We start from the raw sequence: 461,373 nt of genomic DNA on the forward strand, positions 1-461,373 counted from the left end.
CGAAGAAATCAAAAGCCAAACTGACCAACAATTCTCCCTCTAAATTCTACCGAATTCAAGCCGGATTAGAGTTGGCCCTTCGGCTACGCTCAGGCTTCGGCCGTGATCTCAGTTGGGTTGAGTCCGTAGCGACTGTTTACCCCACGGGAGAAACAAGCACTTTACCCCCCCATTTAAAATTAACTATTCTTACCGAAACTGGAGAGGTTTTTCGAGAAGTAATTGCCACAGGTAACGATGAATTTATTCGTTATTGATTTGATGCTGAATTGGGGGATAAATTCTTCATTGAAGTGGCTTTAAAATCGGCAAAAGTAACGGAATATTTACAAGTCTAAGCGAGGAAAAACTTAATGATTAAACTCTTGACTCTCGAACTAGATGGCACATTTGATCGGGGATTTAAAGTAAAATTAGAAATTCGTCCCGATCTTAATTCTCGTCCCCAAACTGTGATCAAAGCAAGGCTACCAGCTAATTTAGAGTTATTAACTATTTACCGTCAATGGCCACGTTACTATAGTGAATTAGAGGAATTTTTTAAAGTCTTAAAAGATAGCAATCCCCAACAAATTACCAATAGTTATCAGCAGAGTTTAGTCTTTACAAACTGCCAAGAAAAAGCCAAATTATTTGAGGACAAATTAAACAAATGGTTAAATAATAGCCCAGAATTTTAACCGATTAAAACCGCAATTCTGCTCTCTGGGAATAACTTTCGTATCTGGTTACAAACCGATAATATTTGGCTGCAAAGATTCCCCTGAGAAAAATGGAAAATTCTCAAAAATATCGGCGCAGATATAGCAATTATTGTCTCAGAATACGATACCTTAGCCAGACAATTAAAAAATCATGAAAAAATTCGGATTTTGGTCATTTTAGGCTATGCCACCGACTTAAGATTTCTCGAAGAAGATCGCAAAACTTTAGACAATATTGCGGGAAAAGCAGGAGCGGAAATTATCTGGGAAAAAGCTCCCCACCCGCAAAAATTAAATCAGTTATTGCGTCAAGAAACTTGGAATATCCTCTTTTTTAGCGGTCATAGTGCCAGTACAGAAGATGGCCAAGATTGCGAAATTCAACTAACAGAAACTCATAAATTAAAGATAGCTGATTTTAGCTTTTCCCTGGGAGAAGCCACTAAAAACGGGTTAAAGTTAGCGATATTTAACTCCTGTGATGGTATCGGTTTGGCACAACAAATATCACGGGAAAAAGGTATGGCACTTCCCCATCTAATCTTTATGCGCGAGAAATTACCCGATCCTATTTCTCCCAAATTTCTGCAATACTTTTTAACCGCTTTTACCAGTAATAAATCTCTCTATAGCGCCGTACATGAAGCCCAAAAAAATCTCCACGATGACTGGGAAAAAGACTATCCCTGTGCCAGTTGGTTGCCCGTAGTTTGCCCCAATCCCACCGAAGAACCCCCCACTTGGCATAGTTTCAGTAACTCCCCTCAAAAACAACAAAATTGGCGACGATTCGCTCTAACTTTCGGTTTAGGTTTAGCCGTAGCGATGACAGTCTTGGCAATAAGAGAAACGGGAATTTTAGAACCCTTAGAATTAAATATTTATGATCGCCTGATGCAACTAAAACCCAAAGATAAACCCGATGAAAGATTATTAATTATTACCATTGATCGCCAAGATTGGGCATATCAAGATCGCATGGGTATGAAAAGACCAACAATACCCGGAAGCGATCAAAAACGTTCCCTCGCAGGAGAAGCATTATCGAAGCTTTTAAATAAATTACTACCCTACCAACCGCAAATTATCGCCTTAGATATCCTCCGTCCCATCGCCGCCAGACAAGATTATCCACCCCTAGCCAACCAATTACAAAATACTCCTAATTTTATCTCGATTTGTAAGTTTAATAATTACCCGCAACCGGACGGATTTCCCCCACCCACGGAACTGCCAAAAAATCAGAGTGGTTTTAGTAACACAGTGCCAGACGAAACCATTGCCGGAGTTCCCCGAATTCGTCGTTTTTTATATCAGGCAAAACTCGATCGCACCTCTCCCTGTCTTCCCCCGGATTCTTTGGCCACAGTTGACTCGATGTCCTGTAATTTTAAAGATTATGCTCCTAGTTTTAGTCTCCTAATTGCCAAACGCTATCTAGAATCCCAGAATCAAGATTTTGACTGCAATAAACTGGAGCGGGGAATTCTAGAAATTAATATCGGGGATACTCATCTCGGTGACTGGCTAAAATCCAACCGCGGCCCCTATAAAACCCGTCAATCCGATACCCGATCCGGCCGTCAAGTTATGCTCGCTTACCGTCGAATCGCCGATAATGGCATCGATGCGATCATAAAAATTGCCCCGAAAAAATCCCTCCGACAGGTTTTAGATGCGAGTTTTAATCTCAAATCAGTCCGGGAAAAAATTGTTCTAATTGGAGTAACAGAACCCGGGATCGATGATTTTTTAACACCCTTTAGTCGCAACCCGTCGGAAGCAATTCCGGGGGTTTATCTGCACGCGCACGCAGTCAGTCAAATTCTCGATACAATGACGGGAAAACGAGCCTCGATCGCTTTCTGGAATCCCCTACAGGAGACTTTCTGGGTGTTGGGGTGGTCCCTAGTGGGGGGATTATTAACGTGGCGTTTTCTTCGGGTGAAAACGGTACTTTTGACAGTGGTGATCGCTGTGATTTCCCTCACTGGCATCGGTTGGCTTCTCTTTAGTTATTTCGGTCTCTGGGTTCCGATTATCCCCCCAGCGATCGCACTTCTCACCACCTCCGGTATCTTCTTTTTTCTTCGTTCTTATACTAAATCCGTTGAGTAACGCACAGAAAACGGGTTTCTCGGAGAAACCCCAGAAAACGGGTTTCTCGGAGAAACCCGTTTTCTACTATTTAAAATAGCAAGGTAACAGCCATGATCAAACCTTCGATCGCCCTCATCCTTCTTTTCTCCCTACTGCCTCAACCCGGATTAACCCTTGTCACCCCGGCTGCCGGAAATATTTCTAACGATCGCATTCTGACGGCACAGGGCGATCGGGAGCTTACCGAGGAGCAAATCCTACAACGAGTCACCGTTCGGATCACTAGCGAGATAAATCGGGGATCGGGGACGATTATCGGCAAAAAAGGCGATAATTACCTCGTCCTAACCAACACCCACGTTGCCCGCACCGCAAAAAACCTACAGGTACAAACCCACGACGGCCACAGCCGTGCGGCCCGCATTGTCCCCGGTTCCCTATCGGAGAATCAAGATCTCGCCCTGCTAGAGTTTAGCGATACCCGGAATTATGCGATCGCCACCATCGCGGAGTTTACCATCAATCAAAAAAGGATCGGTTTAGAAGTGGTGGCTGCGGGATATGTTGCCGAAACGGGACAGTATCGGACGACAAAGGGAACCCTTGAACAGGTGAGCGATCGACCCCTCCGGGAGGGCTACAGCGTCGGTTATAGTGGGGAGATCGTGCAGGGAATGAGCGGTGGCGGCATTTTTGTCGAGGGGGAGTTAATCGGCATTAACGGGCGATCGGCCTATCCGATTCTCTCTAACTACATCTACGAGGACGGTACAAAACCCACTGGAGAAGAAATTCAACAGATGAGAGCGGTTAATTGGGGCATTCCCCTTAATACCCTATTAACCTACATCCGTCCCGAAATTCTCACCGCCTACAAGCTCCCTTTACCGAAAAACGACTCCAGCATCGAAAACCCGGTTTATACTGGCTACATCGCTCAATTAGAAGCAAAAGCGAAGGGTTTCACCGTCCGGATCGATAGTACGAGCGGTGCAAACGGTAGCGGTGTCATTATCGCCCAGCAGGGAAAAACCTACACCGTCCTAACCGCCGATCACGTCCTCTGTGAGAAAGTAGCCGAGGAGAAAACCTGTGCCAATGTCACCTACACCGTCGTCACCAGGGACGGCAAAACCCGAAAAATCGAGAAAAGCACCATCATCCGGCAGGAAGGGGTAGATTTAGCAGTTTTTCAGTTTGAAAGCCAGGACAATTATCCGGTTGCGGAAATAGCGAATTATAACCCAAATACTAATGATTTTGTTTTTGCCGCAGGCTTCCCCAAAATTGGCCAAAATCCCTCGAAATGGTTGTTTAGTGGCGGTATAATTAACGATAAAGAAACGGGATTACTACAAACCCGCCAAAGTGACTTAAGCACTCAACAAAGTGGAACATTACAAAGTGTTGCTTCTTTAACCGGAGGCTATGAATTAGTTTATACCAGCATCACATTTGGGGGCATGAGTGGCGGTGCAGTCTTAGACTCCCAGGGGAGAGTAATAGGGATTCATGGACGTTCAGAAGGAGCAGGGGGAGGGAAAATTCAGTTAGGGTATAGTTTAGGGATTCCCATTAGCACTTTTATCGGATTGCAAGAAAGATTGAAGGTAAAACCGCAATTATTAACCACTACTCAACCCCAAGTTAGTCAGCAACAAAAACAAGAAATTATTTTAGCAATTACTGGTGTTATTGTTCCTAATACCAATGCGAAGGCGGATATTTGGATAGAAAGGGGAGGACAATTATGGCGGTTACGGAGGTATGAGGAAGCAATTAAAGCCTTTGATGAGGCGATTAAGCAAAATGACCCCGATAATGTCTATTTAGCCTGGTATGGGAAGGGATTAGCGTTATTTACTTTAGATAAAGATCAACCAGCCATAGAAGCTTTGCAACAAGCGATTAATACCTTACCTAAAGGGGAAGATTTAAAGGAGTTTCACAGTAGTATTTTACAACTGCAAAGTGCTGTTTATCAATATTTAGAAAATTATGAGCAAGCATTAACAGTGATTAATCAGGCGATTTTTCTGTTTCCCAATAACCCCAATCACTATAATGAAAAATGGGTAGTATTAAGTGAATTAAAACGCTATGATGAGGGATTAGCCGCAATTAATAAAGCGATTGAACTTGCGCCTCGTGCTCAAGCTTACTACAATCGGGGGAATCTTTACTTTAACCAACAAAAATACGAATTAGCTTTAGCTGACTACAACAAAGCTATTAAACTTGATTCTAATGATGCTTATGCTTACAACAATCGGGGGAATCTTTACTATGACCAACAAAAATACGATTTAGCCTTAGCTGACTTCACCAAAGCTATTGAACTTAATCGTAATTTTGCTGAGGCTTATCTCGGTCGTGGGGTTGTTTACTATCTCCAACAAAAATACGAATTAGCTTTAGCTGACTTCAACAAAGCTATTGAACTTGATTCTAAGTTAGCTATGGCTTACTACAATCGGGGGAATCTTTACTTTAACCAACAAAAATACGAATTAGCCTTAGCTGACTACAGCAAAGCTATTGAAATTAATCGTAATTATGCTAATGCTTACAACAATCGGGGGAATCTTTACCAAGACCAAAAAAAATACGAATTAGCCTTAGCTGACTACAGCAAGGCTATTGAACTTAATCCTAATGATGCTAAAGCTTACTACAATCGGGGGAATCTTTACCAAGACCAAAAAAAATACGAATTAGCCTTAGCTGACTACAGCAAGGCTATTGAAATTAATCGTAATTTTGCTGAGGCTTACAACAATCGGGGGAATCTTTACTTTGCTCAACAAAAATACAAATTAGCTTTAGCTGACTACGAGGAAGCTATTAAAATTAATTCTAATTTTGCTGAGGCTTACGCCAATCGTGGTCTTTTATATGCCGAATTAAAACAAACCGAAAAAGCAAAAATTGATCTACAACAAGCAGCTATATTATTCCGCCAACAGAATAATATGGCTGCTTATGAAAAGGTGATGCAGGTTTTACGCGAATTAGGGAGGTGACAAATGATAAAAACACCCGTTGATTTATACCGTAGAGGTAATGCTACATCTCCCAGAATGGATCATGTTCGTCCTAACAAAGATATTGCTATCTATGAAAATAATGGGCAAATATGGGTAAAAAAAACCTTGTCGATGGACAAACACCGGGGGGAATTTCGACCTTTTCCGTTCAGGGAATAGGAAACAACTGGTGGAAACTAGATCGGGGGAATTCTATTCCCAGTGAGCTAGAATTAATTAATGATCGAGGTAATCACTGGTTATGGAAACCCTTATTTCCCATGTCAATAGAAACCTATCAACAAGCCTTAAGGGTAATTGGTGAATTTTTTTATCGTGTAAGTTGAGGTAAACTATGAAAACTCTATCATTTAAAGACATCCAATTTATTATCGAAGCTCTCGAATCCCTTCTCAAAAATTATAGTGACCGTATTCAACAACTAGAAGCTCTCGAAAACTATGAAGATGAAATTTCAGACTTAAGTAATGATTCTCTATTTTTACAAGAATTAATTACTGACTTACAAAATCAACAAACACAAGAATTAGCTCTACTTGTGCCTGAATTTGATTTGAAAAAAATGTCTTTACAAACATTAATTAAACAAGGAAAAACCCTGTCAATTGAGGAAAAATTAATCTTAGTGGAATCTCTAACTTCATCAATCCGCGAAGAATATAATCTAATGCGAACCTGAAATGAGAAACATAATGATTACTTATTTAGCCACCGTTCATAAAGTCCGTAGGTTGGGTTGAGCGAATAAATAGGTTAAAGAAAACCTCTCAATTCCAAGGAAAAGCGAAACCCAACACCCAACACCTAAATCTGTCTGAATCTTTTTGTTGGGTTTCCTTGGGTGTATTGTTGGGTTTCGTGCCTCAACCCAACCTACTTTAGCTAGTAGGAGGGAATAAAACTGGCGATAAAAGATGGTATGAAAAAAACATTCCCATCGCCGAAAAAAGACTTGAAGCCTATTTAAAAACCTTAACGGAGTAAAATCTATGATTACCTTTGATGAAGAAATGGATAAACTGCCCTCTGAAAGAAGGGCAAAAATTGAAGCTAAAACCCAAGAACTTTTACAAGAAATGCAAATCATTGATGAACTTCGTCAACGACTAGGACTTTCTTCAGAAGAAATCACGGAAAGCGAAAGTGAACAGCCCTGTTTTTCAGCAAAATCGGATGATTTCAAACAACATCTTACCCTAGAAAATTTAACCCGTATGATGAGGGAATTAGGGGGAGAATGGGAACTTACCCTTAAATTTCCTGAGCAACAAGTGATTAAATTAAGTAGTGAGTGCCCGTAGTCTCTAGGTTGGGTTGAGCGAATAAACAGGTTAAAGAAAACCTCTCAATTCTCAGGGAAAGCGAAACCCAACATTTCAGTTATCAGTGATCAATGATCAGTGATCAGTTATCCTTTTTTAAGGAAATAAAAATTAAAATATTTCTGATTTCAAGCTACCAACGACCGGCCGTAGTTTGGTAACGTCAACCTAACCTACGGTAATTGCTATGATTACTAGGGTCGGTAGAGCCGATTTTTTTTAAGCATTTAACATTTAAGCACCCAATCTTCCTTCTAAAATGCCAATGATGGACAAATCCTCATCTAAGGTTTCCCAATGTAATCCCGTACCATCACAAATTAACTCAACCTCTGCTAATTGTTCAAAGGTTGCTTTTGATAAGCGTTTATTTTTATAAGCAGGAAAACGAATTTCTCTATCGTCTTCTAAACGAATACAAATCCATTTATCTTCAACCCAAACTTTTTGAGCTTTTACTGTGCTTTCATGTACCAAATACATCGTGCCATTTCCTCCGTATTATTTCTAAGTTTTCTGTAATGATAATTTCAGCCCGAACAATTTCTTTAGTTTTCAAACCTTTGGCATAATCCAATTCTAGCGGCTCTAGCCAAAATTTAGCATATCCGCCGCCGCGTCGAACGTGAACGTGGATGGGTTCATTGCCTTTATTGGCATAGAAAAAGAAAACATAACCTTCCAGTCTGAAAATTTCTGGCATGAGATTAAAGCTTATTTGGCTGGATTTGGCCAAGCATGAAATGTAACGCACCACCAATTTTACAATATTCAGCGGGTCATGCCTACAGTGCTTGTCATCTTGGTGCGATCACTGTTTTAGAGGACGAAAAGCGATCGCATCCTTTCCTAGGTTGGGTCATCGGAACGAAACCCAACACCCAAATCTGTCTGAATCTTTTTTTGGGTTTCTTTGGGTGTATTGTTGGGTTTCCTTACGTCTATCGGCTAGACAAGGAAAAAGCGATCGAGGATTTCCGACAAGCCGCCGAACTGTTCCGCCAGCAAGGGAACGCGCCAGCACGCGAAAAAGCCCTGCAATTCCTACGGCAATTAGGCGCGGTCTAGATACTCGATCGATTTTGAATCTCACCCCGAAAAAAGCGATCGATCTTACAGCAAGATTTCTAGCGCTAGGGTGAACCCCGGAACCACATCTTCCCCGCTTAAAATCGCGTTCTCGGGATAACAGGTAATCGTCCCGTCCTGACGATAGACGAAAGCCTGTTTATTGTGGCGATCGATCAACCATCCTAACTTCACCCCGTTCTCCCGATACTCCTCCATTTTCCGCTTTAACTTGGATAAACTATCGGTTTTAGAACGGATCTCGATCACGAAATCCGGCGCGAGATCGAGAAATTCATCCTCCCTTTCCTGCCAACCGGACGGTAAACGTTCTCTCGCCACGAAAGCCACATCGGGAGAGCGTACCGCGCTATTGGCCAGTTTAAAACCGCCGCTAGAACTAAATACCTCTCCTAACCCGTTCTGTTCGACCCAGTAGAGCAGGCGAGCGCCGGCTTTCAGTTCTCGATTCGCTGAAATACTTCCGATCGGGGGCATAGTGACTAACGTTCCATCTGCATTGCGTTCAAAGCCTAATTCCGGGTTCTGACAACTGAGGCGAATTAATTCCGCATCAGTAATCGTCGGGGATTTGCTTACCATATTGCATCAAAAAAAACAAGTATTTTTCACTAAATGATAACAAAGCGATGCCGATTGCCGCGCTTTTTCCTTTTGTACCCGAAAGGAAAAAAAATTGATCGCCCTATCCTGCATATTCTCAAAAAAGCAACCGATGAATTAGGTAGAAGCTCAAATCACCCTCACCGAGGAACTACCCATGAAATCCTTCGCCCTTCTCACCACCGTCAGCCTAATCGGCCTCTCCACCCTTGCAACTGTTCGCCCCGTCATCGCCCTAGAGAGCCGACAACCAGCCGAAACCCTGATCACTCAAGCGAACTACAAAGAAGCGATCGCCCACTTTAACCGGGGAGTTAACTACATCCAACAGGAAAAATATGATCTCGCCCTCGCTCAATTCACCAGAGCGATCGAACTCGATCCGGACTATACCGAAGCTTACTTCGGTCGGGGCATGATTTACACGATTCGCGAACAATGGCGACCGGCGTTTCAAGACCTGAACACCGCGATCCGACTAAACCCCCGCGCTGCCTACGCTTACCATTTACGGGGTATCGTCCATCTCGCATTTAACCAGAGACAAAATGCGATCGCCGATCTAACAACGGCCGCGGAACTATTTCGCCAGCAGGGAAACACAGAAATGTACAACAGCGCCATAGAAGCACTACGGCAATTAGGCGCGTAAGTTCAAACGGAGAGCGATCGCTCTCCCCCTTTAAACTTTTGTGAAAAAAGCAACCTGAGGACTTAAAACTCGATCGCATAATTGGGAAAAACCCAACGATAACATCCTTGCCAGCAGCCCCCGACTAAAGAGGAGTCAACCCGATGAAACCAATTACTTTCACCCTATCGGTGCTACTCGCCACCACCGCCCTAAGCTGTCAACCCGGAGGCTTCCTGATGGAAAACATTCCACCCATCCTCGCCCAGGAGCAGACCGCTTCTAGAGTCTATCAGAAAGCCAGCCCCGCCGTCGTCACCGTCAAAAATGGTTACAGTCTCGGTAGCGGCTTTCTCGTCAGTCCCGACGGTATGATCATTACCAACGCCCACGTTGTCGAGAATGGCCCCCGGGTGGTGACGGTGAAATTCTCCAACGGACAGCAGGCCTCCGCCGATGTGATCGGCTTCGCCAAAAATGGCGTGGATTTAGCCGTCCTGCGGATTTATAACCGCCCGAACCTGCCCTATCTTCCCCTAGCTGATCCCAACTCCGTCAAAGTCGGCGAAAGCGTTTTCGCCATCGGCACACCCTTAGACGAGGACTATCAAAACACCCTCACCCAAGGCATTATCAGCCGTCTCGACCCCGAAAAAGGCAGAGTACAACACAACGCTAATATCAACCCAGGCAATTCCGGCGGGCCGCTTCTCAATTCACGGGGGGAAGTGGTGGGGGTTAACGTCGCGGGCGATATCAGGAGTTACGTTTACGACGGTGCGGGAAATCCGATCGGCCGTACCCAAAGCGGGATTAATTTCGCCATTTCCCTCGATCGCCTGCAAGATTTCCTCACCGCCGTTAAAACAGGCGATATATCCTCCGTTTCCACCCTAGTAGAGGAAGATTTAGTACAGGTGATCTCGCTGCCTCTTAACGGTCAAACCGTTCAAGGAGCCTTGACGAAAGACCAAAACGAGCAATATTACGCCTTCGAGGGCCGCGCCGGACAGAAAATCGTTCTAGATATGAATAGCCAAGATATCGCTCCCTATCTTGTCCTCTATCGCGTTCTCCAATCCCCTGAAGGGACAAAATACATAGAGTTAGCCCGTAGTAACCAGCGAGCCGATCGCGCTCCCGGTGATTTTAACGCTCGACTTGTAACCGAATTACCCGCCGATGGAGTTTATATCCTAGAGGCTACCTCTCGCGAAGGGGGTGAATCGGGTCGCTACACCCTCAACGCCACCGCTAACCCTTAAATAATCCCATTTTGACCCTAATCACGATTCTAATCCCTATTTTCTGAGGAACTATCCCTATGAACCCTAGACATATTTCCCTCCGTCTCGCTTGCGTCGGCCTCCTCGCCACTGTCCTCCTCGGTGGTATCGCCCCCGGTTTCAGCCAATCGACCACCCCGAATCGCGTCACCTTCTTCTGTAAAGAGGTGTTCGATCGCGCATCGGGAAGCAAGATCCCCGCCACCCTCGCTTGGATTCCCGAAAGGAGCGGCAATGTGCGGATTATCGGCTGGAAATCGGAATATTTCTCCAAACGTTCCCCGGTTCGCTGCGAGGAAGTCACGCAAAAATTCCAGAAAGCCTATGATCAAGGGCGTTTTAACTATCTCACCACCGGCAGGGTGAAAGGATACCCGATTATCTGCGCGATTTCCCGTACCGACGACCCCTGCGACGGCAATAGCCAACTTTTTACCCTCAAACCCCACGACAATCCGGATTTAGTCTTACAACAACTCATGGACATCCTAGAGGGGAAAACCTCCGATATGCTCCTCCAGAATTCCGGAGGTAAAACCTTGGTGTCAATGAGGGAGTTTTTTGCCAAAGTACCGCTCGCCGATCGCGACGCACCCTGTGATACGAGATCTGCTGGCCCGCAAAATAATTGCGTTCCCACCCGCTAGAATTTTCGCTGTTTTATCCCGAATTTCCCCATAATAACCATGTTAAAACCCTTTCCCCTACTCCTAAGCCTCCTAATTCTGCCCGTCGTACCGGTTAAAGCGATATCCCCTTTCTCTCACCCGGCGATCGTGGCGGAAAACAGCCCAGACGCGGAGATCGAGCGATCGATCCGTCAAGTCACCGTTCGGATCACTAGCCAGACAAATCGGGGATCGGGGACGATTATCGGCAAAAAAGGGAGTAATTACCTGGTGATTACCAACGCCCACGTTATTCGCGGCGCGACCACCCTACAGATCCAAACCCACGACGGACAAACCCGCACCGCGCGCGTTGTCCCGAATTCCCTACCCGGAGATAAGGATATCGCCCTGGTAGAGTTTCGCGATACCCGGGATTATGCGATCGCGCGAATTAGTTCTATCCCCCTCGACACCGATATAGAAATCACCATGGCTGGTTATTCGGCAGAAACGGGGCAGTACACCATCAATGAGGGGAAAATTGAACAGATGAGCGATCAACCTCTCCGGGAGGGCTACAGCATCGGTTATAGTGGGGAGATCGTGCAGGGAATGAGCGGCGGTGGTATCTTTTTTGAGGATGAGTTAATCGGCATTAACGGACGTTCGGCCTATCCGATTCTCTCTAACTACATCTACGAGGACGGCAGGAAACCCACAGACGCACAAATCCAACAGATGAGAACCGTTAATTGGGGCATTCCCATCAATACCCTTTTAACCTACATCCAACCCGAAATTCTCACCGCCTACAAGCTCCCTTTACCGAAAAACGACTCCAGCATCGAAAACCCGGTTTATACTGGCTATATCGCCCAATTAGAAGGGAAAGCAAGAGCATTTACCGTCCAGATCGAGAGTAGTAGCGAGGCTAACGGTAGCGGCGTGATTATCGCCCGCGAAGGAAAAACTTACACCGTCTTAACTGCGGATCACGTCCTCTGTGAGAAAGTAGCCGAGGAGAAAACCTGTGCCGATTTCACCTATACCCTCGTCACCTCCGACGGCAAAACCCTTCCCCTCGATAAAAAAACCATTATTCGTCAGGAAGGGGTCGATCTGGCCATTTTTACCTTCGAGAGTAGTGAAAATTATTCTATAGCCGAGATCGCGAATTATAGCCCCGATCGAGAGAGTCCCGTTTTCGTGGCGGGATTCCCGAAAATCGGCGATAAACAAGCGGCATGGCTCTTTAGCGGCGGTGCGGTGAAAAGTCAGGAGGAAGGACTTCTCGCCACGCGACAGAGTGATTTTACGATTACCCAAAGTGGGGCATCGATCGGAGTTAGTTCCCTGAGCGGCGGTTACGATATGGTCTATACCAGTATTACCTTCGGCGGTATGAGCGGCGGCCCAGTCTTAAACGCGGCCGGACAGGTGATCGGTATTCACGGGCGCTCCGAGGGGGTCAAGGGTAAAATTCAGCTAGGTTTTAGCTTAGGGATTCCGATTAATAGTTTTGTCGGTTTACAGGAAAATTTTCGGTTTAAATTACCTTCTTTAGTTACCGTTCAACCCCAATTAACCGCACAACAAAAAGAAGAGATTGATCGCACCCTTGTCAGTGTAGAAGTACCAGAAACTAACGCCTCAGCAGACATCTGGATCGAGCGGGGCAATCAACTCTGGCGCTTGAAAAAAGAGGATCGGGCATTGCAAGCCTTCGATCGGGCAATACAATTAAATAATCCCGAATATACTTATTTAGCTTGGTACGGTAAGGCAAGGGTTTACGGGCGCAAATACAAAGCTCGAGAAGCGATCGAAGCCCTCGATCAAGCCCTCGCTATTCTACCCACTCGCGAGAAAGGTTCGGAATTTCACGCGGAAATTTTATATTATCAGGGTGTATTTTATGGGGGGGTGAATCAATCCGAAAAAGCGATCGATAGTTTTGAACAAGCGATCAAAATTTCTACCCGGAATCCCAACTATTACAATAGTCTATCGTCGGCACTACAAAACGTAAAACGTTACGATCGAGCTTTAGAAGCAATTAACCGAGCTATAGAAATCGCTCCCCGATCCGGTTGGTACAGCAATCGCGGGAATATATACAAGGATCAAAAAAAATGGGATCTCGCTTTAGCCGATTATAATAAAGCTCTGACGTTGAATCCGAATAACCCTAGGGCGTATATGGCTCGCGCCGATGTGTACGAGGAGCGGAAAGAATGGGATTTAGCTCTGGCTGATTATAACCGAGCCATCGAGATCGATGCTAATTTCGCGGCAGCCTATGGGAGCCGAGGAGTGTTTTATCAGACTCGAAAACAATGGGATTTAGCTCTAGCGGATTATAACAAAGCGATTACCATCGATCCTAACGATCCTAACTCTTATGGAATGAGAGGTATTTTTTATATTTTTCAAAGTGAAGAGGAGTTAGCGATCGCCGATCTCACAAAAGAGATCGAAATTAATCCCTATTCCGTTGTCGCCCATTCAATGCGAGGTGTCGCTTACGAATCCATGGAAAAACAGGACTTAGCTCTAGCGGATTTTAATAAAGCCATCGAACTCGATCCGAATTCCGGCCTGGGTTACGAGAGTCGCGGGCGATTCTATACGACGCGTCGCGAATGGGACTTAGCTCTAGCGGATTTTAATAAAGCACTCGAACTCGATCCGAATTCTGGCCTGGGTTACGAGGGGCGGGGAAATCTTTACAGTAAACAGGAAAAATGGGATATCGCTCTCGCTGATTTGAACAAGGCGAATCGAACTCGGTTCTTTTAATAGTTATGTCGCTCGAGGAGGTGTTTATTTTCAACAACAAAAGTTGGATTTAGCTCTGGCTGATTTTAACAAGGCGATCGAACTCTCGCCAAACCCCGAATTCGCTTACGGAGCTAGAGCAATTCTATACTGGGATCGAAAAGAATGGGATCTCGCCCTCACCGATTTAAGCCAAGCGATCCAGATTAATCCCTATTTCAAGTTAGCCTATCGCTATCGGGGAGATATTTATCGCAATCAAAATCAACTCGATCTCGCCCTCGCCGATTATAACAAGGCGATCGAGCTTAATGGTAACGATGCAGAACTGTATTACAACCGTGGGGAAATTTACCGACAACAGCAAAAATCGGATATCGCCTTAGCTGATTACAGTCGGGCGATCGAACTCGATCCGAAATACTGGTCGGCTTATTTACAACGTTATATTATTTATGATCAACAAAAGAAATGGGATTTAGCGATTGCAGATATCACGAAAGTTATCGAGATCAAGCAATTTCCCAGTGCCTACTTCCTACGCGGCTTAAAGTACCTAGAATGGCAAAAATGGGATTTAGCTCTAGCGGATTTTAATCAAGCGATCAAGCTTAAGCCGGACAATGCTTCATTTTACTCTACGCGAGGACTCCTTTACTATCAAACTCAAAAATGGGATTTAGCTCTAGCGGATTTCAATCAGGCGATCGCTCTCGATCCCAATCGCAAGGACTCTTATAATTTCCGGGGAGAAATTTACCAAAGACAGAAACGTTATCCTCAAGCTCTCCAAGACTATCAAAAAGTTCTCGAACTGGACGAAAAAAATCTAATTGCGATTACCAATATTGGCTTAATTCATTACGAACAAGGCGATCTAAATTTGGCCAGTAGCCAATTTCAAAAAAGTCTGGAAATTAACCCCCAATCTGCCGAAAATCAACTCGCTTTAGCCGTTACTCTCTACCGTCAAGGCAATACGGAGAAAGCGATCAAACTTGCTAAAAGTGCGCTTAAAATTGACCCTGAATTTTCTCAGGTTGAAACCCTGCAAAAAAATCTCTGGGGTGATAAAATCATCGCTGATGCTCGGAAACTACTCTCGCAACTGTAGTAGTTTCGTAGGTTGGGTTGAGCGAATAAATATGTTAAAGAAAACCTCTCAATTCTCAGGAAAAGCGAAACCCAACACCCAACACCTAAATCTGTCTGAATCTTTTTGTTGGGTTTCCTTACGTCAACCCAATCGACGATAATTGCTATGATTACTATAGTCCGTAGTCGTGGTCTTTTATATGCCAGATTAAAACAAACCGAAAAAGCAAAAATTGATCGACAACAAGCAGCTATAATATTCTACCAACCGAATAATATGGCAACTTATGAAAAGGTGATGCAGATTTTACAACAATTAGGGGGGTGAAATAGAAATCATCAATTATGGAAAGTCGAGAAATTATCAAAAAACTGAAGGATGAGGGATGGTATCAAGTAGGTACAACAGGAAGTCATCATCATTTTAAACATCCCCATAAAAAAGGGAAAGTGACTGTTCCTCACCCTAAAAAGGATATTCCCCTTAAAACCCTAATCAGTATCGAAAAACAAGCAGGTATTAAATTACGATAAAGGAGAAATCAATGATTACTTATTTGGCCACCGTTCATAAAGATAACCATAGTGATTATGGGGTACAATTTTATGACTTTCCCGGTTGTATTAGTGCAGGAGAAACCATCGAAGAAGCGAAAAAAATGGCAACTGAAGCCTTAAAAGGTCATATTTCCTTCATGTTGGCAGATGGGGACGAAATTCCCACCCCTAGCACCCTCGAAACCATTTTAACCGACGCGGATCATCAAGATGCGATCGCTTTTCTGCCCATTGAGGTATCAGAAACTATTTTAAAACCATCAGAAATTGTGTGTAAAAAACTAGGTGCAGTCCCTAGGTTGGGTTGAGCGAATAAATATGTTAAAGAAAACCTCTCAATTCTAAGGGAAAGCGAAACCCAACACCCAACACCTAAATCCGTCTGAATCTTTTTGTTGGGTTTCCTTGGGTCTATGGTTGGGTTTCCTTGGGTGTATTGTTGGGTTTCCTTGGGTGTATTGTTGGGTTTCCTTACGTCAACCCAACCTACGGTAATTGCTATGATACTATTGTTGGGTTTCCTTGGGTCAACCCAACCAACGGTAATTCTATTCCTATTAATAAAGGAGCAGAAGTCAAAATTATTCGTTATGTGGCTTAAAAATTAGCAGCCCATTTAAAAACCTTAACGGAGGAAAACTAATGATTAACTTAGAACAAATTCAACAAGATATTAACCAATTACCTGAAGAAGCACAAAACTTACTGATTGATTTTATTGAGTTATTAAAAAAACGCTATTCCTTGGCAAAAAAGCCAGAGATTGCAGCAAAAATAAACCCTGAAGATCAAAGTACCCTAGACATTTTAAAAGAATCTGGATTAATCGTTTGTATTAGTGCAGAATCCGACCTTTCTACTAATTATAAATCTGTTCTCAAAGAAGGATTAAAAGCTAAATATGATCATCGTTGATACCGGGTTCTGGGTGGCTTTATTTAACAATAAAGATCAATATCATCTAATAGCACAGCAAACCTTAGCACAGTATTCTTCTCAACCACTAATTACAACTTGGTGTGTTTTAACAGAAAGTTATCATCTTCTTTTACAACGTTCTCCAAATCTCTATACAGGAGTTGAAAAACAAATAAAATTAATGAACGTATTTGAGAGACATCCCCAAAAATTTCTATTATTTCACCTTGAAAATACTCATCTAGAAAGAATTCAAGACCTTATGAAACAATATCAAAGTCTGCCAATGGACTTAGCCGATGCCTCTCTAGTTATCTTAGCAGAAGAGTTAGGAAATGGACGTATCTTATCAATTGATAATCGAGATTTTAATACCTATCACTGGAAAAATAAAAAACCCTTTATTAATCTTTTCCCAAATTTCTAGTTAATCATTAGTCCGTAGTCCGTAGTCCGTAGGTTGGGTTGAGCGAATAAATATGTTAAGGAAAACCTCTAAATTTTAAGGAAAAGCGAAACCCAACACCCAACACCTAAATCTGTCTGAATCGGCGCTCGCTATTCCCCTCCTCTCATTGCTTTTTGTTGGGTTTCTTATATCATTTTTCTTTATTCCTGGCAGCTACTTTACTCCCCTCTCCCAGAAGGTGAGAGGGGTTGGGGGTGAGGGAAATTAACTATCTCTGCCATTACTTTTGAAAAATGGTATTAAAAAATTTTTTTCCCAGTCCTTGACATCTTATGTTAAGTTGATAGTGGCAGTTGCAAGAAATTAACCCCCAGTTCTCACCTAGGAATTGTTAAGATGAGGAATTATTTCTCGTCGGTTTTTGGTGGGAAGAATGGAGTTGAAGACTATTACCTGTCCAACTCGATCCCAGTCCCTTGGCAGAGTGACTGACTGATAAGCTCGATCTGTTTGCAGATTTGGCTAGTTTTCTCGTCCCCAGTCATTTAATGATCAATGGGGCAAGATTGAGCTTACCTAATTTTAACTATCTTCTCTCCTCCCTAATCAAACAATGCCTACCATGACCTTAGTGTTACCAATGGTGTATCTACTGGTGATCTACCTCTTACTAGTGATCGCAAAAAAAGCTAAAATCAACTCCTAATCAGTGATCACTGATCAGATTTGAGTTTTAAGTGATACTAAATCTGGTTATTAAAAACTGATTATTTATTCTCCCTTTTGCCTATTGCCTATTGCCTATTGCCTGTCCTGATATGTAGCCTATACTGCACGAATTTAGTATGAGCAGTATTACAGCGTTTCGGATATTCGTTACTCTTGTCTTGGCATCTTGTCTGTTGATTTAGCATAAAGAGTAACGAAGAGCCAAATTTTTTAGCGTGGGGGAAGTAACTAAAAACGACCCGCGCCTGGTTCCCCCTACTGGCAGCGAGATAGAACGCGAGATTTGACAACTTGCGATCAAACTAGATAAAATCCGTGAGGAGTGGGGGTCTCCGATTTTAGTTACTTCGTGGTATCGCCCGCCCGCCCTTAATCGCGCCGTCAGGGACGCGTCTAACTCTCAGCACCTTGAGGGTGGCGCAGCCGATATTCGCCCGCTGCACCCCGCGTCTTTGGCTAAGTTTCAAGCTTGGCTCGCTCTGCACTGGTTCGGGGCGCTAGGGTATGGGGCGCGCCGGGGTTTTGTTCACCTTGACACTCGGAATGGGAAGGGATGGCGAAGCGGTGGCGAAAAAGGGCCAAGATGGAATTAGGGACTTGCGTGGGAATAATATCCCAGCTTTGAAAATCGCTCTGTAGAAGAATCAGACCAGCCCTAAATGGCACATTATCAAAGCGCAAGTCCCTTACTAGAGATTTTCGGTGCCAGTTCCTTGCGCCCCTACAGTAACGGATTTTGTCCACAATGTAGGGGCGAACTGCGTTCGCCCAAAAGGTACATTATCAAAGCGCAAGTCCCTTATTAGGGTTTGGTTGTCAGTTATTAGTGGTTCAAGCGCTCGCCACAACAGCGAGCGTTTTTGTTTGGGGTATCCTCTGGGAAAACAAAATTCTCTCGCTTACGTCTAGATCGATAAAATAAATGCAAGTGCGATCTCTATAACAACGCTCCCTATTTATGAATTTATGAATCTAAAATCATCCTTAAAATTTACCCTACTGTTCTCACTTCTGGGGGGTTGTCTCCTGACTACACCTAGTCAAGCAACTCTCTTTGAACAACGAGAAGTTAATCAAGAGGATTTTATCGCTATTGCCCGACCCTACGGTAACGGTAAATACGATTTACTGATTTTGCAACAAATCCCCGGTAAACGCCAATGCTGGGCGGTAAATGGCACAGAACCGACCATTGTTCAGCCTCTCCTGCTCGATTTCGATTTTACCGGCAGTTGTGAACGGGCCACCGACAGTAACGGTTATTCCCTTCGCATTCAGGGCAAAGATTACGGTTTAGAATACCTGCTGCGTATCGTACAACGCAACGGGGAATTAGTCCTCGTGGGAACCCCCCGCAATCCCAGGCAATCGGAGGTAATTATTGGACGGACAAAAGGTTTAGGGACCGGTTTAATGCAAATTTATCTCATCGATGGCTGGCGCTTTACTAAACGCAGTCTAGCAGGTCAAAATCTCAGTCATATCTATCTAACTGCCGATAGTCCCAGTTTCAATCCTCCCCCGGAATTACTCGCAGGTAATAGTTATTCCCCCCCCAGAGAATCCGTCAAAGCAGAAACACCGGTTAATCCTTCCGCTAATCCCGAAGTGCGAGAATATACCTTTACCGCTGCGGAAACAGCAGTACAGAGCAATCCTCAGCCAGTGGTCACTAATCGAGTACCAGAGTCAAATTTAACGCCACCGTCCCCAGTTAGCCCTAATTTACCCCCCCTGACTCCTCCCAATTCCCAGAATAGTAATGCAATTGTACCACCACCGCCACCGCGTAATTTAGGCAATCAGAGAAGTTTATCAGACGTAATCACTTTTAATCGGGCTGCCCCTAATCCCAGTAGTAGTAATACTGGTAATACTGGTAATACTGGCCGCAAAGGCTTTAAAGTAGTAATTGAAGCTAAAACCGATAGCGATCGCAGCAAAGTTCGTTCTCTCTATCCCGACGCTTTCCCCACTTCCCACCAAGGTCGTCGCGTCTGGCAAATAGGCGCGTTTAGTAGTCGTGATAAGGCTGAAAACGCTTTACAAAGTCTTGCCCCCCTGCGCGGATCGATCGTACCATTTTAGTGAACGCTGGAACTGCGGAACAGAGAGTGGATAGGGGAAATGGGGAAATGGGGGAGTGGGGAAATGGGGAAATGGGGAAGTGGAGCATTTGGCTGAAATTTCCCTAAACCCCCAAACCCCCAAACCCCCAAAACCCTAAAACCCCAACTCTCAACTCTCAACTCTCAACTCCGGCCTCCTGACTCCTGACTTCTAGAGTAACTAATAACTGATAACTGAAAACATGGAAATATCGGAACTAAAAAAAGGTATCGAGATAGTAGGATCGCGCCTGGGTAAAACCCAGGACTATCTTTGACTTACCCACTTTAAGGGCCAAAATTAAAGACTTAGAACAGGTGGCGGCCGTCCCCACTTTTTGGGATAATCCCGATACTGCTCAAAAAACCCTGCAAGAACTAAATGAATGTAAATCTTCTTTAGAAACCTATCAGGGTTGGTGTGGACAATTAGAAGATACCAAGGCAATTATCGAGTTATTAGAATTAGAATCCGATCGAGCTTTACTAGAAGAAGCAACGGACAATTTAACTCATTTACAGCATGACCTCGATCGCTGGGAATTGCAACAGCTTTTAAATGGTCCCTATGACGCGAAAGGAGCGGTTTTAACGATTAATGCGGGGGCCGGGGGAACCGATGCCCAAGATTGGACAGAAATGCTCCTGAGAATGTATTCTCGCTGGGCCGAGAAACAGGGATATAAAGTCACTTTAGCGGAAATATCAGAAGGAGATGAAGCGGGAATTAAATCGGTGACAATTGAGATTGCCGGAACTTATGCTTACGGTTATCTGAAAGGAGAAAAAGGCACCCATCGGTTAGTCAGAATTTCCCCTTTTAATGCTAATGGTAAACGTCAAACCAGTTTCGCCGGGGTGGAAGTGATGCCAATTTTGGGCGATGATGCGGTGAGGGTAGAAATTCCCGATAAAGACTTAGAAATTACCACCACTAGATCGGGGGGAAAAGGTGGACAAAATGTTAATAAAGTGGAAACTGCCGTGCGTGTGGTTCATCTTCCCACAGGTATCGCTGTACGTTGTACCCAAGAGCGATCGCAATTACAAAATAAAGAAAAAGCCCTAGCTTTATTAAAAGCGAAATTGTTAATTATTGCTCGGGAACAACAGGCTCAAGCGATCGCTGAAATTCGCGGCGATATGGTGGAGGCCGCTTGGGGGAATCAAATCCGTAACTATGTTTTTCATCCCTATCAATTGGTTAAGGATCTCCGCAGTAATGTGGAAACCACCGATGTTACCGGGGTAATGAATGGGGATTTAGATAGCTTTATTGAAGCCTATTTGCATTGGGGAGGGGAAGTGTGAAGAAATGTATCACTGTTGTCGCCAACAAGTCCCACTCCTGTGTGGAAATGATGATAAAATCTCCTCTTTGAAAAATGTCGATTTGCGTTAAAACACTTTTTTGCTTGCTGCATAAGGGTTTCGCCGATTTGACATCCCTAAAATGGATTTGCGTTAAAGCACTTTTTAGCCTTTCGACTTCGCCCAGGGCTAGTCTAGGCCCAAAAGGGTAGATAACGAGCATAACGAGTTGATTTAGATTCAGATTCGTCGGATTTAATCAGTCCCGCTTCTTTAGTTGCACCGATTAGTAGAGACACAGTGGCAGCTCTTGACTCGTCTAAATGAAATCGCTCTCTTAAGCTCTGGTTAGACATCCGTTGATTATTGATATATAGGAGACAACAGTGCTGATAACAAGCGCGAATACGGTCAGATTGACTCATTTTGCCAAAATCCTGATGAGCGAATAGGATAGAAGTTGTTCGGACCTCACCTACTCTAAAATCTGGTGCAGGAAGTTGAAATTTCTCGGCAGCGGAAATAACTTTATCAATACCACTGCCCTTTTCTTCACAAATGCCAAAACGACGCATTATGTCAGCTAATTGCTCATTACGGGAGCGATATTCGTCTATAAAGCGTTCTACTTTGATAAAAGGAATACCAGGGTTAGAGATTTCTACTCGATCATCATACATTTCAATCATCACCGAAGCACCTGTAGTGAGAAAGTCCTGATGAATCAAAGCATTGGCGATGAGTTCTCGCAAAGCTTGTTTAGGAAACATTTTCACTTCTTCCCGAAGAACTTCTTCGATGATGCGATTTTGAGGGGCTAAATCGTGGACAAAATTAACTAAACCCTCAAAACCCACAGCATATCCCTTAATTCCTGTCTGTTCCAGCCGAGTTTTAATTTTACCTGTTCCCTCATAGATAATCACTCGTGCTGCTTTACGGGCTAAGGTAGGGGAAAAGCGATCAAGTTGTTTGGCCAGAAGGATGGCAGATAAATTAGGAATTGTCCAACCTTTTGATGTTTGGTCAAGGAGTTGATCGCCTTGTAACCTTTCTAGAACAGCATCACGATGGCTAGGATAAGGAAGCTTGAGCAATTTAAAGTAGGTTTGGGTGTCGAGTAGGTCAATAACCTCATCTGGACTAGCATGAAAGCAAGCGGATTGACAAAACCAATCTTGTTGATCTTCAGCAAAAATGCGCTTAAGCAGATCAGGTGTCATGGGTACTAAGTCTTCCCCTGCTCGCATTAGATAAGCGCCTTCAAAGGCGATAGGTTGTCCTGTGGGACGGGTTGGCACTTCAAAAACCAAGACACGACCATCAGGGTGGGCCAATTCGGTGATTTCCACACGCAAGCCAAGTTTTTGAACGATTAGCGATTTAATGCTGTTAATTTCTTCTGGTGTAGGAAAGGCTTGTGAACCAACAATTTTACGGGGACGTTTATCGGTAACACCTAAGATAAAATGGCCACCTCTTTCATTAGCAAGGGCGACGCAATATTTTAACAGTTTGTTTGTATCAAATTGATTTTTAGCCTCTTTAAATTCTAGTCGCTCATTTTCCACTGGAGCATTTAACCAACCTTCTAGGGTCTCTGGGTTTATCATGCAGTAGTCTCCTTATGGGTGGGAATTTACGTTTAGGGGGGAACAGTGCAGGTTATACTGATTCCTAAGATGAGAGCAGCTCTATTTTCTCGCAAATTCTGTTCTTATTGGCTTGTCAAGCTATTTGTCCTCTACTAAGAAGAAAAATCAATGGTTATTATCGAGATTACCAATGTGGAAGAAATAATAAGCGAAAAAATTGGCTCTTTCGCCGCTAAAATCGTCCATGCCCTAGCAGATGATGAGGCGAAAGTGGAAGAGGTTATCATCAAGGAATTACAGGCTAATTTTCAGGAAAAGGGCATTAAGGCCAATCTTTTTAGCGTCACTGGGTTAGATATGCTCGGCAATGGCAAGCTAGAAGTTAACGTTAATGTCCGTTCTGCTAATATGATGTCCTAAGAGAAAACTGCCAATGGTTGGGTTAAACATAGTTAAACCCAACCTTGTTTTGGAGGTTATAATAAACCAACAAAATGTAACGGTCCTTGACCAGTAATTAATTCGATAATAATTGCCAGAAAACCGATCATCGCTAATCGGCCATTCCACACCTCGGCTGCCGTGGTCATACCCCATTCCCAACGTTCCTGGGGATACATTTTCATATTCGCTTTCGGACGGGTAATTTGCTCGAAAGTGGTGGGTTTTTCCTCTAGGGATTTGACCACTAACTGGGAGAGAGATTCGATAAACATCGGGTGAGTGTTAAGAGCCGGTACTCGCTGAAAATGTTCAATTCCCGCTTCTTCCGCCACTTCTCGGTACTCTATATCGATTTCTTGCAGAGTTTCGATGTGTTCCGAGACAAAGCTAATCGGCACGACCAATAAATTCTTAATTCCCTGCTCTCCCAACCCTTTTAAAGCATCTTCAGTGTAGGGTTTTAGCCATTCCACCGGACCGACGCGACTTTGATAGGCTAAAGTGTACTGATTGGGTCGGTTGAGCGTACGCATGATCGCCCTAGTGCATTCTTCAATTTGTCTTTGATAGGGATCTCCCGCTTCCTCCACATAACTTTGGGGGACACCATGAGCGCTAAAAAAGATATGTACTTGGTCAGGATTAGCACACTGCTCTAATTCTCGCGCAATCAGATCGGCCATAGCACTCAGATAAGTGGGATGATCGTACCAAGAGGGGATGAGAGTATATTCCGTCAAACGTAGATAGGGATCCTGCTGCCACATTTCCTCTAGCACACGAAAACTGGAACCACTGGTACTGATGGAAAATTGGGGATAAAGGGGCAGAATAACTAATTTTTTGATATGATCCCGTTTAATCCGCTCGATCGCCTCTTCGGTGAAGGGATTCCAGTAACGCATCCCGATATAAACGCTCACCTCGCGGCCCATTTCCTTGAGACGTTGTTGCAGTGCCGTGGCCTGTGCTTCCGTAATCTTGAGTAAAGGGGAGCCACCACCAATCTGACGGTAATTTTCTTGGGATTTACTCGCTCTTAGCGTCGATATTAACCAAGCTAACGGTTTTTGTAATCCTTTGATCGGTAAACGGATGATTTCTGGGTCAGAAAAAAGGTTAAATAGAAAAGGACGCACATCCTCTAACCGCTCTGGCCCACCCAAATTTAATAATAAAACCCCAACGCGACCCATAGTGTTAACAGATAATTTTTAAATTTTCAGATTCTTTACCAAGTTTAACAATATATCGGTGGAACCGTTAAAACAAATTACAGACAATATAGAAATTAATCAAATTTTGGAGGTTGATCTTGGCGACAATTTTACGTCCCCTCAGTTATCAATATCAATGGCTTTACGATGGTATCTCCCGTCTGGCTGCCCTAGCGGTGGGTGGGGAGTCCCGTTTTCGGCAATTAGCTCTAGAAGGTTTAAAAATCGCTAAAAATGACCCTATCCTCGATCTCTGTTGTGGTGCGGGTCAAACCACCCGTTATTTAGTACCCCTATCCGAGCGCTGTACCGGTTTAGATGTCTCTCCTGTGGCCCTGGAGCGAGCTAGTTTAGCGGTGCCGCAAGCGCATTATGTGGAGGGATTAGCCGAAAAAATGCCCTTTAATGCCGGAGAATTCGCCCTTGTTCATACTAGCGCCGCTCTCCACGAAATGGAACCAGAGCAGTTAGAGGAAATTCTCAAAGAAGTGTATCGAGTTCTCAGACCGGGGGGAATTTTTGCCCTCGTGGATTTTCATCGACCCACTAACCCGCTTTTTTGGCCTTCTTTGGCCCTATTTTTGCAATTATTTGAAACCCAGACCGCTTGGCAGTTTATCGATACGGATCTGATCCAATCTTTACAGGCACTCGGTTTTCGTGATTGTCAACAAAAATTATACGCTGGTGGCAGTTTACAGGTGATTCAAGCTGCCAAGTGAAGGGATCGGCCAGGCAAGATTTTCAGAGACAGTCGGTCATTTATACTAAGTAGGGAAGCTGAGTTCGATCGACTCAGTGCGAGTTATTTTTGAGAAGTTAATGACTAGAGCAAAAATTCTACAACCTGATTTAATTTTAGGGGATACGATTCTCGGTCTCACTCTGGAGATTTTGAGTCAGCATCAGATTAAGGGATTGATTCTCGATGTGGACGATACCCTTGTTCCCCTCCAGGAAACGACGGTTTCTGACGATTTACAGCGTTGGGTCGATTCCTTGCGTCTTTATCTACCGATTTGGTTGGTGAGCAATAATCTTAGTGAAAATCGCATCGGTGCGATCGCTGATAATTTACAACTTCCCTACCTTCTCGGTGCGGTGAAACCCTCTCGACGCAAACTCCGGCAAGCGATGGCAGCCATGAGTCTTCCCCCCCAACAAATTGCTATGGTTGGCGATCGCTTGTTCACCGATGTTTTAGCGGGAAATCGTCTGGGAATGTTTACCATTCTGGTGAAACCAATGGTAAATCCCTTGACGGGGGGGCAAGCTTATCCAATCCACGATTTTGAGGTGTGGGTATCACAAATTCTCGGCGTTTCTCTCCATCCGCAGCATTACTTAATAAAACCTGACCAATCCTCACAGAAGTAAATATTAAAAAATAATTAAGTATAGAGGAAACGATGGAAAAGTAGGAAATACTATAGACAATTTCAAAGGAGGTCAGCCGAGATAAAGACCTTAAATATATGAAAGTCAGTAGATGGACAGTGCCAGTTTTTGCGGATATACGCCAAAGACTGGCACTAATGTTTTAACGAAAACTTCCTGCTAAGTAGGGCTGGCTGAATAAATCTAAAAACCTTGCTGGATAAGACTTTTAGACTTTTTTGAAATCCAAAAGTACCAGATATGGGAGTGATCAGGGGGAAATTCAGGTACTTTTTCCCTGAAAATTAGGTAATTGACCCCCTCAAAATCGGTAAAACCCCACACCCTACACCCTACACCCTACACCCTACACCCTGCCCCTAGGAAAAACTTTTTCAGCAGACCCTAAGTAAATGGGTGGAATTAAACATAAGATGAACGTAGGTTGGGTTGAAGCATGAAACCCAACGTCTGCATGGGTTACTACCCGTCCTACAAATAATTGTGCCTCCCTACTTATAATTTAGCCAAATTGTGAGATACTACGAAAGGATTTCTTAGTTAATTCTCCCTGGCTTCACTCTATATATGAATCGAGATTCTTCCCTGCTATCATCCTCCTCGGTTGCGGAATTCAAGCGCAATTCCTTTGATTTGGAGTCACACCTACAAAACTTTTTACAATTAGACCAAGAAATTTTACAAGCAAAATTAGCGATAGCAAAAGATTCCTTAGCGGCCTTAGCTCATCAAGACTTTTCTTGGACAAATCCAGATGATTTCTATCAGGAAAAAGTCAAAGAAAACTATTTATTTGAATTATCTGCTTGGCATTTATCCAGTCAAGAATATATCGGGGAAACCTTGAAATTAATTGATGATTACGGGAGCGGAAAAGTCTTAGATTTTGGTGGCGGAATCGGTACTCATGCCCTGGCTGCCGCAATGAATTCTGGGGTTGAACAGGTGATCTATTGCGATATTAATCCCCTACATCATCAATTTGTTCGCTTTCGTGCCAAGCAATTAAATCTCGATACTAATAAGCTCTCATTCTATACGGAAATTCCCGAACAGCTAAAATTTGACACGATTATCTGTTTGGATGTCATCGAGCATTTGCCCTCACCTACAGCCCAACTTAAAAAGTTTTATGACTGGTTAAACCCGGGAGGAAAGCTAATTATTAACTGGTATTTTTTCAAAGGATTTAATCAAGAATATCCCTTTCATATCGACGATCCCAAAATTATTGAGAGCTTTTTTCAAACCCTACAAAAAGATTTCCTAGAGATTTTTCATCCCTATCACATTACCGTACGCTCTTATCGAAAAAATCAACAATTGTCCGAAGAAGATTAAACCAGAGGATGATAGAAAAGTTAGAATTACCCTTGCAACTATGACCCTAGATATTATCCCCGAAGGGGAAGAACGCAAAGTGGAAGCTGTCAGTAGTGCCGCTATTGATGGTGCGCCGATCGCCTATATTGTCGTCTTAGCGGCCATTGTCACTACCCTTTCTTTTATTCCCTTCTCCATTGTCCTCGCTTCTGGCGGTAGTATGCCCCTCAGTCAAGCGGTTTTTCCCCTCTTGGGTTGGTTACTCGGCCCGATCGCTGGGGCGATCGCTAGTGGCATTGGGTCCTTAATTGGGGCTTTCCTTGCCCCCTACACGGCAGGAATTCCCGCTATTTCGGTCTTTGGGGCGATTTTGTCTAGTTTTGTGGCAGGAACGATGGTTTTAGGCAAAAAACGCCGTTATTGGTGGTTAGGATTAACGTTAATTTTTCTGATTCCCTTGTTTATCTACGCTAACCGGGCGATCGGACTGAACGGCATTTCGCCACGAGTCTTTATTGCCGGGGCTTTCGTCGATTGGTCGGCTTTGGTATTATTTATCCTACCAACCCGGACTCTTTTTACTCATTGGATCAAAGGTAGCAATTTTGTCCTAGTAGCGGCGGGAATTTTTGGGGGTACTTGGACTGCCAGCGGCCTCTCCCATTTAGGGGTCGTCGCCATTACCTACTCGATTTTTAACTGGCCCGAAGAAGTGTGGATCGCTTTAATTCCGATCATTCCCGTAGAAAATCTGATTCGTTCCCTCGTCGGTATGGTGATCGCTTGTGGTGTGATTGCCGGTTTACGGGCGATCGGTCTGGTCAAATCACGAGAGGCGATCTACTAGGTAGGAGCTGCTGAAAAAGTTTTTCGTGGGGACAGGGTGTGGGGTGTGGGGTGTCGGGACGGACGCAAGGGCAAGAATTGCCGCATTGCGTCCAACCCCCCACCGAAAAAAAAGAGAACTAGCGTTTTAGCCAACTCATCATTGCCCGCAGATCTTGGCCGACTTCTTCGATCGAATGTTCTGCTTCTTGACGACGCATAGCGGTGAAACCCGGTTTACCTGCTTGATTTTCGAGGACAAACTCTCGGGCAAATTGTCCCGATTGAATTTCTCCGAGGATTTTCCGCATTTCGGCCTTAGTCGCTTCCGTCACCACCCGCGGACCGCGAGTATAGTCACCGTACTCGGCTGTATTGGAAATACTATCGCGCATTTTGGCTAAACCGCCCTCGACGATCAGATCGACGATCAGTTTCACCTCGTGTAAACACTCAAAATAGGCTAATTCGGGCTGATAACCAGCTTCCACGAGAGTTTCAAAGCCAGCTTTAATTAAAGCACTTAAACCGCCGCATAATACTGCCTGTTCGCCAAAAAGGTCGGTTTCTGTCTCCTCGCGGAAAGTGGTTTCCAAAACCCCGGCCCGAGTACCACCGATACCTTTAGCGTAGGCCATTGCCCGATCGCGTGCTTGGCCAGTAGCATCTTGATAGACGGCGAATAAACAGGGTACTCCTTGACCTTGTTCGTAGGTACGACGGACGAGATGGCCCGGTCCTTTGGGGGCGACCATAACCACATCGACATTATCTGGGGGAACCACTTGACCAAAATGAATATTAAAGCCGTGGGCAAAAGATAACACCTTGCCTGAGCTTAAATTCGGGGCAATTTCGTTGAGATAAATCGTTTTCTGCACTTCATCCGGTAAGAGGATCATGATCCAGTCGGCAATTTTAGCGGCTTCGGCCACATCATACACTGGAATACCGGCTTCTTTGGCTTTGATGGCCGATTTACTGCCTGGATATAGACCAACAATCACATTAACGCCACTATCCTTGAGATTTAATGCGTGGGCATGACCCTGGGAACCATAACCAATAATAGCGATCGTTTTTCCCGCTAATAAATCTAAATTGGCATCCTCATCATAGTACATTCGTGCCATCGAACTCGCTCCTTAACTTCTTTTGTCACTGTGCAAACTCCTAATTATACGGGAAAATCACGCCCGTCAGAAGCATTTGAGCGCCTGATTCCAGGAGTCAAGAAAAAATAGTGCCTAGAAAAATTGAAATTTTCTTTAGGTATTTGGGTACTCTAACTAGGGAAAGCTGGCTTGATCTAGTTGAGCAGAAGGGGGGATAATGGCAAATTTTTAGCTTGGACTTGGTTCTTTCACCAAAATTGATTACAATATCACTATCATTAAGCACTTCCTCTCCTCCTATCCAGTTAAGATTAACCTCGCTCTGAACACAGATAATCAGGTTAATATTAGTGCAGAAATAGCTTCTCTCTCCCTCGATTTTTGCCTGTTCTGGGTAATTTACCTGGTCAGGATCGTTTATAGACTAATTTACTGCCTTGATCGACCGTAAATAAAATCGGGTCAAAAGATTATTGGCTTTGTTGATCACCAATCCCCTTAGAGCTGCCCAGGAAAATCTATGGTAAGTTTTTTTAAGAAGCTATTGACAAAAAAAAATCAAGGTGTTGGGTTAGAGATTACCCCAGAGTGCCTTAACGTCGCTCAGATCGCCAAACAGGGACAAAATTATAAATTAGTTAAATATTGTTCGTCGGCTCTCCCGGAAGGCATCTTTGAGGAGGGAAAAATCGTCGATTCCCCCGCTTTAGCGGAATTGATCCAGGAAGTCCTCAAGGAAAATAAAATTAACAGCAAACGAGTCGCTACTGGTGTCCCCATGCGCGAGTCAATTATCCGGATTATCCCCATTCCTTCGGAATTGGACGAGCAGGAATTGCGAGATCTGGTCTTAAATCATGAGGCTAGTTTATACCTTCCCTATCCTCGCGAGGAGGTGGATCTCGACTACCAAAAACTGGGCTACTTTCAGGATGAAGACGGGATTGAAAAGGTACAAGTCTTATTAGTTGCCACTCGTCGGGAGATTACCGATGCCTATAGGTCAACCCTCCAACGGGCAGGATTACAGGTGGATGTGCTGGAAATTAATAGTTTTGCCCTAATTCGGACGATTCGAGAGCAGTTGCGACAATTTAGTTCCAATGAAGCCGCCGTTATTGTTGATATAGAATTTGATAACACGGAAATTGCCATCGTGGTGGACGGCGTTCCCCAATTTTCCCGCACTGTCCCCATCGGCACCTTCCAGCTACAAAATGCCCTTTCCAGGGCGATGAATTTGCCCACCTCCCGCAGTCCTGATATTCTTTTGGGAATGACAATCCCGGTTACGGCCTTTGATAGTCTTAGCACCAATACCGGCACTTCCGGAGTCTCTACTAACCCTGGGATGACGGCACTGATGCGGGTTTTAGGGGAATTAACCGATGAATTGCGGCGATCGATTAACTTCTATCTTAACCAAAGTGATGACCTGGAAATCGTCCAGTTACTTTTAGCTGGCCCCGGGGGCGGTATAGCGCAACTAGACGAGTATTTTACTCAACGTCTCAGCCTCCCCACCATGGCAATCGATCCGATCACATCACTGAACTTAGATACAACTCAAGAGATTCCTAATACCCAAAGACCGGGTTTAGGAACAGTTCTCGGTTTAGGATTACGGGAGGTATAGACAAAAATTATGTATAGTCTTGACGTTAATTTTCTTAAGGATCGCCATCTTCAGCAAACGGCCAAAGGAACCGCCGCGGCCAAGATTTCCACCGCTATTAACCCGCGTCCACAAACACCCCTGTGGATCGGTGTGGGAGTGGGGGCCGGATTATTGGCACTGACGGGATTACTCGGTTTAATCGTCGGTGGGCAAACCAGCGAAACCCAAGTCAAAATTCAGCAACTGGATGCGGAATTAGGTCAACTGCAAGCCGAAAGTAAAAAATAGAGGATTTAAAAGCGCAATTAACGGCGGTAGAAGGAGAAAATCAGGCACTGGTGACTGTATTCAATCAGATTAGGCCTTGGTCAGCTATTCTTCAGGAAATTCGCCTGCAAACTCCCCCTAGTGTCCAGCTAACCAGTGTGCAACAGGTGGAGGTTCCCGCTGCCCCAGATCAAGGGCAACCGAATCCGGCCACTCAGTTAAAAATTAGTGGTTTTGCCAGTAGTTACGAAGCAGTAAATGATTATCTCTTAACCCTGCAAGCTTCTCCCTTTTTAGAGGGCAAGAAAACGGCGATCGAAAGTGCTGCCTTGGCCGATTTACCCGTACAGGTGGCTAATCAGTACAAGAATATTAGTGTTACTTTCCCCCAAGCGGTTCAATTTGTGATCACCACCCAATTAAGTGATACTCCCGCTACTCAACAACTGTCCAATCTTGCCCGGAATGGAGCGATCGGAGTTATCACTAGGATTAATACTCTCAAACGCCAAGGAGCCATTCAACCATGACCTTTACCGAAGAATTTGAGAACCCAGAATTAGAGGAACTTGACCAGTATCCTACCGCTTTCGGGATAACTTTTACTCCCCGCAATAGTGGGATCGCCGCCGGTGTGCTGGGTTTACTTGGCTCCTTCTATCTGCTTTTTAACTGGGTGATGCCCGCTTATAATACCTTGCAGCAACTGCAAAACGATGCGGCTGGCAAACAACAACAGATAGATCAACAAAAAAGCGGTCTCGGCCCCTCGGAATTCCCAAAAATCGAGAGTCAATTACAACAAAAAGAGGCAACTAAACAGCAAATACTCGCGCTTTTTGCTCAAGAAAAGGACTTAAGCACTATTCTCTTAGATATTAGCAATATCTTTAAGTCTCGCGATGTTAAGCTGATTAGTTTCCAACCCCAAGGACTAGAACCGGTGGTGGTCTCCGATAGTTCCCTCGGTGGCGCGGTTAATAATAAGCTCAAACGTCAAACTTTTAACGTCAAGATCGAAGGGAACTATGCTAACAGCCAAGAGGTTATTCGGGATTTAGAAAGATTACAGCCGCTCATTTTGCTGAAAAATCTGAATACCCAGCTGGAAAAGGAAGGAGCCGTGGTTAAAGTGGTTAGTATCGGCAAAAATCAAGCGACTATCGTTCCCCAATCTGATCAACCCGTTACTACCACCTTTCTTCTCGATGTGATTATTCCCCTCAATGCTGAAGAATTAGCGAAATTAGCACCGCCACCCCCCGCGGAAGGTCAACCCCCCGCCGAAGGTCAACCCCCCGCTAGTCCGCCCCAATAATAGTCTTCAATCCAGTGTCAGTATTGCGTTTTTTGTCCGTTGAATCCCGTAATTGTTGAGGAGTGAATAAAGTGAATCAGTCTCGCTATGCCCTGTTGATCCCGCAAATTGCCTCGTTTTTATTGATGGCTCCCCTGAGCGCTTTGGCCGAAACCCCCGAATCCTTCGATGGTTCAGAGTTAAAATCGACTACATCAAAAATTGAATTTTCGCAAGAGTTTAGTCAAGAAAATTTACAAAAGTCGCAAAATCAGCTTGTCCCTTCAACCGCGGCAGGACAAAAGGAAATCAGCGATCGCATTTTGGCCAGTGAAAAACTGCTCGCCCAAAGTGCGCCCCTTGTCCCCAATCCCGAAATTATCATTCAAGGCGCACCCCAAGCTCCCGGTGTTCCCACCCTACCCCGGGCTGTCGCCCCACCGGTGGGAGATATTGCCATCTCTAACATCGATGCTAGTGCCGAAAAGATCAAATTTGAGCGCAATATCACCGTACCTCGTGTTTTACTCCGGGAAGCTTCCGCTAGAGAAGTGTTAATGACCCTTGCTAACTATGCCGGTTATAACGTCGTTTTCACCAGCGCCCAGGGGGAAGCCAACGCCACTTCTCAGACAGTTTCCTTGGAATTTACTAACGAATCGGTGGAAAGCATTTTTAACGCCGTGTTGTTAATTTCTGGACTACAGGCTAACCGTCAGGGTACAACCATCTTTGTTGGGGCGCAATTACCCCAAGGCGCTCGTAATCTGATTAGCCGCACCCTGCGTCTCAATCAAGTTAAAGCCGTCGCCGCCGCCACTTTCCTCGCTACCCAAGGGGCAGAATACCAGCGTTTAGTTACCCAAACCGAGGATATCGTCGATCCCCTCACCGGAAGAGTAATCGGTCGCCGGGATATTCCTCCCACTCTAGAGGCACTAACACCCCAAAACACAGAAGGCTCAAAAGCTGCCTTACTTTTAACCGGTTTAAGAATTGCCGCCGACGAGCGCCTTAATTCTATCAATTTAATCGGCGAACCCCGACAAGTCCAAATCGCCACATCTTTATTAACCCAACTGGATGCTCGTCGCCGTCAGGTGGTGGTCAATGTCAAAGTTATTGATGTCAACCTGCTCAATACGGACGAATTTAACAGTAGTTTTTCTTTCGGGTTTAACGATGGTTTCTTCGTTCAGGATAACGGGGCGGCGGTGCTGAACTTTGGTAATATGAACCCACCCAGTAGTGGGACTGTCTCCAGACCGGGGGCTTTCGCACAGCCTGTTGTGCCGATTTTCGATATCATATCGGGTACGGGGACAGCAGAAATTCAACCTTTTCTTGACATTCAGAATGGTGCTCCCTTTGGCCGTGTTAACCAGGGACCGAATAACTTTTCCGGGCGTCTGACACCCTATGCTCGCCCTAGTTTTGGTCGCACTGTTAACCCCTTCCAACCCGGTTTGAGTGAGGTTAATATTGACCCAGAGACGGGAATAGTAGAGTATACATACGAACCTCCCACCCTATTCCAATATCCCCAAAAATTCCTGATGACCCTGCAAGCCTCAATTCAGACAGGAAATGCCAAGATTCTCACTGATCCCTCCTTGGTAGTGCAGGAAGGTCAGCAGGCAGTGGTGAAACTAACCGAGAAAGTGCTGGTCAGTGTTGAAACAACAATTGATACCAATGGCAATGGCAATGAGAGAACTACAACTCCTGTGTTTGGTGATGCTGGACTGACCTTAACCGTCGATGTGAATCAAATTGACGATAATGGTTACATCAGTTTAAATGTCGCCCCTACAATTGCCCAACCTGGGCCCCCGATTCGATTTGATAGCGGTGGGGGTACAGTCAACACATTGACCCCTTTGATTACCCGGGAATTATTGTCGGGTTTAATTCGTCTTCGGGATGGACAGAGTTTAATTCTTTCTGGCATTATCCAAGAACGCCAACAGAGTTCTGAGTCAAAAGTGCCGATTTTAGGGGATATTCCCATTTTAGGGGCTTTATTCCGCAGTCGTACCAATCGCAACGATCGCTCGGAGGTGATTATTCTCCTCACTCCCAAAATCATCGAAGATACGGCCACCTCTACCCTCGGCATCAACTATCAACCCGGCCAAGATGCGGCGGAAATGCTTCAGCGTCAAGGTTTCCCCGTACAACCGCGACAGTAATCAGTTATCAGTAATCAGTTATCAATTAGACCTCGACCTAATATTATCTCAAGACCCCGTTCCCTGTCCAGAGGTGTAGAAGTCCCTTAGGCTATTTCCCGTCGCGCCTTGATTAATCTGCCGTTGGATGGCGGCGGTGAGGATGTCAACACGATCACATTTTTCGTGTTCGTGATCGTTCCCGCTACCGATGGACGGGCAATAGACCCAACCGTCCAGATCCCAGCGATCCAGCAAAGTATCGAACAGATCGGTTGTAGAGAGCGTTTATAACTCGATTTCATGAGAAGTTAGCCAAGAAAAAATTACCTCCTCAATGCTAAAGATCGATCGTTAATGTTGTTTTATCCGACTATTAAATTCCGATTAAAATTCTGGTAATGATTCGGTAGTAGTGCCGTAGCCCTCTTGCTTACCTGGTATGAATTGTGTAAAATATTTTTTAATAAAAATAATTGGCTCAAATCAGTCTTAAAACCTCTAGCTTGCTCATGACTTTTCTGATAAATATCTTTTTCTGGCTCCTGTCTGGCTTACTCAAATATCAGTCTAGCACCGAACAAAATACCCCCCCCTAGTTCACCTCTATTCCCCTGTCAAGCGTTGTGGTTCTCACCATAGGATCAAGAATGGTTCTATTCATAATGGAAAACCCAAACGTCAATGTAAAGAATGTGGTCAATCGTTTGTGATCAATCCCACTAATAAAACCGTCTCTGACGAAACCAAACAATTAATTGATCAACTCTTGCTCGAACGAATTTCCTTGCGAGGAATTGCTAGAGTAACAGGGGTAAGTTGGTCATGGTTACAAAACTATGTCAACAATAAACTGGCGGCTGTCCCCCGTCAAATAAAGGTTTCGGATAAACCAAAAGGTAAATTGGTTAGAGAATTTGATGAGATGTGGTCTTTTGTTTTTCTAAGACGATAAAAGTTTATATTTGGCGGTTAATTGATAGAAAAACAAGGGAAATTATTGGTTGCTATGCGCGGAGATAGAAGTCGTCAATCAGCCAAAAAACTTTGGGGCCAGTTTACCAGGTGTTTACCGACAATGTGCGGTTGCTTACACAGACTTTGGGGAGTCATATAAGAACCTTATTTCTCGTAAACGTCATCGCACAGTTGCAAAGGAAACGGGTCAAACCAATCCTATTGAAAGATTAAATAGGGTCTGCTGAATAAATCTAAAAACCTTGTTGGATAGGACTTTTAGACTTTTTTACCCTCAAAAAGTGCCAGCCATTGCGGGGATCGGGGGGAAAATTCAGGGACTTTTTCTCTGAAAATTAGGTAATTGACCAGATGAAAATTGGTAAAACCCTACACCCTACACCCCACACCCCACACCCTACCCCCACGAGAAACTTTTTCAGCATACCCTAAATAATACCCTCCGGCAAAGGATAAGGATGTCTCGATTGGTCAGAAAGAGTCTCTCTTGTTCTAAAAATGTGGAGAATCACATTGGGGAGCCCTTTGGTACTTTATTCATGACTACAATGCTCAAGAAAGCAAGGGTTTGAGCTATCACCACTACAATAAAATCACTACCTTATTTTCTAGCAGTTATGATGACAGACAATCGCATTTCCTCCCCAGCAGCGCCCCTAGTGAGTGTAATTATGGGCAGTGATTCCGACTTACCCACCATGAAAGAAGCGATCGCAGTTTTAGAGGTTTTTCAGATTAGCCACGAAGTCGCCATTGTCTCGGCCCATCGTACCCCCGAAAAAATGTTTGAATACGCCAAAAACTCTCATTTAAGGGGAATAAAAGTGATTATCGCTGGAGCCGGCGGCGCTGCCCATTTACCCGGAATGGTAGCATCTTTAACCCCCTTACCCGTAATTGGAGTTCCCGTAGTCACGCGTACTTTACAAGGGTTAGACTCTCTCTATTCAATTGTACAGATGCCCGCAGGTATTCCCGTGGCCACGGTGGCGATCGGTAATGCCAAAAATGCCGGACTTTTAGCGGTTCAAATTCTCGCCACTGGTAATATTGATCTTTTAGAGCAAGTTATCGCCTATCGTCAATCCCTCACCGATTCCGTCCTCGAAAAACAAAGCAATCTTCAACGACTAGGCTATCAAGACTATCTAGAGCAGAGTTCACCTAAGTAGGGTAGATTGAGAAAAGATTAAGTAACAAATTATGAAGTAATTATGCGTTGGATCACAGCTTGTGTATTGAGTCTATTGCTCTTTTTTGCCCTACCCATAGCGGCTTATGCCGATACCCCGACTATTAGCGAAGAACAGATTAGAGAAGGGGAAGTTATCGCCGAAAAAGCCCTAGAAGCCACAGAAAAAGGGGATTACGCCCAGGCCGAAAGCTATTGGACCCAATTAGTCGCCAAATTCCCCACTAACCCCGCCGTCTGGAGTAATCGCGGCAATGCCAGAGTCAGCCTCAATAAATTAGAGGATGCGATCGCTGATTTTAACCAAGCGATCGCCATTGCCCCCGATGCTCCCGATCCCTACCTCAATCGCGGCACCGCTTTAGAGGGAGAAGGCAAATATCAAGAAGCGATCGCCGATTATAATAAAGTTTTAGAACTGGCCCCCAATGATGCCTTTGCCTATAACAATCGCGGCAACGCCGAAGGCGGTTTAGGGGACTGGGAAGCCGCCGTGAAAGACTATCGCCAAGCCACTCAACTAGCCCCGAATTTTGCTTGGGCGCAAGCTAATCTGGCTCTGGCCCTGTACGAATTGGGCAGATATCCAGAAGCAGTCCAAAAAATGCGGAATATTGCCCGCAAATACCCCATGTTTCCCGATGTCAGAGCCGCCTTAAGCGCCGTTTTATGGAGCCAAGGACAACAGGGAGAAGCGGAAAGCAATTGGGTAGCCGCCGTCGGCATGGATACCCGCTATCAAGACCTCGATTGGGTAAAAAGCGTGCGCCGTTGGCCGCCGAATATGGTTCTAGCCTTAGATAAGTTTCTTAACTTAAAGTAAAGAATGAATAAATAGTAACTTTTCTAGCAGTAGCGGGGCTGAGAGGCCAATTACCCTGAAATTAGCCATTAAGATACAATTGAGGACTGTTAGTTCCATTATCCCCGATCGAATAACCCGGCTCTGGAAAGGAAAAGAAATAGCTAGATCGGGCTGAAAACTGACGGCCGATGGCTGAATGCTATAATCGAATCACAGGGATAGATTGGACTCTATCAGTATCCGCCGCTACTGTACACCTTAAATCTTAGCCAGAATGCCAGATTTACACTTGCTTAATCTTCATCCACAAGCCCTAGAAACTGCCCTCATCCCCACTGCCGACCGGTCTTTTTCCTCCTCTCTATCCCTCGATCTCGCCACAATTAATCAACGTTTTGACTCCGCTAACGCCTCGGAAATCGTCGCTTGGGCGGAAGCCAGCTTCGGGGAAGGTTTGGTGATGAGTACCAGTTTCGGCATTCAGGCGGCGGTGATGTTGCACCTCGTCACCGCAATTATTCCCGATATTCCCGTCATTTGGATCGATACAGGCTATCTTCCCCCGGAAACCTATCAATTTGCCGAAGACTTAAGCCAACGCCTCCATTTAAACCTGAAAGTTTATCAATCTCCCCTCAGTCCCGCCCGCATGGAAGCAATCCACGGTAAATTGTGGTCAAATAACGATCTGGACTCCCTCAATCTCTACGACAAAATCCGCAAAGTGGAACCGATGCAACGGGCTCTGAAGGAATTAAAGGCCACCGCTTGGTTAGCGGGGTTGCGTCGCGACCAAACCGACCACCGCAAAACTCTGCAATGGGTCAATCAACAGGGCGAACGTTACAAAATCTTACCGATCCTTGACTGGAATGCCAAAACCATCTACGAGTATCTGACCAAATACGATCTTCCCTACCATCCCTATTTTGATCTGGGTTATGTCTCCGTCGGCGATTGGCACTCCAGTCGGCCTTTAACCGCCGATGATAGCAACGAACGAGACACCCGTTTCAAGGGTTTAAAACAAGAATGCGGTCTTCATTTGCCCTTAACCCCCGGAGAGGCACAAAGTCTCGACGCCAGTTCCCTATAACTGCTAGGGTGGGAAAATTGCCAGTGCGATTGGTATTGGGAAAGAGGATTTCAGCCACAGCTTGCAGGTTTTGGTTGAGTTCTTCGATTTCAGGAGGAGTCATATTATTTAGGGTTTGCGGCAAAAAGTTTTTCGTCGGGGTGGGGTGCAGGGTTTAGGGTGTAGGGTTTTACCGATTTTCAGGGGGTCAATTACCTAATTTTCAGGGAAAAAGTCCCTGAATTTTCCCCCTGATCACTCCCACGTCTGGCACTTTTGGATTTCAAAAAAGTCTAAAAGTCTTATCCAACAAGGTTTTTAGATTTATTCAGCCAGCCCTATTTACCTATAATGAGAATGTTTCTATTATGCACTCTGGCTTCTCCTAATTTCTTGAGTATTTATGCTTATGGCAAAAGCGGGATGCTGCCGTTTTAGAATCCTAACAAAAGTGGCATAAATCAGAAATCGTCGTATACCATTGATTTAATAAATACGTCAATTTAATCGTGGGGAGACGAGTGATATGGTAGCCCTATCCGAGAAAACCGAACAACAGCGTGTCGATATGGAAATCCCAATTTTGTTAGATCCTAGTGTCTTACGGGCAGCCAGACGCATTTATCGCATCTACTGTACCCTCAATAGCAGAGTTAGTAAACGTCCTTTCGGTGTCGCTATTAACCGCGACAATCATCGGGGCCAATTGATTTTTAACAATAAACCGATTCTTCTCCCCGGAGAGTGTTTCGTCCCGATTAAGCAAATCGAATCGGAAGCCTATTAATTTTTGTGAAGATTTGCCCTAAATATCTTGCCAAACGTCAGCTAATACCCACTGGCGTAATTTTTTTGTTTACTAACGCGATGTGCAACTAAGGAGGGACAAGAAGCTCAAAGCGTAATATATTAACTTTAGTAATTACAAAAAGAAGTAGTTCTATGAGTGACATCAAGCCAATCCAAAATGAATTTGTAACTGTCAAAGGCCCTTATGGCGTTATTAATCACGGTGACGGCTACGCCATTGTGATTGTACAAACAGGAGAATGTATTGCACGCAATATTTCCTCTTTTCTTGATTGTGTCAAAACCATTGATCACCTATTGGGGACAATGCCACCGCCACCACCGCCACCAAACGACGACAAAGAGCTAGATCGTGTTCTTCAAGATTATAAGCCTGATATTCAGCGACTAATCAGAAAATATGCTCCAGAGACGAGAAGGGTTAAAAAAAATAGTAATTTTCTTGGTTATACATGGTATAAATGCTATGACGACTCAGGAAAGGTATTAGGGCGGGTCAGAGGAAGTAGTGATGATCGCTATTGGCAGTATGGCGGTCTAGATAGTCAAAAACATTATTAAATTTACACGATGTGCAGCTAACAATGACAGAATCAGGGTTCCAGAGGATACTTTATCTCTGCTGATTTCTGAAAGCCTTGTAAATCAAGACTAAAAATATAGTCGTACACCGGGTTACTATAAAAAGATGTTCGGGAATAATCTTAACTCTACCCTAATCCAAGACCTCGATCGCCTAGAAAATCGTCTTCAGGAAATTCCCCTCGAACCGGGAGTGTACTTCCTGCGCGACCAAAATGGCGAAATTCTCTACATCGGTAAATCCAAAAAACTCCGGTCTAGAGTCCGTTCCTATTTTCGTCCCAGTCAACCCCTCAGTCCCCGCATTGCTTTAATGGTGCGACAGGTGACGGAAATTGAATTTATCGTCACCGACACGGAAGCAGAATCTTTGGCCCTGGAAGCTAATCTAATTAAACAACATCAGCCCCATTTTAATACTCTCCTCAAGGACGATAAAAAATATCCATACATTTGTATTACTTGGTCGGAAACCTACCCGCGCATTTTTATTACCCGCAAACGTAGCATAAATAACCAAAAAGACCGTTATTATGGTCCCTACGTCGATACCAGGCTGCTGCGCTACACTTTACACCTAATTAAACGCACTTTTCCCCTGCGTCAACGTCCCCAACCTCTTTTCAAAGACCGTCCCTGTTTAAATTATGATATCGGTCGTTGTCCGGGGGTGTGTCAAAAATTAATTAGTCCCCAAGATTATCGAGAAACCTTGCAGAAAGTGGCGATGATTTTTCAGGGAAGGACGGGAGAATTATTAGAGAAATTAGCGGCAAAGATGCTCGCAGCGTCGGAAAACCTAGATTTTGAACAAGCGGCCACGATTAGGGATCAAATTCGCGGATTACAGGCCCTTAATACCGATCAAAAAGTCTCTTTACCCGATGATACCGTATCCCGGGACGCGATCGCTTTAGCTAAGGACGAGCAGCATTGTTGCATACAATTATTTCAAGTGCGTTCTGGTCGTTTGGTGGGACGTTTGGGATTTTTTGCCGATAGTCAGTCAGCAAACGAAGGAGAAATCCTGCAAAAAGTCCTGGAAGAACATTATTTATCGGTGGAAGGGGTGGAAATTCCCAGCGAAATCCTGTTACCCTGCGAATTACCAGAAGCTGAGGTGTTAGCGGGGTGGTTAAGGGAAAAAAAAGGTCGCAAAGTCGAGTTAACTGTCCCCCAACGGCAAACTAAGGCTGATTTATTAGCTATGGTCGAGAAAAACGCTCTTTATGAGTTAGAAAAGACGAAAAGAAGCGCTGACCGCGATTTACAGTCTTTGCAGGATTTAGCGGTAATTCTCGATTTACCGGCACTGCCGCACCGCATCGAGGGTTATGATATTTCTCATATTCAGGGTTCCCATGCAGTGGCGTCGTCAGTGGCGTTTATCGATGGGGTGGCTGCTAATCAACATTATCGTCACTATAAAATCAAAAATCCCGAGGTTAAAAGCGGCCATTCCGATGATTTTGCCAGTTTAGCAGAAGTAATTGCCCGGCGTTTCCGTCGTTATGCTGAAAATCCCGATAAGATTGCCGAAAGTGATGATTTTCCCGATTTGGTCATGATTGATGGGGGAAAAGGACAATTATCGGCCGTGGTGACAGTTTTAGGGGAGATGAATTTATTAGAACAGGTAAAAGTTGTTAGTTTAGCTAAACAGAGAGAGGAGATTTTTTTACCGGGGGAATCCTCTCCTTTAGAGACAGATAAGGAACAACCAGGAGTGCAATTATTACGTCGAGTCAGGGATGAAGCGCACCGCTTTGCTGTTAGCTTTCACCGACAACAAAGGATGCAAAAAAGTCGCCGTTCCCGTTTGGATGATATACCGGGGTTAGGTTTTAAGCGACAAAAAGAGTTATTAGCTCATTTTCATTCTCTGGATTATATTCGCGAAGCTTCCCTAGAACAATTGCAACAGGTGACAGGAATTGGGGAACAATTAGCTAAGGAAATTTATAATTATTTTCACCCTAGGTAGGGTTTGCGGCAAAAAGTTTGTTGGTGGGGTTAGGAGGCTGAAAAAGTCAATTGGCTGGGGATGGGGTGATGGGGTGAGCCTCGTAGCGACTGTCTTGATTGTCAAGGGGGATTATACTGAGGGATTGGCGAGAATGAACACAACTCTTGCTCGAACGAATTTCCTGAAGAGCAATTGCTAGAGTAACAGGGGTAAGTTGGTCATGGTTGCAAAATTATGTCAACAATAATACAGGGCTACGCACCCGATTAGGTCAAAAAAATCCTGATAGTCAAGTTTCGGACGCTAATAGGGCAAAAAACTCTTAAATCATCACTATTTCTCCTTGGTAATGTTCGACGAAATACTGCACACGATGACGATATTCTTTAATTGTCCGATCGACCCATTCCCGCTGCTCACTGTTAGCATAGATATGCAATAAAGGCTCTCCAGCATCGGGTAAAATCAATACCCAGTCATCATTAAGGGGATTAATCACCTTCACCCCATCGATCAACTCTAGATTATCGGTAGCGTGAGTTTCCACCAGATAGCGCATCAGAGAACCCTTTACTTTCCAAGGACAGCGCACCGCCGTACTCTTATTATAAATGCGCGGTAACTCGGCCCGCACCTGAGCTAGAGAACGTTCCTGAATAGTTAACATCTCCAAAAGTTTCGCCACGCTGAACATGGCATCAAAACCGGGATGTAATTGCGGAAAAATAAACCCAGTTTGCCCAGACCCTCCTAAAACCACATTAGGATTAGTTTGACATCCTTCCATTAAAGCGCTAGGACTGGCTTTTGTCCGCACCACCCGGCCATCGTGACGACGAGCGATCTGTTCCACGGCACTAGAAGCATGAACCGGCACTACCACTGTACCGCGAGGATGGGCGGTCAGAATTGTATTCACCATTAAAGCAGTTAATTGTTCCCCGCGAATCGATAAACCACTCTCATCGACGAGGACTAATTGTTCCCCGTTAGCCGAAACTTGTACCCCTAAGTTCGCTTTCAGGGCCTCCACCACATGGCCCAATTGATGGATCAGTAACTCTCTTTCCTGCATGGAAAGGGCATTCTGACGTAAACTGGCATTGAGAACCACGGCATCACAGCCAAATTTGGCCAGTAATTCCGGTAAAATTGCCCCTGAGACTCCGTAGGCGTAATCAATGACGATTTTGGAGCTACTATTGCGAATAGCCTCCACATTTAGCTGAGTTTCAAAGGTTTTGCGGTAATTATCGAGAATATCAGCCGGATAGGACATACTGCCGATTTCCTGCATTCCCACCCGTCGCAGATCTTCTTTGAAATAAGCGCCTTCGATTTTCTTTTCCTTGGCTTTGGAAACATTAATCCCTTTTTCGTCTAAAAACTCGATTAAGAGAAAATCCGGGCGATCGGGATGAATACGAACGTGAATTCCACCGACTACGTTTAATTTAGCCACTAAAGTCCGGGAAATCGGTAAAGCATTCGCTTGTAGGTTTTGGATATTAACCCCCACGGACATTAAACCGGCAATCAGCGATCGACTGACCATGCGCGAGACACTACGTTGATCCCGGGAGACGATTACCGTTGACCCCGGTTTCAGGATAGAACCGTAGGATGCCCCCAGTTTAACGGCGAATTCGGGCGTGATATCGATGTTAGCCAGTCCCGATACTCCTCGTTGACCAAAGAGGTTTTTATGGGCAGTATTTCCCCAAATCAGGTTAATATTGAGGATGGCTCCCGATTCGATCTGTTTACTCGGCCAGACTCTGACCCCGGAGTTGATCTGCGCTTCTTCCCCCACGATCGATAATTGTCCGATCACCGCACCTTCCTGTACCTGGGCCCGTCGATCAATTCTGGTTCCTCTAGCGATCGTACAAGCGGCTAAATTGACCTCATCCCCGATCACCACACCATTCCAGAGGATGGGACGTTTCAGATCGGAACCAGCGCCGATGGTGACATTATCGCCGATGACCGAACCTCTCTCGATTAGAACATTTGCACCAATGCGGCAATGATTGCCGATCATGGCCGGGGCCTCAATGTGGGCGCTAGGATCGATATAGGTATTAGTGCCGACCCACACCCCGGGGGATTTTTCTCGATAGGGAAATTCTAGGTTAACTTTGCCAGATAAAGCATCGTATTGCGCTTCTCGGTAGGCCTCCAGATGACCGACATCGCACCAATAACCATCGGCCACATAACCATACATAGGTTCGCCCCTTTGCAGCAGCAGCGGAAACAAATCTTTAGAAAAGTCGGCTTCTTCTTTGTAGGGGAGATAATCGAGGACTTCTGGTTCGAGAATATAGGTTCCGGTGTTGACAGTATCGGAAAAAATCTCGCTGGTGGATGGTTTTTCGATAAAACGGCGAATTCTGCCTTCTTTGTCGGTAATCACTACCCCAAATTCGATCGGATTGGGAACCCGCGTTAGGACAAGGGTTGCTTTCGAGTTTTTGCTTTTGTGGAATGCGATCGCTTTTTGCAGGTCAAAATCGGTGATACTATCGCCACTAATCACCAGAAAGGTATCATCTAACCATTCGGCAATATTTTTCACACATCCTGCGGTGCCTAGGGGTTGATCCTCCTCCACAGCGTAGGTGATTTTTACCCCAAAGTCGCTGCCGTCTTGAAAGTAGTCGCGCATGACATCGGGGAGATAGTGCAGGGTGGTGATAATTTCGGTAATGTCATGCTTTCGTAGTAAATTGATAATATGTTCGGCGATCGGACGGTTGAGAATCGGAACCATCGGTTTGGGAAGATCACAAGTAAGCGGACGTAATCTTGTCCCCGAACCACCTGCCATTAATACCGCTCGCATAATTTCCTCCCAAGGCTATCTTTTCGCCGTTTTTAAATATTTTTTTCAAATTCTGGCTTTAGTTTTCCTATCTCGATCGAGCCAGTTCCTAACCGGCATTCTAACACCGTCTCCCGGATTCAGGACAATATTTTCTTTTCCCAAGTCGGCAAAACCCAAGCTTAAAATAGTAGATGTGAATTGTCTAAATCTAAGGATGAGATGACATGAGACTGGTTATTTTTATCTTAATAATTGTTTATGGTGTCGGTGGTTGGAAATTCTGGAATGGGTACAGAAGCACTAATTTTAGTTCCAGTTTACCCAATCGTTTAGCTCTAACACTGTTCTGGCCGCTTCTGTTAGCCGTTAATCCCGCCTATCGCAAGAATTTTCAAAAAGCCCTCAAGGGCAAATAAAATTAACATACTGCCAAGGTTGCGGCCATAAAACAAAAAGTAGGCGGGTATCGAGGTGTTTTTTAGCCGATTAGTCGAGATTACCCCCCCAAAAAAACCCCTAAATAATCCACGGCAATCAACAGTTTAGCCGTGGATGGCTTATTATGGTTAGGGAAAAAATTGGGGTCGTAGCTCAGTTGGATAGAGCGAGTGCCTCCTAAGCACTAGGCCGCCGGTTCGATCCCGGCCGATCCCGCCTTTTTCAGTGATCAGTGATCAGTAAACAGTAAACAGTGAAAAGATGGCAAGAAACTACTATTTAATACTGCACACTTAAAAACTCACATCTGATAACTGTTAACTTACCCACTGATCACTGATATTTATCTTCTCATTCTGCCCTTAACTTGATACCAAAACCTTCTTAAACGTAGATCGAGAGAAAAACCACGACGGGTGGGAATAACAATCGTGCCACCGATGCGATCGTGGAAAGCGCGGTTCAATTGCTCATCACCGATCGCCATACCACAATCGGCGAAAAGGGGCGAAGATAATAAAATCAAACTGAAAGGATTGCCAAAAAAAGTATTTAACCCCACCATCATTAAAGCTGCCCCGCCACCAGCGATCGCCTCTCGTTTGCTTAACTCCAAAATTCCTGGTAAACGCTGAAGTCGTAGATCGATGATCTTCATATCCAAGGCCCAACGTCCTAAACTCTGACCCTGATTCTGCGCTACTAATAACACCCGCAAACACCACCAAATCAGGAGAAAAAGGGAAAATTGCAGTACAGGCGCACTATTGGCAAAGGAGCTTAAAAACCAGATCGAGGCAAAGTCGATCAGGAAAGCATAGGCCCGACGATCTAAGGGAATTTTCGGAAATTTTTGCGGTAGATTATCTTCAGGCGGGATCGGGTAAACCATAAAGTAAATTCTCGGAAAAATCCTGCGGTTTATCTTCTACTTTAATCGGGAAATTGGCAATTCTAGGATAGTTGTCTCTTGTCTTTTTTCTCCCCCTGTCTCGGAGTCTTCTGTCTCGGGGTCTCCTCACCTAACCGAAGATTTTTGATTTTTGCAGGAGATATAATTTGGGTCTGCTGAATAAATCTAAAAACCTTGTTGGGTAAGACTTTTAGACTTTTTGTCAATCAAAAAGTACCGGACTGGGAGTGATCAGGGGGAAAATTCAGGTGGTAAAACCCTACACCCCAACCCCCAACCCCCAACCCCCACACCCCTAACACCCCAACCCCTAACACCCAACCCCCAACCCCCAACCCCCACACCCCACACCCCACCGAAAAACTTTTTCAGCAGACCCTAATTATTAATCGACTCGGAGATCTAAGCTACCATTGAGCAAAGGTAGCCCAGAATACAGGGATAATCATGGAACAAGATTCATTAACAACGGAGGTTATTCTGACCCATCCGCGGCAAAGTTTGGGAGAGATACAATTGGATTGGATGCCACAACCGGGGAATTATTTGGCCTTAAAAGGACAAACCTACGCAGTTTTGGAACGTCACCACCAGTATCAATACAAGATTGGTGGCTATTGTTTACGCAAAATTTCCCTTTATGTACAAACTGCTCCCACCCCTAACGAAAAAAGTTTGATTGAAGGACGTTGGGTGATGGGGGATGCCAGTTGTCGTTTTAACGCCAGATCTGAACTGTTGCGCTGTGCGATTAACCCTTCCGGTCCCTGTCAAGATTGTCGTTTTTACGAAACTATTAACCCTTAAAAGAGCCTTTTTTAGGGGTTAATCTGACTATTTTCCCCGCTATATTGACAAATTGCCCATGAATCATCCTTACTCTTGGATCGAGGATAGCTTAAAAACCCTCCATCGGGCCAATTGGTATCGAAGGGTTAAAACCATTCAAGGCCGGGGCGGAGCCGTTATAGAATTAGAGGGTCGATCGCTGCTCAATTTTGCCAGTAATGATTATCTGGGATTAGCAGCCGATGAAAGAATGATTGCGGCAGCCATAGCAGCGACACAACGCTATGGAACCGGAAGCACCGGCTCGCGTCTATTAAGTGGACACCGAGATATTCATCGAGACTTAGAATTAGCGATCGCATCTTTTAAAAATAGCGAAGACGCGATCGTTTTTAGTTCGGGATATTTAGCCAATTTGGGGACAATTACCTGTTTAGTGGCGCAGAAAGACCTGATTTTAGGCGATCAATACAACCACTCTAGCCTCAAAAATGGAGCCAAGTTAAGCGGTGCCACGGTGAAAGAATACCGGCACAATAGTCTCGAAGATTTAGAAAATCAGTTATTAGCCCACCGTCATCACTATCGTCATTGTTTACTGCTCACTGATACAGTGTTTAGTATGGATGGGGATATCTGTCCCCTGGCGGGAATTCTCACTCTAGCCGAGATTTATAATTGTATGGTTTTGGTGGATGAGGCCCACGCCACCGGGGTTATGGGGGAAAATGGCACAGGTTGCGTGGAATATTGTGGTTGTCAGGAACGGGAATTAATTCAGATGGGAACCCTGAGTAAAGCTTTAGGCAGTTTAGGGGGATATGTGACAGGAAACGCCAAAATTATCGATTTTATCCGCAATCGCGCCGCCACTTGGATTTATACTACCGGTTTATCCCCCGCCGACACCGCCGCCGCTAGAATGGCGTTAGAGATTATTCGTCTGGAACCGGAACGTCGCCAACGCCTGCACCAAAATATTAGTTTTGTCAAGAGTAACTTAAATAATTTTAATATATTGCCTTCGGAAGCGGCGATTTTATGTTTACCGGTAGCCAATCCGGGTCAAGCCCTAGAATTATCGCAAAAACTGCTAGAAAAAGGGATTTTTGCCCCCGCCATTCGTCCTCCTACCGTTCCCACCAGTCGTCTGCGATTTACTGCCATGGCCACCCATAGCCTCGCCCATCTAGAGGTTCTTGTCCAGTCTATTGGCGAATCTTTCCCCACATAGGGAAAAAGGGCGTTGCTGATTTGAGATATGAATCTTCTTTTGTGGGATTTTTAAAACCTAGACACAAACTAACTTTTGGATGGGTGCAAGGTTGTCATTCATACCTTGATTCAGCAACGCCAAACAGCTTTTAGCCAGTGCTACATTGCTACATTAGCTTGAGCTATTTTTCCAAGTACAGTGACAGTAGAGCTTAGGGACTTGCGCTTTGATAATGTACCTTTTGGGCGAACGCAGTTCGCCCCTACATTGTGGACAAAATCCGTTACTGTCGGGGCGCAAAGCTTGCGCCCTCCGCGCGGAGGGGGTTTGCTGATCACCCTAAGTAGGGTTTGCAGCAAAAAGTTTTCCCTGGGGGCAGGGTGTGGGGTGTGGGGTGTGGGGTGTAGGGTTTTACCGATTTTCAGGTGGTCAACTACCTAATTTTCAGGGACAAAGTACCTGAATTTTCCCCCCGATCACCCCTAGCTAAGGCACTTTTTGATGGGAAAAAAGTCTAAAAGTATTATCCAACAAGGTTTTTAGATTTATTCAGCAGACCCTAAGTAGGGGGAGAGCCTTCGAGAACCCCCTTCCAATAAGGGACTTGCGCTTCTACAGAGCGATTTTCAAAGCTGGGATATTATTCCCACGCAAGTCCCTTACCCCAACGTCTTCTAGATTGAGACAGGCGTTCAAATCCCAGTCAATCTCAAACCCTGTTGACTAATTTAGTCTCCGCTTCCCAGCTAAAACCACACCAAGAGACCCTAATGCCAATAAACCCCATACGGATGAGCCTTCTGGTGTTTTGGTCGGTGGAGTCGGTGGGGTTGGTGGATCGCTAGTTGCTCCCGTATCGGCAACGTCCTCGGCCATGCCGTCGATAACCTGCTGAGGAATGACATTAGTAATGGACTCGACCGTGAACGTGCCATCGGGATTAACATAGATAGTTATTGTCCCTACGGTAGGCCTCGCAATGTCAGGGTTAAGTTGTACCCCAATAGTGTGCCCGTTGATATCTGTACTGAATGTCGCCTCCTCAAGTACTGTGTTAAAAGTACCTAAAGCCATGTCCGATATACCACGATCAATGATTCGGATTCTGAAAGTCCCGTTGAAGATTGGAGTGACGGGAGTCCCGGTTAGATCGGGGTTGGGGTAAAAGAATGATTGAAACTGGCCCGTACCATCGGCAAATGTGAACACTTGGTCCCTGATAGTAGTCGAGTTAGGAGGGAAAGGCGGTACCGTTCCCCCAGTTGGAGGCCAAAAACTCAAGGCAGAAGTTGGTCCACCAAGGGCCCAAGGGACTGTTTTCGCTGGAGTATCACTGAATGTGATGAAAAATGTATCAACGTAGCCAGGTGATGTGGGACCAAAAATATAGGGGGTTTCGATCACACTACTAGCTTTGAGGAGAAAGCCACAGGCGCTGAAGGGATCCGTGCCTGCCTCTATGATGCAGGCTGCTTGAGCAGGGGCGGGCAGAAGTGCTGCCGCAGTTGACGCGATTACTGCACCAGTTGCCGTTGCCAACAACGTGGTATTGAATAGTTTCAATGACATAGATTTGTCTTTTGTTATAGACTTAGCGCGCTCATTTTAGCAGTTCAGGGGGGGGGTTGTCAAGCAGCCAGTAACATTGACTCTGTGGGATGTTGAAAAGCTTAATTAGGGTCTGCTGAATAAATCTAAAAACCTTGTTGGATAATACTTTTAGACTTTTTTCCCATCAAAAAGTGCCTTAGCTAGGGGTGATCGGGGGGAAAATTCAGGTACTTTGTCCCTGAAAATTAGGTAGTTGACCACCTGAAAATCGGTAAAACCCCACACCCCACACCCCACACCCCACACCCTGCCCCCAGGAAAAACTTTTTCAGCAGACCCTAATTAATTTTGCTTAGGTACTTATGTATAGCTTACTGTGGCGATCGCCCCTTCTCATCCCCAAAAAGCGAGATCGCCCCATTTAGGAAAATTTTGCTTTGATGGGCTTGCTAACCTAATTCCACGCGCTCTAAACTTGTGGAACCACTTACTCTTCTAAGCGGTCAATTAACTGCTCTATAGCTTGTTTTTTTGTTTCTACACTTGGTAAACAATCAAAAACCTTTACCAAAATTTCAGGACTTGCATTTTTTATCAACCAGTCTTCAGGATTCTCTGGCATCGCCAAAAAGTATTTTAAACGCTCATCAATCTCTTGCCGATCATCTTTTGTTACCTGCCCAACCCTTTCCAGCCAATTTCCATTAGAATTCTTAAAGCAATTAGCATCCACCGTAGTCAACTGATGAACTAATACATACGATTTTTCGGACAAACCATTATTCTGGTTAGGTGGTAATGGATAAGTTGTTGGCAAACCTGTATCTCTTGTTTTTGTTGTTAGAGGAAGCACTGTAAAAGTTTCAATGTAATTATACTCATCCTGAAATTGATCACTTGTCCAAATAATATGGGGATGCTCCCCCCGAAAAACGTGGCTAGAATTAAGCTTGCACCTACAGCTTGGATGCCGACAATCAACATCTCCAGGTTCAGTTAACTCATAAATATAAATATGACCCAAACTACATCTTAACGAAACTTGATAGGGATTAATGAAATAAATCCAGCCCTGCTTTGGTCTTCTTCCCGCCAAAATTACACCCCTAATTCACACAATAACTTTTCTCGTTCTTTTTTTAGATCAAGACGAACTTTTGCTTCGGGATCAGGGTTATCTTTTTTTACTTCAGTCATTGGCGCAGTGCTGTAAACATAATCTAATAGTGGTTGTATTTTCTTAGAACCAGCCCACTCTCTTTTTATGTTATTAAGTATCAAGCGCAGACCCATAGGAAAATCCAAGTCTTTACCAATTTTTTCTAAGGACAGGGGCCGAATCAAAGTCGCCTCATTCATTTGTTCTTGAAAAATATCTACTCCTTCCATCCGAGCTAAAGCCCTGTCAATTTCCTCATTCCAAGGACCGTAATGGTAGTAACACCAATCCAAATCAGTAAGCTGTTTTCCTGTCCACTTGACAGCATAAAGGTCAGCCAGGTAGATGAACTTGACCAACTGAGTCTTGGTAATATGGCCTTTCGTCTCATAGACGAAGTATTTGATCAACTGATCTACTAACATGGCGATTAACTCTGTGCGCGTCCTAGGGAAATGACAACGACATTGCTACCCCTATAATAACTTTATCAGGGATACTCCTGCTGATTCCTAAGTGAAAATTGCTACCAAAGGATAACAGAGTCAGTGTCTGATATTCGACACGTTTAGATGGTCGGGTGAAAACATCGTCCCCTCCCCGAATGAGAAAACAGCAATGAGAAAATAGCGATCGCTGGTTAGGAGCGAGGGAAATAGCGATCATTGTTGGGAGGAACAATTTTTTTGGTAATGCGATCGCTGGTTAGGATAAGGGGAAATAGCGATCGCTACAAGCCTAGAGTGTGTTTCAATGCTTGATCAATTTCTGCTGTCGGCAATGAGCCAATCACACGATGAACCGCCGATATTGCGATCATCGCTAGATGATCAGTCATTACCACTGAGTCTGTCAACAAGCCTGACTGTTGCCCCTCAAGGGAATTTAGCAGAATAGTAATACGGCTAGGATGGCCGGCCCGAAGCATTTGGCTGGTAATCATCGCAACAATAATTTGGGGCAGTCCTGTTTGTAAGTCATTTGCTTGCACGATCAATGCTGGTCGTGTCTTTGCAGAAATCAGATTGGAATTTGGAAAGAGAACCAGAGCAACATCACCTCGACTAACCGTGGGCTTTGGCTGCATCATAGTTGTCAAAAACACTCATTTCAGGGCTGTTCCAATCGTCTGAAAAGGTAGCTAGACTTGCACTTAGAGTCTTAGCCTGCTCTCTATCAATTCCTTGAGATGCCAAGTTAATATCATTCGAGCTAACAAAGGTAACAATTACACAAGCCCCTTCAGGTACGTTATTGGGACTTTCTGTGAGTTCTACACGACCATTGCGATAAACTCCTTCAACACTTACTAGCATATTTCCTCCTCAAGACTTAAGTTTAACAAGATGATAAATTTAACAAGGTCTCACTTTTGCATTCCTTGAGTAATATCGCCAACAGTTAAATCTCCATTGAATAATTGCTTCTCGGCGCAAATTAACGCTCCCCATCATCATGGCGACACACTGGGACAACGAAAGCCAAAACGATGGACAGCGCGATGCCCAATCCGAATACCAAATATTTGTGCATCGGGAAAACGTATTAACAGTTGTTTAGCAGCTGTTAGGCTGTCGTCAGCCACTTCAAAAGCCCCTGTTTCGATGTCTATTGCTACAATTCTGCTATGATTCCCTTCCTCGATTTGGGAGCGTACAATTTTAACTGAATCTAAGCAGAAAATAAATAAGCTCTCCTGATGACTGATAGGTGAAAGGTGTGTCACCGCAGTAACACACCTTAAATCAAATATTGTTGGGTTTCGTTGCCTCAACCCAACCTACCAGATCGGCGATCGCACTTGGAGATAATTCCGTCTAACGCCTCAAATCAGCGGCGGCAGACAACCTTGAACTCAACACCAACAGCTTTCAACCGTCCGCTGCATTGGAATTGTTAGACTGCGCCAAGCTAAAAGTTGTATCATGATAGTCATAAACAATCTCACTATAATCTTAAGTTAAGATGGGACTGCAAATCTCAATTTCTGACTCCATTGTGCAAGCTCTTCGCCTACCTGAACAGCGGATTGAGCAAGAATTGCGTAGGGAATTAGCCATTGCTCTTTATACACAAGAGCTCCTCTCCTTTGGTAAGGCGCGGGAACTGGTTGAGATGGATAAATACGAATTCGGGCAATTGCTTTCCCATCGTGGAGTAGTAAGGCATTACGGTTTTGCCGAATTAGATGATGATTTAAGCTATGCCCGTAGTCAGTAACACCTCACCAATTCTCAACTTGGCGATCGTGGATCAGCTTGAACTCCTACGTCGGCAATTCAGCAAAATTCTGATTCCCAATGCGGTCTTGGAGGAATTGAAAGTTAATGAAGAACGACCTGGCTCCCAAGCAATTCGCGAAGCAATCTCATCTGGCTGGATTCAAGTACAAGAGGCAAGTAACGAACCGCTTGCTCAACTTCTAAAGCAAACATTAGATCGAGGGGAGGCTGAGGCGATCTCCCTTGCCATTGAGCTTGAGGCAGATTGGACGCTTCTGGATGAGCGTGAAGGGAGGAAAGTTGCCAAATCTTTAGGATTGAACGTAACGGGGATTTTGGGAATTTTGCTTCGGGCTAAACAGCTAGGTGAAATCGAATCATTACAGCCTTTGATCGATGACTTAGTAGACAAAGCTGGATTTCGGATTGCACCAGAATTATTGGTTAAAATTCTGACGCAGTGAATTGGACGGTGCGTTATGCTGCACTAAAGGGCGCTGCTGATTTGAGATATGAATCTTCTTTTGTGGGATTTTTAAAACCTAGACCCAAACTAACTTTTGGATGGGTGCAAGGTTGTCATTCATACCTTGATTCAGCAACGCCAGGATTTTGTCCACAATGTAGGGGCGAACTGCGTTCGCCCAAAAGGTACATTATCAAAGCGCAAGTCCCTTATTTACCCATCTGATTCTTCTTCCGTTTTCGAGTCTTTTAAAGTATAGAATGGCAGCGGTAAAACTCCACTAGCTAGGATTTGCTAGCTGCGATCGCTCTCTTTTCAGTAAGGCACTAGCGAGAAAAATGCCCAGTATTGCCAATACAGCCATAGCATAAAAAGCATAAGTGTAAGTACCGAACCAATCGCGAATTCTACCGGTTACTAAAGTTCCGATTAAAGCACCGACACCGTAGGCAGTAAAAACAATACCGTAATTTTGGGCGTAGTGGTCAGGATTAAAGAAGTGGAGAGTGGTAGCGGGAGCTAGGGCTAACCATCCCCCTAAACAAAACCAAAATAGACAAAAAGCCACTAGATAGCTTGTAACCGCCCCTTTTTCGGCCTTGACCATCAACAGACAACCAATCAAAATGAGTGTATAGGCCCCGATCGCTAGATAATGGGGTTTCCAGCGATCGCTCAACCAACCGAACAAAGGACGACTAATACCATTAAACAAAGCAAATAGCGCAACACTACTAGCGGCTAACCCCGGCTCGATCTGGATAATTTCCTCAGCGACAGGACTAGAAATACCGATGGCACTCAAGCCAATTAAAGCACCAATGGCATAGCAAAGCCATAAGCCATAAAATGAGCGACTTTTCAGCATATTCACTGGATAATTGGCCTGAAAGTCGGATTTTCGATTAGCTAAATTGGCGGGAGGTTGCCAGTCTTGAGGGGGTAATTTCATGGCGAGGGCAATAATCACAATAATTATTGTAAAGATAATCCCCAAAAATCTTAAACTTGGTCTAACGCTATATTCATTGATCAATCGATTGGCTAAAGGTGCGGTAATCAGGGGAGAAAGGCCAAATCCGATAATGGTTAAACCCACCGCTAAACCTTTTTTGTCGGGAAACCAGCGCGCCACCACTGCCATGGGAACACCGTAAGCGATGCCTACTCCCGTGCCAGCAATGACTCCGTAGGTAAGAATAATCGTCTGGATCTGAGCGGCAAAACTAGCGAGAATATAGCCTAAACCGACGATAATTCCGCCCAGAGCAGTCATCCTGCGAGTGCCTACCCGGGGAATAAAAAAACCGGCGATCGGCATAGAAGCGGCATAAAATACTAGGGCCACAGTGTAGGGTAATAGGCTTTCCGTGGCGCTAAGATTTAATTCTGTTTCTAGGGGTTTTCTAAAGATACTCCAAGAGTACACCGTCCCTAAACAGAGTAAAACGCCCATTCCTAGAGGTATTAATAACCATCTACCTTTGGCTGCGGGTAATCCCAAAACTGTCAACTCGGAATCGTAATTACTGGTAGTCATAGATCGCCGTGACTCTTTCTAGACTTGCTGGCCAGTATTCTAGATGAGATCATGGCTAATGGGGCCAATTTTCCCGAAAATTTTCCGATTAAAATAAGGGGGTGAATTATTTCACCCCCTTAAAAGTCTCCTTGCATCTATAGCTGAGGGACTTCTGACCACCTTTAACTAAACTGCCGCGAAGTAAACTTTCGACTTCACAGGGTCGGGAACCATGGTAGCATCCCCTTCTTGCCAACCGGCGGGACAAACTTCATCCGGGTGGGATTGGACGTATTGAATCGCTTTCAGAGTGCGGAGGGTTTCATCGACACTGCGACCGAAGGAAAGATTATTAATAGTAGCGTGTTGGATCACACCTTCTTTATCGATGATAAAGAGACCACGCAGGGACACCCCCGCATCTGGGTCAAGAACATTGTAAGCGGTGCTGATTTCTTTTTTCAGATCCGACACCAACGGATAGGCCACATCACCGACACCACCGGATTTTCTCTCAGTTTGAATCCATGCCAGGTGAGCAAATTCGCTATCGACGGACACCCCTAAAATCTCGGTGTTGATGCTGGCAAATTCGCTAACTCGATCGCTGAAGGCAGTAATTTCCGTGGGGCAAACAAAGGTAAAATCGAGGGGATAGAAGAATAAAACGACGTATTTACCCCGATAATCCGACAATTTGATGGTTTTGAACTCTTGATCGAAAACGGCGGTGGCGCTGAAATCTGGCGCTGCTTGTCCGACTCTTAAGCAACCTTCGGCGGTCATACTCTTAATCTCCTTAATCTAGTTTCTGGGAAAATGCAACTATTTTTACATTCCTTAACAACTATATCATAGTCATAACGATTTTGAGTAGTCAGCAATCAGTGATCAGTGATCAGTGGCTAGTGGGGTGATAGGGTGATAGGGTGATAGGGTGATAGGGGTTAGGGACTTGCGCTTTGATAATGTACCTTTTGGGCGAACGCAGTTCGCCCCTACATTGTGGACAAAATCCGTTACTGTCGGGGCGCAAAGCTTGCGCCCTCCGCGCGCAGGGGGTTTGCTGATCACCCTAAGTAGGGGGAGAGCCTTCGAGAACCCCCTTCCAATAAGGGACTTGCGCTTTGATAATGTGCCATCTGGCCGGTCTGATTCTTCTACAGAGCGATTTTCAAAGCTGGGATATTATTCCCACGCAAGTCCCTTAGGTGTTAGAGAGGTTTGATCGGGCGAGAGAAAAAGAATTTAATAGACTCCGTAATGTTCACTTTTGCAGCCGAAATAATAATTTAAGGACAGCGAAAGAGATCGTCGCCCGGGGAAGTCAGCCCATTGTACAAATTAGTAAGTAGGTGGGTGGAATTAACATATAAGATGAACGTAGGTTGGGTTTCATGCTTCAACCCAACCCCCGCATGGGTTACGAAGTGCGCTAACCCATCCTACAAATAATTGTGCCTCCCTACTTACAACTTTCTTGCCTCAACGTTCCTCCATTCTGCTGTCTGCTTTTACTTATAGTTGCAAAGGCTATGTCATCAAGCACTGGTAAATATCTATCCCCATCCCAACGTCAGCAACTCCTCGAAATCTTAACAGAAGCAAATATCCCCGATATCGATCGCAAACGGATTCAAATCATTCTTTTCGCTGACGAGGGCAAATCCCAGGCCGAGATCCGTAAGCTTCTCGATTGTACTGCCGCCACCGCTAGTAAATGGATACTGATCGCCGAGAGTGGCAAGATCGATCGCTGGCAGAAATACCGCCGCGGTCGCCCGCCAAAAGTTGAGCAACCTTACCTCGATCGCCTCAAGGAACTGATTAGTAAATCCCCCCGGGATTTCGGCTATTCCTTTAAGCGATGGTCGGGAGTTTGGTTAGCGCGGCATCTAGAGAAAGAATTCGGGATCGCGCTCACCCCCACCCACATCAATCGCCTCCGCAAACAGCTACAGCCGCTCCGCATCGTCGATCTTTCCCCTTCAGCCAAAGCTTAAAACAACTATGCTCGATACTCACAGCCTCGTGAATCCGTGGCCGGAATTCCTGTCCGAAACCCAGTGGCGGAGTCTCCAGAAAACGGCGATCGCCCTCTCTCCCGAAGCGGGGACCTTGTCCCTACAGCCCGGATTATACCTAGTCGTTCGCGGCAAAGTTCGGATAGCGAACTCGCAGCAAAAAGAGATGATAGCGCTCAAAACCGAGGAATTTTTCGGAGAATTCACCCTCTTTCCCCGATCGGGTTTTCTGCCCTACTCGGTTCGAGTCTCGGCGAAGGCGGAACTACTTCTTATTCCCGAGTCCGCCCTGAGGCCGATCCTGAAAAAACACCCCGCCCTGAAAAAAACATTACTGCAACGGGCGCGGGAAATTGATCAACTTCTTGGAACGAAGACAGAAGAAACGGACAAAAAAAGCGATCGAGCCTATTTCCCCTCTCCGGCGCAGCGGTTAGGTCACTGGATCGGGCAATCCCTCCGCCGTTATCCCTTTTTCGAGCAACAGTCCGCCTCCGATTGCGGGGCGGCCAGTTTAGTCATGATCGCCCGTTATTGGGGCAAAAGAATCAGCGTCAACCGTCTCCGGGAACTGGCCAACGTCAACCGCGACGGAGCATCCCTGAAGGGACTGATCACGGCAGCGGAAAATATCGGCCTCTCCACCCGTCCAGTAAAAGCGACTCTAGAGGGATTAGTTAAACAAACCCTACCGGTGATCGCTCACTGGGAAGGTAAACACTTCGTTGTTATCTGGAAAATTACCGCCAAACAGGTGATTATTGGCGATCCGGCGATCGGGCAATTAACCCTAAGTCGTGCCGAATTCGCCAGTAAATGGACGGGATTCACCCTTCTGCTCCAACCGAACCAGAAATTCCGGGACACGAAAGAGGATAAAGCCTCACTCTGGCAGTTTTATCGCTTACTGGAACCCCATTGGTTCGTGCTGCTGGAAATTTTCGTCGCCTCGCTTTTTATCCAGATATTCGGCTTAATTACGCCGATTTTCACCCAGTTAATCCTCGATCGAGTGATCGTGCAGGGTTCGTTAACCACCCTTTGGGCGATGGGTATCGGTGCGCTAATTTTCGGGGTTTTTCGGGTGGCAATTACTGGTTTACGCGCCTATCTTCTCGATCACACCGCTAATCGCATCGATACGGCATTAATCACTGGTTTTATCCGCCATACCCTCAGCCTGCCCCTCGGTTACTTCGAGTCCCGCTATGTGGGGGATATTATCTCCCGCGTCGGGGAAAATCGCAAGATTCAGCGTTTTCTCTCTGGGGAAGCTCTCTCGATTTTACTTGACTTATTAACGGTTTTCGTGTATGTGGCCGTGATGTTCCGCTATAGCTGGCAATTAGCCCTCATCAGTTTAGCGATCGTGCCACCGTTCCTTCTGCTGGCGTTAATTTCTACCCCTTTTCTCCAGCGAATATCCCGGGATATTTTTCAGGCGATCGCTAAAGAAAGCAGTTACCTGATCGAGATTTTAACCGGTATTCGTACCGTCAAATCTACCGCGACAGAGCGATCGACCCGTTGGCACTGGGAAGACCTTTTCTCGGTGGAGGTCAAGAAAAATTTCTCCGGGCAGATTATCGGCAATAATCTCCAGATATTCAGTAATCTAATCGAATCTTTAGCGACGACAGGGTTACTCTGTTTCGGTGCCTATCTGGTAATTCAAAATCAATTATCGATCGGACAATTAATCGCCTTTAATATGCTTTTTGCCCAGATCATCGCGCCTTTTCAACGCTTAACCGTTCTCTGGACGCAATTTCAAGAAGTCAATATCGCCGTCGAGCGCATTAACGATGTACTAGACGCAAAGCCGGAGGAGAATTTAGAGGAACTTTCTCGGCAGTTTCTCCCGGAATTACAGGGACATATTCGCTTTGAAAATGTCACCTTTCGCTACCATACTGACAGCGATCGCAATATTTTAGAAAACCTCAGTTTTGAGATTTTACCCGGTCAAACCGTTGCCCTCGTCGGTCGGAGCGGTTCGGGAAAAACCACGATCTCGAAATTACTGATCGGCCTCTATCCTCCCACCGACGGTAAAGTCTCGATCGACGGTTACGATCTGAGTACAATCGCCCTCAGTTCCCTCCGGCAACAGGTGGGAGTCGTCGATCAAGATACATTTTTGTTCGGTTCCACGATTCGCGAAAATATCAGTTTAGGACATCCCGATCGCCCCCTAGAATCGGTTATCGAGGCGGCAAAATTAGCGGGAATTCATGACTTTATCCAATCGCTTCCAATGGGTTATGAAACTCAAATCGGCGAGGGTGGAGGGCTACTTTCCGGGGGACAGAGACAACGGATCGCCATCGCTCGATCGTTGATGGGAGAACCGCGGCTTTTAATCCTCGATGAAGCCACTTCCCACCTCGATACAGAATCAGAACAGATTATACAAAATAATCTCCAGAAAATCCGCCAGAATCGCACGATGGTGATTATTGCTCACCGTCTTTCTACAGTACGGAACGCAGATCTGATTCTCGTCCTTGATCGAGGGATATTAGTCGATCAAGGAACCCACAAAGAATTAATGTCCCGTCCCGGTATTTACCGTAATTTGAACTCTAATCAATTGAGTGAATAACTATGACAACCAATCTAGACAGAGAGCGCGATAACTGGTCTTTCCAGACCAAGGAATTGATCGATACTTTACCCCTACCCTGGACGCGGGGTTTACTCTATTTTCTGATTATTTTCGTCTCGATCATTCTCCCCTGGGCGATATTCTCAAAAGTCGATGAAACCGGTGTCGGCCCAGGAAAACTGGAACCCCAAGGGGAAACAGTCAAACTCGATGCAATCACCGCAGGAGAAGTGGAAAAAATCTATGTCCGTGAAGGCCAAGAGGTGAAAGCAGGACAACCGATTTTAACCCTAGATTCCTCATTAATCGGCCAAGAAATACAACAAATCGAGGAGAAAATAGAAGGACAAAAAAGCCGTCTTTCCCAACAGAAAGTGATGAAAAGTCAGTTAGAGGTTTCCCTAGCGACTCAACGCCAACAGAATCGCGCTGCAGAGGCGGAAAAAGAAGCCTCGATCGAGCAAGCAAGGGAAAATGTCAGCGCGTTAGTCCAGAAAGCCAAAATATCCCTAGAAGAACAACAGGCACGGATAAATCAAGCGAAAACCGCCCTCGATCGCAGTCAAACCGATTATCCGATTCTCAAAAGTCGTTATCAAACGGCTTTAAAAGAAGTCGATCGCTACCGAAAAGCGTGGGAGGATGGCGCGATATCGGAGGTGCAATTCATCGAGCGCGAGGACAACGCCAAAGAGCGCCAACAACTCTACGAGCGGGGAAAAGCGGAGGTAAAAGAAAATCAACATAAACTAGCGGAATTAGAAAGCACCTACCGTCAGACCAGTCAACAAACGAGCGCGGATATCGCCCAAGCGCGTCTGCAATTACAGGAGCGGCAGCGGGGTTATCAAAGTCTCCGCCATTCCAACGAGTTGGCACTCTTAAGAATACAGGAGCAGATTAAAAATCTAGAAACGGAGATCGCAACACTGGCATCGGAAATCGCCCAAAGCGAGAGCCAACGGCAAGCGCTCCAAATCCAACTAAGTCAGAGGGTTTTAAAGGCGAATACCGACGGCACGATCTTTTCATTACCGATTAAACGCGCAGGTGCGGTGGTGCAGTCAGGAACGCGGATCGCGGAGATAGCACCGAAAGGATCGCGGTTTATTCTCAAGGCAGAAATGCCCACAGATCAAAGTCAATTTCTCCGCGCCGGTATGCCGGTAAAAGTCAAGTTCGATGCCTATCCTTTTCAGGATTACGGGGTTATCGGCGGCAAGATCACCAAGAAATCACCGACGGCGATCGAAAAGGAAACGGCGACCGGAAAAATTAACGTTTTCGAGCTAGAAATTCAACTCGATCGCTCCTGTATTCAAAAGGGAAATCAATGTATTCCCCTCAATCCGGGGGATACGGCTACCGCAGAGGCGATCGTCCGTCAGCGTCGGGTGATCGATTACATCCTCGATCCCTTTAAGGATCTGCAAAAAGATGGGTTAAAACTGTAGTTTTTTTTTCAGGAGTCATTATGTCCCATAGTATCACCATCACCAATCAAGACCTTATCGAACAGCTTAAGCTATCGGGGAAAGTCCCCGAAATGGCCGAGGGAATTATCGCTCGGAAAATCATCATCGAAACCGCGACGGAAGCGGGGATTAAAAACACGACTGCCGAGTTACAACAGGCGGCCGATCAATTCCGTCTCGCCAAAGGATTACATAACGCCAAAGATACATGGAATTGGTTGCAAAAACAGGGCTTATCCCTAGATGATTTTGAGGCGATCGTTCAATTCAGTTTACTATCGGGTAAATTAGCCGAACATCTTTTCGCAGACAAAATTGAATCCTATTTTGTGGAACACCAGCTAGATTATACCGGCGCGGTGATCTACGAGGTGGTGTTAGCAGATCAGGCGATGGCGGAGGAGTTGTATGAATCGATTCAGGAGGAGGAAATCAGCTTTCAGGAAGTAGCGCATCGCTATATCGAGGATGTGGAATTACGACGCAAGGGAGGTTATCGCGGTACTGTTTACCGTAAGGATTTACGACCGAATCTTTCGGCCGCAATTTTCGCATCGGATTCTTCTCGATTGTTGAAACCGCTGCAAGGCGATCGAGGTTTTCACCTGATTTTTGTTGAGGAAATCCTTAAGCCACAATTAACCGAGGAGTTGGCTTTGCAAATCCGTGTCGATTTGTTTAACGGCTGGGTAAAGGAGAAGATTCAGGAAATAGAATACGAGTTAAGTAATTAATTGTGGACGGGGTGGGTAATACTCACCCCGCGAACATAGCAAGTGAAGATAAGAGTTATGGAATGTGTTATCTGTCAAAACGGTACGACTCGATCGAGTTTCGTAACTGTTACTTTAGAGAGGGATAATTGTATCGTGATTTTAAAACAAGTCCCCGCAGATGTCTGTCAGAATTGCGGGGATTATTATCTAAGCGAGTCGGTTACTGCGGAGGTTTTACAGAAGGCAGAGATTCCAATTAGGTTGACCTCCACTGGCGATTGTGCCAATCCCTATAGCCACTCCGAGCCAGCCGTCTTGAACATTTTCATTGACCCAATCATCGATATTTTTCAAAAACTTGGGTGTAGAGATGCCAGTTAGTTTTTTAAACCAGCCTCCTCCTACTACATTTTCTACCTCGAATTGTGTCAGATACATAAATTCAACTTCGAGCGGTTGTAAGTCATTGACTTTGATGTTAGCCATAATCGATTGATCTCATGTTTGAGGTTGACTAAACATAATCATCCACGATACACATTCAAAACGCAAATGTATTTTGAAATTTAATTAACTTATTTTTGTCTCGAATTTGATCGGCAAGAATACTGCAATCAGGCCGATCGCCGATCTGGTAGGTGGGGTTGACAACGGAAACCCAACATCATCCCCCTATTATTCTTCATGTTATGTGTTGGGTTGCACTTCGTTTAACCCAACCTACGGATTATTTTACTATAAAATTAATACAATATGGATTAATAAAATACCAATAATCCGATTATTATTGAGTGAGCTTATTCAGCATAAAAACAAACAAAGCGATTTTCAATACATACACTTTTAAAAATTACTGAATTTATTCATTAACAGAATTCCCAGTTAATTAAAAAAATAAATAGGGCTTGCTGAATAATGGTAAAACCCTTTTAAAATAAGGCTTTTGACCTGTTAAAATCTGATGTTCATGCTGCGAAAATAGGATTGTGACCTTCAAACACTTGGCATTATCCTTTTTATAGTACACAAGCTGGTACAAAAAAAGGAGGGCAACAAAGCCTGAAACGACCGACGACCGGCTACTGAATCCTGACTCCTAACCCCACCAACAAACTTTTTGCTGCAAACCCTAAATAGGGTTTGCAGCAAAAAGTACGGGCGAAGCATTCGGATAGAAAATCTACGGTTTCACCGATAGGTTACTGCCCGAATGCTTCGCCCCTACAGGACGCGGGCCGATGAAGATGCAAGGTTTTGAACCACGATTCTCTCAAAATCTTGCACCTGTTTCGCTCGTAAAGCCCCAAAACCCTTACTTTGCATACATTTCACATTTATTCAGCAAACCCTAAATAACTCAATTAAGTTAGCTTGGTTGGTTCTCTTTGCTTCCAACAAGACAGGTTCAGAGTTTTTTGTACATAAATTACTTATTTTTGTTTCTTTAAATAGCTTGGAAGCCCGTTGTTTAATCGGTTTTGATGATGTTTTCGCAAAAAACAGTCTTTCAAAAAGAACATAAATAACTCAATTATGTTTTTTTTGTTCGATTTTGATAGTTGATCTGGTGTTAAAAAATTGTTATTGTTTTCTTGAATCAGTAATTTGATTCATTCATTTAGCGAAAATTTGGAGAATACATCTCATGGCTGAAATTAAAATCAATCAACTTGAATCTGAAAAAAACTCTGACGAAATCATTGACTTAAAAGCGAAATCTGCTAAAGATTCACCAGAATTTGTAGCTTTCACAACTATACGTGGTGGATTTACAGGTATGCGAATCGCTCCTAATACCAAATCTCTAAGTCTCTAAGTACATGACAGACATCCACGCTCGAATGCTTGCCAAGCCTGCATTCGTTGTGACGCGAATAAAGAAAAATGGTATAATACCATTTTTCAAAAGTAATGGCAGAGATAGTTAATTTCCCTCACCCCCAACCCCTCTCACCTTCTGGGAGAGGGGAGTAAAGTACCTGCCAGGAATAAAGAAAAATGATATAAGGGACTTCCGCTTGGATAATGTACCTTTTGGGCGAACGCAGTTCGCCCCTACATTGTGGACAAAATCCGTTACTGTCGGGGCGCAAAGCTTGCGCCCTCCGCGCGGAGGGGGTTTGCTGATCACCCTAAGTAGGGGGAGAGCCTTCGAGAACCCCCTTCCAATAAGGGACTTGCGCTTTGATCCTGTGCCATCTGGCTGGTCTGATTCTTCTACAGAGCGATTTTCAAAGCTGGGATATTATTCCCACGCAAGTCCCTAAAGGGTCTCGTTTTTTGGCTTAAAATAAGGGCTCTTCGTTACTTGTTATGGTTTCGATAGGGGGGCATAAATCGACTAAATCCTTATCTGGCAAGAGACTTAATTGATTAGTTCGCTCTAGATAAAAAAGAATTGACAAAAATCGCTAAATGCCTTTCTATATAAGGGTTCCATCCCTTATAACCCCCGTCCATTGCATAACACAAACCGAAGAGCCGATTATATTTTTTGAACTTAAATGATTGTTTTAAGTTCAATTAGTCTTTAAAAATATATTGTTTTTTCTTGCGAGGTTCCATAGTATTAAATTCAGAGAAGTAGCTCGACAAGCCTGACAACTCTTGCCAAGACTTTTCTATTTATAGAGTCAATTACGATCGCGATCGTGTTCCCTAACCAATTCGCTCGTAATTATCCATTGAAAAAGCGGATAAAACTGATGAAATCTCTTCCGCACCAGACACCTACCCTTTGCCCTAGCGCGCGAGAAAATTCGCCGGATAGCGTAATTTTCGGGATCGCGGCGGGAACCGTCGAGGAACCCCGCGTCGCCTATCTCCCGGAAATCCAACCCGTCACCCCAGAAATTCTCGCACTCGCTCAACCCGTCACCCCCACCGAAGTCTTCCGCTTCGCCGCGTCCTGCGCGGAAAAAGAATGCGTTCATTTCGATGGGAAAGATTGTCGCCTCGCGCGCCGGGTGGCACAGGGACTCGCAGAAGTAACCGATATCCTTCCCCCCTGTCGAATCCGGCAAAACTGTCGCTGGTGGTTACAGGAAGGAAAAGCGGCTTGTCTGCGCTGTCCGCAGGTTGTCACTGACAACTATAATCCCTCCGAAATTTACGCGAAGGTTGCCGGGAGCATCTCACCTTTGTAACCCCTAAATCAGGTTTTTATGTCAAGCTATTTTGAAAGCCTTGCTAGAAACCAGTTTTAGGGATAAGTACAATTACTCACTTGCATAAATGAGATGCTCCCAGGTTGCCGAACCCGTTGTTCAGATAGCACAAAGTCAATCTACAAAAAATAGGGGTCTATCATGTCCGTTGAACAAACTAAAGCTTTTTATCAAAGAATTGCAACCGATAAAGATTTTCGTTCTCGGTTTCAAAATCTTGAAAATTGCGAAGAATTTTATAATCTGGTCAAAAAATCAGATTATGACTTTACAGAGCGGGAATTTGAAACTTACACTTGTCAACTTTTAGAAGCAGAATGCTTAAAAGATAAAGTTCAAGATTTAAACGAGCGTGAACTGGCTTCGATTCTAGGAGGGTTTTTAGCGAAAGCATCTATAAGACCCAAATATGGCTCCGTGTCTTTGTCCTGATTGATTTTTGAATTTTTCGCAAAATAGGAGTTTGGTTATGTCTTGTGAACTAGGGAAATGTGAAAGTTCTAATCTGGCCAATAATTACCAAGATTGTTCTTGGATTTTAAGGGAAATCGCCAACGATGAAGAACTAAAATCCCTGACTGAAGAGGATATTAAAGCTATCTTTGGTGGTAATCGTAGTAAGCATCAAGATAAACAACCGTACGGAAGTGTTCGTCCACTTTAGCCTAGTGCGATCGCCTATTTTGTAGGTTGGGTTGACAACGGAAACCCAACATCATCCCCCTATTGTTCTTCATGTTAAGTAGGGAGGCACAATTACTTGTAAGATGGGTTAGCGGTAGCGTAACCCATGCGGGCGTTGGGTTTCATGCTTCAAGCCCACCTACGTTCATCTTATATTTAATTCCACTCACCCACTTATGTGTTGGGTTGCACTTCGTTTAACCCAACCTACGGATTATTTTACTTATAGCGCTTTTCACGTTACTGAGGTATCGACAAGTTTTGCCAACAAAGGGTTTAAGCCCCTTGCCCATGCCTCATTCTGATGAAAACTGCTATAAATAAGTCATTTATTTTGTTTTTTGTACACAATGATATAAACTTGAATATTTTTGAACATAAATAACTTATTTATATTTAATTTGTGATAACGAAAATCAAGGCTTTTTCAGTATCGATAATTTTTTGATGCGCTAGACTAGGAGTAAAATCCTAACCAAATTAGCTTATTTATGTTCAAGTAAGGTGAATTGAGAGGTTGATTTATATTTTTTATAGGCCTAAAATGTAGATTAAATTAGTTGATTAACTAATTCTCTAGAAAGTTTATAAAATAGGAGAATAATCCCAATGACCAACATTTTAATTTTAGACGAGTCTTTAGTCGATCTGTCTGAAGATGAACAAAAAGCTGTAAGAGGTGGAGCCGCATCATGCACCTATGCGAGTAAGACCTATTCCCAAGGTTCCGCAGTCAAACAGGACGATGGTAACATTTACAGATGTCAAGCAGATGGGACTTGGGGAAGAGTAGATCCGGCCAGAGTTTAGGCACTATACTGGTTCATAGGGTTTTAGAGATTGGTTCTATTTCTCATGAAACCCTACTCTCGCCTACTTTTCAAGCTTTTTGTCCTGTACTCAGGTAAGTCATTTACGATCGCGATCGTGTTCCCTAACCAATTCGCTCGTAATTATCCATTGAAAAAGCGGATAAAACTGATGAAATCTCTTCCGCACCAGACACCTACCCTTTGCCCTAGCGCGCGAGAAAATTCGCCGGATAGCGTAATTTTCGGGATCGCCGCGGGAACCGTCGAGGAACCCCGCGTCGCCTATCTCCCAGAAATCCAACCCGTCACCCCAGAAATTCTCGCACTTGCTCAACCCGTCACCCCCACCGAAGTCTTCCGCTTCGCCGCGTCCTGCGCGGAAAAAGAATGCGTTCATTTCGATGGGCAAGATTGTCGCCTCGCGCGCCGGGTGGCACAGGGACTCGCAGAAGTAACCGATATCCTTCCCCCCTGTCGAATCCGGCAAAACTGTCGCTGGTGGTTACAGGAAGGAAAAGCCGCTTGTCTGCGCTGTCCGCAGGTTGTCACTGACAACTATAATCCTTCCGAAATTTTCGTTAAGGTTGCCGAACCCGAATCTTAACCCTATTAAATAGGAGTCTAATTACCATGGCTAAAATTCATATTTCCGATCTACAGGTGAACTCTTTTCAAGAATCTCTTGAAACTGCGATCAATCGCGCGATCGAGACTCGAAACATTCAAGGCGGTTTTGCACAAGCACTGCTAAAACCACCAACAATACTGGGAAAAATAATTTGTCCGCCCATCACTCTCGGAATTATCGCCCTACCGATCCTCCCATCACTCCCGAATATTAAGCAAGGACCCATTTTATAGCGGTTTTCAGTCTAATAAGGTATAGTAAATCCCTTGATAGATAGGCGTTTCAGCGTTTCAATCGGGAATCACTTCTGTGAAAACCGCTATAACCGCCTATCGTTAGATTAGCTGAATCTCCCCCGAGGGAGTTGGGGGGTATTGCCTCTTGCAAGAGTGCCTCATCTCCACAAGCAATTTAAATGCTGAACAGCTTAGGGACTTGCGCTTTGATAATGTACCTTTTGGGCGAACGCAGTTCGCCCCTACATTGTGGACAAAATCCGTTACTGTAGGGGCGCAATGCTTGCGCCCTCCGATCGCTCAGGTTTGCTGATCACCCTAAGTAGGGGGAGAGCCTTCGAGATGTTAGGGACTTGCGCTTTGATCATGTGCCATCTGGCTGGTCTGGTTCTTCTACAGAGCGATTTTCAAAGCTGGGATATTATTCCTACGCAAGTCCCTTATCTACCAACCGTATCCTCCCATCACTCTCAAATTCTAACAGGAGTTAACTTATGGCTCTCGAACAAGTTCACGCTTTTTATCAAAAAGTTGCTTCCGATGAATCCTTCCGTTCCCGAATCCAATCGGTGAATAGCAAAGAAGAATGCAGCGGGATCGTCAAAGCTGCGGGGTTCGATTTCACACCACAGGAATTCGAGGAATACACCGCACGACTTCTAGAGTCCGATCGCCCCGACGAAGAAATTAAAGATTTAAGCGAGGAAGATTTAGCGGCGGTCGCCGGTGGATTTATCGGCGGTATTCTAGTTCACGCGATGTACGGTCTGCCACCCAACCGTCTGCCACCCAACAGTAAATGGCCTATTCCAATCGTTCGACCGATGTACGGATTACCGGCAGATCGTTTCGTGGATTTCTAATTCCAACCGACTCATAAATTTTATCGAGTATTAAACTTCTAAGGAGCTAACTATGTCTTTCGATCGCACCCCGAATTTTACCGAAAAACTAGCAACCGATCCCGATTTTCGTTTAAAGGTTTTGGACGAAATCGCTAACGATGACGAACTCAAAGACTTAACGGAAGAAGACTTAAAAGCGATCGTCGGGGGATGGCTGAACATACACCTATACGGCTCTCCTTATCCGCGTGATTGGTTCCTAAACATAAACATAGGATAATTCCAATGACCGAATACCGTCGCATCAGCTACGCCGTCTGGGAAATCACCCTAAAATGTAACCTCGCCTGTCAGCATTGCGGTTCCCGCGCCGGCCACACCCGTAGCCACGAACTCAGCACTGAAGAAGCCCTCGATCTCGTCCGTCAACTGGCCGAAGTGGGCATCAAAGAAGTCACCCTGATCGGGGGCGAAGCCTTCCTCCGTCCCGACTGGCTCGATATCGCCCGGGCGATCACCAACGCGGGCATGATCTGCGGTGTCACTACCGGCGGCTACGGCATCACCCTCGATACAGCCCAAAAGATGAAAGACGCGGGGATCAAAGTCGTCTCCGTCTCCGTGGACGGATTAGAGGCTACCCACGATCGCCTGCGGGGGAAACCTGGTTCTTGGCAATGGGCGTTCCGCACCATGGGCCACCTAAAACAAGCCGGTATCCCCTTCGGTTGCAATACCCAGATAAATCGTCTTTCTGCCCCTGAATTTCCCCGAATCTACGAAAAAATCCGCGATGCGGGCGTATTCGCGTGGCAGATACAGTTAACCGTGCCGATGGGGAACGCGGCCGATAATTCGGAAATTCTCCTGCAACCCTACGAACTCCTAGAACTATACCCGATGCTCGCCCGTGTCACCGAGCAAGCGCGACGCGAGGGGGTAGACGTACAGCCTGGTAACAATATCGGCTATTACGGCCCCTACGAACGTTTATTGCGGGGAGGGGACGCGTGGACATTCTGGCAGGGGTGTAGTGCCGGACTGGCGGCACTGGGGATCGAGGCCGACGGAGCGATTAAAGGCTGTCCCTCGCTTCCCACCGCGGCCTATACTGGGGGCAATATCCGTGATCGCTCCCTGCGCCAGATTATTGAAGAGGCCGAAGAACTCCGCTTCAACCTCGGCGCGGGAACCCCGAAGGGAACCGATCATCTCTGGGGATTCTGTAAAACCTGCGAGTTCGCCGAACTCTGCCGCGGTGGTTGTAGTTGGACGGCTCATGTTTTCTTTGATCGCCGGGGCAATAACCCCTACTGTCACCACCGAGCGTTAAAACAAGCGGAGAAGGGAATCCGAGAGAGATTTTACCTCGATCGCCCTGCAGCAGGAATTCCCTTCGATAACGGTCAATTCGCGCTGGTAGAAGAACCCTTCCATTCTCCCCTACCCGACGATCCCCTTGCCTTCCGTGCCGATGCGATCCAATGGCCAGAACACTGGCAAGAAAAACCCCTCGTAACCACCTCGAATTGATAAGTATGAACGAGAATATTGACCGTCCCGAACCGATCCTACCCCGATCGGCGTGGGAGAGCCAGATCGCCTATCTCCGGGCTGTATTCCGGGCGAAAAAGGCACTGGATGAAATTGAACGAGTTCAGAACGAGAAGACATGAACGCTCGATCTAATCCGCATCCACTAACCCCTCATCCCTCACTGAATCGCCTGTTTTAAACTACGGCAGAATTCTTCGAGGGATTTTAAACCATCGCTGGGGGAATTATCGGCCAATCAGCACCCCAGTGCGATCGCCAATCTTGTATTGCGATCGCCATCGATTCTTAAGAACCCTTTGCAATCGCCAATGAAAGTGCAAGGGTTTTGAGTCTCTCGGATCGATTTCTCAACGTTTGTTTCTTGCACTTTTTTGGCTAAAAAAGTCCCAAAACCGTTTTCTAGTAAGGCTTCCAGTAATTTTCAGCCAGCCCTAGGGCTGGCTGAATAATGGTAAAACCCTTTTAAAATAAGGCTTTTGACCTGTTAAAGTCCGATGTTCATGCTGCGAAAATAGGATTGGGACTTTCAAAAACCTGGCATTATCCTTCTTGTAGTACATAGTTTGGTACAAAAAACTAGGGCAACAAAGCCTGAAACGACCGGCTACTGACGACTGGCTACTGACGACCGACTCCTACCCCCACCGAAAAACTTTTTCAGCAGACCCTACTTATTAGGTTGATTTTGCCAGGGCCAGCCAATGGAGGTGAAAGATTGCCCGATAGATGGGATTATGGACCTGCAGCCGGCCTTGGTCTTTGATCACTAACCCCGATAAAAGTAACTCTTTTTCTGGGGGGCTATCCTCGGCAATCACCTCTTTTTCCCTTAAAATCCGTTCATAGAGTCTCAGGAGCAACTGGGAGCGATGACTGTTGAGGAGCCGATCGCGAATAGTCCGCAGATGTTCCGGTTCATCCTGAGATTCCCAATTGTCAATGATCTTCTTCTGTACCAAGTCCTCAATCCAGGGGGCCTCACCATTGGGGGGAATCGGTGCGGCAGCGGTGCGAATTAACTGACAGAGTTTTTGGGTCAGAAAAGGTTGACCGTTTGTCCAAGCAAAGACTTCTTTTAAGACAGTTTGCGGGTTACTAACTTTCTCAGCCAATCCGCGCAGTAAAGGCTGGGCTTCGTGTTCCTTAAAACCCTCCAATTGAATCGAATGACCGATATTAAAAGGAGTGATTTGGTGGTCGGTAATTAAATCGGAGGGGGTGACAACACCGAAGAAAGCGAAGGTCAAACGCCGATAGAGCGGGTTAAAACCGCGCTGGTTATAGCAGGAACGAATCAGGGCAAAAAAGTCATTAACTGCGAAATTTAAGCCCAAAACGCTATCAATTTCATCGATAAAAATTGCGATCGGTTTCGGGGGAGAACCCTCCACGATCCCCACTTCCAGCAATAACACTTCTTCGATAAATTCGCCCAAGCGCTGCACTGCCGAGACATCTTCCCGTTCTTGCCACCAAGCTTTGAGATTGACCCTTTTGAGCAGGCCAAAACGTCGCCCTAACTCGAAGGCTATCCCCTTGTACCATTGGTCAGGAGTGACATTTTCGCTGCCGATACGGGTTAAATCAATGGGAGCGCAACAGATGCCCTCGTGTTGGAGGTGATCGATCATGCGTACCATTAAACTAGACTTACCCATTTGACGGGGATTGAGAACATAGCAAAAATCGCCGCGTTTGAGGGCTTTATAGAGATAACGGTCGGCGGCGCGGACCACGTAGGTGGGGGCATCCATGGGTAAACTGCCCCCCACTTGGTAGTCAAAGGTGCTAGATTCTTCGGTGCTTCTGAGCAGTTCGTTTTCAAACAGTAATTCTGCTTGGGTGGCCTTGAGAATTTCTAGGGTTTGGCTGAGTTCTAGGGTGCGCTCCTGCACTTTCTGTTCTAGGGTGCGGCTATACTCGGCTAATTCTTCGGTAAAGCGAATCCGTTCCGCTTCCGCCTGTTTTCGTTCGGTAATATCGGTAAAAGCGGTGATCGCATAGATAATTTCCCCTTTTTCGTCAAAAACGGGCGTGGCATACACTTCTAGGGGAATAATCTTCTCTCCTTGGTGAATTTCTAGATCGTCCATCGTGTTTTTTTCCCCCCTTAAAGCTCGGACAATCGGCTGGTATTCTGTGGGATACAATCGATCGGTTCCAGCTTGATATAACTGATAGGTTTTCCCCAACTGATTAGCCGTGGTGATATCAACTATCCCTTTTCCTAAAATCTCTTGGGCGGTTTGATTGGCATAATAGGGTTGACTGCCGGCATCGAGGATAAATACCCCCACCGGCATGGCTTCTAAAAATTGCGCTAGTTGTCTCTGTTTGGCTTTGATTTCGGCGTAGAGTTTGGCGTTATTAATTGCGATCGCCGCTTGGCTGGAGAGCAGTTGCAGCACTTCCAATCTTTCTTGGGTAAAAGCCCCGACGGTGAGATTATTTTCTAGATAGACAATTCCCCGCAGTTGTCCTTGGTCGAGAAGGGGTGTGCAGAGCAGCGATTTGGTTTGATGGGTTTTAATATAGGAATCATTGCTAAAATTGCCCTCATGGGCAGCATCGTCATTAAGAACGGTTTGACCGCTCCGGGCTACATAGTTAATAATTGAGACGGGAAGATGTTCTTCGATGGCATTAGATTTAAAGACTGTCACCCTATCTTCCTGCACTGAACCGGAGGCTTCGATCAATAGTTGTCCGCCGCTTTCTAGGATAAGATAGCCCAGCTGCGCCCCGGCATTTTCGATGAGAATTTTCATCAGGGTGGCGAGTAATTTATCTAAAACTATCTCGCTAGAAATGGCTTGGGAGGCTTTCATAATCGTGGCTAAATCTAACAGTTCTCCCGCATGACTAACTGAATTTTTTCTGGTGGTAGTTCTCCTAGTTTCGGTCGGGGAATTGGAACCATAATTATTGACCATTAACTGAGAATAGCGGCTTTCTATATCTTTTACTTTAGCTGTTGCTCCCCAAAGAGAATAGAGATAAGCAGCTTCATTGATGTAGGTTTTGGCAATTTTTACTTTACCCCAATCTAGATAGAATTTTGCCGCTAGTTCGTTAGCTAGTGCTTCTTCATTAATGTATTCATTTTCCTTGGCTTTAGCGATGGCTAGTTCGTACTTTTCTATGGCTTCTAGATAGGATTGCTGCACCCGGTCTTTTTCCGCTTGCACTAAATAAAATTTATGGAGATAGTTAGAGGGGGCTTGATTCGCCCATTCCTGTTGCTTTTTCTGATTATTCGTCACTCGTTCTAATATTTGCTGTTTTTGGTCATTATCCAGATAATTATAAATAGCTAAATGGGCGAGGGAATCATAAAAATTATGCAGAGAAATCAAGAAAGTAGCGGTAGCTCCCCCTAGATATTTTTGGGCTTGGTTAGCATTTTCAATGGCTTGTTCGTACTGCCCAAATAGATAACAAAGGGATAATTTATTAACAAATAAAGCGCAGAGACCGTAGAGATCATTAGCCTCTAGATGGTACGGTAACATAAGAGTTTCTTGATAGTATTTTCCTTCTAAACGGCTGGGATTTTCCGAGTGCCCCAGCAGATTTAAAACTGTTTGTCCGTAGATTTTTAGATAGTTGCGGGTGTTTTCTTGTTTGAGCTTAACAAAAGCCAGATCATATTTAGCTATTTCTCGGTCTAATTCTGTTAATTCCTGTCCGATAAAGGCGGAATGAAAACAGTAAAGATAGGCGCAGGTTGTTCCGTAGTATAGATCCCCCATTTCTAAACCAGTTTGATAGGAAGATTTTAACAAAGACAGGGAATTTTTAATCGGTTCTTTCCAGATACTAATAGTGGTGGAAAAGACGGCAATTATTTTCGGCATCAGGGCTTTGGCATGAAATTTATCGGCAATGTTTAAAGCCAATTTTCCAAATTGATAACCCGTTTCCCAATCTTCTAAAAGACCACAAAGAATTAAGCCATAATTAACATAAGTAAAAGCCGCTAGATAACTATTGCCGTACTGAATTGATAAGTTAACCTGTTTTGATACTAGGATGGTTAAGAGATGAGGTGCGGCAATAAAAACAGGAGAAAATATAGCAGCCGCTATCTTCATTATTGCTAATTTTTCTTCTTCATTTATCGGCGGTAAATTAATTAAATCTTCGATATTTCTACTCGCTAATTTTTGCCGAGTTTGAGTGAGTTCTTCCTGGATAGCTGATGATTGTAAGGATTGAGGAATCTCGAAATCTAAGCTTTTGAGGATAGATAAGCCAATTTGTACCGCTTTTAGTTCGTGATTTTGGGCGTGATAGGCTTCGATGATGACTTCATAAACTTTGATTTTATCTAGGGTGGTTTTTGCCTGTTTTAATACGAGATTAGCCCAGCACTGCATCTGCTCAAAATCACCACTTAAATAGGCAATTTCTGTGGCTTCAGAATAAATATTTAAAGTCAGTTGATAGTTATTTTTCCAGCTTGATTTTTTGAGAAGTTTTTGAGCAATTTTAATATATTTTAAGGCTCCAGTTTGGGCATTAGCAGCTTTTGCTTTTTGGGCTGCTAGTAAATTCAATTTGGCCACTGACTCTCGTTCTTTTTCCTCGCTAATTAGTTGATAACCAAGATTGAGATGATCAACTATTTTAAAAATCTTTTCCGATAATTCATTTACAGAAGTATGCTGCCAAAGTAGGCGACCAATTTTTAGATGAATTAAAGATTTTTGACTGTCTTCGATGAGAGCGTAAGCTCCTTGCTGAATACGATCATGAGCAAATTTATATTCTTGAATTAGTAATTGTTCATCTAATTCTGAGAGGGGAATAATTAAACCAGCCTCGCTGCTAGAAGTTAAAATTGGTAAAAGTTCTGGGGGTGATTTTTCAGAGATTACTGCTAGAATATTTAAATTAAACTCTGCCCCAAGACAGGCCGCTAAACTTAAAATTTCCTGGGTTTCGGGAGGCAATTTCTGCATTTTGCCCATCATAAATTGAATCAGATTATCGGTACTGCCAATCCTTTGAATTTGACCGAGATGCCATTGCCAATAGCCCCTATTATTATCGGTTTTAGTGGTTGTTTGCTGCCCCGGTTGGAAAAATAGCAAATTTTCCCAGTAGATAGTTTTGAGAAATTCATTGACAAAAAAAGGATTACCGTGGGTTTTTTGCCAGACTAAAGCGGACAAAGATTGCACATATTCTGGTGAATGATTTAAGGTGTCGGCAATTAACTGATTGACCTGTGCAGGACCCAGAGGTCTTAAAATAACTTGATTGATAATTATGCCCCCCTGCTCTAATTTATCGAGGGTAGCGGTTAGGGGGTGGGTGGAATTAATTTCATTACTGCGATAGGAGCCAATTAAAAATAAATAGTTCATATCGCCATCGAGCATAATTAATTCTATTAACTGGAGACTAGCCAAGTCTGCCCATTGTAAATCATCGAGAAAGATGACCAGGGGATGTTCTGGGGAACAAAAGACCCGAATAAAATTTTTAAAGACTAAATTAAAGCGATTTTGAGTAGCAATCGCTCCTAATTGTAACACCTCTGGTTGTGGACCGATAATTAATTCTAGTTGGGGAATCACATCAATAATAACCCTTGCATTCGCCCCCAAAGACTTTAAGAGTTTTTGTCGCCATAGTTGCAGTTGTGGCTGACTTTCCCCCAAAAGTTGCTTGACGAGATGAGTCAAAGCGCTAATCACGGCAGCAGATGGAATATCGCGCTGAAACTGGTCAAATTTACCGGAGATAAAAAAGCCGCGTTTTTCAGTAATTGGCTGATAAATTTCCCTAACCAAGGTGGTTTTACCCATGCCAGAATAACCCGTAACTAGCATCAGTTCCGTGTGAGGGGAGTTTTCATCCGCGGTGGCTACCCGTTGAAAAGCAGTGAGGAGAGTGGCGATTTCTGCCTCCCTACCGTAGAGTTTTTGGGGAATTTGGAACTGATTGGCTAGATCTTGCCTAGCGATGACAAAATCGTCAATTTTACCCGTTGTTTCCAGTTGTCTTAGAGATTCTTCTAAATCTGCCCGAATACCGTAGGCACTTTGGTATCGTTCCTCGGGGGTTTTAGCCATCAGTTTCCTGATGATTGCCTCCACCACTGGGGGAATTTCCTCCCTGACGAGACTATTAATCTCCAAAGGTTGTTTTGCCAGATGACAGTGAACTAATTCCAAAGCATCGTTAGCCCGAAAAGGTAATTGTCCGGTGAGCAGTTCATAGAAGCTAACACCCAAAGAATAAAAATCTGTACGGTAATCGAGACTGCGATTCATCCGTCCGGTTTGTTCGGGAGAAATATAGGCTAAAGTCCCCTCCAAGACGTTGGGATTTTTTAGCCCGGGATTTTCCCGCTGCAGAACACTGGCAATGCCAAAATCGATGATTTTAATCTGTCCGGTTTCGGGGTTAAGAACTATATTGGCAGGATTAATATCTTTGTGAATAACCTTGGCGTTGTGAATTTTCTCTAAATTAGCCACTATTCGGAGTGCAAGGCTTAAAAAGTCCCTTAAGGCTAGGGTTTTGCCCTCTAGCCATTTTTTTAAGGATACACCCCCGAAATCTTCCAAAATAATCACGGGAGTTCTGCGGTAGGTTTCTAAACCATAGGCTTTAATCGCCCCCTCGAAGTTGAGACCGCAGATGGTTTTATACTCCTGTTTGTAGTGGGTTAGTTGTTGTGCGGTGGGATATTCTTGCTTGAGGATTTTGAGGATAACCGGTTGATTATCGACGGTGCGAATGGCCCGATAGACTTCTGAGTTAACACTTTCGTAGATTTGGGCAAGAATGTCGTATCCTTTGAGAACAATCATTTTTTTGCTTGGCGATTGTAAATGGCTGCGGGTCTCCCCAAGAAAAATTCCACGGGAACCAAGACCAGACTCCGCAAGGCCGAAAGAACTCGATTTATCTGTGAGACGGAAGGACGGGGAGAAGGCAGCACTTGCTCGAAATACTCGGAATGTAAGGTAAAACCAAAGTGAACATCTTCCGGTAAGCTCAGTTTAGCAATCGGTCCGTCCTTGAGATTGTCAGGGTTAAATAACCAAGCTTCTAATACTTTGGTCGGGGTTAAAACCGTCGTCAATAGATAGGCCTGTTCTTGGGGAATAAACTGAATGCTATCTAAAATATAGCCATCAGGACAAACATAAAAATCCAGTAGTTCCCGACCCAAATGTGATACATAAGTATCACTGGCATTTTTTTCTTGGCTAATCTGTTCAGTTAACTGATTCCAATCCTTATCGAGGGGAACCTTGGCTAATACCGAGGGCAAGTCATGACTGGGAAGTTCGGCATCGCTGAGGATGCGATTACTTTGGTCGCGACAATCCATATACTGACGACGACAGATTAATTCGCGCACATAACCGAGATAAATTTGATAAACGGCACTGTATCCCTGTTCCGATTCCCGCGGGTCGGCCGTGTAGAGACTGGTACAGAACCAACCCGGATGGATGAAAGCTTGTTCGCTCATCACCCTGGCATCTTCGATAACCACTTTGCGTAGCACTCCGACATCAAAGGAAAACATCCAGGGGATGCCGTGGTATTCGGGGGGATAACTCTGACCGGTGAAATGTTGGATATCGTCTTTTTCGATCGCTTCGGTTAAACTAATAGTGGCATTTTGGATGGCCACAATCTGAATTTGACCGTTGGTACTATGGTAACTACAAAGGAAGTGATAACTGTCGCCATTGAAGGTAATTAATCGCGAGGGAACGGTGGTTTCTTCTTCCTTGAGGTCTTGACGTTTAACCAGATAAATTTGAGTTTTTGGATAGGTTTCTTCGGGCCTGATTCTGATACCTAATAGTTTGGCTACCCCCATCTGAAAGGGCATATCGGGAATCATGATATAATCTTCGGTGACGATGACCGAATGGGGGCTACCATCGAGGATAGTTCCCTGTAGTTTCCAGGGTTTAAGTTTTTTTTGTTGATCCCAAAGCACAATATATACCGATTTATCTAAATCTTTTAACATACCTCCCGATACCAGTTTTAGCTTTAATTCACAGGTGATAAATTCTTTGGTTTTTTTGTCGTAGAAGGGGTGAGCGGTATTTTCTAGGACTGGGAAAAAAGACAAAGGCACGGAAACAATATGTTGGTCAAAATAACCAATCGGGGTGATAGTATCAAGGGAAACGGGGTCAACTTCCCAGTAACGTCCAGCATCGGCAGTGAGAATTAATCTGGTTTCTTCTAGTTGTTTATCTTCGGCAACTTTTTCTAGTTTAACCATAGCGGTATTCGCTATTTCCGAAGAACCTAAAATGCTGACCACGGCGGGAAAAGTGGCTTGACTAATATTAAATATCGGCAAAACTTTTCGCCAAAAACTATCCCAAGTTTTTAGTTTTTTACTGTGAACGTTAACTTGATTATTTTTCCCTTGCAAGTCCCATTTAATAATTACACCCTCGCCAGAAAACAAATGACGGTCATTTTTTCTATGAAAAGGACAGACGATAAAAACGTATCCCGACAGATTTTCCGGCCAATGTCCCTCAGTAATTGAGGCGACTGCTTGATATAAATTGTTCTCATCTGGTTGACCGAGTTGCGAGCGACTAAAATTACTAACGTTGACAGTATTTTGGACAGTATCTTTGATTGACATATTCATAAGTAGTCGTACAAAATTGATTTACTAGGTTCAAAAGGCACTCATGCAGAAGGCAGCTTTGTTCTTACCACACCCCACACCCTCACTGATAACTGATTACTGTTTACTGATAACTGATAGAGGATTTCACCTCTAAAAAATAGCGTCGATACAATTCATAGCCTGGTACCACTTTATCTCCCGATTGTTTGAGTAGCCCCATACTGCTGAGTTTATAAGCGATAATTGGGTCTAATTGTACCGGTTCCACCGCGCTCATCACTCTATCGAGGGCTTTCGCTAGTTCAGGCTGTTGTTCTAATACCGCCCAATGGCGTCGCAGGTGATGGGCATAAATCCCCGTGACGGAGGTGGCACTGGTTAGTATTTGCGTCATGGTTATTTCCCCCCGACTGAGATAGTAGAGGGCAGTTTGTACCAAAGCTGGATGTCCTCCTACTAGCTCCATCAATTGTTTGACTTTTTCCTGATTTTCCCAGGTGAGTTGATAACGTTGGGCTAATTGCAATACCTCCTCAAGACTAAAATGACTTAGCTGTGCGGGGAATCCGACGTTAAAGGGGGATTGATTGAGTTGCAGGGGGACATAAATTTCTGTGGAATGGACGACGATAAGACGGAGTTTTTGCCAAATAGGTAGGGTTTTGGCTTCCTCGTACCAAGAACGCAGCAGCGGTAAAAAATCCTTGGCCACTTGGGGATGTTCAAACATCTGATTAAGTTCATCGAGGGCGAGGACAATGGGGGCGGTAATCGATTCCAGCAGATAGTCTTGAATGTAGACCGTACAGCTAACCTTGCTGCCTAAATCCTCATCCCAATACTCATCTAATTGCGGTTTTAACTGTAGTTGACGGGCGGCATTGGCACACAACCAGCGCAAAAATTGGTTTAAATCACTCAAAATGGCCTGGTCTACCTGTTCTAAGTTCAAACTCACCGTGCGGTAGCCTTGCTGTTTAGCAAAATCGAGCATTCTCAAAAGTAGGGATGTTTTGCCCATTTCTTTCGGGGCTTTTATCCGCACTAAAGCCCCCGGTTTCTTGATTTCCTGCCTTATCTGTTCTTCGAGGGGAAGACGTTCTAAATAAAATGGGGAACCAAGGGGAACTGCCCCATTAGGATAGGGGGGTAATGTGTCCAATTTTTCGCTCTTGGCTGCGGAATTAACCGGAATTTTGTCTTGAGGGGCTGCTGTTAGCTCAAAATTCAGGGCGGCGATTTCTTGCCAGTCGAGGCATAATCGACGACAAATTTGTTCAAAAGTGGCTTGTTCTACTGGTTTCCCCGTCAGGAAGTTGCTGACAATAGCCAGACTAAATTCAGCTTCTTTCGCTAAGGAGCGTTGACTGCTAAAGCCCTGCTTTTTCACGGCTAATTTAACTTGATTGAGGCAATGTTGTTGTACTCTTAGACGGCTCGATCGGGAATCTCTCATAAGAATTGGGGAATTATGAATTATGAATTATGAATTATGAAGTGGGGTGTGGGGAAGTGGGGAGGTGGGGAGGTGGGGGAATGGGGAAATTGAACTAAAACCCTAAAACCCCAAAACCCCAAAACCCCAACACCTAAAACCTATCTCCTATCTCCTATCTCCTATCTCCTGACTCCTGACTCCTGACTCCTATCTCCTGACTCCTGTCTCCTCACTTCTAACCCAATGGTAGATGTTGGATTTTTGCAGGAGTTCTATTTTTCGACAAACATAAGCAAAAATTATCTATAGACTCCACAAGCTTGAGAATATTTAAATTAACATTCCGCAATATTTATAAATTCTTAAGAATTAATTGAGAAAGATTTTTATTTAACAACGATGTTACAATAGTTACAGCGATTTGATAGAATTTCATAGTGGGTTATTTTGTGCTTTTTTGGGCAGCAATGGTTGAAACCCTTGCCACACCTAGAAGGTAATCCTGATTAAGACGGGTAAATTAGTCAATTTCACCCACAACGATGATCTTTTTTTTGTGTAGTTTTATTGCAAAAAAAAAGTTTTTTTGACAAAAAGCACAAAGTATGCAGGAGTAGTTATTGCAGAGAGGGAGTTGGGGAGTATTTTCAGTTATCAGTAACCAGTAACCAGTAATCAGTGAAAAGAAAACTCATGCGTCTTAGCTTACTGTTCACTGAAAACTCAACACTGATAACTGATCACTGATCACTGATTTTAACCAGATAATTTAGTCAACAATTCCAAGAGTTTTTTACTATTAGGAGTCAAGAGAGTTCGACGATAGGCATCGGCGGCCTTTTTAATTGCTTCCGCTTGGGTGGGATAGGGATGAATAACAGTAGAGAGTTTACTCAGTCCGATTTTAGCAACCATAGCGGTGGTAATTTCGGAAATCATCTCCCCGGCGTGGCTGGCGACGATAGTGGCTCCTAAAATTTGGTCGGAACCTTGTTTGTGAATAATTTTAAAAAAACCTGCTGTTTCGCCATCAGTGATAGCTCGATCGACTATACTCAAAGGAATTTTAATAGTATTAGTGGCCAATCCCCGGGTCTGTGCTTGCTTTTCATCCATACCCACACGGGCGATTTCTGGGTTGGTATAAGTGACCCAAGGCATAACTAAATTACTGAGCTTATTGCGTCCGAAACCGAAGGGAGAAAAGAGAGTATTTTTAATCACAATACGGGCGGCTGCATCGGCGGCATGGGTAAATTTCCAATCCATACAGATATCACCGGCCGCATAAATTTTCGGGTTAGTAGTTTGCAGATAATCATTAACTTTGACTCCCCGACGAGTATCGTATTCCACAGCCACCGCTTCTAAATTTAATCCTGACACATTAGGCTCCCGGCCAGCAGCGACTAAAATCTCGTCAACGGGGATAGTTGCTCCTTGACCGTTGCTAGTATATTCAATGGTTTTACCCTGCTCATTTTTTGTCACCCGTTCAATTTGGCAGGAGAGAATTAATTGCATTCCTTCCCGCAGCAAAGTATTCTCAATAATTTCGGCTGCTTCTTGGTCTTCTTTATTCAAAAGATGGGAATGATTATGAAATAAAATCACCTGCGCGCCTAACCGTTGAAAAGCTTGGGCTAATTCACAACCAAGCGGCCCGCCACCGATAACAGCTAATCGAGGAGGTAATTCTGTGAGGGAAAAAATTGTTTCATTGGTATAAAATCCCGCTTCTTTTAGTCCGGGGATATCGGGATGAAAAGCCCTAGCACCAGTGGCAATGACAGCTTTTTTATAAGCGAGAGTTTTTCCCGCCACTGCCACGGCATTTTGTCCTAAAAAACGAGCGCTACCCAAGAAGACATCGATACCTAGTTTTTGGAAACGTTGCACCGAATCATGAGGGCTAATATCGGCGCGAATTTGCCGCATTCTGGTCATGACTCCAGCAAAATCTACCCTAGTATCCCCAATATTAATTCCTAATTTTTTGGCTTTCTCAATTTCCCCGATAATTCTAGAGGAACGAATCAGACATTTAGAAGGAATACAACCGAAATTGAGGCAATCTCCCCCCATGAGATGTTTTTCCACTAAAGCCACTTTTAAACCTATATCTAAACCCGCAGCACCAGCCGCTACGACTAAACCCGCAGTACCCGCACCAATGACGACTAAATCATAACAATCTTGGGGTTGTGGATTGAGCCAATCGGCAGGATGAACATAATTAACTAATTTTTGATTATGTTCGTCCATGGGGAGAACATTAACTTCACTGGAGCTATTTTGAAACATAATAAAGTAGTTATCTTAATGGTGAGATACGAAGTTTTCGTTTTGGGGAGTCAGGAGATAGGAGTCAGGAGTCGGGAGATAGGTTTTAGGTTTTAGGTTTTGGGGTTTTGGGGTTTTGGGGTTTTAGTTCAATTTCCCCACTTCCCCACTTCCCCATTCCCCCACTTCCCCATTCCCCCACTTCCCCATTCCCCCACTTCCCCAACCTCTGACTGATAACTGATGACTATTCACTGATAACTGATGCCAGGGCCTGACGGGCAATTTTTGTGACGTAGAGGGTGACAGCAACGGTAGCGATAAAACCGATCAGGCGAATAGTCCATTGTAAAACTGGGTTAGTGGCTGGTGCCGAGGTCCCGATAGTGGCAAGATTGCCGGCTAAAGAGCCAATATAGACATACATTATTGTCCCCGGAATCATGCCTGCGGAACCTAGTAGATAATCTTTCAGGGAAACCCCGGTGACACCATAGGCATAATTGAGCAGATTAAAAGGAAATATGGGAGATAACCGGGTTAAAAGCACTATTTTTAAGCCTTCTTTCCCCACAGCTTCATCGATAGCTTGAAATTTATTATTACCTTGAATTTTTTCCGCGACCCAACCTCTAGCCAGATAACGTCCCACCAGAAAAGCGACAGTAGAGCCGATAGTTGCCCCGATAAAGACGTAAAAAGAGCCTAAAACCAGGCCAAAAACCACACCAGCCCCGAAAGTCAGGATTGAACCTGGAAAAAAGGCCACAGTAGCTAGAATATAGATAATTATAAACGCGATCGCTCCCACGCCTCCCAAACTATCCACCCAAGTTAAGGCATTGAAAAGAATAGTTTGAGGATTAAAACCGGTGGAGGCACTGGATTGGAGGGCAAAAGCGGGGGGAGTAGTCAGGAGAAAAGTACCGCTAAAGGCGATTAGCAGCGGCAAATAACGGCAAATAACCAGCTTTTTCCAGTTGCTGGACTGGGAAATAATCATCACAAGTCCCTAAAAAGAGAATAAAAGAGAGATTAAACTACAGAAGCGAATTAAATAGAACTGGGGGCTATTCTACCCTAGTTATCATTGTTTAGACCAGAAAGCCAATCCTGAAAATTCCCAGAAAATCCCAGTCTTTCTGAGAAGATAGGACGAGCAACAGCCCAGTAATTTTTGCTGTTTACTTGATATTACACCTTGCCGTCTCTGGGGAAAAAATGTCACAATTAGAAATAATTAGCATTGGATATAGCAATCAATCTATGAAAATCATCCCCAAGGTCAAAGCCCCCACCTTCCTGCAAATGGCACAATGGATCATTAATCCTGTAGCTTTTATGGAAAATGCCGCCCGCAACCATGGCGATATTTTTAGCACGAAAGTGGGTTTAACTGTAGATAATTTTATCTTTGTCAGTAGTCCTGCAGCCCTACAACAGCTTTTAACTAATGACCGTAAACAATTCTCGGCCCCGGGGGAAGCCAATCGGATTATTGCCCCGATTATTGGTGATTATTCCGTCGTCATGTTAGACGGAGACATCCACAAAAAACGCCGTCAGCTTTTATTGCCACCTTTTCACGGGGAAAGAATGCGTTTCTACGGCGATTTAATCCGCGATATTACCCTGAGAGTAATGGCAGAATTGCCCCAGAATCAACCTTTAAAAGCCCGTTCAGCAACCACAGCGATTGCTTTACAAGTAATTATGGAGGCAGTTTTTGGAATTAGTCAAGGGGAACGTTATCAAACCCTGAAAAAAATTCTGGCTGAAATGCTCGATATTTTTAACTCTCCGGTGATGGCTTCTTTGCTATTTTTCCCCATTTTGCGGGCTGATTTTGGTTCCTGGAGTCCCTGGGGAAAATACCAGCGTTCCCAAGAAAAAATTGATGATATTATCTATACAGAAATTGCCGAAAGAAAAGCTAATCCTAACACCAATCGCACCGATATTTTATCACTACTGATGTCGGCCCAAGATGAAGAAGGCAACCCGATGAGTGATAAGGAATTGCGCGATGAATTAATGACCTTATTATTCGCAGGTCATGAAACCACGGCCACTGCTATGTCTTGGGTGCTATACTGGACCCATCGCTACCCAGAAATTAAAGCAAAAATTATCCAAGAAATAGCCACTTTAGGAGATAATCCTAACCCCATTGATATAACTCGATTACCCTATCTTTCGGCGGTTTGTTCGGAAACTTTACGCATTCATCCCGTGGGAATGTTAACTTTTCCGCGAGCAGTGGAAGAACCGGTAGAACTAGATGGTTATTCTTTAGAAAAAGGGACAATTCTTATGGGTTGTATTTATCTAGCTCATCACCGCGAGCAAACTTTCCCCGATTCCCATACTTTTAAACCAGAACGCTTTTTAGAACAACAATTCACCCCCTACGAATATATACCTTTTGGTGGTGGAGCGCGTCGTTGTATCGGGGAAGTTTTAGCTATCTACGAGATGAAAATCGCTATCGCCACAATTTTGGCCAATTATCAGCTAACTCTAGTTAATAATACCCCCGAAAAACCCAGCCGCCGCGGTGTCACCCTTGCTCCCTCGCGAGGAGTTCCCATGGTCTTAAAAGGACGACGGGAACCTCTGGTGACTGCCCCGATGCTCGCCGAAATTTCTTAACAAAACTGACAAACTATTGTACAATCAGAGTTGTGGTATCCTCTATCATAACTCTGTTTTTTTGTCAATAAAATTGGGGATAATTATGGTCTTAATTCGTTTAGCTAAATCTTGGCAAATTTCCGAAAATGAAGTTACTTCTGAAAGTGTTTATTTTAACCGTCGTCGCTTTTTACAGGGGTTAATCGGAGCAGGAATTGCGGGGAGTTCACTGTTATTAACTGGTTGTGGTAAATCCTCCTCCTCGGAAGCTTTAGAAGAAAGTTTGCAATTACCTAAAATTGAAGGGTTCAGCAAAAATCCGCAGTTTTTAACGGTAAATCGCCCCATAGTTGCCGAAACTGTAGCGGGGAGATATAACAATTTTTATGAGTTCGGAGGGGGCAAAAATATCTGGTTAAAAGCGCAGAAATTACCCACGAATCCCTGGACGGTAGAAGTGGGAGGATTGGTAAAAAATCCCCAAACCTACGATATAGATACTATTAAAAAAACCTTTTCTCTCGAAGAAAGAATCTATCGTTTTCGTTGTGTGGAAGCTTGGTCAATGGTGTTACCTTGGCTGGGTTTTCCCATGAGTGCTTTAATCGCGGCAGTGGAACCAAAACCAGAAGCTAAATTCGTCCGTTTTACTTCCTTTTATGATCCCGAAATTACTAAGGGGCCAGGATTACATTTAGGAGCCTTACCCTGGCCCTATGCAGAAGGTTTAAGAATTGAAGAAATGGCCAACGAATTAGCTTTCTTTGCCGTGGGAATTTTCGGGCATGATTTACCGAAACAACAGGGCGCACCCTTGCGAATGGTTATTCCTTGGAAATACGGTTTTAAAGGAGCAAAATCGATAGTAAAAATTGAATTTACCGCCAAACAACCCGCCACCTACTGGAACACAATTGACGCTCACGAATACGATTTTGAGGCTAATGTAAACCCCAGTAAACCCCATCCCCGTTGGTCGCAAGCAACGGAGAAATTTATCGGCAGTAGCAGTGATTTATCTTGGGAAATTATCGAAACTTTGCCCTATAATGGCTACGGTGAATATGTGGCTAGTTTGTATAGTTAAGTTTTATGATTATCCCCGTTTTATTTAGTTTAAGTGAGTATTTATGGAAAATAAAACTCTGTACGAACAAGACTTTTATCTCTGGATTAGAACCACTATTAATCAACTGCAAGCGAGACAGTTTGAGCGGGTAGATTTAGAGAATTTACTGGAGGAGTTAGCAAGTATGGGAAGGAGTGAAAAGCGCAAAATCGAAAATCTTTTGATTCAATTACTGGTACATTTGCTGAAACTAACCTACTGGACAGGAGAAAAAGCTAGAAATGAGGGTCACTGGAAAGGGGAAATTAGAAACTTTCGCCGACAAATAATCAAAGAAGTTAAAGATAGCCCTAGTCTCAAACCCTATCTTTTGGAAATCTTTGAGGAATGCTATCAATTTGCTAGAAAAGATGCTAGTGATCGCTCTCAATTACCCCTCGATACTTTCCCCGCTATTCCCCTTGGTTCCCTTGAACAAATTCTCGATGAAGATTGGTTTCCCAGTAATAACCATGAGTAATATCTAGAGGTCAATTATGGACAATAAAACTCTGTACGAACAAGACTTTTATCTCTGGATTAGAACCACTATTAATCAACTGCAAGCGAGACAGTTTGAGCGGGTAGATTTAGAGAATTTACTGGAGGAGTTAGCAAGTATGGGAAGGAGTGAAAAGCGCAAAATCGAAAATCTTTTGATTCAATTACTGGTACATTTGCTGAAACTAACTTACTGGACAGGAGAAAAATCTAGAAATGAGGGTCACTGGAAAGGGGAAATTATCAACTTTCGCCGACAAATAATCGAAGAAATTAAAGATAGCCCTAGTTTAAAACCCTATATTCTGGAAATCTTTGAGGAATGCTATCAATTTGCTAGAAAAGAGGCTCAAGTTAGAACTCAATTACCTCTTGATACTTTCCCCCCTATTCCCATTGGTTCCCTTGAACAAATTCTCGATGAAGATTGGTTTCCCACTAATGACCACGAGTAATATATAGAGGTAAATTATGGATAATAAAACCATGTACGAAGAAGACTTTTATCTCTGGATTAGAACTACTATTAATCAACTGCAAGCGAGACAGTTTGAGCGGGTAGATTTAGAGAATTTACTAGAGGAATTAGCAAGTATGGGGAGAAGTGAAAAACGCACAATCAAAAGTCTGTTAACCCGATTATTAGAACATTTACTTAAACTCAAATATTGGACAGCAGAAAGAGAGAGAAACGAAGGTCACTGGAAGGGAGAGATTAGAACTTTTCGTCTCGATATATTAGATGAACTTAAAGATAGTCCTAGTCTGAAACCCTATCTTTTAGAAATTTTCGATGAATGTTATCTTTCAGCCCGAAAAAATGCCAGTGATCGCTCTCAATTACCCCTCGATACTTTCCCCGCTATTGCCATTGGTTCCCTTGAACAAATTCTCGATGAAGATTGGTTTCCTGCGGGCGATAATCTGGAAATATAGCCATCAGTTAGACTGCTCCATACTGCTGTAACAAAAAACAACTATCCCCCGATAGCGATCGCTAAAGGTCGAATAATTGTAAGTTTTTGTCAAGGGGTGCGGTCAGATATAGGAATCATCGCTAGAATGAGCCTAATTGTCAGGAATTTAGTTAAACAAGGTTTTTGGCAGCTAATCTGGCTAACACGCTTTTGGGTGTGATATAGGGAAAAGTTCTTGCAATCGCGCCTAAATAGAGTGTTATACAGAAAGTTTCCGCATAATATGTAGTTAGGCAGACGCAATCCAATGTGTATCTTTTCTCACGACGTTCAACAGGTGTCCAACACGAAGATCTACGCTCGCCTGAATGGCGACCGTCAGCACTTAGTGTATGAGATGCGCCTAACGTCGGAATCCGACGTGGCGATGATCCTCCCGTTGCCAACTCAATTGCCGAGTACGGACCAAGTAAGTTTCGTAAACCTTTCTGGTTACGACGGCTTTTTTCGCGACATGGATCGATGCTTCCCGATGCTGGAAGTGCGTAGCAAAGGCGTCGCTTTCGCGGGAGCGAGTCCTAAAAATCTCATGGTTCATCGAGTTGGCGCGTTTGACGCTTCGTTCGTACCCGCACTCGCGGATTTTCACAGACTTGATCTTCGATTTCGCCTTCCAGAGGATGTTTGGAAACAGCTGCCGCTTTACAGTGACTTTGGTTTTGCCGTCTTTCAGCTTCGATCTGGAGACATGCGGATCCATCCCATGGCATTGTCGTTTAGGACGCGGAATTCAACGGCCCTTTTCTTCCCGACTGCCCACGTCCATGATGGAAGCGTTCATCCCGTGGCGCAATTCGATCACTCCCTTTACGCACAGGCGGGAGCGTCCCAATGGCGTCGGAATCCGACGTGGCGATATCCTCCCGTTGGGGACCTGCGATCGATTTCTGAGTGGGTGCACGGGTCATTCCTGCCTTGCGACGTTATGAACTTCGGCAACTCTATCATGTCAGATAAGACCAAGGGTCTCGTTGATCCACTGACGCCTGTTGCCCGCTGCAAGTTGGCTGGCCCATTGCCAAACCGGGATACCTGGCTACCTGTGTAACCGCTGGCTAACCGATCGTTGCAGCTGCCGATGCCGCGAGCGTCACTTTGCTCCTAGACATGGCAGTGCGATGCCGAAGGCACTGCGTAGCAGTACGCAATCGCCGTAGGGTGCGTTCCCTAATGTGGCTCCTACTGCTCCAGCGATCGATTTGGCGTTGTCAGGTGTAAAGATGAATCAAGCAAAAGGGCGTTGTCAGATCAGAATATGAAGAATGAATTGCGACACAACGAGAGCCTTACTCTTAAAGCGTTTTCAAGTCTGCTCTGATGCGCCATCATCTTCAAACTTGACAACGCCGAATTGCCAGATATTGGAGTTCACTACTGGCTAGATGCAGGAACGAGGCTGAAATACATTTTGAAAGTCTGGGTTGAGGATTAAAGAGCTTGCGAATTAGTAGTCAGGGTGGGCGTTTGCTCACCTTGCTTTTTCATGCGGTAATATGGAATGAGATGGTGAAACACTGAGACTATAGCTATGACGCTCGCATCAAATAAACAAACCGCTATCATTCGTACAGAGCGAGGACTGACAATCGCAGGAACCCGCATCACCCTCTACGATGTGATGGATTATGTGACTGCTCAATATCCACCTAAGTTCATTCAGGGATTATTTGATCTGACGGAAGAGCAAATTAACACTGCCCTGGCTTATATTGAGGCTAATCGTGCGGATGTAGAGGCTGAGTACCAGCAAGTTCTCAAAGAAGCTGAAGAACTCCGACAATATTATGAAGAGCAAAATCGTGAGCGAGTGGCTCGAAGTGCTGCTAAGCCGCCAAAACCAGGCACAGAAGCCATTCGAGCCAAACTTCAAGCGGAAAAAGCCAAGTTGGCATCACGGGCATGAATTTTCTAGTTGATCATAACTTACGAGGGCATTCTGTTGTCCTCGCCGGGAGACTTGCTGCCAGTGGTTGGCTTGACTTGATCTCGATTCGTTTTATTCTGTTTGAAGAAGTTGGGTTAGCTGTCACGAGCGATGATCGCGTTGTTTGGCGGTATGCCCAAGCCAATCAGATGATCCTGATCACCGCTAACCGAAGTATGAAAGGCAAAGATTCTCTGGAGCAAGTGATGCGGGAGGAAAATACCCCCACATCATTACCTGTTGTGACAATCGCTAATATTGAGCGACTACTTGCCGAGCCAGATTATCGCGATCGTTGCGTTAATCGTTTGGTTGATATTGTAGTTGATATTGAAGATTATCAAGGCGCAAGACGCATTTTCATTCCGTGACGCGCCGAATGCTAGAGCCGTTGAAGTCTATCTGTAGGGACACGGCATAACGGGTTCGTTATAGCATGATTAACTGCCAATCCCTCTTGAAAAACCCGCTCCCTTCTCCCCACTGCTGTAACAAAAAACAACTATCTCCCGATAGCGATCGCTAAAGGTCGAATAATTGTAAATTTTTGTCAAGGGGTGCGGTGAGATCGAAGAATCATCCCTAGAATGAGCCTAAAATTGTCAGGAATTTAGTTAAACAAGGTTTTTGGCAATATGCTAATATTGTATTCATCACTATAACTATATAACCATGAAAATTGACCCTAGCACCATATTGAAAGATTTTTATAAAGTCATTGATCCGTCTTTAGATAAGGAGACTTATTTCTTGTCCCCCTGTCAGGTATGCCAGATACATAGAGTTTATTTTTGCTATAATGATCTGGCAACTCTGACAAATTAAAAGTCTAAAAAAAGATTAGGACAGTAAAAATATGAAAGACACAGATGTTCAAGAATTTGCACTAGCCTATGCTAAAGGTTTGGTTAGTGCAATTCCAGTGATAGGAGGGTTAACCGTAGAACTACTAAATTTTGCAATTCCTAATCAACGACAAGAGCGAATTGAGACTTTGCTAAATATTCTTGCCTCTAGAGTCTTTAATATATCCGAGCAAGAATTAAAACAAAAATTTCAATCAACAGACTTTATCGATATTTTTGAAGATGTATTATTGCAGTCCGTCCGAGCGACCAGTCAAGAAAGGCTTGAATATTTAGCTTCGGTTTTAGAAAAGGGATTAAAAGAGGAAGATTTTGATCGTATCCAGTCTAAAAGACTTTTAGAAATTTTAGAAAAAATTAATGATACAGAAGTTCTCCTTCTTCAATATCATGCTTTAAGTCAATATGAAGCAGAAAAACTTCGAGATTTTATGAATATACACGGACGTATTTTTGATAATGATGATTTACAAAAAAAAGCGATGTTTGACCATTATTTAGATAATCTAATTACTTTAGGACTTATTGGTCCGTGTGATTGTGAGCCAAAATTCTCAAGTAATAGGCAATATATAGCAACAGATGATCCAATTTGCGCGACTCAATTAGGTTATATGCTATTACAGTTAATAGATTTAAAATTTGATGCTGATTTTGTAGGTACACCGATTAATGCTTTAGATGTTTCTAGAGGATTGCTATCAACAACACAGCAACTCAAAAATCAAATTGAATATACTAAAAATAATACATTTCGAGAATTTGAAAAAGATATGAAACAGGGATTGAATACATTTAACAATGAACTAGAAAGAAAATTTAAACGAATATCTAGAGGACTTTCTTAAAAAAATTAGCGGCTCTTCTGGTTTCTGTGTGGAAACGAGGTCTATACTGATAGTTTCTTCCGCAAAATAGCGCTAAAAGTCTTGTCTGATAAGTATTTCACAATTCCATAAGCAAAAATTATCACACAAAGTCGAGAAGAGCCAATTAGCTTTTATGATAGCACGAACTCACGCATAGATCGCCGCCTCTGGTGTATCTTTCGCCTTCGGTGACGTATCTCCCCTAGTAATCAGTTTAAGTGTTCTAGGGTCACAACTTCCCGATATCAATACCAGTTCTACTGCTCCAGCGATCGATTTTGGGGAACGCACCATGCCCATTGATTGAAACTGTGGGTTAAAGTGCGATGCCGCTCTTGTGGGCCTAGTTGGGGAATGTTAGCGAAGATTTCCGATGTTTAGGTTAAAATAGAGGGCAAAAGTTGCCACAGGGTCAAGCCAATGACAATCCGTCAACCCCGCTATAGCAAAGAAGAATTTGCCCAACGAGGCGATCTGATTTATCAAACGCAAATACGCCCACAGGTCGAATTGGGTAATCAGGGCAAAATTGTAGCAATTGACCTTGAAACTGGCGACTTTGAAATTGATGCGCGTGAAATATCTGCTTGCAATAGACTCGAAGCTCGTCACCCAGATGCTCAAATCTGGATTGTTCGAGTCGGTTCTCGCTATGTTCGCCGATTTGGTGGACGGACAAAGAGATTAGTATGATCGCAGGAATCGTTAACGCGGATTTTGAGGCGATTATTTCACTTTCGATCTTGTGACTCTGAAGGAAATATTTACGCGCAAGATGCGATCGTTGATACAGGTTTTAATGGTTGGCTTTCATTGCCACCAGACCTAATCGATCAGCTAAACCTGAAATGGAAAAGACGAGGACGTGCTATTCTTGGTGATGGTAGCGAATGCGTTTTTAATGTCTATGAAGCTGTCGTAATTTGGGACGGAGATTATTTAACCATACCAATTGATGAAGCTGATTCGGAACCTCTAGTTGGAATGTTATTAATGGAAGGCTATCAACTCACGGTTCAAGTGTTTGAAGAAGGCAGCGTAGAAATCCGCAAAGTAACTGCCGGCTAACACTGTGTTGGAGCCGACTTCACAAAAAATACCTACAAAAATTACAGGTTATCTGCCGCCGCTCAACTTAGCCGTTATACTGAATCGGTTTTTAATAGCATGATTAACTGCGAATCCAAACTGCTGTAACAAAAAACAACTATCTCCCGATAGCGATCGCTAAAGGTCGAATAATTGTAAATTTTTGTCAAGGGGTGCGGTCAGACAGAGGAATCATCGCTAGAATGAGCCTAATTGTCAGGAATTTAGTTAAACAAGGTTTTTGGCAATATGCTAATCTGGCTAACACGCTTTTGGGCGTGATATACCGAAAGTTTCTACATATCGTTACTCTGGAGAGTGTTATACAGAAAGTTGACCTATAATATGTAGTTAGGCTGCTTCGTTTTTTGGTTGTGGCTGTCCTTGAAGGTGATTTTTAGAATCACAAAGTTTTCGTTATTGAGATTTTTTATGCAATCCGGTCTCCGCAGTGGAAAGCTTACAAAATGGAAAGATGAGCGTGGATTTGGTTTTATTCAACCCGTTGATGGGAGTCAAGAAGTTTTTTTGCATATTTCTGAAGTTAAAGATGCAACCCGTCGTCCACAAGAAAACGACACGATTTATTACCAGTGCATAGTTGACTCAGATGGCAAAGTTCGAGCTTACAACGCATTTATTCTGGGAGCAAGAAACAAGTCAGCACCTTCAAGTAGTCGAACTAAACCCTCTGATGCCATCATTTCAAGCTTTCCGATAGTTGAGGTAGTTCTGTTGTCGCTTCTGCCTTTGGTTGGAGCTATTCATTTTACATGGACGACACGCAATCCCATTCCACTGATTCTTTATCCCGTAATGAGTTTAGTGACTTACGCTCTATACGCAGATGATAAATCTCGTGCTAAACGAAAGGATTGGCGAACTTCTGAACAAACGCTACATCTGTGTGAACTTGCGGGTGGATGGTTGGGTGGGTTTATTGCCCAGCGAATATTGGGCCATAAATGTCAGAAAGAGTCTTATCAAGTCACTTTTTGGGCGATCGTGATCATTCATTCTGTTGTATGGCTGTTTTGGCTGTTTTTGGGAGGAACGCTATGAGGTATTGCGATTCTAAAAGCAGCAGCGCGATCGCCGCTCTTGTAGGGTGCGTTCCCTAATGTAAGTCCTACTGCTCCACTGATCGATTTTGGGGAACGCACCATGCCCATGGATTGAAACTGTGGGTTTAAGTGCGATGCCGCTCTTGTGGGTCTAGTTGGGGAATGTTAGCGAAGATTTCCGATGTTTAGGTTAAAATAGAGGGCAAAAGTTGCCACAGGGTCGCTTCAATGACAGTTCGACAACCCCGCTACAGCAAAGAAGAATTCGCTCGACGTGGTAATGAGATTTATGAATCTCAGGTACGTTCTCAAGTGGAGGAGGGAAATCACGGGAGAATTGTGGCGATCGACATCGAAACTGGAGCGTTTGAGCTTGCCGACGATACGATTACTGCTACCGATCATCTCTATGAGCGTGTCCCTGATGCTCAACCTTGGGTGATTCGGATTGGACATAGAGCCGTCTTCCGTTTTGGCAGTCGCAGCCAGAGAAAGCCAGTATGATGTTCGGTGTGGTCAATAATAATTGTGAAGCAATCCTCAAGGTGGCAGTCGGTCGCATTGGCTCACCGAAAATAGCACTCGATGCTATCATTGATACTGGATTCACCAGCTTTTTGTCTTTACCGCTTTCTGTCATCACAGATATAGGGCTTGCCTTGGTACTATCGAGATATTGGCACATTAGGGGACGGGAGCGAAGTCGTTTTTGAAATATACAAAGCTTCTGTGATCTGGGATGGTCAAGAGCAGATTATTGATGTGGCAGCTTCTGATGCAGAGCCGTTAGTGGGGATGGGTCTTTTCTATGGCTTTAAACTTCAGATTGAGGCAGTGGAAGGTGGGCGCGTTACAATTGAAGCGTTATGACTCAGCCAAAGTTATCGGTGAAGACGGTCTAACTTTACCGTTATACTGAATCGGTTTTTAATACCATGATTAACTGCCAATCCAACTTGAAAAACCCGCTCCCTTCTCCCCGCTCTCCTATAGCTTTTAAACAGGATTTAGTCTGACTATCTAGGGTTTGCTCAATAAGTACGGGCGAAGCATTCGGATAGAAAATCTACGTTTTCACCGATAGGTTATTGCCCGAATGCTTCGCCCCTACAGGACGCGGGCCGATGAAGACGCAAGGTTTTGAACGACGATTCTCTCAAAATCTTGCACCTGTTTCGCGAGAAAAGCCCCAAAACCCTTACTTTGCCTACATTTCAAATTTATTCAGCAAACCTTATCTAAATTACTCGTTAAGACTATGAGCAGGGAGCAGAGAGAAAAAACCTGACTACTGACTGAAAGCTGATCACCGACAAAACCTATCCCAAAACGATCGAATCGCGCAGGGATTGAATTTCCTCGGTTTGTAAACGCGCCCCAAAAGTAGAAACCACCCGGGCAGCCGCTAGAGAAGCGAGATTTCCCGCCCCTTTGTAACCCATACCGTGGGTGATACCGTAGAGAAACGCACCTGCATACATATCCCCCGCGCCGACGGTATCGATCGCCTGTACGGGATGGGGGTCAATTTCCAAGAGATTTTCGCCATCATAGATCAAAGAACCACTGGCACCCCGGGTGATAGCGAATCCTTTGGCAATGGTTTTAAAATAGGCGATCGCTGACTCGATTTCGTCGCTGCTGGAAATAGTCAAAGCTTCCGACTCATTAGCGAAAACGAAATCTAACCCCGTTCCAATCATTTCCAGTAATCCCTCCAGGAAGAAGATCGCCATATTGGGATCCGACAGGGATAAAGCGGTTTTGACTCCAGCGGCCTGAGCAATTTCTCGCCCTTTAATAGCGGCAGCTTTGGCAGTGGGAGAGGTGACGAGATAACCTTCGAGATAGAGATAATCGGCATTAGCGATCGCTGAGGGGACTAATTCTCGTTCGGAAATTTCCCCGGTGATGCCGAGAAAAGTATTCATGGTGCGATCGGCATCGGGAGTGACGAAAACTAGACATTTTCCCGTGATTCCCACCTCTTTTTCGCCACCATGTTCATTGGTATGCAAACCACAGGCCCGCAGATCTTGCAGATAAAACTTACCTAATTCGTCATTACCCACTTTACAGGAATAGAAACCTCTACCCCCCAACTGAGCGATCGCTACTAGGGTATTCGCCGCCGATCCGCCACCGCTGCGTTTACAATCAAAAGCCAATTTTTCCATCAACTGGGTTTGACGATTTTCGTCCACCAGCGTCATCACTCCTTTATCGATGCCCAATTCTTGCAGTAATTCAGGAGAGACTTGAAATTCCATATCGACGAGCGCGTTACCGATCCCATAAACGTTGTATTGTTTGCCCATAATTTAGTCGATCGCCTAAAAATACTTTGTTACTGATAGTAGGGAAAGAAGGGGCAAAAAGCTAGGGGCTTTTTTCAGCCGGAGAATACCATAAACAAAAATTATCGGTGTGCTAGTCTCACACACCGGGTAATTTTTGTTAAGTTTTGTTTAACTAAGCCACTTTAAGCCTCATCGTAGGCTTCTAGATCCAACAGATAAAGATAAGGTTCGGCTAATTCCTGCCTTTGAAAAGCGATCGCTCGCAACAGATGCCAATCCCGCAAAGCCTCGAAAGGGTTACTATACTCATCTTTTTCTAGTCGTTCGGCTAAAGAAGCAATATCAGCGGCGGTATATTTGGCAATATCTTGATCAGTGAAGCTTATAACTGTCATTTCTACACCTTCCTCGACCTTTGTTCTATTTCTAGCCTAACACATATTCTGAGTTGAAAAAATGTCTTGACCGCCAAGTTAAGAACTGTAAATGAAAGGTTCACTGTGGTACAATTCCAGAAAAAAAGCTATTTTTAGTTGATCTTCTATGAAAACAGCCCTCATTACTGGTGCTTCCACCGGTATCGGTATCGTCTTTGCTCGTCAACTTGCCCAAAGGCAAATGGAGCTAATTTTAGTCGCCAGATCTAGGGATAAACTAGAACAATTAGCAGCGGAATTGGAGAAACAATACGGGGTAAAAGTGACGGTTATCGTTCAAGATTTGACCGTTGCCGGGGCAGGAAAGCTGGTATATGATACGGTGAACCAAAAAGGAATCAACGTTGATTTACTGGTAAATAATGCCGGTTTTGGTGATTATGGTGCTTTTAGCGAGCAGGATTTAGCCCGACAGTTAGAAATGATCCAGTTAAATAATCTGGTACTGGTGGAATTAAGCCACTATTTTCTCCGTCCGATGCTTGCTGGCGCTGGGGGAGCAATTATCAATGTTGCTTCCATTGCTGGGTTTCAACCGCTGCCCTATCTTTCCGTTTATGCGGCGACAAAAGCTTTTGTCCTCAGCTTTAGCGAGTCTCTCTGGGCAGAAAATAAAGACAAAGGCGTTGAAATCCTCGCTCTTTGCCCCGGTCCGACGGAATCGAATTTTTTTGAGGTGGCCCGATTTCCCAGGGCTTTGATGGGCAAAAACGGCCGGTTAGATTCGGCGGAATTGGTGGTACAAGAGGCTTTAACTGCCTTGGCAAACAAACGCCCCAACGTGGTAGCTGGTAAATTGGCTAATAAAATTATCGTCAATCTGCCCCGTTTTTTACCCAGAAGTTGGATCGTGTCTTTGATAGAAAAGCAATTTAAGGTATAACTAGGGTTGGCTGAAAAAGTTTTTCGTGGGGGCAGGGTGTGGGGTGTAGGGTGTAGGGTGTAGGGTTTTACCCATTTTCAGATGGTCAATTACCTAATTTTCAGGGAAAAAGTGCCTGAATTTTCCCCCCGATCATTCCAATGACTGGCACTTGTTTGATTTGAAAAAAGCCTCAAGATATTACCCAACAAGGTTTTTAGATTTATTCAGCAGACCCTAACTAGAATCAAGCTAATTAGAGCAATTGCTGATAGGATTTTAAGGGAATACCTGTACGGTTTCTCACTTCGATCGCCGAACGATAGACACCGTTTTTTTCTCTTTCGGCGACAATTTTATCGGCCAGGGAAAAGTCAAGACCGAGATTGACTAATTCCGCAACGGAGTGGTAGTTTAAACAACGCCAAGAAACGTCAACTTCTTGGCGAATATCGTAGGCAAAGATAACCAAAGGTTCTAATTTTTTGAGATAATTTTCTGGTAAACCAGCCAGGAAGTGTAATTCTTCTAAATGGGTAAAAATATGTCCTTCGTTACGGACAGAAACGATATCATTGGCATAGACAATCGGCAACCCTAATTTATAAACCAGATCGTTGGTGGAACAACTGTTAATATCAATTTTTTCGAGAGGAGAGAATGACTGTCCAGAATTGGTTCTATTTCCCGAAGCTATTGGATGGGAATTAAGCTGTTGACGTATGTATAAACCCAGGCCGATTTGGGCAAACCAAATTACGATAAAAGCCTCTTGTGTAAGGAAAATAAAGGAGATAATTGTCAAGGCAATGCCGACGGATAACCAACTTTGGTTATTAGTTTTTTTGCCAGCATTAGCAATGGCAAGCCCACCGAAAACTGGGACTAAAGATAGCAATATCCACTCGGAAGATTCGGGAGGGCGAGGAGAGAGATTAGACATATTTTTTAAAGAGAATCTAAATATTTTCTGCGTTTTTCTTCGTATTCTTCAGCAGTAATAATTCCCTGATCGTAAAGTTTTTTAAGCTGCAGTAAAGTAGCGGTTTTTTGCTGGCCTGATTCTGGCAGTCTTCGCTCTGTACTGTTGGCGAGATAGTTAGGATTGTATTTAGCATCAAAAGCTTGATCTGACATGATGATTAAACCAATAAATTCAAAAAAAGCAATGATGCCGGGGATAAAAGTCCAGAAGAAAAGTAGATAGAGAACACCTGCTAAATTCTCCCCTAGATAAAATTTATGGATGCCAAGATAACCGAGAAAAAAGGCTAGTAAAGCCGCTATAGTTCTATTTCTCATAATTTTTGAGATTTCCCTAATTTAGCCAAAAGAAAGTATAAAATCACGATGCCTGCCTGTAATTCCAAGAGAGTAATATAACCCTTGACTAGATAATTTAATTCTAGGGAGGAATTAAAGGCAAAAACTAGCGCACCCAAGACTAAAAAAGGCAGTAAACGCCAGCCAGACTTGGGTATTTTTATTCCCGTACTATTAACCTGATTCATGGGCTAATTCTCTAGGTTGGTCTTTTTCGGTGATAGTCGCAAAATCGAGCTTTGTCAAGGGGGGGGTTGATTAACTTTTAGCATCTCAACCAGAATATTATGGGCATCTTTGGCTGATTCTAGGGTGCGCTCGAAAGCTATTCTAATTGTTTGACTCTCCCCTAATTTTTCCACGGCTAAATCCATGCCTTCGGGATCGATGGAAAGCATTTGAGCAGTTTCTGCATCGGTGATATTACCGTAAACTTGAGCGTAGAAAAGCACGGCATCACCGTGATCTTTGTTCATGTGTTTACAGATGCGATCGCTAATGGCGGGAGTGATAGTTTCAGACATAATATTCTCGAAAAAAATCGATAATAAGATGGGGACGGATAAAAGCCAGTTCTAAATCGAGGCCAATGGGGGGATATTAGCTAGGGTAGCGTAATTAATCGCTAATTGCCAGATAATTTGAGCTTGGGGATGGCAGGTATTAATGATAAGTTTAATATTATTTTCTTGACAGAAATCCTTAATTGTGCATTCATCTAATTGTCCTACTTAAGGTCAATCGGGGCAGAGAGTAAGAGCCGGGGCTACCTGCGCTGTTAAATTGCCTGTTGAGATGAGACAAGAGGCAACCCCCCCAGCGTCGGGGGGCAAGGGGGATGAGGTGAGATTCAGCTAATCGGATAGGCGATTAAAATGCCTCTTAGCTTCAAACCCCACACTCTGTCCCTAGGAAAAACTTTTTTCAGTACACCCTATATATTTTATCGTTCACAACCGACAACAGAAGCGGTGTAGGTATTACCGATGTGCTGAATACCATTGACAAAAAGATTGACTAGAAAAGGTTGATCATTTGCCCGTACTGTGGCAGTAATTGTTAAGGGTTTATCTGGTTCGATTCCTACTCCATTAGTATTAAAAAATTCCTCGTTAGTTTGATCGCTATACTTGAGAAACAGCCGGATATCAAAGGAGGCAGCCCGGGGAACAGAAACCGTAACGATAAACCTCTGAAAACTTCTACCCCCCGGAACTGCCCAATCGGTATTCCAATTATTACGAGTTATCGTGACACCGAAAGGACCTGGAACAGTGGGTTGTGAGACAGTTTTCGTAACTTCACTCCCTTCACCCCCTAATAGAGAAAGTGGCCGACAATTTTGCGCGGCTGCCGGTAGATGTGAGCTTAATAATACCGCCGATAGACCCAATAAGCCAGTGATAGAAGTTAATTTCATCATTGATTTTGTCTCCAATTAATAGAACCTATCCAAAAATTATAGATGATCATGACGGTAAAAAAAGGCAATTTAACTTAATTGAGGTAAATTCCTGGAAAAATGCCGATAATCAACCTGAATTTTCAAAAACGGTGTTAAAATTGATTCATAATTTCCATATAAATATGTTCTAACTGTACCGTCTGACGGGCGATAGAATCAATATTAATACCATCAAATGCCTGAATAATCTCGCTTAATTCTAGATGTTCATCTAACCAAAAAGCTAAATCTTTACCGTAAAATTTGGGAGTAAATCCTAATTGTTTACCTCGATTTATCGCCGCTTCTTGATCCTGGGTATCCATGATAATAATTTCTTTCGCAGGAATGTGCTGACGCAGCTGATTTAAATTACCTTCGGCAATAATACGACCTTGTTTTAAAATCCCGATACGTTGACAGAGACGCTGTGCTTCATCGAGGAGATGGGTAGTTAATAAAATTGTCATTCCCTGTCGCCGTAATTCTCCGATTAAATCCCAAATTTCATAACGAGATTCGATGTCTAAACCGGTGGTTGGTTCATCGAGAATTAATAATTTTGGCTGATGAACAATAGCCACGGCAATATTCATCCGGCGCTGCATTCCACCGCTTAAAGTTTCCACTGGACTACGGGCGCGATCGAGCAAATTTACTGCGGATAAACTGGTTTTAATCCGATGACGACGCTGGGGGCGATCGAGTCCATAAATCTGAGCAAAAAAGTTGAGATTTTCCTCACAAGTAAGGGATTTGTACAATAAATTTTCTTGCGGGGCAACCCCAATTAATTCTTTAGTAACTCTGGAAATTGGCAAATAATTAAAGGTAATTTCTCCCGATGAGGGTTTTAATAAATTACAAATTAAGTTAATAGTGGTGGTTTTTCCCGCACCATTGGGACCGAGTAAACCGTAAATTTCTCCCGCTTCAATATGAAAGTTTAATTCATCTAATACTAAGCGTCTTCCGTAATTTTTTTTGACATTATTAATAGTCAGCATTTTTAATAAAGTAATAAGGATAGTCAGGATTTTTAGGCCATCAGCCGTCAGCTAGGAATAGTACGAATAACAGGTAAATTGGCTAATTACACTGAAAAACTAAGAAGCTGAATAACTGATGGTGGGTTACGGCGAATAGATAAATTAATGATTAAGTCTGATAATTTGTCTCCGCCTAACCCACCCTACCTAACTTTTCTAACTGATAACTGATCACTGATAACTGATCACTGATTTACAGTCGGCGTTCAAGGTTTAACATTTGTCGATAGGTAAGCCAACCACCTGCTACCATAGCTAAAGCAAAAAGACAGAGAAAGCGAAAATGAGAGCTAATATCTTGGAGATTTTCGCCCTTTGCCCAAACAGCAATTAAAGCTTCATTCATGTGGTAGATCGGGTTATATTTAGCCAGAGATAGAATATTGTCGGGGAATAAAGCAGTCGGGAGAAAAACGCCGCCTAAAATTAATAAAGGAACCCCAAAAGTTCCCACCAAAGCATTAACATCTTCCGTTCTTTTCGCTAGTTGAGTACCGAGGATAAATCCTAAACCCACATAGGCGGTGATACTAAGAAAAATAATTAATAATTCTAGAGGAATTGAGCCTTTAAAAGTGGCTCCATACTGTTTAGCAATAGAATAAACTAAAACTGTCTGACAGGCGGCAATCACACAATGGGCGAGAAAAATGCCGATAAAATAGGAAACACCGCTTAAAGGCGATAAAAATAACCGTTTAATCGTTTGTTGTTCCCTTTCTGCTACTACCGTCGCCACAGTTCCCCCCAAACAACTAAAGAAAAGTGCCGCCCCGACGAGGGTGGGAGGAGTAGCCAGAGCCATCGCCTCGGCAAGCTCAATTTTGCCTTTTTCTGCCATAATATAGCCATTTAAGAGCAGGACAAGGATCGGGAAAATGCCCCAGAGGATTAAGCTACGCCCGCGCCGGATTAATTCCACTAAAATTCGTTGAGCGATCGCTAAAATTTCCTGCCAATATTTCATAGAATGTTAGTGTAATTGTTTCTCCCTGTAGAGAAATAAGTTTTTCTACTTTCGACTTAGGCTTATTGTAAGTGTTCCAGAGCTTGATCGGCGCGCAATCTTACCACTATTTCCGCTTCTGTCTCCCGAATCTGTCCTAAAAGTTCTCGAATCGCCCCGCGAAATGCCGCCGCCGCAGTTCCTAATCCCTGCAATCCGACGATCGCCGCATATCTAACCACCCACTCTGGATCCCCTTGCGAAAGTTTCTCCAATGCTGTAAAAACCGCATTCTGAGCCTCATAAACCCGACTTTCCTCCAAATCAGACCAAATTATATTTCCTAAGCCTCTAGCCGCCCCTCGCCGCACGCTAAAGGAAAAATCACTCACCGCCGCCTCAAGTAATAAGTCCAATCCTCGCACATCGCCAATTGCTGCTAGGGCGCGGGTTGCCCAAGCTCTCGCCCCATAATTATAACCGTCTAGGTTGGCCAGTAAATAGGGAACCGCCGCTTTGCCGATGGCGATTAAACCATCCACGGCTGCCACGGAGGCACCAGGGTTATTATATCTGAGGACATCGGTGAGGGTGGGTATTGCCGCTTCACTTTTGGCGGCGGCTAATTTTTCCACGGCGGTTAGTAACCCATTGGCTGAGTCGGCTTTTTCGACGGCAATAATTAAAGTTTCAACGGTAGGAAGCATTGGTTATTAGTAGAGGGGTTAGGGGTTAGGGGTTAGGGAGTGGGGAAGTGGGGAAGTGGGGAAGTGGGAGAATAAATAAAAATAATCTCCTGAATACTGACTCGGAGAATACTGACTCCTAACTCCTATATCCTAACCCCACCAACAAACTTTTAAAGATAATTTTATCGCCAAACTTTTTTCGGTAAAATCTGACTAATTTCTTGGGGAAAAGGACAATCATCGGGAAAGTTAAAGGATTGATAATCGGGGTTATCTCGCAAGCTTTTTAAAGCCGTGGCATAGCAATCTAAAAATACTTGCTCCCAGTAGGGTTTTAAACTAGGAGAATCGCTCAAAAGTTCTTCTAGTTCCCGTTGACTGCGCCTAATAGTTTCTTGCCAACCTCGATAATCTTGAAGCTAATCAGTATAGCAGAGTTTGAGGCAGTGTGTTGACTTCTGCCCAAACTTTCTATCGTTCCAGATCAGCAGCAGCGAGTAACCTCCCCTATTGTACCAAAGAATCCATACCGTCCGCTACACTAGGGATGTTATGCTGTTTGCTAAGGCCGTAGGGAACTTAAAATCCCATTTTGGGATTATCCTAAAATAGGTTTATCTTGGACTTGCTAACTACTGTGCTCATTAAAGCACGATGAAATCTATTTTTAGTCCAGAGTACCATGTCTTTCGTCGATGCCTGATCGCCGCCCGTAAGGATGCGAATTTAACTCAAGCAGCCCTCGCTAAAGCCATCAAAAAGCCTCAATCCTTCGTTGCCAAATACGAAAATGGTGAAAGAAGATTAGATGTCGTTGAGTTCCTTCTGGTTAGTCGTGTCATCGGTGTAGATCCTTGCGAAATTTTAAGGCAAGTTGAGCAAGCTTGTCAGTCCATATCTTGTGGGGAAGGGTTATGAATACAGAAGATGTTATTAGCCTTGCATCGCAATATCTAGATGATTTGTCTGGACATAGATTTGACCTATTAGACATTGCTAGACCAATATCGGTTGCTGCAGCAGTTAATTTAGCCAAAGTAATTTCAAAGCTATCACCACTATTGGGAAATCTGATTGAATTTAACACTGTTGAGTTTTTGAATAAGCAGGAAATATTTGCGCCGTTTGGTGAATGGAAAAGGCAAGAGCCAGGATTTCCTGATACTGTCTTCATGGGTAGCATCCAGCCTACCCCCGGATTAGAAATAAAAGCATGGTTCCCATTAGCTACGGAAATAACAGCCCGTTTCAAAGATAGTCAAAATCATTTTCAGTTTGATCAAACCTACGTTTCCCTGATAGCTTGGCTGCCTGAAACAGTAATTTATGGCAAACCCAAGATTCTAGATGTATGCGTTGTCTCTGGCTTTTCAGTGGCTAAAGCGAGAGATGATCATTATCATAATCCTCCTGATTACCTTGTTCTAGAACCTGAAGATACAACCCAAAGAACAGCAAATTTGCAGCAAACAAATACTAATGGATACAAATTTCAAGGAACGGATGAAGAACTATTTCAAGCTGAAGAAATAGTTAATTCTTGGGGAAATGATGGCAGGCTGTATAAGCGGACACAAGAGTATCAAATGCTCTTGCGGGAACTGAACACTCGCTTCAAATACAGATTAGACACTAATTTTGCCAAAATGGACAGGATTTTACATCCAGGAATTGAGGATTTTAAAAAGCGTGTTTATCGAACACAGTTCTCTGGAATGGAAGTTGGACAGTGGAACAGGCTTTTAGCTAGTCGTCGAGAGGAGTTAATTAAATCTGCTTTCAGAGAACACCTTGGCATTAAAGAAGGGAACATTGATGAACTACTTGACTAAATCTTTTGACTCCATAATAGAAATAAGTTTCGTCAATTTCACAAGCGAAAGCTTTTCGATTCAGGATATTGGCAGCTAAAGAGGCACTGAAAAGCCCCCCAAATGGTTCCCAAACCACATCCTGTTCCTCACTTGAAGCTTCAATAATTAATTTCATCAGATCCAGGGGCTTTTGATTTAAGTGAACAGCTTTACCATCCTGAGACTTAATTCGTTCATCATCGCGCAAAGCTGAACGATCCCAAACATTTGTAAAACCATGAGGGCAATTAAATTTAGAGCGCATCTTCTCCCACTCTTTACCTGTTAAAGGACGCTGGCCATTTTTAGAAAAATAGGGTTTTCCCTCTGGGTTTCCGTGTTCGTTGGCATAGAAAACTAATTTTTCAAACATTTCCGGTGGGGGAAAATACCATAAATGTCCTTGATCAAAATATTTTCTTGTTGCCGCATCTGCGACACCACAAGCTAAATTAGCTTGACGCAAAGGTAAGCTCGATCTTAACCATTCCTTTCGGAGCCATTCTTTAAGTGTTAAGTCAGCAATTTTGACTTCTCTAACGTATTGGACGCAAACCTCTGTCACCACTGGAAAACGCCTTATTTTTTCTGTGTTGACATTACCAGCAATATGACCTTTTCCTTTATTCCATATATTACAATTAACATATCGCCAACCAAATTTCTCAAGTATTGGATGTACCACAGCCCAGCCAATTTCTGAGTTCCAAAACCAAAGAGTTGTATTTGGCAAGGCTAACTTCGACCAAGCTTCCACATGAGGTTCATACCATTCAGGTAGGTCAAGATGATCTGATGTATCACCTTCAAATCCTAAAAGACCGTAGCCTCCGTCTGAGATTATTACTATAGGTTGTTCCCAAGAATCATAATGTTCAATGCTATTACCAAGACTCAGACTAACACTGCTGTTATTCCAAGCTGAAAAAGCTAGTTTCTCAGTAAGTTGGACAGTTTTGCCACGCCCAACAGTGCTTGTTGCTTTATTCTTCTTTATACTTGCCAGGCTATGGGAAGGCTCAGGTATATCCATGGATTTTTTTATCGTCTTATAAACAGGATGAATATCAATACTCTATCCTGTTTTAGGATATTTGGCTACCCCATAAACCAATGACCTAGAAACTTAGCCTAAGACTAGCAAACTTTCTATCTCCTCGATCAAGTTTTCCCAGTCAACTTTATCACAGTTTTTTTGTTTTAACAGAGTGATTGTTTCGTTCAGCCACCCAACATAATCAGTTTGAATTATCATAATATATCTGGATTTTATCCGTTTGAATTTTCCTAGAAAATAACCAATCATTGACAGCATTTCTCATAAAGATAAAGTATAACTGTATCGGACATTGTCTCAGATTTGAACGTGTTCTAAACCCACTAACAAACTTTTCAAGATAATTTTATCGCCAAAATTTTTTCTGTAAAATCTGACTAATTTCTTGAGGAAAAGGACAATCATCGGGAAAGTTAAAAGATTGATAATCGGGGTTATCTCGCAAGCTTTTTAAAGCCGTGGCATAGCAATCTAAAAATACTTGCTCCCAGTAGGGTTTTAAACTAGGAGAATCGCTCAAAAGTTCTTCTAGTTCCCGTTGACTGCGCCTAATAGTTTCTTGCCAACCTCGATAATCCTCAACGTAATCAGTATAGCAAAGTTTGAGGCAGTGTTCTAACATGGTCGTTAACCGGTTGCGGAGTTCACGTTTTTGACTTCTGCCCAAACTTTCTATCTCCTCGATCAAGTTTTCCCAGTCAACTTTATCAAATTTTTTTTCTTTTAACAGAGTGATTGTTTCGTTCAGCCAGCCGGCATAATCGGTTTGAATTAGCATAAAAAACTCTGGATTTTATCCGTTTGAATTTAGATAAAAAATAACCAATTATTGATTACAATAAACCATCCATTAAAGTGAGAATTTCGGAGATATTTTCGCCCCTAGAATTAGTTTTTAGATGGTTTTCTAAAAGTTCCTTGAGAGCAACCAGTTTCAGACTATTTTCCGCCAAAGTATTAGCGATCGCAGGAGCAGCCGGCAGATAACCCGTAGCGCCTAAATCCATTAAAGCAGAACGACGCAGCTGTAATTCTTCCCCTTGCAAGGCCTTAATCAGAATATCGCCATAGTGGGGGTTAGCCGTGAGTTGATAGAGGGCGCGGGCAGCCGCATAACGCACTTTTTCGACGAAATGCTGTAAAAACGGCTCGATCAGGGGAATCGCTGCCGTCGCTTGCAGGGTTCCCAATGCCTCGATAATCGCCTCGTAGGGTTGGACTAAATGGGGTTTTCCCGCCACTAAAACGGCCACTTCGATGCCACCCTCTAATAGTTTCTTTAAAGGTGCGATCGCTCTTCGATCCTGAAGCATTGCCAATGCTTGGGCAGCCGATTCGCGCACATAATAATCTTCACAGTCGAGACAGGCAATCAAAGCGGGAAGACAACTGAGATCATCTAATTTCCCTAAAGCGCTGGCAGCGTTGCGTCGCAGGGGATAACCGCCGTCGGGAGTGCGATCGCTTTCGTCTTCTAAAGCGGCAATTAACGCCGAAATCGCCTCCGGTTGACGCACACGAAATCTACCCAACCACCAAGCGGCATAATAACGTGCGCCTAGGTCTTCTCTTTGCTGGATATTAGCGATCGCTTGTTCAACAGTATAGGCCGGATTATCGACGGCAGCAGAGTAAGAATCGCTCATAGACAAGTGAAAATGGGTGTGGGGTGTAGGGTGTGGGGTGTGGGGTGTGGGGAAGTGGGGAAGTGGGGAAGTGGGGAGAATAAATAAAAACTGTCTCCTGTCTCCTGACTCCTGTCTCCTGACTCCTGTCTCCTGACTCCTGTCTCCTGACTCGGAGAATACTGATAACCGACTCAGTTTTTCATAGTTGCCGCACCCTTGCCAATACCAGAATAAATCAAACCCCGTTGAGCATCGAGACTAATGATCACCCCTTCGCGGATAATTTTCGTGGCATCTTTAACCCCGACAATAACAGGAATACCCAATTTTAAACCGATAGTAGCGGCGTGATTGTTCATGGCGGTATCTTCGGTGATAATGCCGCCCGCTTTCCGCATCATATCCACATATTCGGCGCTGGTGGTGGGAACGACTAAAATCTCCCCATTACTAAAACTACCCACTTCTCGGGCATTATGGGCCACTCGCGCCCGGCCACTAGCCACACCCTGGCCGATACCCGTACCTTTGCCCAAAAGGGATTTTACCACTTCCACCTTAATTAAATCCGTGGAACCGGCCACCCCTTGCAGAGTTCCCGCCGTCATCACTACTAAATCACCATCCGCTAGGAGGTTATTTTCCTGGGCAAGATTCATCGCCACTTGAAAAGTTTGGCTAGTGGAGGGTAAATCGAGCAATAACATCGGTTTTACGCCCCAAACTAGCTGTAACTGCTGTGCCACTTCGCGATGGGGAGTAACGGCTAAAATCGGGGTTTTGGGGCGAAATCTGGAGACATTACGGGCAGTAGAGCCGGTTTTTGTCAGGGTAATAATTGCCGCTGCCCCCAATTGTTCGGCAATTTGACTGACTGCCGAGGAAATAGCGTTAGGAATCGATTGTTTATTGTTAGAGCGAGCAGCACTGTTGATCTGTTCCCGTTCGATCCTTTCAGCAATGCGCGCCATTGTTGCCACCGCTTCGATGGGATAATGGCCCACAGCCGTTTCATTGGAAAGCATGACCGCATCAGTGCCATCTAAAATCGCATTAGCCACGTCAGAAACCTCGGCGCGGGTGGGACGAGGATTACTGGCCATACTGTCAAGCATTTGAGTGGCGGTGATAATCGGGATGCCTAGCTGATTAGCGGTGTTAATCAGGCGTTTTTGCAGGATTGGCACGTCTTCGGCGGGTAATTCTACTCCTAAATCTCCCCTAGCCACCATAACACCATCACAGAGGGATAAAATTTCTTCCATTTCCTCGATCGCTTCGTGTTTTTCAATTTTAGCGATTACGGGGATAGATTTACCCGCACTGGCGATTAATTCTTTAATTTCGAGGATATCTTGGGGATTACGCACAAAACTAAGGGCGATCCAATCCACATCCCACAGCAGTCCGAACATTAAATCTTTTTTGTCCTTATCGGTTAAAGCTTTTACCGACAGATAGACGTTGGGAAAATTTACCCCTTTATTGCTGGATAAGACACCCCCAACCACTACGCGACAAGACAGGTCTCCTTTCAGGCGATCCACTGATTCCACCCGCATTTCGACTTTACCATCATCGAGGAGAATTCTGGAACCTTCCGGGACTTCTTGGGCCAGAGAGGGATAGCTAATGGAACTTATTTCCTGATTACATTCCACATCCCTAGAAGTAAGGATAAAGGGTTCCCCCGGTTTTAGGGTGATCGACCCACAGGCAAATTTACCTAAACGAATTTTTGGTCCCTGTAGATCCTGAAGGATACCAATGGGTTGATTGAGTTCAAAGGCTAACTGACGGATTAAGTTAATGCTGTGACGATGGTAATCGTGATCGCCATGGGAAAAGTTTAATCTAAATGTCGTCGCCCCCGCCTTGATCATCTGACGTAATGTTTCCTTATTTTGCGAGGCTGGGCCAATCGTGGCCACAATTTTAGTGCGACGGGGGAAAGACAGAGAGTGCATAGATAAGCAACTAAATAGGCGAACTAAATATAGCAGCGTTTGGTACGCTCCGATCATCTTCTCATCGGAAATTTTGGGTCTGAAACCCCGCCGTTCTAGGTTGGCTTTACGTTAGAATTAAAAGGCCAGTCTCGAAAACCAAGTGGACGGTGCAGCACCTTGAAAACTCGGCTTAGGGGGTTCCGACCAGAAAAGCTTGGCCGGGTAAAAAGTCGCGCGCAACAAGTACAAGAAGCGTTTAGCTGGAAACGTACCGTGGGACACACGGAATCGGGCTTCTGAAATGGGGCGAAAGTCTGTGGACTCTGTGTAAGACAGTACATGGTTTTTTAACTGTGGTATGCGACGGTGGTGGAAGCAGAAACTTAAATCGTGAGGTTTAGGAATCGCCGCACTTTTAGGGCGGCGAGGATGTCAAAAATGGTTATACCCAGTGAAAAGTTAAATGTAAAAAAACGGTGAGATCTACAAATCCCACCGTTCTTATCGAGTCCGTCAACTTAGCTTAGAAACGGAAAGTTGTGCGGATGACACCGACAAAAATGGTGTCGTTATTACGGTTATTAGCATTGAAGATCGCATAAGCACCGGGGGTAATCAAGATGTTTTTGGTGACGGGGAACTTATACTGAGCTTCTACCATGTAGGAAGTGCCATCTTCCTTGTCGGAACGGGGTACTTGACCACCACCGAAAGAAAGGGCTGCACCTTCGGCAAAGAGGTCGAGGACAGAAAGATTAAGGTTCCAAGACCAGATGCTAGTGTTATCATCTCCGATCGCAGCATTAACTCCCGTGGCCGAGGCATTGGCATAACCACCCCATGCCCCTATATTTAAGACTCCTGGGATAACTTGGGCGCTACCCTGTAAACCAAAACGGTCAGCTACAGTGCCGACGTTACCGAAGGGACGCTCCGTCAGAGGGCTGCTGACGTTACCGAATAAACCAGAACTCATACTATCCGCAGTTTGATAACTGCGAACATAGACGAAGTTAATATCGGCAAATTTGATGAAGGAGAAACCAACCTGAGCACCAGCACTGTAGGAACCGTTAAATAAACCGCTACCAGGGTTAGGATTGCTGGCTCCATTAGTGCCACCACTAGCTAGGTAGGTTCCTGTGACTTGGAAAACATCCCCGATATTAAATCTGACCGCCGCACCAACACCATCGGGACCGCGGAAGACGATGTTATTGTAGCGTTGACCGCGAGATAAAGCACCTGTACCACCATCGGCGAGGAAGGGGTTAGCAGTGATGAAAACGTCATCTAGGTTTAACTCGTTAGCACCAACCCAAACGGTGATTTTACCGAAGGGAGTATCGATGGGAGCGCGGTAGAACAAGTCATCGATGGTGACATCGTTGTCCCGGCCATTATCGTATGCTAGACGGGTCATGTTGGTTCTCGTCGGACCGTTTTGGTTGAAGGTATTGTTAAAGTTACCTGCTTGTAAACGGGTTCTTAACAAATCTTTACCGGTGAAACTGGTTTCAAAGTTGAGACGAACCCGATTATTAAATACTGTTTGAGTTTCATCTTGATTGCTGCCCTCAGTCACCGTACCGTCGGTATTGGTAACGGAAGCTTGACCACCCCAGCTATCGGCGATACTGAAGATTACCTCACCTCTGAGTTTGGTGGTGGTGGAAAATTGATTGTTTTCCAAGAAAGCAACGCGCTGTTCAAGGTTGTCCACTCTAGCACCTAAAGCCGCTAGTTCGGTCTCAAATTCAGCGACAAGACGTTTTAATTTATCGATATCTTCCCTGAGTACACCGACACCATCTTGAATTAAACGTTCCATGACGTTTAAACAAGCGTTTAAACCTGCGGCAAATTCCCAACGGGTGGTAGCGCGATCACCGCGGAAGGTACGGTCGGGAAAACCAACGATACAACCGTAACGTTCCACAAGGCTTCTTAATGCCTCGTAGGCCCAAGCGGTGGGGGATACGTCCCGCAGTTGGTTAACGCTAGTCACCTGGGACATGGAACCCTGATAAACACCCGTATTAATCTGCTGACTACTTTGGGCGCGTTGAATGCGATCAAGTTGTTGTTGCGCAGCCGGATCAATTTTAAGTTGCGGTGTCCCCGGCATAGTCTGAGCCCCTGCGCTGCCAGCAGCCGCCACGGAAGCACCTAATACTAAAGGAGTTACCTTGACTAAATTCTTGAATAGTTTTGACATGGGTCAATCCTCACACCTTATTTTATGGATTGAATGGACTATTAATACAAACAGACTATATGTTTAGCCTGAATTATACTCACATTCTATGCGAATTCCCTCTTGCCTAGGTTAAGTTAATTTTATGATATGACAGAAAAATTTCTGTCTGATCTTATTAAGGTTAGGACTTACGCACTTGACAAATTAACTATGATGTGCATCAAGGAAAATCGGTCGTTTCAGACTTTTGGCGATTAACTTCCCAACGATAGCGATCGCTCAAAAATCATCAACAAATCAGGTTAAAATGCCCGAAACCCGCATATCACATTTAGTCAATCCTGTCAATAGGCAAAACCTAAAGAATTTATTAAAATCTCAGCCTTTTCAGTTATCAGTGATCAGTTATCAGTGATCAGATGTGAGTTTTCAGTTCACGAGGGACGAATCTAAGACCTAATTAGTTAAGCTAAAAGCTTTGATGTGCTTAGTTTCTAACCTTCTTTTTGGGTAGAAGAATTGTCAGATTCTGTCTTTTGCCTCTTGCCTGTGGCCTCTTGCCTTCAGTAGCTGATTACTGTTGACTGATCACTGATAAAATCTCCCCACTCCCCTAACAATAGTTGTGTGAACGAGGGTGGTTAATATATTGCTAGACTTTGGGGTTAGAATATAGCTCGATGCCTAGAGTTAAAAACAGCAAGATTGCTTGTGAAAGCTGACGGCTATAGAGAAAGACTCGATTCTTAAATTTAAGCACCGAGAAGGGAGATAAAGATGGTCAATTTTGGGCTGAATTCGGCCAGTATCTTGGGAATTTTTCTGGCAGTGGCCGGAGCCGGGTTATACTTCCTGCGCTCGGTGCGGCCGGAACTTTCTAGGGATCATGATATATTTTTTGCCGCCGTCGGGTTACTGTGCGGTTTAATTCTACTTTTTCAAGGGTGGCGACTGGATCCGATTTTGCAATTCGGACAATTTTTGCTGACTGGGGCAGCGGTGTTTTTTGCCTTCGAGACGGTAAAATTGCGGGGTTTAACCACGGAACAGGCCCGCCGCGGCACGTCTTTTGTGGATGAACGTCCTGTGAGTCGGGAATATCGGGCCGAATTAGAACCCCTCGACACCTACGAACCAGAGGAACGTTACGAAGATAATCCCCGTTTACGCGGTTACGATGATCCCCGCTCTTCCCGTACTTCTAGTTATCAGGACGAGGAACCCCGCAGCACCCGCACCCGTCGGCCGGCCGATACTAGCAGTCGCAAAACCAGTAATCGTCGTCCCCGCAATAGTTCCCCCACTAGCGATCGAGATGTTTATGATCAGCGCCGTAGCGGTGATGATTGGGAAGAAACCAGTCCCCGTCCCCGTCCTCGTCCCGCTAGTGAAGAGACGAGCAGTAAACCGCCCCGCACTAGCCAAAAACGTCGTCCTCGCCCAATAATTGCCGACGATCCGCCATTTAAAGGGGAATACGTCGATTATCAACCGATCGAGCCTAGCGATACGAGCGATCGAGAAGATTGGGAGAGACCGGATAATAGTGAACGGGAGTCGAGTAATGATCATCCGACTAGGTTTGATTATTAAGGGGTAGGTCCGATGACCAAAGCTCCCTTTTTACTGTTTTTCTGCTTGTTTTTAGGGGTTATAGGCGGTTGTAATCTCAATAACCCCGGTTTATCTACAGGAACCCTAAACAGTCGCTATAATGACGAAAAACCTGCCCTCAGTGGTGATGGTCGTTGGATTGCTTTCCTGTCTAACCGTCGCGGTAGTAATCAGATGCTGCTGTATGATTTGCAGACAAAACAATACCAGACCCTAGGGGGATTATACACGGGTCAAGAAATTACCGATAGCCCCAGTTTAAGCCAAACGGGGCGTTATCTGGCTTATGTGGTGATTATTGAAGGTCGTCCCGTCATCGCTTTATATGACCGCATTACCGATCGTTCTGAGTTATTGAGTCAAAATTATCGCGGTTGGTTGCGAAATCCCCGTCTTAGTCCCGATGGTCGTTATCTTGTCTTTGAGTCCGCTCGTCGGGGACAATGGGATGTGGAGGTTCTCGATCGCGGTCCGAATATCGAGTTAGATCTTCCCGATGGCAGTCCCGTTGAAAGTCCCAAACCGTGAAACGTTATTTTTTTATTAGTCTTGTTGCTGTAATTAGTTTGTTAACTGGATGTGCGGGTTATCCCAGTTTATTGTCTTTTACTTTCGATCGAGGGGGGAGAAGTTTAAACAGTGCTGCTAGTGAATTAACTCCCTATCTTGCCTCTCGATATATAGTTTTTGCTTCCGATCGCAATGGCTCCCAAGCTATCTATCTTTTTGATGCCATCGATCGCCGTTTATTGCCTTTACCCGGACTAAATTCTCTCGATCAGATCGCTTCTAGTCCTTCCATTAGCGAAGATGGTCGTTATATCGTTTTTACTGCTAGTCGTCAGGGAAAAACGGCTATTTATCTATACGATCGACAAACTCAACAGAGAAGGGAAATTGCTCCCGATCTCCTCGCAGAAGTACGCAATCCGATCATCAGTGCCGATGGTTCTAAAGTGGCTTTTGAAGCGGCCAAAAATGGGCAATGGGATCTTATGATTTACGATCTATCCGGACGGGTATTAGTCAATGAAAATCAGTGATTATTAGACCTCTTGTAAAAATCAAAAATTGTTGTTAGGGTTAGGAGTCCGTAGCCAGTAGTCAGTAGTCAGGAGAATTAAGAATGAATAATAATCAATTAAATGGTCTATTTAAGGATTTTATACAATTTAATCCTTATTTTTGCCGTTTTTGAAACCTCAAAAATTATCTTAAACCCATAGCTTGTAGTCGATGTTCTAGAAACTGTTTTCCCTGTTTTTCCCCGTCAGCAATCAGACGCTGGATATTGGCAGGAGAGCGATCGAGTTTACTTTCATAGTTGAGACTATTGGCTAATTCCGCCGACATTTCGATCATGGGAATATGGTAATTCTGATCGGGATCTTCCGGGAAAGATTTAGGAATTTTAAATGGTTCTTTTAATTCGATCTCGCGCAAGAATTCTTCTTTAAAGGCTCCTTTGAGAAATAATTGATTGAAAAACTCAATCTGATCGAGACCTTGAAATAGGGAAACATTGCCTTCTAATTCATTACGGCGATCAGCAATATCATCGGATTGCACGGGAATCTTATCTCTAGAGGTGGGATTAATTTTAATTACCCAAATTTCATCGGGAATATTTTCGACTCCGACAAATTCACGGCGAATTAAAGAACGGATGGGGGGATTATCAGAAAATAGTCCATCCCAGTAGGCCATAGTTTCAATAGTGACAGCAGGAAAAATGTTAGGAACACAAGCAGAAGCTAGGATATGTTCAATTTTAACTGCTTCCTGGCGCGAGTTAAATTTACTTAATTTTCCTGTCAGGACATTACAGGCCCCCATTAATAAAATTGGTGGTTCTGGTTTTGGTCCCCAAGTGGCTAATTCCGAGAAGTCAATATGCGCTCTTAGTAACTGATCAAAGTTGGTAAAGCGACTGCGTAAACCATAGGTAGCTAGGGAAAATAAGGTTTTAGTAATCGGAGAGGAAGGACTGAGATTATACTGGGGAATTAATCCTTTGCTGGCTAATTCTATGCTTTTAATAGCTGAGTCATTAAATAGTTGTTCTTGGGGAGTTTTAGCGCTATTATCTTCCCAAAAATCAATCATTCTTTTCCAAACGACGCTATCACCTTTTTCGAGAGCATACCAGATGAAAAAGGCACAGATAGCACCGCCAGAAGTACCACTGAGACTGACAATATTAAAGTAATTTTGCACTTTATTGTCAAATAATGCTTTTAATGCACCAGCAGTAAAAGCAGTTTGACTGCCACCCCCCTGACAAGCGATCGCGATTTTGGCTTTCATAAATATCCTTTGAATGGCTTCTATCTAAGTCCTAGACTTTTAATTTAAGGTTAACTGAAAACCTAGAATCGGACCCAAAAATATAGAAATTTTTCTGATTTTCACAGAGCTGCTCGGTAGATTTTGCCATCACTTCTAGAAAAGGAGCGAGTTTTCAGGGAATTTTCTAGGTAATCAGCCGGCGAATCGGGAAGTAATTAGCGGCAAGCGCAAGCCATCAGACTTGGGTGCATCTCATTGACAAGGCGGACAATAAAGCACCTGTATCATTGTCCTTGGCATATTCCTCAAAGGTAACAGTTAAAAAACTGTCAATTTCTTCTGGATGTTCGCGGTAGTATTCTTCTTCAACTTGGTCAAATGTTCTGTATTTACCCATGACTTAGATGCTCCTTCCCATAAGCTTGCGCCGCTTCAATATCCTGTGTTTGGCTGCTTTTGTCGCCGCACAACAAAAGCACAATGTTGTCACCCTCTTCCACGAAATACACACGGTAGCCTGATCCGAAGAACCTTCGTAATTCTGAAAGTTCTTATAGATAATCATAAAAAGGTGCGTTACACTTTGTTAACGCACCCTACAAGAGCTAACATTAATGTAGATGTAAACTTTGAGGAAGGCTTGAGCAAAGGGTAAAATCTTGGCTACAATAAACCTATTAAGCGTGATTCCTATTAAGTAAAAGCAATGACACAATCATCTTCTCCTAAAACGGTACGGCGAGGACGGGTTTTCCCAGAGAAACAACTTTCTCCTGAAGAGAAAGCCAGAATTAAAGCTGAAGACGCAGTGTTTTATAAGCGTTGTCGAGAAGTATTTGAGCGAGTCCAACCAGAATTGATTAAAGATCATTATGATTGGTTTATTATTATTGAGCCTGACAGTGGGGAATATTTTATCGATGAAGATAAAAAGGTAGCGATGGCAAAATCCCGTTCTCAACATCCAGGGAAAAAGTGTATTATCATGCGAATTAATGAAACAGGAACCTGTGGAACAATATGATTCAAGGGGAATTTAATAGTCGAGGAGAGTTGTTTTTTGAAGTTGGCTTGCTGTCTGCTGATGGGGAAATTATTCTCGTCATGGCACTGTTAGATACAGGGTTTACGGGATGGTTAGCGATTGATAGTCAAGATGCGGATAGTTTAGGATGGGTGTGTGATAATGAGCCACAGGATATGCAAACTGCACAGGGAGAAGCGCGATTTAATTTATATGAGGGAACAGTGGTTATTGAAGGGGAAGAGTTTACGGTTGAGGTGTTAGGAGGAAATGAATTAGTGAATGTTCTTTTAGGGGTTTTGTGGTTACGAACAAAGCGTTTGGTTGTTGATTTTCCAAGGGGAGTGTTAACTTTAGGATAAATTTTTGTGGAGAAATGATATAATAGCATTATATCCGGGAGCATCGGGAGTATTTCAGGTAAAATAAGCTAGGAAAAACTATAAATATTGACACGGAAATTTGGCAAACAATTGCGGCAATGCCAGAATCTCTCAAACAAGAACTTCTCCATTATACTAAGTATTTGATGGTCAACTACTCGCAAGATATTCCCCCAGAGCAGCCTCCTGTAGAAAAACGTCGTTCAGGCATCTTAAAAATAACATTTGTTCTACCATTGCCTGATGATTTTGAGGAGCCTTTAGAAGATTTTAAGGAATATATGTAATGAGTGATTATCGCTATTTAGGCTTCTTTTAATTGGCGAAATCTCTGGCGTGCAGGAGAAGGATTACTTTTTTGCTCTTCTCGTTGTTGACGGCAAAACTCTAGCCAGTCAGCCAAGTAAGCATTATATTGTGGTTGGCTGCTTTTGTCGCCGCACAACAAAAGCACAATGTTGAAAAGGTGCGTTACACTTTGTTAACGCACCCTATAAGATCAGGCGATCGCACTACAAGAGTTACAAATGTCGCGATTGCACTATTGCGGAGTCGGATAAGCATCGTAAAGAATCCACCGATAATTAGCTATATTCTTTAGCAAACTCAGCTTCCGCCTTGATCTGACTTTCAGCAATAGCATCGACAATCTCTTGATTCCATTTACTGTTCTGAAAGATTACGTTAGTTCCTGATGCAGTCTTATAGCTCAAATAAGCCATTACTGGTTTACCCTCATCCAATATGGAGGTTAGATGCAGATGTGGTATCTTGTTTTTTTGAGGATAGAAAAATCCTGGTGGAAACATAGGATCTTCTTCCCATTCTCTTTGGGTAAAGTCTTTAGGATTGATCTCTTTCATTTTTCCCTCTTTTTGACTGAGTATTTGAACTAATATTGGTGGTTCTGAGTTTCAATTACAAGAACAGCGATCACGCTGAATTTGTCTTGATTATCCTTTATGAGGGTAAGACAAATATAATATTCTGTTGTGTGCCACCAGACGGTCCATATCGAAGTGCGATTTTGCGTGGGACGCTGCGATCAACAAACGCCAGATTACCGGGAGGAATCGTATATGAACCAGGGATTTCAATGTCATAAATTGATAGCGGTTCCTGACTTCCTACGCCGATCTGATCAAAACGAAAGTCAAGGACTTGGGCTTCGCCTACATTCAGTGATTGGACTTTTTTCCCTTGACGAAGGAAAGTAATTCTCAAGTCTAAACAGTTGGTGGTCGGAATCTTTTGCAAATCAACAGCCATATCAAGATACTCTAATCCTTTTAATTCAGTAGGTTGGACTTTGGACATTGGACAAAATATGAATTTCTGTATTCTGTCCTTACACTCTTAAGACGATCTCACATCCCCATTTGTGAATTTTTCGAGTTAGCACCCATTTTTTTCTCCCTCGACTCACCCCATGAAACCCCCTTCAAAGCCAACAGTATGAACTTTGGCTCAATAGCTATTTCAGAGAAATAGATGGCTAGGACTGGACAAATTGTAACCTATCGTTTAAGGTATATGACCAAGATGTCATACCAGAATTAAACACAACTTGTGTTGGGCTACTTACGACACTTCCACTTTCTATTACGACATCTTCTGATATTTCTTGTACGAAAGACCGTCTATTGTCCACTGGCAACACAGATCCTATTGGATAGTCGGTAACTGTAAGATAATAAATCGTGTCTGTATTGAATTCATACATAGAATTTGGTACTCCCTGGGATGCCAATATTGGTTTTTGATCCATATACACTGCAACACTCATATTTAATGATTGTTTTACTGTAAAACTTGTGTCTGTAATTATTCGCATAACCCCGCTGCTAAGTTTAGCATTACAATATGGTGAACCGGTAGTGGCAGAAAAACTTTGACTTACATAGGTTATTGAAAGCTCATTGTGGCCATTTGCATCGTTTGGGGTGACTGATGCTTTGAAGTTATTTTGATATATCACACCTGTATTGAGAGGATATAATGTACTACCATAACCCAGTTGCCATGTTATATCCCATTGGAAGGTATAACTGCCTTCATTACTAATTGTTTGACCTAACCAAACAAGAGGAATGCCGGTGCTTGGACTATTAACTTGGAATACAGCAACATTTTGGACTGCTCCGCTTTGGTTGTTTATTGTTAATGAATATGTCACAGCACCTCCTCAGAGTAGGACTTTATTGAGAAAAGTATCTTTTTCAATTTGCACCCATTAAGCTAGCCTACCATTGAAATAGCAGACTAGCTTGACAGTATGAACTTTGGCCCAATAGCTATTTCAGAGAAACAGATGGCTAGGACGGGACAAACTCTAACTCAGCGTTTAAGGTATATGACAAAGATGTCACACCAGGATCAAACACAAATTGTGTCGGGCTACTTACGAACTCTTCCGAGATAGCCACGCTTTGCTTCGCTGAAGTCGTACAAAGCCAATACGTTGGATGAGTCTGGAACAGAAACTTTCCATTTGGTTGACCTTGAACCGCAAATGCAGGAAGAGAATTCATGTACACTGCGATACTCATCAAGCTTGCCTGCTTAACTGTAAATGTTGTATCAGTCGTGACCAACATATCACCTAATGCAACCTGGGGATTGGGATAGGCCAAAGGACTAGTTGAAAATTCGCTGCCAGTATAAGTAATCCCCATCGAGTTATTACCCCCCGTTGTAGTGGGATCCATATTTTGCAGTGGTCCCCCTGATGTCCACTGAACGTTTGGCGCGAGAGGCTGTGAAGTCGTTCCCCAGTTTAAAGCCCAATTGAATCGACCAGGTAAAAGTAGTGTCGTTACCATCAGGAACGGATTTGGTAAACCATACAAGTGGTAAACCGGTTACTAAATCAGGATATTGTTGATACACTGCTATATTTTGCTGTGCGCCACTTTTGTTGGTTACTTTGAGTGAATATGTTGACATGGCTTGTTCCTCATTTTGGATTTAAGTTAATCTGAGTCTGTGGTAAGACAATTTGAGAAGTTGATCGGCTCTCTTGATATAAGGCGAGCAAGTTACAATTTCTGCTTTTGTCTCTACACCCTTAAGACGATCCCACGCCCCCATTTGTGAATTTTTTGAGTTAGCACCGATTTTTCTCCCTCGACTCACTCTATCAAACCCACTTCAAAGCCTAAAACCCTCTTGCCATCTAACTTGTAGCCGTTTCCGCATCCCTAGCAAGACAGCGAAGCCATTAAAAAAGCGATCGCCTGCTCTTGTAGTGCGATCGCTTAGATTTGCTCTAAAATGGTTAATGGGTGACGAATGCCGCAAATAAAATTGTCTTAAGAATTTATTGAGCAAATGTAGATTGAGGTCTTCCTGGAGCAGTACATTTTAATGTTACTTTGAACGGCAGATTTTTATAAGGGGGTTGAGGATCATCATAATCTCCCGTGATCACATATTCATGATTTTGTTGCGGTATTGGCTTGATAACAGCAAAAACTCCACAAGTAATTTGGGTAATCTGACCGGTAGCATTGACAACAGCAGTACCAATTCCATGTCCATTTAGGAATGAGTCTCCATAAGGATCTAGAACGTTTACATCTTTAATCGCAGGCATAATAAATTTCTCCTGAATTGTTGACTTTCACCCTTAAGACGATCCCACACCCCCATTTGTGAATTTTTTTCTCCCTCGACTCACCCCCTCAAACCCCCTTTAAAGCCTAAAACTCTCTTGCCATCTAACTTGTAGCCGTTTCCGCATCCCTATTCAGACGCTCGTTCAAGGTAGAATCGGACAAATACCCGCTCCTGTTTTCATGTCTGACTCCATCCAACAAGAAGCTCGCCCTTCTTCTTCAGCCTGGGTATAGAATGATTTCGATGACCTTCTGTTGTCATCATCACTATTTAAAAAAGCATAATTCTCATGACACAACCAATTTATGAAGGAACTTGGGAAGAAATTGCCTCAATTGCTTCTGAATTAACAGGGCGAAGAGTAAGGCTAACTGTACTCGATCTCATCTCAGATGAACAAAAGACACCGCCTAGTGACTCCTTAGCTGAAGTCCTTAAGGGAAAAGTGGGTATCATTGAAGAGGCTTCCCCAGACCTTTCTACCCAAACAGGAGAAAAATTTGCTAAGTTAATACTGGAAAAACTGCTTTAAGGCGATCGCTCAACAGGAATATAGGTTTTGCTCATGGGGTTTGAGAGTCCTTAAGCTTCAAAAATGCCCTAGCTTTCGCCATTCTGACAATATGCTCTAAATATTGATAATGTTGCCATAGCTGTTCCTCGTCGGGAGTCAAATCCCCTGTGCGATTTTTCTCTAGGAGCATAGATAATTGAGCTTGTAAGGTTTTGGAGGGACGTAAGGCAATAATAGCTTCAGGATTGGGAAGACTTGCCAAAAATTCCAAAACTTCAGCCATTCCCGAAAAACCTTCTTGAGCAATAGCCTTAAATTCTCGCAACCCTAACCCTAGGATTTGCGGTAGCTTATCTTCAAAGGGTTGAAGCTGAGTGACAACTTCATCAGGTAGCTCGAAGGTAACTTGCATGGGCTTTCTGGCTGGTGTTATTTGGGCGTTTAATCCATTCTAGTCCTTCAATTAGAAAAAGAGGCCATCTGATCAAGCAAATATTGGCTCGTCAACTGTATAAGTACACGAGGGAAAATCAAGAACCCATTGCTTTGACAAATCATGGGGAAACGATTGGTTATTATATTCCCGCTCAATCTCAATCTCAGAAAAAAGATCTAGAGTCTTTACGCCAAGCTGTCACTAAACTCAGTAATATGCTGGCTGAAAAAGGACTTACTGAAGATGATATTGCCACGGATTTTCAGGAGTTGAGAAAACAGAGCAATTGATGATATAGCGGTTCTCGCATCTGTGCGGCACAGTTAAACCTTTGCTGATTAAACTGTTCAGGATCGGGAATGTACCTCTTGTGAATCAGAAACGCTATAAAAAAAACGAAAATCACAATGGCAATTGTGGTGCAACAACGGGGGGATTGCCCCTACTAAATGTCCACTAGAGATATTCGCCCAATTGTCGCTGTAATGCCTCTCGCGCCTGTTGGATGCGCTTGCGAACATTGCTATTAGAAATAGCCAGCTTTTCGGCAATTTCTGGATAGGACATCTCTTGATAAAAACGTAGGACAAATGGTTCTCGCAGCCTGGATGGGAGAAGCTCAATAGCTTGGCGGATCTGTTCTTCCATTTCTTCTTGAAGCATCAGAGAATCAGGAGTTTGCCAGCTTAACATTGAAGTTGAATTTTCATTTTCTGAGACAGTTTCAATATCTTCCACATTGCTGACTTGGCGCTGGCGTTCTCGATGAATATCTACACAAAGATTGTGAGTCATGCGAGTCAGCCAAGCTTTAGGATTAGTAATTTTCTCAGCATGAATTGGCATTTTTTCATAAGCTTTGATAATGGCTCGACTCAGGGCTTCTTCTCCATCTTTGCAGTTGCCTCCCATCCAAGTTATACAACGGAAATAAAGGTAGTCTTGATGTGGCAACCAAAGAGACCAAAAAGCTTTCTGTTCTCCTCGACTTAGTCTTTTTAACAAATTAGTTTCTTCTCTTACAAATTGATTATTTTTCTGATAATTTTTGTTGATTTTATTGAGAGTTGCCAGCATATTTCTATTCCCTCCAGGAAAGTGGTAATTAACTTGAGTTCGGGTTAAGCAGATTAGCGTTTTCGTTGAAGCTGTCTATCGACCGATGGCTGAAGTTCTTGGCATTCCTAACAGGTATCTATCCACGTTTCTTATCTCATTTTTCGCTCTACACCCTTAAGACAATCTCAAAAATCCATTTCTGAATTTTTCGAGTTAGCCATAATGCTATAAGCAAAACGTCTTGTCTTTGGGGTTAAAAGTGATTGCTTTCATCACCTTTGATACCAGAATAAGTTTTATTTTTTCTGATGGCAATCTCTAAAACTAATACTTTTCTAATAGGTTTTTTCGAGCAGAATATTAACTTTTATCGGAAATTATATTAGATTTATATTAACTTTCAAGCGTCACTTTATGGTATAATGCCCTAAACCTTTAAGTAGAACAAATGAATTAATCCGACAGATTTAAGAGATTAAACCCGATTTACCTTAACTAGAATGAGTAAAACTCTTTTATATGCTGATTTGTTGCGATTTCAGGGATTTATTGCTGGATTTATTCAAGGAAAGTCTAAAAAACGCCCGCTTTTCTCAGAAAATCAAGAGATGCGATCGCTTTCAAAGATGAAACCAGATGCTATTTAATCGTAATCTCCAAAAATATCTTACTCTCTCAGATGTAGCATCTTTGAAGTATTACTAAGCATGGATGTTAGATCAGTTAGGCAAAAACTCTACAGATGGTGTTACTACAAAACTTGTACCGCTACAGATAGGGTATTTTTTTGAGCGGGTCTAATTTTTCCTGTAATATTAGATTTATATTAACTTTAAAGGGTCACTTTATGGTATAATCACCTAATTTGTGAGTAGAACTAATGAATTAATCGGGCGGCTAAAATCCTCAAAACCCCTTTATCCTCTAACTTGTAGCGGTTTCAGGGGATGAAAAGAAAGCTTTAAAAAGCGATCGCACTACAAAAGCAGGCGAATCAGGTGATAATTTTGGTCCCATAGAACGAGATTGCGCTGAAGGCAGACGAGGGAGTATCCTAGTGAGCAAGAGTTTAAGAGCAGAGAAATGTTAGCCAGTTACATCGACAAAGCAATGGAATCTGCCACCTACGAAATCAATGTTACAAAAGGTTAATTTGGTAAGTATGCTTCGTAAATAATTACCAATCTAAAATCTAAAATTACATCAGGAGGTCAGAAAATGCTGACAGTCATGCGCCGTTACTTTACTTTAGAAGAATATCATCGCCTGGGGGACTTAGGATTTTTTGGAGAAGAAGAACGGGTGGAATTAATTCGAGGAGAAATTATACAAATGCCTACTAAAAAGCCACCTCACTCAGTTTGTAATACACTTTTAGTTCAGCAATTAATTTTACTATTGGGTAAACAAGCGATTGTCCGAGGACAGGAACCAATTATTTTACCTGGGGATAGTGAGCCTCAGCCTGATGTTGCTATTGTCCGCAATCAAGAGGACAATTATCTATCTTCCCATCCCCATCCTGAAGATATTTTATTGCTTATAGAAGTTGCAGATTCTACCTTGAAGTATGACCAAGAAACTAAACTCCGTTTGTATGCTGAAGCTGGTATTTTAGACTATTGGATAGTCAATCTTGTCAATAACCAGCTAGAAACTTACAACCAACCCTATCAGGAACATGACGGACAGTTTAATTATCGCCTGAAACGAATTTATTTGCCAAATGAATCTGTTAAACTTCCCGGTTTTTCTGAACTGTCACTCGCGCTGTCTTCTATCCTATAAGGGAGAAGCACGGTCTAATCTATATGAGGCAACTTTTTTCGGCAATAATATGGTCAATTTCATGGGGCGCAAAGGTAGCCACATCAGGAATCAGACAATATTCACAACACCCCTTGGCTCGTTCATAAACCTGTCTTCGTAGCTCAACAGGAATATAGGTTTTGCTCATGGGGTTTGAGAGTCCTTAAGCTTCAAAAATGCCCTAGCTTTTGCCATTCTGACAATATGCTCTAAATATTGATAGTGTTGCCATAGCTGTTCCTCGTCGGGAGTCAAATCCCCTGTAGGATTTTTCTCTAGGAGCATAGATAATTGAGCTTGTAAGGTTTTGGAGGGACGTAAGGCAATAATAGCTTCAGGATTGGGAAGACTTGCCAAAAATTCCAAAACTTCAGCCATTCCCGAAAACCCTTCTTGAGCAATAGCCTTAAATTCTCGCAACCCTAACCCTAGGATTTGCGGTAGCTTATCTTCAAAGGATTGAAGCTGGGTGACAACTTCATCAGGTAGCTCGAAGGTAACTTGCATGGGCTTTCTGGCTGGTGTTATTTGGGCGTTTAATCCATTCTAGTCCTTCAATTAGAAAAAGAGGCCATCTGATCAAGCAAATATTGGCTCGTCAACTGTATAAGTACACGAGGGAAAATCAAGAACCCATTGCTTTGACAAATCATGGGGAAACGATTGGTTATTATATTCCCGCTCAATCTCAATCTCAGAAAAAAGATTTAGAGTCCTTACGCCAAGCTGTCACTAAACTCAGTAATATGCTGGCTGAAACAGGACTTACTGAAGATGATATTGCCACGGATTTTCAGGAGTTGAGAAAACAGAGCAATTGATGATAAAAAAACGAAAATCACAATGGCAATTGTGGGGCAACCACGGGGGGATTGCCCCTACTAAATGTCCACTAGAGATATTCGCCCAATTGTCGCTGTAATGCCTCTCGCGCCTGTTGGATGCGCTTGCGAACATTGCTATTAGAAATAGCCAGCTTTTCGGCAATTTCTGGATAGGACATCTCTTGATAAAAACGTAGGACAAATGGTTCTCGCAGCCTGGATGGGAGAAGCTCAATAGCTTGGCGGATCTGTTCTTCCATTTCTTCTTGAAGCATCAGAGAATCAGGAGTTTGCCAGCTTAACATTGAAGTTGAATTTTCATTTTCTGAGACAGTTTCAATATCTTCCACATTGCTGACTTGGCGCTGGCGTTCTCGATGAATATCTACACAAAGATTGTGAGTCATGCGAGTCAGCCAAGCTTTAGGATTAGTAATTTTCTCAGCATGAATTGGCATTTTTTCATAAGCTTTGATAATGGCTCGACTCAGGGCTTCTTCTCCATCTTTGCAGTTGCCTCCCATCCAAGTTATACAACGGAAGTAGAGGTAGTCTTGATGTGGCAACCAAAGAGACCAAAAAGCTTTCTGTTCTCCTCGACTTAGTCTTTTTAACAAATTAGTTTCTTCTCTTACAAATTGATTATTTTTCTGATAATTTTTGTTGATTTTATTGAGAGTTGCCAGCATATTTCTATTCCCTCCAGGAAAGTGGCAATTAACTTGAGTTCGGGTTAAGCAGATTAGCGTTTTCGTTGAAGCTGTCTATCGACCGATGGCTGAAGTTCTTGGCATTCCTAACAGGTATCTACCCACGTTTCTTATCCCACTTTCCGCACAGGGTAAGCGCATCTTAACAATCCTTGACAAAATGAACTTTGTCTGGGTTGCCTACCCACGATTCAGACATATTTGAGGGTCGAGTTCGTAACTATTCTGATTGACTGGTATCACTGAACTTTTTTTACATTTGTACTTAAAAAACTAAAAACCTTGCTTTGCAAGGTTTTTAGGTATCAGTTTATTTGTTCTGTGTCCATGGCAGGTCTTGACTGGAGCCAGCGATCGCTGGATAATGAAAGCATAGGTGGGATTACTCAAAACACTCTCCAGTTAAGCTTCAGAGTCGATTGTAGCCAGTAATGGCTAGTCGATCAATCGCCAAGACGACCTTGGGGTAAGGTTTCATTACTTTTCTTGGGGGGAAGTCCAAGTATCACTTGAAATGCCCATGCGGATCACAAAATTGGCCCATTGTCAATAGCGTTTGAGAGGCGCTCACCCTGATTGTTGGTATTTCTGCAAATGTGAGATGCACCTATCAGTCTGGGGCTAGATCCAGGCGATAATAACTAGAAAAATGGAAAAACTGATAACTAATAACTGATAGATTAAATCACCGTCCCGTCGGGAATAGTGGCATTTTTGAAAATAACCACGATACCGCTGCGAACATAGAAACCTAAATCTTCGCGATTAGCTTCTTCCACACGATCTTTGTTAACAATTAAAACATTGGAACCAATGCGAGCATTTTTGTCCACAATTGCCCGACGAATAGTGGAACCAGGGCCGATACCCATGGGAACTTTGCCATCTCGGACGAGACTTTCCCGTTCGGGGAAAGACTCATAAAAGTCCGATCCCATCAGCATTGTATCCTCGATCGAGCAGTCTTTGCCGACTCGACTACGAATACCTAAAATCGAGTGATGAATGCGACATTCTTTGAGAATACAGCCTTCAGAAATCATCGATTCTGTCACCGTACAATTGAGCATTTTTGTTGGTGGCAGATAGCGAGAACGGGTATAGATGGGGGCTTTTTCGTCGTAGAAACTAAAGGCGGGATTTGGTTGTTGGGTCAAGGCGAGATTAGACTCATAAAAGGCTTCAATCGTGCCGATATCTTCCCAGTAACCTTTAAATAAATAAGCCTGAAGATTGTAGTCTTTAGCGGCCGAGGGAATAATTTCCTTGCCGAAATCGGTCTGTTCTTTATTGGCATCGAGCAGATCGATTAAAACATTCTTTTTAAAGACATAAATTCCCATGGAAGCGATGTAGGGACTTTGACGGGCTTGGTCAGGACTTAAGCCTAAAATCGTCGTATCTACCCGCATTCTTTCCAATTCTGCCCCTTTGGGTTTCTCATAAAAATCGACAATTCGCCCCGAATCATTAATTTTCATCACCCCAAAAGCGGAGGCGCGACGTTCATCTATGGGAACCACCGATAAAGTGATATCGGCGTTGGTTTCTCGATGGCGTTCGATGAACTTGCTGTAGTCCATGCGATAGAGATGATCTCCGGAGAGAATTAGGTATTCATCGATATCCCAATCCTTCATCGTCCAGATATATTGTCGTACTGCGTCGGCCGTGCCTTGGAACCATTGAGGATTTTCCATGGTTTGTTGAGCGGCCAAAACTTCCACGAAACCATCACTAAAACCCGTAAAATTATAGGTACGATTGAGGTGACGATTGAGGGAAGCGGAATTAAATTGCGTCAACACATAGATTTTGTCAATCTGGGAGTTAATACAATTGCTGACGGGAATATCGATTAAGCGGTATTTTCCCGCTAGGGGGACGGCAGGTTTTGCCCGCAGTTTTGTTAACGGATAAAGGCGAGTTCCGGCCCCGCCACCCAAGATAATAGCTAATACTTTTTTCACGCGCGTAACCCTCGCGATTGGCTGTTTCCTTCTCAAAGTAAGTGTAGGATGATAGCGCACCTTATTGATAGAGGGGAAACAAAAATCTAGATCTAAAAGTCATTAAGGGGGGATTGATCGGAGTCTTTGCGGATAAATTCGCTAAAATCATGAATTTCTGGGCTAAATCATTAATATTCACCTTTTTTCTCCCTTTACCGTACCTAATGCCCGCCACGGTGACTGGCGATCGCTGTTCTTGGTTAGCTCAAGGTTCCGATGTACAGACTTTCGGTAAACAGGGCCAAAGCGGAAAAGCTGGCAAGGTCGGCAGCCAAGGCAAAAATAGTGACAGTTTAACCCTTTTTCTCGATGGTTCTCCCCTAAAACTCGATATTTCAGGACAAAAAGGGGTCGATGGTGAAAATGGCAGCAACGGCAGCGATGGCAACTGTAGCGGTCAACCTAGCAATGTAACACGAAATCTCCAGGCGGCCGGTGGTGGCAACGGTGGCAATGGGGGTGATGGGGGTGATGGGGGCAATGGGGGCGCTTTAACCCTCTATGCCACTAATTTAGATTTTCTCCGACAAGTAACGGTCAATGCGGCCGGAGGCGCTGGCGGTTTTGGGGGTCAGGGAGGCCAAGGAGGTAAAGGTTGTCGCTGTTCCCAACCTTTTTGGACAATTCAAACCTGCAGCGGTAGGCCAGGTGATGCCAATTATAGCTGTACCACCAGAGAATTTAGCTGTCAGGATGGTCTCGATGGGGCGACGGGTAATAGTGGTCGTAACGGTCGCGGGGGACGTTTAGGACAGTTAACTTTAATTCAAATCGATCGCCCTTTAACTGCCGATCAACCGAGCGCAACTATTGCCCTTTCGGAGTTAAAAGAACGGGGTTATATTCTATCTAAAAATACTTGGGAAACTCGCACCGGGGCAATGTCTTTATTTTCCCCCGGTTCCCTGATCGATGATCAATATCGGATTTTAGTAGATCGATCGGAACGTTCTTTTATTTTAATTTGGAATGCGCCCCAAGAGTTTAACCGGTTTGCTAATCAGCGTTTTACTTTAACCCTTGATGATCAAAAGGAAATGAAGGTAACTGTCCCCAGTGAGCTTTGGATTGAGGGAACCACTCAAAAACGCAATAATGTTACGGAATTTGTCGTTTATAATGCTGTTTTTGAACGAGATGTCACCCAATTAGAAGCAAAAGGTATTGCAGGAAATGGTACTAATTTAAGGCTTTTTCTTGAAGATAAAGCTTCCCAATCGAATTTAATTGGCACTAAATTTAAAGTACGTTATCGGGTCACTCGTTGGCAAGCAGACGACCTACAAACCAGTCCGAGAACAGATTTTGTCACTCGCTATGAAGGAGATATGCCTGCTAATTTGGTCCGACAGGACGGCAATCAATTTATTCTAGATATCGGTCAATTACCCTTACCCGTGGAATCTTTGCGATCGGGTACGGGGATAGAAATTGAGTTACTTGCTACTCGTTCTTTTGCCGGTTATTCCAAAGAACAAAAAATCGTCATCCGCGACACGATTAAAGGAGCAAATATCCCACGGAGGTAAGTTAAAAAAGCTCCCTTCTCCTTTCTCCGGTGCAGTCTTAACGAGTAATTTAGATAGTCAACTTACCAAAAAGCTTTAAAATATCTTGAGAGGAAGACCGGTTCTTCTCTGGGGAAACCCAGAGAATGTCCCGATCAGCGATCGATGGCTACCCTCAAGGAGAAAATCAAGGGGAAGATGGGCAGTATTTTAAGTGTGGCGCCGATGATGGATTATACCGATCGCCATTTTCGCTATTTTTGGCGACAAATTAGCCGTCGTCCCCTTCTCTACACGGAAATGATCACGACGATGGCGATTCAACACGGCGATCGCTATAAGTTGCTGGGGTTCTCCCTAGCAGAAAAACCTCTAGCTTTGCAGTTAGGGGGTGATAATCCCTATCTTTTAGCAGAATGCGCTAAAATAGCCGAAGATATGGGTTATGATGAGGTAAATCTCAATGTGGGTTGTCCTAGTTCTCGGGTAAAAGAGGGCAATTTCGGCGCTTGTTTGATGGCTAACCCGGAATTAGTCGCGAGGGGTATATCGGCAATGAATCAAGCTGTATCGATTCCCGTGACTGTAAAACAGAGAATTGGCATTGATCATCAGGATAGTTACGAAAATATGGCGAATTTTGTCGGTATTGTCGCGGATGCGGGTTGTCAACGTTTTACCATCCATGCGCGCAAAGCTTGGTTACAGGGATTAAGTCCCAAGGAAAATCGCACCGTCCCCCCCCTACGTTACGATGATGTTTATCGCCTAAAAAATCAGTTTCCCCATTTGTTTATTGAAATTAATGGCGGTATCATTAATTTAGAACAGGCTAGACAACATTTACAATTCGTAGATGCAGTCATGATCGGTCGGGCAGCCTACGATAATCCCTATTTATTTGCCACAGTTGATCGAGATTTTTATGGGGAATCGGTTACTCCTCCTACCCGGGAAGAAGTAATCAAAAAAATGCTTCCCTACATCGATGAATGGGTGAGTAAAGGTTATAAATTACACCAGATCAGCAAACATCTTTTACAGCTTTTTGCCGGTCAGCCCGGAACTAAGGCATGGAAGCGTTATATTAGTGAAAATAGCCATTTTCCTGGGGCCGATTCTGGGGTAATCTGGCAAGCTTTACAGCAGGTAAATTCCCTAAATGATCTGGCTAATTCCCATTGATTTATTTTCTTTTCTATGATTACCCAATCCTCAATTACTGCCAAGGTAAAAAATTCAGCTATGGCGGATTTTGTTTATCAACCTCCCCCGGCAGCTATCACAGCTAAACGTATTTTAATTAAACCTAATTTAGGTTATCCTGTGCCACCACCAGTAACGGTTAGTCTGCCGGTATTAAGTCAAGTTTTGCGGGGATTGAGAGGGGTAAATCCAGGGGCAGAAATTATCTTGGTAGAGGGAGTTTGTTCTGCTATTTCTTTGAGAGAGATTATCGATATTTTGGGGGTAAAATCTATTCTCGATCCCGGAATAACCATTCTTGATGCTGATAGTTTACCCCAGCAAGAATATCCAAATCTTTCCCCTTTTCCTGTCCGTTTTCCCTCGATGTTTGCCCCTAAAATTATCGAAGAAGTGGATTGTCGGATCACGATTGGAACCTTAAAACGCACCCATTTAAAGGATAAACCCCTGATTTCTGCTTCTTTAAAAAATCTCTATGGACTCTTTCCCCGTAGTCATTATAAAGCCCGTAGTCCCAACTCGCGAGGGCAATTACATCGCCCCGACCTAACGCTAATTTTACAGGATGTCTATTTTTGTATCGGTCATCTTTTTGATGGGGCAGTGGTGGACGCTAATCTTAAATATTTTAGTAGTAATTGGCGACCGGATCGAGGAAAATCTATTCCCCTCGGTCAGGTGTTTTGGGGTGATGATATGATTAGCGTGGATCGCAGTGCTTGTCTGTTAGGTGATGAACCAATGCCGAGTTATTTAGAGGCGATCGATTCCCTTCGTTCTCAACTTTTAAACGGAACCAAAATAGACAAACACTTGTATTAAATAAGAGCGGGCTTATTATTTCTACTGCCTTCATTTCCATGGATTAATAAGCACCTTTGCCAAAAAGAACAATTCGCAGGGTTTCCACTAGAATATCTAGGTCTAAATTCAAAGACCAATTATCGATGTAATACAAATCCAAGCGGGCCGCATCGTTAAAATCATCGATATCCGAGCGCCCAGAAATCTGCCATAGTCCCGTAATTCCGGGTAAAACTTGATGACGGATATGATGCCATTGGGCGAATTTTTCCACATCTCGCAGGGGTAAAGGTCGCGGACCGACTAAACTCATTTGACCTAATAAAACATTAAATAATTGCGGCAATTCATCGAGGCTAGTTTTTCTGAGGAAATGACCACCTTTAATAATGCGCGGATCGTTTTTAAGTTTAAATAAAACTCCATCCTGATTTTCGTTAGCGGCTTCTAATTGCTCTTGCAGTTGATCGGCATTGACTACCATAGTGCGAAACTTCCACATAAAAAAGGGTTTTCCCTGTAAACCCACCCTCTCCTGTCGGAAAAAGACCGGTCCGGGAGAAGAAAATTTTATTAATAGAGCAATAACAATAAATAGAGGTGATAGAAGAATCACACCCAAAAAAGCCCCGATCAAATCGATCATTCTTTTGCTCCGATAATCCCATCCTAAAAGTAAAGGGGCCCGGACGCGCAAAGTCGGTAAACCGGCGACGATTTCCGGTTGACCGCGACGATAGAGAATTTCGCGACTGGAGGGGAGAAGACGCAGGGTAATCCTCGATCGCCGCAATTGCCAGTATAATTTTGACGCTAGGTCTGTATTGGGAATATCATCGGCCAATACTTCCACCGCACCGGAATCGGCGATCGCTTTTAGGGTAATGGGTGAGTTAGCGTCGTTAGCCAAGGCTGCCCCAACCACGGAGTAATGATAGCGTTTTTCTAAGAGCGAGGCTAATTTATCAATTCTAGCGGCGGGAGCAATAATAAAAACCGCTAATTTGCTATTTTTTGGCTGTATTTGTCGGACAATTAGGGTAGTGATCAGACGAAATCCGAAGACGAGAATAACACTAAAAAACCAAGCGCTGAAAAAAAGCGATCGAGGGGGATCTAATTTCGGATCGTAAAAATAACCGACAACTAGAGAAGATAGGTAAACAATGCTAATTAATTGACCGGTTTTTAGATAATCTTGGCTTTTTGGGGAAGAACTATACAAACCATTTTGGGCGAACAAAAATACGATCGCCCCAGCAAAAATCCAGAATAAACTAGGTAATCCCAACCAATTCCACCAGACTAATCCAGAAGGGATGGGGGAGAAAAATTGATTAAAATAACGAGCGCCAAACCAAGCCGCCGCTAGAGCCAAAATATCCCCCAAAATTAGCACAGATAAACCTTGCCATTGGGGACGAGTGCGACGAAACCAGTGGATTCTCTGGGGTGAGCGAATATCGGATAGCCACTGACGGGGGAGACGGTGCATGGGAGGAGCAAGCGGCGGCGATGTAGCGTTTGGCATTCTCAAAGATTAACCCATTGTCGGTTAACGCAACTACTCTTTAGGTTGCCCAAAAACCTCCCTCAGTGATCAGTTATGCGTCTATCCAGATGCTGCCGTCTTCGATGCGAAGGGGATAAACGGGTAAAGCTTGGGGTTGAGAAACTGCCGCCATCGCTTTGTTAACCACGGGGGGCCAGGTAATCCAGTCTTTGACAGCACCACTACAGAGATCAAAAGAACTACGATGCCAGGGACAAACGATCACACCATCCTCGGTAATTTGGCCCTTCGTCATCGATAATTTTAAATGAGGACAACGATTACCGACGGCGTGGAATTGACCGTTATTGTTAATCAAGAGAATGGAACTGTCCCCCACTTTTACCACTTGACGGGCGCCGGGGGCAAGGGAATCTACAGATAATACTTTTGTCCAACTCATATTTTTATTTAACCAAGGGAGAGATCGAGAATAGTTTCGGGGGAATTTTGGGCAATAATATCCTGTTTAGCCCATTGTTGGTAATCTTGCAACAATTGACTCATTAAACGCTGTTTAATCCGCAATAAAACCCCTTTTAAGAGACTATTGCCGGTGATTTCTAACAACGGACGCGGGGTTAACCATAATGGCGGTGGTAGAGCAACTTTCACCTCAAGATTAGCTTTCCCCGCTAGATAGGTTTGATTATTTTTTTCCACAGGAGCGAGTTTGCCTTTAATATCGAGGCTAAAGCGATCGTTGATATAATCAATACCTTTGATCTGACAGTCTTCTGATTGCAAAAATATTGTCCCCCCAGAAGTAGCCCAGACATTGAGGATAACCGTGGGCTGAAAATAGTACATATTCAAGAAGTTTAGGGGACGCATTTTTAGGCGAAACCGATGCTCAGACAGGTTTTCTGTTAAGCTAGTCTCAACGATAGCCTGTACTAATCTTTGCGGTTGGCGCAGATAATGCTGAATCGGGATGGTTTGTTCAGCAACAACAATTTCTAGGGATTCGGCAGCGGTAAAAGTTACTTCCATAAGTTGGCTATCTTGAATTTGTCTCCCTTCTTAATTTTACTTGACAAAACTTATACTTTTCGACAGTCCAGATGTAGAAATTTTACCGCTAAGAGGGGACACAAACCAGATTTTTGCCCAAAGTTAGGCTTTTTTCAGTGATCGGTTATCAGTTATCAACCAGATGTAATTATTTTAGATATAGGGATGCCGGTCTTAGATGGACACAGCGCCGCTATTCAACTCAAACAATTCGACCCTTATGTCCGCATTATCGCCTATAGTTCCTTGCCAAAGCTGCCAATGGAAAAAAATAATCAAAGTACAGCTTTTGACCTATAATGCTCTGAAGATATATCTTCCCAAGCTCTGATCAAAGCGATCGATGACTTGGGAAAATTAGCACAATCGGACAAACATCAATCCAGTCGAGTCGGTTAGTTAACTAAGTTTTTCTTCAGGAAAAGTTGCTTGAAACTCATCGAGTAATTCATCCAACTCCTCAAGAGCTTGATTAACATCCAATCTCAGGCCGCCAATGTCGGGTTTATCGCGCAATTGCAGTAAATAATCGCGTTTATTAGCCATTTGTTGCACTTTATCGATCAAGCTGGTTTTATCCATAATTCACCCTCTGGTACTGACTGCGATTATATCTCAGTCAGCCCCTATCAGTGGCTCTCCTGCAAAAATCAAAAATCTTCTCTTGGGTGAGGAGACAGTAAACTCCGAGACAGGAGGATAAAAAAAGACAAGAGACAGCTAACTGATAACTGAGGCTGCATCTCAATTTTGGATCAATATCTAGTTGACATTTTGGGCGCACGCAGTGCGCCCCTACCATTGGCGCAATCATATATATTATTGTAGGGGCGAATTGCCTTCGCCCTCTTTGAATGAGATGCACCTGATAACTAATCACTGATAACTGATAACTGACTTTCCTATGTCCCCTCTCAATTCCCACCGCTCAGAAATAACTACCGTTGCCGATCCTATTTATCTGGAAATCTTTAAAAATCTCTATCAATTTATTGCCGAAGAAATGGGAATTACTCTGCAAAATACGGCAGCAAGTGTCAATATTAAAGAGCGCCTAGACTTCTCCTGTGCTATCTTTGATCAGGTGGGAAATTTAATTGCTAATGCTCCTCATATTCCTGTCCATTTAGGCTCTATGTCCGATAGTGTTAAAAGTTTAATTCAGGATAAAGGTGAGACGATTCGTCCAGGGAATGTTTATCTAGCTAATAATCCTTATAATGGCGGTACTCACCTGCCAGATGTCACCGTAATTAGTCCTATTTTTGACCGCCAAAATCAGGAAATATTATTTTATCTTGCCTCCCGGGGACATCAAGCCGATATCGGTGGAATTTCTCCCGGTTCTATGCCTCCTCACTCTGTCCATATTAGCGAAGAGGGAATTTTATTCGATAATTTTTTGCTGGTAGCGGCGGGTAAATTTCGGGAACAAGAATTAATTAATCACTTAACTAATAGTCCTTTTCCAGCACGCAATATCGCCCAAAATATTGCCGATTTTCAAGCACAAATAGCCGCTAATGCCAAGGGGGAAAGAGAATTACATAATATGGTTGATCGCTACGGATTAGCTATGGTTAAAGCCTATCAACAGTTTGTTCAAGATAATGCGGAATTAGCGGTTAGAAAAGCTATATCTGTCTTAAAAGATGGTGAATTTACCTATGATCTGGATAACGGTGCTGTCATCAAGGTCAGAATTAGCATAGATACTGATAATTGTCAAGCAACCATCGATTTTACTGGCACATCTGACCAGTTAAATAATAATTTTAATGCACCCTTGGCAGTGACAAGAGCGGCGGTTTTATACGTTTTTCGCACCCTTGTGGAGGAGGCAATTCCTTTAAATGCTGGCTGTTTCAAACCCCTCCATTTAATTATCCCTTCTGGCTGTTTTCTTAATCCCGTTTATCCAGCAGCCGTAGTAGGGGGAAATGTGGAAACTTCTCAAGCAATAGTTAATGCTTTATACGGTGCTTTAGGCATTCAAGCAGCCAGTCAAGGGACGATGAATAATTTCACTTTTGGCAATCAAGAATATCAATATTATGAGACTATTTGTGGCGGTTCCGGTGCGGGGGCAAATTTTGCGGGAACTGCTGCCGTACAAACCCAGATGACTAATTCCCGTCTCACCGATCCAGAAGTATTAGAAATGCGCTATCCTGTGTTAGTAGAAAGTTTTAGCATTCGCCCCGATAGTGGCGGCAAGGGACAATATTCTGGAGGTGATGGTGTGATGAGAAGGATTAAATTTCAAGAGACCATGACTGCTAATATTTTATCGGGTAATCGCCGGATTCCCCCCTTTGGACTAGCGGGAGGAAAAGCCGGTAAAATAGGACGTAATGCCGTGGAAAGAAACGATGGAACTATCGAAGAATTGCCCGGTACTGCGACTGTAGAAATGAACCCCGGTGATATTTTTATTATTGAAACCCCCGGCGGTGGTGGCTATGGAAATTGCTGAACGATAACTTTAATTTTAATTAAGTACCTAAGCAAAATTAATTACACATATCTAACTACCTTTTGCCTTTTGCCTTTTGCCTTTTGTCTATCCTAACCAAGAAGTTAATTTTGTCCTATTACTTATTAATTCATGACAATTATCTTAGCGATCGAAACCAGTTGCGATGAAACGGCCGTGGCTATTGTTAACAATAATCTGGTGTTGAGTAGTGTGGTTTCTTCTCAAATTGATCTCCATCGTCTCTATGGCGGTGTTGTGCCAGAAATGGCCTCTCGACAACACCTAGAAACCATTAATTTTTGTCTAGAAAAAGCTTGGCAAGAAACGGGGTTAACTTGGTCGGAAATTGATGGAATAGCCGCCACAGTTGCTCCCGGTTTAGTCGGTGCTTTAATGGTGGGAATGACGGCGGCCAAAACCCTGGCTATTGTCCACGATAAACCCTTTATCGGCATTCATCATCTCGAAGGTCATATCTATGCTTCCTATCTGGCTGAATCTGATCTTAAACCCCCCTTTTTATCTCTTTTAGTCTCTGGGGGTCATACCAGTTTAATCCATGTGCAGGCCTGCGGCAAATATCAACAATTAGGAACTACTAGAGATGATGCAGCCGGAGAAGCTTTTGATAAAGTGGCACGATTATTAAACTTAAGTTATCCTGGTGGTCCGATCATCGATTCGCATGGCCAAAGATGGTAATCCCCAAGCTTTTCCCTTTCCTGAAGGTAAAATATCTTTACCAACCGGTGGTTTTCATGCCTACGATTCCAGTTTTAGCGGTTTAAAAACTGCTGTTTTGCGCTTAGTAGAGAAATTCGAGCCAGATAATTTACCTGTAGCTGATATAGCCGCTAGTTTTCAAGATACGGTAGCCAGAAGTTTAACCCGTCGGACAATCAATTGTGCCTTAGATTATGGCTTAAAAACTATTGCGATCGGGGGAGGAGTGGCGGCCAATAGTGCCTTAAGAAATCATCTAGAAACTGCCGCCAAAAATCATCATTTAACCGTCTATTTTCCGCCGCTTAAACTCTGTACCGATAACGCCGCTATGATTGCTCGCGCTGCCGTTGATCATTATGATCTTGGTCATTTTTCTGACCTTTCTATCGGTGTTCGTTCCCGTTTACCTTTAAGCGAAGTTATGCAATTATATAATACGTCAGATTCAGCCATCAGTATTCAGAATTGAGGAGATTGCTTTTATCTATTCTCCCCATCACCCCATCACCCCACCACCCCACTTCATAATTCATAATTCATAATTTATAATGTTTGGCTTTTTAAATCTCAATAAACCCCCCGATTGGACTTCTCACGATTGTGTGGCCAAAGTCCGAAAAATTCTTAAGACAAAACGAGTCGGCCATGGCGGAACTTTAGATCCTATGGCTACGGGAGTTTTACCGATCGCCGTCGGGGCTGCCACCCGATTACTGGCCTATTTACCCGAAAATAAGGCTTATCGGGCAAAAATCCAGTTAGGACTCAGCACCGATACCGATGATATTACGGGAAAAGCGATCGCCACTTGTCCCTGGCCCGATTTAACTTTAGAGGCGGTTAAGCCCCATTTAGCGGAATTTATTGGCAATATTGCCCAAATTCCGCCGATGTATAGTGCTATTCACAAGGATGGTCGCCGTCTCTACGAATTGGCTCGCAAAGGGGAAATAATCGCAGTGGAGCCTCGTCAGGTCAAAATTGACCAAATTACGGTTTTAGGCTGGTTAGAGGGCGAATTTCCGCAAATAGAGCTAGATATTCACTGTGGATCGGGGACTTATATTCGTTCCCTAGCCAGAGATTTGGGCAAGGTGTTAGCTGTGGGTGGCACTTTAGCCAGTTTAACTCGCACGGAAAGCTGTGGTTTTCAATTAGCCGATAGTATTAATCTCGAAGCTTTAATGGCTAATTCTGAGGGTTTAATTTCGCCTCGCATTGCCTTGGCACATCTAGACTGGATTTCTTTCACACCAGAGAGAGTTATCGATTGGTTTCACGGCAGAAAAATTAATCTCACCGATACAAATGTTATCATCGGTTCTCTGGTTGCCGTGGAGTCTTTAGAGGCTCAATTTCTCGGCATTGGTGAGATAGTTGTTATAGAAGATGAATACTGCCTACAGCCTAAAATAGTTATTCAGCAATAGGGTTAATAATGGGTAGATCTCAATTTTGGAGAAATATCTAATATATTACATTTTGGGCGCAGGCACTGCGCCCCTACCATTGGCGCAATAATATTATTGTAGGGACGAATTGCATTCGCCCTATTGTAGGGGCGAATTGCATTCGCCCTCCGGAAAGAGGGAACAGGAAAGGGAAAAATATGTATAATTGATTCTCTCTGGGTACTTAATAAACACTTTTTCTATATCTTAAGTATGCTTATTCGGACAAACTAAGCTTTTTTATTAACAGTATAAACCCACTGATTATGATTTTTTTTGGCCACGATTTTTTTAGAAGCGACCAAAGATTTTAGACAAAGATTGAGCATAGAAACGGGACGATTTAAGCGTTGGCTCAATTCTTGAACTGTGATTCCTTGGGGATAAACTTGCATAAGTTCAAAAATTTGTGCGCTAGTATTTAATCCTTTTGTGGGACTAATAATCTTAATAGCCAAGGCTAGTAATCGGGAGAAACAACAGGCCATTAGACCCTTGTTTGTCGCTGCTTTGTTCCGATCGATCTAGCCTTTTTTTTCAAGAAGTTATCAGGGTTTAAAGTGTTAATAAAAACTCGACGAAAATAGAGATTAATTTGTTCCCATAATCTCTTGAATAGCAGATAAAAGGCGATCAATCTCCCCATCAGTGCCGATGGAAATCCGCACATAATTCTGAATGCGAGGATGTTTAAAGTATCGCACTAATATCTGACGCTCTTTGAGTTGATTATATAATTCACTGGCGCTAATCTGGGGGGGAGAAGCGAGGATAAAATTAGCTTCCGAGTCAAAAACAATAAATCCCAACTCGCGCAAAGAAGTAATTAAACGGCTGCGGGTTTGACAGACTTTTTGCCAAACTTCCTCAAAATAATTATGGTGTTTTAAAGCTGCTGTGGCTAAAGTTTGAGCGATGCGATCTAAATTATAGGAATCACGCACCTTATCCATCTGTTCGATAATTGCCCTCGAAGCAAAACCGAAACCGACTCTTAACCCCGCTAAACTATAACTTTTCGACATGGTGCGACTAATGATGACATTATCGTAACGGGAGAGAAAATCGAGATGATTGTCATCACTAAAATCCACATAAGCTTCATCAATTAATACCAATCCCGACGCATTAGCACAGGTTGCTTCTAAATAGTCGCGCTTAAGATGTTTACCTAGGGGAGGATTAGGAGAAGCGAGAAAAATTAATTTCGCTTCCGGACAAATAATCGGCCCTGCTAATTCAAATTGATCATTAGTGGTAAATTCGATAATATTTGCCCCGTGTACCCGGGCAATTGTCTCGTAAAGGGAATAGGTTAAATCCAAAAAAGCGACGCTTTCGCCAGGGTTAACAAAAGTTCGCAGGGCGATATTAAGGATATCATCGGAGCCATTACCTGCGATTATCTGATCAGCTGTTATGCCGTATAATTCCGCCGCCGTTTGCCGTAACTCTTTTGAGATAGGATCGGGATAGAGTCGGACTTTCTCTAATTGCTCTTGCAGGTGGGCAAAAATTTCCGCCGGTGGGGGATAGGGATTCTCGTTGGTGTTAAGTTTGGTAAATCCCGCAGTTTGGGGCTGTTCTCCCGGAGTGTAGGCGGGGGTTTGACGAACACAATCGCGTGTGGGTAGCATGAACTCTCTGGGGCGGCAATTTCTAGCAAGCTTTTTATTATAGCTGATTATCAGGGGTTGAATAGATGTCAACCCCTACCGGTAAAACTAATTAAGGTTGGCTGAATAAATCTAAAAACCTTGTTGGATAATATCTTTAGGCTTTTTTGAAATCAAAAAGTGCCAGCGATTGGAGTGATTGGGGGGAAAATTCAGGGACTTTTTCCCTAAAAATTAGGTAATTGACTCCCTGAAAATGGGTAAAACCCCACACCCCACACCCCACACCCCACACCCTGCCACCAGGAAAAACTTTTCAGCAAACCCTAATTAAGGTTCTACCCAACGGCCATCGGCTTTAATTAAATTAATCAACTCGCTTACACCTTCACTTTCGGGGACGCGTTTAATTTCCTCGCGACCGCGATAAAGGGCAATATAACCGGCCTGTTTCCCTACATAACCATAGTCTGCGTCGGCCATTTCTCCCGGTCCGTTGACAATACAACCCATAACGGCGATATCGAGTCCGGTCAGGTGTTTAGTCGCCTCGCGCACTTGCTGCAGGACATCTTCTAAATTAAAAAGAGTGCGACCACAGGAAGGACAGGCAACGTATTCGACCATGGTTTTCCGCAGTCCCAGGGCCTGGAGAATACTGTAACAGACGGGAATTTCCTTTTCGGGAGCTTCCGTCAGAGAAACGCGAATCGTATCACCAATACCGTCCGCTAAGAGAGTGGCAATCCCGGCAGTGGATTTAATTCGTCCGTATTCCCCATCTCCTGCTTCAGTAACACCCAAATGCAGGGGATAATCCATACCTAACTCGTCCATGCGCTTAACCATGAGACGATAGGCGGCTACCATAACCGGCACGCGGGAAGCTTTCAGGGAAATGACCAGATTGCGAAAATCGAGGGATTCGCAGATGCGGATAAATTCTAAAGCCGACTGTACCATTCCTTCGGGGGTGTCGCCGTAGGTAAAGAGCATTCTTTCGGCCAGAGAACCGTGGTTAACGCCGATTCGCATCGCTTTATCTTGATCTCGCAGGGAAATCACTAAAGGTTTCAGTGTTTCGGCTATTTTTTCGCCAATCTCATCAAATTCTGCTTGACTATACTCGCTGCGGTCGGCTTTCGGTTTCTCGAAAACGTACAAACCGGGGTTAATCCGCACTTTATCGACGTGCTTGGCCACTTCTAGGGCGATTTTCATGCCGTTGTGATGTACATCGGCTACTAACGGCACGGGTTGATAGGTGGCGAGCAGTTTTTCCCTAATTTTAGCTAAAGCGGCAGCGTGAGCCAGACTCGGCACGGTGACGCGGACAATTTCACAGCCGATTTCATGGAGGCGACGGATACCGGCCACGGAACCATCTATATCAAGGGTATCCTCGTTAATCATCGACTGCACGACCACGGGATGACCACCACCGATGGTAACGCTACCTACCCGGACGGGACGGGTTTTGCGCCGGTGAATCGTGGTGTCGAATTCGGAGGCAGTTGCGGGGGGGTTGAGCGTCGATTCCAAGGTTTGCATAGGACTATCACCAACAATCACTCTCCCTATTCTCTCAAAGAACAGGAACGGATTCTAGCCACTCTAATAAAATTGGATTAAAACGGTCGGGACATTCATCCTGTAAACAATGACCGGCCCGTTCAAATTCTATATATTTAATCCTAGGATTAAGGGAGACAAAACCCTGGGCTAACTGGACGGGAACCATCCGATCTTGCTTGCCCCAACACAATAAAATCGGGATTTCTAAGCGTGGTAAAATTAACTTTGCTGGTGGACAATATTCGGGATGATTAACAGCTTGTGCTAGGGAAATAAAGGCCTCGGCTGCCCCCTCATCTAGGGTTGGGGCGGCGATAATTTGTACTAATTCGTCGCTGACTGCTTTCTTGTCTTCGTAGGCGATTCCTGTCCATTTTTTCAAGACTTGCGGACGACGCAGATAGTAAAAAATCGGTTTTAATAGCCAAGGAGAAGTGAAAAATTTTTCGATGGGAGTGACGATATTTAATAACCAATTGGCGATCATTTCCCGCCGACGGCTGACATCGGGTAAACTGAGCATAACTAATCCTGCTACCATTTCTGGGTATTTACCCGCTAGGGCCATACTAACTAAAGAACCGATCGAATTTCCCACTAATACCACTGGTCTATTAATAAAAGTTTGCCAGAAATCGTGTATCTGTTCCACCCAGAGATTAACGGTATAGGGAACCTGCACTTTGCGCGAACCACCGAAACCTAATAAATCTACCGCGTAAACTCGATGATTTTGGCTGAGAATAGGAATATTATGGCGCCAATGTTCGATCGCCGCTCCAAATCCATGCAGTAAAATTAAAGGGGGATTATCGGCATCTTGGGTTTTTTTTGCCGGCATAAAACTATAACGAATTTGCCAACCGCGCCACACCCAATCCCGTTGATAACCGATGCGTTCTGTCCAAGCTGGTGAAGTTGTCACTTAAGTCAAACAATTAAGAGGTTTTCAGGAAATATTACTCTAGTTTTATTATACGGGTTTCCCCGTCCCTAACCCACAACCGAATAACATTTTTGTACTACTTTTCCCAAATATATTTAGAGCTTGCTGAATAAATCTAAAAACCTTGTTGGATAAGACTTTTAGACCTTTTTGAAATCCAAAAGTGCCTCGTCTGGGAGTGTTCAGGGGGAAAATTCCGGGACTTTTTCCCTGAAAATTAGGTAATTGAGCAGATGAAAATCGGTAAAACCCTACACCCCACACCCCACACCCCACACCCTACCCCCACCGAAAAACTTTTTCAGCAGCCCCTATTTAAATCTAGGGTTGATCTAGCCTATGCTAAAAAGAGGGGGATTAAAATCGCTCCTAGACTTTAATTGCAAATTTAGGATACTGCACAGATGGGCAATCTATTTGATGATGTCAGTCGCTTTCTTGAAACCCAACTGGAAGAATTTCTCAAAAGTCATCCCCAATTAGAATTACAGGCGCTGGTGGAACAACTGCGCGAACAGGAGCGCGATACTGCTAAACTGATTAGCGCCCTAGAAAATGAGCGTCAACGTCTCGAACAGCAAATTTTGGCCACTGCCCAAGATATCCAAACTTGGCACGCTAGAATTGATAAGGCTAAGGCCGCTGGACGGCAGGACTTGGCTAAGGCTGCCAGTGAACGCGAGGCGGCCCTATTTCGTCAGGGTAATCAACTTTGGGGACGGATGGAAGGAGTGAAAAAACGTCTGAGTCAATCCCAAGAGTTACTGCAACAAGTCCAACAACGTCGTCAAGAAGTGCAAATTAAAGCCGAAAAAGCCCCTAAAAATCAGTCCCGTGACTGGGAAACCACTTTTTGGGATCAACCCCAAGAATCGGACTATCAGCGCTCGAACTACGATAATCTCGATCTAAAATTTAAAGAATGGGAAATGGAAGAAGAATTGAAAAAATTAAAGCGAGAAATGGGACGATAATTTTTCAGTGAACAGTGAACAGTAAACAGTAAACTGATAACTCACATCTGATAACTGATCACTGATAACTGATCACTGATAACTGATCACTGAAATCCCCAAAACCCAAAACCTAAAAATTCCCCAGAATTGTTCCTCTTAGAAAACGATGGCATCTCAAGCACAAAATCCTGAAAATCAACCCTCCTCTACCCTCGAAGAAATCCGGGCTGCTCGTTTAGAAAAAGTGGCAGGATTGCAAAAAGCTGGCTTAAATCCCTACGCTTACCAGTGGAAATCTACCGCTCACGCTCAAAAATTACAAGAGCAGTACGCTGACTTAGCACCCGGGGAAGAAATTAGCACCGAAGTAGCAATTGCTGGTCGGATTATTGCCCGAAGAATTATGGGTAAACTAGCCTTTTTTAACCTGCAAGATGAAACGGGAACGATTCAATTATACCTCGATAAAAAACGCATTAGTGAAACCATGGTCGCCGTGCCGAATGCCTTTAACACGGTGATTAAATTAACCGATACAGGCGATATTTTAGGGGCAAAAGGGACGATTAAACGCACAGAACGCGGCGAATTATCTATCTATGTAAACCAGTACGAAATTCTCACCAAATCCCTTTTACCTCTCCCGGATAAATGGCACGGTTTAACCGATGTAGAAAAGCGTTATCGACAAAGATATGTGGATTTAATTGTTAATCCTGAAGTGCGACAAACTTTTCGCCGTCGCGCCCAAATTACCGCCGCTATTCGCAAATATTTAGACCAAGAAGGTTTTATTGAAATTGAAACTCCCGTGCTACAAAGTGAAGCGGGAGGAGCCGATGCTAGACCGTTTATCACCTATCATAATACGCTGGAGATGGAGTTATATCTCCGCATTGCCACCGAATTACATCTAAAAAGATTGATAGTCGGTGGTTTTGAAAAAGTCTTCGAGTTAGGCAGAATTTTTCGCAATGAGGGTGTTTCTACTAAACACAACCCCGAGTTTACTTCCATCGAAATCTATCAGGCCTACGCTGATTATTATGACATGATGGAGTTAACCGAAAACATTATTGTTAATGCCGCACAAGATGTTTTAGGTACGCTAAAAATCACCTATCAAGACAGGGAAATTAACCTAACTCCCCCTTGGCGACGAGTGACTATGCACGAATTAGTCCAAGAAATAACTGGGGTTGACTTGAATAGTTTTGATGATTTCGATTCGGCTCGTATTGCCGCAGAAAATGCCGGCATTGGCGTTCCAGAGGACTGTAAAACCATCGGTAAGCTCTTAAATGAAGCTTTTGAACAAAAAGTCGAAGAAACCCTAATACAGCCCACTTTTGTGCTAGATTTCCCCGTGGAAATTTCGCCCTTAGCTAAACCCCATCGCTCAAAAACTGACCTCGTAGAAAGATTTGAATTATATGTGGTTGGACGGGAATTGGCTAATAGTTTTTCTGAGTTAACCGATCCCATCGACCAACGGCAAAGATTGGAAGCACAGGCACTCAAAAAAGCGGCTGGAGATTTGGAAGCGCAGGGAGTTGATGAGGACTTTTTAACCGCTTTAGAATACGGAATGCCCCCCACGGGAGGCTTAGGAATTGGCATCGATCGCCTGATCATGTTATTAACCGATTCTGCCAGTATTCGCGATGTGATTGCTTTCCCCTTATTAAAAAGTCAAAGTACAGCGATTAAATCTTTTGACTACGATGAGGACAAAAAAATTCTGAAAGTAGAATTTAATCACGGTGGTATCTATCTTTATCATGATCTACCTTTGGCAGTATATAAAGACTTTCAGTCTGCACCATCGAAAGGACAGTTTTTTGTTGGACAGATTCGCGATAAATACAGTTTTGATAAGGAATTGTAAAAGTTAGGGTCACTTCAGTTATCAGTTATCAGTTATCAGTTATCAGTTATCAGTTATCAGTCATAATTCATAATTCATAATTCATAATTCATAATTCATAATTCATAATTCCTTTTTACCTTTGACTTCCTGCCAAGTGTTACCGACTCCCTGTAAAACCCCGCGAATTACTAACCCAATACCGCGACCGATAACTTGGATAAGAATATAGACTACTCCCTTACCCACCACCCGAAAAAAAGCGCGTAAACGCGGAGATAAAGAGTCTCTTAATTCTAAGGCGATCGAAACTAACCAAGCTATACCTGTTAAACTATTTAATTCTTCCTGTCGGGGGGAATAAATGGCTAGAGATTTGATTTGTCCCTCGCTATAGTGAAATAATTGATATTGACTTTCAAAGATATCTTTAGGTTCTTGCCAATATTGTTGCCGTCGGTATTTCCAAGATAATTCATTGCGGATTTTAGCTAATTTTCTGGCGATGAGAAATTCTGAACGGTAAAGTTTTTGTTTAACTCTTTCGTATTCCGAGAAGTTATTGAGAATAATTACTGTCACTGCATTGGCAAGATTATGAATGATATTTTGCAGGAGAATTTCGGCTCTGGCGATGGTTTCAGGAGCATTAGCCCGGTATTCTACTCCGTCAATAGTTAAACTATTTTCGTACAATAAATAGGAAAATAAGTCAAGAGTAAAAGGAATTTTATTGAGGATTTCTGTTTGAATTGCCTCTCTTTCTTCCAAAATAATTTCGTTAAGCCTACTTTTACTAATTTCCTCATAAACCGAGGCATTAATTTCTAAAAATTTACGGGTAACTTTCTCCCAGATATCGTAAATAATCAGATTTAAGCGACTGGTTAATTCCCCGCTACTAATCTGTAAATATCTCATCTCATCGACATTTTTACGAATTTCATCGAGAACTAAATACAATAATTCCCGTTGCCGATTATCCTGTAAAACATCAATTTCAAAACTAATCTTGGTTCTATTAATTAAAGGCGATCGAATAACTGCTAAAGTCGATTCAAAAACCGCCGAAACACAGAGGGGACGCTCGCGGCTTAAAATTGGTAATTCTCGATCGATATTGTTAATTATTACCGGGGGTGTCGCTGAAGCTGAATTGTAATAGCTACCTTCGAGGGGAATTAGTTTTCTCACTAGCCATAGAGCCGCTAAAAGTTCTCGTTTTCTCCCCTGCCAGTAAAAGCGATCAAAGCCGGATAAAGACTGTTGATTGAGGTGGAGATCAATTAAATGTAATTCACTTTCGATGCGATTTAATCCCGTTTTGCCCGCAGTGATTAACCAATGACTAGGAGCTAAACTTGCACGGGTAGCAATGGTGAGAGGAGAAGGGACAACATCGTGGGATTCATCCCGGGAAATTTGCCCTAAAATAGTGATAAATTGCTCTAGGTTTGTGCCTTTGGGAATATAACCGGCGATTCCTAATTCTCTGGCGATTAGTTGCTGTCGGGAATCGAGAGGAAAGGTTAATAAAACAATTTTACTTTCGGGGTAGCGAGAGTGGAGAATTTCACAGTAAGACCAATCAAAAAGAGGATCGATAAGGATAATTTCGGGGGACGGATTAAGAGTCAAGGCGAAAATTGTTTCTAAATCCCCTTCGGTGACGATAGTAATATTTTCTATCTGCGATAAGGCCTGCACCAGACCCAAGCGAAAAATCGGGTCATTATCGATGATAATTAGGGTGAGAGGGCGATCGATCACAAGAGTTGCAGCCTGTCAACGGATACTATTCACAGGGTCAATTATACAGTGATCCGGCTCATTTGTTTTGTTTATAGCCATAGAAATCGATGCGATAATCGGTAATTTTTACCCCCGTCGATGCCTCGATCTGTTTAATTAATTCCGGGGGAAGTTGGATATGCACATCGATGATTTCTTGGCTGTCCAGACAATTGACGTGACTGTGGGAATCGCTGATGTTCCCGTAGAGTCTGCCGTCCCAGCGTTCCACAGATTCGATAATGCCTTGACCCGATAGAGCCTCTAGGTTTTGGTACACTGAGGTATGACCGATGTTTTTTCCTTGCAGATTGAGACGATCATAAATTTCTCGCGCTGATAGGTGTTCCTGCGCTTGCCACAGCAATTCTAAAATATAGCGACGCTGACGACTAACCCGCATTCCTAAAGTTTGACACCTTTCGATCGCATCTTCTAAACAGCGGATCGGTTTTTGTTTTACCTCCACATTGTCCATAGTTGTTTCCCTTGACCTCCGCCCTAATACATACTCATTACCAGTTTAGCTTAGTCTTTCGATCGATGTCCACATTGCCCCAGTTTTTAGCCAATCCTCTTGAAAAATATTTTGGTCGTCTGTAGACTTAGGGGGTACATTAATTTATTTCCAAGGCCATGGCCACCAAATCGCCAAAATTATTCGAGTCATTGCGGTCTATGACCGCAATGACTGTCACTACTGTTAGCCTCACTCTAGCCGCTGCTTCTAGTGCTAGTGCCGCAACAGTGTTCGGTTTCCAAGATGCCTACGCTCCCATTAATTGGACATTGACCAATAGTAATGCCGACGGGTTCGTCGATACCACCGGCGCTCCCGCGTCCATTAGCCTGACTGGGGGGGACAATGGTTCTGGCAGTTCTGGAACCACAGACTACACCACCACTGCGGCTGCGGCTGGGACGGTGACGTTTGATTGGGACTATTCGACTCAGGATGCTTTGGTGGATAGTTTATGTAGCAATCTTCCTAATGGTTTCTGTGACCCTTTCATTGTCCTCGTCAACGGGGTAGGGACTATCCCACTCAATCCTTCTGGAGGTAGAACTCAGAGCGGGACATCGACGTTTAACGTCCTAGCTGGCGACAGCTTCGGTTTCGTTATTGTCACTGCGGACAACAGTTCCGGACGGGGTAGTGTGACGATTTCTAACTTTTCGGCTCCCGGACCGATGGCACCGCCACCGACATCTGTTCCCGAACCGTCAACTGTGCTGAGTTTGCTGGTGCTAGGAGGCTTAGGCGCTGGACTGAAGTACCTTAAGCGGAATTGATTTGACCTAAGGGACTTGCGCTTTGATAATGTACCTTTTGGGCGAACGCAGTTCGCCCCTACATTGTGGACAAAATCTGTTACTGTCGGGGCGCAAAGCTTGCGCCCTCCGCGCGGAGGGGGTTTGCTGATCACCCTAAGTAGGGGGAGAGCCTTCGAGAACCCCTTCCAATAAGGGACTTGCGCTTTGATAATATGCCATCTGGCTGGTCTGATTCTTCTACAGAGTGATTTTCAAAGCTGGGATATTATTCCCACGCAAGTCCCTAACCCCCTAGCTCCCTTACCCAGAGGTAAGGGTTTTTTTGTCAATACTCAAGACTATTTCTCGATCCACATTACACAATTCTGGTTCTAAGTCAATAGCCTTTACAAAACTTTAAAAATTGCTACAAAAAAAAATGTTATCCTTATGGGCTTTTTTTGGGCAAGAGGATCAATGTAGTCCCCTGATTGTCTCGGTTTTCCGTTGATTTGAGACTTAACGCTTAAACTAAGCCCACAGCATACCACGATCATAACATATTAGTAAATGTAGGCAACCCCGATTTTCAGCCAAATTTTGGCAAATTCGGAAAAAACACTCTCCTTGTAACTTACTTGTTACATTTAACTAATCGCCTAAAGTATTTAAATATTTTAATTTTTTATCTTAAATTTATAATTTTTACTTATTTTTTGAGGACTGATTAACTAGGGTTGAGCAAAAAAGCTTGTAAGCTCTATTTAAAGTCAGTCGAATCGGTTAGTATCGGGAGACAGATGTGACTTGTATAGTTTCCCAGTTTTTGAGATTTGAAGACTTTTTAGAAGCATTTTGAATAGGTCTTATCTCTTTTATGTCACTCTCGGAGGCGTTTCCGGATAGCAAAGGCTGAAGTCCTTTAATGGCATCGGAAATAAGGAACGAATCCCCTTCAGGCAAAGGTCTTAGACCTTTAAAAATTAATTCTCCTCCCAGATTGACACAAGAGAGATAAAATGCGTCTTAGCTTAAAACCCCGCACCCTGCCCCCACCAACAAACTTTTTCAGGAAACTCTAGGTAAATATGGGCTTTCGGACAAATTCTCTTAGGGGAGAAAACCTGCAACCGGTTGAGGGTTTTAAAGCGTATATATCAATAAAAAATATATCAAACTATACTTTTTTCATCCCATGTCCAAGGGGCAGTTTTATTGCCCTCGCACAAGCTCCTAACGATAAGGCATTTGGCTTAAATATAGTTTTAATCTAAAGCTTAGGCCAGAAAAATCCCAAAATTGATTGTATTTTCTTGCTAAAGAGGATATGATGTTATCGTATAATCCATCTAAAACGGTATATTTGCTATGAGTATTCAGTTCTAATAAAGACTGGAAGACTTGAATTAATCCACAAGTTTTTAAAACGTTAAAATGCGAATTATTCTCATTATTAGGCATACTTTTTATGCTATCATAGAATCGGACTTGGCTTGATAAATTTACATTTTCTCCTTCAATTTTAAAACCTTGAAAATTTTCTTGTTCCCAAATTTCTTTCAATCTATATAAAGATAAGCCATTTTCAATCCTTTTTTCTTCCGTTGCTAAAATACCTTGATCCCCTACTAGAGTTATCGCACCATCTAATCGCTTATAAGGTTCTTTAACACAACCAAGTAATCCATTTTTAAACTTATAATTTATGTTTACATCTTGTTGACTTGAAGATACTATTTGAGAATAAACAATTTTTTCAAAGTTCGAGAATGAGCGAATTAAAGCCAATCCATGATATCTATATCCCGACTGCTCTAAAAAAATTTTTTGTAGTTTACCTAAAAATCCTTTTTTGACAAATTCTCGCATTAAATCAAATTGTGGAAAATTCATAAAATCTTCCGTGACAATTACTTTTTTAAATTTATTTAATACTTTAACAGCATCCAAATCATTTAAAGGCAAAACGGGAGTATCGATAATTAAAATTAAATTAGAAGAATATGGAGCTAATTTTTGTAAAACTTGTTTATTGTTTTTTAAGGTAATAGACAAGATCACTAAATCTACTTTGGAAAAATCTACTTGCTCTAATTTCTCTATACTAGGAATTCCCCACTTTTGAGCAACCGCATTTCGTTTAGCTTCTGTTCTTGAGTGAACTCCAGTAATTTCAAAATGCTCCTTAACACAGCTTAAAGCTGGTAGATAGTTAGTTTTGATCCGATTTCCCGATCCGATGATTAAAGTAGAATACATAGCTCAATTTGTTAATAGTTTTTGCTAGGTAATAATTCGGTTTCAAGAGAGTTTTTTTTCAATTTTTGCTTAAGTAGTTTCCAATTATGTTTAAGTAAATATTTTAACCCCAGATCCATAGAAGAGTTGAAAGATGGGATTATTACACTCGGATACGGTTCGCACAAGGATGGCTGACTGATTATTTCTTGTAGAGATTTAGCTGGGTGATCTGGATTAGCTAAATATTCTAAAAAAACATTCTTGGGGGCAGCAAGTTTTCGCAACTCTACAAATTCAGTTAAATTTATGCGACCATTGTTCAACCCACGAGGCTGGAAAGAAAATTTAATAACTCGTCGTCGACTAGAACTATAATTTGGACAAGCTCGATGCCAGAAAAATCGATTAAAAAAGAAAACGGCTCCAGCCTTGTCTATAACTTTCAAGGTTTTTTCTTTCGGTTTAAAATATGAGAATGGCGATGCCAATCTAATTTCAAATGGGCCATTTTCTTCATCCACATCTGTTAGATAAATAAACATGCTGATGTGGTTGGCTCCCTTAGGATTATATTCAAAAGCACATTCTTCATCTCTATGCCAACCGAGATTTTCTCCCCAATGAATATGTGATTGCGCTTGGGAGGCCTTAATCTCATAAGCATGACAATGATAAAAGATAGCATCTGGCATTAAATGACAAAGTAGAGATTGTATTTGCTCATTAAAAATTTTATCTAGAATGCCAAGCTCAAAAAGTACATTGGCTTTTACATAGGCTCTACCCTTATCCTCTTGAACAATAAAAAGAGGGCTTAGTAACATATTCCATTCTTCAATAAGTTTTGGTGAATAAGATAAGCTATTTAAGAAAAAACCTTTTTCTACTAATGCTTCAAAGGGACTCATAATTTTAACTTTTTAATTAATAACATAGTGGTTCTCGCATCCGTGCGGCACACTTAAACCTTTGCTGATTAAGCTGTTCAGGATCGGGAATGTGCCTCTTGTGAATCAGAAACGCTATAGTCATGTCTAATGTACTTTAGCACTTTAGCACAGTCTGTCAAATTTTGCAAATCAAGGTCGGATTGGCCAGCAATTCTCATTTTAAGGTTTCATGACATAAAAAGCCTTATAACAAGAGGGTTGTACAATTCTTAACAATTTTATGATCGCTGAAACGGCGCAAAATCGTTCTGAATTTATTTTTGCTGCGGATTGGCCAAAACCCTGTTGTTTGATATACTCCCACCGTCACAGCGTAGCTTGACGGTGGGAGTATGTCAATGAATTATAGTCATTTCAAATAAGTGTGAGACGAGGGAAAAATAAGGTAAAATAAAGAGAAACGAGCAACCCATATAGAAAAATGTCTTATAGCCTAGACTTGAGAAAAAAAGTAATCGATTATGTAGAGAATGGGGGAAGCATAACCAAAGCCGCCGCTCTATTTAATATAGGAAGAGCGACGATATATAGATGGCTAGGTAGGGAAAAACTGGAAGCAACAAAGGTAAAACACCGTCAGAGAAAGCTGGACTGGAAAGCACTGTCAAAAGATGTCCAAGAAAATCCCGAGGCAAGATTAAGAGACAGAGCCGAGAAGTTTGGAGTGAGACCAAGTGCCATTTGCTATGCCTTAAAAAAAATGAAAATTACCAGAAAAAAGAAGGAACTTCGTTATAGAGAAAGAAACCGAGAAGAAAGAATGAAATACTACAGAGTGCTGAGAGAATTGATTAAAACATATGGAAGTGAAAGCCTTGTATTCATTGATGAGTCAGGGTTTGAAGAATTTCAAGCCTGCCTTTATGCCTGGTCAAAAAAAGGGAAGAAAGTATTGGGAGATAGACAAGGAAAACGAGGAAAAAGAGAAAACCTTGTCGCCGGGAGAAGAAAGGGAAAAAAAGACTTTATTGCCCCGATGGTATTTACGAGAAGCCTGAATGCCGAAGGTTTTGAAGGGTGGTTATCTTTATATTTATTGCCCTCTCTAACCATAACATCAGTATTAATTATGGATAATGCACCAATTCATCGGAAGACAGTCATTAAACAACTGGTAGAAGAAGCAGGTCATCAGGTAGTGTTTTTGCCAAAATACTCTCCTGATTTAAATGATATCGAACATGATTTTAGTGCATTAAAGAGGGCAAGAATGTATGCTCCTGTGGGGACACCCCTTGATGAAATTATTCGTACTTATTGTGTCGCCTAGTGTCTCGTTCTTATTTGAAATAACTATACTTGGCAATGCGAAAATTTTCGAGAACAGAAATGAACCGCAACCAGCTAGAGAACTGGAATTTCACGAGCAAGTCACTAAGCCCCAAAAGTATTGCTCTGCAAGGATCGTAGCCGAAAAAGCAAAACTACGGGTTTTCCTGTGGATGGGGTTTAACGAGGTTCAGATTAACGGGATTCTGGCACCATGCCATCCCAGATGGAGTGGAAGGGCTTGCTTTAATGCGCTACACTGGTTGATAGGATTTTAGAATCGCCTCTATTTCTCATGAAACCCTACTTACGCTCACTTTTCAAGCTTTTGGCCCTCTACTTAGAATTTCATCGTGTCAATTCGTTACGCTCTTAGTGATAGAATAATGACCTTACTTGAGTTAGTCAGATGAAATGTATCAGCAACCAATTAATCAAACTTAACAGGAAGTACAGGAGAGCCTAGATAATTATGAGTAAAATTTCTAATTTTTTCAAAAAAGCTCTGAACAAGATATTACAGACTAAATATCCTTTTACACCTCAAAAAGTTTTAAAATTACTGCCAGCAAAAATTTTAGGGAAAATATCTGATAATTCTTTGAAAACAATACCCATTAAGGGAATAGTAGAAAATAAACTGTCCAATGGAAAATTATTGTTAATGAAAACTGAAGGAAATGATCGGATCGCTTCACTATGTTTTTTTAAAGGAATATATGGTTTCGAAACAGAAACAATTACAGTATTTGAACAATTGCTTAAGCATTGTAAAGTTTTTCTAGATATTGGAGCTAATATAGGGTTTTATTCGTTATTCGCTGCTCTTAACAATACGGATGAAACAATAAAAATTTATTCCTTTGAACCGCTACCCCTAGTTTTTTCACGACTAAAAGAGAATATTCAGCTTAATAAAACTTCAAATATATACCCTATTTGTGCAGCCATCAATAATTATGATGGCTCGGTCGAGTTACTGGTTAAAAAACATGGTTTTTCGATGCCAACCCTTTCCAGAATAAAGGTATCAAAATCCCAAGAGTCTTCAGAATTAATTAATGTTGAGTCGTTAAAAGTTGATACATTTGTAAGCAAAAATAACATTCCTCAAGTTGATTTAATAAAAATAGATATTGAGGGAGCAGAGATGAATGCGATTCAAGGAGCTAAACAAGTTATTCAAAGAGATCACCCTATTATTATTTATGAAAGTGGTGGGAGAAAACAAGCAAGAAATATCCACAACACAGTTTCAGAAACGGTCAATTATTTGTGCTTCTTAATGACCAATGAGGGATTAGTTCCTGTTGATAAAATTAGTACAGAAAACTTCGGGTATAATTATCTGCTTGTTCCTCAGGAGAAGATGTCAATAATAAACGCAATATCTAAGGTATTATGAGAGTCTAAGCTGTATGTAGCGATTCCTATAGCTGTACTCGGTGATTTTGTAGATTTGTTATACCAATTCTCCCCAAGTGTTGAATGTTAAAAAAGGTGTTGAGTTTTAGGGCAAATTCATTCTCAAAAATTGTCAAGTCTCTTTTATGGCTGAGATTTGTTTTAGATCAAAGTCTGACGAGCATGGGGGACAAATCTATACTTCATTAATCGTTTATCTGATCTTAAAATTGGGAGAAATCCCCAAGAAATTGGCAGAAAAGCCAGTTGATAAACTGCCCTATCTTCCAGCTTGTCCGTGTCAAGAAATCAGCTTTGTACACTGGATTGATAAGGTAATGAAATGTTATAGTCATTTCAGATAAATCTGATGCACTCTAGACCGATGAAACTCTTAGGAACTCTGGCATTGATATTCTCAATTTTAATTGAAATGACTATAATAAATGTCGTCGAGATCGGATATTTATATTGGCAAATATTAAGTTTTATTACAGGATTTGACATTCGCGCCTATTCCCTATTCCCTTATCATTAGGATAAGCTTTTGAGATCAGGCAACAGGCAACAGTAAAGGGATGGGCGGTTAAAATATATCTTAGCTTAAGGACTAGAGAATATTATGAGACTAGAAAGAGAAGATTTTGATTGGGCGGTACAACAAAACCTAATTACTGCCAGCCAAGCTGAAAATTTATGGACAGCTTTTTTATCCCGTTATCCCCAAGAAGATGAAGTTAATCGTCCTCGCTTTAATTTCGCTAATGTAGCCTATTATTTTGGGGCATTAATTGTTATCTCTGCTCTGGGGTGGTTTATGAACGAAGCTTGGGAGAGTTTCGGCGGTGCGGGCCTATTTTTTATCGCCCTGTTTTATGCAATTTGTTTTATTTTTACGGGAAAAAATCTCTATTTTCAGCAAAACCTCAAAATCCCCGGCGGCCTTTTATTCACTATGGCAGTGGCAATGACTCCCTTAGCAATCTACGGTTTACAACGCTGGACAGGATACTGGCAAGCTGGATATCCGGGCATCTATCGAGATTTCCATATATGGATTAAAGGTAGTTGGTTTTTAATGGAATTAGGCACGATTATCGCAGGATTAATAACTTTAAGATTTGTTAAATTTTCCTTTTTAACTGCACCGATCGCTTTTAGTCTGTGGTATATGTCAATGGACTTAACCTCTTTACTATTTGGAGAGAACGAATATACATGGAGACTGCGACTGTGGGTATCCTTTTGGTTTGGAATTGCCTGTTTAATAACGGCCTATTTAATTGATGTACGTCAGCGTCGCAGTCGGGGAGATTTTGCTTTTTGGCTATACCTATTCGGATTGATTATGTTTTGGTTTAGTCTATCTCTTCTCATCGAGGATAATGAAGCGCAACGATTTTTGTACTGTCTAACTAACTTGGGATTGATGTTATTATCAGTCCTGCTAAAAAGAAGATTATTTGTGGTTTTTGGAGGTATTGGAGTATTTGCCTATCTTTCCTATCTCTCCTATCGTCTCTTTGCCGATTCAATTTTCTTTCCCTTTGCCCTAACCGTCCTAGGACTTGCTATTATCTATATGGGAGTTTTGTATCAGCGTCATTACCCAACCCTGGCTAGATTTATCGAAAGTTATATCCCTCTCGAATGGCGCAATTTATTACCCAAAGATAGATAATTAGGAGAAATGGTTTTTCAGTGATCAGTAAACAGTAATCAGTAAACAGTGAACTGAAAACTCATATATGATCACTGATCACTGATAACTCACATCTGATAACTGATAACTGATAACTGATAATCTTCCTTCTATGCGAATACTTATCGTTGACGATGAAAAAGAATTAACCGAACCCTTAGAACAAATTCTTGCTCAAGAAGGCTATGACGTTGATATTGCCAATAATGGTCGGACGGGTTTAGAATTGGCACGAGAGAATAATTATGACCTCTTAATTCTCGATTGGATGTTACCCCAGCAATCCGGATTACAAATCTGTCAATATTTACGCAATCAAGGGGACACCACTCCCGTTTTATTTCTAACCGCTAAGGATACCATAGACGATCGAGTGGCGGGATTAGATGCCGGTGCTGATGATTATTTAGTCAAACCCTTTCAACTGCGAGAATTATTAGCGAGAGTCCGCGCTTTATTGCGTCGTTCTCCCAACTTTGAAGCTAGTAATAGCAGTAAATTAAAATGTGCTGATTTAGAACTCGATAGCGAAAATCAAGTAGCCTATCGTCACGGTCGCACGATTAGTTTATCAGCAAAAGAAGTACAATTATTGACTTTATTTATGACCCATCCGGGGCAACTTCTCACCCATGAACAAATTTATCAGCATCTCTGGTCAGAAGGAGAGCAACCTAATAGTAATGTGGTTCCTGCCCTGATGCGCTTGCTGCGTCGTAAAATCGAAGCGGCCGGGGAAACATCTCTAATTAATACTGTCTATGGGAAAGGCTACCGTTTCGGGGAAAATTAGGGAATGCTGAAAGATAATGAGAATAAGTAGCTGGTTATAATGAAATTAAAAATGGATTTTAGGTTCGATCCCCCCTGCCCCCCTTGATAAGGGGGTGTCTGATAATTTTTAACGCCTACCTACTTAGCAACTGATTACTGATTACTGATTACTGATTACTGATTACTGATTACTGATTACCGATATATGTTATCCTGCCTACAAATTGAAAATTTTACCCTCATCGATCGCTTAGAATTAACTTTCGGGAACGGATTAAATGTACTGACCGGTGAGACGGGGGCAGGAAAATCGATTATATTAGATGCGATCGATATTGTTCTCGGTGGTAAAGTCAATCATCGCGTCATCCGTCAGGGCAGCCAACAATCAACCCTAGAAGCGACTTTTTCTCTGACTCCAGAATTAATTGCTTGGCTAGAAAGTCAGGAAATTGACCTATTAGACGATAATACTCTGACAATCAGCAGGGAATTAGTGATTACTAATAATTCCTTGCGTTCTCGTTCTCGGATTAACGGAGTTATCGCTAATCGCCAACAAATGGCGCAAATAAGAGATTTTTTGGTAGAAATCACCGCTCAAGGTCAAACAGTTCAGTTAATGGACGCTAATCGACAGAGGGAATTATTAGATCTCTACGGGGGTGAATCGCTGCTGCGGCAGCGGGAAAAAGTAGCGACAGCCTACCTTAACTGGCAAGAAAGCAAGAATAGTTTAAATAATAGGTTGCAATCGGAACAAAATCGCCTACAGAGGTTAGATTTACTAGAATATCAACTAAAAGAACTAGAATCAGCTAATTTAACTGACGCTAACGAGTTGGAACAGTTGGAACAGGAAAGAAACCGACTCTCCCACGGTGTCGATTTGCAAAATTCCAGCTATCAAGTCTATCAACTCCTCTACCAAAACGATCGCGATCAACCCGCTGTCGCTGATTTGTTAGGAAAAGCTGAAAATATCTTGACAAATATGATGATTTATGATAGCAGTTTAGAGCCAATTTTAGAGATGGTGCGATCGGCATTAAATCAGGTGGTGGAAGCGGGACAGGAAATCAACGTTTATGGGGATAGTCTAGAGGCAGATCCCGAGAGATTGAACGAGATAGAAGAGAGAATTGTCCAACTTAAGCGCATTTGTCGCAAGTATGGCCCAAGTTTAGCCGAAGCGATCGATTATTATCAGAAATTACAGCAGGAATTAGCGGAGTTGACAGGAGAAGGACAATCGATTGAGGAATTAGAAAAAATTTGTCAGCAACAGGAAAAAATCTATCGAGAAACTAGCACCCAGTTGACCTTTTTGCGACAAGAAACCGCTAGTCAACTAGAAAAACAATTGGTACAGGAATTAAAACCTTTAGCCATGGAAAAGGTGATTTTTGTCTGTCGGATTGCTCCGGGTAATCCTAGCAGTCTAGGAGTCGATCAAGTGGTATTTTATTTTAGTCCCAATCCGGGGGAAAAAATCCAACCTTTATCCAGTACCGCTTCCGGAGGAGAAATGAGTCGTTTTCTCCTAGCGTTAAAGTCCTGTTTTTCCCAATCCCAATCGGCAGCGGCAACCCTAATTTTTGACGAAATCGATGCGGGAGTATCGGGAAAAGTTGCTCAAGCAATTGCCGATAAATTAGATCAATTAGGTCAACAATATCAGGTTTTATGCGTTACTCATCAACCCTTAGTGGCTGCTTTAGCTGATCACCATTTTCGCGTTTATAAACAAATGATTGCCGAAGATAATTCCACTAATCTCTCGGAAATTCGCACGGTTGTCCGGGTTACTTCTCTCGATAATCGTCAGACGAGAAGGGAAGAATTGGCACAATTAACGGGAGGAAATTCGGCAGCGGCTGCCATCGCTTTTGCCGAGTCTTTATTGGAGAAAGCGGCTGCCAAAAAACAGCAGGATTTAACCTTGAAATTGGCTGATTAACCAACGTCCCACCTGACTTTGATCCTTGGTGCGTGCCTGTTGTAAAGCTGACTCTAAAACCGCAAGTTTTAAATTAGGTAAAACCTTTGATATATCAATTCTTTTGCTACCTCGATCGATGATTTCAAAAGCGAATATTTGGGGATAATCTACCTGAACACTCCAGTATTCACTCACTCCTAATTCTTCATAGAGTAATCTTTTATTGCCTAGGTCATCATTGAGGGTAGATTTTGATATTTCAATGACTAAATCTGGTGGAGGATACTGATTTAAATCAATAATCGAAGTACCGTAGGGAATCAGATTAGCTTTGTCGGCAAAATAATAAGATATATCTGGTTGAACTTCTCGATAACCCGACTTGCGAAAACTGCAATTATCTTTGGCATTAAAGGCCAGATTTTTTAGGGTAGCATAGAGACTAACAGCGAAGATTAAAATAGCATGATCGCTGGCATGATCGTTACCAATAGGAGTCATTTCTAATCGATAATAGCCATTGTAATAATAACTTTTTCCTTGATTTTCTGGGAATTTTTTAATTGCTTCTAAGTATTCTTCCCAACTAGCTTTAATCCATAAATCTGTCGAGATAGTAGTTTTTAGCCGTTGCATAATCTTAGCCTCGATTTTATGGGGTTAACCTTGAAATTGACTGATTAACCAACGTCCCACCTGACTTTGATCTCTGGTGCGCGCCTGTTGTAAAGCTGATTCTAAAACTGCGAGTTTTAAATTAGGTAAAACCTTTGATATATCAATTCTTTTGCTACCGCGATCGATTATTTCAAAAGCAAATATTTGGGGAGCATCTACCTTAACACTCCAGTATTCACTCACTCCTAATTCTTCATAGAGTAATCTTTTATTGCCTAAGTCATCATTGAGGGTAGATTTTGAGATTTCAATGACTAAATCTGGTAGAGGATACTGATTTAAATCAATAATCGAAGTACCACTTGGTATCAGATTCGCTTTCTCTCCTAGATAGTAAGATATATCTGGCTGCACTTCTCTAATTCCTCTTTTGCGATAGGAACAAGTAGGGAGTCCTTGAAAAGGAATTTCTTTGAGGATAGAGTAGAGACTCACCCCCAAAAAGACAACGTGATGATCTCTAGCGTGTTCAAATCCAATAGGAGTCATTTCTAATCGATAATAGCCATTGTAATAATAACTTTTTCCTTGATTTTCTGGGAAGTTGTTAATTGCTGCTAGGTATTCTTCCCAACTAGCTTTAATCCATGAGTCAGTTATCCCCCTAGTTTCTAGCTGTTGCATAGTTATCCTATCCCGCTTTGAACTTTTTCTGTAATTATAGCAACTATTGCTCAAATTAGAAACTAGAGACCGAGGGGTACATCTCAATTTGGTCGAAATATCTAGATGACATTTTGGGCGCACGCAGTGCGCCCCTACCATTGGCGCAATAATATATTTATTGTAGGGGCGAATTGCCTTCGCCCTCTTTGAATAACTTCTGCTGCTCATCATAAGTGAGAGAACGTCTCAAATATGAGATGCGCTAGGACTGAGCAAGTATAATGATAGATAGGTAGGTGTTAAAAACTGTCAGACACCCCCCTTATTAAGGGTGGATTAAGGGGGTATCAAAGGCAAAATCTATCTTCAATTTAATTAGAACCACTGACTTAGAATAGATTAATTGAGTAAAAATTAGCCCAATTATGACCACAACTTATGATTATATAATTATCGGTGGTGGTATCACCGGTTCCGCCTTAAGCTATGAACTAGCTAACCTAGGCAGTCGAGTCCTCTTATTAGAAAAAGAAACCCATCCCCTCAACGCCACTTTCTACAGTTACGGGGGTTTAGCCTATTGGTCGGCCACCACAGAAATCCAGAGAAAATTATATCAAGAAGGTCGAGAAATTCAGCGCAATTTATCGCAGGAACTGGGCATAGATAACGAATACCGGGACCTAGAGCTAATTCTCACTGTCAACCCCGAAGATGATCTGGCCACTGTGGCCGAAAAATTTGCTATCTTTGCCATTACTCCCGAAATTCTCGATCCGCAAGCGGCGATCGCTTTAGAACCACTATTAAATCCCGCAGCTATCTCCGGAGTTTTACGACTACCCCACGGTCACATTAACGCCGAAAAAACTAATCTTGCCTATCAACAAGCTTTTCTGCGTCTGGGAGGCACGATTATTCGGGAAGCTGTTATCGAATTAATTGAAACTGCATCGAGAATTACCGGCGTAAAAACTCCTAAAAATAATTATTATGCCGGGGAAACTATCGTCTGTGCGGGGGGGTTAACCCGGTCTTTACTGCAAAAATCCGGTATTACTGCTTCCGTCTATTTCACCCATGCTCAAGTGATCAAAATTCCCCCCAGCGAGATCAAATTAAACACCCTAGTTATGCCCGCAATTGCTGCTAGATTGCTATTAGAGCAAAAAATTACCCAACTAGAAAAGCAGGGCATTTGGCAGAGAGAAACCCCAGAAATAATTGCCAGTGTTTTAGAAACGGGGGCGGTACAATTCCAAGACCAAAGCCTTTATCTAGGGCAAATTAGCACCATTATCACCGATCCAGGCGCGATTTTAAACCCTCTGGCGGGGGAAAAAGCAATCCGCGCCGCCGTGGGGACATTGCTGCCCTCTTTAGCCTCCCTTCCAGGAAACTGTCATCATTGCCTAGTGGCTTTTGCTCCCTCGGGACGGCCCCTAGTGGGAGCGATCGCTGATAAAGTGGGATTGCAGGTATTTTCTGGTTTTACCAGTACGCTTGTATCGGCTCCCCCCTTGGCCCGACGTTTTGCGCGTCATCTGCTGGGGGAAAATGACGAGATAATTACTAATTTACAAAAGTCAAGAGAGAAATTAACTGATGATTGCCATTAATCCTAATCGACTTTTTCCAACTGCCAAAGAATTTGGTTTCCCTCGCGTCTGACCCGGGAGATTACCCAATTTCGCCACGGCCAATGGTCGCCGCGACTGGTAACGGCGCCTGGATTAATATCCATTAAATCGGCCACTTCGGCGCTGGTAATCAAATAACCTCGATTGGCCAATTCATCGGCAATGCGTAGGGTTTCGATCAGATTTCTTAGCTGGTCAACTCTTTCTCCCCGGGGTAATTGGATTTCATCCCCAGTGCTATTAGGTGGTTCAGTCATAGTTATTGTCTGGTCAAAGTTTATTAACAATAAAAATTGTTGGTTGAGGCAAACAATCAAGCTTTCCTATAGTTATTCTATCGATTCTATCAATAATAGTTGTCATCAAAAAAAGTAAGATATTCTCGGATGTTACTGTCACATCTTTGCTAAAACCCTAAAAACCTCTTGACAAAAAACACAAAATATAGTAAGGAAATCAGGGAACGGAGAAAGTGGTTAGCGGTCACTGATAACTGATCACTAATCACTGATAACTGAAAACAACTGCTATAAAATTGGACTAGCCTTTTTCCCCAGAAAAAAATTTCCCCATCCATGACCTTAATCCTCTACAACACCCTCAGTCGTCGCGAAGAACCCTTTACCCCCCTCATCCCCGGTATTGTCTCCATGTATTGCTGCGGCATTACCGTCTATGATTATTGCCATTTGGGTCATGCGCGTACCTGTGTGGTTTGGGATGTGGTGCGGCGTTATTTGGAGTATCTCGGTTATAAAGTGCGCTATATTCAGAATTTCACCGATATTGACGATAAAATTCTCAATCGGGCTAAAAATGAACATACCACCATGGCAGCCGTGGCCGAGAGATTTATTGAGGCCTACTTTGAGGATATGGCAAAATTAGGAGTCAGACCGGCGGACGCTTATCCCCGGGCAACTCATAGCCTCGACGGCATCAAGCGCCTGGTCTACGAATTAGAACAAAAAGGCTATGCTTACCCCAGCGATGGCGATGTTTACTATTCCGTCCGTCGTTTTTCTGATTATGGCAAACTATCAGGGCGAAAACTGGATGATCTGCAAGCGGGGGCCAGCGGCCGGGTAGAAACCGACGACCCGGAAGCAATTAAGAAACAAGACCCCTTTGATTTTGCCCTCTGGAAGGGGGCAAAACCGGGGGAACCTAGTTGGGATTCTCCCTGGGGTCAAGGTCGTCCGGGGTGGCATATTGAATGTTCGGCCATGGTCAAAGAACAATTGGGAGAAACTATCGATATTCATGTGGGGGGAAGTGATCTAATTTTTCCCCACCACGAAAACGAAATCGCCCAAAGTGAAGCGGCAACTGGTAAACCTCTGGCCCACTATTGGTTACATAATGGCATGGTTAAGGTGGCAGGGGAAAAAATGTCGAAATCCCTCGGTAATTTCATCACTATTCGCGAGTTATTGGCAAAATATGACCCCTTAGCGGTGAGATTGTTAATTTTAGGAGCCCAATACCGCAAACCGATTGATTTTTCCGATGAGGGATTGCAGGCGGCCACTAATGGCTGGCATACTTTACAAGAGGGTTTATCCTTTGGTTATAAGCATCTTCCGCCAGATAATCCCGGAATTACTGACCAAGAGCTAGAAAATCGCTTTCAAGAGGCGGTAAATCACGATTTTAACTTTGCCGGTGGTTTAGCGGTGTTATTTGAAATCGCTAAGGAATTACGCAAGGAAGGTAATAATTTAACCCATGCGGGTAAGACGGACAGCAATCTGGCCGAATTAGCTGTAAAATGGCATACTTTGGTGAAATTGTCTAGGGTTTTGGGCTTAGAAATTGCCGCCGACCAGAGGGAAACCCCTGTTTCTGAGGACATTAGTGCAGCGGAGATCGAAAATCTGATCCAACAACGGACAGAGGCGAAAAAAGCGAAAAATTACGCCGAAAGCGATCGCATTCGCACACAATTAAAAGCTCAAGGGATTACTTTAATCGATCAACCCGGGGGAGTGACTAAATGGTTAAGAGATTGAGACTAGAAATTCTTTGACCACTTCCTCTACTTGGCGACCGCATCCATCCACCTGATAGTTTAATTTCTGCATAGCGGTGGAGTTGACTTCTCCGACCCGTAAACGACGGAGGATTCTAAGCGGATGCTACGCAACGGGTTAAAACCACGTTGCGTAGCGTCTTTTTAGCTGACCAGAACTTGAATTTCTGGGGACGAGTCAAAACGCCCCTAGACACTCGACTTAAATCAAAATTAATTGTTGTGCTTATCAGAAATCTTTGTTCAGTACAATTTATAGCAAATTAGATGAGTTTACCCTGCAATCTCACTGATTTACTCGCACTTCCATTTGGCAAACCTTTAGCTGAGATCGATGCCACAATCCTTGAGAGTTTTGGGGATAATTGTTACAAAATAAATGATCAGATTTATTTATTAACAATGCGTATTGACAATATTCCTGTATATAGAGGTCTTGCTTGGGTCGTTTCTGCGCGGGCAGCCGACTGGATTTTTACAGGTCGTTGGTCTGATGATGAAATCAAACTGCCGCCACCAGATATTCTTTTACCAATGTTTATTATAAAAGATTATCAAAGTGTTTGTGAATTTGGCCGGCAAGTAGACCCGAAAAACTTTGTTAATGATCTTCCAGGGCCGCGAAGAGTAAAATTTAGCAACTACACTTACTATTATCGCATGGTAGAACCCCGTCAATCGGATGATCCTATTGGTATCGAGATCGATCGCCGACCAGAACAGTATAGGCATCGGGGCAATTCTCTAGTCATTATTAATACTTGGCAAAGAACGATAACTAAAACCTTTCTTGACTTTCAACAATGTTCTCTTAATAATTTAAGAGGAGGGGGAGTCAATACTGGTAGTCATCTTATTCAGTTGAGAAGTTTTGGAAAGCCTGATAATTATCGGGAATCTATTTTATCCGTTTTTAATCCACCTACTCTATGCTATTTTGATTTAGGCTTAGAATTTGTGCCTTCTGTAGATATGCGCTTGGCCTACATCTACATCTATTTACAACCTAACTGTAGTAGTTTATTTTCCGAGGAAACCCCTTCTTCTACCTTTAGGGTTTTTTCTGGTGATCTTCTTGACGGAAATAGATTAATTAGTACCTCTGAATTAGAGGATTTTCCTAGGTTAATTAACAGTTTTCAAGATAGTAGATTTAAACGATATGACACCGATACTTATATTCAAGAAATAAATGGAATACGCACAGGAACAATTGTTTTTGCTCATGATTACATAATCTTGTATTAATAGCACGACCTTTCAGTGATTAATTAAAGTCAAGTGCGGTCAATTTCTGAACTATGGAATGATATTGATGTCTGAGATTCATATTTTCTACTTAAAAGAGAGGAAGTGAGGGATTTCCAACACCAATCCAGGGAAACCAAGAGGAGTGAGCATGGAGAGGTGAGAACTAAGAGTTTGTCTCACTTCTGACTCCTTTCCTTCACCACTAACTCTTTGATCCCGAACTGACATTAGCAATACTACCAAAAAGGTTCGGATACCTACACTATCGAGAAAGCGGGGTTATTTTGCACTATAGAGATAACAAAGGAACTGATAGGGGTGGGTATCGCCTAAAAACCGAGTACAGTTCCGATTCTAGAAGTCACTATAAGTTGTATCGGAGCAGCACAAAGATTATGGGAAAAGTAGTTGGAATTGACTTAGGGACGACTAACTCCTGCGTTGCGGTTATGGAAGGGGGTAAACCCACCGTTATCGCCAACGCCGAAGGATTTAGAACCACGCCCTCAGTCGTCGCCTACGCCAAAAATGGCGAGCGCCTAGTAGGACAAATCGCCAAACGCCAAGCGGTAATGAACCCGCAAAATACTTTTTATTCCGTCAAACGCTTCATCGGCCGGAAATTCAACGAAGTCACCAACGAAGCCACAGAAGTATCCTACAAAACTCTCCAAGACGGCAACGGCAACGTTAAATTAGACTGTCCCGCCCAGGGCAAACAATTCGCCCCTGAAGAAATTTCCGCCCAGGTACTGCGGAAACTGGTGGAAGATGCCAGTAAATACCTCGGCGAAACTGTTACCCAAGCAGTCATCACCGTACCCGCTTATTTTAACGACTCCCAACGTCAAGCCACCAAAGATGCCGGGAGAATTGCTGGGATTGAAGTTCTCCGCATTATCAACGAACCCACCGCCGCCTCTCTTGCCTACGGATTAGACAAAAAAGCTAACGAAACCATTCTCGTTTTTGACTTGGGTGGGGGAACCTTTGACGTATCGGTTCTAGAAGTGGGTGATGGTGTCTTTGAAGTTCTCGCCACCTCTGGAGATACTCATCTCGGTGGTGATGACTTCGATAAAAAAATCGTCGATTATTTAGCCGGAGAATTCAAAAAAGTTGAAGGAATAGAGCTCCGTCAAGATAAACAAGCCCTGCAACGTCTCACAGAAGCGGCAGAAAAAGCCAAAATTGAGCTTTCTAGCGTTACCCAAGCGGAAATTAACCTGCCCTTCATCACCGCTACCGCCGAAGGGCCAAAACACCTAGATACTACCCTAACCAGAGCTAAATTTGAGGAAATTTGCGCTGATTTAATTGATCGCTGTCGTATTCCCGTCGAAAATGCCATCCGTGATGCCAAAATCGATAAATCTGCCCTCGATGAAGTGGTTCTCGTCGGTGGTTCAACCCGGATTCCCGCCGTCCAGGAATTAGTTAAAAAAGTTCTGGGCAAAGATCCCAATCAAAGTGTTAACCCCGATGAAGTGGTAGCCGTAGGCGCTGCTATTCAAGGTGGTGTTCTCGCCGGTGAAGTCAAAGATATTCTTCTGCTTGATGTTTCGCCCCTGTCTTTGGGTGTGGAAACCCTCGGCGGTGTGATGACGCGGATTATTACCCGCAACACCACTATTCCCACCAAAAAATCGGAAGTTTTCTCCACAGCAGTGGATGGACAAACTAACGTGGAAATCCACGTCCTGCAAGGGGAACGGGAAATGGCCAAAGATAACAAGAGTTTGGGAACTTTCCGACTCGATGGTATCCCTCCCGCTCCTCGTGGTGTGCCTCAAATCGAAGTGGTCTTCGACATCGATGCTAACGGTATTTTAAATGTCACCGCTAAGGATAAAGGTACAGGAAAAGAACAATCGATCAGTATCACTGGCGCTTCTACCTTGCCCCAAAATGAAGTGGAACGCATGGTTAATGAGGCAGAATCGAACGCCTCGGTCGATAAGGAACGTCGCGAACGCATTGAACGCAAAAATCAAGCTGATTCCCTGGTTTATCAAGCTGAGAAGCAGTTAGCCGAGTTAGGCGATAAGGTTCCTCCATCTGAGAAAAATAAAGCCCAAGGGTTGATTAAAGACCTGAAAGAAGCGATCGCTCAAGACGATGATGGTAAGATCAAAACCATCCTACCAGAATTACAACAAGCCCTCTACGCGATCGGCAGCAGTATGTATCAGCAAGGAGCCCCTAGCAATCCCACCGGTGGCAATGATAACAATGGCCCCTCTGGTGGTGCCAGTGGTGGCGATGATGTCATCGATGCGGAATTCTCCGACGCTAAATAAAAATTAAGTTCTTAGCTTCGGGAAGGACACAAGGTAACTTGTGTCCTTTTTCAGGCTCAAAATCAGAAATTAGGCTAATCCGACTAATTTAGCACTGTATTCCCACATTTTTTCGCCTCTTTCCTCGTCGCGAGCTTGAGGAGAAACCCTTTGAACAAAGGATTTACCCTCTTTTTTCTGACGGTTGCCCCAACTCCAGTAAGCACCAGATTGACGGTATTCGGGGTCAGCAACCACCATAGCGACTCTTTCCCCGGCTAATTCTTGGGAAACATAGCCACCGGTGATATTTTTCTGGAACCAGGGGAAAAACTGCTGGAAAAAGGGGTAATGGTTGCGGAAAAGGGGTGTATCGGCCACACAACCCGGATAAAGGGAAGTAAAAGTGATTCCCGTGGATTCGTGATAGCGTTTGTGCAGTTCCCGCATAGTGAGAACATTACACACCTTACTATCTTTGTAGGCTTTGACCGATTCAAATTTTTTGCCGTCGGCCATAGTAATCGGCTCTTTGAAACCCTTGGCAAACCCGTCTAAATCGCCCAAATCGGGACGAGGAGGAATTTTACCGCCTAATTCATCGGGATTATGGGTGACAGTGCCGAGAATGACTAAACGGCGGTCGGGAGAGGGAGAATTTTTTAGATCTTCCAAGAGCAAATTCGACAACAGGAAATGACCTAAATGATTGGTGGCCATGCTCAATTCATAACCGTCGGGACTTCTTAAGGGTTCTTTGAGCAAAGGCAGATAGATAGCGGCATTGCAGACTAAAGCGGTTAGAGAGCTGCCCAAGGTCCGGAAATTTTTGACGAAGCGCCGGACGCTATCGAGGGAACCGAGGTCGATAAATTCAATACAGTAGTTATCCCGGGGAATGTTTAATTCCTTGGCCGCCTGTTCCATTTTCGGGATATCCCGACAGGCCATAACCACAAACCAACCTCTTTGAGCAAGGGATTTAGCGGCGTAGAGACCGACTCCAGAAGTTGTCCCAGTAATGATCACCGTGGGTTTTTGATCTTGTACCATTTTTTGATAATTTTCGTTAATCGCTCTGGTCTAGGGAATATCCAAAGGATTCCGATCATAAATTCTATCGGTTGTCTTACCTGACCCCAGGGTTCCCTTTACATAACTTCAAATTTTCGTGAGTGTTCACTTATCAGTTATCAGGATGATCGCCTTTTTACTTTTTACTTGCCAAAAGGGTGTGCCAGAGAAGGAGATGGCTGCGGGGACTGCTGTAGAATAATAAATCGATTAATAATTTCCAGGCTAGGGAAGTTACGCTAGAATTACTGAGATTATTTTCCGATATTTCTGGGTATTTTAAGCGAAAATTAGCGATATAATTGCCCAAAAGTGTGGTTTTAACTGGTTCTTGTCCTTGAGTCCCCACTTGTTCTAGGAGAATTACGGCGCGACGGATTAACTCTTGCTTTTTTTGGGCGAGATGGCAGAGGAGGAGAACTAGAGAACGGATGTCCGCTAGGGAAAGTTTTGACTGGGGTTGCCAGTAGTGGGCAGCTAGGCGATCGCTTGTATCCAGATTTAAGGCTAATTCCTGGGCTGCTTGGGTGATAGAATCGGAGTCTAAATTAGCTAGAGAGACTAAAGCAACCAAAATCAGGTTTAAATAGCTATTAATATTCTCTAACTGCTCGTTACTGGGTGAGATAGCTAGGGGTAAATCCTCACCCGTGGAGGACTCGGCAGACTGAGGCATAGTCAAGGACATAGATAATAAGGAATTGCCAGCAGAAAAACTTGGGTTTAGGAGAAAAAATCACTGGTTCTAAAGTTTCATCGCCAATTTTGGCTCTGAAACCTCGTTCTAAAAGGACGGCTTTACTATGAAATAGTAACGCATTTACACGATATATGCTAGAATGTGAGATATGGAGAAAGCCTATTCGTTTCGATTTTACCCCACAGCAGAACAAGAGTCGCTATTGCGGCGCACCTTGGGCTGTGTAAGATTAGTTTACAATAAAGCTCTCCATGCCAGAACACAAGCATGGTACGAAAGACAAGAAAGAGTAGGATATACTGAAACTTCTTCAATGCTAACTGATTGGAAAAAACAAGAAGAATTAGAGTTTTTAAACGAAGTTAGTTGTGTACCTTTACAACAAGGGTTAAGACATTTACAAACAGCTTTCACTAACTTCTTTGCTGGTCGTACTAAGTATCCTAACTTTAAGAAAAAACATCAAGGAGGAAGTGCCGAATTTACCAAATCTGCTTTTAAGTTCAAAGACAAACAAATCTATTTAGCTAAATGCACAGAACCTTTACCTATTCGATGGTCAAGACAAATACCAGACGGATGTGAACCAAGCACAGTAACAGTCAGATTACATCCTTCTGGACGTTGGCATATCTCAATAAGATTTGATGACCCAACAATTAAACCTTTACCAGTAACAGATAAAGCCATCGGAATTGACTTAGGAATTAGTAGCCTTGTGATTACCAGCGATGGAGACAAGGTATCTAATCCTAAGTATTTGAAAAAGCATTATCAGAGACTGCGAAAGGCACAAAAAAATCTTTCTAGAAAACAGAAAGGCTCAAAGAATCGAGAAAAGGCAAAAATCAAAGTAGCCAGAATTCACGCTCAAATCACCGATAGCAGAAAAGACCATTTACACAAGCTAACCACTCAATTAGTTCGTGAAAATCAAACGATTGTGGTTGAGAACTTAGCCGTCAAGAATCTGGTCAAAAACCCGAAATTATCTCAGGCAATATCTGATGTAAGCTGGGGAGAAATCACCCGACAATTAGCCTATAAATGCCGTTGGTACGGGAAAAATTACATCGAAATAGATAGATGGTTTCCCAGTTCTAAACGGTGCAGTAATTGTGGGTATATTGTGAAAAAGCTGCCGTTAAATGTTCGAGAGTGGGACTGTCCGAACTGTGGGACTCACCATGACCGAGATATTAACGCCAGTAAAAATATTTTGGCCGCAGGGCTTGCGGTGTCAGTCTGTGGAGCGACCATAAGACCAGAACAGAGTAAAACTGGGGCGGCAGGTGCGAAAAATCCTTCGGGAAAGAAGCAGAAACCTAAATCGTGAGGTTTGGGAATCGCCGTCCGTTTTACGGCGGCGAGGATGTCAAAATAATTGAGATTGTTCTTTTCTTGCACGTCCGCTCACCGATTGCCTCCCACCCAATGAGTTTAGAATCCGCTACCGATGAAGTCATTAAGCAAAATTTAGAACAATTTCTAATTGTTTTGTCCGTTTCCCTGAGTGTGGCCACGGTTTCGAGGATTTTTAGCTGGTTTCGGCAAATTCCTTACACCCTATTGTTAGTGATAGTCGGTTTAGGTTTAGCTTTCATCGATATCCGTCTGGTGAACCTATCCCCTGAACTGATTCTAGAAATTTTTCTGCCCCCTTTGCTATTTGAAGCCGCTTGGAATACGCGCTGGCGAGATCTGAAGGATAATTGGATTCCCGTCAGTCTTTTCGCTATTGTCGGCGTAATTATCTCGATTTTCGGGGTTGGTTTTACCCTCGATGAATTGACCAATTTGCCCCTATTTACGGCATTATTAGTGGGTGCGAGCCTTTCTTCTACGGATCCCGTCGCTGTTGTCGCTCTTTTTCGCGAATTGGGGGCAAGTAAAAACCTCACCGTGCTTTTGGAAGGGGAAAGCTTATTTAATGATGGGGTCGCTGTGGTCGCTTTCGCTCTTTTGGTGGAAATTCCCCTCGGTGCTAGTGGTCTATCCTTAGAGACAACTATTAGCCGGATTGCCGCTTTTATCGGTATCGGGGTAGGAGTGGGTTGTTTAGTGGGTTTTGGTATCTCCTATCTGACTCAACGTCTGGATTTACCCCTAGTGGAACAGTCTTTAACGCTTGTGTCCGCCTACGGTGCTTATTTATTAACCGAGGAGTTCGGTGGTTCGGGGGTAATCGGAGTGGTGACTACGGGGATTATTTTAGGTAATTTTGGCTCTAGAATTAGTATGAGTCCCCGTACCCGCCTATTAGTCACGCAATTCTGGGAGTTTCTCGCTTTTTTTGTCAATTCGATCGTTTTTCTCCTCATCGGCGATCAGATCCGTCTCTCCAGTTTAGCCGATAATCTCAATTTAATTTTTATCACGATCGCCGCCGTGGTAGCGGCCCGTTTTCTGGCTACCTTTGCTTTAGGAACTGTTAGTAATGCCTTGATGGAAACTAAAATTAATTGGCGAGAAAAAACGGTTTTATGGTGGGGAGGTTTGCGTGGTTCCGTTTCTATTGCCCTAGCTTTAAGTGTGCCGGTTATTTTTCCCAATCGTCAGGATATCATCGATATCGTCTTCGGAGTTGTTCTCTTTACCCTTTTGGTGCAGGGATTAACTATTCAAACTTTCCTATCGAGATTAGACTTGATCGGTGATCAACCAATTCGAGAAAACTATGCGGAACTTTTAGCCCGACGGGTAGCTTTAAAAAGGGTTTTAGACTATCTTTCTAAGTTAGATAAATCTCCCGATGTTGCCCCCGAATTTTTTAGTTATGAGCAGCATCTCGTCAAAGAAAAGTTGAAGACTGTAGAAGCGGAAATTCAATCTCTCAACGATAGTTATCCCCAATTACAGCTATTAACAATGGAACAACTTCGGGAAACCCTCCTAGATATCGAAGCTGATACCTACGCTGAATTTATTCGATCCGGCCGTTTAACTAGCAATTTATCCCCCGTCCTCCAAGAAATTCTCGCTGAAAGTAAAATTAGTGAACAGTAGGACTATTTTGGGGTATATACAATCAATCTCAATTCTCCTAATGATCGACGACTGGCTCCTATGACAAAAACCCCTGCAATTAATGAAGGGATGTTGTGGGGTTTTATGGGGGATTTTAGGAGACTTTTGTGGTTTCTTTTTCGGTGGATTTGGACGGCTTCAGTTTGCGTTTGAGGGTTGAAGCTGTGCCTAGAGTTCCGAGGGCTAGAAGGCTGAGGATAGAGGTGGGTTCGGGGCATGGCACAGCAGTATAGTGAGTATCTCCTGAAATTATACTAGAAAAGCTTAATTGTGTACCATTGTATGTACCTGTTAAAGAGACTTGATTGTCTTCACCGCTAAAATAATAAGTATTGTTTATCGTTTTGATTATTGGAATAGTAGCCATAAAGTTTATATATTGGTTGTCGCCATTATCATGGCCAGGTGTGCCAGGTGGAGGAGTACTGGTAACTGTAAATTTAATATGGGTAGGGGGCGGTCCACCCAATGGCTCCACCGTAAAACCCCACGGTCCATTGTGGTAAGGATAGGGAGTTGTATTATCATTGATATCAGTACCCTCATAGCCTGTAACGCATAATCGAAACGTTGCTGCTTGATCTGGCAAGCTGACAGTACTAACAATTAACGCAGAGGCAGCAATGAATTTTCCCAATACTTTTGTTGTTTTATTCATGTTATTTTTAACCCGTATTTTCACTTTTGAAATTATTAGTCGAAAGGCGATCGCCCCCCTCGCAGTCAGGTCAAACAACAGCCTAACGCAACACCAGAGGCGGATGACAAAAGAATACACATTACCCCCCCTAAACTGTATCTTAAGCTACAATTTAATGAATCTTTATATTTCCTTCTTAATCTCTATCAAGAAAACTCAGAACCAGAATAAACAACCCCCAGAAGACGAGACAGAGAAACCCGAATCGACTTCCGTAGTGCGATCTCGCGTAGCGAGCGCGTTGCGACCGCACCATCCTTAACTTGTCCCCTCACCTCTGAAAACCGATGCTATCCTTAAGGTATTCCCCCAAAATCCTCAAATCAAATCGTTATGAACAATGCTGACCTAGATACCAATTCTCCTTTGTTGCAAACCCTTCAGACATTACCTGTCCAACAACAACAAGAAATTCTCGATTTTTTGGAATCTATAGTCAATCAACACCATCAAACCCAAATAACCCAAACAGGTAGAATTGCAGGATTATATCAAGGTCAAGGCTGGATCAGCGATGACTTTAACGAACCCCTAACCGATGAACTCTTGCCGCCAACTTAACCCATGCAACTTTTATTAGATACCCATAGCTTTATTTGGTGGTCAATTAACTCAGAAAAACTATAGAACTCTTGCAAATTAATTATATGTTATAATAATGGGTTAACTAATTTTCCCCAAAAAATTAGTTAATCAGTACATTCGTCCTGAATGAAAACTTGAAGTTTAACTTTTAACTCAAAACTCTTTAGAGCTGCTTTAATTTGGTTATCAAAACCTCTTTATTTAAGCGGCACAAACTATCTCAATTATAAAAATTGAGAATAAATTATCCTTGACTTGCTTAATCTTTAGGCAACTTTTAAGAAGCTGCTATACCTATCCCTAACTCACAGTTATAAATAGCCGCCAACAAGTTAACTCTTAAACTATATCTTCGACGACGATTCCGATATTTACAGGATAAGATTTTAAAGATTTTGAGTTTCCTATTTATATGTTCAATGATAATCCTTTCTTTGGCTAAAGCCTTGTTATACTCTTTTTCTAACTCTGTTAATTTTCTATTTTTCGATTTCTTTTTCGGTGTATAACTATTACTATGGTATGCAGCTATTCCCTGATAACCACTGTCTTCTATGCTGGTAGTTAAAGGATGAAAACGAACTCGACTTTTTTTAAATAAACTAAAATCATGACCTCTACCTTTCCCACAAAAGACACAGATAATTTCCTCGGTATTTTGATCAGCTACTAATTGGGATTTTAAAGTATGATAACCTCTTTTACCCGAAAAAAAATCTTTCTGTTTCTTTTGGGGGCGTTCAATGGGAGTTTCCGTTACATCCATTACCGTTATGACCGGTATCTCTGCTTGATTGAGTAAAGCTTTTTTTCCTTTTAAACGGAAGTTTCCCGATTGTAAAAGCATTTTTTCCGTCTTATTTACAATCCGACATATAGTTGATTCTGATAGTTCCCAGCTTGTACCAATGTGAAAATATGTTCTATATTCTCGCCAATATTCTAACGTTACTAAAACTTGTTCTTCTATAGATAGTTTAGGTTTCGGTCCCCTTTTAGATGGTGAATTAGAGTCGGCTTCAACACTTTTTACTGATTCTACCATCTTTCTATATGTTTGTTTATACACACCGAAACGGCGTTTGAATTGTTCATCTGATAAGTTTTGATAATCCATAATTTTGCTAATAAACATAGCAAAATTATAGATGATTTCCTGACCTAAGATCACATTTTATTCTTTTTTCCACTTCAATCTAAGAATTGAGAAAAAAGCAAACCCTTACATTATACCATAAAAAAATTATGCAAGAGGTCTTATCAGTAACTGGGCAAGATTTGTTATTTGATCGAAATAATCGCTTGTTTTTAAGCGTTGCTAGTGTCTGGGAAATGCAAATAAAACTGCAACTGGGAAAATTACAACTTAACCCATCCTTACAGGAATTAATTAAAAATCAAATAACCATTAATAATCTAGAAATACTTTCTATTGATCTAGCTCATATCTGGACACTAGCAACCCTTACCCACTATCATAAAGACCCCTTTGATCGACTTTTAATATCCCAATCAATAACCGAAATTATGCCGATTCTGAGCATTGATGAAATATTTGACCGTTACCCCGTTCAAAGAATTTGGTAAATTTCCCAAAATGTGAGGCGATCACCGCTTTTCTAGTGCGATCGCCCCCTCGCAGCTAGGTTAAGCAACAACCCAACCCAAGACAGAAGGCGGATAGCAAAACAATACACATTACCCTCCCGCACTGTATCCTAAGCTACAATTTGATAAATCTTTACATTTCTCTCCCTAGCTTAGGGATTGACAGGGAAAGGAGTTTCAGGTATTTTCCCCTGTTTTACTGCTTCTCAGGCGACCTATCGCCTTCCGTGAGGGATTGTGGCGCGGTGTGTCGGATTCGGTAATAGGGTTCAAAATTTCGCTAACATTGTTAGGTGATTATTTACTATGAGTATGTCGAGAGAGGAACAATTAAAGATCCTTGGTCAGATGAAAGATTCTGATATCGATTATTCAGATATAGCTGCTACTGATGCCGAATTTTGGCAAGAAGCTACTGTAGAAGCTGCCCGTTGGATGCTATCGAGGGAAACGCCCATCGCCAGTAGGGGCAATTCATGAATTGCCCCTACTCCGTACCTCCCAACTGGGTTTTAAGTTTTATGATGCCTTACATCTGGCTTTTGCTGAAGCGGGGGGCGCGGATATTTTCCTGACCACCGATGACAGGCTGCTGCGAAAAGCTCAACAATATAGAGATTCAATTAAGGTAACGGTAGGGAATCCCGTGATTTGGTTGATGGCGACTTGACAGGAGGATGGCAATGAAATTAGCTAAACTGAGAAAACAAGGATATCAAGCTTTAGTCGAAGTGTCAATGGTACTGTTGGGCAAACAGAAACAGACCCAAACGCCTTGGGAGAGTTCGGCAAGAAAGATTTTCAGTGGAGACATTGAGAATCTAAGTTGTCTCGTTGAACAAGGAATTTCCGATAGTGATCTGGAAAGAATCCCCCGTCACAGCGTAGCTTGACGGTGGAAGTATGTCAATAAAGTTCTTCAGCCAAAGCTAAGACACGCTGATATAGCTGGGAACTGACACGAAAACCAGCTTGGCTGATCAAGGTATCCATAACAGGTTGAACTTGAGGGATGAGGCTTCTTTGTTTGGCAACGAGCAGAATGCCCAGAATACCAATGATAGATAGCCCTAGCCGCAGGGCTTCTTGCCGCCCCAAGCGTTCATCAATGAGCAGATCATCAGCTTGCAGCTCAAGTGCCAAGGCTATGGCATTCGCTTCTCCAGCATCTAATCCTCGTTCTTGCTGAAGCTGGTTAACGAGTTCGGAGTTGGTGAGGGGTTGGGGTTGAATCCAGCCGACTTGGAGAATGGCTGGAATGATGGGATTGCTTGCGGCTGCTAGTTCCCTAGCAACAACGTCTGGAATAATAACGGTTTGGTAAATTGACTCTAGCAGCCAGAGATGATCGATAATCGCCAGATTGCAAAGGGCAGAGGTATCGCTGACCACGATCATAGCCAGCCTCGATCGCGCAGATGCTGAACATCCTGCTCAAAGTCTTCTACATCGTAGTGAACACAAATACCGCGATCTGCCAGCAGTTTTTGAAAGTCCATGACTTCCATCCCGGCAATTTTACTGGCGCGACTGAGGGAAATCCGCTCTTGCTCAAACAGCGCAATGGCAATCTCCCGGAGCCAGTCGCCTTGGTTAAAGGTTTCGCCTTGGCTGAGGTTATCCGGTAGGTTCAGGGTAATTTGCATTGACACATCCTCACGCCTATTTTTTTCTAGCCTGCCATATCTCAGTTAAAGCTTTGGCTCTTCTGGTTTTTGTGTGGAAACGAGGTCTATACTGATAGTTTCTTCCGCGGCTCGACTGAGCATCACCGAACGTCAAAATAGTGCTGAAAGTCTTGCCCGATAAGCATTTCACGATTCCATAAGCAAAAACTATCAGACAAAATCGAGAAGAGCCATTAATTCTGTTGGGGTACTTAGAAGGGAATATCGTCTAAATTTTCCTCCACTGATGTGTCAGAAGGTTGCCAAGCGGAAGGATTAGAAAGTTCATAGGATGCGTCGTATTCAAAATCCCCGGTGGAGACAGGTGCGACGGGTTTTTCCACCTCGGTTTTATTCGATTTGTGGGTGTTGATTGGTACGACTTTTTCTGGAGTCGGGGCTGCCATTTCACCGCTACTCATGCTGCCGTCAAGATGATAAAGATGACTAATGACTAATTCGGCCCGTTTTTCCTTAAAACCTTCGGGACGATCGATCATCTGCATGGAGAGACGGCCTTCTAAAATTACCTGATCACCTTCATTATAATTCTGAGCGACTTCTGAGGCTAAATTTCCCCAAGCTACGGCCCTTAAATTAGCCGGGGTTGCCTCGGCACGATTGGGGGAAAACTCGACTAACATTTGAGCGTAGGGAGTTTGATTATCTTGGGTATAACGTAATTCGGGACGACGGACAATTTTAGCCATTAAAATGCAACTGTTCATGGTCGAAAATCAGTCTGAATTTTTCTAATAGCACCATTGTACTGAAAAAGTACAATGATCACCACTGTGGAGGTTAGGGAATTTTATGGGACTCTGGTTAAGAAAAAATCTCTTTAACACTTGGTACAACGTCATCTTAACCCTTGCGGGTCTATTTCTCAGCCTCTGGGGTGGCTTAAGTTTTCTCGATTGGGCGATAAATCAGGCAAAATGGGCTGTAGTGACGGAAAATATCGGTTTATTTCTGGTCGGTCGTTATCCAGAACAGTCAATAGGGCGAATTTGGCTGATTTTAACGATAATTACGGCTTTATCACTGTTTTCTTGGCAATTAAACCGGGGTCGCTTCCCCGATTGCCCCGCTTTTCTCCGACGCTGGTGGGGATTGGTGTGGTTATTGACTTTACCTTTAATTGCTTGGTTACTATTGGGGGGATTATTTTTAAAGGCAATTCCCCTTGATGATCTCAGTGGTTTAATCTTAACTTTATTAGTAGCGATCGCAAGTATGATTTTATCTTTCCCCTTGGGGGTATTATTGGCCCTAGGGAGACAGAGTGAATTACCGGCAATTCGTTGGCTATCTATTGGTTATATCGAATTATTGCGCGGTTTACCTTTGTTGGGAATTTTATTCATGGCTCAGGTGATGTTACCTTTAATTTTACCTGCCGGAACCAGACCGGAACGGGTGATCAGAGCGATCGCCAGATTTACCCTTTTTGCGGCAGCCTATCTGGCCGAAAATGTCCGGGGTGGTTTACAAGCGATTCCCAAAGGTCAAATTGAAGCGGCCAGAGCTTTGGGTTTAAAACCGATTTTCGTCTTACTATTGATCGTTCTACCCCAAGCTTTAAAAGCGGTCATTCCTGCTATTGTTGGTCAATTTATCAGTTTATTTAAGGATACTTCTCTACTGGCGATCGTGGGGCTGGTGGACCTCTTGGGTATGGCAGGATCGGTTTTGGCTAATCCGAAATTTATCGGCGATTATCCAGAAGTTTATCTATTTTTGGCGTTTATTTACTGGATTTTCTGTTATTCTATGTCCCTAGCCAGTCGTAGGTTAGAACAGCGTTGATTGGGGTGTGGGGTGTGGGGTGATGGGGTGTGGGGTGTGGGGTGTGGGGTGTGGGGTGTGGGGTGTGGGGTGTGGGAAGTGGGGTGATGGGGAAGTGGGGTGATGGGGAGGTGGGGTGTGGGGTGTGGGGTGATGGGGAATTATGAATTATGAATTGGGGTATGGGGAGAACAAATAAAAATAATCTCCTGACTCCTGAATACTGACTCCTGAATACTGACTCCTGAATACTGACGACCGGCTACTAACCCCACCGACCAACTTATTCAGCAAACCCTACCTAGCTTTTTGTCATAAATATTGATATTATTTAACAATCAGCAGCAATTTATGGTAAATATATTTATTTAGGAGAGCGAGAAAATGGCTGGATTCTTTGGCCTGTTTGGCAATAAGACGAAATACGTCGATGAACCGATGGATATGAGCGCACCGGAACCGAAAGAGGCTTTCTACTTGGAACCCGATGACGCTAAAACTCTCGGTAATATCGACTTTATGCGGACACCGATCACAATCCGACGTACTTTCCCGAAAACTGCCTCGAATAAAAAGGGTGGCGAATCGATTAAACAGATTTCTTCTATGGAAGTCAGCAAAGTCACCGATAACAGTATTGTGGCAAAATCGGCGACTTCCGAGGCTAATGGTAAGGCTAACGCTGCTAATGATAACGTTCGTCGCGCTAACGATGACAATATCAATCCTTTCCTGAAAATGGCCCGCGAAATCAAGAAATAGTATAGTAAGGGGAGCATTGGCTACCCTTGAGATTAAACTTTGGTGGGGAAAGCCCACCTTTTTTATGACCATTATTAACGGAAAAACCAAGTTATTAGGTGTAATCGGCGATCCCATCGGCCATACTCTTTCTCCCCTCATGCACAATGCCGCTATCGATGCCTTGGGGCTAAATTATGTCTATCTTCCCCTACCTATCGCTCCGGAAAATTTGGCAACAGCGATCGCTGGTTTCGCCGCCATCGATCTACAGGGTTTTAGCGTCACAATTCCCCATAAATTAGCCATTATTCCCTTATTATCGCAAATTACGGAGAAAGCAAGGCTAGTAGGCGCAGTTAATACCGTCTGGCGCACGGAAACCGGCTGGCAGGGAACGAATACCGATGTGGATGGCTTTCTCGCACCCTTGAAATCCCTTGACCAAGATTGGAGTCGGGTGAATCCGATTATTTTAGGCAATGGCGGCGCTGCCCGGGCGGTAGTGGTGGCTTGCGCCCAGTTGGGCTGTGGCGAAATTCATGTGGTAGGACGCAATCAAAAGAAATTAGATCCTTTTAAAGAAAGTTGGGCGAATACCAGCCTCTATGACCTCCTAGAAGTGCATGGCTGGGACGAATTAGAGGGGCTGCTATCCACCACAGAACTCCTGATTAATTCTACCCCCATCGGAATGTCTCCCCAGGGCGAACAATCCCCAGTTGAGTTAGAATTATTAGACCTTTTGCCACCATCCGCGATCGCATACGATCTGATTTATAATCCCCGTCCGACCAAATTTCTCCGGTTGGCCCAGACTAGAGGGATAAGAATTATTGATGGGTTAGAAATGTTAGTTAATCAGGGAGCGATCGCACTAGAAATCTGGTTAGGTCAACCCGTCCCCGTCTCGGTCATGCGGGAAGCTTTGTTAAAACAATTCTAAATGCTAAAATCCTATTTCTGGCTTGATTTATGACCCCTTCTAGCTCCGTTTGGAAAACTCTGAATAACTCGATTCTAGTGCGCTATCTATTATTATTTGGTTGTGGCTGGAGTCTGATTGTCTTAATTAACTATTTCTACGGGACGATCGCTATTTTTACTGGTTCAGCGATCCTGGCTGCTCTATTAAATTATCCCGTGGTTTGGTTATCCCGTTATCTACCGAGAGGACTAGCCATTGCTATTACCACCCTAGTAGCTTTTATCCTCCTATTTAGATTAGTCACAGGCATAGGATTAGAAGCGGTTAATCAGGGGAGAGGACTACTATTCAATCTTACCGATGCCCTTGGTCAAAAAGATTTTTTACCCTTTCAAGACTTTCTCGATCGATTAGATTTGAATAAAATGGTGGGAAGCTTACAAACCGGTTTAGCCACGGGTTTATCGATCGTACAAGGAGTTTTTTCCAGTGTCTTTACTGGCGTTTTCGGGGCGGTGATCAGTGTTTATATGCTCATCGACGGTGATAAACTTTGGCGGGGTTTTTTGCAACTTCTCCCCCTAGCATACCAGGAGCGTTTTGCCAAGTCTTTTCGACAAAGTTTTCTGGGATTTATTCGCGGGCAACTGTTGTTAATGCTCTTTTTATCGGTGACGAGTTTCTTAAGTTTTTCCCTATTAGGAATTAAATACGGGCTAATTTTAGCGGGTATTCTCGGTGTTATCGATGCTATCCCGGGTATCGGGGCAACCCTGGGCATTTTGTTGGTAACTATCTTGACTTTTACCTCCCAGGGACCAGCAGTTGCTGTTAAAGCTTTTATTATCTGTGTCGTCTTGGTGCAAATTCAAGATAATATTATTCGCCCTAAAGTTATGGGCAATGCCCTAGAATTAAACCCGGTAATTTTATTTTTATCCCTCTTTATCGGCGAAAGAATTGCGGGATTATTAGGGATTTTTCTCTCTATTCCTATCGCTGGGATGATTGCGATCTGGATCGGATCAAGTGAAGAAAAACCAATAACAGCTTTAGAGGAAAATCAGTTAGGAGAAAGTCAGGAGAATTAAGGGCTGATCCCCAGTCTCTACTATACAATTAGGGAAATTTGTTATCTACAAAACTCGATCGCTATCTATGGAAAACTTAGATTTAAAGAAATCCTCGCCTCTCTTACTTATCTCACCGTTTTTTCTCTGGGGAACAGCGATGGTAGCGATGAAGGGTGTTATACCTCATACCACCCCCCTATTTATGGCGGCAATTCGCCTCGTACCCGCCGGAATGTTAGTTTTAATGGTAGCTTGGTTTTTAGGTCGTCCTCAGCCCAAAACCCTACAAGCGTGGCTATGGATTGCCCTGTTTGCTCTGATGGATGGCACTCTTTTTCAAGGTTTTCTGGCATTGGGATTAAATCGCACCGGGGCGGGGTTAGGATCGGTAATTATTGACTCCCAACCCCTAGCGGTGGCTTTAATGTCCAGTTGGCTATTTAAAGAAGTTATCGGTGTCTGGGGATGGTTGGGATTGGGTTTAGGGATTGGGGGAATTAGTTTAATTGGCTTGCCCGATCAATGGTTTTATGACTTTTTTGGACAAAAAGCGGTAAATATTGACTTTAGCTGGCAAGAATTACTAAATAGTGGCGAAATGCTCATGCTTTTGGCTTCTCTATCTATGGCGGTGGGAACAGTGTTAATCCGGTTTGTCTGTCGTCATGCGGATCCCGTCAGCGCCACGGGATGGCACATGATTTTAGGAGGATTGCCGCTATTTTTAGCTTCAGGTTTCACCGAATCCCATCAATGGCAAAATATAGATTTTAATGGTTGGTTAGCTTTAAGTTATGCCACTATTTTTGGTAGTGCGATCGCCTACGGAGTATTCTTTTATTTAGCCGCTAAGGGCAATTTAACCAGTTTAAGTTCTTTAACTTTTTTAACTCCGGTTTTTGCCCTCACTTTCGGGAATTTGTTCCTTGGTGAGATGTTAAGTGTATTGCAATGGCTGGGGGTATCTTTAACCCTCGTTAGTATTTATTTAATCAATCAAAGGGAAAGAATCTCCCCACAAGTGCGGGCAATTTTTGCTAATCTTTCCTCTGCTTCCGTGAAGTAAACATGAGTGTTGGGTGTTGGGTTTTGGGGTTTTAGGGTTTTGGAGTTTTGAGGGATTAGTTAAAATTTCCCCATTTCCCCATTTCCCCATTTCCCCATTTCCCTATCCCCAATCTCTGATTTATACCCAAAAGCAACTAACTCAAATTCCGTGCGAATTACCTCGACTCTGGCAAAATTTGCCTCTTGTAATTTTTGGTTAAGATTTTGAGAGGTAAAACCGGTTTTATGAGCCATATAGGGCATCCCAGGGACTTCTGTTCCCATGCCGTAAAACATCCATAAAGCGCGCACAGCACCCCCGGGAGAAATATATAAAGGTTCATTTTCCATATCGCCTCTAGCGACAAATTCGGCGGCAGTTTGCATATCGGGAACCACAATCATCAAAAAGCCTTCGGGTTTAAGAATGCGTTTAAATTCCCCTAGAGCGATGGGAACTTCGTAATGATAAATATGTTCTAGATTATGACTAGAAAAAACTGCATCGACGGAGTTATCGGGAACGGCACTTAAATCGGTAATCGTTCCTAAAATATCGGGGTTAACAGCAGTATTAATATCGAGGCGAATTTCTTGCCAATTGCCATTGCGGAATAGTTGGGGTAAAGCTTCGGGATTATAGGGACCACAACCCACATTTAAAACCAGTTTTTTCGAGGATTTTAGCGCTGTTATCCCCGGGGGAGCATTCCAAGCTAATAAACAAATATTTTTCAAACCAAGCAAACCGTGATTAGCTACTTGATCATCTAAAATTATCTGAGCTTGGGGATGGGTTTTAATAAAATCTTTTATTGCCTGTTGGAGAGCAGGATGCTGACATTTATTGATCATAATTAAAGCGGAATCAGACCAGAAATTTTTGGCTAAAAGTAAGGAGATAAAGAGCGATCGATAGTCTTCGGCGGCATCGTAGTAATAAACTCCCAGCTTTTCTTCACTGTTTAATTCTTGGAGATCATCGAAAAAGTTTTCCGTTTCTTGATCACTTAAAAATATCTGTTCTGATAGTTGAAAATCCTCCAAATCCTCAGATAATATAGTTAGTTTTTCTCCCGATGGATCGTATTTAAAAAAAGCTTCTACGCCATAACCATAGCGATCGCTATTATCCCAGAAAGCGGCGACTAAACTACCGCGACGAAAACAACCAATTTGACAGTAAACCTCGTCCGGTTGCAGACAGGCAACGGCTAGATTGAGTAGGGGAAAGAGATTGCGATCAGGATAGGAGGCGGTTTTTTGGCTTAAAAGGGTTAATTGCTCGGAAATAGGCGACATTAAAGGCGATCCCCAATCCTGATACTGTTGGGGCAGTTTTTCTAAGAATTTTTGTAAATCCATGGCTCTTGCAAAAGTGACGAACCTCACCCCTTAATCATAGATCGTTGTGTTAAGCTGTACTGAATTTAAACTGCGTAGGGGAAATTTTAGTACAAATGCTCGAACTGCTTCTTCCTGCTCCGCAGCTCCGGCACTCCCCTGCAATCTTAACGAGTAATTTAGATAGTCAAGAGCTTAGAGATAAAGTCACCGTCTTGATTTTGGAAGAGTGCTAATCTGATCTGTTAGCCCATTAGCACAAGCAGAGGAACCTCTGATATGCCCTACAACCGCTTCCAGATCAAATTTTGGGGAGTACGGGGAAGTATTCCCTGTCCAGGTTCGGAAACCGTTCGTTATGGTGGTAATACTTCCTGTGTGGAGATGCAAGTCGCTAGAGAAAGATTAATTTTTGACGGTGGTACGGGTTTACGCATCCTAGGACAGTCCTTGATGGCAGAAAGTCCAGCGAAAGCCCATTTATTTTTCAGCCACTCCCATTGGGATCATATTCAGGGTTTTCCTTTTTTTATGCCCGCTTTTATCAGGGGCAATACTTTTAAAATCTATGGGGTTCCCTCCCCCAACGGGGCAACCATCAAGCAAAGATTACACGATCAGATGTTACATCCTAATTTTCCCGTGCCTTTGCAGATTATGCGGGCCGATTTAGAATTTTATGATCTAGAAATGGGCGAAACCCTCCACTGTGGGGATGTCACCATCGAAACCCGTCCTTTAAATCATCCAGGAGAAGCGGTGGGTTATCGGGTAAATTGGCAGGGTTTATCGGCAGCTTATATTACCGATACCGAACATTTTCCCGATCACTCTGATGATAACGTTCTGGCTTTGGCCTGGCAAGCGGATGTGATGATTATTGATGCTACCTACACCGATGAGGAATACAACGATCCTAAGTATTCTAAGGTGGGTTGGGGTCATTCCACTTGGCAGCAGGCAGTCAAAATCGCTCAAGCAGCGCAAGTTAAGCAGTTAGTTCTATTTCATCACGATCCCGTCCATAATGACGATTTTCTTGATCGCATTGGGGAACAGGTAAGAAAGATTTTCCCTGAAACTATTTTCGCCAGGGAAGGCCTCTCGATCGAACTGCGACCGGGAGATAATCAGATAGATGAAGTGTAATCTAAGTCACTGTTCCCCACTATGAAGATAAAAATGTCCAATCAATCCTCACCTAACTCTAGGGAAATACAAGCAATTTTTGATCAGATCGCTCCCGAATATGACCGACTTAATCAAGAATTAAGTTTAGGATTACACCGCATCTGGAAATTAATGACAGTCAAGTGGTGTCAACCCGAAAAAGGCGATTTTGCCCTCGATATCTGTTGTGGTAGCGGCGACCTGACTAACCTATTATCAAAACAAGTGGGTAAACCCGGCCAAGTGATCGGACTAGATTTTTCCCCACAACAATTAAAAATCGCCCGTCAACGTTTTAGCGCCACTAATATTAACTGGATGGAAGGGGATGCCCTCAATTTACCCTTTGCCGATTCTAGCTTTGATTGTGCTACTATTGGCTATGGATTACGCAATGTGGTCGATATTGCCCAATGTTTGGGGGAATTATACCGAGTCCTGAAACCGGGTGCTAAAGCGGCGATTCTGGACTTCCATCAACCCACCCAAACCATCGCCAAACTATTCCAAAACTGGTATCTCGATCATATCGTCGTTCCGGCTGCCGAGCGCTACGGTTTAACTGACCAGTACGCTTATATTAGTCCCAGTATCGATCGCTTTCCCCAAGGCCGAGAACAGGTAAAATTAGGCTATCAGTCGGGATTTTCCAGCGCTGTTCACTATCCACTCCTAGCAGGACTGATGGGAGTGTTAGTCTTAAAGAAATAACTCACTCACATTTCCGTTTATTTTTTGCTGCTAAATTGAATCTCCCTACTCTTTGGACATGGCTCTTACCGCCGATCGCGGGGGCAATTATTGGCTATTTTACGAACGATGTAGCCATAAAAATGCTATTTCGTCCCTACAAAGCGATTTATATCGGTAAGCGTCCTCTTCCCTTCACCCCGGGGCTAATTCCTCGCAATCAAGATCGATTAGCTGTCCGGGTATCGGATACGATCATGGGTTCCCTGTTAACTCCCGAGGAACTACAAAAACTGGCTAAACGACTTCTCGACACCGAAAGGGTACAGGGGGCGATACTCTGGCTATTACAATTAGCTTTAAAACAAATAAAAGGCGATCGGCAAGCAAAAACCGCCCAGATTTTGGCGGCGATTCTTCACGATTTATTCGGGGAATCTTTAGCGAGATTACTAAAAGTTTTAGCCCGACGACAGGACTTTTTAGAAAAACAGATCAATCAAATTTTTGATCGCCTAGTCTTGGAATTTTCTCTCAGTGAACAACAGGCGCGACAATTCTCCGATTGGCTATTAGAAACTGTCTTACCTGCTGATGTTATCCGTCTAGCTTTAATCGATTTTTTAACCGATCGCAATATTCAAGTTATCGATGAAGGATTTCGGGAGAAAACCAGTGGAACCTATTGGGTAGTAGCCAATTTATTTGGTTTACGCAATGCCCTCGCTCGCTTACGCACTTTTTGCCTTGATGAAAAGGATTTAGCTAATACCAGAATCAAAGAATTATTACTATCTTTAGAGATGCGTAATCGTCTGAAAAACTGGTTACAAAGTATCTCTTTGCAAAATTTACCTATCTCCACCGTCAGACAATTGCGTAAAACTACCCGGGATACGGTGCGAATTTATATTCAAGAAAGTGGCGAACAATTTCTGCAAGATTTTGGACAAACGATCGACTGGAATCAAATCGCTAATTTAATTATTAATCGTCTGCAATCTTCGGGGTCAATGACTACATCATTAGGAGTAATTAGTCAAGAGTTAGCGTTAATTTTAGAGCGTTATCTAGAGGAAGATTTAGAGAAATTAGTCGCCCAAATTATCCCGATTCTCAACATCGATCAGGTGATCCGCGATCGGGTGAATGCCACTTCCCCGGCCGATCTGGAAAATGCCATCCAAGGAATTGTTAAACAGGAATTACAGGGAATTGTTAATCTTGGTGGTATTCTCGGTCTTCTAGTTGGACTAATGCAAACAATTATTTTAATTGCACAAAATCCGGGGTAATAATTAGGTGGGTTAAACTAAGTTAACCCACCGGAATTATCCCGTTTATTGTTAAGGTAAAATCAAAAAACTTCCCTGACAGAAAAGAGTTTGATCGTCGAGAATAAAAGATTTAATCTCCACATCTTTGCCTAAATCGACGGTAAAAGGTTGCAAATCAATAGATAAATCTGGGGCTAAACCTTGCCATTGTCGGGGACTAATCCCTAAAGTGCGAGCATCTTCTAGGGTAATATCGGCAGTAAAAATTACTTCTGCACCCGTTTCTCTATGGCCCAGAAGAGAGAAATAACCCTGATTTAAGAGAACATTTTTCCAGTTAAAACGCTGTTGTGAGATAATTTGTCTGGCGTTAACAACTCCGTTATTTTCTAGGGAAAAAATTAGTAAATCGGCAAAAGCATTAACTAAAATAGTCGAGGCGATCGAATTATTTAAATCCTGCTCGTTAATTTCCACCTCACCGCTAACCCGAATAGGTTCCAAAATTTTTAGGGGTTTCCCTCGCAAAACCTGCCCGATATTAAGACGAATATTTTCCCCTCTTAATTGCGCTTTACCTAGATGTAAACCTTGATAAATCGCTTTTCCTACGGCTAAAAATACCCCAGGTATATAACCGCGCAAAATTTGCCGATCATGACCTTGCAGCTGCATTTCTAAATCTTCTATCTGTTCTACTTGCGATCGCAAGAACAGACGTACTGCTGGCGGCAAAACCTTACTAATAATCTCACTTTGAGTATTAACCCACATAAACGTTATCTCACTCACTCCACAATGTTTCTAATTGTAACAGAGCTAGATCGATCAAACCATGAGGGGCTGCCGTCAGCTATCAGTTATAGCTGAAAACCTCCCTACTTTCTTTTCACTGTTTACTGTTTACTGATTACTGATCACTGATTACTGATCACTGAAAAAGGGAGCAGGGAGCGGGAGTTTGAGCATTTGTACTAAAATATCCAATACGCAGTTTTAATCCAATAAAGCTTAGGTAAAAACTTCGCTACTTTCTTTTCACTGATTACTGATTACTGATCACTGAAAAGCCGCTAATTTTTAGGTTTTTGAGGGGTTGAGGGAATTAAAACGAGGGGAAAGATAGGCGACTAAAACTCCAAGGGCAAAACCGATTAAATTGCGGAAAAGGGGCAGTAATTCACTGGTGCGAGTAACCACCGGTCCGATGCCAAAAGCAACAAAGAGGATAAACCAGAGGGGAGAGACAATTAAAACCCATTGCCAAGCGAAAACCTGTCCTTCTTTGCGGGGAATACCGGCAAAACCGAAGACTAAACCGCCGACAATTGAGGTAATTAAAGTTAAAATCCACTGTTCCCTCGGTAAACCGGGGACCACCGCACAACCACCTTTAACTAAACAGCCTTTTACCGTGTCCAAAGATTGTACGATCGCGTTATTTTCGCCATTTTCCCGGACAAAATACATATTACCGAAACGGGCCTGTAATTCGATCCAAAAAGTGCGGGGTAAAAATTCATAGACGGCATCACCAATACTAAAAGATAGTAGATTACCGCCCCGACCATCGGCCACTAGGAGAATACTTTTATCATCTAATCCCCAGAAATTAATCACTGCCCGGCCGGGGCTGCGGTCATATTGGGTTAAAACTCGCATTTTCCAGCCGGTTTCCCCTTGAAATGTCTCGATATCTTGGATTAATGCCTCTTCCTGTTTTGCGGGTAGATAATTGGCTAAATCAACGATCGGAGTGGTTTCATTGGGCAGTAATTCGGGATTATTTACCGCTAGAGCTTGATTTGGGCAGATAATCCAACCCAGACAGCTAATGACACCAATGACAAGAGCGATCGAGATTCCTCGGCAAAAACGATTGAGCATAGCACTTCTAGACAATGAGAATTTTTTCAGCAAGGGTGTAGGCTAACTTTCAGTTTCTTTACACTTATTTACTTTATCTTAAGGGAATTCTCAACTTTAGTCACTCAGTTATCGGTCATCAGATGGGAGTTTTCAGTTCACTCTCCAGAAACTCAACTCAAGCTGATGAGGTCTCAACCAGTTGCATTAACCCGATCTTTTGCCAAAATGGAGTAAATATAGTAGCGGGGGGATGGTCAATGACAGCACAGAAAGTATTAGAGTTAATTCAACAGGCAAAGGACGAAAGAGCGGGGAAGTTGGCTCTGTCTGGCAGAAACTTAACAGAAATTCCCCCCGAAATCGCTCAACTCACCTCCCTGCAATCCCTCGGTCTCAACAATAACCAAATCAGGGAGATTCCAGAAGCGCTCGCTCAACTCACCTCCCTGCAAGTCCTCTATCTCAACAATAACCAAATCAGCGAGATTCCAGAAGCGCTCGCTCACCTAGTCAACCTGAAGCGATTATTCCTCGAAAATAACCCGATTACCAACGTTCCTCCGGAAATTAGACCTCCTGCAAAAATAGGAACTGATTATGTACAATAAAGTAAAACACTCAGAAAAACCATGACTTACGAAAAAGTAAAAAATTTGAATCCAGAAGAGTTTAAACGCTTTTGTGGAGTATATCCTGAAACATTTAAGGATATGGTGAAGGTTTTGGCTGCCGAAAAAGTTCTGCAAAAAAAATCGGGAAGACCAAGTAAATTAAGTCTAGAAGACCAAATCTTGATGACCTTAGAGTATTTACGGGAATATAGTACTTATTTCCATCTCGCAATTAATTGGGAGATTAATGAGACAACAGCCCTACGAATCACTAGAAAGGTAGAAAATATTCTGATAAAATCTGGATTGTTTAATCTGCCGGGGAAAAAGACAGTTCACCAGGTCAATAGTGACCTAGAGGTAGTGGTAGTAGATGTAGCAGAGCATGAGATAGAAAGATCTCAAAAAAAGCAGGAAGATTACTATAGCGGGAACCAAGGCTATCATACAATAAAATCGCAAGTTCTTGCGGCTCAAAAAACAGGAATGATAGTCTGTACCGCTCATGGGAAGGGAAGAATACATGACTTTAATCTTTGGAAAAATAGTCAAATTGGGATGGATAAAAATATTGAATGTTTAGCAGATAAGGGCGATCAAGGAATTCAAAAGCTGCACAAAAATAGTAGAATTCCTAACAAAAAAAAGAAAAATAAAGAATTAAGTTTAGAAGAAAAAGAATTTAATTGCCAGTTATCAAGAGAAAGAATTGTTATCGAACCTATTCACAGAAGTCTGAAGAGATTTAGAATTTTATCATCAAGATACAGGAATCGGAGACGACGTTTTGGTCTGAGATTTAATTTAATCGCTGGCATTTACAACTACGAACTTGCTTTAGGCTATAATCAAGTAGCTGAATAAGACTTTTGCAGGAGGTCTAGTTTATTACCAGCGTTTTGACAATTATTTTTATCTTTGCTCTTATTGTGATTGTGTTATTGCTCTTGACGGGTAAAATCAATGAAACGACCTTCAATCAGTTTTTAGAGGGTTTTTGGCGATCTATCCCGATTTTTAAAGGACAAGAACCAAAAACCAACAACGATGACACCTCCCAAGAAACCCCCGAATCGGAGCAGTAAAGATTTGCCTACCACAGAAAGGTAACTTAGGCGAAAAAGTTTACAAATATTTAATATTAATCTCTCTTTTTATCAAATTGGGAAAACTCTTGGCCTTTTCCCGTTCTCAACCTCTTATACTAAATCCGTTGAGGCGTTGGGTTTCATGCTTCAACCCAACCTACGTCTTTAGTTGCATCCGCTTTTTACCTGATTATTTCATAAAAACTATGGCTTACGAAACTCTGGATCTTTCCATATCGACACCAATTTTATCTTGGGCAGGGCATGAATTGGGACCCCAAGAAACCCAAATGGCCAAAAATGTCGCTTCCCTACCTTTTATTTATAAACACATTTCTTTAATGCCCGATGTTCACTTGGGTAAAGGTGCTTTAGTCGGTTCGGTGATTGCCACCAAAGACGCCGTAATTCCTGCCGCCGTCGGAGTCGATATCGGTTGCGGCATGGCTGCCCTAAAAATGCCTTTCACCGGTGAACAATTGCAGGGAAAACTCAAAAAAATTCGTCTCGATGTGGAAGCGAATATTCCCGTCGGTTTTGCTGAAAATAAAGAAGTGGATCGGGAAGTGACTAAATGGCCAAAATGGGCGGAATTTAAACAGATTCATCGAGGCGTGCAGAACCTAGAGAAAAAAGCCCTTAAACAAATGGGTTCTCTGGGGGGTGGTAATCACTTTATCGAAATTTGTTTAGATACAGACAATGAAGTTTGGTTAATGCTGCATTCCGGTTCTAGAGGTATTGGTAATCAACTGGCCCAATGTCATATTAGTACTGCTAAAGAGTTAGCCAAACTAGCAGAATGTAAATTACCTGACCTGGATCTGGCCTACTTTGTTGCTGGTACAGAAGAATTTACTGCCTACTGGCACGACCTCCAATGGGCGCAGGAATATGCCCGTTATAATCGGGAAATTATGATGGCTAGATTTAAGCGCATTGTTGAAAAACATCTAGCGGGAGGCAAACCAACTAAACCCCTCTTAGTAGTTAATTGTCATCACAATTACGCCGAAAAAGAAATTCATTTTGGCGAGGAGGTTTATGTCACCAGAAAAGGAGCCGTCCGCGCCCGAGAAACCGATTATGGTATCATCCCCGGTTCCATGGGAGCGCAATCTTATATTGTTAAAGGCAAAGGGGAACATAATAGCTTCTGTTCCTGTTCCCACGGGGCCGGGCGCTTGATGTCGAGAAATCTGGCTAAAAAAACCTTTACTCTTGATGATTTAATCGCCCAAACCGAAGGGGTTGAATGCCGCAAAGATGAGGGCGTTATTGATGAGATTCCGGGGGCTTATAAACCGATCCAACAGGTAATGAATCAACAGGCTGATCTAGTGGAAATTGTCGCCACTCTCAAGCAGGTGCTGTGTGTCAAAGGTTAACAAATCATGGCAAGAGCGCTCGATTTTTGCCGTTTTTTCTCTACCATGAAAAAGATAGGAATCGATCGAGGATTATAAGCGATGAGTCTGACTATTGCTGCCGAATTAGCGCAAATTCCCGCCCATCATCTCAATATCATGGGCTATGTGGATGAATCCGCCGTTAACGGACCCGGCTGTCGGGCGGTGGTCTGGGTACAGGGTTGTTCTCGCGAGTGTCGGGGCTGTTTTAATCAAGCTTCCTGGCCTTTCGAGATCAATCAATTAATTACTGTTGAGTCTCTAGCTGCCAAAATTTTGGCTAATCCCCGCAACAGGGGCTTAACTTTCTCCGGGGGTGAACCTTTTTGGCAAGCAAAAGCCTTGACAGAATTAGCTAAATATGTTAAAGAAAAAGGCTTAAATGTGATGTCCTTCACGGGATTTACGATCGAACAATTGCGCTCAACCAAAGCACCGCCCCACTCTCAAGAATTATTGGCCCAGTTAGATATTTTGGTGGATGGGGCCTATGTGGAATCCCTAGCTATTCATTCCCCCGATTCTCCCGTTTCTTCCAGGAATCAACGGATTCACGTCCTCAATCCCGCTTTGGAAGATCAGATTAATTGGGCATCGGATCAAGTGGAAATTCATATTCTCAAAGACGGAACCCGAATTTTTACGGGATTTTGGGGACAGATTATTTCTTGAGCGGGCTGAGAATCAGTAATCAGTGATCAGTAAACAGTAATCAGTGATCAGTAAGGGACTGGCGTGGGAATAATATCCCAGCTTTGAAAATCGCTCTGTAGAAGAATCAGACCAGCCAGATGGCATATTATCAAAGCGCAAGTCCCTTATTGGAAGGGGCTCTCAAAGGCTCTCCCCCTACTTAGGGTGATCAGCAAACCCCCTCCGCGCGGAGGGCGCAAGCTTTGCGCCCCGACAGTAACGGATTTTGTCCACAATGTAGGGGCGAACTGCGTTCGCCCAAAAGGTACATTATCAAAGCGCAAGTCCCTAAATAGTAATCAGTGATCAGCAATAAAGATTGTCCAACTACTTACTCTCACTTCATACCGCTGACTGAAAACTCAAATCTGATCAGTGATCACTGCCTAGGGATTTAGGATCACAGAGCCACTAACATCAATTCCTCGACTAAATCAAAATTAGCCGTTACCGATTGCACATCATCGAGGGATTCTAGGGTGTCGATTAACTTGAATAAAAAACGGGCCTGTTCTCGATCGCTCACTTCTAGGGTATTAGTGGGAATCCAGCGTAATTCTGCTTCTTTGACCTTAAATCCCGCTTCTTGCAGAACCTTATTCAATCTCTCCAGGTTAGACACCTCAGTAAAAACTTCTGCCCCTTGACCTTCCTCCTCACTCTCAAAAAACTCGTAGGATTGGGCCTCTCCCTCTAGGGAAGCTTCTAAAAGCTTATCCTCATCAATAGTTCCCTCAAGGTGAATTACCCCCTTATGGTCAAACATCCAGCCCACACAGCCCGTTTCACCTAAATTACCGCCATTTTTGCTAAAAGCCGCCCGCAGATCCGCAGCCGTGCGATTGCGATTATCGGTCAGTGCTTCGATCAGGATCGCCACACCCCCGGGACCATAACCCTCGTAGCGAATTTCCTCAAAAGCCGAGTCATTTTCCCAAGTTCCCGCCCCTTTAGCGATCGCTCTTTCGATATTATCATTAGGAATACCGGCCGCCTTGGCTTTTTCGATCGCCGTGCGTAGCTGAAAATTGCCCGCCGGGTCGGGAACACCGTTACGGGTAGCCACGATAATCGCCCGGGATAACTGGGTGAAAGTTTGCCCTTTTTTTGCGTCAACCCGGGCTTTTTGTCGTTTAATATTTGCCCATTTACTATGACCAGCCATATCTATCTAAGATATCCAACATCAAAAATCTAACAGATTGATCGCTCTTGGTAAATCCGGGGATAATTGTCAACGACTGCAAGGTAATGAGGCGATTCTCAGGAATATTGAGGGGGAGAACTATCATCGCAGCATAAAAAACCCATCTAGATTTTGAGAGCGGTTAAATCAAATAATTTCCCCATATTAGCCGGCTAAGATTGCTTGTTTCTGCGTTTTCAAGCGAAACTTAAACCACCCACCGCTAGAACTCCTAACGGGAGACGGTCGACAGGAGGGGTGCATCTCAATATTTGTGACTTTCTCTCACTTAACTGGTGAGCAGCAGAAGTTATTCAAAGAGGGCGAAGGCAATTCGCCCCTACAATAGACCTCGACCTAATTTTATTAAATCACAATAATAGGATATAATAAAACAAATAGTGACTCAAAAAAAGCCATGAAAAACTACACTTGGGAATCCATTCAAAAATATCCAAAACAAACTAAAAGACGATTAGGAATTGACTACCAACAACTAGAACAACTTATTGTCTGGCCAAAAGCTGAAGATATTGTTGATGTAGTTATTGGTCAACCTGGTCCGACGAGCGACATAAAAATCTGTCGGCAAACTTTAAGCAAATTCGATTCTCAACAAACTTTTATTGGGGATAAAGCTTACCTGGGAGAAAATCAAAGCAGAACTCCTGAGAAAAAAAACAAGAATGGAGAATTAACCGAGAATCAAATTAAAGAAAATAAAGTTTTATCATCTCGGCGAATTTTTGTTGAGCATTTAATTCGATTTGTCAAAGTATTTAAAGTGGTTCAAGAAAGATTTAGATTAAAGAAAAGTCGATATAAATCGGTTTTACTTACCGTTGGCGGCTGAGTAAGGTTGAGATGCGCTAATTTTAGAAGTAATAGAATGGGAGCAATCAGGGGAAGTAATTGACGTTATAATTAGCCATAGTTTTCCGTCAAAATTGGATTTTGTCTCTTTAAACCCTGATTAATCGGTTTTGAGAGCTAATTTTGACTCTTGGTCTAATCGGCTTCTCTTCCTTGCTGTGACTGACTTATAAATTTTTGGAGATGTCTAATTGCCCATTCCTAATTTCTTACTTTTCCAATTCCGACCATAGCTGAAGGATAGTTTTTCCGGTTACGGGATCTCGCCAATCGGGGGCAATTTCTACCAGGGGAAGCAGCACGAAGGTCCGTTCTCGGCAGCGGGGATGGGGTATCTGTAATTCGGGCGTTTCTAAGATCAGGTCATCATAAAATATTAAGTCTAAATCGAGGGTACGCGGTCCCCATTTTTCCCGTCGGACTCTCCCGAATAACTGCTCGATTTCTAATAATTTATGCAGTAAATCTAAGGGCGATAAATCCACTTGCACAATGGCGCAACCGTTGAGATAATCGGGCTGAGTCGGCCCGACGGCCACGGTTTGATGCCATTGGGAATGAGCTTCTAGTTTAATTCCTTTGACTCGCTCTAATTCCCCTAAAGCTTGCCCTAAAATTGTCGCTGAATCCCCTAAATTACCGCCCAAAGCGATCGCCGCCCGCTTCATCCACATCCTTCCTCAACAATAATCTCGGCTAATTCCCCTGTCGCCCCCAAAGATTTACCTAAAGATATATTGACATTTGGATGCTTTTGTGATAGTTCAAAAACTTGGGCTTCGATCGCCGCCGTAATTCCACCGGCAAAGAGGAAATAGGGCAGTATAGCGATTTTTTGGCTACCTTGAGCGATTAAACTCTCGATTTGTTGGGATAAACTCGGTTCTATCGACCAATAAGCTGTAATTGCCCCAAAAAACGCCGCTAGATTTTCCACCTCCCGATTACCCCTGGGGCGACGACTACCGTGGGCCAGTAAAATGCGGTCTTGCGGGCTTAAATCAGCAAATTGTCGGGATAACAGCGATTTTATGCCCTGATAACTGCCTAAATGGGGCTTTAACTCTAGCTCAATCGGCGATCGCACTTTGACCACGGCCGCGGGAATATCTTCTTTAACGTGAACCCCCGACAGGAGAAACAGGGGGATAATCTGCAACCGGTTACATCCTTGGCTTTGTGCTTGTTGGGCAAAAGCTTCTATTTGTTGATGGAGAGGTGTTATCGCTAATTCTAGGGCGGCAGTCCCTACTAATACCCGATTATCTGCTTCTAGAACCGCTATAGAGGGGCTAAACTCCGATTTACTCGCCAATCTTTCGGCGGGTTGACTGATTTTTTCCTGAACTAAGGCTGCCAATCGCGTCACCGCCATGGCTGGACGCGGATCGCGACTACCGTGGAAAACCAATAAGTAGGCTGAGGAGGTCTTCAAAGAAATCTTGCCAAAATAGTTTAGCTTTTAGCCTAATACATTTTGTCTACCTTTAGGCATAAATGCCCCTGATAAGTAGTCGTGCAAAATTAATTTCCTAGTCGAGACTCCGAGACTCCGAGACAGCTATCAGTTATCAGTGGGCAAGTTATCAGTTATCAGATTTGAGTTTTAAGTGTGCAGTATTAAATAGAAGTTTCCTACTGTCTTTTCACTGATTACTGATTACTGTTTACTGATCACAGCAAAAAGCTGACGGCTTAGATGTGTAATTAATTTTGCTTAGGTACTTATCACAGCCATTCTCCAAGCATGGGCATGGCGCGACCAGTGAGCGGAGACGTGGGGGTTAACACCTGCCCTTTCCGCCGCCGCCTTAATGATGCGATGTCAGGGACTTGCGCTTTGATAATGTACCATTTAGGGCTGGTCTGATCTTCTACAGAGCGATTGTCTGGCTGGGATAAGCTAAGACGCATTTAAACCGCTTATTCTTATAATTAGCCGAATCCCCCCCAATCCCTTTGCTGTTGCAAGAGTGCAAGAGTGCCTCGTCTCAACAAGCAATTTAAATACGCGGGCAGCTTATTATTCCTACGCAAGTCCCTAACCGCTCAGGGTCGCTCGATTTGCTAATCTAAAGGAAAGATAACCCATTCTTAAGACCAAATCTATGTGCATTCCCGAAATTAGCGTCCATGAACTCGCTCTCCGTTTAGCCGATCATGATCCTAATTTACAACTTATTGATGTGCGCGAACCGGAGGAAGTTGCGATCGCATCTGTAGCCAGTTTTACCATTTTACCCTTGAGTCAATACCGAGAATGGTCGCCCACTATTGCCACCCAATTCAACCCCCAAGCGGAAACCCTCGTTATCTGTCACCATGGCATGAGATCCCTGCAGATGTGCCAATGGCTACAAAGTCAGGGTTTTACTAATGTTAAAAATATTAACGGCGGCATCGATGCTTATTCCCTCCTCGTCGATCCTAATATTCCCCGTTACTAATTTTGATCGCCCCAATCGGGAAAAAAGAGGGGCAAACTATCCCCTTTCTCCCCATTGATTACTGACTACTGATAACTGATAACTGATAACTGATAACTGATTAAGCGTTATACTGTCTAAAAAATTGTTATAAATCTTTTCTTAAGATTATTCCCCTATGTCCGCTAGAACTCATCTCAGCGATCGCTATCAACAGATATTAAAGGCGACAATTCAACATTATATCGCCACGGCCGAACCGGTTGGCTCGAAAACTCTGGTGGAGGAGTATAATTTTACTGTTAGTTCCGCCACTATTCGCAATGCTCTCGGTAAACTGGAAAAAGAGGGTTTACTCTATCAACCCCACACTTCCTCCGGACGCATTCCCTCCGATTGGGGTTATCGTCTCTACGTCGATGAGTTAATGACTCCCGATGACCGTATCGGCGAAAAAATCGGCTATTATCTGCATCGAAACGCTAAATCTCCCGCTTGGAGTCTCGAAAGTCTTCTGCAACAGGCCAGCCAATTTTTAGCCGGTTTAAGCGGTTATATCGCTATCGTTACCCTCCCCCACACCCTCACCAATACCCTGCGTCATCTGCAATTAGTCCCCGTCTCAGCCCGGCAGATCATGTTAATTATTGTTACAGATAGTTTACAAACACGCTCGGTTATGATAGAGATTCCTGAGTCCATGGAAACGGACAAGGAGGATGGATTAGCAGAAGAATTACAAATCCTCTCTAATTTTCTCGGGGAAAAATTAAAAGGTTATTGCTTGGCAGATTTAATTAACCTCGATTGGCAGCAAATCGAGCGAGAATTTGCCCGTTATACCCATTTTCTCCAACAATTAAGCCAAGAAATCAGCGCTAGTCTCCAATCCACTGCCACCCCGGAGATTATCGTCCATGGTGTCGCTGAAGTCATTCGACAGCCAGAATTCGCCCAATGGCAACAAGTACAAATGTTACTGCATCTATTGGAAGCAGAACAGGATCGCCTTTTACCCCTGATTTTACAAAGACCAGAACTGGAAAAATCAGCTAAAAAAGTCAAAATAACCATTGGTTCCGAAAATCCTCTGGAATCCATGCGCCCTTGCACTCTTATCTCCGCTTTTTATAAACAAGGAGACACTCCCGTCGGTAGTGTCGGCATTATCGGACCGACGCGAATGTTATACGAAAATACTATTCCTCTGGTGGAATCCACCGCTAATTATCTCAGCGAGGCTATAAGTAAGTAGATATCGCCCGCAAAGGTTCGGGAATGGGACAATCGACAGTAAACTCTAAAATTGTCTCACCATCGCCCAAATAACCAGAATTGGCAAAACAGAGCAACATCCGCACCAGCGCCACCCACACCTCCGCATCGAACTCCCAATCCTGTCCCCGACGCGCCCCACAGGCGATCGATTTTAGCGCCCAAAAATAACTATTTCTCACCAATGAACCGCCTTTTTTATAAACCGGTACATCTTCATGGTGAATACAAAGAATATCATCTTTAGCGATCGCTCTCATCGGTGGCTGGGAAAGTTGCGGGAATTTTCAGCTGACTGTCTAGAGAATAACATCCTCTGTTCAATTTTGGGCGCATCCCCTGCACCCCTACCATTTTTAAGTAGTCGTGCAAAATTAATTTCCTAGTCGAGACTCCGAGACTCCGAGACTCCGAGACTCCGAGACTCCGATACAGCTATTAGGGATCGGATTTGAGTTTTCAGTTCACTGTTTACTGATCACAGCAGCAGTCTGACGGAGTAGTGGCTTAGATGTGTAATTAATTGTGCTTAGATACTTAATAACTTCTGTTGATCAACACAAATATCAAATGCCGCCTTTCTAGTTGAGGCACAAAAAGCTATAATTCTACCTTAAACCCTCGTTTTTTATCCCTAGAGCGCTCGAGTTTTCCTGATTATCATTTAACTATGACCACCGATACTGTCACCACTCCCTCGGCCAAAAAACTCTGGTTAGCAGCCATTAAACTACCAATGTATAGTGTGGCGATTATACCGATTATTCTGGGAACAGCGATCGCTTATCAGGAAACAGGTCGATTTTCTCCTCCGATTTTTGCCACTTTTATCCTCTCAGCTATTTTAATTCTCGCTTGGTTAAATCTCAGCAATGATGTTTTTGATGCCGATACTGGGATCGATGTCAATAAGGCCCATTCGATCGTTAATTTAACCGGCAATAAATCTTTAATTTTCTGGCTGAGTAATCTTTTTCTCTTAGTGGGTATCGCCGGTATTTTTGCCATTAGTTATTGGCGAGGCGATTGGATGATCCTAGAATTAATCGCCCTCTGCTGTTTTTTGGGCTATACCTATCAAGGGCCTCCCTTCCGTCTCGGTTATCAAGGATTAGGTGAAATTATTTGTTTCTTTACTTTTGGCCCCTTGGCGATTGCGGCTGCCTACTATTCCCAAGCCGGTACTTTTTCTGTCTCTAGTCTAGCGGCTTCAATTATTATTGGGATTACCACTTCTATCATCCTTTTTTGTTCCCATTTCCATCAAGTCGCCGATGATCTCAAAGCGGGTAAAAAATCACCCATTGCCCGTTTAGGTACTTTAAAAGGTTCTCGAGTTTTAACCGCGGTGACGGTTATCGTTTACGTTTTAACGGTAGTTTTTGTCCTGCTGCAAGTTTATCCCCCTCTCACCCTCTTAATCTTTCTTAGTCTCCCTTTCGCTTGGCAATTAGTCAACCACGTTAGCCAAAATCACGACCAACCTCAGCGAGTCAGTAACTGCAAGTTTATAGCGGTTAATCTTCACTTTTTTATTGGCATTCTCTTCGCCCTTGGCTATTGCCTTGCTTCCCGTTCATAAACCCGATTTTTTTTCTTAAACCCCTTGACAAAACCCCGCCACTTGACATATACTTATATTCACAATGGGAATCCGTGCTTGCCTGCGAACCCCTCATATTTAGGCGGGATAGACCGAAAAAAAAATTAACCGAATTCCCTGACTGCCTGAAAATTCTTGGTGAATCACTGACAGGTTAAGGCACGGATGCGAGAGAAGCAAATTCGTTCAAAGGAATCTTGTTCAGCTGGCTTTGAGGCAAAAACTGGTTCGGGAGCTTTGGGGAGAAGGGGAATAGGCAGAAGAAGTTCTCGTCCCTTATGAAAAACTCCTTGTAGGCAACGTAAGCCAATTTTGAGATAACTGATACCGCGTCGCCAGTGAGGATCAACTTGTTCTGGCAAGCCAGCAATTGAAACCGCCATGCCTTGAGTTGTACTATAAAGAAGTGCGAGAGCCTAGAATCATCTGGTAAGACATCCTCTAGGGAAATTGTCAAACAAGATGATATACTGTTAACCAAAGGATGTCAAGCTGTATCCTGAACAAGGGAACAGTCAAACTAGGAGCCATATGAGGTGAAAATCTCATGTATGGTTCTGAATGGGAGGGGAGGTCGGCAACGACCTTCTCGACCCCTAATCATTATAATTTGATCATCATGTCAGTTTTAATAGCGATCGGTGTACTTGCCCTATTAATTGTCGTTCACGAATTGGGTCATTTTGCCGCCGCCCGTTGGCAATCTATCCATGTTAATCGCTTTTCCATCGGTTTTGGTCCAGCTTTAGCTAAATATCAAGGTAAAGAAACAGAATACGCCCTCCGCGCCATTCCTTTAGGGGGTTACGTTGGTTTTCCCGATGATGATCCCGATAGTCAAATTCCCAATAACGATCCTGATTTATTACGCAATCGTCCCGTTTTCGATCGAGCTATCGTCATTAGTGCGGGAGTAATTGCTAATTTAATTTTTGCCTATTTTTTGCTTGTTACCCAAGTCGCTACGGTGGGTTTTCCCCAAATTAACTATCAAGAAGGGGTAATTATTCCAGAGGTTTTCACCTCGGAAAATTCCGTCGCTAAACAAGCGGGAATGCAAGCGGGGGATATTGTTCTCGCTATCAATGATCAGCCCCTTGGTGCTTCTCAAAATGCCATTATTGACTTCCGTGACATTATTCAATCTTCCCCCGCTCAACCCCTAAAATTAACCATCAAACGCCCGACAGAAACTCTCGATTTAATCGTTACTCCTGAATTGGGAAGTGATGGTCAGGGTAAAATTGGGGTGAGATTGGCTCCTAACGGTGAAGAAACTCGCCTAAAAGCCGATAGTTTTGGGCAAGCTTTTAGCTTGGGTGCGGGTGAATTTCAACGATTAATCCTATTAACCGTGCAAGGTTTTGGGCAGTTAGTTAGTAACTTCAAAGACAGTGTTCAACAGGTAGCAGGACCGGTTAAAATTGTCGAATACGGAGCAGCAATCGCTCGTAATGATGCGGGTAATCTTTTTCAATTTGCCGCCCTAATTAGTATTAACTTAGCGGTGATTAATATTCTGCCTTTACCTGCCCTTGATGGCGGTCAGTTGGTATTTTTATTAATCGAGGCTTTGGTAGGTAAACCTCTCCCAACTAAACTGCAAGATAACATCATGCAAACAGGTCTAGTTTTACTCTTAGGATTAGGAGTTTTCTTAATCGTGCGCGACACGGCTAACCTAGCAGTTTTTCAGGATTTATTCCAGTGATCGCCCCTCGAAAAAAAACTAAGCTTCAACTGCGCGCCCTAGAAATTTTAAGCAACCTAAAGCGATTATATCCAGAGGCAACCTGTAGTTTAAATTATCAAACTCCTGTGCAGTTATTGGTGGCAGTTATTCTCTCGGCACAATGCACTGATGAGCGGGTAAATAAGGTGACTCCTGCTTTATTCGCTCGTTTTCCCGATGCTAAATCCTTAGCTTTTGCCGAGCGAGAGGAGTTAGAAACCCTCATTCGTTCCACGGGATTCTATCGCAATAAAGCTAAAAATATTCAGGGTGCTTGTCAAAAAATTATCAAGGATTTTCAGGGGGAAGTACCCAAGACAATGGGGGAATTATTAACTTTACCCGGGGTAGCTAGAAAAACGGCTAATGTGGTACTTGCTCACGCTTACGGGATTATTGAGGGGGTGACAGTAGATACCCACGTTAAGCGCTTAAGTAATCGTTTGGGTTTAACTACTAATAACGATCCGGTGAAAATTGAACGGGATTTAATGGCTTTACTACCTCAACCGGATTGGGAAACTTTTTCTATTAGTATTATTTACCACGGCCGGGCAGTTTGTAAAGCAAGAAATCCCGCTTGTTTTTCCTGTCAATTAGCCCCTCTTTGTCCCGCAGCAAACAGTAAACAGTAAACAGTAAACTCACACCTGATAACTGGTAACTGAATCACTGATAACTGATAACTGATAACTGATGTGGGGGGCTATAATGGGAAAAAATAGCTCATCCATCAATCTTATGAGTCAAGGCTCTCGGCAAGAAATAAAAACCCAAGCAATAATCCTCGCTACTTTTGTGGCGATTTTTTGGCTGTTAGAGATTTTAGATCAATTTGTTTTTCGGGGCAGTTTAGACGATTTCGGGATTATTCCCCATCAAGTCATCGGATTGCGGGGTATTCTCTTCGCACCTTTCCTACACGGGGACTTTCCCCATCTTATTGCTAATACGGTTCCTTTCCTGATTCTCGGTTGGTTGGTGATGTTACAGGAAACCAGTGACTTTTTTATTGTGACTGGGTTAACTATGCTGGTGGGGGGGTTAGGAGTCTGGTTATTTGCTGCTCCCGGATACACCCATATCGGGGCAAGTATCTTGATTTTTGGCTATTTAGGTTTTTTATTACTGCGAGGCTATTTCCAGAGAAATATTCCTTCTATACTCTTGTCAATTCTAGTCTTTTTACTCTACGGTGGCACAATTTGGGGCGTTTTGCCTTCCCGTCCGGGGATTTCTTGGCAAGGACATTTATTTGGTTTCCTAGGCGGGGTTTTAGCCGCCAAATTAATCGCCACCGAAAAGAAACATTATCCCTAAATGGGGGAACCTTCTATCTCGCTACATACTTCATAAAAATCGGTGACAGGCGGTTTCACAAACAGAGGAGCCATGGATTTCAGCAATAATTCATGGGCTTCGCTTTTATTGGCCTCCATATCATCGATTTTATCCCAGATGATCACGGCAATTCCTTCGTCGGTTCCAGGTTTTTGCAGCAGAAAAGCCCCTTGGAATCCCGTAGAATAGGTGGAAACGGCCTTTTCGTAGAGTTTTTGGGCCTCGGAAAAACACCCCGGTTTAAATTCACCAATAGCCACATAGGCATATTTATGTTTGAGAAAATCGAGAAATTCTGGCATGGCAATGAGGGGAAATGGAATAAATCTTTCTTTCTACTCCTATTAAAACTTAGATCGATCGCTCCCCCCGCCCCATCGACATATTTTTTTAACTAAGCTTCCCCAATTGTCTCTTTTTTTTGTTAGCTTATATGTAGTCGTTATGAGTTCGTATAAATTCTATGATCAAAATCGTTGGTATTAATGGCAGTTTACGCCCCGGATCCTATAGTGCGATGGCGTTAGAAGTTGCTATCAGTCGAGTAGGGGCGTTAGGAGTAGAAACGGAGATAATTGACCTGAGAAAACTCTCTTTACCCTTCTGTAACGGGGGAGATGACTATTCTGACTATCCCGATGTGGCCAAAATGCAGCAAACGGTTAAATCGGCAGCGGGATTAATTTTGGCGACACCGGAGTATCATGGCAGTGTCAGTGGTGTGATGAAGAATGCCCTAGATTTAATGAGTTTTGAGGAGTTATCGGGAAAGGTTGCCGGATTAATCAGTGTTTTAGGCGGCCAATCCAATAGTAATGCCCTAAATGATTTAAGAATCATTCTCCGTTGGGTTCATGCTTGGGTGATTCCCGAACAAATTAGCTTAGGACAAGCGTGGAAAGTCTTCAACGAAGAAGGAAAAATCCTTGACGAGAAGCTTTCCCAACGTTTTGACGCTTTTGCTCAAAGTTTAGTCGATAATACCCGTAAACTCAACGAGATCTAGTAATATCAATGGTGATTTTACCGGTGAAATGGGGAATTGGGGCGGCGGGTTTCGATAATTGTACTCTTACCTGTCGCACTCGATCGAGTTGTAGGATATCCTCAGCGATGACTGTGGCCAATTTTTCCACTAGGGCAAATTTGCCGGTTTCAATCTGGTGTTTGACAATTTCGATCGCTTGTCGATAATCTAGAGTATCTTCAATTGCGTCACTTTTGCCAGCAATGCTGATATCAACTTCTAGGGATAAATCCACCTCAAACCATTGACCTAAAACCTGTTCTTCGGCGAGATATCCTGTGTAACCGTAGGCACGAATTCCTGTAACGTGAATAGTATCCATAGATAGTTAAGTTAAAAAACTGGCGGCTTTTCCCACAAAGATGAAGTGTAACCTAATTTGGTATGGAGAACCGGCTCCCGAAAACGAAAACTTCCTACCCGACCAGATAAGATAACTGCTATAAATTATAGTTTACACGGCTCTTACCTGTTCGGCGTAATCTTTGGGGCGTAGTTGACGGAAACCTTGAAAAGCTAATTGTCTCAAGTTCAGAGGTAAATAGGAAAGCAGTAAACCTAGTCTGGCCCGTCGGGATTTTCCTGACAATTGCGAGGCTTTTTCTATTAAAATTCGCCCAGCTTCGGTTTCTCCCTTTTCAATTAATCTTATTCCCAAACATTCCTGTAAAAAAGCCGTCCTTTTCACTCTTTCTTCTTCTAATTTTAGATCATTAAAGTGATAACCTTCTGTACAAAACAAGTTGGCTTGCAAAAAGTGAACCGCTTGCTTTAAGCTAGTTTGACCCCCATGGAAACGATATTCCATTAATAATTCCGGCAGAAAATAAGCTTGTTTTCCGGCTAAGGCTAAACGCACTAATAAATCAAAATCTTCACAACCATCCGCTTGAGGGCGCATATAATCCACATCGGCCAAAGATTGATAACGGAAAAGAGTCGAACCCACCTGTAAACTTTTATAGAAAAAAGTTTGTCTTTCTAAATCAGGAATAATCCCTTGTTGTAATCTATCTTTGCCCCATTTCGCTGAATTTTTTTTTGTTGCTGATACAACTCTTTGTCCAAATTTATCAATAATCCAGTGATCGGTACAGACAAAATCAACGTTTTTTTCTTGATCTAAAATAGGGACAGTTTTCGCTAAAAATTCAGGAGTTAGTCCATCGTCATCATCGAATTTAATAAAATATTCTCCCCGAGCAGCCGTAAAACCTGATCGCATATTTAAACTTCTGCCAATATTTTGGGGATGACGCAGATAAATTATTCTCGAATCCTGAAATGCTGCCACCACTTCTGGGGTTCGATCAGAAGAACCGTCGTCACAGACAATTAACTCAAAATCTTCATAAGTCTGCCGCAAGACACTATTAATCGAATAGGTGAGATAATCGGCGCGGTTATAGGTGGGAATACAAACAGTTACTTTCGGCATAATATTTCAGTAATCAGTTATCAGTTATCAGTAATCAGTGATCAGTTATCAGTAATCAGTAATCAGTTATCAGTAATCAGCTTGTTACTTGAGAAAGGCAATTAATTGGCCATTTTTCTAGTTATCATCACTATTATCTAGCTGACGGCTGACGGCTGACGGCTGACGGCTGACGGCTTTAAAAGTATTTTTACATTTTTGCAAAGGAATGTTAAGTTTTAGAGTATTGAATGAGTAACCTTGATGGCCATGGCTCCTAAAATAGCAGGGATTATCTGTACCCACAACCGCGATCACTACCTAGAAGGAGCGATCGATAGTCTTTTGGCGCAAACTTGCCCAGATTGCGAGATTTTAGTGGTTGATAACGCATCTACCGATAAAACCCGTCAAGTGGCCGAGTCTCGTCTGGGAGATGGGCGGCTAAAATATGTTTACGAACCTATTTTAGGGCTATCTACCGCCAGAAATCGCGGGGCGAAGGAAACTAGGGCGCCGATCTTAGCATATTTGGATGACGATGCGATCGCTGATCCTCAATGGTTGCAAATTCTGTTAAATGCTTACGAAAATAACGAAAAACTGGCAGTAGCGGGGGGAAAAGTCACCTTAATTTGGCCGCAAGGCTACAGTCAACCCAATTGGTTATCCGATGAGTTAGCAGGGGGTTTAGGGGCTTTCGATTTGGGCGACAATGTGTTATACATTAGCCAAGCGGATTTAACTCCGCGAGGGGTTAATTACTCAATTAGGCGGGATTTCTTGGAGAAAATTGGCGGTTTTGACCCTAATTTGGGAAGAATTGGCAAAAAACTCCTCTCTAACGAGGAATTATACACTACGGAACTGGCACTCGCCCAGGGATGGCAAGTGGGCTATTTTCCCGCAGCATTGGTGGAACACAATGTTGCCCCAGAAAGAATCAATCGTCAATGGTTTATGCGTCGCAGTTGGTGGCAAGGCATCAGCGAACACTACCGGGAAGAAGTGGCAGGAAGAACGGGATTGGCTCAATTTAGGCGAGGAGGTGAGCGCTTGGTGAGAGGATTGGTTAAATCTGTCAAATTTATCAATGATCCCGCTAAAAGCTTTGAGAATCTTCTCTATGCCTACGGACAAATCGGTTATTTAAGCGAGGCCGCCAAGGCGATGTTAACCCCTCAAAAGTAAATTATTGTAAATAAATGGGTAAAAAAGCGTTAATTTGTGGTATATCGGGGCAGGATGGAGCCTACCTAGCCGAATTACTGTTAAAAGCCAGTTATACAGTTTGTGGCACCTCCCGGGATGCCCAAATGTCCTCTTTTAGTAACCTGAAGCGTTTGGGAATCAAGGAACAGGTAAAACTAGAATCGATGGCACTGAATGACTTTCGCAGTGTCCTACAGGTCTTAATTAAAATTCAGCCCGATGAGATCTATAATTTGGCTGGACAAAGTTCTGTGGGTTTATCTTTTGAGCAGCCGGTGGAAACCTTAGAAAGTATTGCCACGGGAACCTTAAATCTTTTAGAAGCAATTCGATTTACTGGAGCAAAAATTAAATTATATAATGCTGGATCGAGTGAATGTTTCGGGGATATTGGCGATAATTCTGCCGATGAAAATACCCCTTTTCGTCCTCGCAGTCCCTACGCTGTCGCCAAATCGGCGGCTTTTTGGGAAGTGGCTAATTATCGAGAAGCCTATGGAATTTTTGCCTGTTCAGGCATACTTTTCAATCATGAATCTCCCCTGCGTCCCGAGCGCTTTGTTACCCAAAAAATTATCGCTGCCGTAGCTAGAATTGCCCAGGGAAGTCCCGAAACTTTGCACTTAGGAAATATGGATATTCAAAGGGATTGGGGTTGGGCGCCGGAGTACGTTGAAGCGATGTATTTAATGCTGCAACAGGAGCAACCCGATGATTACGTCATTGCCACGGGAGAAAGTTCAAAACTAGAGGATTTTGTCGCCACAGCTTTTGCTACTGTTGGCTTAAATTGGCAAGATCATGTAATCTCAGATCGAAGTTTATTAAGACCAACAGATTTAGCCATTAGTCGCGGTAATCCAGGCAAAGCTAAGGAAAAATTAGGTTGGCAAGCACAATACAAAATGACTGATATTGTCCGCATGATGGTAGAAAATCGTTTAGAGAAATAGCTATGAATATCATAATGATTAGTTCCGCCTTTCCCTATCCCCCAACCAGAGGAGGAACTCAGGGCAGAACTTTTAATTTACTCAAGTATCTCAGCAAAAATCATGATATTACTCTCATCGTTCAGCGTACTGCTGATGTCAGCGATGAGGAGGTAGAAAAGTTAGGTAACTTTGTTAGTGAATTGGTAGTTTTTCCCCGTCCTCGAGATGCCAAAACTGGAATAATTGCTAAACTGCAAAGATTAGCTCAATTCCTGCAAACGGGAACCCCTCCCAATGTACTTTTTGGCTATTCTCAAGAGATGCAGAACTGGATAGATAGGGCAGTTAAGAGTCAAAAATTCTCAGTAATTACCAGTGAACATAGCGTTAATGAAATTTATATTCGTCCCCAATGGCAACAGCAAATTAGGACAGTAATTGATGTGCATAGTTCCCTCTATCAAACCTGCAAAAGTCAATTAGAAATTGGGGTTTCTAGTCAAGAATTACGGGATCGTCTCTACCTTCCTCTCATGCGTCGATACGAACAAAAAACTGTGCAGAAATTCTCAAAAATTGTCGTCACCACCGATGATGATCAAAAACAAATGGAAGAATTTGCCCCCAATGGAGAGATTTATTTAATTCCTAATGCAGTAGATTTAGATTTGTTTCCCTATCGTACCGAGGATACTGCTGGACATAATTTAGTGTTTATCGGTGGGTTAGATTATTGGGTTAATATCGATGCGGCCTGTTTTTTAGCCAGGGAAATTTTACCTCGTATTCAAACTACTTACCCCGATACTACTTTAACTCTAGTCGGTGCTAATCCATCCCTAGAAGTGCAAGAATTAACTAAGTTAAAAGGAGTGATTGTGACGGGACGAGTACCATCAATGATCACCTATCTTCATCAGGCAACTGTGGCAGTTATTCCCCTAAGAACGGGTTTTGGAATGAAGTTTAAAACCCTAGAATCGATGGCTGCGGGGGTGCCAGTGGTAGCCAGCGATCGAGGTTTAGAAGGGTTAACAGTGGAAGGAAATAATGTTCCTTTAGCCGCCTTAAGGGCTAATAGTATTGAGGAATATTGTACGGAGATTAGTCGTCTTTTTGAATCGGCAGAGTTACGAGAAAAATTATCTAGAAATGCTCGCAGGTTAATCGAAGATAATTATACTTGGCAGCAAGCAGCCGGTAAGTACGAACAAGTTTTAACTGCTGATATTTGTTAGGAAATTTCTCTAGTTTTTTGTCAATTAATATGCTATCAAATCAAATACCAGTGAAAATATCTGTTGTTGTTCCTCTGTATAACGAGGAAGAAAATGTCGAGGCTCTCTTTAGGCGACTTTTAGCGGTTTTAGAGGCACTAAATATCAGTTATGAGATTGTTTGCGTCAATGATGGTAGTCGTGACAATACTCTCAAAAATCTCGTGGAATATCATCAACGTTATCCACAAATTAAAGTAGTTAATTTATCCCGTAATTTTGGTAAAGATATTGCCATGTCAGCAGGAATTGATTACAGTCAAGGGATGGCAGTCATTCCTATTGATGCTGATTTACAAGATCCCCCCGAATTAATTGCCGAAATGATTGAAAAATGGCAGCAGGGTTATGATGTGGTTTATGCGTCGCGTCGGGTTAGAATTGGCGAAAGTTGGTTGAAACGTTTTACAGCAGAAGGTTTCTATCAAGTCATTAATAAATTAAGTCGGGTTCCTATTCCCCCTAATACGGGAGATTTTCGCTTAATCGATCGCCGAGTGGTAGAATCAATTAAAAAGATGCCCGAACGTCAAAGATTTATGAAAGGAATATTTGCTTGGGTGGGATATAAACAGACATCAATTTTATTCGATCGAGAACCGCGATATCAAGGACAAACTAAATGGAATTACTGGAAATTATGGAATTTTGCCCTCGATGGTATTACCTCTTTTAGTTTTTTGCCTCTGAAAGTCTGGACTTATGTAGGATTTATCATTGCACTTGTTAGTCTTGTTTATGCTATTTTTTTAATGCTCAGGACTATTATTTTAGGAATCGATGTACCCGGATACGCTTCTCTGATGGTTGCCGTCTTATTTTTAGGAGGAATTCAATTACTCACTCTTGGTATTATTGGCGAATATATTGGCAGGGTTTATGAAGAAGTTAAGGGTAGGCCACTTTATCTTGTTCGAGATTGTTATGGTTTTGAAAATAGGGAACAAGTTACTGATAAAATAACTTAAAAGGTAAGATACTGACAAGAGGAGAATTAAATCTATGAATACCGAAATTTTTCAGCAATTTTTTGCCTATTGTGTCGGTAGTTGGCAAACAGAAAGAACCTATCATTATCTAGCTGATCAAGAAGTGGAACGTTCCCGTACTGAATTTCTCATTCAACCCCTAACTAGGGAGATTAAACAGAAAGTTCTCACAGATAATAACTATCCTGAGATTGCTAATTTAGAAAGTATCCCTGGGTTTAATTTAGGTTTCTATACCATCTCGGAAAAAGGGGAAGAAGTCCGACAAAATCTTAATCTTTTATTTGTGGTTAAAGCAGAAAATAACGGTTATTTAGAAGGGGATTATCTTCGTGATTGCGCCTACGAAGAAGCAAGACCAATTATCTCCGCTTTTCGCTTTGATTCCACCACGAGAGAGTTATTAATGACCACCAATTATACTCGCAGTGTTTCCGTGGATTCAATTACTTTAATCAATCCAGACCTGCGAATTCGCAAAATTATTAACTATCAACGTCCCCAGGAGGGGGAACCCTTAGAAAAAGTTCTCTTGGTCGGTTTTGGAGTTGAGTGTAAAGTCAGTTAAAAAAATATTTCTTTTCCCCCCCCCCTTGATTCTCCAGTCAGGGGTAGATTTTATCGTGGGGAAACGATAGGATTAAGGAGCAAAAATAATGCTCAAAATCGGTCAACTTTCCCTAAAAAGTGGTGTTTCAATCGATAACCCGCGTAGGCGGCACGATATGGTTAATGATATTCTGGCATCCAATTAGACCTCGACCTAATTTTATTAAATCACAATAATAGGATATAATAAAACAAATAGTGACTCAAAAAAAGCCATGAAAAACTACACTTGGGAATCCATTCAAAAATATCCAAAACAAACTAAAAGACGATTAGGAATTGACTACCAACAACTAGAACAACTGAGGGTACTTGGAAAACTTATACATCGGAAAAACCAATCAGAAATCGAAAAAACCAAAATTAGGATTAATCAACCAGGAAGCGGAACACCTCCTAAATTATCAGCTATGGGAACAAATTGTTCTAATGTTGGTTTATTTAAGACATCATCTAAGCTTTCAACTCTGAGGACTAATGTTTCAAGTGAGTGAATCAACGGCTCATAATATCTTTACCTATTGGCAAAAACTTTTTGAAGGCGAGTTACCGCCAAGTTTTTTAGAACAAATAAAGAAGTGCCAAGAAGAGGAAATAATAATTGAACAATTAAGGGATTATGAGTTGATTGTTGATAGCGCAGAACAGCCCGTGGAGAGACCGACCGATGATCAAGAACAAAAAATATATTATTCGGGAAAGCCAAGAAGACATACTTGAAAAAGTCAATTTATTGTCTGGCCAAAAGCTGAAGATATGGCGTTGTCAGCTCAGAATATGAAGAATGAATTGCGACACAACGAAAGCCTTACTCTTAAAGCGTTTTCAAGTCTGCTCTGGTGCGCCATCATCTTCAAACTTGACAACACCGGTTATTCAACCTTTTCCATCTACTGAATTTAGATAAGTAGGGAGGCACAATTATTTGTAGGATGGGTTAGCGCACTTCGTAACCCATGCGGGTGTTGGGTTTCATGCTTCAACCGTTCGGCAAAAGCTCACGGCCGAAGCCCAACCTACGTTCATCTTATATTTAATTCCACCCACTCACTTAGTCAAAAGCTTCTTACCATCTGTCAGCCCAAAACCCTAGGCTAACTACTGTTTGATTAACGATAACCTATCATGTCTGAGATCTATCGTCTTGCCCAAGGCCATTTAAACCTATTGGAAACCTGTCCACCGAGATTTCAAAAAGTCTATCTAGAGCAACTTAACACACCGGCTGACCCCGGGCAATTGCAGCGGCAAGAATGGGGCAGCCAGTTTCACCTATTATTACAGCAGCGGGAATTAGGGCTGCCGATCGCCTCCCTATTAGGGGAAAATGAACAGTTAGAACATTGTTTAACGGCCCTGTTAAAGGCTGCCCCAGTAATTGCCCAAAATCCGGGAGAAGCCAATCGAGAAGCGGAACATTGTCGCAGTTTAACTGTGGGTAATTATTTATTGACGGTTATCTATGATTTAATTTTACTAGAGAGCGATCGAGCGATAATTTTTGACTGGAAAACCTACTTAAAACCTGTCGATGCCGACAAACTAGCCAAAAATTGGCAGACGAGACTTTATCTGTATGTGTTGGGAGAAACTTCTGCTTATCCTCTTGATAGTTTATCGATGACCTATTGGTTTGTGCAGTTACCCCGCAGCCCCCAACAAGTTACTTTTAACTATAATCAGAAACTACACCAACAGACAGGGCGGGATTTACGCCGTTTATTGAAGGCTCTCGATCGCTATCTATCAGCATACCAACATGATTTAGTCAATTTTCCCCATCGTCCCGATTGTCAGCTTCATTGTCCCTATTATGTTGCACAAGAGCGATCGGGCCAAATAGAGTTACCCTCGATCGAGGATATCCCTGAAATCAATCCTTTTGTCTAATTTTGCCAATTTCGTCAGAATTCTCCGAGTCGGGAGATTGCTTTTATTTATTCTCCCCACACCCTACCCCCACTCTGCAATAATTACTCGCAGCCAGAAATGCGTTGGTTTGTTATCATACTTTGTGCTTGTTGTCAAAAAAACTTTTTTTTTGCAATAAAACTACACAAAAAAAAGATCATCGTTGTGGGTGAAATTGACTCATTTACCTGTCTTAATTAGGATTACCTTGTAGGTGTAGCAAGGGTTTCAACCATTGCCGCCCAAAAAAGTACAGAATAACCAACTATGAAATTCTACCAAATCGCTGTAACTATTGCAACATCGTTGTTAAATAAAAATATTTCTCAATTAATTGTTAAGAATTTATAAATATTGCGGAATGTTAATTTAAATATTCTCAAGTGTTTGTAGTCAATAAATAATTTTTGCTTATCTTTAGCTCAAAAACAATAGAACTCCTGCAAAAATCTCACATCTACCATTGGGTTAGGAGTCAGTATTCTCCGAGTCAGGAGATTATTTTTATTTATCCTTCCCATCCCCCACACCCCCATTCTCGACAATTCTTCTTCTCTGCGGCGTTAACCATGGTCGATAATAACAAAAGACAGATCGATCGCTTGCGCCCATGACCGGCAACCACTACCAAACCTTAGAAATCAGCCATAAATCGACCCCTGACGAGATTAAACAGGCCTACCGGCGTTTAGCCAGACAATTCCATCCCGATAGTCAAAACGATAGTGCCAGTCACGATAAAATCGTCGCTATTAACGCCGCCTACGAGATTTTAAGCGATCCGAGACTAAGAAAAGACTACGATAATCAACTAATCGCCAATTCTCCCGAAAAACGCGCCCAACGCACTGCCACCGTCCAAGCAGATTACCATCGTTACAAAGAAGCAGCCCGGGAAGACGAAGCCCTGGTCAAACAGTGGTATAACCAGACCTATAGCCCGATTAATCGTCTGATTGGTCAAATTATCCGGCCCCTCAAAGGTCAGATCGATCGCCTATCCGCCGATCCCTTCGATGATCAGTTAATGGCTGTTTTTCAAGACTATCTAGAAACCTGTCGCCAAAATCTCGATCGAGCCAAAACCCTCTTTTGCCAACGGCCCAACCCTGCCAAAATGGCCAAAGTGGCCGCTTCTCTTTACTACTGTCTCAATCATCTCACTGATGGATTAGAAGAATTAGAAACCTTTACCCTTAACTACGATGATCGCTCTCTCCACACCGGCCAAGAAATGTTTCGCATGGCCCAGCGTTTACAGGTGGAAGCTAAACAGATAGCCAGTCAGTGCCAAAATTAAATCTCTAGCCATGGGCAAAAAAAAAGACGAAAATAGATCAAGACCAGATTTACCCAACCCTAGCTTAACCCCGATGAGAGACAAACAATCAGAAATTACCAATATATCCACCACTAGAGATTCTGATCTTTATTCCTTGCCTCCGGCCGTCCAACGGGCTGCTAATATCCTTTTACGTCAGGGAAGAATCGGTTTTTGGACGCAGATTGTCCTAGGCGTGATTTCAGGGGTTTTATTACTCATTGCTACCGCTAGTTTATTAGGGACGAGACAACGCACTTCTGGCATTGAAATCGGTGTTTTGTGTGCCATTGGTGGAGCTTGTTTCTTGGTGGTTGCCATTTTCTTTTCTTCTCGTTACATGAAAATTGCCCGTCAAATGTTGAGGGGTGATCAAGATAGTCGCCCGAAAAAATCCGATACTATTCAGTTAATCCGTCAGGGTTTAATCGCTAATATTATCGGGATGTTTTTAACGATTTTGGGGGCGCAAGCTTTAGCGGGAATCGTCTTAATTAAATCCCTCAATGTTCCCCAAGGTACTTTTAATGTTGCCTCTAACCCCAGTCAATTTGTTAATTCTGTTGACCTGTTAATTGTGCAGGCTAATACTAATACAATTCTCGCTCACTTTACCGGTATCGTTACTTCTTTGTGGCTTCTTAATCGTATTACTTCTAAATAAATATGGCCATGCAACGCACTCGTTTAAGTACGCTGGCTAATGTCACCAGCAGTCGATTTAATAGCTTTTTTAGCAATCCTTGGCGGCGGATTTCCCTACGGATAATTTGTGTTTTATTTGGAACTTTTGCCGGTCAAGCAATTGTCACCACTGCTGGGCAAACTGCCCAATGGGATGTCACGGCTGCTGGTTTATTAGTGCTGTTTACAGAGGCGATTAGCCGGATTGTTTACCGACAAAGTTCTCAGGCTAAACCCGCACCGATTCTGCGAGAATCTTTCAATTTACTAAAAATTGGTGTCACCTATAGTTTATTTCTAGAGGCCTTTAAAATTGGCTCTTAAATATTTAATGCTCGCTGCCGTTTTCCTGTACCGATCCTAACTGTTATTTTTGTGCGATTTCTAACAGCACTTTTCTTACATTTCATCGGGGTTAATTCCAAGCAATCTCAGCCGTTCAGCCAGCCTTGTGGCTCTTTGTTCAGCCTCTTGTTTAGCCAAGCGTTCTTGAGATGCGATCGCCTCAGCCTGGTTCGCTCTTTCCGCTGCCGTTAGATAGCGATTTCCTGACTTGTCATACCAGTATAACCATTCCCGATACCAAGCAATATGTTCTCCTTTTTCGTAACCTAGTGCCAAGCCAATTTCAGGCAACCAAACTCGATTATTCTCACTCTCTAGAAGTTGATATTTTCCTGAGATTAATTTATATACTTCTAATCTTTGTCGGTTTTTAAATCTTCCTCTTCTGCCACTGAAAGGATTGTATATTGCATAATACTGAATCCCCAGGCTTTGGTAATTTAAGAATTTTTCCTCATATTCACTATTATACTTCTCGGAAATCACCTCTAAAAACAAAATCGGTAAGATGTACTTTTCTCCCCACAAAACATAGCTTAACCGGCCTCTTTCTCCCGTATCATGGTTGACTCCAACTGCTAAGAAACCATCGGGGACAAAAGCTGGTTCGTCTGGATTATAATAGACAGCCATATCTACCCCAAAATACCAATCATCTCGACCGGCCCAAATTGAGGCTAATAAACTTAGCAGCAGATTGGGAATATCATTCTGTAACTGATTGTCCACTGGAGTTTCGTCGGAAGATGGTAATTCTTCGGCGCTGGGAAGAGGGCGATTTTTGTTATAGGTGAGGTTAACCATAGCTCCTGCAAGCGTGGTGTTTGATTACTGCTAATTTTAACGGAAAATCTTGCCCCTTGCCTCATCTCAACAAGCAATTTAAATGCGCGGGCAGAGCTTATGCAACAAGATTTTTAGATTTATTCAGCCAGCCCTATTTAATGATCACTGCCGTTTTCCTGTACCGATCCTAACTGTTGACGCACATCATCGATCGCTAGATTTAACTGGGCAATTTTATCTTCTAAACTGCGGCGGGCCATTTCCATGCCTTCCTCTGGAGTCAAGCGCCCATTGCGGCTCCCCTCCAAAAAAGCTTGATTATCACCATCTCCTAAACTGCGACGGCTGCGATTAGCCAACACTGTCCCCAAAACACCGCCCACTAAACCACCGACAATCGCACCGGCTAAAAAACCGCCCGTAAACCCATCTCGCTGACTCATAATCCGTTTTTCTCCTAATAGGTTCCAAAAGCTCGATCGCCGGCATCGCCCAATCCCGGCACGATGTAACCGCGGCTATTTAATCCTTCATCGATAATAGCCGTATAGATGTTCAAACTGGGATAATTTTGACTCAATTTCTGTAAAGCTGGCGGAGCAGCCACCACGGAAATCAGGCGAATCAGGGCAGGATCAACGCCTCTGCTGGTAATTTCTGCCATTGCCATTGAAATTGATCCCCCCGTGGCTAACATCGGTTCCAGAATTAAGACTCTCGTGGCCGGATCAAAACTGGCCGGTAATTTATTTAAATAACAACTCGCCTCTAGGGTTTCCTCATTTCTGGCTAAACCGAGGTGATAGGTACTAGCTAGGGGTAAAAGGCTTTGCGCCCCTTCCAACAGGGCTAATCCTGCCCGTAAAATCGGGACTACGGCGATCGGTACGCTAGGATCGATAAAAGTAGCCGGACATTCTGCTAGAGGGGTTTTAACGCTAGTTTCCAGTGTCGGCAACCATTGCCGTGCTGCTTCGTAGGTTAACCAGCGGCCTAGTTCCGTCATCGCTGTTTTAAACAGTACCGAGGGGGTATTTTGATCGCGGGCGATCGCCAGCCAATGCTTAACTAGAGGATGTTCGGGAACATAGACGCGCAGTTGTAAAACCATGAAAACACTAGAACTCGATCGAGGGCTAAACTTTATCTTAAGGGAAAAAGCCTTCAGGAGTCAGTAATCAGTAATCAGTAATCAGTAATCAGTAATCAGCTTTTTTCTCCCTTCTCCCTTCTCCCTTCTCCCCACACCCTACACCCCTAACACCCAAAACTAGGTTAAAATAAAAAGCAAGCCAGAAGCTTGCGAGCGGCTTCTGACTTGGGGAATTTTAACGACGACGGGTTCTTTGTCGTCTCCGGGCTACTGCTTTACGCTTTCTCTTTTCTTGAGGGGTTTCAAAAAATTGATGCTTTTTGATATCCGCATAAATTCCCGCTTTCGCTACCTGTCGCTTAAAACGACGCAGGGCTGATTCGATCGCCTCGTTCTGACCAACTACCACTTGGGTCATTAACCTAATTCACCTCCTGTAATTGCTCTCTGCCTAAAAAATGCCAACTTCTCATTATAGCACAATCTAGGGTAAAAAGCGATCCAAGGCGGCCTTTAATTCTTCAATTTCTGTCTCGATATTACCTTCCTGGGCAGCCCGGGCAATACATTCGCTCAGATGTTCGTCGAGAATAATTCTGGCGACGCGATCAATCGCCCCGCGAATAGCGGCAATTTGCATCAAAACTTCAGGACAGGGACGATTTTCCGATACCATCGTCTTGATGCCGCGAATATGTCCTTCGATCCGCGAGAGACGGTTAATAATTTGCTTCAGGGAAGCTTCGCTATGGACGTGGGGAGTCCCTTTTAACTCGTGGTCATGTCCCGTCTCGTCGTGGTTGTGAAGGGGGTCGAAAGGGGTAATTTGATTAGTCAAGGGTTTACTGTCAATTCAGTTCTACTCTCTAGTGTGCCACAGTTGCGAACCCCAGCCCCTAGGATGGTTTTGTCCAGTTTAAATTTCCGTTCAGGGGTCAATGCAAGTCGCCCCTACAAAATAATGTTATTTTCCAATGGTAGGGGCGCATCGTGTGCGCCCAAGATGTAATATAGATATTTCGACAAAATTGAGATGCACCCAGTAACAATTCTCCCCTTGCAAGGGGAAGAAAATTAAAGTCTTTCTGATTTCAAGCTGCCGAAAACCAGCTGTGGTGACTGATCACTGATAACTGAAATAACCTACTATAGTTCAGATTGACCAGGAAAAAGATGATATTGACTTTACTATTAGCTTGGCTTTTAGTTGCTAACATGAATAGCCAAGGAGTTTTAGCAGCGACGATCGATTTTCAATGGTTGGGAAATCAAGGCTATACAGCTAAAGGTTCTTTCAGTTATGATGAAAAAACGGCCCCGACTATCTTTTCGGAAAAAGGTTCGGGAAAAACGCAAGTTTTAGAAAATTTTCAAGTATCTTTTTATGATAATAGTGGTCAAGAGATCGCTAAATACGATAATGTCAGCGAGGGAATTTCCTCGGCTAATTATTTTCAGTTTAATTTTAATACCAAAACTGGTCAAGTTTTCGGCTCGATCGATCTGGGGGGTGAAGGGATGGGGGAAATCTATCTTCAAGGGGTGGTTAACGATAATTTGGCACTCTTGCGGGTGGAGTCGGTAGATCTGGTCATGGATGAGGATGATTCACCAGAAATTATCACTCAGTTTTAACTAAATTGATCGGAAAAATAGGGATCATTCTAGCCTAATTTTTCTGCTAATTCTAACCAGCGATCGGTTAAATTATCAATTTTTTGAGTCAATTGAGCCAATTCTTCGGTCAGAGCGGTTATTTTGGTAAAATCTTCTAGGGGTTCTCCATAAAGTACCTGTTCAATTTCAGTTTTTCTTGCTTCTAAAATTGGTATTTGTTTTTCGATATCTTCGTATTCTTTTTTCTCTTTAAAAGAGATTTTCTTATTGACAGGTGACGGGGAAGCTTTAACAGTTTTTGGGGTGACTTTTTTTTCTTTTGGTTCCTCCTCCTCTTTTTTCTGATCGAGATAAAGGGAATAATTACCTGGATATTGACGGATATTACCCCCAGTTTCAAAAGCAAAAATAGTATCAACTACTCGATCGAGAAAATAGCGATCATGGGAAACGACAATCACACAACCGTTAAAGTCCTCTAAATATTCTTCTAAAATTGCTAAAGTCTGCACATCGAGATCATTGGTGGGTTCATCTAAGATTAAAACATTAGGCGCACTCATCAAAACTCGTAGTAAAAATAAGCGTCGTCTTTCTCCTCCAGAAAGTTTATAAATTGGTGCATACTGTTGATCGGGAGGAAAGAGAAATTTTTCTAACATCTGGGAAGCGGTGATGACGCTACCGTCTAGAGTTTTGACTAATTCGGCCACACTTTTCAGATATTCGATCACTCTTTGATTTTCATTGATATTGAGATCATCGGATTGTTGATCGAAGTAACCAATATGAATAGTGGAACCGATGTCAACCGTGCCTGAATCGGGGAGAATTTTCCCGGTAATAATATCCATGAGAGTAGATTTTCCTACCCCATTACTGCCAATAACACCGATGCGATCTTCGGGAGTAAAAATATAGGTAAAATCTTTAATTAAAGTGCGATCTCCGTAAGCTTTCGAGAGCTTTTCTACTTCAATAACTTTTTTGCCGATGCGTCTTCCTGCGGTGGCAATATCGACTTTTCCCTCCACCTGTTTAAATTCCTTAGTCCCCATTGCCTGAATGCGATCGATCCGCGCTTTTTGTTTGGTACTGCGCGCTTTTGGTCCCCGGGATAACCATTCTAATTCCCGTCGTAAAACTCCCGCGTGTTTGCGTTGACTACTGGCGATCGATTCTTCCGCTAAAGCTTTTTTTTCTAAAAAATAAGCGTAATTTCCCCCATAAGTATATAAATCTCCTCGATCGATTTCAATGATACGATTAGTCACTCGATCGAGAAAATAGCGATCGTGAGTAATTAATAATAATCCTCCCCGAAAACGGGACAAATAACTCTGTAACCACTCCACGGAAAGCGCATCTAAATGGTTTGTGGGTTCATCCATCAATAAACAGTCAGGATCGGCTAAAAGTGCGGTAGCGATGGCGATTCTTTTGCGATATCCCCCCGATAAATCTCCCACGCGAGCATTAAAATTATCGATGCCCAGTTTACTTAAAATAACTTTAGCATTGGTTTCTAAATCCCAGGCGGCAAGTTTATCAATTTGTTGCGAAACCCTTGACAAACGTTCCATAATAGTATCCAGATTTTCTGGCTCATGGACAAGGCGATCGGACAATTCCTCGTATTCCTTGATTAAAGTCATGCTTTCGCCACTATCAGCGAAAACCTGCTCTAAAACCGTTTTATCGTCGTCTAGATCGGGTTGCTGGGGTAAATAGACGATTTTCATCCCTGAATTGATTTGAATTTCGCCACCATCGATCGCTTCTAATCCGGCGATCATTTTCAATAGGGTCGATTTTCCCGATCCATTCGTACCGATCAGGCCGACTTTATCCCAATCATCGAGACTAAAACTGGCATCTTTGAGAATTTCCTTGATACCGAAGTCTTTTTTGAGCGATCGAACCGTCAGCAGTGTCATGATTCCCTAGAATAATCCTTCTTTTCTAGTGTAATGTCTGGACTAATGCAAGGGATAGATTAAAGTAGGGTCTGCTGAAAAAGTTTTTCCTGGGGTGTGGGGTTTTAAGCTAAGACGCATTTTAACCACCTATCCTTGGATTAGCTAAATCTCCCCCAGTCCCTGATCTCGATACCGTTCCCCGCTTCCATCCCAGAGTTGTGATTTCTTGATCGCCGTTACTCTCACCTGTGTGATAAATTATTAAAGTTTATTGCAAAGTATATTGACCTTGAGTCCCCTTACCTAGTTTTTGTGTGGTTCTGATACAGAACGTCGGGACATAAAAACAGTTATGCTGAAAAACTTGACTAGGCGGTTATTTCAGGTGTTTCAACCTTATTTGATGCCTAAACATTTCGCACTTATGAGAAACGCCGTACCTCTAAGTAGCAGGACAAAAGTAAAGTTAATTGTGGAGGCAAGGGAACAGGGAACGGAGAGACGATACAATAATTTTGAGGGAAAATATTAAAGACTATGGTGAAATTTTGGCGGAGATTAACGGTATTTTTGATTTCTTGTTTATTGCTGATTTCCCTAACTGCTTGTGGTAATCAAGTTAGACTAAATCAAGTGGTCATATCGGTATTAAGTGACCCAAAAACCTTTAATGCTGTTTTATCGGCCGAATCCCCGAATATTTTTGGTTTAACCTACGAAGGACTCTTAACAGAAAATCCCATTACTGGCAAAAAAGAACCGGTCTTGGCAGAGTCTTGGACAATTTCCGATGATAATTTGAGCATTATTTTTACTATGAGAGAGGGTTTAAAATGGTCGGATGGTCAACCCTTAACCGTTGATGACGTGGTTTTTACCTATAAGGAATTATATCTAAATCCTGATATTCCCAACAACTACCGCGATAGTTTAAGAATAGGATTAAAAAAAGAATTCCCGGTGATCACTAAACTAGATAATCGCAGAATCGAATTTAAACTACCCGAACCTTTTGCCCCTTTTTTAGATGCTGTCAGTTCACCGATTTTACCTAAACACGCTTTAGATAAAACTATTCAGAAAAAAAGCCCCGATGGTAGGTTAGAATTTCTCTCCACTTGGGGGTTAGATACTCCTCCCGATAAAATTGTTTTTAATGGTGCTTATAAACTAAAAGAATATATAACGGGACAAAGGATTATTTTTGAGAATAACCCTTACTATTGGAAAAAAGATGCCCAGGGACAACAATTACCCCATATAACTTCGGTAATTTGGGCAATTGTTGAATCTCAGGATACAACTTTACTGCAATTTCGATCGGGAAGTTTAGATTCTATTGGGGTAACTCCTGAATTTTTCTCCCTCTTAAAAACCGAAGAAGAAAGAGGTAATTTCACTATTTTTAATGGGGGACCTGCCTACGGAACCCAATTTATCAGTTTTAATCTCAACCAAGGAAAACGCGACGGAAAACCCCTAGTAGATGCGATTAAATCTAGGTGGTTTAATAACTTAAATTTCCGCCAAGCTATTGCCTACGGAATTAATCGTCAAAGAATGATTGATGATATCTATCGAGGATTGGGACAAGAACAAAATTCTTTTATTTCTATCCAATCGCCTTTTTACGATCAAACCCTGAAAGGTTACGATTACAATCCCGAAAAAGCCAAAGAATTATTATTAGAGGCAGGATTTAAGTATATTAGTGATAATCTGCTAGTCGATGCTGATAATAATCCCGTTCGATTTAACCTGATTACTAATGCAGGAAATAAAATCCGGGAAGCAATAGGGGCGCAAATTAAAAATGATTTAGCCGCCATAGGAATGCAAGTGGATTTTCAAGCGATCGCTTTTAGCAATTTAGTTGATAAACTGAGTAATAGTCTCGATTGGGAAGCACATATTTTAGGTTTTACTGGTGATAATGAACCCCACGCCCCTAATATTTGGTATGTAGATGGAAATCTCCACGCTTTTAACCAACAACCTCAACCCGGCAGCCCAGCAATTCAAGGCTGGCAAGCGGCGGATTGGGAGAAAAAAATCGCCGATTTATACGTCAAAGGTTCCCAAGAATTAGACTTTGAGAAGCGCAAAGTTATCTATAATGAAATTCAACAACTTCAACAGGAATACGTCCCGTTTATTTATCTAGTTAATCCCCTCGCTTTGGGGGCTGTGCGTAACTGCTTTGAAGGAATACAATTCTCCGCCTTGGGTGGTGCATTCTGGAATCTAGAAGAATTAAAGAAAACCTGTGGAGGTGTTTAATGACTCATTTTGGTTTACTCTGTCCTACAACCTCTGGACATATTTATTCTCTTCTACCTTTAGGAAAAGAGTTACAAAAACGCGGTCATCAAGTTACCTGTTTTTTAACTCTTGATGGTGAAGAAATGGTGCAAGCAGCCGGCTTAGATTTTCAGGCAATTGCACCCAACAAATATCCGAAAGGCACATCAGCCAAAAGTTTAGCCGAAATTGGTCAATTACGGGGAACAGCCGCCGTCCGACGCACGGTAGAATTAGTAACTGATTCTACAGCGACCCTCTTTGAAACTATCCCGCAAGAGATGCGTCGCTTGGGAATTGATGCCCTAATTGTCGATCAAGTCTCCGCCTCAGGGGGTACAATCGCAGAAAAATTAGCTATTCCCTTTATCAGTTTTTGTTCGGCATTGGTTTTAAATCGTGATCCGCTTATTCCGCCCTTTATGACCACTTGGGACTATAATCCCTCATTTATCGGGGTTATTCGCAATAAACTTGGCTATAAACTCCTTGACTCTCTGACTCGTCCCCTGAATGAGTTAATCAACCAGCAGCGTCAAGAATGGGGGTTAATTCCCTATCAAAACATCAATCAACGCTATTCTCCCCTTGCCCAAATTAGCCAACAACCTGCCGAATTCGAGTTTCCTCGGTCAAATTTACCCGCTCACTTTCACTTTACCGGTCCCTTTCACGATTCCTCCACTAGAAAAACGATTCCTTTTCCCTACGAAAAATTAACCGGACAACCCTTGATTTATGCTTCCCTCGGTACAATTCAAAATCGCCTACAATCGGCCTTTAATGCGATCGCCGAAGCCTGTGCCGATTTACCGGTACAATTAGTTTTATCCTTGGGCAATAGCGACTCTAACATTCAAATAACGACCAAAAACGCCCTAGTTGTTCCCTACGCTCCCCAATTAGAGCTTTTAACCAGAGCTTCTCTTACTATCACCCACGCAGGCTTAAATACTACCCTAGAATCCCTTGCCCAAGCTGTACCGATGGTGGCCATTCCCATCGCTAACGACCAACCGGGGGTATCTGCTCGGATAAAATGGTCGGGGACAGGGGAAGTGATTCCGATTTCCCGTCTAGAAGTTCCCCGTTTACGAAAGGCGATTGAAAAGGTGTTATCCTTCCCCAGTTACCGAGAAAATGCCCTCAGACTGCAAAAAGCGCTGCAGAAGACTGGAGGAGTCAAAATGGCCGCCGATATCGTCGAAAAAGCCATTGCTACCGGCCAACCCGTCCTATTAGATTGAACATTTCTGTGCTTTCTATCTAACGGCAAAGTTAGCCTGCTTTTGGGGCAGGGATTAGCGCAAAGGTGGTGTTATACTCAGACAAAGTACAGAAAGTCAAAATCCGTAACTTTCTTGAATCCATGCTGACAACTACTCAATTCGCGCCCCTGCTACAGCAATTGTCTTACTCCGATAAGGGACTTGCGCTTTGATAATGTACCTTTTGGGCGAACGCAGTTCGCCCCTACATTGTGGACAAAATCCGTTACTGTAGGGGCGCAATGCTTGCGCCCTCCACGCTGCGGGGGTTTGCTGATCACCCTAAGTAGGGGGAGAGCCTTCGAGATGTTAGGGACTTGCGCTTTGATAATCTGCCATCTGGCTGGTCTGGTTCTTCTACAGAGCGATTTTCAAAGCTGGGATATTATTCCTACGCAAGTCCCTAAGCTCTTATTACTTAACTTTCTTGTAGCCGAGTTGCTCAAGGATTCTGGTATTGTCCCGATGTCTATTCAAGATGATCTCCCCAGACAAGGTTTACATGACTCTTTTGAGGCTGCCGCCATTCTTGCTCAATCATTAAAAGAGAAACAAGAATTGACTCATGGCCAATAAAGTATGATTTGCTTTCACTGAGGTAGATCCTAGTCTTGGGGTATTAAGTACGCTTCCTTATTTACCATTGACATTAACTTATCAAAGTCAATCCTTGAATGTTTCGGGTCTCTTGGATACTGGCTCTAGTGTTAATGTGTTGCCCTATGAAATGGGTTTAGCTTTAGGTGCAGTCTGGGAAAACCAAAGGCTATCTCTGCCATTAGGAGGTAATCTAGCTAGATTTGAAGCTCGTGCATTGGTTGTTAAAGCCACTGTTGAGCAATTCCCCACCGTAGATTTAGCCTTTGCTTGGACACAAGATAAATATGCGCCGCTAATACTAGGACAGATGAACTTCTTTCTTGCCTTTGATGTCTGTTTTTACAGATACGACTTAGCATTCGAGATTAGTCAAAAATAGTTTGACTAGAGAAAAAAGAGGTGCGTTACATTTCATTAACACACCCTACCAGATCTATAAATGAGGTTAGCATCCACCCAAGCTCTTCAAGATGAGCTAATAATCGAGGGTTTTGTTCATCTAAAAGACTGATTAACTTGTAATAGTCTTCTATAGAGCTAGTATCGAGTGGCGCTAAATATTCATGAATCAACTTGTTTCGTTCCAGCACAATGTCTGAGAGAGCCTGTTTCTGAGCATTTAAGAAATCTGAGTCACTATAAGTAACCTTAAATGACAAAGACATACCTAACTCAGAAGAGTCTAGTTGAGGTTTAGACTGACTATCATCAACTAGCACAGTGTCATGTAATTTCCGAACTAGCACACCTAATGTGTGCTTACGAAATCTCTCATAATTGTCAACGAACCGGTGACGAGTTGATGTTGATAATCCGTCGATCTGACTAACTGAAAGTAGATACTTTAAAGTACCTTCAATCTTTGAAAAATTAACTATATTTCTACCCAGCTTTCTTAGTGCTTCAGTTCTAACTACTTCAATATCTATCGGTTCATCCATGATTAATGGTAAGGCGTTGACTATCTAAATTATACTAAATCTGGTTATTAAAGACTGATTATCTATTGCCCCTTTTGCCTGTTGCCTGTTGCCTGTTCTCATCAATAGCCTATACTCAACGGATTTAGTATTACTCGTTAAGACTGCAAGGGAGCACCGGAGCGCCGGAGATGGGTCGAGGTAGTTTGAGCATTTGTCCTCAAATTTCCCATACCCAGTTTAAATTCAGTACAGCTTACTAAGTGGAATAGGTGGGATTATAACATCATTTTCAGAAATGTTGAATCCGTACATAAAACTTTACATACAAGCTGACCAGAACAGGCGGTCGCAGTGCGATCGCCTTAACCCTTAAGCGTAAACGACAATATCATGGAATGAAGATTCGCCTCGCACCTCGATAGGTATCAATATCAAGCACAATTTCCACAAGACTTTCAGCACACCGACCTCGATATTCGGAATCATTCAAAAGCCGATCAGCATTGCTAATGGTGATCACAGGCAATGATTCTGAGGTATTTTCCTCACGCAGGACCTGTTCTAGGGAATCTTTCCCCTTCATACTGCGATTAGCGGTAAGCAAAATCATCTGATTCTTTTGAGCAAGTCTCCAAACCGTCCTGTCATCACTATCGATTGATAAATCCATTTCTGCAAACGTGACGAACTGAATCGGGACGATATCAAGCCAGCCCTGAGTTGCGATCGCACCAACCCAAACCAAGGCATGACCTTTGAGATTGTGATCGATCAAAAAAATCATACTTTGGACTCACGCTTTGCCTTAGCCACTCGAAGCTTTTCCCAAGCAGCCTCGGAGCCTGGCTTAGGTGGTTGCGTAGCACTTCGAGCAACTCGCTCACGATTTTGCTCTTCATAGTATTGTCGGAGTTCTTCAGCCTCTTTGAGAACTTGCTGGTATTCAGCTTCTACCTCTGCACGATGAGCCTCAATATAAGCCAAGGCGGTATTAATTTGCTCTTCCGTCAGATCAAATAATCCCTGAATGAACTTAGGTGGATATTGAGCAGTCACATAATCCATCACATCATAGAGGGTGATGCGGGTTCCTGCGATTGTCAGTCCTCGCTCTGTACGGATTATAGCGGTTTGTTCATTTGATGCAGAAGTTACTTGGAATTTGGCCGGGGTGTTGCGAAGGACTTCATCGGTATCTCTGGAGGTTTCGGTTATTATCTCTTGTACTGCCCCACCCACAGGCCGACGGTTGCGAAGGACTTCATCGAGATCTCTGACGTTGTTGGTTGCCATATCCTCTTCTGCCTGAGCGATGAGGCGATCTAATTTTCCCGATGCTAGGTCTGCTTCAATTTGTCTATCCCACATCTCATCAAGATAGTCTTGAAGCCAGTTTGCCAGAGCGCGGACTTCACTCTCTGGCAGTTGCTTAATAGCCGACTCAACTTCTGAGCGATTAGTCATATAACAGGTCAAATTTGAAGATTACAGCCATTTTATCGTTAATTAGGGCTTGCTGGATAAATCTAAAAACCTTTTCTGCCAACCTTAGGACAGATGAACTTCTTTCTTGCCTTTGATGTCTGTTTTTACAGATACAACTTAGCCTGCGTTTGCGCTAATGCTGAGAACTACAATTCGTCAATTGTTACCAACCCACCTTCCGTAAATTGGATCACAAGCTCATGACTATCTAACAAAGCAGTTCCAACCAAAGGTCGCCGCCCCGTTGCAAATACACGAGTTTCTCGCTCCTCACCATTCCAGATAATAATTGCTTTGTGAAGAGGCAGCATTACTTGGCTGTTGTCTGCTAAATTCGCACGCATATCGTACCTGAAAGGAAGATTCAGTAATGCTACTGCTTCGGGTGGTAAACAAAGCTCATCTGTAAATCCTGTATCTACTACAAACTCAATCGGAAAGTCAGCGCGATTTGGAATCCGAAATGGGATAGTGATGATCGGGTGTCCATTAGCCACAATACCTGAAATCACTTAACTACACGCTCCATAATACCGCCACCAAAAGCGGCAGCAACGTTGTAGCCAATTTTGATCCCAAAGAGTCGAGCATGGGGGTGTTTCTCGCTCAATAAGTCAGCAGCGTGTAAGCCATTTTTATCAACTTTGTAGTCACCTGTTTCAATGTCAATGATGACCATCTTGCCAATGTTTTCTTCAACTTCCACCTCTTGGCGGATGCTGCTTTCGTACAGTTTCTCTGCACGTTGAGCAACTTCTTCACGGCTTAAAAGGATTGCTTGCATATACTAACTCCCGATGGCGATTTGACTTCTGGAGACCTCTCTATAATATCTCATACTAAATCCGTTGAGTAAGGCACAGAAAACGGGTTTCTCCGAGAAACCCGTTTTCTGCTCAGTTAAATGTGCATGGTGCGTTCCCCAAAAATCTATTAGTGGAGCAGTAGGAGCCACATTAGGGAACGCACCCTACAGCGATCGCTGTAATTTCTGTCCAAGGGCAAAGTTAGCCTGCTTTTGGGGCAGGGATTAGCGCAAAGGTGGTGTTATACTCAGACAAAGTGCAGAAAGTCAAAATCCGTAACTTTCTTGAATCCATGCTGACAACTACTCAATTTGCGCCCCTACTAAAGCAATTGTCTTACTCCGATAAGCTCTTATTACTTAACTTTCTTGTAGCCGAGTTGCTCAAGGATTCTGGTATTGTCCCGATGTCTATTCAAGATGATCTCCCTAGACAAGGTTTACATGACTCTTTTGAGGCTGCCGCCATTCTTGCTCAAGCATTAAAAGAGAAACAAGAATTGACTCATGGCTAATAAGGTAAGATTTGCTTTCACTGAGGTAGATCCTAGTCTTGGTGCATTAAGTGCGCTTCCTTATTTACCATTGACATTAACTTATCAAAGTCAATCCTTGAATGTTTCGGGTCTCTTGGATACTGGCTCTAGTGTTAATGTGTTGCCCTATGAAATGGGTTTAGCTTTAGGTGCAGTCTGGGAAAATCAAAGGCTATCTCTGCCATTAGGAAGTAATTTAGCTAGATTTGAAGCTCGTGCATTGGTTGTTAAAGCCACTGTTGAGCAATTCCCCACCGTAGATTTAGCCTTTGCTTGGACACAAGATAAATATGCGCCGCTAATACTAGGACAGATGAACTTTTTTCTTGCCTTTGATGTTTGTTTTTACAGATACGACTTAGCATTCGAGATTAGTCAAAAATAGTTTGACTAGAGAAAAAGAGGTGTGTTAGATTTCATTAACACACCCTACCAGAGCGGCGATGGATGAACTAGAACATTGCCGCTTCATCAACTTGTTAGCTGGCTTGTGCTTAGAGTGTAAGTTTGCGGAGAAATCATGCGTATAGTAACTGATTATTAATACTATCAACAGTCAAAGTGTTAACTAAAATACCAACCCGTTGCACGACCTCGTAGGCAGTTTTCTGAGGGACAACAATAATTCCACAATGTTCTCTGCCTTCCTCTATGAATTGAAGATGCAATCGTTCAAAATCAACCCGGTTGTGGGTTACAAGACATCTACCTAAAGAAGCTGCAAATTCTAATTGTTCGCTGTCAGTTTTACCCAAAGTTGACTGCTCAGGAACAGTGGTGACATCTAAACCACGAGAACGCAGAAGTGTTGCAACTAACGCCGACATATCTTCGTCCATGTAAAGCGAAGCAAATATGCTCATAGCTCACCCAAAGCTGCCTTTACAGAAGGATGCACCAACTCATCGGGGACTTGGTTACGCTCAATGTACTCGTTAATTTCCGCTTGATGATCCAAATAAAAACTCAAGGCATCGAACACTTGTGCTAAGGTCAAATGAGGTAAATGAGTTGGAATTTCCTCTGGCATCACACCTAATCGCCACAGACCTACGATTGCGCGAATAGATGTGCGAGTGCCTTCAATAATTGGCTCTCCACCTAAAATCTCATTGTTTCTGGTGACATAACGTGAAAGAGTGATAATCGTCATGGAATTAGGTCCCTTCGGGAAATCGCTGATTCTATTTTAGTAAGGGACAGACATGACTTGATCACGCAATCCAGTGGCTAGAGGAATCCTAGGCTAGATGTTTTTTCGGCAACCTAACCTAAGACTCTGATGGAAACTACGCGGTAAAGAAATCTAATTTTCATAAATGTTCCTCTCGACACTGACTTAGTTTCGGTCTTGCGGTCTAACGGTTAGGTCACTTAGATTTCTGGAGTAGAAAATGATAGAGATTGCATCAAGCGAAAGGAATGAAAAGAACCCGACCTTCATATTCTTCAGGTTCACTACAACAAATAAATAGTTCTAAATCATCAAGAATCTTACCAATGGGTGCTTTTGAGATCACCTCAACAACTCCAGTCATAGGTAGTCCTTGATTGACACGATTGTAGGCATACATCGTAATAGTGGCTACATCATGGGTGAGCAGGATGCGTCCCTCATTAGCTGCCCATTCTAAAATATCTGGATCGTCAGTGTTCATCAGTCCTACATCTTGGACGCGAATTATATCCAATTCAGGTAAACGCCTCACCAGTCCACGCAAGATGGCTCCATTAAAATTTTCGTCAGTTAGAAGGCGCACTTTGCCTCGACTCTCTTTTTGACTGATAACGAGCAAGCAAGCACTGTCTTAAATCGACTAAGTTGTGTTTTTGGGTTAGTTGTTGTCTCAGTTGTTGAGCTTGTTGGTCGCGTTGTTCCAAATAACTGTCAATTTCCTGACGGTGATTTAAATAATAAGCAATGGCACTGTATATATCTTCCAAACGAAGAACTGAAAACTGAATAGCGATTTCTTCAGGAGTGGAGCCGTTGTGGTATGAGGCAAGTATGCTATCGAGAGTTACTCGGCTCGAACCTATACGGATACCTCCCGCTTCATCCCAACGAAAAGGAGGAGAAGTTACTTGGAATTTGGCTGGGGTGTTGCGAAGGACTTCATCGGGATATCTGACGTTGTTGGTTGCCATATCCTCTTCTGCCTGAGCGATGAGGCGATCTAATTTTCCCGATGCTAGGTCCGCTTCAATTTGTCTATCCCACATCTCATCAAGATAGTCTTGAAGCCAGTTTGCCAGAGCGCGGACTTCACTCTCTGGCAGTTGCTTAATAGCCGACTCAACTTCTGAGTGATTAGTCATATAACAGGTCAAATTTGAATATCACAGCCATTTTATCGCTAATTAGGGTTTGCTGGATAAATCTAAAAACCTTTTCTGCAAACGTTAGCACAGATGAACTTCTTTCTTGCCTTTGATGTTTGTTTTTACAGATACGACTTAGCATTCGAGATTAGTCAAAAATAGTTTGACTAGAGAAAAAAGAGGTGTGTTAGATTTCATTAACACACCCTACCAGAGCGGCTCTTTTCAAATTTATATTCTCAAATTAACATGAGTTAAAAATCTTCATTTGGAACTAGCCAGTCGTCACTTGGTTCATGACCTTCATTAATCGCACTAACCAAGAACGTTGTGATTGCTGAGATAGCACTGTGAATAGCTTGTGACTCAGTTACTGCCTGAGCTACTGATGGATAATATGGGCCAAATTGTGTTGGCGTATGTACGTTATGACTGACTGTAAAGTGAAATGGCTCCCTTGAATTTACGCTACTTTTCCAAATCTTGATTCTAATTTTGGGATAAAAGTGGACTGCTCCTACATTTAGGAGAATTTTCAATTCTCGAACGAGTACGTATGACTCAACTATGTATTTATGCTTATCTAGAAGAGCGATAACTTCATCTGTCTCCATTGATTTCTCCTGTGGTTCAGAGGTAATTGCTTTGTGGGACTAACCATTGATTATACAGAAAATTTCCGAATAACAATCCTCAGAGTAACGATATGTAAAAACTCTCGGCATACCACCCCATTTTAGCACCATCGCCAGAACTTTTCCGCGTATCATAACCAAAAGCGTATTAGCCAGATTAAACAACCTCTTTTAATTAGATTCCTAACAACAAGCTGAAATAAAATAGACTTTTCGGGAAGTGTAGGACTAATTGCTTCAGTCCACCCCACAATTACCTAATTTTCGGGGAAAAAGTGCCAAAAATTTCCCCTTGTTCGCTCTTATGGTCGACACTTTTTGAGGGCAAAAAAATCTAAAATTCTTACCCAACAATGTTTTGAGATTTATTCAGGAAACCCTAAGTTAAATTTCGAGTTGATCGATTAAATCGCGCATAATTTTGGCCGAATTATGTAACTGTTCCGTTTCTCTGGGACTGAGGGCAAGATTCAGGGTTTTAATCACTCCTTTCTCGTTAACCACCGAGGGAATACTTAAACACACATCTTTGAGACCGTATTGACCATCGAGGAGAGTGCTAATAGTGAGAATTCTTTCTTGGGAACGTAAAATCGCTTTCACAATATCCGTGGTAGCTAAACCGATCGCATAGCTAGTATAACCCTTGCGTTTGATAATTTCATAGGCGGCGTTTTTAACCTGAAGAAAAATTTCTGTTAAGCTTTCTTGGTCGGTTGCGCTTAAATCCTGCCAATCTCCTTCTAATAACCTTGCTCCTCCGATATTAGCCGAACTCCAGACCGCAAGCTCACTATCCCCGTGTTCACCGATAATATAAGCGTGGACGTTACGCGCATCTACATGGAGTTGGGTGGATAAAAGAGAGCGTAAACGGGCAGAATCTAGCACCGTACCCGAACCAATCACCCTAGAAGGCGGAAAATGGGTTATTTTCAGGGTAACATAGGTCATGATATCAACGGGATTACTCAGCACCAAAATTAAAGCACTGGGGCAGTAAACAGCCACATCCTCAAGAATATGGCGAAAAATCGCCACATTTCGCTCAAGGAGATGTAATCTGGTTTCTCCCTCTTTTTGGGCGGCCCCGGCAGTAATAATCACCACATCGGCATTTTGTCCCACATCGGCCACGGTTCCCATTTTCAAGTCTGTGGGTTCAATAAAAGGCATTCCGTGCCTTAAATCCATCACTTCCCCTTCGACTTTATCCGTGGCGATATCTTGCAGAATTAATTCATCAAAACAGTCTTGAATTAACATCGAGTAAGCGCAGGCCATCCCCACCTGACCAACACCGATAATTACCCCCTTGCGAGGACGCAGAGGAGCAGGTTGTTCAGCGTAGGGATTGGGAGTAAATATTTTATCTAGCATAGATTTTTGCAGTTACTGGCTCGTTGACATACTCCCACCGTCAAGCTACGCTGTGACGGGGGATTCTTTCTACATTGCTGTTAGAAATTCCTTGTTCAACGAGACAGCTTAGATTCTCAATGTCTCCATTAAGAATCCAGAGACCGGACTCTCCCAAGGCGTTTGGGTCGGTTTCTGTTTGCCCAACAGTACCGTTGAGATAATTTCCCAAATATTGTAACCCTTTTTTAAGAATATTTATTGCTGCATTATGATCCCTATCTAAGACTGTTTGACAATTGGGACATTGATGAGTTCTAGTGCTTAATGATTTTTGAACTCTCGTTCCACAAACTGAACAATCTTGAGAAGTGAAATGCGGTGGTACAGCAATACAAACAATCCGATAAATCTTGGCAAAATAATTCAACCATTCAGTGAATTGATACCAAGAAGCATCAGAAATCGACTTGGCAAGCTGACGGTTTTTGACTAAGTTTCTTACCTTTAAAGCTTCATAGACTACCAGATCATTAGACTGGACTAACGCCAAAGCATCTTTAATTGCTTTGTCTTTACGTTGTCTTGATACTTTCAAGTGAAGTTTAGCTACTTTTATCCGTTGCTTGTGATAGTTTTTAGACTGTTTCTTTCCTTGACGGAACCGTTTTGATAATCTCCTTTGTGCTTTTTGAAGTCGTTTTTCTGACTTTCTTAAATAACGTGGATTCTCTACGGTATTGCCTTGGGCATCGGTATAAAATTCCTTTAACCCTAAGTCAATTCCTGTTATTTGTCCCGTTGGTTTATGGTATTCTTGCCGTTCTACGTCAATCAAAAACTGACAATAATAACCATCGGCACGTCTAACAACTCTTACCCGTTTAATCTGTTGCTCTGAATAATAAACTAATGTCTTTTGACTACACCATAAATCAAATTCTCCTGCTTTAAAACCATCAGTAAATCTGATTTTACGTCGATCATCAGATAGTTTATATCCCGTTAGTTTATACTCAACCGAACGGCTATGCTTTTTGAACCGAGGAAAACCTTTTTTCCCTGGTATCTTAGCATGACAATTATGATAAAATCGACTAATTGATTGCCAGGCTCTATCAGCAGCCGATTGACGAGCTTGTGAGTTTAATTTATTAACCCATGGGGTCTCTTTATTGTTAGCTAGTACAGCACAAAGCTTTTGGAGATCATTGCGGGTTGTCCCTTGATTTGACCGCCAATAACGAACACAAGAGTTACTCACAAACTGAGAAGTTTTGATAGCTTCATCAAGCTGGTGATATTGCTCTGGTGTTCCGTTTTTTAGCTTGGCTTCTACGACTAACATCTAACAATCCTCGACCCTTGGCTGAGTTAAGTATAACACAGTTTACCCACAGATGATGGAATTAAACCGATGCTCCGCGGTTGATATTCTGGTCGGATTTCATCCCCCGCAAAGCTGAGTATCTTGTCGAAAAATGTAGCGGGGGCATTCATCCGACATTTTAGGTAAGCTCATTTTAAAGGGAAATGGTTAATATCAGGTAAAAGGAGACTATAAAGAGATTTTGAGGCCATTATCGGCCATTTTTTTCTGGTCAGTGGTCGGACAAATTTCTTGTCTTTGATTCCCTGACCCCTAGTTTAAGAGAATTGAGGGCCGCTGACAGCTTCAGGCTATATCCTAAAATTAGGGATAAAGTGACAGTAGGAGGCGAACCGATGATCTATCACATCACTACAGAAAGAGGTTGGCAAATAGCTCGTGAAATGGGGGAATATCGGGCGTATTCCCTAAAAAATGAGGGATTTATCCATTGCTCCACCTTAGAACAAATTCCGAAAGTTGTGGCCGCTTTTTATCAAAATCAGCCAGATTTGCTGGTTTTAGCCATTTCTCTCGAACAATTGCAGTCCCCGGTTAAATGGGAGCAGCCCCAACATCCTAACCCAGAAAATGCCACTTTAGAGCTAGAAAAAGAGACCTTTCCCCATATTTACGGTGCTATCAACCTAGAATCGGTGGTTTTTGTCAAACCCCTACAGGAGTTCATCAATTCCCAGAACTAAATCATCTAACTCTTGGTAATCGGGGAGAGTAGTATCGATGCTCAACCCGCGCCGAATCACGAGGCGATCCCACTGTGGTCGCGATAATAGCTCGCTAAAGTAGCGAGCCTTGAAAATTAACAAATTTGCCTCTAGACCCGTCTTAATGCGCCCTAAATGGGGCAATCCGAGCAGATTTGCTGGTGTGAGGGTGACACTATTTACCCAGTCAGCGTAGGGTGCATCGAGATGGGCAATCCGCACCGCTTGGGTAAAGACTTCTAACCCATCGTGATCCCCAAAACCATAAAAGGGATCGCGACAGTTATCACTGGCAAAAGCAACCGGAATTCCCGCTTTTTTCATCTCTTTTATCTTAGTTGTCCCGCGCCAAAAGGGGGTTTTTTCCTCTTGACGATCCTGTAGGTAAAGATTGCACATCGGCAAGCTAACGATAGCAATGCCCGCATTTTTGACTAAATTTAGGGTTTCTTGGATTATTTCAGGGGATTGTACCGCTAAACTGCAACAGTGACCACAGATGATTTGTCCAGAAAATTGCTCTTTGATAGCAGTACGGGCGATCGCTGCTAAACAGGTAGAATCGGGATCGCCATTTTCATCCAGATGAAAATCGAGATTTAAACCCCTTTCTTGGGCTAATTTGAAGACAATATCAATTTGTGCCTGTAAATCAGGATTTTTGTAGGCTACTCCCCCTAATATGCCCCCAAATTCGGCAATTTTATCGGCTAAGGCCGCTCCCTCGGAGGTTTGATAGTAGTCAAGGGAAACTAGAGAAACCGCTTGCAGGGTGATTTTACCGGCCCATTGTCGTTGCAATTCTCCCAAAGCGGTTAAGCTAATCTGTGCCTGTTGACCAAAAGAGTCGATATGAGTGCGAATAGCGGCGGTTCCGTGGGCATAACTGCATTTAACGCCGAATTCCATGCGACGATACACATCCTCTAAGCGCCACTCCCGTCGAGAATCCTCTAGGGCCATTTTTAAGGCGCTGTCAAAAGTGCCATCATGGTTAGGACAACGATGCCAACTATGACCTTTATCGAGATGGGTGTGCATATCGATAAAACAAGGAAAAACAAGCTTTTTTTTGAGGTCGATGACGGGAATATTGTCTTCGGGGGAGATTGTGGAGGTGATGCGATTAATGTTACCGTCATTAATTTCTAGATTAACTAAGGTTAATCCCTCGGCGGTTTGGGGAGAAAAACTCTCCTGCTCTAGGAGGGAAACGGGAATATGAGCATTTTTGAGCCAGTAGCGCTCGCTTGAGGGAATCATAAGACCTCTGGTAAAAATCAAAAATTGTTGTTAGGGTTAGGAGTCGGTCGTCAGTAGTCAGTAGTCAGGAGAATTAAGAATGAATAAGTAGGTGGGTGGAATTAAATATAAGATGAACGTAGGTTGGGTTGAAGCATGAAACCCAACTCCCGCTCATGTTACGAAGTGCGCTAACCCATCCTACAAATAATTGTGCCTCCCTACTTAATAATCAATTAAGCGGTATTAAGTAAGGAGTGTTAAATGGCATTAAAAGTGCTATCTTTTCACTGATTACTGATTACTGATTACTGATTACTGTTTACTGTTTACTGTTTACTGTTTACTGATCACTGATTACTGTTTACTGATCACTGATCACTGTTTACTGATTACTGTTTACTGATCACTGATTACTGATTACTGATTACTGATAAACCGGTAGGCGCGGCTTTAATTCCCAGCCATAAATTGCTAAAAATTCCTTTAGTTTATCGGGGTGTAAATGGAGGTAATCGGGATTAACTTCATCGATAATGCCAATACCGCCTAAATCCCGCGCTCCTGCTGCTAAACAATCCAAGAGAAAAAGAGGATCAGGTACTAAATTCGGGGGAATTTGAATGACAATATCTGGGGGGAAAATTTCCCTAGCTTGCCTAACCAGATCGGGCAATTTTTGCAGATCAAAAGGATTATTTTGCCACTGTTCTCTTTTACCCGGATTGTAGGGTTGTAGGATTACTTCTTGAATATGTCCCCAACGTTGATGAATAGTGGCAATAGTTTCTAAGGTCACTAAGCGATCGCACTCCGTTTCCCCAATTCCTAATAATAACCCCGTGGTAAAAGGAATTGCTAATTCTCCCGCCCATTGTAACTGTTCTAAGCGCAAGGACGGCACTTTACTGGGGGCATGACGATGGACAGTATTTAATAAATTCACTGTCATTTGTTCTAACATTATGCCCATAGATAGATTGACATTTTTCAGTTTTTCCATCTCGGCAAAAGTTAAAATCCCCGCATTGGTATGGGGATAAAAACCCATATTTAAAGCCAATTCTCCTAAATTATAAATATGGCGAAACCATAACTCTCGATTGGCTGCTAAAGGATGAACTTCCCCGCTAAGAATTAAAATTTCCGTAATTTCCGAACCCTGCAAAGCAGTTAAAATCTCTTTGGCCTTGTCTAGACTTAACCAACCATCAGTGCCTAAATCCCTGCGAAAATTACAATAACTGCAACGATTGAAACACTCGTAGGTAGGTACAAGGGTATGAGAGGGACTATAGGTGACAATTCTTGACATTTTTTTCGGAATTGCAGTTCATTACGAGCATTCAAGGGCGAGAAAATTTGCTATCGTGGGAAGAATTGCTGTTTTATTCACTTAAAAACGCTCTCCCTTTTCGTTTCCTCCTATGATTTTCGATCCTGCCAGTCTTCCCTCCCATCGTCAAACGATTCGTCCGATTAGCGCCACGGCCCTGCACGGAATTGTATTTCAAGATGACAAATTAATCGCTATCGACGCAAAAAACGGCTATTTATACCAAATTGCCCTCGATACTGGTCATACAAGCGTACTTAATTCCCATCGCTGGCAAGAATTCGTCGGCACGACGGGATTGGCAATCGATGATCAAAATAACCTCTGGTTTACCACTCGCGAAAATCTCTACTGCTGCACTCTCGAAGATTTTACCCCGAAATTTTTTACCCGTCTTCCCTACACCGCTAACGGAGTCGCCGTAACTGGTAACACAATTTATGTCACTTGTCAACGTTCTGGACAAATCTTTATATTTGATCGCCAATCGGGACAGGAAATTACTCGTTTGTACGCGCCGGGTATCGGCATCGAAAATATCACCATTCGCGGGGAAGAACTTTGGTTAACGGATACCCTAGAACAAACGGTTTACTGTCTTGATCGCGCCACGGGAGAACAGCTTTTTAGCATGATAACTCCTTTTGAATCGCCGACGGGATTAGCTTTTTATAACGATGCGAACAGTGGCAAGGATATCTTATATGTGGCCTATGCTTTCCAAGAACCCTTTATCCGCGATAATCCCAATTCCGAACAGGTTTACGAACTTAGTTATCGTCCGCGTACTTTTGTCCATCCTCTATATTTTCACTACGATCCCGCTAAAAAATACACCCTTTCTAACGGTTATCTGATTGAATTATCCTACGTCGAGGAATTGGAACCTCTCTATAATATCGAACTAAAAGATGTGGAATGGCGCATCGCTTTACCCTTAGAAACACCACGGCAAAAAATTCGCAGCGTCGAAGCGGTGGGATTGCCTTTTATTGAAGAAATTCAGGACGGGCAGCGGGTGGCAGTATTTAAGTTCGAGCAAATAACCGGCAAACAACGTCATATTTTTGGGTGGAAAGTAGTATTAGAAGTATGGGGTATTAAATACCAAATTACTCCCCAAGATTGCGAAGATTTACCCCCCTTACCCGCCGATTTTCCCGATCGCTATTTGATCGATAATGATGATCTGGCCATGAATACAGAAATTATCCTCAATGCTGCCGAAGAAGCGATCGGTCGGGAAACCAATCTCCTCAGAAAAGTTTATAGTATTCGTAATTACGTCTATGACCAGCTTTCCTACGGCATCAAACCCCACATCGACACCCCTGATATTGCCCTGCGGCGCGGAGTCGGTTCCTGTGGGGAATATGTGGGTTTATTATTGGCCTTGTGTCGTCTCAATGGTATTGCCTGTCGCACGGTAGGACGCTATAAATGCCCACCCCATCCCCTCGAACGTAATTTACCCCTCGAACCGGATTACAATCACGTCTGGATGGAATTTTATCTCCCCTCTATCGGTTGGGTTCCCATGGAGTCCAATCCCGATGATATTTTTGAAGGTGGTCCCTATCCCAATCGTTTCTTTATGGGTTTAGCTTGGTATCACACGGAAATTGCCAAAGATATCCCCTTTGAACGAATGCTCAGTCAAGGACAACCGGTGTTAAAAACCCAAGTTCCCATCGGCGATTTAGCGATTAATCACGTTCAATTTATCATTCTTGAGGAATTAGCACCGAAAGGCTAGAATTCTGAGCCATCATCTAGGATGCCCATTTCTCTATCTCTTTCTTCTTTGAGTTCTTTGACCATTTGCAAACCCGCGCCCACACAGAAGCCCAGGGTTGCCCCAGCACCGGCAAAATAACGTCCATAGATGATTTGATAGTGATAGGGATTTTTATAGTTGACTTGGCTGGGATTGCGTTCAATGCGGCTAATGCCATAACCGATACCAGCGCCAACTAAAGCCGTTACTAGGCCCGAAAATAGAACTAGACGAAAGTTCATGATCTTATCTCCCGATGGACTCTGACTTTAGATTATCGCTGAAAATTAGTCAATGGCAAGCGATCGCAATAATTTGTTATGAACAGGTTGTCCTGCAATTGTACCAGTTACTCCTCAACCGCTCGCAGAAAAACTTAATATTTTCACTCTTGACAAATTTGCTTTAAGGTGCTAACAAAATCGGGGTAGGAAATGCCAGCCGCTTCAGCGCGATGGATAGTGGTGGGTTGACGGGAATTGAGGGCAGCGATCGCTAGACTCATAGCAATGCGATGATCGGTAAAACTGTCCACTTCCGTGCCGAATAGGCCTGTACCGCCGGTAATCTCTAAACCATCGGGTAATTCCGTTACTTTTGCCCCTAGGCGATCGAGTTGGGTGGCCATCACCGTCAGGCGATCGCTTTCCTTCACCCGTAATTCCTCGGCATCCTTGATAATTGTCGTTCCTTGGGCAAAAACCGCCGCTACTGCCAAAATCGGAATTTCATCGATCAGACGGGGTATAATCTCACCGGCGATCGTGGTTGCCTGTAGTGGACTGGATTTCACCCGCAGATCCGCCACCGGTTCCCCCGTCACCACCCGTTGATTTTCGAGGGTGATATCTGCTCCCATTGCCTGTAAAACCTGTAAAACTCCAGTTCTAGTCGGGTTTATGCCCACATTTTCGATTAATAACTCGGAATTAGGCACAATTGCCCCCGCTACCAACCAAAAAGCTGCCGAACTGATATCCCCGGGGACGATCACCGTTTGTCCGGTTAAAGTGGGATAACCCGTCACCGTGACGCTATTAGTCTCCCCATCCACCTCAATATTTGCCCCAAAAGCGCGCAGCATCCGTTCACTGTGATCGCGAGATAAAGCGGGTTCCGTGATCGTGGTTTTCCCCTCCGTTAACAGTCCTGCGAGGAGAAGACAGGATTTCACCTGTGCAGAAGCGACGGGAGAATAGTAGTGAATCGGTTGCAGAGATTGCCCAGAAACGGCTAAAGGAGCCAAAGAATTGGCTTTTCTGCCCCAAATTTGCGCCCCCATTTCTTTTAGGGGTTTCACCACCCTGGACATGGGACGCGATCGCAGGGAAGCATCACCAGTAACGACAAAAAAAACGGTCTTGATGACCGGCCAATAATCCTAACATTAAGCGGATCGTCGTGCCGGAATTGCCCGCATCGAGGATTTCTGAGGGTTCCTCAAGATTGCCTAAACCCCTACCTTTGACGATCACTTTCTCGCTGTTGAGTTGGGAAATTTCCACACCCATGCAGCGAAAACAACTAGCGGTACTGCGGGGATCTTCGCCTAATAATAACCCATGAATGACGGTTTCTCCTTCGGCGATCGCTCCTAACATCAGGGAACGATGGGATATAGATTTATCGCCGGGGATGGTGATTTTTCCCCGTAATCCCGTGATTTTGGCTGGATCGATCACTAAATCTTGATGGGATTGAAGGGGGTTAAGGGTGACAATAGACATGATCGTTAGGCAGATGAAGACAAGCTCGATCTATTTTCCCCCTTTACCTCGCCCTTTCCTTGTCAAGTTATGTAAAGAATATTAAGCTAGGGTGACAGTTGATTTTCCCGGTGTGACAGGAACGAGCGAGTGGAACGAACCACACCAGACACAAAGATTGATCGCTCCTGTATAAGTTAAACTTATCACACCAAGAAACTGATAACTGATAACTGATAACTGATAACTGATTATGTCTCGTCGTCAACTGTTGAGTTTTTTAATTGCAGTAATTCTGGCATTTTTTGCCTTTATTCCCGATGCTAACGCTTTAGGTGGACCCCAACCCCCTTTAAATCAACCTGCACCCGATTTTACCCTACCGACTAACACGGGAGAAGGGAATATTTCCCTATCGGACTATCGGGGTAAATGGGTAGTTTTGTATTTTTATCCCAAGGATTTTACCCCGGGCTGTACCCTAGAAGCGCGGCGTTTTCAGCAGGATTTGCCGAAATATATGGCTAAAAATACGCAAATTTTAGGGGTAAGTGCCGATGATGTCGATTCTCATGCGGAATTTTGTGACTCGGAGGGGTTAAAATTTCCCTTACTGGCAGATGCTACCGGAGATGTTAGTAAAGCTTATGGTTCTTGGATGGGTTATGTTTCCCTGCGTCATACCTATCTTATCGATCCGCAAGGGATTTTAAAAGAGATTTATTTAGGGGTAAATCCTGCCATTCACAGTGCCGAAGTTTTGGCACGTTTGGAGCAATTACAGGCGAATTCTTGAGATGATTGGACTTGAATCTAGAAATTATTTTGATGAGTTATTGACGATGATAAACTAATTACGGTTTGGATTGTCTATAGTCGCTCAATCAATCTTCATTTTTTAGATAATGGCAGCATACTCTGAACAAATGGTTCAATAATTACACAATAAATGCAGACAATAGCTTATGAATGGATCACGAACAGATTTTCAAGCTGGTTGGTTAAATATAGAGCAGGAATTAGTTTTACTTTTAACAGCAACAATTAATATTAAGGATATGCCGAATGCCTATCCAACTGTTCCTGAACAAAGACAGGAAGATTACTATAATTCCCTGAAGTATTATATTAATTTTCATCCTCGTATCAAAAAAATACTATTTGTGGAAAATTCTGGTTGGCCTCTTGATCGACTGCAAGAAACGACTCAAGAAAATCCCCATAACAAACAAATTGAGTTCATTTCACTAGATGCCAATGATTTTCCTCGTGATTTTGGCAAAGGTTACGGCGAAACCCTATTAATAGAGCAGGGAATTTTAAAATCAGAACTGCTCAAAGAATCTACTTATGTTGCCAAGATAACTGGTAGAATTTATCTTCTCAATATGACCGATATTTTAGAGAGGGTTAAAAGTCCCTTTGAGTGTTTATGTGATTTTAAATGGCCGATTTGGCAACAATTGCGAGACAAAAAAAATAATCCTTCCTATGCAGATACTCGTTTTCTCGTCTTTAGCAAATGCTTCTATGAAAGATACCTGCAGCCGATGCACAAAAATCATCAGCAGGGTTGTTTTTATAGTGAACATCAATATCATCAAGCTATTAATTTAGCATCCCAATCGGCTAATGTTTGTAAAAGGTTTCCCGTTGAACCGAAATTTTCTGGTATTGCGGGACATTTTGGGGGAAAAGACTATAATAGTCGTTCCGAACAGTTGAAATACGCAATTCGTGTCTTGACTCGTCAAACTATGCCTTGGCTATATCTGTAAGCAACTCTTACCGTCTATGGTATCGACGACAAATAACAATTCCATAGAGCAGAAAAAAGTCGGGATTTTAAAAGCAAAATTTTCGATAAAAAAAATCCCGACCACGATTGTGTCATTGGTAGGGGATTAATAACCTTAACCGAGATAATCAGGACTAATTGCAATCATCGTCCTTATCACCCTTACAGTCACGGTTTTGTAAAATTAGCGGCCAAGAGGAATGGTCAAAATGGTTATCTTGACTATGAACCGCTAAAGTGTGAGAAAGAGAACCTAACAGCAAGGAGACCACAACAAACAAGGTTAACGAGATTTTCATGGCTTTACTCCCTTAGACACTATCAGGTAATTGACCTATTTTTACCATAGGGTTTTCCCGCTCGGATGTCAGTCCCATTGCCAAGAGGGAAAAAGGGGTTAACATGGAAAAAAAGGGAAATAAGTAGAATAAAGTAGAACGGGATGAAACCACAGGGATGGGACGAGTTTCTCAAACATCTAGCCAGAGAATACGGTGTTCAAGGCAAATTAAAGGAGATTTTTTTGGTTCGTTTTGCCTACGAAAATTGGCGCAAACCGGATGAGGAAATTTGGGAAATGGCCGAGGCTGCCAGCCATGAAACCTATAAAAAACAAATGACTAAAATCTATAGCTATTTCTCGGCAGATAAAGATAATGGCTGTCCCGAACTAGAATTAGGTAGTAAAGGGCCGGGTAAGTTCCAAATCCTCCGAGAATGGTTCAAAGATATCAAATATCCTCAATGGAAAAATCACCCCACCCCGATAGTAGCAGAAAAATCAGTTATAGATACTTATATTAGCCGCCCTCCCGTCGAAAGCGACTGTTATCAAGAAATTAATCGTCCGGGGTCACTTATTCGCATTAAAGCTCCCGAAAAAAACCGGTAAAACTTCTCTCCTTAAACATCTGCTCGCTCAGGCAGATAGTTGGGGACATAGCACAGTTTATATTAATTGTCAAGTGGCAGAAAAGGCGATGTTTGCCAGTTTAGACCGATTTTGTCGCTGGTTTTCGGCAAATGTCAGCCGAGAATTGGGTTTAAAGCCTCAATTAGATGAATATTGGGATGAGGAACTATTTGGCAGTTTAATCAGTTGTCAAACCTATTTTCAGTCCTATCTTTTGGAACAGATTAACGGGCCTCTTGTTTTGGCCCTAGATAATTTAGACAGAATTTTCGAGTATCCTGACATCGCTAGGGATTTTTTGCCGCTTTTGCGCTGTTGGCACGAAGAAGCTAATAATTTAGAAATCTGGCAGAATTTGCGGTTAGCGATTGCTAATTCCACGGAAATCTATATTCAATTGGACGCTAATCAATCTCCCTTTAATGTCGGTCGTGCGATTAAATTACCCGGTTTTAGTCTCGAACAACTGGAAAACTTGGCTAGTAGCTACGGATTGCCTAAAAATGAGGATAATCAGCGTTTTATCAGGGATTTAATCGCTCTAGTCGCTGGTCATCCCTATCTTAGCCGTTTGGCCCTGGAAGCGCGGGTGCGCGGGGAAAAAAATATTCTCCCTAATGCTGCTACCCAAGGGGGAATTTATGCGGCACACTTGCGTCATCACTGGGATAGTCTGCAAAAACAGCCGGAATTATTGACAGCGATGGGGGAAGTGGTTAATTCTTACGATAAGGGAGTGCGATTAGAACCGATTACTGCCTATAAACTGGAAAGTATGGGCTTAATTCAGCTAAAAGGCGATCTAACCCAGCCTAGCTGTCAATTATATCAGCTTTACTTCCGAGAAGAACAGACCGGCAGCGGTCTCTAGTAGATAATTTAGACACCGATAAGTATCTGGTGGGATTAAAGATTGCTTAACTTGCTAAAGATTGTAGTTCGGAAGTGGCATAAACTCTAACATTAACAGAAAGTTGCCGATTTTAATCTTGTCCTAACCGAGCAAAATTGACAATTGAATGTGTAATTTTAAAAATATCTATCCCGTCAATCTCATCTAACCGCAAATGCTCAAAATTTTAGTTGATGGTACACCGATAAGACAAAATCCTAGTGGAATTGGATTATATGCTTATCATCTGATTGCCGAATTAGCTAAATTACAAAACCAAGAAAACTTTTCCCTGTCCCTCTGTTTTCAACCATCGGTAAAAAACTGGCTGCGGGGTAATCTTTCTATCCCCAAAAAACTGCAATCCTATCCAGATGTTAAATGTTTACCAATTCCCGTCAGTCTTAGCAATATCTTAACCCGATTTCCTAATCCTCTAATTCCCTATCTAGAAAACTTTCTTGATTCTCCCGATATTCTCCACGGATTGGATCATGTGGTGTATCCTTGTGGTCAGAGTCGTAAAGTTATGACTATTCATGATGTTACTTTTATTAAATATCCTGAGTTTGTCACGGGGATTGTCAAAACCTACACCCAACGCATTAAACAATCTCTACAATGGACAGATTTAGTCATTGCTAACTCCGCAAGTACCAAACGAGATATTATCGAATATTTAGATGTAACCCCAGATAAAATTTTTGTTACTCCCCTCGCAAGTCGTTATTCTTCCCTCCCCAATCCTCCCGCATCCCTAACCATCACTAAACCCTATTTACTCTTTGTTAGTACTCTAGAACCAAGAAAAAATATTATTAATCTTATCGATGCTTTTAACTACCTCAAGGACAGGTATAAATTAGACCATAATCTGATTCTGATTGGCAAAAAAGGATGGAAGTATCAACCAATTTTCGATAAAATATCTCAGTCTCCTTTTCGAGATAGTATTCAACATCTTGATTATCTTGCTGATGACTTAGTTGCGGATTATTATCAAAAAGCCGATGTTTTTGTCTATCCTTCTTTTTATGAAGGTTTTGGATTACCAGTTTTAGAAGCGATGACTTTAGGTTGTCCTGTGGTAACTGCTAATACTGCATCCTTACCCGAAGTCACCGGAGACTCGGCAATATTAATTAATCCCGATAATCCCCTAGAAATTGCTGCGGCAATCTATCAGGTGATTAGTGATACCTCTCTCCGTCAAGAATTAATCACTAAAGGAAAAAAACAAGCGGCAAAATTCTCTTGGCAAAAAACCGCACAAGCTACGATAAAAGCTTATCGTTCTCTTTTATAATAACTGGCAAATATCTATGAATAAAAATCATCAATTATTAATCAATCTCGCTTTTCTGGGTACTAAATATACTGGGTTGACTACCTATACTAAAAATCTCATTCCCCAATTAGCTAACTTAAATCCTACCCTTATCACTTCTAATAGTTACCCAGATTTTAACACTTATCCTGTGTCGGCAAACCTCACCCAAGAACAGGGAACTAAAGGCAATATTAGGCGCTTAATTTGGACAGAAACCCAACTCTATCAAACCTATCAACAATTGAAATCCTCTCTGCTATTTACCCCTATTCCCGAAGCACCTATTTATCGAAATTGCCGCTATATTGTCACAGTTCATGATTTAATTCCCCTGCGATTTCCGAAATTTTCTCCCCTAACTTTTTATAATAAATACTATTTACCTCAAGTCCTGAAAAAAGCAATACATATTATCGCTGTTTCCCAAGCAACTGCCTCCGATATTAATAAGTTTTTTAACATACCTCTTGACAAAATAACCGTGATTCTTTCTGGATATGATTCTTATAATTTTCGTCCTCTAAATCTGGCGACTCGTCCCTATTTTCTCTATCTTGGTCGTTATGATCCTCATAAAAATCTCGGTCGTTTAATTACTGCTTTTTCCCAAATCGACCCCGAATATCAATTATTAATTGTCGGTCAATTTGACCCCCGTTTTACCCCTCCTCTACAACAACAGGTAGAAGCATTATCAATCTCTCAACGGGTGCAATTTTTAAACTATGTTTCCTATGAAGAATTGCCGCAACTTTTAAACCAAGCAACTGCTTTAGTTTATCCCTCCCTTTGGGAAGGTTTCGGATTACCTGTACTAGAAGCGATCGCCTGTGGAACTCCTGTAATTACTTCTAATCTTTCTTCTCTCCCAGAAGTCACGGGAGATGCGGCAATTTTAATTAATCCCTATAGTATTGATGAGATGAGAGAGGCAATGCAGCAAATCGCTACTGATGAACAATTACGCCTAAAATTAAAATCCCTGAGTCGCCAACGCGCCGAGCTTTTTAGTTGGGAAAAAACTGGTCAAGAAACCGCAACAATTCTGCAAAGTTTTCTATAAAAATGGTGAGAAAAAAACTTATCAATCATTGTAGGATGGGTTATACTAAATCCGTTGAGTAACGCACAGAAAACGGGTTTCTCCGAGAAACCCGTTTTCTACTCATGCAAAAGGCAACAGGGGGAATAAATAATCAGTTTTTAATAACCAGATTTAGCATCAACTCATAGTAGATGGATTCATGAATCCATCTACCTGGGGGGGAGATTCAGTGTTACTTCCTATATATTATTGTGCCATTCTTCGGGAATTTGAGCAACTTTTTCCTTACCATTAGGCTGATGAATAGGTTTTCCTAAAGGACGAATTTTGAGATTTCCCTGACAATAAGCGGCGATTCTTTCCTGGGCAATTTTCACATATTCTGCTTCTTTTTCACTTCCCATCACTCGACGATTGTGCATAATACTAGCAATCAGAGAAGTTCCGACTCCAGCAAAGGGATCGAAAACCCAATCCCCCTCATTTGTCAAGGCTAAAACACATCTTTCTACTAATTCAATTGGATATTGACAAGGATGGATAGTTTTCTCTGGATGATTAGATTTAACGTTAGGAATATCCCACAGTAACTCATCCCATTCTTGCGTTAAAAACTCCCAAACATCGCTGGGATTTTTCCCTAAAGGATTACCAGAGGGTTTACCGATATTTTTACCTTTAAAATGACGCTTACCGGGGTATTTAGCGGGAATTCTCACCGGATCAAGATTAAAGGTGTATTTATCGGTTTTTGTCAACCATAAAATAGTTTCATATCTGCCAGAAAATCTTTTAGAGGTATGTAATCCATGGCCAAAATGCCAGACAATTCTATTTCTTAAAAAGAAACCCATTTGTTTAAATAGCTGATAATAAAAAATATCTAAAGGATAAACTTCACCCTCTTGAACGAAATTTCCCACCTGCCAGCAAATACTGCCATTATCTTGCAAGATTCTAGAGAATTCTCGCAGAATTTTGGTTTGGGTTTCCAGATAAGTATCCAAAGAGATTTTTTTTTCGTAGTCTTTTCCTAAATTGTAGGGAGGAGAAGTAATAATCAAGCTCACAGAATTATCTGGTATAGTCTTGATAAAATTATTGCTATCTCCTTGATAAAGAATTATCTCGGCATCAGGTTGATAAAAGTCTCGCACTGATTTTGATTGAGAAAATAAGGGCAACTGATTCATAGACAATTTAGCAGAGAAGAGCCACTTTTAATTATATAATTTTCTGTACTAAAAATCGCAAAGATTTCGGGCTGGGTAAACTGGACGTTTTACAATCTACCACCGCAGTTATTCAGTAAGCCCCAAGTATTATAATTTATAGTACAATTGGCATCTCCCCATTTTACACCCAATATTCAAGAGAGCCGTTTTTTTAAACAATTAATGTCATCTGTAGCCAGCAAAGATATAACAAAGATTCTACTTTGTTTAGATAAAAATCGGGAAGAAATAGTCAGTATTTTTCCTATTCTTCCCTTAACTCAGATTAGCTTAAACCCGGAACGCACTCGCCTAATTCCACTGTAAAAGGCTGCCAAGGACGAGGATCAATTACCTTTGTCGGCAAGTCATGGGATGTTAATAATTCTTGAAAAGATTCGGGACTACCCCCAGCACTTAACACCGCCATCAATAATCCTTTAAACTCGATATCACCACCGGCAGCCGTAGAAATAATATATTGGGGTTGCAAGCGTTGACAGACTGCTAAGGCGCTTTCTTGTCCTTTGATTACCGGTCCGAGGAAAGGTATTTTTAAGTCAATCAAAGGAGTGATAATTACATCGATTTTACCCAAAGAATCGAGGGTAGGAGAGTGATATCCGTGGGGTTCGTAATAGATAGTTTGATTGGTCGCTAATTCCTTGATAATATAACCATTTTCCACCAAAGTCGGCCCTACTGGAGAACCGGGGACGGCAGTAATCTCGATCGCATTGTCAAAGATATAACTAGAACCGTGGGTTAAAGGGATGCGATGGGTATAATTGAGGGATTTAACGACTTTTTCGGCATTCGGAGAAGCTACCACGGGAATTTGGCGATCGAGTACCTGTAAAGTAGGAGGATGAGCGTGATCTTCCAAACCTTGGGAGAGAAGAATCAGATCGATATGTTCGGGAATGGCATGATTAGCGGTTTTTTTGCCCTCAAATAGCCAAGTTAAATTACCAAAAGTCAGGGAACCTACCAACCAAGGATCGAGAAGCAGGCGTTTTCCCCCGATTTCGATTAACCAAGAATTACTATCAAGCCAAGTTAACTGCATATAAGGAGAATGAGGATTTTCTTAATTTAATTTAACATTAGCATTAATTTTTCTGCGCTTGGGGGTTTTTCAGTCATCAGTGAATGCCATTCATAGCAGTTATCTTAATGGCGAGGTAGGAAGTCTCTGGTTTTAGGGAACAGGCAACAGTAGCCAGTCGTCTGGGGATGATACCAAATTAGGTTACACTTCACCTTGAGGAGAAACGCTGTAACACTCCTCACTTAATGCCTCTCACTGAAAACCCAAATCTGATCACTGATTACTGATTACTGATCACTGATCACTGATTAGTCAAGGCTTAAGAAATAGGGAAAGTTTAGCTATCTTAGGGAAAGTAGGCGCTAAAAGGGGAGGAAGAACGCATCAGCCGAGACTGAATTTCTATGACTAAACGTACCTTCGGTGTTATCGGACTAGCTGTCATGGGAGAAAATCTCGCTCTCAATGTGGAGAGTCGGGGTTTTCCCATCGCTGTTTACAATCGCACCGCCAGCAAAACTAAAGAATTTATGGAAACTCGCGCCGTCGGCAAAGATGTCAAGGCGGCCTATAGTTTAGAAGAATTCGTCCAAATTTTAGAGCGTCCCCGCAAAATTCTGGTCATGGTCAAAGCTGGTCCCCCGGTGGATGCCGTGATCGAACAATTAAAACCCCTTCTCGAAGAAGGAGATATGATTATCGATGGCGGTAACTCCCTCTACGAGGACACGGAAAGACGCACCCGCGACCTAGAATCGACCACTAAACTGGGTTTTGTCGGCATGGGAGTCAGTGGTGGCGAAGAAGGGGCTCTGCACGGTCCTTCCCTGATGCCAGGGGGTACAGAGTTCGCCTATCGGGAATTAGAGCCGATTTTAACCAAAATTGCTGCCCAAGTCGATGATGGTCCCTGTGTCACCTATGTGGGGCCCGGAGGTGCGGGCCATTATGTGAAAATGGTTCACAATGGCATCGAGTACGGCGATATGCAGTTAATTGCGGAAGCCTACGATGTGCTGAAAAATGGTCTAGGACTAAGCAATCAGCAGTTACAGGAAACTTTCACGGAGTGGAATCGCACCGATGAGCTTAATTCTTATTTAATTGAAATTACCGCCGATATCTTTAAGTACGTTGACCCGGAAACTGGTCATCATCTGGTAGATTTAATCTTGGATTCGGCGGGACAAAAGGGAACAGGACGCTGGACTGTGTTAAGTTCCTTGGAGTTGGGGGTGTCAATTCCGACCATTTATGCTGCGGTTAATGCTCGCGTTATGTCCGCTTATAAGGATGAACGGGTGGCAGCCGCAAAAGAGTTACCCGGACCCGGGGAAACCTATCTAGGGGATGCGGCAATATTTGTCAATAAGGTGCGTGATGCCCTTTACTGCTCGAAAATGTGTTCCTATGCCCAGGGTATGGCTTTGATCGCTAAAGCTTCTCAGGAGTTTAACTATAATATCAGTCTGCCGGAATCAGCCCGGATTTGGAAGGGCGGCTGTATTATTCGGGCCGGTTTCTTGGATAAAATTCGCAAAGCTTTTGCGGAAAATCCGGGGCTGCCGAATTTGTTGTTAGCGCCGGAATTTAAGCAAAGTATTCTTGATCGCCAAGAAGCATGGCGTGAGGTGTTAGTCTTGGCTAATAAGTTGGGAATTCCTGTCCCAGCTTTTAGTTCTTCTTTGGACTATTTTGATAGTTATCGTCGGGCCAATTTGCCGCAAAATCTCACCCAAGCACAACGGGATTATTTTGGCGCTCATACCTATCAACGTACCGATAAACCCAGAGGTGAGTTTTTCCATACGGAATGGATGGCTGGATTGTAAAGCTATCTAATGTTTTCTCCCCTTTTGATTTCTGGTAAAAAGGGGGGATTTTTTGGCGATATTTTTCTGATTAAGAGTTAACTAGGGTTGGCTGAATATTACTGGAAGCCTTACTAGAAAACGGTTTTGGGACTTTTTTAGCCAAAAAAGTGTAAGAAACAAACGTTGAGAAATCGATCCGAGGGACTCAAAATCCTTACACTTTCATTGGCGAACGCAAAGCGCTCGCGTAGCGAGAACGCAAAGGGTTCCGCTTTCAGGCACGCAAGGTCATTCTGTTATTCTGATCCTGTAGGAATGGTAATTCAATAAGGGACTTGCGTAAAAATAAGATGCCAGCTAGGAGGGCAGAACCGTCACATCCCATTTGGGCAAAGTTTCAGAACGCTGCGTTGAAAGGTTGCAATTGTTCTAGTTCTTAGCCAAAACCTTCACCCCTTTTTCATAAGTTCCTTCTACCAAATGCACTAGAGGTTTTATCCCCTTCCAAGTCATGTTAGAAGCCCAATTAAGAGCCGCATCAATTGAATCTAAAATTGCCCCATTCCAATAGTTCTCTAAGACGGCCCAACACCTTTCAATTGGATTATATTTACTAGGGCATTTGCGGGTAATAGATGAGCCGTATTTGCCACTGAGTTTTTCGGGCAAAGTCTACCATTCTTTTGATAAATTGGCTGCGGTTGCTGCGAGTGGCGGCTCCTCCATCTAAATCAATGACTAATTCTTCTAACCCTGGATAGATTGCTTGATTTGATTTTTTCAGTCAGTTCAGTTACCATAGTTGAGAGTGGGAGTAACAAGTTGCTTCTCTAGTCTAGATGGTAACTTATTAATACGCAAGTACCACACCACCCGAAAACCGCTGAAGTCGTAGTTGTCGCGGCGGAAGAGGTCGTAGCGGTAAGCGGAACGGCAGTTATAAGGATAGAAGTACCAAGAACCGCCCTGCGCTATTGGATAATCATTATCATTATTAAGCCACGCCGAGCCATCCTCCGGCGCTCCAATATAGTTCTCGTGCCGATTGTCTTCGCACCACTGCCAAACATTGCCACTCATGTCATACAGTCCCCAACCATTGGGCTTTTTCTGGCCCACAGGATGAGTTTTATTACCAGAATTTCCGCTATACCAAGCGTAATCTCCTAACTGATTAGCATCATCACCAAAATAATAGCGAGTAGTTGTTCCGGCACGACAAGCATACTCCCATTCCGCTTCTGTGGGTAGGCGATAGGTTTTGCCGGTTATTTGACTCAATTTCTGACAAAAGGCTTGAGCATCGTTCCAACTAACCTTTTCTACTGGATTTTGGGGATTATTTTTAAAATGAGAGGGATTAGTTCCCATTACTGCTTGATATTGTGCTTGAGTAACGGGATATTTGCCAATGGCAAAACTGTTGACTTTAACTTGGTGTGGAGGCTTTTCGTAATCACTTTCAGAAGAACCCATGAGAAATTGACCTGCTGGTAAGCTTACCATCTCCAGTGTTATCCCATTGGGTAGGTTTTCGGTAAATGAAGTTTTATTTCCTACCACTGTCTCTGGTTGAGTTCGGGGAGGAATGGGAGAGTCACCGATGACGGAAGTGGCAAAATTCCCGACTCTCTCGATTACATGGTTGTTGATGCGTTGAATGGCGGTTTCCAGTTCGATTTCCTCGTCGGGGATTTCCGCTTCTGTCCATTGCCATCCTTCCTGTTCGGCTCGCTCTAATGCGCTCGCTAAACGACTGCGCTTTTCTTCGCTGGTGACGAGGAAATTGAGCAAACTAGCCGATAGATTCTCGTTTTTGCGGAAAGATACGGCCGATTCGGAACTGAGAATCTTCTGGACGAGGGATTCCACTTCGCTGACACTGCGGGACAGTTCCCCGTCAATCGTCACTACTCGATCGATCAAACCCTGAAACTGTCCGATAATTGGTTTTAGGTATTCATCTTTATGGTCGGTGAGAAATCTGATTAACTGGTTATAGTCCTCGACTAATCTTTCCAATTCTTGAAAGGTTTCCTCGAAATTGAGGGGTTCTTCTTTTTTCCTCAATCCTAGCCATGTATGGCGAACCCGTTTTCCAGTTTTAATCAGTTGCTGTCTTTCTTGAATCTGATCCTGTAAAATTAATAAATCGGGGCGATTTAGTCGGGGAAGTTGATAGGTTTTCCGATACAGCTTGATTTTCGCTGTTTCCGCTGCCATCGCCGTCATCGCTGAGGGTGGGTTTTTTCTATTTTAGCCCGACCTCTGATGATTCAGAGGAGCAGAATTAGTAAAAGCTCAAGGTCAATGCCAACCCGAAACACCTCAACAACTAATGGAAGAGATTCTTGCTTGATTAAAATAAATTAAGGTCATCTGGCCGCAGTCAGTTTTAACCGACTGAAAGTATTGTAAAGTTTCAATACAAATATGGTCAGATATAGTCAGGCATGGTAATATATAGATAGGAAACTATCAGACTATGCAAAAAAAACAGGAATAAGTTATCGAACGGCTTGGAGGTGGTGGAAACAAGGGAATTTAACAGGTTATCAATTGCCTTCTGGTACAATTATCATAACGGATGACAACCATTCAAAACCCGACTTGATAGCTTGCATTTATGCAAGAGTTTCCAGCGCCGAAAATAAAGACAATCTAGATAGACAAGCTGACCGATTAAAAGATTATGCTGTTGCCAGAGGCTACAAAATCTACAAAGTTGTCAAAGAAGTAGGCAGTGGATTAAACGATAATCGCCAACAATTAGCCAAAATTCTAGTTGACCCCAATTATAATGTTTTAATTGTTGAACACAAAGAACGTCTAGCCAGATTGGGGACTAATTATCTAGAAATCTTGTTAAAAGAACTAGATAAAAAACTGGAAATTGTCAATCAAAGTGAGGATAAGCAAGATGAGTTGATGTCAGATTTAATAGCCATTATCACCTCTTTTTGTTCTCGAATTTACGGATTAAGAAGGTCGAAAAGAAAGACAGAAAAGATTATAGCTGAGTTAAAAGATAACGGAGAATAATGTTAGGAGCAGAAAGACACATTATCAAGAAAGGACATAGATTTTGGGCTGAGATAGATAATTTATCTTGGCAGTCTAAAAATCTCTACAACTCAGCCAATTATTTAATCCGACAAAACTTCATTTATGGTCATGGCTATTTGACCTATAATCAGATGGCCTCTCTGAGGTCAGAGACAGAACAGTATCAAGCTTTACCCGCTAAAATTTCCCAACAAGTTTTAAGAGGATTAGACCGGAACTGGAAATCATTTTTTGCCGCTTCATCAGAGTTTAAAAGTCACCCCGATAAATTTCTGGTCAAACCCAAAATCCCTGGCTATAAGGAGCCAAAAAAAGGAAGAAATCTCTTAGTTTACACAATTCAAGCCATCAGCAAAGTAGGTCTTAAGCAAGGATTAGTCAAGCTATCAGGGACATCAATTGCATTGCCGACGAGAGTTGCGGAGCGCATAGCAGAAGTCAGAATAGTTCCTAAATGTGATTGTTATGTAATCGAGGTAATTTATGAGAAAACTGAACAGTTCTTAGCTCCTAATGAAAAGATAGCTGCGATAGATTTAGGCATAGATAATTTGATGGCTGTAACTTCAAATCAACCGGATTTTCTCCCTTTGTTGATTAATGGCAGACCGTTAAAAAGCCTGAATCAATTTTATAACCAACGTCGAGCTAAGTTACAATCTCTGTTAACAGGTAATCGTCAAAGTTTCCAGAGGATTCGCCGTTTAACTCGCTGTCGAAATCAGAAAGTAGATGATTATCTTCATAAGGCTAGTTGTTATTTAGTCAATCTCTTAGTTGACCAAGAGATAACAACTTTAGTAATTGGGAAAAATGACGGTTGGAAACAAGGAGTGAACTTAGGAAAAGTCAACAATCAAAAATTTGTGACCATCCCTCATGCTCGATTAATTGACATGATTAGTTATCAATGTCAATTAGAAGGAATCTCTGTGATTCTTCAAGAGGAATCCTATACCTCCGTTGCTAATTTTTTGAATTTAGACCCCCTACCAGTGTATGGACAAACAACTGAAAAGCCAGTGTTTTCAGGAAAAAGGATTAAACGAGGTTTATATCGCACAGATAGAGGATTTCTTTGCCAATCTGATGTGATGGGTTCCTACAACATTTTGCGAAAAGCATTCCCAAATGCGTTTAACCGCTATGGGATAGAGAGGTGCTTAGTTCACCCAAGGAGAATCAATCTCTCGAAGTAAAAGTGAAGGGAATTTCTGAAATGGAATTCAGTCTGTCTATATTTGACTATACTTTTACTAACTATTACTTTGTCTGAGGAGCTTTTCAAATTGACAGAAGATCGCGTTTATTGGTTAGCATGGTCAAGTATTGCTGGAGTTGGGCCAATTTCCCTGAAGCGACTCTATCAGCATTTTGGCAGTGTCGCTGTGGCCTGGAATGCGTCCGATAGTGCGATCGCAGAAGGGGCAGGATTTGGCAAAAAGTTAATGGTAGCGGTACGAGAAGGGCGATCGCAAATTGACCCAGAAGCTCTTTTCGCCGAACATATCCAGAAAAACCCCCTTTTTTGGACTCCTAGCGATCCAGAATATCCCCGCTTTCTCTGGGAAATTCCCAGTCCTCCCCCCTTACTTTACTATCAAGGAAAGGTCAATTTAGGGGAAAATCAGGGAAATATCCCCACCGTCGCCATTGTGGGTACTCGTAACCCCACGGATCACGGCAGGCGCTGGGCGAGACGCTTAAGTACCCTTTTGGCCCAACAGGGATTTACTATTGTTTCTGGTATGGCCGAAGGAATTGATGGAGAGGCACACCAAAGCTGTTTAAAAGCAGGGGGAAGGACGATTGCCGTCTTGGGAACGGGGGTCGATGTGGTTTATCCTAGTCATCATCGGCAGCTACACGCGGATATCCAAAAGCAGGGTTTAGTCATTAGTGAACATCCTGCGGCAACTCAACCGAATAAAGCCCATTTTCCCAGTCGTAATCGCATTATCGCCGGTTTAAGTCGTGCGACTATTGTTATCGAGGCCCCAGAAAGGTCAGGCTCTCTGATCACGGCCAGTTATGCTAACGAATTTGGCGGCGATATCTATGCTTTACCCAATTCTCCCGATATTGCTGCGGCTAGGGGTTGTTTACAACTGATTCATCAGGGGGCAGAAATTATCGTTTCTGAGGAGAAATTATTAGAAATGTTGGGGGCAATTCCCACCGCGAACCAATCCGCACCAGTTAATCTCTCCCCTTCACTCCCCCCAGAGACATCCCCAGTCGTTAATCTTGCTCCCCCACCGAATCTAGAACCTAGATTAGCACAAGTGTATCAGTTATTTAACAGAGAGCCCCTGTTGTTTGACATTATTGTTCAAAAAATGCAAATCCCCACCTCAGAAGTGGCGGGGATCTTATTGGAATTAGAATTAATCGGTTTAGTGACTCAGTTACCTGGTATGCGTTACCAGAAAACCTAGTCAACTCCTCTACAGGTGTTTACTTAGGGTATTAGCTAAAGTGGTTTTCGGTACAGCCCCGACCACCATATCAACTTTTTGACCTCCTTTGAAGATCATCAGAGTAGGAATACTGCGAATCCCGTACTGACTAGCGATATTGGGGTTTTCGTCGGTGTTGAGTTTCACCACCTTGACTTCCCCCTCGAACTGTTTGGCAATTTCCTCGACGACGGGAGCCACCATTCGACAAGGGCCGCACCAGGGAGCCCAGAAATCCACTAGGACAGGGTCGGCACTATCTAAAACTTCATCTTTAAAGGTGGCATCTGTAACGGCAGTAACCTCTGACATACTTAAGAAATCCTCTAGTAATCACGGTTATCTAGAATACGCAAAAATTCCGTTCTAGAGATTCGTGGTGCGATGTTGACATTCCACTGGTGAAAAGGACGAGAACTAACTCTAAATCCACTGTAGAGGCCTTAACTTGCATCAGAGGTAGCTTCTTGGATCAATTTCACAAGGGGCATTCTTGTATTTTATAACCCTAGAGGCTCTATTTTGACTTTTTTTTGATAAAGTTTTGTAATATTGCCCGAGTCAGGGAGGGGTGATGACAGCCAGATAAAATTTTCTGGAAGAAAAACCCGAAAAGTCAGCGATTTTATCTAGGCTTAACCTGAGTTTGATTATGATCGGTATAGGCCTTCTCCTAATTGAGCTTTTCTATGAAAATTCTGGTCTTAAATGCGGGATCGAGCAGTCAAAAAAGTTGTTTATACGATTTAGATCTTCTCCCCTCCCATCCTCCCCAACCAATTTGGGCAGCGGGGATCGATTGGACAGTTAACCCTGATTACGGGGTTTTAACAGTAAAAGCTCAGGGAATTAAACAGGAAATTAATCTTTCTAGTCAGGATCGTCCGGCGGCAATTGCGCGGATGTTAGATACCTTAGTAACTGGAGCAACTAAGGTAGTAGTCAACCTCGCAGACATTAGTATAGTCGGTCATCGAGTTGTCCATGGTGGCACGGAATATTCCCAGGCAACCATGATCACTCCCCAAGTCAAAGAAACGATTAAAAAGCTGATTCCCCTTGCTCCTAGCCATAATCCCGCTCATTTAGAAGGAATTGAAGTGATCGAGCAAGTTTTCGGCGATGTTCCTCAAGTAGCAGTGTTTGACACCGCTTTTCATCGTTCTATCCCTCCCGAGTCTTCTCTTTATCCCATTCCCTACCAATGGAGTGAACTGGGAATCCGTCGCTATGGTTTCCATGGCACCAGTCATCAGTACTGCTCCCAACGGGCCGCCGAATTGTTAGGAAAACCCCTAGAATCCTTGAAAATGGTGATCTGTCATCTGGGAAATGGCGCTTCCCTATCGGCAGTCAAGGGGGGTAAAAGTATTGATACTACTATGGGATTTACTCCTCTAGAGGGATTGATGATGGGAACCCGCAGCGGTTCGATCGATCCAGGGATTCTGATTTATCTAGAGCGAGAATATCAATACAATCCCGAGAGTTTAAATAGTTTACTCAATAAAGAATCGGGTTTAAAGGGAATTTCGGGTATTTCTGGGGATATGCGGGCAATTACCACGGCGATGGCCGAAGGCAACGAGAGGGCAAAATTAGCATTTGAGATGTATATTCATCGTCTGAAAAGTTTAATCGGATCGATGATCGCTTCTCTAGAGGGGTTAGATGTGTTAGTATTTACGGCAGGAATCGGCGAAAATTCAGCTTTAGTACGGGAAAAAGCCAGTCAAGGCTGGTCTTTTTTGGGTTTAGAGTTAGATTTGGCTAAAAATGCCGCTCGTCCCCGGGATGAGGATATCGCCACCGAGACATCTAAAGTACGCGTGATGGTAATTGCTACGGCGGAAGATTGGGCGATCGCACGAGAATGCTGGCATTTATCGAAAATTTGGGTCTAAAACCCCGTCCTTTAGCGTAGCGGAGGACGGCTTGACATTTCTAGCTAAATAGCTTACCATAGTAAATCTAGTTTGGTAAGTAAGATGTTAAAAGCATTCAAGTACAGAATCTATCCGACCAGTGAGCAATCAGTTTTGCTTGCCAAGTCGTTTGGCTGTGCTAGATGGTTTTACAATTACGCTCTAAACTTAACATCTGAAACTTACAAGCAAACTGGAAAAGGATTAAGCAGAGACGAAATAATTAAGCTGCTGCCTTCCCTAAAAAAAGAGTATGAGTGGTTAAGCGAAGTACCATCGCAGGTATTACAACAAGCAGCTTTAAATCTTTCTAGTGCTTTCCTTAACTTTTTTGAAGGTAGAGCTAAATATCCTAACTTCAAGAAAAAGCAAAATAGGCAGTCGATTAGATTTCCTCAGCACTGTAAGTTAAAAAATGATGTTCTGGTATTGCCTAAAATTGGTGAAGTCTATTGCAAGGTTTCACGGCAACCAGAGGGAAACTTAAAGTCTGTTACGGTTTCAGTTAATCCATCGGGAGAATATTTCGCATCTTGTCTCTATGATGATGGCAAGGATTTACCCCAAAAATCATCAGAAGGAAAAGCTATCGGGATAGATGTTGGACTAACCCATTTTGCTATTACATCAGATGGGACTAAACACGGGAATCCTAAATACTATCGTAAGTACGAACAAAGATTAGCGAGGAGACAAAAGAAACTTAGTCGCCAGCAAAAAGGGTCTAACAACCGAAATAAAGCTAGAGTTAAAGTGGCTAAAGTTCACTCTAAAATCGTTCGTTGTCGTGAAGATTTTCTGCACAAACTAAGTCGTAAATTAGTTGACAAAAACCAAGTCATAGTGGTAGAAAATCTGGCAGTCAGAAACATGGTCAAAAACCCTAAACTAGCCAAATCAATTAGTGATGTTGGTTGGGGTCAATTCTGTACCATGTTAAAATACAAAGCTGAATGGGAAGGAAAAATCTATATGGAAGTAGATAGATTCTTTCCTAGCTCTAAGACTTGTAGTAACTGCTTAAATTGTGTTGATAGTTTAAGCTTAGATATTCGTAGTTGGCAATGTCCTAAGTGTAGAGAAACCCACGATAGAGACATCAATGCCGCTAAGAATATTCGAGATGAAGGTTTACGAATTTTGGCGGTAGGGCATACCGCTACTGCTTCTGGAGGGAGAGTAAGACCAAGTAAAGGCACTGCTTTTGCCAGGCATCTCCCCGTGAATGAAGAATCCCCACGCCTTTAGGCAACGGGAGTGTCAACTCAATAGATCTTACCTTGGGCCATTCTCTTTTGGCAGTTCCGCTGCGGGAATCTCCATAATCGGATGGTTAAGAGCAATCATCAAATGGTCTCCCTCTTGGCTAATACTGCTCGGACTGCTCGCCATTTGGGAGAGGGGATCATTGCGTTCGGAGACGAAGTAGGAACCAACAGCGATCGCAATAGCGGTGAAAATTGCGCCACCATAAACATAATATTGCCGACGACGCTGACCATCGACTTTTCTGAACACCTGTTCTGCCAATCGGTCGCTGGCAATAGTAGCCGGTACGGGAATCTGCCTTAAATTAGTTTGTAATCCCAAGAGCTGCCGATAGAGTTTTTTAGCAGCAGCATCATGGTCTAACCAATGCTGAACTAGCTTCCTTTCCTCTACCGTTACTTCGTTATCAATATAGGCGCTAATTAAATCGAAACGATGAGCTTCTTCGTTATCCTCATCTAAGAACAAAATATCCTCGGTTGCGGAGTTGGAATCGCTGTCATCGTGACGTAACAAAGACTTTATCCATTGAACGTCTTCGGGTTGATAATTATTCATGGTTGACCTCGACCAGAAGCGATCGGTATGCAATCACTTTTCACCAGCACGGAGCTAGTTAACTTTAACGACTCCTCACTTCGGCCGTTAGTGCCGAATCACCACAATTTTCTTTAGCCTTCCGTAAAATAGGGCTGTAAAACAGATTGTAATTTAGCGCGAGCGCGAGCAATGCGAGATTTAACAGTTCCTAAAGAAACTTCCGTGATCTCGGCAATTTCTTCGTAGGCCATACCTTCAATTTCTCGGAGAATAATAGTTGTCCGAAAAGCTTCTGGTAAATCAGCGATCGCCGCCTGTAATTGATCGTAGAATTCGTGGGTGGTGAGATGTTCATCGGGACTGGGGTAATCGGACTCGATATCCCAATCGATTTCGCCATCTTCCACGCGCCGGGGAGCATCGAGAGAAATGGGGTGATTAACCCGCTTGCGTTTCCGCAATTCGTCGTAAAAAAGATTAGTAGCAATGCGACTTAACCAACCGCGGAACTTGAGGGGTTCATGGAGACGGTTAATATTGCGATAGACGCGAATCCAGACCTCTTGAGCCAAATCAGCGCGATCTTGCCAATCGGGAGCCAAATGATAGAGTAATTTATCAATATGAGCCTGATAGCGCCGCAGCAGTTCCGCAAAAGCTGCCCGATCGGGCTGACACCCTTCCTGACAGCGTGTAATCAGATCGTAGTTGGAGAGTTTGTCAGGGGACACGGGGTTTTGAGACTTTTTGGCCTCAAGTGACCAAGATGCTGGAATCGATTGACTCATGGGATTTCCTCAAGGGTATAAACTCCTCACTCAGAGCTTGAGGACGGGAGAAGTCAGCAAAGGTTCCCGAAAATCAATAATTTTTTTCCCATATTTTGATTCTAACCGATCGAACCGAGCGGGGCATTCATCTGGGGGAGCAAGTGGGGTGTGGGTTGTGGGTTGTGGGGTGTGGGGAAATGAGGAAATGGGGGAGTGGGGAGATAGGGGAATTTCAACTAATACCCCAAAACCCTAAAACCCCAACTCCCTAAAACCCCAACTCTCAACTCCTGACTCCTGACGACTGACTACTGACGGCTCTTAAGTTAGGTTTTTTCCCTAGCGAGAATAAATACGCTGCCCTCGCTGCCGCGGCCGATGCGGAGATCTTCATCGAGATAGGTGATATCGAGCCAACCTGTTTGTTGGCGATTATTCACAGAAAAATCGAGGGGAGGAAATTTTTTGCCACTTTCGATCGCTTCAATAAATTCTTGGGGAGAATGATAATTGAGAAGACGTTGCAGACCGAGGATCGAGCGCTCAAATTTGACCATCACCCGACGCTCGGATGTGGGTTCAAAGGTAGCGGAGACGATTACTGCCCCTTCTAGCCAAGGTACGCCGATAATTTCAGCGATATTGTAGAGTTTGGCCTTGTTCAGGTCGAGATATTGATAAATTTGCCCTAATTGAAAAAAAGGAAGGCGATCTAGTCCCAGAAGGCCGCGGCTGCTGGTGAATAGTAAACGCCAATTGCCCCCTAATAGTTGTTTAACTTCGAGGGGATGAGGATGGGGATTGTGATCCTCCAATTGTTCGATCGCCGCTAAAATCTGCACGCGGTCGCTTTCCGTGGCTAGGAGTCCGCGATTTCTACCAGCGATCAATTCTAATAATTTCGCTTTGGCATCCATAGAATCTCTCTTATTTTGTAAAAAGTTCCAGAAATCACGCCAACAAGCTTCGGCGCGGTAGGGTGGATAAAGATCGCCTCCAGGTTGAAGAATGGTATAAAATTGGCTTAAGACAGTCTGACGAGCGTTATCGACGATACTATTAGCATTATCCCGCAGTTTTCGAGCTTGTTGACTATAAACAAGTAAATCAAGCTCTAAATTGACGATAGTATCTAAATCGGTATCGCTGAGATAGCGATTTAGATCATCCGCTTGTTGCCAAATAGCGATCGCTGTTGGCTGATAGGGCCAATGAGCGCAACTGATGATTCTCGCTTTTGGGATTAATTGCCAGGCGCGCTCACTCAAAGGCATCGAGCGCTCTCCGTTGGGTCGGGTTAGGCAGTCAAGATCACTTTTAGCATAAACAATAGACTTGTTGCGTAATATAAGTAGTCGTGCAAAATTAATTTCCTAGTCGAGACTCACAAGACTCACAAGACTCACAAGACTCACAAGACTCACAAGACAGCTATTAGGGATCGGATTTGAGTTTTCAGTTCACTGTTTACTGATCACAGCAGCAGTCTGACGGAGTAGTGGCTTAGATGTGTAATTAATTGTGCTTAGATACTTAGCAGTTTTCATCAGAATGAGGCATGAGCAAGGGGCTTAAGCCCCTTGTTGGCAAAACTTGTCGATACCTCAGTAACGTGAAAAGCGCTATAGTGGAATAATGGGGAAGAAACAATGATTGGATATCCCCTTGAATGCTGAACATTGGCAGAATCTTGCATCAAGATAGACTCTTGAGAGCGACCACAGGACTCAATAGAAGAGCGTTTGAGACCTTGTTAGAGAAATTTGAACAGGTGTATTTGGCGGAAGCAGACAACAGGGAAAAGCCAAGAAAAAGAAAAATCGGAGGGCGTTGCTGAATCAAGGTATGAATGCCAACTGTGCAGGTTCCCGGGCAAAAGTTAGTTTGGCTCTAGGTTTTAAAAATACCAGAAAAGAAGATTCATATCTCAAACCAGCAACGCCAAATATCTCCCTATCTACCCCACTCCCGTCTTCTATTCCCCACCAATAATGGAAATCATCGCCCAATTAGAGAAAGTTTCCTATATTTATCCCGAATCCTCCAATCTAGTGCTTAAAAATATCTCTTTGGCAATTCATCGAGGAGAATTTTTAGGTATTATCGGGCCCACAGGTGCGGGAAAAACTACTCTCTGTTTAACTCTTAACGGTATTGTCCCCCAATTTTACGGAGGGCGTTTTTTTGGTTATGCAACAGTAGCCGGTTTAGACACTTTAACCCATCCCGTTAGCACCTTGGCCCGCTATGTGGGGGCAGTATTTGAAGATCCCGAAACGCAACTTTTAGCCACTTCTATAGAAAATGAAATCGCTTTTACCCTAGAAAATTTACGGCTACCGCGAGAGGAAATTAAAGCGCGTATTCCCAAAGTTTTAGCGGCAGTACGGTTAGAGGGAATGGAAAAAAAATCCCCGGGGGAACTATCGGGAGGACAAAAACAACGATTAGCGATCGCAGCTGCCCTCGCAGTTCAGCCCGCTTTGTTAATTCTCGATGAACCCACCTCCCAACTGGATCCGGTGGGATCCCAGGAAGTTTTCGCCACCATTAAGGAATTAAATCGCCATCTCGGGGTCACTATTGTGATGGTCTCCCATGCGGCCGAGGAAATGGCCGAATATGCCGATCGCCTGGTACTATTAAGGGATGGTGCGATCGAAGCTATGGGAACCCCAGCAGAGATCTACTCCCAAGTACAACTTTTACAGGAAAATGCCCTGCGTCCCCCGCAGGTGGCCACTACTTTTGCCTTGATCGAGCAGAAAATCGGGGCGGTCGAATCAATTCCTGTCACCCTAGACCGCGGTTTTGCCCGTTTAAACGAGCTTAAATCCTTTTATCATGTCACCACAACCCCTCCCTTATCGTCGGTTTTTGACCCCTTAAACCCCATACTGAGGGTAAAAAATCTCTGCCATACCTATCCCGATGGTACTACCGCCCTGCGGAATGTGTCCCTCGATATTGCCGAAGGGGAATATCTGCTGATTATCGGTCAAAATGGCGCAGGAAAAAGCACTTTAGTCAAGCATTTTCTCAATCTTCTCTCGGCGACCACCGGTCAAGTTATGATTGATGGACGTTCGATCTCGCGTAGCGAGCGCGTTGCGACCAGTAGCTTTTCTGTCAGTGATTTAGCCCGATCGATCGGTTATGTAGCCCAAAATCCCGATAATCAGATTTTTAACACCACTGTGGAGAAAGAAGTATCATTTGCCCTGACTAATCTCGGTTATTCTCCAGAAATCATTATCCAACGCACGGAAGCAAGTCTAGAAGCCATGGGATTACTAGAATATCGATCCTATCATCCTCTCTCCTTACCGAAAGGCGATCGAGCGCGGGTAGTGATTGCGGCAATTTTAGCCATGGAACCGCGCATAGTTGTTTTCGATGAACCCACTACAGGCCAAGATTACCAAGGAGCTAAGGCAATTTTAGAGGTGAGTCGTCAATTACACCAGATGGGCAAAACGGTGATTGTGATCACCCATCACCTCTATTTAATGCCAGAATACGCCGAAAGAGTAATTATCATGGGTCAAGGAACTATCCTTTTAGATGCCCCAATCCGGCAAGCTTATCATCAAACCGATCTCTTAGCCAAAACCTATCTAACTCCACCCCAAGCAGTTTTATTAGCACAAAAATTAGGACAACTTTCCGGTTATCCTAATTCTCTTTTAACTCCCCAAGAAATTGCCGATTGTTTTCAGAGGATTTAGCAGTGAGGTCATTTAACTGTTTCTAAAATCAACTTCGATCGCTTAACATTATCGGGTACAGGAATCGGATAATCACCATTAAAACAGGCAGTACAGAAGGTTTTCGGATCTTCCTTCGTTGCTGTTAACATTCCATCGTGACTGAGATAAGCTAAACTATCCACCCCGATTTGTGCCTGAATTTCCGCCACCGATTTAGTTGCCGCAATTAATTGCTCTTGGTTATCCGTATCAATGCCATAAAAACAAGGATGAGTCACCGGAGGTGAAGATATTCTCATGTGAACTTCTCTTGCACCAGCATCGCGTAAAGCTTTAACTAATTTCCGGCTAGTGGTTCCCCGCACGATCGAATCATCAACAATAATAACTCTTTTTCCCTGTAAAACATCCTTTAAAGGATTCAATTTCATCTTAATTCCCGACTCTCTCATGTGTTGAGTTGGTTGAATAAAAGTTCGTCCCACATAACGATTTTTAATCAATCCTTCCGCGTAGGGAATATCAGAAATGCGCGAAAATCCGATCGCAGCCGGAATACCCGAATCGGGAACTCCCATCACCATATCCGCTTCTACCGGTGACTCTTTGGCTAATTGTTCCCCCAAACGTACCCGATAAGTATATAAAGATTCCTCGTGGACAATACTATCGGGACGAGCAAAATAAATCATCTCGAAAACGCATAATTTTTTCTCCGGTTTCATGGCCCAATCCACTGAAGATAAGCCATCTTCACTAATCCAAACTAATTCCCCCGGCTGCACATCCCGCAGATAATCGGCCCCAATAATATCTAATCCGCAGGTTTCCGAAGCTAAAACATAACGAGGGGGATTGCCCTCTTCTTGCAAAACCCCAATTACTAACGGTCTGACACCATTGGGATCCCGCGCCCCGATAATTCCCGTCGGTGTGCCGATAACAAGGCTGTAGGCCCCGCTACAATAGCTAAAGGCATCGATCGCCGCTTCTATCCAATCCTTGCCACTATCCACTTCCTGGCCGATAGCGACGGCAATCATTTCCGAGTCGGTGGTGGTGACGAGATCACAACCGCGCTTTTCTAATACATTTCTTAACTCAAAAGTATTGACTAAATTGCCATTATGTGCTAGGGAAAGTTTACCCAAACGGGTTTCGATCACAGCAGGTTGGGCATTGGCCCGACGGCTAGAACCGGTGGTAGAGTAACGAGTATGACCGACGGCGTGAGTACCGGGCAAGGTTTTAAGGACAGTTTCGTTAAAAACTTGGGAAACTAAGCCCATTTCTTTGTAACAATGCACCGTTTCCCCGTCGTAGGTGGCAATACCTGCCGATTCCTGTCCTCGGTGTTGCAGGGCATAAAGTCCAAAATAGGTCAGTTTTGCTACTTCTTGCTCGGGGGCATAGAGTCCAAAAACTCCACAGGCTTCTTCAGGCTTATCGACGCGGTTCAGGGATAGGGATGAGTCGGGATGGCTAAACATGAGAGGACTGGGGTTTGGGGCTACTTTTGATACAAAATATTAACTTATCTTAATCTCTTTTTAACACTTTCTTCTATGGTGATTTGAGAACAGTTATTAGGTGTTGGATTTTGGGGTTTTGGGGTGTTAGGGTTTTGGGGTTTTAGGGTGTTAGGGTTTTGGGGTGTTAGGGTTTTGGGGTGTTAGGGTTTTAGCTGAAATTCCCCATTTCCCCATTTCCCCATTTCCCCATTTCCCCATTTCCCCATTTCCCCACTCCCAACGACCGACTCCTGTTTCCTTCCCTAAAGCCTTCTTTCGATCGCTTTTGACCAAACTTGCTGTATAGTTTCTAGACTAACATCGATCGCCGGTTGTTTATTCCGGTCAAGAATTAAAAGATTATCGCTTTTTTCGCTAACCTTGCCGGTTATTTGCCAATAGTCTCCCAATTGTGTCTTTAGGTATTCTTCCCAATCTTGCTGATTTTCGGAGGAAACGGAGACAATAATGCAACTAGCTAATTCCCCGAATAACACCGCGTCAAAACGGCCTTGATGCTGCCAAGAAAGGTCAATTTCCGCCCCTAATTGGCCACTAATACAGCATTCTGCCAGGGCAATGGCTAAACCTCCCTCCGCGCAATCGTGGGCAGATTTCACCCAACCGGCGCGAATTCCCCGACGACAGGCTGCTTGTACCTTTCTTTCTAATTCAAAATCAATTACCGGCGGTTTTCCCGTCACCAAACCGTGAATAACGGCTAAATATTCGGAAGCGCCGATAGTTGGCAAGGAAAAACCCAAAATATAGATTAAATCCCCCGCTTTTTGCCAACCTTGGCCGCAAATTTGCCCGATATCCGGCACTAATCCCACCATACCAATCACGGGAGTCGGATAAATAGACTGGGGGCTGCCAGCTGCGTCAACGGTTTCGTTGTACAAAGAGACATTACCCCCAGTCACTGGTGTATTCATTTCCCGACAAGCTTCGGCAATACCCTGACAAGCAGTAGCTAATTGCCAATAACCGATTGAATTTTCTGGACTGCCGAAATTGAGATTATCCGTGACAGCAATGGGGTCAGCACCAACACAGCTAAGGTTTCTGGCCGCTTCTACCACGGCCAACTTAGCTCCGTTATAGGGATCAAGATAAACATATCGCGGATTACAATCTGTAGTCGCCGCTACACCTCGCCGAGAATTTGCGGGATTAGCACCTAGAGGACGCACGCGAATCACGGCCGCATCGGCCCCTCCGGGGAGAATAACGGTGTTATTCTGGACTTGATGATCATATTGACGATAAACCCAGCGTTTTGAGGCAATCGAGGGACTATCGAGCAGTTTTAATAAAATCTCGTTATAGGATTCGGGAATAGGAATCGTGCTATCTTCCCATAATTGAGCTTTTTGGGCGTATTCTGGCGGTTCTGTTAGTAATTCCCGATGATAAATCGGAGTGTTATCCGCTAGGGCCGTGGCAGGAATTTCGGCGGCAATTTCCCCTTTAAATAATATACGCACGATCGGTTCAGCGATAACAGTGCCAGCTACCACAGCCTGAAGTCCCCAACGATGGAAAATCTCGATTAATTCGCCTTCTCGTCCCGATTCGGCCACAAATAACATTCTTTCTTGGGATTCCGATAGCAGATATTCGTAGGGAACCATCCCGGTTTCTCGGACGGGGATTTTATCGAGGTCTAATTCAATTCCCACCCCTCCCTTGGCCGCCATCTCGGAAGTAGAACAGGTGATCCCTGCGGCCCCCATATCCTGGGCCGCCACCACCGCGCCGGTCTTAAATGCCTCTAAACAAGCTTCTATCAGGGATTTTTCCAGAAAAGGGTCGCCCACTTGCACCGCGGGCCGGTCATCCATAGATTTATCGGTTAATTCGGCGCTGGCAAAACTTGCCCCTCCCATACCGTCGCGACCGGTGGTAGAACCAACGTATAAAACTGGATTTCCCAGTCCTTTTGCCCCGGATTTAACGATTTCTTCGGTTTCCATTAGCCCTAAAGCCATGGCATTAACGAGGGGATTGCCATTGTAGGCATTATCGAAGTATATCTCACCGCCCACCGTGGGAACGCCCACACTATTGCCATAATGACTTATCCCTTCCACGACTCCGGCAAAAATGCGACGATTGCGGGCATCTTCCAAGTTACCAAAACGGAGGGAGTTGAGGATAGCAATGGGACGGGCCCCCATGGTAAAAATATCCCGCAGGATGCCTCCGACTCCGGTAGCGGCACCTTGAAAGGGTTCCACTGCGGAAGGGTGATTATGGGACTCGATTTTAAAGGCTAATCGCAATCCATCGCCTAAATCCACTACTCCGGCATTTTCCCCCGGTCCGACGAGAATTTTTTCGCCAGTGGTGGGGAATTGTTTGAGCAGCGGCCGGGAGTTTTTATAACAACAGTGTTCCGACCACATCACGCCAAACATTCCTAATTCGGCTTTGTTGGGGTGTCTTCCCAGTCTTTTGACTATGTCTTCGTATTCTTCGGGTTTGATGCCTTCTGAGGCAATTTCTGCGGCAGTGAAGGGGGTAGTCATGGGACAATGGGATCAAGGGACAAGATTTATTGTATAACGTCTGATCAGATCGAGTTATAATATTTAGTAAAAGATAAAAAAGTTAAAAGGGTTTGCGCTAGTTAAAGTTAAGCTAAAGAAATAGTTTTATTAGGAGTTGGAACGAAACTATGGCAGTAGAAACAGCTTTATCAATGAAAGCATTATACGATCAGGATTTTGTTCTTTGGGCTTCCAAAACCGCCGAACTTTTAAAGCTAAAAAAGTTTGATGACGTGGACTGGGAAAATCTGATCGAGGAAGTGGAGTGCATGGGTAAAAGTGACAGAAGGGCTGTAGAGAGTTTATTAACTAGGCTGATCGAACACCTGTCTAAGTTAGCTTATCACAAATCGGAACGGGAGCGAGAACGCAACGTCTGTCACTGGGTAGGAGAAATTGCCAGTTTCCGAACTCAACTAGGAGAGTGGCTAGAAACCACTACTCTCACCAACCACGCGCGGGATTATTTTCAAAAAGCCTACTCGAACGCTCGGAAAACCCTAATACAAGCGAAAACCGTCACTGGCGACGCGATTCCTGTCGAGCCTCCTTTCTCCCTCGAACAGGTATTAGACGGGGAGTGGTTCCCGATTGATATCGATCATTACTTTGACGATTTTCCTTTTACTTAGACCATGTTATCCTGATAATAAATGCTTTCAAAACTAAAATATGGATGCCCTGATTCAAGAACTGGAAATTAAACTGCGTCAATGGCAACCGGCAACTGTTGAACAGGTGCGACGTTATCTTGTCGAGATTATGGAATTAGCAGACCAAGACGCGTTAGAACTTCTCCGTTCTAGATTGGTTGAGCAGGAGGTATTAGATATAATTGACGAACCCGAAACCTGGTGAAGTGTGGCTAGTTGATTTAGGACTGGCTGCCAAAACGCGACCTGTTGTAATAGTATCTCGTCTTGACCCCAACCCACCAAGGGCCTTAGTTCTCTACATCCCTATAACCACACAAAATCGGGGTACTAACTACGAGGTGGAATTGTCTGCGGTGAGGTTTCTACGAACAGGTTCGGTAGCAAATATACAAGGATTAGGTTCTATTTCATCGGTGAGACTGGAACGAAAACTGGGCGAACTTACCGAGGAAAATATGCGTAAAATTAAACAAGCTTTGCTATTTGCTTTGGATTTGATGGAGACTTCCCACGAATAATTAAATTAAGAAAAATAATAGGATATTTGTATCAACTCGTTATGGGGAGTTAATCAACTCAGGCAGGATTTTACGTTTTTATCTCGAGGAATTAAGGGAAGTGGAATCTCTGGGAATATCGATGTTACAATTAATTGTAGCACCAACCGCAAGAGCGATCGAGCAAGGAAAATCATTAGACATCTCCGAAAAAGACGTAGGGACAATTCATGAATTGTCCCTACCAAGGGTTTCAGATTTTGCCAGTAGCTATCAAGTAAATCGAAGAATAAAGTAGGTGGGGTTAAACGATAGTGAAACCAGACATTTAAGTAATTGGGTTGGGTTTCGTCAAATAAATTCCTGTAAAATAGCTTCGATTTGTCTTTTTAGAGGAGGAATATCATTTTCAACAATATCCCAAATAATCTCTAGATCAATACGAAAATATTCATGAATAGTTAAGTTTCTTAGATCCCTGGCATCTCGCCAAGGAACTTCGGGATATCTTGCCTTAAATTCTTGAGAAGTTGCTCTAGCTGCTTCACCAATAATTTGTAAATGATAGACAATCCAAGTTTGAATTAATTCTTGTTGTTCAAACACGGGTTTTCCCTGTCGAGCATACTTTTCTAGACGCTCAATTGCTTCTAAAATATCCCGCAGGCGCTCGGTATCATCTCTCATAGTGGTATTGCTTCTTTAATTACCCGCTCTCTGATTCTATCTTTAAGTCCCTGTTCGGTAACAATATCAACTTTGCAGCCTAACAAGGCTTCCAGTTCTCGAATTAACTGCAAAGGAAACCAGGGACTCCGACGTTCGCTACAATAATCAATTAATAAATCAATATCGCTTTTTTCGTCAGCTTCTCCCCGTGCAACAGAACCAAAAATTCGCACGTTATTTGCGCCGTGTTTAGCAGCAATAGCAATGATTTTTTCTCGTTTGTTTTTGAGTAATTCGTCAATTTTCATGATCTACTTAGTTGGCGGTAAATTTTGTCGAAAACAGCTTCCTTAGATGCTTTGAGATTGCTTTGATAATTACTATAGCAAAGACCAAGGTGCTTAGGACAATCCATCGCTGAAACCCTGTTCAGATAAGAGTTTGAAAATTGAAAGCGTCCTAAATAACCCATTATTTGCTATACCCCCATTTTCTCAAAAAAAAATCGACCCGCCGCTAGGCGGGAGACAAAGGGCAAAAAGGCAAAAGAACAAAGGGTTAAAGTCCTGGGGAGACACACACCACCCGAAACCCGCGGGTGCCGAGGATGCCAACGAGGTAGGAGCTGCGATACGCGGAACGGCAATACCCTGGAGAAGCGATCCAAGAACCCCCACGCACTATATGATAATCATGATTATTTGTAAGCCAAGCACTGCCATCCCTTGGCGCATTCTCATAGCTATCATGCCAATTATCTTCGCACCACTCGAAAACATTGCCACTCATGTCATATAGTCCCCAAGCATTGGGCTTTTTCTGGCCCACAGGATGAGTTTGGTTGCTGTTGGCGATTAGACGTTCGAGATACTTATGCAAATCCCCGCCAACTTCCTGCAAGATCCTATCCGTATCAATCACTTGTTTGCCGCTATTGTCTACATACCACCCATAGTCCCCTAATTCACTCGCATCATCACCGAAATAATAGCGAGTAGTTGTTCCGGCACGACAAGCATATTCCCATTCCGCTTCTGTGGGTAGGCGATAGGTTTTGCCGGTTATTTGACTCAATTTCTCACAAAAAGCTTGAGCATCGTTCCAACTAACCCTTTCTACTGGATTTTGCGGATTATTTGTAAAAAGAGAGGGATTTGTTCCCATCACTGCTTGATATTGTGCTTGAGTAACGGGATATTTGCCAATGGCAAAACTGTTGACTTTAACTTGGTGTGGAGGCTTTTCGTAATCACTTTCAGAAGAACCCATGGTAAATTTACCTGCTGGTAAGCTTACCATCTCTAGTGTGACTCGATTGGGTAGGTTTTCGGTAAATGGAGCAGCTGAAGCAATTGGGGGTATTGGTGACACAGGCATCCTGACTGCTGCTTGTGCTTGTTGAACAGGTTGTAAAGCATTTAAAACCTGTTGTGCCGTCCATCTTTGTTTTCTATCTTTTTGCAAACACCCTTCAATAATTGGTTTAAACTCTTTCGGTAAACTAGGGATTTGTAGCTCACAATTCATCACCTTTGCCATTAATTGGTGAATATCATTATTAAACTTATAGGGAAGTTGATTAGTGGTCATTTCGATTAACATAATACCTAATGACCACAGATCCCAAGCTGGTGAAATATCACCTTTAAAGGCTTCGGGAGGCATATAAATAATTGTCCCGCTATTGTGTACCGATTGAGTGTGGCTTTTGTTATTTAAAGTTCTACTTAAGCCAAAATCTGCTAACTTGTATTGTTGATTAACCCTCAGGATATTACCCGGTTTTAAATCTCGATGGACTTTATTTTGACTATGAAGATAATTTAAACCTTGGGCGACTTGAGCAGTAATATTTTTAATCTCACCTGATGACAAACCGCCTTTTTGAATGTGATTTTCTAGGCTACCCTGTGCCAATTCCATCACTAAATAAAGCATCTCCTTATTGAGAAAACGAAATTGACCCACCGAATAAGCTTTAATTAAATTAGAATGTTCTAACTTTCTGGCATTTTGTAACTCAATTAATTTATCATCGCTACTTTCGGGAATAACTTTAATCGCCACTTCTTGAACCGATGTATTTCTGACTATTTCACTGGCATGAAATACACCTCCAAAACCCCCCGCACCGATAAACTTATTCAGACGATAAGAGTTTATTTGTTGTCCTTCTAACATCTTCATCATTTGGTCTAGCATGATAATAACTCCACGATTTAACATTACCTATAATCATTGCAGCAAATTCGCCCCAATCAAATCGACTCGATCAACTGCTCGATGTCCGATTCTAACGAACCAAATTTGAGCATCGGTCAATCGGGTTAAAAGTTGATTCGGAAGCTGTGAGGATATCTTTTGCTGATTCAAAAGCACCTGTTTTGATATCAATAGCTACAATCTTCCCATGATTGTCCTTCTCAACCTGGTGACGCACCTGAGACTGATAGATTTCCTGTCCACGTCGGACAAATTCTTCTTTGTTGTAGCGAGAGTGTTGTACTGTCATTAGTTAGACTATGTTGCAACATTTGTCTCTCTATTTTAACCTAGGCTTTCAGCTTTGCTGTCAGTGTGGAATAATGGTTTTGCTATGTTTAATCCAAGCTATAGAGAAGTTAATCAAGTCAGGCAGGATTTCACGTTTTTATCTCGAGGAATTAAGGGAAGAGGAATCGCTGGGAAGATCGATGTTACAGTTAATTATAGCGCCAACCGGAACAGCGATCGAGCAGGGAAAACAATTAATTCCACGGATTAGAGAAGAATTACCTCTCAGTCAAACAACAGCAAGAACTTTTAGAATTGATCGAGACAATTTTGGTTTATAAGTTACCTCAAGTCAGTAGAAAGGACATAGAGGCGATGTTTAGTTTAAGCGATTTAAAACAAACTAAAGTGTATCAGGAAGCTTTAGAGGAAGGTAAATTAGCGGCAAAATTAGCCTCTATTCCTCATTTATTGGCATTAGGATTGAAGGTTGAACAGATAGCACAAGCTTTAGAATTAGAGATCGAACAGGTTAGACAAACAACTCAAAGGGAATTAGGAAAGGTTCAAAGCGATTGCGTTTGCTGTCAAATCGTTTTTATGTATGCGATCGCCCTGTGTCTGCTACCTCCTAGCGCTTGACATAAACCCCGCAATAATGTTATAGTCAGGGACTGGCTTAAGCCAAAGACAGCAGGTGCGAAACAACTTAAATACCCTGCCGAGGTCAAAGCGAGAAAACAGCAGCCAAAAAGACTAAAGAGAGATATTTTCTGTCTTGGTCGTGCCTGAACTGAATTCTCTCCACTCAACCCCGGCGCTACAAGGGGTTATTTTTGTGCCTCTGGAACCGATCCCCCGCATACAGGAGGTGAACAAGGGATGGGGAGAAGCAGAGAAAGCAAGGGAGTAATTCTAGAAGAATTAAAAACCTCCCTTAGCGAAGCTCAATTAACGATGGTCATCGACTATCAAGGTTTAACCGTCGCCGAAATCAGCAATCTACGCCGCAAATTGCGCCCCACGGGAACGATTTGTAAAGTCACCAAAAATACTTTGATGGGCTTGGCGATCGCTGAAGATAGTGGCTGGGAACCGATGAAAAGCCTTTTATCGGGAACATCCGCCTTTCTGCTCGTAAAAGAGGATATCGGTGGAGCTTTCAAGGCCTATCAAGAGTTCAAAAAAGAAAGCAAAAAAACCGAATTGCGCGGCGGTGTCCTCAAAGAAGGGACCAAAGGTCAACTGTTGACGGAAGATCAGATCAAAGCGATCGCTGATTTACCGTCGAAAGAACAGTTAATCGCTCAGGCCGCCGGAGCAATCAACGCCATTGCCGCCAAACTGGCCCGCAGCATCAACGAAGTTCCCGCATCTTTGGCCCGTGCCGTCGATGCCGTGGCCCGTCAAGAAGAAAAAGAAGCGGCTTAACACCGCGTCAATCAATCACTTAAAACAATTAGGAGTCTAACCCATGTCTGTTGTAGCTGAAATCTTAGAAAAACTCAAAACCCTTACCCTCTTAGAAGCTGCGGAATTAGTCAAAGGTATCGAAGAAACCTTCGGAGTTAGTGCCGCCGCTCCGACTGGTGGCATAATTATGGCTGCCCCCGGGGCCGCTCCGGCTGCCGCAGCCGAAGCTGTGGAAGAACAAACCGAATTTAACGTCGTTCTCGAAGAAGTTCCCGCCGACAAGAAAATTGCTATCCTCAAGGTGGTGCGCGAATTGACCGGTTTAGGACTCAAAGAAGCGAAAGACCTGGTAGAAGCCGCTCCCAAAGCGGTTAAAGAAGGCACTAACAAAGATGATGCCGCCGCCGTCAAGAAAAAACTGGAAGACGCTGGGGCAAAAGTTAGCGTTAAATAGATTGACACTGATTCTGGGGATGTAATCTACATCCCCAGACAGGCCGAAAGGCTCGTTTCCTGATACTATAGGATTGTCATAGCAATCTTGTAGGATGTCCAACCATGGAAAGCGTCGCTTACATTTTGGTTTTAACTATGGCTTTGGCGGTAATTTTCTTCGCCATCGCCTTCCGGGAACCTCCCCGGATTCAAAAGTAAATTTCTTAACTTCGTTTAACTTAATAATTTTCTTCCCCGAGCCGCCCGCTTGTCAAAAGCAGGTTAGCGGCTCTGGTTTTCGTATTTAAAGGCTTAAATTAAAGGTTCCCCTCACCGAGCGCCTCCTATGCAGTGTCCTAATTGTCAGCATACCGATAGTCGCGTTTTAGAGTCCCGTTCCTCCGAAAACGGTCAGAGCATTCGTCGTCGTCGTGAATGCTTACAATGTAAACATCGCTTCACCACCTACGAGCGCATCGAATTTGTGCCGATCACGGTGATTAAAAAAGATGGTAAACGGGAATCTTTTCATCGCTCCAAACTGCTGCGCGGTATCGTCCGCGCCTGCGAAAAAACCGGCATTCCCCACCTCAGATTAGAGGCGATCGTCAATGATATCGAATCCCGTCTGCAGCAAGACTCAAAACGGGAGGTAACAAGTCAGGAGATCGGTCAATTAGTCCTAGAATACCTCCGGCAAGAATCGGAAGTGGCCTATGTGCGCTTTGCTTCGGTTTACGGCAATTTTCAGGGAATTAGAGACTTTATCGCCGCTTTAGCACTGCTGCAATCCTCCGAAATCGAACGCGCTCATCCTTCTTGGTCTCAAGTGGAAGAAGCCAGCGTGATCACCTCGTCTTAAATAGGGTTTGCGGCAAAAAGTTTTTCCTGGGGGCAGGGTGTGGGGTGTAGGGTGTAGGGTGTAGGGTTTTACCCATTTTCAGGGGGTCAATTACCTAATTTTCAGGGAAAAAGTCCAGGGATTTTCCCCCCGATCACCCCAATAGGCGGTACTTTTGGATTTCAAAAAGGTCTAAAAGTCTTATCGAACAATGTTTTTAGATTTATTCAGCAAGCCCTAAATAGTTCCCGATTCAGTTATAATTGAGATCCCTTGTGCTATTTTAAAGTCCAAGCTCTGGTTAGATTCTTAAAAGTCATTCTTGAGGCCTATTGCCTCCAAGAAAGCTGGATGCGGCAGTTCATCCCCTAGGCCCTGCCTAGAAACTAAATTGGGAGACAAATCCCTTGTTTAGAAACTGTACATCACATAGGAGGAAAAACCTACGGAAATTCCGAGGCCCAAACAACGTACATGACCACCCAAAAAACCGCAAACAAAAACATAGGCTTTACCCATGAAGATTTTGCCGCCCTTCTAGACAAATACGATTATCATTTCAGTCCAGGAGATGTTGTCGCCGGGACTGTTTTCAGCATGGAACCCCGGGGAGCGCTCATCGATATCGGTGCTAAAACCGCCGCTTTTATCCCCGTGCAGGAGATGTCGATCAACCGCGTCGATAATCCCGAAGAAGTTTTACAACCCAACGAAACTCGCGAATTTTTCATTCTTACCGACGAGAATGAAGACGGACAGCTAACCCTGTCGATCCGTCGCATTGAATATATGCGCGCTTGGGAACGGGTGCGTCAATTGCAAAAAGAAGATGCTACCGTGCGATCGAATGTTTTTGCCACTAACCGTGGTGGGGCATTAGTCAGAATTGAAGGTCTCCGCGGCTTTATCCCCGGTTCTCACATTAGCACCAGAGAGGCGAAAGAGGATTTAGTCGGTCAGGAATTGCCCTTAAAGTTTTTGGAAGTGGATGAAGACCGCAACCGTCTCGTCTTGAGTCATCGTCGCGCTTTAGTGGAAGGCAAGATGAACGGTTTAGCCGTGGGACAGGTGGTAATCGGTTCCGTGCGCGGAATCAAGCCCTACGGTGCTTTCATCGATATCGGTGGAGTCAGTGGTTTACTGCATATTTCCGAAATCTCTCACGATCACATTGACACCCCCCACACGGTTTTCAATGTCAATGATGAGTTAAAAGTGATGATTATCGATCTCGATGCCGAAAGAGGTCGCATTTCCCTCTCGACCAAACAATTAGAACCCGAACCGGGAGATATGCTAAAAAATCGCCCGTTAGTGTTTGAAAAAGCCGAAGAAATGGCGATTAAATACCGAGAAAAACGTCTAGCGGAAGCCGAAGGACGGACTGTCTCAGAAGTAGTCGCAGAAATCGAAGTTCCCCCCGCCTTGGAGGAGGAAGATTTAGTTCTCGCTGCTACCGAGGAGTAGGTCAGTTATCAGTTATCAGTTATCAGTTATCAGTTATCAGATGTAATTTTTTAATTGTGCAGTATTAAATAGAATTTTCCTACTGTCTTTTTACTGTTTACTGATCACTGATTACTGTTTACTGATCACTGATTATAGATTGTCTTTCTTTTCGTAGATGACTTGACATAATTAGCAGACCTAGTTGCAATAGAATGCAGACACACAGATTTTAACCCAATGAAAGCAAGGTATCAATACCGGATTTACCCAACAAACCAACAAAAGAGGCTTTTGTCTCAATTGTTTGGGTGTGTGCGTGTCGTCTGGAACGATACCTTAGCTTACTGCCAAGAACTCTATCGACAAGGAGAGAAAAAGCCGAAATATACAGAGTTGTCCAAAAGACTAACTCAAATTAAAAAGACAACAGAAAAAGTCTGGCTGACTGAGGTTTCTTCTATTCCTTTACAACAGTCTTTGAGAGATTTAGAGACAGCCTATTCTAACTTTTTTGCATCTTGTAAGGGAGAAAGAAAAGGAAAGAAAGTAAAACCTCCTAAATTTAAAAAACGTAAATCTAAACAATCAGCGAGATTTACCGAACGATAATGGCTTTACCGTCAATCAACACCACGTTACTTTAGCAAAAATTGGTGATTTAAAAGTCGTTTGGAGCCGTCCATTATCAGTTATCAGTTATCAGTTATCAGTTATCAGTTATCAGGTTTGAGTTTTCCGTTAGTAGTTATCAGTTAGTAGTTATCAGTTATCAGTTATCAGGTTTGAGTTTTCCGTTAGTATTATCAAGTGGCAAGTTCGGAGCTTTCTTTTCACTGATTACTGGTTACTGATTACTGACTAGGGATTGCTACTTTTTCGACTCTTTCAACAGGGGAAAAGATAGACGATCCTAAGCCTTTAAAGAAACGATTGAAACGGCTAAGAAAGGCACAGAAAAACCTTTCTAGAAAACAGAAAGGAAGTAACCGACGGGAAAAAGCGAGAAAACGAGTAGCTAAAATTCATGCAAAAATTAAAGACACTCGCACTGATTTTTTGCAGAAACTGTCCAATAAAATTGTTCGTGAGAATCAAAGGATAGTTTTAGAGGATTTAAACACATCAGGAATGGTTAAAAATCGGAAGTTGTCCCGTGCTATATCAGACTTAGGATGGCGTTCTTTTCGAGATATGCTATCAGCAAAGTCTGATAAATATGGGCGTGATTTTCGGATAATTACGAGCTGGGAGCCAACTAGCCAACGATGTTCCTGTTGTGGGAATATTGGCGGGAAAAAGGCGTTAAATATCCGCGAGTGGGAATGTCTTTTCTGTGGGACTTTCCATGATAGGGATGTAAACGCCGCAATTAATATCAAGGTCGCCGGTGGGCAATCGGAGACCACAAAAAACGGACGGGTCGGAAAACGTAAGACTTCTGTTAAAGGGTCGCGTCAACCGTTCGGACCTCGGCGTGAGCTTTTGTCGAACGCTGATCTCACGGCCGAAGCCCATCGGTCGGTCGTTCAATTAAGTTTGTTCGATCTGCCGGTCATCACCGTCCGTTTACGGCGGTGAGGATGTCAATCAATCTTCAGGCACTGCCGATAAATCCTGTAATTCCAGTCATCTCCTCGCTACTATTGGCATCGAGGAAACGATTCAAGTCATCAAAAGTGGTTCCGTAGGTAATGGTGTTATCCTCGTATCCTTTCAGGCTGACGGTATGTTGATCGAAAGCTTGGTGGAGATGGGGTAAACCGATGAGATAACGGTAGGTAGTTGCTCCGATGGCTAAATCCTTACCTATTTCTTGAGTAGCCGACTCTAAACGAAAAGCGGCGTTGACTGTATCTCCGATCGCCGTATAATCTGGATGTTCACCACTACCAGTATTGCCCACCATGGCATAACCAGTATTCACTGCCGCACCGATGCGTAATTTAAAGGGTAAGGGATATTGTTCGCTTAAAGCGCAGGTCATGTTGTATAGTTGCGTAATTGCTTCGAAAATTTGCAGGATATCGTCTTGACTGATTTCCTGTTGGCCGTGAAACCAGATGGCCATGATCGCATCACCGATATATTTATCTACCCAACTGCCGGAACTGCGGATAATACTCCCAGCATGGCGAAACCAACTGCCAATCAGAGAAGAAAGCACTTTTTCGTCTAATTGCTGGGTTAAAGCCGTAAAATTCCGCATATCTACCACCATCACCGATGTTAAGCGCCGTTCATGGACGGCCGAGGTGGGGGGATCCCATTCTAAATTGCGCGCTTGCTTGCCTATATTAGTGGGAGTAGGACGATGGAACTGCACTTCGGTTTTGCCAAAGCTGATCCGATCTTTGTCATGAATAGTCGCGGGAATGGCTACCCTTCTGCCGTTGACAAAACTTCCATTGAGACTACCGAGATCGATCAGATAAAAATCTCCTGTGTCCGTGGATTGTAAAATAGCGTGATGGCGAGAGATACAGTGATCTTTAATCACTATATCGTTATCTTTGCCCCTTCCGATTGTCCAGTAAGATTTCCCGACGAGAGGGAAAAAACGCTGTCCCTTCTCGGTATAGAGCAGTAGATAGGGATTTTGTCCTAGTATATCCACGGGTGCATAAGCGGCAATAGATAGACGGGGGTAACTACATATCTTATACCAACCATTCCGCACATTTTCATCTGTCTAAGTGAATAGGTGGAAACGGGAATTAGCCTGGAAAACCATTAGGCCAGAGAAGCGGTAATCCAAAATAAACCATCGACTAAAATTGTACTCAATACGGCTCCGCTAAATGCCCACCAATGACATACCCGTTTTTGCAAAGGATAGATACCGATCGCTAAGAGCAGGTTGAGCAGCACGATCGCCCAACTGATGCCCCAGGGGGTCTGAATTTGGGCCAAAGCGTTATGAAATATCGGCGATACTAGGTTGGGGTCTAGTTCCACGGTCATTAATTGTCGCCAGTAGGGAATTAGTCCCGTTAGATAGAAATATAAGTCGGTGATGGCGGTTCCCAACAAAGAACCCAGATAGAAAAGATTGCCCACTTTGCCGCGACCTTTGCATAATCCCCAGAGAACAAAGGGCAGCCCGATCGCTTCCATGGGAAGGTGGATCAAGGGTTCCCAACGCCACCAACCCCAGTACAGAGAACCGGCTAACCAACTCCAACTAAAGCCCAAAAGTAAATCCCCCCAAAGACTTATTTTTGCTTGTTTGAGCAGCCAAATCCCTAACCCCACCCAGAAAACGGTTAAACCTAGGCTAACTTCGGGATAGTAGCGCACTAGGGGCGCTTGCACGAACACGGGGACTGATACCAGAAATGCTGCTGTCCAAAAGACGGATTGACATTTTTCCCAGTTAGGGACTAGGGGTTTCAGGCGATCGGGATTGCTGGGGACTAGGGTAGAGTTGAGCAAAGGATTTCAGAATTGTTACAAAACTTTACTTATATTAAGATACATCATTCTTTCTCTACTATATCCCCCCTAGGGGCATTTTGATAAATTAAAAAATTGTTTTTGGCGATGCGCTATCCTGTTAGAATCGAAACGACAGCAGCGATCGAGGAGTGCAAACAATATGGCAGCGGGCGATGAAGAAAATCCCAGAATGCCCCTAGATCAAGTTATTTTTGTCATTGCTTGCGTCTATCTGGGTTGGGTGGTGGCAGGGCTAATCAGTCAAAAAAATGCCCCTGTCTCTCAAAATGGCACGATTTCCCCGGAAGATCAAAAATTTATCGCCTATCTGCAATCATCTCTGACTATTATCGATCGCCAAGGTACAACTTCATCCCCCGATCCTTATCCTTCTCCGAAAAATAACCCTTCTCCGGTAGCCACAGTTCCACCACCACCCCCCGCTAATTTACCTGTTAATAATACTCCTAGGGTAATAGAAAGAATTTACGTTCCCGTTTATCCCCAAACCCCTGAAACTACTGCCAAAATTGTCCCGGTTACACCCCCAAATCCCGATATTTCCGCGCCACCATTACCGGCTGCCCCCGAGGTGAATCGGCCAGTGGCAGCGCTTATTCCTACCAATAATCAGGTGAAAAATACCCTGGTGGGGGTGATCGATTTAGGCGATCGATCTTCAGCTTTATTTGATAATAAGGGGATAACTACGCGTATTTCTCCAGGGGAATTTATCAACGGTTGGACTTTAGTGGAAGTTGGCAATCAACAGGTTATTTTGTCTCGCAACGGCCAAATAAAAGTCTTAGAAGTGGGACAATCTTTTTAGGTTAAACGACGGATAAATTCCAGGGGTAAACCGTCTGTATCGGCAATAAAAGTGACTTCATAGACGTGATCGCCGATCATCTGTTGTTGGGGTGGCAAAAGAATATTTAAAGGTTGATATAAATCAGCATCCTCTTGATGAGCTTGCTGAAAGTTATTTGTTAATTTTTCTAACCATTCTGGTAAATTGCTGACATTTTCTGTTAGGTCAAAAGACAAGTGATAATAACCGACATAATGCTGATCACTAAAGGCATCGGGTGCAGGTTTCGGTTGAGGAATTTGGATTAATTCGATGCGTCCGTTTAACCCGGTTAGCCAACAGGCCAAAGTATAACCCGTGGTGAATCTTTCCTCTAGGGTAAAACCGAGAAGTTGATAAAAAGCGATCGCCCGATGGATATTAGCCGTCCGAATAGAAGCATGGTGCATTTTCAGTGATCAGTAATCAGTCAAAAAGACGAAAATAGGGGTAACGTTTGGGAACCCCCGGTTCTTTTTCCAGATCAAAGTTAATTACATCCCAACAGGGTTCATCGGGAGCATCGGGGCTAAATTCTACTGGTAAACCGTAGAGACGGGGAATAGCGGCTTCACCCGGTCCATTACCCCGCCAAGCGGTGTTACGTTCTAGGTAGGAACTAACTAAATCGCGATAACGGTTGGCAATAATTACTTTAGTCGCCTTGAATCCTTGAGTATAGAGGCGATCGAGTGCTTCGTGAATCTCAAAACGAATACCATCCGGGTGAGTGTGTTGACGATACCACTCACCATTCCAGAGTCGCCAATGCCGTCCTGACTGCAAGTGAACCAACTCACCCGTTTTGGGATCGGCTTCAAAAGCCCCATGGCGCGGACACAAATAGGTATCCGTCAAAGTGAGGGCGGGGATTAGCTGCCGACAGTGAGGACAATGGATATCGGGGCCAAAAACAGGGTATTGTAAACTTGCATTGATCATGGAAGAACCTAAGCTAAAAATTGTTATCTTTGTACCAATAATCCTATCCATATTATACCCAACCAAATTGGACGGGTATTCTCTTTCGACTCTAGTGTAGATTCTTTCATGTCTTTAGATAACTTAAGATCAACTTCTAATTTCTGGCCGCTTGTCGATGTCAGTCAAGCGGCTTTTATTGCCCCTAATGCCACGGTAATGGGCGATATTTCCCTAGCTGTGGGGGTGAGTGTTTGGTATGGGGCGGTATTGCGCGCCGACGTGGAACGCATCGAAATTGGGGCTTATACTAATATCCAAGATGGGGCAATCCTACACGGAGATCCGGGCAAAATTACTATCCTTGAAGATTATGTCACCATCGGGCATCGGGCGGTAATTCACGCAGCCCATATTGAACGCGGTTGTTTAATCGGCATTGGGGCAGTGATTCTCGATGGTGTGCGCGTCGGGGCGGGTAGTATTGTCGGGGCGGGTAGTATTGTGACAAAAGATATACCACCGCGATCTTTAGTGGTGGGTATTCCCGCTAAACGCGTCCGGGAAGTGTCGCCACAGGAGGCTCAAGAGTTGATCGAACACGCCGAGCGCTATGCTAAACTTGCCCTCGTTCATGGGGGAAAAGGTACTGATACCGGATTCCCAAAACGGGCGGATTAGGGTATAAATATAAAATGAGAATCAAGTAACAATCTTTTAAGCACTGACCGAGGAGAAGGAAATCTATGGACTGGAGAGTGTTAATCGTTTTAACCCCTTTGCTTATTGCTGGTGGCTGGGCTGTCTTCAACATCGGCGCTGCCGCTATTAGACAAGCTCAACAGTTTCTCAGCAAACAAAGTTAATAAAAGTTTATACTTCTTAGTAAAACCGACCGCCTAGGCGATCGGTTTTTAATTTTTCCTGATCAGGCGATCGCTGCTTGGGGTGTAGGGTGTGGGGTGTAGGGTGTGGGGTGTAGGATGTAGGGTGTGGGGTGTGGGGTGTGGGGTGATGGGGAAGTGGGGGAATTATGAATTATGAATTATGAATTGGGGTATGGAGAGAACAAATAAAAATAATCTCCTGACTCCTGAATCCTGACTCCTGAATACTGAATACTGAATACTGACTCCTGAATCCTGAATCCTGACTCCTGACTCCTGTCTCCTGTCTCCTAACCCCACCAATACACTTTTTCAGCAAACCCTACTTAACCATGAAATCTAACTGTCAAAATCTCATTCAAGAACTTGCCCATCTGGAAATTATCACCGATCCGGGGCAAGTGGCGAAACTTTCCCTAGATTATTATCATTTTAGTCCCATTTTAGAGGCACAACTGCAAGATAACCGGGCTGATTTAGTCATTCGTCCCCAGAATAGCCAAGAAGTTATTGACATCGCTAAAACCTGCGTTAAATACCAAATTCCTTTAACAGTTAGAGGTGCGGGTACAGGTAATTATGGTCAATGTGTTCCCTTGCGGGGAGGAGTAATTTTAGACACGACCAAACTAACAAAAATTATCTCGATCGAACCGGGGACAGCGCGAGTAGAAGCGGGGGTAAAAATGGCATTTTTTGATAAACAAGCTCGCGCAATTGGTTGGGAATTAAGAATGGCTCCCTCTACCTATCGGACGGCGACAATTGGCGGTTTTATCGGGGGTGGCAGTGTGGGCATGGGTTCAATTAATTATGGACAATTGAAGGATAGGGGCAATCTGCAAGCAGTGCAATTAGTCACCCTAGAAGCGGAACCAAAAATTATCGAACTACGGGGGGATGAGGTAGAAAAAGTCAATCATGCCTACGGAACAAATGGCATTATTACCGAGTTAGAAATAGCCCTCGCTCCCTGTTATCCTTGGGCAGAATTTATCGTTACTTTTACCGATTTTATTACCGCCGCTAAATTCAGTCAAGCCCTCGGTGATAGTGATGGTATTGTCAAGAAAATGGTTAGTGTTCACTCCTGGCCAATTCCCGCTTATTTTACTGCTCTTAAGGATTATTTACCCACGGGAAAAGCGGCAGTTTTGTTAATAGTATCGGCAGGCGATCGAGTCGCCTTAAAGTCTTTAATTCAAGAATATAATGGTGAACTTACTTACTATAAAACGCCAGAAGAAACTCAAAAAGGCCATAGTATCTTAGAATTTACTTGGAATCATACCACTCTCCATGCGCGTAGTTTTAACCCCAAGATAACTTATCTACAAGCTTTTTATTTTAATCTAGCCACGGTAGAGAAACTCTATAATTATTTTGGGGAGGAAATAATGATGCACCTAGAATTTTTGAAATTTCAAGGTAAAGTTATTCCCGCCGGTCTTCCCTTGCTAGAATTTACCACAGAAACTCGATTAAATGAGATTATTGCTATCTATGAACAACAGGGGGCAGCTATTGCCAACCCTCACACTTATATCATGGAAGATGGCGGCAGCAGACAGATTAATCCGCTGCAACTAGAATTTAAAAAACTCGTCGATCCCTACGGATTGAACAATCCGGGTAAAATGCGAGCATGGATTGAAGCAAGGGGGTAGGAGTTCGATTTAGTCTAGATTAAGCAAGATAAGCTGCCCCTTGCCTATTCCCAGACTTGCCCCGATCCGATACAATTAAACGGTTGTCTTGGAAGAATTAATAGTGATCGAGCGTTATACTCTCCCTGCAATGGGGAATTTGTGGACGGATAGATATAAATATCAAACATGGCTAGAGGTAGAGATAGCCGTCTGTGAAGCGCAAGCAGAATTAGGCTATATTCCCGCAGATGCAGTGGCAGAAATTAAGGCAAAGGCTAATTTTAATCCCGATCGCATTTTAGAAATAGAGGCAGAAGTACGCCACGATGTCATCGCCTTTTTAACAAATGTTAACGAATATGTGGGCGAGCCGGGGCGTTATATTCATTGGGGTTTAACCAGTTCTGATGTACTAGATACTGCCCTGTCTTTACAATTAGTCGCCAGTTTAAACCTGATTTTAGAACAATTAGAAGATTTTATTCAAGCCCTGCGCTATCGCGCCCAAGAACACCGTTATACAGTCATGGTGGGACGTTCCCACGGCATTCACGCCGAACCGATCACCTTTGGCTTTAAACTAGCGGGATGGTTAGCGGAAGTGCTGCGAGGACGCGATCGTTTAATTCGCTTGCGCCAAGACATCGCCATCGGTAAAATATCCGGTGCAGTGGGAACCTATGCCAATATTGACCCGAAAATTGAGGCGTTAACCTGTCAGAAGTTAGGATTAGAACCGGATACCGCTTCCACTCAAGTGATCTCTCGCGATCGACACGCCGATTATGTGCAACAATTAGCCTTATTAGCGGCTTCGATCGAACGTTTTGCCGTGGAGATTCGCAACCTGCAAAGAACCGATGTCCTAGAAGTAGAGGAATACTTTTCCAAAGGACAAAAAGGCTCCTCCGCTATGCCCCATAAACGTAATCCCATCCGTTCAGAACGCTTAACGGGAATGGCGAGAATTATCCGTAGTCATAGCGTTTCCGCTTTAGAAAATATCGCCCTCTGGCACGAAAGAGATATTTCCCATAGTTCCGTGGAACGGGTAATGCTGCCGGATGTTTGCATTTTGACCCACTTTATGCTCAAGGAAATCACCGATTTAGTCAAAAATCTGCTGGTATATCCCGAAAACATGAAGCGGAATATGAATGTTTACGGTGGCGTGATTTTCAGTCAAAGAGTTCTTTTAACTTTAGTGAGTAAGGGAATTAGCCGGGAATCTGCCTATAAAATCGTCCAAGAAAACGCCCATCGCGCTTGGAACAGCGATAACGGCAATTTTAAAGCTTTTATCAGCCAAGATGAGCGAGTTACTGGTATTTTATCCCCCGACGAGATCGAAAGTTGCTTTGATCCCCAGCAGCACCTAAATCATCTTAATAGCATCTACCAAAGGTTAGATATTTAAAGAGCTTTCAGTTATCAGCTATCGGCCACGTTTCCGATCGATCGGCAACTTGAAACCTTGGGAGTAACAATGCCATGACGATTACCGCGATCGACCTACCGATGGAAAAAATTGCCCAGTTTTGCGATCGCTGGCAAGTAACCGAATTTGCTCTATTCGGCTCCGTCCTGCGCGAAGACTTCCGCCCCGACAGCGACATTGATGTTATGGTGGAATTTCATCCAGAAGCTCACCCCACATTCAGCACCCTAGACCAAATGGAAGCAGAGCTAAAAAGCATTTTCGATCGAGATGTTGACCTGATTACCCGCCAAGGCATTGCCACCAGTCGCAACTACCTACGCCGTAATCAAATCCTTTCTTCGGCTCAAGTGATTTATGCAACGGGATCCCCAATTCCTGCTTGATATGCTGCAATCCGCAGAACTGGTCATGATCTACACGGCTCAATGCTCGAAAGCTGAGTTCGTCGCTAATGTGCAGCTTCAAGATTCAGTAATTCGACGGCTCTTGGTGATTGCCGAAGCCGCCGGACGAGTTTCCCAAACAACCCGACAGAACTTGCCCAACATTGCTTGGCAAGAAATCAAGGGAATGCGAAATCGGTTGGTACATGAGTATAATGATGTCAACCTCAACATCGTTTGGGATGTGGTTCAATCGCAGCTCCCATTACTAATTGAGGAGTTAAAGGGGCAAATTCCTCCTGAACGTTGAGGGTTGTTAGGCGGAAGTAGCGATCGCATAGGGAGAACTCAATGATTTTGTCGGGTGCGTTTCTTGCTGCAACTACAGGGAACGCACCTTACCGATTATGATACAATCGCGGCATATACTTCTCGCTTGCGACAACCGCGATGAATGTTTTCTGGCGCTATTTCTCCTTGGCATTTGTTGTTATGCTTTCTAATGGTTTCACCCCACAACAAGGGCGAACGGAATCACCCAAAGTTACCTGTCAAATAGAAAGCTATCCCTCCACAAAGCAAAAAGTTCCCACGACAATGATCCAGAACGGAACGGCGAATTTAGTACCATTTATTTATTGGGTGGAGGAAGTTGCGGAGGAAAAGCCTCTAGAGCGGTGCAAGGAAGTTTCTGAGATTATTCAAGCAAGATATGACGATAAAACTTGGAGTCGTTCTTTTTTACGGACGGGAAAATCTAGTGATAATTATCCGATCATTTGTTTTGTCAAGGAACCCAAAGATAAAGCTTGCGATACCGAAAGAGAACTTATCGTTAAATTAAAGCGAGGGGAGAACGCGGAGAGAGCTTTAGATAAAATGTTAGCCCTTCGCTATCGGACGGATTTAAAATTAACGGGAGAGTTTCGTTTTTATTATGGAGAGACTCACCGAGAGGTTTATATTCATGTCAAGAAGTTTATCGAAGAAGTGGAGCGATCGAGGACTGAAAGACAATGATAAAAAGATGGTTCGCTTGGTTGGGTATTGTCTCAATATTGATACCTTTTTCTGTGGCGATCGCTCAGTTGGATCAATCACAATTAAAGGAGATTACCGTCAGAATTGATGTAGAAGGAAGCTATAAAGAGGATGGAGGTTCTGGGGTAATCGTTCGCCAGCAAGGACAATTCTACACGATTCTAACAGCATATCATGTGGTGCAAGAAAAGAGAAACTATAAAGTTTTAATTTTTAATCCTTCTAATCGGCAAATAATCGGTAGCCACATCATTAATGAGAAAAATATTAAGCAAATTGACGATTACGATCTAGCGGAGATTACAATACAAAGTTCTGCTAAATATCGAACGGCGAATATAGGAGATAGCCAGCAATTACAACCCACCGATGATTCTAACCGTTTCTGGCTATCCGCTTCCTTCCTATCTGATTACAGAAAGGCTATCTACTTCCACCCTTAAACCGGGTAAATTTACTGATAGATTACCTCCTGATGCTCTACTAAAAGGGAAAAAGGGGGCGACGCTGAAGATGGATGTAGCAACGGAAGTCGGAATGAGTGGCGGCGCGGTTGTCAATAAAAATGGTGAATTAGTCGGAATATTAGTCGAAGCAGATAAAGACGCTTCTGGGAATAAATCTTCACCTTTAGCGATTCCTATTGATTTATATCCTCAGTGGCAAGCGATTCGGAATTCTCAAAGATTATCTTCCCCTCTTCCCTCTCCCAATCAAACTTTGGAGCAATTACTAGCAGCTAAAAAATGGGGAGCAGCAAATGATAAAACTTGGGAGATTTTACTAAGTAAAGGCGATTCAGATAAGTCAGGCGATCTAAATAGTTTTGAGGTGAAGAATTTAGAATGTGAAACATTGAGGTATCTAAATAGAAAGTGGAGTGAAGCCTCCAAAAAAAGGTACGGTTTTGAGGTGCAAAGTAGAATTTATAGCGAATATCATCAACAAGATATCGTGTCGAACATTGATCAATATACAAGATTCGCTAAGAGATTAGGATGGTTTGACAATATTCAAAACATATCAACCCTTTCCGTCGAGAGCCTATACAATCGAAAAAATCCTCATGATGGTTTTTATCCGATTTGGTTTGTTTATGGCAGGGAATTAGGAAAAAGTCCTTTCGGTTTACCCGCGCCTCTTGATGATATCTTATATAAAGATCCGAATATAACTTGGGGAAGTAGGGGAACTATCTTAAATAGTAAAATACAGGAGTGTGTGAATTATTATTGAAACATTTTGCCTCAATAATTCAACAATTTTGAAAATTGAACATAAACTGCATCCTTACGATTACAGTCGTTTATCCAGCAAGTTTAATATTCTTGAATTTCAGAAATCCATAATCTTCGATATGAATCTCAAGCGTATCAAACTCGTTAACCTGATTGGAAACATTATTAAATGTTAGAATTACTTTTACTGGTGTTCCTTGAGGAAATCTCGAATTCAAATAATTTTCAGATTTTTGATTTCCAATCTCTACTTGAGCGCAGGGATAAACATTACCGTATATATCAAATAATCGAGTCATATTTGCATACTGGCAAAGCACATCATCCCGTAAATCTTCTGTGCTTCTAATCACCACCGAACATTTCACGCTTTTAGCCGCACGGGTACAACTTTGTAAAACTCCCGCAAACCATTTATTCTCATTAACATTGCCTCGTTGTGCCAGTAGTAACGTGTCTCTACTACCATTGATTCCCTCGTTGACTTGGCTTTCCCTTACCTCTGTCATTCCCTGAGATGCCGACACGCTAACCCCCGGAACCAATAATGCCAAAGCGAGTAAACGAAAAGCCGATGTTCTGTAAACCATAAAAAGTAACTCCTGACACACTGAAGAAAAACGAACGGTGTTATTTTAGCCCATATTATAGCACAGATCGGTATATTTGGAGCATTTTCCTGTAAATCGTATGATTTTGATGAGAATTCAATCAATTTATAGACTGGATTGCTTGTAATAATCGTTAAAAATAAACTTTTAAGACCTAACTCCAAAACTTCAGCAACTTGAGGCATTAATCAAAGGATAACTCCCTTTGATTTTCCATACAATCTTGAAGATATAAATCTATTAACTCTTGATAAGAAATACCCTTTTGCTTGGCTTTCTTCTCAAAATACTCAATTACTTCAATTCCTAAAGTCAGGGTGACTTGTTTCTTTAATTGTTGAGAAAAAGGATTAGGACGACTTTTCATGTTAGCAAGGTCATATTCACGTTTCATCAGGATTATCCTCTATAAAGAAGAAACAGGTTGATAGGGAATGATTTCTTCTAGCCTATTGCCTAGATTTTCTCTGGCTACATCCAATTCATAAGCCTTTTGTAAATTCATCCACAGTTCAGCACCAGTATTAAAGAAACGTCCTAATTTTAAAGCAATATCTCCCGTGAGATTCGCGTTTCCCTGTACGATGTGATAGAGAGTTTCTTCCGAAACATAAATTTTTTGGGCAAGCTGAGAGATAGTAAGATCAATTTCTTCTAATTCATCCGCAAGAATTTCAACGGGGTGAATGGAGCTTTTCCAATTATTCATCATCAACCTCCCTTAATAATCATCAACAATTTCAACATGACAGGATTTCTGTGTCTTGACAGCGAAAACTTTTAATTATAGACTATTTCGCTTCTTTAACTGAATCTAACTCCAAAGAATTGATTATCTCTTTCGCTTCCTTTTCATACTTATTAAAGTCTTGGGTACTGGCTTCATAACGAATCTTATATTGTTTTTTTCTGTATAAAAAACCAATATCTCTTCGTTTAATATTGTTTGCCTCATAAACTAATTCGTAGTTAGCTTGATTACCCTTGAATTGAAATTCTTTATTCCCTGTAAAATAAGTATTTTTCTTGTTATTTATTGATGATTGTGCTTTTTGTTTTTCTTTCTGGTAAAATTTTTGCAAAGTAATATCGTTTTCATAAAGTTCTTCGATAATCAAGCGTATTTTAGGAGAATTGCTTTCATTGCTGAGAAAAGTTCTGGGAATGATGGTAGCGTCAGGAACATCAGGAATTGCGACAGATTGACATCCAAGTTGTTGCCAATTCTGCGGGATTTGAACAGTGATCCCCTCGCAAGAGAAGGAAACAGGTTTTGGAAATAACATAGTTAGCCAAAGTTGAACCTTATCGGGATTAGTGATAAAAGTAACTATAACCGAACCCGATGCAGTCACGAACGCTAACGCTATCAGTAAACTTTTTTGCCCGAATTTCATTAGCCATGAAGGGATCGTGTTTTTTTTCTCTGATTCGGTAGAATTTATAGAGGGTTGTTCGGATTGATGACTTTTTGTCTGATTGTTTGTCCAGAAAGGTAATAGTTGACCGATCCTTGTAATGATCGATTGTTTTGATTTTGTCTCTGGTGTGGTAGAATTTACAGAGGGCTGTTGGGATGGATGACTTTTTTTCTGATTGTTTTTCCTAGAAAGGCGTAGTTTAGGGATCATTAGTTGAGGACGGTTGTTGATGGCATACAGCAGTTACTTTATTCCTCTGGTACAGCCAATTCCTTATTGGATAAACCTTTCAGGGTGGAGAATTTACCAGAACAAACATGAATCCGCCGTAACAATATTATAACTACAGTGTAATCATTGATCTTATCGGATAAATCAGCCGTCAAGGAGAATAATAACGTTACTGCAATATCGATAATAATTATAATGAGATTTTTTCGGGTGCTTTCCCTGCTGCAATGGGGGGGAACGCACCTTCTACCATTTTTCTTTATTCGTGGCAGACATTCTACTCCTTTCTCCCTTTCTAGGAGAGGGGAGCGGAATATGAATGTTTACGGTGGCGTGATTTTCAGTCAAAGAGTTCTTTTAACTTTAGTGAGTAAGGGAATTAGCCGAGAATATGCTTATAAAATCGTCCAAGAAAATGCCCATCGCGCTTGGAACAGCGATAACGGCAATTTTAAAGCTTTTATCAGCCAAGATGAGCGAGTTACTGGTATTTTATCCCCCGACGAGATCGAAAGTTGCTTCGATCCCCAGCAGCACCTAAATCATCTTAATAGCATCTACCAAAGGTTAGATATTTAAGGAGCTTTCAGTGATCAGCTAACCACTAGCTTGTTGCTTTAGAAAGGTAATGACAGCGTTTTGGATTGTCGGTTAGCGATCGATCTTTTCTCACAAAGCGATCGCTGTTCGTTTCTCGATCAAGGTCGCGTTTGAAGATAAAACTAAAGAATCGGCGCAAGCGAGTACGAATCGGGTAAAATAAGGGTCTGTATTCGGAGTGTTCGTTTTTATGATGAAAATCAAACTCTGGAATTTAGGTAGTATTAAAGAGGCAGAAGTGGATCTTCGGCCTCTAACCGTTATTATTGGCCCGAATAATTCTAATAAAACTTATATCGCCTACTCGATTTATGGGTTATGGATTAATCAGCTTGACGGCTTTTATTTTTCTCGTGAAATTTTAGAAAAAATAGAATTGACAAATCAAGCCGATCATTGGTCTTTAAAAATAGACCGACGTTTTTATGATGTTATATCCGAAATTGTTCAAAAGTCCGCATCTGAATTTAGCGGGATAAAACTACAATCTTTTTTCCAAGATTCTAGCGGCAAGATTTTTGAAAAAACGAAATTCAGTATCGAAATTTCCGAAGATGATATTAAAACAGCTATAGAAAAAGTTTTAGCGGATACAATTGAATATCGTGGGTCATTAGCTTCACTTGGAATCAAGAAAATCGAGCGAAGCAAGAACAACAATAATGAGATTTTATTTTATCCAGAAAAAGAAGATAAAATTGATAATTATAAATACATAGTTTTTCATAATTTTGTTGCTAATGTTGTAAAATTTTCATTTTCCGACGCACTTCCTTTACCCGCCGAAAGAAACGCTTTTATAAATACCTATAAAATGCTGGGCAATAGAAGATATAAGCTACTTAAAGGGAATCAGAGAGAGCTATTGATACAAGGACGTATTAATCAAGATAGACAGTTAGAGTTACTGAAAGAACAGGGAGATATTCGCTATCCTCAACCAGTAGAGGATTTTTTAGATTTTTTAACTGACATAGAACTAGAAAATAAGCCCGATCCCATTGCCAAAAACAAAAATGATTTTCAAAAATTAGCTGATCAAATTGAAAAGTATATTCAAAATAACAATAAAACAATCTTTAAAAAGACGAAATTCGGAGGCAGAGAAATTAAAGTTTCGGTAAAAAGAAGTTTAGAGATCGATCTTTATAATGCTTCCTCGTCTATTAAACAATTAGCCCCGCTTTTACTCTATTTACGCCATCGAGCAAAATCGGGGGATTTTCTGGTGATCGATGAGCCTGAAATGAACTTACATCCAGAATCTCAGATAAAATTGTTAGAATCTTTAGCGATTTTAGTAAATTTAGGAGTTAGAATTTTATTGACGACTCATAGCCCCTATTTGATGGCTCATCTTAACAATATCGTTAATGGTAATCACCAAAATCCAGAACTTTTAGCCGAACAAGCTAAATTGCTTTATCTGCAAGATAGCCGAGCTTTTCTTAAAATGGAACAGGTTAGCGCCTATGAAATGAAAAATAATCAATTACTTTCTTTACACGACCCTGAATACGGTATTCGTTGGGATACTCTCAGCGATGTATCAGTTGATATTCAACAAAAGTTTTTTGCAATTTATGAAGCAGGACAACAAAACCAAGAAACCGAAGAAGGATGTTCCTCAGAAGAAGAATAAACTCGATTGGCAAAAATTTAACTTTTTAGAAAATTTGCTTATTTTCTGTACCGTACCCGATCGGATCGCTCCACCCGAAAGCGGTGTCAGCTTTCGGATTACCAAATCAGAAGAAAATTCTGTTTGTATTTTATTTAAAACTGATCGTCAGAAGGATCCTCTCGTTAGAGATCAAAATCAGAAAAGACCTGATTATTTATCTCTTTTTATTCAGAATGGCTTACTTCTGCTGACGATTATCGAGATGAAAAATTCCACAAAAACCATTGACCAAATTATAAACTTTAGAGATATTTTAAAAAAAGAAATTGCCGCTCATGCCACCACGAAACTCAAATATAAATTACAAGCTATCCTATTAACTCCCTATAATGCCAATATTCCTCAAAAGGCGATCGAAGAGGAAGCGGAGAAAGGATTTATTATTTTACCTATCCAGTATAATTTTAAAGCGGAGCTTTATCCTTATGTTTCCAAGACTTATAGTAAAGCGGATTTAAGCAAAATAAATTATATTCACGACGAGCAACATCAAGAATCTGATTGTTTGTTAATCGAAAACTTGTTAGCTAGACAAGCATTGGACAAACGTAAACAGGATAACTATTATTCATGTAAATTCACTCCCGCCAAAAATAGACAAGGCATCTATATAGATTATCAGGTGTCGAGCGATCGAGACTGGATCACCCTATTAACCGATCCGCAGGGAAAGAAAGTTCAATTGGCTTACTGTAGTGATGATTCTCAAAGTTCAATCGATCAAATTCAGGAAGAGATTAAAAATTTAAACATATATCGAATGGTAGAGATGGTAAGTCGCCTAATCAATAGTTAGTATAAAAAAGTGGTGTAGAGAAATCTATATATAAATGGCTCCGCAATAAACTTTACAAACTTGAGGTTTTGGTGCGGTCGGCTAAGGAACCGAAGCGACCACTACTGTTGCCGAATCCGAGCGCTCCGATGTAGTGGGATGCCGAAGGCACTAGGTAGCGGCCGATTGACTGAGAAGCTATACTACTATAGTCAGGACACAACCAGAGCGAAACAATGGAAACATTAGGATTAGAAAGCTGCCAGTCAATTCTTAAGGCCGGCCAAACAACGACAGAAAGAGCTTTACAATTGTTTGACGCTCTCGAACCCGTGAGTTTAGACTTTATGCTCGGTCGTTGGCAAGGTTCTGGACTTCAGACAAATAACCCTATGGATGGTTTATTAGAAGCATCTAATTGGTATGGTAAAGAATTTGTCGATACTGAGAGTGTCCACCCCCTGTTATTTTTAGATGGTCAGGGAAAAATTTTTAAGGTAGCACCCAATCCCACGGCCATGAACTGGATTTTGAAGCTGCCAATGCTCAAAAATAATTCTCTGAAACCTTTGCTGATGCTGGCCAACTCCTTGCTGAAAACAGAGACAAGTCAGGCCAGAATGCGAATGATGGAATATCGGGGCAAAGTCAGCGCCACGATGATTTATGATTATTTGCCGATTAATGACTCCTTTCGGAAAGTAGATGATAATACGGTGCTGGGAATTATGGATTTTAAAAACTTTCCTAAGCCTTTCTTTTTCATTCTCAAGCGATGTCAAATATCTCTTAATTCTTGAGGTTAGATTTAAACGCTAGTATTTATTGTTTACCATTTGATCGACCAGATCGGTTTCTACTTTGAAGAAAATGAAGATAAAACACGCAATTAATTGCCATAAATTCCTGAGTTTTCTAATTATATTGGGCTTAATGGCTTTTTATAACAATTTTGCCCTGCTTGCTTGGATATACCTTGCCCTCCACGGAACCTACGGTCTTATGTGGTTAATCAAAGATAGACTGTATCCCGATCAACAGTGGGAAAAAGAAATATCGGTGGTCATGGGAATATTTACTTTTATTGTTCTCGGTTTATACTGGGTTGCTCCTTTTATTATTATTAGTGGGAATGTCACGGCTACCGCCCCTTTAATATCTGTTGCGATCGCCATCAATATTATAGGGGTATTGCTCCATTACGGTAGCGATGCTCAAAAGTATTTTACCCTTAAATATAGGGAGGGATTAATTACCGAAGGTTTCTTTAGTCGTAGTCGTAATCCCAACTATTTAGGAGAAATTTTGATTTATCTGAGTTTTGCTCTGTTAGCGCAACATTGGCTACCTTTTCTGATTTTAGGGGGATTTGTCGCCGGGATCTTCATCCCCAATATGCGTAAAAAAGACCAGTCCCTCTCCCGCTATCCTGAATTTGATGCTTACAAAGCGAACTCCGGATTGCTATTACCCAAGCTGTGGGGAAAGTCTAGTCAGGCTGCTGACAAATAGACATCTCCAAAAATTATCACCGGCTCACAGCTTGCTTTCAGTCTGTTTACTAGCTAAATAGCTCGACAGCTTCACCGAAAAAATATGGGCATCTTCTCGACAAAAATCTATGATCGGAACTGCCTTCTGTAGCTAAGGCAATAATTATTTGTTTTATTTTTTTTGCCATCTTAATTGATTTACCTTAATTGGTTTTGTTGATTTGTAATATTTTTAATCGCACTTTCAGCATCAGCAGTTTTTAGATATTCGACCACTTCCGAGAGAGTTAGCTTGACCTCATTTTCGGAGGAAAATAAAGTTAATTGTTTTTGATACTGATCCTCTTTGATAACACGGTGAAAATTACTGCTTTTCATCTTAATTGGCTTCCCTTCAATAGTGGATATTATAGTGGTAAGTTGAGAAAGCCAAATGCTGACATTTTTATCATCTTGCCAATTAATTAATTGACTCACCAGAACCGGAGAATGAGTGTTCACTATTACTTGGCGTAAAGGCATTTCAATATCTTTAAAATCGACAGTTAGCTCTTTTAATAATCTTGCCATTGCTTCAATACGAAAAGGATGAATGCCATTTTCTGGCTCTTCAAAACACAGTAATCCTGTATGTTGTGGATCGTATTGCAGGACACATAATGTTAATAAACGTAGGGTTCCTTCGGAAAGCACTCTCGAAGAAAACTCCCGATTATCATCGCCTTTTACCTTGATAATAAATTGTCGATTTGCTTTGTCATCATAAACATTAACTTCTGTAAGATTTGGTAGCAGATTATTGAGATCACGGGAAATTGCTGTAAGGGTATATTCATCATCTTGTTTGATGCGAAATAAAGCAGCGGCTAAATTCTTTCCGCTGGCTGTTATTGTATCTCTGATGCCCATATCTTGACGAGTAGGTTCTCGCAGATCTTCGGGATTAAGCTGCATAAACTTCCAACTCAGCATTTCTTGTTTGGCGGCTAATATATGTTGAAAATCTATAGTATTAATGCTGCTTAAAACAGTTTGTGATGCGTTTTTTGCGGGAAATAGTTTTTTATTCCCTTGCTGACCATCTTGATGTACAACAATGGTAGTAATACCATTAATATCTTCAGTCTGAATATAAGGAATCCCTCTCCTACCCGTTACTTTTGGTCGCCAAGTTTCCAATACTGTCTTAGGAATATAATCTTTTACCCAATTATCTTCATTGTGCTTTAAATTTTCTAAACGTTCATCAACAATATACAAGTTTTCAAATCCACTTATATTAGACTCTCGTTTAATTTTTAATTGATAGCGCAACCTTGTATATTTAAGATCGACTTCCCCACCCCAATTATCTTTTACCTTGCGGTTGACTAACATTTCAACTATAAATTCCATTTCCGTGGCGTAGTCGTCCTCATCATACTGGGTAAAGAGTTCGCTAGGATGTCCTCGTTGCTCGCTAAAAGCCGTCTTCAGATCCACTTCTGCCAGCCGCGTCAACAATTGCAAAGCATCAAATAAATTACTCTTACCAGAAGCATTAACCCCAGCAACTACAGTAAGCGGCGTGAATACCATTTCAAAATTATGAAAGGATTTAAAGCCATGAATTTTAATATAAGTAATCATAGTTTTAGGCGATAAGTAATATTAAAACATCAGCGCACTGGACAATCTTCTCAACTGTCGCCCGATACTGTCCCACTATAATCTAGACATTGGTTTACAGAGGTAGTGCGATGCCGCCGATTTTGTCGGGTGCTTTCCCTGCTGCAACGAGGGGGAACGTACCTTACCGATCGATTCCTGAGAGTATAGGGTCTTAGTCTAACAAGGCCCATGCACAACAGCTTATCTGGCTGACGGCCGGGGGCTGACGACCGGCGGCTAAAAATTAACATTGCAAGAAAACTTAACAATTGGCCAAGAAACTCGATCGAGTAGGTAGAATAGCAAGTAAATCATTTTGTAAACTCCACCCGATTAACTAACTAGAATAGAGATAACCCAGAACGCCTGTGATAGATAAAAGACGCACTACTCGCGATCTCCCCCAAATTAACGAAAGAATCCGCTTTCCTGAAATCCGCGTTATCGATAGCGACGGCTCTCAGCTAGGCATTATTACTCCTGCCGAAGCTTTGCGCGTGGCCGAAGAAAAGGAACTTGATCTCGTCCTCGTCAGTGAAACGGCAAGTCCTCCCGTTTGCCGGATTATGGACTATGGTAAGTACAAGTTTGAACAGGAGAAAAAAGCCCGTGAGGCCAAGAAAAAACAGCATACAGCCGATATAAAAGAAGTTAAAATGCGCTATAAAATCGATGAGCATGACTACAACGTGCGAGTCAACCAAGCGCAACGTTTTTTAAAAGCGGGAGATAAGGTAAAAGCGACGATTACCTTCCGAGGTCGGGAAATTCAACACTCTAACCTAGCGGAAGAATTACTGGCGCGCATGGCCAAAGATTTACAGGATGTAGCTGAGGTACAGCAAGCGCCAAAAAAAGAAGGTCGTAACATGATGATGATGTTATCGCCGAAAAAATAACTAACTAATCCAGAAAAAGGGGCTAAAACCCCTTTTTTTCAGAAATACCGAGAGGAAACCAATCATTTAAAACAAATGGGGTGCATCTCAATTTGGTCGAAATATCTAGATGACATTTTGGGCGCACGCGATGCGCCCCTACCATTGGCGCAATAATATTATTGTAGGGGCGAATTGCCTTCGCCCTCTTTTAATAAGTGGGTGGGTGGAATTAAATATAAGATGAACGTAGGTTGGGTTGAGGCATGAAACCCAACGCCTGAAAAAATATGAGGCAATTAAAATAATTTTTATTCGGGTAGATTCCTTAACTAGAAAGACTTTTGGTCTTGAGATAATATTAGGTCGAGGTCTTTTCTAAACAGGATTTGCTATCACAGGCCCTGAAACGGGTTAACCTAGGAGCAGAAAGAAAAGACTATTGTGGAGCATCACTTAAAACTTGATGATCGATCAAGTTTACTGCCATTGAGCGTGAATGCGTGGATGGAGTAAACGCTCAACTGGTTGACCGTTTTTTAAATGTTCTTCGACAATCTGATTGACATCCTCTGGTTTAACACGACAGTACCAAGTTTCCTCGGGAATAATCCTCACCGTGGGGCTAGTGCTACACTGTCCTTGACAACCACTGGTCATAACGATGACATCTTCTGGGAGAGCTGCCGTTTGCCATGCTAAAAGAAGCTCGGACGCACCCTGCACCAAACAGGAAGAATGCTGACAGACCATCACAAATCGCTTTTGGGGATAAGACATATTACCTAAAAAGTTGCAAAATTAGATAGTTCCCTGGGTATATTCCTGGGAGTCGCTTTGGGGAAGCATAGTTTTATTTTGCCCCGAATCCCCGATACTGGCAACACAAAAAAGGGGGCTGAAAAATTAACCATCAATCTTTAAAATAGAGTTCGGAGAAAAATTTAGTCAATCAAGAGGGTAAAAGTGGCATTCGCTAGTCATTGGATCATGTTAGGTTTATTACTGGGTTTTGCTGTCGCCCATAGCGGATTAGCCAGTTTACGAATGCGGGGAGAAGCTATCATCGGTGCGCGACTGTATCGGCTATTATTTGCCCTCGTTAGTGTACCTCTAGCGGTAATTTTAGTAGTTTATTTCTTCAATCATCGTTATGATGGTTTGCTTCTCTGGCAAGTACAGGGAGTAACCGGAGTAAAAACCCTAGTTTGGATACTTTCGGCCATTTCTTTTTTCTTTCTCTATCCTGCCACCTTTAACCTGCTGGAGATCGCCGCTATCCAAAAACCGCAGGTTCATCTCTACGAAACTGGCATCCTGCGCGTTACCCGTCATCCCCAGATGGTAGGACAGGTGATCTGGTGTATTGCACATACCCTCTGGTTAGGGACAAGCTTTACCCTATTGACTTCCCTGGGTTTAATTGCCCATCATCTTTTTGCCGTTTGGCATGGCGATCGCCGGTTAGAAGACCGTTACGGAGAGGCATTTTTAAAGATCAAAGAACGCACCTCGGTGGTCCCCTTTTTAGCAATCATCGATGGTCGGCAAAGCCTAAAGTGGCAAGAATTCTTTCGTCCTGCCTATCTAGGAGTAACAGGATTTATTTTACTCCTCTGGTGGGGCCATCCTTGGCTAATACAAGCAACAAGTAAAATTTATTGGTGATTTTGCTCCCAACCCCTTTCTTATTGATCGCGATTGGTGTAGGATGGTTTCTATATCAAAATTAAGTTTTCATAAAATCCGTTTAGACATGATCCTCTCTGTCAACGAAAAGAGCTTCCCTAAGCTAGTTTTAGAGTCTTCTCGTCCGGTTATCGTGTATTTTTGGGCTCCTTGGTGTGGTTTATGTCGTTTAATCCAACCCACCCTCTTTTCTTGGCAAAATGACTGTCAAGATGCGATTCAATTAGTCGCTGTCAATGCCGATGAGAATTTTAAATTAGCTAATAGTTTTCGTCTGCGTAGTCTACCTACTTTAATTATCTTCGATCGAGGTGTTCCCGTTCATCGTCTGGAGGAAATTCACAGTCGCGAGGAATTACAACAAACCCTGCGACTAATAGTCAAAAATCAAATCCTGCGGCTCTTCTAGGTTCTGTGTGAGCATGGTATAATAGTAACACAGAACAGGAGGTGGGTTATGTGGATAAATTTTGAGCAACTCCTCGATTTACCAAATGTAACAGTGGTCAATTATCAAAAAATTGAGCAGACAATTTTCCTAAAGCTCGCTCTTTTAAATGAAACAATTGAATGTCCGAATTGCCATCAAACCTTGGACAGAATCAATCAGACAGAGTAGAATCTAGTCAGAGATTTGTCAAGATTAGGCAATCGAGTATATTTAAAAGTACCACGCCGCCAGTTTCATTGTCAAAAGTGCCAAAAGTATATCAGCGAAAGACTGAGTTTTATGAGATTAAGACAGCCTCAGACAATTCGCTATGAATCGATGATTTATGAGAGAGTAAAAAATTGTAGTATCGAAGAAATAAGTCGAGAAGAAGGGTGAGGATGGGAAGAAGTTCAGTTAATATTTAATCCCTTGGCTAAAGAACTAGAAAAGGAAGAGTGGGAAGCCCCAGAACGAATAAGCTTAGATGAATTTAGTAACTTAAAAGGACATAAAGATTTCATAACAACGGTCGTAGATCTGAACAAGAAAATTTGGCGTTGCTGAATCGAGATATGAATACTAATTGTGCATCGTATCCACAAGTTAACTCAGTTTTTGGTTTTAAGAATTTCCTCAAAGACAATTCATACTTAAACTCACCAACGCCCTTTTTCTTGCCCTTCTCGACATTGGGAGGGTCTGAGGCGGGAGGGCTATGGGAGTTCTCTGAGTTACGATTTACCTTTAATGTCGGCTTGAAGGAACCCTCGGTTTTACCTCGGAGATGAAAGGTTCCGCCAATACAGAACAGCACTTCGACAGGCTCAGTGACACGAAGCACAACTCTAAACAGAGGAGAAAAAAGAAGACAAGAGTCACCCGAAAACTCTTAAAACAGGGGAGTAAGTCTTTTCCCAGACTGAAATAAACTAAAAACATTTTGCCCTAAGGCAGATAGGGTAGGGCATACCCGAATCTTGGTTGAAAGACCAAAACGCTGGGATAGCTATCCACGAGTGGACAACTAGATAACAAGTGATATTCTAGTGGGTTCGGAGAGGACATAATCTTGTAAGACGTGAGTAGGGGAAACCAGAAAGCGCAGTGATGAGCTTCGAGAATCCCGAAGCGCTTAGTGCGATGGGAGTGTCAATTTCTCGCCGAGCTGCTCGTTAGATGCTTGTAATTTTTTGAGATGCCGCTCTAGTTGCTCTAGCTTCACACCTAAGTGCACTACCAGTCGTTTGACGCTGACTGGTGTTCTCTCCCAATCCTCTGCGTCAATTCCAGCCCTCTCTAGTAGCTGCTTCTCATTCATGCCTCTTAGATTACCAGATTTCGTCCCCCCCTGAACAGTTACGATCGATCTGTCTTGAATCAGTAATCGCTGATCAGTGGTCAGTAGGAGAATAGAATATTAAGTGAGCAGTATTCAATGGCAGTTTTCTGCTGTCTTTTCACTGATTACTGTTTACTGTTTACTGATCACTGAAAAGTCCCCATGTCCGAATCTCCTCGCTTACAGTTTACCCCCGATCTGGAAATTTGTCGTATTTTGAACGGAATGTGGCAGGTTTCAGGCGCCCATGGTTCGATCGCACCCCAAAAAGCGATCTCTAGTATGTTCTCCTATCTAGATGCCGGTTTCACCACTTGGGATCTGGCCGATCATTACGGGCCGGCCGAAGATTTTATCGGTGAATTTCGTCGTCAATTAGTCGCCCAAAGGGGCATTGATGCTTTAAATAATCTGCAAGCTTTCACTAAATGGGTTCCCCGTCCGGGTAAAATGACTAAGGAAATAGTCGCAAAAAATATTGCTATTTCCCTACGTCGCCTGGATGTGGATAGTCTCGATTTATTGCAGTTTCACTGGTGGGATTATCGCGATAAAAATTATCTAGATGCCTTATATTTTTTAGGAGAATTACAACAGGAAGGCAAAATTAAACACCTGGCCTTGACTAATTTCGACACGGAACATTTAAAAATTATTCTCAGCGCTGGGATTAAAATAGTCTCCAATCAAGTCCAGTTTTCCCTAATTGATCGCCGTCCCCTCGTCAAAATGGCGCAATTTTGCCAAGAACATAACATCTATCTGCTCGCCTATGGTACTCTAGCAGGAGGCTTATTAGGGGCAAAATATCTCGGTCATCCTCAACCCAATGCCATGAGTCTCAATACCGCTAGTTTACGCAAATATAAAAACATGATCAATGCTTGGGGAAACTGGCAATTATTCCAAGAATTATTAACTGTTCTTAAAGCGATCGCTGATTCCTATCATGTCACCATTCCTAATGTGGCAGTGCGTTACGTTCTCGAACAAAAAGCCGTAGCTGGAGCAATTATCGGGGTGCGTTTGGGAGTTGCTGAACATATCCAAGAAAATGCCCGTATTTTCGATTTTCAATTATCCCCCCAAGACTATCAAAAAATTGATCATGTCTTGCAAAAATCCCGGGATTTATTGCAGTTAATTGGTGATTGCGGTGATGAGTACCGTCGATAAGTAGGGTTTGCTGAATAAATGTTAAATATAGGCGAGGTAAGGGGTTTGGGGGCTTGTTTGGCGAAGCAGCTGCAAGATTTTAGAGCTAGTGGCTCAAAAACCTTGCATCTTGAGCGGCGATCACGTCCTGTAGGGGCGAAGCATTCGGGCATAACCTATCGCTGAAACCGTAGATTTTCTATCCGAATGCTTCGCCCCTACTTTTTTAGCAAACCCTAAGTAGGTGGGTGTTAAAAATTGTCAGCTTCCCCCCCCTTATTAAGGACTGATAACTGATAACTGATAACTGATAACTGAAAAGAGGCTAATGATGAGATTTGAACAACCAATCCCCGATGATCCCGCTAATCAATGGCGCTATCAATTAGATCAATTCGTGCAAGAAAATCAACGGGAATTAGCAGGTTTAATGTGGGGTTTACTCTCGGAATGGGGAGAAGATGCTCAAGAAACCCTAGGCATTGATCTTAAACCTCAGCCTCATTTTGTCTGTTGTTCTAGGGAAGCCCTAGAGAAATTAAATCGCAAGGTTAATTGTAAAATTCAAGAGATGCTTGGGATTATTTATCGCTATAATCCCAGCGAAGAAGTGGCTATAGTCGCTATCGGTGATGGTCAGGTAAAATTGATTTATTTTAAACCCGATATTTCCCCTCCTGAATGTTTTGAGCGCCTCGAAGTGGCTCTCGATACCCTCATTCAACAGTTAGAGACCAAAATGCTGGCGGAAATCCAATCTTTCCCAGTTTGATGCCGATTGCCAGCGCAAAAAGTTAGCAGGTTGTCCCACCGATAAACCCGCTAATCCGATCGCTTTTCTGGGGGATTCTGTCCCTAGGAGAATTGCCGTTTCTAAATCACATATTCCCCAGTTAACTAAATTGGCTACTCCTTGTAATAAGGGTAAGGTTGTTCCCGCTAAAGTACCGTCAAAAAGTCTTGCTGTTCCCTGTTTGACTTCAATTTCTCTCTCGTCCCAAGGATAGACACCATCCCCTAAACCGATTGGCGCTAAAGCATCACTAACTAAGAAAATTCCTTGATGATAATTACTGCCTTTTAGTAATAATTCTATCATGGTTGGATGGATGTGTTGACCATCGGCAATTAACCCACAATACACCTCGCAATTGATAATTGCTTCCCCTAATAAACCCGGTTGACGATGGTGTAAAGGAGGCATGGCATTAAAGGCATGAGTAACCATTTTTGCCCCCTGTAAAAAGGCTTTTTTGGCTATTTCTTGACTCGCTTCCGAATGTCCTAAACTGACGGTAATCCCTCGATCGCTTAGGTATTTAATCACCATACCGCTACTATCTAATTCTGGGGCTAGGGTGATAATTTTCACTATCGATAAGTAGTCCCCAAAGATTTTATCTACCGTTTCTATACTTGGGTTTAAAAGATATTGGGCCGGATGCGCCCCCCTTTTTTCATAGTTTAAAAATGGTCCCTCTAAATGTACTCCTAAAACCTGCGCACTCGTTCGATTTTCCTGTTTCTGTTTCTCGATATATTTGGCAATTACTGAGAGGGCTTTTTGGAATTTCTCCACGGACGTGGTGACTAGGGTGGGAAGATAACCATCAATACCCTGATGCCAAAGATAATCGTTAATCTTATCTAACTTTTCTAGAGCTGTTATTTCTAAGTCGGGAAATGCTAATCCTAATCCTCCATTGATCTGTAAATCTACTCCTCCTAACGATAGCCAATCCCCTTCCATGTCGATAATCTTTTCCCCTTTTTTCCTTCCCCCCATCTCCGTGATCCTCTCGATCTTTCCCGCAGCATTTATCTCTATTTGTTGTCGATCCTGATAGGCGGGAATTCTAGCGTTAATTAGGGTTATCATAGAAGCAGAAAACTAATTTTTTTTTATTATAATCTCAAAAAAAACTTTTTTTTTGATCATGCTTGACAAGTGTGCATTTTTTTGAGATACTTTTTTATATAATGGGAATCTTTGTGTTCAAGCATCTGTGCTTAAGTCCGATTATATAAAAACTGATCATAAAAAAATCATACCATAACCTGCCCGCTCCCTGTCCAGAGATTGCCAAAATACTTGACAAAACAATTACTGGCTTTCTGCCGCAGTTCTTGGGAGGGAGTGACTGTCAGAGGGAAAGCTTTGTCCTATAATAAAATTAAGACTATATAAAAACTACTTTTTTAGGGATAAAAGAGTAGCAATGTCAGGGATTAGAGAGGGCTGTGTGTTTTTTAGAAAAATCGGGAAAAAGACTCAAGAAGCGCGCCGTATTATTATCGGAGATGTGCATGGCAGTTTTCAGGCACTTTTGCGACTATTAAACCGAGTTGCTCCCGATAGTAAAGATGAGGTTTATTTTCTGGGAGATTTAATCGATCGAGGAGAGCAGAGCTTGGAAGTGGTGGATTTTGTCATCAAAAATAACTACCAATGTCTCCTAGGAAATCATGAATATATGCTCTTAAAAGCTCTGGCAAGAAAAGAGGTTTCTGAAAAATGGTTCAACGGCTGGATCGAGAGTGGCGGGGCGGCGACACTACTAAGTTATAATAACAATATACCAGCCGAGCATATCAATTGGTTCCAATCCCTACCCGCTTATTTAGACCTAGGAGATATTTGGTTAGTTCATGCGGGAGTACACCCAGAATATCCCCTTGAACAGCAAACAAACGAGCAGTTTTGTTGGATTAGAAATGAATTTCATACCATGACCCAACCCTATTTCAAGGATAAACTAATTATCACAGGTCATACTTTAACCTTTACCTTTCCCGATGTCAAACCGGGGCAACTAGCTCGCGGCAGCGGTTGGCTAGACATTGAAACTGGGGTTTATCATCCTCAAAGTGGTTGGTTAACTGCTTTAGATTGGACAAATCAATTAGTTTATCAAGTGCAGAATCAAAATAAAAATTGTCGCACGATCCCTTTAGAAAAAGCGGTGGTTAATCTAGATATTGACAAGATTTCTCGCTACTTCCCCCGGGAAAGCTCATCTAAATCGCTGAATCTTTAATGGTGATCAGAAAAGAGAGGCGATAAAACCGGAAGGATCGGTTAGAATAGTTGATAATCTGATTAATACCCTTTGCTAATGACCCTTGAACTCTTATACCAAGCCTTCATCGAAACAATTCAACATCCTGACCCTGGGATAAATCTAGCTCGGGCAGCCCTACAAATAGCCAATTTTGAATATCCTTACCTCAAGATTGATCACTATTTAAATAGAATAAATTTAATGGCTGACGAGGTAAAAAAACGTTTACCCGATGGATTATATCCTTTAAAAATAGTCAAGATTATCAATCAATATTTATTTGAAGATTTACAATTTACCGGTAATACCCAAGACTACTATGACCCCCGCAATAGCTACTTAAATGACGTAATTGATCGCCGCACAGGTATTCCGCTCACTCTCTCGATTATCTATTTAGAGATTGCCAAAAAGATCGATTTTCCCATGGTAGGAATTGGTATGCCGGGCCATTTTATTATCCGTCCCGATTTCGAGGAAGTGGAAATTTTTGTCGATCCCTTTCACGGTGGTGAAATCTTATTTAAACAGGACTGTCAAGAAAGATTAAGTCAAGTTTATCAACAGCCAGTTAAATTAGAAGAACATTTTCTCAATATTGCTACCAATCAGCAAATTTTATTACGTTTGTTGACTAATTTAAAATATATTTACCTGAATCGTCAACAATGGCCTCAGACAATTCGGACAATAGATCTACTACTTTTGCTCATTCCTAATCATCCCCTAGAGCTGCGCGATCGAGGTTTAGTTTACTATCAAATTGGACAATTCACCCAAGCGCAACAGGATTTAGGCTTCTATCTTGCCCTCCTACCCAACGCCCAAGATGCGGAATCCATTCGGCAATTATTGCAAAAAATTAACTCTTAAGTCCTTGGTCGTCAGGAGATTATTTTTATTTGTTCTCCCCACACCCTACACCCCACACCCCACACCCCACCAACAAACTTTTTCAGCAAACCCTAACTAAGATGACTATTAGCCCTTCCGTAACCACGAAAAAACTCAAAATCGGTCAACTGCGAAAAGTCCATCATATCGCTTTCAACGTCAAAGATATGGAGGCTTCTCGTCATTTTTATGGGGAAATTTTAGGCTTAGAGGAATTAATGGGGGAAAAAATTCCCAGTACCTTAAAAGAATTAGTTGCCCAGGGAAAAGTGGCCAATTTTATCACCCCCGATGGTACAGTAATTGACCTATTTTGGCAACCAGATTTAAACCCTCCCGACGACAATCCCGAAATCGCTTTTACCCGTGCTAACCATTTAGCCTTCGATATTGCCCCCGAATGCTTCGATTTTGCCCTAGAAGTGCTGCAAAGTCAGGGAATTACCATTGCTAGTGGACCCGTGACCCGGCCGACTGGGAAGGGGGTTTACTTCTACGATCCCGATGGCTTTATCGTCGAAATTCGCTGTGATCCCGCATCTTAACGACTCAGAGGAGGAAAACTACCACGAAAAACCAGAAAAGTTAGGATAATCGCTAATATAATCGCCGTTACCGCAATTAGAGGCAGAGAAATCTGTTTAACAGCGATCGCCAAGAAAGCCCAGATAAACACCCCGACAAAAGCCCGATCTTTTCGGTTGAAACCGACTAAAATCGCGATTATCGCCCCGATAACCAGAATTATTACCGTCCAGATCTGGTCGGTTAGACCCCATCGCTGCCAGTCGATCCAATCTAGCACCGAAGCGACGTTGACAATCGTGGCTACGGTAATCCAAGCGAAATAAATACTAATAGGAGCATTAACCAATAAACCCTGTTTACGATTGACAATAAAGCGATTAATTTCTAAGCGAAGATAAAGCCGGATGAGAGAAAATAAAATGCCTAGCATTGCCAGTAAAGACAGGATAAAAAAACGGGATTGAAAGAGAATTACCCAGAGAATCTGACAAGCACTAGCGAGGGCTAATTCGTAGCCTAACTGACGCAAACGCGGTTCAGTTTTATTGAAAGCCAAAGCTTGGTAAATTCCCAAACTAATTAAACCCAGATAGATTAATCCCCAGATAGCAAAAGCATAATTAGCGGGAATAATCAAGACATCTTGAAAAACTGTATTCGAGATAGCTCCGATATTTTCGCCGTTGAGAGGGAAAATATTAGCGAAAATATTGGTAATAAAAGCCCCTAGAATAGCAAATAAATTTAGTTCTTGTCGGAGACGATCTCGCTCAAAATTCATAGGTCAATCAAAGATGGAAAACATCATTTCGCCCTGAGCGGTCAATTGCCCGTCGACTCTTGCTTCCCCTTGCATTTTAGCAATTTTATTCATCTTGAAGGATAATAATTCCACCGTCATGATTAATTGATCCCCCGGCACCACAGGACGACGAAAACGGGTTTTATCAATGCCAGCGAAGGCAAAAAATTTCCCTTTCATCCCGGGCAATTGCGTCAAAATCACTCCCCCCACTTGGGCCATGGATTCCACAATTAACACCCCCGGCATCAAGGGACGATTGGGAATATGACCGGGGAAAAAAGGCTCGTTGATCGTGACATTTTTTAGGCCAACGGCTTTTTGACCAGGTACATAGTCAATAATGCGATCGACTAGGGCGAAGGGATAACGATGGGGCAGTAGTTGGCGAATTTCCTCGACGGTAAAGGTGGTTTTTATGACTGGTTCCAACTCGGTTAAGGCTTCGGTAACGATGGTCATGCAAGTCAAAAATTACAAGTTAGATCAGACATTATCTCACAATCAGTTATCTTGAAGCTATCCGCCGTCAGGAGTCGGCGATCGAGTTGCCCTAGGCCAGATATGTCACCGTCGAAATCGAGCAGAATCTATTTCCGCAATCCCACGGTTTTCCCAGAAGCTGGTGATGGGATTTGAACCCGCGACCGGCTGATTACAAATCAGCTGCTCTACCCCTGAGCTACACCAGCATTTTTGACCAATCCATTATAACACAAATAGACCAAGTGGAGATTTTTTCCTCGTCGAGCATATTCACCCCCTGCTTTCCTCTTCCCCAGTCCGCACCCGCGAGACTAGGGACCGATGCACAGAGGTTCAATGGGTCAACAGGGACGACCAATAATCAGTTATCAGTGACCATTGACCGTTTAATAATATCCAGATTAATCCCCCTATTCCGAAAAGAATAGTCAAGACATAAAATTGTGATTGACCGGAAACATTATACTTTAAGGCGCTGCCGCTAAAAATCGTCGCTAAACTGACTAAATTAACCAGACCATCAATAATATAACGATCGAGCCAAGCGGTAATTTTTGACAAGCTTCCCACCGCCCAAACCACGGTAAACTGATAGATGCGATCGAGATAGAAGTCATAAGCGAACAAATCTTGCAAGAATCGTAGGATTAACCCAGTTGGTCTCGCCCAAGCTCGTCTTAACTCTACCATTAACCCGATAACTAGGCCAATTACTCCAGAGGCCATCAGTAAGGGAAAACCCCAGACAATAGTGAAACTCCGGTTATTAAGGAGAGGATTGGTGAAAGATAGCCAAAAATCCCAACGTAGGGGAATAATCGGGGCCAATAAAGCGATTAAAATCAACGCTACCATGGGCAAGGCCATCGGCCAAGCCACTTCCGGGGTGCGATGGGTCTTACTTTGGGTTTGTCCCAAAAAGACTAAACGAAAGACCCTGGTGAGATTGATGATGCTAAGACAATTAACAAAGATTAAAACCGCTAATAACCACCAAGGAATCGCCCATTCACCACTTAACCACCGTTTTAACGTCCAAAACATCCCCAGGGGCATTAAAACCGTCATCCCCGCAGAACCGGCTAAAAAAGCCGTGGTTGTAGCCGGCATTCTTGCCCAAATTCCCCCCATTTCCGTGATATTTTGGTTACTGGTGGTGAGAATTAATGCCCCTGCGCTCATAAACAATAAAGCTTTTGCGATCGCATGGGAGAATAAAATTAGTAAAGCGATATCCACATGACCTAATCCCACCGCAATAAACACCAAACCGAGATAGGCACTGGTGGAGTGGCATAAAACCCGTTTAATATCAATTTGGGACAAGGCCATCAAAGAAGTCCCAATTGCCGTCATTGTCCCCAACACTATTAAAACATTGGCAGCGATCGGAGATAGGGTAAACACCGGCTGCAGCTTAATTAAAACATAGGCCCCCGCCGAAACCACGATCGAATTCCGCATGATTCCAGCTGGATTGGGTCCCTCCATCGCCTCATCTAGCCACAAATTCAGGGGAAATTGGGCGCATTTACCCGTTGGACCGGCAATAAGGGCTAATCCTAATAAAGTCGCCGTCAGAGGTGGCACAGGGTTATTTACTGCCCAATTTTCTAACTGAGAAAAACTCAATCCTTCTCCGTAACTGGACAGAGCCACCAAACCCATCAATAAAATAATATCGCCGACGCGCTTGGTTAAAAAGGCATCTCGCGCCGCGGTTACTACCAAAGGTTGGGCATACCAAAAACCGACGAGGAGATAGGTAGAGACCGTTAACATCTCTAGGAAAGCGTAACTGAATAGCAGGGAGTCACTCAGGGCAATTCCCCCCAAAGCTGCCTCAAAAAAGCCCATTAAGCCATAAAATCTCGCCAAAGACCAATCCTTTTCCATGTAGCCAAGGGCATATATTTGGGCCAAGAGACTGATGAGGGTAATCACTTCCAGCGTCCCCAAACTGACGGGAGAAAGTTCGATCGAAAGGGATAAACTAAGATCGGCCACTTTTACCCACTCAAAAGCCAGTTTAATCGTCTCTCGATGCCAAATTTGATTAAAAGCGATCGATCCGTGTATTAACCCTAAGACGGTCATCAAGAGGTTAATATAAGCGGCCGGCCGCGGACCGGTGCGACTAATAATGCCTAAAGACCAAGGTAGGGTTAAAATCGAACCAATTAAGCCATAAATGGGAATTAACCAGCAAGTGTCAAGGAATAAATCTTTCATTCAGGGGGTTATCAGTTATCAGTTATCAGTTATCAGTTATCAGTGATCAGGTTTAAGTTTTAAGTTATCAGGTTTAAGTTTTCAATTTTCAACAAATTTAGGCTCTTTCACTGGTTACTGGTTACTGATTACTGATCACTGATCAACGGCCATAAAAAACTAACACTCGATCGAGAAGGGAGCGAGTTTAGTCAATTTAGTTATTTTACAGTTAATCCCGGGATCAGGCTAAATGCGATGTAATAAAGATTTACCGTGGGAATCGGTGCTACAGGTGGCGAATAATTGGTATTGACGGCTAAGAGCGAGCGCTTGTTCGGTTTCCGGTTGACTCGGTAGCCAGGGTTTGGGATTGCCGTAGGCATAAAAAGCCTCAATACCATCAATACCTAATTCTACTGCCGTCGCCACTAAATCGGCCGCGGGACGATGGTAACGAAAGGGATGGGCCAGAACCACTAAGGCCCCCGCTTGCTGTAAACTGTTAATGACTCTAGAGGCCAAAGCTAGATCTCCTTCCGGTTTGGTTCTTTGCAGATAAGGAGTCAAAACCGCATGAGCAGGATCGAAACCATAGCCAAGAATATGCACTTCTGTCTCTAAGAGATTCGCCGTAATTTCTACCCCTGTCCAGAGATGGGGTAGAGAACCCTTTAAATGCTCATTTTCTAGCCAAATTTGGGCTTGTCGATAACCTTCGATCGAGTGATGATCGGTAATTGCTAATCCTTTTAGTCCGATGTCTAACGCTTGTCTCATCAAGTCTTGGGGACTCATTTGACCATCGGAACAATCGGTGTGAAGATGGAAATTGTAATGGTAGGGACAACTATCATAGCCGACATTTGCCCACACCGCTTTCAGGGCGATGGTATCTTGAGCTAGGGGTGGAATTGTAGCAGAAACGACCATGCAGTATTAAGGAAATTTCCCAAAGATTACAAATTGTTAACAATCAGCATAACAATTACCAAAAAAAATTGGGTAGCTGCTGTTACCGGTAATACTAAATCCTGTTTCAAAGGTGTGGGGAAGTGGGGAAGTAGGGAAGTGGGGAAATGGGGAAATGGGGAAATGGGGGAATGGGGAATTTCAACTATAGCGTTTCCTGTTCGCAAGAGGTACACTATCGATGTTGAAAAGCTTAATTAGCAAAGGTTTAAGTGTGCCACACAGGGGTGAGAACCGCTATAAAACCCTAACACCCTAACACCCTAACACCCTAACACCCTAACACCCCACACCCTGCCCCCAGGAAAAACTTTTTGCCGCAAACCCTAACTAGAAAAACTTTTAGTCTTGACATAATATTAGGTCGAGGTGTAATGATCTGCGTTTTAGCTTACCTGTGACCATAAATACTTCCTTGACCGCTTCAAATCACACAAGTCTTTAGATAAGGGCTGTACGATAACCGAAGTAGATTGCATTGTTGCGATTGCGTTATGCTTCTAGTAGTTGGGTAGTTGGGTAGGGTGCGTTAGGCAATCCCTTGTTTTTAGGGCAAAAATCAAGCTCTGAATATTGCCGTAACGCACCACAAAGAAAGGTTTTTGGTAAGTTACGCTAACGCACCCTACTGGGGAGCATCTCACTTTCTTTTCATTTCATTAACTTGACATTTCATCTGTCCAAGGTTATAAATATACTAGAGTACGGAGGTCTCCGCATTCCGCCCTAATCAATAAAGTAACAAACAACTTAAAGTGATCACCAACATCTCTAGACAACTAACCTCTGGCGCTCTTGCTATCGCTAGCAGCGTTGCCGCCTTCGGCTTTGCTGGTGCTGCCCAAGCGCAAATTTCCGGTACTTTATCCATCACTGGGACTGCACAAATCGACCCGTGGGGAGCTCCTGACCCAATGCTTAAGCCCTTAAACGTCACCGCAATCAACGGTGCTACGGGTCAATTTACGGATGTGATGCTGGGGGACGTTTCTACTCCTGCTTCTTTTGCATTAACTGGCACTGGTAGTGGTGGGATGAGCGATTTTGATTCTCCTTCTTCTCTAGCTAATTTTATTAGCATAGTGGTGAACACTATGCCTCCCACCGGTCCGGGCCCTGGTACTGTGATCGGTAATATCACTGCCACCCAGGCTATGGGTACATTTGCTGGTATTATGGGTAGTGACGGGACTACAACTTACACTGTAACTGGCAACATGGCTTTTGATGAGCCTAATGGTTTTCCCGATCTTCTCGGAACTTTCAGCATCGGCTTCACCAGAAGCGTTACTGGTGGTCAGGTTTCCGAAAGCTATAATTTATCTCTCCAAAAAAGCTCTGTGCCTGTGGACATCCCCGAACCCTCTGCTATCCTCGGTATCTTAGCCGTTGCCGGTGCTGGTGCTTTCGCTCGTCGCAAGGGCTAGTCACTGCCATTAAATCAAAAATAATGGAAAAAATAAGCGTTAGGGTTAAGCTTAACGCCTTTTTTTTGTGTCTAGACAGTTGGGTAGGGTGCGTTAGGCAATCCCTTGTTTTTGGGAAAAAAATCAAGCTCTGCATATTGCCGTAACGCACCGCAAGGGGGGGGGTTGGTGCGTTACGCTGGGGGATTTTGTTCTGTACTAGGCTGATATTTGAGTAAGCTGGACACAAACCGCAAAAAGATATTGATCAGAAAAGTTATGATCAAGCTAGAGGTTAAAGGACTGATTTGAGCCAATTATTTTTATCAACAAATATTTTACACACTTCATACCGGATAGGCAAGAGGGCTACGGCACTACTACCAAATCATTACCGGTTTTTCTAGGTTCTGTCCTGGCCGCGGGATTCTATACCTGCGTCCGTTGCCGTAAAGCCCTCCGCTTGCGCTAATATTTGCAGATTATGGGCGATAGGGGCGAAAGAATCGGCAGGATATTCGATTAAAGTGGCCGATTGCAGAAAAGTCTCCACTCCCACGGGACAACCCAAATAATCAGCCACCGCTTTGGGAGTAGCAGGACCCAGGAGAATAGTTCCCGATTGTCTCACGGAAGATAGCTTTTCCCAAGGCTCATCGATCATTAAGGATAAATGGGTGGGAGCAAAAAGATTCGATAATTCGATCGCTTTCTCCAACGATTCCACCACCACGATTAAACCATAATGAGCGATCGCTTTTTCCGTTAACAATCTCTGGGGATGTACCTGTAACTGTTTTTGCACTTCTTCCTGTACTATTAGGGCCAAAGCCTTATCCGTCGTCAATAAAATCGCAGCCGCTAGGGAATACTGTTCCGCTTGCGCTAATAGATCTAGGGCCAACTGTCTGGGATTAGCTTGACTATCGGCAATAATAACCAAATCGGAAGTAATAGAGAGATGATCGATTTTTACCTGGTCAGAAACCAGTTTTTTAGCCAAATTAGTATAAAAATCACCTATTCCGACAATCATCTCCACGGGAGCGATCGTTTTTGTGCCGTAGGCTAAAGCGGCGATCGCCTGTGGTCCAGCCAGCCGATAAATCTCACTAATACCCACCGATTGGGCTGCCACTAAAATCGCCGGATGGATGCGTAAATCCTCATCGGCGGGAGATACCATGACAATCCGTTTAACCCCCGCTATTTTGGCTGGAATCGCCTGTTGGAGCAATAAACTGAGATAGGCCCGTTTACCATCGGGAACGACAATTCCCACACTGTTAACCGGTTGATAACGCTTCCCCCGAACCGTACCATCCTCAGGAAACTGTACCCAAGCTTTGGGAAGACGCTGACGGTGAAAAGCCTCCATTTTTGCACAGGCAGCAGCGATCGCATTTAATAAATCCTGCGACACCTGTTGATAAGCAGCATCGAGTTCCGAGCCACTCACCTTCAGTTGTTGTAGATTAAGGGACTGTTGATAGAATTTTTCTGTGTAATCCACCAACGAGCGATCGCCAGCGAGTCGCACCCGATCAACAATCTCTCGGACAAGCGATTCTTTTTCCCGAATTTCCGGATCGTCGAACCGTTCCCGAATTCGTCTCAGTTCCGTTCTGGCTGACCATGGCTCTGTGATAATTCGCAACATCGAGCTATTATCCTCTAGGGGCGAAACGAGATTAAAAAGTTTTCACTCCTCACACTCTAGCTTATCGCTTTCAATCTTGACCGGGGAGGGAGACGAAGTCGGTTATTTTAGCCGTTAGTCGTTAGGGGGCAGGAGGCAGGAGATAGGGTGATAGGGTTTTGGGGTGATAGGGTTTTGGGGTGATAGGGTTTTGGGGTGATAGGGTGATGAGACAACTTCCCCACTTCCCCACTTCCCCATCTCCCCACTTCCCCATCTCCCCACTTCCTCATCTCCCCACTTCCCCACTTCCCCACTTCCCCACTTCCCCACTTCCCCATCTCCCCACTTCCCGATTTCTCCAAGGTAACAAAACCAGATATTCTACTAAATAGTCGCCTATCACACCAGCCTGATCTCGTGGTCGTCCAATGCAGTTTGCCAAGATATTAATCGCCAATCGCGGGGAAATCGCCTTAAGAATCCTTCATAGTTGCGAAGAATTGGGCATTAGAACCGTTGCCGTTCACTCTACCATTGATCGCCATGCCCTTCATGTTCAATTGGCCGATGAGAGTGTTTGTATTGGTCCGCCTCCGAGCAGCAAAAGTTACTTAAATATTCCTAATATCATCTCCGCTGCCCTCACCCGCAACGCCACGGCCATCCATCCAGGTTACGGTTTTTTGGCAGAAAACGCCCGCTTTGCCGAAATTTGTGCCGATCATCAGTTAACTTTTATCGGTCCGTCTCCCAGTGCTATCCTGGCTATGGGGGATAAATCTACCGCTAAAAAAACTATGCAAAAAGCGGGAGTTCCCACTGTCCCCGGCAGTGGTGGTTTAATTACCTCAGAAGCGGAAGCAAAGCGTATCGCCGATGACATCGGTTATCCTGTGCTGATTAAAGCCACCGCTGGGGGGGGAGGGCGTGGGATGCGTCTTGTCAAGAGTGCAGATGAACTAGGTAATATGTTAAAAGCCGCCCAAGGGGAAGCAGCAGCGGCTTTTGGCAATTCGGGAGTATATCTAGAAAAATTTATCGAATGTCCCCGACATATCGAGTTTCAGATTTTGGCCGATAGTCACGGTAACGTGATCCATTTAGGAGAAAGAGACTGTTCGATTCAGCGACGACACCAAAAACTGCTAGAAGAAGCACCTAGCCCCTTCTTAACGCCCCATTTACGCTCAAAAATGGGTAATGCCGCCGTTAAAGCCGCTAAATCGATTAATTACGTCGGGGTGGGAACCGTGGAATTTTTAGTCGATAAACACGGTAATTTTTACTTCATGGAAATGAACACCCGTATTCAGGTGGAACACCCGGTCACGGAGATGATCACGGGGATGGACCTGATCCGAGAACAAATTTGGGTGGCACAGGGCGAAAAACTGCAAATTAAGCAAGATCAGGTGATATTTAGAGGACATTCGATCGAGTGTCGCATTAATGCCGAGGATCCCGATCGCAATTTTCGTCCTCACCCCGGCAAAATTAGCGGTTATCTGCCCCCCGGCGGTCCCGGTGTCCGCATGGATTCCCACGTTTACACCGATTACGAAATCCCTCCCTATTACGATTCCCTAATTGGTAAATTAATCGTCTGGGGAGAAAATCGCGAAACTGCGATTAAACGCATGAAACGCGCCCTGCGGGAATGTGCGATCACGGGAGTACCAACGACTATCGATTTCCATCGTAAAATATTGGAAACTCCCGCCTTTTTAGCCGGAGATGTTTACACTAATTTCATCCAAGAACATCTCTTGCCCTAGGATGTTACCATAAATTTTAGACGAGAGTAGGTTGGGGATAATAATGACAGTAGAAGTTAAATTTGAATCTTGGCAACTTAGCGATGAACAGTTCTTTCAACTTTGTCAGGATAACCGAGATTTACGTTTGGAACGCAGCGCAAAAGGAGATTTAATTATTATGCCACCAACCGGAGGAGAAACTGGTAATTCTAACGCTGGAATCACTGCCCAATTATGGTTATGGAATAACCTACATAAATTAGGTGTAGTTTTTGATTCCTCCACGGGGTTTAAACTACCGAATGGGGCCGATCGCTCTCCCGATGCTGCTTGGATACCTTTAGAAAAATGGCAAGCTTTAAACCCACAACAAAAGGAAAGGTTTTTACCTCTATCTCCCGATTTTGTCATTGAATTAATGTCTCCTAGTGATAGCCTAGAAACCGCTAGGAAAAAAATGCAGGAATATTTAGATAATGGGACTCGTTTGGGTTGGTTAATCAATAGAAAAACTAGAGAAGTAGAAATTTATCGTCAAGGACAGGCAGTAGAAATTTTAACCAATCCGGAGAGTTTATCGGGGGAAAATATTTTATCTCAATTTGTCTTAGAACTTGATAGTATTTGGTAATTCTATAATTCTATAAAACAGAATCTAAACATGATGACAGTAGTAGAAGTTAAATTTGAATCTTGGCAACTCAGCGATGAACAATTCTTTCAACTTTGTCAGGATAACCGAGATTTGCGCTTGGAACGCAGCGCAAAAGGAGATTTAATTATTATGCCACCGACGGGGGGAAAAACGGGCAATAGTAACGGTAGAATCACCCAACAATTATTTAATTGGTCAGATAACAATGGTACGGGTATCGCTTTTGATTCCTCCACAGGATTTAAACTACCGAATGGGGCCGATCGCTCTCCCGATGCTGCTTGGATACCTTTAGAAAAATGGCAAGCTTTAACCCCACAACAAAAGGAAAGATTTTTACCTCTATCTCCCGATTTTGTCATTGAATTAATGTCTCCTAGTGATGACTTAGAAACCGCTAGGAAAAAAATGCGGGAATATTTAGATAATGGGACTCGTTTAGCTTGGTTAATCAATAGAAAAACTAGACAAGTTGAAATTTATCGTCAAGGACAGACAGTAGAAATTTTAACCAATCCAGAGAGTTTATCCGGGGAAGATATTCTGCCAGAATTTAGTTTAAATCTTACTTTGATTTGGTAAGCCAATTTAGGGGGTAATTCAATGGATAAAATACGAAACTTTAGTTTTAAGGAAGATAGTCAGAATCAAGGATTTCTTCAAGGGTGAAGGGTGATTCAATCGGGAATAAATCAGCAGCAAGTTGATACTTTCTGACAGTATCCTCTCTGGCTGCTTGGTAACAATCTATCCAGATTTCAGGAATCAATCTTCTCAGACTTGGACTCTCTTTTAATAAGCGTTGAACTTGTCGGCGTTGTTCAATAATTGTGCTGCGCCATCCTTGAGCATTTGCTTCCTTTTCAGTTAGCCAGTAAGTCAATTTAAGCAGATGTTCGGCAATGACGGTTAAGCGACTTTCTAGTTCTCGTTTTTCACTCCTTCCCATCGTTTCAATTTCTTCGATCAAATTTTCTAAGTCTAATTTTTCAAAACGATGTTCTTTGAGTAAATTGGCGGTTTCCTGTAACCATCCATAGAAATCTTCTTGATAAAGACTTTTACCTGAGGAGACTAAAGACTTTTCGATGCTCATTTGATGATGACCTAGAAAAAAGAATTCTTAGATAATTTAGAAGCGAATCCCCGATCTCAAAAAGATTGGCAGAATATCGCAGGATGACCCCTTAAAACATCAGAGCTTTAATTTTAAGCTAAAATTAGGCAAAACATCTTCACCCGATAAATCAGTGGGATTTTCTAAGATATCTACTTCCTTTCCTTGACGATAAATTTCAACTTGCCGATTCTGCGGATCGATTAACCAGCCTAACCTTGCGCCATTTTCCCTATACTCAAGCAGTTTTTTTTGTAATTTGTCAAGACTATCGGATTCAGAGCGCAATTCCACCACAAAATCGGGACAGAGGGGAATAAATCCCTTTTTCTGCTTAGGGGTTAAAGATTCCCAGCGTTCTCGACTCACCCAAGATAGATCAGGAGAACGAATCGCCCCATTTGGTAGTATAAATCCAGTGGAAGAGTCAAACCCGACTCCTAAAGCTTCATTTTCTTCGCACCAGCGACCCAGTTGAGTCGTTAAGCTAAAATTACGCTGTCCTGATTCGCCACCTGTCGGGGGATTCACGATTAATTCTCCTTGGGCCGTACGTTCTAATTTTAAGTCACGGTTGACCGCAGCAAGGGCTTCAAACTGTTCAAGGGTGATAGAGAGAGCGATCGCGCTAGGAATTTCTAAGGAGAGGGTTTCGGGTGAGGTAGTAACTGCTAACATCATCGTTTTATAGCGTGCAACTTATACTATTAAAGATTATTTGTCAAGTTTTTGCTCAGACTTCTTTAGCTTGCGCTGACCAAATTCCCGATTTTTTGGGGAAACTTCCACCTCGATCGGGCGGTTTCACTAAATAACAGGTTACAATAGCCAATAATTAACTAAATTTACCTAAAAACTATCGATCGTGTTCTACGCTATTGATTTCGGAACCAGTAATACCGTCATTACTCGTTGGAATGGGGCGACAAATAGGGCCGAGACCGTGAAATTATCGGAGTTATCCCAACAAATAGCCGACAATCCGCCCCTAATTCCCAGTTTACTCTATATTAAATCAGCCAATCCTCTGCAAGTAATTGCCGGTCAAGCAGTGCGTGATCGGGGTTTAGATATCGATCGAGAGCCGCGTTTTTTTCGTCGCTTTAAACGAGGTATCGGGGCAAAAATTCAAGGATTTTTACCGGAATTAGAGGAAACTGTCCTCAGTTTCGAGCGGGTTGGCCAATGGTTTCTTGATAGCATCATCGACCACTTAAAAAACACCACCCCGGAAACCCCCCAATCTCTAGTTTTAACCGTCCCCGTCGATAGTTTTGAAAGTTACCGCAATTGGTTAAGTAATGTCTGTCAGGGATGGGAAATCGAACAAATTCGACTAATTGATGAACCCACGGCCGCCGCTTTGGGTTATGGAACCACGGGTGATCAGGTGATTTTAGTGGTAGATTTTGGCGGTGGCACCCTCGATCTTTCTTTGGTACAATTAGATTTAGATAATCCTCAAAAAAATCAAGGTTTTATTCTCAAGTGGGGAGAAAAACTTTTAGGCAATAATTCCGCCCAAAAAACTAAACTAGCGAGAGTTTTAGCTAAAGCAGGTACAAATTTAGGGGGGTCAGATATCGACGATTGGATCGTCGATTATTTTGCCCAAAAGCAATCTTTAGCGAAAACTTCCCTGACTACTCGTCTAGCAGAAAGATTAAAAATTAAACTTTCTTCCCAATTAACCGCCGAGGAGGTATATTTTGATCAGGAAAATTTCGAGAGTTACGAGTTAAGCTTAGATCGAGAACAATTGACCGATATTCTCAAACAACAAAACTTTTTTAATCAATTAGATGATTTAATGACGGGAGTTTTGCAACAGGGAAGACGCAATGGAGTTGAAGTTAGCGATATCGATGCGGTGTTATTAGTCGGGGGAACTGTACAAATTCCGGCGGTAAAAGATTGGGTGCGACAGTATTTTGATAGTAGTAAAATTAAAGAGGATCGACCCTTTGAAGCGATCGCTTTGGGAGCGTTACAATTAGCCCAAGGTTATCAAGTCAAAGATTTTCTCTATCATAGCTACGGGATTCGTTACTGGAATCGTCGCAAAAATACCCACGCTTGGCATCCGATTATTAACTCTGGACAACCCTATCCTATGGAAAAACCCGTGGAATTAGTCCTAGGTGCTTCCGTGGACAATCAACCTAGCATTGAATTAATTATCGGCGAATTGGGGACAGAAAGGGGGGCGATCGAGGTCTATTTTGATGGTGATAAATTAATTACTCGTTCCCTCGCTAATGGAGAAACTAGCGTCCAACCCTTAAATGATCGCGAGGGGGCCCGATCAATCGCTAAACTCGCTCCTTTAGGTTTCCGGGGCAAAGATCGCATTAAAGTGCAGTTCTGGATTGATGATCAGTGTTTTCTGCGGATTAATGTGGAAGATTTACTCAGTCAAGAATTGTTACTGAATAATCAAATCGTCACCAAATTAAGCTAGACTTAGCTCCAGCTAAAAATCAAGTGCAGACTCATAGTAAGTTTGCACTGATATTATCGAGATATTCTGTTTTACTGGTGGCTTTATCGACTGTGATCGCGCACGGGGATCGGGATTAGTTCGGGTTCGGGTTCGGGTTCCGGACCAAAAACACTCTCGATCAGTTTGCGCGCCCATTCTCTCAATTTTTCTATCACTTCATCTAAATAGTCCATTGACCAAATGGCTCCTTTGAGATACTAGCTATGAGTTTTCGTCGATTGATCCCCGCAACAGCCACGCAAAAGCCTGATTCTAGAGAATTTTAACTAATTTTCGTCGTTTGGCTGTTCAATCTGACGAACGGGGGAATCTATATCTTGTATTTATATTAAGCTTAACATAGGTTTTTAGTCTGAGTATATATTCTTGGCAATTCTTTTTTAAGATATTGTTAATAAATTCCGGCGTAGGCGATCAAGGGCGGTATAGGCACTAATCTGGCGAATTGTCAAGCGATCTCGATTTTCTCCGAAACGATGCTCTGATACGATAACTTTTCCGTCAGGACTGGCTAAACCGATATAAACTAAGCCCACAGGTTTCGTCTCACTGCCTCCTCCCGGTCCGGCAATACCCGTGATACTGATCCCCCAATCCGTAGCGAGGCGTTTTTGCACCCCTAGCGCCATCTGTTGGGCAACAATGGCACTTACAGCCCCGACATTATTTAAATCCCGCTCATTTACGTCTAAGAGGGCGACTTTTACCCGATTATCGTAGGAAATAACCCCACCCCAAAAATAATCGGAACTGCCGGCGATTTGGGTGATAATTTCCCCTAATCCCCCTCCGGTACAGGATTCTGCCACACTCAAAGTTTGTTTTTGCCGCCGCAAAAGTTCCCCCACCACCGAGGGTAAAGTATCATCATCAGCCCCAAAATAATCTAATCCAGCGATTTCCTTAATTTCCGTCGCTACTGGTTCAATTACCTGCAAAGCTGCCTCTAAAGAAGGGGCTTTCGTCGCAATTCGCAAACGCACTTCGCCTAAACCAGCATAGGGGGCAACGGTGGGATTAGTCAGATCAAATAAATGGGCAACTTTTTCCGCTAAAGCTGACTCACCGATACCGCGAAATTTGAGGGAACGACGATAAATCCTCTCTTTGCCCCATCCTTGACTTTCTAGGTAAGGAATCGCCGTTTCTACCCACATTCGCTTCATTTCTGAGGGTACTCCAGGGAAAGTGAGAATAGTCACGTCAGCTTGTGGTTGCCAGATCATGCCGGGAGCGGTTCCCGTCGGATTTGGCAAAAAATCGGCTCCCACGGGTATTAAAGCCTGTTTACTGTTACTAGGGGGCATTTCTCGCCCTAAAATCGTAAATTTAGCTTCGATTTCTGCTAAAATCTCCTGATCTTCTCTGAGGGGCGTTTGAAAAAAATCGGCGATTGTTTCTGTGGTTAAATCATCGGGAGTTGGTCCCAGTCCACCGGTGAAAATTAAAATTGAAGAACGTTCCAGGGCAATAGCGATCGCTTGTTTCAGTCTTTCCACATTATCCCCCACCACCGTTTGATAATAATGGGGAATGCCTAATTTTGCCAATTCTAGGGCTAAATATTGGGCGTTAGTGTTAACTATATCCCCTAATAATAATTCCGTTCCTACACAAATAATTTCAGCGGCCATAATTTTTAACAATTAGCTTAAGATTTTCAATTTTGATCATCAACTGATCTCCTGTAACCACGGTTCGATCGGGTTTCGGTAACGATGGTCATGGAAGTTAACAATACCAGTGCGCTCCAACATTATACCAGTAAGCTATCAACAATCAAGGTCTTTTATATTGAAGGCCACTTTGTTGCTGAACAGCCCATATATGATTCTGGGTAGGCATCTCAATTTTGGAGAAATATCTATATTACATTTGGGCGCACGCGATGCGCCCCTACCATTGGCGCGATAATATTGATGAAATCGACTCTTGACAAGATCAAACATTAATTTCAGTTTTACGACAGTTAAGAGGTTCTTCGTTACTTGGTATGGTTCGATCGGGTGGCATAAGACGGATGCGATTATCCCCTAGAGTTTGTCCCACCCCCACCGGACAACTCCTCTGGTAAACCACCGTACACAATCCCGACGTGGCAATATCACCCCTTTTGCCCACAATTGCCCGTATGAATGATGAATTATGAATTATGAATGATGAATTATGAATGATGAATTATGAATGATGAATTATGAAGTCGGTAGAGGCAATTATCAGGGTGAGAGCATCTCAAAAGCTATTGACAATTGGCCAATTTTGTGATCCGCATGGGCATTTCAGGTGATACCAGTCAATCAGAATAGTTACGAAATCTTCACATTTGGTCGATTTTTGCTTAACAATTGAGATGGCCAATTCTCCTCAAATATGCCTGAATCGCTCTCTGGGTAAGCAAATTACACAAAGTTCATTTTGTCAAGGATTGTTAAGATGCGCTTACCCTGAGGGAATTATCAATTATCAATTATCAATTATGAAGTGGGAAGATGGGGTGATGGGGAGATGGGGTGTTATACTCAAAAAAAGAGCAACTCATTAACTTTAGTCTATAGTTTGTGAACTTCTGAAATGAAAGATAACACTCTGTCAACAGCTTCAAGAGAAGAAATTAAATCTGCTTTACAGTTCTTAATTGAACAACCGAATAGCCCACTGAAAACAGTTAAATTAGCTACTGCTACTGCTAGGATTGATGAGGCTCCCCGTCAATTCTGGAAGAGTTTAGACTCAATTGTCGCCCTCAAGTGTGGAATTACAAAAGGGAAGAGATTAGATTTACTCAAAACTGTCTTTTATCTCACTCCTCAATCTCAACAAGCTGCAGTGATTGAGGAATTTTCAGAAGAAACTCTCAAACTCAAGACTGTTTCGGAATTAAAGAGTCTAGCCAAAGAAAAGGGAATCGTTGGTTTAAGCAAGATGAAGAAAGCAGAGCTAGTCAAAATATTAGCGCAATAACAAATCACTCCACTATCAATTATGAATTATGAGTTAGGAAGTGGGGGAGTGTGGGGAGAAAAAAGCTGCCTCCTGTCTCCTGTCTCCTGTCTCCTGACTTAGCCCTTCAGCAATAAATCGCTAATTTCCGACTGACAATGACCAATTAAACGATTAAGCGCTGTTTTTCCTTGTTTACCCTGATAATCTGAGCGATCGCTTTCAGTAATTTCGTAGGGACGACCGATCGCCACCTTAACACGATGATAAAATACAACAGGATGCCAACCATCTTGATCGAATAAAGGTTCTGTGGTATCTAACCAGCGTAGCAAACGCACGGGAAAAGGACTAATAGCAGTTTCCGACTCGGAGAGAATAGCCACAGGTAAGACAGATAAATTCTCCACGGGACAACGCAGGGCTAAATGGGCAAATCCGCTTTGAAAACGGCTAATTTGACGAGGGGCAGTCAAATTTAACATCGGCGATCCACCTTCTGGAAATAAACCGATCCATCGTCCGGACTGTAAAAAATCCGTTGCTTGCCGAAAAAAAGTCCGGTGGCGTTTTTCAGGGGTATCAAAGGGAAAACAGCCCAATTCTCCGATTAATTCTCGCAAAAGCGGCGTTTTTCCCATGTAGTGATGACAGGCGATCGGGAGAGTTTTGCCCAAAGCTTGAATTAAGATCGGCGCGTCCAGAAAGCTGCGATGGTTACTTACCACGATCGCCACTCCTTGGCCGGGTAGATTTTCTTGACCGACGGTAAACAGACCCGTGCGCGTGGTATCAAGAATTAAACGAGAGGTAGATAGGGGGGTAAGCAGCGTCATGAAAAAAAAATCGGCCTTAAGATTGTTTTTATTGACTTAGATCACAACTAAAGGATAAAACAGAATTAGAGGATCATAAAATATGGACATTATGTCCCAATCATCTACGGATCAGCCTTGCGGCGGCATCGTCTATTTAAGAAAATAAATTTCATGAATGATTTAAATGAGCGAAAAACATTTGCTTTGACAACACCTCTTTATTATGTCAACGATATCCCTCACATCGGTAGTGCTTACACGACGATCGTAGCGGATGTTATGGCACGATGGCAGCGGTTACAGGGCAATTCTGTTCTCTTGATTACAGGAACCGACGAACACGGACAGAAAATCGAACGGACTGCGGCAGCCAAAGGACTCAATCCCCAGGAACACTGCGATCGCATCGCCACCAGTTTTGCCAATCTCTGGGCAAAGCTACATATCCAGTATGATCGCTTTAGTCGCACCACTGCCCCCCGTCATCAGGCAATTGTTAACGAATTTTTTGAAAGAGTCTGGGAAAAGGGCGATATCTATCTCGATCGCCAACAGGGTTGGTATTGCGTCGCCTGTGAAGAATTTAAGGAAAAAAGAGAACTGTTAGATAATGGCTGTTGTCCCATTCATACTAATCTGGCCGCCGAATGGCGCGACGAGGAAAACTATTTTTTCCGTCTCTCTAAATACCAAGCACAACTAGAACAAATTTACCAAGAGCAACCCAATTTTATTCAACCGGAAAGCCGGCGTAATGAGGTTCTCAACTTCGTCAACCAAGGACTACAGGACTTCTCCATCTCTAGGGTTAATGTCGCTTGGGGGTTTCCCATTCCCCACGATGGTCAGCATACCATCTACGTTTGGTTTGATGCCCTTCTTGGCTATGTTACCGCCCTTCTCGACCCCGAAGACGAACCCACCCTAGAAAATGCCTTGGCCAAATGGTGGCCGATCGATCTGCATCTGATCGGTAAAGATATATTAAGATTCCATGCCATTTATTGGCCGGCTATGCTAATGTCGGCAGGTTTACCCTTGCCCAAAAGAGTGTTCGGCCATGGCTTTTTGACCAAAGACGGGCGGAAAATGGGCAAAAGTCTCGGTAATACCCTCGATCCCTTCGATTTGGTTGATCGCTACGGGGCCGATGCCGTCCGTTACTATTTCGTCAAAGAGATTGAATTAGGACAGGATGGCGATTTTCAGGAAACCAGATTTGTGAATATTCTTAACGCGGATTTAGCCAACGATTTAGGCAACCTCCTCAATCGCACCCTAGGCATGGTCAAAAAATACTGCCAAAATATCCCCCCCCAGTTGACCGGCGTAGATATCCCGAACGATAATCGTCTTAAGAATATGGGGATTAATCTAGGGGTCATTGTTGAACAGAAGTATGATGCGCTACAATTTAATCAAGCCTGTGAGGAAATATTGGCGTTAATTCGTGCTAGTAACAAGTTTATCGATGAGAGTGCGCCCTGGAGTTTATTTAAACAGAAACAACAAGCAGCAGTAGAAAAAGTCCTCTATGCGGTTTTGGAATCAGTAAGACTCTGTGCCTACCTACTTTCACCGATAATACCGACCTTGAGCAGTAAAATTTATCAACAACTAGGTTTTGTTATTGATTTTAATACTTTCAGGTCGGAGGACGGGGAAAACTCCCCTGATGGTGTCTCTTTTTCCAAACACTGTCAATGGGGATTACCCACAAATCCACAACTAGGAACACCTGAACCGATCTTTTCTAAACTAGAACTGCCGTTAAACGATTCCTAAAGGAATTTTTTAATAACTCTATTTTTTCAGGTCTGTTGTCCTTTGGGATACAACTGGCAAACGCTCAACACTAGACTTTTAACAAACGAGGGAAAATAAAATGTTTGATGATTATGACACGGCCCCAGTCTTCACCCCCGAACAAGTGTTAGAAAATCGCGGTCGTGTGGCGATTTTCATCGATGGTTCTAATTTATTTTATGCGGCTCTGCAATTAGGTATCGAAATTGACTACACCAAACTACTTTGTCGTTTAACTGCCGGTTCTCGTCTCTTGCGGGCCTTCTTTTATACTGGAGTTGATCGCACTAACGAAAAACAGCAGGGATTCCTCCTCTGGATGCGTCGCAACGGTTATCGAGTCATCGCTAAAGACCTAGTACAATTACCCGATGGTTCCAAAAAAGCCAATCTCGACGTGGAAATCGCCGTGGATTTAATGGCGCTAGTCGGTTCCTATGATACCGCAGTCATTGTCAGTGGTGATGGGGATTTGGCCTATGCTGCCGATTCCGTCAGTTACCGCGGTGCGCGAGTGGAAGTGGTTAGTTTGCGATCGATGACCAGTGATAGTTTAATTAATGTAGCCGATCGCTATGTTGATCTAGATCAAATCAAAGAAGAAATTCAAAAAACTAGCAAACATCACGTTAGTTATAATAATTTCCCCGTCAGCGTCTTAGACCAAGATCGTAGCAGTCGCTAGACAAATTCAGCAAAAATCAAGTTTAAGGTGGGTAATTCCCACCTTTTTCAGTTATCAGTGACCAGTTATCAGTGACCACTCCCCATCTGCTGCCTCCTCAATCAAGCGATACTACTGCGCTTTCTCGCTTCCTTATAAGATGTTCCCACATCCTGTAAACCGACTTTAATCATCTGTTGTTCCAAAAGGGCAAAAAAACGCAAGCGATCGCCACCTTTAATCACCGCTAAATTGTGCGCTTCCGCTAAGGCGATCGGATAACCATAACCTTTTAACACCTGGGCCAGTAAAATACTCAAAGAGCGATCGAGTAATTCTCCCTCCTCCACCACCCAAGCAGGAACCTCTACCCTAGCGATTTCCGTCCCCACATGGAGATAACAGAAGTAAATGCGGTGTTCATCCCCATAAAGATCGAGTATCTTCAAAGAACTGCGCCAAAAAGGACTTCTTTGCCCTGGTTCCAATAAATAACCCCAGAGAGAAGCATCCCGGAGAGGATCGACAACGCGACAAGGGGTTTTTTCTGGGTCTAAATCACCGCAATTGATCAAGCAATTGGGAGTATCATGGGGACAAGATTGTAAACGCAGGAAATTTAAGCTTTCCGTGCTACGAGAAGCACTAATATAACCCATAAGCGGGATTCTAGCTGATTTTAAATCGTCCCAAGACTGAAAAATCGGTGGCAAAATTAAATCTTTTGCTTCCGGGGGGAGACTATCGATAAACCAATAGATCAAAGAACCATCCACGAGGGCTAAATTTGGTTGATAATGGGCGCCGGGGGGTTTTACCCAACGAGTAGCCATTTCTGCTAACATTTGGCTTTCTAATACCGTCCGACGATAACTCATCCACTCATCCACGCGAATACCCCACTGTTTAGAAATGTAGAGGTCTTCTGATTTGTAATAGACTTCGGGAATGCTATCGAGGAGAGGGTGTAAATTTTGACCATAGTGCAACATGATCCTACCGATATTAATTAGATAACAGTAGGCGATTTCGTGGTGAGAAGGGGCAATTTGGGAACCATCCGTGGCAAAAACGCTATGACTTTCGGGAGCGGGAAGGATAGTAATGCGGGTGTCGAGAGGTTCGATCGGTAGCGCTACGGAGAAAATTAGGCGATCGTGCCAGTTATGATAGAGCTCTAGCAGTTTTTCCTGTTGCTGTTGCGCTTGTTCTAAAAGAATTTTCGCTCGCTGCACTCGCTCGCGACTAGCGGCCACTTCCTGTTGAAAATGTTGACTGATTCCTGGCATTTTTGCCGCTAATTTCGCAAGATCGAGCATAGCTATCCTCTACCTGACTTTTTTGCTGATAAGGAATTTGTTTTAACCAGTCTAAATAACCTTTTAATCTTTGATTGTCGTTTTTTCTCGCTAAATATTCCCGATAAAGTCTTTCGCGCTCTATCCAGAAACGAGCGGGAGTTCCTAACACTAACTCTATCTGTAAAGCGGTATCGATAGTAATCTCCGCTTTACCTTTTATGATCTCATTGATAGTCTTTCTCGGTCTGCCCATACGTTGGGCCAGTTCCGATTGAGACATATTTCTTTCTTCTAGGATTTCGGCAAGGGTTTCTCCCCGTGGAGAAATAAAATCCGGTGCATATCTGTTCTCAATAGTATTAGTCATGTTTTAAATCGTCGAGTCTTTGCCTGATTTTCTTAGCCATCTTCTCTCCATACTGTTTTTTCAGGAGCCGTTGGCTATTGCATTCGTTCTCAAATTTTTTTTTCTTAAATACAATATCCATTGTAGATGACCCTTGTAATATTGTTAACCTTTAGGGTTAACAATATTTTATGGCAGCATATTTGTGGGGCATCCAGTACAAAAGCTCTAAATATAGCGTTAAGAGCTAATAGTCTAGACACCAATTCTGAAAATGAGGTTAGCTAGAGACAGTTTTTCAGACATTAGCCGATTAATTAGGCGATAATTATCGCTACAATTGCATGATCAAGCCAAAACAACGAAGCTGTAGTTTTATCGCCTAATAACGCTCGAATTAAGTGCCGCCGCCGCCCAAGAAAAAGACAATCTCTAACATCTAAACCGGAGAAAAGCACAATAAGCGACTTGACAACAAGATAGACAATTTGCTATAATGACCTTTTGTCAACGATTTGACCTTCGGTAATAGGAGTTCAGAGTAACCTTAGATACAGCCCTATCATGCCCACCATTCAGCAATTAATACGCGACGAAAGATCCAAAGCGAAAAGAAAAACCAAATCTCCCGCCCTCAAACAATGCCCCCAACGTCGGGGAGTTTGTACAAGAGTATATACCACCACACCGAAAAAACCCAACTCAGCCCTACGGAAAGTGGCTAGGGTACGTTTAACCTCTGGATTTGAGGTGACAGCCTACATCCCCGGGATCGGTCATAACCTGCAAGAACACTCCGTCGTCCTCATTCGGGGCGGTCGGGTTAAAGATCTGCCAGGAGTCAGATATCACATCATTCGCGGCACCCTTGATGCCACTGGGGTGAAAAACCGTCAGCAAGCTCGCTCTAAGTACGGAACCAAACGCCCCAAACCCGCAGCTAAATAAACAGGGAATTGATTAACCAAAAAAATACTCCCACCGAGTCGGTCAAAGTTAACCCAAGAGACTTGAGACTCGCAGGAGAGGGTTTGAGATGGGCTGTAATCATCCGACTGTCAAGCAAAAGTTAAAGTTAACCTAGAAAATTCAGGAATATTCCGATGTCTCGCCGTAAAAACGTCAAAAAACGTCCTATTCCCCCCGATCCCGTTTACAATAGCTGTTTAGTCAGCATGACTATTCGCCGGATCATGCGATCGGGCAAAAAATCCCTGGCCGCTAACATCGTCTACGATGCCCTAAAAACCGTCGGCGAACGTACCGGTCAAGAACCCCTAGAAGTATTTGAAAAAGCCGTTAAAAACGCCACTCCCCTGGTGGAAGTGAAAGCCCGCCGGGTCGGTGGAGCCACCTATCAAGTACCGATGGAAGTGCGCAGCAACCGTGGTAGTACATTGGCACTACGCTGGTTAGTCCATTATGCTCGGACTAGAGGCGGCAAAACCATGGCAGGTAAACTAGCCAACGAGATCATGGATGCGGCCAATGAAACCGGCGGCACGATCAAAAAACGGGAAGAAACCCACCGGATGGCAGAGGCAAACAAAGCCTTTGCCCACTATCGTTACTAAAAAGATATTTTAAGGGCGGTAGATCACACCGCTACCGCCAAAAAACTGTCAAGAAAAGTATAGAATTGTAAATAGTGTAAAAAATCCTAGAACAAAACCCCATCACTGGCAAGCAAAGCAAGGAGGTTGCTGTGGCACGGACTATCCCGCTAGAGAGAGTGCGAAACATCGGAATCGCCGCTCATATAGATGCGGGCAAAACAACGACAACAGAAAGAATCCTGTTCTACACGGGAGTGGCTCATAAACTGGGCGAAGTCCACGACGGAACGGCAATTACCGACTGGATGGAACAGGAACGGGAGCGAGGAATCACCATCACCGCCGCCGCCATCAGTACCAGTTGGCAAGATCATCGCATCAACATCATTGACACCCCCGGCCACGTCGATTTCACCATTGAAGTGGAACGTTCCATGCGGGTACTCGATGGAGTAGTAGCGGTTTTCTGCTCTGTTGGCGGCGTACAACCCCAATCGGAAACCGTCTGGAGACAAGCAGATCGGTACAAAGTACCCCGGATTGCCTTTATCAACAAAATGGACAGAACGGGAGCGAACTTCTTCAAAGTTTACGAACAATTAAGAGATCGCCTCAGAGCTAACGCCGTTCCCATCCAAATGCCGATCGGCGCAGAAAGCGAACTGAGCGGGATCGTTGATCTCGTCAAGATGCGCGCCTATATATATAAGGACGATCTAGGGAAAGACATAGAAGAAACCGACATTCCCGAAGACTTATTGAAAAAGGCCGAAGAATTCCGCCTGCAACTGGTGGAAGCTGTAGCGGAAGCTGATGAAGAACTCCTAGAAAAATATCTAGAAGGTGAAGAACTCACCGAAGCGGAAATCAAACGCGGTCTCAGGGAAGGGACGATTGCAGGTACAATTGTTCCCGTCCTCTGCGGTTCAGCCTTCAAAAACAAAGGGGTACAACTGCTCCTCGATGCCGTGGTAGATTATCTGCCCTCGCCCTCGGAAGTAGCTGCCGTTAAAGGGATTCTCCCCGACGGAACCGAAGAAATCCGGGAAGCGAAAGATGATGCTCCCTTCTCTGCTCTCGCCTTCAAAATCATGGCCGATCCCTTCGGTCGTTTAACCTTCCTGCGGGTTTATTCTGGGGTTTTGGCCAAAGGCAGCTACGCTTATAACTCCACCAAAGGAACCAAAGAACGGATCGCTCGCCTGATCGTCCTCAAATCCAACGAACGGATCGAAGTGGATGAACTGCGCGCCGGTGATCTAGGAGCGGCGATCGGACTGAAAAACACCATTACCGGGGATACCCTCTGTGATGAGAAGAACCCGATTATCCTAGAATCCCTCTTTATCCCCGAACCGGTTATCTCCGTGGCGGTGGAACCGAAAACCAAACAGGACATCGAGAAACTCAGCAAAGCCCTGCAAGCTCTCTCTGATGAGGATCCCACCTTCCGGGTCAAAGTTGATCCCGAAACCAATCAAACGGTGATCGCCGGGATGGGAGAACTGCACCTGGAAATCTTGGTCGATCGGATGCTCCGGGAATACAAAGTCGAAGCGACGGTGGGCGCTCCCCAGGTGGCCTATCGGGAAACTGTTCGGAAACCTGTGCGCGCTGAGGGTAAATTTATCCGTCAAAGTGGCGGTAAAGGACAGTACGGCCACGTCGTCATCGAACTGGAACCGGGTGAACCGGGTTCGGGCTTTGTCTTCGTCTCCAAAATTGTCGGTGGTGCTATCCCCAAAGAATACATCAACCCGTCAGAACAAGGGATGAAAGAAGCTTGCGAATCGGGGATCGTAGCGGGTTATCCCGTCATCGACCTGAAAGCAACCCTTGTAGATGGTTCTTTCCACGATGTGGACTCCTCCGAGATGGCCTTTAAAATTGCCGGTTCCATGGCGATCAAAGAAGCGGTGATGAAAGCTGCTCCCGTTCTCCTAGAACCGATGATGAAGGTGGAAGTGGAAGTACCCGAAGACTTCATCGGTAACGTCATCGGTGATCTTAACTCCCGTCGGGGACAAATCGAAGGTCAAGAAACCGAGACCGGCATCGCCAAAGTCTCCGCTAAAGTTCCCCTAGCGGAAATGTTTGGTTACGCCACTGATATTCGCTCCAAAACCCAAGGACGGGGCATCTTCACCATGGAATTTAGCCATTACGAAGAAGTCCCCCGCAACGTGGCCGAGACGATTATCACCAAAAGTAAAGGGAACGGCTAATCAGTGACAAGTGACCAGTGTGCAGTGAGAATAAACCGATCATTTAAATTTGATCGGTCAACCCTAATCACTGCTAACTTAAAACTGATCTCTGGCGACTGATTACTGTTCACCCACCTGAAGAAGAAAAAAAAACAAAGGAACAGAAAGTAAATGGCACGCGCTAAATTTGAACGGACGAAACCCCACGTTAACATCGGTACGATCGGTCACGTTGACCACGGCAAAACTACCCTCACCGCCGCTATCACTATGACCCTAGCGGCTCTGGGTAATGCCCAAGCTAAAAAATATGATGAAATCGATGCCGCTCCCGAAGAAAAGGCCCGCGGGATCACCATCAACACCGCTCACGTTGAGTACGAAACCGCCGATCGCCACTATGCACACGTTGACTGCCCTGGCCACGCCGACTATGTAAAAAACATGATCACCGGTGCGGCACAGATGGACGGTGGTATTCTCGTGGTCTCGGCCGCTGATGGCCCGATGCCCCAAACCCGGGAACATATCCTGCTGGCTCGTCAGGTGGGTGTACCTAACCTCGTGGTCTTCCTCAACAAAAAAGATATGGTGGATGATGAGGAGTTACTGGAACTCGTAGAACTGGAAGTGCGCGAACTTCTCAGCAATTACGACTTCCCCGGGGACGATATCCCCATTATTGCCGGTTCTGCTAAAGAAGCCCTCGACTACATGACCAAAAATCCCAAGGCCCAAAAAGGCGAAAACGAGTGGGTAGATGCGATTTATCAATTAATGGACGCGGTAGATAGCTATATCCCCACCCCCGAACGGGCGGTAGATAAACCCTTCCTGATGGCGGTAGAAGACGTATTCTCGATTACTGGTCGGGGGACGGTGGCTACCGGTCGGATCGAACGCGGTAAAGTCAAAGTGGGTGATAACGTGGAATTAGTCGGGATCAGAGAAACTCGCCCCACCACCGTGACCGGGATCGAAATGTTCAAGAAAAGTCTCGAAGAAGGGATGGCCGGTGACAACGCTGGTATCCTTCTGCGTGGTATCCAAAAAACCGACATCGAGCGCGGCATGGTTATCGCTAAACCAGGTACAATCAAACCCCACACTCAGTTTGAAGGTGAGGTGTATGTGTTAACTAAAGAAGAGGGTGGTCGTCACACTCCTTTCTTTAAAAACTATCGTCCTCAGTTCTATGTACGCACAACCGACGTAACTGGCACTATCCAAGACTACACCTCCGACGAGGGAGAAACCGTAGAAATGGTCATGCCGGGGGATCGGATCAAAATGACCGTGGAACTGATCAACCCGATCGCTATTGAACAGGGTATGCGCTTCGCTATTCGCGAAGGTGGTCGCACCATCGGTTCTGGCGTTATCTCGAAAATTATCAAGTAGGCTAATCTACTAATTAACGGGGCAGTGAATTTAAAAGCTGCTCCGTTACTGTCTTTATCTCGTACCTTGACAATTGCAATAGGTGAAATTATGGCTACGTTACAACAACAGAAAATTCGCATTCGTTTGAAAGCTTTTGACCGGCGCTTACTCGATACTTCCTGTGAGAAGATTGTCGATACTGCCAATAGAACTAACGCCACGGCGATCGGACCGATTCCCCTACCGACCAAAAGAAAGATTTATTGTGTCCTGCGTTCCCCTCACGTTGACAAGGACTCCCGTGAACATTTTGAAACCCGCACCCATCGCCGCATTATTGATATTTACCAACCCTCTTCTAAGACAATCGATGCTTTGATGAAATTAGATTTACCCGCAGGGGTTGATATTGAGGTTAAGTTGTAAAAAATGCCAAAAAGATGTTATCGCTAACATCTTTTTTTCTTCCCCACTATCCTATAACTTTTAAATAGGATTTTTGATAAAAGGAAGTTATTAAAAGAAGGGCAGTACAATTGCTAGGGGTGCATCACCAAAGATGCCCAGATCGCTAAACTTTTTGTAGGGGAAAACCTAAAGCTTCCCGTTGCTGTAAATACAATTGAGCAACCTGTCGGGCTAAATTGCGAATTCTGCCGATATAACGGGTTCTTTCAGCTACAGCAATTACACCTCTAGCATCGAGTAAATTAAAAGTATGGGAACATTTGAGAACATAATCTAGACTGGGAATCACCAGAGAGCGATCGATTAATTGTTTAGCTTCCTGTTCATATAAACTGAATAAACTAAATAATAACTCAGGATTGGAAGCCTCAAAATTGTAGGTACATTGTTCGATTTCATTTTGCATAAAAATATCACCGTAGAGGATATTTTCATTCCATTGAATTTTATTAATTGCCTCTACATCTTGCAGATACATGGCTAATCTTTCTAAACCATAGGTAATTTCGATCGCCACGGGACGACAATCGATACCCCCACACTGTTGAAAGTAGGTAAATTGGGTGATTTCCATACCATCTAACCACACTTCCCAACCCACACCCCAAGCACCGAGGGTGGGAGATTCCCAGTTATCTTCCACGAAGCGAATATCGTGATCTTCTGGGTTAATTCCTAACACCCGCAGGGAGTCTAAATAGATATCCTGAATATTATCGGGAGAGGGTTTAATTAGGACTTGATATTGATAGTAATGCTGAAAACGATTGGGATTTTCGCCATAACGGCCATCCGTAGGACGACGACAGGGTTCCACATAGGCAACGGCCCAAGGTTCCGGACCAATTGCCCTTAAAAAAGTGTGGGGACTCATGGTTCCCGCACCTTTTTCGGTATCATAGGGTTGAGCAACTAAACAACCGCGAGCGGCCCAAAATTCATTTAATTTAGCGATAACAGCTTGGAAAGTTAGAGACATGGGGAAAAGTAAAAAAGCGGATTAGGGGTTGGGGAAGTGGGGTGTAGGGTGTAGGGTGTGGGGTGTAGGGTGTGGGGTGTGGGGTGTGGGGAGATGGGGGGTTGGGGAGAAAAAAGCTGCCGACCGCCGACCGCCTCCTGTTTCCTGTCTCCTGTTTCCTGACTCCTGACAGTTAAAGTCACTGACTTACTTTTAACTGTAAGCGAAAGTGAACGGGGGTAGAAGACTGGGGAAGAATAACTAATTCATAAAATCCCCCTTCGGATAATTGACCGGACCATTGCCGATCGCTAGACTTGTCTAAAAGGGTAATATTACCCGTGGGAGAGTAGAAAGATAGTAAAACTTCGCCTTCCGCCTCTAAAATTAAGTTTAACCGATCACTGGAACGCAATTTTATTGCATAGGCTTTTCCTTGTCCCTCGCTGAGAATTGCCTCGATAACTTCCTCTCCCCCCGCGTCTAAACTTTCGATCGCTTGGTAGGATAGGCCAGACTGTAAAGATTGTAACTGATTCCAGGCCAAACCACTCCATAGTTGACCTAGGGCTGTGTCAAAACTTGGTCTTTCTGTCAATTCGGGAAATAGCTGAAAAAAGGCAGTATCAGTAAGTAAATTAAGGACTTTACTGCTTAAGCGTAATTGATTCACTTGTTCTCGCCACTTTTGTCGCTGTTGCTCGTTGTAGCTACCTAATGCTTCTCTAGTGCCAGAATCGAGACGTTCCAAGCGATCGAGTATTTCTGCTGCTAAAATATCTCTTTGTTCCTGTTTCTGTTTTTCCTCTTTGATATCCCCATAGCGGAGGCTAAACAATTCATTGACGAGATTTTTAAAAAACTGACTATCAATTCCCAACTCTAGACGGCGCTTTCTCATCTCAGCTTTCCGTTGCCATGCCCGATCTGTGGCAGAATTAAAATTATTTTCTTCCGTGGCAAAAACGGGTTTAACGGTTTCGGGTTGATTGCTGTGCTTAACCCACTGTTTCCCGATTAACCAGCCTATCCCCGCCGATAATAACATCAAGAGGCAAAAAATAGCGATCCTACTGGAACAGCCGAGAAAAAGGGGCGATTTATTCCGAGAATTAGCGGCCATTGTCTCCTTAGACGATTTGGGGTGTGGATATTTAAAGATGAGATTAACACAAATAATAGGCTAAGACGCATTTTAACCGCCTATCCTTAGATTAGCTGAATCTTCCCCAATCCCTTTACTGTTGCCCCTTGTCTCATCTCAACAAGCAGTTTAAATACACGGACAGCTTATTATTCATAGCAGATAACCATGACTACAACCCAACCCCTATCCCCTAGCCAAACCGCCCGAAAAGATGAGATAATCTTCCCCAAGGGCGAATTTTGGAGTGATGAACCGCCATTGGAAAGTAATTTACATCTAACTCAGATTATTTTATTGATAAAATGCCTAGAATGGTTATGGCAAGATAGAGAAGATTACTTTGCAACCGGGAATTTAACCATCTACTACAGTCCCAATCAGAAAAAATCAGAATACTTTAGAGGACCTGACTTTTTTGTAGTATTGGGAACAACTAGAAACCAAAACCGGAAAAGTTGGGTAGTATGGCAGGAAGAGGGAAAATATCCTAATGTGATTATAGAAATCCTCTTTTGAAAGTACCGCTAAGACTGATAGGGAAGAAAAGAAAGAAATTTATCAAAATACATTTAGGACTCCTGATTATTTCTGGTTTGACCCCTATAGTTTAGAGTTTGAAGGATATACGTTAATTAGGGGAAAATATCAACCGATTGAACCCAATCAGCAAGGTTGGTTATGGAGTGAAGAATTGGGCTTATATTTAGGGACCTACGCCGATAAATTGCGTTATTTTAGTCCTAGTGGTCAGTTAATCCCAACACCTGAGGAAGCCGCTCTTCTGGAGAAACAGGCCAAAGAATCTGAACGTCAACAAAAAGAACTGGCTTTACAGCAACAAGAATACGAACGTCAGCAAAAAGAATCTGAACGTCAACAAAAAGAACTGGCTTTACAAAAAATTGAGCAATTAACGGCAAGATTAAGAGAATTAGGCATTAATCCCGATGAAACCTTGTAGGGACCAGACGGGAGGAACCACTCTTAACCACTCCAAATCTTAATTCACACGCCACAATGATGCTTGTACAAACGCTTTCTTCGCCGACATCGACAATATGCTGGAAAACCTGACCTTGAGGATACTTGATCAAATTTGACAGGATGTTAGTATCAAGAAGATATTGATAGGTCATTGGGTGGTACTAAAATGTGATGTCATCAAGGGGAAGCAACCCTTCATCTATGTCAGGAAAATTGTCTGTAATGTCTGGCAAAGTAGTCAGCAAAGAAAGTAGAGAACCGGAAGAAATCGGCTCAATGATTAAGCGATGACCTTCTTTGCGTAACAAAACTTCTGTGCTTGATAGGGCAAGTTCAGGAGGAATAGTTAAGACTTGCTCTTGTCCATTTGTTAGTAAAGAAACCTGACGCAAGTTTTGCATCTGTTGACCTCTTTGTTAATAATCGCCTTACTATTTTAACCTGAATATTGCTTGATATAAATAGGACTTGCTGAAAAAGTACGGGCGAAGCATTCGGATAGGAAATCTACGGTTTCAGCGATGGGTTATGCCCGAATGCTTCGCCCCTACAGGACGCTATGTTCTGTTGTAATCGTCGAAACTGCTCATCTGAGATATTAACAGTAATGGAAGCCATTAAAAATCTCAAAAAAAAATCGCCCCGCCCTTAGGCGGGAAAGAAAGAAAAAAAAGAAAAAAGTAAAAAAGGGTAAAAAGGGTAAAAAGAGTAAAAGGATTACAGAGTCCTCCGGGCACCGCACACCACCCGAAAACTGCCGTCGTAGAGGCCGCGGCGGAAGTCGTGGAGTAACGGTAAGCGGAACGGCAGTCATTCGGAAAGTCGTACCAAGAACCGCCCCGCAGACATTTTAGAGGCGGAGAATGATTATCATTGTCAATCCACGCCGAGCCATCCTCCGGCGCATTCTTATAACTATCATGCCAATCGTCTTCGCACCACTCCCAAACATTGCCACTCATGTCATACAGTCCCCAAGCATTGGGCTTTTTCTGTCCTACGGGATGAGTTTTACCACCAGAATTTCCGTCATACCAAGCGTAATCTCCTAACTGATTAGCATCATCACCAAAATAATAGCGAGTGGTTGTCCCAGCACGACAAGCATACTCCCATTCCGCTTCTGTGGGTAGGCGATAGGTTTTCCCGGTTATTTGACTCAATTTCTCACAAAAGGCTTTAGCATCGTTCCAACTAACCTTTTCTACCGGATTTTGGGGATTATTTTTAAAGTGAGAGGGATTGTTTCCCATTACTGCTTGATATTGTGCTTGAGTAATGGGATATTTGCCAATGGCAAAACTGTTGACTTTGACTTGGTGTGGAGGCTTTTCAGAATTACTTTCAGCAGAACCCATGAGAAATTTACCTGCTGGTAAGCTTACCATCTCTAGTCTTATCCCATTGGCTAGTTTTTCGGTAAATGGAGTAGGTGAAGCAATTGGGGGTATTGGTGACACAGGCATCCTGACTGCTGCTTGTTGAACAGGTTGTAAAGCATTTAAAACCTGTTGTGCCGTCCATCTTTGTTTTCTATCTTTTTGCAAACACCCTTCAATAATTGGTTTAAACTCTTTCGGTAAACTAGGGATTTGTAGCTCACAATTCATCACCTTTGCCATTAATTGGTGAATATCATTATTAAACTTATAGGGAAGTTGATTAGTCGTCATTTCGATTAACATAATACCCAATGACCACAGATCCCAAGCTGGTGAAATATCACCTTTAAAGGCTTCGGGAGGCATATAAATAATTGTCCCGCTATTATGTACTGTTTGAGTGTGGCTTTTGTTATTTAAAGTTCTAATTAAGCCAAAATCTGCTAACTTGTATTGTTGATTAACCCTCAGGATATTACCCGGTTTTAAATCTCGATGGACCAGGGTAATCGCATGTTGATAGAGTTCTCAAATTCCGAGGAGTTAGGTCTAAAATTCGATGGGCAACTCAGGCTTTGACCTGCACAAGGCGACCGAATCTCTGGTTTTGCCAGTCATTATGGCCTAACAAACCCCGAACTGAGCTTATCTACTCAGTTCCTTAAATTCCCAAAACTCCTGATCAACTGCAAGATTAACATCTACCTCCCCTCTCTGTCAACGGCACTGGCGGCTAAGATTTTCACCATGAAATCATTGTTCATGCCTGCCTTATACCGTTTCATCTTTAGGCTCATTTTTGAGGGTTCTCGCTTTAACAGATTCACACTTAAACGGCGCAACAGACCTAGGTTTTCCGCTCCATAGCCTAGACGAATCCGACTGGCATCTTCATTAAAGGTAACATCGAGTACCCAATGGAGACTATTTTCGATACTCCAATGTCCGCGAATCACCTCGGCCTGTTTTTGGGCATCGGCTGCTAAACTACTGATGAAGAAGCGAATTTCTGTCGTAGTTTTATTCCATAATTGGCGGACACTGCGAACCATGACTAGGGTGGTTAGGCCAGGCCAGAGACTCTGCCGATGCAGGGGCGGTAATTGAGACACTGGCACTACCCAAATTTGACGGGTTTCGAGCCGGTGATGCCCCGACTCCACCTTTTCGTGGTAGCTGTATTCAATCCCTTGCCAATCCCCGGCTATAGCTTGGTCAAACCAGCCTTCTACTTGTTGAAAGAGCTTGCCCTGATTGCCTTTGAGGGCTAAGACGTAATCTCCAGCCCCAGACTTGATTTGTTGGGCAATTTCAGTCTGGGTTCCCATGGCATCCAAGGTGACTATCGCTCCCTTGAGATTGAGCAATTGCAGCAGGTGCGGCACGGCGGTAATTTCATTGGATTTACTGTCCACTTTTTCTTGGGCTAAGACTAACCCATGTTCGCTACTCCAAGCACTGACGGTGTGCAAAGCTTTCAGCTTTTCCTCTCGGTCATAAGAATTTCTGGCCGTTTTCCCATCTATGTGGATTAGTTCTATGTTCAATTTCTCGGTGATTTCCTCTATCCAAGCGAGGAATCCTGACTGTAATTGCTTGGGTTCTAGCATCCCTAGCACTCTGCCAAAGGTATCGTGGGAAGGTATGCCATTCGGTAGGTCTAAAAATGTTTCCAACCAAGATTGCTTGGCTTGTCCGTAGGCTTCTATGGCGACAAACCCATCGGCACCAGCTAATACCGCCAAGATAGCTATGGTAATTATCGATACTAGGCTATGATTGCGCCCCCTGTCCGCTCTCGGGTCTTCTAGATGCTGAAAATGTTTCAAGACACTGTTTCTTAAGAGCTTTGCCTCTCGCTCTTGCTTGGGGTTTAAAACTAGGAGACCAAAACCGGATGCCATGCTCAACTGCTACACCATGTAACTTTTTGCTTCCTCTCAGATTAACTCCTCTCAGTTCGCCCTGCTAGGCACGACATTCAGTCACCTCTGTCTGTTACATTTTATCCAAAACGACGTGCGATTACCCTGCTGCATCTCCCCACCACCAGCCAGGTTCTTCTGTTGGGTTCCAGTTTTAGGATAAACCTCGAAAATGTGATGCTCCCCCCAAATAGACATTTGCCTCGTTTAAGGTTAGACTGAGCTTAAGTGGGAATATTTGTCTTTGCTTATGTAAGTCGGGACTAATAAAGCCGCTGCTATCTATATTTGTATAGTTTTTTTATTTCAATCTAACAGGAGTTTAACTTATGAGTCAGATAGCTATCGATAAAATTTACGAGACAGATTTCTATCAATGGACAATGAAACAAGCCCAAGCATTAAAAGAACAAAATGTCCAAGAATTGGACTGGGAAAACCTGATTGAGGAGATCGAAGCCTTGGGACGTAGTGATTATCAAGCAGTGGTCTCCTTACTAACTCGAATTATGCAACACCGTCTGAAGATTGATTACGCTAATAAGCCTGAGTGTAATCGCCATTGGCAAGCCGAAATCAAAGCTTTCTCTAACACTCTTAAGCGTCGCTACAGTCCATCGATGAAGCCTAAGCTAGAAGTAGAATGGCAAGGGATCTATTCGGATGCAGTTGACCTGTATTTGATTGACTATCCCCCTTCTAACATCCCTGAAACCTGTCCTTATCATTTTAATGATTTATTTTGATGCCAGAAACTCACCTTGATTTCTTAAAACTTAGGCACTTCCACAGGCTAGAAGCCTGTTCCACACAGGTTATATTTACCTCGTTTACCTCGTTCCCAAGTTCTACCTGGGAACGCCATTTTCAGGTTTACCTGAAGAATGATATATAGCGGTTCTCGCATCTGTGCGGCACACTTAAACCTTTGCTGATTAAGCTGTTCATGATCGGGAATGTACCTCGTGTGAATCAGAAACGCTATATATGAATAAGGCAAAGCCTAAATCCTCTGGTTCCAAGGCAGAGCTTTGGAACCAGAATACACAGGTTATATTAGAAGTCTGTTTCACCATTAAATGAGATTAGAAATTATGTTTACCGCTAAACCGATGACTACTGCTACTAAGATAAAAGAGAGGATGGAATGAAAGAGTGTCATGCGCCGCATCGCAACACTTTCAATGGATACGTCCGATGTTTGGTAACACATAGCGATAGTAAAAGAGTAATACATAAAATCCCAATAATCCACCAGTTCTTGATTGGGAAAGTCCAAACCTTTGCGGTAAGCGGATGAATCTTCTGCGGATAGTTCATCGTAGTAGAGTCTGGCATAATACAGAGCAAAAAAAGTATGTACCAGAGTCCAGGACAAAAAGATCGCTAATAGGGATAATCCCATGTGCAAATTCGTCAACAAGGGAGTCCATTGCTTCGAGTTGTTGAGCAATAAAGAAAGAGCAATTAACCCCATACCAGAAAATAGCAGCACAGCAAATAAAGTGCTAATACCCTTGGGTTCCTGCTGTTGAGACAAGCGAAAGGTATCTTCCGCAGTCGCTTTGGACATTTGCACTGCTAAAACACTCAAATAACTTAGTATCGCTAGATCGTAAGCCAAGAGAAACCGCAATTCCTGGTAAAATTCTCCCGTGATTAAATAAACGAAAATTGCCACTGTCAGCGTGAAGAGAAACCGGTTGATGGGAGAAGTCAGCCGAAAAATCATTTTTTGCTTGGCGGTCATTTTTAAGAGCCTTGATTTTCACAGATCTGGTTTAGGTGAAACGGTATGGGTTTCTCAGGACAGCCTAGCAGTCAATTCTCAGGTGAGGGCAGACAACTGGCCCCTCTCTTCCCCTCAGGTAAAAATTCTCGATCGAATTGGCAATTTATACCTGGACTTCCCCGTTGACAAAAAGCCATAACCTGTGCTGTAGAAGGGATTAAGAGAATTTCCAGCGCCCCGTTACTGGGTACAAATCAGGGAAAATCCCAATAAATCTAACGCTTTTTGTTGCAGTTGGGTCGGTCGAGTTATCTTAGAAAAACGATAACTTCCCTCCCTAATCATACATTCCACTGTATTCAAGCAAATTGTCCCCACGTCTTCCAACAAAGTCCGAAAACTATGCACAGGGAGATTCTCTTGATTCCGTTTTTGGCGTTGCATAATAGAGATATGAATGGAGGAAATCAAAATGCAATGCCCTGAATGTGAATCTACCCATATCCGTAAAAATGGCATCAATAAACAAGGTAAACAAAATCATATTTGCGTCACCTGTAGTCGTCAATTTATTGATAGCTATGAAAAACAGAAAGGCTATGACGAAGAAACGAAGCGAGAATGCCTAACTGCCTATGTTAAAGGGATGGGATTTCGAGGTATAGAACGGTTGAAGGGAGTTCATCATACAACGATAATTAATTGGGTAAAATCTGTGGGAAATTTATTGCCAGTCGCCTATGACCCGGAAACAATTCCTGAAGTAGGGGAACTAGATGAATTGGAAACCTTTGTTGGCTCAAAAAAAAACAAAATCTGGGTGTGGACAGCCGTCGACCACTTTAAAAAAGGAATTTTAGGTTGGGTAATCCCCAGACCATAGTAGCGAAACGTTTCGCCCCTTATGGGAATTAGTTAAGTCTTGGGGATGCTATTTTTATGTGAGTGATGGATGGTCAGTTTATCCATGTTTTATAGCAGAGGGCGACCATATAGTTAGGGTATGCGGCAAAAAGTTTCTCGTGGGGGTAGGGTGTGGGGTGTGGGGTGTAGGGTGTAGGGTTTTACCAATTTTCATCTGGTCAATTACCTAATTTTCAGAGAAAAAGTCCCTGAATTTTCCCCCCGATCCCCGCAATGGCTGGCACTTTTTGAGGGTAAAAAAGTCGAAAAGTCCTATCCAACAAGGTTTTTAGATTTATTCAGCAGACCCTAGTTAGTAAGACTTATATGACCAGAGTAGAGGGTGAGAACACAGGTTTAAGACATTATCTAGCCCGATTGCATCGCCAAACACTCTGCTATTCTAAGTCTAGAGAAATGTTAGGATACTCTATTCGTTTATTAATTCATTATCTGAAGTTTCAAGAAGTGCCTATTCCTTACTGATTCATAGCTTGATTCAGCAACGCCGAATCTTCTTTTGTGGTATTTTTAAAAACTAGACTCAAACTAACTTTTGGATACGATGCACAGTTGCCATTCATACCTTGATTCAGCAACGCCTACTTTTTCTGTAGTATCTGTGAAGGTCATCTTGATCGGTGTTGGTTGGTATATGCTTGACACTGGCATAAACGGCGTTTTATTGTCAGGAGGGAAGACGGGGAATCAACCCGGAACTCGTGTCTGCAAGCAAGCTATTCTGTCCCTTGTCAAGATTAATGGCAGACTCCAGTATAGTTGGCATTGCCGTGCTGAAGTTTAAAGACGCGATAATTGTTGTCTAAACTAAAGCTTAGAGGAGTACCAGCTTGACTCTTGCCTTTAAAGGTATTATTGCCCTGATAGGTTGTTAGAGCAAGTCCCACGGGTTGCATTTCTGGGGGAGTGGCCGCTCCAAAGGCATCAATCGTGATAGATTGATGTTCTTTGTCGATAACCACCACGTCTCCTTCGGCAATGTCCGTCACTGATTCCACTATCGTTACGGCAATGGGCCGTTTTCTCTGGATCGATGCGTCATCAATGACAGAGGTATAGACCTCTTGCATAATTTTTTTATGGTGCAGTGGAGGGTTTTGCTTTTTTCTCTATTTTTAGATTGAATTCGAAAAAAGAATAAATGTGGTTCTTCGTTACTTGTTATGGTTCGATAGGGTGGACTAAATCGACTAAATCCTTATCTGGCAAGAGATTTAATTGATTAGTTCGTTTTAGAGCGAAAACAATTGACAAAAATCGCCAAATGTCTTTCTACTTAGGGTGATAAGCAAACCTTATCTATCGGAGGGCGCAGGTTCCTTGCGCCCCTACAGTAACGGATTTTGTCCACAATTTAGGGGCGAACTGCGTTCGCCCAAAAGGTACATTATCAAAGCGCAAGTCCCTAAGTGCATGATTGTCTGTCCTAACTGAGAAGTTAATTTTGTCCTATTACTTAAGTACATTAATCTCATTCCGAGATTTCGATCGAACTCACCGCTCTTTGCCAACGTTTTTTCCAGTGGCTAGTCGGTTCCAAGTCACTGCGATCCTGTTCGCTGCGACGACGTTGTATAATCACTTCGGCTGGGTCGGTTAAAGCTGCATCTCGATAGGGAATAGCGGCCTTAGTTTGCAGATGTTCCCGTTCCTGTGCCGATAGAGATGGGGGTAAGGACAAAAAACTGGCTATTGTCCCTGGCGATCGCCGCCCGACGCAATCGGTGGCTCCAATCTGCAATCCTGCTAATTGTAAGGCCCTTCGCACCGAGGCAGCACAGGAATAGGTGACTAAATAACCCGTCGGACTCAGGCATTTGGCCACTAAAGCTAAAAACTCCACCGTCCACAGTTGCGGACATTTACCCGGGGAAAAGGGATCGAGAAAAATTGCCTCCGCTTGAAAACCCGCCTCAATCACCTTGGTTATCGTCTGTCGCGCATCCCCGATTAACAGTTTAGCCGTGAGATTAGGCAAGTCTAGCCGGTGATTATGGGCAAAATCATTTAAATATTCGGGAATTGGTTGACTCCAACTATTTAAGAGATTTTCTCTAATAGCTGCCAGGGGAACCACTCGATCGCTTTCTAAAGCTAATAATTCTACCCGACAATCCCCCCTAACTCGCCAAATGGCCGCTAAGGCTGCGGCGCTATTGTACCCTAAGCCGTAACAAATGTCAAGAATTTTCAGATTATTGCTCTGGTCTGCTTTTGCTGCCAGACGACTGGAGAGGATAAATTTTTTCTCGGCTTCTTCCCTTGCCCCGGAGGTAGAATGATAACATTCGCCGAATTCGGTCGAAAAAAAGGTATAAGAACCATCCTCAGTGGCTTTTTGCGGGTAGGCTTCGGGGGAGACAAGCATGGTGATGAAGAATGTCTTTGAGGTGAATATCGGTTTCCAGTAGGCAAGCGTGACCACTATTGGGTAGAATCGTTAATTTTGCCGCGGGTAACTGCTGAATTAGGCGTTTAGCCTCCGCTACCGATGGTAACAGTCGATCGCCTTGACTGGCTATCACTAACACCTCCAATTGCAGACGTTTTAACTCGCTGGCACTAACCTGAAACCGTTGTAACTGGGATAAACGCCAGCTAATCGTCTTCGGTGGGACGTATTGCATGGCTTTGAGGAGAGAGCGGCGATCTTCCCGGGATATTCGACCGATAGCGGCGAGAAAGGGTAAAATAGTTAGTGCCGAGCTGCCGTGGATGAAATCGGGCATTATCTGGGTGATAGCGATTCCCAAGCTTAAAAGAGGTCTTTGATTAAAAGAAGAAGCCGGGTTAACTAAAATCAGTTTTTTAAGCAATTTTGGTGCTTTTGTCGCTATTTTTAAGGCTAAACAGCCGCCAAAAGACTCACCGCAGAGATAGACTTTTCTCGATTGTCCCTTTAATTCCTGTGCCAATAAAGCAATCACGAGGGCGCTTAACTCCTCCCAATCACCGAGATATTGCGGGGAAATCGCCAAACAACGCAGATCGAAGTAAGGGGCAAGGTTTTTAATCTGACGATGGTATAGTTGGCCGCTGCCATCCATTCCGGGTAAAAATACAAACAGGGGATAATCGGGACGGGAATGACGGGGAATCATCCAACTGACAGGTTGTTCCATGGTGCGAGAAGCGCGATCGATAAGTAGTCGTGCAAAATTAATTTCCTAGTCGAGACTCCGAGACTCCGAGACTCCGAGACTCCGAGACTCACAAGACAGCTATTAGGGATCGGATTTGAGTTTTCAGTTCACTGTTTACTGATCACAGCAGCAGTCTGACGGAGTAGTGGCTTAGATGTGTAATTAATTGTGCTAGGACTTACGCATTGACAGGATCGACCAAATATGAGGTATGGGTTTCGGGCATTTTAACGTGATTTTTTGATGACTTTTGAGCGATCGCTATCGATCAGAAGTTAATCGCCAAAAGTCTGAAACGACGGATTTTCGTTCATACACATCATGGTGAATTTGTACAGTGCGTAACTCCTATGTGCTTAGATACTTATTAAAAAAGTTTTTTCTGTTCAGGAGCCTTCCGGGTTTAGAATATCAGGGTTTACCCCTAGTTTCTCTTTTTCTTTTTAGGGTGCGTAGCGTCCTTCGGTGGCTGATAACTGAATACTGAAATTACTCGTCTTCAGCGAAAATAAAGCGAGTTAGTTCACTAGGATCGGGTTCGGGGCTAGATTCGGCAAATTTAACCGCTTCATCGATTTCAGCTTGAATTTTCTGCTCGATTTCCTTTAATTCCTCTCTCGTCGCCAGATCTCCCTCGTAGAGGTAGGCGGCAAAGCGAGTGATCGGATCTCTTTCGCCCCAGAATTGTTTCTCGTCAGCACTGCGTAACTCGTCGGGATCTGCCAGAGAGTGACCCCGGAAACGATAGGTTAAGGCCTCAATTAAAGTCGGCCCCTCACCGGCGCGGGCGCGAGCCACGGCCTCTCTGGCGGCGGCATGAACGGCGACCACATCCATACCGTCCACTTCCACACCTACCATACTAAAAACACTGGCTTTTTTATAGATTTCTGGTTGAGAAGTGGCTCGATCGTGGGCCATACCGATCGCCCACTTATTATTTTCCACCACATAGATAATCGGCAACTTCCAGAGGGCGGCCATATTTAGACACTCAAAAAACTGGCCATTATTACTCGCCCCATCCCCAAAGAAACAGACCGTTACCTGATCGGCACTGGCATCACCCATGGCTTCGCGACGGTATTTACTTTGAAAAGCCGCCCCAGTAGCGACGGGAATCCCCTCGGCCACGAAAGCGTAACCCCCTAAAAGCTTATGTTCGGCGGAAAACATATGCATGGAGCCACCCCGTCCTTTACTACAGCCGGTAGCTTTTCCGAATAACTCCGCCATCACCTCTTGAGCGGGAACTCCGGCGCTGAGGGCGTGGACGTGATCGCGATAGGTGCTAGAAACGTAATCTTCTCCCTGACGCAAGGCTTTAATAATACCGCTAGATATCGCTTCTTGACCGTTGTAGAGGTGGACAAAACCGAACATTTTGCCCCGATAATACATTTCGGCACATTTATCTTCAAACATCCGCCCCAAAACCATATCTTCGTATAGGCGAAGACCTTCAGCTTTGGTAATAATGATGGAAGCAGGATCAAAGGTTGGTAAAGTACGTTCGGAAATCATAGGGTCTGTAGTATCATTTAGACAACAAAAAAGCAAGGGGAGAGGAAGCGGTAGATTTTTCGAGAATTCTGGCAGTGAATTTTTTGGTCTTAACCCAAGGGGTTCTTGGTATTTTCTCTCTCAAATCTAATCTTAGTCAGTCAGAGATTGGCTAGGATAAGATGGTATCTTGTTATTTTACTCGCTCCGCTCTCACTTACATCACCTTAAATGTCGGCAGGATGCCCCCGTTACACCCGTAGGGTTAGCGGGGGAGGAATACCAACCAGTATAAAACGAGCGTAGCGCATCAACGCTAAATATGTTATGCTTCACCGTGGTGAGTTTTCTGGAACCGTGGAACAAGTCCTGACCCTAGTAGTAAAGCTTCAAGTGGGTAGCGAACAACAACAATTGTTGTCCGATACCTGTTCGGCTTTTGCGTCAGCTTGTAACTGGATTAACGAGAACGTCAATCCCCGGTTGACTAACCGGAACTCGATTCAGGCTGTCTGTTATCAGGACGTTAAGAATCGGTTCGGACTGACGGCTAACCACGTTGTCAGAGCTTGCGGTCAGGTGGCGGCTAATCGTTTGACAGCAAAACAGAAGGGGAAGAAGGTCAAGAACTTTGCTCCAACAAGTTTCGACTGTGACGCTCGAACTTTTCGTTTCGTCGAGAAAGATTGGGTGATTACCGTTAGTACCAAGGGAAAACGGCTAACCCTCCCCCTGAGAGCCAGTAACTACCATCGGGGGAAACTAACTGGACGGAACCCGACATCCGCTCAAGTATGCTTACATCGTGACGGTGGTTGGTATGTCCACATCCAACTAAAATCGGAACCGCCAAAACCTATCAACGCGGATAACATTATCGGGGTCGATTTCGGTCGTCGTGACATTGCGGTAACATCAACCGAAAAATCGTGGTCGGGGGAAAGCATTAAGGAAACGAGGGATAAATATAGTCGCGTTCGAGCTTCTCTGCAAAAGAAAGCGTCTCAAGGCACTAGAGCCACCCGTCGTAGGTGTCGGGAGATATTGAAACGGCTATCGGGGCGGGAGAGAAGATACCAAGCGCACTTAAATCATGTCATCAGTAAAGCTATCGTTGCCGAGGCAAAACTAACTAACTCGATTATCGCCATAGAAGACCTAACTGGTATTCGAGAAAGAACCAACCAACAACTGCGGAATAAGACCGAAAGAAGGCGGTCTAACTCTTGGGCTTTCTATCAACTTCGACAATTTCTCGAATACAAAGGCATTAAAGAAGGGGTTGAGGTGATCGCGGTTAATCCACGATATACTTCTCAAACTTGTCATTGTTGCCTACATATCGGAATTAGAAGCGGTAAATTGTTTAAGTGTAGTAATAAGGCTTGTGGTTGGAGCGGTGACGCAGACGCAAACGGTAGTCAGATGATTAGACTTTTGGGGTTGAGTGTAATCGGGCCCAGAGATCCGAATTTATTGGCTTGCCCGATAAGTTCAGGGTTACAAAAAGCTCCCGTTAAGCTGACGCTTTAACGGGAGTAGATTACTAAGGACTCTCCAGAGTTGAGGTACAGCTAACCGTGCGAATTCCTCTCGACTACTACAGGATATTGGGAATCCCCTTTCAGGTGAGTGCCGAGCAAATTGATTTGGCCCACGCCGACCGGGGACGGCAATTGCCACGTCAAGAATACAGTCAAACAGCGATCGTTGCCCGTCAGCACTTGTTAGATGAAGCTTACCAAGTGTTAAGTGCTGCGGATCGCCGTCGTGATTACGATGCTGAATTTTTCGACCCCAATCCCTTGCTTCTCAACCCAGAAAGCAGCGCCGAAAACCTCGATTCTCACGCTGGGGAGGTGGCCGCCGCTTCCTCAGAATATCCCACTCCCCAGATTACCATTGCCCCCGCCGATCTCGTGGGAGCTTTGCTCATCCTGCAAGAGTTGGGAGAATACGAGTTAGTGATTCGTTTGGCCGAAACCTATCTAGAGTTAGAGCCAACTACTCGCCCAGACATGATCTTAACCTTGGCTTTGGCCTACGGGGAATTAAGTCGGGAATATTGGCAGGATAAAAATTATGAACAGGCGGCCAGCACCGCGGCCAAAGCCCTGACTTGGTTAGAACAAGAACAAATGTTCCCGCAAGTGGCCAGCGAGATCCGTCATGATTGCGATCGCCTGCGTCCCTACCGGATTCTGGAATTGTTATCCCAAGAAAAAAAACCCAGTCTTGCCCGTCAGCGCGGCTTAAATCTCTTGGAGGAGATGTTGGCCGCTCGCGGCGGCATCGATGGCCAGGGCGACGATCGCTCTGGGTTAGGGGTGGATAATTTTTTACGCTTTATTCAACAGTTACGGGTTTATTTAACTCAGGCCGAACAGGAGAAAATCTGGGCAAAAGAGGCACAACGCCCCTCGGCGGTGGGTAATTATCTGCTGGTCTATGCCTTGATCGCCCGCGGGTTCGCCCAAAAACAACCCGCCGCTATCGTTGCGGCCAGCGATCGCCTGCAGCAATTACAAAAACATCAGGATGTCTCCCTAGAGCGCTCGATCTGCGCCCTACTGCTCGGTCAAACCGAACAGGCAGGCACAATTTTAGAAAAAAGTCAAGAGCAAGAAATATTAAATTATATTAAGGAACAATCCGGGCAATCTCCCGATCTCTTACCTGGGTTATGTCGTTACGGTGAGCGTTGGTTACAAACGGAAGTTTTCTGCCATTTTAGTGATTTAGTCGAGCGGAAAGCCTCACTCAAAGAGTATTTTGCCGAGGAAGAGGTACAAAACTATTTAGAAGAATTGTCAGGTTTTCCTGACGAAAAAGTTCCCGTGTCGGTTCGAGAAAAGACCGGCGAACCCTTAGAATCGGAAGTAAATGTTCTCAAAACCCACACCCCCCCCACCCATTTAAACCCAGTGCCAGGAGCGACACCGATGAGGGAATCTGCTTATTCTTCTTCCCACTCTCGTCCCCAAAAACCGTCTTTAGCTAGAGCTAATGGTGAGCGGACAAGCACTGCTGTACCGTCCCTGAGAGCCACAGCCCAGGAGGAAACTCTCACCCCCTATACTCAGGGTAATGTGGTGATGACAGCAGCCTATCGTCAACCGGCACTTAATCCCCCCCGTCGTCGTCCTAGTCGCCCGCGTCCCCAAGCAGTGGGTAACTCCGGGCCGGCAGCCCTAGAAACGGTAAAAACCGCCGTAGTCGCACCGAAACGGAGACGACCGGCCCGCAGAAAACTGCGACTCGATCGAGTGGCGATATTGGGGGTAGGATTAGTGGGAACGATCGCGGTCTTGGCCCTGGGGGTGAAGGCAATTGTCGATAGTCAATCTCCTTTGGCAGCCTTGCAAGGGGAACAGTTACCGATTTCTTTGCATACTCCCATACTAGAAATCCCCTCAGCTAATGCGGAAGTGATCGAAGGGACTCCCTTGGGCAAGGAAACAGCCAAGGAGACGATTCAAGCTTGGTTAGGGGCAAAATCGGCTGCTTTTGGCAGTGAACACCAAAAAGAGCAATTGAAAGAGGTTTTAACGGGTTCAGCCTTGGAAATTTGGCAAAAACGAGCGGCGGCTTTACAGGGAAATAACTATTGGCGCTACGATCATCAAGTGGATGTGCGATCGGTCACTAATAATGCGAAAAATCCTAATTTAGCGACGGTGGAAGCGACAGTAAACGAAAAGGCCATGTATTTCCATAATGGCAAGGAAATTGTCAATCGTTCCTATAATGAGTCCTTGAACGTGCGCTATGATTTGGTACGGCAAGGAGATAAATGGTTGATCGAAAAAACCCAAGTTTTACCCTAATTTTTCCCGATTAAATCCCCAAAAAACCTCGGAATTATGAATTATGAATTGGGGAAGTGGGGAGCAGGGAGCGGGGGGTGGGGGAGAAGGGAGCGAGAAGTGGGGAGATGGGAGCAGGGAGAAAAAAGCTGATCACTGATTACTGATCACTGATTACTGATTACTGAAGATCGACTCCTGCAAAGGAAAACCTTGTACCTCACCATTAAGATAACTTCTATATCTTTAGACTGATAAATGCTCGATTCGCTTAATATTTTTTAACATAAAATATGCTCTTTGATTGCTGTAATTGGTTCCCTAGAAGTCAAGCTAATGAGTTATGATCCTAGGTAGGGATCCATAGTTCTTAGAGGAAAAAAGCGGGGCAATCTCAATGTTTTGCCCACCGACAAGACCATGATTTTGATCTTTTAAAAGTCTCGCATAAGTCTTTAAGAACTTTTAAAATCAGCATTCACACAGGAGGGATATTATGACAGATAAGAGTAAACGCGGTTTTGCCTCTATGGATCAAGCTAAACAAAGGGAAATCGCTAGTAAAGGTGGTAAAGCTGCTCATCAAAAAGGTACAGCCCACGAATTTACCTCCGAAGAAGCCCGCGAAGCGGGACGAAAAGGTGGTGAAGCGGTTAGCCGAGATCGCGCCCACATGGCAGCTATTGGACGGGAAGGGGGCAAAAATTCCCACAAAGGCAGTCGCAAAAACTTAAACTCCGGGGAAAATTCCCCAGTCAACGAGTCTATAGGTGAAAATTCCTCAGATTTTAGCAACTGGGAAGCAAATAGTTGACTTTGGTTGACTTTTTCTCAGACTGAGAGGGTGTTGGGGTGTTGGGGTTTTAGGGTGTTGGGGTGTTGGGGTTTTAGGGTGTTGGGGTGTTGGGGTTTTAGTTGAATTCCCCCATTTCCCCATTCCCCCATTCCCCCATTCCCCCATTCCCCCATTCCCCCATTCCCCCATTTCCCTATTTCCCTATTTCCATTTCCCCATCCCCAATAAATACTTTAAGGTTCGATACTGACAATCCAAGTACCAACGTAGAGACGGACGGGAATATTACCAGAGGCAATCACATCACAGGTAAAGTAATAAGTGCCTAATTCGGGATTTCTGACATTAGACATGACGATTTCAACTTTGCTGGTCGGATCGATCGGTTGTTCGGGGACAATTTGAATAATGCGACTATCCTTATCCCAAACCACTTCCTTTAAAGGTAAAGATTTGTTGTTGATGCGTACCTCGATTTTATTGGTGTCAAACTGGCCGTTAAAATAATCGGGATAGGAAATAAAAAAAGCTGCGGCCCCTTGGGAGAGTTTTTTCGGGGGGATATAGAGTTTATAACGATCCATTTGCCTGGGACGACCGCCAAATTGCAAGAAATAATCTAAGATATCCTTGCGATCAACTCCGCTAAAAATTGTTAGGCCGGGGTTGCCATTGGCTAAAGTTATTTTTGGTAAAATAATCCCCGCACCCACCGCTAAGGATAGAGCAATCAAAGCGGGTGTCCTAGCATATTTAATTACTTTTGTCAAGAGTTTTAACATAAATTTTAACCCAAGGTGAGGGGGATGGTGATGGCTGCAAGAGGCCGAATACAGTTCAACTGTAACAAAACCCGCTCGTTTCTTACCTAGACCTTTGCCAGTCCGATAAGTGTCTTGATTAACGCTTCAGCGCTCGCGCCATATCCCGTTGGTCTTGACGACGTTTCAAATCTTCGCGTTTATCGTGTAATTTCTTGCCTCTACCGAGGCCAATGCTGATTTTTACCCAACTACCTTTAAAATACATCTTCAAAGGCACAAGAGTTAAGCCTTTCTGTTCCACTTGACCGATGAGCTTGCTGATTTCCTTTTTGTGCATCAACAATTTTCTCGTCCGGCGCGGATCGTGATTAAAATATTCGCTACTCTGTTCGTAGGGGGAAATATGAACATTAATTAACACCGCTTCACCATTGCGGACTAAAACGTAACCATCCCGCAGGTTCACCTTACCAGCGCGCACAGATTTAACCTCAGTCCCCAGCAACTGCACCCCCGCTTCAAAAGTCTCTAAAATCTCGTAGAGATGGCGTGCTTGCCGGTTATCAGTGATAATTTTGATTTTGTCGTCTTGATTGGCCATATAGTCAAGTGAAAAGTGAAAAAGCTTTTGGGTGTTAGAGTTTTAGGGTGTTAGGGTTTTAGGGTGTTGGGGTGTTAGGGTGTTAGGGTTTTAGGGTTTTGGGGGTTAGGTGCTAGGGTTTTAGGGTGTTGGGGTTTTGGGGTTTTAGGGTTTTAGGGTTTTGGGGTTTTAGGGTTTTGGGGTTTTAGGGTTTTAGGGTGTTGGGGTTTTAGTTGAAATTCCCCATTTCCCCACTTCCCCATTTCCCCATTTCCCCATTTCCCCATTTCCCCATTTCCCCATTTCCCCATTTCCCCATTTCCCCATTTCCCCATTTCCCCATCTTACTCGCTCTTTTGCTCTCTCTGGACTGACTGCTTGCGGCTCTTTGGTGATCACTGGCCTTGTCAGGGGGAACGAGAAGGGAGAAAATGAGAGCAGTGTTAAATTTTTATGAAGTTTGGTTCTGTGGACAAAATTCGTACTGTTTCCGATAGTAAGCGTGATTTTTATACTCGCCACACCCGCCCCATCAATTCGGTGTATCGGCGCGTGGTTGAGGAATTATTAGTCGAGATGCACCTGCTCTCTGTTAATGTAGATTTCCATTATGATCCAATTTATGCCCTTGGTGTGGTTACTTCTTTCGAGAAGTTCATGGAAGGCTATCGTCCGGGGGAGGATAAACCGAATATTTTTAATGCTTTGTGCCAAGCGGTTAACGGTAATCCCGAAGTCTATCGTCGTGATGCCGAAAATATGATCGCTATTGCCAAAGAAACTAATATTGATTCCTTGCTTTCCCAACTGCAAAACCCTGCTATGGGTGGTAACAATCAGTTGTCTGATAGTTTAGTTTCGGTTATCAACGCGCCTAAGTTTAAGTATAGTCGCCTGTTTGCCATCGGTCTCTATACAATTTTGGCGGAAGCACAACCGGACATGATCAAGGAAAAAGAAAAACGCGAACAAATTTTGCAAAAGTTCTCAGAAATTCTCCATCTCTCCAGCGAGAAACTGCAAAAAGACCTCGATGTTTATCGCGGTAATCTTGATAAAATGGATCAGCTGCTCAAGGTTATCGAAGATGCTCTAGAAGCAGAAAAGAAAAAACGTCAACAAAAAGAACAGGAAAAACAAACCACCCTGCAATAAAGGCTCTCAACCGGAAATTACCGCGTGCAGACAAGGGAATAGGGAACAGAAAAAGGATTAAATCGGCTCTCTTTCTTTACTGTTCCTTCTGACCTCGTTCTACAATTAGGATCAGCAACCCTCAATATTTATTTCCCGTGACTAACTCCTCCATCAGCGCACCCGTAACCGATATTTTGGCAAAAGCGCGGTCAGGGGCAAATTTATCGGCGAAAGAAGCGATTATCTTGCTAGAAACTACCGATAACCGTTTAATTGCCCAGATTCGGGAAACTGCCGACTTTTTGCGTCGTCAACAGGCAGGAGATACCGTCACCTACGTGATCAATCGCAACATTAATTTTAGTAACATTTGTGAGCAGCATTGTAGTTTTTGTGCATTCAGACGCGATGAAAATGAAGAGGGGGCCTTCTGGCTTAATTTAGAGGAAATTATCGCTAAAGCGACGGATGCTGTCCGTCGTGGGGCGACAGAAATTTGTATGCAGGGAGGATTAAACCCAAAAGCCAAGATTAAGGGCAATTCCTTAGACTATTACCTCGAAATTGTTAAAAACCTGAAACAAGCTTTTCCTGACCTGCATTTACACGCTTTTTCGCCCCAAGAAGTCCAATTTATCGCTAGGGAAGACGGTTTAAGTTACGAAAAAGTTATCGCTTCCCTGCAAGAAGCAGGAGTGAATTCTCTCCCAGGGACGGCTGCCGAGGTGTTAGTGGATGAGGTAAGACGGGTAATTTGTCCAGAAAAAATCGATGCCGCCACTTGGTTAGAAATAGTCGGTATTGCTCATCGTTTGGGGTTACATACCACCAGTACCATGCTCTGCGGTCATATTGAAACCCCTAGCCAACAGGTGCAGCACCTTGAAAAAATTAGAAAACAGCAAGAAATCGCCCTAGAAAATAATTATCGGGCTAAAATCACCGAATTTATTTTATTGCCTTTTGTGGGACAATCAGCCCCCAAACCCCTGAGAAATCGAGTCGGACGAGATCAACCAATCTTAGCCGATACATTAAAATTAACGGCAGTGGCGCGGATTTATTTGGGCAATAGCATTAAAAATCATCAACCCAGTTGGGTAAAATTGGGCTTACAGGGGGCGACAGAAGCCTTAAACTGGGGTTGCAACGATCTCGGTGGCACTCTCATGGAAGAACATATTACCACTATGGCCGGGGCCCTGGGCGGTACTTGTTTGACCGTCGAGGAATTAGAAACGGCGATTAAATCCCTCGATCGCCCTGCCCGTCAACGGGGTACAATCTATTAGAGTCTATTTAACCCGAATCCTGGATTAGCTGAAAGCTTGATCCTGTCCCGGGTTAAAACTTTCCTTCTCTCGTCCGACTAACGTTAATTGAGTATTAAGAAGGTGCGCTATTGAGACAGTTATATTCTCCGACCTTATAGATCAAATTAGCTACGAGTCCTGTCCAACCTGTTTGATGGCTTGCTCCCAGTCCTTGACCTGTATCTCCGTGAAAATATTCGTAGAACAGTATTAAATCCTGGCCATCAGGGGTTTTGAAAAGCTGACGAAGTTTTGGGTTATCTCCGTAAACTGGTCGTTTCCCTGACCAATCAGGCAGGAAAATACGGATTAAGCGTTTGGATATTTCTACCGCTACTTGTTCAAGAGTATTTCTTCCACGTTCTCCAGTGGGAAACTCCACTTTAAACTCATCTCCTAGACAGTCATGAATGTAATCATGAAACTTATAAAGCGAATCAATGATTAGAAAATTCACAGGAAACCATATTGGACCGCGCCAATTAGAATTACCTGTATGTACAGGAGAGTTACCTGCTTCTCCAGGTTCGTAGAGAATTCTGGAAGGTAAAACACTGTCATACATATCTTTCATGAAGCAAGGAATCGAGTAAGGCGAACCAAACTCAGAATTAGGATCGTGAACTTTTGAAAGACTGCGAATACCATAGTCGCTCAAAAACTCCTGTTTATCCAGTAGCTTTTTGACGATTAATTGCAACTTATCAAAGTCAACAATTGACAAATACATCTCCAGGTTATCATTATTATGCTTGTCTGCGATGTAGAAACTTTCATATTTTCCTCTCAAGTAATTAAAGTCGGTTCCTGGCAAGAACAATTGGGACAATGAATTAGGGTCAGAGAACTTAGATTTAAAAGCATCGATTATCTGGTTTTGAGATTCCTGTCTTTCGGATTCAAAAATATCAATCGCACATAGGGGAATTAAACCGACTAATGAACGATACTTCAAGGGAAACTCTAGGGTCAAATTTTCCTGAACAATACTGAGAATATCGTAATAGAATTCATCCTTCTGATCCCACAAATGCGTTCTATTTTTTTCAGTAATATCATTGATAGCATTGGCGATATTAAGGAATTCTTTGAGGAACATGGTGGCAGCCTCTATCTCTTCGCCAGATGGGTCTTGACTTCCCAACTCTATGGCAATTCTCAGCATATTTAAGCAGAACATAGCCATCCAGCTTGTTCCATCTGCTTGTTCAATTTTTACATCATCAGTTTTAAAGTGACTGCGATTTATGAGACTGATATTATCTAGTCCTAAAAAGCCTCCACTAAAAAGATTATTTTCGGGTATTTTTTGAACTTCTAACCACCAATTAAAGTTACTATTGAGCTTGTGAAATATCTTTCTTAGGAAATCTTTGTCCGAAAAACCATACATACGTTTCTCAATTTGATAAACTTGCCAAGCTCCCCAAGCGTGAACAGGTGGATTACCTTCACTAAAGTTCCATTCAAAAGATGGTAACTGTCCATTAGGATGGATATACGACTCTTCTAAAAATAGACACAATTGTTCTTTAGCAAAATCTGGGTCTATTAAAGCAAAAGTAACAGCATGAAAAGCTGAATCCCAGACAGCATACTGGGGATATTCCCATTTATCTGGCATAGAAATTATGTCTTCATTATGTAGATGCGTCCATTTCGAGTTAAATTTTCTAGTGTCGGATTGTGCTTTATCTGGTAGGCTATCTGAGGGGTATATTTTATGCCACTTTCTGTCTTGATATGACCAATCTCCTTTGAGCCAATCTTGAACTATATAGTAATAAAACTGCTTGTTCCATAGCATTCCTGCAAATGCCTGTCGTTGAACTTGTCGTTCCTCACCTGAAATTTGAAAATCTGTAGGAGTAATAGCTTGATAAAATGCGTCGGTTTCTTCTTTGCGCTTGTCAAAAACCTCCTCAAAATCACTTCCAAAAGGATTAGCATCAGGTAGTTTATCTGGCGCAATATCTGTCAAGCGCAACCATATCACTTGAGGTTTATCAGCTTTAGCTTCAATAGTCAGATTATAGTGAGCGGCCGCTTTTGTCCCTTTCTGTTCAGGGTTGACTTTATCTAGCTCTTGATTAACCACATAATTGTTGATTCCGTCCTTAACATATTGACTCGCATTAGGAGTATGGAAAATGCGTTCGTTGTTAGTTTCATTTTCTGTAAATAACAGAGGAGTATCTCCTTGACAATAGAGATAATAATCACCTAACTCGCCATGGTGAGCTTTAATCACCATATTATTGCCAGTTTTTTCCAAAACTCTCTGCAAACTTGGTTTTTGTTTTTCTCTTTCTGCATCTCCTAACCAAGACCAAGTGTTACGAAACCAGAGAGTAGGTAAAATATGTAGTGGATGAGCTTTGGAGCCTCGATTCCAAACAGTAATTTTAATCAAAATATCTTCAGGAGTCTTCTTGGCATATTCGACAACAACATCAAAGTATCCCTCGCCGAAACAATTAGTATCAATTAGCTCATATTCAGGGTGTTCTTCTCCTAGATTACACTTAGCATTTCTTCGTTTTTGATTCTCTTTAACGAGATCATCATAAGGAAATTTATAAGGATACTTATACAATGCCTTCATATAAGAATGAGTAGGGTTATTATCTAAATAGAAGTAATATTCCTTGACATCCTCCCCGTGATTTCCTTCGCTTTCTGTTAGTCCAAAAAATCGCTCTTTAAGAATAGTATCTTTACTATTCCAAAGAGAAATAGCAAAACAAAGATGCTGACGCTCATCAGAAATTCCCAATATTCCATCTTCTCCCCAACGGTAGGCACGAGAACGGGCATGATCATGAGGAAAATATTTCCAAGCACTACCATCCTGACTATAATCTTCTCGGACAGTTGCCCATTGGCGATCGCTTAAATAGGGACCCCATTTTTTCCAAGGGATATTTTGTTCACGGACTTTTTGTAAGCGTTTGTATTCTTCAGTTTGTTTCCGAGCTTCTGCGAAGGAATTATCTTTTTGGGTATCTTGAATTGTAAACATGACTTTTCTCCTTTATCTTCATTTTTTGTCCTGTACTTAGCTTTTTGCAGTCCTTAGATTTTTTGTCCTGTACTTAGGTACTTGGTATGGTGGACTTATTGAACCAAGAATCCCTCCCATGAGCGCTTCGGGGAGCATCAAATCACCAACTGCCTTTAAATCGCGAAGCTCCAGTCACCAGCACCTTTTCCCCAGACCACCGCTACCCTAAGAGTTGGGGGATAGGCGTTCCTTGCATGGCTATAACCTCTTTTTCTCTAAAAAAGTGCCTTATGAGGCTCTGACCTAATTCTATCGAGAAGCAGACTAGGTATAACTACTTAAGTAAAAAAAACTTAATATAACTTCGGTTGGGGATAGGCCGAAACTCTGCTGCTATCCCTGCCAGTCAACCTGATTTTTTGGGGGAATTGATGGCAAAATCTTCTTAGCTTCAACTAACTTTAATCAAGCCCAACAATCTCCCCCTTACCGGCAATTACTTCCCCGATTTGGTAGGCATTAATGCCAGAGGATTGTAGTTGATTAATAGTCGATCGCGCCAGATCTGATGGGACAATAATCACAAAACCGATACCCATATTAAAAGTATTAAACATGGCTTCGGCATTAACCGAACCCATCTGGGCTAACCATTGAAAAATCGGCAAAACTGGCCAACTTTCGGGGTAAATCTGCACAGAATGCCCTTTCCCCAAGCAGCGGGGCAAATTTTCCGGGATGCCACCCCCAGTAATGTGGGCCATGGCATGAATATCTAACCCAGAGCGCAGCAGTTCCAGCACAGGTTTGACATAAAGTCTAGTGGGAGTTAACAAAACTTCACCTAAGCTAAAGCCGTCCAAAATTTCGGGGCAATCTTGCCAATTTAAGCCTTGGGTGTCAATAATCTTACGAACAAGACTAAAACCGTTACTGTGAACCCCACTACTGGCTAAACCGATAGCCACATCGCCGATTTGCACCTTACTGCCGTCGAGTAATTGACTTTTTTCGACAATACCGACGCAAAAACCCGCTAAATCGTACTCTCCCGCCGAATAAAACCCCGGCATCTCCGCCGTTTCCCCTCCCAAAAGAGTACAACCACTATCACGACAGGCACTAGCGATTCCCGATACCACTGCCGCTAACTGTGACGCTTCCAGTTTACCGGTGGCGAGATAATCTAAGAAAAATAAAGGTTCGGCCCCGGAGGTTAAGACATCGTTGACGCACATGGCCACGAGGTCAATTCCCACCGTATCATGGCGATTGAGACTATGGGCAATTTTTAGCTTGGTTCCTACGCCATCAGTTCCCGATACTAACACCGGTTGCTGATAACCGGAAGGTAACTGAAAATAGCCGCCAAAACCGCCTAAACCGCCGATAACTTCGGGACGGAAGGTACTTTCCACATTTTGGCGAATTTTCTCGACAAAAGCGCGTCCTGCTTCCACATCCACGCCCGCTTCTTTATAATCCATGCCCAATTGACCGATTGTATCTCTCAAATTTTACCCAGATTTCGGTCCCATGGGAATTATAAATTAGGAATTATGAATTGGGAAGTGGGAGGTAAAGCGTAGGGTGCGTGAGACGGAAAATTGCTGCTTTGACTCGAAGGTGACAATCCGTTGTAACGCAGCACCTATCATCAACTAAGTAGCCAGTTACAATTAAAGATAAAATACAGAGAACCAGAAGCCTACGCCACTATCTAACAATTAATTGAGATTACTTATAGCGGTATTCGCTTGAGTGAGATACAGACCATCGTCTTGCCTAGACTGACTTATAGCTTGTTGCAGTATACCTCATTCGACTGCATACCGCTATAATTAGGGTTTGCAGCAAAAAGTACGGGCGAAGCATTCGGATAGAAAATCTACGGTTTCACCGATAGGTTATTACCCGAATGCTTCGCCCCTACAGGACGCAATCGCCGCTCAAGATGCCAGGTTTTGAAGCACGATTATCTCAAAATCTTGCACCTGTTTCGCAAGAAAAGCCACAAAACTCTTACCTTGCCTACATTTCACATTTATTCAGCCAGCCCTAATTAATTAGGGTTTGCAGCAAAAAGTACGGGCGAAGCATTCGGATAGAAAATCTATGGTTTCACCGATAGGTTATTACCCGAATGCTTCGCCCCTACAGGACGCAATCGCCGCTCAAGATGCCAGGTTTTGAAGCACGATTATCTCAAAATCTTGCACCTGTTTCGCAAGAAAAGCCACAAAACTCTTACCTTGCCTACATTTCACATTTATTCAGCCAGCCCTAATTAATTAGGAGTTTAGCAAAATGTCTAACGAAACGGTCACTTATTCCCTTGAGGCTGTCTTGACAAGGATTGAGGGGAAAATCGACTTTTTACAAAGAGATGTCAACGAGCGTTTAAACAAGCTAGAGATAGGACAATCAGAATTAAGAGGGGACATTAAAGCTTTAGATGAGCGACTAACCGCAGAAATTAAAGGGTTAACTGCAAGAGTCGCTGATCAGGAATTTACCAATCGGGGGATTCTGATAGCTTTGGTTGTTGTCATTTTAGGAGGAGCGGCCAAAATTTTTGGTTTTATTCCCAATCCTTTACAGCGATCGCATAATGTTTGAAGAAATTAACGCCCAATTGAAACGGCTAAAAATTTAAACTACTCGACGGCAAAAATAAGGATTAAATTGCATAAAATCTGTAAATAGGCCATTTAATTAATTATTATTCATTCTTAATTCTCCTGACTACTGGCTACTGGCTACTGACTCCTAACCCCAACAACAATCTTTTATTTTTACAAGAGGTCTAATCTTCTTGGGGATATTTTTCCCAAAGATCTGTGATTTGGCGAAGACTTTGGAAGTTGCCATTACCGAGGATCAAATGATCTAGGAGAGGAATGGCTAGATAGGTAGCTCCCTGTAATAATTGTTCTGTGAGTAAAATATCGTCTTGACTAGGCACAAGTGACCCGGTGGGGTGATTATGGGCGATAATTAACTTAGTAGCTGATTGTTTCACTACTTCTCGAAAGATTTCTCGCGGATGTACCAGTGTTTCCGTGGCTGTGCCGATAGTAATCACTTTTAGTGCGATTAACTGATTTTTGACATCGAGTAAAATAACGGCGAAACGTTCCTGAGACTGATACATTAGTTCGTGGCCAAGGATAGCGGCAGCGGTATCGGGACTATCGATGACCATTTTTTCCGTCGGTCGTCGTTGAAAAGCTCGTTTTCCCAATTCGATCGCCGCTAGAATAGTAGTAGCCTTAGCCGGTCCAATGCCATGAATAGCGGTTAATTCCTGGGGCTGAATATCTCTCAAAACGTCCAAAGGCTCCCGGCGATATTTACTCAATTCGTTGAGAATATGCTGTCCTAAACCCACCGCCGAGAGTTTCCCCTTACCTTGACCTGTAGCTAGTAAAATCGCTAATAATTCGGCGTTACTGAGGTTTTTCGCCCCGACGCTGATTAAACGTTCCCTTGGTCTTTCACTGACAGGAATATCGGCGATTCTTAAGCTGTAGGTCATGGAAGTGGCAAGCTACCGCGATAAAATTCCATCATAATCGCAATTTTAGTCAGTGCCTAGAGGGATTTTGCCGGTAAATCAAGGGGAAAAACTCTCTTTACTGATAGCGAATTCCCGCATCTTCGAGGCGCTGTAAAGCTTCCCCTAATCGCGGGATATCGGCGATTAAACTGACGCGCACATAACCTTCCCCTCCCTCTCCAAAAGCATTGCCCGGAGTGACAACGACACCGGTTTTTTGTAGGACGCTGAGGGCAAAATCCGTGGAATTCATACCGACGCTACAGGGAATCCAGAGATACATTGTCGCCTTAGAGGGGGGAATATCCCAACCTAATTGCCCCAAACCTTTGATTAAAAAATCTCGTCGCTGTCGGTATCTTTCCTGTACTTGTTTGACGTATTCATCCGGCAGTTGTAGGGCGGTTTCGGCAGCCTTTTGGATGACGGAAAAGATGCCATAATCGAGATTAGTTTTCAGGGTGCGTAACCCTTGAATAATATCGGAATTGCCCACGACAAAACCGACGCGCCAGCCGGCCATATTATAGGTTTTCGAGAGGGTATGAAATTCTACACTAATCTCTTTTGCCCCCGGAATTTCTAATAAACTGGTGGGCTGATAACCATCAAAACTTAATTCAGCATAACAGAGATCGTGGACGAGCATAATCTCATAGTGCCGGGCCCAAGCAACGATTTTTTCAAAAAATTCCAGGGGGGCAACGGCGGCGGTGGGATTACTGGGATAGTTAAAATAGAGGATTTTCGCCTGTTTAGCCACATCTTCGGGGATAGAATCGATATCTATCAGCCAATCCTGTTCCGCTTTTAAGATTATTGGGTATAGCGTCGCCCCAGCAATCAAGGGACCGCGAAAATGGGCGGGATAGGCGGGACTGGGAACCAAGACCACATCGCCGGGGTTAACATAAGCTAGGGCGAGGTGAGATAAGCCCTCTTTGGAACCTAGCAGGGGCAAAGCTTCGTTATCGGGATTGAGTTCCACACCATAACTGCGATCATACCATTTAGCGATCGCTTCTCGGAAACTGGCGGTTCCTTCAAAGGGTGGATAACCGTGAAATTGGGGGGTTTCAAAAGCTTGAATGGCCGCTTCGATAACTGGACGCGGGGCAGAACCGTCGGGATTACCCATGCCTAAATCGATTAAATCTAGTCCTTCTTTGCGGGCTAAGGCTTTTAATTCATCCAAACGGGCGAAAACGTAAGGGGGTAAGGCACTTAATCGCTTGGCGCGGCTATTCGTCCAATTTACACTCATTAACTTCTTGGCTTACTGATCGAGGTAATCTAACATTATGACACGAGTGTATGGCTAATTTAGCAGTTAGTTATTAAGCTGCCCGCTCATTTAAATTGCTTGTTGAGACGAGACAAAAGGCAAGAGGCAAGAGGCAAAAGGCAAGAGGCAAAAGGATAATTTTCCCTTTAACCTTTCGCTTTTTCCCGACATTTGCCGAAAATTTTTTGATTTATGCAAGAGAGCTTTTTTGCTGCCTCAGTATGGCTGGAATTGCCCCACATCGGAGATGGAGAGCCAAACTAAGGTAATCTAATTAATAGAGGCTGAAAATTACTGATTAGCCCCAGCATTAACCCCATTCTTCGGGATTATCCCCCGGTAAGTCCTGACTCCTCACTTCTCAATTCTTTTGTCAAACATGACTGCGATCGCTGCCCAGATAACTTCTATTTTACCCCCCGACACGACGGTTATAGCTTGGCCACAAGTGCCAAAGGAGGAACAAGAAAGACTATCAAGGGCAATTAGGGGCAAAAGTCCTGAAATTATAGTTTATCCCGCTAATACGGCCGCTTTAGCCTCTCTGGTGCGTTTTGCCAACGAAAATCGTCTGTCTTTATTGGCCTACGGTCAAGGCAGTAAATTAGATTGGGGTGGATTAGTCGAGTCACCCGATATTTTAGTCAGTACCCGAAATCTCAACCAGATTATTGACCATGCCAGGGGAGATTTAACTATAACCGTGCAAGCTGGGCTTAAACTAGCGGATTTACAGGCTTTTTTAGCTTCTAGCGGTCAATTTCTTCCTATTGATCCCAGTGATGCCGATAATGCCACGATTGGCGGTATTATGGCCACGGCCGACGCCGGAACATGGCGGCAAAGATACGGTGGAGTCCGGGATCTGATTCTAGGATTCTCCTTTATCCGTCACGATGGCGAGATTGCTAAAGCTGGAGGGCGTGTGGTCAAGAACGTGGCGGGATACGACATGATGAAGCTATTTACGGGTTCCTACGGCACTTTAGGGATTATCGATCAGATTACCCTGCGACTGTATCCCGAAACTGCTAACTCAGAAACCCTGATAATCACTGGAAATAGCGAAAATATTAGTAAATTAAGTCAAGTTATTCGGCAATCGGCCTTAACTCCCACCGTCGCTGAATGTTTAAACCTAGGGATGACGCAAGCACTAGGATTAGGGGAAAAGGTCGCTTTATTGCTGCGTTTTCAAAGCATTCCCGAAAGTATTAGCGAACAATCGCAACAGGTGAGTTATTTAGGACAACAGTTAGATTGTCAGACTAATTCTTATCGGGATGAGGAAGAAGTTTCTCTATGGCAAAGATACCGAAAAACAATGGATAATTATGACCAAGAGGGCAATTTTTTCGGCAAAATAGGATTATTACCCAGCAGTTTAGCCCTAGTTATCGACCAAATTAACGGACTAGCCTCGATTAATATTAGTAGTGGGGTGGGTAAAGTTATCTTAAAATCGGAGGAAAATCTTGACAAAATTCGCTCTTTATGCAGTGCCAATCAGGGTTATTTAACGGTGTTAACCGCGCCTCCATCGCTCAAGGAAAAAATTGAACCTTGGGGTTATACAGGTAATGCGATTACCATGATGAAAACCCTAAAAACTAAATTCGATCCTCACGGTATTTTTAGTCCTGAACGCTTTCTTAACAAAATCTAATTAAAAATTATGCAAACCTCCGAACATTCCCTTAACTTTCAAGAATTAATCGACCAAAAAAATCAAGGATTTGACCCCAAGAATCCCCCCGCTCAAGAATTAATCGATAGTTGTGTTCACTGTGGTTTTTGTCTATCTACCTGTCCCAGTTATCGAGTCATTGGCAAAGAAATGGACTCCCCCCGGGGTAGAATTTATCTGATGAATGCTATCAACAAAGGGGAAGCAGTTTTAGACGAAACCACTAGCCAACATTTTGATACTTGTTTAGGTTGTTTAGCCTGTGTTAGTACCTGTCCATCAGGAGTACAATACGATCAATTAATCGCCGCAGTTCGTCCGCAAGTGGAACGCAATCAACCCCGAAGTTTTAAAGATAAAATTATTCGTTTTCTCATTTTTAATCTCTTTCCCTATCCCGTCCGTCTCAAATTATTTTTACCCTTCCTCTGGTTATATCAAACCCTGGGATTACAAACCCTAGTCAGGAAATCGGGTATCTTAAAAATGCTCTTTCCCCGTCTAGCGGCCATGGAATCAATTTTACCCAAAATTACCCTAGACTCTCTGTTTAAAAATTATGCCGATGTTATTCCCTCCCAAACTGAAAAACGCTATCGGGTGGGAGTAGTTTTAGGTTGTGTGCAGAGACTCTTTTTTTCACCAGTAAATGAAGCGACGGTGCGGGTTTTAACTGCCAATGGTTGCGAAGTGGTTATCCCCAAAACCCAGGGTTGTTGTGCTGCTTTACCCGCACATCAAGGACAGGAAAAACAAGCGCAAAGTTTAGCCAGACAAATGATCGATAGTTTCGCAGAAACCGAGGTTGATTATATTATTATCAATGCGGCGGGTTGTGGTCATACTCTCAAGGAATATCATCATATTTTAGCCGATGATCCTGAATATAAAGATAAGGCTAAGGAGTTTGTGGCTAAAGTACGCGATGCCCAAGAATTTTTGGCAGCAGTGGGATTAACTGCTGATTTATCGCCGATTACCGAGACAGAATTAACCCTAGTTTATCAAGATGCCTGTCATCTTTTACACGGACAAAAAATCTCGGTGCAGCCACGGCAATTATTGCAAAAAATCCCCAATATTAACTTAAAAGAACCTATCGATGCGGCCTTGTGTTGTGGTAGTGCCGGAGTTTATAATATGCTACAGCCAGATACTGCCGATCAATTAGGTCAGCAGAAAGTAGGCAATTTATTAAATACTGGGGCCGCGGTGATTGCTTCTCCTAATCCGGGTTGTTCCCTACAAATTAAAAAACATCTACAATTACAGGGAAAAGATACACCCGTTATTCATCCCATCGAATTATTAGATTATGCGATTCGCGGGCTGAAAATTTCCTAGTTCATCCCCGTTTTATCTTAATTTTCGGTAATTTTCTCGGTAGTTTGTCCTTACTGTCACCTAGAATTTTGATAGAGGGGTTTCACCTCTCCTCTCTTATTACTCGGTAGAAATAGCATCAGGAAAAATCTAGGGAACATTATTGTTCGCCCTTCAATCTTAGAATCCAGTTCACAGAAAGATACAGTTAGGAGCAATCAGACTCAACTATTTACTAAGATAATTTACTTTTGTTTCCCCATGGCAAGGTTCGGGAAAACCCTGGACTTAAAACTGGTCATATTTATTTATTTCCTAATTCAAACTCAACCATAAATTTTTTTTTAGGAGAAATCAATAATATGCAACTAAAGGCCGAAACTAGCAACTTTAGTCAATCAAGAAAGCTTTTCTTATATATATTAAAAATCTTCATCATTTGGAGAGGAACGCTTTTACTGATGCACCTCATCGGACTCAGTTTTAGTCAGATGAATGAATCTTCATCTCCTCAAGCACCTTTTTGGCATATGTTTCCCGATAATCATTATTTGGATTCTTTCTTTCGTTTTGATAGTGCCTGGTACAACGAAATTATTCAAACAGGATATTCATACAATCCTGAAAAACAATCGAACGTTGCTTTTTTTCCTCTCTATCCTATTTTAGTCAAAGCAATTGCATCTTTAACTTCCTTAAGTGTGCCTATTGCTGGTCTTTTGCTTTCTAATTTATGTCTAATATTTGCCTTGATTTTTGTTTATAAAATTAGTAATATTTATCTAAATAAAAGAGGCAGTGAAAAAGTTTTAATTCTTATGTTAGTTTTTCCTACTTCCTTTTTTTATAGCTGTTTTTATACTGAGAGCCTCTATTTGCTAACCACCGCTGCTTGTTTTTATTTCTTTCTGAACAAGAAATACTTTTGGTCTGGATTTTTTGGATTTTTTGCCAGTTTAACTAGAGTCACAGGAGTAATAATTTTTCTGGCTTTTGCTATCGAATTACTTTGGAAATATTTAAAGAAAAAAGAGCTTCCCAGGAGAGAAAGTCTTTTCCTCCTATTAATACCCTGTGGGTTAATCGCTTATATGGTATTTTTAGCTTGGAAATTCAATGAACCTTTGGCATTTATTAAAGTTCAGGATTTATGGGGTAGAGATGAGAGAGTATTTCCTTTAATTACTCTAATAAACTACTGGAAGAATATCAATTTTATCTTTCCAAAAGATGCCAATAATGCAGTTAGATTATTAAATACTTTTTTTAGCTTCTCTTTTTTAGGTATTTTGCTATTCTCTATCGTTAAAAAGCCTCTCAATATTTCCCTGTTAATTTTTGCCTTCCTGAGCTTTTTTTTGCCTTTAAGTACAGGAACAACAGAATCAATGATGCGGTATATGATGACAATATTTCCAATATTTATTATTCTTGGATATTGGAGCCAAAAAAATCGTTATTTTTATGGTTTTCTGTTATTCTTGTTTACCTATTTTTTATCGATTCTATTTCTTTGGTATGGTAATTGGGGCTGGATAGCTTAGTTGATCGTGCAGTTGAGTCAAATTGTCCCAACTGGTGGTGCTAACATAGCTCTTTGCTCAAAGAGAGTCGATTTATTTGTTCAAAAATATCAACTAGATAGAGAATTATTGTAATCCTAAATTAGAGGTATGATAAAAAATGTTACTCACATTGCCGAATATCTATATCGCTCAATAAAATCAATCACAATCACAGGATAAGCGTTTAAATGCGATCGAGATTGGCTTGATTTTAATACAAAAATACTGCACATTGATCATCATCAGTTCCTGAACAGAAGCAAAAGAAAACCCCACAGACAAAGACCTTGTAATGATAAAATCGACAATGGCGATGGCTTAACTATTAGTATTTTTTGCGTCGGACTAGCAGGAGATAAAAGCGTGACCTTTAAGATTGGTTTACTCGGTTTCGGAGTTGTGGGGACAGGAACAGCGAAAATCCTCCTTGATCCTTTTGGTCGTCATCCCGTACTCAAAGAGATTACCATTGGACGAGTGGGAGTTAGATCTCTAGATAAACCCAGAGAAATCGAGCTTTCCCCCCAGCTGTTGACCACTGACCTAGAATCGATCGTTACTGACCCCGAAATTGATATTATTGTCGAATTATTGGGGGGTTTGGAACCGGCACGCTCTTTAATTCTCCAAGCAATCGCATCGGGAAAGCACGTTGTCACGGCAAATAAGGCGGTTATTGCCCGTTTTGGCGATGAAATCTACGCCAAGGCTAACGAAAAAGGGGTTTATGTCCTTCTAGAAGCGGCAGTGGGTGGTGGAATTCCCGTCATTAAACCCTTAAAACAATCCCTCGGCGCTAATCGCATCAGCAGCATCATGGGAATTGTCAACGGCACAACTAACTATATTCTCACGGAAATGAGCCAAAAAGGGGCAGATTTTAGCGAAGTTTTGGCCAAAGCTCAGGAATTAGGCTATGCAGAAGCTGATCCCACTGCGGACGTGGATGGATTCGATGCAGCCGATAAAATCGCCATTTTAGCCTCTCTGGGTTTTGGAGGTCGGGTAAAACGGGAAGATGTTTACTGTGAAGGTATCCGGCAAGTTAGCACCGTCGATATCGCCTACGCTGATAGACTGGGATTTGTGATTAAATTATTAGCGATCGCGAAAGATACGGTTAAAGAGGATTCCGATACCCTAGAGTTGCGGGTTCATCCGACCCTAGTACCGAAAACCCATCCCCTCGCTAATGCTAACGGGGTCTATAACGCTATTCTGGTCGAGGGGGAACCCTTGGGACAAGTGATGTTTTACGGACCCGGTGCCGGTAGCGGACCGACGGCCAGCGCGGTAGTATCGGATGTGATGAATATCGTCGGAATTTTAAAAAGTAGTGGCAAAACCAAGGAACTTGACCCGCTTTTAAGCTGTATTCACCAGCATTATTGTCAAATTGCCCCGATGGAGGATTTATCGACCCGTTTTTATGCTCGTTTTCTCTGTCGCGATGTGCCGGGGGTAATCGGTCATTTAGGTATGGCTTTCGGCGACCATGGGGTTAGTCTAGAATCCGTGGTACAAATTGGTATTAGGGGTAATTTAGCCGAAATTGTCGTTGTCACCCACGATGTACGCGAGGGCAATTTCCGCAACGCTTTAGCAGCCATAGAGTCTTTAGAAGCTATTGACAGTATTCCTAGTATTCTCCGGGTTTTGTAATTATAGAGATCGCTTTTTTATGGTCATGGGTCGGAGAATCAGAAGTGAGAAAAGTTGGCTAAGTTTCAATAGCACAATTTTGTTTTTTTGTCTAGGTTTTTTGACCTTAAATCAAAAATTAATTTTTGCCCAAGGTTCCGATAATGTTTGTCCCCTGCCGATTTTATCAAGGTTACAACGCCATAAAATCCAAGCGGGAGAAACGATCGCCTCCATCGCCGAAAAATACGCTCTCATCCCGGCAACGATAATTAAACTCAATCCGACTATTCTCAAAAATGGTTTGGCCCCCGTGGGGAAAGAAATCTTCATTCCCCCGATGAACGGCATTCGCATCGAAGCACCGAAAGGTTCCACTTGGCGCGATTTAGAAGCGGCCTATGGTATTCGTGCCGATATACTCTTTGAGCTTAACGGTTGTGGTCGCCGGCCGACAATAGTTTTTATCCCCGGCACCAATTGGTCCGCCACGGGCAAGCACTCGGATTATACTGGATTAAGTTCTTATCCCTTACCCTTGGCCAGCACTGTCGGATTAGCCTACGGTTGGCAAAAAAGCCCCACGGAACAGAAAAATCTCTTTCATAGTGGTATTGATCTTCTCGCCGATATTGGTACACCAGTTCTAGCAACCGAGGATGGTCTAGTGATTTATGTGGGTCAGGAAGGGGCCTATGGTAATTTGGTAGTAATTAATCATTTAGGTCGCCGGCAGACCCGTTATGCTCATTTAAGCAGGGTTACAGTGAGAATTGACCAACGGGTACGAGCAGGAGACGTTATCGGTGCGGTTGGCACCACCGGACAACCAGATATTATTCCCCCCCATCTTCATTTTGAAGTGCGCTTAGATACTCCCGTCGGTTGGACAGCGCAGGATCCAGCTTTGCATTTGCCCCAAATCGGCCCGCAATCAAGTCAGACTAAATCCTGTTTAAAAGGTATAGGAGAGTGAGTGAGTGCCGAGCGGGGGAAGCAATTCATAACTGGGTTTTTAAAGTTGGATTGGGAGTTAATCATACTATAAAGTATATTTTCCCGCCAAAATCCCCCTCTCTGGGGAGAAGGGGAAAAATAAACCCAAGATTAACCCTGCACCATCACAGCGGCAGCTGCTGCCACACCGGCGCCGGGGGTGACACCTTCGACACCTAACTCGATTAAAGTCGCTTCAATGGCAGCGATAACCGTGAGGATATCCCTCTCACTAGCAAAACCTAAATGACCGATACGGAAGATTTTACCCTTGAGGTGATCCTGACCACCAGCCACAGCGATGTCGAACTTTTTATTGAGAGTCGAACGAATTTTTTCCGCATCCACCAGAGTGGGGGCCACCGCAGTAATCGCCGTGGAAGCCCAGGAATCCGCCGCATAGAGGGGCAAATCCAGGGCGCGCATACCCGCCCGCGTCATCTTGGTTAAGCGTTGGTGACGGGCGAAAATGGCCGCTAATCCCTCCCTTCTCATCATTTGCAGAGAAGCTTGTAAACCGTACATCAGGTTAACTGGAGGGGTAAAGGGGGAACTATCCTCATCGGTGGCTTTTTTGTATTTGCCTAAATCTAGATAAAAACGGGGCAGTTTGGCGGTTTCGTAGGCTTTCCAAGCTTTTTTGCTCACGGAAACAAAACCTAAACCGGGAGGAATCATATAACCTTTCTGGGAACCAGAACCGACCACATCTAAACCCCATTCATCGATGGGAATATGATAAGCTCCTAAACTGGTGACAGCATCGACGATAATTAAAGCTTCCCCGTGGTCTTTTACCGCTTTGTTAATGCTTTCCAAGTCATTGAGAACCCCGGTGGAAGTTTCCGAATGGGTGATAATTACCGCTTTGATGGCTTTTTCCTTGTCTTCGGTCAGTTTAGCGGTGAATGCTTCTGGATCTAGGGGTTTACCCCATTCTGCCTTAATGACATCCACATTTAAGCCGTATGCTTTCGCCACTTTCGCCCAACGTTCCCCAAATTTACCATTATCCCCCACCAAAACTCGATCGCCGGGGCTAAGAAAATTAATAATTCCCGCTTCCATGGCACCGGTTCCCGAAGCAGTTAGCATTAAAACATCGCCACTGGTTTGATGCAACCATTTAAGATTTTCGGTTAATTCGGCGATTACCTTGCTAAAAGCACCCGTCCGATGACCTATAGGTGCTTTAGCCATAGCCAATAATACCGCTTCCGGCACTGGTGTGGGGCCGGGAATCATCAACATATTTTTATTTTCCATGGTTCGTCCTCTCTCGTTGGGCCATATTTAAAAAGATAAAAAACCAAATCTCGATCGCATCAATTCTGAGGGGATGATTTAAGATTCGGCAAACTCTGATTATATCCCGGCAGATAGCCGTGTCAGTTATCAGGGGATAGGGTGATAGGGTTTTGGGGTGATAGGGTGGTCACTGCGTGCGCGTTGCGGGGGGTGTTAGGGTTTTATTTGAAATTACCCACTTCCCCACTTCCCCACTTCCCCACTTCCCCATCTCCCCACTTCCTAACTTCTATTCCCGATTTTCAAAGAGTTTCTGGATACCTGCGGCAGCATCGGGCAGTTTTACCAAAGATTCGCCGATTAGAACCGCATTTGCTCCCGCTTGCTTCACTGTGGCTAGATCTGTTGCTGTGTGTAATCCCGATTCGCTGACGATCAGAATACCTTTTTCTCGCACCTGTTTGCCCCTCGCTTCTAGTAATTGGCGAGTATTGTCTAAATCGACTTTAAATGTCTCTAAATTGCGGTTATTGATGCCGATTAGTTCGATTCCCTCAATGGCTAACACTCGATCGAATTCGGCCAGACTATGCACCTCTACCAAAGCTGTCATCCCTAAACCCTTGACAATTTTGACAAAATATGCTAGGTCTTGATCGCTTAAAATAGCGGCAATTAAAAGGACAGCATCGGCTCCTTTAGAGCGAGCGTAGTAGATTTGATAGGGATAAAGGATAAATTCTTTGCATAATAGGGGTAAAGATACCGCTTGCCGGACGAGGCTAAGATTTTCGTAACTACCTTGAAAAAACTTACTATCGGTTAGGACCGATAAACAAGTGGCTCCTCCCTGTTCATAGGTACGGGCGATCGCTACAGGATCAAAATCTTGGCGGATAACTCCCTTGCTCGGGGAAGCTTTTTTCACTTCGGCAATCAAAGCGGGGTGGGTTTTACCCTGTTTTAGGGCGGCTAAAAAGTCGCAAGGTGGCGTAGTATTGGCTATTTTTTGGCGTAATTCTAATAAAGGCAACCGTTCACGCAATTTATCGACTTCTATCTCTTTATGCCAAACGATTTCTTCTAAAATATTTTGCGGTTGTGCCTCTGGGACTTTCACCACATAACTCAAACTCTCAACTTTAACGGAAGGATTGGGGTGTTTTCTTCGGATCTGCATTTTTTCACTGTCCAGAGCGTGAACAGTGATTAGTTTAACAGTGATTAGTTATCGGGAATTGAAATAGAGACGCGGCAAACCACGTCTCTACAGATATTCATCTATACTTATGTGGATATTCCCAGTCTTCACCAATCTCCTCAAGGCTATTGCATAGCTTCGATCGAACGTTCTAAAATTTTATCTTGGAGTTTTCCTTCTTCTTGACGATTTTCAGTTAATAAAACCCGCGCTTTCGCAGTTCCTGCCTCCCCTTCCCCCAAAAGCTCCTCTGTACGAGTTAAGACTTTTTCTTCGAGCATTCCCTCTGCTTGTCGTTCTTGGGTTAAATTAAGACGTGCTTTTTCTTCAATATTCATAAATTTATCCTTACCACAGGTGCGATCAACTTCTACCTTCAGTCTGACACAAATTTACTATTCTGTATTATTAACTACAGAAAAATTTAGAATCTTACTGGCGAAACTGAGATTTAGGTATTTGTTCTCATTGCTTAAATGGACAGGGATCGATCGACCTAAAGCTATACAATAAAACCTATGGAACAATTCCCCGGCGTAATCAAGCTTGTATATCGGGCGAATAATTATCGATTGCCTAAACCAAGAGATTTCTTGACACTATCCGATTCTATCGTAATATCCTATTTGCAGAGCTTATGACCAAAGGTAATTTAAACGATCTCATCCGTACAGAAGCTAATAAAGAGGTAGAATCCCAACCCTCTCCTTCTCCCAAACGTTCTAAGGAAACTAACGCCACCCTACAGGCAAAAATTAACGACTTGACGGCAGAATTAGAAAAAACCGAGAAAAATCAGCAAACTCTCCAAGAAACAGTTATTTCTCTGGAAGAAGAACTTAAAGAACATCTGGAACTCTCTGTCAGTTTACAGCAGTTACAACAACAGACCGAGCAGTTAGAATCTGTCCTCTCGGAAAAAACTACTTTGCTGGCACAATTATCGAGTCAATTAAGTCAATCCCAGACGGAATTAACCGAGAAAAAACAGTTAATTGAAAAACTATCGAGTCAATTAAGCAAGACAGAAACAGAACTGACTGAGAAAAAACAGTTAATTGAAAAATTATATAATCAAATTAAAACCCTAGAAAATAGTCCCACCCCCACCCCTGAACCGTCAGCAATTACCAAACTATTGCCTAAGAAACCCAGTCTTTATAACTTTGAAATGGCCACTTTAGCCCGTTATATTGCCCCCAATCCTACCCCGACAGAGTTAACGGATTCCGATATCGGTTGGTTCGATTAATTATGGCTAGTAAAAATCAAGAACAACAACATCCACAGGAAAGACTCGATCGCCCGATTGTTGATCAGCTACTGCAATCAGAACCTAATGATTTAAACTTAGCTGAATGCGCTCGTTTACGCATACGTTATCAAAACTTTCCGGGAGCAAGAGAAATCCAAAGAGATTTAGATTTAATCCTAGAAAAATGGCAGTTAGATGAAGCCAGTTTATGGGCAAAAACTCGACAACTGCACAGTCATGGACAAGTGTATCAAATTCGCCAAACCGAGGAGCAACAGGATTGGAGTTAAATTAAGCTATAGGGTTGAAAAAAACACTTGTTCCCTTTCACCTTATCTCAGAAAATAATATTATTGTAGGGGCGAATTGCCTTCGCCCTCTTTTAATAACTGCTGCTGCTCACCTATAGGTGAGAAAAAGTCACAAATAGGAGATGCACCAAAAATCAAACCTATAATTTGATTTTATCTAATAATCTCTGCAAAGGATTTTTGGGTTTACTTGCTGGCGGATCTGCGGGGGGATTAGGATCATCTAGATAACGATAATATTTCCAGATATCCCAGTAAGGACATCCCGGTTCAATGCGAATTCCTGCCCAATGTAAATATTTTAAGGGCTGATTTAATCTCGGATCGATTAAGATATTCCCCTGACGTTGAAAATGAGAACTTCCCCCCCAATTTCCCGCTTGACAACCCGGAGCGCGGACAATATTAAATCGATTGGGAACTCGTTTGAGAATGGTATAATTAATAATCGGTTGATCGGAGGTTTTTTGAGAAAAATCAAAATATTCTGGATGAGCGGCACATTCTTGAAAAGCACTATATAATTCCTGTTCTGAGAACAGATTCTTTTTACTAGCCCAAAAACCACCGTTAAACATCCCAGTTAGATCATTTTCTGTGAAAATTCCTTGTTCTACAACAATCGAATTAAAGACATCAGCAATCCCTTTTTTGTGTTGGTAATCACAGCAGAGAAAATCGTAGGTATCGAGGAAATTTAGATTATCTATTATTTTTTCAAAAACCACGATATCGGTATCGATATAAAGAAATTGATCTAGTTCTCCAAACCAACACACCTGCTTGCGAAATTGATTGGGACGAGCAAAGAATTTTTCTCCAAAAATATCATAGATTTTTTGTGCCAATTCTTCCACTAATTGCAGTTCGGGATAGAGAATAACCCCGTATTTTGCGGACAATAAATCGGCAATTTTTTGATAATTATTGTCGTAGGGAATCAAGATCACGGGAGAATCGGGATCGTACAAGCGAATACTATTCATTAATGCGATCGCCTGATCGATAACTCGATCGTTAGCGGTAATGTAAATTCCTCGCTTCATAAATATTTTTGGGGTAAGAGTTAGCAATAATTATAATTACTTCCAGGAACAAGGACTAGAGATTTTTTTGGGGTATCAACCTTTTTAGCCGTTAGCCGTCAGCCTAAATCTTGTTTAAAAGTTATAGGAGAGTGGGGAGCGCCGGAGCTGCGGAGCAGCAAGCGGGGAGCAGGCTGATATATTTGTAATAATTTAAGAGTCACTGATAATTGCTGATTGTCGGTATTTCTGCAAATGCGAGATGCAGGCGTAGGAACGGACTGGGACTGCTATTCTTCGGTTCTATAACAACTGTCCAGACAACTTGAGTCATTGAACCAAGAATCCTCGTCCATTTTACGGCAGGGAGTGTCAAAATAAGAAACAAAACCCTCAGCGATCGATATGACTGACTCAAGCCCAAAAATTTGTATTCTCGGTGGTGGTTTTGGTGGACTCTATACTGCTTTACGTTTGAGTCAATTGCCTTGGCAGGATCAATACCCCCCCCAAATTACCTTAATTGATAAAAGCGATCGCTTTTTATTTTCTCCACTTCTCTACGAATTAGTCACCTCAGAACTGCAATCCTGGGAAATTGCTCCCCCTTTCAGCGAATTACTCGCCAATACCCCCGTTGAATTCCAACAGGGAACCGTCACGGCGATCGATGTTAATAATCATAAAATAACCCTTGACAATCAAAACGATATATGCTATGACCGTCTCGTCATCGCCCTCGGTGGTCAATCCTCCCTTGACTTCCTACCCGGGGCCAGAACCGACGCTATCCCCTTTCGGAGTCTAGAGGATGCCTATCGTCTTCGGGATCGACTCAAAACCCTAGAACAATCCGAGCGCGATAAAATTCGGGTTGCCATTATCGGGGGCGGTTATAGCGGCGTAGAATTAGCCTGTAAGCTGGCCGATCGCCTCGGAGAAAGAGGAAGAATTCGTCTGATCGAAAGAAACCCCGATATTCTCGCCCTTTCTCCTCAATTTAACCGCGACACCGCCAAAAAAGCCCTAGAAAAACGTCTAGTTTGGTTAGACCTAGAAACCACCGTCGCCGACATCCAAGCTGATCGCCTCTCCCTTGACTACAAGGGACAGATAGACAATATCCCCGTTGATCTAATACTCTGGACCGTTAGCCCGATCGCCTCTCCACTGATCGCTAATTTGCCCCTAGCACATAATGAGCGCAAATTACTAAAAGTTAATCAATATTTACAAACTGTCGAAAACCCCAGTATCTACGCGATCGGCGATGCGGCCGATAGTCGCGACCAAGAGGATAAACCATACGCTGCCACGGCCCAAGTGGCCCTTCAACAGTCCGACTACTGCGCTTGGAATATTTGGGCGAGTTTCCACAATAAACCGGCTTTACCCTTCCGTTATCAACCTTTAGGCGAAATGTTGACCCTCGGAGTCGATGAAGCTACTATTAGCGGTTTGGGACTAGAATTAGCAGGTCCCCTTGCCCATCTTACCCGTCGCTTAGTCTATCTCTACCGTCTGCCCACCCTTAACCATCAAATCGCCGTAGCATTCAACTGGATTGCCCAACCGCTTCTATCCCTCATCTCTGAGTAGCAGTTGCAGGGATGGGGGAGAATTAAAGTGGCTTTTTTTACTCTAGTTACTTGTCACTCTGATTGCTATATTGGCTGTATCAATTACCCTCCTAATTTACAAAACAATTATGAGCATTAAAAGCCAGCTGAAAAATTTGATTCATGAATTGAGTCTTCAGACTTACAAGAAAGTTTCCCCCGATTCCTTCCCTGCTGGTTGGGAGCTGGCCTCAGATATAGAAAGAATTTGTCATCACCAGCAACCAAGGATTATTTTTGATGTCGGTGCTAATATTGGACAAACAGGTAGTTACTTTCATCAAAAATTTCCTCAAGCTGATATTCTTTGTTTCGAGCCAATCAAGGAAACTTTTGCCCAATTATCTCAAAAATTTGCTGATAATCAGCGAATTCGCTGTTTTCCGATCGCGTTAGGCGAGCAACCTTCAGAAAAAACAATTATCTTAAACTCTAATTCTCAACAAAACTCCCTCACCGATGCCTTAAACCGGCCCATAGACGAGAATCAAGGCCAATCAACCGACAAAACAGAAACAATTACAATTGATAGCTTAGATAATTTTTGTCGAGATCAGGGGATAGATAGGATAGACCTGCTAAAAATGGATACAGAGGGGGATCTTCTGGTTTCTGTGTGGAAACGAGGTCTATACTGATAGTTTCTTCGACAAAATAGTCCTAAAAGTGTTGCCCGATAAGCATTTCACGATTCCATAAGCAAAAATTATCACACAAAGTCGAGAAGAGCCCAGAGGGTTATGAGCTACAGGTTTTAGCTGGAGCAACCAATTTTCTAGAAGAGAGAAAAATTGCCATGATTCTTTCAGAAGTTGGATTTCGTCCCTCCGATTTTCGCCATACATTTTTTACAAAAATTTACGACAAATTGTATTAAAAAGGCTTTCGTTTTAATGGTCTATACGATTTATCCTATAGCGGTATGCAGTCGAATGAGGTATACTGCAACAAGCTATAAGTCAGTCTAGGCAAGACGATGGTCTGTATCTCACTCAAGCGAATACCGCTATAATTAGGGTTTGCTGAATAAATCTAAAAACCTTGTTGGGTAAGACTTTTAGACTTTTGGGAAATCAAAAAGGGCCTTAGCTAGGAGGGAGCGGGGGGAAAATTCCTGGACTTTTTCCCTGAAAATTAGCTAATTTACCAGATGAAAATGGGGAAAACCCTACACCCTACACCCTACACCCCACACCCTACCCCCACGAGAAACTTTTTGCTGCAGACCCTAATTAGGGTTTGCAGCAAAAAGTACGGGCGAAGCATTCGGATAGAAAATCTATGGTTTCACCGATAGGTTATTGCCCGAATGCTTCGCCCCTACAGGACGCGGGCCGATGAAGACGCAAGGTTTTGAAGCACGATTCTCTCAAAATCTTGCACCTGTTTCGCTCGTAAAGCCACAAAACCCTTACCTTGCCTACATTTCACATTTATTCAGCAAGTCCTAATAGGGGTCTCAAGACCCCCTAGCGGCCACCGAGAAACTCACCAGCTAAGTATTTTTACTCAAGTCTCTGGCGGGGGACAGCTTATGTGACAGTTGAGGGTGCGGAATGTGGGTTTTTGCCCCGGTTGCCACGATGGTCTGGTATTTGCTTTAATTGTTCTAGAAGGAGCATTTTCTACAGTAGCCTCTTTACTTACACTCTGTAGTTTACTCCTTCTCTTTTTTTATGAAATCACCCTGCCTTGCCCCCCTTAAAAAGGGGGGAAAACCCTGAAAGTTGCCTTTTCCAAGGGGGATTGAGGGGGATTCAAATTGGCTGATGGCTATAATAACTCCACGCAAATGAAACTAGAAACCACGGCGATTAAACGGATTCTCGATGCTAACCTTGACCGCGCTAGAGAAGGACTGCGAATTATCGAAGAATGGTGTCGTTTTGGCTTAGATAATCCCGATTTAGCCCAAGAATGTAAAGAAATGCGCCATCAATTAGCTAGTTGGCACTCGATCGATCTTAAACGACATCGGGACACAGCGGGCGATATCGGCAGGGATTTAAGCCATCCGAGGGAAGAAATCCGGGAGACTGTCGAGGAACTGCTGCAAGCAAATCTCGCTCGCGTACAGGAGGCTTTCAGGGTTTTAGAAGAATACGGTAAACTCTATGATCTAGAGCTAGGGATAGCCTGTAAACAGCTACGCTATCGCGTGTATCAGCTAGAGAGTAAACTATTAATCTCTCCACCTCTGGAAAAACTGAAAGCATCTCCCCTCTATCTAGTCACTTCTCCTGCCGAAAATCTCCTAGAAATCGTCGAATTAGCCCTAAAAGGAGGTTTAAAATTGGTTCAGTACCGCCATAAAACCGCCGCTGATACCATTCGTTTAGAAGAGGCCGCTAAACTGTGTGAGTTATGCCACCGTTACGATGCTTTGTTTATTATGAACGATCGCGTCGATATTGCTCAGGCCATTCATGCTGATGGTGTTCACCTCGGCCAACAGGATCTACCGATTTCCCTAGCGCGGCAATTTCTCGGTCCTGGAGCAATTATCGGCCGGTCCACCACTAATCCCCAAGAGATGGCCAAAGCAATCCAAGAAAAGGCCGATTATGTGGGAGTCGGTCCAGTTTATGCCACCCCCACCAAAGCGGGAAAAACCCCCGCAGGATTGGAATACGTCCGTTATGCGCGGGAAAATTGCCCTTTACCCTGGTTTGCGATCGGTGGTATTGATAGTAGTAACATTAAAGAGGTTTTAGAGGCAGGAGCGCAACGGGTGGCTGTAGTTCGGGCCATCATGGAAGCGCAGCACCCCGATGTGGTGACACAACAATTATTAAACCAATTAAAGTAGGGAACGGGGGTGGGGTGTAGGGTGTAGGGTGTAGGGTGTAGGGAAATGGGGAAATGGGGAAATGGGGAAATGGGGAAATGGGGAAATGGGGAAATGGGGAAATGGGGGAATGGGGAAATGGGGAAATGGGGGAATGGGGAAATGGGGAAATGGGGAAATGGGGGAATGGGGAAATGGGGAAATGGGGAAATGGGGAATTTCAACTAATACCCCAAAACCCTAAAACCCTAAAACCCTAAAACCCCAACTCTCAACTCCTGTCTCCTGAATACTGACTCCTCCGATTAATTCATTTGTTCATATCCAAATCCATGTCAGAAATAACCTTGCAAATCAACGGCAAAACTCAAACCTGTTTACCCGCAACTAAACTACCGCAAATGTTAGAAAATTTGGGCATGAATCCTCGGTTAGTGGCAGTGGAATATAACGGAGAAATCCTCCATCGTCAGTATTGGGAAAACACGGAAATCAAGGAGGGGGATAAATTAGAAATTGTTACTATTGTCGGAGGGGGATAAAATAATCAACAATCGACACTTGAGGGAAAAAACTTGTTAGTTATCGGTTTAATCAGTGGCACATCGGTGGATGGCATCGATACTGCTTTAGTGGAGATTAGCGGTACAGTGGAGTCCCCACAGGTGCAGTTATTAGCAGGGGAAACCTATCCCTATTCCCCCCGATTGCGAGAGACAATTTTGCAAGTCTGTGGGGGAGAAAAGCTATCTATTGAAGCTTTAGCCAGCTTAGATGATGATATCGCCGCAGAATTCGCCCGTGCCGCTTTAAATATCCAAAAAGAGGCCCCAAAAGCCCAATTAATCGGCAGTCACGGTCAAACCGTTTTTCATCGACCCCCCGCAAACGATCGCCTCGGTTACACGGTACAATTAGGACGGGGAGCAGCGATCGCAAAAATTACCCGTATCCCCACCATTAGTAATTTTCGCGCTGCCGATATCGCCCAAGCTGGTCACGGCGCGCCCCTAGTGCCGAAAATTGACGCTTATCTGCTCTCTCACCCCACCAAAACCCGCTGCGTCCAAAATATCGGCGGTATTGGCAATTTAACCTATCTACCCCCCCGACAAACGGAAAATTGGCAGCAAAAAATTTTCGGTTGGGATACTGGCCCCGGCAACGTCCTTATCGATTTGGCCGTACAATTTTTGAGCCAAGGCCAACAAACCTACGACCATAACGGTCAATGGTCAGCCCAGGGTCAACCCTGCCCCGAATTAGTTCATAAATGGCTACAGGAGCCTTATTTTCAACAATATCCACCTAAATCCACTGGCAGAGAGTTATTTAGCCCCGCCTATCTAGCGCAATTGCGCGAGGATGCCCAAGCTTATTCCCTCAGTGATGCCGACTGGTTGGCTAGTTTAACCGATTTAACCGCCATTTCGATCGCCCACAGCTATCAAACCTTTTTGCCGGAAATGCCCGCGGAAGTGCTGCTCTGCGGTGGTGGCGCTCGCAATGCCTACCTGCGGCAACGACTCCTAGCACATTTTGGGTCAAATGTCAAGCTTTTGACCACTGATCAGGTAGGATTAAATAGCGATTTTAAAGAAGCGATCGCTTTTGCCCTCTTGGCCTATTGGCGCTGGCACAATTTCCCCGGTAATTTACCGAAAGTCACGGGGGCAAAAGAGGAGGTTTTATTAGGAGAAATTTACCGATGAGCAGCAGCTATGAAATATTTTCAACAATTCAACGCCAAAGAGTCAGCGATGGGCAAATAGTGCCAATTTTAAGCGATTGTGCCGAGTATAAACGTCTTTTAATTCTTGTTTGGCCGCAATTGGGGGATTTTGACAGTCTCGAATACGCTTGGTGGTTAGAAAAAGAGGCAGCCCTTTGGCAAAATGCCGGGATCACCATTCGGGCCATCGGTATCGGCGATCGCAATTCAGGTTTAAAATTCGCTGAATATACGAAATTTCGGCAAGATTGGCTTTTTGTTGACCCCAAAGCCGAATTACATAATTTATTGGGACTGTATCGCGGTTTATCGTTAAAATTACCCAGATTTTCCCCCGGGCAAAATGCTTGGTTAAATCTAATTTTGATGTGTGCGGGTGTGGGTAGTCCGGGGACTCTGGCCGAAGTGCTGCGGGGTTATCTTGGCGATCGCAAAGCCCCCCAATTAATTGCCGAGGAGGAAACAATTCAAGCGCGGCCTTTACCACCTTTCCGGGGTTCCCTATTCAATCTTGCTGGGGGTCAAGGTTTTCAGCGACCTTTTGAATTAGCCACCCTGAGACTGCGTAATATGAGTCAAGTTTTGGGCAATTGGCCAACCTATGTTCCTGATAGTAGTTATCTCACCCAACGGGGAGGGACTTTTTTATTTGATAATCAAGGAAATTTACTCTATGAGCATCGCGATCGAGGTATCTTGGGTTTTGCTGAGAATATGAGTTATCCTCTCGCTTTTTTGCAGGATTAAGCTTTTTTCTTCTCCATCTCACCCACTCCCAACTCTTGACTTTTAGCTTTTCTAGCTGATAGCTAAAAAACTTTAATGTTATCCAACTACTTATTACCTAAAGATTGATGAAATTATTTGACGATTCATCCACAACTAGCGGGGGTTATTTACCTAAGAGATAAGTAAATATTATTTTAAGTTTATTTAAGGCTGTCATTACTAATGGTAAGTTGAGCCGGGTAAATTTTCCCGTAGTATCAAAAAGGAAACTCATTCGACCCGTTCAGTCTAAACGGCGAGAGAAGGCATTTTGAGACTGAGGAACAACCTATGGCAAAGACAACAGAGACAACCACTTATAAAGTCACCCTGAAAACACCCGATGGCGACCATACAATTGATGTTCCCAATGATGAATATATTCTCGAGGCAGCAGAAGAAAAAGGATTAGATCTACCTTCTTCTTGTCGTGCTGGTGCTTGTTCTGCTTGCGCCGGTAAACTCGAATCTGGTAGCGTTGATCAATCCGATCAATCCTTCTTGGATGACGATCAAATTGAAGCGGGTTATGTCCTCACCTGTGTCGCCTATCCTACTTCTGACTGTGTGATCACCACCCACAAAGAAGAAGATTTGTACTAATTTAACTCAATATTTGGGGGTTAGATACTCCAACAATAATAGAGCGGGAACTGCAAGAGCGACAGTTCTCGCTTTATTTGTATTGGCTCTTGACTCAACAGTGAGATGCAGACCAAAAATTATACCAAATCCTGTTATTAAAAACTGATTATTTATTTCCCCTTTTGCCTCTTGCCTGTTGCATGAGTGCCTCTCCTCATAACTAGCCTGTACTCAACGGATTTAGTATTAATCATGCCAGAGGTTTCCTACAAATCTATAATTATATGGTAGTATAGTTATAAAGTTATACAAAGGGAGTCAGAGATCATGCTATTCCGTCAGATGTTCGATCCTGAAACCAGCACTTATACTTATTTGATTGCCGATCCCGTCAGCAAGGAAGCGGTATTGGTGGATCCAGTGCGGGAACAGGTGGAAAGGGATTATCAGCAATTACAGGAGCTAGGATTAACGCTAAAGTATTGTTTAGAAACCCATGTTCACGCCGATCACATCACAGGAACTGGAAAATTAAGGCAAATCACAGGCTGTCAGGGTATAGTTCCCGAAAATGCTCAAGTAGCCTGTGCTGATCGCCATCTGACGGATGGAGAGGAATTATTGCTAGGAAATATCATCATCAAAGCGATCGCTACTCCTGGCCACACCGATAGTCATCTAGCCTATTTAGTCAATAACAGTCATATTTTGACAGGAGATGCCCTATTTATCCGGGGTTGTGGTCGTACCGACTTCCAAAGCGGCGATGCTGGCACTCTCTTTGATTCAGTCACGCAAAAACTTTTCACTCTCCCCGATAGTACCCTAGTTTATCCTGGCCACGACTATCGCGGGTTAAGCGTCTCCACCATTGCCGAAGAAAAACAATACAATCCTCGTTTTGTCGGACGTAACCGCAGACAATTTATCGAGTTTATGAACAGTCTTAATTTACCCGATCCCAAAAAGATCATGGAAGCTGTTCCCGCTAACCAAGGCTGCGGCAATTTAGGAGTTGTTTTAGCTTAAATATCCCTTCAGGAGATTAACGATGACCGGTACCACAAATCAAGCAAAATTACAAGAATTTGATGCCCATACTTTAAAAAACTTAATTGAGCGCCGAGAAGTGTGCTTAATTGACGTGCGAGAACCGGGGGAGTACGCCAGCGATCGCATTCCAGGGGCGAAATTATTACCACTTTCCAGTTTTAACCCTAATTCGATCGCTTTTGACCCCAATCAAACCCTAGTTCTCTATTGTAATTCCAGCAGCAGATCCACTGTAGCGGCACAAAAACTGATTGCGGCAGGATTTAGCCAAGTTGCCCAGTTAAAAAACGGCTTAAATACTTGGAAAAGTGCGGGTTATACCACCGAAAAAGACCAAAATGCGCCAATTAGTCTATTCCGTCAGGTGCAGATTGTTGCTGGTTCCTTAGTTGTCCTCGGAACAGTATTAGGAGCCTTTCTCTCGCCTTGGTTCCTGATTTTAAGCGGTTTTGTCGGTTCTGGTCTAGTTTTTGCGGGGATTAGTAATACCTGTGCTTTAGCTATGCTTCTGGCTAAACTTCCTTATAATCAACCCCATCAGTAAGCAGTAATCAGTCATCAGTAATCAGTAACCAGTAACCAGTAAATAACTGATAACAAGAGAAGAATCTAAAACCAAAGATGTACTTAGTTTCTAGCCTTCTTTTTAGGTAGGAGAATTGCCAGATTCTTTACTTGGGGCCTGTTGCCTTCAGAAACTGATAACTGATAACTGATAACTGATAACTGATAACTGAAATGACTTGGTTAATTGGACATTTATTAGCCGTTTGTACGGGGATTAGTCTGGGATTGCTAGGAGGAGGAGGTTCTGTACTAGCATTACCGATTCTAGTCTATGTGATGGGAGTACCGACCAAATCGGCGATCGCTATGACGCTTCTAGTCATCGGTAGTGTCAGTTTACTTGGCACGATTCCCCACTGGAAAAAAGGCAACATTAACTTAAAAATCGCTTTTATCTTCGGTTCTGCGACGATGGTAGGGGCTTTTTGGGGAGCAAGATTAGCCACATTACCCTTCGTCACTGCCACCTTCCAGATGCTCCTGTTTGCAACACTAATGGTAATAGCAGCAGCCTTTATGATTAGTAGATCAACACAGATAGATAATCCTGATTATAAAGCCCGCGATCGGCCAAAAAATCTGACTCTCTACCCCCAACCAGTGTGCCGATATTGCTGGCTCTGGTTAATGAGCGAAGGAATTGCTGTGGGTGTCCTGACGGGATTAGTTGGGGTTGGGGGAGGCTTCGCTATCGTTCCCGCGCTGGTATTATTGGGTAAAATCCCCATGGTGCAAGCGATCGCTACTTCCCTGCTGATTATTTCCCTCAATTCTGTAGCGGGATTACTGGGCTATTTAGGTCAAATTAGCGTCGATTGGCAGTTAACCCTATCTTTTGCTTTTGCGGCTGCCCTCGGTACTCTTATCGGTTCCTATCTGGGACAGTTTGTGTCCGCAAAACAGTTACAAAAAGGTTTTGGTTATTTTCTCTTAGCGATCGCAACTTTAGTTTTAATTCAAAATCGTCACATCCTGCACAATTTCCTGACTCCGAAAAGCAATTCTCTCATCCCGGTGGAAAAGACTATCAACCGAACCAAAGTTAATTAAGACTAATAACTGATAACTGATAACTGATTATCGGCCCACTTCAGCGAAAATCTCGGCTAAAATCTCTCCAGCACCAGCGTCGCGCAATTTATGGGCTAAATCTCGTCCTAAAGCTTCCCCATGGCTAGGATCACCGCTAACCGAGTCCTTAATCAGGCGCTTACCGTCGAGACTAGCCACCATCCCCGTTAAAGTTAGCATACCATCCTCGATCGCCGTATTCACTCCGATGGGAACTTGACAGCCCCCCTCCAACTCCCGTAAAAAAGCCCGTTCAGCATAGCATTTATCGCGACTAGGGGCGTGTTCCAACACTTTTAGGACTTCCAAGACCTCCGGATCAGCATCGCGGCATTCTATCCCTAAAGCCCCCTGTCCCACCGCATGGAGAGAAATCGCTGCCGGGATAACCTGATGAACTCGATCGCCTAATCCTAACCTTTCCAATCCCGCTACTGCCAGAATAATCCCATCGTATTCTCCCGCGTCCAATTTTGCCAGACGGGTGTTGACATTGCCGCGCACATCTTTGAAAGTCAGATGGGGATAATGGTGACGCAACTGGGCCAATCGACGCAGAGAAGAAGTCCCAATTACTGAACCTTCTGGTAAATTATCTAATTGATAGTCTTGATTTTGGCTATTTACCACCAAAGCATCGGCCGGATTAACTCTTTCGGTGACGCAACCCAAGATTAAGCCTTCGGGTAAATTAGTGGGCAGATCCTTGAGAGAATGGACAGCAAGATCGATCGATCTATCCAACATTCCCACTTCTAATTCTTTGGTAAATAAACCCTTATCACCGATTTTCGCCAGGGCCACATCGAGAATTTTATCGCCTTGGGTACTCATCGTCTCCACCTCAAACTGTCGATGGGGGTGGTGTTTACTCAATTCTGCCTGTACCCAGTAGGTTTGTACTAGGGCTAACTGACTTTTACGGGAACCGATACGCAGGGAACGAGGAGGACTAGAAACGGACATATCTGAAGTAGGAATTTAACTAAACATCTATCTGACTGCTCGATCTAGACTATCCTGATCTCACCCCTGTTGAGTAATCACTTTCTGGGTTGGGGGTAAATAGTTACATCTCTTAATATTTTTAGACAAATAGGGTGATGGGGTTTTCGGGAAATAGCCATAGGTTTGCTGAATCTCCCCCAATCCCTTTACTAGAATAGGATGATGAGGTCAAAGTTTTTGCGGCTATAGGTTGAACTAAGCAGAGTAAAACCATTATTCCCGATGGCACAGCAAAGCTAAAAGCTCAAGTTAAAATAGAAAAACCAAGGTTAAAACAGAGTCTAACCAATAACAATATTTTAACGGAAAAATTGACTAATTCAGGAGTTATTATCATGCTAGACCAAATGATGAAGATGTTAGAAGGACAACAAATAAACTCTTATCGTCTGAATAAGTTTATCGGTGCGTGGGGTTTTGGAGGTGTATTTCATGCCAGTGAAATAGTCAGAAATACATCGGTTCAAGAAGTGGCGATTAAAGTTATCCCCGAAAGTAGCGATGATAAATTAATTGAGTTACAAAATGCCAGAAAGTTAGAACATTCTAATTTAATTAAAGCTTATTCCGTGGGGGAATTTCGTTTTCTCAATACGGAGATGCTTTATTTAGTGATGGAACTGGCACAGGGTAGCCTAGAAAATCACATTCAAAAAGGCGGTTTGTCATCGGGGGAGATTAAAAATATTACTGTTCAAGTCGCCCAAGGTTTAAATTATCTTCATAGTCAAAATAAAGTCCATCGAGCAGGGTAATCGCACGTCGTTTTGGATAAAATGTAACAGACAGAGGTGACTGAATGTCGTGCCTAGCAGGGCGAACTGAGAGGAGTTAATCTGAGAGGAAGCAAAAAGTTACATGGTGTAGCAGTTGAGCATGGCATCCGGTTTTGGTCTCCTAGTTTTAAACCCCAAGCAAGAGCGAGAGGCAAAGGTTTTAAGAAACAGTGTCTTGAAACATTTTCAGCATCTAGAAGACCCGAGAGCGGACAGGGGGCGCAATCATAGCCTAGTATCGATAATTACCATAGCTATCTTGGCGGTATTAGCTGGTGCCGATGGGTTTGTCGCCATAGAAGCCTACGGTCAAGCCAAGCAATCTTGGTTGGAAACATTTTTAGACCTACCGAAGGGGATACCTTCCCACGATACCTTTGGCAGAGTGCTAGGGATGCTAGAACCCAAGCAATTACAGTCAGGATTCCTGGCGGGTGATAGGGGAAATCACCGAGAAATTGAACATAGAACTAATCCCTATAGATGGGAAAACAGCCAAGAATTCTTATGACCGAGAGGAAAAGCTGAAAGCTTTGCACACCGTCAGTGCTTGGAGTAGCGAACATGGGTTAGTCTTAGCCCAAGAAAAAGTGGACAGTAAATCCAATGAAATTACCGCCGTGCCGCACCTGCTGCAATTGCTCAATCTCAAGGGAGCGATAGTCACCTTGGATGCCATGGGAACCCAAACTGAAATTGCCCAACAAATCAAGTCTGGGGCCGGAGATGACGTCTTAGCCCTCAAAGGCAATCAGGGCAAGCTCTTTCAACAAGTAGAAGGCTGGTTTGACCAAGCTATAGCCGGGGATTGGCAAGGGATTGAATACAGCTACCACGAAAAGGTGGAGTCGGGGCATCACCGGCTCGAAACCCGTCAAATTTGGGTAGTGCCAGTGTCTCAATTACCGCCCCTGCATCGGCAGAGTCTGTGGCCTGGCCTAACCACCCTAGTCATGGTTCGCAGTGTCCGCCGGTTGTGGAATAAAACTACGACAGAAATTCGCTTCTTCGTCAGTAGTTTAGCAGCCGGTGCCCAAAAACAGGCCGAGGTGGGTAATGATTCGGTAGTAGTGGCGTAGCTCTCTTGCTTACCTGGTATGAATTGTGTAAAATATTTATCAATAAAAATAATTGGAACCCGCTCAGTCTTTAAACCTCTAGCTTGCTCATGACTTTTCTGATAAATATCTTTTTCTGGCTCCTGTCTGGCTTACTCAAATATCAGTCTAGCACCGAACCAAGTCCCCCCCCCTAGTTCACCTCTATTCCCCTGTCAAGCGTTGTGGTTCTCACCATAGGATCAAGAATGGTTCTATTCATAAGGGAAAACCCAAACGTCAATGTAAAGAATGTGGTCAACCGTTTGTGATCAATCCCACTAATAAAACCGTCTCTGACGAAACTAAACAATTAATTGATCAACTCTTGCTTGAACGAATTTCCTGACGAGGAATTGCTAGAGTAACAGGAGTAAGTTGGTCATGGTTACAAAATTATGTCAACAATAAACTGGCGGCTGTCCCCCGTTAAATAAAGGTTTCGGACAAACCAAAAGGTAAATTGGTTAGAGAATTTGATGAGATGTGGTCTTTTGTTTTTTCTAAGACGATAAAGGTTTATATTTGGCGGTTAATTGATAGAAAGACAAGAGAAATTATTGGTTGCTATGCGCGGAGATAGGAGTCGTCAATCAGCCAAAAAACTTTGGGGCCAGTTTACCAGACATTTACCGACAATGTGCGGTTGCTTACACAGACTTTTGGGAGTCCTATAAGACAGTAATTCCTAGTAAACGTCATCGACCGGTCGGAAAAGAAACTGGTCAAACTAATCCTATTGAAAGATTAAATAATACCTTTCGACAAAGGATTTCTCGGCTGGTGAGAGAGAGTCTATCTTTCTCTAAAAAAATGGAGAATCACGTTGGGGAACCCTTTGGTATTTTATCCATGACTACAACCCACATTCCGCACCCTAAGCTGTCACAGAGAGAAATTACGGAGAGAAAAAATCAAAGTGAGCATAAAAATAAACATAAGGAGCGAAAAAAGGCATTTGAGAAACAGTAAAGCACCACAAATGGCATCAAAACCTATTCTCAATAAGGAGCAATAAGAATTAACACCACCTAGAGGAGTCAACAGATAAATAAAAGAAGAAATCCAAGAGATAAATCATAATTTAGACTAATCAATTAAAGTAAAAAACTAAATTATAGACATAGTAAAATGGAGCTATAAATCAAAGATATTAGCTCATGTTCACTCATAGAAATTAAATTGATAGAGATAATAATTAGGTGGCTAATTGATAGTAACGTAAACAATCATCTGGTAAAAGACGCAAGATAAAATCTCTGTCCTTATTCCAATTAGAAATATGTTCCTCCTGATTGAGTGTAATCAAATGAATACACGGAAAGCATTGAAAAATCCAGCGTAAAGTAGGGGAATTAGTTGCTTTACCTAATTGATTTTTAATTGTTGATTTAGACTCTTTCAGAGCATTTCTAATTTGACGTTGAGCCAATGTATAAACCAAGAGACATAAACCCATAATCATTCCCATAGACTCTATTCTCTCAGGACTTTTAAGGAAAATACTATCTGCAAAAAATAATGGGTCTTTGAGAAAACCAAACCCCCGTTCACATGATTGTTGAGCTTTATATTCCCTGAGCATAGAATCATCACTAAGTTCCTGTGAATTTAAAACATTCGTAGCAATAATAAAACGTCCTGCACTCAGCAATTCTGTATTAATTTTACTTTCATCCTGGCAGACTGTAGCTGATATTTGGTAGGATATTTCATTTAGAGAATCTTTTTTATTAGATTTGGCTGGAGTCACCTTACTTTCGTTAATTTGGTGATATTTGAACTGGGTTGATAATTTTGATAATGCCTTGATAGCATCTGCTTCACAAGCAAATCTCTCTTGTGATAACTTTTTCAAATCAAGAACCGCTTTTGATTCGGCTTTGGTAATTTTTTGGGTGAGTTTACGCAGGTCTGATTCTCTTCTTTCTTGACTTTGTACTACTAACCATCTTTGTTCTATTCCTGCATAATTTTCGGTTTTTGATCCTAATTTATATCCTGGTATTGTACTATCAATAAATTCTGATTCTGGTATTGTTGATATTAATGATTTTGCTACTTTTATGCTTAATGGTACTCGACATAACCACTGTAAATCTGACATCATTTTCAGGTTTGATTCTGTATATAAGGCAGAGTCAGCAACAATGAGACTATTAACTTCTAATTGTTTGTGATATTCTACTGCTATTTGACCAAAACATGATGAGTCTGCTTGGTTTCCTGATGCTAGTTTCAAAAATATTGGGATGTCTCCATCTCCTGAACATATCCTTTCTATGATGAACTGTTTTAAGTCCGGCCGATGGTCACGAGAATAACCATAAGTGATGGTTATTTCTTTTGGTGATTTTACTGCTATTTCTTCTAATTCTTGGTTATTTCCTATTTTTTGATTCTCAAATATTACTTCTGGTAAGCTAGTGTTATACTGCCCATGTACGTGGATTGATGATGAGTCTAGATGTGATGTTGATAGTGATACTCCAAATTTTTGGGCGGCTTTTACTGCGATGATGAAAAATATTGTATCTAATCCTTTTATAAATAGTTTATCCATGACTCTCCCCAATTTATCGTCGTTGAGATATTCTGGTTTTACTCCTGTTCCTATTAGATGTTCACAGGCGATTGTTTCAAAATATTCGGGAAACATATATAAGGGTTTGGAAACAAATCCTAACCCGTTGATTATCATGGCTTTTACTACTTGACCTGCATTTACTTTTTCGTCTTTTTCGACTCCTATCAATTCGTTTATTATTTCTACTATTCCGATTGAGTCTATTATTCCTGCCACTATCCCTAGATGGTCTATGTTCTGAATTTCTATTTCTTGGGGTTTTAATTTCACAACAGATTCCTCCACTACTTCTATTGTAATCAATTATTTCTTGTTTTCTGAACAATTATTTTTTTCTCTTGAATTTTCTCTTTCTCGCTCCATACCCCTTTTAATGCTATATATTCTCATTAACCCTTTTAACCTTTGAATTAACTTTAGTTATTATGTACTACTTTAATGGCTTTTTTGATCTGTGACAGTTGAGGGTGCGGAATGTGGGATCTAAAGAGGGAAAAACTGAAAGTATTCCTTTAGAAGTTATTCCCCCCGCACAGTAAAATCGGACAAAATCAATTTCTGGTGGGGTAGGGTTGATTTCTCCCAGCCATTGCCGTTCTGCGTTTCGCCCCTACCTCGCCCTCCTCGACTACCTCATCGGGTTTCGGGTTGTGTGCGTCCCCCCTAATCAGTAAACAGTGAATAGCTATCAGTGAACAGTGGGAAAAACTGATAAATGCGCTCTCTTTTCTGTCGTTAGGTGGGTCGATTTTTTTGAGAAAATTGAAGTATATTAAGTTTTATTAAGAGCAATGAAACTGAAACGGTTATCGGTGATTCAAAAGTATTATAATTGTCTTTGTTATCCTAAATCAATAGTTTCTGCTTGTCAATAATTATGAATAGTTATCAAACCTATTTAACCATCGATCATTCTCAGAAGATTATCCTCTCTAACTTACCCTTTAAAGCAGGAACAAAGTTAGCCATTAACATTCAAGTAGTTGAGGATGAAAGGACAGAAGCAGCTTTTGAAGCCTTATTAGATAAAACCAAGGGAATCTGGACTAAAGGAGATAGCTTAGAATATCAGCAAAAAATTCGGGAGGAGTGGATATGAAACGATTAATAGACTCCTGTATTTTAATCGACCATTTTAATGGTATTACCCAAGCTACAGTTTATCTAAAAGCTCACCGAGATGAAAGTTATATTTCTGTCATTACTAAAGCCGCAGTTCTCATTGGTTTTGATGATGATAATTCCTTTGAAGAAGCAGGAGAATTATTAGGACATTTTCCCCTGATAGACTTAGATGTCAACATCACTGATTTAGTCATTCAAATCCGTCGTGAACAAATCAAAAAAAAGGCAACTAAACAGCCTAACAAAAAGGTTATTCAATGGAAATTGCCCGATGCCATTCAAGCATCGGTCGCCCTTTACTATAATCTCAAATTAGTCACTCGTAATACCCAAGATTTTGATCTCAATCAACATCCATTTATTGAGATTCCCTATACCATCTAACAATAAAACTGAAACAGTTATCGGTGATTTAAAAGTATTATAATTGTATTTGTTATCCTAAATCAATAGTTTTTGCGTGTCAGAACGTAGGTTGGGTTGAAGCATGAAACCCAACGCCCGCATGGGTTACGAAGTGCGCTAACCCATCCTACAAATAATTGTGCCTCCCTACTTATCCTAAATCAATAGTTTTTGCGTGTCAGTAATTATGAATAGTTAGGGCTTGCTGAAAAAGTACGGGCGAAGCATTCGGATAGAAAATCTACGGTTTCACCGATAGGTTATTGCCCAAAGACTTCGCCCCTACAGGATGCGGGCTGATGAAGACGCAAGGTTTTTGAGCCACTAGCTTTAAAATCCTGCACCTGTTTCGCGAGAAAAGCCACAAAACCCTTACCTTGCCTACATTTCACATTTATTCAGCAAGTGCTATTTACTTTTAGTCAAAATTAATTAACTTCTAACCCCGGAATGCTTAACTGTTCGGTTTTTGGCTGTGTTTCCCCCAGATAATCCCCTTGCAACATATTAATTAAACAGCCACCAAGATGATAGGCCATATTCACGGGAACCGCATTACCAATCTGTCGATATTGAGAGGTTAAGTTACCGGTAAATTGCCAATCATCGGGGAAGGACTGCACTCGTGCATATTCTCTCACAGTCAAAGGACGAGTTTCTTGGGGATGGCATCTTTCTGTTTGGGTTTGTGCCGGACTACAGGTAATAGTTAAAGCCGGTTCATCCCAAGATAATCTTTTAGCATATCCTGTCCGTCCGCCGTGATTTTTAAGACTATTTTTCATATATTCTTTTTGAATATCCATCGGCAAATTCCGCCAATTTCCTCCTGCGGGAACTAAAGACATAATCTCTTTTTTTCTTTCTTTATATTCTACTCCTGGAGAACTTGGACAATTCTCTAGGGCTTTTTTCAGAGAAATAGTATAGTTTTTATATTGGGGAAAGATGGGTTTAATATTTAGGTCTTGACGGGTGGCGATAATAATTAATCTTTCTCTTTTTTGGGGAACATCGAGAAATTGAGCCGATAAAACTTGATAAGCAGCATAATAACCGATTTCCTGTAAAGCTTGCAGCATTAATTGCAGGGTTTCTCCTTTTTTATTACTTAATAATCCTCGAACATTTTCGGCCATAGCGATTTTAGGTTGTACTTCCTGTAAACAACGAGCAAATTCAAAAAATAAGCTCCCTCTCAAATCTTCTAATCCTTTCCCTAACCCAGCATAACTAAAAGGTTGGCAGGGAAAACCTCCAGCTACAATATCTATTTTGTCTCTAAAATTAGAAAATTTAATATTTTTTATGTCTTGATTTATAACATTCCATTGCGGTCGATTGAGTCTTAAAGTATTAACACAATCTTGGTTGATTTCCACCAGTAATTGCGTTTTTAGTCCCGCATTTTCTAAACCTAAAGCCATACCACCACAACCAGCGAATAATTCAATAACCGTGTAATTAGTTGGCTCAACAGTTTTTAAAATTCTCAATTCTCCGGGGGATTGGTTATTTTTAAGATTGGTTAATTGCTCGAGATCAAATAACCAATCAACTTGATTGATTTTCTGACCTTTGATTAATTTTTTCTTTTGCCATGTTAGTATTTCTGCGGTAGTTACACCGAGAATATGAGCGGCTTTTTGTAGATTTACCTGAGTCATAATCAATAATTAGCAACTTATCTACATCTTGATTATACATCAAAGTAGCTAAACTTGATAAAGTTCTTTTTCGATTTTCCTGACTGTCATCTTTAACTTATTCAGGATAGTTTCATAATCTAAGTCCAACATTGACCAAAAAGCTTGTCCTGCTAATAGCTCAATATTATTCTCTTTAGCTTTGGTTTTGCTAATTGTCCAAGAATTGCCCATATCTAAAGCAGCGGCAAAAACTGAGTTAGGATGTATTTTTAATTCATTGATACTCCGATCACTCTGGCTACCAGTAAGAGTATCTTTTTTCGTTTTTAATTGAGTGTATTTGATTATTCCTTGATTAAAAACTACTAAATCCACACCTTTTATTTTAAAATTTAGAATTTTTTCTGGTACAAAAACCTGTGAACTAATAGAAGCAATTTCTTCTAAAGTATGACCTAGACTTTCGGAGATAAGATTGACATATTTATTAGATAAGTACAAGTTTTCACATTGAGCAAACTCAAAAATATTTTTAAATCCTTTCTTCTTTTTCAGAGATATATTTTTAAAATCCTGTTTTTCTTTCAGGATTTTTTCAACTACTTTAGACTGGAACTCATCCAAAGCATCATCGATTTTTTGATCCCTATTGTCTGCAATGTCTGTGTCTGTTGTTCTATTTTCTTGAAAATATTCAAAAATGAAATCATCAATTAGACGACAAGTTTGATAAGTATCTACCAAGTCATGAGTAACAAAGGTAGGAATTTTGATCGAAGGTTTCTGTAAATTAATTTCCTCTAATAATTGGGTCAAGTTATGGCGATAAGAGTATAAATAGCTCATCAGAGTTAGTTGCTGGGTTGGGATTGTTTACTTTTTGCTTAAAACTATTAATTTAATTGTTGCTGCTGGTCATATCAACAAATATTAATTAGACACCAGCTATAACGACATCGAGATAATAGACAACAATAAAGGCTGAACCTTGTTCAGCCTCCAGTATAACTTTTAACTCTTTCCTACTTGCGTCCCGGAACTGTATATTTAAAATTCATCGGGCCAGTATAACCAGAAACCTCCGCTAATTTCTCTAATCTTTGGGTTCCCGAATATTCTTGACCCTTAATAATCCAAGTGGGGAAACCTTTAATTCCGGCATCGCGACAAGCTTGGGGATTACCATTAACCCCTTGGGGATCGCATTCGATATAAACCCCTTCTTTTTTGAGGATTTCTGCAGCTTCCTTACCAGATAACTGTTTTTGATCGTAACAGTGGGGACACCAAAAAGCCCCGTATTCTTTCGCACCAATTGCTTTTAAATGTTTAGCTAGGGCGATTTCTGCCTCTCCCGAAACCGTAGTTACTTCCCAACCGTAGGGAGGTGTAGCAGCTGTCATTGGCCGGGTAATTTCTTCTTTTCCTCCTGTCACCGTGGGGGAATTTACTCCTGCGTAAACCGCTAAAGTTCCCACTAAAGTAATCATTGCCACTACAACCATCGGCAGTATAATTTGTCCTAAACCTTCCCATTCGCGCCCGACAATTGTGAGAATTAATAGGGTTAAAGCGAACAAAGCCGAAGTGATGCAGTAGGGACACAATTCCTTTAATTCCGTGGCTAGAATATACATTAAATAACCACTAAATACCGCCATCGCCGTCGCCCCCGCTAACAGCAATAACCAAGTATTATTTTCTAAACTTTTGCGGAGATTTTTCTGAGTTTCCCCATTAATAAATAGAGGACTGAGGGCAAAAACCGCCATGGCAATATAGGCCAAAAAACCGAACAAACTCAAGGGCAGCCCGAAAACCGTAGCGTAGGGACTATTAAGAACACCACTACAACCAGCCCCATCACTAGCCCCGGCGGTACAGGCCGCAGTCCCTCCCGTCAGTTTGGTAATGGTTAAATAGCCGGTCAGAATCGCCCCCACGATCGAAACGCCCCCAATTAGGGGCCGGGAGTAGCGATGAATCCAAGGTACAGAACGACGACGCATAATATTATTTAGATTAAATTACAGCACAATTCAGGAGTCAGGAGTCAGAAGTCAGGAGGGAAATCTAAATGTACTTTGTCGAAAGGAAAAATCCCGTAACGATATTGTGTTAATTAGGAGGTTTTCAATTCCTAAAAACTTAGGATCGCTATCCCCTGAAACTATCCGCCATTCTAGCAAGGGGTTATGTGGACAGAGGCAAAGAAGGGAGAGAATTATTAATTTTTGCTTTTTGATCGTTGATCTGCCGGGCCGTTTCCACAAATTGCGACACCCGGATCGGATCCACCGGTTCAGTAATTTTGCCATGACGCTTGAGGGAACTAGCCACGATCACCCCATCGGCAGCCGGCAGTAACCGCCCGATATTGTCTAAATCAGCCCCGCTGCCGATAAAAACCGGTGTTCCCTTGGCCGCCGCCACTGCCAGTTCCAAATCCTCAAAACTGGGGGGGCTACCGGTGGACCAACCAGAGAGGATCACCCCGTCTGCTAGTCCCCGTTCGATCGTATCTTGCACTGCCGTAGTCAGATTAGGAGTTCCCAAGGGGCGGGCGTGTTTAACCAAAACATCCGCTAAAATTTTGACCTCAGACCCCAATTCGCGCCGATAGCGCAAGAGTTCGTGGGCCTGACCCTCAATAATGCCCTGATCGGTAGCCATAACCCCCGTTAGCACATTAACTCGAATAAATTGGGCATTGACACAGGTAGCGATCGCTAAGGCACTATGGGCATCATTGCGGAGAACATTAAGACCAATCGGTAGGACCACCAGATTTTTAATGCGATCAACAATTAAAGTCATGGCACTAACCACGGCGGGATCCACCTGTTGCTTAGTAAAGGGGGCATCAAAAAAATTCTCGATAATCAAACCATCAACACCACCAGCAGCCAAGGCCGTCGCCTCCTGTTCAGCCCGCTCGATCACCGTCTTGAGACTACCACCCCAACGGGGGGAAGTGGGCAGGGGGGCGAGATGAACCACGCCAATAATCGGGTTTTTTGTCTTGAAAGTTGCAATTAAGTTCACAGCGTCTACTACTCTTAGCGTCCCCAACCAGGCGCCGCTCACCCATTTTAACAGGGTCAAGGCCTAGCCACGGGGCCCCAGGGGGGAAATTATTTTAACTTACTGTCAGCATTCGTCCCGAAGCGCTTAGTGCGATGGGACAGGGCTTTTAAAGGGGCGAAGTAATTCGCCCCACAGTTCCCCTCATGAATGCTGACTTTGTATATAGACAATTCCAAAAAACTATGTTATCATAAACAGGTCTTGACCACTATTCCTTAAGCGATAACCAAGCTCGACGGGTCGTGTTGCAAGAAAAAGTGTGGGTCTTAGGAACTAGGACTCCTGCCTGGGTCGGGAAGGTAAGACTTGCTATCTTTCGAGGTAGAAAGCGCATCCCATTGAAGCAGGAAGCTCTCAAATCCGTTGAGAGTAGTTCACAATGTCTTAACATTAGAGAAGTTTAAGATTTGGTTGATACTCGATCGCATGGGCAATAAGCCAACCATCGCCATCTCACACCTAGGCTGTGAGAAAAACCGGATCGACTCCGAGCATATGTTAGGACTGCTGGCCAAGGCCGGCTATCCCGTAGATAATGACGAGGAGTTGGCCGATTACGTTATCGTTAATACCTGTAGTTTCATTCAAGCAGCTAGAGAAGAATCCGTTCGCACCCTCGTGGAACTGGCGGAAGCTAATAAAAAAATTATTATCTCCGGCTGTATGGCCCAACATTTCCAAGATGAACTCCTGACGGAATTGCCGGAAGCCGTGGCCATTGTTGGCACGGGAGATTATCAGAAAATTGTCGAGATTGTCGAACGAGTAGAGACGGGAGAACGAGTCAAAGAAGTCAGTGCCGATCCCACTTTTATCGCCGATGAAAATCTGCCCCGTTATCGCACCACTACCGAGGGAGTCGCCTATCTGCGGGTGGCCGAAGGCTGCGACTATCGCTGTGCCTTCTGTATTATTCCCCACCTGCGCGGTGATCAAAGATCACGTTCGATCGAGTCAATTGTGGCCGAAGCGCGACAATTGGCCAGCCAAGGGGTGCAAGAATTAATTCTCATTTCGCAAATAACAACCAATTATGGGTTAGACTTATATGGCGAACCCAAATTAGCGGAACTCTTGCGAGCGCTGGCAGAAGTCGATATACCTTGGATTCGCGTTCACTACGCTTACCCGACCGGGTTAACGCCAAAGGTTATCGAGGCGATCCGAGAGACCCCGAATGTTTTACCCTATCTAGACTTGCCGCTACAGCATTCCCATCCCGACATCCTGCGGGCGATGAACCGTCCCTGGCAAGGACGAGTCAACGATGGCATTATCGAGCGGCTCAAGCAAGCTATCCCGAACGCGGTTTTACGAACGACTTTTATCGTCGGTTTCCCCGGAGAAACCGAGGAACATTTCAGCCATCTGCTGGAATTTGTCAAGCGTCATCAGTTCGATCACGTCGGGGTGTTTACCTTCTCCGCCGAAGAAGGTACAGCCGCTTTTGACCTGCCCAATCCAGTGCCACAGGCAATTATGGACGAACGCCGCGAAAGGTTGATGTTAACTCAGCAACCAATCTCGGAGCGCAAAAATCAAGCTTATATCGGTCAAACTGTCGATGTTCTCATCGAACAGGAAAACCCAGAAACAGGAGAATTAATCGGGCGCTCGGCTCGTTTTTCCCCAGAAGTGGATGGCTTGGTTTATGTGACAGGGGAGGCGATTCTAGGTGCGATCGTACAGGTCCGAATTACTGCGGCCGATACCTACGATCTCTACGGCGAAATAGTCTAATTTTTCCATTTTTCTAATTTAATTCCCACAAAACAATCCCTATGACCACTGGTTTCAACAATTTAGGTTTATCCGATAGCCGTCTTCAACACCTAGAAACGCTTGGATTCACCACCCCCACCGAAATTCAATCCAAAGCCATCCCTCTTCTGTTAGAAGGGCATGACATGGTAGGAATGTCCCAAACGGGAACCGGCAAAACTGCCGCCTATTCCCTGCCTTTACTGGAACGCATGGACACCAAAAATCCTAACGTTCAAGCTTTAATCCTCACCCCCACCCGGGAATTAGCCCAACAGGTGGCCAGCGCCATCAAAGATTTCTCTGATGACCGTCGTCTGTTTATCCTGACAGTCTGTGGTGGTCAATCCATGGAACGTCAGATCCGCAGTCTGGAAAAAGGTGTCCAGATTGTGGTCGGCACTCCCGGCCGGGTAATTGATCTGCTCGATCGCAAAAAACTCCATCTCGAATCCTTAAACTGGGTAGTCCTCGATGAAGCGGACGAAATGCTCAGTATGGGTTTTATCGATGATGTTAAAAAGATTCTGCAAGCATCCCCCTCCACCCGTCAAACCGCCTGTTTCTCGGCAACCATGCCCCGGGAAATCCGCGATTTAATCGCTAATTTCTTGAAATCTCCCGTTTCTGTGACGGTTTCTCAAACCCAGGCTGCTCCTGCTAAAATCGAGCAGAAAATTTATATGATCCCTCGCGGTTGGACGAAATTAAAAGTCCTGCAACCCCTTTTAGAGATCGAACCCCTAGAATCGGCGATTATTTTCGTCCGCACCAAGCAAACCGCGGCCGAATTAACCAGCAAACTGCAAGAAGCGGGGCAAACGGTGGATGAATACCACGGTAACTTAAGCCAAGTGCAACGGGAACGACTGGTGCAACGTTTCCGCGAGGGCAAAATTAAATTAGTGGTAGCCACGGATATCGCGGCCCGCGGTCTAGATGTGGAAAACCTCAGCCACGTTATTAACTATGATCTGCCAGATAACGCGGAAACCTATATTCACCGCATTGGCCGCACCGGCCGCGCCGGTAAAACGGGAACTGCTATATCTTTAGTAGAACCGATCGATCGGCGTTTATTACGTCAGATTGAACAGCGTCTGCGTCAACGTCTGGAATCTAGTCCCATTCCTAGTCGCACCGAAGTAGAAGCAAAACGCCTGGCCAAGCTGCAAAATCAGCTAAAAGAGGCTTTATCTGGGGAACGGATGGCTTCTTTCTTGCCTTTAGTACGGGATTTAAGCGCAGAATACGATCCCCAAGCGATCGCAGCGGCCGCCCTGCAAATGATCTACGATCAAAATTGTCCCCAGTGGATGAAAACTGATTGGGAAGTTCCCGCAGCGACGAGCAGTAAACCGGTGATTAATAAAACTCCCCGCAGTGGTGGTAATAAGTATCCTTCTAAGTCGAATAACCGTCCTTCCTTGGACAAAAAAATCGTCTTTCAAGAACGTTAATTTTTAGTTCTTGAAGAAGTAATTTTAGAGTTGATAGACCGTTTTGGTTCTATCAACTTTTTTTTGTCAGGTAATTTCCCAGTACGTCGTCGAAAGCATTCTACATAATTTTATAGCTAAACTTTCGATAATTGATTCTAATCAAGTATTTGGGCTTTTTTTGACATTTTTGCTGATAATTACTATATAATTGTCTTAAATGAATAAATTTGAATATTTAATATGTCGAGTTCGTCAGAACCTTATCGTGGGAGGGTACAAGCTCAAGGAGACGATATCCAGCAAGAGGGTGGATACAGTTGCCCTTGGGCAAGAAAAAATCCTGTGACTGCTCAAGAAGGATTATTATTTCTTGCTAATATTAAAGGGCAATGCAATGAATTTCAACGAGAGGAACGGAAACAAGCTTTTAGAAAAGCTGAACGCTTTGTTACAAATGCTAGTGAGCAAGGTGGTGTCACTCCAGAGGCACAACCGCACTCATTTCAGGATTCTAAACGTAACACTAAAAACGCCCGTGTAGATATTGAAATTCGCAGTGGTCTTACCTTTATCCCTTCGCCCCAAACAGAATGACAACGATGCTTAGAAGAGTACAACAATTTTTAGACTCTGGCGATAGTGATAGAGCTAGAGAAGAAATTGATAGAGCTTTCGGCAATCTGAGAAAGTTAGATAGTCATGTTAGAGAGTTTGCCGCTCTGTTGGCACTGGGATCGATCGAAGCTTCAGAAATCGGCTTAGGAGTATTGGGACGTAAGCTTCTACAGAATGACAGCGAGATTAATAATGAGGTTATTTGGTTATTTATTGCGTCAATTTTATCTCGCAATAGTATTCCCGCTGATAGTCCATCTAGAATCAGCCTACTTGTTCTTACCGCTTCTGTCAATAGTTGGGAATTACCAATTTTTGCGCTTCTTGCCCCTGCCCTCGACGCTTTTTTTAAAGTTAGTCTTGCGGACGGAACCCCTTTAATTGCCGAACAAACTCTTGATTTTTTGACCACTTGGGGAAGAATTTATGCTAAAGCACCTCATGTCAAAACGCAGCTTAAAAAACTTCAATCTCTTAGTAATAATCTATTAGAGCAAGTGGATGACTTAGAGTTAAAAGCTGAATGGTCAGAGGGAATTAATATATTTTTTGAAGAAGCCAGTACAACCAAATATTCCGATAGTAATGTTTTTTATGCTGGTGAAGACTTAATTAAAAAAATTTATAATACTCAAAGTTTACAGCGCGATACAGAAGATAAGAATTTGGCAGAGACAAAAGACAAGTTACTCCGATTAGTCACTTCGTCTTCTGCTACTATTTCAGCAGCTCTGAGGCCAGAAATTACCGTTGATAGTCATGGAGTAATTAATACTAAATCTGGTTATTAAAAACTGATTATTTATTTCCCCTTTTGTCTCTTGCCTTTTGCCTGTTCTGATATGTAGCGCTCAACGGATTTAGTATTAATCCTATATACTTTTGACTTTTTTATACTGTTCCGTAACGGCGGCATTTAATAGATCATCTTTAAAATCTCTGATTAATTTAATTACTAAATTATAAATACTGATGTATTCTTCATAATCGATAGTTAAATACTTGCCATGAGCAATTTTATTTCTTTGGGTGAGAAGTTGTTCATCAATAGCTTTCTGCCGCAGTTGATATTTACTATCATCAATTCCTAGAATAGTACAGATATCAGTGAAAACTTCAAAATTGAGATTAGATTTGGTGTTAATAATATTTTCGTAGGGTATAGAAGCTCTATTTTCTAGGTTATCAAGTAAATTTTTGATCATCTCTTTTTGTAACTTAAATTTATTGGTTTTTATTAACTCATTTATAGATTTTCTAGAACTAAGGGCAACGAAACAGTAATCCAGTTCATGATAATTTAATCTTCTTAAGGAAACAAACTGCAAATAACATTCTGCTGCATATTTAATAAAACCTTCCCAATGGGCATATATAGTGGTTATTCCGGCTCTAATTAATACATCTTGCTCAGTTCCTTTTTGTCGAGGAATTTTAGTTTTTAAAATACTAAGTTCTCTGATTCGCCATGCCATATCTTCATCTAAGTTTTTCTGGAGAATTTCGATAGTTCTATTATCTTTACTCATTACTTTTTAAAATATTTTTTGCCAAATTCAATCATTTTGTGCATTCTAGTTCTAGCTCTCGATCCTGTACCGATGTTAGAAATAAAGTCAGATTCTGACCACATTTCCTGAATTTTTGTTTTTAGCAGTTCAATATCTTGAGTGGAGTAATCATCAATATTTTCTCGTAATCCTGTGGTGATCGCTTCATAAGCAGAATCGAGAAATTTCCCCTTGAATCTTGTTCCATCATATTTGGTAAAAGTATCTTCATTCGTCGCTTCAGCAAGCAATGAAAACATTTTAGCGAATTTTTCTTGCTCTAACACACGATCAAAAGTGGTGGAATTGCATAATTCTATCAAATAGTCAGTCAAATATTCATTAACCTCTTTTTTGTTCAATGATGTTGGACCAAATGTGGGAGAAGACAGGGCAAAATATTTGAGAATTAGTTCCAAGTCGTAGCGTTCTTGTCTTAATCGCTCGGATAGGGAAATACAATTTTTAAAGTCCTCATTTTCTGCCAAGTCTTCTAACCAATTATATAGGCTTTTATCTAGCATAATCAAAAGACAATTACGCACCTCTTGATAAGATAAAAAAGAGCCACCGGTATTTAAACGATCAAAAACTTCAAACTTAGCATTTTTATCCGATTCTTTTTGGATAATCTGAACCTGTATTTTCGCTCTTTTGAAATCTATTTTTAGAGATGGGGGCAAATTATACTCTCCTTCCTCTGCACCTTCCCACATAACTCCGTTTAAGCTAGGTAATAACTTAGTACCTTGAAGCACCAGTTTCGGTTTTTTCTTAGTTTCATCGTCCTCATCTCTTAAATCGCCAACAAATTCCAAAATTGTTGAAATCCTTTGTAATCCATCCACCAATTCCCAAACACTATCTTCTTCTCTCTGATAGACAAAAATAGAGGGAATAGGAATTCCTAATAGTATCGATTCTATGAATCGGCTTTTTTGGGCTATTGTCCAGCGAAAATATCTTTGAAAATCTGGATTAATTGTCATTTCTTTGTTATTATAAAGACTAATAATCTCTCCGATTGACATAGGATAGTTATCGGTACGAAATTCTTTAGTTTTTGCCTTAACTTCTTCTAATAAATTCATCTTATACCAGTTATCTTAATGGTGAAGTACACAGTTTTCGTTTTGGGGAGCCGGTCGTCAGGATTCGATACCAAATTAGGTTACACTTCATCTTTAGGAACAAAGCTGTAATTTTTCTATACTCAGTATAATCTCTCTATTCTACTTTAATACCATCCGCCAATTTTAAAATGAAACGCGTCAACCTCAAGAGTTGACAGAAAAAGGCTCATCCCCGCAATTGGCAAAAACATCAATTTTCAGGTGGCTAATCTGCAAAGACGCGATTTATGTCCCGATATTGCGGTGATGTTAGCTTGGATTGAACAGGCGAAAAGGTTCCCCAGTTAAAATAAGCCCTATTTCTGATAATTTTGGCATAAATTAACCAAAAGTACTGCCATTCCATCCCCAAAGATCACCTTTCGCCTCGGCAAATTCTAGATAAATACGATTTTTCGGTATTCCTAAATAAGCCTCAATTTCTTGACAAAAATCACTACTCATGCTTTTAGTTTGAGCGGCAGAAATAGAACCAACACTTTTAATCTCCACATAACACACCGGCTCAAAAGTGCCAGCAAAAGTCATTTTTATACCCGATTCTAAAGCTGTCATCACATAGGATTCCGGTTTCCGGAGATGTTTACCTAATTTAGCCGAAAGACTCTGCAAAAGTTGATTAACCGTCTCATCATCGAGGGAGGTGACAGAAGTTTGAATTTTAATTAGAGGCATAGGAAAAATCTCAGCAATATTTTTCTATAGTATAACAGTTTTGATGGCAATCACAGATATTCTTTTGCTGCAGAAAGCTTCAATTATCGAACCACATAACTCTGGCTAGATATTCTTTGATGATCAGCTGTTGTGCATTTAAATTAGGTATTGTTAAAATTGGAAAAACAAGCAAAAACCCTTACCTGTTCCCCGTTCCCTTAACTCAACAACCAATCTAAATGTTCTAGAGCTTACCTAGCTGTTATAATTAAATAAATGTCCCAGCCAGGGGAAAAACTATGACAACTCTCGACATTTTACCAGAAGTTACCTGTCCCCCCACCGATTTATGGAGTGATGAACCACCCTTGGAAAGTGATTTACACCTGCAACAGATCATAATTCTTCTCAGTTGTCTAGAATTATTATGGCAAGAGAAAAACGATTACTACGCTTCCGGTAATCTGACTATCTACTATAACGAAGAACAACTGAAAAAGCGCGATTTCTGTGGTCCTGATTTTTTTGTGGTTTTAGATACAGAAAAACGTCCCCGCAAAAGTTGGGTGGTTTGGGGAGAACAGGGGAAATACCCCAATGTAATCGTCGAGATTCTTTCCGATTCTACGGCCAATATTGACCGCAATAAAAAGAAAATTCTCTATCAAAATACTTTTCGCACTCCTAATTATTTTTGGTTCGATCCTAATACGTTAGAATGGCAAGGATTTAGACTAATTGAAGGACAATATCAAGCTATTTCTGCCAATGAGCAGGGTTATCTATGGAGTGAACAGTTAGGATTATATTTAGGCATATTTGACCAGAAACTGCGTTATTTTACCGTCGATGGTCAATTGGTTCCCACTCCCCAAGAAGCTGAATTAGAGCAAAGACAAGCAAAGGAACAGATTCTTTTAGAAAAGGAACAGATTCTTTTAGAAAGGGAACAGATTCTTTTAGAAAGGGAACAGGAACGACAGGCAAAAGAACAGGCTCTTTTAGAAAAAGAACAAGAACGACAAGCTAAGGAAAAATTAGCGGCAAAATTACGAGAATTAGGCATCAATCCTGAGACAATTTAGCCAGTTAAAATTCCCCATCCCTAATTCCTAATTGATAATTTCTCATAGCTGTTATAATTAGATCAATGTCCCAGCCAGGGGAAAAACTATGACAACTCTCGACATTTTACCAGAAGTTACCTGTCCCCCCACCGATTTATGGAGTGATGAACCACCCTTGGAAAGTGATTTACACCTGCAACAGATCATAATTCTTCTCAGTTGTCTAGAATTATTATGGCAAGAGAAAAACGATTACTACGCTTCCGGTAATCTGACTATCTACTATAACGAAGAACAACTGAAAAAGCGCGATTTCTGTGGTCCTGATTTTTTTGTGGTTTTAGATACAGAAAAACGTCCCCGCAAAAGTTGGGTGGTTTGGGGAGAACAGGGGAAATATCCCAATGTAATCGTCGAGATTCTTTCCGATTCTACGGCCAATATTGACCGCAATAAAAAGAAAATTCTCTATCAAAATACTTTTCGCACTCCTAATTATTTTTGGTTCGATCCTAATACGTTAGAATGGCAAGGATTTAGACTAATTGAAGGACAATATCAAGCTATTTCTGCCAATGAGCAGGGTTATCTATGGAGTGAACAGTTAGGATTATATTTAGGCATATTTGACCAGAAACTGCGTTATTTTACCGTCGATGGTCAATTGGTTCCCACTCCCCAAGAAGCTGAATTAGAGCAAAGACAAGCAAAGGAACAGATTCTTTTAGAAAAGGAACAGATTCTTTTAGAAAGGGAACAGATTCTTTTAGAAAAGGAACAGGAACGACAGGCAAAAGAACAGGCTCTTTTAGAAAAAGAACAGGCTCTTTTAGAAAAAGAACAAGAACGACAAGCTAAGGAAAAATTAGCGGCAAAATTACGAGAATTAGGCATCAATCCTGAGACAATTTAGCCAGTTAAAATTCCCCATCCCTAATTCCTAATTCCTAATTGATAATTTCTCATAGCTGTTATAATTAGATCAATGTCCCAGCCAGGGGAAAAACTATGACAACTCTCGACATTTTACCAGAAGTTACCTGTCCCCCCACCGATTTATGGAGTGATGAACCACCCTTGGAAAGTGATTTACACCTGCAACAGATCATAATTCTTCTCAGTTGTCTAGAATTATTATGGCAAGAGAAAAACGATTACTACGCTTCCGGTAATCTGACTATCTACTATAACGAAGAACAACTGAAAAAGCGCGATTTCTGCGGTCCTGATTTTTTTGTGGTTTTAGATACAGAAAAACGTCCCCGCAAAAGTTGGGTGGTTTGGGGAGAACAGGGGAAATATCCCAATGTAATCGTCGAGATTCTTTCCGATTCTACGGCCAATATTGACCGCAATAAAAAGAAAATTCTCTATCAAAATACTTTTCGCACTCCTAATTATTTTGGGTTCGATCCTAATACGTTAGAATGGCAAGGATTTAGACTAATTGAAGGACAATATCAAGCTATTTCTGCCAATGAGCAGGGTTATCTATGGAGTGAACAGTTAGGATTATATTTAGGCATATTTGACCGGAAACTGCGTTATTTTACCGTCGATGGTCAATTGGTTCCCACTCCCCAAGAAGCTGAATTAGAGCAAAGACAAGCAAAGGAACAGATTCTTTTAGAAAGGGAACAGGAACGACAAGCAAAAGAACAGGCTCTTTTAGAAAAAGAACAGGCTCTTTTAGAAAAAGAACAAGAACGACAAGCTAAGGAAAAATTAGCGGCAAAATTACGAGAATTAGGCATCAATCCTGAGACAATTTAGCCAGTTAAAATTCCCCATCCCTAATTCCTAATTCCTAATTGATAATTTCTCATAGCTGTTATAATTAGATCAATGTCCCAGCCAGGGGAAAAACTATGACAACTCTCGACATTTTACCAGAAGTTACCTGTCCCCCCACCGATTTATGGAGTGATGAACCACCCTTGGAAAGTGATTTACACCTGCAACAGATCATAATTCTTCTCAGTTGTCTAGAATTATTATGGCAAGAGAAAAACGATTACTACGCTTCCGGTAATCTGACTATCTACTATAACGAAGAACAACTGAAAAAGCGCGATTTCTGCGGTCCTGATTTTTTTGTGGTTTTAGATACAGAAAAACGTCCCCGCAAAAGTTGGGTGGTTTGGGGAGAACAGGGAAAATATCCCAATGTAATCGTCGAGATTCTTTCCGATTCTACGGCCAATATTGACCGCAATAAAAAGAAAATTCTCTATCAAAATACTTTTCGCACTCCTAATTATTTTTGGTTCGATCCTAATACGTTAGAATGGCAAGGATTTAGACTAATTGAAGGACAATATCAAGCTATTTCTGCCAATGAGCAGGGTTATCTATGGAGTGAACAGTTAGGATTATATTTAGGCATATTTGACCGGAAACTGCGTTATTTTACCGTCGATGGTCAATTGGTTCCCACTCCCCAAGAAGCTGAATTAGAGCAAAGACAAGCAAAGGAACAGATTCTTTTAGAAAGGGAACAGGAACGACAGGCAAAAGAACAGGCTCTTTTAGAAAAGGAACAGGAACGACAGGCAAAGGAACAGATTTTTTTAGAAAAGGAACAGGAACGACAGGCAAAAGAACAGGCTCTTTTAGAAAAAGAACAAGAACGACAAGCTAAGGAAAAATTAGCGGCAAAATTACGAGAATTAGGCATCAATCCTGAGACAATTTAGCCAGTTAAAATTCCCCATCCCTAATTCCTAATTCCTAATTGATAATTTCTCATAGCTGTTATAATTAGATCAATGTCCCAGCCAGGGGAAAAACTATGACAACTCTCGACATTTTACCAGAAGTTACCTGTCCCCCCACCGATTTATGGAGTGATGAACCACCCTTGGAAAGTGATTTACACCTGCAACAGATCATAATTCTTCTCAGTTGTCTAGAATTATTATGGCAAGAGAAAAACGATTACTACGCTTCCGGTAATCTGACTATCTACTATAACGAAGAACAACTGAAAAAGCGCGATTTCTGTGGTCCTGATTTTTTTGTGGTTTTAGATACAGAAAAACGTCCCCGCAAAAGTTGGGTGGTTTGGGGAGAACAGGGGAAATATCCCAATGTAATCGTCGAGATTCTTTCCGATTCTACGGCCAATATTGACCGCAATAAAAAGAAAATTCTCTATCAAAATACTTTTCGCACTCCTAATTATTTTTGGTTCGATCCTAATACGTTAGAATGGCAAGGATTTAGACTAATTGAAGGACAATATCAAGCTATTTCTGCCAATGAGCAGGGTTATCTATGGAGTGAACAGTTAGGATTATATTTAGGCATATTTGACCAGAAACTGCGTTATTTTACCGTCGATGGTCAATTGGTTCCCACTCCCCAAGAAGCTGAATTAGAGCAAAGACAAGCAAAGGAACAGATTCTTTTAGAAAAGGAACAGATTCTTTTAGAAAGGGAACAGATTCTTTTAGAAAGGGAACAGGAACGACAGGCAAAAGAACAGGCTCTTTTAGAAAAAGAACAGATTCTTTCAGAAAAGGAACAGGAACGACAGGCAAAAGAACAGGCTCTTTTAGAAAAAGAACAGGAACGACAAGCTAAGGAAAGATTAGCCGCAAAATTACGAGAATTAGGCATCAATCCCCAGACAATTTAGCTGGTTAAAATCTGCAAACGGCGAGCGATAACCCCTTGAGTTACAATTATCTTGATTTGACTGGATAGACCCGAATGCAACTCACTCCCGAACAATACAAAGAAAAAATGCAGCGCCGCAAGGCAATCCAAGAGGAACGTTTAGCCGAAAAAATCGCTGAGAAAGGTTTAATTATCGTTAATACCGGCGATGGCAAGGGAAAAACCACGGCAGCCCTCGGTATGGTTTTACGTTCCCTCGGTCATGGTTACAAAGTGGCGGTGGTACAATTCATCAAAGGTGCTTGGGAACCCGCCGAACAAAAGATTTTTAGTGTTTGGGGGGAACAAATCGAGTTTTATGCTATGGGGGAAGGTTTCACCTGGGAAACTCAAGACAGGGAAAGAGATATAGAGAAAGCCCAAGAAGCATGGCAAAAAGCCCTAACTTTTCTCGAAAATCCCCAATATCAATTAATTTTACTCGATGAGATCAATATCGCCCTTAAACTTGGCTATCTGGATATTCAGGAAGTTATCGCTGGTTTAGCCCGAAAACCCGATAATTGCCACGTTATTCTCACTGGTAGAGGAGCTTTACCCGAATTAATCGAGATAGCGGATTTAGTCACGGAAATGAAGTTAATTAAACATCCCTTTCGTCAACAGGGAGTGAAAGCGCAACCCGGCATCGAATTTTAATTAGGGTCTGCTGAAAAAGTTTTTCGTGGGGGCAGGGTGTGGGGTATGGGGTGTAGGGTGTAGGGTTTTACCGATTTTGAGGTAGTCAGTTACCTAATTTTCAGGGAAAAAGTACCTGAATTTTACCCCCGATCACCCCCAGGTCCGGCACTTTTGGATTTCAAAAAAGTCTAAAAGCCTTATCCAACAAAGTTTTTAGATTTATTCAGCAAGCCCTAATTAACTACTGCTTAAGCGTTGTACCGTCTCTCCCGACAATAATCGATGAGTTTCGGCGAGAAGATAGGTAATTTTATCAGCGTGGGGACTAGCGGCTAAACAGGCAGTTAAATCGAGTTTTTCTACCTCTTTTGCCTGTTGACCAGGGAACCAATGACCCCCATTCCCCAAGAGATTGTATCTGGCCTTGGCAAAGTCAATCATATCGTAGGCGATAGCGAGATTGCGTAACCAGAGGATAGAACGAATATTGATGTGATTGGGGGTATTTTCCCAGCTAGGTAAACCCATAGACCAAGTTTTCACCCAATTATCGCCTAAACAGTTGATCATCTCCCCTTGCAATCTCTCGATAATTGCCGGTAAAATCTCCTCGGCTCGATCGAGTAAGGGTAAAGTTTTCAGGTGTTCATCAAAATCTGTGGGTTGCGCTGCACCGATACTCAGGGTATGAACGGCCGGATGACTGAGACAGAATAGGTCATTAAAAACCATCGGACTGAGAGGAGAACAGAGAGCGACGAGTTTAGGGGGAGGATTGTAGAGATGGCCGCCCTTATCGGAGGGACTAATGATAAAAACGCCCATATCCTGCTGTTTTGCCGCTTCTATGGCCAGCCAGTTATTCTGAAAAATATAGTACCAGTGCAGATTGAGGTAATCGTAACAATTTGTTGCAATAGTCTTGACAATTATATCAGTTGGTGCATGAGTCGAGAAACCGATAAAACGAACTTTTCCCTGTTGCTGTAATTTTTTCGCCTCTTGCCAACAACCGCCCTCAGCCATAGTGTCATCGAGAATTTCCTCGGTGTTGATGCCATGGATACCCAACAAATCCACATAATCTAACCGTAAAAATTGCAAGGATTGCTCAAATTTACGGCGAAATTCCCGCACATCTTGACTAGGAGAAACTTTCGTCTGCACGATAATCTTTTCCCTCGGTAATTGCGGCAAAATTTTGCCTAATTGCATCTCGGAAGTGCCGTAACCCCTAGCGGTTTCGATGTGATTAATCCCCACTTCCAGAGATTTATTAATGATTGCCTCTAAATTGCCTTGATTCTCGTCGGGAATTTGCGACATTGGCAAATCCTGCCACTGAAATTGATAGCGCATTCCCCCACAGGAAAACACCGGCATTTGTAGATTAGTGCGACCGAAACGACGATACTGCATATATTCAGTTATCAGTTATCAGTTATCAGTTATCAGTTATCAGTTATCAGTTATCAGTTATCAGTTATCAGTTATCAGTGGGGTGATGGGGTTTTAGGGTTTTGGGGTATTAGTTGAAACTTCCCTATGTCCCCATTCTCCCATTACCCCATTCCCTGTTCTCTGTTCCCTAAATTTAATCGGGTACAGTGAGAATTTCGACACCAGTTTCGGTGACGGCGATGGTGTGTTCAAATTGGGCCGAAAGTTTACCATCTTTAGTAATAGCAGTCCAACCGTCTTTTAAGAGAATATGTTGCCAAGTTCCCTCATTAATCATTGGTTCAATGGTGAATACCATGCCGGGGCGAATTGTTTTGCCTTTGCCGCGAATGCCGTAGTGGGGAACCTGCGGACCGGTGTGAAAAACATTACTGATACCATGACCGACAAAATCTCTAACCACCGAAAATCCTTGTCCTTCGGCGTATTCTTGGATAGCGGCGCCGATATCGCCGATTTTACCCCCCGGCTGCACTGCATCTATGCCTCTTTGCAGACATTCTCTGGTCACTTCCACTAACTTTTTGGCCAAGGGGGAGGGAGTACCGACAAAGAAAGTGCACGAGGTATCACCGTGATAACCTTCTAAAATCGGGGTGACATCAATGTTAATAATATCGCCGTCTTTGAGGATTTGATTGGCGCTGGGGATGCCGTGACAGATAACCTCGTTAATGCTAGTACAGATGGACTTAGGAAAACCATGGTATCCTAGGGGCGCACTTTTGGCTCCATGGGCGCGAGTCCAACGTTCTGCCTCGTCATTGATTTCTAGGGTACTTACCCCCGGTTTAACCATATCTGCCAGATGGTCTAACAGTTTAGCCGCTAATCGTCCGGCTCGACGCATTTTTTCAATTTCCCGGGAAGAGAGTAAGGTGATGGTATCGTTGCCCATGAATTATCCGACTGTTGAGAAAGATTCTTGTTACATTTCTTATCCTAGCAAAATCGGGCAGCCTTATGGTTTAGGGGGTTGGGTTATGGAAGTGGGGTGTGGGGTGTGGGGAGATGGGGTGTAGGGTGTAGGGAAATGGGGAAATGGGGAAATGGGGAGAATAAATAAAAATAATCTCCTGACTACTGATCAGTGATAACTGATAACTGATAACTGATCACTGATAACTGATAACTGATCACTGTCTCCCGTCTCCTGACAAGAGAAATTAACCGAATCTACCGGCTACATAATCGCGAGTTTGTTGATTAACTGCATCGGTGAAAATTTTCTGGGTGGTGTCAAATTCCACCAAACGACCGACGCGGGTTTCATCGGCATTAAAAAAGGCCGTGCGATCGGATACTCTAGAGGCCTGTTGCATATTATGGGTGACAATGACGATCGTGTATTGTTCCTTCAACTCATGGATTAATTCCTCGACTTTGAGGGTAGAAAGGGGGTCTAAAGCGGAACAAGGTTCATCCATTAATAATACTTTTGGTTTTACTGCCAAAGCGCGAGCAATACACAATCTTTGTTGTTGTCCTCCCGATAATCCTAAAGCAGATTTATTCAACAGATCTTTAACTTCATTCCGGTAATGATTCGGTAGTAGTGGCGTAGCTCTCTTGCTTACCTGGTATGAATTGTGTAAAATATTTATTAATAAAAATAATTGGAACCCGCTCAGTCTTTAAACCTCTAGCTTGCTCATGACTTTTCTGATAAATATCTTTTTCTGGCTCCTGTCTGGCTTACTCAAATATCAGTCTAGCACCGAACCAAGTCCCCCCCCTAGTTCACCTCTATTCCCCTGTCAAGCGTTGTGGTTCTCACCATAGGATCAAGAATGGTTCTATTCATAAGGGAAAACCCAAACGTCAATGTAAAGAATGTGGTCAACCGTTTGTGATCAATCCCACTAATAAAACCGTGTCTGACGAAACAAAACAATTAATTGACAAACTCTTACTCGAACGAATTTCCTGACGAGGAATTGCTAGAGTAACAGGGGTAATTTGGTCATGTTTACAAAACTATGTCAACAATAAACTGGCGGCTGTCCCCCGTCAAATAAAGGTTTCGGACAAACCAAAAGGTAAATTGGTTGTAGAATGTGATGAGATGTGGTCTTTTGTTTTTTCTAAGATGATAAAGGTCTATATTTGGCGGTTAATTGATAGAAATACAAGAGAAATTATTGGTTGCTATGCGCGGATATAGGAGTCGTCAATCAGCCAGAAAACTTTGGGGCCAGTTTACCAGGCGTTTACCGACAATGTGCGGTTGCTTACACAGACTTTTGGGAGTCCTATAAGACAGTAATTCCTAGTAAACGTCATCGACCGGTCGGAAAAGAAACTGGTCAAACTAATCCTATTGAAAGATTAAATAATACCTTTCGACAAAGGATTTCTCGGCTGGTGAGAGAGAGTCTATCTTTCTCTAAAAAAATGGAGAATCACGTTGGGGAACCCTTTGGTATTTTATCCATGACTACAATGCACAGCAAAGCAAAGGATTAAGCCGCCATCACTACTACCGAATCACCACCGATTCCTTGACCAGTGGTCAGAATCCAAGTCAACAGTCTTTTAATTTCCGCCGCTTTTTTGTTATCAGCATAGTCTCTCGGTACTAATAACCAAGTAATCCCGACGATCGGATAACCACTGCCCGGATCGTCCATATTAGCGGTAAAATCGGCGTTAAACTTGATCCCTTCCATAGCTTTGTTAGCTTGAGCGAGACTCGGTTCAACAAATTGACCGGCTTTATTTTGAACTTTAGCAGTTCTCATGGTTGCCCCTTCGTTTTTGCGGGCAAAGGTATCTTGAACGTAACCGATCGAGCCTTCTGTTTGTCTAACCAGGGCTGCCACACCATCATTTTTCGGTCCTTTGAGAACGGTAAAACCCCAGTTAGGTTCTTTGCTGGTTCCCACTTTACTTTTGAAAGAAGGACTAATAGCACTCAGGTGAGAGGTAAAAATCTCCGTAGTACCACTACCGTCGGCTCTAACCACCACTTTAATGGGTCGGTCGGGCAGTTTCGGATCCACTTGTTTCCAGTTGGTGATCTCGCCACTGAAGATTTTACCCAGGTTAGCCCTGGAAATTTGCAGATTATTTACCCCCGGCAGATTATAAACCACGGCGACGGCTCCTCCGGCGGTGGGAACCAGCAATAAACCGTTTTTCATCTGGCTTTTTTCCGAGGAAGAAGGAGCGGCATCGGAAGCCCCAAAATCGACGGTTCCGGCGATAAATTGCCGAATACCAGCACCGCTACCGACGGAATTATAGTTAACGGTGACACCAGTGGCGTTTTTATAGTCGGCAAAATAACGCTGGTATAGGGGCGCGGGAAAGGAGGCTCCCGCACCGTTCAGGGTTTGGGCGAAAGCTTCTCCCATCGTCCCTGCTAGGGCTGCTGCCGTGGCGAAGGAGACAGCACACACACGAGTTAGGGTAGCAGTTGAGAATATCAGAAATTTTCTGGTTGAAGAATTCTGCACAATTGGGAAAGTTGAACTTTCTTCAAAATATAGTTTAAGGCACAAATATTATTTTTAAATCTAGAAATATTTTAGTTTTTTTTGGTTTAAATAAGATTAAATTTACTTTAATCACTCTTAACCTTTAACCTTGATTATAAAAAGTAGTTAGTTAGTAATTTGATCGGCAAGATTTTCTAGGGAAAATAGACGAGGTTTAAGCCGATGCCAAGAAAAACTAATTGAGATCCCATCATTACAGATTAGATCGGGATAAGCGCATATCAAATACTATAGAAAATTGGTATTTTGCTAGTTAATTTTACTACCTAAGCAAAATTAATTACAGTTCTAAGCTGTTAGCTGTCAGCCGTAAGCCTTGAATCAGTTTCATGGCTCAGTTACCAGTTATCAGATGTGAGTTTTCAATTCACTGATCACTGTTTACTGATAACTGAAAGGTCTCCTGTCTCAACTAGGAAATTAATTGTCCACGACTACTGATAAGTTCTCAAAAATTGCGCCCCTAGTTATCGTTTAAGATCGAACTATCAACCTTGGCCAAATTTGAGAGATAAAGGTAATGGCTCGATCGCACCCCGTTCCTAACTTGCCAGTAGCCCCGGAAAAACGGCAATTCAACCCGCGGTTGCTGTTGCCCCTAGCTGTTGTGATTGCCGCCGGTTATCTCGGTTGGCGACATTTTGCCCCTGTCCCCCCAGCTACGGTACTCAATGTCAGTGGCAGGATTGAAGCAGACGAAACTGATATCGGGGCAAAAACTGGCGGACGAGTAGATCAAATTTTAGTCCGGGAGGGCGATCGAGTCAAAGCAGGACAAGTGATCGCAGTAATCGTCGATGAGGAAGTTAATCAACAACTGCAAGCAGCGATCGCGTCTGTTCACGCCGCCCGACAAGAGGAAGCACAAGCATTGTTAGATATTAGCGTGGCCGAAAGTCGCATTCAAGAAGCCGAGGCCAATTTAGCCCAAGCAAAAGAAGACTCCTCCGGACGAGTTAGCCAAGCGAGTGCCAACGTTGCTGCCGGTCAAGCGGCAGTAGAACAGGCAAAAGCGGAGGTAAAACAGGCAGAAGCGGCAATAATCAGGGCAGAAGCCCAATTAAAACTGGCTTTAGCCGATCGGGAACGTTACGATCAACTATTTAGGCAAGGAGTAGTTAGCCAGCAACAATTCGATCGCACCCGCACCGATGCCGACGCAGCCAAAGCAGACTTAGACACCGCTAAAGCGACTCTCGTGGCACGACAAGCCGCCGTTAACACTGCCAGGCAGCAACTGCGAGCAGCGCAGGGAAATTTAGCCCAAACCCGTTCCACCGCCCTTAATTCCGTCATTCGCAGTAATCAGTTAAGTGCTTACCAACAACAAAAAGAACAAGCTAAGGCCCGATTGGCCATAGCCCGGGCAAATTTACAAGCAGCGATCGCTAATCAACAACAATTACAAAAACGTCTCGACTCCATGCAGGTAAAAAGTCCCATTAATGGCATCGTTCAGGATCGTCCCTTGCAACCCGGGGCCGTAGTTACCAGTGGGAAAACCCTGCTCACCGTCATCGATCCCCAATCGATCTATCTGCGCGCCTATATACCAGAAGGGGACATCGGCAAAATTTATGTGGGCAAACCAGCGCAGGTATTTCTCGACTCCGATCCCGATCGCCCCTTAGCTGCTAAAGTGAGTGCGATCGATCTAAAAGCTGCCTTTACTCCCGAAAATATTTACTTCCAAAAAGATCGCGTCCGGCAGGTATTTGGGGTGAGATTGGCGATCGATCAGTCGCAAACCTACGCTAAACCCGGGATGCCCGCCGATGCTAAAATTGACTTGAAATAGCCATGGTTTCCCCCACCGATAGCTCTTTATCCCCCGTAATTGAAGTCGTCAACCTCCAGAAAAACTACGGCAATTTTGCCGCCGTCAGAGGGATAAATTTCCAAGTCTATCCAGGGGAAATTTTTGGCTTAATTGGTCCAGATGGAGCGGGAAAAACCACCACCTTTCACATTCTGGGCGGGGTGATCAACCCATCGGGTGGTTATGTGGATTTAGAGGGAAAAAAGCCCCGTCACGTCCGTCAAACTATCGGCTATTTAACCCAACAATTTTCCCTCTATCTTGACCTCAGCATTGATGAAAACCTGCGTTATGTGGCCAATTTGCGCCGAGTAACCGAGAGGGATTGGCAAGCGCGTCGGGATAAATATTTAACTTTAATGAACCTGAAGGGCATCGGCGATCGCCTTGCTGGTCAACTTTCCGGGGGCATGAAACAAAAACTCGCCCTCTGTTGCGCCCTGATTTCCCGTCCCCAAATCCTACTTCTCGATGAACCCACCACCGGAGTTGATCCCGTCTCTCGGCGAGAATTTTGGGATATTTTAGCCACTTTAGCCCGCGAAGGTATAACAATTGTGGTGGCTACTCCCTACCTCGATGAAGCGGAACGTTGTCACCGCATCGCTTTGATGTACGAGGGAGAAATTCACGAGATCGGAACCCTCAGCCAATTGCGCCAACGCCTCGGTTTACAACGTCTGGAAATTCGATCGCCCGATATCGCCGCTACCGCCGAAAAAATACTTCTTTTGGTAGATGGACAAAATATTAATGACGTGCAGTTATTTGGTGATCGTCTAGATGTGTTAACTGGCAATCCCCAGCAAGCAACCAGAATTATTCAGAATGCGATCGATCATCTCAGCGCTATCCACCCTAGCGAGGCAACCCTAGAAAACGTCTTTGTCACCCGTTTGCGACAACAGGGTTCCGATCCCCCTTTTATCCCCTTACCAAAGTTTAAATCCGAGACCATCACCACGGGAATAGCGATCGATGCTAGGGATTTGCGGAAAACCTTCGCTAATTTTTGCGCCGTCAAAGGTGTTACTTTAACCATTGACTACGGAGAAATATACGGGTGGGGCAAACGGTGCGGGAAAAACCACCACGATTAAAATGCTGTGTGGGCTACTTTCCGCCTCTGGGGGCGAGATTTCCTTAGCCCGGCGTAGTCAAGACCTGCGTAATCCCTTCTTACGGCAAAAAATCGGTTATATGAGTCAAAAATTCACCCTTTATGATGATCTCACTGTGATCGAAAATCTGGAATTTTACTGCGGGGTTTATGGGGTTCCCCCGCGCTACCGTCAGCAAAAAATCGCTTGGGTTTTGGAAACGGTGGGATTAATCGGACGGGAAACAATGTTAACCGGAAGACTACCGGGAGGATGGAAACAACGCGTCGCTTTTGGCGCTTCCGTCATGCACGAACCAGAGATACTATTTCTCGATGAACCCACTTCTGGAGTTGATCCCCTAGCGCGACGACAATTCTGGCGCTTGATTAACGATTTGGCTCGTCAGGGAACTGCGGTATTAGTGACAACCCATTATCTCGAAGAAGCGGAACAATGCAATCGTCTGGGTTTTATGGTAGCTGGAGAAGTGGTGATGCAAGGTTCCCCCAGTCAAATTAAAGCAGCACAACCGGGGCAATTAATCGAATTACGTCTCGATCGAGTGCAACAAGCGGCAGAAATTTTAAAAACCCGTTTACAAGCTTGGCGCGTCTCGATTTTTGGCGATTGCTTGCACCTCACTCTCGATCATGCCGACAGGGAAATTCCAGAGATAAAAAAGATTGTCAGCACCGCGGGAATACAGGTACAATCCTTGCGTTTGCTTCCCTTTTCTTTAGAAGATGCATTTATCAGCGTTGTGCAGAGAATTAATGAGGGTTGATCAAGCTTTTTGCCGGTAACTTGGATAATATATAGTTAGTAAAAGTATAGTCAAATATAGACAGACTGAATTCCATTTCAGAAATTCCCTTCACTTTTACTTCGAGAGATTGATTCTCCTTGGGTGAACTACGCACCTCTCTATCCCATAGCGGTTAAACGCATTTGGGAATGCTTTTCGTAAAATATTGTAGGAACCTATGACATCAGATTGAACCAGAATCCCCTTATCTGTACGATATAACCCTCGTTTAATCCTTTTTCCTGAAAACACTGGCTTTTCAGTTGTTTGTCCATACACTGGTAGGGGGTCTAAATTCAAAAAATTAGCAACGGAGGTATAGGATTCCTCTTGAATAATCACTTTAATTCCTACTAATTGACATTGATAACTAATCATGTCAATTAATCGAGCATGAGGGATGGTCACAAACTTTTGATTATTGACTTTCCCTAAGTTTACCTCTTGTTTCCAACCGTCATTTTTCCCAATTACTAAAGTTGTTATCTCTTGGTCAACTAAGAGATTGACTAAATAACGACTAGCCTGATGAAGATAATCATCTACTTTCTGATTTCGACATCGAGTTAAACGGCGAATCCTCTGGGAACTTTGACGATTGCCTTTTAACAGAGATTGTAACTTAGCTCGACGTTGGTTATAAAATTGATTCAGGCTTTTTAACGGTCTGCCATTAATCAACAAAGGGATAAAATCCGGTTGATTTGAAGTTACAGCCATCAAATTATCTATGCCTAAATCTATCGCAGCTATCTTTTCATTAGGAGCTAAGAACTGTTCAGTTTTCTCATAAATTACCTCGATTACATAACAATCACATTTAGGAACTATTCTGACTTCTGCTATGCGCTCCGCAACTCTCGTCGGCAATGCAATTGATGTCCCTGATAGCTTGACTAATCCTTGCTTAAGACCTACTTTGCTGATGGCTTGAATTGTGTAAACTAAGAGATTTCTTCCTTTTTTTGGCTCCTTATAGCCAGGGATTTTGGGTTTGACCAGAAATTTATCGGGGTGACTTTTAAACTCGGATGAAGCGGCAAAAAATGATTGCCAGTTCCGGTCTAATCCTCTTAAAACTTGTTGGGAAACTTTAGCAGGTAAAGCTTGATACTGTTCTGTCTTTGACCTCAGAGAGGCCATCTGATTATAGGTCAAATAGCCATGGCCATAAATGAAGTTTTGTCGGATTAAATAATTGGCTGAGTTGTAGAGATTTTTAGACTGCCAAGATAAATTATCTATCTCAGCCCAAAATCGATGTCCTTTCTTGATAATGTGTCTTTCTGCTCCTAACATTATTCTCCGTTATCTTTTAACTCAGCTATAATCTTTTCTGTCTTTCTTTTCGACCTTTTTAATCCGTAAATTCGAGAACAAAAAGAGGTAATAATGGCTATTAAATCTGACATCAACTCATCTTGCTTATCCTCACTTTGATTGACAATTTCCAGTTTTTTATCTAGTTCTTTTAACAAGATTTCTAGATAATTAGTCCCCAATCTGGCTAGACGCTCTTTGTGTTCAACAATTAAAACATTATAATTGGGGTCAACTAGAATTTTGGCTAATTGTTGGCGATTATCGTCTAATCCACTGCCTACTTCTTTGACAACTTTGTAGATTTTGTAGCCTCTGGCAACAGCATAATCTTTTAATCGGTCAGCTTGTCTATCTAGATTGTCTTTATTTTCGGCGCTGGAAACTCTTGCATAAATGCAAGCTATCAAGTCGGGTTTTGAATGGTTGTCATCCGTTATGATAATTGTACCCGAAGGCAATTGATAGCCTGTTAAATTCCCTTGTTTCCACCACCTCCAAGCCGTTCGATAACTTATTCCTGTTTTTTTTGCATAGTCTGATAGTTTCCTATCTATATATTACCATGCCTGACTATATCTGACCATATTTGTATTGAAACTTTACAATACCCGTTGGCTAATCTTTACTCCTGATCTGGGGATTGTCCGAAAAGATGCTCTACGATTCGCTTAACTTCTGTACGGATACCAGTGACTTCGTTGCGGAAAAACTGCCGATCGCTCTCAGCTTGAGTGATAAATTGATTTAAGCGCTCGTTGGTTCGTTCCAGACTCGCTGCTATTGTCCTAACCTCACGGGTTAGCTGTGCTATATCTTCTCGATTCTGTTGCGTGAGGACAACGGTAGCCTGTAGTATGCTCTCGATCCGTTCTAATCTTTCATCCGTCATCGGTTACAATCCCTTTAGAGCTTTTTATCTGTCTCTCTACTGAGAATTATATAGGGTTTGCTGAATAAATCTAAAAACCTTGTTGGATAATGTCTTTGGGCTTTTTTGAAATCAAAAAGTACCGGGTATGGGAGTGATCGGGGGGAAAATTCGGGGACTTTTTCCCTGAAAATTAGGTAGTTGACCACCTGAAAATCGGTAAAACCCTACACCCTACACCCTACACCCCACACCCTACACCCCACACCCTGCCACCACGAGAAACTTTTTGCCGCAAACCCCACTTAGACATCAAAAGGGTGTGATAAGTTCCCTAAAAATGCCGTAAAAATTTATCCGTAATCGGGCAATTTTATGAAACGAATTCTCTCCCAATGTCGTAAGGAATTAGTGCAGTTTAGTCGTGATCGACTTACCCTCGCCCTCGCTTTCATTTTGCCCGTGATGACTCTTTTTATCTTTGGTTTTGCTATTCGTTTAGAGGCGAAAGATATACCGCTTTTAGTGCAAGATCAAGATCGAACAGTTTTTAGTCAAAATTATAGCGATCACTTGTTCTCCACTAATTTATTTATTCCCGTGGTTTGGGAAGGCAACCCTGAAACCGCTTTAGATCGAGGTATTGCTAGGGCAATTGTTGTGATTCCTCCCGATTTTAGTCGTAATCTCAAAGCTAATAAAACTGCCGAAATTCAAGCAATTGTTGATGGTACAGATGCTAATAATGCCCGAATTATTCGCAATGCGATTAAAGCGACTACCCGCTCTTTTTTACAAGCAGAAAACTTAATTTCCTCCACTATTCCTATCGAAACTGCCACCCGACTTTGGTTTAATCCGGGACGACAAGAATCTCTCTATATTGTACCGGGGGTTTATGCTGTGGTTTTATGGATTTTTCCCTCACTTTTATCAGCGATCGCCATGGTACGAGAAAAGGAAAAAGGCACAATTTTACAAGTTTATGCCTCCGCTCTCACTGCCGAAGAATTAATACTAGGTAAATCCCTCGCTTATCTAATAGTAGGAATCGGAATCGCTATCGGAGTTATGGGTTTAGGTAGTCTCATTTTTCAATTAAATTTTGTCGGTGATCCAATGCCATTACTATTAGGAACTATCCTCTATTTATGGGCAAGTGTGATGTTTGGATTAATGTTAGGTGCGCGTACCAGTAATCAAAATTCTGCGGTGCAAGGTGTTTCTTTAGTGGGTTTTCTCACTGCTTTATTACTCAGTGGTTTTATTTATCCGTTAAGTAATATTCCCTTTCCCCTCTCTTTAGTATCAAATATAGTTCCCGCTCGTTATTATATCGAAATTACTAGAGATGCTTTTGTCAGGGGTGTGGGTTGGGCGGGTATTGCCGATAATTTAGTGATCATTTTCCTCTTGGGAATGGTCTTATTTTTATTGGCAATAAAAGCTCTATCAAGAATGCAGTTAGGAGAATAATAAGATGTTTAAGCAATTATTTACAGGTCGTTTTTTCTCTTTAGTTATTAAAGAAATTCGCCAGATATTACGCAACAAACAGTTAATTATTCTCTTGATTTTACCCCCAACTATTCAACTATTAATTTATGGATTTGCGCTTAATCCCGATGTGCATCATATCAAATTAGGAATAGTCGATTATGCCGCTACTGCTGAAAGTCGCTCTCTCAGCGCTGCTTTTACCGAAAATCAGATTTTTGATGCCGAAATGATCACTTTTGATGAGAAGACATTAACCCAACAGGTGGAAACAGGAAAATTAACCGCCGGTTTGATAATTCCTCCCGAATTTAGTCGCAATCTCACCCAAGAAAAAACCGCATCTATTCAAGTTTTTATCGATGGAGTGGATGCCAATACCGCAGGAATTGCTAAGGGTTATATCAATCAAATTGTGCAAGAATTCGGCACGGGAAAAGTTAATCAAAATCGGCCACTTCCCATCTCAACACAAGTAATTTTCTTTTATAATCCCGGACTTTCTAGCAGTTGGTTTTTTGTCCCCGGAGTCATGGGATTAGTATTAACTTTAATCGGTTCTATCGTTTCTTCCATCACCGTTGTTAAAGAAAAAGATACGGGAACTCTCGAACAATTACTGATGACTCCGGCCGCTGCTTGGGAGATTTTGTTAGCTAAAGTTGTGCCTTTATTCATCCTCCTTTTGGGTGATGTTTTGTTAGCATTAACCATCGGTAAAGTGATTTTTAATGTGCCATTTCGGGGCAACTTTTTCCTATTTATGGCTTTAGCTAGTCTCTATATTTTTGTTAGTATTGGTGTCGGTATTATGTTAGCGACAATCTGTCAATCCCAACAGCAGGTAGTGTTAACCACCTTTTTTATCAATTTACCCATGGTACAACTATCAGGAGCGATCGCACCGATTGAAACCATGCCGCCATTTTTTCAATATCTCTCTCTTTTTAATCCTCTCCGTCACTACATAGCTATTATCCGCGGTATTCTTTTAAAAGGTGTCGGTTTAGAAGCTTTATGGGTTCATGTATTGGCTCTGATTGGTTTCGCTGTGATACTTTTAACTATTAGTGCCAAACGTTTTCGCAATCAGTTAAGTTAGGGAAAAAATTAATCTATCCCGGAGTCATGAATAACGATTAATTATTAATACTCTAACCAAAACGACCGCTAACATAATCTTTAGTGGACTCTTGAGCAGGATTTTGAAAGATAACCTCGGTGCGATCATATTCCACTAAATAACCCACTTTACCACCTTTTGGGGTCGGTTCAGCATTATAAAAAGCCGTTAAATCAGAAACCCGCGATGCTTGTTGCATATTGTGGGTGACAATAACTATAGTATATTGGGTTTTCAATTCGTGAATTAACTCCTCAATTTTTAGGGTAGAAATTGGATCGAGTGCCGCACAGGGTTCATCCATTAAAACAACTTCTGGTTTAACCGCAATAGCGCGAGCAATACACAACCTTTGTTGTTGTCCTCCGGATAAAGCTAAACCACTTTCTTTGAGTTTATCTTTAACATCATCCCAGAGAACGGCCTTTTTTAAAGATTCCTCTACTAATTGATCCATATCACCAGTGTAACCATTTAAGCGCGCCCCAAAAGCAATATTTTCATAGATAGATTTAGGAAAAGGATTCGGTTTCTGAAACACCATACCAATACGACTGCGTAACCCGATAGGATTAACGGAATTACCATAAATATCTTGACCGCGAAAGGTAACTTTTCCCTCAATTTTGGCACTTTTAACCAGATCATTCATGCGATTAAAACAGCGCAAAACCGTACTTTTTCCGCAGCCAGAGGGACCAATAAAAGCGATCGCTTTTTTCTCAGGAATATCAAGGTTAACATCACGAACAGCGAGATTAGAACCATAGTAAACATTTAAGTTTTTGGTTCTCAAAACCGCATCGGTAACAACATCGGTACTATACATAATTTTCAAAGGAAAAAGAAGATGGGTGTTTTTTTCAGTAACCAGTAAACAGTAATCAGTAATCAGTGAAAAGAAAACTCCCAACTTGCCACTTCATACTGTTCACTGAAAACTCACATCTGATAACTGATAACTGATAACTGATAACTGAATTTAGCCAAAACGTCCACTAACATAATCTTTAGTTGCTTGTTCTTGAGGATCACCGAAGATTTTGTCCGTATGATCAAACTCGACTAAATAACCAATTTTGCCACCTTTATCGGTGGGTTCAGCGTTATAAAAAGCCGTTAAATCTGCTACTCTAGTAGCTTGTTGCATATTGTGAGTAACAATAATAATTGTATAACGTTCTTTTAATTCGTGCATTAATTCCTCAACTTTTAAAGTTGAAATTGGATCGAGTGCCGAACAGGGTTCATCCATTAATAATACTTCTGGTTGAGCGGCAATAGCGCGAGCAATACATAATCTTTGTTGTTGTCCCCCCGATAGGGAAAAACCGCTTTCTTTCAGTTTATCTTTTACTTCTTCCCAGAGAGCAGCCCGACGCAAGGATTTTTCTACTAATTCATCCAAATCGCCTTTATAACCATTTAATCGCGCTCCGTAAACCACATTATCATAAATGGATTTGGGAAAAGGATTAGGGCGCTGGAACACCATACCGATATATTTTCTTACTTCGACAGGATCCACCTCTTGAGAGTAAATATCCTGGTTATGATAAAAAACTTTGCCGTCAATACGAAAACCGTGAATTAAATCATTGAGACGATTAAAACACCTGAGAATGGTACTTTTTCCGCATCCAGACGGTCCGATAAAAGCGGTGACTCTATTTTTGGGAATATCGATCGAAACGTCTCGTACTGCCCGATAATTGCCATAGTAAATATCAGCCTTATCGACCTTTAAAACGGTTCCTGTAGAATGGGGGTTAGAGTTAGTTAGCATAAATTATTTACCTTGAATTTGGCTAATTGAGGAATTGGAAAGATAGGTAGATTTTTACTTAAATATCCCTTTTTGCTTTTCACTTTTTCCCTGACTTAATAGGTTTTCTGGCGCGTGGCTAAACGGGATAAAATGTTAGTTAACAACACCAAAAGCACCAGAATTAAAGCACCTGCCCAAGCTAATTGCTGTTGAGGGGCAAAAGGGGCAGTAGCAAAGTTGAAAACTAAGACCGAAAGGGTGGCAATCGGTTCAAAGACACCCCGAGGCCAAAAGTTAGAGAATAATGCCGTAAAAATTAAGGAGGCGGTTTCTCCGGCAGCCCTAGCAATTGCTAAGGTCACACCGGTCAAAATAGCGGGAACTGCGGCAGGAAGGACGATTTTTAGGACGGTTTGGTAGTTATAGGCCCCTAAACCCATGGCTGCCCAGCGGATGTCTTGGGGAACGATTTTTAAAGCCTCATCGGTGGTTCTAATAATAGTCGGTAACATTAACACCGCTAAACCGATCGAACCGGCAAGGGCAGAAAAGCCTAAAAGGGCTGTTCCTTCGCCAAATAAGGGGGCAACTAACAAACCGTAGGCGAAAACCCCGACAATAATCGAAGGGACACCCGCTAAAACGTTGGTAGCGAAGCGCACACCCTGGGCAAGTTTGTTATCACCGCTAAATTCCGAGAGATAAACCGCCGCTAAAACGCCGATGGGAACTGCGATCGCCGTGGCTAGGGCAACGACGATAATTGTGCCTAAAATGGCGTTAGCGATGCCTCCCCCCCCTAACCCCGGCGGTGGTGGTAATTTAGTAAAGAGATTAGCGTTTAAACGACCCACCCCTTGCACAAAAACGAAGCCTAGGACGGCAAAGAGGGGAATCACGGTGACAGCTAAACATAAAGCCGAGAGAACGGTCATAATTGTCCCCAATAGCGATCGAGGACTACTCGGTTTCTTTTTGAGATTATTGCCTAAATTCGCACTATCCATATCAGTTATCAGTGAGCAGTAATCAGTTATCAGTGAACAGTAAGTAGGTAGGTGTTAAAAGTTGTCGGACACCCCCCCTTATCAAGGGGGGATTAAGGGTAGGGTTGATTCATGAATCAACCCTACTATGAATCAACCCTAGGATTAAGGGGGAATTAAGGGAGGATCGAAGCTAAAATCCATTTTTAATTTAATTATAACCAGCTACTTAAACAGTTATCAGTAATCAGTAATCAGTAATCAGTGAACAGTAATCAGTTATCAGTGATTAGTAAACAGTGAAAAGTGAAAATACAGCAGTAAACTGCCATTTGATGATGAACACTTAATACATAGGCTTTTCTGGTTTCTGTGTGGAAACGAGGTCTATACTGATAGTTTTTTCCGCAAAATAGTCCTAAAAGTGTTGCCTAGTAAGCATTTCACGATTCCATAAGCAAAAATTATCAAACAAAGTCGAGAATATCCATACATACTGCTCACTCAAAACTTAAAACTTAAAACTCAAAACTGATAACTGATAACTGATAACTGATAACTGACGACCGATGGCTTAATACTTAGCTTTGACGCGATTAACGATTAATTCTGCGAAGATATTGACTACTAGGGTCAAAACCAAGAGAACAAAACCCGCATACATGAGTGCCGATACTTGCATTCCCGATGCTTCGGCGAATTGGTTAGCCAATAAGGAAGCGATCGTGTTAGCGGGAGCGAGAATAGAGGCACTAATGCGGTTAGAATTGCCGATAATCATCGTTACTGCCATGGTTTCCCCTAAAGCGCGCCCTAAAGCTAACATAATCCCCCCGACAATCCCAGAAAAAGCGGCAGGAATTAATACCCGAAAAATCGTTTCCCAACGGGTTGCCCCCAAACCTAGGGAAGCTTGCCGCAAATCTGGCGGTAAAGCGGCCAAAGAGTCACGAGAGATAGCGATAATAATCGGCAGGATCATAATTGCTAAAATTACCCCCGCGGGTAACATCCCTGGCCCCCCTAAAGGCGTGCTAAACAGAGGAATCCAACTAAAATTAGCATTTAACCAGTTACCAAGGGGTCTGAGGATAGGAATCAGTACAAATATACCCCATAATCCGTAAACAACACTGGGAATAGCGGCCAAAAGTTGTACGAGAAAAACTAAAATTGTCCGCGCATTTAAGGGAATAAAATCTTCGCTTAAAAAAATGGCTGAACCGATACCGAGGGGAACAGCAATCAGGAGGGCAATCAGAGAACTAACGAGAGTTCCGTAGATAACGGGCAGAACTCCGAATTCTTCCCGACCGCGCACGGGATTCCAAGCGCTACTGGTCAAAAATCCCAGACCAAAGGTTTGAATCGCTGGTAGGGCCCGAATAAAAATAACCAGGGCAATTAGGAGCAAAATTACCCCAATAGCGATGGCAAAGGCGGTAGTTAATCCAACAAAGCCTTTATCGAGGATTTTTTCCGATTCTGGACGTTCTTTGAAAGTTGAGTCGGGCGAAACTGTGGGCGCACTCATGATTAGGGTTAAAATCCAGCTAGTTTGAGGTAGCTAAGGTCGAAATTGGCCTTTCTACAATATTATTGTAACTTTGAATACATTTTTTCGGCGACTAATCCACCTTGACCTTGATCGTGTAATCAGGATAGATGACATCGGCAGCGGCGGCTACTCGTTCGCGGACATTTTTCGGTAGGGGAATATAACCAAGGGGACCGGCTTGTTCTTGTCCTTGGTTAAGTCCAAATTCGATCATCCCCTCCATTGCTAAAGCTTTTTGGGGATCGTTGTATTTTTTATAGACCAACATCCAAGTGTAGGTGACAATGGGATAGGAATTTTCCCCCGGGGGATTCGACGATAAAAGCGCGTAAATTTTCAGGTAGTTCAACGTTAGCGAGGGTAGCAGCGGCGTTGGTTTCATCGGGAATGACGAATTTACCCGCCTGATTTTGTAGAGTGGCCATGGGCAGGTTATTATTTTTAGCGAAACCGTACTCAATATAACCGATCGAGCCTTGATTTTGTTGAATTAGGGCAGTTACACCCTCATTTCCTCTACCGCCGAGAAATTTACCTTTTTTGGTCGGCCATTGTACGGCTTTTCCTTCACCGATGCTTTTTTTCCATTCAGGACTAACGGCGCTTAAAAACTTGGTAAAAACTCCCGTTGTTCCGCTACCGTCTGCCCGGTGAACTACAGTAATTTCCTCATCGGGTAGTTTTAAATCGGGGTTTTCGGCGGCAATTTTAGGATCATTCCAACGGGTAATCGTGCCTAAAAAGATGCCTACATAGGCTTCCCTACTTAGTTTCAGCCCTTCTACTCCGGGCAAATTATAAGCCATAACGATGCTTCCCGCCGTCATCGGTAGCAGTAAAACCCCGCGGCTAACTCTGGCCATATCTTCGTCACTCATGGCTACGTCGGAAGCGCCAAAATCGATCGTACCTTGGATAAATTGTTCGACTCCCGCCCCGCTACCAGTAGATTGATAGTTAATTAGCAGTTTAGAAAATAGTTGATTGATGGTGACAAACCAGTTTTGATATAGGGGGGCAGGAAAAGAAGCGCCCGCACCATTGAGGGCGACCTCTCCTTGCAGAGGAACTTGGGCGATTCTATTGCTTCCCTCTCCGCCAGTTCCCGCCCTATCGCCGCCCCCACAAGCGGTTAAAGTCGCTGTTAAAGTGGCTAGGGATAAGGCTGTTAGTAAATGGGTTCTGTTTTTGTTGAGCATAGGATTAATTTTGATCCGTAAACTGCCTTAAATCTTACGCTAAAACTTACCATCGATTGGTAAAGAATAGGTTAAGAAGTGAATAAAAAAACATAATGTATTGTCAAGAAAAGTTTTCTCGATAACTAGACAAAAATCTCAACTTCTTTTACCATCTATTGTGGTTGAATATCGTTGTGATCGAAGAGTAAAGCCGCTAACTTTTCATGTTTAGACGAGGTTTTTCTCTTTCTTTACCATTGTAGCGACGTAAAAACAACAAAGAAAAGATTAAGGTTTTTATCCATCATCCCTCAGCTTTGAATCAGTTATCAGTGATCAGTTATCAGTTATCAGTGATCAGTTATCAGTTATCAGATGTGAGTTTTCAGTTCACCGATTACCGATTACAGCAAAAAACTCCCCAACACCCAAACCCCAAATCCCTCACTGATTACTGTTTACTGTTCACTGATAACTGAAAAAACTCCCCAATACCCGTTTTTACTTTCTCCTTTTGACACCTATGCTAGAAATTTTTACTCAGCTATCTCGTCCGACCAAAGTAGTAGCAACCATCCTAGGAACTGCCCTACTTTTACCCGCTTGTGCCAATATTAATCCTCAAGACCTAAAACCAATTAAAATCGATGGTTCGAGTACCGTAGCACCAATTACCGACAAAGTTCTCGAAGATTTTAAAGCTAATACCCCTAACAAAGCTTTGGCTGATGTTAAAATTGATGCTAATATTTCAGGAACCGGCGGTGGTTTTAGAAAATTTTGTGCGGGAGAAACCGATATTAATAATGCTTCTCGTCCAATTTCTGTGGAAGAATTAAAAGAATGTGATGCTAATAAGGTAAGATTTATCGAACTACCGATCGCATTTGATGCTTTAACCGTGGTAGTCAATCCCCAAAATAACTGGGTTGATGATATTTCCACCACAGAATTAAGAACTCTTTGGGAACCAGCGGCCGAGAATAAAATCAAACGTTGGAATCAAATTAATCCCGCTTGGCCTGACCAACCGATTACCCTTCACGGGCCAGGTAAAGACTCTGGAACCTACGATTTTTTTAGTGAGGTAATTAACGGCAAAGATGCCAGTCGTGGGGACTTTAATTTTAGTGAAGATGACCAAGCTTTAGTTAATGCCGTCAGTCAAGATCCCAACGCTTTAGGCTATTTTGGCCATGCTTACTATGAACAAAATCGGGATAAATTAAAAGCTTTGAAAGTTAACGGTGTTGAACCAACTCGCAGCAATGTCGAGGATAGTAAATATCAGCCTTTATCTCGTCCTTTGTTTATTTATGTTAATGCCCAAAAAGCCCAAGAGAATCCCGCTTTAGAGAAATTTGTCGAATATTATCTCGATCGAGTTCCCAATTTATTAGATAGTATTGGTTATATTCCCTTACCGGATGAGGCCTATCATTTGGCACGGGTACAGTTGCAAAAATTTGAGGTAGGAACAGTTTTTGATGGCCGACCCCAACCCCATTTAACCATCGGGGAATTACTTCGCAAACAAGCTCAATTTGAAGCGAAGTAGGGGTTGCTGAATAAATCTAAAAACCTTGTTGGGTAAGACTTTTAGACTTTTTGTCAATCAAAAAGTACCGGATATGGGAGTGTTCGGGGGGAAAATTCAGATACTTTTTCCCTGAAAATTAGGTAATTGACACCCTCAAAATCGGTAAAACCCTACACCCCACACCCTACACCCCACACCCTACCCCCACGAAAAACTTTTTGCCGCAAACCCTACTTAATTAACCTTTCGGTGTTGCCCCAAATTGTTCGATGAGGATAGAGGTTAACAGCGATTTTAGGTCTTCACAGGGAATCCCTTTTTGTACACAGCTTCCCAGGTGGGCATCTTTACCCACTTTACCCCCCATGTAGAGGTCAACTCCCTCCACGGTTTTGCCGTCTTTGCGAGCTTTTGTCCCCATCAAACCGATATCGGCCACTTGGGGTTGTCCGCAGGAGTTAGGGCAACCGGTCCAATGGATACGCACACCCCGGGGGATATTTAATTGGGCATCTAACTGACTAATCAAGTCCACAGCCTTATTTTTGGTTTCAATCAGGGCAAAATTGCAGAATTGCGCCCCCGTACAGGAAACGAGCGCTCGTTGTAAAGGAGTGGGATTGGGGGTAAACTTAGCCAGTAAAGGCTCGGTTAAAAGAGTCGCAATATTTTCAGCCGCTATATTGGGAATAATCACGTTTTGTTCCACGGTTAAACGCAATTCTCCGCTGCCATACACTTCGGCAATCCGGGCCAAATCGAACATATCATCGGCAAATAGACGACCAACGGGAACACAAAGACCGATATAGCTCAATCCCTCTTGTTTTTGGGGAAAAACTCCTAAATGATCTCGTTTTTCCCAGTCAATAGCGTCTTTTTCGGCTGCCGTTGCCAAAGGATAACCTAAGTGATTAGCCACCCGCGTGCGGAATTCCTCAATTCCCCACTCATCAATTAACCACATTAAACGGGATTTTTGACGGTTGGAGCGCAATCCGTTGTCGCGGTAAACTTCCAAAATTCCTCGGCATAAATCCACCACTTCCTGATTCGGTCTCACCCAAACATTCATAGGAATTGCCGCTTCACAGCGTTTAGCCGAGAAAAAGCCACCTACCACTACATTAAAACCTAATTCTCCCTCTTTATAGGCAGGAACAAAGGCAATATCGTTAATTTCCGCATGAACGGAGTTATCTCGTCCCCCCTCGATGGCAATATTAAATTTGCGGGGCAGATTAGTAAATTGATAATTACCTTGACCGCAGTTGGTAATCATATCTTGGACTTTTTGGACTAATTCCCTGGTGTCAATTAATTCATCCCCGTCTAGTCCTGCCATGGGTGAACCGGTAATATTTCTGACATTATCCATGCCCGATTGTACCGAAGTCATACCCACGGATTTTAGTCGTTGGAAAATATCAGGAATATCTTCGATACGAATACCGCGTAATTGTAAGTTTTGACGAGTAGTAATATCGGCATTGCCATCATCGCCGTAACGCTGCACGATTTCCCCTAAAACGCGCATTTGCTCACTGCTAATAATGCCGTTAGGAACCCGCAAACGCATCATGAATTTGCCCGGGGTGACGGGACGATAAAAAACCCCCACCCATTTTAAGCGATGTTCTAAATCGGTTTTATCCATCGCTTCCCAACCAATTTGGGCAAAATGATCCAGTTCATCTTTAATGGCTAATCCGTCTTTTTCGGCTTTAAATTTCTCGAATTTATTGAGAGTTGTTCCATCTTTTTCAGGTGCTTGTACCACGAATCTATCTCCTTCTGGTTTGTGGGTGCAATTGTTCTAGTTGGTGCGGGTTAGAAATGAAGAAATCGGAATTTAACAATAAGTATTCTTTAAAATACCGTCGTCATTAGCAAAAATTTAGTAATTTACCTAGTCTCTATTTGTTATTTAATTCTTTTTAACTTGGATAATTTTGTATTGCTTGTAACAGAAATCCGTTAACCATCGTGTTTAGGGATTTATATCATGCAGTAAGTGCATTAAGGTGGGCTGTGGGGTGTGGGGTGTGGGGTGTGGGGTGTGGGGTGTGGGGAAGTGGGGAAGTGGGGAAGTGGGGTGTGGGGTGTGGGGTGTGGGGAAGTGGGGAAGTGGGGAAGTGGGGTGTGGGGTGTGGGGTGTGGGGTGTGGGGTGTGGGGTGTGGGGAGATGGGGGAATAAATAAAAATAATCTCCTGTCTCCTGTCTCGGAGTCTCCTGTCTCCTGTGAATTGTCCTAAGCGAGGAACTTAACCAACTCCTCTAATTTTTGCCAAGCTAACCCACTGGCTAAAATCTCGCGTGCGAGGGCGAAACCAGCAGCATGATCGCCAAAAGTGACCTTTTCTGCCACCTGTAGGGCAAGAGCGGCATTAATCGCCACAGCATCCCGTTGAGCGGGCGTTCCCCCCCCTTGCAGGACATTTTTGAGGATTTCGGCATTTTCTGGCACTTCCCCGCCTTTAAGGGCATTTAAACTGGCTCTGGGGATAGAAATTGACAAGGGGTCGATCGCCCCAGAAATCACCTCGCCATTATTTAATAAAGCCATATCGGTCAGATCTCCTAACCCCACCTCGTCGAGTTTTTCCCGGCCGTGAACAATAATTGCCTTTGGGGTTCCCATTTCTGCTAAAGCTGTGGCCATGGGGATGAGAAATTGCCGGTCATAAACCCCGATAACTTGACCTGTGGGACGGAGAGGATTAACTAGAGGACCCAGAAGATTAAAAACCGTGCGAACTTTCAGGGTTTTGCGGAGATTAGCCACACTTTTCAGGGCCGGATGCCAACCAGGGGCAAAAAGAAAGGTCACTCCCACCCCATCTAAAGCCGCCGCTACTTTCTCGCTAGGGGCGCTTAAATTAACCCCAAGATATTCTAAAACATCGGCCGAACCGACTTTACTGGAGGCCGAGCGATTGCCGTGTTTAGCCACTTTTACACCCCCGGCGGCCGCCACAAAAGCCACAGCAGTGGAAATATTAAAAGTTGAGGCCCCGTCACCGCCGGTGCCACAGGTATCGATAACGGGAGTAGTATGGGGTTTAGGGTCTTCTAAGCGAGATTGTTGCCGTAAAACTCTGGCCATTCCCGCTAATTCGGCGGACGAGACTCCTTTTGCTTGCAAAGCCGCTAAAATCGCCCCCGATAAAACTTCTGGAATCTCGCCGTTTAACCATCCGGTCATTAATTCTTCAGCTTGGTTAAGGGAAAGGGATTTTCGACTCGAGTAGTTGCTGCAGTAGGTTTGGCCAGTCTTGAGTGGTCATCGCTGTTCCATTGGTGTCGGGATGGGGCGATATACTATCATAGCGGTTTGTCTGGAGAATCGATCGCTCCTAGTAATTTTTACTTCAAATCGAGCAAACCCTGTTCTTTTAACTTGGGATTAAAACGAATTTCCATCTGTACTCCCCGTTTTTCTAGGGTTGATAAAATATCGTTTTCTACTCGTCTGGATACCTGTTTTAATAACTTGATTTTTCCCACTTCGTCAGCACTTTGATAAATTTCTTTTTCTGTCTCAGTCATGGCTAATTTAGCATCAATTGGTTCTGTCCAGAGTTTTTCATTGCCGATTACTGCCTGACTTTCTCTTAGCCAAGCTTGTTTAATCGCTTCTAAAATAGTCCGATTAGGACGATCAATCACCTGTATTTTTAGCCAATAACAAGCTTGGGGCTGTCGGGCAAGATGTTGTTTTAAACTGAGATAAATATCACGAGAATAGCCGACAAACTCTAGGACTTGCTCTCGCTCAAAAATGGCATAAACCCCGATTTTTCCCTGTAAATCAGCACAGATATTACCGGTGGCATCTAGGTAGGGAATATATTCTAATTGTTGGAGATTAGCAAAAGTATCAGGCTCATTCATAATTAATCGTCGCTAATTGGTTGGAGATATATAAATTATACCTAAGTTTGAATTTTATATTCCGGGCTGTGGCTAACCTAGGAGGGTAAACTAACAGTTATCTGGCTCGATAACCCCAGAGAGACTGAGATATAATAAGGTAAATTACTAAACTATCAAGTTAGATACAATGCTGGCTATATTTACGATCGGGCATTCTAACCACACCCCGGAAAAGTTCCTCGAACTGCTCTCCATTCATAACATCAACGCTTTAGCAGATGTGCGTTCCGCTCCTTACAGCCGCTATCTTCCCCACTTCAACAAACAAGCGCTCCAGTCCTACCTACCCACAGCAGAGATTCGCTATGTTTTTTTAGGGGCGGAGCTAGGGGCGCGGCCTGCAGATAGTAGCTGTTATGTGGAAGGCAAAGCCCTTTACGAAAAAATTGCTGTCCTTGACTCATTCCAACAGGGACTGAAGCGCATCATCAAAGGAGTGCAAAATCATCGCATTGCCCTGATGTGTGCCGAGAAAGACCCGATCACTTGCCATAGAGCTATTCTAGTGTGCCAGCACCTTATCTCTTTTAACCTTGAAATTGCCCACATTCACAGCAATGGCGAATTGGAGTACCACGAAAATCTGGAAGAACGACTCTTGCAAATTCATGACTTGCAAGACAAACAGGAGAATGGACAACTATCTCTTTTCCCTACAGTCAGTCAACCTCAGTTGGCGCGAAGCGAGAGAATTCGTCAAGCTTATCAGCTGCAGGGCGATCGCATAGCCTATGTGGAGAAAGATCATGATTAAACTTTTCACGATCGGGTTTACCCGAAAATCTGCATCTAGTTTCTTTGAGGGTTTAAGAAAAGCGGGCGTTACTAAAATCATCGATACTCGCTTGAATAATACATCCCAGTTATCCGGCTTTGCCAAACAAAACGACTTAAAGTACTTTCTCTCTGAGATTGGCGGCATCGATTACTCCCATGAACTATCACTTGCGCCCACTCAAGAAATTTTAGATGCCTACAAAAAGAAACAAATATCGTGGGAAGATTACTCTAAAAAATACCTGGCGATTCTGCGTCAAAGACATATTGAATCAACGATCAAACCGGACAGCTTGCAGAATTCTTGTTTTCTTTGTAGCGAAGACAAACCTCACTTTTGCCACAGGCGACTTGCCGCAGAGTATCTTCAGTCCCATTTCCATAATATAGAAATTATTCACTTGTAGCTATATGGAGATAATTTGTCTGGCTAATTCTTATAAACATCATGAAAGATGTATTGCGGGAATAGATCGAGAGTCGGGTCAGTGGGTTAGACCGATTTCAGAGTTAGAGGACGGCAGAATACCCCTAGACAATAACTTTATTCAGACTAGCAAAATTCGTATTTTGGATATCCTCAGTATTCCTATCGACAGCGAGAGAAAATCTGGCTATGAAATTGAGAATATTGGTTACAAGAACTTACCTTGGCAAATTATTGGTAAAGCAGCGGTCGCCAATCTTTTACAGTTTTGCGAGGGCGATTTATTATATCCCGATTACAGAAAGTCGATACCTTATCAATATCTGAAATCTCAAGCTCCAGTACGCACTCTCCAATTGATTGAGGCAAAATCATTCTGCTGCCGTAAAAACAGCAGGGGGAAATGGCGGGGGATTATTGCTGATGCTCAGTATGATTTCGCAGATTTTGATCTTAGCATCACCGATCCGATAATTCTAGAGAAACTCGATCGAGAGGAAGAAATAAGCCCTCACTGTTTAATCTGCCTCAGTCTCGGACAGCCCTGGCAGCCCGATGCCAATCTTCCTCTATCATGCTATCGTTTGATCGCGGGAGTGGTTGAACTTGTGCCTGAAATTCGACTCATCGCTACGGAAATGGAGAGATTATCTTGGAGCAGAGAACAGGGTAAGGAATATTTAAAAGAAAAATTTGGCAAGGTTTCCCGCTATCAACTTACTGAGAATGAAGCCAAACAGTTTCTTGATTTTTTGAGAAGCGGTGGAAAAATATAGCAAGCTAACCGTTAGCCTGATAGTTTATCTGCCCGGGAGTGAACTAAAGGTTAATGAAGGCGGTGTGATCGTTTTCCGATTCTGGAAGGGGAATAAGTTGACCATTTTTGACAAGAGGCACTAGGAGCAAGTGTTAGTAAAATTAATATTGATCAACTGCTTGCCCTTTAAAATTGTGCCAAAAAGTTTTAGGCTAAATTAGTCCCCAAAAATGATCAATTCTCAATGCCTACTGCTTCTCTTAACGAAATTGTTCACGCGGCCCTAAGTGGTCAAGTGGTTTCTTTTCCCACGGATACAGTTCCCGCTTTAGCGGTTTCTCCCCCCTATTCTTCCCTGATTTTTGCCGCTAAAAAACGGACTTTTGATAAACCTTTAATTCTTATGGCGGCCTCAGCAGCAGATTTATGGGATTATGTCAAGGGAAATCAGGAAGAAAGGGAAATTTGGCAGCAAATGACCGAAAAACACTGGCCTGGGTCTCTAACTTTGGTTTTACCTGCTTCTGAAAAAGTACCAAAAGCTCTTAACCCTAAAAATCCTAGCACGATTGGTATCCGAGTTCCCGCTCATGCGATCGCAAGAGAAATTCTCGGTCGAACTGGTGTTTTAGCGACCACCAGTGCTAATCTTTCAGGACAAGAGCCTTTATTGACTCCATCCGCGATTATGACTACTTTTCCCTCGGTGACGGTGTTAGCACCCACAGAAAGGCAAGCATGGGGAATAATCAATAGTGGACAACCCTCCACCGTCGCGCGTTGGCAATGTCAAAGATGGGATATCTTACGACAAGGGGCAGTTTTTCTGTAAATATGGACGATATTGACGCTTTAAAACGGGAATTACAGCAAACTCGCCTCGCTTATCACATGGCTGTGGCAATTAATCACCTCAAAAGCAGTTTTTTGGCACGGGTTGCCCACGAATTGCGATCGCCATTGAGCAGTATGATCAGTCTCCATCAACTGATTCTCGCCGATCTTTGCGAAAGTCCGGCCGAAGAAAGGGAATTTATCGCCCAGGGGCAACTGGCGGGCCGTAAACTGATGGCAATGCTCGATGAAATGATTAATCTCTCCAAACTAGAGTCTGGTACTATACCTCTGGAGCGAGAAATTTTTTCTTTAACTAAACTCTGGCAAGATTGGGCAAGTTTAACCTATTTACAGGCAGCTAATCGCAATATTCAGCTTAAATTTAGCCCTTTAACCGATGATATTGCTATTATTGCCGATTATCAGCGTTTATCCTCCGCTCTTGTCCTTCTCGTTGATGCAGCGATCGCTAACTTAGCGAGTGGCTCTATTTGTATATCGGTAAGCACTCTTTGCGAGAAAAAAGTCACTATTGTCCTAGAATTTCCGGGGGAAATCCCTCTCTGGCAAATGCTAGAAATTTCCCCTTTGAGTTTAGAATCAAAGCTAGAAGAAGTAAAACAATTTACTCAAGCTTTTGGTCTTTCTCCCGGTCTTAAATTCCAGTTAGCGAAAGGCATTATCGAAGTTTCGGAGGGGGAAATGAGCTTAGATCAAATGGATAACAATAGTCAGGATAAGCTCACACGGATCGTTTTTTCTTTACCTCGATCGCTGGATAGGAAAACTCCTCGGTATAACGATTAAATAATACCATCGTCGTGGTGGCGTTGCTTTGGAAACCAATGCGCTGGTAAAAATTTTCTTGATTAGTAGTCATCAAATAGACTCTTTCCACCCGATTTATTCGGGGATGGGCCAAAACTGTTTCTACTAATTTACGCCCTAAACCGGCTCCCTGATAATCGGGATGAACAATCACATCCCAAATAGTTGCCCGATAAATGCCGTCGGAAGTGGCGCGAGCAAAACCAATTAATTGCCGCTCATTCCACACCGTCACCACTGGATCACTATAGTCAATTGCGGTTGCTAAATCTTCTAAACGGCGATCGATTGCCCAAAATGCGGTTAAATTAAATAATTCTCGTAGTTGCAATAGATCTATCTTGCTTTTATCCTCGTCAAACTGAATCTGACTACAATCAATCATGATATTTCCTTAGTCTCAGACTAAAAAATAGGAGAAGATATTTTTCCGAGAAAGAGGATTCACGCTCGATCGGACTGATTTATGAGCAATTTCCCCTAATCTATGTGTTTGATTATACTCAATGCCTCAGATAATCTCCAGTTGATTTATCGTCATTTCTTGACAAGTTATTAATCAGTGATCAGTGATCAGTGATCAGTGATCAGTTATGGTTCTTCGGTTTGTGTGATGCCATGGGGGGAGTTCTAAGGGATGAAATCCTTACAGAGAAAGGCATTCTGCGATTTTTTTCAAGTGTTTTCGCTCTAGAACGAACTAATCAATTAAATCTCTTGCCAAATAAGGATTTAGTCGATTTATGCCCCCCGATCGAACCATACCAAGTAACGAAGAACCTCACTGATTACTGTTTACTGTTTACTGATCACTGAAAAAAGCTTCCCCACACCCCACACCAATGCTTAACAATCAAAGATCTTCGCCGGTGTCTGTAATTTGTTTAGGGGAAATCCTCTATGATCTAATTGCCGATCAAAGCGATCGCGCTATAGAGCAAGTAACTTCTTGGACAACCTACGCCGGGGGTGCGCCGGCAAACGTGGCCTGTGGATTGCGAAAATTGGGCATAAATTCGGCTTTTATCGGTTGTGTGGGCAAAGATCAACGCGGAGAACAGTTAATCGCCTTGCTAGACGCTCTCGGAGTCGATACCACTGGTGTACAGTATCACCCCACCCTACCTACCCGACAAGTTTATGTCACCCGCGATGCTGGGGGAGACAGACATTTTGCGGGTTTTGGCGGCAGAAAAACGACTGATTTTGCCGATACTGCCATTAATGCTGACCTATTGCCCGAAAATCTCTGGAAAAATGCCGATTATCTAGTGATGGGAACCCTAGGGTTAGCCTATCCCCTTTCCCGCCGGGCAATGCAACGCGCCCTCGAATTGGCTAAAATTTACGCTGTGAAAGTATTGATCGATATCAACTGGCGACCGGTTTTCTGGCCTAATCTTGAGGCCGCTCCTGATCGGATTCGAGATTTTATCGTCCAGGCCGATTTGCTCAAATGTAGTGAGGAAGAAGCAAGATGGTTATTTGGCACTGATACCCCCGTCAGAATATCATCACAATACCCCAATTTAGGGGCAATTCTGGTTACTGGCGGTGCAAAAGGCAGTAAATATCATTTAGGCGAAAATAGCGGTGCTGTCGAGGCTTTTTCCGGGGAGGTAGTGGATACAACTGGGGCGGGGGATGGCTTTGTGGCGGGTTTTTTAGCTCGTGCCAGTCTTGGAGGCGATCAAATCGGGGAAAATGCCGATTTAGCCCGTAATGCGGTGATTTATGCCTGTGCGGTGGGGGCAATGGTGACAAGGGCGGCAGGAGCGATCGCATCCCAACCGACTCGGGAACAGGTGGCGGAGTTTCTAGCGGCCTTTGAATCCTAGAAATTAGCCCTTATTTGCCAGTTTTTTGGTCAAACCAGTCTAAAACCCGATTCCATGCCCACCAGCGATCGCTATCGCCCCACTGACGCTGACAGGATAAACTGCTGATATAACCCACATGACCACCGTGGTTGGTTAAGAGTAGCTCCACGTGGGGATTATCAGCGATCGCTGCTTGCAGATCGGCAATAACTGCGGGGGAAAAGAGGGGATCATCGGCCGCGTAGAGGATAAAAGTGGGTTTAGTTAAATAGGGTTGAAAGGGCAAGGGACTACTAGCGGCATAATAGTCAAAAACTGTCTTAAATCCTAGCTTTTTAATCACTAATTCTCGATCGAATCCTGCAATCGTGGTGGCGCGAGTAATTGCTTGAGGATCGATATGATCGGGATGAGCTTTATGGATGCGTTTGGCTAACTTGCGTAATTCCCTGGCGATCGCTTTTTCCAAATGTTTCCCCCAGGGATCTTGGACGAGATAGGATAAAGAACGATTAGAGTCTAAATTAGGACAAATTACCGCACCACCACCGATATGGACGGGATCGATCCCCATATCTTCCTGATTCTCTGCCGATTTAATTCCCCAGAGGGCCAATTGTCCCCCCAGAGAGTAACCCGTGAACCAAAAAGGAGCAGGACAGCCCATTTTTTGGGCTTGGGCGGCAATATGAAGGAAATCTAGCCCTTCATAGATGCCATCGGAGGTGAGAGTCGGGGATAATTCGGCTGTCTTACCGTGGGCGCGCCAATCGAAGAGGACGACTGCGTAGTTTCTTGCTACGGCTTTTCTGCCTAAAATTCTTAAAAACCATTGATTATCTAAGTCTCCCGTGATGCCGTAGGTGCCGATAATGGTTCCTTTCGCTTGCGGGGGGATGGAAACAATCCCGTAGATGGGGACGGCATTGGCCCCGGTGAAAATGGTTTCTTGATAGACTGGTTCGGGAATAGCGATCGTATTTTGCCAGGTTTCTCGCGCTTTTAGGGACACATAGAGAGTCATGGCAAAACCGTTTTTCAGCAATGGGGGCGGAGTGTAGGTGCGATTATCGGTCTTCGTCTTCGGATGGGCAAGCATAGCAGCACAGGGGAATCTAAAAGTCAAGAGAGGGAGACAAAAATTAACTTATGCCCACCGCTTTCTTAAAAATTGTAAAGCAAATTGTCCCAAGCGGCGAGCAACTCTGGCAGGGCAGTGGCTGACCAATTGCCCTCACAACCGCGACCTTGATAGAGAATAAATCGCAGGGAATAATCATCGGGAAATCCGTCCGCTTCTACCCATAAAAGCTCGCTTTCCGCTTCACAAGTAATTCTTTCTTCATCCATTAATTCTGTGGCCATGGCCGCCATAGTTGCGGTCAATTGTGATAGTAACCGACGCAAATCTTGCCACTCGGCCTCAGTTAATTCGATCGCCCAATCATCACCACCAATTAATCCTTTATAAACGGCTGCCTTAGGATTCCAACCGAGTCGCCAACCTGAACCATATTTGAGAATTTTTTCCATAATTTTCTAGAATTTTAATAGGTCGGCATCTCCCGGTTTTGATAATGATGGACGACTAGGAGAAGGACTAGGAGAAGGACTAGGAGTGGGGGTTTCTTGGGGGAGAATAGCGGGGTTATAAATTTTGACTAGAAGAGTTACTAACTGCTGCCGTTGACGACGATTAAGACTGTTAATCGCTTTGATATCGGCAGCCATGGGATTAACGGTAAGGGTTGCTTGTCCAGGATAGTTTTCTTCGCTGATTTTCTCGTTCACTCCTAGATAATCTCCTAGGGTTAATTGCCAATCAAAACGGATGAGAGTAAACCTTTTTTTGGTATCTTGATGATAACGAAGAAAGCGACTGATTAGGGTATTATTCGGATCGATCGCTCCTGTGTCTCGACGGATATAGTTGTTTTCTTTCGGTAAATCTGGCATTGCTTGATAAATTTGTTGAGCAACTGTTTCGGGTCGTTGAATTTGGCTTATCCCGGTGGTTTGCCACGATAACCACCAGAAAACTATCCCTATTCCTAGGCAGAATACTAATAATATTATTCGCTGAATTTTCAGCTTTTGAGGTAATTTTAAGAGCATATTAATCGAGAAAAGATTGAAGCGAATTATCTAGCACCAGTGGGAATTTTTCAGGAACAATTCAAGAGGTTGGGAATGTTATAATTATCCAACAATCCCCGGATTAATCTAACTGTAGGAGCTAGGATCAAAATTACCCCAGTCATCCCCATCATAGCAAGGACTGGACACGATCGAGGGGCCAGTAAACTTTATAGGCTTGACCAACGATATAACTTTCGGGCAAAAAACCCCAAGCATGGGAATCAAAACTATGGTTACGATTATCTCCTAAAACAAACAGGGTTTTTGGGGGTACAGTCATAAATTCTATTTCATAATTGGCTAACTCGGCGGTGTAGGGTTCCTCGATAACTTGCCGGTTGAGATAAACTTTACCCCTCTGGATTTCAATGGTATCCCCGGCAATAGCGATGACTCGTTTAATAAAAAAATCTCCAGACTTAGGCTCTAGTTGCTTAATTTTTTCGGGAGTTCTAAAAACAATTATATCGCCTCTTTCCGCTTGATAATTACCAGATTGACTGACGAAAATGCGATCACCTACTGCGAGGGTAGGCAGCATGGATTCGCTAGGAATCTGGAAAAATTCTATTCTTTGATGTAACCAATCGGGAAAATAATTACAGATAATTCCCCAAGTAAAAATTGCTGCCACCATCAGCGCCAAAATGGAACGATAGGTGTGACGATGGGGATGGAATTGATGGGGGAAAGTGTGGTAAACATGATAAACAGCGATCGCTGTAATTAAAGGGGTAAGAAAGAGAATATTGGCAAAAAAATGAGCCATTTTCAGGGTAATCAGGGATATAGTCAGGAGAATTATCCCCAAGCTCACCTTATCGGCGTACAATTGCCCTAATCCCGGTATAATCCGGTTAGCGAAGACGGCAAACCACGGGTTTTTCTGTTTGCGGGGGATTTTCTCTAAGCTGTTATTCTGTCTGGAATAATAAACACTCCAGTGAGCGTCAAAAATATTGCTAATGTAAACGATAACCAGGGCAACTATTCCCCCTAATCCCCAGCTTACAAGGCCATTGGGGCTAAAAATCGACCAAATTGTCACAATTATTAATATTACTTGAGCGATCGCCCAAATAGTGGCTTTTTGGTTTTTGTGAGCATACCATTGTCCCAAACCGGGGAAAAACATCGAGAGATTGACAGCTAACCAAGGATCTTTTTTCGGTGAATTAATCGCATCAGGAGGAGAAACAACCGAAAAAGGGGACGGTTTGCTCATAGTATAGACCCATTGTTAATTCAGTGAACAGTAATCAGTAAACAGTGAAAACACAGTAGGAAACTGCTATTTAATACTGCTCGCTTAATACAGACTGCACAATTAAAACTCAAATCTGATAACTGATAGGTGAAGGATTACTGGTTAAAATTGACTATAATTGTCTGGAGATGGTAATATTTAAATATCATTATAGCAGTTATCCTAATGGTGAGGTACGAAGTCTCTGGTTTTGGGAAACGCCAGAACAGACAACGGGGAACAGTAGCTGCTCGTCTGGGGATGAAGCCAAATCCCGTCATACTTCATCCCACACCCTGCCCCCACGAAAAACTTTTTGCCGCAAACCCTAATTAATTTTGTCTAGACTTAATCGGTCTTGACTAAGGGGATTGGCTATTGTGATATTAACGATAAAAAGGTATCAATATCTGGAGGAGTTTTTGTAATCTTCTCAGGGCAATTAATTGTCGAATCTTGGGATTAATTTGGGGGGGATAAATGCTGGTGGCTAACTGTTCTTCCAGTAAAGCATATTCTGCCGCAGTTAGGGGTTGATTATCAAGGGGCGAGCGAGCCGAAGTGATAATTTCTGCTCGTAAAACTTCTTCGGGAATATCTTCGGGAGAGGGCAAAGCGAGGGCTTTTAGGGGCGATAAGAAACCGATCAAGATGAGGATGATAATTTTTGTCATTCGCTTCATTTAATTTAAACCGGGGGGTAATTTTTCTCGACACTGTTGATGAATGTCCCCGATTCTAGCAAACAACCAGGGATATTTTTGACGATAACTCGGAATTAGAGCCAGAGGACTCAGTAGGGCAGTGGCGGCCATGTCGGCTACACTTAATTTATCTGCCACCAAATAGGCTTGATTTTGCCAATATTCTAGAATCTTTAGGGCATTTTCTAAGCGCTCCTCCGCTAGTTTTACCCTGGCTGATGTGATTTTATATTGTTGTCGCACGATCTTGATAATTATTTGACTACTCAGGGAAGGATCGATCGATTTTCCCTCTCGGGCGCGATAATCATAATAGACAAATCTAGTCGCCACTCCAATACTTTCATCTAACCAATCCTCTAGTAACCAAGCTTGATTTTGTTCCCTTTCCCCGTCGGGAATAAAGGAGGGGAAAGGAACTACTTTTTCTAAATATTTGAAAATGGCAGTAGAATCGGCAATAATCTCATCTTGTGCGATTAAAACGGGGACAGTGGTTAACCCTTTGGTTAGGGGTTTGAGTTTGAGAATATGTAGTCCGGGGGTGAGATTTTCTACTTGGTAATCAATCCCCTTATAACCTAGTGCTAAACGAGCTTTGCGACAGTAATGAGAGGTGCTAAATTGAAGTAAAAGCATTAAGTCTTGTTGGTTGCTAAGTAGGGTCTGCTGAAAAAGTTTCTCGTGGGGGCAGGGTGTGGGGTGTCGGGTGTAGGGTGTAGGGTTTTACCCATTTTCATCTGGTAAATTACCTACGGTTTGCGGCAAAAAGTTTGTTGGTGGGGTTAGGAGTCAGTAGCCGGTCGTTTCAGGCTTTGTTGCCCTGCTTTTTTGTACCAAGCTATGTACTAGAGAAAGAATAATGCCAGGTTTTTGAATGTCCCAATCCTATTTTCGCGGCATGAACATCGGATTTTAACAGGTCAAAAGCCTTATTTTAAAAGGGTTTTACCATTATTCAGCAAACCCTAGCTAAGGCACTTTTTGATTGACAAAAAGTCTAAAAGTCTTAACCAACAAGGTTTTTAGATTTATTCAGCAACCCCTAAGTAGGGCTGTTGGATAAGACTTTTATGGACTGAGTAACCCAGGGCTGACTACACTTCCCCAGCCCGTTCCTTCTCTGAAACTGTGCTGGGCCTTTGTGGAAGGGACAGTTTTAGGCCTCTTGAGCAAAAGCCAGAAATTTTAGCTCGAATCTAGAGCGGTTTTTCGCAATGTCTGAAAAGAGGGCGAACGAGGGGACTCGAACCCCCGAGTGGTGGAACCACAATCCACTGCCTTAACCACTTGGCTACGCTCGCCGTACACTTTCTCTAGTATAGCACAGGACGAATGGTTGACAAGAGGTTTTTTATCCTAATTCAGGCTATGGTTAGGGTAAGTGAGTGATGGTTTGAGAGCTTATGAAATTGGCACGGTTAGGGGGAATGGTGGTAGGAGTGGTTTTAGGGGGAATTGCGGCTATATTGCTGACAACTAACCCCAATCGTCAAGATTACGAACAATACGCTTCCCAGAGGTTAACTAGCTATCTTAAGGATAATGTCTGCGCTCGGGCGCAAGCTTCGATCGAGATGCAAGCTCTCTTGCGGGGTTACTGTAAAATGTTGGTGGATACGGGTCATCCTTTTTTACAAGAAGCGATCGCCACTAAGACCACTAGAAAGAATTTTCTCATTTTCAGCGTTTATCAAACGGAATTATCGTTCCCTCCCCCTTTACCTAGTTATCACTTCAGCAGCGTCGGTTTTTTGGATAAATTATACTTCTACGAAGCTTTAGAACTGTAGTCAATCCATGGGTATTAGGGGGTGGGGAGACCACTTCCTGCGCGTTGCGGGGGGTGTTGGAGTGTAGGGGGTAAGGAAAAATTTTGGCTACATCTCACATTTGCAGAAATACCGACAATCAGCAATTATCAGTGACTCTTAAATGATTACAGATATATCAGCAGCTGCCTGTAAGCATCCCATCGAAAAATTAATGCGCTCCGGGGTTTGGGGGGTAGAACCCCCCAAATAAAATCGGAAGTAATGACCAATTTTAGAAGATAGTTTCCCTTTAAAAATCCCAACTTAGTAGATTTACAAAAATGAGATGCAGCCGCTAAAAAACTAACTCGGAGAAGATTGTTTACCTGATCTTACCTTGAGATTCACATTTAAAACCTTGATCGCGCCAAGCTTCTAAATCAACGGAATTTAAGGGAATGACTTGCCAACAGGGGGGATAGATTAATTGTCCCACAAAAGCCCAAATTATACTTCTAGCCACATCTAACCCAGTTTTTAGCTTTGATTCGCGATTACCCGGCACACCAATTTCTCTAACTGCATCGATTTCTACTGCTATACCGTGGGATTGCAAGTGAATTTCTGCTAACCATTTAGCGCGGGGTAAATGAGTAGGAGAGGTGACAACTTTTACTTTATGTACTTGCCATTGTTTTAAAATTGGCACAGCAAAGAAAAAATTGCCGAAGGTAGAATTAGCACACTTTTCTAACCAGACGTTAGTTTTTGGCGCTTTTGCTCGTTCAAATAGTAATAAAATACAGGGGTCTTTCGAGCCTTCGGAAATTAAAATCGGTATATCGGGGTATTGCCGGGCCAGATTGGCTGCATAAATTTCCCGACGAATGCTGCCCCCCAAAACTAAAATGGCATCAACGGGTTTTTGTTGATTAATTGGCCAGCGGAGGGCTAAATTAATCGCTAAATTAAGGATAATAAACCCAAAAACTGCGACCAGAGTTAGTTTTAACCATCTTTGCCAATGCCGGTGTTTACGCGCAACATTTTTCGGTTTTTTCGCCATTGTTTAGAGACGATGTAACAATTGTGCTTTGATAATTTTTTCTGCGGGGTTGAGTTTGACTAATTGTGAACCTGTCCCGTCTTTACCCGTAACCATCACAGTTTCTACCTCTAAGGGTAGTTTTCGCTCCTGATTGGTACTTAATAACACTATACTCCCCGCCCGCGCCGCTACCATGGCCGCTAAACTATCCTGTTTGTTGACGAATTGTAAAGCGGGTGAACCAAGATCGCCTAATTGTGATAGACGTAAATTCTCGATCGCCAGTCTTTTCCCGTAACCTAATCCCGAAATCAGCAGCAGATTTTCCCGATGAGGGAGAGAAACACAGCCGGCTAGATGTTCCCCGTAGCGCAATCGCAAAATTGCTAAACCCTGGGCGGATTTACTCATCATTGGCAATAATTCCTCGCGCACGGGATAACGCAACACCCGACCACTACTGGTGGCGATCGCTAAGTCTAGGCCCTCGTGAGTAAAAATAGCGCCATATAGGCGATCATCTTCTTTCAATTTCATTAGGGACAAACCTCGACTACCAACCCCCTCTAATTCATTGATGGGAAGCCGCTTTATTCGCCCCTGTTGACTCAGTAAAAGCAATTCTTGACTTTTTTGAGGTTCCGTCAAGAAAAATTGATTTAACACAGCTTCTGACTCTTTTTGGGCGGTTTTGGTCAGCAGACGGTCGATTAACACCGGTTGATTCCCTTGCGGGGGGACTTCCCGGATAGCAATCGGGTAAGCTTTGGCATTATCGAGGATAACTAGGAAATTTTCCCGTTTTTCGATCGCCTGTTGATAGATAATTAAACCCTGGTCCGGCGCTCGCTCTTCTGGTGTCGTCCAACTAATTTTATCTTCGGCATCAAGCAATAAAATCGCATTTTCTGGGGGTTCTTGGGGCGTAAATAGGCTTAAACTCGGTGCATTCTCACTCTCAGACTTTTTCTTAACTTTATTCTCCTGTTTTTTAACTTCTGACTTCAAAGGGGGTGTAGGGTGTGGGGTGTGGGGTGTGGGGTGTGGGGTGTGGGGTGTGGGGTGTGGGGTGTGGGGTGTGGGGTGTGGGGTGTGGGGTGTAGGGAAGGAAACCTCTTTCATCTGTGGGGGTGAAAATTTTTTCATCGGGACTGTCTCCTGTTTTTTTACCACAGAATCCTGTTTCTTCCCTGCTGTCTCCTGCTTCCCGTCTCCTCCCTCCTGTTTTTTTACCACAGAATCCTGTTTCTTCCCTGCTGTCTCCTGTCGACCGTCCCCCGACTTCCCGGTGCGAATTTTTGTCCGTCTGCTATCGGCGAATTTTTTCTTTAAAGAGCGCAATTCTTTTTTCAGAGACTTGAGAAACTCCTGACGGTTATGGAGGAGAGTTTCCAACTGTTGAATTTTTGTTTGTAATTCCGTCGCTTCCGTCTCTAACTTTTGTCTTTCCAAACCGGTTAAACGACGCAGAGGCATAGCTAAGATAGAATCAGCTTGAGCGTCACTAATGCCCAATTCTGCCTGAAAACGATACTTAGCCGTCGTCCCATCGGGAGCATTTTTGAGAATATCCACCACTCGATCGATATTCTGCAAAGCTAATAATAAACCCTCGACTAAGTGTAAGCGATCGCTGGCCCGTTGCAACTCATCGCCATACTGACGAGTGAGAGTCGTTTCTCGAAAGCGCAAGAATTCCTGTAAAACTTCTTTTAAAGATAACTGCCGGGGTTGATTATCGACCAAAGCGAGGATAATCGCCCCGAAATTAGTCTGTAGCGCCGTTTGTTGGTATAAAGCCGCCAAAACCTGCTGCGGTTGACTTTCCCGCTTTAATTCAATCACCACCCGAATGCCTTCGCGATTGCTTTCATCGCGGATATCGGCAATTCCCTCCAATTTCCCTAAATTGACTAATTCGGCGATTTTTTCGATCCATGCCGCCTTATTTACCTGAAAAGGCAACTCAGTGACCACAATTGCCGTCCTTTCCCTGCGGCGCTTGCCCTCAATGATAATGGTTTCAGTTTTCGCCACTCCGCGCACGGGAATAATCCCCCTACCGGTGCGATAGGCCTCGCGAATGCCGGTATCATCTAAAATCTCGCCTCCCGTGGGAAAATCGGGCCCGGGGATAATTTCTACTAACTTTTCCTCGCTTAAATCGGGATTATCAATCAAAGCGATTAAACCTTCTACCACTTCCCCTAAATTATGGGGAGGGATATTAGTCGCCATCCCCACCGCAATACCCGAACAACCATTAAGAATCAGTATCGGTAACTGAGCGGGTAAAACAACTGGTTCCTGTTGAGAATTATCGAAATTACTGCTGAAATTAACGATAGCTTCGCTAATTCCCCCTAAAACCGCCTGATCACCGATGCCTGCCAAACGGGTTTCTGTATAACGCATGGCTGCCGGGGGGTCGTTATCGATCGAGCCAAAGTTACCATGGCCCGATAAAAGTGGGTAACGACTGGAAAAATCCTGTACCATACGAACCAGTGCCTCATACACTGACTGATCGCCGTGGGGATGATATTTACCCAACACATCCCCCACCACCCGCGCACATTTGCGAAAAGGGCGATCGGGAGTTAAACCCAGTTCGTGCATAGCGTATAATATGCGACGATGGACTGGTTTTAAGCCATCGCGTACATCCGGCAAGGCTCGCCCCACGATCACACTCATGGCATATTCTAGATAGGAGCGTTCCATCTCTTGGTGTAAGGCCGTGGGTATAATTTGACCACTAGCTAAGAAATCCAGTTGTTTGGCCATGAGTCTCTCGTTTTCAATCTGTCTAGCTGTGAATCATAAGGCATTTTGCCCTTTTTAACCTTGTTTATCCCTGAGCATCCCTATGACGACTGTTTTGATTGTAGAAGACGACCCGATAAATTTTCGCGTTTTTGCCAAAATTTTGACCAAACGAGGTGGTCTAGAGGTTAAAGGGACCGAAGACGTGGAAGAAGTGCTTCGTATTGCTCGGGACAAGGAAGCGGACGTGATCTTAATGGATGTCGCCCTCTCCCATAGTGTCTATGAAGGGCAAGCAGTAGATGGTATTAAAATCAGCCAAATTCTCAAAGCTAACCCCGAAACCGCCGATTTACCTGTTATTCTCGTCACCGCTCACGCTATGGAGGGCGATCGAGAGAATTTTCTCCAGCAGAGTCGGGCCGATGGTTATATTTCTAAACCCGTGGTTGATCACCAAGCTTTTGTTAATCAAATTTTGGCGATCATCGATCAGAAGCCAGTCTAAGCTTTGAGTCTTCTTTTGTTAGTATATCAGTATTGATCTAGGGTTAGCTGAATAAATATAAAAACCTTGTTGGGTAAGACTTTTAGACCTTTTGTCAATCAAAAAGTACCGGATCTGGGAGTGATCGGGGGAAAATTCCGGGACTTTTTCTCTGAAAATTAGGTAATTGACCCCCTGAAAATGGGTAAAAACCTACACCCCACACCCCACACCCCACACCCTGTCCCCACAAGAAACTTTTTGCCGCAAACCCGACTTAATCCTCAACTCTGCCATAGATGGCGTAGGCTCGATCGAGCGACCAGGCCCACATCTGATCCCCTAGGGAAAAATGCCACCATTCCCCCTTATGTCGGCTAAATCCCGCCTCCTCCATCACTTTAGCCAATAAAACTCGTTTTTGATGATAACTCTGTTCTCGTGGGCTTTTTGCGGCGATATAATGATCGGGATGCGATCGCTCTCCGATTTCATCGATTTCTCCCCCCATGTCGATGGCTTGTCCCTTCTCATCCACTAGGGTAATATCGATCGCCGCTCCGGTACTATGGGGAGGTGGGGTGGCGGCATTATCGCTGGGAATTGCCCAAATAGTGTAAACTTCTGTTAAAATCCCTTGACTTTCTGCCTCCGATAGTTTCTCTTTGGCTAATCCTCTTGTGTCTAGGAGAGTCTGAAAAGTATAATCGACCATAAATTGTTGCACTTCGATCGGTCGATAGGCATCAAAAATCAAAATTTTCCAACTGGGTTGATAGACTTGCAGGCGGTTTTGAGCCTCAATCAGAGCATTTAACACCCCTTGTCGCAAAAAATAGGGAGATTTACCCCGATAATTAGCTCCTAATTTCTCGTAAGCGTGGGGAGAAGGTATAACAAACTTATCTGCGGGTATAGGTACTAGGGGTTCCCCACATTCACGAATAGGAATTTTTTGGTAGGGTTTCATCGCATCGTCGGGAAACAGTAATTTTCTTGATGGTCCACTCGATCGCCAGTTTACGGGTAAAATAAATCCGTTATTCCTCCTCCTCAACGGTTGTAGGGAATTTCATACTGGCCCAAGTTAACTGTTTTTGTGGGTCTTTTTCCGGTTCACTAAAACTCTCCTTGAGTTGTTCTTTCACCTGGGCAATATTGCCACTTTGAGCGGCATTCTTTAGATCATAGACATAACGAGCATTTTCGATCGCTTCCTCTTTACTACGAGAACTAGACTCAAAGCATTTTTCTAGGTCTTTGTAAATACCCTTGCGAGAGATTTTTAGAAAATATTGACGTTCCGTATCGATCAGTTTAGCCAATAATTCTAGGTGCATGGAGTCCTCGGCACAGATATCCGCGAGAATATCCCATTCTTCACTCCCTAAAAGATTATTATCCGCCCCCGGCCGCGGATCTTGAAAAGTTTCTCCAGTCACTTGTTTATAAATCTTCGGTAATTGGTCATCAAATTCGTGCTTTTCTTCCCTCCAAATCCGGCGAATTTCGCTGAGTTCCTCCGTGGTAATTAGGGTAATATCTTTCATCTCCTCTGGGGCATTAGTACGCACGCTCTCCTGAGCCTCTAATACCCTTCTGAGCCAATATTCTCGCCATTGTTTAGTATAAGGTCCCGGTATCGGTTCGATCGATATTTCTCCATTTAAGTTTCTTTCAAATAATTGCACTTTCCCAAAGATACGGCGAAAATCCCGTTTCTCTCTATCATCCAAAATATCCAATTCGTTACGAAGGTCTAAAAGCGGTTGTAACCATTCTTTTTCTTCGTCATTCTGTATCATTGCCTCCATCGATTTATCTTTATTTACCATCGTACACACCCAACAACCTAAGCGCGAATCTCCACAGCTAGGAGTGGAAGTATCTACCACTAGGGGACATTCATTATCCGCAGTCGCTCCTCGATACATTGCTAATAATTCTTTGTTATCTCCTCCCCAGGGATTTTCCCACTGCATTAAGTACATCCATACCTCATCAGTACGCCAATCTTCTAGAGGGCTATAAATAATTGCATTGGGAAGGCTACCACTATAGCGTAATGGTTTACTAATATTCTCCTTGAGATTAAGTTGTTCTTGAAAACTATTAATTTCATATTTATTCATTGTTGAAGCACGTTTATTACTCTCAGCCTTTCTTGTACCAAGCATAAGAATAACTTCACCATTTTCTCGAATTTGCTGACGAATAAAATGATTTGTTGGTGTTATCTTCAGTCTTTCAGTACACCAGCGAAATCCCTGGCGAGGTGCAGGATAGCCTTTACCAATTAAACAAGCCCAAAAAGTATCTTTTATTTCTGGGTGTAATAAATAAGGTTCTACAGGCATCTGCTGCATTTTAGCTTCATTTTTCATTCTGGCTAAAGATTGCTTAACCCAAGTAGATACAAGAGGATTTTCAACTTGAGTATCTGTAGTCATTACATAAATTTTTTTATGACGCTCCTCAATGGAAAGCTTGCTGATTGCATTCCAAATTAATTGAACAACAGCACTACTATCTTTTCCTCCTGAGTAACCTATAACAAATGGAATACTGTTAGAAAGATATAAACTTTGAATTTCTTTTGTAATTATTTCAATGTCTATAACAAAGTCATCAACGGTTCTAGAAGGAAAAATACTTATCTGTGTTTGCTCACCAAAAATAACATTATTTATCATAAATTTAACCTTTAAATATATTATCTCTATGCCATTTTACGGATTCAAGATTAGGCAGATGTTCGTTATTATCAGGCAGTATAAGATTTTTGCCATGAAAATCTTTTATAGACTTTGCATTCGGTGAAACTTCTTCAAAATCTTTTGTGATAATAATTTGGTATTGATCATCAATTGTGAATAATCCTTGATCAAATGCCCAATGATGATTTTTACAGAGAGATAAACCATTGTTTATCTGGTTATCATAGAATTTAGCAAAGGGTTTAATATGTGCGCCATCGACAATACTTTGTGTCAAGGAGTGAATTACTTTAAGACCGCAAAAAGAGCATTGATAATTATATATATAAACTACTGCTTTACGAAAAAAAGCACTTCTTATTAAAGATTTTCGTAGATAGAATTTTTTCTCCTGTTCTACATTATCGAATATTGATAATTCTTCCGTACTTACATCCTGCAAATTAGTATTAATAGTCAATATTTCACTAATTTCTTTTTGAGATGATGAAAACCATACTGATATTAAAGTGTCTATTAATTCTTGACGATAATTTTTATCTTGAAGCAAATCATATAATTCCTCATCTAAAAAGGCATATTCTACAGCTAATTTGAGTTTGTTCATTGACTTTGGCTGTAGCCCATTAAAATCTTGCTTTAATCTTAAATACCAGAATCCTTCGCTTTGTAAATGGAAGAATGGATAATGCAAACCTCCATCATATTGAGATGATAAAACATTCCAGTATTTATTAAATGTATTAATTAATTCATCAGAAACAAAAATTTTATTTTCCGTGATTAATCCCTGTGAAATTAGATCGATAACTGATAAAAGTAAAATTGGTTTATATTGAGCGTTACCTCTTTTTTTACTGACATTCAAAGAGGCGAATCTTTCACAATAATATTTTAAATTGCGTAGGGGAAGACTATCGACCATAGGGAGGGGGAGATATGCGGGTAAAAAAAGGAAACTATTACCAGCATACAGAAAAACATCCCACCGAGAGAGAAAAATCTACAAGTTCTATGTTAAATTTTCAATGATCGATCGCAGCCACCAAAACAGCGATCGCCCACTACAGAACATATGTACTAAGTAATAGCAAATTGGGAATCTTGCCTTAATTCTTGGCTAAGAAACCCTAAAACAATGCGTTCTGGAGGGATACCAGCTTTGAGGAGGTCGGAAGCGACTCCTTCCTCAGTACCATCTCGTTGAATCCAAAATTTCCCATCAATGATGTCAACATGAATTAAACAACCATGAACCCGACGGGTAGCGCGATAAGGCCGACCATATACTGGTTCTCTACCTAAAATCATCACTAAATAGCGATCTTGTTGCCGATCAAATACCGTTTCTAAGATCACGTCACTATCTGAATAGGGAATCTGGGTGTAATCGTTAAAAATTTGTTCAATTAACTGCCGATCACTTAACAGTGTATCCATTCCAGAATCACCTCCTGTTCGGGATCAAAAACGATTAGAGATAGTTGATATTTTTGCAATAATAGCTGACCAAGGGGTTCCTCAAAGACATCAAAAAACACAATACTATGAATCGCTAAATACAAGCGATATTCTGGCTTAGTTTCGGCAATAACCGCCAAATAAACAAAATACTGCCCAATAGCTTGTTCAAGAGCTAACATTTCTGATATGCCACCAAAGGTCTTAATTTCAACGGCGATGCGCTGACCTTCTTTTTCTGCCGAAAACAAGCGTTCTGCCCCTAAATCAACATACATATCCTTGTTGCCCCATCTTAAATGCAGAGGATCATTAGTAATCGTCCATCCATCTTTAATCAGGGCGTTTTTGACTGTTTGATGATAGCGATCTTTGGCGGGCATTTTCCTAAATATTAAAAAAAAGGTAGCATAATTTAACCTCAAACAAACTACCCTATTTTTTATTCTAACAACAAAAAAGCACCCCCTCGCGGGAGTGCCTTTTCGTTCAGACTAGGAATTAACCATTGATAGCGGGAGCAATCAGAGCTACGGGAGCCTGTTCACCACTAGCTAAGTCTAAGGGGAAGTTATGTGCATTACGCTCGTGCATTACTTCCATACCGATACCAGCGCGGTTTAACACATCGGCCCAAGTACCGATTACACGACCTTGAGAATCGAGAATCGACTGGTTGAAATTAAAACCGTTGAGGTTAAACGCCATGGTGCTAACACCCATTGCCGTAAACCAGATACCGATTACCGGCCATGCACCCAAGAAGAAGTGCAGAGAACGGCTATTGTTGAAAGAAGCGTATTGGAAGATTAAACGTCCGAAGTAACCGTGAGCGGCAACGATATTGTAGGTTTCTTCTTCTTGACCGAATTTGTAACCGTAGTTTTGAGATTCGATTTCCGTGGTTTCACGCACTAAAGAAGAAGTTACTAGGGAACCGTGCATCGCACTGAACAAGGAACCGCCGAACACACCAGCAACACCTAACATATGGAAGGGGTGCATGAGAATGTTATGTTCTGCTTGGAACACAAACATAAAGTTGAAGGTTCCAGAGATTCCTAAAGGCATACCATCAGAGAAGGAACCTTGTCCGATGGGATAGATTAAGAATACAGCAGTAGCGGCGGATACCGGTGCAGAGTAAGCAACACAGATCCAAGGACGCATTCCTAAACGGAAAGACAGTTCCCACTGACGACCGAGGTAGCAGAAGACACCTAGTAAGAAGTGGAAAATGACTAACTGGTAGGGACCACCGTTGTATAACCACTCATCTAAGGAAGCTGCTTCCCAGATGGGGTAGAAGTGGAGTCCAATCGCGTTGGAGGAGGGAACAACAGCACCGGAGATGATGTTGTTTCCGTAGAGTAGGGAACCAGCTACAGGCTCGCGGATACCGTCGATATCTACGGGAGGAGCGGCGATAAAGGCGATGATGAAGCAGGTGGTGGCGGTGAGCAGGGTGGGGATCATGATCACACCGAACCAACCGATGTATAAGCGGTTGTTGGTGCTGGTGATCCACTGACAGAACTGCTCCCACAGGGAAGCGCTCTCGCGCTGTTGTAGAGTGGTGGTCATTGGTTGGATAATTTCTGTATGTATTTGGTTGTCAAGGTTCTTTGTTTGACATGAGTTAATACTATCGTCTTTTTATAGTTATGTAAAGGGGTTTTAAGAAATGTTTTTTTATCAATGTCATAACTTTTCCTTATATAATTGATGTTCAGGTAAACTAGAAGCAGACAAATTCTGCAAAAATAAGCGATGATACCCGAAATTACCGCAAAACTATTGGAAGCGAAGAAGGAAAAAGGACTGAGTTTCGCTGACCTAGAAGCGATTCTAGGACGAGATGAGGTCTGGATTGCCGCTGTTTTTTACCGGCAAGCGAGCGCCTCCCTAGAAGAAGCAACGAAAATTGTGGCAGCTTTGGGACTGGAAACCGAAATCGTCGCATCCTTAACCGAGTATCCTGTCAAGGGATTGGGTCCGGTTGTCCCCACTGACCCCCTGATTTATCGTTTCTATGAGATCATGCAGGTGTATGGAATGCCCCTAAAATCGGTGATTCATGAAAAATTCGGCGATGGTATTATGAGTGCGATCGATTTTACCCTCGACGTGGATAAGGAGGAAGACCCTAAAGGCGATCGCGTGAAAATTACCATGTCGGGTAAGTTTTTACCCTATAAGAAGTGGTGAGTATCGCTAAAGTCAACGGTAAGGGATTTCTATTCCTTGCCGCTCTTGCTATTTTTCTTAACAAAACTTAACAATTGACGGCAAAATTTTCCTTGCTTTTGTCGGCAGATTTTGGGATAATATTTTTAAAAGACTTTATTCATAATGGGAATCTAAGCACTTCACAATAGACACAACCATCCCATTATAAAATAATCATAACCCAAGCCGCCGCCAAAGTCAAGGGATCTCTCCTAATTCAGTGATCAGTAAACAGTAATCAGTAATCAGTGAAAAGACAGTAGGAAACTGGCATTTTCAGTAATCAGTGATCAGTAAACAGTAATCAGTGAAAAGACAGTAGGATGAGGCTCACTTAATACATACTGCTCAAAACTCAAAACTCAAAACTCAAAACTCAAATCTGATAACTGATAACTGATAACTGATTAACCTAAATCTCGGTCTTTAGTGACGGTAATTTCCTTAGATAAATGTCGATACCAAGTAAAATAGAGACCGATGGAAAGCAAAAGAAAAACCAAAGCCAAAATCTTCAAACTTTGCCACTGCTTGATAATTAAAACAATCCCCATCATAAAGAGGACTAATTGCCAAGGAACGGTGAGAAAAGCGGCGAGAATATCCCGTTGATTTTCCGCTTTAATTTTTGCCTGTAGGTTAGGTTTAACACTGTGACGGACTTCTCCCCAAAAGCCAAAAGGTCGGGTAACATTATAGAAATTTTCCATGACTAAACTATCGGTAGGAGGAGTCAACAAAGTAGCGATAATACAGCCAGCTAAAGCGAACAAACTCGGCACAAGAAAGAGAATAAGTTCCTGATATTGACTGTGGCGAAAGAAAGGTAAAATTATCGCTTGTGAGGCAATAGCCGCAATCATTCCCGCTAAAGTTCCCACGGCAAAACCATAACCATTAAAGCGCCACCAATACCAACGTAATAGGAGAGGAACTGCTAATCCCACCCCTAATCCCGTGGTTAACCAACCCCAAATATCATTGACATTTTGGATATTAAAACTCAAAACTAAGCCAATTACGACCACAAAAACCGAGGCTAAACGACCTTGAAAAACTAACTCCTGTTCTCCCGCATTTGGTTTCAAAAAAGCTTGATAGATATCTTTTACCCAATAGGCAGCACTAGCGTTAATAACTGCGTTAAAAGTGGACATAGCTGCTGCCAAAAAAGAAGCAATTAATAACCCTTTCATCCCCACAGGAATATATTGAGTAATCACCGTGGCCAGAATTCTTTCTGGATCTGTAATCGTGCCTTCGGTTAAACCGTAGTGAATACCTAAAACCGCAAAAGCTGTGACTAGGGGCCAACGGAAAGAAAGCAGAATAATCCAGAATAAAGATAATAAACCGGCATCTCGATCGCTTTTGGCGGCTAGGTATCGTTGTAACATATAACCACCGCTGCCGCTGCAACCTTCGATGATGGTTTTAACTAAATAAAAGAAAATCACCCCACCAAACAAATTAAAGATGGCATAATCTCCGGGTAAATCCAAAGTCAGGGAGGGAAAAATACTAGACCAGTCGCTTAAATTCCAAGTTTTTGGCTCCGCTGCCCCCGGAATTGCTACGGTAAAAGTATCAGGAAGATTAACAGTAAAAAAAGCCACTGTCGATACATAAATTACCGCCACAAAAATCAGAAACCCTTGAAATAAATCGGTAATTACCCCACCATAAAAACCACTGGCCACCGTATAAATTAACGTTAAAAGAATTAATATCACCGAAGCAAGACGATCATCCATACCCAAAAACTGCCCTAAAAATTTCCCCCCCGCAACGGAGAAATAACTCATCGCACCGATAGAGAATAAGAGAGTGGCGACGGCGCTAATAATTCGGGCAAAATTTCCCTGTTTTCCAGGTCCAAAGCGAAATTGCATCCATTCCGCCATGGTCATAACTTGGGCCCGGCGATTCCATTTGCCCATAAAAGCCATGAGAAAGGCCATAATTAGGACAACACCGCCGCGGATTTCGATAAATAGTCCTTTGGGGCCGACGGCGTAAATTAGGGCAGAAATGACCATAGTTCCCGCTAAATCGGTGTTAGCTGCCATTCCCGACACCCCTAACATCCACCAGGGCAAATTGCGATTACCTAAAAAGTAGGATTCTAGACCTTGAGAAGCTTTTTTCTCGGCTATAATCCCGATTATTAGGGTTCCTGCCAGATAAAGCAGCACAATTACATAATCAATTAACTGCATAGTTCGGATCAATTTAACTTTCGATCGTTATAGCATCAATTGACTACGATTTCTGGCTAACGGTTTCTTTTTCTAAGATTTGCACCCGTTGCTCCAGCTTTTTTAAATCTTCCTTTAATTCAATTACTAAAGTAGCTAAATGCTGGAACAGTGGGTCGGTTTCCCCGACTACTTCCCCATTTACTATACCCGTTCCCGATCGCCGTCGGGGAATGGGAGCGGCATTTTCCCCGCGGATGGTGATTCCTCGGACCTGACTTTCAAGGCGCTCGACTCGATTGCGGAGACTAATTAACTCCGATCTTACCGCCGTATCCGATTGGGCCTTGCTGGCATTAACAAAACTCAGTATTAGCAAAAGGGAGATAATCAGCGCTAAAAAGCCATAAAAAGAGATTTTAGCTAATTTAATCGATTTTACCCCCTATCTATCTTACCCAACTTAATGTTAAGAAACGTGGCTAAATCTAAAGCTTGATTGCAATTCCGCCCCCAAGTGATTAGTTGCTCAAAAGAGGATGATAAGGTAAAAAGCACGATTTTGTCGAAATTTGGCCTGATCTCTATGTATAAAAACTCAGATAAAGATTTTCTCGGAGCGGCAATCACAGCCGGTTTAGGTGCGGGAATCGTCACTTCTTTTGCCGTCAATCAAGGACAAGACATCGGTACAGCTTTAGGAATTACCGCTTTAGCGGCTGTTTGCGGTGTTATCTGCCGTCATTTTGACCTAATCTGATCAATCTTCCTCACACCTCCAATTCTGCCGAAAAATCCCGTTTTTTCTCGTATTGATAGGGACCGAGCAGAGCGCCCCAAATTCCCTTACCAGTGCCGGGATCTAGACCTTTATCGTAGGTTTTTAGGCTATGACTCGTCACCTCGAAACCTAAAGCCACCTGATAGGTTGTACCCTCATAGGTGAATTGACAGCGCTGTTCCGGTTGCGGTTGGGCGATAAACTGGTATTGATTATCAGCGAGAGTATGGACTTTGACCGCTAAAGTGCAAGTAGGCAGGAAAGTTAGGTCTTCTAAGCTAATTTTTCGCAAAATATCGGGATTTTTGCCCGCACCTTGCACGGATTTCAGGTCATTAAACATATAGTGCCTAACCTCTAACCCTCCCGATTCCGAGCGCGTTAATCGCCACAGTCGCGGTCGGTAGGGTTGGTCTAAATTGATCATACTGGCCTGTTCGGCAAAAAGAGCGATGCTGTCTTCCCGAAATAAAGACAGCGGACGCAACCATAAACGCAGGTGAACGTACCACACCGGTTCTGCTTGCGCTTGCCGTTGATTTTCAAATTCACCCGCGAGATACCGACCAAAAGTGATTAATTCAGGGGTCATAGCTCAAAAAATTCTCCTTATTGCCGCAAAATTAATCCTAACACCCAGAGAACCCACTTTTTTGACAAAAATGACCTTCAGGCTATTGGAACCCGCTTAAACCCCGCTATTCCCCCTTTAGTGTACCAATATTCCCAGCGACCGCCAGCAGCACTAGACCAATCCTTGAGGTCAAATTTACCGCTGCCCGAGGGAATTCCTGCGATGCGATAGACTTTCACCGCTTGACCGTTATTATTCCAGATTAAAGGCCGATCCGGTTCTATCTGTTCGGGTAGAGTCCCGTTAGTTTGCAGAAAATAGGCATCTTGTCCCTTATCGGTGCCGTTGCCGTAGACTTTGGCGATACCCTGCTCATCGATCGCCAGAAAAGCACCTTCTTCTAAACCGATAGCGTAGGCAGGTAGTTGATTGTGATTATCGTGTACATTGCGGGCTAAAAAACCAAAAAGGCGACCATATCTTGTTTCGGGATGATCTTGATTGAGTCGATCCAAATGGGTATCTGTCACGACTTTTTTGAGAAAAGGAACCCGAATAAAATCACTACGATAGAAGTCTTTAGTGTTGAAGTGAAAGGGATTATTTAATATTTCCGAACTCAGTACCCCTTCGTGAGCAGGCGCATAGTAAAAATCCCCCAGAATAGCCATTCCTGCGCTGGTTCCCGCCACGGGAACTTTTTTCTCATTGATCAGATAATTGATCGCTGTTTCCACCTTTGTGCTTTCCCACAAATCCTCGTACTGATTTTGATCACCACCGGCAAAAAAAAGAATATCGGCATTACGAATATATTCGATAACATCAGGATGATTCGCCGCTTCACGACTATCAATTGATAGTTCCGCCGCCGAGTTGATCAGGGAGCGATAATTGTCGCAAATCCAATCAGCTTGACCGCCAAGATTGCCAAAGCGCAACACTAAGTAATTACCGCCTTTAGCTCGATTCAATAACCATTTTGTCGCCTGATCTTCTCCTAATTTACCTCCTTCCGCTCCCCCGATTAATAAAATACCCGATTGATGTTTTACCGACTGAAAATTGGCTTGTCCACAACGACAAGAATAACGAAAACCTTGGTCATTATTGTCGAACATAGTCTTGTACCCTCGCTCCTGAGCTTACTCTTTCTATCCTAGCTTTAACTAGGACAAAATCAGAGTTTTCTACCATAAAAGTTAACAACAAAGCTGCTCTATAGCTGAAATCGGTAGCGGCAAAA

The 461,373-nt window shown here is 43.1% G+C and carries 465 protein-coding genes, 3 tRNA genes and 35 pseudogenes; 280 read left to right on the forward strand and 223 right to left on the reverse strand.

Annotated elements, in window-relative coordinates:
• Positions 1–128 precede the first annotated feature (128 nt).
• The 6 genes and pseudogenes from GQR42_RS01730 to GQR42_RS01755 all read left to right on the forward strand — a co-directional run.
• Positions 129–338: pseudogene (locus tag GQR42_RS01730) on the forward strand (DUF1822 family protein); the annotation flags it as partial.
• Positions 339–353: 15 nt separating this feature from the next.
• Positions 354–2,822 (forward strand): annotated as a pseudogene (locus GQR42_RS01735) (CHASE2 domain-containing protein).
• Between the two features lie 92 nt (positions 2,823–2,914).
• On the forward strand, positions 2,915–5,827 hold the full coding sequence (locus GQR42_RS01740; protein ID WP_158198661.1) for a tetratricopeptide repeat-containing S1 family peptidase: 2,913 nt from the start codon (positions 2,915–2,917) through the stop codon (positions 5,825–5,827).
• Between the two features lie 113 nt (positions 5,828–5,940).
• Positions 5,941–6,177, forward strand: a complete 237-nt coding sequence (locus GQR42_RS01745; RefSeq protein ID WP_233271225.1) for a hypothetical protein — start codon at positions 5,941–5,943, stop codon at positions 6,175–6,177.
• A gap of 8 nt (positions 6,178–6,185) precedes the next feature.
• Positions 6,186–6,530, forward strand: coding sequence for a hypothetical protein (locus GQR42_RS01750; RefSeq protein WP_158198662.1), 345 nt, complete (start codon positions 6,186–6,188; stop codon positions 6,528–6,530).
• Positions 6,531–6,840: 310 nt separating this feature from the next.
• On the forward strand, positions 6,841–7,152 hold the full coding sequence (locus GQR42_RS01755) for a transcriptional regulator (protein WP_158198663.1): 312 nt from the start codon (positions 6,841–6,843) through the stop codon (positions 7,150–7,152).
• 255 nt (positions 7,153–7,407) lie between these two features.
• Here GQR42_RS01755 and GQR42_RS01760 read toward each other — a convergent pair whose 3' ends face one another.
• Both GQR42_RS01760 and GQR42_RS01765 read right to left on the reverse strand, forming a co-directional pair.
• Complete coding sequence (locus tag GQR42_RS01760; protein WP_158198664.1) at positions 7,408–7,656, reverse strand: DUF2442 domain-containing protein; 249 nt, start codon at positions 7,654–7,656, stop codon at positions 7,408–7,410.
• The gene (locus GQR42_RS01765; protein WP_158198665.1) at positions 7,640–7,876 is read right to left on the reverse strand and encodes a DUF4160 domain-containing protein; all 237 of its coding nucleotides are present in this window, start codon (positions 7,874–7,876) and stop codon (positions 7,640–7,642) included. Before GQR42_RS01765 ends, GQR42_RS01760 begins: the two co-directional genes overlap by 17 nt.
• A 35-nt stretch (positions 7,877–7,911) precedes the next feature.
• On the opposite strand from GQR42_RS01765, the gene GQR42_RS01770 reads away from it, so the two are divergent.
• A complete protein-coding gene (locus GQR42_RS01770) occupies positions 7,912–8,241 on the forward strand; it encodes a hypothetical protein (RefSeq protein ID WP_158198666.1) in 330 nt (109 codons plus the stop codon).
• Between the two features lie 45 nt (positions 8,242–8,286).
• Here GQR42_RS01770 and GQR42_RS01775 read toward each other — a convergent pair whose 3' ends face one another.
• Positions 8,287–8,844, reverse strand: coding sequence for a Uma2 family endonuclease (locus GQR42_RS01775; RefSeq protein WP_002763043.1), 558 nt, complete (start codon positions 8,842–8,844; stop codon positions 8,287–8,289).
• Between the two features lie 178 nt (positions 8,845–9,022).
• On the opposite strand from GQR42_RS01775, the gene GQR42_RS01780 reads away from it, so the two are divergent.
• The 13 genes from GQR42_RS01780 (at position 9,023) to prfB (ending at position 21,299) form a co-directional block, all read left to right on the forward strand.
• Positions 9,023–9,517 (forward strand): tetratricopeptide repeat protein, encoded by a 495-nt coding sequence (locus GQR42_RS01780; protein ID WP_158198667.1) that lies wholly within the window; start codon positions 9,023–9,025, stop codon positions 9,515–9,517.
• A gap of 143 nt (positions 9,518–9,660) precedes the next feature.
• Positions 9,661–10,761, forward strand: a complete 1,101-nt coding sequence (locus GQR42_RS01785; RefSeq protein WP_158198668.1) for a S1C family serine protease — start codon at positions 9,661–9,663, stop codon at positions 10,759–10,761.
• Between the two features lie 59 nt (positions 10,762–10,820).
• The gene (locus GQR42_RS01790) at positions 10,821–11,429 is read left to right on the forward strand and encodes a COP23 domain-containing protein (protein ID WP_158198669.1); all 609 of its coding nucleotides are present in this window, start codon (positions 10,821–10,823) and stop codon (positions 11,427–11,429) included.
• 39 nt (positions 11,430–11,468) lie between these two features.
• A complete protein-coding gene (locus tag GQR42_RS01795; protein ID WP_233271226.1) occupies positions 11,469–14,192 on the forward strand; it encodes a serine protease in 2,724 nt (907 codons plus the stop codon).
• Between the two features lie 43 nt (positions 14,193–14,235).
• Positions 14,236–15,285: a tetratricopeptide repeat protein gene (locus GQR42_RS28215; RefSeq protein ID WP_233271227.1), complete on the forward strand. Its 1,050-nt coding sequence runs from the start codon at positions 14,236–14,238 to the stop codon at positions 15,283–15,285.
• Positions 15,286–15,432: 147 nt separating this feature from the next.
• Positions 15,433–15,594 (forward strand): hypothetical protein, encoded by a 162-nt coding sequence (locus GQR42_RS27365; protein ID WP_199273255.1) that lies wholly within the window; start codon positions 15,433–15,435, stop codon positions 15,592–15,594.
• A 17-nt stretch (positions 15,595–15,611) separates the two neighbouring features.
• Positions 15,612–15,800, forward strand: coding sequence for a type II toxin-antitoxin system HicA family toxin (locus GQR42_RS01800; RefSeq protein ID WP_002768607.1), 189 nt, complete (start codon positions 15,612–15,614; stop codon positions 15,798–15,800).
• 11 nt (positions 15,801–15,811) lie between these two features.
• Positions 15,812–16,132 carry a type II toxin-antitoxin system HicB family antitoxin gene (locus tag GQR42_RS01805; protein WP_158198670.1) on the forward strand — a complete coding sequence of 107 codons (321 nt, stop codon included), beginning with the start codon at positions 15,812–15,814 and terminating at the stop codon, positions 16,130–16,132.
• Positions 16,133–16,466: 334 nt separating this feature from the next.
• Positions 16,467–16,739: a DUF2281 domain-containing protein gene (locus GQR42_RS01810; RefSeq protein ID WP_158198671.1), complete on the forward strand. Its 273-nt coding sequence runs from the start codon at positions 16,467–16,469 to the stop codon at positions 16,737–16,739.
• Entirely contained in the window at positions 16,726–17,169 is a 444-nt protein-coding gene (locus GQR42_RS01815; protein WP_158198672.1) for a type II toxin-antitoxin system VapC family toxin, read from the forward strand. Before GQR42_RS01810 ends, GQR42_RS01815 begins: the two co-directional genes overlap by 14 nt.
• Before the next feature lie 1,007 nt (positions 17,170–18,176).
• Positions 18,177–18,473, forward strand: coding sequence for a D-Ala-D-Ala carboxypeptidase family metallohydrolase (locus GQR42_RS29795; protein ID WP_158202335.1), 297 nt, complete (start codon positions 18,177–18,179; stop codon positions 18,471–18,473).
• A gap of 373 nt (positions 18,474–18,846) precedes the next feature.
• Positions 18,847–19,968, forward strand: a complete 1,122-nt coding sequence (locus GQR42_RS01825) for a DUF3747 domain-containing protein (protein WP_158198673.1) — start codon at positions 18,847–18,849, stop codon at positions 19,966–19,968.
• Between the two features lie 223 nt (positions 19,969–20,191).
• A protein-coding gene (gene prfB, locus GQR42_RS01830) for a peptide chain release factor 2 (protein WP_158198674.1) occupies positions 20,192–21,299 on the forward strand; the annotation gives its coding sequence in 2 pieces (ribosomal slippage) (positions 20,192–20,263 and positions 20,265–21,299; 1,107 coding nt in all).
• A gap of 194 nt (positions 21,300–21,493) precedes the next feature.
• Here the strand turns inward: prfB and GQR42_RS01835 are convergent.
• Positions 21,494–22,912, reverse strand: coding sequence for an ATP-binding protein (locus GQR42_RS01835; RefSeq protein ID WP_158198675.1), 1,419 nt, complete (start codon positions 22,910–22,912; stop codon positions 21,494–21,496).
• 150 nt (positions 22,913–23,062) lie between these two features.
• On the opposite strand from GQR42_RS01835, the gene GQR42_RS01840 reads away from it, so the two are divergent.
• A complete protein-coding gene (locus tag GQR42_RS01840; protein WP_158198676.1) occupies positions 23,063–23,314 on the forward strand; it encodes a cytochrome-c oxidase in 252 nt (83 codons plus the stop codon).
• 56 nt (positions 23,315–23,370) lie between these two features.
• Here GQR42_RS01840 and hemH read toward each other — a convergent pair whose 3' ends face one another.
• Complete coding sequence (gene hemH / locus GQR42_RS01845) at positions 23,371–24,534, reverse strand: ferrochelatase (protein WP_158198677.1); 1,164 nt, start codon at positions 24,532–24,534, stop codon at positions 23,371–23,373.
• A gap of 119 nt (positions 24,535–24,653) precedes the next feature.
• Between hemH and GQR42_RS01850 the strand changes: the two genes are divergently transcribed.
• The 4 genes from GQR42_RS01850 to GQR42_RS01865 all read left to right on the forward strand — a co-directional run bounded on the left by GQR42_RS01850 (position 24,654) and on the right by GQR42_RS01865 (position 28,123).
• Positions 24,654–25,277, forward strand: coding sequence for a class I SAM-dependent methyltransferase (locus GQR42_RS01850; protein ID WP_158198678.1), 624 nt, complete (start codon positions 24,654–24,656; stop codon positions 25,275–25,277).
• Between the two features lie 100 nt (positions 25,278–25,377).
• Positions 25,378–25,932: a YqeG family HAD IIIA-type phosphatase gene (locus GQR42_RS01855; protein WP_158198679.1), complete on the forward strand. Its 555-nt coding sequence runs from the start codon at positions 25,378–25,380 to the stop codon at positions 25,930–25,932.
• A gap of 588 nt (positions 25,933–26,520) precedes the next feature.
• Positions 26,521–27,294, forward strand: a complete 774-nt coding sequence (locus GQR42_RS01860; protein ID WP_158198680.1) for a class I SAM-dependent methyltransferase — start codon at positions 26,521–26,523, stop codon at positions 27,292–27,294.
• Between the two features lie 40 nt (positions 27,295–27,334).
• A complete protein-coding gene (locus GQR42_RS01865) occupies positions 27,335–28,123 on the forward strand; it encodes an ECF transporter S component (RefSeq protein WP_158198681.1) in 789 nt (262 codons plus the stop codon).
• 118 nt (positions 28,124–28,241) lie between these two features.
• Here GQR42_RS01865 and ilvC read toward each other — a convergent pair whose 3' ends face one another.
• Positions 28,242–29,234 (reverse strand): ketol-acid reductoisomerase, encoded by a 993-nt coding sequence (ilvC, locus tag GQR42_RS01870; RefSeq protein ID WP_158198682.1) that lies wholly within the window; start codon positions 29,232–29,234, stop codon positions 28,242–28,244.
• 502 nt (positions 29,235–29,736) lie between these two features.
• On the opposite strand from ilvC, the gene pilM reads away from it, so the two are divergent.
• From pilM to uvrC, 11 genes and pseudogenes are all read left to right on the forward strand, one after another.
• Positions 29,737–30,852: a type IV pilus assembly protein PilM gene (gene pilM, locus GQR42_RS01875; RefSeq protein WP_158198683.1), complete on the forward strand. Its 1,116-nt coding sequence runs from the start codon at positions 29,737–29,739 to the stop codon at positions 30,850–30,852.
• A 9-nt stretch (positions 30,853–30,861) separates the two neighbouring features.
• Positions 30,862–31,631, forward strand: a pseudogene (locus GQR42_RS29800) (PilN domain-containing protein).
• Positions 31,628–32,419 (forward strand): pilus assembly protein, encoded by a 792-nt coding sequence (locus tag GQR42_RS01885; protein WP_158198684.1) that lies wholly within the window; start codon positions 31,628–31,630, stop codon positions 32,417–32,419. Before GQR42_RS29800 ends, GQR42_RS01885 begins: the two are co-directional and overlap by 4 nt.
• 71 nt (positions 32,420–32,490) lie before the next feature.
• Entirely contained in the window at positions 32,491–34,590 is a 2,100-nt protein-coding gene (locus GQR42_RS01890; RefSeq protein WP_158198685.1) for a secretin N-terminal domain-containing protein, read from the forward strand.
• Positions 34,591–35,081: 491 nt separating this feature from the next.
• Positions 35,082–35,774 (forward strand): annotated as a pseudogene (locus GQR42_RS01895) (IS1 family transposase).
• Between the two features lie 390 nt (positions 35,775–36,164).
• The gene (gene purE, locus GQR42_RS01905) at positions 36,165–36,719 is read left to right on the forward strand and encodes a 5-(carboxyamino)imidazole ribonucleotide mutase (protein WP_158198686.1); all 555 of its coding nucleotides are present in this window, start codon (positions 36,165–36,167) and stop codon (positions 36,717–36,719) included.
• 42 nt (positions 36,720–36,761) lie between these two features.
• On the forward strand, positions 36,762–37,562 hold the full coding sequence (locus tag GQR42_RS01910) for a tetratricopeptide repeat protein (protein ID WP_158198687.1): 801 nt from the start codon (positions 36,762–36,764) through the stop codon (positions 37,560–37,562).
• 256 nt (positions 37,563–37,818) lie between these two features.
• The gene (cysH, locus tag GQR42_RS01915; protein WP_158198688.1) at positions 37,819–38,640 is read left to right on the forward strand and encodes a phosphoadenosine phosphosulfate reductase; all 822 of its coding nucleotides are present in this window, start codon (positions 37,819–37,821) and stop codon (positions 38,638–38,640) included.
• 505 nt (positions 38,641–39,145) lie between these two features.
• The gene (locus GQR42_RS01920) at positions 39,146–39,406 is read left to right on the forward strand and encodes a hypothetical protein (protein ID WP_158198689.1); all 261 of its coding nucleotides are present in this window, start codon (positions 39,146–39,148) and stop codon (positions 39,404–39,406) included.
• Between the two features lie 155 nt (positions 39,407–39,561).
• Positions 39,562–39,990, forward strand: coding sequence for a hypothetical protein (locus tag GQR42_RS01925; protein ID WP_158198690.1), 429 nt, complete (start codon positions 39,562–39,564; stop codon positions 39,988–39,990).
• 127 nt (positions 39,991–40,117) lie between these two features.
• Complete coding sequence (gene uvrC, locus GQR42_RS01930) at positions 40,118–41,995, forward strand: excinuclease ABC subunit UvrC (RefSeq protein ID WP_158198691.1); 1,878 nt, start codon at positions 40,118–40,120, stop codon at positions 41,993–41,995.
• Between the two features lie 304 nt (positions 41,996–42,299).
• On the opposite strand, the gene GQR42_RS01935 is transcribed toward uvrC, so the two are convergent.
• Positions 42,300–44,825 (reverse strand): mannose-1-phosphate guanyltransferase, encoded by a 2,526-nt coding sequence (locus tag GQR42_RS01935; RefSeq protein WP_158198692.1) that lies wholly within the window; start codon positions 44,823–44,825, stop codon positions 42,300–42,302.
• 206 nt (positions 44,826–45,031) lie between these two features.
• Between GQR42_RS01935 and GQR42_RS01940 the strand changes: the two genes are divergently transcribed.
• Positions 45,032–45,223, forward strand: a complete 192-nt coding sequence (locus GQR42_RS01940) for a hypothetical protein (protein WP_044034059.1) — start codon at positions 45,032–45,034, stop codon at positions 45,221–45,223.
• Positions 45,224–45,387: 164 nt separating this feature from the next.
• Positions 45,388–45,461, forward strand: a tRNA-Arg gene (locus tag GQR42_RS01945).
• Between the two features lie 127 nt (positions 45,462–45,588).
• On the opposite strand, the gene GQR42_RS01950 is transcribed toward GQR42_RS01945, so the two are convergent.
• Positions 45,589–46,137: an RDD family protein gene (locus GQR42_RS01950; protein WP_158198693.1), complete on the reverse strand. Its 549-nt coding sequence runs from the start codon at positions 46,135–46,137 to the stop codon at positions 45,589–45,591.
• 468 nt (positions 46,138–46,605) lie between these two features.
• Between GQR42_RS01950 and GQR42_RS01955 the strand changes: the two genes are divergently transcribed.
• Together GQR42_RS01955 and bioF are read left to right on the forward strand one after the other, a co-directional pair.
• Positions 46,606–46,965 (forward strand): DUF6464 family protein, encoded by a 360-nt coding sequence (locus GQR42_RS01955; RefSeq protein WP_002747143.1) that lies wholly within the window; start codon positions 46,606–46,608, stop codon positions 46,963–46,965.
• 58 nt (positions 46,966–47,023) lie between these two features.
• Entirely contained in the window at positions 47,024–48,181 is a 1,158-nt protein-coding gene (gene bioF / locus GQR42_RS01960; RefSeq protein ID WP_158198694.1) for an 8-amino-7-oxononanoate synthase, read from the forward strand.
• Between the two features lie 705 nt (positions 48,182–48,886).
• Here the strand turns inward: bioF and GQR42_RS01965 are convergent.
• The 6 genes from GQR42_RS01965 to GQR42_RS01990 all read right to left on the reverse strand — a co-directional run bounded on the left by GQR42_RS01965 (position 48,887) and on the right by GQR42_RS01990 (position 52,581).
• Positions 48,887–49,444 (reverse strand): hypothetical protein, encoded by a 558-nt coding sequence (locus GQR42_RS01965; protein WP_158198695.1) that lies wholly within the window; start codon positions 49,442–49,444, stop codon positions 48,887–48,889.
• Positions 49,445–50,201: 757 nt separating this feature from the next.
• Entirely contained in the window at positions 50,202–50,810 is a 609-nt protein-coding gene (locus tag GQR42_RS01970; protein WP_158198696.1) for a type II toxin-antitoxin system PemK/MazF family toxin, read from the reverse strand.
• 2 nt (positions 50,811–50,812) lie between these two features.
• Positions 50,813–51,298 carry a type II toxin-antitoxin system antitoxin SocA domain-containing protein gene (locus GQR42_RS01975; RefSeq protein ID WP_158198697.1) on the reverse strand — a complete coding sequence of 162 codons (486 nt, stop codon included), beginning with the start codon at positions 51,296–51,298 and terminating at the stop codon, positions 50,813–50,815.
• A gap of 305 nt (positions 51,299–51,603) precedes the next feature.
• The gene (locus GQR42_RS01980; protein ID WP_158198698.1) at positions 51,604–51,963 is read right to left on the reverse strand and encodes a type II toxin-antitoxin system PemK/MazF family toxin; all 360 of its coding nucleotides are present in this window, start codon (positions 51,961–51,963) and stop codon (positions 51,604–51,606) included.
• A complete protein-coding gene (locus GQR42_RS01985) occupies positions 51,938–52,189 on the reverse strand; it encodes a hypothetical protein (protein ID WP_158198699.1) in 252 nt (83 codons plus the stop codon). Before GQR42_RS01985 ends, GQR42_RS01980 begins: the two co-directional genes overlap by 26 nt.
• 137 nt (positions 52,190–52,326) lie before the next feature.
• Positions 52,327–52,581 carry a hypothetical protein gene (locus GQR42_RS01990; protein ID WP_158202336.1) on the reverse strand — a complete coding sequence of 85 codons (255 nt, stop codon included), beginning with the start codon at positions 52,579–52,581 and terminating at the stop codon, positions 52,327–52,329.
• Between the two features lie 257 nt (positions 52,582–52,838).
• On the opposite strand from GQR42_RS01990, the gene GQR42_RS01995 reads away from it, so the two are divergent.
• On the forward strand, positions 52,839–53,093 hold the full coding sequence (locus tag GQR42_RS01995) for a UPF0175 family protein (RefSeq protein ID WP_158198700.1): 255 nt from the start codon (positions 52,839–52,841) through the stop codon (positions 53,091–53,093).
• Positions 53,077–53,559, forward strand: a complete 483-nt coding sequence (locus GQR42_RS02000) for a DUF3368 domain-containing protein (protein WP_158198701.1) — start codon at positions 53,077–53,079, stop codon at positions 53,557–53,559. Before GQR42_RS01995 ends, GQR42_RS02000 begins: the two co-directional genes overlap by 17 nt.
• 282 nt (positions 53,560–53,841) lie before the next feature.
• On the opposite strand, the gene GQR42_RS02005 is transcribed toward GQR42_RS02000, so the two are convergent.
• Together GQR42_RS02005 and GQR42_RS02010 are read right to left on the reverse strand one after the other, a co-directional pair.
• Positions 53,842–55,101: an L-lactate MFS transporter gene (locus GQR42_RS02005; protein WP_158198702.1), complete on the reverse strand. Its 1,260-nt coding sequence runs from the start codon at positions 55,099–55,101 to the stop codon at positions 53,842–53,844.
• A gap of 168 nt (positions 55,102–55,269) precedes the next feature.
• Positions 55,270–55,869, reverse strand: coding sequence for a peroxiredoxin (locus tag GQR42_RS02010; protein ID WP_158198703.1), 600 nt, complete (start codon positions 55,867–55,869; stop codon positions 55,270–55,272).
• Between the two features lie 749 nt (positions 55,870–56,618).
• Here GQR42_RS02010 and GQR42_RS02015 point away from each other — a divergent pair.
• The 5 genes and pseudogenes from GQR42_RS02015 to GQR42_RS29360 all read left to right on the forward strand — a co-directional run.
• Positions 56,619–57,086, forward strand: coding sequence for a helix-turn-helix domain-containing protein (locus GQR42_RS02015; protein WP_158198704.1), 468 nt, complete (start codon positions 56,619–56,621; stop codon positions 57,084–57,086).
• A gap of 7 nt (positions 57,087–57,093) precedes the next feature.
• Positions 57,094–59,712: an ABC transporter transmembrane domain-containing protein gene (locus tag GQR42_RS02020; RefSeq protein ID WP_158198705.1), complete on the forward strand. Its 2,619-nt coding sequence runs from the start codon at positions 57,094–57,096 to the stop codon at positions 59,710–59,712.
• Positions 59,713–59,714: 2 nt separating this feature from the next.
• On the forward strand, positions 59,715–61,169 hold the full coding sequence (locus GQR42_RS02025; protein ID WP_158198706.1) for an HlyD family efflux transporter periplasmic adaptor subunit: 1,455 nt from the start codon (positions 59,715–59,717) through the stop codon (positions 61,167–61,169).
• A gap of 20 nt (positions 61,170–61,189) precedes the next feature.
• Positions 61,190–61,924 (forward strand): foldase protein PrsA, encoded by a 735-nt coding sequence (locus GQR42_RS02030; RefSeq protein WP_158198707.1) that lies wholly within the window; start codon positions 61,190–61,192, stop codon positions 61,922–61,924.
• A 57-nt stretch (positions 61,925–61,981) separates the two neighbouring features.
• A pseudogene (locus GQR42_RS29360) lies at positions 61,982–62,155 on the forward strand (type II toxin-antitoxin system MqsA family antitoxin); the annotation flags it as partial.
• On the opposite strand, the gene GQR42_RS27370 reads toward GQR42_RS29360, so the two are convergent.
• The gene (locus GQR42_RS27370; protein ID WP_199273378.1) at positions 62,141–62,392 is read right to left on the reverse strand and encodes a hypothetical protein; all 252 of its coding nucleotides are present in this window, start codon (positions 62,390–62,392) and stop codon (positions 62,141–62,143) included. The pseudogene GQR42_RS29360 and the gene GQR42_RS27370 sit on opposite strands and share 15 nt — an antisense overlap.
• A gap of 1,159 nt (positions 62,393–63,551) precedes the next feature.
• Here GQR42_RS27370 and GQR42_RS27375 point away from each other — a divergent pair.
• The 10 genes from GQR42_RS27375 to GQR42_RS02080 all read left to right on the forward strand — a co-directional run bounded on the left by GQR42_RS27375 (position 63,552) and on the right by GQR42_RS02080 (position 69,811).
• A complete protein-coding gene (locus GQR42_RS27375) occupies positions 63,552–63,722 on the forward strand; it encodes a hypothetical protein (protein ID WP_199273256.1) in 171 nt (56 codons plus the stop codon).
• Between the two features lie 889 nt (positions 63,723–64,611).
• On the forward strand, positions 64,612–65,052 hold the full coding sequence (locus GQR42_RS02040; protein WP_158198708.1) for a nitrogen fixation protein: 441 nt from the start codon (positions 64,612–64,614) through the stop codon (positions 65,050–65,052).
• Positions 65,053–65,214: 162 nt separating this feature from the next.
• Entirely contained in the window at positions 65,215–65,505 is a 291-nt protein-coding gene (locus GQR42_RS02045; RefSeq protein WP_158198709.1) for a Nif11-like leader peptide family natural product precursor, read from the forward strand.
• A gap of 37 nt (positions 65,506–65,542) precedes the next feature.
• Positions 65,543–65,737, forward strand: a complete 195-nt coding sequence (locus GQR42_RS02050) for a hypothetical protein (RefSeq protein ID WP_158198710.1) — start codon at positions 65,543–65,545, stop codon at positions 65,735–65,737.
• Between the two features lie 629 nt (positions 65,738–66,366).
• Positions 66,367–66,567, forward strand: a complete 201-nt coding sequence (locus GQR42_RS02055) for a DUF1496 domain-containing protein (protein WP_158198711.1) — start codon at positions 66,367–66,369, stop codon at positions 66,565–66,567.
• Between the two features lie 171 nt (positions 66,568–66,738).
• A complete protein-coding gene (locus GQR42_RS02060; protein ID WP_158198712.1) occupies positions 66,739–67,173 on the forward strand; it encodes a nitrogen fixation protein in 435 nt (144 codons plus the stop codon).
• A 26-nt stretch (positions 67,174–67,199) separates the two neighbouring features.
• Positions 67,200–67,430: a hypothetical protein gene (locus tag GQR42_RS02065; protein ID WP_158198713.1), complete on the forward strand. Its 231-nt coding sequence runs from the start codon at positions 67,200–67,202 to the stop codon at positions 67,428–67,430.
• A gap of 497 nt (positions 67,431–67,927) precedes the next feature.
• Positions 67,928–68,296, forward strand: a complete 369-nt coding sequence (locus tag GQR42_RS02070) for a Nif11-like leader peptide family natural product precursor (protein WP_158198714.1) — start codon at positions 67,928–67,930, stop codon at positions 68,294–68,296.
• Between the two features lie 52 nt (positions 68,297–68,348).
• Entirely contained in the window at positions 68,349–68,558 is a 210-nt protein-coding gene (locus tag GQR42_RS02075; RefSeq protein ID WP_158198715.1) for a hypothetical protein, read from the forward strand.
• A gap of 5 nt (positions 68,559–68,563) precedes the next feature.
• On the forward strand, positions 68,564–69,811 hold the full coding sequence (locus tag GQR42_RS02080) for a nif11-class peptide radical SAM maturase 3 (protein WP_158198716.1): 1,248 nt from the start codon (positions 68,564–68,566) through the stop codon (positions 69,809–69,811).
• Positions 69,812–70,509: 698 nt separating this feature from the next.
• Here GQR42_RS02080 and GQR42_RS02085 read toward each other — a convergent pair.
• The 5 genes from GQR42_RS02085 to GQR42_RS02105 all read right to left on the reverse strand — a co-directional run bounded on the left by GQR42_RS02085 (position 70,510) and on the right by GQR42_RS02105 (position 83,197).
• Complete coding sequence (locus GQR42_RS02085; protein WP_158198717.1) at positions 70,510–76,662, reverse strand: AAA family ATPase; 6,153 nt, start codon at positions 76,660–76,662, stop codon at positions 70,510–70,512.
• Positions 76,659–78,491, reverse strand: a complete 1,833-nt coding sequence (locus GQR42_RS02090; RefSeq protein ID WP_158198718.1) for a carotenoid oxygenase family protein — start codon at positions 78,489–78,491, stop codon at positions 76,659–76,661. Before GQR42_RS02090 ends, GQR42_RS02085 begins: the two co-directional genes overlap by 4 nt.
• Positions 78,492–78,594: 103 nt before the next feature.
• Positions 78,595–79,929, reverse strand: coding sequence for an AAA-like domain-containing protein (locus GQR42_RS02095; RefSeq protein ID WP_158198719.1), 1,335 nt, complete (start codon positions 79,927–79,929; stop codon positions 78,595–78,597).
• Between the two features lie 738 nt (positions 79,930–80,667).
• Positions 80,668–82,215, reverse strand: a complete 1,548-nt coding sequence (locus GQR42_RS02100) for a mercuric reductase (RefSeq protein ID WP_158198720.1) — start codon at positions 82,213–82,215, stop codon at positions 80,668–80,670.
• 226 nt (positions 82,216–82,441) lie between these two features.
• Complete coding sequence (locus GQR42_RS02105) at positions 82,442–83,197, reverse strand: TVP38/TMEM64 family protein (RefSeq protein WP_158198721.1); 756 nt, start codon at positions 83,195–83,197, stop codon at positions 82,442–82,444.
• 263 nt (positions 83,198–83,460) lie between these two features.
• Between GQR42_RS02105 and GQR42_RS02110 the strand changes: the two genes are divergently transcribed.
• The 13 genes and pseudogenes from GQR42_RS02110 (at position 83,461) to GQR42_RS02175 (ending at position 94,096) form a co-directional block, all read left to right on the forward strand.
• A complete protein-coding gene (locus tag GQR42_RS02110; protein WP_158202337.1) occupies positions 83,461–84,846 on the forward strand; it encodes a cytochrome P450 in 1,386 nt (461 codons plus the stop codon).
• Between the two features lie 85 nt (positions 84,847–84,931).
• Positions 84,932–85,915: a protein-methionine-sulfoxide reductase catalytic subunit MsrP gene (msrP, locus tag GQR42_RS02115; protein WP_158198722.1), complete on the forward strand. Its 984-nt coding sequence runs from the start codon at positions 84,932–84,934 to the stop codon at positions 85,913–85,915.
• A 43-nt stretch (positions 85,916–85,958) separates the two neighbouring features.
• Positions 85,959–86,417 (forward strand): DUF29 domain-containing protein, encoded by a 459-nt coding sequence (locus GQR42_RS02120; protein WP_158198723.1) that lies wholly within the window; start codon positions 85,959–85,961, stop codon positions 86,415–86,417.
• Positions 86,418–86,433: 16 nt separating this feature from the next.
• The gene (locus GQR42_RS02125) at positions 86,434–86,892 is read left to right on the forward strand and encodes a DUF29 domain-containing protein (protein ID WP_104395919.1); all 459 of its coding nucleotides are present in this window, start codon (positions 86,434–86,436) and stop codon (positions 86,890–86,892) included.
• A 16-nt stretch (positions 86,893–86,908) separates the two neighbouring features.
• Positions 86,909–87,373 carry a DUF29 domain-containing protein gene (locus GQR42_RS02130; RefSeq protein ID WP_158198724.1) on the forward strand — a complete coding sequence of 155 codons (465 nt, stop codon included), beginning with the start codon at positions 86,909–86,911 and terminating at the stop codon, positions 87,371–87,373.
• Between the two features lie 1,569 nt (positions 87,374–88,942).
• On the forward strand, positions 88,943–89,317 hold the full coding sequence (locus tag GQR42_RS02140) for a DUF433 domain-containing protein (RefSeq protein ID WP_158198725.1): 375 nt from the start codon (positions 88,943–88,945) through the stop codon (positions 89,315–89,317).
• Complete coding sequence (locus tag GQR42_RS02145) at positions 89,314–89,709, forward strand: DUF5615 family PIN-like protein (RefSeq protein WP_158198726.1); 396 nt, start codon at positions 89,314–89,316, stop codon at positions 89,707–89,709. Before GQR42_RS02140 ends, GQR42_RS02145 begins: the two co-directional genes overlap by 4 nt.
• A gap of 485 nt (positions 89,710–90,194) precedes the next feature.
• Positions 90,195–91,052 carry a hypothetical protein gene (locus GQR42_RS02150; protein ID WP_158198727.1) on the forward strand — a complete coding sequence of 286 codons (858 nt, stop codon included), beginning with the start codon at positions 90,195–90,197 and terminating at the stop codon, positions 91,050–91,052.
• Between the two features lie 441 nt (positions 91,053–91,493).
• Complete coding sequence (locus tag GQR42_RS02155) at positions 91,494–91,766, forward strand: hypothetical protein (protein ID WP_158198728.1); 273 nt, start codon at positions 91,494–91,496, stop codon at positions 91,764–91,766.
• 120 nt (positions 91,767–91,886) lie between these two features.
• Complete coding sequence (locus GQR42_RS02160) at positions 91,887–92,141, forward strand: hypothetical protein (protein WP_233271230.1); 255 nt, start codon at positions 91,887–91,889, stop codon at positions 92,139–92,141.
• A 453-nt stretch (positions 92,142–92,594) separates the two neighbouring features.
• Positions 92,595–93,224, forward strand: coding sequence for a DUF1294 domain-containing protein (locus GQR42_RS02165; protein ID WP_002774811.1), 630 nt, complete (start codon positions 92,595–92,597; stop codon positions 93,222–93,224).
• A 230-nt stretch (positions 93,225–93,454) separates the two neighbouring features.
• Complete coding sequence (locus tag GQR42_RS02170) at positions 93,455–93,730, forward strand: hypothetical protein (RefSeq protein WP_002774813.1); 276 nt, start codon at positions 93,455–93,457, stop codon at positions 93,728–93,730.
• A pseudogene (locus tag GQR42_RS02175) lies at positions 93,727–94,096 on the forward strand (clan AA aspartic protease). Before GQR42_RS02170 ends, GQR42_RS02175 begins: the two are co-directional and overlap by 4 nt.
• Positions 94,097–94,545: 449 nt before the next feature.
• On the opposite strand, the gene GQR42_RS02180 reads toward GQR42_RS02175, so the two are convergent.
• Together GQR42_RS02180 and isiD are read right to left on the reverse strand one after the other, a co-directional pair.
• Entirely contained in the window at positions 94,546–95,544 is a 999-nt protein-coding gene (locus tag GQR42_RS02180) for an adenosine kinase (protein WP_158198729.1), read from the reverse strand.
• 164 nt (positions 95,545–95,708) lie between these two features.
• Positions 95,709–95,921, reverse strand: a complete 213-nt coding sequence (isiD, locus tag GQR42_RS02185; RefSeq protein WP_002732311.1) for a protein IsiD — start codon at positions 95,919–95,921, stop codon at positions 95,709–95,711.
• Positions 95,922–96,069: 148 nt separating this feature from the next.
• On the opposite strand from isiD, the gene GQR42_RS02190 reads away from it, so the two are divergent.
• Entirely contained in the window at positions 96,070–96,846 is a 777-nt protein-coding gene (locus GQR42_RS02190; protein ID WP_158198730.1) for an SDR family NAD(P)-dependent oxidoreductase, read from the forward strand.
• A 235-nt stretch (positions 96,847–97,081) separates the two neighbouring features.
• Here GQR42_RS02190 and GQR42_RS02195 read toward each other — a convergent pair whose 3' ends face one another.
• The 9 genes and pseudogenes from GQR42_RS02195 to GQR42_RS02235 form a co-directional block, all read right to left on the reverse strand.
• Positions 97,082–97,768, reverse strand: coding sequence for a helix-hairpin-helix domain-containing protein (locus GQR42_RS02195; RefSeq protein ID WP_158198731.1), 687 nt, complete (start codon positions 97,766–97,768; stop codon positions 97,082–97,084).
• A 5-nt stretch (positions 97,769–97,773) separates the two neighbouring features.
• A complete protein-coding gene (locus GQR42_RS02200) occupies positions 97,774–98,127 on the reverse strand; it encodes an NINE protein (protein WP_110545502.1) in 354 nt (117 codons plus the stop codon).
• Positions 98,124–98,336, reverse strand: a complete 213-nt coding sequence (locus GQR42_RS02205) for a hypothetical protein (protein WP_158198732.1) — start codon at positions 98,334–98,336, stop codon at positions 98,124–98,126. The genes GQR42_RS02200 and GQR42_RS02205 overlap by 4 nt, the downstream gene beginning before the upstream one ends.
• A gap of 54 nt (positions 98,337–98,390) precedes the next feature.
• The gene (locus GQR42_RS02210; RefSeq protein WP_158198733.1) at positions 98,391–98,672 is read right to left on the reverse strand and encodes a DUF2470 domain-containing protein; all 282 of its coding nucleotides are present in this window, start codon (positions 98,670–98,672) and stop codon (positions 98,391–98,393) included.
• Positions 98,673–99,091: 419 nt separating this feature from the next.
• Positions 99,092–99,571: a hypothetical protein gene (locus GQR42_RS02215; protein WP_158198734.1), complete on the reverse strand. Its 480-nt coding sequence runs from the start codon at positions 99,569–99,571 to the stop codon at positions 99,092–99,094.
• Between the two features lie 134 nt (positions 99,572–99,705).
• Positions 99,706–100,599, reverse strand: a complete 894-nt coding sequence (locus tag GQR42_RS02220) for an ABC transporter ATP-binding protein (protein WP_158198735.1) — start codon at positions 100,597–100,599, stop codon at positions 99,706–99,708.
• A 235-nt stretch (positions 100,600–100,834) separates the two neighbouring features.
• Positions 100,835–101,608 carry an ABC transporter permease gene (locus tag GQR42_RS02225; RefSeq protein ID WP_002774827.1) on the reverse strand — a complete coding sequence of 258 codons (774 nt, stop codon included), beginning with the start codon at positions 101,606–101,608 and terminating at the stop codon, positions 100,835–100,837.
• Positions 101,609–101,670: 62 nt separating this feature from the next.
• The gene (locus GQR42_RS02230; RefSeq protein WP_158198736.1) at positions 101,671–102,294 is read right to left on the reverse strand and encodes a HEAT repeat domain-containing protein; all 624 of its coding nucleotides are present in this window, start codon (positions 102,292–102,294) and stop codon (positions 101,671–101,673) included.
• 164 nt (positions 102,295–102,458) lie between these two features.
• Positions 102,459–102,722, reverse strand: a pseudogene (locus GQR42_RS02235) (DUF29 family protein); the annotation flags it as partial.
• Between the two features lie 208 nt (positions 102,723–102,930).
• Between GQR42_RS02235 and GQR42_RS02240 the strand changes: the two are divergent.
• Complete coding sequence (locus GQR42_RS02240) at positions 102,931–103,194, forward strand: helix-turn-helix domain-containing protein (RefSeq protein WP_158198737.1); 264 nt, start codon at positions 102,931–102,933, stop codon at positions 103,192–103,194.
• On the forward strand, positions 103,191–104,108 hold the full coding sequence (locus tag GQR42_RS02245) for a hypothetical protein (protein ID WP_158198738.1): 918 nt from the start codon (positions 103,191–103,193) through the stop codon (positions 104,106–104,108). The genes GQR42_RS02240 and GQR42_RS02245 overlap by 4 nt, the downstream gene beginning before the upstream one ends.
• Here the strand turns inward: GQR42_RS02245 and GQR42_RS02250 are convergent.
• The 6 genes from GQR42_RS02250 to GQR42_RS02275 all read right to left on the reverse strand — a co-directional run bounded on the left by GQR42_RS02250 (position 104,074) and on the right by GQR42_RS02275 (position 110,981).
• Positions 104,074–105,162, reverse strand: a complete 1,089-nt coding sequence (locus GQR42_RS02250; RefSeq protein ID WP_158198739.1) for a DNA methyltransferase — start codon at positions 105,160–105,162, stop codon at positions 104,074–104,076. The genes GQR42_RS02245 and GQR42_RS02250 overlap by 35 nt on opposite strands.
• A 93-nt stretch (positions 105,163–105,255) precedes the next feature.
• Positions 105,256–105,444 carry a DUF29 family protein gene (locus GQR42_RS29805; RefSeq protein ID WP_371731298.1) on the reverse strand — a complete coding sequence of 63 codons (189 nt, stop codon included), beginning with the start codon at positions 105,442–105,444 and terminating at the stop codon, positions 105,256–105,258.
• Positions 105,445–105,532: 88 nt separating this feature from the next.
• On the reverse strand, positions 105,533–105,964 hold the full coding sequence (locus tag GQR42_RS02260) for a DUF29 domain-containing protein (protein WP_158198740.1): 432 nt from the start codon (positions 105,962–105,964) through the stop codon (positions 105,533–105,535).
• 55 nt (positions 105,965–106,019) lie between these two features.
• Positions 106,020–106,832 carry a HEAT repeat domain-containing protein gene (locus tag GQR42_RS02265; protein ID WP_158198741.1) on the reverse strand — a complete coding sequence of 271 codons (813 nt, stop codon included), beginning with the start codon at positions 106,830–106,832 and terminating at the stop codon, positions 106,020–106,022.
• Positions 106,833–107,005: 173 nt separating this feature from the next.
• Positions 107,006–108,781: a pyruvate kinase gene (pyk, locus tag GQR42_RS02270; protein ID WP_158202339.1), complete on the reverse strand. Its 1,776-nt coding sequence runs from the start codon at positions 108,779–108,781 to the stop codon at positions 107,006–107,008.
• A 505-nt stretch (positions 108,782–109,286) separates the two neighbouring features.
• The gene (locus tag GQR42_RS02275) at positions 109,287–110,981 is read right to left on the reverse strand and encodes an iron uptake porin (RefSeq protein WP_158198742.1); all 1,695 of its coding nucleotides are present in this window, start codon (positions 110,979–110,981) and stop codon (positions 109,287–109,289) included.
• Between the two features lie 759 nt (positions 110,982–111,740).
• Between GQR42_RS02275 and GQR42_RS02280 the strand changes: the two genes are divergently transcribed.
• The 3 genes from GQR42_RS02280 to GQR42_RS02290 are packed head-to-tail and all read left to right on the forward strand — an operon-like array spanning position 111,741 to position 113,620.
• Positions 111,741–112,556, forward strand: coding sequence for a Ycf66 family protein (locus GQR42_RS02280; protein ID WP_158198743.1), 816 nt, complete (start codon positions 111,741–111,743; stop codon positions 112,554–112,556).
• 12 nt (positions 112,557–112,568) lie between these two features.
• Entirely contained in the window at positions 112,569–113,105 is a 537-nt protein-coding gene (locus tag GQR42_RS02285) for a TolB family protein (protein WP_158198744.1), read from the forward strand.
• Positions 113,102–113,620: a TolB family protein gene (locus GQR42_RS02290; protein WP_158198745.1), complete on the forward strand. Its 519-nt coding sequence runs from the start codon at positions 113,102–113,104 to the stop codon at positions 113,618–113,620. Before GQR42_RS02285 ends, GQR42_RS02290 begins: the two co-directional genes overlap by 4 nt.
• A 166-nt stretch (positions 113,621–113,786) precedes the next feature.
• Here the strand turns inward: GQR42_RS02290 and GQR42_RS02295 are convergent, their stop codons facing one another.
• Entirely contained in the window at positions 113,787–114,884 is a 1,098-nt protein-coding gene (locus GQR42_RS02295; RefSeq protein ID WP_158198746.1) for a patatin-like phospholipase family protein, read from the reverse strand.
• Between the two features lie 217 nt (positions 114,885–115,101).
• Positions 115,102–115,263 carry a hypothetical protein gene (locus GQR42_RS02300; protein ID WP_158198747.1) on the reverse strand — a complete coding sequence of 54 codons (162 nt, stop codon included), beginning with the start codon at positions 115,261–115,263 and terminating at the stop codon, positions 115,102–115,104.
• Positions 115,264–115,572: 309 nt separating this feature from the next.
• Here GQR42_RS02300 and GQR42_RS02305 point away from each other — a divergent pair, with 309 nt between their 5' ends.
• From GQR42_RS02305 to vapB, 3 genes are all read left to right on the forward strand, one after another.
• Positions 115,573–115,890 carry a hypothetical protein gene (locus GQR42_RS02305; protein WP_158198748.1) on the forward strand — a complete coding sequence of 106 codons (318 nt, stop codon included), beginning with the start codon at positions 115,573–115,575 and terminating at the stop codon, positions 115,888–115,890.
• The gene (locus tag GQR42_RS02310) at positions 115,887–116,252 is read left to right on the forward strand and encodes an aspartyl protease (RefSeq protein WP_158198749.1); all 366 of its coding nucleotides are present in this window, start codon (positions 115,887–115,889) and stop codon (positions 116,250–116,252) included. The genes GQR42_RS02305 and GQR42_RS02310 overlap by 4 nt, the downstream gene beginning before the upstream one ends.
• Positions 116,253–116,350: 98 nt before the next feature.
• Positions 116,351–116,560 (forward strand): type II toxin-antitoxin system VapB family antitoxin, encoded by a 210-nt coding sequence (vapB, locus tag GQR42_RS02315; RefSeq protein WP_257792658.1) that lies wholly within the window; start codon positions 116,351–116,353, stop codon positions 116,558–116,560.
• A 297-nt stretch (positions 116,561–116,857) separates the two neighbouring features.
• Here vapB and GQR42_RS02320 read toward each other — a convergent pair whose 3' ends face one another.
• The 6 genes from GQR42_RS02320 to GQR42_RS02340 form a co-directional block, all read right to left on the reverse strand.
• The gene (locus GQR42_RS02320; protein WP_158198750.1) at positions 116,858–117,136 is read right to left on the reverse strand and encodes a hypothetical protein; all 279 of its coding nucleotides are present in this window, start codon (positions 117,134–117,136) and stop codon (positions 116,858–116,860) included.
• A 97-nt stretch (positions 117,137–117,233) separates the two neighbouring features.
• Positions 117,234–117,590: a hypothetical protein gene (locus tag GQR42_RS02325; RefSeq protein ID WP_158198751.1), complete on the reverse strand. Its 357-nt coding sequence runs from the start codon at positions 117,588–117,590 to the stop codon at positions 117,234–117,236.
• Between the two features lie 178 nt (positions 117,591–117,768).
• Positions 117,769–118,449 (reverse strand): hypothetical protein, encoded by a 681-nt coding sequence (locus GQR42_RS02330; protein ID WP_158198752.1) that lies wholly within the window; start codon positions 118,447–118,449, stop codon positions 117,769–117,771.
• 139 nt (positions 118,450–118,588) lie between these two features.
• Entirely contained in the window at positions 118,589–118,948 is a 360-nt protein-coding gene (locus tag GQR42_RS27380) for a hypothetical protein (RefSeq protein WP_199273257.1), read from the reverse strand.
• Between the two features lie 7 nt (positions 118,949–118,955).
• Positions 118,956–119,219, reverse strand: a complete 264-nt coding sequence (locus tag GQR42_RS27385; RefSeq protein WP_199273258.1) for a hypothetical protein — start codon at positions 119,217–119,219, stop codon at positions 118,956–118,958.
• Between the two features lie 373 nt (positions 119,220–119,592).
• Entirely contained in the window at positions 119,593–119,868 is a 276-nt protein-coding gene (locus GQR42_RS02340) for a hypothetical protein (RefSeq protein ID WP_158198753.1), read from the reverse strand.
• 312 nt (positions 119,869–120,180) lie between these two features.
• On the opposite strand from GQR42_RS02340, the gene GQR42_RS02345 reads away from it, so the two are divergent.
• Positions 120,181–120,423, forward strand: coding sequence for a hypothetical protein (locus tag GQR42_RS02345; protein WP_158198754.1), 243 nt, complete (start codon positions 120,181–120,183; stop codon positions 120,421–120,423).
• Positions 120,424–120,454: 31 nt separating this feature from the next.
• Here GQR42_RS02345 and GQR42_RS02350 read toward each other — a convergent pair whose 3' ends face one another.
• A complete protein-coding gene (locus GQR42_RS02350; protein ID WP_158198755.1) occupies positions 120,455–120,817 on the reverse strand; it encodes a hypothetical protein in 363 nt (120 codons plus the stop codon).
• 14 nt (positions 120,818–120,831) lie between these two features.
• Between GQR42_RS02350 and GQR42_RS02355 the strand changes: the two genes are divergently transcribed.
• On the forward strand, positions 120,832–121,131 hold the full coding sequence (locus tag GQR42_RS02355) for a prevent-host-death family protein (RefSeq protein WP_233271233.1): 300 nt from the start codon (positions 120,832–120,834) through the stop codon (positions 121,129–121,131).
• 166 nt (positions 121,132–121,297) lie between these two features.
• Here the strand turns inward: GQR42_RS02355 and GQR42_RS02360 are convergent, their stop codons facing one another.
• Positions 121,298–121,918 (reverse strand): RNA polymerase sigma factor, encoded by a 621-nt coding sequence (locus GQR42_RS02360; protein WP_158198756.1) that lies wholly within the window; start codon positions 121,916–121,918, stop codon positions 121,298–121,300.
• 482 nt (positions 121,919–122,400) lie between these two features.
• Between GQR42_RS02360 and GQR42_RS02365 the strand changes: the two genes are divergently transcribed.
• Positions 122,401–122,547: a hypothetical protein gene (locus GQR42_RS02365; RefSeq protein WP_158198757.1), complete on the forward strand. Its 147-nt coding sequence runs from the start codon at positions 122,401–122,403 to the stop codon at positions 122,545–122,547.
• A 571-nt stretch (positions 122,548–123,118) separates the two neighbouring features.
• On the forward strand, positions 123,119–123,688 hold the full coding sequence (locus GQR42_RS02370) for a Uma2 family endonuclease (RefSeq protein WP_158198758.1): 570 nt from the start codon (positions 123,119–123,121) through the stop codon (positions 123,686–123,688).
• Positions 123,689–123,707: 19 nt separating this feature from the next.
• On the opposite strand, the gene GQR42_RS02375 is transcribed toward GQR42_RS02370, so the two are convergent.
• Positions 123,708–123,857 carry an HNH endonuclease gene (locus tag GQR42_RS02375; protein WP_199273259.1) on the reverse strand — a complete coding sequence of 50 codons (150 nt, stop codon included), beginning with the start codon at positions 123,855–123,857 and terminating at the stop codon, positions 123,708–123,710.
• Positions 123,854–124,216 (reverse strand): hypothetical protein, encoded by a 363-nt coding sequence (locus tag GQR42_RS02380; RefSeq protein WP_158198759.1) that lies wholly within the window; start codon positions 124,214–124,216, stop codon positions 123,854–123,856. The genes GQR42_RS02375 and GQR42_RS02380 overlap by 4 nt, the downstream gene beginning before the upstream one ends.
• Before the next feature lie 14 nt (positions 124,217–124,230).
• Here GQR42_RS02380 and GQR42_RS02385 point away from each other — a divergent pair, with 14 nt between their 5' ends.
• A complete protein-coding gene (locus GQR42_RS02385) occupies positions 124,231–124,530 on the forward strand; it encodes a prevent-host-death family protein (protein WP_233271234.1) in 300 nt (99 codons plus the stop codon).
• A gap of 71 nt (positions 124,531–124,601) precedes the next feature.
• Here the strand turns inward: GQR42_RS02385 and GQR42_RS02390 are convergent, their stop codons facing one another.
• Positions 124,602–125,222 carry an RNA polymerase sigma factor gene (locus tag GQR42_RS02390; RefSeq protein WP_158198756.1) on the reverse strand — a complete coding sequence of 207 codons (621 nt, stop codon included), beginning with the start codon at positions 125,220–125,222 and terminating at the stop codon, positions 124,602–124,604.
• Positions 125,223–125,923: 701 nt separating this feature from the next.
• On the reverse strand, positions 125,924–127,213 hold the full coding sequence (locus GQR42_RS02395; protein ID WP_158198760.1) for a glucose-1-phosphate adenylyltransferase: 1,290 nt from the start codon (positions 127,211–127,213) through the stop codon (positions 125,924–125,926).
• Between the two features lie 206 nt (positions 127,214–127,419).
• Here GQR42_RS02395 and GQR42_RS02400 point away from each other — a divergent pair, with 206 nt between their 5' ends.
• From GQR42_RS02400 to GQR42_RS02410, 3 genes are all read left to right on the forward strand, one after another.
• Positions 127,420–128,784 carry a collagen-like protein gene (locus GQR42_RS02400; RefSeq protein WP_158202343.1) on the forward strand — a complete coding sequence of 455 codons (1,365 nt, stop codon included), beginning with the start codon at positions 127,420–127,422 and terminating at the stop codon, positions 128,782–128,784.
• Positions 128,785–128,961: 177 nt separating this feature from the next.
• On the forward strand, positions 128,962–129,948 hold the full coding sequence (dusA, locus tag GQR42_RS02405) for a tRNA dihydrouridine(20/20a) synthase DusA (protein ID WP_158202344.1): 987 nt from the start codon (positions 128,962–128,964) through the stop codon (positions 129,946–129,948).
• 15 nt (positions 129,949–129,963) lie between these two features.
• Entirely contained in the window at positions 129,964–130,794 is an 831-nt protein-coding gene (locus GQR42_RS02410) for a DUF362 domain-containing protein (RefSeq protein ID WP_158198761.1), read from the forward strand.
• A gap of 43 nt (positions 130,795–130,837) precedes the next feature.
• On the opposite strand, the gene GQR42_RS02415 is transcribed toward GQR42_RS02410, so the two are convergent.
• The 3 genes from GQR42_RS02415 to GQR42_RS02425 form a co-directional block, all read right to left on the reverse strand.
• Complete coding sequence (locus tag GQR42_RS02415; protein WP_233271235.1) at positions 130,838–132,307, reverse strand: sugar transferase; 1,470 nt, start codon at positions 132,305–132,307, stop codon at positions 130,838–130,840.
• A 73-nt stretch (positions 132,308–132,380) separates the two neighbouring features.
• Positions 132,381–132,731, reverse strand: coding sequence for a Rieske (2Fe-2S) protein (locus GQR42_RS02420; protein WP_158198762.1), 351 nt, complete (start codon positions 132,729–132,731; stop codon positions 132,381–132,383).
• 8 nt (positions 132,732–132,739) lie between these two features.
• Entirely contained in the window at positions 132,740–133,321 is a 582-nt protein-coding gene (locus GQR42_RS02425) for a DUF1997 domain-containing protein (protein ID WP_158198763.1), read from the reverse strand.
• 150 nt (positions 133,322–133,471) lie between these two features.
• On the opposite strand from GQR42_RS02425, the pseudogene GQR42_RS28235 reads away from it, so the two are divergent.
• Positions 133,472–133,741: pseudogene (locus GQR42_RS28235) on the forward strand (response regulator); the annotation flags it as partial.
• Here the strand turns inward: GQR42_RS28235 and GQR42_RS02430 are convergent.
• Complete coding sequence (locus GQR42_RS02430; RefSeq protein WP_002763844.1) at positions 133,742–133,924, reverse strand: hypothetical protein; 183 nt, start codon at positions 133,922–133,924, stop codon at positions 133,742–133,744. It abuts the pseudogene before it with no gap.
• Positions 133,925–134,246: 322 nt separating this feature from the next.
• On the opposite strand from GQR42_RS02430, the gene GQR42_RS02435 reads away from it, so the two are divergent.
• From GQR42_RS02435 to truB, 3 genes and pseudogenes are all read left to right on the forward strand, one after another.
• Positions 134,247–135,818, forward strand: coding sequence for a hydantoinase B/oxoprolinase family protein (locus GQR42_RS02435; RefSeq protein ID WP_158198764.1), 1,572 nt, complete (start codon positions 134,247–134,249; stop codon positions 135,816–135,818).
• Positions 135,819–135,950: 132 nt separating this feature from the next.
• A pseudogene (gene tsaD / locus GQR42_RS02440) lies at positions 135,951–137,016 on the forward strand (tRNA (adenosine(37)-N6)-threonylcarbamoyltransferase complex transferase subunit TsaD).
• Between the two features lie 79 nt (positions 137,017–137,095).
• Complete coding sequence (truB, locus tag GQR42_RS02445) at positions 137,096–137,977, forward strand: tRNA pseudouridine(55) synthase TruB (protein WP_158198765.1); 882 nt, start codon at positions 137,096–137,098, stop codon at positions 137,975–137,977.
• A gap of 251 nt (positions 137,978–138,228) precedes the next feature.
• On the opposite strand, the gene GQR42_RS02450 is transcribed toward truB, so the two are convergent.
• The 4 genes from GQR42_RS02450 to GQR42_RS02465 form a co-directional block, all read right to left on the reverse strand.
• Positions 138,229–138,486 carry a winged helix-turn-helix domain-containing protein gene (locus GQR42_RS02450; RefSeq protein WP_158198766.1) on the reverse strand — a complete coding sequence of 86 codons (258 nt, stop codon included), beginning with the start codon at positions 138,484–138,486 and terminating at the stop codon, positions 138,229–138,231.
• Between the two features lie 102 nt (positions 138,487–138,588).
• Positions 138,589–139,635 (reverse strand): histidinol-phosphate transaminase, encoded by a 1,047-nt coding sequence (hisC, locus tag GQR42_RS02455; protein ID WP_158198767.1) that lies wholly within the window; start codon positions 139,633–139,635, stop codon positions 138,589–138,591.
• A gap of 309 nt (positions 139,636–139,944) precedes the next feature.
• Positions 139,945–141,165, reverse strand: a complete 1,221-nt coding sequence (gene ispG, locus GQR42_RS02460; protein ID WP_158198768.1) for a (E)-4-hydroxy-3-methylbut-2-enyl-diphosphate synthase — start codon at positions 141,163–141,165, stop codon at positions 139,945–139,947.
• A gap of 34 nt (positions 141,166–141,199) precedes the next feature.
• Entirely contained in the window at positions 141,200–142,114 is a 915-nt protein-coding gene (locus GQR42_RS02465; protein WP_158198769.1) for an alpha/beta fold hydrolase, read from the reverse strand.
• A 254-nt stretch (positions 142,115–142,368) separates the two neighbouring features.
• Here GQR42_RS02465 and GQR42_RS02470 point away from each other — a divergent pair, with 254 nt between their 5' ends.
• The 3 genes from GQR42_RS02470 (at position 142,369) to lysS (ending at position 144,979) form a co-directional block, all read left to right on the forward strand.
• The gene (locus tag GQR42_RS02470) at positions 142,369–142,515 is read left to right on the forward strand and encodes a hypothetical protein (protein WP_158198770.1); all 147 of its coding nucleotides are present in this window, start codon (positions 142,369–142,371) and stop codon (positions 142,513–142,515) included.
• A gap of 24 nt (positions 142,516–142,539) precedes the next feature.
• Entirely contained in the window at positions 142,540–143,109 is a 570-nt protein-coding gene (locus GQR42_RS02475) for a TIGR04376 family protein (protein WP_158198771.1), read from the forward strand.
• A 148-nt stretch (positions 143,110–143,257) separates the two neighbouring features.
• Positions 143,258–144,979 (forward strand): lysine--tRNA ligase, encoded by a 1,722-nt coding sequence (lysS, locus tag GQR42_RS02480; RefSeq protein WP_158198772.1) that lies wholly within the window; start codon positions 143,258–143,260, stop codon positions 144,977–144,979.
• 102 nt (positions 144,980–145,081) lie between these two features.
• On the opposite strand, the gene GQR42_RS02485 is transcribed toward lysS, so the two are convergent.
• Complete coding sequence (locus GQR42_RS02485; protein WP_158198773.1) at positions 145,082–146,728, reverse strand: DUF3685 domain-containing protein; 1,647 nt, start codon at positions 146,726–146,728, stop codon at positions 145,082–145,084.
• Positions 146,729–146,786: 58 nt separating this feature from the next.
• A complete protein-coding gene (locus GQR42_RS02490; protein WP_158198774.1) occupies positions 146,787–147,227 on the reverse strand; it encodes a Fur family transcriptional regulator in 441 nt (146 codons plus the stop codon).
• A 158-nt stretch (positions 147,228–147,385) separates the two neighbouring features.
• Here GQR42_RS02490 and GQR42_RS02495 point away from each other — a divergent pair, with 158 nt between their 5' ends.
• The gene (locus tag GQR42_RS02495; protein WP_233271236.1) at positions 147,386–148,042 is read left to right on the forward strand and encodes a PEP-CTERM sorting domain-containing protein; all 657 of its coding nucleotides are present in this window, start codon (positions 147,386–147,388) and stop codon (positions 148,040–148,042) included.
• 1,194 nt (positions 148,043–149,236) lie between these two features.
• Here the strand turns inward: GQR42_RS02495 and GQR42_RS02500 are convergent.
• Together GQR42_RS02500 and GQR42_RS02505 are read right to left on the reverse strand one after the other, a co-directional pair.
• Entirely contained in the window at positions 149,237–150,262 is a 1,026-nt protein-coding gene (locus tag GQR42_RS02500) for a Gfo/Idh/MocA family oxidoreductase (protein WP_158198775.1), read from the reverse strand.
• 11 nt (positions 150,263–150,273) lie between these two features.
• On the reverse strand, positions 150,274–151,152 hold the full coding sequence (locus tag GQR42_RS02505) for a phytanoyl-CoA dioxygenase family protein (protein WP_158198776.1): 879 nt from the start codon (positions 151,150–151,152) through the stop codon (positions 150,274–150,276).
• A gap of 463 nt (positions 151,153–151,615) precedes the next feature.
• Between GQR42_RS02505 and GQR42_RS02510 the strand changes: the two genes are divergently transcribed.
• The 5 genes from GQR42_RS02510 to recN all read left to right on the forward strand — a co-directional run bounded on the left by GQR42_RS02510 (position 151,616) and on the right by recN (position 158,303).
• Entirely contained in the window at positions 151,616–152,464 is an 849-nt protein-coding gene (locus GQR42_RS02510; protein ID WP_002793034.1) for an IS630-like element ISMae21 family transposase, read from the forward strand.
• Between the two features lie 471 nt (positions 152,465–152,935).
• Positions 152,936–153,868 carry an FkbM family methyltransferase gene (locus GQR42_RS02515; RefSeq protein WP_158198777.1) on the forward strand — a complete coding sequence of 311 codons (933 nt, stop codon included), beginning with the start codon at positions 152,936–152,938 and terminating at the stop codon, positions 153,866–153,868.
• A 621-nt stretch (positions 153,869–154,489) separates the two neighbouring features.
• Positions 154,490–155,548: a DUF2157 domain-containing protein gene (locus GQR42_RS02520; RefSeq protein ID WP_158198778.1), complete on the forward strand. Its 1,059-nt coding sequence runs from the start codon at positions 154,490–154,492 to the stop codon at positions 155,546–155,548.
• Positions 155,549–155,681: 133 nt separating this feature from the next.
• Positions 155,682–156,362, forward strand: a complete 681-nt coding sequence (rppA, locus tag GQR42_RS02525) for a two-component system response regulator RppA (RefSeq protein WP_158198779.1) — start codon at positions 155,682–155,684, stop codon at positions 156,360–156,362.
• Positions 156,363–156,548: 186 nt separating this feature from the next.
• Entirely contained in the window at positions 156,549–158,303 is a 1,755-nt protein-coding gene (gene recN / locus GQR42_RS02530; RefSeq protein WP_158198780.1) for a DNA repair protein RecN, read from the forward strand.
• Here recN and GQR42_RS02535 read toward each other — a convergent pair.
• Together GQR42_RS02535 and GQR42_RS02540 are read right to left on the reverse strand one after the other, a co-directional pair.
• The gene (locus tag GQR42_RS02535) at positions 158,280–158,921 is read right to left on the reverse strand and encodes a Uma2 family endonuclease (protein ID WP_158198781.1); all 642 of its coding nucleotides are present in this window, start codon (positions 158,919–158,921) and stop codon (positions 158,280–158,282) included. The two genes, recN and GQR42_RS02535, sit on opposite strands and share 24 nt — an antisense overlap.
• A 24-nt stretch (positions 158,922–158,945) precedes the next feature.
• Positions 158,946–159,587 carry a Uma2 family endonuclease gene (locus GQR42_RS02540; RefSeq protein ID WP_158198782.1) on the reverse strand — a complete coding sequence of 214 codons (642 nt, stop codon included), beginning with the start codon at positions 159,585–159,587 and terminating at the stop codon, positions 158,946–158,948.
• A 407-nt stretch (positions 159,588–159,994) separates the two neighbouring features.
• On the opposite strand from GQR42_RS02540, the gene GQR42_RS02545 reads away from it, so the two are divergent.
• A complete protein-coding gene (locus GQR42_RS02545) occupies positions 159,995–161,188 on the forward strand; it encodes an NAD(P)/FAD-dependent oxidoreductase (RefSeq protein WP_158198783.1) in 1,194 nt (397 codons plus the stop codon).
• A gap of 2 nt (positions 161,189–161,190) precedes the next feature.
• On the opposite strand, the gene GQR42_RS02550 is transcribed toward GQR42_RS02545, so the two are convergent.
• The gene (locus GQR42_RS02550; RefSeq protein WP_158198784.1) at positions 161,191–161,466 is read right to left on the reverse strand and encodes a hypothetical protein; all 276 of its coding nucleotides are present in this window, start codon (positions 161,464–161,466) and stop codon (positions 161,191–161,193) included.
• A gap of 318 nt (positions 161,467–161,784) precedes the next feature.
• On the opposite strand from GQR42_RS02550, the gene cysS reads away from it, so the two are divergent.
• From cysS to dnaK, 3 genes are all read left to right on the forward strand, one after another.
• Positions 161,785–163,221 carry a cysteine--tRNA ligase gene (cysS, locus tag GQR42_RS02555; RefSeq protein WP_158198785.1) on the forward strand — a complete coding sequence of 479 codons (1,437 nt, stop codon included), beginning with the start codon at positions 161,785–161,787 and terminating at the stop codon, positions 163,219–163,221.
• 287 nt (positions 163,222–163,508) lie between these two features.
• A complete protein-coding gene (locus tag GQR42_RS02560; protein WP_158198786.1) occupies positions 163,509–164,489 on the forward strand; it encodes a hypothetical protein in 981 nt (326 codons plus the stop codon).
• Positions 164,490–164,887: 398 nt separating this feature from the next.
• The gene (gene dnaK / locus GQR42_RS02565) at positions 164,888–166,792 is read left to right on the forward strand and encodes a molecular chaperone DnaK (RefSeq protein WP_158198787.1); all 1,905 of its coding nucleotides are present in this window, start codon (positions 164,888–164,890) and stop codon (positions 166,790–166,792) included.
• A gap of 69 nt (positions 166,793–166,861) precedes the next feature.
• Here dnaK and GQR42_RS02570 read toward each other — a convergent pair whose 3' ends face one another.
• Together GQR42_RS02570 and GQR42_RS02575 are read right to left on the reverse strand one after the other, a co-directional pair.
• Positions 166,862–167,824: a protochlorophyllide reductase gene (locus GQR42_RS02570; protein WP_158198788.1), complete on the reverse strand. Its 963-nt coding sequence runs from the start codon at positions 167,822–167,824 to the stop codon at positions 166,862–166,864.
• 157 nt (positions 167,825–167,981) lie between these two features.
• Positions 167,982–168,521: a DUF3038 domain-containing protein gene (locus GQR42_RS02575; protein ID WP_158202347.1), complete on the reverse strand. Its 540-nt coding sequence runs from the start codon at positions 168,519–168,521 to the stop codon at positions 167,982–167,984.
• Positions 168,522–168,693: 172 nt separating this feature from the next.
• Here GQR42_RS02575 and GQR42_RS02580 point away from each other — a divergent pair, with 172 nt between their 5' ends.
• Together GQR42_RS02580 and GQR42_RS02585 are read left to right on the forward strand one after the other, a co-directional pair.
• Positions 168,694–169,881 carry an RNA-guided endonuclease InsQ/TnpB family protein gene (locus tag GQR42_RS02580; protein ID WP_158198789.1) on the forward strand — a complete coding sequence of 396 codons (1,188 nt, stop codon included), beginning with the start codon at positions 168,694–168,696 and terminating at the stop codon, positions 169,879–169,881.
• Positions 169,882–169,979: 98 nt separating this feature from the next.
• Positions 169,980–171,551 carry a Na+/H+ antiporter gene (locus GQR42_RS02585; protein ID WP_158202348.1) on the forward strand — a complete coding sequence of 524 codons (1,572 nt, stop codon included), beginning with the start codon at positions 169,980–169,982 and terminating at the stop codon, positions 171,549–171,551.
• Positions 171,552–171,666: 115 nt separating this feature from the next.
• Here the strand turns inward: GQR42_RS02585 and GQR42_RS28240 are convergent, their stop codons facing one another.
• On the reverse strand, positions 171,667–172,230 hold the full coding sequence (locus GQR42_RS28240) for a PEP-CTERM sorting domain-containing protein (RefSeq protein WP_233271237.1): 564 nt from the start codon (positions 172,228–172,230) through the stop codon (positions 171,667–171,669).
• A 375-nt stretch (positions 172,231–172,605) separates the two neighbouring features.
• Here GQR42_RS28240 and GQR42_RS02595 point away from each other — a divergent pair, with 375 nt between their 5' ends.
• Complete coding sequence (locus GQR42_RS02595) at positions 172,606–172,833, forward strand: DUF2281 domain-containing protein (protein ID WP_158198790.1); 228 nt, start codon at positions 172,606–172,608, stop codon at positions 172,831–172,833.
• A gap of 301 nt (positions 172,834–173,134) precedes the next feature.
• Here the strand turns inward: GQR42_RS02595 and GQR42_RS02600 are convergent, their stop codons facing one another.
• Positions 173,135–173,992, reverse strand: a complete 858-nt coding sequence (locus GQR42_RS02600; RefSeq protein ID WP_002732125.1) for an IS5-like element ISMae4 family transposase — start codon at positions 173,990–173,992, stop codon at positions 173,135–173,137.
• A gap of 110 nt (positions 173,993–174,102) precedes the next feature.
• On the opposite strand from GQR42_RS02600, the gene GQR42_RS02605 reads away from it, so the two are divergent.
• The 4 genes and pseudogenes from GQR42_RS02605 to GQR42_RS02615 form a co-directional block, all read left to right on the forward strand.
• On the forward strand, positions 174,103–174,444 hold the full coding sequence (locus GQR42_RS02605) for a type II toxin-antitoxin system VapC family toxin (protein WP_158198791.1): 342 nt from the start codon (positions 174,103–174,105) through the stop codon (positions 174,442–174,444).
• A 369-nt stretch (positions 174,445–174,813) separates the two neighbouring features.
• Entirely contained in the window at positions 174,814–174,945 is a 132-nt protein-coding gene (locus tag GQR42_RS29365) for a hypothetical protein (protein WP_257792612.1), read from the forward strand.
• A 1-nt stretch (position 174,946) separates the two neighbouring features.
• Entirely contained in the window at positions 174,947–175,135 is a 189-nt protein-coding gene (locus tag GQR42_RS02610; RefSeq protein WP_158198792.1) for a hypothetical protein, read from the forward strand.
• A 63-nt stretch (positions 175,136–175,198) separates the two neighbouring features.
• Positions 175,199–175,358: pseudogene (locus tag GQR42_RS02615) on the forward strand (RNA-guided endonuclease TnpB family protein); the annotation flags it as partial.
• Between the two features lie 13 nt (positions 175,359–175,371).
• Here GQR42_RS02615 and GQR42_RS02620 read toward each other — a convergent pair.
• The 3 genes from GQR42_RS02620 to GQR42_RS02630 form a co-directional block, all read right to left on the reverse strand.
• Entirely contained in the window at positions 175,372–175,863 is a 492-nt protein-coding gene (locus GQR42_RS02620) for a DUF3368 domain-containing protein (RefSeq protein WP_158198794.1), read from the reverse strand.
• The gene (locus tag GQR42_RS02625) at positions 175,860–176,111 is read right to left on the reverse strand and encodes a UPF0175 family protein (protein ID WP_158198795.1); all 252 of its coding nucleotides are present in this window, start codon (positions 176,109–176,111) and stop codon (positions 175,860–175,862) included. The genes GQR42_RS02620 and GQR42_RS02625 overlap by 4 nt, the downstream gene beginning before the upstream one ends.
• Positions 176,112–176,344: 233 nt before the next feature.
• A complete protein-coding gene (locus GQR42_RS02630; protein ID WP_158198796.1) occupies positions 176,345–176,860 on the reverse strand; it encodes a single-stranded DNA-binding protein in 516 nt (171 codons plus the stop codon).
• An 85-nt stretch (positions 176,861–176,945) separates the two neighbouring features.
• Between GQR42_RS02630 and GQR42_RS02635 the strand changes: the two genes are divergently transcribed.
• The 5 genes from GQR42_RS02635 (at position 176,946) to GQR42_RS02655 (ending at position 181,728) form a co-directional block, all read left to right on the forward strand.
• Complete coding sequence (locus GQR42_RS02635) at positions 176,946–177,941, forward strand: amino acid ABC transporter permease (RefSeq protein ID WP_158198797.1); 996 nt, start codon at positions 176,946–176,948, stop codon at positions 177,939–177,941.
• Positions 177,942–178,304: 363 nt separating this feature from the next.
• Entirely contained in the window at positions 178,305–178,682 is a 378-nt protein-coding gene (locus tag GQR42_RS02640; RefSeq protein ID WP_158198798.1) for a hypothetical protein, read from the forward strand.
• A gap of 64 nt (positions 178,683–178,746) precedes the next feature.
• The gene (locus tag GQR42_RS02645) at positions 178,747–179,607 is read left to right on the forward strand and encodes a shikimate dehydrogenase (RefSeq protein WP_158198799.1); all 861 of its coding nucleotides are present in this window, start codon (positions 178,747–178,749) and stop codon (positions 179,605–179,607) included.
• A gap of 29 nt (positions 179,608–179,636) precedes the next feature.
• On the forward strand, positions 179,637–180,680 hold the full coding sequence (locus GQR42_RS02650) for an AI-2E family transporter (RefSeq protein ID WP_158198800.1): 1,044 nt from the start codon (positions 179,637–179,639) through the stop codon (positions 180,678–180,680).
• 67 nt (positions 180,681–180,747) lie between these two features.
• Entirely contained in the window at positions 180,748–181,728 is a 981-nt protein-coding gene (locus tag GQR42_RS02655; protein WP_158198801.1) for a DMT family transporter, read from the forward strand.
• A gap of 59 nt (positions 181,729–181,787) precedes the next feature.
• Here the strand turns inward: GQR42_RS02655 and GQR42_RS02660 are convergent, their stop codons facing one another.
• Positions 181,788–183,074 carry a class I SAM-dependent methyltransferase gene (locus tag GQR42_RS02660; RefSeq protein ID WP_158198802.1) on the reverse strand — a complete coding sequence of 429 codons (1,287 nt, stop codon included), beginning with the start codon at positions 183,072–183,074 and terminating at the stop codon, positions 181,788–181,790.
• A 258-nt stretch (positions 183,075–183,332) separates the two neighbouring features.
• On the opposite strand from GQR42_RS02660, the gene GQR42_RS02665 reads away from it, so the two are divergent.
• From GQR42_RS02665 to GQR42_RS02675, 3 genes are read left to right on the forward strand one after another with little or no spacing between them, the layout of a single operon-like run.
• The gene (locus GQR42_RS02665) at positions 183,333–184,202 is read left to right on the forward strand and encodes an MBL fold metallo-hydrolase (RefSeq protein ID WP_158198803.1); all 870 of its coding nucleotides are present in this window, start codon (positions 183,333–183,335) and stop codon (positions 184,200–184,202) included.
• A 33-nt stretch (positions 184,203–184,235) separates the two neighbouring features.
• Entirely contained in the window at positions 184,236–184,934 is a 699-nt protein-coding gene (ubiE, locus tag GQR42_RS02670; RefSeq protein WP_158198804.1) for a bifunctional demethylmenaquinone methyltransferase/2-methoxy-6-polyprenyl-1,4-benzoquinol methylase UbiE, read from the forward strand.
• A 35-nt stretch (positions 184,935–184,969) separates the two neighbouring features.
• Positions 184,970–186,208, forward strand: coding sequence for a DUF445 domain-containing protein (locus GQR42_RS02675; protein ID WP_158198805.1), 1,239 nt, complete (start codon positions 184,970–184,972; stop codon positions 186,206–186,208).
• Positions 186,209–186,259: 51 nt separating this feature from the next.
• Here GQR42_RS02675 and GQR42_RS02680 read toward each other — a convergent pair whose 3' ends face one another.
• Together GQR42_RS02680 and GQR42_RS02685 are read right to left on the reverse strand one after the other, a co-directional pair.
• Positions 186,260–186,964 (reverse strand): LmeA family phospholipid-binding protein, encoded by a 705-nt coding sequence (locus tag GQR42_RS02680; RefSeq protein WP_158198806.1) that lies wholly within the window; start codon positions 186,962–186,964, stop codon positions 186,260–186,262.
• Between the two features lie 306 nt (positions 186,965–187,270).
• Complete coding sequence (locus GQR42_RS02685) at positions 187,271–188,077, reverse strand: TPM domain-containing protein (protein WP_158198807.1); 807 nt, start codon at positions 188,075–188,077, stop codon at positions 187,271–187,273.
• Positions 188,078–188,316: 239 nt separating this feature from the next.
• On the opposite strand from GQR42_RS02685, the gene GQR42_RS02690 reads away from it, so the two are divergent.
• The 5 genes and pseudogenes from GQR42_RS02690 (at position 188,317) to GQR42_RS02710 (ending at position 191,839) form a co-directional block, all read left to right on the forward strand.
• Positions 188,317–188,667, forward strand: a complete 351-nt coding sequence (locus GQR42_RS02690; RefSeq protein ID WP_233271238.1) for a leucine-rich repeat domain-containing protein — start codon at positions 188,317–188,319, stop codon at positions 188,665–188,667.
• A gap of 21 nt (positions 188,668–188,688) precedes the next feature.
• Positions 188,689–189,534, forward strand: coding sequence for an IS5 family transposase (locus GQR42_RS02695; RefSeq protein ID WP_158198808.1), 846 nt, complete (start codon positions 188,689–188,691; stop codon positions 189,532–189,534).
• 23 nt (positions 189,535–189,557) lie between these two features.
• Positions 189,558–189,755, forward strand: a pseudogene (locus GQR42_RS02700) (COR domain-containing protein); the annotation flags it as partial.
• Between the two features lie 209 nt (positions 189,756–189,964).
• The gene (locus GQR42_RS02705; protein ID WP_158198810.1) at positions 189,965–191,146 is read left to right on the forward strand and encodes an RtcB family protein; all 1,182 of its coding nucleotides are present in this window, start codon (positions 189,965–189,967) and stop codon (positions 191,144–191,146) included.
• A gap of 81 nt (positions 191,147–191,227) precedes the next feature.
• Positions 191,228–191,839, forward strand: coding sequence for a 4Fe-4S single cluster domain-containing protein (locus GQR42_RS02710; RefSeq protein ID WP_158198811.1), 612 nt, complete (start codon positions 191,228–191,230; stop codon positions 191,837–191,839).
• A gap of 421 nt (positions 191,840–192,260) precedes the next feature.
• On the opposite strand, the gene GQR42_RS02720 is transcribed toward GQR42_RS02710, so the two are convergent.
• On the reverse strand, positions 192,261–193,025 hold the full coding sequence (locus tag GQR42_RS02720) for a YebC/PmpR family DNA-binding transcriptional regulator (RefSeq protein WP_158198813.1): 765 nt from the start codon (positions 193,023–193,025) through the stop codon (positions 192,261–192,263).
• A gap of 439 nt (positions 193,026–193,464) precedes the next feature.
• Here GQR42_RS02720 and GQR42_RS02725 point away from each other — a divergent pair, with 439 nt between their 5' ends.
• A complete protein-coding gene (locus GQR42_RS02725) occupies positions 193,465–193,899 on the forward strand; it encodes a transposase family protein (RefSeq protein WP_233271240.1) in 435 nt (144 codons plus the stop codon).
• Between the two features lie 229 nt (positions 193,900–194,128).
• Here GQR42_RS02725 and folK read toward each other — a convergent pair whose 3' ends face one another.
• Positions 194,129–194,587, reverse strand: coding sequence for a 2-amino-4-hydroxy-6-hydroxymethyldihydropteridine diphosphokinase (gene folK, locus GQR42_RS02730; RefSeq protein ID WP_158202349.1), 459 nt, complete (start codon positions 194,585–194,587; stop codon positions 194,129–194,131).
• Entirely contained in the window at positions 194,584–195,294 is a 711-nt protein-coding gene (locus GQR42_RS02735; protein WP_158202350.1) for a sirohydrochlorin chelatase, read from the reverse strand. Before GQR42_RS02735 ends, folK begins: the two co-directional genes overlap by 4 nt.
• A 733-nt stretch (positions 195,295–196,027) precedes the next feature.
• On the opposite strand from GQR42_RS02735, the gene GQR42_RS02740 reads away from it, so the two are divergent.
• Together GQR42_RS02740 and hrcA are read left to right on the forward strand one after the other, a co-directional pair.
• Positions 196,028–196,366 (forward strand): rhodanese-like domain-containing protein, encoded by a 339-nt coding sequence (locus tag GQR42_RS02740; protein WP_158198814.1) that lies wholly within the window; start codon positions 196,028–196,030, stop codon positions 196,364–196,366.
• 157 nt (positions 196,367–196,523) lie between these two features.
• Positions 196,524–197,600, forward strand: a complete 1,077-nt coding sequence (gene hrcA / locus GQR42_RS02745) for a heat-inducible transcriptional repressor HrcA (protein ID WP_158198815.1) — start codon at positions 196,524–196,526, stop codon at positions 197,598–197,600.
• Here hrcA and GQR42_RS02750 read toward each other — a convergent pair.
• Entirely contained in the window at positions 197,587–197,880 is a 294-nt protein-coding gene (locus GQR42_RS02750) for a hypothetical protein (RefSeq protein WP_158198816.1), read from the reverse strand. The two genes, hrcA and GQR42_RS02750, sit on opposite strands and share 14 nt — an antisense overlap.
• Positions 197,881–198,290: 410 nt before the next feature.
• Between GQR42_RS02750 and menA the strand changes: the two genes are divergently transcribed.
• The gene (gene menA / locus GQR42_RS02755; protein WP_158198817.1) at positions 198,291–199,202 is read left to right on the forward strand and encodes a 2-carboxy-1,4-naphthoquinone phytyltransferase; all 912 of its coding nucleotides are present in this window, start codon (positions 198,291–198,293) and stop codon (positions 199,200–199,202) included.
• Between the two features lie 164 nt (positions 199,203–199,366).
• Here menA and GQR42_RS02760 read toward each other — a convergent pair whose 3' ends face one another.
• Positions 199,367–199,606 carry a hypothetical protein gene (locus tag GQR42_RS02760; RefSeq protein WP_158198818.1) on the reverse strand — a complete coding sequence of 80 codons (240 nt, stop codon included), beginning with the start codon at positions 199,604–199,606 and terminating at the stop codon, positions 199,367–199,369.
• Positions 199,607–199,842: 236 nt separating this feature from the next.
• Between GQR42_RS02760 and rseP the strand changes: the two genes are divergently transcribed.
• From rseP to GQR42_RS02775, 3 genes are all read left to right on the forward strand, one after another.
• On the forward strand, positions 199,843–200,934 hold the full coding sequence (gene rseP, locus GQR42_RS02765) for an RIP metalloprotease RseP (RefSeq protein WP_158198819.1): 1,092 nt from the start codon (positions 199,843–199,845) through the stop codon (positions 200,932–200,934).
• Entirely contained in the window at positions 200,934–201,590 is a 657-nt protein-coding gene (nth, locus tag GQR42_RS02770; protein ID WP_158202351.1) for an endonuclease III, read from the forward strand. Before rseP ends, nth begins: the two co-directional genes overlap by 1 nt.
• A 76-nt stretch (positions 201,591–201,666) precedes the next feature.
• On the forward strand, positions 201,667–202,275 hold the full coding sequence (locus tag GQR42_RS02775) for a rhomboid family intramembrane serine protease (protein ID WP_158202352.1): 609 nt from the start codon (positions 201,667–201,669) through the stop codon (positions 202,273–202,275).
• Here GQR42_RS02775 and GQR42_RS02780 read toward each other — a convergent pair.
• Positions 202,272–202,598 (reverse strand): hypothetical protein, encoded by a 327-nt coding sequence (locus GQR42_RS02780; RefSeq protein WP_024969378.1) that lies wholly within the window; start codon positions 202,596–202,598, stop codon positions 202,272–202,274. The genes GQR42_RS02775 and GQR42_RS02780 overlap by 4 nt on opposite strands.
• 161 nt (positions 202,599–202,759) lie before the next feature.
• Between GQR42_RS02780 and GQR42_RS02785 the strand changes: the two genes are divergently transcribed.
• A complete protein-coding gene (locus tag GQR42_RS02785) occupies positions 202,760–203,302 on the forward strand; it encodes an NADPH-dependent FMN reductase (RefSeq protein WP_158198820.1) in 543 nt (180 codons plus the stop codon).
• On the opposite strand, the gene folB is transcribed toward GQR42_RS02785, so the two are convergent.
• Entirely contained in the window at positions 203,289–203,645 is a 357-nt protein-coding gene (gene folB / locus GQR42_RS02790; RefSeq protein WP_002755742.1) for a dihydroneopterin aldolase, read from the reverse strand. The two genes, GQR42_RS02785 and folB, sit on opposite strands and share 14 nt — an antisense overlap.
• Positions 203,646–203,777: 132 nt before the next feature.
• Positions 203,778–204,761: a glycosyltransferase family 2 protein gene (locus tag GQR42_RS02795; protein ID WP_158198821.1), complete on the reverse strand. Its 984-nt coding sequence runs from the start codon at positions 204,759–204,761 to the stop codon at positions 203,778–203,780.
• A gap of 249 nt (positions 204,762–205,010) precedes the next feature.
• Between GQR42_RS02795 and GQR42_RS02800 the strand changes: the two genes are divergently transcribed.
• The 12 genes from GQR42_RS02800 (at position 205,011) to GQR42_RS02850 (ending at position 214,002) form a co-directional block, all read left to right on the forward strand.
• The gene (locus GQR42_RS02800; protein WP_158202353.1) at positions 205,011–205,931 is read left to right on the forward strand and encodes a glycosyltransferase family 2 protein; all 921 of its coding nucleotides are present in this window, start codon (positions 205,011–205,013) and stop codon (positions 205,929–205,931) included.
• 14 nt (positions 205,932–205,945) lie between these two features.
• A complete protein-coding gene (locus GQR42_RS02805) occupies positions 205,946–206,905 on the forward strand; it encodes a GDP-mannose 4,6-dehydratase (RefSeq protein ID WP_158198822.1) in 960 nt (319 codons plus the stop codon).
• Between the two features lie 2 nt (positions 206,906–206,907).
• Positions 206,908–208,125: a glycosyltransferase family 4 protein gene (locus GQR42_RS02810; protein WP_158198823.1), complete on the forward strand. Its 1,218-nt coding sequence runs from the start codon at positions 206,908–206,910 to the stop codon at positions 208,123–208,125.
• A 29-nt stretch (positions 208,126–208,154) separates the two neighbouring features.
• Positions 208,155–209,132, forward strand: coding sequence for a glycosyltransferase family 2 protein (locus GQR42_RS02815; RefSeq protein WP_158198824.1), 978 nt, complete (start codon positions 208,155–208,157; stop codon positions 209,130–209,132).
• A gap of 34 nt (positions 209,133–209,166) precedes the next feature.
• A complete protein-coding gene (locus GQR42_RS02820) occupies positions 209,167–209,721 on the forward strand; it encodes a phycobiliprotein lyase (protein ID WP_158198825.1) in 555 nt (184 codons plus the stop codon).
• 256 nt (positions 209,722–209,977) lie between these two features.
• The gene (locus GQR42_RS28245) at positions 209,978–210,256 is read left to right on the forward strand and encodes a hypothetical protein (protein ID WP_233271241.1); all 279 of its coding nucleotides are present in this window, start codon (positions 209,978–209,980) and stop codon (positions 210,254–210,256) included.
• Positions 210,249–210,482: a transposase gene (locus tag GQR42_RS28250; RefSeq protein ID WP_233271242.1), complete on the forward strand. Its 234-nt coding sequence runs from the start codon at positions 210,249–210,251 to the stop codon at positions 210,480–210,482. The genes GQR42_RS28245 and GQR42_RS28250 overlap by 8 nt, the downstream gene beginning before the upstream one ends.
• Before the next feature lie 405 nt (positions 210,483–210,887).
• Complete coding sequence (locus GQR42_RS02830) at positions 210,888–211,652, forward strand: PD-(D/E)XK nuclease family protein (protein WP_158198826.1); 765 nt, start codon at positions 210,888–210,890, stop codon at positions 211,650–211,652.
• A 428-nt stretch (positions 211,653–212,080) separates the two neighbouring features.
• The gene (locus tag GQR42_RS02835; RefSeq protein ID WP_158198827.1) at positions 212,081–212,287 is read left to right on the forward strand and encodes a hypothetical protein; all 207 of its coding nucleotides are present in this window, start codon (positions 212,081–212,083) and stop codon (positions 212,285–212,287) included.
• Entirely contained in the window at positions 212,284–212,973 is a 690-nt protein-coding gene (locus GQR42_RS02840) for a J domain-containing protein (RefSeq protein ID WP_158198828.1), read from the forward strand. Before GQR42_RS02835 ends, GQR42_RS02840 begins: the two co-directional genes overlap by 4 nt.
• Before the next feature lie 73 nt (positions 212,974–213,046).
• Positions 213,047–213,658: a DUF3611 family protein gene (locus GQR42_RS02845; RefSeq protein WP_158202354.1), complete on the forward strand. Its 612-nt coding sequence runs from the start codon at positions 213,047–213,049 to the stop codon at positions 213,656–213,658.
• Between the two features lie 2 nt (positions 213,659–213,660).
• Entirely contained in the window at positions 213,661–214,002 is a 342-nt protein-coding gene (locus GQR42_RS02850; protein ID WP_158198829.1) for a DUF565 domain-containing protein, read from the forward strand.
• Positions 214,003–214,077: 75 nt separating this feature from the next.
• On the opposite strand, the gene GQR42_RS02855 is transcribed toward GQR42_RS02850, so the two are convergent.
• From GQR42_RS02855 to GQR42_RS02875, 5 genes are all read right to left on the reverse strand, one after another.
• A complete protein-coding gene (locus GQR42_RS02855; protein ID WP_158198830.1) occupies positions 214,078–214,827 on the reverse strand; it encodes a Uma2 family endonuclease in 750 nt (249 codons plus the stop codon).
• Positions 214,828–214,964: 137 nt separating this feature from the next.
• Positions 214,965–215,252, reverse strand: coding sequence for a hypothetical protein (locus GQR42_RS02860; protein WP_158198831.1), 288 nt, complete (start codon positions 215,250–215,252; stop codon positions 214,965–214,967).
• Positions 215,253–215,266: 14 nt separating this feature from the next.
• Positions 215,267–215,920 carry a uracil phosphoribosyltransferase gene (gene upp, locus GQR42_RS02865; RefSeq protein WP_158198832.1) on the reverse strand — a complete coding sequence of 218 codons (654 nt, stop codon included), beginning with the start codon at positions 215,918–215,920 and terminating at the stop codon, positions 215,267–215,269.
• A gap of 217 nt (positions 215,921–216,137) precedes the next feature.
• Positions 216,138–216,320, reverse strand: a complete 183-nt coding sequence (gene rpsU / locus GQR42_RS02870; protein ID WP_002738938.1) for a 30S ribosomal protein S21 — start codon at positions 216,318–216,320, stop codon at positions 216,138–216,140.
• Positions 216,321–216,386: 66 nt separating this feature from the next.
• Positions 216,387–216,740: a metal-sensing transcriptional repressor gene (locus GQR42_RS02875; protein WP_158198833.1), complete on the reverse strand. Its 354-nt coding sequence runs from the start codon at positions 216,738–216,740 to the stop codon at positions 216,387–216,389.
• A gap of 335 nt (positions 216,741–217,075) precedes the next feature.
• Between GQR42_RS02875 and GQR42_RS02880 the strand changes: the two genes are divergently transcribed.
• Positions 217,076–217,537 carry a hypothetical protein gene (locus GQR42_RS02880; protein WP_158198834.1) on the forward strand — a complete coding sequence of 154 codons (462 nt, stop codon included), beginning with the start codon at positions 217,076–217,078 and terminating at the stop codon, positions 217,535–217,537.
• A gap of 29 nt (positions 217,538–217,566) precedes the next feature.
• Here GQR42_RS02880 and GQR42_RS02885 read toward each other — a convergent pair whose 3' ends face one another.
• Complete coding sequence (locus GQR42_RS02885; protein ID WP_158198835.1) at positions 217,567–219,456, reverse strand: ABC-F family ATP-binding cassette domain-containing protein; 1,890 nt, start codon at positions 219,454–219,456, stop codon at positions 217,567–217,569.
• A gap of 519 nt (positions 219,457–219,975) precedes the next feature.
• Between GQR42_RS02885 and GQR42_RS02890 the strand changes: the two genes are divergently transcribed.
• The 4 genes from GQR42_RS02890 (at position 219,976) to GQR42_RS02905 (ending at position 223,986) form a co-directional block, all read left to right on the forward strand.
• Positions 219,976–221,718, forward strand: a complete 1,743-nt coding sequence (locus tag GQR42_RS02890; protein ID WP_158198836.1) for an ABC transporter substrate-binding protein — start codon at positions 219,976–219,978, stop codon at positions 221,716–221,718.
• The gene (locus GQR42_RS02895) at positions 221,718–222,986 is read left to right on the forward strand and encodes a glycosyltransferase (RefSeq protein WP_158198837.1); all 1,269 of its coding nucleotides are present in this window, start codon (positions 221,718–221,720) and stop codon (positions 222,984–222,986) included. The genes GQR42_RS02890 and GQR42_RS02895 overlap by 1 nt, the downstream gene beginning before the upstream one ends.
• A gap of 327 nt (positions 222,987–223,313) precedes the next feature.
• On the forward strand, positions 223,314–223,583 hold the full coding sequence (locus GQR42_RS02900) for a hypothetical protein (RefSeq protein WP_233271244.1): 270 nt from the start codon (positions 223,314–223,316) through the stop codon (positions 223,581–223,583).
• 67 nt (positions 223,584–223,650) lie between these two features.
• Complete coding sequence (locus tag GQR42_RS02905; protein WP_158198838.1) at positions 223,651–223,986, forward strand: hypothetical protein; 336 nt, start codon at positions 223,651–223,653, stop codon at positions 223,984–223,986.
• A 25-nt stretch (positions 223,987–224,011) separates the two neighbouring features.
• Here the strand turns inward: GQR42_RS02905 and GQR42_RS02910 are convergent, their stop codons facing one another.
• The 5 genes from GQR42_RS02910 to GQR42_RS02930 all read right to left on the reverse strand — a co-directional run bounded on the left by GQR42_RS02910 (position 224,012) and on the right by GQR42_RS02930 (position 226,799).
• On the reverse strand, positions 224,012–224,548 hold the full coding sequence (locus GQR42_RS02910; RefSeq protein ID WP_158198839.1) for a hypothetical protein: 537 nt from the start codon (positions 224,546–224,548) through the stop codon (positions 224,012–224,014).
• A gap of 370 nt (positions 224,549–224,918) precedes the next feature.
• Entirely contained in the window at positions 224,919–225,314 is a 396-nt protein-coding gene (locus tag GQR42_RS02915; RefSeq protein WP_158198840.1) for a DUF5615 family PIN-like protein, read from the reverse strand.
• Positions 225,311–225,655, reverse strand: a complete 345-nt coding sequence (locus tag GQR42_RS02920; protein WP_371731329.1) for a DUF433 domain-containing protein — start codon at positions 225,653–225,655, stop codon at positions 225,311–225,313. Before GQR42_RS02920 ends, GQR42_RS02915 begins: the two co-directional genes overlap by 4 nt.
• A 506-nt stretch (positions 225,656–226,161) precedes the next feature.
• Positions 226,162–226,527: a clan AA aspartic protease gene (locus tag GQR42_RS02925; protein WP_158198841.1), complete on the reverse strand. Its 366-nt coding sequence runs from the start codon at positions 226,525–226,527 to the stop codon at positions 226,162–226,164.
• Positions 226,524–226,799, reverse strand: coding sequence for a hypothetical protein (locus GQR42_RS02930; RefSeq protein WP_158198842.1), 276 nt, complete (start codon positions 226,797–226,799; stop codon positions 226,524–226,526). The genes GQR42_RS02925 and GQR42_RS02930 overlap by 4 nt, the downstream gene beginning before the upstream one ends.
• A gap of 314 nt (positions 226,800–227,113) precedes the next feature.
• On the opposite strand from GQR42_RS02930, the gene GQR42_RS02935 reads away from it, so the two are divergent.
• Positions 227,114–227,335: a hypothetical protein gene (locus GQR42_RS02935; RefSeq protein WP_002784323.1), complete on the forward strand. Its 222-nt coding sequence runs from the start codon at positions 227,114–227,116 to the stop codon at positions 227,333–227,335.
• Positions 227,328–227,741, forward strand: a complete 414-nt coding sequence (locus GQR42_RS02940) for a hypothetical protein (protein ID WP_158198843.1) — start codon at positions 227,328–227,330, stop codon at positions 227,739–227,741. Before GQR42_RS02935 ends, GQR42_RS02940 begins: the two co-directional genes overlap by 8 nt.
• Positions 227,742–227,874: 133 nt before the next feature.
• On the opposite strand, the gene GQR42_RS02945 is transcribed toward GQR42_RS02940, so the two are convergent.
• The 7 genes from GQR42_RS02945 to GQR42_RS02975 form a co-directional block, all read right to left on the reverse strand.
• A complete protein-coding gene (locus GQR42_RS02945; protein WP_158198844.1) occupies positions 227,875–228,219 on the reverse strand; it encodes a DUF5615 family PIN-like protein in 345 nt (114 codons plus the stop codon).
• The gene (locus GQR42_RS02950; RefSeq protein WP_002771469.1) at positions 228,216–228,509 is read right to left on the reverse strand and encodes a DUF433 domain-containing protein; all 294 of its coding nucleotides are present in this window, start codon (positions 228,507–228,509) and stop codon (positions 228,216–228,218) included. Before GQR42_RS02950 ends, GQR42_RS02945 begins: the two co-directional genes overlap by 4 nt.
• Positions 228,510–228,765: 256 nt before the next feature.
• Positions 228,766–229,116: a DUF5615 family PIN-like protein gene (locus GQR42_RS02955; RefSeq protein WP_002771467.1), complete on the reverse strand. Its 351-nt coding sequence runs from the start codon at positions 229,114–229,116 to the stop codon at positions 228,766–228,768.
• Positions 229,100–229,675 (reverse strand): DUF433 domain-containing protein, encoded by a 576-nt coding sequence (locus GQR42_RS02960; RefSeq protein ID WP_233271245.1) that lies wholly within the window; start codon positions 229,673–229,675, stop codon positions 229,100–229,102. The genes GQR42_RS02955 and GQR42_RS02960 overlap by 17 nt, the downstream gene beginning before the upstream one ends.
• 257 nt (positions 229,676–229,932) lie before the next feature.
• Positions 229,933–230,292 (reverse strand): hypothetical protein, encoded by a 360-nt coding sequence (locus tag GQR42_RS02965; protein ID WP_158198845.1) that lies wholly within the window; start codon positions 230,290–230,292, stop codon positions 229,933–229,935.
• Between the two features lie 405 nt (positions 230,293–230,697).
• Positions 230,698–231,693: an L-lactate dehydrogenase gene (locus GQR42_RS02970; protein WP_158198846.1), complete on the reverse strand. Its 996-nt coding sequence runs from the start codon at positions 231,691–231,693 to the stop codon at positions 230,698–230,700.
• A gap of 40 nt (positions 231,694–231,733) precedes the next feature.
• A complete protein-coding gene (locus GQR42_RS02975) occupies positions 231,734–233,020 on the reverse strand; it encodes an RNA-guided endonuclease InsQ/TnpB family protein (RefSeq protein WP_158198847.1) in 1,287 nt (428 codons plus the stop codon).
• Positions 233,021–233,397: 377 nt separating this feature from the next.
• On the opposite strand from GQR42_RS02975, the gene GQR42_RS02980 reads away from it, so the two are divergent.
• On the forward strand, positions 233,398–233,745 hold the full coding sequence (locus tag GQR42_RS02980; protein WP_158198848.1) for a DUF952 domain-containing protein: 348 nt from the start codon (positions 233,398–233,400) through the stop codon (positions 233,743–233,745).
• Here GQR42_RS02980 and GQR42_RS02985 read toward each other — a convergent pair.
• Together GQR42_RS02985 and cofG are read right to left on the reverse strand one after the other, a co-directional pair.
• The gene (locus GQR42_RS02985; protein ID WP_158198849.1) at positions 233,716–235,029 is read right to left on the reverse strand and encodes a cytosine deaminase; all 1,314 of its coding nucleotides are present in this window, start codon (positions 235,027–235,029) and stop codon (positions 233,716–233,718) included. The genes GQR42_RS02980 and GQR42_RS02985 overlap by 30 nt on opposite strands.
• A gap of 406 nt (positions 235,030–235,435) precedes the next feature.
• A complete protein-coding gene (gene cofG, locus GQR42_RS02990) occupies positions 235,436–236,323 on the reverse strand; it encodes a 7,8-didemethyl-8-hydroxy-5-deazariboflavin synthase subunit CofG (protein ID WP_158198850.1) in 888 nt (295 codons plus the stop codon).
• 112 nt (positions 236,324–236,435) lie between these two features.
• On the opposite strand from cofG, the gene GQR42_RS02995 reads away from it, so the two are divergent.
• Entirely contained in the window at positions 236,436–238,100 is a 1,665-nt protein-coding gene (locus GQR42_RS02995) for a transglutaminase domain-containing protein (RefSeq protein ID WP_158198851.1), read from the forward strand.
• On the opposite strand, the gene GQR42_RS03000 is transcribed toward GQR42_RS02995, so the two are convergent.
• On the reverse strand, positions 238,097–238,363 hold the full coding sequence (locus tag GQR42_RS03000) for a hypothetical protein (RefSeq protein WP_158198852.1): 267 nt from the start codon (positions 238,361–238,363) through the stop codon (positions 238,097–238,099). The genes GQR42_RS02995 and GQR42_RS03000 overlap by 4 nt on opposite strands.
• Positions 238,364–238,506: 143 nt before the next feature.
• Positions 238,507–239,848 (reverse strand): annotated as a pseudogene (aroA, locus tag GQR42_RS03005) (3-phosphoshikimate 1-carboxyvinyltransferase).
• A gap of 232 nt (positions 239,849–240,080) precedes the next feature.
• On the opposite strand from aroA, the gene GQR42_RS03010 reads away from it, so the two are divergent.
• A complete protein-coding gene (locus GQR42_RS03010; RefSeq protein ID WP_158198853.1) occupies positions 240,081–240,623 on the forward strand; it encodes a peroxiredoxin in 543 nt (180 codons plus the stop codon).
• A gap of 169 nt (positions 240,624–240,792) precedes the next feature.
• Entirely contained in the window at positions 240,793–241,605 is an 813-nt protein-coding gene (locus GQR42_RS03015) for a hypothetical protein (RefSeq protein WP_158198854.1), read from the forward strand.
• Between the two features lie 154 nt (positions 241,606–241,759).
• Here the strand turns inward: GQR42_RS03015 and GQR42_RS27400 are convergent, their stop codons facing one another.
• On the reverse strand, positions 241,760–241,924 hold the full coding sequence (locus GQR42_RS27400; RefSeq protein ID WP_199273260.1) for a hypothetical protein: 165 nt from the start codon (positions 241,922–241,924) through the stop codon (positions 241,760–241,762).
• Between the two features lie 143 nt (positions 241,925–242,067).
• Between GQR42_RS27400 and GQR42_RS29810 the strand changes: the two genes are divergently transcribed.
• The 4 genes from GQR42_RS29810 to GQR42_RS03030 all read left to right on the forward strand — a co-directional run bounded on the left by GQR42_RS29810 (position 242,068) and on the right by GQR42_RS03030 (position 245,823).
• Positions 242,068–242,517: an AAA-like domain-containing protein gene (locus GQR42_RS29810; RefSeq protein ID WP_233271246.1), complete on the forward strand. Its 450-nt coding sequence runs from the start codon at positions 242,068–242,070 to the stop codon at positions 242,515–242,517.
• Positions 242,468–243,409: an AAA-like domain-containing protein gene (locus tag GQR42_RS03020; protein WP_233271442.1), complete on the forward strand. Its 942-nt coding sequence runs from the start codon at positions 242,468–242,470 to the stop codon at positions 243,407–243,409. Before GQR42_RS29810 ends, GQR42_RS03020 begins: the two co-directional genes overlap by 50 nt.
• Positions 243,410–243,605: 196 nt before the next feature.
• Positions 243,606–244,736 carry a glycosyltransferase family 4 protein gene (locus tag GQR42_RS03025; protein ID WP_158198855.1) on the forward strand — a complete coding sequence of 377 codons (1,131 nt, stop codon included), beginning with the start codon at positions 243,606–243,608 and terminating at the stop codon, positions 244,734–244,736.
• 16 nt (positions 244,737–244,752) lie between these two features.
• Positions 244,753–245,823: a glycosyltransferase family 4 protein gene (locus GQR42_RS03030; RefSeq protein WP_158198856.1), complete on the forward strand. Its 1,071-nt coding sequence runs from the start codon at positions 244,753–244,755 to the stop codon at positions 245,821–245,823.
• A gap of 221 nt (positions 245,824–246,044) precedes the next feature.
• Here the strand turns inward: GQR42_RS03030 and GQR42_RS03035 are convergent, their stop codons facing one another.
• Both GQR42_RS03035 and GQR42_RS03040 read right to left on the reverse strand, forming a co-directional pair.
• Positions 246,045–246,998, reverse strand: coding sequence for a DNA-methyltransferase (locus tag GQR42_RS03035; RefSeq protein ID WP_158198857.1), 954 nt, complete (start codon positions 246,996–246,998; stop codon positions 246,045–246,047).
• 307 nt (positions 246,999–247,305) lie between these two features.
• The gene (locus tag GQR42_RS03040; RefSeq protein WP_158198858.1) at positions 247,306–248,088 is read right to left on the reverse strand and encodes an MBL fold metallo-hydrolase; all 783 of its coding nucleotides are present in this window, start codon (positions 248,086–248,088) and stop codon (positions 247,306–247,308) included.
• A 386-nt stretch (positions 248,089–248,474) separates the two neighbouring features.
• On the opposite strand from GQR42_RS03040, the gene gnd reads away from it, so the two are divergent.
• Complete coding sequence (gnd, locus tag GQR42_RS03045; RefSeq protein WP_158198859.1) at positions 248,475–249,902, forward strand: decarboxylating NADP(+)-dependent phosphogluconate dehydrogenase; 1,428 nt, start codon at positions 248,475–248,477, stop codon at positions 249,900–249,902.
• A 411-nt stretch (positions 249,903–250,313) separates the two neighbouring features.
• On the opposite strand, the gene GQR42_RS03050 is transcribed toward gnd, so the two are convergent.
• The 3 genes from GQR42_RS03050 to GQR42_RS03060 are packed head-to-tail and all read right to left on the reverse strand — an operon-like array spanning position 250,314 to position 252,107.
• Positions 250,314–250,553, reverse strand: a complete 240-nt coding sequence (locus tag GQR42_RS03050) for an ISAzo13-like element transposase-related protein (protein WP_158198860.1) — start codon at positions 250,551–250,553, stop codon at positions 250,314–250,316.
• Positions 250,498–250,668 carry an ISAzo13-like element transposase-related protein gene (locus GQR42_RS29370; RefSeq protein WP_371731330.1) on the reverse strand — a complete coding sequence of 57 codons (171 nt, stop codon included), beginning with the start codon at positions 250,666–250,668 and terminating at the stop codon, positions 250,498–250,500. The genes GQR42_RS03050 and GQR42_RS29370 overlap by 56 nt, the downstream gene beginning before the upstream one ends.
• A 5-nt stretch (positions 250,669–250,673) precedes the next feature.
• Positions 250,674–252,107, reverse strand: a complete 1,434-nt coding sequence (locus GQR42_RS03060; protein WP_158198861.1) for a formylglycine-generating enzyme family protein — start codon at positions 252,105–252,107, stop codon at positions 250,674–250,676.
• Positions 252,108–252,347: 240 nt separating this feature from the next.
• On the opposite strand from GQR42_RS03060, the gene GQR42_RS03065 reads away from it, so the two are divergent.
• The 3 genes from GQR42_RS03065 to dprA all read left to right on the forward strand — a co-directional run bounded on the left by GQR42_RS03065 (position 252,348) and on the right by dprA (position 255,388).
• A complete protein-coding gene (locus GQR42_RS03065; RefSeq protein ID WP_158202358.1) occupies positions 252,348–252,926 on the forward strand; it encodes an IS607 family transposase in 579 nt (192 codons plus the stop codon).
• Positions 252,926–254,149 (forward strand): RNA-guided endonuclease InsQ/TnpB family protein, encoded by a 1,224-nt coding sequence (locus GQR42_RS03070; protein WP_158198862.1) that lies wholly within the window; start codon positions 252,926–252,928, stop codon positions 254,147–254,149. Before GQR42_RS03065 ends, GQR42_RS03070 begins: the two co-directional genes overlap by 1 nt.
• 90 nt (positions 254,150–254,239) lie before the next feature.
• Complete coding sequence (gene dprA / locus GQR42_RS03075; RefSeq protein ID WP_158198863.1) at positions 254,240–255,388, forward strand: DNA-processing protein DprA; 1,149 nt, start codon at positions 254,240–254,242, stop codon at positions 255,386–255,388.
• 9 nt (positions 255,389–255,397) lie between these two features.
• Here the strand turns inward: dprA and trxA are convergent, their stop codons facing one another.
• A complete protein-coding gene (trxA, locus tag GQR42_RS03080; RefSeq protein WP_158198864.1) occupies positions 255,398–255,721 on the reverse strand; it encodes a thioredoxin in 324 nt (107 codons plus the stop codon).
• 377 nt (positions 255,722–256,098) lie between these two features.
• On the opposite strand from trxA, the gene GQR42_RS03085 reads away from it, so the two are divergent.
• Together GQR42_RS03085 and tnpB are read left to right on the forward strand one after the other, a co-directional pair.
• Entirely contained in the window at positions 256,099–257,313 is a 1,215-nt protein-coding gene (locus GQR42_RS03085) for an acetate kinase (protein WP_158198865.1), read from the forward strand.
• Between the two features lie 84 nt (positions 257,314–257,397).
• On the forward strand, positions 257,398–258,582 hold the full coding sequence (tnpB, locus tag GQR42_RS03090; protein WP_158198866.1) for an IS200/IS605 family element RNA-guided endonuclease TnpB: 1,185 nt from the start codon (positions 257,398–257,400) through the stop codon (positions 258,580–258,582).
• Between the two features lie 27 nt (positions 258,583–258,609).
• Here the strand turns inward: tnpB and GQR42_RS03095 are convergent, their stop codons facing one another.
• The 4 genes and pseudogenes from GQR42_RS03095 to GQR42_RS27410 all read right to left on the reverse strand — a co-directional run.
• Complete coding sequence (locus tag GQR42_RS03095; RefSeq protein WP_158198867.1) at positions 258,610–259,161, reverse strand: anti-sigma factor family protein; 552 nt, start codon at positions 259,159–259,161, stop codon at positions 258,610–258,612.
• A gap of 113 nt (positions 259,162–259,274) precedes the next feature.
• Entirely contained in the window at positions 259,275–259,931 is a 657-nt protein-coding gene (locus GQR42_RS03100; protein ID WP_158198868.1) for a sigma-70 family RNA polymerase sigma factor, read from the reverse strand.
• A 308-nt stretch (positions 259,932–260,239) separates the two neighbouring features.
• The gene (locus GQR42_RS27405; RefSeq protein ID WP_199273325.1) at positions 260,240–260,830 is read right to left on the reverse strand and encodes a PAP/fibrillin family protein; all 591 of its coding nucleotides are present in this window, start codon (positions 260,828–260,830) and stop codon (positions 260,240–260,242) included.
• A 27-nt stretch (positions 260,831–260,857) separates the two neighbouring features.
• Positions 260,858–261,187 (reverse strand): annotated as a pseudogene (locus tag GQR42_RS27410) (phycobilisome protein); the annotation flags it as partial.
• A gap of 717 nt (positions 261,188–261,904) precedes the next feature.
• Between GQR42_RS27410 and GQR42_RS03110 the strand changes: the two are divergent.
• Positions 261,905–263,641, forward strand: a complete 1,737-nt coding sequence (locus GQR42_RS03110) for an ABC transporter ATP-binding protein (RefSeq protein ID WP_158198870.1) — start codon at positions 261,905–261,907, stop codon at positions 263,639–263,641.
• Positions 263,642–263,649: 8 nt separating this feature from the next.
• Here the strand turns inward: GQR42_RS03110 and purF are convergent, their stop codons facing one another.
• From purF to purL, 3 genes are all read right to left on the reverse strand, one after another.
• The gene (gene purF / locus GQR42_RS03115; protein WP_158198871.1) at positions 263,650–265,113 is read right to left on the reverse strand and encodes an amidophosphoribosyltransferase; all 1,464 of its coding nucleotides are present in this window, start codon (positions 265,111–265,113) and stop codon (positions 263,650–263,652) included.
• Between the two features lie 150 nt (positions 265,114–265,263).
• Positions 265,264–265,428: a hypothetical protein gene (locus GQR42_RS03120; protein ID WP_158198872.1), complete on the reverse strand. Its 165-nt coding sequence runs from the start codon at positions 265,426–265,428 to the stop codon at positions 265,264–265,266.
• Positions 265,398–267,668, reverse strand: coding sequence for a phosphoribosylformylglycinamidine synthase subunit PurL (purL, locus tag GQR42_RS03125; RefSeq protein WP_158198873.1), 2,271 nt, complete (start codon positions 267,666–267,668; stop codon positions 265,398–265,400). Before purL ends, GQR42_RS03120 begins: the two co-directional genes overlap by 31 nt.
• Positions 267,669–267,817: 149 nt before the next feature.
• On the opposite strand from purL, the gene GQR42_RS03130 reads away from it, so the two are divergent.
• From GQR42_RS03130 to GQR42_RS29375, 4 genes are read left to right on the forward strand one after another with little or no spacing between them, the layout of a single operon-like run.
• On the forward strand, positions 267,818–268,321 hold the full coding sequence (locus GQR42_RS03130; RefSeq protein ID WP_158198874.1) for a DUF29 domain-containing protein: 504 nt from the start codon (positions 267,818–267,820) through the stop codon (positions 268,319–268,321).
• A gap of 40 nt (positions 268,322–268,361) precedes the next feature.
• On the forward strand, positions 268,362–268,547 hold the full coding sequence (locus tag GQR42_RS03135) for a hypothetical protein (protein ID WP_158198875.1): 186 nt from the start codon (positions 268,362–268,364) through the stop codon (positions 268,545–268,547).
• Positions 268,525–268,863, forward strand: coding sequence for a type II toxin-antitoxin system PemK/MazF family toxin (locus tag GQR42_RS03140; RefSeq protein WP_158198876.1), 339 nt, complete (start codon positions 268,525–268,527; stop codon positions 268,861–268,863). The genes GQR42_RS03135 and GQR42_RS03140 overlap by 23 nt, the downstream gene beginning before the upstream one ends.
• A gap of 22 nt (positions 268,864–268,885) precedes the next feature.
• On the forward strand, positions 268,886–269,140 hold the full coding sequence (locus tag GQR42_RS29375) for an Rpn family recombination-promoting nuclease/putative transposase (RefSeq protein WP_257792660.1): 255 nt from the start codon (positions 268,886–268,888) through the stop codon (positions 269,138–269,140).
• A gap of 53 nt (positions 269,141–269,193) precedes the next feature.
• On the opposite strand, the gene GQR42_RS03150 is transcribed toward GQR42_RS29375, so the two are convergent.
• From GQR42_RS03150 to GQR42_RS03165, 4 genes and pseudogenes are all read right to left on the reverse strand, one after another.
• Positions 269,194–269,529 carry a HepT-like ribonuclease domain-containing protein gene (locus GQR42_RS03150; protein ID WP_158198877.1) on the reverse strand — a complete coding sequence of 112 codons (336 nt, stop codon included), beginning with the start codon at positions 269,527–269,529 and terminating at the stop codon, positions 269,194–269,196.
• The gene (locus GQR42_RS03155; RefSeq protein ID WP_158198878.1) at positions 269,526–269,819 is read right to left on the reverse strand and encodes a nucleotidyltransferase family protein; all 294 of its coding nucleotides are present in this window, start codon (positions 269,817–269,819) and stop codon (positions 269,526–269,528) included. Before GQR42_RS03155 ends, GQR42_RS03150 begins: the two co-directional genes overlap by 4 nt.
• Positions 269,820–270,069: 250 nt before the next feature.
• Positions 270,070–271,713 (reverse strand): SUMF1/EgtB/PvdO family nonheme iron enzyme, encoded by a 1,644-nt coding sequence (locus GQR42_RS03160; protein WP_158198879.1) that lies wholly within the window; start codon positions 271,711–271,713, stop codon positions 270,070–270,072.
• 33 nt (positions 271,714–271,746) lie between these two features.
• Positions 271,747–272,023 (reverse strand): annotated as a pseudogene (locus tag GQR42_RS03165) (hypothetical protein).
• Between the two features lie 73 nt (positions 272,024–272,096).
• Between GQR42_RS03165 and GQR42_RS29380 the strand changes: the two are divergent.
• From GQR42_RS29380 to GQR42_RS28285, 8 genes and pseudogenes are all read left to right on the forward strand, one after another.
• A pseudogene (locus GQR42_RS29380) lies at positions 272,097–272,225 on the forward strand (hypothetical protein); the annotation flags it as partial.
• Positions 272,226–272,379: 154 nt separating this feature from the next.
• The gene (locus GQR42_RS28275; RefSeq protein WP_233271449.1) at positions 272,380–272,646 is read left to right on the forward strand and encodes a hypothetical protein; all 267 of its coding nucleotides are present in this window, start codon (positions 272,380–272,382) and stop codon (positions 272,644–272,646) included.
• Between the two features lie 240 nt (positions 272,647–272,886).
• Positions 272,887–273,435: a 50S ribosomal protein L10 gene (gene rplJ, locus GQR42_RS03175; RefSeq protein ID WP_002743152.1), complete on the forward strand. Its 549-nt coding sequence runs from the start codon at positions 272,887–272,889 to the stop codon at positions 273,433–273,435.
• A 43-nt stretch (positions 273,436–273,478) separates the two neighbouring features.
• The gene (gene rplL / locus GQR42_RS03180; RefSeq protein ID WP_158198881.1) at positions 273,479–273,871 is read left to right on the forward strand and encodes a 50S ribosomal protein L7/L12; all 393 of its coding nucleotides are present in this window, start codon (positions 273,479–273,481) and stop codon (positions 273,869–273,871) included.
• Between the two features lie 104 nt (positions 273,872–273,975).
• A complete protein-coding gene (locus tag GQR42_RS03185; protein ID WP_071823417.1) occupies positions 273,976–274,071 on the forward strand; it encodes a photosystem II reaction center protein T in 96 nt (31 codons plus the stop codon).
• A 127-nt stretch (positions 274,072–274,198) separates the two neighbouring features.
• Positions 274,199–274,714 (forward strand): transcriptional regulator NrdR, encoded by a 516-nt coding sequence (gene nrdR, locus GQR42_RS03190; protein WP_158198882.1) that lies wholly within the window; start codon positions 274,199–274,201, stop codon positions 274,712–274,714.
• A 453-nt stretch (positions 274,715–275,167) separates the two neighbouring features.
• Positions 275,168–276,160 carry a 30S ribosomal protein S1 gene (locus tag GQR42_RS03195; protein ID WP_158198883.1) on the forward strand — a complete coding sequence of 331 codons (993 nt, stop codon included), beginning with the start codon at positions 275,168–275,170 and terminating at the stop codon, positions 276,158–276,160.
• A 219-nt stretch (positions 276,161–276,379) separates the two neighbouring features.
• Positions 276,380–277,720, forward strand: a pseudogene (locus GQR42_RS28285) (RNA-guided endonuclease InsQ/TnpB family protein).
• Positions 277,721–277,736: 16 nt separating this feature from the next.
• Here the strand turns inward: GQR42_RS28285 and GQR42_RS03210 are convergent.
• Together GQR42_RS03210 and GQR42_RS03215 are read right to left on the reverse strand one after the other, a co-directional pair.
• Positions 277,737–278,756 (reverse strand): FHA domain-containing protein, encoded by a 1,020-nt coding sequence (locus GQR42_RS03210; protein WP_420372390.1) that lies wholly within the window; start codon positions 278,754–278,756, stop codon positions 277,737–277,739.
• A gap of 116 nt (positions 278,757–278,872) precedes the next feature.
• On the reverse strand, positions 278,873–279,574 hold the full coding sequence (locus tag GQR42_RS03215) for a DUF3120 domain-containing protein (RefSeq protein WP_158198884.1): 702 nt from the start codon (positions 279,572–279,574) through the stop codon (positions 278,873–278,875).
• 163 nt (positions 279,575–279,737) lie between these two features.
• Between GQR42_RS03215 and GQR42_RS03220 the strand changes: the two genes are divergently transcribed.
• Complete coding sequence (locus GQR42_RS03220; protein ID WP_158198885.1) at positions 279,738–280,406, forward strand: hypothetical protein; 669 nt, start codon at positions 279,738–279,740, stop codon at positions 280,404–280,406.
• On the opposite strand, the gene GQR42_RS03225 is transcribed toward GQR42_RS03220, so the two are convergent.
• The gene (locus GQR42_RS03225) at positions 280,403–280,837 is read right to left on the reverse strand and encodes a VOC family protein (protein WP_158198886.1); all 435 of its coding nucleotides are present in this window, start codon (positions 280,835–280,837) and stop codon (positions 280,403–280,405) included. The two genes, GQR42_RS03220 and GQR42_RS03225, sit on opposite strands and share 4 nt — an antisense overlap.
• Positions 280,838–280,853: 16 nt before the next feature.
• Positions 280,854–281,369, reverse strand: a complete 516-nt coding sequence (locus GQR42_RS03230) for a TIGR02652 family protein (RefSeq protein ID WP_158202360.1) — start codon at positions 281,367–281,369, stop codon at positions 280,854–280,856.
• A 108-nt stretch (positions 281,370–281,477) separates the two neighbouring features.
• Here GQR42_RS03230 and GQR42_RS03235 point away from each other — a divergent pair, with 108 nt between their 5' ends.
• The 9 genes from GQR42_RS03235 (at position 281,478) to GQR42_RS03270 (ending at position 287,985) form a co-directional block, all read left to right on the forward strand.
• Entirely contained in the window at positions 281,478–282,029 is a 552-nt protein-coding gene (locus tag GQR42_RS03235) for a gamma carbonic anhydrase family protein (protein WP_002757960.1), read from the forward strand.
• Positions 282,030–282,094: 65 nt separating this feature from the next.
• Entirely contained in the window at positions 282,095–282,214 is a 120-nt protein-coding gene (locus GQR42_RS03240; protein ID WP_002747397.1) for a photosystem II protein Y, read from the forward strand.
• A 353-nt stretch (positions 282,215–282,567) separates the two neighbouring features.
• The gene (locus GQR42_RS03245; RefSeq protein ID WP_158198887.1) at positions 282,568–283,902 is read left to right on the forward strand and encodes an FAD-binding oxidoreductase; all 1,335 of its coding nucleotides are present in this window, start codon (positions 282,568–282,570) and stop codon (positions 283,900–283,902) included.
• 103 nt (positions 283,903–284,005) lie between these two features.
• Positions 284,006–285,301: an adenylosuccinate lyase gene (purB, locus tag GQR42_RS03250; protein WP_158202361.1), complete on the forward strand. Its 1,296-nt coding sequence runs from the start codon at positions 284,006–284,008 to the stop codon at positions 285,299–285,301.
• Positions 285,302–285,375: 74 nt separating this feature from the next.
• Positions 285,376–285,708 (forward strand): nucleotidyltransferase family protein, encoded by a 333-nt coding sequence (locus GQR42_RS03255; protein WP_158198888.1) that lies wholly within the window; start codon positions 285,376–285,378, stop codon positions 285,706–285,708.
• The gene (locus GQR42_RS03260) at positions 285,680–286,018 is read left to right on the forward strand and encodes a HepT-like ribonuclease domain-containing protein (RefSeq protein ID WP_158198889.1); all 339 of its coding nucleotides are present in this window, start codon (positions 285,680–285,682) and stop codon (positions 286,016–286,018) included. The genes GQR42_RS03255 and GQR42_RS03260 overlap by 29 nt, the downstream gene beginning before the upstream one ends.
• Positions 286,019–286,158: 140 nt before the next feature.
• On the forward strand, positions 286,159–286,728 hold the full coding sequence (locus GQR42_RS03265; RefSeq protein ID WP_158198890.1) for a COP23 domain-containing protein: 570 nt from the start codon (positions 286,159–286,161) through the stop codon (positions 286,726–286,728).
• Entirely contained in the window at positions 286,725–287,192 is a 468-nt protein-coding gene (locus GQR42_RS28290) for a trypsin-like peptidase domain-containing protein (RefSeq protein ID WP_233271248.1), read from the forward strand. The genes GQR42_RS03265 and GQR42_RS28290 overlap by 4 nt, the downstream gene beginning before the upstream one ends.
• The gene (locus GQR42_RS03270; RefSeq protein WP_233271249.1) at positions 287,119–287,985 is read left to right on the forward strand and encodes a GUN4 domain-containing protein; all 867 of its coding nucleotides are present in this window, start codon (positions 287,119–287,121) and stop codon (positions 287,983–287,985) included. Before GQR42_RS28290 ends, GQR42_RS03270 begins: the two co-directional genes overlap by 74 nt.
• 70 nt (positions 287,986–288,055) lie before the next feature.
• On the opposite strand, the gene GQR42_RS03275 is transcribed toward GQR42_RS03270, so the two are convergent.
• The 4 genes from GQR42_RS03275 to GQR42_RS03290 all read right to left on the reverse strand — a co-directional run bounded on the left by GQR42_RS03275 (position 288,056) and on the right by GQR42_RS03290 (position 290,229).
• Positions 288,056–288,577, reverse strand: coding sequence for a hypothetical protein (locus tag GQR42_RS03275; RefSeq protein ID WP_158198891.1), 522 nt, complete (start codon positions 288,575–288,577; stop codon positions 288,056–288,058).
• Between the two features lie 205 nt (positions 288,578–288,782).
• Positions 288,783–288,992 carry an antitoxin gene (locus GQR42_RS03280; protein ID WP_158198892.1) on the reverse strand — a complete coding sequence of 70 codons (210 nt, stop codon included), beginning with the start codon at positions 288,990–288,992 and terminating at the stop codon, positions 288,783–288,785.
• Between the two features lie 12 nt (positions 288,993–289,004).
• Positions 289,005–289,307, reverse strand: coding sequence for a HigA family addiction module antitoxin (locus GQR42_RS03285; RefSeq protein ID WP_158202362.1), 303 nt, complete (start codon positions 289,305–289,307; stop codon positions 289,005–289,007).
• 82 nt (positions 289,308–289,389) lie between these two features.
• Positions 289,390–290,229, reverse strand: a complete 840-nt coding sequence (locus tag GQR42_RS03290; RefSeq protein WP_158198893.1) for a hypothetical protein — start codon at positions 290,227–290,229, stop codon at positions 289,390–289,392.
• A gap of 327 nt (positions 290,230–290,556) precedes the next feature.
• On the opposite strand from GQR42_RS03290, the pseudogene GQR42_RS03295 reads away from it, so the two are divergent.
• The 5 genes and pseudogenes from GQR42_RS03295 to GQR42_RS03315 form a co-directional block, all read left to right on the forward strand.
• A pseudogene (locus GQR42_RS03295) lies at positions 290,557–290,829 on the forward strand (adenylosuccinate lyase); the annotation flags it as partial.
• Positions 290,830–291,040: 211 nt separating this feature from the next.
• Complete coding sequence (locus GQR42_RS03300) at positions 291,041–292,492, forward strand: AAA family ATPase (RefSeq protein ID WP_158198894.1); 1,452 nt, start codon at positions 291,041–291,043, stop codon at positions 292,490–292,492.
• The gene (locus GQR42_RS03305; protein ID WP_158198895.1) at positions 292,434–293,330 is read left to right on the forward strand and encodes a hypothetical protein; all 897 of its coding nucleotides are present in this window, start codon (positions 292,434–292,436) and stop codon (positions 293,328–293,330) included. Before GQR42_RS03300 ends, GQR42_RS03305 begins: the two co-directional genes overlap by 59 nt.
• Positions 293,331–293,545: 215 nt before the next feature.
• On the forward strand, positions 293,546–294,109 hold the full coding sequence (locus tag GQR42_RS03310) for a DUF4334 domain-containing protein (RefSeq protein ID WP_158198896.1): 564 nt from the start codon (positions 293,546–293,548) through the stop codon (positions 294,107–294,109).
• Positions 294,110–294,179: 70 nt separating this feature from the next.
• A complete protein-coding gene (locus GQR42_RS03315) occupies positions 294,180–294,821 on the forward strand; it encodes a methyltransferase family protein (protein WP_158198897.1) in 642 nt (213 codons plus the stop codon).
• A 179-nt stretch (positions 294,822–295,000) separates the two neighbouring features.
• On the opposite strand, the gene GQR42_RS03320 is transcribed toward GQR42_RS03315, so the two are convergent.
• Positions 295,001–296,431, reverse strand: coding sequence for an AAA family ATPase (locus GQR42_RS03320; RefSeq protein WP_158198898.1), 1,431 nt, complete (start codon positions 296,429–296,431; stop codon positions 295,001–295,003).
• 389 nt (positions 296,432–296,820) lie between these two features.
• Here GQR42_RS03320 and infC point away from each other — a divergent pair, with 389 nt between their 5' ends.
• Positions 296,821–297,351, forward strand: coding sequence for a translation initiation factor IF-3 (infC, locus tag GQR42_RS03325; protein ID WP_002797889.1), 531 nt, complete (start codon positions 296,821–296,823; stop codon positions 297,349–297,351).
• A gap of 459 nt (positions 297,352–297,810) precedes the next feature.
• Here the strand turns inward: infC and GQR42_RS03330 are convergent, their stop codons facing one another.
• Entirely contained in the window at positions 297,811–298,110 is a 300-nt protein-coding gene (locus GQR42_RS03330; RefSeq protein WP_002786792.1) for a (2Fe-2S) ferredoxin domain-containing protein, read from the reverse strand.
• 186 nt (positions 298,111–298,296) lie between these two features.
• Here GQR42_RS03330 and GQR42_RS03335 point away from each other — a divergent pair, with 186 nt between their 5' ends.
• The 5 genes and pseudogenes from GQR42_RS03335 to ccmS all read left to right on the forward strand — a co-directional run bounded on the left by GQR42_RS03335 (position 298,297) and on the right by ccmS (position 302,718).
• Entirely contained in the window at positions 298,297–298,998 is a 702-nt protein-coding gene (locus tag GQR42_RS03335; protein ID WP_158198899.1) for an NnrU family protein, read from the forward strand.
• Between the two features lie 88 nt (positions 298,999–299,086).
• On the forward strand, positions 299,087–299,428 hold the full coding sequence (locus GQR42_RS03340) for a thioredoxin family protein (RefSeq protein WP_158202363.1): 342 nt from the start codon (positions 299,087–299,089) through the stop codon (positions 299,426–299,428).
• A 48-nt stretch (positions 299,429–299,476) separates the two neighbouring features.
• A pseudogene (locus GQR42_RS03345) lies at positions 299,477–300,004 on the forward strand (transposase family protein); the annotation flags it as partial.
• A 949-nt stretch (positions 300,005–300,953) separates the two neighbouring features.
• Positions 300,954–301,967 carry an aldo/keto reductase gene (locus tag GQR42_RS03350; protein WP_158198900.1) on the forward strand — a complete coding sequence of 338 codons (1,014 nt, stop codon included), beginning with the start codon at positions 300,954–300,956 and terminating at the stop codon, positions 301,965–301,967.
• A 310-nt stretch (positions 301,968–302,277) separates the two neighbouring features.
• On the forward strand, positions 302,278–302,718 hold the full coding sequence (gene ccmS, locus GQR42_RS03355; protein ID WP_158202364.1) for a beta-carboxysome assembly chaperone CcmS: 441 nt from the start codon (positions 302,278–302,280) through the stop codon (positions 302,716–302,718).
• On the opposite strand, the gene nagA is transcribed toward ccmS, so the two are convergent.
• Positions 302,674–303,825, reverse strand: coding sequence for an N-acetylglucosamine-6-phosphate deacetylase (gene nagA / locus GQR42_RS03360; protein WP_158198901.1), 1,152 nt, complete (start codon positions 303,823–303,825; stop codon positions 302,674–302,676). The genes ccmS and nagA overlap by 45 nt on opposite strands.
• 364 nt (positions 303,826–304,189) lie before the next feature.
• On the opposite strand from nagA, the gene GQR42_RS03365 reads away from it, so the two are divergent.
• The 3 genes from GQR42_RS03365 to GQR42_RS03375 all read left to right on the forward strand — a co-directional run bounded on the left by GQR42_RS03365 (position 304,190) and on the right by GQR42_RS03375 (position 306,447).
• On the forward strand, positions 304,190–304,984 hold the full coding sequence (locus GQR42_RS03365) for a metallophosphoesterase family protein (protein ID WP_158202365.1): 795 nt from the start codon (positions 304,190–304,192) through the stop codon (positions 304,982–304,984).
• 78 nt (positions 304,985–305,062) lie between these two features.
• On the forward strand, positions 305,063–305,881 hold the full coding sequence (locus tag GQR42_RS03370; protein ID WP_158198902.1) for a SirB1 family protein: 819 nt from the start codon (positions 305,063–305,065) through the stop codon (positions 305,879–305,881).
• Positions 305,882–305,982: 101 nt separating this feature from the next.
• Entirely contained in the window at positions 305,983–306,447 is a 465-nt protein-coding gene (locus GQR42_RS03375; protein ID WP_158202366.1) for a VOC family protein, read from the forward strand.
• On the opposite strand, the gene GQR42_RS03380 is transcribed toward GQR42_RS03375, so the two are convergent.
• From GQR42_RS03380 to GQR42_RS03400, 5 genes are all read right to left on the reverse strand, one after another.
• Positions 306,444–307,211 carry a tryptophan-rich sensory protein gene (locus tag GQR42_RS03380; protein ID WP_158198903.1) on the reverse strand — a complete coding sequence of 256 codons (768 nt, stop codon included), beginning with the start codon at positions 307,209–307,211 and terminating at the stop codon, positions 306,444–306,446. The genes GQR42_RS03375 and GQR42_RS03380 overlap by 4 nt on opposite strands.
• A 3-nt stretch (positions 307,212–307,214) precedes the next feature.
• A complete protein-coding gene (gene fabZ / locus GQR42_RS03385) occupies positions 307,215–307,694 on the reverse strand; it encodes a 3-hydroxyacyl-ACP dehydratase FabZ (RefSeq protein WP_158198904.1) in 480 nt (159 codons plus the stop codon).
• A gap of 158 nt (positions 307,695–307,852) precedes the next feature.
• Positions 307,853–307,924, reverse strand: a tRNA-Thr gene (locus tag GQR42_RS03390).
• 127 nt (positions 307,925–308,051) lie between these two features.
• Complete coding sequence (locus tag GQR42_RS03395) at positions 308,052–309,950, reverse strand: NAD(P)H-quinone oxidoreductase subunit F (protein ID WP_158198905.1); 1,899 nt, start codon at positions 309,948–309,950, stop codon at positions 308,052–308,054.
• Between the two features lie 228 nt (positions 309,951–310,178).
• Complete coding sequence (locus GQR42_RS03400) at positions 310,179–310,862, reverse strand: PHP domain-containing protein (protein WP_158198906.1); 684 nt, start codon at positions 310,860–310,862, stop codon at positions 310,179–310,181.
• 33 nt (positions 310,863–310,895) lie between these two features.
• Between GQR42_RS03400 and GQR42_RS03405 the strand changes: the two genes are divergently transcribed.
• Entirely contained in the window at positions 310,896–311,102 is a 207-nt protein-coding gene (locus tag GQR42_RS03405) for a hypothetical protein (RefSeq protein ID WP_158198907.1), read from the forward strand.
• Positions 311,103–311,656: 554 nt separating this feature from the next.
• Positions 311,657–312,328 (forward strand): PEP-CTERM sorting domain-containing protein, encoded by a 672-nt coding sequence (locus tag GQR42_RS03410; RefSeq protein WP_158198908.1) that lies wholly within the window; start codon positions 311,657–311,659, stop codon positions 312,326–312,328.
• Between the two features lie 179 nt (positions 312,329–312,507).
• Here the strand turns inward: GQR42_RS03410 and GQR42_RS03415 are convergent.
• The 3 genes and pseudogenes from GQR42_RS03415 to GQR42_RS03425 all read right to left on the reverse strand — a co-directional run.
• Positions 312,508–312,588, reverse strand: a pseudogene (locus tag GQR42_RS03415) (ISNCY family transposase); the annotation flags it as partial.
• A 122-nt stretch (positions 312,589–312,710) separates the two neighbouring features.
• Entirely contained in the window at positions 312,711–313,967 is a 1,257-nt protein-coding gene (gene hisD, locus GQR42_RS03420) for a histidinol dehydrogenase (RefSeq protein WP_158198909.1), read from the reverse strand.
• 107 nt (positions 313,968–314,074) lie between these two features.
• Positions 314,075–314,287: a hypothetical protein gene (locus GQR42_RS03425; RefSeq protein ID WP_158198910.1), complete on the reverse strand. Its 213-nt coding sequence runs from the start codon at positions 314,285–314,287 to the stop codon at positions 314,075–314,077.
• A gap of 90 nt (positions 314,288–314,377) precedes the next feature.
• Between GQR42_RS03425 and accC the strand changes: the two genes are divergently transcribed.
• Genes accC through GQR42_RS03440 form a run of 3 tightly spaced genes read left to right on the forward strand, consistent with a single transcriptional unit; the run spans position 314,378 to position 316,943 of the window.
• On the forward strand, positions 314,378–315,724 hold the full coding sequence (accC, locus tag GQR42_RS03430; protein ID WP_158198911.1) for an acetyl-CoA carboxylase biotin carboxylase subunit: 1,347 nt from the start codon (positions 314,378–314,380) through the stop codon (positions 315,722–315,724).
• Between the two features lie 43 nt (positions 315,725–315,767).
• Positions 315,768–316,337 carry a Uma2 family endonuclease gene (locus GQR42_RS03435; protein ID WP_158198912.1) on the forward strand — a complete coding sequence of 190 codons (570 nt, stop codon included), beginning with the start codon at positions 315,768–315,770 and terminating at the stop codon, positions 316,335–316,337.
• A 30-nt stretch (positions 316,338–316,367) separates the two neighbouring features.
• Entirely contained in the window at positions 316,368–316,943 is a 576-nt protein-coding gene (locus tag GQR42_RS03440) for a Uma2 family endonuclease (protein WP_158198913.1), read from the forward strand.
• A 46-nt stretch (positions 316,944–316,989) separates the two neighbouring features.
• Here GQR42_RS03440 and GQR42_RS03445 read toward each other — a convergent pair whose 3' ends face one another.
• Positions 316,990–317,457: a DUF29 domain-containing protein gene (locus GQR42_RS03445; RefSeq protein ID WP_158198914.1), complete on the reverse strand. Its 468-nt coding sequence runs from the start codon at positions 317,455–317,457 to the stop codon at positions 316,990–316,992.
• A gap of 99 nt (positions 317,458–317,556) precedes the next feature.
• Positions 317,557–318,156, reverse strand: a complete 600-nt coding sequence (locus GQR42_RS03450) for a Uma2 family endonuclease (protein ID WP_158202367.1) — start codon at positions 318,154–318,156, stop codon at positions 317,557–317,559.
• Between the two features lie 187 nt (positions 318,157–318,343).
• Here GQR42_RS03450 and GQR42_RS03455 point away from each other — a divergent pair, with 187 nt between their 5' ends.
• A complete protein-coding gene (locus GQR42_RS03455) occupies positions 318,344–319,939 on the forward strand; it encodes an Hsp70 family protein (protein ID WP_158198915.1) in 1,596 nt (531 codons plus the stop codon).
• A gap of 83 nt (positions 319,940–320,022) precedes the next feature.
• Here GQR42_RS03455 and GQR42_RS29385 read toward each other — a convergent pair whose 3' ends face one another.
• The 3 genes and pseudogenes from GQR42_RS29385 to GQR42_RS03465 form a co-directional block, all read right to left on the reverse strand.
• Entirely contained in the window at positions 320,023–320,154 is a 132-nt protein-coding gene (locus tag GQR42_RS29385) for a hypothetical protein (RefSeq protein ID WP_255520650.1), read from the reverse strand.
• A 207-nt stretch (positions 320,155–320,361) separates the two neighbouring features.
• On the reverse strand, positions 320,362–321,615 hold the full coding sequence (locus GQR42_RS03460; RefSeq protein WP_158198916.1) for a competence/damage-inducible protein A: 1,254 nt from the start codon (positions 321,613–321,615) through the stop codon (positions 320,362–320,364).
• Positions 321,616–321,997: 382 nt separating this feature from the next.
• A pseudogene (locus GQR42_RS03465) lies at positions 321,998–322,108 on the reverse strand (GAF domain-containing protein); the annotation flags it as partial.
• Between the two features lie 459 nt (positions 322,109–322,567).
• Between GQR42_RS03465 and GQR42_RS03470 the strand changes: the two are divergent.
• Positions 322,568–322,942 (forward strand): annotated as a pseudogene (locus GQR42_RS03470) (Rho termination factor N-terminal domain-containing protein); the annotation flags it as partial.
• A gap of 98 nt (positions 322,943–323,040) precedes the next feature.
• Here the strand turns inward: GQR42_RS03470 and GQR42_RS03475 are convergent.
• On the reverse strand, positions 323,041–323,757 hold the full coding sequence (locus tag GQR42_RS03475; RefSeq protein ID WP_158198917.1) for a lysophospholipid acyltransferase family protein: 717 nt from the start codon (positions 323,755–323,757) through the stop codon (positions 323,041–323,043).
• Positions 323,758–323,910: 153 nt separating this feature from the next.
• On the opposite strand from GQR42_RS03475, the gene metG reads away from it, so the two are divergent.
• Positions 323,911–325,524 carry a methionine--tRNA ligase gene (gene metG, locus GQR42_RS03480; protein WP_158198918.1) on the forward strand — a complete coding sequence of 538 codons (1,614 nt, stop codon included), beginning with the start codon at positions 323,911–323,913 and terminating at the stop codon, positions 325,522–325,524.
• A gap of 100 nt (positions 325,525–325,624) precedes the next feature.
• On the forward strand, positions 325,625–326,230 hold the full coding sequence (locus GQR42_RS03485; RefSeq protein WP_002743578.1) for a LabA-like NYN domain-containing protein: 606 nt from the start codon (positions 325,625–325,627) through the stop codon (positions 326,228–326,230).
• A gap of 101 nt (positions 326,231–326,331) precedes the next feature.
• On the opposite strand, the gene GQR42_RS03490 is transcribed toward GQR42_RS03485, so the two are convergent.
• The 3 genes and pseudogenes from GQR42_RS03490 to GQR42_RS29815 form a co-directional block, all read right to left on the reverse strand.
• The gene (locus GQR42_RS03490) at positions 326,332–327,528 is read right to left on the reverse strand and encodes a DNA double-strand break repair nuclease NurA (RefSeq protein WP_158198919.1); all 1,197 of its coding nucleotides are present in this window, start codon (positions 327,526–327,528) and stop codon (positions 326,332–326,334) included.
• A 10-nt stretch (positions 327,529–327,538) separates the two neighbouring features.
• Positions 327,539–327,877, reverse strand: a pseudogene (locus tag GQR42_RS03495) (HigA family addiction module antitoxin); the annotation flags it as partial.
• Position 327,878: 1 nt separating this feature from the next.
• Positions 327,879–327,998 (reverse strand): annotated as a pseudogene (locus GQR42_RS29815) (killer suppression protein); the annotation flags it as partial.
• Positions 327,999–328,420: 422 nt separating this feature from the next.
• On the opposite strand from GQR42_RS29815, the gene rpsL reads away from it, so the two are divergent.
• The 5 genes from rpsL to rpsJ all read left to right on the forward strand — a co-directional run bounded on the left by rpsL (position 328,421) and on the right by rpsJ (position 333,428).
• Positions 328,421–328,804 (forward strand): 30S ribosomal protein S12, encoded by a 384-nt coding sequence (rpsL, locus tag GQR42_RS03505; RefSeq protein ID WP_002772000.1) that lies wholly within the window; start codon positions 328,421–328,423, stop codon positions 328,802–328,804.
• Positions 328,805–328,959: 155 nt separating this feature from the next.
• The gene (rpsG, locus tag GQR42_RS03510) at positions 328,960–329,430 is read left to right on the forward strand and encodes a 30S ribosomal protein S7 (protein ID WP_002758831.1); all 471 of its coding nucleotides are present in this window, start codon (positions 328,960–328,962) and stop codon (positions 329,428–329,430) included.
• A gap of 131 nt (positions 329,431–329,561) precedes the next feature.
• Complete coding sequence (fusA, locus tag GQR42_RS03515; RefSeq protein WP_158198920.1) at positions 329,562–331,637, forward strand: elongation factor G; 2,076 nt, start codon at positions 329,562–329,564, stop codon at positions 331,635–331,637.
• A 153-nt stretch (positions 331,638–331,790) separates the two neighbouring features.
• On the forward strand, positions 331,791–333,020 hold the full coding sequence (gene tuf, locus GQR42_RS03520; protein WP_158198921.1) for an elongation factor Tu: 1,230 nt from the start codon (positions 331,791–331,793) through the stop codon (positions 333,018–333,020).
• Positions 333,021–333,110: 90 nt separating this feature from the next.
• Positions 333,111–333,428 carry a 30S ribosomal protein S10 gene (rpsJ, locus tag GQR42_RS03525; protein ID WP_002800099.1) on the forward strand — a complete coding sequence of 106 codons (318 nt, stop codon included), beginning with the start codon at positions 333,111–333,113 and terminating at the stop codon, positions 333,426–333,428.
• A gap of 145 nt (positions 333,429–333,573) precedes the next feature.
• Here rpsJ and glyQ read toward each other — a convergent pair whose 3' ends face one another.
• From glyQ to GQR42_RS03540, 3 genes are read right to left on the reverse strand one after another with little or no spacing between them, the layout of a single operon-like run.
• Complete coding sequence (gene glyQ, locus GQR42_RS03530) at positions 333,574–334,449, reverse strand: glycine--tRNA ligase subunit alpha (protein WP_158198922.1); 876 nt, start codon at positions 334,447–334,449, stop codon at positions 333,574–333,576.
• Positions 334,440–334,631, reverse strand: coding sequence for a hypothetical protein (locus tag GQR42_RS03535; protein WP_158198923.1), 192 nt, complete (start codon positions 334,629–334,631; stop codon positions 334,440–334,442). Before GQR42_RS03535 ends, glyQ begins: the two co-directional genes overlap by 10 nt.
• Positions 334,628–335,551, reverse strand: coding sequence for a serine/threonine protein kinase (locus GQR42_RS03540; protein ID WP_158198924.1), 924 nt, complete (start codon positions 335,549–335,551; stop codon positions 334,628–334,630). Before GQR42_RS03540 ends, GQR42_RS03535 begins: the two co-directional genes overlap by 4 nt.
• 189 nt (positions 335,552–335,740) lie before the next feature.
• Between GQR42_RS03540 and GQR42_RS27415 the strand changes: the two are divergent.
• Positions 335,741–336,536, forward strand: a pseudogene (locus tag GQR42_RS27415) (Uma2 family endonuclease).
• 1 nt (position 336,537) lies between these two features.
• Here GQR42_RS27415 and GQR42_RS29820 read toward each other — a convergent pair.
• The 4 genes and pseudogenes from GQR42_RS29820 to GQR42_RS03570 form a co-directional block, all read right to left on the reverse strand.
• Positions 336,538–336,711, reverse strand: a pseudogene (locus GQR42_RS29820) (type II toxin-antitoxin system VapC family toxin); the annotation flags it as partial.
• Positions 336,712–336,720: 9 nt separating this feature from the next.
• Positions 336,721–336,960, reverse strand: coding sequence for an antitoxin (locus GQR42_RS03560; RefSeq protein ID WP_158198926.1), 240 nt, complete (start codon positions 336,958–336,960; stop codon positions 336,721–336,723).
• Positions 336,961–337,276: 316 nt separating this feature from the next.
• A pseudogene (locus GQR42_RS03565) lies at positions 337,277–338,448 on the reverse strand (SUMF1/EgtB/PvdO family nonheme iron enzyme); the annotation flags it as partial.
• Between the two features lie 194 nt (positions 338,449–338,642).
• On the reverse strand, positions 338,643–339,845 hold the full coding sequence (locus GQR42_RS03570) for an ISAs1 family transposase (RefSeq protein ID WP_233271251.1): 1,203 nt from the start codon (positions 339,843–339,845) through the stop codon (positions 338,643–338,645).
• 350 nt (positions 339,846–340,195) lie between these two features.
• Here GQR42_RS03570 and GQR42_RS03575 point away from each other — a divergent pair, with 350 nt between their 5' ends.
• Entirely contained in the window at positions 340,196–340,612 is a 417-nt protein-coding gene (locus GQR42_RS03575) for a DUF29 domain-containing protein (RefSeq protein WP_002765837.1), read from the forward strand.
• A gap of 329 nt (positions 340,613–340,941) precedes the next feature.
• Here the strand turns inward: GQR42_RS03575 and GQR42_RS03580 are convergent, their stop codons facing one another.
• Both GQR42_RS03580 and GQR42_RS03585 read right to left on the reverse strand, forming a co-directional pair.
• The gene (locus GQR42_RS03580; RefSeq protein WP_158198927.1) at positions 340,942–341,616 is read right to left on the reverse strand and encodes a DUF1345 domain-containing protein; all 675 of its coding nucleotides are present in this window, start codon (positions 341,614–341,616) and stop codon (positions 340,942–340,944) included.
• Between the two features lie 222 nt (positions 341,617–341,838).
• Positions 341,839–342,039, reverse strand: a pseudogene (locus GQR42_RS03585) (IS1634 family transposase); the annotation flags it as partial.
• 31 nt (positions 342,040–342,070) lie between these two features.
• On the opposite strand from GQR42_RS03585, the pseudogene GQR42_RS03590 reads away from it, so the two are divergent.
• Positions 342,071–342,596, forward strand: a pseudogene (locus tag GQR42_RS03590) (IS1 family transposase); the annotation flags it as partial.
• A 214-nt stretch (positions 342,597–342,810) separates the two neighbouring features.
• Positions 342,811–342,987 (forward strand): annotated as a pseudogene (locus GQR42_RS03595) (IS1 family transposase); the annotation flags it as partial.
• Positions 342,988–343,259: 272 nt separating this feature from the next.
• Here the strand turns inward: GQR42_RS03595 and GQR42_RS03600 are convergent.
• From GQR42_RS03600 to pdhA, 4 genes are all read right to left on the reverse strand, one after another.
• The gene (locus tag GQR42_RS03600; RefSeq protein WP_233271252.1) at positions 343,260–343,592 is read right to left on the reverse strand and encodes a hypothetical protein; all 333 of its coding nucleotides are present in this window, start codon (positions 343,590–343,592) and stop codon (positions 343,260–343,262) included.
• Between the two features lie 401 nt (positions 343,593–343,993).
• Complete coding sequence (locus GQR42_RS03610) at positions 343,994–344,890, reverse strand: tRNA (5-methylaminomethyl-2-thiouridine)(34)-methyltransferase MnmD (RefSeq protein WP_158198930.1); 897 nt, start codon at positions 344,888–344,890, stop codon at positions 343,994–343,996.
• Positions 344,850–345,644: an alpha/beta fold hydrolase gene (locus GQR42_RS03615; protein ID WP_158198931.1), complete on the reverse strand. Its 795-nt coding sequence runs from the start codon at positions 345,642–345,644 to the stop codon at positions 344,850–344,852. Before GQR42_RS03615 ends, GQR42_RS03610 begins: the two co-directional genes overlap by 41 nt.
• 510 nt (positions 345,645–346,154) lie before the next feature.
• Positions 346,155–347,189, reverse strand: a complete 1,035-nt coding sequence (pdhA, locus tag GQR42_RS03620; protein ID WP_158198932.1) for a pyruvate dehydrogenase (acetyl-transferring) E1 component subunit alpha — start codon at positions 347,187–347,189, stop codon at positions 346,155–346,157.
• A gap of 306 nt (positions 347,190–347,495) precedes the next feature.
• Between pdhA and GQR42_RS03625 the strand changes: the two genes are divergently transcribed.
• From GQR42_RS03625 to GQR42_RS03635, 3 genes are all read left to right on the forward strand, one after another.
• Positions 347,496–348,701 (forward strand): RNA-guided endonuclease InsQ/TnpB family protein, encoded by a 1,206-nt coding sequence (locus GQR42_RS03625; RefSeq protein ID WP_158198933.1) that lies wholly within the window; start codon positions 347,496–347,498, stop codon positions 348,699–348,701.
• 47 nt (positions 348,702–348,748) lie between these two features.
• Positions 348,749–350,995, forward strand: coding sequence for an IMS domain-containing protein (locus GQR42_RS03630; RefSeq protein WP_158198934.1), 2,247 nt, complete (start codon positions 348,749–348,751; stop codon positions 350,993–350,995).
• Between the two features lie 475 nt (positions 350,996–351,470).
• Entirely contained in the window at positions 351,471–351,788 is a 318-nt protein-coding gene (locus GQR42_RS03635) for a KGG domain-containing protein (RefSeq protein ID WP_158198935.1), read from the forward strand.
• Positions 351,789–351,805: 17 nt separating this feature from the next.
• Here the strand turns inward: GQR42_RS03635 and GQR42_RS27420 are convergent, their stop codons facing one another.
• The 4 genes from GQR42_RS27420 to GQR42_RS03650 form a co-directional block, all read right to left on the reverse strand.
• Positions 351,806–351,943: a hypothetical protein gene (locus tag GQR42_RS27420; protein WP_199273262.1), complete on the reverse strand. Its 138-nt coding sequence runs from the start codon at positions 351,941–351,943 to the stop codon at positions 351,806–351,808.
• A gap of 60 nt (positions 351,944–352,003) precedes the next feature.
• The gene (locus GQR42_RS03640; protein WP_158198936.1) at positions 352,004–352,552 is read right to left on the reverse strand and encodes a DUF2808 domain-containing protein; all 549 of its coding nucleotides are present in this window, start codon (positions 352,550–352,552) and stop codon (positions 352,004–352,006) included.
• A 118-nt stretch (positions 352,553–352,670) separates the two neighbouring features.
• Positions 352,671–353,135 carry an SsrA-binding protein SmpB gene (gene smpB, locus GQR42_RS03645; RefSeq protein WP_158198937.1) on the reverse strand — a complete coding sequence of 155 codons (465 nt, stop codon included), beginning with the start codon at positions 353,133–353,135 and terminating at the stop codon, positions 352,671–352,673.
• Positions 353,136–353,287: 152 nt separating this feature from the next.
• On the reverse strand, positions 353,288–353,449 hold the full coding sequence (locus GQR42_RS03650; RefSeq protein ID WP_158198938.1) for a hypothetical protein: 162 nt from the start codon (positions 353,447–353,449) through the stop codon (positions 353,288–353,290).
• 133 nt (positions 353,450–353,582) lie between these two features.
• On the opposite strand from GQR42_RS03650, the gene psb29 reads away from it, so the two are divergent.
• Positions 353,583–354,269, forward strand: coding sequence for a photosystem II biogenesis protein Psp29 (gene psb29, locus GQR42_RS03655; protein WP_199273326.1), 687 nt, complete (start codon positions 353,583–353,585; stop codon positions 354,267–354,269).
• Between the two features lie 137 nt (positions 354,270–354,406).
• Positions 354,407–355,543, forward strand: coding sequence for a 7,8-didemethyl-8-hydroxy-5-deazariboflavin synthase subunit CofH (gene cofH, locus GQR42_RS03660; protein ID WP_158198940.1), 1,137 nt, complete (start codon positions 354,407–354,409; stop codon positions 355,541–355,543).
• A gap of 94 nt (positions 355,544–355,637) precedes the next feature.
• Here cofH and GQR42_RS03665 read toward each other — a convergent pair whose 3' ends face one another.
• Both GQR42_RS03665 and purM read right to left on the reverse strand, forming a co-directional pair.
• A complete protein-coding gene (locus tag GQR42_RS03665) occupies positions 355,638–358,586 on the reverse strand; it encodes an MGH1-like glycoside hydrolase domain-containing protein (protein ID WP_158198941.1) in 2,949 nt (982 codons plus the stop codon).
• A gap of 443 nt (positions 358,587–359,029) precedes the next feature.
• Entirely contained in the window at positions 359,030–360,055 is a 1,026-nt protein-coding gene (gene purM, locus GQR42_RS03670; RefSeq protein WP_158202370.1) for a phosphoribosylformylglycinamidine cyclo-ligase, read from the reverse strand.
• Positions 360,056–360,875: 820 nt separating this feature from the next.
• Here purM and GQR42_RS03675 point away from each other — a divergent pair.
• Complete coding sequence (locus GQR42_RS03675; protein WP_158198942.1) at positions 360,876–361,187, forward strand: DUF4164 family protein; 312 nt, start codon at positions 360,876–360,878, stop codon at positions 361,185–361,187.
• Positions 361,188–361,374: 187 nt separating this feature from the next.
• Here GQR42_RS03675 and radC read toward each other — a convergent pair whose 3' ends face one another.
• Together radC and GQR42_RS03685 are read right to left on the reverse strand one after the other, a co-directional pair.
• Positions 361,375–362,106 carry a RadC family protein gene (gene radC / locus GQR42_RS03680; protein WP_052276465.1) on the reverse strand — a complete coding sequence of 244 codons (732 nt, stop codon included), beginning with the start codon at positions 362,104–362,106 and terminating at the stop codon, positions 361,375–361,377.
• A 97-nt stretch (positions 362,107–362,203) separates the two neighbouring features.
• On the reverse strand, positions 362,204–363,391 hold the full coding sequence (locus tag GQR42_RS03685; RefSeq protein WP_158198943.1) for an aspartate aminotransferase: 1,188 nt from the start codon (positions 363,389–363,391) through the stop codon (positions 362,204–362,206).
• A 400-nt stretch (positions 363,392–363,791) separates the two neighbouring features.
• Between GQR42_RS03685 and GQR42_RS03690 the strand changes: the two genes are divergently transcribed.
• The 5 genes from GQR42_RS03690 (at position 363,792) to GQR42_RS03710 (ending at position 370,604) form a co-directional block, all read left to right on the forward strand.
• Positions 363,792–365,078 (forward strand): FAD-binding oxidoreductase, encoded by a 1,287-nt coding sequence (locus tag GQR42_RS03690; protein WP_158198944.1) that lies wholly within the window; start codon positions 363,792–363,794, stop codon positions 365,076–365,078.
• A gap of 9 nt (positions 365,079–365,087) precedes the next feature.
• Entirely contained in the window at positions 365,088–366,443 is a 1,356-nt protein-coding gene (locus GQR42_RS03695) for a (Fe-S)-binding protein (protein WP_158198945.1), read from the forward strand.
• 230 nt (positions 366,444–366,673) lie between these two features.
• Positions 366,674–367,966 (forward strand): hypothetical protein, encoded by a 1,293-nt coding sequence (locus tag GQR42_RS03700; RefSeq protein WP_233271253.1) that lies wholly within the window; start codon positions 366,674–366,676, stop codon positions 367,964–367,966.
• Positions 367,967–368,350: 384 nt separating this feature from the next.
• A complete protein-coding gene (locus GQR42_RS03705; RefSeq protein WP_158198946.1) occupies positions 368,351–369,649 on the forward strand; it encodes a homoserine dehydrogenase in 1,299 nt (432 codons plus the stop codon).
• Between the two features lie 19 nt (positions 369,650–369,668).
• Entirely contained in the window at positions 369,669–370,604 is a 936-nt protein-coding gene (locus GQR42_RS03710) for a LysM peptidoglycan-binding domain-containing M23 family metallopeptidase (RefSeq protein WP_158198947.1), read from the forward strand.
• Between the two features lie 131 nt (positions 370,605–370,735).
• Here GQR42_RS03710 and GQR42_RS03715 read toward each other — a convergent pair whose 3' ends face one another.
• The 3 genes from GQR42_RS03715 to GQR42_RS03725 all read right to left on the reverse strand — a co-directional run bounded on the left by GQR42_RS03715 (position 370,736) and on the right by GQR42_RS03725 (position 373,411).
• Positions 370,736–371,890: a pyridoxal-phosphate-dependent aminotransferase family protein gene (locus GQR42_RS03715; protein WP_158198948.1), complete on the reverse strand. Its 1,155-nt coding sequence runs from the start codon at positions 371,888–371,890 to the stop codon at positions 370,736–370,738.
• Between the two features lie 271 nt (positions 371,891–372,161).
• On the reverse strand, positions 372,162–373,052 hold the full coding sequence (trpC, locus tag GQR42_RS03720) for an indole-3-glycerol phosphate synthase TrpC (protein ID WP_158198949.1): 891 nt from the start codon (positions 373,050–373,052) through the stop codon (positions 372,162–372,164).
• A 146-nt stretch (positions 373,053–373,198) separates the two neighbouring features.
• A complete protein-coding gene (locus GQR42_RS03725; RefSeq protein WP_158198950.1) occupies positions 373,199–373,411 on the reverse strand; it encodes a hypothetical protein in 213 nt (70 codons plus the stop codon).
• A gap of 299 nt (positions 373,412–373,710) precedes the next feature.
• Between GQR42_RS03725 and GQR42_RS03730 the strand changes: the two genes are divergently transcribed.
• Together GQR42_RS03730 and GQR42_RS03735 are read left to right on the forward strand one after the other, a co-directional pair.
• Complete coding sequence (locus GQR42_RS03730) at positions 373,711–374,325, forward strand: hypothetical protein (RefSeq protein ID WP_158198951.1); 615 nt, start codon at positions 373,711–373,713, stop codon at positions 374,323–374,325.
• 2 nt (positions 374,326–374,327) lie between these two features.
• The gene (locus GQR42_RS03735; RefSeq protein WP_002767861.1) at positions 374,328–374,618 is read left to right on the forward strand and encodes a DUF3288 family protein; all 291 of its coding nucleotides are present in this window, start codon (positions 374,328–374,330) and stop codon (positions 374,616–374,618) included.
• 161 nt (positions 374,619–374,779) lie between these two features.
• Here the strand turns inward: GQR42_RS03735 and GQR42_RS03740 are convergent, their stop codons facing one another.
• Complete coding sequence (locus GQR42_RS03740; RefSeq protein WP_158198952.1) at positions 374,780–375,685, reverse strand: Npun_R2821/Npun_R2822 family protein; 906 nt, start codon at positions 375,683–375,685, stop codon at positions 374,780–374,782.
• Between the two features lie 384 nt (positions 375,686–376,069).
• Between GQR42_RS03740 and GQR42_RS03745 the strand changes: the two genes are divergently transcribed.
• The 11 genes from GQR42_RS03745 (at position 376,070) to GQR42_RS03795 (ending at position 385,826) form a co-directional block, all read left to right on the forward strand.
• Complete coding sequence (locus GQR42_RS03745) at positions 376,070–377,263, forward strand: NAD(P)/FAD-dependent oxidoreductase (protein WP_158198953.1); 1,194 nt, start codon at positions 376,070–376,072, stop codon at positions 377,261–377,263.
• A gap of 109 nt (positions 377,264–377,372) precedes the next feature.
• A complete protein-coding gene (locus tag GQR42_RS03750) occupies positions 377,373–377,921 on the forward strand; it encodes an FkbM family methyltransferase (protein ID WP_158198954.1) in 549 nt (182 codons plus the stop codon).
• Between the two features lie 1,154 nt (positions 377,922–379,075).
• Positions 379,076–380,092, forward strand: a complete 1,017-nt coding sequence (locus GQR42_RS03755) for a thiamine phosphate synthase (protein ID WP_158202372.1) — start codon at positions 379,076–379,078, stop codon at positions 380,090–380,092.
• A gap of 53 nt (positions 380,093–380,145) precedes the next feature.
• Positions 380,146–380,331, forward strand: coding sequence for a hypothetical protein (locus tag GQR42_RS03760; RefSeq protein WP_158198955.1), 186 nt, complete (start codon positions 380,146–380,148; stop codon positions 380,329–380,331).
• A 72-nt stretch (positions 380,332–380,403) separates the two neighbouring features.
• Positions 380,404–380,613, forward strand: coding sequence for a sulfur carrier protein ThiS (gene thiS, locus GQR42_RS03765; RefSeq protein WP_002751314.1), 210 nt, complete (start codon positions 380,404–380,406; stop codon positions 380,611–380,613).
• A 33-nt stretch (positions 380,614–380,646) separates the two neighbouring features.
• Positions 380,647–381,783: an anhydro-N-acetylmuramic acid kinase gene (locus GQR42_RS03770; RefSeq protein ID WP_158198956.1), complete on the forward strand. Its 1,137-nt coding sequence runs from the start codon at positions 380,647–380,649 to the stop codon at positions 381,781–381,783.
• The gene (locus GQR42_RS03775; RefSeq protein ID WP_158198957.1) at positions 381,780–382,550 is read left to right on the forward strand and encodes a peroxiredoxin-like family protein; all 771 of its coding nucleotides are present in this window, start codon (positions 381,780–381,782) and stop codon (positions 382,548–382,550) included. The genes GQR42_RS03770 and GQR42_RS03775 overlap by 4 nt, the downstream gene beginning before the upstream one ends.
• A 312-nt stretch (positions 382,551–382,862) precedes the next feature.
• On the forward strand, positions 382,863–383,174 hold the full coding sequence (locus tag GQR42_RS03780; RefSeq protein WP_158198958.1) for a ferredoxin: 312 nt from the start codon (positions 382,863–382,865) through the stop codon (positions 383,172–383,174).
• Positions 383,175–383,483: 309 nt separating this feature from the next.
• Positions 383,484–384,185 carry an MBL fold metallo-hydrolase gene (locus tag GQR42_RS03785; protein WP_158198959.1) on the forward strand — a complete coding sequence of 234 codons (702 nt, stop codon included), beginning with the start codon at positions 383,484–383,486 and terminating at the stop codon, positions 384,183–384,185.
• Positions 384,186–384,207: 22 nt separating this feature from the next.
• Positions 384,208–384,753: a rhodanese-like domain-containing protein gene (locus GQR42_RS03790; protein WP_158198960.1), complete on the forward strand. Its 546-nt coding sequence runs from the start codon at positions 384,208–384,210 to the stop codon at positions 384,751–384,753.
• Positions 384,754–384,947: 194 nt separating this feature from the next.
• Positions 384,948–385,826, forward strand: a complete 879-nt coding sequence (locus GQR42_RS03795; RefSeq protein ID WP_158198961.1) for a sulfite exporter TauE/SafE family protein — start codon at positions 384,948–384,950, stop codon at positions 385,824–385,826.
• Positions 385,827–385,853: 27 nt separating this feature from the next.
• Here GQR42_RS03795 and hemC read toward each other — a convergent pair whose 3' ends face one another.
• The gene (gene hemC / locus GQR42_RS03800; RefSeq protein ID WP_158198962.1) at positions 385,854–386,813 is read right to left on the reverse strand and encodes a hydroxymethylbilane synthase; all 960 of its coding nucleotides are present in this window, start codon (positions 386,811–386,813) and stop codon (positions 385,854–385,856) included.
• Between the two features lie 377 nt (positions 386,814–387,190).
• Here hemC and GQR42_RS03805 point away from each other — a divergent pair.
• The 4 genes and pseudogenes from GQR42_RS03805 to GQR42_RS03820 form a co-directional block, all read left to right on the forward strand.
• Positions 387,191–387,601, forward strand: a pseudogene (locus GQR42_RS03805) (protein kinase domain-containing protein); the annotation flags it as partial.
• A gap of 130 nt (positions 387,602–387,731) precedes the next feature.
• Complete coding sequence (locus tag GQR42_RS03810; RefSeq protein ID WP_158198963.1) at positions 387,732–388,142, forward strand: transposase family protein; 411 nt, start codon at positions 387,732–387,734, stop codon at positions 388,140–388,142.
• Positions 388,090–388,710: an ISAs1 family transposase gene (locus GQR42_RS03815; protein ID WP_158198964.1), complete on the forward strand. Its 621-nt coding sequence runs from the start codon at positions 388,090–388,092 to the stop codon at positions 388,708–388,710. The genes GQR42_RS03810 and GQR42_RS03815 overlap by 53 nt, the downstream gene beginning before the upstream one ends.
• Before the next feature lie 220 nt (positions 388,711–388,930).
• Positions 388,931–389,609 (forward strand): annotated as a pseudogene (locus GQR42_RS03820) (IS1 family transposase).
• Positions 389,610–389,926: 317 nt separating this feature from the next.
• Here the strand turns inward: GQR42_RS03820 and GQR42_RS03825 are convergent.
• Positions 389,927–391,585, reverse strand: a complete 1,659-nt coding sequence (locus GQR42_RS03825) for an IS1634 family transposase (protein WP_158198965.1) — start codon at positions 391,583–391,585, stop codon at positions 389,927–389,929.
• A 607-nt stretch (positions 391,586–392,192) separates the two neighbouring features.
• Between GQR42_RS03825 and GQR42_RS03830 the strand changes: the two genes are divergently transcribed.
• Positions 392,193–392,414, forward strand: a complete 222-nt coding sequence (locus tag GQR42_RS03830; protein ID WP_158198966.1) for a hypothetical protein — start codon at positions 392,193–392,195, stop codon at positions 392,412–392,414.
• On the forward strand, positions 392,411–392,824 hold the full coding sequence (locus GQR42_RS03835) for a PIN domain-containing protein (RefSeq protein WP_158198967.1): 414 nt from the start codon (positions 392,411–392,413) through the stop codon (positions 392,822–392,824). The genes GQR42_RS03830 and GQR42_RS03835 overlap by 4 nt, the downstream gene beginning before the upstream one ends.
• 449 nt (positions 392,825–393,273) lie before the next feature.
• Here the strand turns inward: GQR42_RS03835 and GQR42_RS03840 are convergent, their stop codons facing one another.
• From GQR42_RS03840 to btpA, 4 genes are all read right to left on the reverse strand, one after another.
• On the reverse strand, positions 393,274–394,512 hold the full coding sequence (locus tag GQR42_RS03840; RefSeq protein ID WP_158198968.1) for a DNA cytosine methyltransferase: 1,239 nt from the start codon (positions 394,510–394,512) through the stop codon (positions 393,274–393,276).
• A 48-nt stretch (positions 394,513–394,560) separates the two neighbouring features.
• Complete coding sequence (locus GQR42_RS03845; RefSeq protein ID WP_158198969.1) at positions 394,561–395,340, reverse strand: hypothetical protein; 780 nt, start codon at positions 395,338–395,340, stop codon at positions 394,561–394,563.
• A gap of 176 nt (positions 395,341–395,516) precedes the next feature.
• Positions 395,517–396,503, reverse strand: coding sequence for a vitamin K epoxide reductase family protein (locus tag GQR42_RS03850; RefSeq protein ID WP_158198970.1), 987 nt, complete (start codon positions 396,501–396,503; stop codon positions 395,517–395,519).
• 184 nt (positions 396,504–396,687) lie between these two features.
• On the reverse strand, positions 396,688–397,539 hold the full coding sequence (gene btpA, locus GQR42_RS03855; RefSeq protein WP_002776905.1) for a photosystem I biogenesis protein BtpA: 852 nt from the start codon (positions 397,537–397,539) through the stop codon (positions 396,688–396,690).
• Positions 397,540–398,007: 468 nt separating this feature from the next.
• Between btpA and rimO the strand changes: the two genes are divergently transcribed.
• The 4 genes from rimO (at position 398,008) to GQR42_RS03875 (ending at position 402,190) form a co-directional block, all read left to right on the forward strand.
• Positions 398,008–399,321: a 30S ribosomal protein S12 methylthiotransferase RimO gene (gene rimO, locus GQR42_RS03860; RefSeq protein WP_158202373.1), complete on the forward strand. Its 1,314-nt coding sequence runs from the start codon at positions 398,008–398,010 to the stop codon at positions 399,319–399,321.
• A 41-nt stretch (positions 399,322–399,362) separates the two neighbouring features.
• Positions 399,363–400,802, forward strand: a complete 1,440-nt coding sequence (locus GQR42_RS03865) for a DEAD/DEAH box helicase (RefSeq protein WP_158198971.1) — start codon at positions 399,363–399,365, stop codon at positions 400,800–400,802.
• A 324-nt stretch (positions 400,803–401,126) separates the two neighbouring features.
• A complete protein-coding gene (locus GQR42_RS03870; protein ID WP_233271254.1) occupies positions 401,127–401,378 on the forward strand; it encodes a hypothetical protein in 252 nt (83 codons plus the stop codon).
• A gap of 5 nt (positions 401,379–401,383) precedes the next feature.
• Positions 401,384–402,190: a hypothetical protein gene (locus GQR42_RS03875; protein ID WP_233271255.1), complete on the forward strand. Its 807-nt coding sequence runs from the start codon at positions 401,384–401,386 to the stop codon at positions 402,188–402,190.
• Between the two features lie 81 nt (positions 402,191–402,271).
• On the opposite strand, the gene GQR42_RS03880 is transcribed toward GQR42_RS03875, so the two are convergent.
• From GQR42_RS03880 to GQR42_RS03895, 3 genes are all read right to left on the reverse strand, one after another.
• Positions 402,272–402,928: an MAE_28990/MAE_18760 family HEPN-like nuclease gene (locus tag GQR42_RS03880; protein ID WP_158198973.1), complete on the reverse strand. Its 657-nt coding sequence runs from the start codon at positions 402,926–402,928 to the stop codon at positions 402,272–402,274.
• Positions 402,928–404,040: a DUF262 domain-containing protein gene (locus GQR42_RS03885; protein WP_158198974.1), complete on the reverse strand. Its 1,113-nt coding sequence runs from the start codon at positions 404,038–404,040 to the stop codon at positions 402,928–402,930. Before GQR42_RS03885 ends, GQR42_RS03880 begins: the two co-directional genes overlap by 1 nt.
• A 363-nt stretch (positions 404,041–404,403) precedes the next feature.
• Positions 404,404–404,757 (reverse strand): phenylpyruvate tautomerase MIF-related protein, encoded by a 354-nt coding sequence (locus GQR42_RS03895; RefSeq protein WP_158198975.1) that lies wholly within the window; start codon positions 404,755–404,757, stop codon positions 404,404–404,406.
• Positions 404,758–405,038: 281 nt separating this feature from the next.
• On the opposite strand from GQR42_RS03895, the gene GQR42_RS03900 reads away from it, so the two are divergent.
• The 6 genes from GQR42_RS03900 (at position 405,039) to cobO (ending at position 410,126) form a co-directional block, all read left to right on the forward strand.
• The gene (locus tag GQR42_RS03900; RefSeq protein ID WP_158198976.1) at positions 405,039–405,824 is read left to right on the forward strand and encodes a Uma2 family endonuclease; all 786 of its coding nucleotides are present in this window, start codon (positions 405,039–405,041) and stop codon (positions 405,822–405,824) included.
• A gap of 88 nt (positions 405,825–405,912) precedes the next feature.
• Positions 405,913–406,719: a Uma2 family endonuclease gene (locus GQR42_RS03905; protein WP_158198977.1), complete on the forward strand. Its 807-nt coding sequence runs from the start codon at positions 405,913–405,915 to the stop codon at positions 406,717–406,719.
• Positions 406,720–406,814: 95 nt separating this feature from the next.
• Complete coding sequence (locus tag GQR42_RS03910) at positions 406,815–407,579, forward strand: Uma2 family endonuclease (protein WP_158198978.1); 765 nt, start codon at positions 406,815–406,817, stop codon at positions 407,577–407,579.
• 95 nt (positions 407,580–407,674) lie between these two features.
• Positions 407,675–408,502: a Uma2 family endonuclease gene (locus GQR42_RS03915; RefSeq protein WP_158198979.1), complete on the forward strand. Its 828-nt coding sequence runs from the start codon at positions 407,675–407,677 to the stop codon at positions 408,500–408,502.
• 95 nt (positions 408,503–408,597) lie between these two features.
• Entirely contained in the window at positions 408,598–409,446 is an 849-nt protein-coding gene (locus GQR42_RS03920) for a Uma2 family endonuclease (protein ID WP_158198980.1), read from the forward strand.
• Positions 409,447–409,520: 74 nt separating this feature from the next.
• Positions 409,521–410,126 carry a cob(I)yrinic acid a,c-diamide adenosyltransferase gene (gene cobO / locus GQR42_RS03925; protein ID WP_158198981.1) on the forward strand — a complete coding sequence of 202 codons (606 nt, stop codon included), beginning with the start codon at positions 409,521–409,523 and terminating at the stop codon, positions 410,124–410,126.
• 219 nt (positions 410,127–410,345) lie between these two features.
• On the opposite strand, the gene GQR42_RS03930 is transcribed toward cobO, so the two are convergent.
• On the reverse strand, positions 410,346–411,527 hold the full coding sequence (locus GQR42_RS03930; RefSeq protein ID WP_158198982.1) for an aldo/keto reductase: 1,182 nt from the start codon (positions 411,525–411,527) through the stop codon (positions 410,346–410,348).
• A 175-nt stretch (positions 411,528–411,702) separates the two neighbouring features.
• The gene (gene map, locus GQR42_RS03935; RefSeq protein ID WP_158198983.1) at positions 411,703–412,467 is read right to left on the reverse strand and encodes a type I methionyl aminopeptidase; all 765 of its coding nucleotides are present in this window, start codon (positions 412,465–412,467) and stop codon (positions 411,703–411,705) included.
• On the opposite strand from map, the gene GQR42_RS29390 reads away from it, so the two are divergent.
• The gene (locus GQR42_RS29390; protein ID WP_257792613.1) at positions 412,466–412,591 is read left to right on the forward strand and encodes a hypothetical protein; all 126 of its coding nucleotides are present in this window, start codon (positions 412,466–412,468) and stop codon (positions 412,589–412,591) included. The two genes, map and GQR42_RS29390, sit on opposite strands and share 2 nt — an antisense overlap.
• 144 nt (positions 412,592–412,735) lie before the next feature.
• On the opposite strand, the pseudogene GQR42_RS03940 reads toward GQR42_RS29390, so the two are convergent.
• A pseudogene (locus tag GQR42_RS03940) lies at positions 412,736–413,104 on the reverse strand (phosphate ABC transporter ATP-binding protein); the annotation flags it as partial.
• 170 nt (positions 413,105–413,274) lie between these two features.
• On the opposite strand from GQR42_RS03940, the pseudogene GQR42_RS03945 reads away from it, so the two are divergent.
• A pseudogene (locus GQR42_RS03945) lies at positions 413,275–414,016 on the forward strand (IS1 family transposase); the annotation flags it as partial.
• A 15-nt stretch (positions 414,017–414,031) separates the two neighbouring features.
• Here GQR42_RS03945 and pstS (GQR42_RS03950) read toward each other — a convergent pair.
• On the reverse strand, positions 414,032–415,000 hold the full coding sequence (gene pstS / locus GQR42_RS03950) for a phosphate ABC transporter substrate-binding protein PstS (protein ID WP_158202374.1): 969 nt from the start codon (positions 414,998–415,000) through the stop codon (positions 414,032–414,034).
• Positions 415,001–415,589: 589 nt separating this feature from the next.
• Between pstS (GQR42_RS03950) and GQR42_RS03955 the strand changes: the two genes are divergently transcribed.
• The 3 genes from GQR42_RS03955 to GQR42_RS28300 are packed head-to-tail and all read left to right on the forward strand — an operon-like array spanning position 415,590 to position 418,775.
• The gene (locus tag GQR42_RS03955; protein ID WP_158198984.1) at positions 415,590–416,867 is read left to right on the forward strand and encodes an HlyD family secretion protein; all 1,278 of its coding nucleotides are present in this window, start codon (positions 415,590–415,592) and stop codon (positions 416,865–416,867) included.
• 2 nt (positions 416,868–416,869) lie between these two features.
• Positions 416,870–417,988, forward strand: coding sequence for an ABC transporter ATP-binding protein (locus tag GQR42_RS28295; RefSeq protein WP_233271257.1), 1,119 nt, complete (start codon positions 416,870–416,872; stop codon positions 417,986–417,988).
• Positions 417,930–418,775, forward strand: a complete 846-nt coding sequence (locus GQR42_RS28300) for an ABC transporter ATP-binding protein (protein WP_233271258.1) — start codon at positions 417,930–417,932, stop codon at positions 418,773–418,775. The genes GQR42_RS28295 and GQR42_RS28300 overlap by 59 nt, the downstream gene beginning before the upstream one ends.
• A 96-nt stretch (positions 418,776–418,871) precedes the next feature.
• On the opposite strand, the gene GQR42_RS03965 is transcribed toward GQR42_RS28300, so the two are convergent.
• From GQR42_RS03965 to GQR42_RS03975, 3 genes are all read right to left on the reverse strand, one after another.
• Positions 418,872–420,095 carry an RNA-guided endonuclease InsQ/TnpB family protein gene (locus tag GQR42_RS03965; RefSeq protein ID WP_158198985.1) on the reverse strand — a complete coding sequence of 408 codons (1,224 nt, stop codon included), beginning with the start codon at positions 420,093–420,095 and terminating at the stop codon, positions 418,872–418,874.
• On the reverse strand, positions 420,095–420,673 hold the full coding sequence (locus GQR42_RS03970) for an IS607 family transposase (protein WP_158202375.1): 579 nt from the start codon (positions 420,671–420,673) through the stop codon (positions 420,095–420,097). Before GQR42_RS03970 ends, GQR42_RS03965 begins: the two co-directional genes overlap by 1 nt.
• Positions 420,674–420,741: 68 nt before the next feature.
• On the reverse strand, positions 420,742–421,008 hold the full coding sequence (locus tag GQR42_RS03975; protein WP_002789481.1) for a hypothetical protein: 267 nt from the start codon (positions 421,006–421,008) through the stop codon (positions 420,742–420,744).
• 354 nt (positions 421,009–421,362) lie between these two features.
• On the opposite strand from GQR42_RS03975, the gene GQR42_RS03980 reads away from it, so the two are divergent.
• Positions 421,363–422,463, forward strand: coding sequence for an ABC transporter permease (locus tag GQR42_RS03980; protein ID WP_158198986.1), 1,101 nt, complete (start codon positions 421,363–421,365; stop codon positions 422,461–422,463).
• A gap of 4 nt (positions 422,464–422,467) precedes the next feature.
• Positions 422,468–423,586: an ABC transporter permease gene (locus GQR42_RS03985; RefSeq protein WP_158198987.1), complete on the forward strand. Its 1,119-nt coding sequence runs from the start codon at positions 422,468–422,470 to the stop codon at positions 423,584–423,586.
• Between the two features lie 52 nt (positions 423,587–423,638).
• Here the strand turns inward: GQR42_RS03985 and pstB (GQR42_RS03990) are convergent, their stop codons facing one another.
• From pstB (GQR42_RS03990) to pstS (GQR42_RS04010), 5 genes and pseudogenes are all read right to left on the reverse strand, one after another.
• Positions 423,639–424,436, reverse strand: coding sequence for a phosphate ABC transporter ATP-binding protein PstB (gene pstB, locus GQR42_RS03990; protein WP_002789477.1), 798 nt, complete (start codon positions 424,434–424,436; stop codon positions 423,639–423,641).
• A gap of 153 nt (positions 424,437–424,589) precedes the next feature.
• Positions 424,590–425,393, reverse strand: coding sequence for a phosphate ABC transporter ATP-binding protein PstB (gene pstB, locus GQR42_RS03995; RefSeq protein WP_158198988.1), 804 nt, complete (start codon positions 425,391–425,393; stop codon positions 424,590–424,592).
• 95 nt (positions 425,394–425,488) lie between these two features.
• Positions 425,489–426,382 (reverse strand): phosphate ABC transporter permease PstA, encoded by an 894-nt coding sequence (gene pstA / locus GQR42_RS04000; protein ID WP_002789476.1) that lies wholly within the window; start codon positions 426,380–426,382, stop codon positions 425,489–425,491.
• 553 nt (positions 426,383–426,935) lie between these two features.
• Positions 426,936–427,895 carry a phosphate ABC transporter permease subunit PstC gene (gene pstC, locus GQR42_RS04005; protein WP_151696972.1) on the reverse strand — a complete coding sequence of 320 codons (960 nt, stop codon included), beginning with the start codon at positions 427,893–427,895 and terminating at the stop codon, positions 426,936–426,938.
• 94 nt (positions 427,896–427,989) lie between these two features.
• A pseudogene (pstS, locus tag GQR42_RS04010) lies at positions 427,990–429,118 on the reverse strand (phosphate ABC transporter substrate-binding protein PstS).
• Positions 429,119–429,623: 505 nt separating this feature from the next.
• Between pstS (GQR42_RS04010) and GQR42_RS04015 the strand changes: the two are divergent.
• The gene (locus GQR42_RS04015) at positions 429,624–430,658 is read left to right on the forward strand and encodes a PstS family phosphate ABC transporter substrate-binding protein (RefSeq protein ID WP_158198989.1); all 1,035 of its coding nucleotides are present in this window, start codon (positions 429,624–429,626) and stop codon (positions 430,656–430,658) included.
• Between the two features lie 220 nt (positions 430,659–430,878).
• Here the strand turns inward: GQR42_RS04015 and GQR42_RS04020 are convergent, their stop codons facing one another.
• Positions 430,879–432,420 carry a ferredoxin--nitrite reductase gene (locus tag GQR42_RS04020; protein ID WP_158198990.1) on the reverse strand — a complete coding sequence of 514 codons (1,542 nt, stop codon included), beginning with the start codon at positions 432,418–432,420 and terminating at the stop codon, positions 430,879–430,881.
• Positions 432,421–432,626: 206 nt separating this feature from the next.
• Here GQR42_RS04020 and GQR42_RS04025 point away from each other — a divergent pair, with 206 nt between their 5' ends.
• Positions 432,627–432,896, forward strand: a complete 270-nt coding sequence (locus GQR42_RS04025; protein ID WP_158198991.1) for a hypothetical protein — start codon at positions 432,627–432,629, stop codon at positions 432,894–432,896.
• Here GQR42_RS04025 and trpD read toward each other — a convergent pair.
• Positions 432,893–433,928, reverse strand: a pseudogene (trpD, locus tag GQR42_RS04030) (anthranilate phosphoribosyltransferase). The gene GQR42_RS04025 and the pseudogene trpD sit on opposite strands and share 4 nt — an antisense overlap.
• 79 nt (positions 433,929–434,007) lie before the next feature.
• Positions 434,008–434,535: a GIY-YIG nuclease family protein gene (locus tag GQR42_RS04035; RefSeq protein ID WP_158198993.1), complete on the reverse strand. Its 528-nt coding sequence runs from the start codon at positions 434,533–434,535 to the stop codon at positions 434,008–434,010.
• Positions 434,536–434,704: 169 nt separating this feature from the next.
• Here GQR42_RS04035 and GQR42_RS04040 point away from each other — a divergent pair, with 169 nt between their 5' ends.
• From GQR42_RS04040 to GQR42_RS04060, 5 genes are all read left to right on the forward strand, one after another.
• Complete coding sequence (locus GQR42_RS04040) at positions 434,705–435,331, forward strand: DUF488 domain-containing protein (RefSeq protein ID WP_199273263.1); 627 nt, start codon at positions 434,705–434,707, stop codon at positions 435,329–435,331.
• Positions 435,324–435,761 carry a DUF488 domain-containing protein gene (locus tag GQR42_RS04045; protein ID WP_158198994.1) on the forward strand — a complete coding sequence of 146 codons (438 nt, stop codon included), beginning with the start codon at positions 435,324–435,326 and terminating at the stop codon, positions 435,759–435,761. The genes GQR42_RS04040 and GQR42_RS04045 overlap by 8 nt, the downstream gene beginning before the upstream one ends.
• A gap of 4 nt (positions 435,762–435,765) precedes the next feature.
• Positions 435,766–436,557, forward strand: a complete 792-nt coding sequence (locus GQR42_RS04050) for a dual OB domain-containing protein (protein WP_158198995.1) — start codon at positions 435,766–435,768, stop codon at positions 436,555–436,557.
• 225 nt (positions 436,558–436,782) lie between these two features.
• Entirely contained in the window at positions 436,783–437,370 is a 588-nt protein-coding gene (locus GQR42_RS04055; protein ID WP_158198996.1) for an L-threonylcarbamoyladenylate synthase, read from the forward strand.
• Entirely contained in the window at positions 437,325–438,182 is an 858-nt protein-coding gene (locus tag GQR42_RS04060) for a sensor histidine kinase (protein ID WP_158198997.1), read from the forward strand. The genes GQR42_RS04055 and GQR42_RS04060 overlap by 46 nt, the downstream gene beginning before the upstream one ends.
• Here the strand turns inward: GQR42_RS04060 and GQR42_RS04065 are convergent.
• Complete coding sequence (locus GQR42_RS04065) at positions 438,118–438,588, reverse strand: GNAT family N-acetyltransferase (protein ID WP_158198998.1); 471 nt, start codon at positions 438,586–438,588, stop codon at positions 438,118–438,120. The genes GQR42_RS04060 and GQR42_RS04065 overlap by 65 nt on opposite strands.
• Before the next feature lie 233 nt (positions 438,589–438,821).
• Between GQR42_RS04065 and GQR42_RS28305 the strand changes: the two genes are divergently transcribed.
• Positions 438,822–439,019, forward strand: a complete 198-nt coding sequence (locus GQR42_RS28305) for a hypothetical protein (RefSeq protein ID WP_233271259.1) — start codon at positions 438,822–438,824, stop codon at positions 439,017–439,019.
• A gap of 26 nt (positions 439,020–439,045) precedes the next feature.
• Entirely contained in the window at positions 439,046–440,041 is a 996-nt protein-coding gene (locus tag GQR42_RS04070; RefSeq protein WP_158198999.1) for a carbohydrate kinase family protein, read from the forward strand.
• Positions 440,042–440,051: 10 nt separating this feature from the next.
• Here GQR42_RS04070 and GQR42_RS04075 read toward each other — a convergent pair whose 3' ends face one another.
• From GQR42_RS04075 to GQR42_RS04105, 7 genes are all read right to left on the reverse strand, one after another.
• The gene (locus GQR42_RS04075) at positions 440,052–441,122 is read right to left on the reverse strand and encodes a YheT family hydrolase (protein ID WP_158199000.1); all 1,071 of its coding nucleotides are present in this window, start codon (positions 441,120–441,122) and stop codon (positions 440,052–440,054) included.
• Between the two features lie 65 nt (positions 441,123–441,187).
• Positions 441,188–441,556 carry a DUF1818 family protein gene (locus tag GQR42_RS04080; protein ID WP_158199001.1) on the reverse strand — a complete coding sequence of 123 codons (369 nt, stop codon included), beginning with the start codon at positions 441,554–441,556 and terminating at the stop codon, positions 441,188–441,190.
• Between the two features lie 6 nt (positions 441,557–441,562).
• Entirely contained in the window at positions 441,563–442,138 is a 576-nt protein-coding gene (locus GQR42_RS04085) for a hypothetical protein (protein WP_158199002.1), read from the reverse strand.
• 151 nt (positions 442,139–442,289) lie between these two features.
• Entirely contained in the window at positions 442,290–443,387 is a 1,098-nt protein-coding gene (gene lepB / locus GQR42_RS04090) for a signal peptidase I (RefSeq protein WP_158199003.1), read from the reverse strand.
• 407 nt (positions 443,388–443,794) lie between these two features.
• The gene (locus GQR42_RS04095; RefSeq protein ID WP_158199004.1) at positions 443,795–444,091 is read right to left on the reverse strand and encodes a glutathione S-transferase; all 297 of its coding nucleotides are present in this window, start codon (positions 444,089–444,091) and stop codon (positions 443,795–443,797) included.
• Entirely contained in the window at positions 444,092–444,751 is a 660-nt protein-coding gene (locus GQR42_RS04100; protein WP_158199005.1) for a glutathione S-transferase family protein, read from the reverse strand.
• 592 nt (positions 444,752–445,343) lie between these two features.
• Positions 445,344–445,416: transfer RNA gene (locus GQR42_RS04105), tRNA-His, on the reverse strand.
• Between the two features lie 102 nt (positions 445,417–445,518).
• Here GQR42_RS04105 and GQR42_RS04110 point away from each other — a divergent pair.
• The gene (locus tag GQR42_RS04110) at positions 445,519–445,905 is read left to right on the forward strand and encodes a DUF4359 domain-containing protein (protein ID WP_158199006.1); all 387 of its coding nucleotides are present in this window, start codon (positions 445,519–445,521) and stop codon (positions 445,903–445,905) included.
• 343 nt (positions 445,906–446,248) lie between these two features.
• On the opposite strand, the gene GQR42_RS04115 is transcribed toward GQR42_RS04110, so the two are convergent.
• Both GQR42_RS04115 and GQR42_RS04120 read right to left on the reverse strand, forming a co-directional pair.
• Positions 446,249–446,932 carry a YdcF family protein gene (locus GQR42_RS04115; RefSeq protein ID WP_158199007.1) on the reverse strand — a complete coding sequence of 228 codons (684 nt, stop codon included), beginning with the start codon at positions 446,930–446,932 and terminating at the stop codon, positions 446,249–446,251.
• Between the two features lie 3 nt (positions 446,933–446,935).
• Positions 446,936–449,701, reverse strand: a complete 2,766-nt coding sequence (locus GQR42_RS04120; RefSeq protein WP_158199008.1) for a DNA gyrase/topoisomerase IV subunit A — start codon at positions 449,699–449,701, stop codon at positions 446,936–446,938.
• An 82-nt stretch (positions 449,702–449,783) separates the two neighbouring features.
• Between GQR42_RS04120 and GQR42_RS04125 the strand changes: the two genes are divergently transcribed.
• Positions 449,784–450,188 carry a response regulator gene (locus GQR42_RS04125; RefSeq protein ID WP_158199009.1) on the forward strand — a complete coding sequence of 135 codons (405 nt, stop codon included), beginning with the start codon at positions 449,784–449,786 and terminating at the stop codon, positions 450,186–450,188.
• A gap of 256 nt (positions 450,189–450,444) precedes the next feature.
• On the opposite strand, the gene GQR42_RS04130 is transcribed toward GQR42_RS04125, so the two are convergent.
• The 6 genes from GQR42_RS04130 to psbA all read right to left on the reverse strand — a co-directional run bounded on the left by GQR42_RS04130 (position 450,445) and on the right by psbA (position 455,929).
• Positions 450,445–451,137, reverse strand: coding sequence for a M15 family metallopeptidase (locus GQR42_RS04130; protein ID WP_158202377.1), 693 nt, complete (start codon positions 451,135–451,137; stop codon positions 450,445–450,447).
• A 70-nt stretch (positions 451,138–451,207) separates the two neighbouring features.
• A complete protein-coding gene (dndC, locus tag GQR42_RS04135; protein WP_158199010.1) occupies positions 451,208–452,860 on the reverse strand; it encodes a DNA phosphorothioation system sulfurtransferase DndC in 1,653 nt (550 codons plus the stop codon).
• Positions 452,861–452,864: 4 nt separating this feature from the next.
• Positions 452,865–453,809 carry an HNH endonuclease gene (locus GQR42_RS04140; protein WP_158199011.1) on the reverse strand — a complete coding sequence of 315 codons (945 nt, stop codon included), beginning with the start codon at positions 453,807–453,809 and terminating at the stop codon, positions 452,865–452,867.
• A 155-nt stretch (positions 453,810–453,964) separates the two neighbouring features.
• Positions 453,965–454,324, reverse strand: coding sequence for a XisI protein (locus tag GQR42_RS04145; protein ID WP_158199012.1), 360 nt, complete (start codon positions 454,322–454,324; stop codon positions 453,965–453,967).
• A complete protein-coding gene (locus GQR42_RS04150) occupies positions 454,309–454,728 on the reverse strand; it encodes a XisH family protein (protein ID WP_158199013.1) in 420 nt (139 codons plus the stop codon). The genes GQR42_RS04145 and GQR42_RS04150 overlap by 16 nt, the downstream gene beginning before the upstream one ends.
• Before the next feature lie 118 nt (positions 454,729–454,846).
• Entirely contained in the window at positions 454,847–455,929 is a 1,083-nt protein-coding gene (psbA, locus tag GQR42_RS04155; RefSeq protein WP_012264511.1) for a photosystem II q(b) protein, read from the reverse strand.
• A 186-nt stretch (positions 455,930–456,115) separates the two neighbouring features.
• On the opposite strand from psbA, the gene cynS reads away from it, so the two are divergent.
• Positions 456,116–456,553, forward strand: coding sequence for a cyanase (gene cynS / locus GQR42_RS04160; protein WP_158199014.1), 438 nt, complete (start codon positions 456,116–456,118; stop codon positions 456,551–456,553).
• A 428-nt stretch (positions 456,554–456,981) separates the two neighbouring features.
• Here cynS and GQR42_RS04165 read toward each other — a convergent pair whose 3' ends face one another.
• Together GQR42_RS04165 and GQR42_RS04170 are read right to left on the reverse strand one after the other, a co-directional pair.
• Complete coding sequence (locus GQR42_RS04165) at positions 456,982–458,793, reverse strand: sodium:solute symporter family protein (RefSeq protein ID WP_158199015.1); 1,812 nt, start codon at positions 458,791–458,793, stop codon at positions 456,982–456,984.
• 43 nt (positions 458,794–458,836) lie between these two features.
• On the reverse strand, positions 458,837–459,205 hold the full coding sequence (locus tag GQR42_RS04170) for a hypothetical protein (protein ID WP_158202378.1): 369 nt from the start codon (positions 459,203–459,205) through the stop codon (positions 458,837–458,839).
• Between the two features lie 153 nt (positions 459,206–459,358).
• On the opposite strand from GQR42_RS04170, the gene GQR42_RS27425 reads away from it, so the two are divergent.
• The gene (locus GQR42_RS27425; protein WP_199273264.1) at positions 459,359–459,532 is read left to right on the forward strand and encodes a hypothetical protein; all 174 of its coding nucleotides are present in this window, start codon (positions 459,359–459,361) and stop codon (positions 459,530–459,532) included.
• Between the two features lie 10 nt (positions 459,533–459,542).
• Here GQR42_RS27425 and GQR42_RS04175 read toward each other — a convergent pair whose 3' ends face one another.
• Complete coding sequence (locus GQR42_RS04175) at positions 459,543–460,145, reverse strand: chromophore lyase CpcT/CpeT (RefSeq protein WP_158199016.1); 603 nt, start codon at positions 460,143–460,145, stop codon at positions 459,543–459,545.
• A gap of 77 nt (positions 460,146–460,222) precedes the next feature.
• Positions 460,223–461,248 (reverse strand): cyanophycinase, encoded by a 1,026-nt coding sequence (locus tag GQR42_RS04180; protein ID WP_158199017.1) that lies wholly within the window; start codon positions 461,246–461,248, stop codon positions 460,223–460,225.
• Between the last annotated feature and the right edge of the window lie 125 nt (positions 461,249–461,373).

Origin of the sequence: Microcystis aeruginosa FD4 (assembly GCF_009792235.1) — a bacterium.
GTDB lineage: Bacteria > Cyanobacteriota > Cyanobacteriia > Cyanobacteriales > Microcystaceae > Microcystis > Microcystis viridis.

Bases quoted from the DNA above. Each gene is read 5' to 3' on its own strand.
- GQR42_RS01740 (WP_158198661.1), top strand. From the start codon at position 2,915: ATGATCAAACCTTCGATCGCCCTCATCCTTCTTTTCTCCCTACTGCCT.
- GQR42_RS01745 (WP_233271225.1), top strand. From the start codon at position 5,941: ATGGGTAAAAAAAACCTTGTCGATGGACAAACACCGGGGGGAATTTCG.
- GQR42_RS01750 (WP_158198662.1), top strand. From the start codon at position 6,186: ATGAAAACTCTATCATTTAAAGACATCCAATTTATTATCGAAGCTCTC.
- GQR42_RS01755 (WP_158198663.1), top strand. From the start codon at position 6,841: ATGATTACCTTTGATGAAGAAATGGATAAACTGCCCTCTGAAAGAAGG.
- GQR42_RS01760 (WP_158198664.1), bottom strand. From the start codon at position 7,656: ATGTATTTGGTACATGAAAGCACAGTAAAAGCTCAAAAAGTTTGGGTT.
- GQR42_RS01765 (WP_158198665.1), bottom strand. From the start codon at position 7,876: ATGCCAGAAATTTTCAGACTGGAAGGTTATGTTTTCTTTTTCTATGCC.
- GQR42_RS01770 (WP_158198666.1), top strand. From the start codon at position 7,912: ATGAAATGTAACGCACCACCAATTTTACAATATTCAGCGGGTCATGCC.
- GQR42_RS01775 (WP_002763043.1), bottom strand. From the start codon at position 8,844: ATGGTAAGCAAATCCCCGACGATTACTGATGCGGAATTAATTCGCCTC.
- GQR42_RS01780 (WP_158198667.1), top strand. From the start codon at position 9,023: ATGAAATCCTTCGCCCTTCTCACCACCGTCAGCCTAATCGGCCTCTCC.
- GQR42_RS01785 (WP_158198668.1), top strand. From the start codon at position 9,661: ATGAAACCAATTACTTTCACCCTATCGGTGCTACTCGCCACCACCGCC.
- GQR42_RS01790 (WP_158198669.1), top strand. From the start codon at position 10,821: ATGAACCCTAGACATATTTCCCTCCGTCTCGCTTGCGTCGGCCTCCTC.
- GQR42_RS01795 (WP_233271226.1), top strand. From the start codon at position 11,469: ATGTTAAAACCCTTTCCCCTACTCCTAAGCCTCCTAATTCTGCCCGTC.
- GQR42_RS27365 (WP_199273255.1), top strand. From the start codon at position 15,433: ATGATTACTATAGTCCGTAGTCGTGGTCTTTTATATGCCAGATTAAAA.
- GQR42_RS01800 (WP_002768607.1), top strand. From the start codon at position 15,612: ATGGAAAGTCGAGAAATTATCAAAAAACTGAAGGATGAGGGATGGTAT.
- GQR42_RS01805 (WP_158198670.1), top strand. From the start codon at position 15,812: ATGATTACTTATTTGGCCACCGTTCATAAAGATAACCATAGTGATTAT.
- GQR42_RS01810 (WP_158198671.1), top strand. From the start codon at position 16,467: ATGATTAACTTAGAACAAATTCAACAAGATATTAACCAATTACCTGAA.
- GQR42_RS01815 (WP_158198672.1), top strand. From the start codon at position 16,726: ATGATCATCGTTGATACCGGGTTCTGGGTGGCTTTATTTAACAATAAA.
- GQR42_RS01825 (WP_158198673.1), top strand. From the start codon at position 18,847: ATGAATCTAAAATCATCCTTAAAATTTACCCTACTGTTCTCACTTCTG.
- GQR42_RS01835 (WP_158198675.1), bottom strand. From the start codon at position 22,912: ATGATAAACCCAGAGACCCTAGAAGGTTGGTTAAATGCTCCAGTGGAA.
- GQR42_RS01840 (WP_158198676.1), top strand. From the start codon at position 23,063: ATGGTTATTATCGAGATTACCAATGTGGAAGAAATAATAAGCGAAAAA.
- hemH (WP_158198677.1), bottom strand. From the start codon at position 24,534: ATGGGTCGCGTTGGGGTTTTATTATTAAATTTGGGTGGGCCAGAGCGG.
- GQR42_RS01855 (WP_158198679.1), top strand. From the start codon at position 25,378: ATGACTAGAGCAAAAATTCTACAACCTGATTTAATTTTAGGGGATACG.
- GQR42_RS01860 (WP_158198680.1), top strand. From the start codon at position 26,521: ATGAATCGAGATTCTTCCCTGCTATCATCCTCCTCGGTTGCGGAATTC.
- GQR42_RS01865 (WP_158198681.1), top strand. From the start codon at position 27,335: ATGACCCTAGATATTATCCCCGAAGGGGAAGAACGCAAAGTGGAAGCT.
- ilvC (WP_158198682.1), bottom strand. From the start codon at position 29,234: ATGGCACGAATGTACTATGATGAGGATGCCAATTTAGATTTATTAGCG.
- pilM (WP_158198683.1), top strand. From the start codon at position 29,737: ATGGTAAGTTTTTTTAAGAAGCTATTGACAAAAAAAAATCAAGGTGTT.
- GQR42_RS01885 (WP_158198684.1), top strand. From the start codon at position 31,628: ATGACCTTTACCGAAGAATTTGAGAACCCAGAATTAGAGGAACTTGAC.
- purE (WP_158198686.1), top strand. From the start codon at position 36,165: ATGATGACAGACAATCGCATTTCCTCCCCAGCAGCGCCCCTAGTGAGT.
- GQR42_RS01910 (WP_158198687.1), top strand. From the start codon at position 36,762: ATGCGTTGGATCACAGCTTGTGTATTGAGTCTATTGCTCTTTTTTGCC.
- cysH (WP_158198688.1), top strand. From the start codon at position 37,819: ATGCCAGATTTACACTTGCTTAATCTTCATCCACAAGCCCTAGAAACT.
- GQR42_RS01920 (WP_158198689.1), top strand. From the start codon at position 39,146: ATGGTAGCCCTATCCGAGAAAACCGAACAACAGCGTGTCGATATGGAA.
- GQR42_RS01925 (WP_158198690.1), top strand. From the start codon at position 39,562: ATGAGTGACATCAAGCCAATCCAAAATGAATTTGTAACTGTCAAAGGC.
- uvrC (WP_158198691.1), top strand. From the start codon at position 40,118: ATGTTCGGGAATAATCTTAACTCTACCCTAATCCAAGACCTCGATCGC.
- GQR42_RS01935 (WP_158198692.1), bottom strand. From the start codon at position 44,825: ATGCGAGCGGTATTAATGGCAGGTGGTTCGGGGACAAGATTACGTCCG.
- GQR42_RS01940 (WP_044034059.1), top strand. From the start codon at position 45,032: ATGAGACTGGTTATTTTTATCTTAATAATTGTTTATGGTGTCGGTGGT.
- GQR42_RS01950 (WP_158198693.1), bottom strand. From the start codon at position 46,137: ATGGTTTACCCGATCCCGCCTGAAGATAATCTACCGCAAAAATTTCCG.
- GQR42_RS01955 (WP_002747143.1), top strand. From the start codon at position 46,606: ATGGAACAAGATTCATTAACAACGGAGGTTATTCTGACCCATCCGCGG.
- bioF (WP_158198694.1), top strand. From the start codon at position 47,024: ATGAATCATCCTTACTCTTGGATCGAGGATAGCTTAAAAACCCTCCAT.
- GQR42_RS01975 (WP_158198697.1), bottom strand. From the start codon at position 51,298: ATGTTAGTAGATCAGTTGATCAAATACTTCGTCTATGAGACGAAAGGC.
- GQR42_RS01980 (WP_158198698.1), bottom strand. From the start codon at position 51,963: ATGATGCAGCCAAAGCCCACGGTTAGTCGAGGTGATGTTGCTCTGGTT.
- GQR42_RS01985 (WP_158198699.1), bottom strand. From the start codon at position 52,189: ATGCTAGTAAGTGTTGAAGGAGTTTATCGCAATGGTCGTGTAGAACTC.
- GQR42_RS01995 (WP_158198700.1), top strand. From the start codon at position 52,839: ATGGGACTGCAAATCTCAATTTCTGACTCCATTGTGCAAGCTCTTCGC.
- GQR42_RS02000 (WP_158198701.1), top strand. From the start codon at position 53,077: ATGCCCGTAGTCAGTAACACCTCACCAATTCTCAACTTGGCGATCGTG.
- GQR42_RS02005 (WP_158198702.1), bottom strand. From the start codon at position 55,101: ATGACTACCAGTAATTACGATTCCGAGTTGACAGTTTTGGGATTACCC.
- GQR42_RS02010 (WP_158198703.1), bottom strand. From the start codon at position 55,869: ATGACCGCCGAAGGTTGCTTAAGAGTCGGACAAGCAGCGCCAGATTTC.
- GQR42_RS02015 (WP_158198704.1), top strand. From the start codon at position 56,619: ATGTCATCAAGCACTGGTAAATATCTATCCCCATCCCAACGTCAGCAA.
- GQR42_RS02020 (WP_158198705.1), top strand. From the start codon at position 57,094: ATGCTCGATACTCACAGCCTCGTGAATCCGTGGCCGGAATTCCTGTCC.
- GQR42_RS02025 (WP_158198706.1), top strand. From the start codon at position 59,715: ATGACAACCAATCTAGACAGAGAGCGCGATAACTGGTCTTTCCAGACC.
- GQR42_RS02030 (WP_158198707.1), top strand. From the start codon at position 61,190: ATGTCCCATAGTATCACCATCACCAATCAAGACCTTATCGAACAGCTT.
- GQR42_RS27370 (WP_199273378.1), bottom strand. From the start codon at position 62,392: ATGGCTAACATCAAAGTCAATGACTTACAACCGCTCGAAGTTGAATTT.
- GQR42_RS27375 (WP_199273256.1), top strand. From the start codon at position 63,552: ATGGCTGAAATTAAAATCAATCAACTTGAATCTGAAAAAAACTCTGAC.
- GQR42_RS02040 (WP_158198708.1), top strand. From the start codon at position 64,612: ATGAAATCTCTTCCGCACCAGACACCTACCCTTTGCCCTAGCGCGCGA.
- GQR42_RS02045 (WP_158198709.1), top strand. From the start codon at position 65,215: ATGTCCGTTGAACAAACTAAAGCTTTTTATCAAAGAATTGCAACCGAT.
- GQR42_RS02050 (WP_158198710.1), top strand. From the start codon at position 65,543: ATGTCTTGTGAACTAGGGAAATGTGAAAGTTCTAATCTGGCCAATAAT.
- GQR42_RS02055 (WP_158198711.1), top strand. From the start codon at position 66,367: ATGACCAACATTTTAATTTTAGACGAGTCTTTAGTCGATCTGTCTGAA.
- GQR42_RS02060 (WP_158198712.1), top strand. From the start codon at position 66,739: ATGAAATCTCTTCCGCACCAGACACCTACCCTTTGCCCTAGCGCGCGA.
- GQR42_RS02065 (WP_158198713.1), top strand. From the start codon at position 67,200: ATGGCTAAAATTCATATTTCCGATCTACAGGTGAACTCTTTTCAAGAA.
- GQR42_RS02070 (WP_158198714.1), top strand. From the start codon at position 67,928: ATGGCTCTCGAACAAGTTCACGCTTTTTATCAAAAAGTTGCTTCCGAT.
- GQR42_RS02075 (WP_158198715.1), top strand. From the start codon at position 68,349: ATGTCTTTCGATCGCACCCCGAATTTTACCGAAAAACTAGCAACCGAT.
- GQR42_RS02080 (WP_158198716.1), top strand. From the start codon at position 68,564: ATGACCGAATACCGTCGCATCAGCTACGCCGTCTGGGAAATCACCCTA.
- GQR42_RS02085 (WP_158198717.1), bottom strand. From the start codon at position 76,662: ATGATTGTTCTCAAAGGATACGACATTCTTGCCCAAATCTACGAAAGT.
- GQR42_RS02090 (WP_158198718.1), bottom strand. From the start codon at position 78,491: ATGAATATGTCAATCAAAGATACTGTCCAAAATACTGTCAACGTTAGT.
- GQR42_RS02095 (WP_158198719.1), bottom strand. From the start codon at position 79,929: ATGAGAGATTCCCGATCGAGCCGTCTAAGAGTACAACAACATTGCCTC.
- GQR42_RS02100 (WP_158198720.1), bottom strand. From the start codon at position 82,215: ATGTTTCAAAATAGCTCCAGTGAAGTTAATGTTCTCCCCATGGACGAA.
- GQR42_RS02105 (WP_158198721.1), bottom strand. From the start codon at position 83,197: ATGATTATTTCCCAGTCCAGCAACTGGAAAAAGCTGGTTATTTGCCGT.
- GQR42_RS02110 (WP_158202337.1), top strand. From the start codon at position 83,461: ATGAAAATCATCCCCAAGGTCAAAGCCCCCACCTTCCTGCAAATGGCA.
- msrP (WP_158198722.1), top strand. From the start codon at position 84,932: ATGGTCTTAATTCGTTTAGCTAAATCTTGGCAAATTTCCGAAAATGAA.
- GQR42_RS02120 (WP_158198723.1), top strand. From the start codon at position 85,959: ATGGAAAATAAAACTCTGTACGAACAAGACTTTTATCTCTGGATTAGA.
- GQR42_RS02125 (WP_104395919.1), top strand. From the start codon at position 86,434: ATGGACAATAAAACTCTGTACGAACAAGACTTTTATCTCTGGATTAGA.
- GQR42_RS02130 (WP_158198724.1), top strand. From the start codon at position 86,909: ATGGATAATAAAACCATGTACGAAGAAGACTTTTATCTCTGGATTAGA.
- GQR42_RS02140 (WP_158198725.1), top strand. From the start codon at position 88,943: ATGACGCTCGCATCAAATAAACAAACCGCTATCATTCGTACAGAGCGA.
- GQR42_RS02145 (WP_158198726.1), top strand. From the start codon at position 89,314: ATGAATTTTCTAGTTGATCATAACTTACGAGGGCATTCTGTTGTCCTC.
- GQR42_RS02150 (WP_158198727.1), top strand. From the start codon at position 90,195: ATGAAAGACACAGATGTTCAAGAATTTGCACTAGCCTATGCTAAAGGT.
- GQR42_RS02155 (WP_158198728.1), top strand. From the start codon at position 91,494: ATGACAATCCGTCAACCCCGCTATAGCAAAGAAGAATTTGCCCAACGA.
- GQR42_RS02165 (WP_002774811.1), top strand. From the start codon at position 92,595: ATGCAATCCGGTCTCCGCAGTGGAAAGCTTACAAAATGGAAAGATGAG.
- GQR42_RS02170 (WP_002774813.1), top strand. From the start codon at position 93,455: ATGACAGTTCGACAACCCCGCTACAGCAAAGAAGAATTCGCTCGACGT.
- GQR42_RS02180 (WP_158198729.1), bottom strand. From the start codon at position 95,544: ATGGGCAAACAATACAACGTTTATGGGATCGGTAACGCGCTCGTCGAT.
- isiD (WP_002732311.1), bottom strand. From the start codon at position 95,921: ATGACAGTTATAAGCTTCACTGATCAAGATATTGCCAAATATACCGCC.
- GQR42_RS02190 (WP_158198730.1), top strand. From the start codon at position 96,070: ATGAAAACAGCCCTCATTACTGGTGCTTCCACCGGTATCGGTATCGTC.
- GQR42_RS02195 (WP_158198731.1), bottom strand. From the start codon at position 97,768: ATGTCTAATCTCTCTCCTCGCCCTCCCGAATCTTCCGAGTGGATATTG.
- GQR42_RS02200 (WP_110545502.1), bottom strand. From the start codon at position 98,127: ATGAGAAATAGAACTATAGCGGCTTTACTAGCCTTTTTTCTCGGTTAT.
- GQR42_RS02205 (WP_158198732.1), bottom strand. From the start codon at position 98,336: ATGAATCAGGTTAATAGTACGGGAATAAAAATACCCAAGTCTGGCTGG.
- GQR42_RS02210 (WP_158198733.1), bottom strand. From the start codon at position 98,672: ATGTCTGAAACTATCACTCCCGCCATTAGCGATCGCATCTGTAAACAC.
- GQR42_RS02215 (WP_158198734.1), bottom strand. From the start codon at position 99,571: ATGATGAAATTAACTTCTATCACTGGCTTATTGGGTCTATCGGCGGTA.
- GQR42_RS02220 (WP_158198735.1), bottom strand. From the start codon at position 100,599: ATGCTGACTATTAATAATGTCAAAAAAAATTACGGAAGACGCTTAGTA.
- GQR42_RS02225 (WP_002774827.1), bottom strand. From the start codon at position 101,608: ATGAAATATTGGCAGGAAATTTTAGCGATCGCTCAACGAATTTTAGTG.
- GQR42_RS02230 (WP_158198736.1), bottom strand. From the start codon at position 102,294: ATGCTTCCTACCGTTGAAACTTTAATTATTGCCGTCGAAAAAGCCGAC.
- GQR42_RS02240 (WP_158198737.1), top strand. From the start codon at position 102,931: ATGAAATCTATTTTTAGTCCAGAGTACCATGTCTTTCGTCGATGCCTG.
- GQR42_RS02245 (WP_158198738.1), top strand. From the start codon at position 103,191: ATGAATACAGAAGATGTTATTAGCCTTGCATCGCAATATCTAGATGAT.
- GQR42_RS02250 (WP_158198739.1), bottom strand. From the start codon at position 105,162: ATGGATATACCTGAGCCTTCCCATAGCCTGGCAAGTATAAAGAAGAAT.
- GQR42_RS29805 (WP_371731298.1), bottom strand. From the start codon at position 105,444: ATGCTGTCAATGATTGGTTATTTTCTAGGAAAATTCAAACGGATAAAA.
- GQR42_RS02260 (WP_158198740.1), bottom strand. From the start codon at position 105,964: ATGCTAATTCAAACCGATTATGCCGGCTGGCTGAACGAAACAATCACT.
- GQR42_RS02265 (WP_158198741.1), bottom strand. From the start codon at position 106,832: ATGAGCGATTCTTACTCTGCTGCCGTCGATAATCCGGCCTATACTGTT.
- pyk (WP_158202339.1), bottom strand. From the start codon at position 108,781: ATGCACTCTCTGTCTTTCCCCCGTCGCACTAAAATTGTGGCCACGATT.
- GQR42_RS02275 (WP_158198742.1), bottom strand. From the start codon at position 110,981: ATGTCAAAACTATTCAAGAATTTAGTCAAGGTAACTCCTTTAGTATTA.
- GQR42_RS02280 (WP_158198743.1), top strand. From the start codon at position 111,741: ATGGTCAATTTTGGGCTGAATTCGGCCAGTATCTTGGGAATTTTTCTG.
- GQR42_RS02285 (WP_158198744.1), top strand. From the start codon at position 112,569: ATGACCAAAGCTCCCTTTTTACTGTTTTTCTGCTTGTTTTTAGGGGTT.
- GQR42_RS02295 (WP_158198746.1), bottom strand. From the start codon at position 114,884: ATGAAAGCCAAAATCGCGATCGCTTGTCAGGGGGGTGGCAGTCAAACT.
- GQR42_RS02300 (WP_158198747.1), bottom strand. From the start codon at position 115,263: ATGGGTAAATACAGAACATTTGACCAAGTTGAAGAAGAATACTACCGC.
- GQR42_RS02305 (WP_158198748.1), top strand. From the start codon at position 115,573: ATGACACAATCATCTTCTCCTAAAACGGTACGGCGAGGACGGGTTTTC.
- GQR42_RS02310 (WP_158198749.1), top strand. From the start codon at position 115,887: ATGATTCAAGGGGAATTTAATAGTCGAGGAGAGTTGTTTTTTGAAGTT.
- GQR42_RS02320 (WP_158198750.1), bottom strand. From the start codon at position 117,136: ATGAAAGAGATCAATCCTAAAGACTTTACCCAAAGAGAATGGGAAGAA.
- GQR42_RS02325 (WP_158198751.1), bottom strand. From the start codon at position 117,590: ATGTCCAAAGTCCAACCTACTGAATTAAAAGGATTAGAGTATCTTGAT.
- GQR42_RS27380 (WP_199273257.1), bottom strand. From the start codon at position 118,948: ATGGGGATTACTTATACTGGCAGCGAATTTTCAACTAGTCCTTTGGCC.
- GQR42_RS27385 (WP_199273258.1), bottom strand. From the start codon at position 119,219: ATGTCAACATATTCACTCAAAGTAACCAACAAAAGTGGCGCACAGCAA.
- GQR42_RS02340 (WP_158198753.1), bottom strand. From the start codon at position 119,868: ATGCCTGCGATTAAAGATGTAAACGTTCTAGATCCTTATGGAGACTCA.
- GQR42_RS02345 (WP_158198754.1), top strand. From the start codon at position 120,181: ATGACACAACCAATTTATGAAGGAACTTGGGAAGAAATTGCCTCAATT.
- GQR42_RS02350 (WP_158198755.1), bottom strand. From the start codon at position 120,817: ATGCAAGTTACCTTCGAGCTACCTGATGAAGTTGTCACTCAGCTTCAA.
- GQR42_RS02360 (WP_158198756.1), bottom strand. From the start codon at position 121,918: ATGCTGGCAACTCTCAATAAAATCAACAAAAATTATCAGAAAAATAAT.
- GQR42_RS02365 (WP_158198757.1), top strand. From the start codon at position 122,401: ATGAGTAAAACTCTTTTATATGCTGATTTGTTGCGATTTCAGGGATTT.
- GQR42_RS02370 (WP_158198758.1), top strand. From the start codon at position 123,119: ATGCTGACAGTCATGCGCCGTTACTTTACTTTAGAAGAATATCATCGC.
- GQR42_RS02375 (WP_199273259.1), bottom strand. From the start codon at position 123,857: ATGAGCAAAACCTATATTCCTGTTGAGCTACGAAGACAGGTTTATGAA.
- GQR42_RS02380 (WP_158198759.1), bottom strand. From the start codon at position 124,216: ATGCAAGTTACCTTCGAGCTACCTGATGAAGTTGTCACCCAGCTTCAA.
- GQR42_RS02390 (WP_158198756.1), bottom strand. From the start codon at position 125,222: ATGCTGGCAACTCTCAATAAAATCAACAAAAATTATCAGAAAAATAAT.
- GQR42_RS02400 (WP_158202343.1), top strand. From the start codon at position 127,420: ATGCCCGCCACGGTGACTGGCGATCGCTGTTCTTGGTTAGCTCAAGGT.
- dusA (WP_158202344.1), top strand. From the start codon at position 128,962: ATGGGCAGTATTTTAAGTGTGGCGCCGATGATGGATTATACCGATCGC.
- GQR42_RS02410 (WP_158198761.1), top strand. From the start codon at position 129,964: ATGATTACCCAATCCTCAATTACTGCCAAGGTAAAAAATTCAGCTATG.
- GQR42_RS02415 (WP_233271235.1), bottom strand. From the start codon at position 132,307: ATGCCAAACGCTACATCGCCGCCGCTTGCTCCTCCCATGCACCGTCTC.
- GQR42_RS02420 (WP_158198762.1), bottom strand. From the start codon at position 132,731: ATGAGTTGGACAAAAGTATTATCTGTAGATTCCCTTGCCCCCGGCGCC.
- GQR42_RS02425 (WP_158198763.1), bottom strand. From the start codon at position 133,321: ATGGAAGTAACTTTTACCGCTGCCGAATCCCTAGAAATTGTTGTTGCT.
- GQR42_RS02430 (WP_002763844.1), bottom strand. From the start codon at position 133,924: ATGGATAAAACCAGCTTGATCGATAAAGTGCAACAAATGGCTAATAAA.
- GQR42_RS02435 (WP_158198764.1), top strand. From the start codon at position 134,247: ATGTCCCCTCTCAATTCCCACCGCTCAGAAATAACTACCGTTGCCGAT.
- truB (WP_158198765.1), top strand. From the start codon at position 137,096: ATGTTTGGCTTTTTAAATCTCAATAAACCCCCCGATTGGACTTCTCAC.
- GQR42_RS02450 (WP_158198766.1), bottom strand. From the start codon at position 138,486: ATGGCCTGTTGTTTCTCCCGATTACTAGCCTTGGCTATTAAGATTATT.
- hisC (WP_158198767.1), bottom strand. From the start codon at position 139,635: ATGCTACCCACACGCGATTGTGTTCGTCAAACCCCCGCCTACACTCCG.
- ispG (WP_158198768.1), bottom strand. From the start codon at position 141,165: ATGCAAACCTTGGAATCGACGCTCAACCCCCCCGCAACTGCCTCCGAA.
- GQR42_RS02470 (WP_158198770.1), top strand. From the start codon at position 142,369: ATGAAAATCGGTAAAACCCTACACCCCACACCCCACACCCCACACCCT.
- GQR42_RS02475 (WP_158198771.1), top strand. From the start codon at position 142,540: ATGGGCAATCTATTTGATGATGTCAGTCGCTTTCTTGAAACCCAACTG.
- lysS (WP_158198772.1), top strand. From the start codon at position 143,258: ATGGCATCTCAAGCACAAAATCCTGAAAATCAACCCTCCTCTACCCTC.
- GQR42_RS02490 (WP_158198774.1), bottom strand. From the start codon at position 147,227: ATGGACAATGTGGAGGTAAAACAAAAACCGATCCGCTGTTTAGAAGAT.
- GQR42_RS02495 (WP_233271236.1), top strand. From the start codon at position 147,386: ATGGCCACCAAATCGCCAAAATTATTCGAGTCATTGCGGTCTATGACC.
- GQR42_RS02500 (WP_158198775.1), bottom strand. From the start codon at position 150,262: ATGTATTCTACTTTAATCATCGGATCGGGAAATCGGATCAAAACTAAC.
- GQR42_RS02505 (WP_158198776.1), bottom strand. From the start codon at position 151,152: ATGAGTCCCTTTGAAGCATTAGTAGAAAAAGGTTTTTTCTTAAATAGC.
- GQR42_RS02510 (WP_002793034.1), top strand. From the start codon at position 151,616: ATGTCTTATAGCCTAGACTTGAGAAAAAAAGTAATCGATTATGTAGAG.
- GQR42_RS02515 (WP_158198777.1), top strand. From the start codon at position 152,936: ATGAGTAAAATTTCTAATTTTTTCAAAAAAGCTCTGAACAAGATATTA.
- GQR42_RS02520 (WP_158198778.1), top strand. From the start codon at position 154,490: ATGAGACTAGAAAGAGAAGATTTTGATTGGGCGGTACAACAAAACCTA.
- rppA (WP_158198779.1), top strand. From the start codon at position 155,682: ATGCGAATACTTATCGTTGACGATGAAAAAGAATTAACCGAACCCTTA.
- recN (WP_158198780.1), top strand. From the start codon at position 156,549: ATGTTATCCTGCCTACAAATTGAAAATTTTACCCTCATCGATCGCTTA.
- GQR42_RS02535 (WP_158198781.1), bottom strand. From the start codon at position 158,921: ATGCAACGGCTAAAAACTACTATCTCGACAGATTTATGGATTAAAGCT.
- GQR42_RS02540 (WP_158198782.1), bottom strand. From the start codon at position 159,587: ATGCAACAGCTAGAAACTAGGGGGATAACTGACTCATGGATTAAAGCT.
- GQR42_RS02545 (WP_158198783.1), top strand. From the start codon at position 159,995: ATGACCACAACTTATGATTATATAATTATCGGTGGTGGTATCACCGGT.
- GQR42_RS02550 (WP_158198784.1), bottom strand. From the start codon at position 161,466: ATGACTGAACCACCTAATAGCACTGGGGATGAAATCCAATTACCCCGG.
- cysS (WP_158198785.1), top strand. From the start codon at position 161,785: ATGACCTTAATCCTCTACAACACCCTCAGTCGTCGCGAAGAACCCTTT.
- GQR42_RS02560 (WP_158198786.1), top strand. From the start codon at position 163,509: ATGAGTTTACCCTGCAATCTCACTGATTTACTCGCACTTCCATTTGGC.
- dnaK (WP_158198787.1), top strand. From the start codon at position 164,888: ATGGGAAAAGTAGTTGGAATTGACTTAGGGACGACTAACTCCTGCGTT.
- GQR42_RS02570 (WP_158198788.1), bottom strand. From the start codon at position 167,824: ATGGTACAAGATCAAAAACCCACGGTGATCATTACTGGGACAACTTCT.
- GQR42_RS02575 (WP_158202347.1), bottom strand. From the start codon at position 168,521: ATGCCTCAGTCTGCCGAGTCCTCCACGGGTGAGGATTTACCCCTAGCT.
- GQR42_RS02580 (WP_158198789.1), top strand. From the start codon at position 168,694: ATGGAGAAAGCCTATTCGTTTCGATTTTACCCCACAGCAGAACAAGAG.
- GQR42_RS02585 (WP_158202348.1), top strand. From the start codon at position 169,980: ATGAGTTTAGAATCCGCTACCGATGAAGTCATTAAGCAAAATTTAGAA.
- GQR42_RS28240 (WP_233271237.1), bottom strand. From the start codon at position 172,230: ATGAATAAAACAACAAAAGTATTGGGAAAATTCATTGCTGCCTCTGCG.
- GQR42_RS02595 (WP_158198790.1), top strand. From the start codon at position 172,606: ATGAACAATGCTGACCTAGATACCAATTCTCCTTTGTTGCAAACCCTT.
- GQR42_RS02600 (WP_002732125.1), bottom strand. From the start codon at position 173,992: ATGTTTATTAGCAAAATTATGGATTATCAAAACTTATCAGATGAACAA.
- GQR42_RS02605 (WP_158198791.1), top strand. From the start codon at position 174,103: ATGCAAGAGGTCTTATCAGTAACTGGGCAAGATTTGTTATTTGATCGA.
- GQR42_RS29365 (WP_257792612.1), top strand. From the start codon at position 174,814: ATGAAAGATTCTGATATCGATTATTCAGATATAGCTGCTACTGATGCC.
- GQR42_RS02620 (WP_158198794.1), bottom strand. From the start codon at position 175,863: ATGATCGTGGTCAGCGATACCTCTGCCCTTTGCAATCTGGCGATTATC.
- GQR42_RS02625 (WP_158198795.1), bottom strand. From the start codon at position 176,111: ATGCAAATTACCCTGAACCTACCGGATAACCTCAGCCAAGGCGAAACC.
- GQR42_RS02630 (WP_158198796.1), bottom strand. From the start codon at position 176,860: ATGAACAGTTGCATTTTAATGGCTAAAATTGTCCGTCGTCCCGAATTA.
- GQR42_RS02635 (WP_158198797.1), top strand. From the start codon at position 176,946: ATGGGACTCTGGTTAAGAAAAAATCTCTTTAACACTTGGTACAACGTC.
- GQR42_RS02640 (WP_158198798.1), top strand. From the start codon at position 178,305: ATGGCTGGATTCTTTGGCCTGTTTGGCAATAAGACGAAATACGTCGAT.
- GQR42_RS02645 (WP_158198799.1), top strand. From the start codon at position 178,747: ATGACCATTATTAACGGAAAAACCAAGTTATTAGGTGTAATCGGCGAT.
- GQR42_RS02650 (WP_158198800.1), top strand. From the start codon at position 179,637: ATGACCCCTTCTAGCTCCGTTTGGAAAACTCTGAATAACTCGATTCTA.
- GQR42_RS02655 (WP_158198801.1), top strand. From the start codon at position 180,748: ATGGAAAACTTAGATTTAAAGAAATCCTCGCCTCTCTTACTTATCTCA.
- GQR42_RS02660 (WP_158198802.1), bottom strand. From the start codon at position 183,074: ATGGATTTACAAAAATTCTTAGAAAAACTGCCCCAACAGTATCAGGAT.
- GQR42_RS02665 (WP_158198803.1), top strand. From the start codon at position 183,333: ATGCCCTACAACCGCTTCCAGATCAAATTTTGGGGAGTACGGGGAAGT.
- ubiE (WP_158198804.1), top strand. From the start codon at position 184,236: ATGTCCAATCAATCCTCACCTAACTCTAGGGAAATACAAGCAATTTTT.
- GQR42_RS02680 (WP_158198806.1), bottom strand. From the start codon at position 186,964: ATGTGGGTTAATACTCAAAGTGAGATTATTAGTAAGGTTTTGCCGCCA.
- GQR42_RS02685 (WP_158198807.1), bottom strand. From the start codon at position 188,077: ATGCTCAATCGTTTTTGCCGAGGAATCTCGATCGCTCTTGTCATTGGT.
- GQR42_RS02690 (WP_233271238.1), top strand. From the start codon at position 188,317: ATGACAGCACAGAAAGTATTAGAGTTAATTCAACAGGCAAAGGACGAA.
- GQR42_RS02695 (WP_158198808.1), top strand. From the start codon at position 188,689: ATGACTTACGAAAAAGTAAAAAATTTGAATCCAGAAGAGTTTAAACGC.
- GQR42_RS02705 (WP_158198810.1), top strand. From the start codon at position 189,965: ATGGCTTACGAAACTCTGGATCTTTCCATATCGACACCAATTTTATCT.
- GQR42_RS02710 (WP_158198811.1), top strand. From the start codon at position 191,228: ATGAGTCTGACTATTGCTGCCGAATTAGCGCAAATTCCCGCCCATCAT.
- GQR42_RS02720 (WP_158198813.1), bottom strand. From the start codon at position 193,025: ATGGCTGGTCATAGTAAATGGGCAAATATTAAACGACAAAAAGCCCGG.
- GQR42_RS02725 (WP_233271240.1), top strand. From the start codon at position 193,465: ATGAAAAACTACACTTGGGAATCCATTCAAAAATATCCAAAACAAACT.
- folK (WP_158202349.1), bottom strand. From the start codon at position 194,587: ATGAAGCGGGCGGCGATCGCTTTGGGCGGTAATTTAGGGGATTCAGCG.
- GQR42_RS02735 (WP_158202350.1), bottom strand. From the start codon at position 195,294: ATGGCGGTGACGCGATTGGCAGCCTTAGTTCAGGAAAAAATCAGTCAA.
- GQR42_RS02740 (WP_158198814.1), top strand. From the start codon at position 196,028: ATGTGCATTCCCGAAATTAGCGTCCATGAACTCGCTCTCCGTTTAGCC.
- hrcA (WP_158198815.1), top strand. From the start codon at position 196,524: ATGTCCGCTAGAACTCATCTCAGCGATCGCTATCAACAGATATTAAAG.
- GQR42_RS02750 (WP_158198816.1), bottom strand. From the start codon at position 197,880: ATGAGAGCGATCGCTAAAGATGATATTCTTTGTATTCACCATGAAGAT.
- menA (WP_158198817.1), top strand. From the start codon at position 198,291: ATGACCACCGATACTGTCACCACTCCCTCGGCCAAAAAACTCTGGTTA.
- GQR42_RS02760 (WP_158198818.1), bottom strand. From the start codon at position 199,606: ATGGCGGTTTCAATTGCTGGCTTGCCAGAACAAGTTGATCCTCACTGG.
- rseP (WP_158198819.1), top strand. From the start codon at position 199,843: ATGTCAGTTTTAATAGCGATCGGTGTACTTGCCCTATTAATTGTCGTT.
- GQR42_RS02775 (WP_158202352.1), top strand. From the start codon at position 201,667: ATGGGAAAAAATAGCTCATCCATCAATCTTATGAGTCAAGGCTCTCGG.
- GQR42_RS02780 (WP_024969378.1), bottom strand. From the start codon at position 202,598: ATGCCAGAATTTCTCGATTTTCTCAAACATAAATATGCCTATGTGGCT.
- GQR42_RS02785 (WP_158198820.1), top strand. From the start codon at position 202,760: ATGATCAAAATCGTTGGTATTAATGGCAGTTTACGCCCCGGATCCTAT.
- folB (WP_002755742.1), bottom strand. From the start codon at position 203,645: ATGGATACTATTCACGTTACAGGAATTCGTGCCTACGGTTACACAGGA.
- GQR42_RS02795 (WP_158198821.1), bottom strand. From the start codon at position 204,761: ATGCCGAAAGTAACTGTTTGTATTCCCACCTATAACCGCGCCGATTAT.
- GQR42_RS02800 (WP_158202353.1), top strand. From the start codon at position 205,011: ATGGCTCCTAAAATAGCAGGGATTATCTGTACCCACAACCGCGATCAC.
- GQR42_RS02805 (WP_158198822.1), top strand. From the start codon at position 205,946: ATGGGTAAAAAAGCGTTAATTTGTGGTATATCGGGGCAGGATGGAGCC.
- GQR42_RS02810 (WP_158198823.1), top strand. From the start codon at position 206,908: ATGAATATCATAATGATTAGTTCCGCCTTTCCCTATCCCCCAACCAGA.
- GQR42_RS02815 (WP_158198824.1), top strand. From the start codon at position 208,155: ATGCTATCAAATCAAATACCAGTGAAAATATCTGTTGTTGTTCCTCTG.
- GQR42_RS02820 (WP_158198825.1), top strand. From the start codon at position 209,167: ATGAATACCGAAATTTTTCAGCAATTTTTTGCCTATTGTGTCGGTAGT.
- GQR42_RS28245 (WP_233271241.1), top strand. From the start codon at position 209,978: ATGAAAAACTACACTTGGGAATCCATTCAAAAATATCCAAAACAAACT.
- GQR42_RS02830 (WP_158198826.1), top strand. From the start codon at position 210,888: ATGTCTGAGATCTATCGTCTTGCCCAAGGCCATTTAAACCTATTGGAA.
- GQR42_RS02840 (WP_158198828.1), top strand. From the start codon at position 212,284: ATGACCGGCAACCACTACCAAACCTTAGAAATCAGCCATAAATCGACC.
- GQR42_RS02845 (WP_158202354.1), top strand. From the start codon at position 213,047: ATGAGAGACAAACAATCAGAAATTACCAATATATCCACCACTAGAGAT.
- GQR42_RS02850 (WP_158198829.1), top strand. From the start codon at position 213,661: ATGGCCATGCAACGCACTCGTTTAAGTACGCTGGCTAATGTCACCAGC.
- GQR42_RS02855 (WP_158198830.1), bottom strand. From the start codon at position 214,827: ATGGTTAACCTCACCTATAACAAAAATCGCCCTCTTCCCAGCGCCGAA.
- GQR42_RS02860 (WP_158198831.1), bottom strand. From the start codon at position 215,252: ATGAGTCAGCGAGATGGGTTTACGGGCGGTTTTTTAGCCGGTGCGATT.
- upp (WP_158198832.1), bottom strand. From the start codon at position 215,920: ATGGTTTTACAACTGCGCGTCTATGTTCCCGAACATCCTCTAGTTAAG.
- rpsU (WP_002738938.1), bottom strand. From the start codon at position 216,320: ATGACCCAAGTGGTAGTTGGTCAGAACGAGGCGATCGAATCAGCCCTG.
- GQR42_RS02880 (WP_158198834.1), top strand. From the start codon at position 217,076: ATGATATTGACTTTACTATTAGCTTGGCTTTTAGTTGCTAACATGAAT.
- GQR42_RS02885 (WP_158198835.1), bottom strand. From the start codon at position 219,456: ATGACACTGCTGACGGTTCGATCGCTCAAAAAAGACTTCGGTATCAAG.
- GQR42_RS02890 (WP_158198836.1), top strand. From the start codon at position 219,976: ATGGTGAAATTTTGGCGGAGATTAACGGTATTTTTGATTTCTTGTTTA.
- GQR42_RS02895 (WP_158198837.1), top strand. From the start codon at position 221,718: ATGACTCATTTTGGTTTACTCTGTCCTACAACCTCTGGACATATTTAT.
- GQR42_RS02900 (WP_233271244.1), top strand. From the start codon at position 223,314: ATGTTAGGGACTTGCGCTTTGATAATCTGCCATCTGGCTGGTCTGGTT.
- GQR42_RS02910 (WP_158198839.1), bottom strand. From the start codon at position 224,548: ATGGATGAACCGATAGATATTGAAGTAGTTAGAACTGAAGCACTAAGA.
- GQR42_RS02915 (WP_158198840.1), bottom strand. From the start codon at position 225,314: ATGATTTTTTTGATCGATCACAATCTCAAAGGTCATGCCTTGGTTTGG.
- GQR42_RS02930 (WP_158198842.1), bottom strand. From the start codon at position 226,799: ATGCAAGCAATCCTTTTAAGCCGTGAAGAAGTTGCTCAACGTGCAGAG.
- GQR42_RS02935 (WP_002784323.1), top strand. From the start codon at position 227,114: ATGCTGACAACTACTCAATTTGCGCCCCTACTAAAGCAATTGTCTTAC.
- GQR42_RS02940 (WP_158198843.1), top strand. From the start codon at position 227,328: ATGGCTAATAAGGTAAGATTTGCTTTCACTGAGGTAGATCCTAGTCTT.
- GQR42_RS02945 (WP_158198844.1), bottom strand. From the start codon at position 228,219: ATGAGCATATTTGCTTCGCTTTACATGGACGAAGATATGTCGGCGTTA.
- GQR42_RS02950 (WP_002771469.1), bottom strand. From the start codon at position 228,509: ATGACGATTATCACTCTTTCACGTTATGTCACCAGAAACAATGAGATT.
- GQR42_RS02960 (WP_233271245.1), bottom strand. From the start codon at position 229,675: ATGACTAATCACTCAGAAGTTGAGTCGGCTATTAAGCAACTGCCAGAG.
- GQR42_RS02965 (WP_158198845.1), bottom strand. From the start codon at position 230,292: ATGGAGACAGATGAAGTTATCGCTCTTCTAGATAAGCATAAATACATA.
- GQR42_RS02970 (WP_158198846.1), bottom strand. From the start codon at position 231,693: ATGCTAGATAAAATATTTACTCCCAATCCCTACGCTGAACAACCTGCT.
- GQR42_RS02975 (WP_158198847.1), bottom strand. From the start codon at position 233,020: ATGTTAGTCGTAGAAGCCAAGCTAAAAAACGGAACACCAGAGCAATAT.
- GQR42_RS02980 (WP_158198848.1), top strand. From the start codon at position 233,398: ATGATCTATCACATCACTACAGAAAGAGGTTGGCAAATAGCTCGTGAA.
- GQR42_RS02985 (WP_158198849.1), bottom strand. From the start codon at position 235,029: ATGATTCCCTCAAGCGAGCGCTACTGGCTCAAAAATGCTCATATTCCC.
- cofG (WP_158198850.1), bottom strand. From the start codon at position 236,323: ATGTCAAGAATTGTCACCTATAGTCCCTCTCATACCCTTGTACCTACC.
- GQR42_RS02995 (WP_158198851.1), top strand. From the start codon at position 236,436: ATGATTTTCGATCCTGCCAGTCTTCCCTCCCATCGTCAAACGATTCGT.
- GQR42_RS03000 (WP_158198852.1), bottom strand. From the start codon at position 238,363: ATGAACTTTCGTCTAGTTCTATTTTCGGGCCTAGTAACGGCTTTAGTT.
- GQR42_RS03010 (WP_158198853.1), top strand. From the start codon at position 240,081: ATGTCTCGTCGTCAACTGTTGAGTTTTTTAATTGCAGTAATTCTGGCA.
- GQR42_RS03015 (WP_158198854.1), top strand. From the start codon at position 240,793: ATGAATGGATCACGAACAGATTTTCAAGCTGGTTGGTTAAATATAGAG.
- GQR42_RS27400 (WP_199273260.1), bottom strand. From the start codon at position 241,924: ATGAAAATCTCGTTAACCTTGTTTGTTGTGGTCTCCTTGCTGTTAGGT.
- GQR42_RS29810 (WP_233271246.1), top strand. From the start codon at position 242,068: ATGAAACCACAGGGATGGGACGAGTTTCTCAAACATCTAGCCAGAGAA.
- GQR42_RS03025 (WP_158198855.1), top strand. From the start codon at position 243,606: ATGCTCAAAATTTTAGTTGATGGTACACCGATAAGACAAAATCCTAGT.
- GQR42_RS03030 (WP_158198856.1), top strand. From the start codon at position 244,753: ATGAATAAAAATCATCAATTATTAATCAATCTCGCTTTTCTGGGTACT.
- GQR42_RS03035 (WP_158198857.1), bottom strand. From the start codon at position 246,998: ATGAATCAGTTGCCCTTATTTTCTCAATCAAAATCAGTGCGAGACTTT.
- GQR42_RS03040 (WP_158198858.1), bottom strand. From the start codon at position 248,088: ATGCAGTTAACTTGGCTTGATAGTAATTCTTGGTTAATCGAAATCGGG.
- gnd (WP_158198859.1), top strand. From the start codon at position 248,475: ATGACTAAACGTACCTTCGGTGTTATCGGACTAGCTGTCATGGGAGAA.
- GQR42_RS03060 (WP_158198861.1), bottom strand. From the start codon at position 252,107: ATGGCAGCGGAAACAGCGAAAATCAAGCTGTATCGGAAAACCTATCAA.
- GQR42_RS03070 (WP_158198862.1), top strand. From the start codon at position 252,926: ATGTTAGGAGCAGAAAGACACATTATCAAGAAAGGACATAGATTTTGG.
- trxA (WP_158198864.1), bottom strand. From the start codon at position 255,721: ATGTCAGAGGTTACTGCCGTTACAGATGCCACCTTTAAAGATGAAGTT.
- GQR42_RS03085 (WP_158198865.1), top strand. From the start codon at position 256,099: ATGAAAATTCTGGTCTTAAATGCGGGATCGAGCAGTCAAAAAAGTTGT.
- tnpB (WP_158198866.1), top strand. From the start codon at position 257,398: ATGTTAAAAGCATTCAAGTACAGAATCTATCCGACCAGTGAGCAATCA.
- GQR42_RS03095 (WP_158198867.1), bottom strand. From the start codon at position 259,161: ATGAATAATTATCAACCCGAAGACGTTCAATGGATAAAGTCTTTGTTA.
- GQR42_RS03100 (WP_158198868.1), bottom strand. From the start codon at position 259,931: ATGAGTCAATCGATTCCAGCATCTTGGTCACTTGAGGCCAAAAAGTCT.
- GQR42_RS27405 (WP_199273325.1), bottom strand. From the start codon at position 260,830: ATGGATGCCAAAGCGAAATTATTAGAATTGATCGCTGGTAGAAATCGC.
- GQR42_RS03110 (WP_158198870.1), top strand. From the start codon at position 261,905: ATGGAAATCATCGCCCAATTAGAGAAAGTTTCCTATATTTATCCCGAA.
- purF (WP_158198871.1), bottom strand. From the start codon at position 265,113: ATGTTTAGCCATCCCGACTCATCCCTATCCCTGAACCGCGTCGATAAG.
- purL (WP_158198873.1), bottom strand. From the start codon at position 267,668: ATGACTACCCCCTTCACTGCCGCAGAAATTGCCTCAGAAGGCATCAAA.
- GQR42_RS03130 (WP_158198874.1), top strand. From the start codon at position 267,818: ATGGCAGTAGAAACAGCTTTATCAATGAAAGCATTATACGATCAGGAT.
- GQR42_RS03135 (WP_158198875.1), top strand. From the start codon at position 268,362: ATGGATGCCCTGATTCAAGAACTGGAAATTAAACTGCGTCAATGGCAA.
- GQR42_RS03150 (WP_158198877.1), bottom strand. From the start codon at position 269,529: ATGAGAGATGATACCGAGCGCCTGCGGGATATTTTAGAAGCAATTGAG.
- GQR42_RS03155 (WP_158198878.1), bottom strand. From the start codon at position 269,819: ATGAAAATTGACGAATTACTCAAAAACAAACGAGAAAAAATCATTGCT.
- GQR42_RS03160 (WP_158198879.1), bottom strand. From the start codon at position 271,713: ATGCTAGACCAAATGATGAAGATGTTAGAAGGACAACAAATAAACTCT.
- GQR42_RS28275 (WP_233271449.1), top strand. From the start codon at position 272,380: ATGTTTAGTTTAAGCGATTTAAAACAAACTAAAGTGTATCAGGAAGCT.
- rplJ (WP_002743152.1), top strand. From the start codon at position 272,887: ATGGGGAGAAGCAGAGAAAGCAAGGGAGTAATTCTAGAAGAATTAAAA.
- rplL (WP_158198881.1), top strand. From the start codon at position 273,479: ATGTCTGTTGTAGCTGAAATCTTAGAAAAACTCAAAACCCTTACCCTC.
- GQR42_RS03185 (WP_071823417.1), top strand. From the start codon at position 273,976: ATGGAAAGCGTCGCTTACATTTTGGTTTTAACTATGGCTTTGGCGGTA.
- nrdR (WP_158198882.1), top strand. From the start codon at position 274,199: ATGCAGTGTCCTAATTGTCAGCATACCGATAGTCGCGTTTTAGAGTCC.
- GQR42_RS03195 (WP_158198883.1), top strand. From the start codon at position 275,168: ATGACCACCCAAAAAACCGCAAACAAAAACATAGGCTTTACCCATGAA.
- GQR42_RS03220 (WP_158198885.1), top strand. From the start codon at position 279,738: ATGGCAGCGGGCGATGAAGAAAATCCCAGAATGCCCCTAGATCAAGTT.
- GQR42_RS03225 (WP_158198886.1), bottom strand. From the start codon at position 280,837: ATGCACCATGCTTCTATTCGGACGGCTAATATCCATCGGGCGATCGCT.
- GQR42_RS03230 (WP_158202360.1), bottom strand. From the start codon at position 281,369: ATGATCAATGCAAGTTTACAATACCCTGTTTTTGGCCCCGATATCCAT.
- GQR42_RS03235 (WP_002757960.1), top strand. From the start codon at position 281,478: ATGTCTTTAGATAACTTAAGATCAACTTCTAATTTCTGGCCGCTTGTC.
- GQR42_RS03240 (WP_002747397.1), top strand. From the start codon at position 282,095: ATGGACTGGAGAGTGTTAATCGTTTTAACCCCTTTGCTTATTGCTGGT.
- GQR42_RS03245 (WP_158198887.1), top strand. From the start codon at position 282,568: ATGAAATCTAACTGTCAAAATCTCATTCAAGAACTTGCCCATCTGGAA.
- GQR42_RS03255 (WP_158198888.1), top strand. From the start codon at position 285,376: ATGACGATTACCGCGATCGACCTACCGATGGAAAAAATTGCCCAGTTT.
- GQR42_RS03260 (WP_158198889.1), top strand. From the start codon at position 285,680: ATGCAACGGGATCCCCAATTCCTGCTTGATATGCTGCAATCCGCAGAA.
- GQR42_RS03265 (WP_158198890.1), top strand. From the start codon at position 286,159: ATGAATGTTTTCTGGCGCTATTTCTCCTTGGCATTTGTTGTTATGCTT.
- GQR42_RS28290 (WP_233271248.1), top strand. From the start codon at position 286,725: ATGATAAAAAGATGGTTCGCTTGGTTGGGTATTGTCTCAATATTGATA.
- GQR42_RS03270 (WP_233271249.1), top strand. From the start codon at position 287,119: ATGATTCTAACCGTTTCTGGCTATCCGCTTCCTTCCTATCTGATTACA.
- GQR42_RS03275 (WP_158198891.1), bottom strand. From the start codon at position 288,577: ATGGTTTACAGAACATCGGCTTTTCGTTTACTCGCTTTGGCATTATTG.
- GQR42_RS03280 (WP_158198892.1), bottom strand. From the start codon at position 288,992: ATGAAACGTGAATATGACCTTGCTAACATGAAAAGTCGTCCTAATCCT.
- GQR42_RS03285 (WP_158202362.1), bottom strand. From the start codon at position 289,307: ATGAATAATTGGAAAAGCTCCATTCACCCCGTTGAAATTCTTGCGGAT.
- GQR42_RS03290 (WP_158198893.1), bottom strand. From the start codon at position 290,229: ATGATCCCTAAACTACGCCTTTCTAGGAAAAACAATCAGAAAAAAAGT.
- GQR42_RS03300 (WP_158198894.1), top strand. From the start codon at position 291,041: ATGATGAAAATCAAACTCTGGAATTTAGGTAGTATTAAAGAGGCAGAA.
- GQR42_RS03305 (WP_158198895.1), top strand. From the start codon at position 292,434: ATGAAGCAGGACAACAAAACCAAGAAACCGAAGAAGGATGTTCCTCAG.
- GQR42_RS03310 (WP_158198896.1), top strand. From the start codon at position 293,546: ATGGAAACATTAGGATTAGAAAGCTGCCAGTCAATTCTTAAGGCCGGC.
- GQR42_RS03315 (WP_158198897.1), top strand. From the start codon at position 294,180: ATGAAGATAAAACACGCAATTAATTGCCATAAATTCCTGAGTTTTCTA.
- GQR42_RS03320 (WP_158198898.1), bottom strand. From the start codon at position 296,431: ATGATTACTTATATTAAAATTCATGGCTTTAAATCCTTTCATAATTTT.
- GQR42_RS03330 (WP_002786792.1), bottom strand. From the start codon at position 298,110: ATGTCTTATCCCCAAAAGCGATTTGTGATGGTCTGTCAGCATTCTTCC.
- GQR42_RS03340 (WP_158202363.1), top strand. From the start codon at position 299,087: ATGATCCTCTCTGTCAACGAAAAGAGCTTCCCTAAGCTAGTTTTAGAG.
- GQR42_RS03350 (WP_158198900.1), top strand. From the start codon at position 300,954: ATGTCCGAATCTCCTCGCTTACAGTTTACCCCCGATCTGGAAATTTGT.
- ccmS (WP_158202364.1), top strand. From the start codon at position 302,278: ATGAGATTTGAACAACCAATCCCCGATGATCCCGCTAATCAATGGCGC.
- nagA (WP_158198901.1), bottom strand. From the start codon at position 303,825: ATGATAACCCTAATTAACGCTAGAATTCCCGCCTATCAGGATCGACAA.
- GQR42_RS03370 (WP_158198902.1), top strand. From the start codon at position 305,063: ATGACCCTTGAACTCTTATACCAAGCCTTCATCGAAACAATTCAACAT.
- GQR42_RS03375 (WP_158202366.1), top strand. From the start codon at position 305,983: ATGACTATTAGCCCTTCCGTAACCACGAAAAAACTCAAAATCGGTCAA.
- GQR42_RS03380 (WP_158198903.1), bottom strand. From the start codon at position 307,211: ATGAATTTTGAGCGAGATCGTCTCCGACAAGAACTAAATTTATTTGCT.
- fabZ (WP_158198904.1), bottom strand. From the start codon at position 307,694: ATGACCATCGTTACCGAAGCCTTAACCGAGTTGGAACCAGTCATAAAA.
- GQR42_RS03395 (WP_158198905.1), bottom strand. From the start codon at position 309,950: ATGAAAGATTTATTCCTTGACACTTGCTGGTTAATTCCCATTTATGGC.
- GQR42_RS03400 (WP_158198906.1), bottom strand. From the start codon at position 310,862: ATGGTCGTTTCTGCTACAATTCCACCCCTAGCTCAAGATACCATCGCC.
- hisD (WP_158198909.1), bottom strand. From the start codon at position 313,967: ATGTTGCGAATTATCACAGAGCCATGGTCAGCCAGAACGGAACTGAGA.
- GQR42_RS03425 (WP_158198910.1), bottom strand. From the start codon at position 314,287: ATGGGGAAGTGGGGAAGTGGGGAAGTGGGGAAGTGGGGAAGTGGGGAG.
- accC (WP_158198911.1), top strand. From the start codon at position 314,378: ATGCAGTTTGCCAAGATATTAATCGCCAATCGCGGGGAAATCGCCTTA.
- GQR42_RS03435 (WP_158198912.1), top strand. From the start codon at position 315,768: ATGACAGTAGAAGTTAAATTTGAATCTTGGCAACTTAGCGATGAACAG.
- GQR42_RS03440 (WP_158198913.1), top strand. From the start codon at position 316,368: ATGATGACAGTAGTAGAAGTTAAATTTGAATCTTGGCAACTCAGCGAT.
- GQR42_RS03445 (WP_158198914.1), bottom strand. From the start codon at position 317,457: ATGAGCATCGAAAAGTCTTTAGTCTCCTCAGGTAAAAGTCTTTATCAA.
- GQR42_RS03450 (WP_158202367.1), bottom strand. From the start codon at position 318,156: ATGTTAGCAGTTACTACCTCACCCGAAACCCTCTCCTTAGAAATTCCT.
- GQR42_RS29385 (WP_255520650.1), bottom strand. From the start codon at position 320,154: ATGGACTATTTAGATGAAGTGATAGAAAAATTGAGAGAATGGGCGCGC.
- GQR42_RS03460 (WP_158198916.1), bottom strand. From the start codon at position 321,615: ATGGCCGCTGAAATTATTTGTGTAGGAACGGAATTATTATTAGGGGAT.
- GQR42_RS03475 (WP_158198917.1), bottom strand. From the start codon at position 323,757: ATGACGCTGCTTACCCCCCTATCTACCTCTCGTTTAATTCTTGATACC.
- metG (WP_158198918.1), top strand. From the start codon at position 323,911: ATGAATGATTTAAATGAGCGAAAAACATTTGCTTTGACAACACCTCTT.
- GQR42_RS03485 (WP_002743578.1), top strand. From the start codon at position 325,625: ATGTTTGATGATTATGACACGGCCCCAGTCTTCACCCCCGAACAAGTG.
- GQR42_RS03490 (WP_158198919.1), bottom strand. From the start codon at position 327,528: ATGCTCGATCTTGCGAAATTAGCGGCAAAAATGCCAGGAATCAGTCAA.
- rpsL (WP_002772000.1), top strand. From the start codon at position 328,421: ATGCCCACCATTCAGCAATTAATACGCGACGAAAGATCCAAAGCGAAA.
- rpsG (WP_002758831.1), top strand. From the start codon at position 328,960: ATGTCTCGCCGTAAAAACGTCAAAAAACGTCCTATTCCCCCCGATCCC.
- tuf (WP_158198921.1), top strand. From the start codon at position 331,791: ATGGCACGCGCTAAATTTGAACGGACGAAACCCCACGTTAACATCGGT.
- rpsJ (WP_002800099.1), top strand. From the start codon at position 333,111: ATGGCTACGTTACAACAACAGAAAATTCGCATTCGTTTGAAAGCTTTT.
- glyQ (WP_158198922.1), bottom strand. From the start codon at position 334,449: ATGTCTCTAACTTTCCAAGCTGTTATCGCTAAATTAAATGAATTTTGG.
- GQR42_RS03540 (WP_158198924.1), bottom strand. From the start codon at position 335,551: ATGGCCGCTAATTCTCGGAATAAATCGCCCCTTTTTCTCGGCTGTTCC.
- GQR42_RS03560 (WP_158198926.1), bottom strand. From the start codon at position 336,960: ATGCAAAACTTGCGTCAGGTTTCTTTACTAACAAATGGACAAGAGCAA.
- GQR42_RS03570 (WP_233271251.1), bottom strand. From the start codon at position 339,845: ATGGCATCCGGTTTTGGTCTCCTAGTTTTAAACCCCAAGCAAGAGCGA.
- GQR42_RS03575 (WP_002765837.1), top strand. From the start codon at position 340,196: ATGAGTCAGATAGCTATCGATAAAATTTACGAGACAGATTTCTATCAA.
- GQR42_RS03580 (WP_158198927.1), bottom strand. From the start codon at position 341,616: ATGACCGCCAAGCAAAAAATGATTTTTCGGCTGACTTCTCCCATCAAC.
- GQR42_RS03600 (WP_233271252.1), bottom strand. From the start codon at position 343,592: ATGCAAGAGGTCTATACCTCTGTCATTGATGACGCATCGATCCAGAGA.
- GQR42_RS03610 (WP_158198930.1), bottom strand. From the start codon at position 344,890: ATGCTTGTCTCCCCCGAAGCCTACCCGCAAAAAGCCACTGAGGATGGT.
- GQR42_RS03615 (WP_158198931.1), bottom strand. From the start codon at position 345,644: ATGGAACAACCTGTCAGTTGGATGATTCCCCGTCATTCCCGTCCCGAT.
- pdhA (WP_158198932.1), bottom strand. From the start codon at position 347,189: ATGATTTCCGAACGTACTTTACCAACCTTTGATCCTGCTTCCATCATT.
- GQR42_RS03625 (WP_158198933.1), top strand. From the start codon at position 347,496: ATGCTTCACCGTGGTGAGTTTTCTGGAACCGTGGAACAAGTCCTGACC.
- GQR42_RS03635 (WP_158198935.1), top strand. From the start codon at position 351,471: ATGACAGATAAGAGTAAACGCGGTTTTGCCTCTATGGATCAAGCTAAA.
- GQR42_RS27420 (WP_199273262.1), bottom strand. From the start codon at position 351,943: ATGGGGGAATGGGGGAATGGGGGAATGGGGGAATGGGGAAATGGGGGA.
- GQR42_RS03640 (WP_158198936.1), bottom strand. From the start codon at position 352,552: ATGTTAAAACTCTTGACAAAAGTAATTAAATATGCTAGGACACCCGCT.
- smpB (WP_158198937.1), bottom strand. From the start codon at position 353,135: ATGGCCAATCAAGACGACAAAATCAAAATTATCACTGATAACCGGCAA.
- GQR42_RS03650 (WP_158198938.1), bottom strand. From the start codon at position 353,449: ATGGGGAAATGGGGAAATGGGGAAATGGGGAAATGGGGAAATGGGGAA.
- GQR42_RS03665 (WP_158198941.1), bottom strand. From the start codon at position 358,586: ATGTTTACAATTCAAGATACCCAAAAAGATAATTCCTTCGCAGAAGCT.
- purM (WP_158202370.1), bottom strand. From the start codon at position 360,055: ATGGATTATAAAGAAGCGGGCGTGGATGTGGAAGCAGGACGCGCTTTT.
- GQR42_RS03675 (WP_158198942.1), top strand. From the start codon at position 360,876: ATGTCTAACGAAACGGTCACTTATTCCCTTGAGGCTGTCTTGACAAGG.
- radC (WP_052276465.1), bottom strand. From the start codon at position 362,106: ATGACCTACAGCTTAAGAATCGCCGATATTCCTGTCAGTGAAAGACCA.
- GQR42_RS03685 (WP_158198943.1), bottom strand. From the start codon at position 363,391: ATGAGTGTAAATTGGACGAATAGCCGCGCCAAGCGATTAAGTGCCTTA.
- GQR42_RS03690 (WP_158198944.1), top strand. From the start codon at position 363,792: ATGACTGCGATCGCTGCCCAGATAACTTCTATTTTACCCCCCGACACG.
- GQR42_RS03695 (WP_158198945.1), top strand. From the start codon at position 365,088: ATGCAAACCTCCGAACATTCCCTTAACTTTCAAGAATTAATCGACCAA.
- GQR42_RS03710 (WP_158198947.1), top strand. From the start codon at position 369,669: ATGGTCATGGGTCGGAGAATCAGAAGTGAGAAAAGTTGGCTAAGTTTC.
- GQR42_RS03715 (WP_158198948.1), bottom strand. From the start codon at position 371,890: ATGGAAAATAAAAATATGTTGATGATTCCCGGCCCCACACCAGTGCCG.
- trpC (WP_158198949.1), bottom strand. From the start codon at position 373,052: ATGCAGATCCGAAGAAAACACCCCAATCCTTCCGTTAAAGTTGAGAGT.
- GQR42_RS03725 (WP_158198950.1), bottom strand. From the start codon at position 373,411: ATGAATATTGAAGAAAAAGCACGTCTTAATTTAACCCAAGAACGACAA.
- GQR42_RS03730 (WP_158198951.1), top strand. From the start codon at position 373,711: ATGACCAAAGGTAATTTAAACGATCTCATCCGTACAGAAGCTAATAAA.
- GQR42_RS03735 (WP_002767861.1), top strand. From the start codon at position 374,328: ATGGCTAGTAAAAATCAAGAACAACAACATCCACAGGAAAGACTCGAT.
- GQR42_RS03740 (WP_158198952.1), bottom strand. From the start codon at position 375,685: ATGAAGCGAGGAATTTACATTACCGCTAACGATCGAGTTATCGATCAG.
- GQR42_RS03745 (WP_158198953.1), top strand. From the start codon at position 376,070: ATGACTGACTCAAGCCCAAAAATTTGTATTCTCGGTGGTGGTTTTGGT.
- GQR42_RS03750 (WP_158198954.1), top strand. From the start codon at position 377,373: ATGAGCATTAAAAGCCAGCTGAAAAATTTGATTCATGAATTGAGTCTT.
- GQR42_RS03755 (WP_158202372.1), top strand. From the start codon at position 379,076: ATGAAACTAGAAACCACGGCGATTAAACGGATTCTCGATGCTAACCTT.
- GQR42_RS03760 (WP_158198955.1), top strand. From the start codon at position 380,146: ATGGGGAAATGGGGAAATGGGGAAATGGGGAAATGGGGAAATGGGGAA.
- thiS (WP_002751314.1), top strand. From the start codon at position 380,404: ATGTCAGAAATAACCTTGCAAATCAACGGCAAAACTCAAACCTGTTTA.
- GQR42_RS03775 (WP_158198957.1), top strand. From the start codon at position 381,780: ATGAGCAGCAGCTATGAAATATTTTCAACAATTCAACGCCAAAGAGTC.
- GQR42_RS03780 (WP_158198958.1), top strand. From the start codon at position 382,863: ATGGCAAAGACAACAGAGACAACCACTTATAAAGTCACCCTGAAAACA.
- GQR42_RS03785 (WP_158198959.1), top strand. From the start codon at position 383,484: ATGCTATTCCGTCAGATGTTCGATCCTGAAACCAGCACTTATACTTAT.
- GQR42_RS03790 (WP_158198960.1), top strand. From the start codon at position 384,208: ATGACCGGTACCACAAATCAAGCAAAATTACAAGAATTTGATGCCCAT.
- GQR42_RS03795 (WP_158198961.1), top strand. From the start codon at position 384,948: ATGACTTGGTTAATTGGACATTTATTAGCCGTTTGTACGGGGATTAGT.
- hemC (WP_158198962.1), bottom strand. From the start codon at position 386,813: ATGTCCGTTTCTAGTCCTCCTCGTTCCCTGCGTATCGGTTCCCGTAAA.
- GQR42_RS03810 (WP_158198963.1), top strand. From the start codon at position 387,732: ATGGCATCCGGTTTTGGTCTCCTAGTTTTAAACCCCAAGCAAGAGCGA.
- GQR42_RS03830 (WP_158198966.1), top strand. From the start codon at position 392,193: ATGAATAGTTATCAAACCTATTTAACCATCGATCATTCTCAGAAGATT.
- GQR42_RS03835 (WP_158198967.1), top strand. From the start codon at position 392,411: ATGAAACGATTAATAGACTCCTGTATTTTAATCGACCATTTTAATGGT.
- GQR42_RS03840 (WP_158198968.1), bottom strand. From the start codon at position 394,512: ATGACTCAGGTAAATCTACAAAAAGCCGCTCATATTCTCGGTGTAACT.
- GQR42_RS03845 (WP_158198969.1), bottom strand. From the start codon at position 395,340: ATGAGCTATTTATACTCTTATCGCCATAACTTGACCCAATTATTAGAG.
- GQR42_RS03850 (WP_158198970.1), bottom strand. From the start codon at position 396,503: ATGCGTCGTCGTTCTGTACCTTGGATTCATCGCTACTCCCGGCCCCTA.
- rimO (WP_158202373.1), top strand. From the start codon at position 398,008: ATGGGCAATAAGCCAACCATCGCCATCTCACACCTAGGCTGTGAGAAA.
- GQR42_RS03865 (WP_158198971.1), top strand. From the start codon at position 399,363: ATGACCACTGGTTTCAACAATTTAGGTTTATCCGATAGCCGTCTTCAA.
- GQR42_RS03875 (WP_233271255.1), top strand. From the start codon at position 401,384: ATGCTTAGAAGAGTACAACAATTTTTAGACTCTGGCGATAGTGATAGA.
- GQR42_RS03880 (WP_158198973.1), bottom strand. From the start codon at position 402,928: ATGAGTAAAGATAATAGAACTATCGAAATTCTCCAGAAAAACTTAGAT.
- GQR42_RS03885 (WP_158198974.1), bottom strand. From the start codon at position 404,040: ATGAATTTATTAGAAGAAGTTAAGGCAAAAACTAAAGAATTTCGTACC.
- GQR42_RS03895 (WP_158198975.1), bottom strand. From the start codon at position 404,757: ATGCCTCTAATTAAAATTCAAACTTCTGTCACCTCCCTCGATGATGAG.
- GQR42_RS03900 (WP_158198976.1), top strand. From the start codon at position 405,039: ATGACAACTCTCGACATTTTACCAGAAGTTACCTGTCCCCCCACCGAT.
- GQR42_RS03905 (WP_158198977.1), top strand. From the start codon at position 405,913: ATGACAACTCTCGACATTTTACCAGAAGTTACCTGTCCCCCCACCGAT.
- GQR42_RS03910 (WP_158198978.1), top strand. From the start codon at position 406,815: ATGACAACTCTCGACATTTTACCAGAAGTTACCTGTCCCCCCACCGAT.
- GQR42_RS03915 (WP_158198979.1), top strand. From the start codon at position 407,675: ATGACAACTCTCGACATTTTACCAGAAGTTACCTGTCCCCCCACCGAT.
- GQR42_RS03920 (WP_158198980.1), top strand. From the start codon at position 408,598: ATGACAACTCTCGACATTTTACCAGAAGTTACCTGTCCCCCCACCGAT.
- cobO (WP_158198981.1), top strand. From the start codon at position 409,521: ATGCAACTCACTCCCGAACAATACAAAGAAAAAATGCAGCGCCGCAAG.
- GQR42_RS03930 (WP_158198982.1), bottom strand. From the start codon at position 411,527: ATGCAGTATCGTCGTTTCGGTCGCACTAATCTACAAATGCCGGTGTTT.
- GQR42_RS29390 (WP_257792613.1), top strand. From the start codon at position 412,466: ATGAATTATCCGACTGTTGAGAAAGATTCTTGTTACATTTCTTATCCT.
- map (WP_158198983.1), bottom strand. From the start codon at position 412,467: ATGGGCAACGATACCATCACCTTACTCTCTTCCCGGGAAATTGAAAAA.
- GQR42_RS03955 (WP_158198984.1), top strand. From the start codon at position 415,590: ATGGCTCGATCGCACCCCGTTCCTAACTTGCCAGTAGCCCCGGAAAAA.
- GQR42_RS28295 (WP_233271257.1), top strand. From the start codon at position 416,870: ATGGTTTCCCCCACCGATAGCTCTTTATCCCCCGTAATTGAAGTCGTC.
- GQR42_RS03965 (WP_158198985.1), bottom strand. From the start codon at position 420,095: ATGTTAGGAGCAGAAAGACACATTATCAAGAAAGGACATCGATTTTGG.
- GQR42_RS03975 (WP_002789481.1), bottom strand. From the start codon at position 421,008: ATGACGGATGAAAGATTAGAACGGATCGAGAGCATACTACAGGCTACC.
- GQR42_RS03980 (WP_158198986.1), top strand. From the start codon at position 421,363: ATGAAACGAATTCTCTCCCAATGTCGTAAGGAATTAGTGCAGTTTAGT.
- GQR42_RS03985 (WP_158198987.1), top strand. From the start codon at position 422,468: ATGTTTAAGCAATTATTTACAGGTCGTTTTTTCTCTTTAGTTATTAAA.
- pstB (WP_002789477.1), bottom strand. From the start codon at position 424,436: ATGTATAGTACCGATGTTGTTACCGATGCGGTTTTGAGAACCAAAAAC.
- pstB (WP_158198988.1), bottom strand. From the start codon at position 425,393: ATGCTAACTAACTCTAACCCCCATTCTACAGGAACCGTTTTAAAGGTC.
- pstA (WP_002789476.1), bottom strand. From the start codon at position 426,382: ATGGATAGTGCGAATTTAGGCAATAATCTCAAAAAGAAACCGAGTAGT.
- pstC (WP_151696972.1), bottom strand. From the start codon at position 427,895: ATGAGTGCGCCCACAGTTTCGCCCGACTCAACTTTCAAAGAACGTCCA.
- GQR42_RS04015 (WP_158198989.1), top strand. From the start codon at position 429,624: ATGCTAGAAATTTTTACTCAGCTATCTCGTCCGACCAAAGTAGTAGCA.
- GQR42_RS04035 (WP_158198993.1), bottom strand. From the start codon at position 434,535: ATGAATGAGCCTGATACTTTTGCTAATCTCCAACAATTAGAATATATT.
- GQR42_RS04040 (WP_199273263.1), top strand. From the start codon at position 434,705: ATGCTGGCTATATTTACGATCGGGCATTCTAACCACACCCCGGAAAAG.
- GQR42_RS04045 (WP_158198994.1), top strand. From the start codon at position 435,324: ATGATTAAACTTTTCACGATCGGGTTTACCCGAAAATCTGCATCTAGT.
- GQR42_RS04050 (WP_158198995.1), top strand. From the start codon at position 435,766: ATGGAGATAATTTGTCTGGCTAATTCTTATAAACATCATGAAAGATGT.
- GQR42_RS04055 (WP_158198996.1), top strand. From the start codon at position 436,783: ATGCCTACTGCTTCTCTTAACGAAATTGTTCACGCGGCCCTAAGTGGT.
- GQR42_RS04060 (WP_158198997.1), top strand. From the start codon at position 437,325: ATGTCAAAGATGGGATATCTTACGACAAGGGGCAGTTTTTCTGTAAAT.
- GQR42_RS04065 (WP_158198998.1), bottom strand. From the start codon at position 438,588: ATGATTGATTGTAGTCAGATTCAGTTTGACGAGGATAAAAGCAAGATA.
- GQR42_RS28305 (WP_233271259.1), top strand. From the start codon at position 438,822: ATGGGGGGAGTTCTAAGGGATGAAATCCTTACAGAGAAAGGCATTCTG.
- GQR42_RS04070 (WP_158198999.1), top strand. From the start codon at position 439,046: ATGCTTAACAATCAAAGATCTTCGCCGGTGTCTGTAATTTGTTTAGGG.
- GQR42_RS04075 (WP_158199000.1), bottom strand. From the start codon at position 441,122: ATGCTTGCCCATCCGAAGACGAAGACCGATAATCGCACCTACACTCCG.
- GQR42_RS04080 (WP_158199001.1), bottom strand. From the start codon at position 441,556: ATGGAAAAAATTCTCAAATATGGTTCAGGTTGGCGACTCGGTTGGAAT.
- GQR42_RS04085 (WP_158199002.1), bottom strand. From the start codon at position 442,138: ATGCTCTTAAAATTACCTCAAAAGCTGAAAATTCAGCGAATAATATTA.
- lepB (WP_158199003.1), bottom strand. From the start codon at position 443,387: ATGAGCAAACCGTCCCCTTTTTCGGTTGTTTCTCCTCCTGATGCGATT.
- GQR42_RS04095 (WP_158199004.1), bottom strand. From the start codon at position 444,091: ATGAAGCGAATGACAAAAATTATCATCCTCATCTTGATCGGTTTCTTA.
- GQR42_RS04100 (WP_158199005.1), bottom strand. From the start codon at position 444,751: ATGCTTTTACTTCAATTTAGCACCTCTCATTACTGTCGCAAAGCTCGT.
- GQR42_RS04110 (WP_158199006.1), top strand. From the start codon at position 445,519: ATGAAATTGGCACGGTTAGGGGGAATGGTGGTAGGAGTGGTTTTAGGG.
- GQR42_RS04115 (WP_158199007.1), bottom strand. From the start codon at position 446,932: ATGGCGAAAAAACCGAAAAATGTTGCGCGTAAACACCGGCATTGGCAA.
- GQR42_RS04120 (WP_158199008.1), bottom strand. From the start codon at position 449,701: ATGGCCAAACAACTGGATTTCTTAGCTAGTGGTCAAATTATACCCACG.
- GQR42_RS04125 (WP_158199009.1), top strand. From the start codon at position 449,784: ATGACGACTGTTTTGATTGTAGAAGACGACCCGATAAATTTTCGCGTT.
- GQR42_RS04130 (WP_158202377.1), bottom strand. From the start codon at position 451,137: ATGAAACCCTACCAAAAAATTCCTATTCGTGAATGTGGGGAACCCCTA.
- dndC (WP_158199010.1), bottom strand. From the start codon at position 452,860: ATGATAAATAATGTTATTTTTGGTGAGCAAACACAGATAAGTATTTTT.
- GQR42_RS04140 (WP_158199011.1), bottom strand. From the start codon at position 453,809: ATGGTCGATAGTCTTCCCCTACGCAATTTAAAATATTATTGTGAAAGA.
- GQR42_RS04145 (WP_158199012.1), bottom strand. From the start codon at position 454,324: ATGGATACACTGTTAAGTGATCGGCAGTTAATTGAACAAATTTTTAAC.
- GQR42_RS04150 (WP_158199013.1), bottom strand. From the start codon at position 454,728: ATGCCCGCCAAAGATCGCTATCATCAAACAGTCAAAAACGCCCTGATT.
- psbA (WP_012264511.1), bottom strand. From the start codon at position 455,929: ATGACCACCACTCTACAACAGCGCGAGAGCGCTTCCCTGTGGGAGCAG.
- cynS (WP_158199014.1), top strand. From the start codon at position 456,116: ATGATACCCGAAATTACCGCAAAACTATTGGAAGCGAAGAAGGAAAAA.
- GQR42_RS04165 (WP_158199015.1), bottom strand. From the start codon at position 458,793: ATGCAGTTAATTGATTATGTAATTGTGCTGCTTTATCTGGCAGGAACC.
- GQR42_RS27425 (WP_199273264.1), top strand. From the start codon at position 459,359: ATGTATAAAAACTCAGATAAAGATTTTCTCGGAGCGGCAATCACAGCC.
- GQR42_RS04175 (WP_158199016.1), bottom strand. From the start codon at position 460,145: ATGACCCCTGAATTAATCACTTTTGGTCGGTATCTCGCGGGTGAATTT.
- GQR42_RS04180 (WP_158199017.1), bottom strand. From the start codon at position 461,248: ATGTTCGACAATAATGACCAAGGTTTTCGTTATTCTTGTCGTTGTGGA.